The sequence below is a fragment of the Burkholderia sp. D-99 genome (assembly GCF_011605345.1).
GTDB lineage: Bacteria > Pseudomonadota > Gammaproteobacteria > Burkholderiales > Burkholderiaceae > Burkholderia.
In genome coordinates, this window is sequence record NZ_JAAOXM010000003.1 from 285,963 (window position 1) to 711,896 (window position 425,934).

The 425,934-nt window shown below is 66.7% G+C and carries 397 protein-coding genes, 13 tRNA genes, 1 other RNA gene, 2 pseudogenes and 2 riboswitches; of the genes and pseudogenes, 211 read left to right on the plus strand and 202 right to left on the minus strand.

The annotated features are described in order from the left end of the window. Positions 1-199: 199 nt before the first annotated feature. Positions 200-1,285, minus strand: coding sequence for a hypothetical protein (locus tag HAV18_RS15260; RefSeq protein ID WP_243771653.1), 1,086 nt, complete (start codon positions 1,283-1,285; stop codon positions 200-202). 191 nt (positions 1,286-1,476) lie between these two features. After that, the gene (locus tag HAV18_RS15270) at positions 1,477-2,640 is read right to left on the minus strand and encodes a helix-turn-helix transcriptional regulator (RefSeq protein ID WP_166957222.1); all 1,164 of its coding nucleotides are present in this window, start codon (positions 2,638-2,640) and stop codon (positions 1,477-1,479) included. 357 nt (positions 2,641-2,997) lie between these two features. Between HAV18_RS15270 and HAV18_RS15275 the strand changes: the two genes are divergently transcribed. The 4 genes from HAV18_RS15275 to HAV18_RS15290 are packed head-to-tail and all read left to right on the plus strand — an operon-like array spanning position 2,998 to position 8,058. Beyond that, complete coding sequence (locus tag HAV18_RS15275; protein ID WP_166957224.1) at positions 2,998-3,423, plus strand: hypothetical protein; 426 nt, start codon at positions 2,998-3,000, stop codon at positions 3,421-3,423. Positions 3,424-3,469: 46 nt separating this feature from the next. Next, positions 3,470-5,122: an LVIVD repeat-containing protein gene (locus tag HAV18_RS15280; RefSeq protein WP_243771654.1), complete on the plus strand. Its 1,653-nt coding sequence runs from the start codon at positions 3,470-3,472 to the stop codon at positions 5,120-5,122. Further along, positions 5,119-6,534, plus strand: coding sequence for a DUF6765 family protein (locus tag HAV18_RS15285; protein ID WP_243771655.1), 1,416 nt, complete (start codon positions 5,119-5,121; stop codon positions 6,532-6,534). The genes HAV18_RS15280 and HAV18_RS15285 overlap by 4 nt, the downstream gene beginning before the upstream one ends. A gap of 30 nt (positions 6,535-6,564) precedes the next feature. Next, complete coding sequence (locus tag HAV18_RS15290; protein ID WP_243771656.1) at positions 6,565-8,058, plus strand: hypothetical protein; 1,494 nt, start codon at positions 6,565-6,567, stop codon at positions 8,056-8,058. On the opposite strand, the gene HAV18_RS15295 is transcribed toward HAV18_RS15290, so the two are convergent. Further along, a complete protein-coding gene (locus HAV18_RS15295; RefSeq protein ID WP_166957226.1) occupies positions 8,021-8,956 on the minus strand; it encodes an AraC family transcriptional regulator in 936 nt (311 codons plus the stop codon). The genes HAV18_RS15290 and HAV18_RS15295 overlap by 38 nt on opposite strands. 297 nt (positions 8,957-9,253) lie before the next feature. Between HAV18_RS15295 and HAV18_RS15300 the strand changes: the two genes are divergently transcribed. Continuing rightward, positions 9,254-10,414: an enolase C-terminal domain-like protein gene (locus tag HAV18_RS15300; RefSeq protein WP_166957228.1), complete on the plus strand. Its 1,161-nt coding sequence runs from the start codon at positions 9,254-9,256 to the stop codon at positions 10,412-10,414. 11 nt (positions 10,415-10,425) lie between these two features. Here the strand turns inward: HAV18_RS15300 and HAV18_RS15305 are convergent, their stop codons facing one another. The 3 genes from HAV18_RS15305 to HAV18_RS15315 all read right to left on the minus strand — a co-directional run bounded on the left by HAV18_RS15305 (position 10,426) and on the right by HAV18_RS15315 (position 12,573). Next, positions 10,426-11,052: a LysE family transporter gene (locus tag HAV18_RS15305; protein WP_166957230.1), complete on the minus strand. Its 627-nt coding sequence runs from the start codon at positions 11,050-11,052 to the stop codon at positions 10,426-10,428. 126 nt (positions 11,053-11,178) lie between these two features. After that, a complete protein-coding gene (locus tag HAV18_RS15310) occupies positions 11,179-11,520 on the minus strand; it encodes a multidrug efflux SMR transporter (RefSeq protein ID WP_059709748.1) in 342 nt (113 codons plus the stop codon). 123 nt (positions 11,521-11,643) lie between these two features. Beyond that, on the minus strand, positions 11,644-12,573 hold the full coding sequence (locus HAV18_RS15315; protein WP_166957232.1) for a LysR substrate-binding domain-containing protein: 930 nt from the start codon (positions 12,571-12,573) through the stop codon (positions 11,644-11,646). A 170-nt stretch (positions 12,574-12,743) separates the two neighbouring features. Here HAV18_RS15315 and HAV18_RS15320 point away from each other — a divergent pair, with 170 nt between their 5' ends. The 3 genes from HAV18_RS15320 (at position 12,744) to scpB (ending at position 16,157) form a co-directional block, all read left to right on the plus strand. Further along, on the plus strand, positions 12,744-14,066 hold the full coding sequence (locus HAV18_RS15320) for an MFS transporter (protein ID WP_166957234.1): 1,323 nt from the start codon (positions 12,744-12,746) through the stop codon (positions 14,064-14,066). A gap of 61 nt (positions 14,067-14,127) precedes the next feature. Next, positions 14,128-15,351: a CaiB/BaiF CoA-transferase family protein gene (locus HAV18_RS15325; RefSeq protein ID WP_166957236.1), complete on the plus strand. Its 1,224-nt coding sequence runs from the start codon at positions 14,128-14,130 to the stop codon at positions 15,349-15,351. Further along, positions 15,348-16,157 (plus strand): methylmalonyl-CoA decarboxylase, encoded by an 810-nt coding sequence (gene scpB, locus HAV18_RS15330; RefSeq protein ID WP_166957238.1) that lies wholly within the window; start codon positions 15,348-15,350, stop codon positions 16,155-16,157. The genes HAV18_RS15325 and scpB overlap by 4 nt, the downstream gene beginning before the upstream one ends. A 117-nt stretch (positions 16,158-16,274) precedes the next feature. On the opposite strand, the gene HAV18_RS15335 is transcribed toward scpB, so the two are convergent. Genes HAV18_RS15335 through HAV18_RS15350 form a run of 4 tightly spaced genes read right to left on the minus strand, consistent with a single transcriptional unit; the run spans position 16,275 to position 18,544 of the window. Beyond that, the gene (locus HAV18_RS15335; RefSeq protein ID WP_166957240.1) at positions 16,275-16,814 is read right to left on the minus strand and encodes a chromate transporter; all 540 of its coding nucleotides are present in this window, start codon (positions 16,812-16,814) and stop codon (positions 16,275-16,277) included. Further along, entirely contained in the window at positions 16,811-17,422 is a 612-nt protein-coding gene (locus HAV18_RS15340) for a chromate transporter (protein WP_166957242.1), read from the minus strand. Before HAV18_RS15340 ends, HAV18_RS15335 begins: the two co-directional genes overlap by 4 nt. A gap of 55 nt (positions 17,423-17,477) precedes the next feature. Continuing rightward, positions 17,478-17,786 carry a hypothetical protein gene (locus tag HAV18_RS15345; RefSeq protein WP_166956802.1) on the minus strand — a complete coding sequence of 103 codons (309 nt, stop codon included), beginning with the start codon at positions 17,784-17,786 and terminating at the stop codon, positions 17,478-17,480. A 2-nt stretch (positions 17,787-17,788) separates the two neighbouring features. Further along, entirely contained in the window at positions 17,789-18,544 is a 756-nt protein-coding gene (locus HAV18_RS15350) for a DeoR/GlpR family DNA-binding transcription regulator (protein WP_166957244.1), read from the minus strand. A gap of 81 nt (positions 18,545-18,625) precedes the next feature. Here HAV18_RS15350 and HAV18_RS15355 point away from each other — a divergent pair, with 81 nt between their 5' ends. From HAV18_RS15355 to HAV18_RS15375, 5 genes are all read left to right on the plus strand, one after another. Continuing rightward, complete coding sequence (locus HAV18_RS15355; RefSeq protein WP_166957246.1) at positions 18,626-19,225, plus strand: NUDIX domain-containing protein; 600 nt, start codon at positions 18,626-18,628, stop codon at positions 19,223-19,225. After that, on the plus strand, positions 19,222-19,602 hold the full coding sequence (locus HAV18_RS15360) for a DUF4406 domain-containing protein (RefSeq protein WP_166957248.1): 381 nt from the start codon (positions 19,222-19,224) through the stop codon (positions 19,600-19,602). Before HAV18_RS15355 ends, HAV18_RS15360 begins: the two co-directional genes overlap by 4 nt. A gap of 295 nt (positions 19,603-19,897) precedes the next feature. After that, positions 19,898-20,770, plus strand: coding sequence for a Sir2 family NAD-dependent protein deacetylase (locus HAV18_RS15365; protein ID WP_166957250.1), 873 nt, complete (start codon positions 19,898-19,900; stop codon positions 20,768-20,770). Positions 20,771-20,959: 189 nt separating this feature from the next. Then, positions 20,960-21,346, plus strand: a complete 387-nt coding sequence (crcB, locus tag HAV18_RS15370) for a fluoride efflux transporter CrcB (protein WP_166957252.1) — start codon at positions 20,960-20,962, stop codon at positions 21,344-21,346. Between the two features lie 23 nt (positions 21,347-21,369). Then, positions 21,370-21,720: a DUF190 domain-containing protein gene (locus HAV18_RS15375; protein ID WP_166957254.1), complete on the plus strand. Its 351-nt coding sequence runs from the start codon at positions 21,370-21,372 to the stop codon at positions 21,718-21,720. Between the two features lie 12 nt (positions 21,721-21,732). On the opposite strand, the gene HAV18_RS15380 is transcribed toward HAV18_RS15375, so the two are convergent. Then, complete coding sequence (locus HAV18_RS15380) at positions 21,733-22,296, minus strand: YggT family protein (RefSeq protein WP_166957256.1); 564 nt, start codon at positions 22,294-22,296, stop codon at positions 21,733-21,735. Positions 22,297-22,371: 75 nt separating this feature from the next. After that, positions 22,372-23,301 (minus strand): Rossmann-like and DUF2520 domain-containing protein, encoded by a 930-nt coding sequence (locus tag HAV18_RS15385; protein ID WP_166957258.1) that lies wholly within the window; start codon positions 23,299-23,301, stop codon positions 22,372-22,374. A 515-nt stretch (positions 23,302-23,816) separates the two neighbouring features. Here HAV18_RS15385 and HAV18_RS15390 point away from each other — a divergent pair. Further along, on the plus strand, positions 23,817-24,122 hold the full coding sequence (locus HAV18_RS15390; protein ID WP_027783774.1) for a hypothetical protein: 306 nt from the start codon (positions 23,817-23,819) through the stop codon (positions 24,120-24,122). Between the two features lie 123 nt (positions 24,123-24,245). On the opposite strand, the gene HAV18_RS15395 is transcribed toward HAV18_RS15390, so the two are convergent. Next, positions 24,246-24,914, minus strand: coding sequence for a LysE family translocator (locus tag HAV18_RS15395; RefSeq protein WP_166957260.1), 669 nt, complete (start codon positions 24,912-24,914; stop codon positions 24,246-24,248). A gap of 58 nt (positions 24,915-24,972) precedes the next feature. Continuing rightward, the gene (locus HAV18_RS15400) at positions 24,973-26,529 is read right to left on the minus strand and encodes a UbiD family decarboxylase (RefSeq protein WP_166957262.1); all 1,557 of its coding nucleotides are present in this window, start codon (positions 26,527-26,529) and stop codon (positions 24,973-24,975) included. Between the two features lie 596 nt (positions 26,530-27,125). Between HAV18_RS15400 and HAV18_RS15405 the strand changes: the two genes are divergently transcribed. Further along, the gene (locus tag HAV18_RS15405; protein WP_166957264.1) at positions 27,126-28,235 is read left to right on the plus strand and encodes a lytic transglycosylase domain-containing protein; all 1,110 of its coding nucleotides are present in this window, start codon (positions 27,126-27,128) and stop codon (positions 28,233-28,235) included. Positions 28,236-28,360: 125 nt separating this feature from the next. On the opposite strand, the gene HAV18_RS15410 is transcribed toward HAV18_RS15405, so the two are convergent. The 11 genes from HAV18_RS15410 to HAV18_RS15460 all read right to left on the minus strand — a co-directional run bounded on the left by HAV18_RS15410 (position 28,361) and on the right by HAV18_RS15460 (position 40,384). After that, positions 28,361-29,557 carry a pyridoxal phosphate-dependent aminotransferase gene (locus tag HAV18_RS15410; protein WP_166957266.1) on the minus strand — a complete coding sequence of 399 codons (1,197 nt, stop codon included), beginning with the start codon at positions 29,555-29,557 and terminating at the stop codon, positions 28,361-28,363. Positions 29,558-29,630: 73 nt separating this feature from the next. Next, positions 29,631-30,068: a transcription antitermination factor NusB gene (gene nusB / locus HAV18_RS15415; protein WP_166957268.1), complete on the minus strand. Its 438-nt coding sequence runs from the start codon at positions 30,066-30,068 to the stop codon at positions 29,631-29,633. Continuing rightward, on the minus strand, positions 30,065-30,583 hold the full coding sequence (ribH, locus tag HAV18_RS15420) for a 6,7-dimethyl-8-ribityllumazine synthase (protein WP_011351235.1): 519 nt from the start codon (positions 30,581-30,583) through the stop codon (positions 30,065-30,067). The genes nusB and ribH overlap by 4 nt, the downstream gene beginning before the upstream one ends. 53 nt (positions 30,584-30,636) lie before the next feature. After that, complete coding sequence (gene ribBA, locus HAV18_RS15425; RefSeq protein ID WP_166957270.1) at positions 30,637-31,779, minus strand: bifunctional 3,4-dihydroxy-2-butanone-4-phosphate synthase/GTP cyclohydrolase II; 1,143 nt, start codon at positions 31,777-31,779, stop codon at positions 30,637-30,639. A gap of 194 nt (positions 31,780-31,973) precedes the next feature. After that, positions 31,974-32,492 carry a DUF1993 family protein gene (locus HAV18_RS15430; RefSeq protein ID WP_166957272.1) on the minus strand — a complete coding sequence of 173 codons (519 nt, stop codon included), beginning with the start codon at positions 32,490-32,492 and terminating at the stop codon, positions 31,974-31,976. Between the two features lie 168 nt (positions 32,493-32,660). Next, positions 32,661-34,430, minus strand: coding sequence for a prolyl oligopeptidase family serine peptidase (locus tag HAV18_RS15435; protein WP_166957274.1), 1,770 nt, complete (start codon positions 34,428-34,430; stop codon positions 32,661-32,663). 96 nt (positions 34,431-34,526) lie between these two features. Next, entirely contained in the window at positions 34,527-36,881 is a 2,355-nt protein-coding gene (locus HAV18_RS15440) for a tetratricopeptide repeat protein (protein ID WP_166957276.1), read from the minus strand. Next, positions 36,878-38,272 carry a RimK family alpha-L-glutamate ligase gene (locus HAV18_RS15445; protein ID WP_166957278.1) on the minus strand — a complete coding sequence of 465 codons (1,395 nt, stop codon included), beginning with the start codon at positions 38,270-38,272 and terminating at the stop codon, positions 36,878-36,880. The genes HAV18_RS15440 and HAV18_RS15445 overlap by 4 nt, the downstream gene beginning before the upstream one ends. Before the next feature lie 29 nt (positions 38,273-38,301). After that, complete coding sequence (gene serC / locus HAV18_RS15450; RefSeq protein ID WP_166957280.1) at positions 38,302-39,399, minus strand: 3-phosphoserine/phosphohydroxythreonine transaminase; 1,098 nt, start codon at positions 39,397-39,399, stop codon at positions 38,302-38,304. 16 nt (positions 39,400-39,415) lie between these two features. Then, positions 39,416-40,015, minus strand: coding sequence for a phosphotransferase (locus HAV18_RS15455; RefSeq protein WP_166957281.1), 600 nt, complete (start codon positions 40,013-40,015; stop codon positions 39,416-39,418). Between the two features lie 27 nt (positions 40,016-40,042). Next, positions 40,043-40,384 (minus strand): hypothetical protein, encoded by a 342-nt coding sequence (locus tag HAV18_RS15460; protein ID WP_166957282.1) that lies wholly within the window; start codon positions 40,382-40,384, stop codon positions 40,043-40,045. 541 nt (positions 40,385-40,925) lie between these two features. On the opposite strand from HAV18_RS15460, the gene HAV18_RS15465 reads away from it, so the two are divergent. Continuing rightward, entirely contained in the window at positions 40,926-42,272 is a 1,347-nt protein-coding gene (locus HAV18_RS15465; RefSeq protein WP_166957283.1) for a sulfotransferase, read from the plus strand. Positions 42,273-42,436: 164 nt separating this feature from the next. On the opposite strand, the gene ribD is transcribed toward HAV18_RS15465, so the two are convergent. The 3 genes from ribD to HAV18_RS15480 form a co-directional block, all read right to left on the minus strand. Beyond that, positions 42,437-43,558: a bifunctional diaminohydroxyphosphoribosylaminopyrimidine deaminase/5-amino-6-(5-phosphoribosylamino)uracil reductase RibD gene (ribD, locus tag HAV18_RS15470; protein ID WP_166957285.1), complete on the minus strand. Its 1,122-nt coding sequence runs from the start codon at positions 43,556-43,558 to the stop codon at positions 42,437-42,439. Positions 43,559-43,573: 15 nt separating this feature from the next. Beyond that, positions 43,574-44,857 (minus strand): glutamate-1-semialdehyde 2,1-aminomutase, encoded by a 1,284-nt coding sequence (gene hemL, locus HAV18_RS15475; protein ID WP_014897811.1) that lies wholly within the window; start codon positions 44,855-44,857, stop codon positions 43,574-43,576. A 191-nt stretch (positions 44,858-45,048) separates the two neighbouring features. Further along, positions 45,049-45,501: a hypothetical protein gene (locus HAV18_RS15480; RefSeq protein ID WP_107310933.1), complete on the minus strand. Its 453-nt coding sequence runs from the start codon at positions 45,499-45,501 to the stop codon at positions 45,049-45,051. Positions 45,502-45,750: 249 nt separating this feature from the next. On the opposite strand from HAV18_RS15480, the gene HAV18_RS15485 reads away from it, so the two are divergent. Beyond that, the gene (locus HAV18_RS15485; RefSeq protein ID WP_166957287.1) at positions 45,751-46,968 is read left to right on the plus strand and encodes a Bcr/CflA family multidrug efflux MFS transporter; all 1,218 of its coding nucleotides are present in this window, start codon (positions 45,751-45,753) and stop codon (positions 46,966-46,968) included. Between the two features lie 97 nt (positions 46,969-47,065). On the opposite strand, the gene HAV18_RS15490 is transcribed toward HAV18_RS15485, so the two are convergent. The 3 genes from HAV18_RS15490 to zwf form a co-directional block, all read right to left on the minus strand. Beyond that, positions 47,066-48,994 (minus strand): bifunctional transcriptional regulator/glucokinase, encoded by a 1,929-nt coding sequence (locus HAV18_RS15490; RefSeq protein ID WP_166957289.1) that lies wholly within the window; start codon positions 48,992-48,994, stop codon positions 47,066-47,068. Beyond that, entirely contained in the window at positions 48,972-49,652 is a 681-nt protein-coding gene (pgl, locus tag HAV18_RS15495) for a 6-phosphogluconolactonase (protein WP_166957291.1), read from the minus strand. Before pgl ends, HAV18_RS15490 begins: the two co-directional genes overlap by 23 nt. Positions 49,653-49,739: 87 nt before the next feature. After that, positions 49,740-51,209 (minus strand): glucose-6-phosphate dehydrogenase, encoded by a 1,470-nt coding sequence (gene zwf / locus HAV18_RS15500; protein ID WP_166957293.1) that lies wholly within the window; start codon positions 51,207-51,209, stop codon positions 49,740-49,742. A gap of 430 nt (positions 51,210-51,639) precedes the next feature. On the opposite strand from zwf, the gene HAV18_RS15505 reads away from it, so the two are divergent. The 4 genes from HAV18_RS15505 (at position 51,640) to HAV18_RS15520 (ending at position 56,042) form a co-directional block, all read left to right on the plus strand. After that, a complete protein-coding gene (locus HAV18_RS15505) occupies positions 51,640-52,887 on the plus strand; it encodes an ABC transporter substrate-binding protein (protein ID WP_166957295.1) in 1,248 nt (415 codons plus the stop codon). A gap of 138 nt (positions 52,888-53,025) precedes the next feature. Continuing rightward, positions 53,026-53,964 carry a carbohydrate ABC transporter permease gene (locus HAV18_RS15510; RefSeq protein ID WP_166957297.1) on the plus strand — a complete coding sequence of 313 codons (939 nt, stop codon included), beginning with the start codon at positions 53,026-53,028 and terminating at the stop codon, positions 53,962-53,964. After that, on the plus strand, positions 53,954-54,811 hold the full coding sequence (locus HAV18_RS15515) for a carbohydrate ABC transporter permease (RefSeq protein WP_166957299.1): 858 nt from the start codon (positions 53,954-53,956) through the stop codon (positions 54,809-54,811). Before HAV18_RS15510 ends, HAV18_RS15515 begins: the two co-directional genes overlap by 11 nt. 112 nt (positions 54,812-54,923) lie before the next feature. After that, positions 54,924-56,042, plus strand: coding sequence for an ABC transporter ATP-binding protein (locus HAV18_RS15520; protein ID WP_166957301.1), 1,119 nt, complete (start codon positions 54,924-54,926; stop codon positions 56,040-56,042). A 92-nt stretch (positions 56,043-56,134) separates the two neighbouring features. On the opposite strand, the gene HAV18_RS15525 is transcribed toward HAV18_RS15520, so the two are convergent. The 3 genes from HAV18_RS15525 to trxB all read right to left on the minus strand — a co-directional run bounded on the left by HAV18_RS15525 (position 56,135) and on the right by trxB (position 58,622). After that, positions 56,135-56,758, minus strand: a complete 624-nt coding sequence (locus HAV18_RS15525) for a trimeric intracellular cation channel family protein (RefSeq protein WP_166957303.1) — start codon at positions 56,756-56,758, stop codon at positions 56,135-56,137. Then, positions 56,745-57,524, minus strand: coding sequence for a Smr/MutS family protein (locus HAV18_RS15530; protein WP_166957899.1), 780 nt, complete (start codon positions 57,522-57,524; stop codon positions 56,745-56,747). Before HAV18_RS15530 ends, HAV18_RS15525 begins: the two co-directional genes overlap by 14 nt. Before the next feature lie 135 nt (positions 57,525-57,659). Beyond that, complete coding sequence (trxB, locus tag HAV18_RS15535; RefSeq protein ID WP_166957305.1) at positions 57,660-58,622, minus strand: thioredoxin-disulfide reductase; 963 nt, start codon at positions 58,620-58,622, stop codon at positions 57,660-57,662. Positions 58,623-59,024: 402 nt separating this feature from the next. On the opposite strand from trxB, the gene HAV18_RS15540 reads away from it, so the two are divergent. The 3 genes from HAV18_RS15540 (at position 59,025) to HAV18_RS15550 (ending at position 63,558) form a co-directional block, all read left to right on the plus strand. Then, the gene (locus HAV18_RS15540; protein ID WP_166957307.1) at positions 59,025-61,334 is read left to right on the plus strand and encodes a DNA translocase FtsK; all 2,310 of its coding nucleotides are present in this window, start codon (positions 59,025-59,027) and stop codon (positions 61,332-61,334) included. A gap of 46 nt (positions 61,335-61,380) precedes the next feature. After that, positions 61,381-62,070 carry an outer membrane lipoprotein chaperone LolA gene (gene lolA / locus HAV18_RS15545; RefSeq protein ID WP_122946617.1) on the plus strand — a complete coding sequence of 230 codons (690 nt, stop codon included), beginning with the start codon at positions 61,381-61,383 and terminating at the stop codon, positions 62,068-62,070. Positions 62,071-62,247: 177 nt separating this feature from the next. Next, positions 62,248-63,558 (plus strand): replication-associated recombination protein A, encoded by a 1,311-nt coding sequence (locus HAV18_RS15550; protein ID WP_166957309.1) that lies wholly within the window; start codon positions 62,248-62,250, stop codon positions 63,556-63,558. A 49-nt stretch (positions 63,559-63,607) separates the two neighbouring features. Here HAV18_RS15550 and HAV18_RS15555 read toward each other — a convergent pair whose 3' ends face one another. Beyond that, positions 63,608-63,874 carry a DUF2164 domain-containing protein gene (locus tag HAV18_RS15555; protein WP_166957311.1) on the minus strand — a complete coding sequence of 89 codons (267 nt, stop codon included), beginning with the start codon at positions 63,872-63,874 and terminating at the stop codon, positions 63,608-63,610. Between the two features lie 263 nt (positions 63,875-64,137). Between HAV18_RS15555 and serS the strand changes: the two genes are divergently transcribed. The 4 genes from serS (at position 64,138) to HAV18_RS15575 (ending at position 67,804) form a co-directional block, all read left to right on the plus strand. Next, the gene (gene serS / locus HAV18_RS15560) at positions 64,138-65,439 is read left to right on the plus strand and encodes a serine--tRNA ligase (protein ID WP_166957313.1); all 1,302 of its coding nucleotides are present in this window, start codon (positions 64,138-64,140) and stop codon (positions 65,437-65,439) included. 136 nt (positions 65,440-65,575) lie between these two features. Beyond that, positions 65,576-65,666: transfer RNA gene (locus HAV18_RS15565), tRNA-Ser, on the plus strand. 53 nt (positions 65,667-65,719) lie between these two features. After that, a complete protein-coding gene (locus HAV18_RS15570; RefSeq protein ID WP_347814764.1) occupies positions 65,720-66,127 on the plus strand; it encodes a phosphatase PAP2 family protein in 408 nt (135 codons plus the stop codon). 141 nt (positions 66,128-66,268) lie between these two features. Next, the gene (locus HAV18_RS15575; protein ID WP_166957317.1) at positions 66,269-67,804 is read left to right on the plus strand and encodes a methyl-accepting chemotaxis protein; all 1,536 of its coding nucleotides are present in this window, start codon (positions 66,269-66,271) and stop codon (positions 67,802-67,804) included. Positions 67,805-67,906: 102 nt separating this feature from the next. Here the strand turns inward: HAV18_RS15575 and HAV18_RS15580 are convergent, their stop codons facing one another. Beyond that, on the minus strand, positions 67,907-69,067 hold the full coding sequence (locus tag HAV18_RS15580) for an alkane 1-monooxygenase (RefSeq protein WP_166957319.1): 1,161 nt from the start codon (positions 69,065-69,067) through the stop codon (positions 67,907-67,909). Between the two features lie 669 nt (positions 69,068-69,736). Here HAV18_RS15580 and HAV18_RS15585 point away from each other — a divergent pair. From HAV18_RS15585 to HAV18_RS15605, 5 genes are all read left to right on the plus strand, one after another. Further along, positions 69,737-70,249, plus strand: coding sequence for a GNAT family N-acetyltransferase (locus tag HAV18_RS15585; protein ID WP_027788116.1), 513 nt, complete (start codon positions 69,737-69,739; stop codon positions 70,247-70,249). A 169-nt stretch (positions 70,250-70,418) separates the two neighbouring features. After that, complete coding sequence (minC, locus tag HAV18_RS15590; protein WP_166957321.1) at positions 70,419-71,201, plus strand: septum site-determining protein MinC; 783 nt, start codon at positions 70,419-70,421, stop codon at positions 71,199-71,201. 59 nt (positions 71,202-71,260) lie between these two features. After that, positions 71,261-72,076, plus strand: a complete 816-nt coding sequence (gene minD, locus HAV18_RS15595) for a septum site-determining protein MinD (protein WP_166957323.1) — start codon at positions 71,261-71,263, stop codon at positions 72,074-72,076. Between the two features lie 12 nt (positions 72,077-72,088). Beyond that, the gene (minE, locus tag HAV18_RS15600) at positions 72,089-72,343 is read left to right on the plus strand and encodes a cell division topological specificity factor MinE (RefSeq protein WP_006400798.1); all 255 of its coding nucleotides are present in this window, start codon (positions 72,089-72,091) and stop codon (positions 72,341-72,343) included. A gap of 160 nt (positions 72,344-72,503) precedes the next feature. Then, on the plus strand, positions 72,504-72,905 hold the full coding sequence (locus HAV18_RS15605) for a YXWGXW repeat-containing protein (RefSeq protein ID WP_166957325.1): 402 nt from the start codon (positions 72,504-72,506) through the stop codon (positions 72,903-72,905). A 116-nt stretch (positions 72,906-73,021) separates the two neighbouring features. On the opposite strand, the gene HAV18_RS15610 is transcribed toward HAV18_RS15605, so the two are convergent. Then, positions 73,022-74,572 (minus strand): chloride channel protein, encoded by a 1,551-nt coding sequence (locus tag HAV18_RS15610; RefSeq protein WP_166957327.1) that lies wholly within the window; start codon positions 74,570-74,572, stop codon positions 73,022-73,024. Between the two features lie 170 nt (positions 74,573-74,742). On the opposite strand from HAV18_RS15610, the gene waaC reads away from it, so the two are divergent. After that, complete coding sequence (waaC, locus tag HAV18_RS15615) at positions 74,743-75,741, plus strand: lipopolysaccharide heptosyltransferase I (protein ID WP_166957329.1); 999 nt, start codon at positions 74,743-74,745, stop codon at positions 75,739-75,741. A gap of 18 nt (positions 75,742-75,759) precedes the next feature. On the opposite strand, the gene HAV18_RS15620 is transcribed toward waaC, so the two are convergent. The 5 genes from HAV18_RS15620 to HAV18_RS15640 form a co-directional block, all read right to left on the minus strand. Beyond that, positions 75,760-75,939: a hypothetical protein gene (locus HAV18_RS15620; RefSeq protein ID WP_166957331.1), complete on the minus strand. Its 180-nt coding sequence runs from the start codon at positions 75,937-75,939 to the stop codon at positions 75,760-75,762. 104 nt (positions 75,940-76,043) lie between these two features. After that, complete coding sequence (locus HAV18_RS15625; protein WP_166957333.1) at positions 76,044-77,354, minus strand: MFS transporter; 1,311 nt, start codon at positions 77,352-77,354, stop codon at positions 76,044-76,046. A 301-nt stretch (positions 77,355-77,655) separates the two neighbouring features. Continuing rightward, positions 77,656-78,147, minus strand: a complete 492-nt coding sequence (locus HAV18_RS15630; RefSeq protein ID WP_166957335.1) for an energy transducer TonB — start codon at positions 78,145-78,147, stop codon at positions 77,656-77,658. A gap of 355 nt (positions 78,148-78,502) precedes the next feature. Then, on the minus strand, positions 78,503-78,796 hold the full coding sequence (locus HAV18_RS15635) for a hypothetical protein (RefSeq protein ID WP_166957337.1): 294 nt from the start codon (positions 78,794-78,796) through the stop codon (positions 78,503-78,505). Positions 78,797-79,028: 232 nt separating this feature from the next. Further along, the gene (locus tag HAV18_RS15640) at positions 79,029-79,424 is read right to left on the minus strand and encodes a hypothetical protein (RefSeq protein WP_166957339.1); all 396 of its coding nucleotides are present in this window, start codon (positions 79,422-79,424) and stop codon (positions 79,029-79,031) included. A gap of 311 nt (positions 79,425-79,735) precedes the next feature. On the opposite strand from HAV18_RS15640, the gene HAV18_RS15645 reads away from it, so the two are divergent. The 4 genes from HAV18_RS15645 to HAV18_RS15660 all read left to right on the plus strand — a co-directional run bounded on the left by HAV18_RS15645 (position 79,736) and on the right by HAV18_RS15660 (position 82,274). After that, complete coding sequence (locus tag HAV18_RS15645; RefSeq protein ID WP_243771657.1) at positions 79,736-80,395, plus strand: DUF4145 domain-containing protein; 660 nt, start codon at positions 79,736-79,738, stop codon at positions 80,393-80,395. 287 nt (positions 80,396-80,682) lie between these two features. Then, positions 80,683-81,171, plus strand: coding sequence for a hypothetical protein (locus HAV18_RS15650; protein ID WP_166957341.1), 489 nt, complete (start codon positions 80,683-80,685; stop codon positions 81,169-81,171). Between the two features lie 12 nt (positions 81,172-81,183). Further along, positions 81,184-81,852, plus strand: coding sequence for a helix-turn-helix domain-containing protein (locus tag HAV18_RS15655; protein WP_166957343.1), 669 nt, complete (start codon positions 81,184-81,186; stop codon positions 81,850-81,852). A 77-nt stretch (positions 81,853-81,929) separates the two neighbouring features. Then, the gene (locus HAV18_RS15660; RefSeq protein ID WP_166957345.1) at positions 81,930-82,274 is read left to right on the plus strand and encodes a hypothetical protein; all 345 of its coding nucleotides are present in this window, start codon (positions 81,930-81,932) and stop codon (positions 82,272-82,274) included. Between the two features lie 123 nt (positions 82,275-82,397). Here the strand turns inward: HAV18_RS15660 and HAV18_RS15665 are convergent. The 27 genes from HAV18_RS15665 to rph all read right to left on the minus strand — a co-directional run bounded on the left by HAV18_RS15665 (position 82,398) and on the right by rph (position 100,481). Continuing rightward, positions 82,398-82,474, minus strand: a tRNA-Met gene (locus HAV18_RS15665). Between the two features lie 31 nt (positions 82,475-82,505). Continuing rightward, a complete protein-coding gene (locus HAV18_RS15670) occupies positions 82,506-83,195 on the minus strand; it encodes a hypothetical protein (RefSeq protein ID WP_166957347.1) in 690 nt (229 codons plus the stop codon). A 242-nt stretch (positions 83,196-83,437) separates the two neighbouring features. Further along, the gene (locus tag HAV18_RS15675) at positions 83,438-84,514 is read right to left on the minus strand and encodes a tyrosine-type recombinase/integrase (protein ID WP_166957349.1); all 1,077 of its coding nucleotides are present in this window, start codon (positions 84,512-84,514) and stop codon (positions 83,438-83,440) included. Then, on the minus strand, positions 84,511-84,933 hold the full coding sequence (locus HAV18_RS15680) for a hypothetical protein (protein WP_166957351.1): 423 nt from the start codon (positions 84,931-84,933) through the stop codon (positions 84,511-84,513). The genes HAV18_RS15675 and HAV18_RS15680 overlap by 4 nt, the downstream gene beginning before the upstream one ends. 8 nt (positions 84,934-84,941) lie before the next feature. Then, positions 84,942-86,831 carry a hypothetical protein gene (locus HAV18_RS15685; protein WP_166957353.1) on the minus strand — a complete coding sequence of 630 codons (1,890 nt, stop codon included), beginning with the start codon at positions 86,829-86,831 and terminating at the stop codon, positions 84,942-84,944. A gap of 145 nt (positions 86,832-86,976) precedes the next feature. Beyond that, on the minus strand, positions 86,977-88,086 hold the full coding sequence (locus HAV18_RS15690; RefSeq protein WP_166957355.1) for a hypothetical protein: 1,110 nt from the start codon (positions 88,084-88,086) through the stop codon (positions 86,977-86,979). 12 nt (positions 88,087-88,098) lie between these two features. Beyond that, positions 88,099-88,488, minus strand: a complete 390-nt coding sequence (locus HAV18_RS15695) for a hypothetical protein (RefSeq protein WP_166957357.1) — start codon at positions 88,486-88,488, stop codon at positions 88,099-88,101. 28 nt (positions 88,489-88,516) lie between these two features. Then, positions 88,517-88,933, minus strand: a complete 417-nt coding sequence (locus HAV18_RS15700) for a hypothetical protein (protein ID WP_166957359.1) — start codon at positions 88,931-88,933, stop codon at positions 88,517-88,519. Positions 88,934-88,951: 18 nt separating this feature from the next. Then, positions 88,952-89,167 (minus strand): AlpA family transcriptional regulator, encoded by a 216-nt coding sequence (locus HAV18_RS15705; protein WP_166957361.1) that lies wholly within the window; start codon positions 89,165-89,167, stop codon positions 88,952-88,954. 112 nt (positions 89,168-89,279) lie between these two features. After that, the gene (locus HAV18_RS15710; RefSeq protein WP_166957363.1) at positions 89,280-89,843 is read right to left on the minus strand and encodes a hypothetical protein; all 564 of its coding nucleotides are present in this window, start codon (positions 89,841-89,843) and stop codon (positions 89,280-89,282) included. Next, a complete protein-coding gene (locus HAV18_RS15715) occupies positions 89,827-90,048 on the minus strand; it encodes a hypothetical protein (RefSeq protein WP_166957365.1) in 222 nt (73 codons plus the stop codon). Before HAV18_RS15715 ends, HAV18_RS15710 begins: the two co-directional genes overlap by 17 nt. Then, positions 90,045-90,440 (minus strand): hypothetical protein, encoded by a 396-nt coding sequence (locus tag HAV18_RS15720; RefSeq protein WP_166957367.1) that lies wholly within the window; start codon positions 90,438-90,440, stop codon positions 90,045-90,047. The genes HAV18_RS15715 and HAV18_RS15720 overlap by 4 nt, the downstream gene beginning before the upstream one ends. Next, positions 90,437-90,751 (minus strand): hypothetical protein, encoded by a 315-nt coding sequence (locus tag HAV18_RS15725; protein WP_166957369.1) that lies wholly within the window; start codon positions 90,749-90,751, stop codon positions 90,437-90,439. Before HAV18_RS15725 ends, HAV18_RS15720 begins: the two co-directional genes overlap by 4 nt. Then, entirely contained in the window at positions 90,748-93,375 is a 2,628-nt protein-coding gene (locus tag HAV18_RS15730) for a DUF927 domain-containing protein (protein ID WP_166957371.1), read from the minus strand. The genes HAV18_RS15725 and HAV18_RS15730 overlap by 4 nt, the downstream gene beginning before the upstream one ends. After that, positions 93,372-93,632 carry a hypothetical protein gene (locus tag HAV18_RS15735; protein ID WP_208101967.1) on the minus strand — a complete coding sequence of 87 codons (261 nt, stop codon included), beginning with the start codon at positions 93,630-93,632 and terminating at the stop codon, positions 93,372-93,374. Before HAV18_RS15735 ends, HAV18_RS15730 begins: the two co-directional genes overlap by 4 nt. After that, positions 93,625-94,017: a hypothetical protein gene (locus tag HAV18_RS15740; protein WP_166956804.1), complete on the minus strand. Its 393-nt coding sequence runs from the start codon at positions 94,015-94,017 to the stop codon at positions 93,625-93,627. The genes HAV18_RS15735 and HAV18_RS15740 overlap by 8 nt, the downstream gene beginning before the upstream one ends. Continuing rightward, a complete protein-coding gene (locus HAV18_RS15745; RefSeq protein WP_166957373.1) occupies positions 94,010-94,153 on the minus strand; it encodes a hypothetical protein in 144 nt (47 codons plus the stop codon). Before HAV18_RS15745 ends, HAV18_RS15740 begins: the two co-directional genes overlap by 8 nt. Next, positions 94,150-94,431, minus strand: coding sequence for a hypothetical protein (locus HAV18_RS15750; protein ID WP_166957375.1), 282 nt, complete (start codon positions 94,429-94,431; stop codon positions 94,150-94,152). Before HAV18_RS15750 ends, HAV18_RS15745 begins: the two co-directional genes overlap by 4 nt. Positions 94,432-94,499: 68 nt before the next feature. Next, positions 94,500-94,799: an XRE family transcriptional regulator gene (locus HAV18_RS15755; RefSeq protein ID WP_341773497.1), complete on the minus strand. Its 300-nt coding sequence runs from the start codon at positions 94,797-94,799 to the stop codon at positions 94,500-94,502. Positions 94,800-94,922: 123 nt separating this feature from the next. Beyond that, positions 94,923-95,246, minus strand: a complete 324-nt coding sequence (locus tag HAV18_RS15760; protein WP_243771658.1) for a transcriptional coactivator p15/PC4 family protein — start codon at positions 95,244-95,246, stop codon at positions 94,923-94,925. Beyond that, on the minus strand, positions 95,243-95,461 hold the full coding sequence (locus tag HAV18_RS15765; RefSeq protein WP_166957377.1) for an AlpA family transcriptional regulator: 219 nt from the start codon (positions 95,459-95,461) through the stop codon (positions 95,243-95,245). The genes HAV18_RS15760 and HAV18_RS15765 overlap by 4 nt, the downstream gene beginning before the upstream one ends. Positions 95,462-95,592: 131 nt before the next feature. Then, positions 95,593-96,303, minus strand: a complete 711-nt coding sequence (locus tag HAV18_RS15770; protein WP_166957379.1) for a hypothetical protein — start codon at positions 96,301-96,303, stop codon at positions 95,593-95,595. A gap of 21 nt (positions 96,304-96,324) precedes the next feature. Next, entirely contained in the window at positions 96,325-97,563 is a 1,239-nt protein-coding gene (locus HAV18_RS15775; RefSeq protein ID WP_166957381.1) for a site-specific integrase, read from the minus strand. A gap of 177 nt (positions 97,564-97,740) precedes the next feature. Further along, positions 97,741-97,828 (minus strand) — tRNA-Ser (locus HAV18_RS15780). A gap of 44 nt (positions 97,829-97,872) precedes the next feature. Continuing rightward, complete coding sequence (gene hemW / locus HAV18_RS15785) at positions 97,873-99,087, minus strand: radical SAM family heme chaperone HemW (RefSeq protein WP_166957383.1); 1,215 nt, start codon at positions 99,085-99,087, stop codon at positions 97,873-97,875. A 34-nt stretch (positions 99,088-99,121) separates the two neighbouring features. Continuing rightward, a complete protein-coding gene (gene rdgB / locus HAV18_RS15790) occupies positions 99,122-99,748 on the minus strand; it encodes an RdgB/HAM1 family non-canonical purine NTP pyrophosphatase (protein WP_027788105.1) in 627 nt (208 codons plus the stop codon). Position 99,749: 1 nt separating this feature from the next. Further along, positions 99,750-100,481, minus strand: coding sequence for a ribonuclease PH (gene rph, locus HAV18_RS15795; RefSeq protein WP_059695881.1), 732 nt, complete (start codon positions 100,479-100,481; stop codon positions 99,750-99,752). A 173-nt stretch (positions 100,482-100,654) separates the two neighbouring features. Between rph and HAV18_RS15800 the strand changes: the two genes are divergently transcribed. The 4 genes from HAV18_RS15800 (at position 100,655) to HAV18_RS15815 (ending at position 104,951) form a co-directional block, all read left to right on the plus strand. Continuing rightward, positions 100,655-101,578 (plus strand): YicC/YloC family endoribonuclease, encoded by a 924-nt coding sequence (locus HAV18_RS15800; protein ID WP_166957385.1) that lies wholly within the window; start codon positions 100,655-100,657, stop codon positions 101,576-101,578. Positions 101,579-101,584: 6 nt separating this feature from the next. Then, complete coding sequence (gene gmk / locus HAV18_RS15805) at positions 101,585-102,259, plus strand: guanylate kinase (protein ID WP_166957387.1); 675 nt, start codon at positions 101,585-101,587, stop codon at positions 102,257-102,259. Positions 102,260-102,317: 58 nt separating this feature from the next. Then, complete coding sequence (gene rpoZ / locus HAV18_RS15810) at positions 102,318-102,521, plus strand: DNA-directed RNA polymerase subunit omega (RefSeq protein WP_006025620.1); 204 nt, start codon at positions 102,318-102,320, stop codon at positions 102,519-102,521. Positions 102,522-102,584: 63 nt separating this feature from the next. Then, positions 102,585-104,951, plus strand: coding sequence for a bifunctional (p)ppGpp synthetase/guanosine-3',5'-bis(diphosphate) 3'-pyrophosphohydrolase (locus HAV18_RS15815; protein WP_166957389.1), 2,367 nt, complete (start codon positions 102,585-102,587; stop codon positions 104,949-104,951). Positions 104,952-105,151: 200 nt separating this feature from the next. On the opposite strand, the gene HAV18_RS15820 is transcribed toward HAV18_RS15815, so the two are convergent. The 3 genes from HAV18_RS15820 to HAV18_RS15830 form a co-directional block, all read right to left on the minus strand. Next, positions 105,152-105,228: transfer RNA gene (locus HAV18_RS15820), tRNA-Arg, on the minus strand. Positions 105,229-105,287: 59 nt separating this feature from the next. Next, positions 105,288-105,364: transfer RNA gene (locus HAV18_RS15825), tRNA-Arg, on the minus strand. A gap of 67 nt (positions 105,365-105,431) precedes the next feature. Then, positions 105,432-105,508: transfer RNA gene (locus HAV18_RS15830), tRNA-Arg, on the minus strand. Positions 105,509-105,637: 129 nt separating this feature from the next. Between HAV18_RS15830 and greB the strand changes: the two genes are divergently transcribed. Continuing rightward, positions 105,638-106,201: a transcription elongation factor GreB gene (greB, locus tag HAV18_RS15835; RefSeq protein ID WP_166957391.1), complete on the plus strand. Its 564-nt coding sequence runs from the start codon at positions 105,638-105,640 to the stop codon at positions 106,199-106,201. 83 nt (positions 106,202-106,284) lie between these two features. Here the strand turns inward: greB and HAV18_RS15840 are convergent, their stop codons facing one another. Further along, entirely contained in the window at positions 106,285-107,430 is a 1,146-nt protein-coding gene (locus HAV18_RS15840; RefSeq protein ID WP_166957393.1) for a porin, read from the minus strand. A gap of 501 nt (positions 107,431-107,931) precedes the next feature. Continuing rightward, positions 107,932-108,198 carry a hypothetical protein gene (locus HAV18_RS15845; protein ID WP_166957395.1) on the minus strand — a complete coding sequence of 89 codons (267 nt, stop codon included), beginning with the start codon at positions 108,196-108,198 and terminating at the stop codon, positions 107,932-107,934. A gap of 393 nt (positions 108,199-108,591) precedes the next feature. Between HAV18_RS15845 and HAV18_RS15850 the strand changes: the two genes are divergently transcribed. After that, positions 108,592-108,795, plus strand: coding sequence for a cold-shock protein (locus HAV18_RS15850; protein WP_011351289.1), 204 nt, complete (start codon positions 108,592-108,594; stop codon positions 108,793-108,795). 141 nt (positions 108,796-108,936) lie between these two features. Then, entirely contained in the window at positions 108,937-110,076 is a 1,140-nt protein-coding gene (locus tag HAV18_RS15855) for an exonuclease domain-containing protein (RefSeq protein WP_166957397.1), read from the plus strand. A gap of 33 nt (positions 110,077-110,109) precedes the next feature. Here the strand turns inward: HAV18_RS15855 and HAV18_RS15860 are convergent, their stop codons facing one another. Then, positions 110,110-110,703: a chorismate mutase gene (locus HAV18_RS15860; protein ID WP_166957399.1), complete on the minus strand. Its 594-nt coding sequence runs from the start codon at positions 110,701-110,703 to the stop codon at positions 110,110-110,112. Between the two features lie 223 nt (positions 110,704-110,926). Then, positions 110,927-111,073, minus strand: a complete 147-nt coding sequence (locus HAV18_RS15865; RefSeq protein ID WP_006756195.1) for a hypothetical protein — start codon at positions 111,071-111,073, stop codon at positions 110,927-110,929. Positions 111,074-111,271: 198 nt separating this feature from the next. Here HAV18_RS15865 and HAV18_RS15870 point away from each other — a divergent pair, with 198 nt between their 5' ends. From HAV18_RS15870 to HAV18_RS15880, 4 genes and pseudogenes are all read left to right on the plus strand, one after another. Further along, complete coding sequence (locus HAV18_RS15870) at positions 111,272-111,658, plus strand: DUF2946 domain-containing protein (protein WP_166957401.1); 387 nt, start codon at positions 111,272-111,274, stop codon at positions 111,656-111,658. A 126-nt stretch (positions 111,659-111,784) separates the two neighbouring features. Next, positions 111,785-114,148 carry a TonB-dependent receptor gene (locus HAV18_RS15875; protein WP_166957403.1) on the plus strand — a complete coding sequence of 788 codons (2,364 nt, stop codon included), beginning with the start codon at positions 111,785-111,787 and terminating at the stop codon, positions 114,146-114,148. Continuing rightward, positions 114,136-114,296, plus strand: a pseudogene (locus tag HAV18_RS39655) (exo-alpha-sialidase); the annotation flags it as partial. The gene HAV18_RS15875 and the pseudogene HAV18_RS39655, both read left to right, overlap by 13 nt. Continuing rightward, positions 114,285-114,490: pseudogene (locus HAV18_RS15880) on the plus strand (TlpA family protein disulfide reductase); the annotation flags it as partial. The pseudogenes HAV18_RS39655 and HAV18_RS15880, both read left to right, overlap by 12 nt. Positions 114,491-114,569: 79 nt before the next feature. Here the strand turns inward: HAV18_RS15880 and HAV18_RS15885 are convergent. From HAV18_RS15885 to pepN, 7 genes are all read right to left on the minus strand, one after another. Next, a complete protein-coding gene (locus tag HAV18_RS15885) occupies positions 114,570-114,824 on the minus strand; it encodes a GlsB/YeaQ/YmgE family stress response membrane protein (RefSeq protein WP_027788093.1) in 255 nt (84 codons plus the stop codon). Positions 114,825-115,077: 253 nt separating this feature from the next. Beyond that, positions 115,078-115,299: a hypothetical protein gene (locus HAV18_RS15890; RefSeq protein ID WP_166957405.1), complete on the minus strand. Its 222-nt coding sequence runs from the start codon at positions 115,297-115,299 to the stop codon at positions 115,078-115,080. Beyond that, positions 115,296-117,029 carry an FAD-dependent oxidoreductase gene (locus HAV18_RS15895; protein WP_166957407.1) on the minus strand — a complete coding sequence of 578 codons (1,734 nt, stop codon included), beginning with the start codon at positions 117,027-117,029 and terminating at the stop codon, positions 115,296-115,298. The genes HAV18_RS15890 and HAV18_RS15895 overlap by 4 nt, the downstream gene beginning before the upstream one ends. A 166-nt stretch (positions 117,030-117,195) precedes the next feature. Then, positions 117,196-118,005 carry a LuxR C-terminal-related transcriptional regulator gene (locus HAV18_RS15900; protein WP_166957409.1) on the minus strand — a complete coding sequence of 270 codons (810 nt, stop codon included), beginning with the start codon at positions 118,003-118,005 and terminating at the stop codon, positions 117,196-117,198. 168 nt (positions 118,006-118,173) lie between these two features. After that, positions 118,174-118,249: transfer RNA gene (locus HAV18_RS15905), tRNA-Thr, on the minus strand. A gap of 205 nt (positions 118,250-118,454) precedes the next feature. After that, positions 118,455-119,468 (minus strand): class 1 fructose-bisphosphatase, encoded by a 1,014-nt coding sequence (locus HAV18_RS15910; protein WP_166957411.1) that lies wholly within the window; start codon positions 119,466-119,468, stop codon positions 118,455-118,457. Between the two features lie 278 nt (positions 119,469-119,746). Next, positions 119,747-122,440 (minus strand): aminopeptidase N, encoded by a 2,694-nt coding sequence (pepN, locus tag HAV18_RS15915; protein WP_166957413.1) that lies wholly within the window; start codon positions 122,438-122,440, stop codon positions 119,747-119,749. A gap of 187 nt (positions 122,441-122,627) precedes the next feature. On the opposite strand from pepN, the gene HAV18_RS15920 reads away from it, so the two are divergent. After that, a complete protein-coding gene (locus tag HAV18_RS15920) occupies positions 122,628-123,326 on the plus strand; it encodes a DUF4136 domain-containing protein (RefSeq protein ID WP_166957415.1) in 699 nt (232 codons plus the stop codon). Between the two features lie 54 nt (positions 123,327-123,380). Here the strand turns inward: HAV18_RS15920 and HAV18_RS15925 are convergent, their stop codons facing one another. The 7 genes from HAV18_RS15925 to HAV18_RS15955 form a co-directional block, all read right to left on the minus strand. After that, entirely contained in the window at positions 123,381-123,953 is a 573-nt protein-coding gene (locus HAV18_RS15925; protein ID WP_059529589.1) for a TMEM165/GDT1 family protein, read from the minus strand. 78 nt (positions 123,954-124,031) lie between these two features. Next, positions 124,032-124,169: riboswitch (yybP-ykoY riboswitch) on the minus strand. Positions 124,170-124,516: 347 nt separating this feature from the next. After that, entirely contained in the window at positions 124,517-125,833 is a 1,317-nt protein-coding gene (guaD, locus tag HAV18_RS15930) for a guanine deaminase (RefSeq protein ID WP_166957417.1), read from the minus strand. A 371-nt stretch (positions 125,834-126,204) separates the two neighbouring features. Further along, positions 126,205-127,230, minus strand: coding sequence for an adenosine deaminase (locus HAV18_RS15935; RefSeq protein ID WP_166957419.1), 1,026 nt, complete (start codon positions 127,228-127,230; stop codon positions 126,205-126,207). 18 nt (positions 127,231-127,248) lie between these two features. After that, the gene (xdhC, locus tag HAV18_RS15940) at positions 127,249-128,253 is read right to left on the minus strand and encodes a xanthine dehydrogenase accessory protein XdhC (RefSeq protein WP_166957421.1); all 1,005 of its coding nucleotides are present in this window, start codon (positions 128,251-128,253) and stop codon (positions 127,249-127,251) included. Positions 128,254-128,895: 642 nt separating this feature from the next. Further along, positions 128,896-129,408, minus strand: a complete 513-nt coding sequence (locus HAV18_RS15945) for a disulfide bond formation protein B (RefSeq protein WP_166957423.1) — start codon at positions 129,406-129,408, stop codon at positions 128,896-128,898. Positions 129,409-129,547: 139 nt separating this feature from the next. Further along, entirely contained in the window at positions 129,548-130,924 is a 1,377-nt protein-coding gene (locus HAV18_RS15950; protein WP_166957425.1) for an amidase, read from the minus strand. A gap of 6 nt (positions 130,925-130,930) precedes the next feature. Continuing rightward, the gene (locus HAV18_RS15955; RefSeq protein ID WP_166957427.1) at positions 130,931-131,611 is read right to left on the minus strand and encodes a GntR family transcriptional regulator; all 681 of its coding nucleotides are present in this window, start codon (positions 131,609-131,611) and stop codon (positions 130,931-130,933) included. A 279-nt stretch (positions 131,612-131,890) separates the two neighbouring features. Between HAV18_RS15955 and HAV18_RS15960 the strand changes: the two genes are divergently transcribed. Together HAV18_RS15960 and HAV18_RS15965 are read left to right on the plus strand one after the other, a co-directional pair. Next, the gene (locus HAV18_RS15960; protein WP_166957429.1) at positions 131,891-133,087 is read left to right on the plus strand and encodes a gamma-glutamyl-gamma-aminobutyrate hydrolase family protein; all 1,197 of its coding nucleotides are present in this window, start codon (positions 131,891-131,893) and stop codon (positions 133,085-133,087) included. A 115-nt stretch (positions 133,088-133,202) separates the two neighbouring features. After that, on the plus strand, positions 133,203-133,895 hold the full coding sequence (locus tag HAV18_RS15965) for a DUF2968 domain-containing protein (RefSeq protein ID WP_166957431.1): 693 nt from the start codon (positions 133,203-133,205) through the stop codon (positions 133,893-133,895). Positions 133,896-133,973: 78 nt separating this feature from the next. Here the strand turns inward: HAV18_RS15965 and HAV18_RS15970 are convergent, their stop codons facing one another. Then, positions 133,974-134,933: a hypothetical protein gene (locus tag HAV18_RS15970; protein WP_208101968.1), complete on the minus strand. Its 960-nt coding sequence runs from the start codon at positions 134,931-134,933 to the stop codon at positions 133,974-133,976. Between the two features lie 352 nt (positions 134,934-135,285). Between HAV18_RS15970 and HAV18_RS15975 the strand changes: the two genes are divergently transcribed. Beyond that, positions 135,286-136,581, plus strand: coding sequence for an MFS transporter (locus HAV18_RS15975; RefSeq protein ID WP_166957435.1), 1,296 nt, complete (start codon positions 135,286-135,288; stop codon positions 136,579-136,581). 84 nt (positions 136,582-136,665) lie between these two features. On the opposite strand, the gene HAV18_RS15980 is transcribed toward HAV18_RS15975, so the two are convergent. After that, positions 136,666-138,504: a tetratricopeptide repeat protein gene (locus HAV18_RS15980; RefSeq protein ID WP_407062426.1), complete on the minus strand. Its 1,839-nt coding sequence runs from the start codon at positions 138,502-138,504 to the stop codon at positions 136,666-136,668. A 130-nt stretch (positions 138,505-138,634) separates the two neighbouring features. Between HAV18_RS15980 and HAV18_RS15985 the strand changes: the two genes are divergently transcribed. Beyond that, positions 138,635-140,278, plus strand: a complete 1,644-nt coding sequence (locus HAV18_RS15985; protein WP_166957439.1) for an FAD-dependent monooxygenase — start codon at positions 138,635-138,637, stop codon at positions 140,276-140,278. A gap of 8 nt (positions 140,279-140,286) precedes the next feature. Here the strand turns inward: HAV18_RS15985 and HAV18_RS15990 are convergent, their stop codons facing one another. From HAV18_RS15990 to HAV18_RS16005, 4 genes are read right to left on the minus strand one after another with little or no spacing between them, the layout of a single operon-like run. Further along, positions 140,287-140,538 carry a formate dehydrogenase subunit delta gene (locus tag HAV18_RS15990; RefSeq protein ID WP_166957441.1) on the minus strand — a complete coding sequence of 84 codons (252 nt, stop codon included), beginning with the start codon at positions 140,536-140,538 and terminating at the stop codon, positions 140,287-140,289. A 7-nt stretch (positions 140,539-140,545) separates the two neighbouring features. After that, positions 140,546-143,497 (minus strand): formate dehydrogenase subunit alpha, encoded by a 2,952-nt coding sequence (fdhF, locus tag HAV18_RS15995; protein ID WP_166957443.1) that lies wholly within the window; start codon positions 143,495-143,497, stop codon positions 140,546-140,548. A 17-nt stretch (positions 143,498-143,514) separates the two neighbouring features. Further along, positions 143,515-145,092, minus strand: coding sequence for an NADH-quinone oxidoreductase subunit NuoF (locus HAV18_RS16000; RefSeq protein ID WP_166957445.1), 1,578 nt, complete (start codon positions 145,090-145,092; stop codon positions 143,515-143,517). After that, on the minus strand, positions 145,089-145,589 hold the full coding sequence (locus HAV18_RS16005) for an NAD(P)H-dependent oxidoreductase subunit E (RefSeq protein WP_166957447.1): 501 nt from the start codon (positions 145,587-145,589) through the stop codon (positions 145,089-145,091). Before HAV18_RS16005 ends, HAV18_RS16000 begins: the two co-directional genes overlap by 4 nt. A 131-nt stretch (positions 145,590-145,720) precedes the next feature. Here HAV18_RS16005 and HAV18_RS16010 point away from each other — a divergent pair, with 131 nt between their 5' ends. The 13 genes from HAV18_RS16010 (at position 145,721) to HAV18_RS16070 (ending at position 158,705) form a co-directional block, all read left to right on the plus strand. Continuing rightward, positions 145,721-146,827, plus strand: coding sequence for a substrate-binding domain-containing protein (locus HAV18_RS16010; protein ID WP_166957449.1), 1,107 nt, complete (start codon positions 145,721-145,723; stop codon positions 146,825-146,827). A gap of 101 nt (positions 146,828-146,928) precedes the next feature. Beyond that, the gene (locus HAV18_RS16015; protein ID WP_166957451.1) at positions 146,929-147,198 is read left to right on the plus strand and encodes a hypothetical protein; all 270 of its coding nucleotides are present in this window, start codon (positions 146,929-146,931) and stop codon (positions 147,196-147,198) included. 393 nt (positions 147,199-147,591) lie between these two features. Further along, a complete protein-coding gene (locus HAV18_RS16020; protein WP_047900111.1) occupies positions 147,592-147,945 on the plus strand; it encodes a DUF4148 domain-containing protein in 354 nt (117 codons plus the stop codon). Between the two features lie 468 nt (positions 147,946-148,413). Beyond that, positions 148,414-148,680: an AlpA family transcriptional regulator gene (locus tag HAV18_RS16025; RefSeq protein ID WP_112751083.1), complete on the plus strand. Its 267-nt coding sequence runs from the start codon at positions 148,414-148,416 to the stop codon at positions 148,678-148,680. Between the two features lie 146 nt (positions 148,681-148,826). Then, positions 148,827-149,288, plus strand: coding sequence for a hypothetical protein (locus HAV18_RS16030; protein WP_166957453.1), 462 nt, complete (start codon positions 148,827-148,829; stop codon positions 149,286-149,288). Between the two features lie 36 nt (positions 149,289-149,324). Continuing rightward, on the plus strand, positions 149,325-151,595 hold the full coding sequence (locus HAV18_RS16035; protein WP_208101969.1) for a VapE domain-containing protein: 2,271 nt from the start codon (positions 149,325-149,327) through the stop codon (positions 151,593-151,595). A gap of 223 nt (positions 151,596-151,818) precedes the next feature. Continuing rightward, positions 151,819-152,367, plus strand: a complete 549-nt coding sequence (locus HAV18_RS16040; protein WP_166957457.1) for a terminase small subunit — start codon at positions 151,819-151,821, stop codon at positions 152,365-152,367. Positions 152,368-152,626: 259 nt separating this feature from the next. Continuing rightward, positions 152,627-152,878, plus strand: a complete 252-nt coding sequence (locus tag HAV18_RS16045) for a hypothetical protein (protein WP_129558772.1) — start codon at positions 152,627-152,629, stop codon at positions 152,876-152,878. 3 nt (positions 152,879-152,881) lie between these two features. Beyond that, a complete protein-coding gene (locus HAV18_RS16050; protein ID WP_166957459.1) occupies positions 152,882-153,550 on the plus strand; it encodes a hypothetical protein in 669 nt (222 codons plus the stop codon). Next, a complete protein-coding gene (locus HAV18_RS16055) occupies positions 153,550-154,224 on the plus strand; it encodes a hypothetical protein (protein WP_166957461.1) in 675 nt (224 codons plus the stop codon). Before HAV18_RS16050 ends, HAV18_RS16055 begins: the two co-directional genes overlap by 1 nt. Beyond that, positions 154,221-154,412, plus strand: coding sequence for a hypothetical protein (locus HAV18_RS16060; protein ID WP_166957463.1), 192 nt, complete (start codon positions 154,221-154,223; stop codon positions 154,410-154,412). The genes HAV18_RS16055 and HAV18_RS16060 overlap by 4 nt, the downstream gene beginning before the upstream one ends. A 493-nt stretch (positions 154,413-154,905) precedes the next feature. Beyond that, on the plus strand, positions 154,906-156,423 hold the full coding sequence (locus HAV18_RS16065; protein WP_166957465.1) for a hypothetical protein: 1,518 nt from the start codon (positions 154,906-154,908) through the stop codon (positions 156,421-156,423). Between the two features lie 11 nt (positions 156,424-156,434). Next, positions 156,435-158,705, plus strand: coding sequence for a transglycosylase SLT domain-containing protein (locus tag HAV18_RS16070; protein ID WP_166957467.1), 2,271 nt, complete (start codon positions 156,435-156,437; stop codon positions 158,703-158,705). Between the two features lie 87 nt (positions 158,706-158,792). Here the strand turns inward: HAV18_RS16070 and HAV18_RS16075 are convergent, their stop codons facing one another. Beyond that, positions 158,793-159,242: a hypothetical protein gene (locus tag HAV18_RS16075; protein WP_166957469.1), complete on the minus strand. Its 450-nt coding sequence runs from the start codon at positions 159,240-159,242 to the stop codon at positions 158,793-158,795. 24 nt (positions 159,243-159,266) lie between these two features. On the opposite strand from HAV18_RS16075, the gene HAV18_RS16080 reads away from it, so the two are divergent. The 4 genes from HAV18_RS16080 to HAV18_RS16095 all read left to right on the plus strand — a co-directional run bounded on the left by HAV18_RS16080 (position 159,267) and on the right by HAV18_RS16095 (position 162,467). Continuing rightward, the gene (locus HAV18_RS16080) at positions 159,267-161,222 is read left to right on the plus strand and encodes a hypothetical protein (protein WP_166957471.1); all 1,956 of its coding nucleotides are present in this window, start codon (positions 159,267-159,269) and stop codon (positions 161,220-161,222) included. Positions 161,223-161,537: 315 nt separating this feature from the next. Next, a complete protein-coding gene (locus tag HAV18_RS16085) occupies positions 161,538-161,792 on the plus strand; it encodes a hypothetical protein (RefSeq protein WP_166957473.1) in 255 nt (84 codons plus the stop codon). 66 nt (positions 161,793-161,858) lie between these two features. Beyond that, positions 161,859-162,239, plus strand: a complete 381-nt coding sequence (locus tag HAV18_RS39910; protein ID WP_243771659.1) for an AlpA family transcriptional regulator — start codon at positions 161,859-161,861, stop codon at positions 162,237-162,239. A gap of 15 nt (positions 162,240-162,254) precedes the next feature. Then, positions 162,255-162,467: an AlpA family transcriptional regulator gene (locus HAV18_RS16095; RefSeq protein WP_166957475.1), complete on the plus strand. Its 213-nt coding sequence runs from the start codon at positions 162,255-162,257 to the stop codon at positions 162,465-162,467. A gap of 11 nt (positions 162,468-162,478) precedes the next feature. Here HAV18_RS16095 and HAV18_RS16100 read toward each other — a convergent pair whose 3' ends face one another. From HAV18_RS16100 to ompA, 5 genes are all read right to left on the minus strand, one after another. Further along, a complete protein-coding gene (locus HAV18_RS16100; RefSeq protein ID WP_166957477.1) occupies positions 162,479-163,720 on the minus strand; it encodes a phage integrase central domain-containing protein in 1,242 nt (413 codons plus the stop codon). Positions 163,721-163,911: 191 nt separating this feature from the next. Beyond that, positions 163,912-164,281, minus strand: a transfer-messenger RNA (tmRNA) gene (gene ssrA, locus HAV18_RS16105). Positions 164,282-164,298: 17 nt separating this feature from the next. Beyond that, positions 164,299-165,012 (minus strand): phosphoglycolate phosphatase, encoded by a 714-nt coding sequence (gph, locus tag HAV18_RS16110; protein WP_166957479.1) that lies wholly within the window; start codon positions 165,010-165,012, stop codon positions 164,299-164,301. A gap of 13 nt (positions 165,013-165,025) precedes the next feature. Further along, positions 165,026-165,724, minus strand: coding sequence for a bifunctional 2-polyprenyl-6-hydroxyphenol methylase/3-demethylubiquinol 3-O-methyltransferase UbiG (ubiG, locus tag HAV18_RS16115; RefSeq protein ID WP_166957481.1), 699 nt, complete (start codon positions 165,722-165,724; stop codon positions 165,026-165,028). 154 nt (positions 165,725-165,878) lie between these two features. Then, positions 165,879-166,547, minus strand: a complete 669-nt coding sequence (gene ompA / locus HAV18_RS16120; protein WP_021157465.1) for an outer membrane protein OmpA — start codon at positions 166,545-166,547, stop codon at positions 165,879-165,881. A gap of 548 nt (positions 166,548-167,095) precedes the next feature. Between ompA and gyrA the strand changes: the two genes are divergently transcribed. The 16 genes from gyrA to cysM all read left to right on the plus strand — a co-directional run bounded on the left by gyrA (position 167,096) and on the right by cysM (position 184,838). Continuing rightward, the gene (gene gyrA / locus HAV18_RS16125) at positions 167,096-169,699 is read left to right on the plus strand and encodes a DNA gyrase subunit A (protein WP_166957483.1); all 2,604 of its coding nucleotides are present in this window, start codon (positions 167,096-167,098) and stop codon (positions 169,697-169,699) included. Between the two features lie 83 nt (positions 169,700-169,782). Then, positions 169,783-170,382: a DUF2059 domain-containing protein gene (locus tag HAV18_RS16130; RefSeq protein WP_021157463.1), complete on the plus strand. Its 600-nt coding sequence runs from the start codon at positions 169,783-169,785 to the stop codon at positions 170,380-170,382. A 157-nt stretch (positions 170,383-170,539) separates the two neighbouring features. After that, positions 170,540-171,622, plus strand: coding sequence for a 3-phosphoserine/phosphohydroxythreonine transaminase (serC, locus tag HAV18_RS16135; protein WP_166957485.1), 1,083 nt, complete (start codon positions 170,540-170,542; stop codon positions 171,620-171,622). A 33-nt stretch (positions 171,623-171,655) separates the two neighbouring features. Continuing rightward, entirely contained in the window at positions 171,656-172,738 is a 1,083-nt protein-coding gene (gene pheA, locus HAV18_RS16140) for a prephenate dehydratase (protein ID WP_166957487.1), read from the plus strand. A 186-nt stretch (positions 172,739-172,924) separates the two neighbouring features. Then, positions 172,925-173,851: a prephenate dehydrogenase/arogenate dehydrogenase family protein gene (locus tag HAV18_RS16145; protein ID WP_166957489.1), complete on the plus strand. Its 927-nt coding sequence runs from the start codon at positions 172,925-172,927 to the stop codon at positions 173,849-173,851. 13 nt (positions 173,852-173,864) lie between these two features. Beyond that, on the plus strand, positions 173,865-175,169 hold the full coding sequence (gene aroA / locus HAV18_RS16150) for a 3-phosphoshikimate 1-carboxyvinyltransferase (protein WP_166957491.1): 1,305 nt from the start codon (positions 173,865-173,867) through the stop codon (positions 175,167-175,169). A 13-nt stretch (positions 175,170-175,182) separates the two neighbouring features. Beyond that, positions 175,183-175,869: a (d)CMP kinase gene (cmk, locus tag HAV18_RS16155; RefSeq protein WP_166957493.1), complete on the plus strand. Its 687-nt coding sequence runs from the start codon at positions 175,183-175,185 to the stop codon at positions 175,867-175,869. Between the two features lie 142 nt (positions 175,870-176,011). After that, the gene (gene rpsA / locus HAV18_RS16160; RefSeq protein ID WP_166957495.1) at positions 176,012-177,724 is read left to right on the plus strand and encodes a 30S ribosomal protein S1; all 1,713 of its coding nucleotides are present in this window, start codon (positions 176,012-176,014) and stop codon (positions 177,722-177,724) included. Between the two features lie 22 nt (positions 177,725-177,746). Further along, the gene (locus HAV18_RS16165; RefSeq protein ID WP_006486894.1) at positions 177,747-178,070 is read left to right on the plus strand and encodes an integration host factor subunit beta; all 324 of its coding nucleotides are present in this window, start codon (positions 177,747-177,749) and stop codon (positions 178,068-178,070) included. A 210-nt stretch (positions 178,071-178,280) separates the two neighbouring features. Beyond that, positions 178,281-178,574: a lipopolysaccharide assembly protein LapA domain-containing protein gene (locus tag HAV18_RS16170; RefSeq protein WP_021157458.1), complete on the plus strand. Its 294-nt coding sequence runs from the start codon at positions 178,281-178,283 to the stop codon at positions 178,572-178,574. Positions 178,575-178,627: 53 nt separating this feature from the next. Then, the gene (gene lapB, locus HAV18_RS16175; protein ID WP_166957497.1) at positions 178,628-179,800 is read left to right on the plus strand and encodes a lipopolysaccharide assembly protein LapB; all 1,173 of its coding nucleotides are present in this window, start codon (positions 178,628-178,630) and stop codon (positions 179,798-179,800) included. 90 nt (positions 179,801-179,890) lie between these two features. Beyond that, positions 179,891-181,291 carry a UDP-glucose/GDP-mannose dehydrogenase family protein gene (locus tag HAV18_RS16180; RefSeq protein WP_166957499.1) on the plus strand — a complete coding sequence of 467 codons (1,401 nt, stop codon included), beginning with the start codon at positions 179,891-179,893 and terminating at the stop codon, positions 181,289-181,291. A gap of 7 nt (positions 181,292-181,298) precedes the next feature. Continuing rightward, the gene (rfaE1, locus tag HAV18_RS16185; protein ID WP_166957501.1) at positions 181,299-182,249 is read left to right on the plus strand and encodes a D-glycero-beta-D-manno-heptose-7-phosphate kinase; all 951 of its coding nucleotides are present in this window, start codon (positions 181,299-181,301) and stop codon (positions 182,247-182,249) included. A 63-nt stretch (positions 182,250-182,312) separates the two neighbouring features. Then, entirely contained in the window at positions 182,313-183,305 is a 993-nt protein-coding gene (gene rfaD / locus HAV18_RS16190; RefSeq protein ID WP_166957503.1) for an ADP-glyceromanno-heptose 6-epimerase, read from the plus strand. 73 nt (positions 183,306-183,378) lie between these two features. Beyond that, positions 183,379-183,723, plus strand: a complete 345-nt coding sequence (locus tag HAV18_RS16195) for a helix-hairpin-helix domain-containing protein (protein WP_166957505.1) — start codon at positions 183,379-183,381, stop codon at positions 183,721-183,723. A 212-nt stretch (positions 183,724-183,935) separates the two neighbouring features. Next, positions 183,936-184,838 carry a cysteine synthase CysM gene (cysM, locus tag HAV18_RS16200; protein WP_166957507.1) on the plus strand — a complete coding sequence of 301 codons (903 nt, stop codon included), beginning with the start codon at positions 183,936-183,938 and terminating at the stop codon, positions 184,836-184,838. Between the two features lie 81 nt (positions 184,839-184,919). Here cysM and mltB read toward each other — a convergent pair whose 3' ends face one another. Then, positions 184,920-186,263: a lytic murein transglycosylase B gene (gene mltB / locus HAV18_RS16205; protein ID WP_166957510.1), complete on the minus strand. Its 1,344-nt coding sequence runs from the start codon at positions 186,261-186,263 to the stop codon at positions 184,920-184,922. A 43-nt stretch (positions 186,264-186,306) separates the two neighbouring features. Between mltB and HAV18_RS16210 the strand changes: the two genes are divergently transcribed. Then, positions 186,307-187,230 carry a histone deacetylase family protein gene (locus tag HAV18_RS16210; protein ID WP_166957512.1) on the plus strand — a complete coding sequence of 308 codons (924 nt, stop codon included), beginning with the start codon at positions 186,307-186,309 and terminating at the stop codon, positions 187,228-187,230. 30 nt (positions 187,231-187,260) lie between these two features. On the opposite strand, the gene HAV18_RS16215 is transcribed toward HAV18_RS16210, so the two are convergent. Further along, positions 187,261-188,181, minus strand: coding sequence for an alpha/beta hydrolase (locus HAV18_RS16215; RefSeq protein ID WP_166957514.1), 921 nt, complete (start codon positions 188,179-188,181; stop codon positions 187,261-187,263). Between the two features lie 216 nt (positions 188,182-188,397). On the opposite strand from HAV18_RS16215, the gene HAV18_RS16220 reads away from it, so the two are divergent. From HAV18_RS16220 to HAV18_RS16245, 6 genes are all read left to right on the plus strand, one after another. Further along, positions 188,398-189,432, plus strand: a complete 1,035-nt coding sequence (locus HAV18_RS16220; RefSeq protein WP_166957516.1) for a methionine ABC transporter ATP-binding protein — start codon at positions 188,398-188,400, stop codon at positions 189,430-189,432. Then, entirely contained in the window at positions 189,422-190,075 is a 654-nt protein-coding gene (locus HAV18_RS16225; RefSeq protein ID WP_059529774.1) for a methionine ABC transporter permease, read from the plus strand. Before HAV18_RS16220 ends, HAV18_RS16225 begins: the two co-directional genes overlap by 11 nt. 29 nt (positions 190,076-190,104) lie before the next feature. After that, positions 190,105-190,899, plus strand: a complete 795-nt coding sequence (locus tag HAV18_RS16230; RefSeq protein WP_166957518.1) for a MetQ/NlpA family ABC transporter substrate-binding protein — start codon at positions 190,105-190,107, stop codon at positions 190,897-190,899. A gap of 228 nt (positions 190,900-191,127) precedes the next feature. Further along, positions 191,128-191,877 (plus strand): electron transfer flavoprotein subunit beta/FixA family protein, encoded by a 750-nt coding sequence (locus tag HAV18_RS16235; RefSeq protein ID WP_166957520.1) that lies wholly within the window; start codon positions 191,128-191,130, stop codon positions 191,875-191,877. Between the two features lie 16 nt (positions 191,878-191,893). Next, entirely contained in the window at positions 191,894-192,829 is a 936-nt protein-coding gene (locus HAV18_RS16240; RefSeq protein WP_166957522.1) for an electron transfer flavoprotein subunit alpha/FixB family protein, read from the plus strand. Between the two features lie 98 nt (positions 192,830-192,927). Further along, complete coding sequence (locus HAV18_RS16245) at positions 192,928-194,718, plus strand: acyl-CoA dehydrogenase (RefSeq protein ID WP_166957524.1); 1,791 nt, start codon at positions 192,928-192,930, stop codon at positions 194,716-194,718. Between the two features lie 93 nt (positions 194,719-194,811). Here HAV18_RS16245 and HAV18_RS16250 read toward each other — a convergent pair whose 3' ends face one another. Then, entirely contained in the window at positions 194,812-196,098 is a 1,287-nt protein-coding gene (locus tag HAV18_RS16250) for a D-amino acid dehydrogenase (RefSeq protein WP_166957526.1), read from the minus strand. Positions 196,099-196,243: 145 nt separating this feature from the next. Between HAV18_RS16250 and HAV18_RS16255 the strand changes: the two genes are divergently transcribed. Both HAV18_RS16255 and HAV18_RS16260 read left to right on the plus strand, forming a co-directional pair. Continuing rightward, complete coding sequence (locus tag HAV18_RS16255; protein WP_166957528.1) at positions 196,244-196,732, plus strand: Lrp/AsnC ligand binding domain-containing protein; 489 nt, start codon at positions 196,244-196,246, stop codon at positions 196,730-196,732. Positions 196,733-196,822: 90 nt separating this feature from the next. Further along, complete coding sequence (locus tag HAV18_RS16260; protein WP_166957530.1) at positions 196,823-198,010, plus strand: PA0069 family radical SAM protein; 1,188 nt, start codon at positions 196,823-196,825, stop codon at positions 198,008-198,010. Between the two features lie 49 nt (positions 198,011-198,059). Here HAV18_RS16260 and HAV18_RS16265 read toward each other — a convergent pair whose 3' ends face one another. Beyond that, a complete protein-coding gene (locus HAV18_RS16265; RefSeq protein WP_060062168.1) occupies positions 198,060-198,527 on the minus strand; it encodes an NINE protein in 468 nt (155 codons plus the stop codon). A 109-nt stretch (positions 198,528-198,636) separates the two neighbouring features. Then, positions 198,637-199,776: a sorbosone dehydrogenase family protein gene (locus HAV18_RS16270; RefSeq protein ID WP_166957532.1), complete on the minus strand. Its 1,140-nt coding sequence runs from the start codon at positions 199,774-199,776 to the stop codon at positions 198,637-198,639. 152 nt (positions 199,777-199,928) lie between these two features. Between HAV18_RS16270 and rpsP the strand changes: the two genes are divergently transcribed. The 6 genes from rpsP (at position 199,929) to HAV18_RS16300 (ending at position 204,058) form a co-directional block, all read left to right on the plus strand. Continuing rightward, positions 199,929-200,183, plus strand: a complete 255-nt coding sequence (gene rpsP, locus HAV18_RS16275; protein ID WP_006050280.1) for a 30S ribosomal protein S16 — start codon at positions 199,929-199,931, stop codon at positions 200,181-200,183. 42 nt (positions 200,184-200,225) lie between these two features. Beyond that, entirely contained in the window at positions 200,226-200,903 is a 678-nt protein-coding gene (gene rimM, locus HAV18_RS16280) for a ribosome maturation factor RimM (protein WP_166957534.1), read from the plus strand. A gap of 1 nt (position 200,904) precedes the next feature. Further along, the gene (trmD, locus tag HAV18_RS16285; protein ID WP_043181891.1) at positions 200,905-201,699 is read left to right on the plus strand and encodes a tRNA (guanosine(37)-N1)-methyltransferase TrmD; all 795 of its coding nucleotides are present in this window, start codon (positions 200,905-200,907) and stop codon (positions 201,697-201,699) included. A gap of 133 nt (positions 201,700-201,832) precedes the next feature. Continuing rightward, the gene (gene rplS / locus HAV18_RS16290) at positions 201,833-202,225 is read left to right on the plus strand and encodes a 50S ribosomal protein L19 (protein ID WP_166957536.1); all 393 of its coding nucleotides are present in this window, start codon (positions 201,833-201,835) and stop codon (positions 202,223-202,225) included. 87 nt (positions 202,226-202,312) lie between these two features. Continuing rightward, on the plus strand, positions 202,313-202,999 hold the full coding sequence (locus HAV18_RS16295) for a CoA pyrophosphatase (protein WP_166957538.1): 687 nt from the start codon (positions 202,313-202,315) through the stop codon (positions 202,997-202,999). A gap of 120 nt (positions 203,000-203,119) precedes the next feature. Beyond that, positions 203,120-204,058, plus strand: coding sequence for a CobD/CbiB family protein (locus tag HAV18_RS16300; protein WP_166957540.1), 939 nt, complete (start codon positions 203,120-203,122; stop codon positions 204,056-204,058). A gap of 64 nt (positions 204,059-204,122) precedes the next feature. On the opposite strand, the gene HAV18_RS16305 is transcribed toward HAV18_RS16300, so the two are convergent. The 3 genes from HAV18_RS16305 to HAV18_RS16315 form a co-directional block, all read right to left on the minus strand. Continuing rightward, positions 204,123-204,440: a DUF2007 domain-containing protein gene (locus tag HAV18_RS16305; protein WP_166957542.1), complete on the minus strand. Its 318-nt coding sequence runs from the start codon at positions 204,438-204,440 to the stop codon at positions 204,123-204,125. A 62-nt stretch (positions 204,441-204,502) separates the two neighbouring features. Next, complete coding sequence (gene rsgA, locus HAV18_RS16310) at positions 204,503-205,444, minus strand: ribosome small subunit-dependent GTPase A (RefSeq protein WP_166957544.1); 942 nt, start codon at positions 205,442-205,444, stop codon at positions 204,503-204,505. Beyond that, positions 205,441-206,700: a M48 family metallopeptidase gene (locus HAV18_RS16315; RefSeq protein WP_166957546.1), complete on the minus strand. Its 1,260-nt coding sequence runs from the start codon at positions 206,698-206,700 to the stop codon at positions 205,441-205,443. Before HAV18_RS16315 ends, rsgA begins: the two co-directional genes overlap by 4 nt. A gap of 117 nt (positions 206,701-206,817) precedes the next feature. Here HAV18_RS16315 and orn point away from each other — a divergent pair, with 117 nt between their 5' ends. Continuing rightward, on the plus strand, positions 206,818-207,438 hold the full coding sequence (orn, locus tag HAV18_RS16320) for an oligoribonuclease (protein WP_166957548.1): 621 nt from the start codon (positions 206,818-206,820) through the stop codon (positions 207,436-207,438). 34 nt (positions 207,439-207,472) lie between these two features. Here orn and mog read toward each other — a convergent pair whose 3' ends face one another. Then, a complete protein-coding gene (mog, locus tag HAV18_RS16325; RefSeq protein ID WP_080681382.1) occupies positions 207,473-208,081 on the minus strand; it encodes a molybdopterin adenylyltransferase in 609 nt (202 codons plus the stop codon). Continuing rightward, a complete protein-coding gene (gene yjgA / locus HAV18_RS16330) occupies positions 208,065-208,667 on the minus strand; it encodes a ribosome biogenesis factor YjgA (RefSeq protein ID WP_279573917.1) in 603 nt (200 codons plus the stop codon). Before yjgA ends, mog begins: the two co-directional genes overlap by 17 nt. A gap of 127 nt (positions 208,668-208,794) precedes the next feature. Between yjgA and pmbA the strand changes: the two genes are divergently transcribed. Further along, positions 208,795-210,165, plus strand: coding sequence for a metalloprotease PmbA (pmbA, locus tag HAV18_RS16335; RefSeq protein WP_166957552.1), 1,371 nt, complete (start codon positions 208,795-208,797; stop codon positions 210,163-210,165). Positions 210,166-210,246: 81 nt separating this feature from the next. Here pmbA and HAV18_RS16340 read toward each other — a convergent pair whose 3' ends face one another. Further along, on the minus strand, positions 210,247-210,747 hold the full coding sequence (locus HAV18_RS16340; protein ID WP_166957554.1) for a dihydrofolate reductase: 501 nt from the start codon (positions 210,745-210,747) through the stop codon (positions 210,247-210,249). Between the two features lie 26 nt (positions 210,748-210,773). Here HAV18_RS16340 and HAV18_RS16345 point away from each other — a divergent pair, with 26 nt between their 5' ends. After that, a complete protein-coding gene (locus HAV18_RS16345; protein WP_166957556.1) occupies positions 210,774-210,995 on the plus strand; it encodes a hypothetical protein in 222 nt (73 codons plus the stop codon). Positions 210,996-211,021: 26 nt separating this feature from the next. Here the strand turns inward: HAV18_RS16345 and HAV18_RS16350 are convergent, their stop codons facing one another. After that, positions 211,022-211,240, minus strand: coding sequence for a hypothetical protein (locus HAV18_RS16350; RefSeq protein WP_407062427.1), 219 nt, complete (start codon positions 211,238-211,240; stop codon positions 211,022-211,024). A gap of 609 nt (positions 211,241-211,849) precedes the next feature. On the opposite strand from HAV18_RS16350, the gene HAV18_RS16355 reads away from it, so the two are divergent. After that, positions 211,850-213,247 (plus strand): sigma-54 dependent transcriptional regulator, encoded by a 1,398-nt coding sequence (locus tag HAV18_RS16355; RefSeq protein ID WP_166957560.1) that lies wholly within the window; start codon positions 211,850-211,852, stop codon positions 213,245-213,247. Positions 213,248-213,288: 41 nt separating this feature from the next. Beyond that, a complete protein-coding gene (locus tag HAV18_RS16360) occupies positions 213,289-214,260 on the plus strand; it encodes a thymidylate synthase (RefSeq protein WP_166957562.1) in 972 nt (323 codons plus the stop codon). A gap of 102 nt (positions 214,261-214,362) precedes the next feature. On the opposite strand, the gene HAV18_RS16365 is transcribed toward HAV18_RS16360, so the two are convergent. Beyond that, entirely contained in the window at positions 214,363-216,858 is a 2,496-nt protein-coding gene (locus tag HAV18_RS16365) for a DUF6600 domain-containing protein (protein WP_166957564.1), read from the minus strand. A 162-nt stretch (positions 216,859-217,020) separates the two neighbouring features. Further along, entirely contained in the window at positions 217,021-217,728 is a 708-nt protein-coding gene (locus HAV18_RS16370) for a helix-turn-helix transcriptional regulator (protein ID WP_166957566.1), read from the minus strand. 195 nt (positions 217,729-217,923) lie between these two features. Here HAV18_RS16370 and HAV18_RS16375 point away from each other — a divergent pair, with 195 nt between their 5' ends. Together HAV18_RS16375 and HAV18_RS16380 are read left to right on the plus strand one after the other, a co-directional pair. Continuing rightward, positions 217,924-218,064: a hypothetical protein gene (locus tag HAV18_RS16375; protein ID WP_163008963.1), complete on the plus strand. Its 141-nt coding sequence runs from the start codon at positions 217,924-217,926 to the stop codon at positions 218,062-218,064. A gap of 131 nt (positions 218,065-218,195) precedes the next feature. Further along, entirely contained in the window at positions 218,196-218,708 is a 513-nt protein-coding gene (locus tag HAV18_RS16380) for an acyl-CoA thioesterase (protein WP_012328135.1), read from the plus strand. A 58-nt stretch (positions 218,709-218,766) separates the two neighbouring features. On the opposite strand, the gene fumC is transcribed toward HAV18_RS16380, so the two are convergent. The 3 genes from fumC to HAV18_RS16395 all read right to left on the minus strand — a co-directional run bounded on the left by fumC (position 218,767) and on the right by HAV18_RS16395 (position 222,059). After that, entirely contained in the window at positions 218,767-220,161 is a 1,395-nt protein-coding gene (gene fumC / locus HAV18_RS16385; protein ID WP_166957568.1) for a class II fumarate hydratase, read from the minus strand. Between the two features lie 155 nt (positions 220,162-220,316). Then, positions 220,317-221,705: a multidrug efflux MATE transporter NorM gene (gene norM, locus HAV18_RS16390; RefSeq protein WP_166957570.1), complete on the minus strand. Its 1,389-nt coding sequence runs from the start codon at positions 221,703-221,705 to the stop codon at positions 220,317-220,319. Between the two features lie 135 nt (positions 221,706-221,840). Further along, positions 221,841-222,059 (minus strand): RNA-binding S4 domain-containing protein, encoded by a 219-nt coding sequence (locus tag HAV18_RS16395; protein WP_006486208.1) that lies wholly within the window; start codon positions 222,057-222,059, stop codon positions 221,841-221,843. A gap of 270 nt (positions 222,060-222,329) precedes the next feature. On the opposite strand from HAV18_RS16395, the gene HAV18_RS16400 reads away from it, so the two are divergent. Next, complete coding sequence (locus HAV18_RS16400; RefSeq protein WP_166957572.1) at positions 222,330-222,731, plus strand: hypothetical protein; 402 nt, start codon at positions 222,330-222,332, stop codon at positions 222,729-222,731. A gap of 123 nt (positions 222,732-222,854) precedes the next feature. On the opposite strand, the gene HAV18_RS16405 is transcribed toward HAV18_RS16400, so the two are convergent. From HAV18_RS16405 to fdxA, 8 genes are all read right to left on the minus strand, one after another. After that, positions 222,855-223,637, minus strand: a complete 783-nt coding sequence (locus tag HAV18_RS16405) for a DUF4088 family protein (RefSeq protein ID WP_166957574.1) — start codon at positions 223,635-223,637, stop codon at positions 222,855-222,857. A 161-nt stretch (positions 223,638-223,798) separates the two neighbouring features. Continuing rightward, positions 223,799-224,137 carry an AzlD domain-containing protein gene (locus HAV18_RS16410; RefSeq protein ID WP_128846180.1) on the minus strand — a complete coding sequence of 113 codons (339 nt, stop codon included), beginning with the start codon at positions 224,135-224,137 and terminating at the stop codon, positions 223,799-223,801. Then, positions 224,134-224,901, minus strand: coding sequence for an AzlC family ABC transporter permease (locus tag HAV18_RS16415; protein WP_166957576.1), 768 nt, complete (start codon positions 224,899-224,901; stop codon positions 224,134-224,136). Before HAV18_RS16415 ends, HAV18_RS16410 begins: the two co-directional genes overlap by 4 nt. A 122-nt stretch (positions 224,902-225,023) precedes the next feature. Beyond that, entirely contained in the window at positions 225,024-225,923 is a 900-nt protein-coding gene (locus HAV18_RS16420; RefSeq protein ID WP_166957578.1) for an AraC family transcriptional regulator, read from the minus strand. A 61-nt stretch (positions 225,924-225,984) separates the two neighbouring features. Continuing rightward, on the minus strand, positions 225,985-226,470 hold the full coding sequence (locus HAV18_RS16425) for a CreA family protein (protein ID WP_166957580.1): 486 nt from the start codon (positions 226,468-226,470) through the stop codon (positions 225,985-225,987). Positions 226,471-226,589: 119 nt separating this feature from the next. Next, a tRNA-Asn gene (locus tag HAV18_RS16430) sits at positions 226,590-226,665 on the minus strand. 71 nt (positions 226,666-226,736) lie between these two features. Continuing rightward, a tRNA-Asn gene (locus HAV18_RS16435) sits at positions 226,737-226,812 on the minus strand. A gap of 101 nt (positions 226,813-226,913) precedes the next feature. Then, positions 226,914-227,237, minus strand: a complete 324-nt coding sequence (fdxA, locus tag HAV18_RS16440; RefSeq protein ID WP_011351384.1) for a ferredoxin FdxA — start codon at positions 227,235-227,237, stop codon at positions 226,914-226,916. Between the two features lie 310 nt (positions 227,238-227,547). Here fdxA and pncB point away from each other — a divergent pair, with 310 nt between their 5' ends. From pncB to rmuC, 5 genes are all read left to right on the plus strand, one after another. Next, positions 227,548-228,747 carry a nicotinate phosphoribosyltransferase gene (gene pncB, locus HAV18_RS16445; protein WP_166957582.1) on the plus strand — a complete coding sequence of 400 codons (1,200 nt, stop codon included), beginning with the start codon at positions 227,548-227,550 and terminating at the stop codon, positions 228,745-228,747. An 88-nt stretch (positions 228,748-228,835) separates the two neighbouring features. After that, on the plus strand, positions 228,836-229,498 hold the full coding sequence (locus HAV18_RS16450; protein ID WP_166957584.1) for a lactate utilization protein C: 663 nt from the start codon (positions 228,836-228,838) through the stop codon (positions 229,496-229,498). A 43-nt stretch (positions 229,499-229,541) separates the two neighbouring features. Next, positions 229,542-230,972, plus strand: a complete 1,431-nt coding sequence (locus HAV18_RS16455; RefSeq protein ID WP_166957586.1) for a sodium:proton antiporter — start codon at positions 229,542-229,544, stop codon at positions 230,970-230,972. A gap of 81 nt (positions 230,973-231,053) precedes the next feature. Further along, positions 231,054-232,043 carry a D-glycerate dehydrogenase gene (locus HAV18_RS16460; protein WP_166957588.1) on the plus strand — a complete coding sequence of 330 codons (990 nt, stop codon included), beginning with the start codon at positions 231,054-231,056 and terminating at the stop codon, positions 232,041-232,043. Next, a complete protein-coding gene (gene rmuC / locus HAV18_RS16465) occupies positions 232,040-233,518 on the plus strand; it encodes a DNA recombination protein RmuC (RefSeq protein ID WP_166957590.1) in 1,479 nt (492 codons plus the stop codon). Before HAV18_RS16460 ends, rmuC begins: the two co-directional genes overlap by 4 nt. 87 nt (positions 233,519-233,605) lie before the next feature. Here the strand turns inward: rmuC and HAV18_RS16470 are convergent, their stop codons facing one another. The 6 genes from HAV18_RS16470 to HAV18_RS16495 form a co-directional block, all read right to left on the minus strand. Further along, complete coding sequence (locus HAV18_RS16470) at positions 233,606-234,091, minus strand: GNAT family N-acetyltransferase (RefSeq protein WP_166957592.1); 486 nt, start codon at positions 234,089-234,091, stop codon at positions 233,606-233,608. Further along, a complete protein-coding gene (locus tag HAV18_RS16475) occupies positions 234,088-234,363 on the minus strand; it encodes a hypothetical protein (protein WP_006401288.1) in 276 nt (91 codons plus the stop codon). Before HAV18_RS16475 ends, HAV18_RS16470 begins: the two co-directional genes overlap by 4 nt. A gap of 39 nt (positions 234,364-234,402) precedes the next feature. Then, positions 234,403-235,701: a gephyrin-like molybdotransferase Glp gene (glp, locus tag HAV18_RS16480; RefSeq protein WP_166957594.1), complete on the minus strand. Its 1,299-nt coding sequence runs from the start codon at positions 235,699-235,701 to the stop codon at positions 234,403-234,405. Positions 235,702-235,806: 105 nt separating this feature from the next. After that, positions 235,807-236,424, minus strand: coding sequence for a molybdenum cofactor guanylyltransferase MobA (mobA, locus tag HAV18_RS16485; RefSeq protein WP_166957596.1), 618 nt, complete (start codon positions 236,422-236,424; stop codon positions 235,807-235,809). A 28-nt stretch (positions 236,425-236,452) separates the two neighbouring features. Then, positions 236,453-237,565 (minus strand): GTP 3',8-cyclase MoaA, encoded by a 1,113-nt coding sequence (gene moaA / locus HAV18_RS16490; protein ID WP_166957598.1) that lies wholly within the window; start codon positions 237,563-237,565, stop codon positions 236,453-236,455. A gap of 132 nt (positions 237,566-237,697) precedes the next feature. Next, positions 237,698-240,847, minus strand: a complete 3,150-nt coding sequence (locus HAV18_RS16495) for an Rne/Rng family ribonuclease (RefSeq protein WP_166957600.1) — start codon at positions 240,845-240,847, stop codon at positions 237,698-237,700. 722 nt (positions 240,848-241,569) lie between these two features. Here HAV18_RS16495 and HAV18_RS16500 point away from each other — a divergent pair. Genes HAV18_RS16500 through HAV18_RS16515 form a run of 4 tightly spaced genes read left to right on the plus strand, consistent with a single transcriptional unit; the run spans position 241,570 to position 244,642 of the window. Further along, on the plus strand, positions 241,570-242,574 hold the full coding sequence (locus HAV18_RS16500; protein WP_166957602.1) for an RluA family pseudouridine synthase: 1,005 nt from the start codon (positions 241,570-241,572) through the stop codon (positions 242,572-242,574). Positions 242,575-242,579: 5 nt separating this feature from the next. Next, positions 242,580-243,239 carry an HAD-IA family hydrolase gene (locus tag HAV18_RS16505; RefSeq protein ID WP_166957604.1) on the plus strand — a complete coding sequence of 220 codons (660 nt, stop codon included), beginning with the start codon at positions 242,580-242,582 and terminating at the stop codon, positions 243,237-243,239. After that, a complete protein-coding gene (locus HAV18_RS16510; protein WP_166957606.1) occupies positions 243,236-243,637 on the plus strand; it encodes a Rieske 2Fe-2S domain-containing protein in 402 nt (133 codons plus the stop codon). Before HAV18_RS16505 ends, HAV18_RS16510 begins: the two co-directional genes overlap by 4 nt. 12 nt (positions 243,638-243,649) lie before the next feature. Next, positions 243,650-244,642 carry a S49 family peptidase gene (locus HAV18_RS16515; RefSeq protein ID WP_166957607.1) on the plus strand — a complete coding sequence of 331 codons (993 nt, stop codon included), beginning with the start codon at positions 243,650-243,652 and terminating at the stop codon, positions 244,640-244,642. Between the two features lie 59 nt (positions 244,643-244,701). Here the strand turns inward: HAV18_RS16515 and HAV18_RS16520 are convergent, their stop codons facing one another. Further along, positions 244,702-245,424, minus strand: coding sequence for an SAM-dependent methyltransferase (locus HAV18_RS16520; protein WP_059235380.1), 723 nt, complete (start codon positions 245,422-245,424; stop codon positions 244,702-244,704). Further along, positions 245,421-246,053, minus strand: coding sequence for a Maf-like protein (locus HAV18_RS16525; protein ID WP_166957609.1), 633 nt, complete (start codon positions 246,051-246,053; stop codon positions 245,421-245,423). The genes HAV18_RS16520 and HAV18_RS16525 overlap by 4 nt, the downstream gene beginning before the upstream one ends. 230 nt (positions 246,054-246,283) lie before the next feature. Here HAV18_RS16525 and HAV18_RS16530 point away from each other — a divergent pair, with 230 nt between their 5' ends. The 22 genes from HAV18_RS16530 (at position 246,284) to nagZ (ending at position 266,068) form a co-directional block, all read left to right on the plus strand. Then, positions 246,284-246,919, plus strand: coding sequence for a DUF177 domain-containing protein (locus HAV18_RS16530; RefSeq protein ID WP_166957611.1), 636 nt, complete (start codon positions 246,284-246,286; stop codon positions 246,917-246,919). A gap of 98 nt (positions 246,920-247,017) precedes the next feature. Beyond that, positions 247,018-247,197 carry a 50S ribosomal protein L32 gene (gene rpmF / locus HAV18_RS16535; RefSeq protein WP_047900174.1) on the plus strand — a complete coding sequence of 60 codons (180 nt, stop codon included), beginning with the start codon at positions 247,018-247,020 and terminating at the stop codon, positions 247,195-247,197. Between the two features lie 128 nt (positions 247,198-247,325). Then, the gene (gene plsX, locus HAV18_RS16540; RefSeq protein ID WP_042975164.1) at positions 247,326-248,432 is read left to right on the plus strand and encodes a phosphate acyltransferase PlsX; all 1,107 of its coding nucleotides are present in this window, start codon (positions 247,326-247,328) and stop codon (positions 248,430-248,432) included. Then, entirely contained in the window at positions 248,433-249,422 is a 990-nt protein-coding gene (locus HAV18_RS16545) for a beta-ketoacyl-ACP synthase III (protein ID WP_048249554.1), read from the plus strand. An 83-nt stretch (positions 249,423-249,505) separates the two neighbouring features. Next, positions 249,506-250,438, plus strand: a complete 933-nt coding sequence (gene fabD, locus HAV18_RS16550; RefSeq protein ID WP_166957613.1) for an ACP S-malonyltransferase — start codon at positions 249,506-249,508, stop codon at positions 250,436-250,438. A 36-nt stretch (positions 250,439-250,474) separates the two neighbouring features. Further along, positions 250,475-251,224, plus strand: a complete 750-nt coding sequence (gene fabG / locus HAV18_RS16555) for a 3-oxoacyl-ACP reductase FabG (protein WP_166957615.1) — start codon at positions 250,475-250,477, stop codon at positions 251,222-251,224. A gap of 144 nt (positions 251,225-251,368) precedes the next feature. Then, positions 251,369-251,608, plus strand: a complete 240-nt coding sequence (gene acpP, locus HAV18_RS16560; protein ID WP_004197638.1) for an acyl carrier protein — start codon at positions 251,369-251,371, stop codon at positions 251,606-251,608. Positions 251,609-251,775: 167 nt separating this feature from the next. Beyond that, the gene (gene fabF, locus HAV18_RS16565) at positions 251,776-253,008 is read left to right on the plus strand and encodes a beta-ketoacyl-ACP synthase II (protein ID WP_166957617.1); all 1,233 of its coding nucleotides are present in this window, start codon (positions 251,776-251,778) and stop codon (positions 253,006-253,008) included. A gap of 11 nt (positions 253,009-253,019) precedes the next feature. Then, positions 253,020-253,484, plus strand: coding sequence for a protein YgfX (locus HAV18_RS16570; protein ID WP_166957619.1), 465 nt, complete (start codon positions 253,020-253,022; stop codon positions 253,482-253,484). 91 nt (positions 253,485-253,575) lie between these two features. Continuing rightward, on the plus strand, positions 253,576-254,175 hold the full coding sequence (gene rpoE / locus HAV18_RS16575; protein ID WP_006490873.1) for an RNA polymerase sigma factor RpoE: 600 nt from the start codon (positions 253,576-253,578) through the stop codon (positions 254,173-254,175). A gap of 86 nt (positions 254,176-254,261) precedes the next feature. Continuing rightward, a complete protein-coding gene (locus tag HAV18_RS16580; RefSeq protein WP_166957621.1) occupies positions 254,262-254,879 on the plus strand; it encodes a sigma-E factor negative regulatory protein in 618 nt (205 codons plus the stop codon). A gap of 5 nt (positions 254,880-254,884) precedes the next feature. After that, positions 254,885-255,937 carry a MucB/RseB C-terminal domain-containing protein gene (locus tag HAV18_RS16585; protein ID WP_166957623.1) on the plus strand — a complete coding sequence of 351 codons (1,053 nt, stop codon included), beginning with the start codon at positions 254,885-254,887 and terminating at the stop codon, positions 255,935-255,937. A 16-nt stretch (positions 255,938-255,953) separates the two neighbouring features. Next, a complete protein-coding gene (locus HAV18_RS16590; RefSeq protein ID WP_166957625.1) occupies positions 255,954-257,453 on the plus strand; it encodes a DegQ family serine endoprotease in 1,500 nt (499 codons plus the stop codon). 7 nt (positions 257,454-257,460) lie between these two features. Beyond that, positions 257,461-257,697 (plus strand): glutaredoxin family protein, encoded by a 237-nt coding sequence (locus HAV18_RS16595; RefSeq protein WP_166957627.1) that lies wholly within the window; start codon positions 257,461-257,463, stop codon positions 257,695-257,697. 197 nt (positions 257,698-257,894) lie between these two features. Continuing rightward, positions 257,895-259,688 (plus strand): translation elongation factor 4, encoded by a 1,794-nt coding sequence (gene lepA / locus HAV18_RS16600; RefSeq protein ID WP_166957629.1) that lies wholly within the window; start codon positions 257,895-257,897, stop codon positions 259,686-259,688. A gap of 16 nt (positions 259,689-259,704) precedes the next feature. Beyond that, entirely contained in the window at positions 259,705-260,598 is an 894-nt protein-coding gene (gene lepB / locus HAV18_RS16605) for a signal peptidase I (RefSeq protein ID WP_166957631.1), read from the plus strand. A gap of 153 nt (positions 260,599-260,751) precedes the next feature. Beyond that, complete coding sequence (gene rnc / locus HAV18_RS16610) at positions 260,752-261,966, plus strand: ribonuclease III (RefSeq protein ID WP_166957633.1); 1,215 nt, start codon at positions 260,752-260,754, stop codon at positions 261,964-261,966. A 60-nt stretch (positions 261,967-262,026) separates the two neighbouring features. After that, positions 262,027-262,926, plus strand: a complete 900-nt coding sequence (era, locus tag HAV18_RS16615; protein ID WP_166957635.1) for a GTPase Era — start codon at positions 262,027-262,029, stop codon at positions 262,924-262,926. Next, entirely contained in the window at positions 262,913-263,749 is an 837-nt protein-coding gene (recO, locus tag HAV18_RS16620) for a DNA repair protein RecO (RefSeq protein ID WP_166957637.1), read from the plus strand. Before era ends, recO begins: the two co-directional genes overlap by 14 nt. Continuing rightward, complete coding sequence (pdxJ, locus tag HAV18_RS16625; RefSeq protein WP_166957639.1) at positions 263,746-264,522, plus strand: pyridoxine 5'-phosphate synthase; 777 nt, start codon at positions 263,746-263,748, stop codon at positions 264,520-264,522. Before recO ends, pdxJ begins: the two co-directional genes overlap by 4 nt. Positions 264,523-264,594: 72 nt before the next feature. Next, positions 264,595-265,023, plus strand: a complete 429-nt coding sequence (gene acpS, locus HAV18_RS16630; protein ID WP_166957641.1) for a holo-ACP synthase — start codon at positions 264,595-264,597, stop codon at positions 265,021-265,023. Between the two features lie 16 nt (positions 265,024-265,039). Beyond that, positions 265,040-266,068 carry a beta-N-acetylhexosaminidase gene (nagZ, locus tag HAV18_RS16635; protein WP_085039819.1) on the plus strand — a complete coding sequence of 343 codons (1,029 nt, stop codon included), beginning with the start codon at positions 265,040-265,042 and terminating at the stop codon, positions 266,066-266,068. 191 nt (positions 266,069-266,259) lie between these two features. Here the strand turns inward: nagZ and HAV18_RS16640 are convergent, their stop codons facing one another. The 3 genes from HAV18_RS16640 to earP all read right to left on the minus strand — a co-directional run bounded on the left by HAV18_RS16640 (position 266,260) and on the right by earP (position 269,794). Further along, a complete protein-coding gene (locus HAV18_RS16640) occupies positions 266,260-267,645 on the minus strand; it encodes a sigma-54 dependent transcriptional regulator (protein ID WP_021159683.1) in 1,386 nt (461 codons plus the stop codon). Between the two features lie 269 nt (positions 267,646-267,914). Continuing rightward, positions 267,915-268,472: an elongation factor P gene (gene efp / locus HAV18_RS16645; RefSeq protein WP_047900193.1), complete on the minus strand. Its 558-nt coding sequence runs from the start codon at positions 268,470-268,472 to the stop codon at positions 267,915-267,917. 128 nt (positions 268,473-268,600) lie between these two features. After that, positions 268,601-269,794, minus strand: a complete 1,194-nt coding sequence (gene earP / locus HAV18_RS16650) for an elongation factor P maturation arginine rhamnosyltransferase EarP (RefSeq protein ID WP_166957643.1) — start codon at positions 269,792-269,794, stop codon at positions 268,601-268,603. A gap of 76 nt (positions 269,795-269,870) precedes the next feature. On the opposite strand from earP, the gene uvrC reads away from it, so the two are divergent. The 7 genes from uvrC (at position 269,871) to HAV18_RS16685 (ending at position 273,865) form a co-directional block, all read left to right on the plus strand. Next, positions 269,871-271,919 (plus strand): excinuclease ABC subunit UvrC, encoded by a 2,049-nt coding sequence (gene uvrC / locus HAV18_RS16655; protein ID WP_166957645.1) that lies wholly within the window; start codon positions 269,871-269,873, stop codon positions 271,917-271,919. A gap of 90 nt (positions 271,920-272,009) precedes the next feature. After that, entirely contained in the window at positions 272,010-272,597 is a 588-nt protein-coding gene (pgsA, locus tag HAV18_RS16660) for a CDP-diacylglycerol--glycerol-3-phosphate 3-phosphatidyltransferase (RefSeq protein WP_166957647.1), read from the plus strand. Positions 272,598-272,746: 149 nt separating this feature from the next. After that, positions 272,747-272,822, plus strand: a tRNA-Gly gene (locus HAV18_RS16665). Between the two features lie 51 nt (positions 272,823-272,873). Beyond that, positions 272,874-272,949 (plus strand) — tRNA-Gly (locus HAV18_RS16670). 51 nt (positions 272,950-273,000) lie between these two features. Beyond that, a tRNA-Gly gene (locus HAV18_RS16675) sits at positions 273,001-273,076 on the plus strand. 100 nt (positions 273,077-273,176) lie between these two features. Continuing rightward, a tRNA-Cys gene (locus tag HAV18_RS16680) sits at positions 273,177-273,250 on the plus strand. Between the two features lie 171 nt (positions 273,251-273,421). Further along, positions 273,422-273,865, plus strand: a complete 444-nt coding sequence (locus HAV18_RS16685) for a GNAT family N-acetyltransferase (RefSeq protein ID WP_166957649.1) — start codon at positions 273,422-273,424, stop codon at positions 273,863-273,865. Positions 273,866-273,981: 116 nt separating this feature from the next. Here HAV18_RS16685 and HAV18_RS16690 read toward each other — a convergent pair whose 3' ends face one another. Continuing rightward, the gene (locus HAV18_RS16690) at positions 273,982-274,530 is read right to left on the minus strand and encodes a GNAT family N-acetyltransferase (protein ID WP_166957651.1); all 549 of its coding nucleotides are present in this window, start codon (positions 274,528-274,530) and stop codon (positions 273,982-273,984) included. 58 nt (positions 274,531-274,588) lie between these two features. Continuing rightward, the gene (locus HAV18_RS16695; protein ID WP_166957653.1) at positions 274,589-275,209 is read right to left on the minus strand and encodes a helix-turn-helix domain-containing protein; all 621 of its coding nucleotides are present in this window, start codon (positions 275,207-275,209) and stop codon (positions 274,589-274,591) included. Between the two features lie 148 nt (positions 275,210-275,357). Here HAV18_RS16695 and HAV18_RS16700 point away from each other — a divergent pair, with 148 nt between their 5' ends. Continuing rightward, entirely contained in the window at positions 275,358-275,594 is a 237-nt protein-coding gene (locus HAV18_RS16700) for a ParD-like family protein (RefSeq protein WP_046545260.1), read from the plus strand. Continuing rightward, positions 275,594-276,400, plus strand: a complete 807-nt coding sequence (map, locus tag HAV18_RS16705) for a type I methionyl aminopeptidase (protein ID WP_166957655.1) — start codon at positions 275,594-275,596, stop codon at positions 276,398-276,400. The genes HAV18_RS16700 and map overlap by 1 nt, the downstream gene beginning before the upstream one ends. A 147-nt stretch (positions 276,401-276,547) precedes the next feature. Here map and HAV18_RS16710 read toward each other — a convergent pair whose 3' ends face one another. Continuing rightward, entirely contained in the window at positions 276,548-277,051 is a 504-nt protein-coding gene (locus tag HAV18_RS16710; RefSeq protein WP_021163091.1) for a GAF domain-containing protein, read from the minus strand. A 102-nt stretch (positions 277,052-277,153) separates the two neighbouring features. Then, the gene (locus tag HAV18_RS16715; protein WP_166957657.1) at positions 277,154-278,071 is read right to left on the minus strand and encodes a LysR family transcriptional regulator; all 918 of its coding nucleotides are present in this window, start codon (positions 278,069-278,071) and stop codon (positions 277,154-277,156) included. A 109-nt stretch (positions 278,072-278,180) separates the two neighbouring features. Here HAV18_RS16715 and HAV18_RS16720 point away from each other — a divergent pair, with 109 nt between their 5' ends. After that, positions 278,181-279,053 (plus strand): pirin family protein, encoded by an 873-nt coding sequence (locus HAV18_RS16720; RefSeq protein WP_166957659.1) that lies wholly within the window; start codon positions 278,181-278,183, stop codon positions 279,051-279,053. 128 nt (positions 279,054-279,181) lie between these two features. Beyond that, entirely contained in the window at positions 279,182-279,667 is a 486-nt protein-coding gene (locus HAV18_RS16725) for a GNAT family N-acetyltransferase (RefSeq protein WP_166957661.1), read from the plus strand. Between the two features lie 22 nt (positions 279,668-279,689). Here HAV18_RS16725 and HAV18_RS16730 read toward each other — a convergent pair whose 3' ends face one another. The 3 genes from HAV18_RS16730 to HAV18_RS16740 are packed head-to-tail and all read right to left on the minus strand — an operon-like array spanning position 279,690 to position 281,666. Further along, a complete protein-coding gene (locus HAV18_RS16730) occupies positions 279,690-280,559 on the minus strand; it encodes a cytochrome c oxidase assembly protein (RefSeq protein WP_166957663.1) in 870 nt (289 codons plus the stop codon). Between the two features lie 10 nt (positions 280,560-280,569). Then, on the minus strand, positions 280,570-281,016 hold the full coding sequence (locus HAV18_RS16735; protein WP_166957665.1) for a copper chaperone PCu(A)C: 447 nt from the start codon (positions 281,014-281,016) through the stop codon (positions 280,570-280,572). Positions 281,017-281,030: 14 nt separating this feature from the next. Then, positions 281,031-281,666, minus strand: coding sequence for an SCO family protein (locus HAV18_RS16740; RefSeq protein ID WP_166957667.1), 636 nt, complete (start codon positions 281,664-281,666; stop codon positions 281,031-281,033). A gap of 282 nt (positions 281,667-281,948) precedes the next feature. On the opposite strand from HAV18_RS16740, the gene otsB reads away from it, so the two are divergent. Together otsB and otsA are read left to right on the plus strand one after the other, a co-directional pair. Beyond that, the gene (gene otsB / locus HAV18_RS16745; protein WP_166957677.1) at positions 281,949-282,701 is read left to right on the plus strand and encodes a trehalose-phosphatase; all 753 of its coding nucleotides are present in this window, start codon (positions 281,949-281,951) and stop codon (positions 282,699-282,701) included. Next, the gene (otsA, locus tag HAV18_RS16750; RefSeq protein WP_166957679.1) at positions 282,698-284,077 is read left to right on the plus strand and encodes an alpha,alpha-trehalose-phosphate synthase (UDP-forming); all 1,380 of its coding nucleotides are present in this window, start codon (positions 282,698-282,700) and stop codon (positions 284,075-284,077) included. Before otsB ends, otsA begins: the two co-directional genes overlap by 4 nt. A gap of 79 nt (positions 284,078-284,156) precedes the next feature. Here the strand turns inward: otsA and HAV18_RS16755 are convergent, their stop codons facing one another. Further along, entirely contained in the window at positions 284,157-285,989 is a 1,833-nt protein-coding gene (locus tag HAV18_RS16755; RefSeq protein WP_166957681.1) for an ABC transporter ATP-binding protein, read from the minus strand. A gap of 563 nt (positions 285,990-286,552) precedes the next feature. Between HAV18_RS16755 and HAV18_RS16760 the strand changes: the two genes are divergently transcribed. The 3 genes from HAV18_RS16760 to HAV18_RS16770 all read left to right on the plus strand — a co-directional run bounded on the left by HAV18_RS16760 (position 286,553) and on the right by HAV18_RS16770 (position 289,165). Beyond that, positions 286,553-287,617, plus strand: coding sequence for a glycosyltransferase family 4 protein (locus HAV18_RS16760; protein WP_026044940.1), 1,065 nt, complete (start codon positions 286,553-286,555; stop codon positions 287,615-287,617). Positions 287,618-287,854: 237 nt separating this feature from the next. After that, positions 287,855-288,661 carry a hypothetical protein gene (locus tag HAV18_RS16765; RefSeq protein ID WP_166957684.1) on the plus strand — a complete coding sequence of 269 codons (807 nt, stop codon included), beginning with the start codon at positions 287,855-287,857 and terminating at the stop codon, positions 288,659-288,661. Between the two features lie 39 nt (positions 288,662-288,700). Beyond that, positions 288,701-289,165, plus strand: coding sequence for a DUF2214 family protein (locus tag HAV18_RS16770; RefSeq protein WP_166957686.1), 465 nt, complete (start codon positions 288,701-288,703; stop codon positions 289,163-289,165). Between the two features lie 225 nt (positions 289,166-289,390). Here HAV18_RS16770 and gudD read toward each other — a convergent pair whose 3' ends face one another. Then, positions 289,391-290,743 (minus strand): glucarate dehydratase, encoded by a 1,353-nt coding sequence (gene gudD / locus HAV18_RS16775; protein ID WP_166957688.1) that lies wholly within the window; start codon positions 290,741-290,743, stop codon positions 289,391-289,393. A 358-nt stretch (positions 290,744-291,101) separates the two neighbouring features. Here gudD and HAV18_RS16780 point away from each other — a divergent pair, with 358 nt between their 5' ends. Then, positions 291,102-291,863 (plus strand): FadR/GntR family transcriptional regulator, encoded by a 762-nt coding sequence (locus tag HAV18_RS16780; RefSeq protein ID WP_031400057.1) that lies wholly within the window; start codon positions 291,102-291,104, stop codon positions 291,861-291,863. 138 nt (positions 291,864-292,001) lie between these two features. On the opposite strand, the gene HAV18_RS16785 is transcribed toward HAV18_RS16780, so the two are convergent. From HAV18_RS16785 to pdxY, 3 genes are all read right to left on the minus strand, one after another. Next, a complete protein-coding gene (locus HAV18_RS16785) occupies positions 292,002-293,150 on the minus strand; it encodes a branched-chain amino acid ABC transporter substrate-binding protein (RefSeq protein WP_166957690.1) in 1,149 nt (382 codons plus the stop codon). A gap of 373 nt (positions 293,151-293,523) precedes the next feature. Further along, positions 293,524-295,668, minus strand: coding sequence for a phosphocholine-specific phospholipase C (locus HAV18_RS16790; protein WP_166957692.1), 2,145 nt, complete (start codon positions 295,666-295,668; stop codon positions 293,524-293,526). A gap of 275 nt (positions 295,669-295,943) precedes the next feature. Continuing rightward, positions 295,944-296,804: a pyridoxal kinase PdxY gene (pdxY, locus tag HAV18_RS16795; RefSeq protein WP_166957694.1), complete on the minus strand. Its 861-nt coding sequence runs from the start codon at positions 296,802-296,804 to the stop codon at positions 295,944-295,946. A gap of 173 nt (positions 296,805-296,977) precedes the next feature. Here pdxY and HAV18_RS16800 point away from each other — a divergent pair, with 173 nt between their 5' ends. Further along, positions 296,978-298,039, plus strand: coding sequence for an alpha/beta fold hydrolase (locus HAV18_RS16800; protein ID WP_166957696.1), 1,062 nt, complete (start codon positions 296,978-296,980; stop codon positions 298,037-298,039). Positions 298,040-298,075: 36 nt separating this feature from the next. On the opposite strand, the gene HAV18_RS16805 is transcribed toward HAV18_RS16800, so the two are convergent. Further along, positions 298,076-299,074 (minus strand): LLM class flavin-dependent oxidoreductase, encoded by a 999-nt coding sequence (locus HAV18_RS16805; protein WP_166957698.1) that lies wholly within the window; start codon positions 299,072-299,074, stop codon positions 298,076-298,078. Between the two features lie 640 nt (positions 299,075-299,714). Between HAV18_RS16805 and hpnI the strand changes: the two genes are divergently transcribed. The 16 genes from hpnI to HAV18_RS16885 all read left to right on the plus strand — a co-directional run bounded on the left by hpnI (position 299,715) and on the right by HAV18_RS16885 (position 318,009). Further along, positions 299,715-300,890, plus strand: a complete 1,176-nt coding sequence (gene hpnI / locus HAV18_RS16810; RefSeq protein ID WP_166957700.1) for a bacteriohopanetetrol glucosamine biosynthesis glycosyltransferase HpnI — start codon at positions 299,715-299,717, stop codon at positions 300,888-300,890. Between the two features lie 157 nt (positions 300,891-301,047). Continuing rightward, the gene (gene hpnJ / locus HAV18_RS16815; protein WP_048249491.1) at positions 301,048-302,469 is read left to right on the plus strand and encodes a hopanoid biosynthesis associated radical SAM protein HpnJ; all 1,422 of its coding nucleotides are present in this window, start codon (positions 301,048-301,050) and stop codon (positions 302,467-302,469) included. A gap of 3 nt (positions 302,470-302,472) precedes the next feature. After that, entirely contained in the window at positions 302,473-303,357 is an 885-nt protein-coding gene (gene hpnK, locus HAV18_RS16820) for a hopanoid biosynthesis-associated protein HpnK (RefSeq protein ID WP_166957702.1), read from the plus strand. Further along, positions 303,354-304,397, plus strand: coding sequence for an HpnL family protein (locus HAV18_RS16825; protein ID WP_166957703.1), 1,044 nt, complete (start codon positions 303,354-303,356; stop codon positions 304,395-304,397). Before hpnK ends, HAV18_RS16825 begins: the two co-directional genes overlap by 4 nt. 87 nt (positions 304,398-304,484) lie before the next feature. Then, positions 304,485-305,042 (plus strand): hypothetical protein, encoded by a 558-nt coding sequence (locus HAV18_RS16830; protein ID WP_166957705.1) that lies wholly within the window; start codon positions 304,485-304,487, stop codon positions 305,040-305,042. 270 nt (positions 305,043-305,312) lie between these two features. Next, positions 305,313-306,002, plus strand: coding sequence for a histidine ABC transporter permease HisQ (locus HAV18_RS16835; RefSeq protein WP_166957707.1), 690 nt, complete (start codon positions 305,313-305,315; stop codon positions 306,000-306,002). After that, complete coding sequence (locus HAV18_RS16840) at positions 305,999-306,712, plus strand: ABC transporter permease (protein ID WP_043182061.1); 714 nt, start codon at positions 305,999-306,001, stop codon at positions 306,710-306,712. Before HAV18_RS16835 ends, HAV18_RS16840 begins: the two co-directional genes overlap by 4 nt. A 20-nt stretch (positions 306,713-306,732) precedes the next feature. Continuing rightward, positions 306,733-307,527, plus strand: coding sequence for an ABC transporter ATP-binding protein (locus tag HAV18_RS16845; protein WP_166957709.1), 795 nt, complete (start codon positions 306,733-306,735; stop codon positions 307,525-307,527). A gap of 22 nt (positions 307,528-307,549) precedes the next feature. Then, the gene (locus HAV18_RS16850) at positions 307,550-308,590 is read left to right on the plus strand and encodes a GlxA family transcriptional regulator (protein WP_027787973.1); all 1,041 of its coding nucleotides are present in this window, start codon (positions 307,550-307,552) and stop codon (positions 308,588-308,590) included. A gap of 1,044 nt (positions 308,591-309,634) precedes the next feature. Next, positions 309,635-310,867, plus strand: a complete 1,233-nt coding sequence (locus HAV18_RS16855) for an aspartate aminotransferase family protein (RefSeq protein ID WP_166957711.1) — start codon at positions 309,635-309,637, stop codon at positions 310,865-310,867. Positions 310,868-310,897: 30 nt separating this feature from the next. Next, on the plus strand, positions 310,898-311,950 hold the full coding sequence (aruF, locus tag HAV18_RS16860; protein ID WP_166957713.1) for an arginine/ornithine succinyltransferase subunit alpha: 1,053 nt from the start codon (positions 310,898-310,900) through the stop codon (positions 311,948-311,950). Then, positions 311,947-312,993: an arginine N-succinyltransferase gene (gene astA, locus HAV18_RS16865; RefSeq protein WP_166957715.1), complete on the plus strand. Its 1,047-nt coding sequence runs from the start codon at positions 311,947-311,949 to the stop codon at positions 312,991-312,993. The genes aruF and astA overlap by 4 nt, the downstream gene beginning before the upstream one ends. A 7-nt stretch (positions 312,994-313,000) precedes the next feature. Next, a complete protein-coding gene (gene astD, locus HAV18_RS16870; protein ID WP_166957717.1) occupies positions 313,001-314,464 on the plus strand; it encodes a succinylglutamate-semialdehyde dehydrogenase in 1,464 nt (487 codons plus the stop codon). A 14-nt stretch (positions 314,465-314,478) separates the two neighbouring features. Continuing rightward, positions 314,479-315,819 carry an N-succinylarginine dihydrolase gene (gene astB / locus HAV18_RS16875; RefSeq protein ID WP_166957719.1) on the plus strand — a complete coding sequence of 447 codons (1,341 nt, stop codon included), beginning with the start codon at positions 314,479-314,481 and terminating at the stop codon, positions 315,817-315,819. Between the two features lie 7 nt (positions 315,820-315,826). Beyond that, positions 315,827-316,861 (plus strand): succinylglutamate desuccinylase, encoded by a 1,035-nt coding sequence (astE, locus tag HAV18_RS16880; protein WP_208101997.1) that lies wholly within the window; start codon positions 315,827-315,829, stop codon positions 316,859-316,861. Positions 316,862-317,214: 353 nt separating this feature from the next. Then, on the plus strand, positions 317,215-318,009 hold the full coding sequence (locus HAV18_RS16885) for an ABC transporter substrate-binding protein (protein ID WP_166957723.1): 795 nt from the start codon (positions 317,215-317,217) through the stop codon (positions 318,007-318,009). Positions 318,010-318,109: 100 nt separating this feature from the next. Here the strand turns inward: HAV18_RS16885 and HAV18_RS16890 are convergent, their stop codons facing one another. After that, positions 318,110-319,609 (minus strand): HDOD domain-containing protein, encoded by a 1,500-nt coding sequence (locus tag HAV18_RS16890; RefSeq protein WP_166957726.1) that lies wholly within the window; start codon positions 319,607-319,609, stop codon positions 318,110-318,112. 27 nt (positions 319,610-319,636) lie between these two features. Next, positions 319,637-321,379 carry a cyclic di-GMP phosphodiesterase CdpA gene (gene cdpA, locus HAV18_RS16895; RefSeq protein WP_208101998.1) on the minus strand — a complete coding sequence of 581 codons (1,743 nt, stop codon included), beginning with the start codon at positions 321,377-321,379 and terminating at the stop codon, positions 319,637-319,639. Between the two features lie 279 nt (positions 321,380-321,658). Between cdpA and HAV18_RS16900 the strand changes: the two genes are divergently transcribed. Then, positions 321,659-322,210, plus strand: a complete 552-nt coding sequence (locus HAV18_RS16900; protein ID WP_166957730.1) for a peroxiredoxin — start codon at positions 321,659-321,661, stop codon at positions 322,208-322,210. A 95-nt stretch (positions 322,211-322,305) separates the two neighbouring features. Here HAV18_RS16900 and HAV18_RS16905 read toward each other — a convergent pair whose 3' ends face one another. Then, positions 322,306-322,935, minus strand: a complete 630-nt coding sequence (locus HAV18_RS16905) for an NAD(P)H-binding protein (RefSeq protein WP_166957732.1) — start codon at positions 322,933-322,935, stop codon at positions 322,306-322,308. A 298-nt stretch (positions 322,936-323,233) separates the two neighbouring features. Between HAV18_RS16905 and HAV18_RS16910 the strand changes: the two genes are divergently transcribed. Next, a complete protein-coding gene (locus HAV18_RS16910) occupies positions 323,234-324,700 on the plus strand; it encodes an NYN domain-containing protein (protein WP_166957734.1) in 1,467 nt (488 codons plus the stop codon). Positions 324,701-324,907: 207 nt separating this feature from the next. On the opposite strand, the gene HAV18_RS16915 is transcribed toward HAV18_RS16910, so the two are convergent. The 8 genes from HAV18_RS16915 to HAV18_RS16950 all read right to left on the minus strand — a co-directional run bounded on the left by HAV18_RS16915 (position 324,908) and on the right by HAV18_RS16950 (position 338,931). After that, the gene (locus HAV18_RS16915) at positions 324,908-325,291 is read right to left on the minus strand and encodes a VOC family protein (protein WP_166957735.1); all 384 of its coding nucleotides are present in this window, start codon (positions 325,289-325,291) and stop codon (positions 324,908-324,910) included. A 105-nt stretch (positions 325,292-325,396) separates the two neighbouring features. Then, positions 325,397-328,705, minus strand: a complete 3,309-nt coding sequence (locus HAV18_RS16920) for an efflux RND transporter permease subunit (protein ID WP_166957736.1) — start codon at positions 328,703-328,705, stop codon at positions 325,397-325,399. A gap of 104 nt (positions 328,706-328,809) precedes the next feature. Continuing rightward, the gene (locus HAV18_RS16925) at positions 328,810-331,923 is read right to left on the minus strand and encodes an MdtB/MuxB family multidrug efflux RND transporter permease subunit (protein ID WP_166957737.1); all 3,114 of its coding nucleotides are present in this window, start codon (positions 331,921-331,923) and stop codon (positions 328,810-328,812) included. Between the two features lie 15 nt (positions 331,924-331,938). Then, the gene (locus HAV18_RS16930) at positions 331,939-333,309 is read right to left on the minus strand and encodes an MdtA/MuxA family multidrug efflux RND transporter periplasmic adaptor subunit (protein WP_166957738.1); all 1,371 of its coding nucleotides are present in this window, start codon (positions 333,307-333,309) and stop codon (positions 331,939-331,941) included. A gap of 253 nt (positions 333,310-333,562) precedes the next feature. Beyond that, a complete protein-coding gene (locus HAV18_RS16935; RefSeq protein WP_166957739.1) occupies positions 333,563-334,387 on the minus strand; it encodes an IclR family transcriptional regulator in 825 nt (274 codons plus the stop codon). A 620-nt stretch (positions 334,388-335,007) separates the two neighbouring features. Continuing rightward, entirely contained in the window at positions 335,008-336,972 is a 1,965-nt protein-coding gene (locus HAV18_RS16940; RefSeq protein WP_166957740.1) for a PhoX family phosphatase, read from the minus strand. A gap of 165 nt (positions 336,973-337,137) precedes the next feature. Next, on the minus strand, positions 337,138-338,331 hold the full coding sequence (locus tag HAV18_RS16945; RefSeq protein WP_166957741.1) for an ammonium transporter: 1,194 nt from the start codon (positions 338,329-338,331) through the stop codon (positions 337,138-337,140). A gap of 264 nt (positions 338,332-338,595) precedes the next feature. Next, on the minus strand, positions 338,596-338,931 hold the full coding sequence (locus HAV18_RS16950) for a hypothetical protein (protein ID WP_166957742.1): 336 nt from the start codon (positions 338,929-338,931) through the stop codon (positions 338,596-338,598). Between the two features lie 192 nt (positions 338,932-339,123). On the opposite strand from HAV18_RS16950, the gene HAV18_RS16955 reads away from it, so the two are divergent. The 4 genes from HAV18_RS16955 to HAV18_RS16970 all read left to right on the plus strand — a co-directional run bounded on the left by HAV18_RS16955 (position 339,124) and on the right by HAV18_RS16970 (position 341,586). Next, a complete protein-coding gene (locus tag HAV18_RS16955; protein WP_166892830.1) occupies positions 339,124-339,552 on the plus strand; it encodes a hypothetical protein in 429 nt (142 codons plus the stop codon). A gap of 90 nt (positions 339,553-339,642) precedes the next feature. Further along, positions 339,643-340,098: an Rrf2 family transcriptional regulator gene (locus tag HAV18_RS16960; protein ID WP_166957743.1), complete on the plus strand. Its 456-nt coding sequence runs from the start codon at positions 339,643-339,645 to the stop codon at positions 340,096-340,098. A 129-nt stretch (positions 340,099-340,227) separates the two neighbouring features. Then, positions 340,228-340,869: an NAD(P)-dependent oxidoreductase gene (locus HAV18_RS16965; protein WP_166957744.1), complete on the plus strand. Its 642-nt coding sequence runs from the start codon at positions 340,228-340,230 to the stop codon at positions 340,867-340,869. 246 nt (positions 340,870-341,115) lie between these two features. Next, positions 341,116-341,586: an Lrp/AsnC family transcriptional regulator gene (locus HAV18_RS16970; RefSeq protein ID WP_011351482.1), complete on the plus strand. Its 471-nt coding sequence runs from the start codon at positions 341,116-341,118 to the stop codon at positions 341,584-341,586. A gap of 42 nt (positions 341,587-341,628) precedes the next feature. Here the strand turns inward: HAV18_RS16970 and HAV18_RS16975 are convergent, their stop codons facing one another. The 3 genes from HAV18_RS16975 to HAV18_RS16985 are packed head-to-tail and all read right to left on the minus strand — an operon-like array spanning position 341,629 to position 345,128. Further along, positions 341,629-342,402, minus strand: a complete 774-nt coding sequence (locus tag HAV18_RS16975) for an ABC transporter ATP-binding protein (RefSeq protein ID WP_166957745.1) — start codon at positions 342,400-342,402, stop codon at positions 341,629-341,631. A gap of 4 nt (positions 342,403-342,406) precedes the next feature. After that, positions 342,407-344,095: an iron ABC transporter permease gene (locus HAV18_RS16980; protein ID WP_166957746.1), complete on the minus strand. Its 1,689-nt coding sequence runs from the start codon at positions 344,093-344,095 to the stop codon at positions 342,407-342,409. After that, entirely contained in the window at positions 344,085-345,128 is a 1,044-nt protein-coding gene (locus tag HAV18_RS16985) for a Fe(3+) ABC transporter substrate-binding protein (RefSeq protein ID WP_166957747.1), read from the minus strand. Before HAV18_RS16985 ends, HAV18_RS16980 begins: the two co-directional genes overlap by 11 nt. Positions 345,129-345,371: 243 nt before the next feature. Between HAV18_RS16985 and HAV18_RS16990 the strand changes: the two genes are divergently transcribed. Next, complete coding sequence (locus HAV18_RS16990; protein WP_166957748.1) at positions 345,372-345,533, plus strand: hypothetical protein; 162 nt, start codon at positions 345,372-345,374, stop codon at positions 345,531-345,533. Positions 345,534-345,679: 146 nt separating this feature from the next. On the opposite strand, the gene HAV18_RS16995 is transcribed toward HAV18_RS16990, so the two are convergent. Together HAV18_RS16995 and HAV18_RS17000 are read right to left on the minus strand one after the other, a co-directional pair. Continuing rightward, positions 345,680-347,047 (minus strand): amino acid permease, encoded by a 1,368-nt coding sequence (locus tag HAV18_RS16995; RefSeq protein ID WP_166957749.1) that lies wholly within the window; start codon positions 347,045-347,047, stop codon positions 345,680-345,682. 291 nt (positions 347,048-347,338) lie between these two features. Beyond that, positions 347,339-349,630, minus strand: a complete 2,292-nt coding sequence (locus tag HAV18_RS17000) for an FUSC family membrane protein (RefSeq protein WP_166957750.1) — start codon at positions 349,628-349,630, stop codon at positions 347,339-347,341. Positions 349,631-349,812: 182 nt separating this feature from the next. Here HAV18_RS17000 and recC point away from each other — a divergent pair, with 182 nt between their 5' ends. From recC to arfB, 4 genes are read left to right on the plus strand one after another with little or no spacing between them, the layout of a single operon-like run. Beyond that, on the plus strand, positions 349,813-353,157 hold the full coding sequence (recC, locus tag HAV18_RS17005) for an exodeoxyribonuclease V subunit gamma (protein WP_166957752.1): 3,345 nt from the start codon (positions 349,813-349,815) through the stop codon (positions 353,155-353,157). Then, a complete protein-coding gene (gene recB, locus HAV18_RS17010) occupies positions 353,154-356,864 on the plus strand; it encodes an exodeoxyribonuclease V subunit beta (RefSeq protein WP_166957754.1) in 3,711 nt (1,236 codons plus the stop codon). Before recC ends, recB begins: the two co-directional genes overlap by 4 nt. Next, positions 356,861-359,200 carry an AAA family ATPase gene (locus HAV18_RS17015; RefSeq protein ID WP_166957756.1) on the plus strand — a complete coding sequence of 780 codons (2,340 nt, stop codon included), beginning with the start codon at positions 356,861-356,863 and terminating at the stop codon, positions 359,198-359,200. The genes recB and HAV18_RS17015 overlap by 4 nt, the downstream gene beginning before the upstream one ends. After that, a complete protein-coding gene (gene arfB / locus HAV18_RS17020; RefSeq protein ID WP_166957758.1) occupies positions 359,197-359,601 on the plus strand; it encodes an alternative ribosome rescue aminoacyl-tRNA hydrolase ArfB in 405 nt (134 codons plus the stop codon). The genes HAV18_RS17015 and arfB overlap by 4 nt, the downstream gene beginning before the upstream one ends. Before the next feature lie 58 nt (positions 359,602-359,659). Here the strand turns inward: arfB and HAV18_RS17025 are convergent, their stop codons facing one another. The 5 genes from HAV18_RS17025 to thiC all read right to left on the minus strand — a co-directional run bounded on the left by HAV18_RS17025 (position 359,660) and on the right by thiC (position 365,281). After that, positions 359,660-360,940, minus strand: a complete 1,281-nt coding sequence (locus HAV18_RS17025) for an EAL domain-containing protein (RefSeq protein ID WP_166957760.1) — start codon at positions 360,938-360,940, stop codon at positions 359,660-359,662. Positions 360,941-361,382: 442 nt separating this feature from the next. Then, positions 361,383-362,309, minus strand: a complete 927-nt coding sequence (locus HAV18_RS17030; protein WP_166957762.1) for a DMT family transporter — start codon at positions 362,307-362,309, stop codon at positions 361,383-361,385. 144 nt (positions 362,310-362,453) lie between these two features. After that, positions 362,454-362,702, minus strand: a complete 249-nt coding sequence (locus HAV18_RS17035) for a hypothetical protein (RefSeq protein ID WP_166957764.1) — start codon at positions 362,700-362,702, stop codon at positions 362,454-362,456. 191 nt (positions 362,703-362,893) lie between these two features. Continuing rightward, complete coding sequence (locus HAV18_RS17040; protein WP_166957766.1) at positions 362,894-363,106, minus strand: glycine zipper 2TM domain-containing protein; 213 nt, start codon at positions 363,104-363,106, stop codon at positions 362,894-362,896. Positions 363,107-363,349: 243 nt separating this feature from the next. After that, complete coding sequence (thiC, locus tag HAV18_RS17045) at positions 363,350-365,281, minus strand: phosphomethylpyrimidine synthase ThiC (RefSeq protein ID WP_166957768.1); 1,932 nt, start codon at positions 365,279-365,281, stop codon at positions 363,350-363,352. A gap of 124 nt (positions 365,282-365,405) precedes the next feature. After that, a riboswitch (TPP riboswitch) is annotated at positions 365,406-365,522 on the minus strand. Positions 365,523-365,790: 268 nt separating this feature from the next. On the opposite strand from thiC, the gene HAV18_RS17050 reads away from it, so the two are divergent. From HAV18_RS17050 to HAV18_RS17060, 3 genes are all read left to right on the plus strand, one after another. Further along, positions 365,791-366,066 carry a pentapeptide MXKDX repeat protein gene (locus HAV18_RS17050; protein ID WP_011351498.1) on the plus strand — a complete coding sequence of 92 codons (276 nt, stop codon included), beginning with the start codon at positions 365,791-365,793 and terminating at the stop codon, positions 366,064-366,066. 87 nt (positions 366,067-366,153) lie between these two features. Further along, entirely contained in the window at positions 366,154-366,786 is a 633-nt protein-coding gene (locus HAV18_RS17055; RefSeq protein WP_166957770.1) for a cytochrome b/b6 domain-containing protein, read from the plus strand. Positions 366,787-366,815: 29 nt separating this feature from the next. Then, the gene (locus tag HAV18_RS17060) at positions 366,816-367,604 is read left to right on the plus strand and encodes a molybdopterin-dependent oxidoreductase (RefSeq protein WP_166957772.1); all 789 of its coding nucleotides are present in this window, start codon (positions 366,816-366,818) and stop codon (positions 367,602-367,604) included. Between the two features lie 30 nt (positions 367,605-367,634). Here HAV18_RS17060 and HAV18_RS40175 read toward each other — a convergent pair whose 3' ends face one another. From HAV18_RS40175 to HAV18_RS17075, 3 genes are all read right to left on the minus strand, one after another. Next, positions 367,635-369,332 (minus strand): methyl-accepting chemotaxis protein, encoded by a 1,698-nt coding sequence (locus HAV18_RS40175; RefSeq protein ID WP_166957774.1) that lies wholly within the window; start codon positions 369,330-369,332, stop codon positions 367,635-367,637. Between the two features lie 248 nt (positions 369,333-369,580). Further along, positions 369,581-369,862, minus strand: a complete 282-nt coding sequence (locus HAV18_RS17070; RefSeq protein WP_166957776.1) for a helix-turn-helix domain-containing protein — start codon at positions 369,860-369,862, stop codon at positions 369,581-369,583. After that, the gene (locus HAV18_RS17075) at positions 369,859-370,215 is read right to left on the minus strand and encodes a type II toxin-antitoxin system RelE/ParE family toxin (protein WP_166957909.1); all 357 of its coding nucleotides are present in this window, start codon (positions 370,213-370,215) and stop codon (positions 369,859-369,861) included. The genes HAV18_RS17070 and HAV18_RS17075 overlap by 4 nt, the downstream gene beginning before the upstream one ends. A 501-nt stretch (positions 370,216-370,716) precedes the next feature. Here HAV18_RS17075 and HAV18_RS17080 point away from each other — a divergent pair. Next, positions 370,717-371,961: an EamA family transporter gene (locus HAV18_RS17080; protein ID WP_166957778.1), complete on the plus strand. Its 1,245-nt coding sequence runs from the start codon at positions 370,717-370,719 to the stop codon at positions 371,959-371,961. 21 nt (positions 371,962-371,982) lie between these two features. Here the strand turns inward: HAV18_RS17080 and HAV18_RS17085 are convergent, their stop codons facing one another. The 10 genes from HAV18_RS17085 to HAV18_RS17130 form a co-directional block, all read right to left on the minus strand. Further along, positions 371,983-373,182, minus strand: a complete 1,200-nt coding sequence (locus HAV18_RS17085) for an MFS transporter (RefSeq protein ID WP_166957779.1) — start codon at positions 373,180-373,182, stop codon at positions 371,983-371,985. Between the two features lie 85 nt (positions 373,183-373,267). Then, positions 373,268-373,534 carry a hypothetical protein gene (locus HAV18_RS17090; RefSeq protein WP_208101972.1) on the minus strand — a complete coding sequence of 89 codons (267 nt, stop codon included), beginning with the start codon at positions 373,532-373,534 and terminating at the stop codon, positions 373,268-373,270. A gap of 18 nt (positions 373,535-373,552) precedes the next feature. After that, a complete protein-coding gene (locus HAV18_RS17095) occupies positions 373,553-374,377 on the minus strand; it encodes a phosphodiesterase (RefSeq protein WP_166957781.1) in 825 nt (274 codons plus the stop codon). 87 nt (positions 374,378-374,464) lie between these two features. Next, on the minus strand, positions 374,465-375,496 hold the full coding sequence (locus tag HAV18_RS17100; RefSeq protein ID WP_166957783.1) for an ABC transporter ATP-binding protein: 1,032 nt from the start codon (positions 375,494-375,496) through the stop codon (positions 374,465-374,467). A 13-nt stretch (positions 375,497-375,509) separates the two neighbouring features. Then, positions 375,510-376,400: an ABC transporter permease gene (locus HAV18_RS17105; protein WP_166957785.1), complete on the minus strand. Its 891-nt coding sequence runs from the start codon at positions 376,398-376,400 to the stop codon at positions 375,510-375,512. A 10-nt stretch (positions 376,401-376,410) separates the two neighbouring features. Next, on the minus strand, positions 376,411-377,235 hold the full coding sequence (locus HAV18_RS17110; RefSeq protein WP_166957787.1) for an ABC transporter permease: 825 nt from the start codon (positions 377,233-377,235) through the stop codon (positions 376,411-376,413). Between the two features lie 17 nt (positions 377,236-377,252). Next, positions 377,253-378,281 (minus strand): ABC transporter substrate-binding protein, encoded by a 1,029-nt coding sequence (locus HAV18_RS17115; RefSeq protein ID WP_166957789.1) that lies wholly within the window; start codon positions 378,279-378,281, stop codon positions 377,253-377,255. 68 nt (positions 378,282-378,349) lie between these two features. Then, positions 378,350-379,375, minus strand: a complete 1,026-nt coding sequence (locus HAV18_RS17120) for a substrate-binding domain-containing protein (RefSeq protein ID WP_166957791.1) — start codon at positions 379,373-379,375, stop codon at positions 378,350-378,352. Between the two features lie 915 nt (positions 379,376-380,290). Continuing rightward, positions 380,291-381,934, minus strand: a complete 1,644-nt coding sequence (locus HAV18_RS17125) for a serine hydrolase (protein ID WP_166957793.1) — start codon at positions 381,932-381,934, stop codon at positions 380,291-380,293. A gap of 19 nt (positions 381,935-381,953) precedes the next feature. Then, positions 381,954-384,332 (minus strand): TonB-dependent receptor, encoded by a 2,379-nt coding sequence (locus HAV18_RS17130; protein ID WP_166957795.1) that lies wholly within the window; start codon positions 384,330-384,332, stop codon positions 381,954-381,956. A gap of 262 nt (positions 384,333-384,594) precedes the next feature. Here HAV18_RS17130 and HAV18_RS17135 point away from each other — a divergent pair, with 262 nt between their 5' ends. Both HAV18_RS17135 and HAV18_RS17140 read left to right on the plus strand, forming a co-directional pair. Next, complete coding sequence (locus tag HAV18_RS17135; RefSeq protein ID WP_166957797.1) at positions 384,595-385,587, plus strand: ATP-binding protein; 993 nt, start codon at positions 384,595-384,597, stop codon at positions 385,585-385,587. Between the two features lie 126 nt (positions 385,588-385,713). Further along, on the plus strand, positions 385,714-387,180 hold the full coding sequence (locus tag HAV18_RS17140; RefSeq protein ID WP_166957799.1) for a M81 family metallopeptidase: 1,467 nt from the start codon (positions 385,714-385,716) through the stop codon (positions 387,178-387,180). A gap of 33 nt (positions 387,181-387,213) precedes the next feature. Here HAV18_RS17140 and HAV18_RS17145 read toward each other — a convergent pair whose 3' ends face one another. The 7 genes from HAV18_RS17145 to HAV18_RS17175 are packed head-to-tail and all read right to left on the minus strand — an operon-like array spanning position 387,214 to position 393,685. Continuing rightward, the gene (locus HAV18_RS17145; protein ID WP_166957801.1) at positions 387,214-388,872 is read right to left on the minus strand and encodes a serine hydrolase domain-containing protein; all 1,659 of its coding nucleotides are present in this window, start codon (positions 388,870-388,872) and stop codon (positions 387,214-387,216) included. 9 nt (positions 388,873-388,881) lie between these two features. Beyond that, positions 388,882-389,901: a dipeptide epimerase gene (locus HAV18_RS17150; RefSeq protein ID WP_243771661.1), complete on the minus strand. Its 1,020-nt coding sequence runs from the start codon at positions 389,899-389,901 to the stop codon at positions 388,882-388,884. 22 nt (positions 389,902-389,923) lie between these two features. Continuing rightward, positions 389,924-391,285: an MFS transporter gene (locus HAV18_RS17155; protein WP_166957805.1), complete on the minus strand. Its 1,362-nt coding sequence runs from the start codon at positions 391,283-391,285 to the stop codon at positions 389,924-389,926. A 24-nt stretch (positions 391,286-391,309) separates the two neighbouring features. Beyond that, on the minus strand, positions 391,310-391,738 hold the full coding sequence (locus HAV18_RS17160) for a biopolymer transporter ExbD (RefSeq protein WP_166957807.1): 429 nt from the start codon (positions 391,736-391,738) through the stop codon (positions 391,310-391,312). Positions 391,739-391,766: 28 nt separating this feature from the next. Next, on the minus strand, positions 391,767-392,198 hold the full coding sequence (locus HAV18_RS17165; protein WP_166957809.1) for a biopolymer transporter ExbD: 432 nt from the start codon (positions 392,196-392,198) through the stop codon (positions 391,767-391,769). Between the two features lie 3 nt (positions 392,199-392,201). Beyond that, entirely contained in the window at positions 392,202-392,990 is a 789-nt protein-coding gene (locus HAV18_RS17170; protein ID WP_166957811.1) for a MotA/TolQ/ExbB proton channel family protein, read from the minus strand. Between the two features lie 56 nt (positions 392,991-393,046). Beyond that, positions 393,047-393,685 (minus strand): energy transducer TonB, encoded by a 639-nt coding sequence (locus HAV18_RS17175; protein ID WP_166957813.1) that lies wholly within the window; start codon positions 393,683-393,685, stop codon positions 393,047-393,049. Between the two features lie 374 nt (positions 393,686-394,059). Between HAV18_RS17175 and HAV18_RS17180 the strand changes: the two genes are divergently transcribed. After that, positions 394,060-394,770: a response regulator transcription factor gene (locus HAV18_RS17180; RefSeq protein WP_347814761.1), complete on the plus strand. Its 711-nt coding sequence runs from the start codon at positions 394,060-394,062 to the stop codon at positions 394,768-394,770. Between the two features lie 187 nt (positions 394,771-394,957). On the opposite strand, the gene HAV18_RS17185 is transcribed toward HAV18_RS17180, so the two are convergent. Further along, the gene (locus HAV18_RS17185) at positions 394,958-395,932 is read right to left on the minus strand and encodes a LysR family transcriptional regulator (RefSeq protein WP_166957817.1); all 975 of its coding nucleotides are present in this window, start codon (positions 395,930-395,932) and stop codon (positions 394,958-394,960) included. 198 nt (positions 395,933-396,130) lie between these two features. On the opposite strand from HAV18_RS17185, the gene HAV18_RS17190 reads away from it, so the two are divergent. The 5 genes from HAV18_RS17190 (at position 396,131) to lpdA (ending at position 402,524) form a co-directional block, all read left to right on the plus strand. Beyond that, positions 396,131-397,048 (plus strand): alcohol dehydrogenase catalytic domain-containing protein, encoded by a 918-nt coding sequence (locus HAV18_RS17190; RefSeq protein WP_243771679.1) that lies wholly within the window; start codon positions 396,131-396,133, stop codon positions 397,046-397,048. A gap of 464 nt (positions 397,049-397,512) precedes the next feature. Next, positions 397,513-398,745, plus strand: coding sequence for a 3-methyl-2-oxobutanoate dehydrogenase (2-methylpropanoyl-transferring) subunit alpha (locus HAV18_RS17195; RefSeq protein ID WP_027787930.1), 1,233 nt, complete (start codon positions 397,513-397,515; stop codon positions 398,743-398,745). A gap of 2 nt (positions 398,746-398,747) precedes the next feature. After that, on the plus strand, positions 398,748-399,788 hold the full coding sequence (locus tag HAV18_RS17200; protein WP_166957915.1) for an alpha-ketoacid dehydrogenase subunit beta: 1,041 nt from the start codon (positions 398,748-398,750) through the stop codon (positions 399,786-399,788). Between the two features lies 1 nt (position 399,789). Continuing rightward, the gene (locus HAV18_RS17205) at positions 399,790-401,127 is read left to right on the plus strand and encodes a dihydrolipoamide acetyltransferase family protein (RefSeq protein WP_166957819.1); all 1,338 of its coding nucleotides are present in this window, start codon (positions 399,790-399,792) and stop codon (positions 401,125-401,127) included. 5 nt (positions 401,128-401,132) lie between these two features. Beyond that, a complete protein-coding gene (gene lpdA / locus HAV18_RS17210; RefSeq protein ID WP_166957821.1) occupies positions 401,133-402,524 on the plus strand; it encodes a dihydrolipoyl dehydrogenase in 1,392 nt (463 codons plus the stop codon). A 108-nt stretch (positions 402,525-402,632) separates the two neighbouring features. On the opposite strand, the gene HAV18_RS17215 is transcribed toward lpdA, so the two are convergent. Further along, complete coding sequence (locus HAV18_RS17215) at positions 402,633-403,568, minus strand: alpha/beta hydrolase (RefSeq protein ID WP_243771662.1); 936 nt, start codon at positions 403,566-403,568, stop codon at positions 402,633-402,635. On the opposite strand from HAV18_RS17215, the gene HAV18_RS17220 reads away from it, so the two are divergent. From HAV18_RS17220 to HAV18_RS17230, 3 genes are all read left to right on the plus strand, one after another. Then, a complete protein-coding gene (locus HAV18_RS17220; RefSeq protein WP_166956806.1) occupies positions 403,567-403,794 on the plus strand; it encodes a hypothetical protein in 228 nt (75 codons plus the stop codon). The two genes, HAV18_RS17215 and HAV18_RS17220, sit on opposite strands and share 2 nt — an antisense overlap. A gap of 14 nt (positions 403,795-403,808) precedes the next feature. Then, a complete protein-coding gene (locus HAV18_RS17225) occupies positions 403,809-404,051 on the plus strand; it encodes a helix-turn-helix transcriptional regulator (protein ID WP_279573922.1) in 243 nt (80 codons plus the stop codon). Positions 404,052-404,389: 338 nt separating this feature from the next. Continuing rightward, complete coding sequence (locus HAV18_RS17230; RefSeq protein WP_166957825.1) at positions 404,390-405,019, plus strand: NAD(P)H-binding protein; 630 nt, start codon at positions 404,390-404,392, stop codon at positions 405,017-405,019. 24 nt (positions 405,020-405,043) lie between these two features. Here the strand turns inward: HAV18_RS17230 and HAV18_RS17235 are convergent, their stop codons facing one another. Next, positions 405,044-405,961, minus strand: coding sequence for a LysR family transcriptional regulator (locus tag HAV18_RS17235; RefSeq protein WP_166957827.1), 918 nt, complete (start codon positions 405,959-405,961; stop codon positions 405,044-405,046). A 127-nt stretch (positions 405,962-406,088) separates the two neighbouring features. On the opposite strand from HAV18_RS17235, the gene speB reads away from it, so the two are divergent. The 5 genes from speB to HAV18_RS17260 all read left to right on the plus strand — a co-directional run bounded on the left by speB (position 406,089) and on the right by HAV18_RS17260 (position 411,285). Then, on the plus strand, positions 406,089-407,057 hold the full coding sequence (gene speB, locus HAV18_RS17240; protein WP_166957829.1) for an agmatinase: 969 nt from the start codon (positions 406,089-406,091) through the stop codon (positions 407,055-407,057). Further along, positions 407,050-407,514 carry a GNAT family N-acetyltransferase gene (locus HAV18_RS17245; RefSeq protein ID WP_166957831.1) on the plus strand — a complete coding sequence of 155 codons (465 nt, stop codon included), beginning with the start codon at positions 407,050-407,052 and terminating at the stop codon, positions 407,512-407,514. Before speB ends, HAV18_RS17245 begins: the two co-directional genes overlap by 8 nt. A 128-nt stretch (positions 407,515-407,642) precedes the next feature. Beyond that, entirely contained in the window at positions 407,643-408,320 is a 678-nt protein-coding gene (locus HAV18_RS17250; RefSeq protein WP_166957833.1) for an SOS response-associated peptidase family protein, read from the plus strand. A gap of 303 nt (positions 408,321-408,623) precedes the next feature. Further along, complete coding sequence (locus tag HAV18_RS17255; protein WP_166957835.1) at positions 408,624-410,054, plus strand: cytosine permease; 1,431 nt, start codon at positions 408,624-408,626, stop codon at positions 410,052-410,054. 160 nt (positions 410,055-410,214) lie between these two features. Beyond that, entirely contained in the window at positions 410,215-411,285 is a 1,071-nt protein-coding gene (locus HAV18_RS17260; protein WP_166957837.1) for a porin, read from the plus strand. Between the two features lie 58 nt (positions 411,286-411,343). On the opposite strand, the gene HAV18_RS17265 is transcribed toward HAV18_RS17260, so the two are convergent. Beyond that, complete coding sequence (locus HAV18_RS17265) at positions 411,344-412,300, minus strand: LysR family transcriptional regulator (protein WP_166957839.1); 957 nt, start codon at positions 412,298-412,300, stop codon at positions 411,344-411,346. Between the two features lie 190 nt (positions 412,301-412,490). Here HAV18_RS17265 and HAV18_RS17270 point away from each other — a divergent pair, with 190 nt between their 5' ends. The 4 genes from HAV18_RS17270 (at position 412,491) to HAV18_RS17285 (ending at position 416,572) form a co-directional block, all read left to right on the plus strand. Next, entirely contained in the window at positions 412,491-413,801 is a 1,311-nt protein-coding gene (locus HAV18_RS17270; RefSeq protein ID WP_166957841.1) for an MFS transporter, read from the plus strand. A 31-nt stretch (positions 413,802-413,832) separates the two neighbouring features. Next, entirely contained in the window at positions 413,833-415,104 is a 1,272-nt protein-coding gene (locus HAV18_RS17275; protein ID WP_166957843.1) for a Zn-dependent hydrolase, read from the plus strand. A 49-nt stretch (positions 415,105-415,153) separates the two neighbouring features. Then, positions 415,154-416,176 (plus strand): histone deacetylase family protein, encoded by a 1,023-nt coding sequence (locus HAV18_RS17280; protein WP_166957845.1) that lies wholly within the window; start codon positions 415,154-415,156, stop codon positions 416,174-416,176. A gap of 105 nt (positions 416,177-416,281) precedes the next feature. Continuing rightward, complete coding sequence (locus tag HAV18_RS17285; RefSeq protein ID WP_166957847.1) at positions 416,282-416,572, plus strand: hypothetical protein; 291 nt, start codon at positions 416,282-416,284, stop codon at positions 416,570-416,572. Positions 416,573-416,608: 36 nt separating this feature from the next. Here HAV18_RS17285 and HAV18_RS17290 read toward each other — a convergent pair whose 3' ends face one another. From HAV18_RS17290 to HAV18_RS17315, 6 genes are all read right to left on the minus strand, one after another. Further along, positions 416,609-417,571 (minus strand): spore coat U domain-containing protein, encoded by a 963-nt coding sequence (locus HAV18_RS17290; protein WP_166957849.1) that lies wholly within the window; start codon positions 417,569-417,571, stop codon positions 416,609-416,611. Further along, entirely contained in the window at positions 417,568-419,952 is a 2,385-nt protein-coding gene (locus HAV18_RS17295; RefSeq protein ID WP_166957851.1) for a fimbria/pilus outer membrane usher protein, read from the minus strand. Before HAV18_RS17295 ends, HAV18_RS17290 begins: the two co-directional genes overlap by 4 nt. A 7-nt stretch (positions 419,953-419,959) precedes the next feature. Next, entirely contained in the window at positions 419,960-420,679 is a 720-nt protein-coding gene (locus HAV18_RS17300) for a molecular chaperone (protein ID WP_166957853.1), read from the minus strand. Between the two features lie 15 nt (positions 420,680-420,694). Next, positions 420,695-421,180: a spore coat U domain-containing protein gene (locus HAV18_RS17305; RefSeq protein ID WP_407062428.1), complete on the minus strand. Its 486-nt coding sequence runs from the start codon at positions 421,178-421,180 to the stop codon at positions 420,695-420,697. 590 nt (positions 421,181-421,770) lie between these two features. Further along, entirely contained in the window at positions 421,771-422,976 is a 1,206-nt protein-coding gene (locus HAV18_RS17310; RefSeq protein WP_166957855.1) for an MFS transporter, read from the minus strand. Between the two features lie 738 nt (positions 422,977-423,714). Then, a complete protein-coding gene (locus tag HAV18_RS17315; protein ID WP_166957857.1) occupies positions 423,715-424,626 on the minus strand; it encodes a LysR family transcriptional regulator in 912 nt (303 codons plus the stop codon). Between the two features lie 165 nt (positions 424,627-424,791). Between HAV18_RS17315 and HAV18_RS17320 the strand changes: the two genes are divergently transcribed. After that, positions 424,792-425,712, plus strand: a complete 921-nt coding sequence (locus HAV18_RS17320) for a pyridoxal-phosphate dependent enzyme (protein WP_166957859.1) — start codon at positions 424,792-424,794, stop codon at positions 425,710-425,712. Positions 425,713-425,934: the final 222 nt, after the last annotated feature.

The window sequence follows — 425,934 nt, forward strand, 5'->3', positions numbered from 1 at the left end:
GGGTTCAGGCAAAGGTGCGCTTTCAGATTCAATTCGCACGCACGCATTCGTGCAAAAGCGAAAGGACGTGATCGGGCAAACCGCGTCGACGCACTGCACATCGGTGCGGCCCGGCGTTTCAGGTCTCGGCAACCAGCAGACCGGTGGCATGTCGCGAAACCGGAGCCCGCCCGCCGCGCGCCCCGGTTTCGCACGGGCTTCAGAACGTCACCGCCGCCTTCAGGCTGTTGATGGCCGCCGCATTCACGCGCACCTGGAAGTTCTGCGTGTAGTTCACCGTATAGCCGGTCGTCGTGCCCGGTGCCGCGACCGGGTATGCATTGCCGCCGATGACGGTGCCGTCCTTGATCAGGTTGCCGGTGTACACGTTGCCGTTGATCTCGTAATAGGTGTGATACATCGGCGTCGTGCGGTTCGGCCGCAGCGCGTTCGCGACGTAGGTCGTGATGCCGCCCACCTGCGTCATCGCGCCGTTGCTCAGCGTATAGGTCGTCTGGTCGCTGCTCGACTGGATGCCGCCCGCGGCCATCAGCGCCGCGATCGTCGTGCCGGTCGCGGTCGGGTCGGGCGACGTGCCGGTCGTCAGCGTCTTGTTGTCGGTCACCTGGTACACGTCGCCGATTTCAGTTTCGGTGTACTTAAGATAGGCCGCGCCAGAAGACCACGTCGCGGTGCCGCTCAGCAGCTTCGGGTTGTAGTACAGCGCGCTGAACCACTGAGCGAGATCGGTCGGTGCACCGGCCACCGTGCCCGTCAGCGGCACGTTCGAGAAATTCGAGCGCAGCGTGCTCTGGACGATCGTGACGCCGTCCGTCGCGAGCGTGTCCGCGCGCACGCCGCTGCCCTGGTAGCTGATGTTCGTGATGAACTGCGGCCCGGAGTCGACGACGATCTTGCCCGCAACGAGGTAGCGGGTCGGCGCGGTCGACGCGGTCGTGATCGCCAGCGTGCTCGCGATCGACGCCGGGGCGGACATCGTCGTCTTCTGGGTGCCGGTGGACGGCGACGCGGCAAGCGACGACGAGCCCGCGATGAAGTAGTTCGTGCCGGCGGCCGGCACGCCCGATGCGGGCAGGTCGATCGACGTGCGGAACGACAGGTTCGGCGCGAGCGCGAAGCTTTGGTAGGTTGTCTGGTCGGCGCTGAGCGTCGACGTCGGGCTCGACGAAGACGGCGAGCCGCTCGAGCCGCTGGACGGGCCCGATGAATCGTCGCCGCCGCAGGCGGCGAGCAGTACCGAGAGGCCGCACGCGCAGGCGGCGGCATAGCCGAGATGCTTTTTCATGGAATAACCCCCGAACTTCATCTTGTGAGAATGGACGACGCAGCCGCCGGATGCGACGTGCGAGCAAAATATAGCGAGCGTCGCCAGGGCGGTCCATTCCACAAACGGGGGGTATGAGCGCACGGCTCAACGATGTTTCATCGAGCTTGCAGTGTACGGGCGGTGCGTCGCGGCGTGCACCGCGCACGCGTTCAGTCGAACGCGTTCAGCGGCAGGTTCAGCATCAGGCGCATCAGCTCGGACTGGCGATTGGTCGCCGTTTTCCGGTAGATCGCCTGCAGCTGTTTGCGCACGGTGTCGTGCTGGATGCCGGCGCGCGACGCGATTTCCTTGGTCGACAGCCCCTCGCCGAGCAACTGGCACGCACGCACTTCAGCGGGCGTCAGATTGAATGCCGCGCCGAGCAGGTCCGAATCGACGGGCGGCGCGGAGTCTGGGTGATAGAACAGCAGCATCACGAGCGGCCGCAGCCCGAACGCACCGCTCACGCGCGGCGGCACGAGCAGTGTGAAGAACGCGTACAGCGTTTCGCCGACGAGGCCCGGCGCCGCCGGCGCGGTGATCGGCAGCGAACGGTAGGCGGAGACTTCTTCGGTCGGCACGTCGCCGCCGCGCGTCAGGCCTTCGAGCCGTTCGCACTCCGCGCGAAACGACTCGCGATAGCCCGCCGGCAGTTGCAGCTTGCCGTCGGCGAGACCGACGAGCGACGTCGATGCAAGCAGGCGCGTCGCCGCTTCGTTCGCGAGCACGACGCCGCCATCGGTGGTCAGCAGCATCACGGGCTGCCTCAGCTTGTTGACGAGCGCGTGTCCGACCAGCGCCTTGGTCGAGAACGTGTAGTTCTGCAGCTGCATTCGCACGGCGCGTATCAGGTGCGGAATGAGCCGGTCGAGAAAGCGGACCTCGTCGGGCCCGAGCGGCTGTTCGCCGACGGCACGCAGCGCGGAAAAGATCACGCACACGTTCTCGTCGTCGACCAGCTTGCAGCCCGACACGTAACGTCGGCCGACCGGAATCAGGAACTCCTGGTAGAACGGGTCGCGCGCGACGAAGTCGTCGTCGAACAACTCGTGGCAATGGATCCATTCTCCCGGCGTGCGTTGCCGCATGATCGCCATGCGCGGATCGATGCTGCCGTATTTCTGGATATAGGCGAGTTCGCCGTCGACGGGCAGGTTGAAGCCGTCGCTGTAGGAAAGCGAGCCTTGTTTCTTGTCGATGGCCAGCATGTGGACGGCGCTTGCGTCGATGGCCTCGCCGAGCGCGGTAAAGAAGCCGGACCAGCCGGACGGGTCGGCGACGGCGCCATAAAGCAGATGAATGATGTCTTCGTAGCGCTCGGTCGACAGATCCATCGGGATCTCCCCTGTGTTCCGCTTTATATGACGTGTGGCGCGGCGCGGTTCCGCCGGCCGCGATACGCAGGCTGTCGGCACCGTTCCGATCCGGTGCGGGCGCCGGCAAGCGGCATCGGCCACTCTACACGCAGCGGATTTCCATCGGCTTACCGTCAAGCTTGCGATCCGCCAAATCGACCCGGGGCGGCGGCCCTCGACCGTGACGGCATCACTCGGGTTACTCCGGACGCAATTTTCCGACAGCCCGCAATAAGCAGATATCGCCGCATTTCGCCGGTCACTACTATCCATCGAACCGACGCCGCTCCGGTAACCGGGCGGGCGGCAGGGCGACATGGAGCGATCGGCGAGGGGATGAAAAGGGATGCGGGAACGCAGGGGCGGAATCGGCGACACCGGCATCGCGTCGTTGCGCTGGTTGCGATCGCGGCGACGCTGGTGTTGACGTACGGCGTCGCGAGACATCTGTCCCGCGCTTCCTCGACGCTTCCGGATCGACAGGCTTTTTCCGTCGAAGTCGATCGGGACAAGGCGCCGTGGGAGCGGTCGGTGATCGCGATCCGCGAAGGCCGGCCGGCGCACATCACCGTTCATTCGCGCGAAGCGGGCGTCCTGATGGTGCATGAAATACCGGGCGCCGTGGCGGCATGTGGGTCCGGAACCAGCCAGTCGCTGGACATTCTTCCGATCGGTATCACCGGGCGCTTTTCGCTTCACTTTCATCGCGACAGCGGCGAGCAGATCGAGATCGCCGCGATCGAAATATATCCGGATGACTAAATAAATGCGGAGCCGGGAACGGCCCGGGATACAGGAGGAGGCAAAGATGCAGTTACGGAATCGGATGGCGATGGCGATGGCGATGGCGATGGCGATGTCGCTCGGCGTGCTCGCGCTCGCCGGGTGTGGTGGAGACGTCGACGACTCGACGGGCTCGACGCCCGGAGTTTCCGTGGCGGACTACGTGGTGCCGCGGGTGCCCGGGTGCAGTGCCGGCGACGCGCCCGAAACGGCGCTGCAAGGGCAGGTGCCGGCCGCGCTTCGACAATCCGGGTTCGGCGGCTTCAACTGCAACCTGAAACGCGTCAGCCAGCTGCAGGGCGAAGGCGCGTCGTGGTCGGCCGCGACTTACACCGACAAGCAGGGCCAGACCTGCTTCTATCACTCGACGATGGGTGCGAGCCCGTTGTACGCCAATCCTGCTGCGCCGCCCCGCGTGAACCCCGGCGTGCCGGTGATCAACATCACAGATCCGGCGCGGCCCGTGCGGGTCAGCTCGCTGACATCAACCGCGATGATCGATCCGTGGGAATCGTTGCGCGTGAATGTCGCGCGCGGCATCCTGGCCGCGGATAACGGCGTCGGCGGCGGAGGCGGCCCCGAACTCGACCTGTACGACATCTCCACCGACTGCACGCGCCCGCAGTTGCTTGCCAGCGTGCCCGTCGGCACCGGCGCGGACGGCGGCATCATTCCGGCCAAGGCGCCGCTCGGTCACGAGGGCGGGTTCTCTCCCGACGGGTTCACGTATTACATCGGGTCGCCGTATGCGAAGGCCTACTACGCGATCGACCTGACGATACCGACGCGTCCCAGGCTGATATCCGCGATCAGCATGTCGGATCTGGGCTTCGGCACGCTGCCCCACGGCTTGTCCGTGAGTCAGGACGGGACACGTGCGTACTTCGTCGCGATCGGCAACGGCGGCGCGGCGGCCGGTACCGGGGCCCCGCCGCTGAACAACATGAACTCGAACGGCGACAACGGGTTCTTCGTCGTGGACACCAGCGAGGTACAAAGTCGTCGCCCCAATGCGCAGATGCACCGGATCGCGACCGTGCCGGTTCGGGATGGCAGCCTGGCGCAGCATACGATCCCGTTTTCGGTTGCGGGCAAGCCGTATGTGGTCGAAGTCGACGAAGGCGGGTCGGGCGGCCTTCAGGAGCCCGGCGCGATGGCCGTCAAGGCCGCATGCGACGCGGGCATGACGCCGTTCCCGCTCGCGCACGTCTACGACATGTCGAATGAAGCGGCCCCGCGGCTGATATCCGAGCTGCGGCTCGAAACGCACGCGGTCGCGAACTGCAGCAAGGTCATTCCCGACGTACAGGCGCTTGCCACGTTCACCTACGGCAGCCACTACTGCAGTGTCGACAACCGCGAAAATGCCACGGCGCTCGCGTGCAGCTACTTCAACTCCGGGGTGCGCGTCTTCGATATTCGCGATCCGTCGAAGCCGAAGGAAATCGCGTACTACAACCCGCCTACCGTGGCGTCCCCGGGCGCCGGCTCAGGGCACCTGATGATCGGCCAGTATCGTGCGGGGGGGCCGGACTGGTGCGCGGCGCGACTCGATTTCGATTTCGACCGGCACCTGCTGACGACCGCGTGCGAGGACAACGGCCTGCTCGTGCTGTCGTTCGAGAACGGCAGCTGGCCGTTCCCCGAAAGCACGAAAGCGTCGGAGATCGGCAATTGACGCACTCGCCTCATGAACCCCTCGCCGCGCATCCCGCGAAAGCGGCGGCCCGCACGGCGAATTCCACGTGCGTCGGGCGGCGCGCCGCGGGCCGTGCGCTGCTGCTGATGGCCGCGCTCGCGATGCCGCTGACCTGCGCCGGCTTCGAATCGGACGTGCACTTCGGGTTGACGTTCTGGCTCGCGCAGCAGGCGGGGTTCGCGCCCGGCGATGCCGAAGCGATCGCGCTGGCGGACCAGCGCATCGATGCCGGCTCGATCGAGTACATGACGTCGCCGTTGCAGTTCGCGTGTCTGTCGCGCTACACGCCCGATGCGTTGGACGCCCAGGCCGCGCACTATCCGGGCGCAACGAAGGTGCCGGCCGGCGTGCAGGCCCGGACCGTGGTGCCCGACGCACCGGCATCGCTGTCGCCGGTCGACGCGGCGCTGCGGCGCGCCGACGGGAACAACGCGGCGTTCATGCTCGGCGAATTCGGCCGTGCGCTGCATACGCTGCAGGACGCGTGGGCGCACCGCGGTGTGCCGTCCGTGCCGGACTGGAGCCACGACGGGGTCGCCTGCGATGCCGGGCTGGCGATGGCCGCGCCGGCCGATCCCGGCGACCCGGCCAGCCATGCGGCCGACATGACCTGGCGCAGGCCGGACGATGCACAGGCGATGGCGAAGTCCACGTATCTCCAGATGCTGAGGTATCCGAAGATCAACGGGGCGGCCCGGCGCGCGCGCCCGTGGGAGCAGGTCCGGTCGATGCTCGCCGGTTTTGCCGATGCGCGAACCAAACGCGCGAAGTCGGACTGGTTCGTCGCGCACGGAGTCGCCGATACGTCGTTTCTCGACGGCACGAGCCTGACCGACGGCGCAGGGTGGACGGCCGTGCGGTGGCGCGGCCGGCGCGACATTCCGACCCCCGCGTCGCCGACAGCGCAGCCCGGCGTGGACCGGACGCTCGTCGCTTTCTATGCGCGCTTCTTCGGCGATTGGGTGACGACCTCGCCGGTCGACAGGCGCTGGCTGGCCGCGCTGTCGCTTGACCGGAACCGCAAGCCCGACGGGATGCTGGTCGACAAGCTCACCGGATGGCGGTTGCGCGATCACGGGGCCTATCTTGCGCTGGCGGCGCAAGCGCACCCGACGGCGGGTTCGTCGGCCATGCTGCGCAATCGCGCGTCGTTCACGGTATTCAAGTCGTTGAACGATGCCGTGCTGCCGTTGATCGCGGAAGGGGACAAGCCGTCGCCGATCCTGCCTTTCCTGGTGTTCGCGCTGCCCGATACGGCCGACGGCAACAAGCGTGCCGTCGCATTGATCAAGTTGCTCGATGCGCCTTACGACACGGTCGGCGTCATTTCCGAGCAGGGCAGGGAGCAGGGCTGGAAGATCACGCGCGTGATTTCATCTTCCGACTACTGATGCGAGATGCGAGATTCGAGGGGCGTGGGCATGCACGATGTCGTCGAGCGAAAGGCGTGCGCCGCGAGCGGGCGCGCAATCATCCAGCGGGCACTGGCGGCCATGCTGCCGCTCGCGTGCGTACCGGGGCAGGCCGATGCCCATGCATGGAATGTTCCGTACTATCTGCCCGTTCCGTTGTGGCTCTATGCGTATGCGGCCACCGGAACGCTGGTCGTCTCTTTCATGATCCTCGCGTTCGCATCGGGAGGGCGTGCGGCGGACGCGCGCGCGTCGCCGGCGCGATCCGGCCGCATGCTGCGGATACCGGCCGCCTTGCTCGATGCGGCGCAGGTTGCCAGCGCGTTGTTCGTCGTGCTGCTGATCGTGTCCGGTCTAGCCGGTACCCGGAACCCGTTCCTGAACATCAGCATGTCGGGCTTCTGGATCTGGTTCTGTCTGGGTTCGCTCTATGTCAGCGCGGCGTTCGGCAATCTCTATTCGTTCACGAATCCGTATGCGTTGTTATTGCGGATCGCCGCCCAATGCTTTCCGGGATTCGACCGAGGCCGCTATCGATATCCGCCTGCGCTCGCGTCGTACCCCGCGCTGTTCGCCTATGTCGCGCTCGTCGCGCTCGAACTGTTCGGCCCGGGAAGACCGCGCGACGCAAGCCTGTTTCTCGTCGGGTATCTGGCCTATGCGCTGGCCGGCGCGTTTTGCTTCGGCCGGGCGGTGTGGCTCGAACACTTCGATGCGTTCGGCATCCTCTGCCGACTGTGCGCACGGCTTTCGCCGCTCGGATGGGTTCGTCTGTCGAAGCAGGCAGTCGGGCTCCGGCTGAAGAATCCGGTCGCCGGCATCGCAGCGGAGCAACCGCTGGATGCCAGTATCGTGATGTTCCTGTCGTTCATGCTGTCGTCGACCGCCTACGACGGCCTGCGCGATACGGCAGCCTGGAATACCTTTTTCTGGCACGGCATCTACCCGCTGCTTGCCGCGCTGTTTCCGGTGCTCAGGAACAACTACGCGCTGTCGGCTGAGCTGGTTCTCGCGGGGCAATGGGCGACGTTCGCGGCGGTGGGGTTCGCGTACTACGCGCTGTTCAGCGCGTTTTGCGCGCTCGGTGCAGCCGGATCGCGATCGCCGCGCGACGGGAAAACCTTCGCGCGGCAATTCTGCCTGCTGCTGTTGCCGATCGCGCTGTTCTACAACGTGTGTCACTACTTCACGCTGTTCCTGGATCAGGGGCGGCAGATCCTGCCGCTCCTGTCGGATCCGCTCGGCATCGGCTGGAACCTGCTGTCGATGCCGCCCGTGCAATACACGCCCGCGCCGTTGCTCGTCGATGCGGCCTATGTCTGGCACGCGCAGGTGCTGCTGATCCTGGCCGGCCATGTACTGAGCGTCTATGTCACCCACGCGATCGCCGCCCGGCATCGCGGGCCGGTCGAAGCCGCGGTGCGCAGCCAGTTGCCGCTGCTCGCGCTGACGATCGTGTTGACGATCAGCGGCCTGTGGATCCTGTCGCTTCCCCTCGCGTAGTGGCGGCGGCGCGCGGCTTGAGTTCGGACGGTGACATGCCCCACCGTTTGCGGAACGTGGCGGAGAAGTGGCTCGTCGTCGAGAAGCCGCAGGCAAGCGCCGCTTCCGTGACGTCGCATTGCCCGCGCTCGATCAGGTCGCGGGCCGCTTGCAGGCGGCGCGCGATGATGTACTGATGCGGCGTCGCCCCGTTGATCTTCTTGAAGCTCCGGATGAACGAATACAGGTCGCCCGGATAGTCCACGGCTTCGGCAAGCATCACGAGCGTCAGCGGATCCCGGAAGTTGTCGCCGATGTACTCGACTGCCTTGCGCATCGCGTGCGTGTGTGCGTATTCCCTGGCTTGCCGCGCCGACTCGAGATACGACATGCGGCCCAGCGCCGCCGCGCCCAGCGATTCCGCGTACGTCGGCCCCATCGGCATTCCCGCGAGCGCATCCTGATGGATTCCCCTGACGATCTGCATCAGCAGATCGTCGCTCAGGTCGAAGTGGGGTTCGGTCGGGATGATCCGTGCGCCGTTCGGCAGGCCGGCCCTGGCGAGCCATGACGCGTCGAACGATACGGCAAGCCACTCGATGTCGCTCGACCAGCGGGTCGAGAACGCGAACCCTGGCGGCGCGTAGGCCATCGGCGCACGCACGGCCATTTCGGTCCAGCGTTTGCCGTCGGTGCGCACTTCGCGTGTCGTCGGTGCCTTCAGGAACATGCCGAAGACCGGCGCCGTCGTCTCGAGATCGACGATTTCCGACGCGCCCGACACGTAGTGATCGATCATCACGTCCGTCGGCAACGGTGTCGCAAGCTGTCTCTTCCAGCCCGAGGGCGGGTGCCAGCTTTCGCGGTGCCCGTCGCCGGTCTTCGCACAAACATAGGTCATCGTGGGCCGGCTTTGCATGCACATCCCCTTCACGTGGTCCGGATCCGTCAGGTGCCGAAACGAGTCGTCGGCGTCCTGTTTCGCAGATCGATGCACTGTAGGACGTCATGCTTACTCGACGCTTACCCGTTGCCGGCGGCCGGGTGCCGGCGCGAACACCGCGATGCGGGCTGAAGCCGTGTCGGGCGAAGCGTCCGGCGCAATCCCGTTCGAGCGTTTATGATGCGGCGCGTGTGCGGCCGCTGCCGGTGGGGCGGCCGATTGTCCAATTGTCCGCCTGCCCGTCGTGCCGGGCGGGCTGCCAGGAGCTGGGCCATGCGCATCACCGCGATCCATGAACAGGCGATTCCCGTTTCCCGCTACGCCGACCCGGCCATTCCCTCCGGTGGCCTGACGACGAGTGTCGTCGCGGTGGTCACCGACGTCATGCGCGATGGCCGCCCCGTGACGGGCTACGGCTACGCATCGGTCGGCCGTTTCGCGCAGGGCGGCCTGATCCGCGAACGGTTCGCGCCGCGCCTGCTGGCCGCTGCCGACACGCTCGCCGACGAAGCCGGCACGAACCTCGACCCGTTGCGCGCCTGGCGCGCGATGATGGCCGGCGAAAAGCCCGGCGGACACGGCGAACGATGCGTCGCGATCGGCACGCTCGACATGGCGATCTGGGACGCCGCCGCGAAGATCGCGGATCTGCCGCTTCACCGCTTGCTCGCCGACCGGCTCGCCCGCACGCCGGCATCGCGCGTCCGTGTGTACGCGGGCGGCGGCTACCGCTATCCGCACGACGATCTCGCGCGCCTGTCGGACGAGATGCGCCGCATCGCGGATCTCGGCTACACGCACGCGAAGATCAAGATCGGCGGTGCGGATCTCGACGGAGACCGGCGGCGCATCGAAGCTGCCGCCGCGCGCCTCGCCGACAGTTCGCATCTCGCGGTCGATGCGATGAACACGTACGACGCGACGACCGTCGACGCTGCAGCCGCGATGCTCGAGCCGTTCGGTCTCTGGTGGTTCGAGGACATCTGCGATCCGCTCGACCTGCCGCTTCAGGCGGACGTCGCCGCGCGCTACACCCCGCCGATCGCGGCCGGCGAAGCGCTGTTCTCGCTCGCGGAAGCGAAGCTGCTCGACCGCTACGGCGGCCTGCGTCCCGACCGCGACGTGCTCGTGTTCGATCCGGTGCATTGTTACGGGCTGCCGGGTTACCTGCAGATCGTCGAGCACTTCGCATCGCGCGGCTGGCGGCGCGACGCGTTCTGGCCGCATGGCGGCCACCTGTTCTCGCTGCACGTCGTCGCGGCGCTCGGGCTCGGCGGCGCGGAAGTCAATCCGTTCGCGTTCGATCCGTTCAGCGGGCTCGCCGATGGCGAAACCGTCGACGCGGGCTTCGCACGTGCGCCGCAGGCACCGGGCATCGGTTTCGAGCGGCATGCCGGCGCGCATCGCGTGTTTCGTGCATTAGCGGGCCGCTGACATCCGACGCGTCAAAGCGCGTCGATCGCGAAACGCACCGCGAAGCCGAGCATCATCGCCGCGACGAAAAAATCGAGCACCCGCCACGCGAGCGTGTGCGCGAACCATGCGCGGCACGCTCGTGCGCCGTAGGCGAGCATCAGGAACCACACGAGCGACGCCGTCATCGCGCCGAGTGCGAACGGCGCGCGTGCGGCGGGCGGGTGGCTCACGATCACGGTGCCGAGCAGCAGTACGGTGTCGATCCACGCATACGGATTGAGCAGCGATACGGCGGCCGTCGCGAGCAGCGTGCGCGACAGCGCGGGTGCATGGCGCGCGTGAGAGTCGTCGATGTGCTCTGGCTGTCGCCGCCGGATCGCCGAGCGCAGCGCGAGCAGGCCGTAGCCGGCGAGGTACGCGATGCCGGTCCACAGCGCGGCCGATACCGCGTCCGGATGCCGCGACAGCAGCGCGGACAATCCGTGCGCGCCGAGCACGATCAGCAGCGCATCGCTGCCGGCGCAGACGAGGGCAATGGAGAGCAGGTGGGGGCTCGAGATCGAGCGCTTGATGACGAACGCGTCCTTGGGGCCGACCGACGTGAACAGGGCGGCGCCAAGCAGCAGGCCTTCGACGAAGGCGGAGGTGTCGAGCACGAGCGGGCCGACAACCTCTTAAGCTGAACCGGTGATGGTTACGATGAACGAAACGTTAAGGGGCGCCGGGGGGCGCTGTCAATGCCCCGCCTGGCGCCCGCGTGCCGCCGGCCGTTCCGGCCGCGCTCAGCGTGTTGCCGCCTCGCCGAGGTTGAGCGCGACGAGCGCGCAGACGGTCAGCGCGATGCCGGCGAGCTTCAGCGACGACACCGATTCGTCGAAGCAGACGATGCCGATCACGGCCGTGGCCGCGGTGCTGGCGGCGGCCCAGCTCGCATACGCGAGCCCCATTTCGAGCCGCTTCGTCGCGAGCGCCATCAGCCAGACGGCGCATGCATAACAGACGACGGTGAGCGCGGACGGGAGCGGGCGGGAAAAGCCGGCCGAGTATTTCAGGCCGACGGAGCCGAGTACTTCGGCGAGGACACTGACGCCCAGCAGAAGCCAGGCAGACTGGAGCGGGGACACGAACGGCCTCCTTCCCCCGACGCTTATACCGAGCGGCGAGGAGAAGAGGAGGTGTCAGCGGTACCCAGGATGAAAGGAGCTTAGTCCGCGTGGCGCGGCAGCACAAGGCATGCTGCGCGCCCGTCACGCCTGGTCGGCCTGCCCGGCCGCCCATTCGGGCCGTTGCCCGAGCGTGTCGAACAGCCGGACGATCTCGGCTTTCACCTTCTGCACCGCGTTGCTGACGAGCGCCGTATCGTGCCAGCACAGCGACAGGTCGCGCGCGAACAGCCGGTGCGCGACCGTCGACAGCTTGAGCTTGCGCTCCTCGATCTCGACGTGCGCGGCCGTCCACGGCAGGATCGTCACGCCGAGCTGTGCCATCACCGCCGCGAACAGCAGCCCGGTCGAACTCGCCTCGAAGCTGATCTCGTACGACAGCCCGGCCTCGCGCATCGCCCAGTCGACGCGGTTGCGGATCGTGTTCGGCGCGCTCGGCAGCACGAGCGGCATCCGCGCGATCGCGTCGAGCGGCACCGGATCGTCCGGCACCGCGAACCCGGGCCACGTGATCAGGTACAGCGTTTCGGTCAGCAGCCGGTGGATCGCGATGCCGCGCGTGTCGACCGCGTCGACGACGATCGCGAGATCGAGCCGCGCGCGTTCGAGCAACGTGTCGAGATCGGCGCTCGGCGCCTCGATCAGCTCCAGCATGATGCCCGGATAGCGGTCGCGCACCGCGCGGGCGAGCGGAATCGCCAGCACGCGCGCGGTGCTCGACGGCATCCCGACCGTCACGCGGCCCTGCGGTGTTTCGGCGTCGCGGCGCAGCAGCTCGCGCGTGCCGTCGGCCTGGCGCAGCAGTTCGAGCGCATGCTGGTACAGCGTGCGGCCGGCGGCGGTCGGCGCGACGCCGCGCACGCTGCGTTCCAGCAACTGCATCCCGAGATCCTGTTCGAGATTGCGCATCTGCTGGCTCACCGCCGGCTGCGCGACATGCAGCGCCTCGCTCGCGTGCGTGACGTTGCCGCATTCGACGACCTTCACGAAATAGCGCAACTGCCTCAAGTCCATCGCCGTCGCCTCCCGATTCAAGCCATAAGCCAATCCGATCGAGCAAGATGAATATCATATTTTTCTCCGATCGATGGGGTTTCTATACTCGTCACACAAAAGAGCCAGCCTCCCGGCCATCCCGGACCGGACGCGGCAAAAGCGCCGGCCCCGCCGGCAAGGAGACGAAGATGTTCAAGGCGATCGACGCGCCGGCGGCCGGCGCGAAGCCGCGGCGCACGCCGCTCACGCGTGAGCAGGTCAAGGGCTTCTGGGCCGTGTATGCGGGCTGGGTGCTCGACGGCGTGGATTCGGTGATCTACGCGCTCGTGCTGATTCCCGCGCTGACCGAGCTGCTGCCGGCGTCCGGCATCGCGGCGACGCCCGCGAACCTCGGGATGTACGGCTCGATCCTGTTCGCGCTGTTCCTGATCGGCTGGGGGCTGTCGTTCATCTGGGGGCCGCTCGCCGACCGCTTCGGCCGCGTCCGTACGCTCGCTGCGAGCATCCTGATCTATTCCGTATTCACGGGCGCGGCCGCGTTCGTGCACGACGTATGGGCACTGGCCGCGTGCCGGCTGATTGCCGGGATCGGCGTCGGCGGCGAATGGGCGCTCGCGGGCACCTACGTTGCCGAGAGCTGGCCGGAAGACCGCCGCAAGATGGGCGCCGGCTACCTGCAGACGGGCTACTACTTCGGTTTCTTCATCGCCGCGTGCCTGAACTACACGATCGGCGCGACCTACGGGTGGCGCGCGATGTTCCTGTGCGGGCTCGCGCCCGCGCTGCTCGCGGTGTTCACCGTGATGCGCGTGAAGGAGCCCGGCCAGTGGCGCCGGCATGACGCACGCGACGGCGACGCGGCCGACGCGCGGCGCGCGCATCCGCTGCGCGAAATCTTCGCGCCGGCCTTCCTGCGCCGCACGCTGACGAGCGCGAGCCTCGTCGGCGTCGCGATCGTCGGGCTGTGGGCCGGCTCCGTCTACGAGGCAAGCGCAGTCACCACGCTGGCGGCGCGCGCGGGCATCGACCACATCGGCGCGCTGCGGCTCGCGTCGGTCGGCGCGGCGATCCTCTCGTGCGCGACGATCGCCGGCTGCCTGGTCGCGCCGTGGCTCTCGGAGCGGCTCGGCCGCCGCACGGCGCTCGGCGTGTATTTCGCCGGCATGGCCGCATCGATCGTGTTCGCGTTCGGCTGGGCGTTCTACCAGCCGAACGGGCTCGCGGCGTTCATGGTGTCGCTCGCGTTCCTCGGCTTCTTCGGCGGCAATTTCGCGATCTTCTCGTTGTGGCTGCCCGAGCAGTATCCGACACGTGTGCGGGCCACCGCGTTCGCGTTCAATGCGTCGGTCGGCCGCTTCATCGGCGCAGGTGTGAACTTCCTGCTCGGCGCCGCGATTCACGGCTACGGATCGCTCGGCGTGCCGGTCGCATGGACCGCGGCCGTGTTCGGGCTCGGCATCCTGATCCTGCCGTTCGCGGTCGAAACGCGCCACCAGACGCTGCCCGAATGAGCGGTGCGCCGCGATCGTTCGGAAACAAGCCACACCCAGTCATCAATATCAGGAGTCCGGAATGCAGGCATTACAAGGAATCAGGGTCGTCGATCTGAGCCGCGCGCTGTCGGGGCCGTTCTGCTCGATGGTGCTCGCCGATCTCGGCGCCGACGTGATCAAGGTCGAGTCGGGGCCGCACGGCGACATGAGCCGCGCATGGGGGCCGTTCGATCGCGGCGTGAGCACGTACTACCTGTCCTGCAACCGCAACAAGCGCGGCATCTGCGTGGATTTCCGGCAGCCGGCCGGCCTCGATGTCGTGCGCCGGCTGATCGCGCAGGCCGATGTCGTGATCGAGAATTTCAAGGCCGGCACGATGGACGCGATGGGGCTCGGCTACGACGTACTGAGTGCGCGCGATCCGCGTCTCGTGATGGGCAGCGTCACCGCGTTCGGCCCGCGCGGCCCGTTGCGCGACTGGCCGGGCTTCGACCAGATCGCGCAGGGCTATGCGGGGCTGATGAGCCTAACCGGCTTCCCGGACGGCGAGCCGACCCGCACGGGCACCGCGATCGGCGATCTCAGCTCGGGGATGTGGGTCGCGACCGGCGTGATGGCTGCGCTGTTCGAGCGCGAGCGCACGGGGCGCGGGCAGCATGTCGGCACGTCGCTGCTCGAAAGCCTCGTGTCGCTGCTGAGCGTGCACGGGCAACGCTACCTGAGCCTTGGCGACGTGCCGCGCCGCACCGGCAATGCGCATGCGGTGATCGCGCCGTACGGCGTGTTCGAGACGGCCGACGGGCCGCTCAACCTCGCGCCGATCACGACCGACATGTGGCTGCGGCTGTGCCAGTTGCTGGATCTCCCCGAGCTGCCGAACGATCCGCGCTTCGCGACTAACGATGCGCGTGTCGCGCACCGCGACGAACTGAAGGCGTTGCTCGAAAGCCGGTTGCGCACGCGCGGCAAGCGCGAATGGACGCAGCGTTTCGTCGACGCCGGGCTGCCGGCCGGGCCGATCAACACGCTCGACGAAGTGTTCGCCGATCCGCAGCTCGCGCATTGCGGGCTGGTCGAGCCGGTCGCGCATCCGACCCTCGGCACGCTGCGCCAGGTCGTCACGCCGCTCGGCGGGATGGGGGACGAGGTGCCGGCGCCGCGCACGCGCCATGCGCCGCCGCTGCTCGGCGAGCATACGGTCGACGTGCTGCGCGAGGCCGGCTACGACGACGGCGCGATCGACGCGCTGCTGGCCGGGCGCGCGGTCTTCCAGGCGGACGCGGTGGCGGAGGCCGTGCAATGAGCGACACGACGAAACACGATAGCGCGTCGAGCGTGACGGTCGACATGGTCGGCGAGCGGATCGCGCGCGTGCGGTTCGCGAATCCGGCGCGACGGCATGCGCTCGACGCGCCGTTGCTCGATGCGCTCGTCGCGCGCCTCGATGCGCTGGCCGAACACCGTCCACCACCCGTCGTGATCCTGTCGAACGACGGCAGCGGCGACGTGTGGAGCGCGGGGCACGACCTGCGCGAACTGGCCGACGATCGCGATCCGCTCGCGTACGGCAAGCCGCTCGAACGGGCGCTGCGGCGCGTGCGGACTTATCCGGGCGCGGTGATCGCGGCGGTGTCGGGTTCGGCGTGGGGCGGGGCGGTCGATCTCGTGATGAGCTGCGACCTGGTGGTCGCGGCACGCGATGCGCGTTTTGCGATGACGCCCGCGAACATCGGCCTGCCGTATTCGACGAGCGGCCTGCTGCGCTTCTACGACAACCTGCCGATCCACGTGCTGAAGGAAATGTTTTTCTGCGCGCAGCCGCTCGATGCGGAACGCGCCGCGCATCACGGGCTCGTGAACCGGCTGGCCGACGCGGGCGGGGTCGACGATGCGGCGCTCGACGTCGCACGCACGATCGCCGCGAAGGCGCCGCTCGCGGTGCACGCGGTGAAGGAACAGTTGCGCGTGCTGCAGGACGCGCGGCCGTTGCCGGCCGACGCGTTCGAGCGGATTGCCGAGTTGCGCCGGCAGGCTTGCGAAGGTGAGGACTTCGACGAAGGGCTGCGCGCGTTTGGGGAGCGACGTGCGCCGGTGTTTCGCGGCGTCTAGGTGATGTGTGGTGCGAGCGGGGCGCAAGCGGCGAAAAGCGCGCGGACGCGTTCGCGTCGCTGCGCGGGTATCGGTTGCGTCGTTCGCGGCCACCATCGCCTGCCGCGTCGCCGCGCATCACATGCCGATCGCGTGCACGCCGACGAGCAGCAGCGCGCCGATTGCGATCAGCAGCAGCGCATGGACGCGTGTATACATCACGCACAGCGTCGACGCGACCGCGATCGCGCGCGCGGCCCAGCCGCCGTCGAGCACCTGCAGCAGGACCCACACCGACGCGAGGATCATGCCGGCCGCGACCGGGCGCAGGCCGGTCTCGAGCGCGATCTGCCAGCGCGCGCCCTGGTGCCGCCGCCACAGATGCGCGACGCCGTAGATCAGGAACGCCGTCGGGCCGAACAGCGCGAGCGTCGCGATCACCGCGCCCCAGAAGCCGGCCACCTGCCAGCCGATCAGCGTCGCCAGCAGCGAACCGGGGCCCGGCGCCATCCGCGCGATCGCGAAATCGTTCACGAATTGCGTGGCGGTCATCCAGTGATGCACGTCGACCACCTGCCGCTGGATATCGGCGATGATCGCCTGCCCGCCGCCGATCGTTGCGATCGACAGCGGCGCGAACACACCGAACAGCGCGGCGTAGCGTTGCGGTGCGGTCATTGTGTGTCACCCCGGCCCGGGGTGGCGGCCGCGCGGCGGTATTCGAGCGCGACGCTCAGCGTGCCGCCGACCAGCACGGTCCACACGAGCGGCCAGTGCAGCACCGCAACCGACACGAAGGTGAGCGCCATCACCGCGAACGGCAGCGCGCGGCGCGGCAGCCGGCGCACGGCGGTGATCGCCATCGAGATCGACAGCCCGATCGCCGCGGCCGCCGCGCCGGCGAGCGCGACATGCGTGAGCGGAAAGCGCGTGAGGGTCGAGAACGCGATGCCGAACAGCACGATCAGCACGGCCGGCGGCGCGATGATGCCGGTGAAGCCGGCCACGGCGCCGCGCCATCCGGCGAGCCGGTAGCCGATCCAGATCGCGAGGTTCTTCACGTTGACGCCCGGCAGCGCCTGCGACAGCGCGAGGCCGTTGAGGAACGCCTCCTCGTCGAGCCAGCGGTGCTCGTACACGAAGTCGCGCATCATCCGGCCGCTGAGCCCGCCGCCGAAGCTGGTCAGGCCGATCTGCGAGAACGCAATGAACAGTGCGAGGACGCCGGGCGGCGGCGCATCGCCCGCAGGCGGTGCCGGCGTGGTGGTGGCGGAGGGCGGGGGCATCGGGCGGGCTGCGCGTGGCGATTGGGCGGGCGCCCATGTTAGCAAGCGGACGCTGTCAGCACGCTGACATTGGTTTGGTGTTGGCGCGGTGAAAGCACGAAGCCGGTTCGACGGGGACATCCGGTGCATGCGGCACATCCGGTACATCTGGCGCATCCGGCACATCCGGCACATCCGGCACATCCGGCACATCCGACACATCCGACACATCCGACACATCCGACACATCCGACACATCCGACACATCCGACACATCCGACACATCCGACACATCCGACACATCCGGCGCATCCGACACATCCGGCGCATCCGACACATCCGGCACATCCAGCACATCCAGCACATCCAGCGCGGCTGCAACCAACGCTACGCACGCACGACCGTCACTCCCGCCGCTTCGATCGGCTTCGTCAACGCGGCATCGGTTTCCTTTTCGACCACCACGGTGTGCGCCAGCGTGAGCTCGCCGATCACGAACTGTGAGGCCGCGCGCAGCTTCGACTGCGACGCGAGCACGACCGTCTCGGCCGCGCGTTCGGCCAGCGCGCGCTTGATCGCCGCTTCCTCGAAATCGCCGGTGCTGAGCCCCGCAACCGGATGCACGCCCGTCACGCCCATGAAGTAAAGGTCCGCATGGATGCGTGCAATGCCTTCCATTGCCGCCGCGCCGACGGCGACGATCGAATGCTTGTAGAGCCGCCCGCCGATCAGGATCACGTCGATCGACGGATGCGCGGCGAGCGCAACCGCGACACTCGGGCTGTGCGTGACGATCGTCGCGCGCAGGTCGGCCGGCAACTGGCTGACGAGCAGCGCCGAGGTCGTGCCGCCGTCGACGATCGCCACCTGACCGGGCGCGATCATCTGGGCGGCGCACCGCGCGATACGCCGCTTTTCCGCCGTCTCGAGCGCTTCGCGCTGCGCGAACGGCGCAACGGCCGGCGATGCAGGCAGCGCACCGCCATGCACGCGCTGCAGCAGGCCCTCGGCCGCGAGCTCGCGCAGGTCGCGACGGACGGTGTCTTCGGATACACCGAATTGCGCACTCAACTCGACCGCCAGCACCTGGCCGTCGCGCGCGAGTGCGTCGAGGATCGCTTTCTTGCGTTGTGTCGTCAGCATCGTGTTTGCACGAATTTTCTTGAAATTGCACGAATATGCACGTTACCATGAGCGCCGTCTTTTGTCGAACCGGAGGCTGGGATGGCTGCAACACGGGAGCGTGTCCGCATCGTCGATACGACGGTGCTGTCCGATGACTGGTATGTGCTGAAGAAGGTGACGTTCGATTTCCTGCGCCGCGACGGAACGTGGCAGCGCCTGAGCCGCGAGACCTACGATCGCGGCAACGGCGCGACCATCCTGCTGCGCAATGCCGATACCGGCGACGTGCTGCTGACGCGGCAGTTCCGGATGCCGGCGTTCGTCAGCGGGCACGACGGCATGCTGCTCGAGGCTGCTGCCGGCCTGCTCGACGACGCGACGCCCGAAGCGCGTATCCGCGCGGAGGCCGAGGAGGAGACGGGCTATCGCGTGCGCGGCGTGCGCAAGGTGTTCGAGGCATTCATGAGCCCGGGCTCGGTGACGGAGAAGCTGCATTTCTTCGTCGGTGAATACGATGCGTCGCTGCGCACGGGCGACGGCGGCGGCGTCGCGGAAGAGGGCGAGGATCTGGAGGTCGTCGAGATGCCGCTGCAGGCGGCGCTGGACGCGATCGAACGCGGCGAGATCGTCGACGGGAAGACGATCATGCTGCTCCAGTACGTCGCGCTGCGGGAAACCGCCGGCGCGCGCACGGCATGACGCCGCTGCTCGTGCTGGTCGCCGGCCCTTATCGCAGCGGCACGGACGGCGACCCCGCGCGCATCGCCGCGAACCTGCACCGGCTGGAGGAGGCGGCGCTCGCCGTGTATCGCCGCGGGCACGTGCCGATGATCGGCGAGTGGGTGTCGCTGCCGCTCGCCGTCGCGGCCGGGTCGCGACAGGTCGGCGACGCGATCAGCGAGGCGTTCCTGTATCCGGCCGCGCACCGGCTGCTGCGCCGCTGCGATGCGGTATGGCGGATCGACGGCGCGTCGCGTGGGGCCGACGCGGATGTCGCCCTCGCGCGGCAGCTCGGCAAGGCCGTCTATTTCTCGGTCGACGACATTCCGGTCGCGCAGGACGATTCGGATAGCTGAACAGGCGGGGAGGGCCCGGCCATGGCGGTGCGGGTGGCTTCCCGCATCGCACGCTTGCACGCACTGCTCGCCTGCATCGGCCGCATCGCCCTCATCGCCCGAACTGCCCGAACTGCCCGAACTGCCCGAACTGCCCGAACCGCCCGAACCGCCCGAACCGCCCGAACCGCCCGAACCGCCCGCGGCCGGGCGAGCATCGCGTCATGCCGTTGCATCGCGCATGCCGCGCTGCGCGCGAACCGGCGTATGATCGCGACGCCACTCGCGCACCGCCCGACGCAACCGCCGCCCCGTCATGCCGTTCTCCGATTCCGCCGATTTCACTGCCGCTGCCGCCGCCGCGCAACGGCCCGCCGATCTCGTCGCCTCCGCCGTTGCTGCGCTCGCGCGCGCCGACGCATTGCTCGTGACGGCCGGCGCCGGTATCGGCGTCGATTCCGGGTTGCCCGATTTTCGCGGCACGGACGGCTTCTGGCGCGCGTATCCGGCGCTGCGCCACGAGCGTTTCGAATTCCACGAGATCGCATCGCCACAGGCGTTCCGCGCGCGCACGGAGCTCGCGTGGGGCTTTTACGGGCATCGTCTCGCGCTTTACCGTGCGACGGTGCCGCATGCGGGCTTCGCGATCCTGCGCCGCTGGATCGACGCGATGCCGAACGGCGGCTTCGTGCTGACGAGCAACGTCGACGGCCAGTTCCAGAAAGCCGGCTTCGATCCGGCGCGGATCGTCGAGATCCACGGTTCGATCCACGCAATGCAGTGCCTGCGCCCCTGCACGGACGACACCTGGGATGCGGCGTCGTTCGTGCCGGACGTCGACGAAGCCACCTGCCGCCTCGTCGGCGAAATGCCGCGTTGCCCGCGCTGCGGCGGCCTCGCGCGGCCGAACATCTTGATGTTCGGCGACACCGGCTGGCTCGGTGCGCGCTACGACGCGCAGGAACGCGCGCTGGAAGACTGGATCGCGCGGGCCGGGCGTGTCGCCGTGGTCGAGATCGGCGCGGGCACCGCGATCCCGACCGTGCGCCTGCTGAGTGAACGGCTCGGTGCCGACGTGATCCGCATCAACGCGCGCGAGGCGCATGCGCGCCGTGCGGACGTGATCGGCTTGAAGGGCGGCGCGCTGGCGGCGCTGAGCGCGCTCGACGCAGCCTGGCGACGAGCGTGAACGTGTGGGTACCCGCCACGTGAACGGGCGGGCATCCGCCGGCGGTCGCCGTTGCAGGCGCGAGGCGAATCCGCATACAGTTCAGCCAGTGCCGACCGCACACGCGCCGCACGCATGCGGCAACGGACTTCGCCCCGGGCGACCGGGGCCGGCGGCTGAATCCAGCCGCCTCATCGACCGGGAGCGCCTTTGTTCTATTCGATCGTCGCGATCTTCGTCGGCGCCGGGCTCGGCGCGTTGCTGCGCTGGTTCCTGAGTCTCGCGCTCAACGAATTCTTTCCCGCCGTGCCGCTCGGCACGCTCGCCGCGAACCTGATCGGCGGCTACGTGATCGGCATCGCCGCCGTCGTGTTCACGACCCGCGTCGGGTTGCCGCCCGAGTGGCGGCTGTTCGTGATCACGGGCTTTCTCGGCGGCCTCACGACGTTCTCGACCTATTCGGCCGAAGTGATGACGCATGCGCTGCAGGGCGAATTCGGATGGGCGTTTGCGGTGGCTGCCCTACACTTGACTGGATCGTTCGCGCTGACGGCGCTCGGCATGTGGACCGCGCGCGCGTGGCTCGCGGCGGCCTGAGCGTGCCGCCATCGGAGGGAGCGATGGACAGGATCTTCTTGCGCTTCTATGTGCACGAGCAGCATCGGCTGCACTGGAAGCCGCTGTGGGAATGGCTGCTGGAGGAGGCGAGCCGGATGGGCGTCGCGGGCGGTTCCGCGTTTCGCGCGATGGCGGGTTTCGGCCAGCATCGCGTGCTGCACGAGGACCGCTTCTTCGAACTGCAGGGGTCGCTCGCGATCGAGGTCGAATTCATCGTCACCGAGGACGAGGCGCAGCGCTTGCTCGATCGGCTGTCGCAGGAGAAGGTGCGCGTGTGCTACGCGATGATGCCGGCGCGCTTCGGCGTGATCGACACGCTCGGCGCACCGCCGGCGCAGGGGCCGGCGGCGTAGGGTGCGACGGCGTCAGATGCCGAACATCGTCAGCGACACGGCGGCGCGTGTAACGACCATCAGCAGCACCTGCACGATCACGAACAGCAGGATCGGCGACAGGTCGATGCCGCCGAGGTTCGGGATGATGCGGCGCAGCGGGTTCAGGAACGGCGCGGTGAGCTGGTAGAGGATCGGCATGGCCGGCGAGCGCGGGTTGAGCCACGACAGCAGCGCCATCAGGATCGTCATCCAGATCACGAGATTGAGCGCCCACTTCAGGACGGTGAGCAGCGCGACCACGACGAGCGTCGCGATCACCGCGGCCGGGTCGAAGCCGGCCATTACGACCATCAGCACGACGTAGATGAGCGCGGTGAGGAGGGCTGCGACGACGCTGGCCCAGTCGATGCCGCGCACGCCCGGGATCACGCGGCGCAGCGGCAGCACGAGCCAGTTGGTCGCTTGCAGCACGGCCTGCGTGACGGGGTTGTACGGCGGCACGCGGACGGCCTGCATCCAGACGCGCAGGATCAGCGCGGCGCCGAACAGCGTGAAGACGGTATTGAGCAGAAAACGGGCGATCTCGCCGAACATCGTTGGCATCCTTTTTATACAGTCAGTAGCGTGCGGCCGCCAACGCCGGATGGCGGCGCATCGGCCGACACCTTATCACGCCTCGTCTTGCGACGGGGAGGGGTGCGCGGCCATGCGCGCGAGTGACGTTTCGACGGCTTCGGCGAGCGCCGGCAGCGATGCCGGCGGCGTGGCGCGCTGCGCCGCGAGCGCGACCGCGCGGCGCGTCAGCAGCGCGTACAGCGTCGCGTGATCGCCGCCGCGCGTTTCAAGCAGTGCCAACTGGCGTTCGACGATGCCTGTATCGCCGCGCGACACCGGGCCCGAGAGCGCGTTCGCGAGCCCCTTGTCGCGCGCGGTCTCGATCGTGCCTGCCAGCATCGGCAGCAGCGCGCGCAGCGCGGCTTCCTCGTCGAAACCGAGGCCGCGCCATAGCTCGACCGCTTCCGCCAGCCCGCACAGTGCGAAGCTCGCCGCGTAGTGCGCAGCCGCGTGATAGAGCATCCGGCCGCCGGCCGGAATCGACAGCGGGTGGCAGCCGAGTGCGGCAGCAAGTCGCATCAGCGTCGCATGCAGCGCGCCGTCGGCTTCGATCGTGACCGAGCAGCCGTCGATGCGGGCGAGGTCGGCGTCGGTGCCGCCGAACAGGTAGAGTGGATGGAAGCCGCCGGTGGCCGTGCCTTGCTGCTGCGCCGGATCGAGCAGTGCGACCGGCGACGCGCCGCTGCAGTGAACGACGGCCTGCCGTGCGGCACGCGAGGTGTCGAAGCGCAGCGCCGCGGCGGTCGACGCGAGATGGTCGTCGGGCACCGTCAGGAAGATCAGGTCGGCGGCGTCGGCGACCTGCTGCGGCGTGTCGACCGCGTGGCAGCCGTCGATGCGTGCGGCGAGGGCCGCGGCCGATGCGGGCGTGCGGCTCGCGATCGCGACGACCGGAAAGCCGGCTTGCGCGAAGCGCTGCGCGACACAGCGTGCGAGACGGCCGGCGCCGATGAAGCCGAGGCGGGGTGTGTCGGGGAGGGACATGGCAGCGGACGTAAGCGAAAACGAAGCAACCGCCAGTATCGCAGGAATGACGACGGGGCCGCGACAGCGCAATGGCCGCGCGGACACGTGCCTGGCCGACCGGTAGGCGGCGCGATCGACGCGTGGTTCAGCGTGCGGCTTCGCGGTCGATTCACGATCCTGGAATCCGACCCTGAAACATATCGCGCCCGTATCCCGCTTGAAATGTCGGCATCTTGTCTCAAATTTGTAATCGTTGATTACGGTCGCGTGCCCGCCACGCGCGCCGTATCCGGTAAGACTGACCGGCCATGATGTTGCGACCCGACTCGTCGGACGGAATCGCGCGGCCCGCAAGGGTCGTCGCAGGCGCTGCGAGCCACGCCGCACGGCGGCTCCGGCCGTGTGCAATTGCAATTTGCAACAAATGCGCGATACGCGAGGGGCGGGTTTTCGCTACATTGCTTCCATGCGACGTGCATGCCCGCCGTTGCCGACAGGGGCGCACAAAATACCGCTCCAGCAGGAGAATCGAAGTGAAAAAGCTCATTCCGTTCATCGCCGCCGCCGCGCTGGGCCTGGGTGCCGCAAGCGCTGCGCAGGCTCACGTGTCGATCGGGGTCGGCATCGGTATCCCGGTCGCGCCCGCGTATCCCGTCTATGCACCGCCGCCGCCCGTGTACTACGCGCCGCCGCCTCCGCCCGTCTATTACGCGCCGGCGCCGGCCTACTACGCACCGCCGCCCGCCGTGGTCGTCGGCGGCTATGGCGGCTACTACGGTCGCCCGTACTGGCGCCATGGTTACGGCGGCTGGGGCCATCACGGCTACTGGCGTCGCTGATTCGTCCCGCGCGGCCTGACCGCGCGTGGCAAAACGGCGCAACGTCCCGAGCGGGGCGTTGCGCCGTTTTTCTTTTGGGCCGTCGCCCGGACTCGGTGAGCGGCCCGTGCAGGCCGGCTTCGACTACACCGCGTGCACGATCAGGTCGCGGTAGCCGCCGACGATCACGCTGTACGAGAAATACGCGAACAGCAGCGCCGACGCGATGTGACAGGCGCGCATCAGCCCGGCGCCCGCGCGCTTGCGGCCCTGGCTCGCGAGCGTGCACATGAACAGCGTCCACGCGAGGCCGCCGAGGAAAAAACCTGACAGGAACACCGACGCGGTGGCCGGCGTCGTCGCGCCGGCTTTCGCGATCAGCGCGCCGCCGACCGCCGCGAACCACAGGATCGCGCTCGGCGACGACATCGCGAGCAGCATGCCGCGCAGGAAACTGCGCCGCGCGCTCGCACGCGGCTGCGGCGTATCCTCGGCATCGTCGCCGGCCGCGCTGGCCGGCGCCAGTGCTTCCCGCGCCATCTTCCACGTGAGGAACAGCAGCACGGCGCCGCCGCCGATCCACACGATCCAGCGCACCGGCTCGAACTGCAGCAGCACGGCCATCCCCGCGAGCGCGAGCGCCGCATAGACGAGATCGCCGACGCACGATCCGATGCCGAGCCAGAAGCCTGGCCGGAAGCCGTGCGACAGCGTCAGCGACAGCATCGCGACGTTCACGAGGCCGATGTCGAGACAGAGCGACAGCGACAGAAAGAAGCCGTCGGACAGCATGGAGGCGGGCGGAAAGGTCATCTTCGTTGTTCTTGTCGCGAGGGCAATCCACGGGCCGGCGGGCGCCGGCCGCATGGCATCAGAGTCCGATCTCCTGCCAGAGCCGGTCGACGCGCGCCTTCACGGCGGCATCCATCTCGATCGGGCGGCCCCATTCGCGGCTGGTCTCGCCGGGCCACTTGTTGGTCGCGTCGAGCCCCATCTTCGAGCCGAGGCCGGCCACCGGCGATGCGAAATCGAGATAATCGATCGGCGTGCTGTCGACCATCACCGTGTCGCGCACGGGGTCGACGCGCGTCGTGATCGCCCAGATCACTTCCTTCCAGTCGCGGATGTTCACGTCCTCGTCGACGACCACGATGAACTTCGTATACATGAACTGCCGCAGGAAGCTCCACACGCCGAACATCACGCGCTTCGCGTGGCCCGCGTAGCTCTTCTTCATCTGGACGATGGCCATCCGGTAGCTGCAGCCTTCGGGCGGCAGGTAGAAGTCGGTGATCTCCGTGAACTGCTTCTGCAGCAGCGGCACGAACACCTCGTTGAGCGCGACGCCGAGCACCGCGGGCTCGTCGGGCGGCTTGCCCGTGTAGGTCGAGTGGTAGATCGCGTCGCGGCGCATCGTGATGCGCTCGACGGTGAACACGGGGAACCACTCCTGCTCGTTGTAATAGCCGGTGTGGTCGCCGTACGGGCCTTCGAGCGCGTGCTCGTACGTGGCGGACGCGTTGCCGGCCGGGCGCGGCGGTGCGCCGGCCGGGGCGGGGGCGGGGCTGCCTTCCTGCGGATAAATGAAGCCTTCGAGCACGATCTCCGCGCGCGCGGGCACCTGCAGCGTGTCGACGCCGGGCGTCAGGCACTTCGCGAGTTCCGTGCGGCTGCCGCGCAGCAGGCCGGCGAACTGGTACTCGGACAGCGAATCGGGCACGGGCGTCACCGCGCCGAGCGTCGTGGCCGGATCGGCGCCGAGCACGACCGCGACCGGGTACGGCTTGCCGGGGTTCTGCAGCGCGAATTCACGGAAGTCGAGTGCGCCGCCGCGATGCGCGAGCCAGCGCATGATCAGCTTGTTGCGGCCGATCAGCTGCTGGCGGTAGATGCCGAGATTCTGGCGCGACTTGTTCGGCCCGCGCGTGACCGTCAGGCCCCACGTGACGAGCGGCCCCGCATCGCCAGGCCAGCAGGTCTGGATCGGCAGCCTGTTCAGGTCGACGTCGTTGCCTTCCCAGACGATCTCCTGGCACGGCGGCGACGACACCGACTTCGGCGCCATGTCCCACACGGCCTTCGCGAGCGACAGCAGCTTGCCGGCATCCTTCAGGCTCTTCGGCGGATCGGGCTCCTTCAGCGCGGACAGCAGGCGCCCGAGATCGCGCAGCGAATCGAGCGCGGCGTCGTCGCCCGCATCGACGCCCATCCCGAGCGCGACGCGGCGCGGCGTACCGAACAGGTTGCCGAGCACCGGGAAGTCGTAGCCGGTCGGTGCGTTGAACAGCAGCGCAGGGCCGCTGGCGCGCAGCACGCGGTCGCACAGCTCGGTCATTTCGAGCACGGGCGACACGGGTTGCGTGACGCGCCGCAGTTCGCCGAGCGCCTCGAGGCGCTGGATGAAATCGCGTAAGTCTTTGTATTTCATGAAGATGGTCCGGGCCACCCGCAGGGCGGGCAGCGATGGGTGGGCGCAGCGGCCGGCTGCGGCCCCGAATCGACCGACGATTTTACCCGCGCCGCCGCATGCCCGCCCGGCGGAGAAAAAAGTCGGTCGCGCGCAAACCCCCTACGGCACGGGGCTCGCGATCTGAAGAGCGTCTTTAAATTACTTTTTGTTATGATTCGGAGGTTTTATAGTGTTGACGATCTATAAAACCCTGCTAGAATCCGCTCACATTGGCTGCAGGGTAAAAGGCTTCGAGCCGCCAATCACCGATCTTTGACGCAGCGCGTCACCGTCCGCCGAATCCTGCACGGCGTATCCGACGGCTTTAGTCGTAGTCCCAGCCAGCGCTACCAGACGCTGGTTTTTTGCGTGGGTGCCACCGCGTATGCCCGCCTCGCCCAGTGTGCGAAGGTGCCGGCCCTCTTACACCGTGGCCTCGAACGGTACTTATACCGTTTCCCCGATGCCTGCACGCCCCAACCAAAGCGTGCAGCGTCGTGATTCCGCGGCGCGTTACCTGTCTCGCCATCGAGCTGAGCGAGCCGCACGAGTCATGTTCATGGGAGATGATCTGAATGAACGCTTGGTTATCGTGGCGTCCTAGTGAGCAGCATGCGCAATTCGTGCGCAGCATGCTGCGTCGCGGGACGCGTGTCAGTCACCATCTATTCAGCGTTGTCGGCTGTTTCGCTGTCGCAGTTGCGCTCGCACTGTGGCTGCTGCCAACCGTCCGCGGCACGCTCGCCGCGAAGCTGATGCCGGTCGTATCCGCGGCCGTGCAAGCCGGGCCGGCCCGTCTGCTGACCGGTCATCCGCTGCCGAACTTCGCGCCCGCCGGCGCGCAGCCGCAGCAGGAAGACAGCCCCGAAACGGACGCGCTTGCGGTCGGCCTCGACGTCGCATCGGAAGCCACCGCGCAGGGCGATGCGTCCGATCCGGCCCGCAACGGCCCGTCGCCCGTCGCGCTGGCGAAGCTGATCCCGACCCAGCGCGTGGCGGCCGATGCGCGTGACGACCGTGCGCTCGCATCGAATCGCGAACAGGCGCTTGTCGCGACTTACCTGTCGCGCCGTTACCGTGTCGCGCAGGAGCCGCTCGGCCAGCTCGTCAAGGCTGCGTTCCAGACCGGCCGTGACGTCGGCCTCGATCCGCTGCTGCTGCTGTCCGTGATGGCGATCGAGTCGGGCTTCAATCCGTACGCCGAGAGCGGCGTCGGCGCGAAGGGCCTGATGCAGGTCATGTCGAAGGTCCATTCCGACAAGTTCGAGTATTTCGGCGGCACCGATACCGCACTGCAGCCGATCGCGAACCTCCAGGTCGGCGCGCTCGTGCTGAAGGACTGCATCGCACGTGGCGGCTCGCTCGCGAACGGCCTGCGCCTGTACAACGGCTCGACGAACCCGGACGACACCGCATACGGCGCGAAGGTGATGGCCGAGCGCGGCCGCCTGCGCGACGTGTCGCACGGCCGCAGCGTGCCGGTCAATGCGCCGCAGGCGCCGGCGAAGCCGATCGTCACGGCCGCCGCCGTGACGGCAGCAGCGGGCGGTGCGAAGCGCGTGCATGCGACGCTGGAAACCTCGACGTCGGCGAAGTCGGCGGCGTCGAAGGAAGCCGCGCCGCAGGACGACGCGAGCGTCGATACCGCGAAGCAGTCACATGGCGGTTCGGAGCTTGGCGCGTAACGTGTGGCGGTAGTGCGGCGGTAGCGACCCGCACGGCTCCGGCCGGCAGGGCATGAAAAAGGCACCCGATCAGGGTGCCTTTTTCTTTGTGCGGCGCGAGAAACCGCCGGCGTGCCGGCCGTGGCTCAGTGCTGCCCGAACAGCGTCGCGAGCCGTTCGACCGCTTCCTCGAGCCGCGAGTAGGCCGTTGCATAGGAGAGGCGGATATAGTCGCGCGGCGCATGGACACCGAAGTCCATGCCGGGCACCAGCACGACCCCCGCGTCGTGCAGCATCGCCTTCGTGAGCGCGGCGCTGTCGCCGGCCGCCGGGTGGGCGACGCCGCCGCAGTGCGCATACACGTAGAACGCGCCGTCCGGCATCACCGGTACCGTGAAGCCGAGCCGTTCGAGCGCCGGTGCGATGAAATCGCGGCGGCGCTTGAATTCGAGCCGGCGCGCTTCGTAGATGTCGAGCGCGGCCGGCTCGAAGCACGCGAGCGCCGCGTGCTGCGCGAGCGCGGACGGGCAGATGAACAGGTTCTGCGCCAGCTTCTCGAACGTGCCGACCAGCGTGGGCGGCACGACCAGCCAGCCGAGCCGCCAGCCCGTCATGCTGAAATACTTGGAGAAGCTGTTCACGGTGACGACGTCGTCGCCGAATGAAAGGGCCGACACGGGCGCCGCGTCGTAGCTGAGCCCCTGGTAGATCTCGTCGACGATCGTGAACCCGCCGCGTGCGCGCACGGCTTCGACGATCCGTTTCAGCTCGTCCGGTTCGAGCGACGTGCCGGTCGGGTTCGACGGCGAGGCGAGCAGCACGCCGCGCGTGCGGTCGCCCCAGCGCGTGCGGACGTCGTCCTCGGTGAGCTGGAAGCGCGCGTCCGGGCCGCTCGGCACGAGCACCGCGCGGCCTTCGGCCGCCGCGACGAAGTGCCGGTTGCACGGATACGACGGGTCGGGCATCAGCACCTCGTCGTCACGACCGACGAGCGCGAGGCACGCGAGCAGCAGCGCGGCCGACGCGCCGGCCGTCACGACGATCCGCTCGGGGCTGATCGTAAGGCCGTACGCGCGCGCATAGTGCGCGGCGATCGCCTCGCGCAGCGGCGCAATGCCGAGCGCGCTCGTATATTGCGTGACGCCGCGGCGCAGCGCGGCCGCGGCCGCTTCGACGACCGGCTCCGGCGCGGTGAAATCCGGCTCGCCGATGCCCATGTGGATAACATCGCGCCCGGAGGACTCGAGACGCTGTGCCTCCTTCATCAGTTCCATCACGTAGAAGGGCTGGATCGCGTCGACGCGTGCGGCGAGTTTGACGAGCGAATCGGTGGCGGTATTCATCGGGCGGGCAGGGCGAGGGGGGCGGGACGAAAGAAAAAACGGGCGCATGCGCGCCCGTTCCGGACCAACGGTATCAGCCGTTGCGGCGCGCCTGCGTTTCGGCGGGGCGCAGCTTCGCGGCGAGCTTGTCGAGCACGCCGTTCACGTACTTGTAGCCGTCGGAGCCGCCGAACGTCTTCGCGAGTTCGACAGCTTCGTTGATGATCACGCGGTACGGCGTTTCGACGTGGTGCGTGAGCTCGAACGTCGCGATGAGCAGCACGGCGCGTTCGACCGGCGACAACTGCTCGATCGGGCGGTCGAGCGACGGCGTCAGTGCTTCGACGAGCGTGACGTGCTCGCGGATCACGCCGTGCAGGATCGCGTCGAGCAGCGCCTTGTCAGCCTTGTCGTAACCGAGCGCGCCGCGCAGTTGCGCGTCGATCTCGCCGGAGGACGCGTTCGACAGCAGCCACTGATACAGCCCCTGCGTCGCCAGCTCGCGCGATTGTCGGCGGGCGCTCTTCTTCATGCGCGCTCCTCTTCGTCGTCTTCGTCTTCTTCTTCGTCCTCGTCGTCATCGCCGAGCTGGTCGAGTGCCATCGTCAGGTTGGCCATCTCGACGGCGACGCGTGCGGCGTCACGACCCTTTTCGGTCATGCGCGCGACGGCCTGCTCGTCGTTTTCGGTCGTCAGGACCGCGTTTGCGATCGGCAGGTTGAAGTCGAGGCCGATGCGGGTAATGCCCGCGCCGCTCTCGTTCGACACGAGTTCGAAGTGGTAGGTCTCGCCGCGAATCACCGCGCCGAGCGCGATCAGCGCGTCGAACTGGCCGCTTTCCGCGAGCTTTTGCAGCGCGAGGGGGATTTCCAGCGCGCCGGGCACCGACACGAGCAGTACGTCTTCACCGGTGACGCCGAGGCGTTCCAGTTCCTCGACGCACGCATCGGCGAGGCCGTTGCACACGGGCTCGTTGAAGCGCGATTGCACGATGCCGATACGCAGGCCGTCGCCTTCGAGATTCGGTTGGTATTGTCCGATTTCCATGATCTTGTCCGTGGTGTGGATGAACGGTTATAGGGCGAAAGCGCCGTTGCGGGTTACGCGTTGGACGCCGGGCAGGACTTGGCTTCGCCGCCGGGCATCGGGATGAAGCCCGTGACTTCCAGGCCGTAGCCGGACATGCTGCCCAGCTTGCGCGGATTCGACAGCACCTGCATCTTGCCGACGCGGACATCGCGCAGGATCTGCGCGCCGATGCCGAACGTCTTGAAATCGACCGGCCGGCGCTTGAGCGCAGCGGCCTTTTCTTCCTCGTCGAACGCCTTGAAGACGTCGATCAGGTGTTCCTTCGTGTCGCCGCAGTTGAGCAGCACGATCACGCCGAGGTCGCGTTCCGCGATCTCGCGCATCGCGGCGTCGAGCGTCCACGAGTGCGTCGACACGCCCGTTTCGAGCAGGTCGAGCACCGACAGCGGCTCGTGCACGCGCACCGGCGTATCGACGTCGGGCGACGGCGTACCACGCACCAGCGCGATGTGCGGCGAGCCGCTCGGCTGGTCGCGGTACAGCACCGCGCGGAACGTGCCGTGCGCGGTCTGCATCGTGCGCTCGGCGATCCGCTCGATGATCGATTCGGTGCGGCTGCGGTACTGGATCAGGTCGGCGATCGTGCCGATCTTCAGGTTGTGTTCCTGCGCGAATTCGATCAGGTCGGGCAGGCGCGCCATCGTGCCGTCGTCCTTGATGATCTCGCAGATCACCGCGGCCGGCGTGAGGCCCGCGAGCGCGGTGAAGTCGCAGCCGGCCTCGGTGTGGCCCGCGCGCACGAGCACGCCGCCCGGCTGCGCCATGATCGGGAACACGTGGCCCGGCTGCACGATGTGCTCGGGGCGCACGTCGTGTGCGACCGCCGTGGCGATCGTGTGCGCACGGTCGGCGGTCGAGATGCCGGTCGTCACGCCTTCGGCCGCTTCGATGCTGACCGTGAACGCGGTGCCGTACTGCGTGCCGTTGCGGTAGGTCATCAGCGGCAGGTGCAGCTGCTTGCAGCGCTCCTGCGTCAACGTCAGACAAACCAGGCCGCGGCCGTACTTGGCCATGAAGTTGATCGCTTCCGGCGTGACGAATTCGGCGGCGATCACGAGGTCGCCCTCGTTTTCACGGTCTTCTTCGTCGACCAGGATCACCATCCGGCCGGCTTTCAGCTCGGCGATGATGTCGAGCGTGGAGGCGAGCGTCATAAGGGGGCGAGAAAGAGGAAAGTGCGTATTTTACGCCAGCCGGACGACGTTTCGGCTGGCATGGGCCGCGCGCCGCCGGCAAGCGCTCCGGAAAGCGCCGCGGCCGGCCTGCGCGGCAGGCCTGGCCGGGCCGCCGCGGGTTGGCCGCACGCGCGGCGCGGACGGTTGCGGGCCGGGCTTCGCCCGGCCGCGCGTCAGGCGTGCTGGTCGCGCCCGCCCAGGTAGTCGAGCTTGCCGAGCTCGACGCCGCCGTGGCGCAGGATGTCGTATGCGGTCGTCACGTGGAAGAAGAAATTGGGCAGCACGAAATTCAGCAGGTACGACTGGCCGGTGAACTCGATCGGGCCGACGCGCATCTTCAGCACGATCTGGCGCGCCTCGCTGCCGTCGATCTGCGCGGCGTCGAAGCTTTTCAGGTAGTCGATCGTCTTCTGGATGCGTGCGTGCAGCTCGTCGAAGGACTGCTCGACGTCCGGGAAGCTCGGGATCTCGGCGCCGGCGAGGCGCGCGGCGCAGCCCTTGGCCGTGTCGGTTGCAATATAGACCTGGCGGACGAGCGGCAGCATGTCCGGGTACAAGCGGGCGCCGGTGAACACCGACGGATCGATCTGCTTTTCGGCCGCATGCGCCTGCGCCTTGCCGAGGATGTGCTGCAGATTGCTCAGGCCACGGATCAGCACGGGCAGCGAAGCCTGGTACATCGAGATGGACATGGGGGCGACTCCTGGAAGAAGTGGGCGGCCGCTGGGCGGCGCGCCGTGCGTTGCGGCATCGAAACCGCTGTCGACGCATCTTAGCGCGACCGCATGACCCGTGCGCGTCGTTGGCCGTTCGGCCGATGGTGCCGGCGCACGGGCCGGTGCACGCGCGGCGCCGGCCGGTCACGCGCGCCGCATCCAGTCGATCATCCGCCGGTACCGGTCCGCGATATTGGCAGGCGATTGCGGCACGTGATCGTCGCCCCAGTAGCGGATCAGCCGCACGTCGCGCTTGAGCTGCGTCAACGCCGCGAACATCCGTTCGCTTTGTTCGAGCGGCACGTAGTCGGCGTCGCCATGAATCAGCAGCAGCGGGGTCGTGATCCGCGCCGCATGCAGAACCGGGCTGATCGCGTGATACGCGTCCGGGCGGAGCGACGGCGGCGCGTCGATGTTCCAGCTATTGTCGGCCAGCACCTTGCCGAGCAGTTCGAAACGCTCGGGGCGGGCGTCGTTGCCCGTTTCGTAACGCAGGCGCGCGTCGAGCGACGCGTAGAGCGCGGCCGCATCGCTGATGCCGGCGCTCGACATGCCCGAGCGGAACATCGGCGTATGGGCGAGCAGCATCATCGTGGCCCAGCCGCCCAGGCTCTGGCCGTACAGATGAAGCCGGCCGCGATCGACGTACCCGGCATCGACCGCGGCGTCGACCGCTGCGCAGACGTCGTCGAGCATCCTGTCTGCCATCGTCGCCGGCGCTTCGCCCAGCACGTCCCGCATGTTGACGTCGATGACGGCAAAGCCGTGCGCGGCGAACAGCTGGAAATTGAACGGCAGCGCGCAGTCCGGTTCGTGAAACAGGTGCGGATGGGGCGAGACCTTTTCGTATGGGTACACCCAGACGACGGCGGGCACCGGTGCACCCGCGTAATTCGGCGGCAGCAGGACGTCGACGAAGCGCTGTCGGCCCGGCTCCACGCCGCGGCAGGCAAGCCGGTGCGTCGTGCCGGTCGCGATGCCGGCCAACTGGCGATTCGTCTCGAACACCACCGTCGCGTCGCGCGCGCCGGCCGGCCGGATTGTCAGCCGGGTGGCGTCGCGACCGTGTTCGATGAAGGCCGCGTACGGGCGCTCCGGTTCCGCCGATACGCGTTCGCGGCGTGCGCCATCGAGATCCGTCGGTTCGTCGGCGTCGTTCGTGCCACGTGTGTCCGGCGGGGTGTCCGTGACCGCCGCACGTGTCAGCCCGGCCTGCGCGCACGCTTGCGGCGACAGCGCGGACAACGCGCCCGACGCGGGATCGAATACCCACCAGTCGGGTGCGGATGCGACGGGCGTGTCGCCGAACGCGGCGCTGTCGAGCACGTCGGCCGTCGGTTGGCGGCCGAGGGCGTTGGTCGCCCATGCGTCGTGCGCGTTCCCGAACAGCCGGTGGTGCAGGTGCGACATGACGGGCGTCGCCCGTTCGGCAAGCAGCGGCAGCGCGACGCGGCCGTCGGGCAGCCACGTGAACGGCCCATCGCGGTCGAGCGGGGACAGGTCGACGCTGTGCGCGGTCGTGATCGGCGTCGCGGCCCCGGTCGCCGGGTCGATCAGGACGGCATGCACCGCATCGTCGTCGGCCGACAGCGTGACCGCCGCGATCCATCTTCCGTCCGGCGACCACGACGGCGAGCCGCACGCACGGCCGGACCGTGCGTCGCCGGCCAGCCGGCGCAGCGTGCGGCCGGCGAATTCGTACAGGTGCAGTTCGGCCCGGTCGAGCCCGCCGAGATACGCGCGGTCGAAGCGGAGGCCATCGGCCAGCGGGCGGACGACGGCGAAGCAGATCGAGCCGCCGTCGGGCGACAGCGCGCAGGTGCGGCCGTAGTCGCGTTGGAAGCTGTCGAGCGACAGCAGGTCGTCGACGGTGAAGCGGCGGTGTTGCGCAGGATCGGAAGGGACGGCCGTCACGCAAGCTCCTCGTCGGATCGATGGAAGCGGATAGACAGGATACGCCGGAGACGAGTTCCGGCCCGGCCGGCCCACACCCGGCCGGTCGCGGGCGGGTCAGGTATCGCCCGCCATGCGCCGGTACGCGGCCTCGATTTCGCGTGCGAAGCGCGCGCCGTCCATCAGCGGCGAGCGTTCGACGCGCGCGCGCAGTTCGCCGCGCAGCGCGGCGAGTGCGGGCAGGTCGCGGGCGAGGGCGGCCGCGCTGTCGACGAACGCGGCGTCGCTGTCGGCGGCGAGCGCGTGCAGCCCGAGGTTCGCGAGCTGCGACAGCCCGCCCCGGCCGACGGCGGTGCGCCCGACGCGCGTGACGACCGGCACGCCCATCCACAGCGCATCGAGCGTCGTCGTGTGGCCGTTGTAGGGGAACGTGTCGAGCGCGATGTCGATGCCGAGATAGGTCGCGAGATAGTCGGCGCGCGGACGGTACGGCACGCAGTCGACGCGAGCCGGCGAGATGCCGTGCGTGCGCAGCCGCTCGACCAGTCGGTCTCGCCCCGCGCCTTGCGGCGCCGTCACGACCAGCCGCGCGCCAGGCACGCGCGCGAACAGCCCGGCCCACAGCCGCAGCGTGCGGTCGGTCAGCTTGCACGGATTGTTCAGGCAGCCGAACGTCACGTGGCCGGCGTCGAGCGCGGGTAGCGGTCCGACCGCCGGCGTGTCGGTCAGCGGGTCGTAGCACCAGAAGGTATCCGCGAGCCGGATCGAGCGTTCGCGATAAAAACCGTCGTGCCCGGGGGGATCGAGATGCGGATCGGTCAGCCGGAAGTCGATCGACGCCAGGCCGCTGGTGCCGGGATAGGCGAGCCAGGTCGCCTGGATCGGCGCGGGCCGGTGCGCGAACAGGCCCGGCCGGCCGTCGGCCATGTGCATCGTCAGGTCGACGAGGATGTCGATGCCATCGTCGCGGATGCGCTGCGCGAGCGCGTCGTCGTCGAGCCCGTACACGTCGTGCCAGCGATCCGCGTAACCGGCGAGTCGAGCGGTGAGCGCGTCCGGCCGCGCGACGCTCGCGTAACAGACGATCTCGAAGGCGCGGCGGTCGTGATGCGACAGCAGCGGCACGAGGAACAGTGCCTGGCAGTGCTCGCGGAAATCCGCGCCGACGTAGCCGATCCGCAGCCGCGCATCCGGCGCGCGCCCGCGCGCCGGGGCGGTCGGCGCCGCTGCGGCCGCGGCGGCGGGCGTCTCGTGCCGCGCGGACCAGTTCAGCGCTTCAGCGAGCACTGCCTCCGGATACTCCGACTGGAAGTTCAGGGCGTAGACGAGGTTGCTGTGCGCGACCGCGTTGCCCGGATCGCACGCGAGCGCGCGCCGGTAGCTGTCGATGGCGGCGTCGAGCGCGCCGTCGTCCTTCAGCACGTTGCCGAGGTGGTTGTGGGTCGCCGAGTGGTCGGGGGCGCTGGCCAGCGCGGCGCGCAGATGCGCGATCGCGCCGTCGTGCAGGCCGAGCCGCCGCAACAGGTTCGCGGCGTTGTTGTGCGCGGCGACGAAGCCGGGCCGCGCGTGCAGCGCGGCGTCGAACGCGCGGGCCGCCGCCGCGGCATCGCCGAGGTGCTCGCACACGGTGCCGAGATTGTTCAACGCGTCCGCGTGACCCGGCTGCAGGGTGATCGCGTGCCGGTACTGGTCGGCTGCCGGCGCGTGGCGGCCGAGCCCCAGCAGCGCGTTGCCGAGGTTGTAGGCCGCGTCGGCGTCGTGCGGCGCGAGCGCCGCCGCGCGTGAGAGGTGCGGAGCGGCTGCGGCGAACGCGCGTCGGGCGCACAGCGCCGCGCCGAGGTTGATCAGGCCGGCGGGCGCGTCCGGCGCGGCGCGCACGGCGCCGTGCAGCAGCGTGAGCGCGTCGTCGTGCCGACCGCGCGCGTCGAGCAGCGTGCCGAGGTTGGTCAGCGCGAGCGCGTGGGCCGGTTGCGCGGCGAGCGCGGCGCGGTACGCGTGTTCGGCCGCGTCGGTCGCGCCGAGATGCCGGTGGCTGTTGCCTAGGTTGTTCGCAACGTCGGCGCTGGACGGATCGAGTGCGAGCGCGGCGCGGTATGCGTCGATCGCGCCGGCATGGCGGCCGAGCGCCAGTAGCGCGTTGCCGAGCGCGGCGTGCGTGTCGGCGTTGTCGGGGGCGAGCGCAAGCGCGGTGCGCAGCGCGTCCGCCGCGTCGGCGTGCCGGCCGAGCGTGTGCAGGACGTGGCCGCGCGCCGCGTGGTGGCGGGCGTCGTGCGGCGCGAGCGCGGCCGCGCGGTCGAGTTGCGCGAGCGCGCCGGCACCGTCGCCGCACTGCAGTTCGAGGATGCCGAGCCGCATCCGGAGTTCGGCGTTGCCGGGATCGTCGGCGAGCATGACTTCATAGAGCGTGCGGGCGCCGGGAAGGTCGCTGGCGAGATGCAGCGCCCTGGCATCGGCGAGCGTCGGACCCGTCATGGCCGGGCAGGCGTCGGGCAGGAGGAGGCGAGGCCGCCGCGTGCGTCGAGCATGCGCGCGAAGGCGTGCGCGATCCGCTCGATGTGCGGGTTCTTGTGCGCAAGCGGCCCGTCGGCTGCTTCGCGGTGGACGAGCATCGTCGCGTTCGCTTCGAACACGACCACCCGGCCGTCGTCGGTCAGCGCGAAGTCGACGCCGCCGTAGTCGAGATCCAGTTGCCGGCCGATCGCGGCGAGCGCGCGCAGCGCGGTATCGCCGAGCGCTGCCCGCGGATCGTCGAGGAAGCGGCGCTCCTCGTCGAGCTTCCACGGTGCGGATGTCATGTCGGCCGAGAAGTAGTGGACGAGCCAGTGCGTCGAGATCGCGAGGTGGTACGGGTACGGCACGCGATCGACGAAGATCACCCGGTACTTGCGAAAGCAGCCGTCCGCGCCGCGGGTGTCGTGGTAGGCGGTCGCATAAGCGGGACCGTCGATCTTCGCGAGTGCCGCGCCGAGCGTGTCGGCGCTCGCGTGGCGCGTCACGCCGTCGCCCCCGTGCGAGCCGGCCGGCCGCAGCAGCAGCGGAAATGTGACGCCGGCCAGCGGGAGGCGGCCCAGCAGCGCATCGAACGGTGCGCGCGGGTTCGCGATGCGCACGCAGGGCGGCACCCGTACGTCCGGCACTGCCGCGAGGCGCGCGGCGATGCGATCGCGATGCGTGTGCGCGATCGTGTCGGGCGGATTCAGCACGGGCACTGCGCTGCGACTGGCGAAGCGGGCGAGTCGGGCGGCGAGCGGCGCGGCGACGTCCGGATCGCCGATCGCGTTGAACACGAGATCGTGGGGCGGCAGCTGCGCATCCTCGGCGTCGTCCGCATAGTCGATCGCGTACTTGATGCGGGTCGTCGTGCGGAACGACAGCAGCGCATCGAGCGGAACGTTACCCGTGCCGCTGCCCGCGCCGACGATCAGCAATCGCCGCGCATCGCCGTCGAGCGCCGGTTCGACGAACACGCGCTGGAGCCGGTACGCGTGCTCGCGATGCGCGTGCGCCTCGGCGTGACGTCCGCTGGTCGCGTAGAGCGCGGCGAGGTTCTGGTGTGCGTGCGCGAGTGCCGGGTTCACGGCGAGCGTGTGGCGGTACCAGCGCACCGCATCGTCGGTGCGGCCCTTCATCGCATAGACGGTCGCGAGGTTGTACAGCGCGAGCGCCTGCGTGGCGGGCGGCGCGTCGGCGAGCGCATCGAACGCGGCGACCGCGAGCTGATGGGCGGCGAAGCCGTCGCGGTCGCCCGCGGCCTGGAGCGCGTCGCGCATGCGCGCGTGCAGCGAGACGTCGAGCGGTGCCATGTCGAGCGCGCGAGCCAGTCGCTCCGGCGGCGTCGACGTGTCGGGAAAGGACGGGGTCATCGAGGTTCAGGCCGATATGGCGGCGCGGCTCACGCGTGCGTGGCGGCGAATTCGGTCAGCGCTTCACACAGCGTGTTCACGGCGCCAGGTGTGACCGCGTTGTACAGCGACGCGCGCAGCCCGCCGAGCGAGCGATGGCCGTCGAGCCCAACGATGCCGCGCTCGGCGGCCGCGGCGGCGAACGCGCGATCGAGGCGGGCATCGCCGAACGTGAACGCAGCGTTCATCCGCGAGCGCCACGGCCGCTGCGCGTGCACGGCGACCGCGCCGCCCAGCGCATCGAGCGTGTCGTACAAGCGCTGCGCCTTGCGGTCGTTGATGCGCTCCATGGCCGCGAGTCCGCCGATCTCGTCGCGCAGCCAGCGCGTGACCAGCGTCAACACGTAGATCGCGAACACCGGTGGCGTGTTGTAGTTCGAGCCGTGCGCGACGTGCGTGCGGAAATCGAGGATGCCGGGCAGGTTGTCCGGGGTCCGCTCGAGCAGCGCGCGGTCGATCAGCGCGACCGTGACGCCGGCCGGCCCGAGGTTCTTCTGCGCATGCGCGTAGATCATCGCGAAGCGGCTGGCGTCGAGCGGCCGCGACAGGAAATCGGACGACATGTCGACGACGAGCGGCACGCCGTGCGGCGTGGCCGCCGGCGGGTCGAACTGCAGCCCCTCGACGGTTTCGTTCGATACGTAGTGCAGGTAGGCGGCATCGGGCGCGAGCGCGAGCTGCTCCAGCGCGGGCAGTTGGCGAAAGCCCGTGTCCCGCCCGCTCCATGCCACGTGTGCGGCGCCGACGCGCGCGGCCTCGGCGCTCGCGCGGCTGCTCCAGTAACCGGAATTCACATACGCGGGTGGTGCATGCCGGTGCGTCGCGAAGTTCATCGGGATCGTCGCGAACAGCAGGCTGCTGCCGCCTTGCAGGAAGATCAGCGCATGGCGGTCCGACACGCCGAGCAACGTGCGCAGGTTGCGCTCGGCCTCGTCGAGCAGCGCATGGAACCAGTCGGAGCGATGGCTCATGCCGAGGATCGACACGCCGGTTTCCGGCAGCGCAATGATGGCTTCGTGCGTCTCGCGCAGCACGGCCTCGGGCAATGCGCCCGGGCCGCCCGAGAAGTTCAGGGCATTGGATGTCATCGATGTCGTCCCGCGGTCAGTTGGCTTCGGCGGCATCCAGCAGCGCCTGCGCTGCCGGTTCGAGCTTGCTGATCCGCCATGCGTCGCCGGCGGTTTCGGCCGCGGCGAGCAAACCGGTTGCCCACAGGCCCGCGTAAAAGTACATCGCGCGGCGCGCGTCGCCGGACGGCGACCAGCAGTCGATCAGCGCGTCCCCGTACGCACGGCCCGCGTCGCCGACATCGGCGGCCAGATACGCGAGCGTCGTGCCGACCTGCAGCAACGGATCGCCGTAGCAGACGAAATCGAGGTCGATGAAGCCGCTCAGCGCGCCGTTGTCGACGATCACGTTGCGGGTCGTGAGATCGTCGAGGAAACACACCGGCGTGCAGGCCGCGAAGTAGGGTTCGAGGGTTGCCCGCACGGCGCGCAACCGCATACGCAGGTGATTCAGCGGGGTGGCCGCGACGGCAGCCGGCGTATCGTCCGGCGCGCCGAACAGGTCGGTCCAGCGTGCGTGCGCGGCGTCGCGGCCGATCGGCGCCCAGCCGAAGCCGCGGCTCGCAGGCAGGCTGGCGACGCGGCGCTGGCAGTCGGTCACGCGTTCGGCGACGGCGGCCATCTGGTCCGCGCGCATGGACGGCAGTGCGAACTTCAGGTCGAATCAGTCCAGCCAGTTCAGGATCACGAACGATTGGCCCGGTGCGGCCGGACCGGCCGCCAGCACCTGCTGGACCGGCAGGCCGAGCGCGCGCAACGCGGCGAGGTTGGGCGCGGTGTGCGCGAACGCGGCAGGCTGCGGGCTGACGCGCAACACCACCGTTCGACCGTCGGCGAGCGTGACGCGATGGATCGTGTTGCCGCTTTGCGTGAGCCACTGCGGCACGAGCGAGACCGGTTCGACTTGCAGCGCGCGCCACACCAGTGCCGCGGCGGTATCGGCGCCGTCGGCGCGCAGGTGTGGCGTGGCGGCGTTGTGCGCCGCCGTCGGTGTCTGAATGGGCATGCCCCGATTTCCCCGTTGGCCTTGAATGTCGCACCCGCCCGTCATGGTGCGCACGGGTGCCGCTGCCGCGTTGCAGCGGATGGCGTCGGACTATAGGTCGCGCGGCTTTGAATCAGCTTTCTGCCTGGATTACACGTATTACCGGCGATGACACGATGCGTGCGGCCGGGGCCGCTTGCGCATGCGGCGTGACGGTGCATGACGACCGTCGACGTGGCGCGCGTGAACAGCGGTCTCGCCCACCGGGCCTGGCAACGCGGCCTCGATGCACGGGTGCGCGATCGGGCGCGCGCAGCGCGGGCGCGGGTCGCGCGCGCCGACCGGCCGTGTTACGTCGGTAATACGGCCGTATCGGTTCGTTACGCAGCGTGCGGCGATTTTCCCGATACTGCGGCCCTTTGACGGCTGGCCGTCGTCGCAGTGCATGAAGACGCGGCCGCCTACCGGATCGAAAGGGGACCCACATGAGCGCCAATACAGTCGGGAGCGCCGGCATGCACGATGGCCGGCGCGCGGCCGCAACGCGCCGGCGCAGCCGCGCATGAGTGCGCCCGCGGATCCGCACGACGCCGCGCTCGCGAGCGCGCAAGCGGCGCTCGCGCAGGCGCCGGACAATGCGCAGGCATGGCATCGGCTCGGCATGGTGTGGGAGGAGGATCACGCGTACGAGGCGGCCGTGGACTGCTATCGGCGTGCGACCGAGCTCGATCCGCACGCCGACGGCTCGTACAACAATCTCGGGAACTGCCTGAACGTCCTCGGCCGGCTCGACGACGCGCAGGCCGCGTGGCGCACCGCGATCGAACTGGAACCGCACAGCGCGTCGTACTACCGCAACCTGGTCCAGTTCACGACGCTCACGGCCGACGATCCCTGTTTCGTGTCGCTCGAGCAGCAGGTCGCGCAGTCGGCGGACTGGCCGGCCGATCGGCAGGCCGACCTGTATTTCGCATACGGCCAGTCGCTCACGGGCATCGGCGAGCCGGGGCGCGGCTTCGAGTACCTGTCGAAAGCGAACACGCTCTACCGGTCGCTGACCCGCTACGACGAAGCCGCGATGCTCGGCCTGTTCGGGCAGATGACCGGCGCGTTCAGCGCGGATCTGCTACGGGCGAAAAGCGGTCTGGGCGATGCGTCGGCGTCGCCGGTCTTCGTGTTCGGCATGCCGCGTTCGGGCACGACGCTGGTCGAGCAGATTCTCGCGAGCCATCCGCGCGTGTTCGGCGCGGGCGAAAGCGACGCGTTCGTACAGTGCCTCGTGCAGGCGGTCGCGCCGGGCGTGGGCGGGCTGGCGCTCGATGCGCTCGACGCCGCCGCGCCGGAATCGCTGCGCGCGCTCGGCGCCGCGTATCTGCAGCGGGTCGCGCGCAAGGTGCCGGGCGGCCCGTATGCGCGGATCGTCGACAAGTATCTGTACAACTTCATCAACGCCGGCTTCATTCATCTCGCGTTGCCGAACGCGCGCCTCATTCATGTGCGACGCGACCCGGTCGACACCTGCCTGTCGATCTTCGCGCGTTGCTTCCACGACGTGCCGTTCAGCTATGACCTCGGCGAACTCGGCCGCTTCTATCGGGCCTACGATGCGCTGGTCGCGCACTGGCGCGCGGCGCTGCCGCCGGGGGTGCTGCTGGAGGTCCGGTACGAGCATCTGGTCGAGGATTTCGACACACAGGTGCGACGCATGCTCACGCATTGCGGGCTGGACTGGAGCGACCGGTGCACGGTGTTTCACGAGACCCGGCGACAGGTCACGACGGCAAGCGCGGCGCAGGTGCGCCGGCCGCTCTACCGCGACGCGCTGCGTCCGTGGCGTCCCGACGCGGATACGTTGCGGCCGCTGTTCGACGGGCTGGGGTCGGGTCTGGCCACCGGCGCTGGCGACTGAGCGGGCGTACTGCGCACCGGCGTGCGCGGGCGAGGGGGGGCGATGTGTGAGCGGTCGCGACACGCGTGCAGGGGGGCGCAACCAGGGCGCGAAATAGCGGCCGGGGCCCGCCATCGGGCCGCTGCGCGCGACCGGATCTCCGGCGAACCCCGTGACAACCCCGTTCAGTGCGTGGTGTCGGCCGGCGTGAAGCGCGCGAGGATCCGCAGATCGTCGCCGACCCGCTCGAACCCGTGGAACGACAGCCGCGTGCGCGCATCGAGGCTCGCCGGCGCGGCGAGGTCGAACATGCCGGCCGCATCGGCGCCCAGCAGGCTCGGCGCGAGATAGACGAGCAATTCGTCGACGCACTGCTCGCGCAGCAGCGAGCCGTTCAGCTTGTGGCCGGCCTCGACATGCAACTCGTTGACGCCGCGCGCGCCGAGCGCCGCCAGCATCGCGGGCAGGTCGACCTTGCCGTGCGCATTCGCGAGCGGCACGATTTCCGCGCCGCGCGACTTCAGCACGTTCGCACGCATTTCACCGCCGGCGTCGAGCCGGCCGCAGAAGATCAGCAGCGGCGCGCCTTCGAGCAGCCGCGCGTCGAGCGGCAGGTCGAGGCGGCTGTCGACCAGGATGCGCTGAGGCTGGCGCGGCGTGTCGATGCCACGCACGGTCAGCAGGGGATTGTCTTCGCGCACGGTGCCGATGCCGGTCAGGATCGCGCAGGCGCGCGCACGCCACGCGTGCCCGTCGAGGCGCGCAGCCTCGCCGGTGATCCACTGGCTTTCGCCGGACGGCAGCGCGGTGCGGCCGTCGAGCGACGCGGCGGTCTTCATCCGCACCCACGGGCGGCCGCGTGTCATCCGCGACACGAAGCCGATGTTCAGTTCGCCGGCTTCATGCGCGAGCAGCCCGCAGCGCACGTCGATGCCGGCGTCGCGCAGCATCCCGAGGCCGCGCCCCGATACCTGCGGGTTCGGGTCTTCCATCGCGGCGACGACCTTCGCGACGCGCGCTTCGATCAGCGCGTTCGCGCACGGCGGCGTGCGGCCGAAATGGCTGCACGGTTCGAGCGTGACGTAGACGGTCGAGCCCGCGACGTCGTAGCCGCGCGAGCGCGCGTCCTTCAGCGCCTGCACCTCCGCGTGATCCTGGCCGGCCGGCTGCGTGAAGCCCTCGCCGATCACGTCGCCGTCCTTGACGATCACGCAGCCGACACGCGGGTTCGGTGCCGTCGTATACATCCCGCGCGCGGCGAGCGCGAGCGCGCGCTGCATGTGGGCGAAATCGATATCCGAGAACATGCGCGCGGCCCCGGGTCAGGCAGCGAGTGCCGCGAATGCGCGGCGCGCGGCCGCGAGCGTCGCGTCGATCACCGCGTCGTCGTGCGTGCTCGACACGAAGCCGGCCTCGTACGCGGACGGCGCGAAGTACACGCCTTCGTCGAGCATCAGGTGGAAGAAGCGGTTGAAGCGCTCGGTGTCGCTCTTCGTGACTTCCGCGAAGCTGGTCGGCACGCGCTCGGCGAAGTACAGGCCGAACATCGCGCCGATCGAGTCGGCCGCGAACGGCACGCCGGCCGCGCGCGCTTCGGCCGCGAGGCCGTCGGCGAGACGCTTCGTCTGCGCGGTGAGCGCGTCGTAGAAGCCCGGCGCCTGGATCAGTTGCAGCGTCTTCAGCCCTGCCGCGACCGCGATCGGGTTGCCCGACAGCGTGCCGGCCTGGTAGACGCCGCCGAGCGGCGCGAGATGGGCCATGATGTCGCGGCGGCCGCCGAACGCGGCAGCCGGCATCCCGCCGCCGATCACCTTGCCGAGGCAGGTGAGGTCGGCCGTGATCCCGTAGTACGCCTGCGCGCCGCCGAGCGCGACGCGGAACCCGCACATCACCTCGTCGAAGATCAGCACGGCGCCGTGCTTCGTGCACAGCGCGCGCAGCGCGTTCAGGAATTCCGGCGTGCCGCGCACGAGGTTCATGTTGCCCGCGACGGGCTCGACGATCACTGCGGCGATTTCGTCGCCGAACGCACCGAACGCTTCTTCGAGCGCGGCGACGTTGTTGTATTCGAGGACGGTCGTGTGCTTCGCGATGTCGGCGGGCACGCCGGCCGACGTCGGGTTGCCGAACGTCAGCAGGCCCGAGCCGGCCTTGACCAGCAGGCTGTCCGCATGGCCGTGGTAGCAGCCTTCGAACTTGACGATGCGGCTGCGGCCCGTGAAGCCGCGCGCGAGACGCAGCGCGCTCATCGTGGCCTCGGTGCCGCTCGACACCATCCGCACCTGCTCGATCGACGGCACGAGCTTGCAGATTTCCTCGGCGATCTCGATCTCGGCTTCGGTTGGCGCGCCGAACGAGAAGCCGTCGGCGAGCACGTTCTGCACGGCCGACAGCACTTCGGGGTGGACGTGGCCGACGATCATCGGGCCCCACGAGCCGATGTAGTCGATGTACTGCTTGCCGTCGGCATCCCAGAAGTACGGGCCTTGTGCACGCGCGACGAAGCGCGGCGTGCCGCCGACCGAACGGAATGCGCGCACCGGCGAGTTGACGCCGCCGGGAATGGTCTTCTGGGCGCGTTCGAAGAGGATCTGATTGTTGGACATGGGCGAAACCTGCGAGAGAGGGGCGCGGGGGCCTGTGCACGGGCCGCGGCGCCTGGGCGGAACGATCGTCTGATTGTACCGGAGACGCGCGCGGCGGGCCCGCGGCGCGGTCTGCGGCCTTTCGGCGCGTGCGGGATTTCACGGGCCGCGGCCGGAAAGGAGGGCCGGATGCGTCGCGGCTGCCGATCCGGTTATCGCGGCGGCTTGCGCTTGCCGGTCAGCTCGGCCCAGCGCTTCTCGAGCGGGCCTTCGACCATCGGCTTGATCACGGTGCCGGAGCTTTGCGCATCCCAGGTCTGTACCGAGTAGGGATGCACGCGCAGCGCGTCGCGCGCGATCACGACGTCCTGGTGCGCGTCGACCAGCCAGTCGTACACGAAGTCGATGCACAGCCGGTAGCCGCGCTTCGTCGCCGGATCGGGCACCTCGTACGGCGCGCGCGTCACGTAGCCGGAGCCGAACACGCCCTTGGGCTCCTTCGCGACGCGGTGCAGGAACACGCGGTCGCCCGGCAGGATGCCGCGCGCGAAGCCGCAGCCCCACACGTCATGCACGGCCTCGCCGGCCTTCACGCGCGCGGCGACGTCGGGCAGTTCGGGCCACGGCCATTTCTTGGGGCTCCAGATCAGCAGGAAAGCGGTCATCGGTTCGGTCGTGCGTCGAATTGGTCAGACAAGAGAGGCGAGGAGCAGCAAGCTTAATCGAATCCGCCTGCGATCTCGCGCGGCAACAGAGCCGCGTCGGTGTTTCCCGGTCTGCTGCCGCACTCGGCCCGCAGCACGAAAAAAAGTTGCGCGTACAATCATGGGCCTGAGCACGCCGTTTCGCGGCGTGGCCACCCGTCTTCACCGCCACGCGCGCCTCGATGCGCGCGGGCTCCATTCCGGATACCCATGTCTCACGTCGTCCGGCGCCGGCCCGATGCCCGGCTGATCCTGTTGCTCGGCGCGCTCGCCGCCTGCGGGCCGATCGCTACCGACATGTACCTGCCGAGCCTGCCGTCGATCGCCGACGGCTTCTCCGTCAGCCCCGGCGCCGCGCAGCGCACGCTGACGAGCTTCATGGCCGGCTTCTCGGTCGGCATGCTGCTGTACGGCCCGCTGTCCGACACGTGGGGCCGCCGGCCCGTGCTGCTCGGCGGCATCGCGCTGTTCACGCTCGCGAGCATCGGCTGCTTCGTGTCGACCTCGATCGACATGCTGATCCTCGTGCGCTTCCTGCAGGCGCTCGGTGCCGGCGCGGCGTCGGTGCTGTCGCGTGCGATCGCGCGCGACGCGCACGAGCCGACCGACGCGGCGAAGGTGCTGTCGATGGTCGCGATCGTCACCGCGGTCGGGCCGCTGCTCGCGCCGCTGATCGGCGGCCAGATCCTGCGTTTCTCGGGCTGGCGCGGCGTGTTCGTCGTGCTGGCCGTGTTCGGCGCGGTGTGCGCGGCAACCGCGTACCTGCGCGTGCCCGAAACCTGGCCGAAGGAGCGGCGCAAGAGCGCGGCCGTGCTCGCGTCGTTCGCATCGTACGGGCGCATCCTGTCGGACCCCGTCGCATGGGGGCACATGCTGTGCGGCGGGATGGCATTCGCGTCGATGTTCTCGTACATCACCGCGACGCCGTTCGTGTACATCGAGTATTTCCACGTATCGCCGCAACACTACGGGCTGCTGTTCGGCCTGAACGTCGTCGGGATCATGATCGGCAACTTCGCGAACACGCGCCTCGTCGGCCGCATCGGCTCGCTGCGCATCATCGCGGCCGCGTCGCTCGTGAGCGCCATCGCGTCGCTCGCGGTTGCGCTCGTCGCGTTGACGGGGTGGGGCGGATTGTGGTCGATCGTCGTGTGCCTGTTCTTCGTCGTCGGCGTGGTCGGGATCCTGTCCGCGAACTGCACGACCGACCTCATGCACCGCTATCCGCACAACGCGGGCGCGTCGGCGGCCGTGTTCGGCGCGATGCAGCTGGCGCTCGGCGCGTTCGCGAGCGTGGCGATCGGTGCACTCGCGGACGGCACACCGTTCGCGATGGGCGTGACGATCGGCGTGTCGGGCGTGCTGTGTTTCGCCGGACGCTACCTCGTGCTGCGCTGGCACGGGCGGCCGGTGAAAGCGGGCGCCTGACACGGCAGCCGCACCGCAAAATGAAAAACGCCACCGGCGCATCGCGCGCGGTGGCGTTTTTCTTGGGGACGCGGGAAGCGGCTGTCGCCGCGCCGCGTTAATCCCGCGCGACGTCCTTCGCCCCCGGCGACGCGCCGTGGCTCAGCCAGTCGAGCACGTCGGCCGTTTCGTCGTCGTTCGCGCGCGCCTTCGCCTGGGCGACGGCATCGGGCACCTCGCCGTTCGTCGACGCGCGACGGATCGCGACGCCGACCGCGAGGATGTCGATCATCAGCAGATGCAGGATCCGCGAGATCATCGACAACTGCGACTCGCGCATCTCGATGTGGTCGGTTTCGAGCGCGACGGTCGCGCGCTTCGCGAGCGGCGTGTTGCTCGACGTGATCGCGATCACCTTCGCGCCGGCCTGCATCGCGACGTCGAGCACGCGCAGCAGCTCGGGCGCGCGCCCCGACTTCGACACCGCGACGATCACGTCCCCCTTGCCGAGTAGCGCGGCCGACGCGGCCTGCATGTACAGGTCGCCGTACGCGATCGTCGGGATCCCGAAGCGGAAGAACTTGTAGTGCGCGTCCTGCGCGACGATGTTCGAGTTGCCGAGCCCGTAGAACTCGATGCGCCGCGCGCCGTTCAGGATCTCGATCGCGTTCTCGACGTGCTCGAAATTCAGGTGCTCGCGCAATTGCAGGATCGCGGACACCGTGTTGTCGAGCACCTTCGCGCCGAAGTCGGTGGCCGTGTCGCCGAGATGCACCTGGCTGTGGCTCATCGGGATCGTGCCGGTGAGGCCGGTGGCGAGCTTCAGCTTGAAGTCCGACAGCCCCTGGCAGCCGAGCGAGCGGCAGAAGCGGATCACCGTCGGCTGGCTCACGTCGGCCTTGCGCGCGATGTCGACGATCGGGTCGTTGATGATCGAGCGCGGGTGGTTCAGCGCGAGATCGGCCACGCGGCGCTCGGCCGGCGTCAGCGCGTCGCGCATCTGGCGGATCCGCTCGAACACGGCCGACGACGCCCCGCCCGAGCGGTTCGATAGTTGCTCCGCGAGGATCGCCGACACGCCGAGAAACGCCGGGTATTCGGCGGTGATCAGGTAGGTCGGGATGTTCTCGAGGTAGTGCGTGAAGCGGCCCTTCGCCTCGAAGCGCGCGCGGAACGACGAGCGCGTGAACAGCTCGCCGAGCTTCAGTGCGACGCCACCGCCGATGTACACACCGCCGAGCGCGCCGAGCGTCAGCGCGACGCTGCCCGCGAACGCGCCGAGAATCCCGCAGAAGCATTCGACCGTCTCGAGCGCGAGTGCGTCGCCGGCATGCGCGCGCTCGACGATCTCGACCGTGTCGACGGTCGTGGCGACGCGCTTCTTGTCGCGCGCGGCGAGCGCACGATAGATGATCTCCATGCCGGGGCCCGCGCACACGCGTTCGAACGACACGTGCGGAAACTTCTTGCGCGCGTACTGCAGCACCAGATCCTCGCGCTCGTCCTGCGGCGCGAACGACGCGTGGCCGCCCTCGCTGCCGAGCGCGATCCAGCGGTCGTCGGCCGGAATCAGCCCCGACACGCCGAGCCCGGTGCCGGGCCCGAGCAGCCCGATCACGCTGTTCTGGCGGCGCGTGCCGCCGCCGACCTGCACGCGCTGCGCGTCGGTCAGGCCCGGCAGCGCCATCGCCAGCGCGGTGAAATCGTTGACGACGAGCAGCGTGTCGAAGCCGAGCGCGCGGCGCGTCGCCTCGATCGAGAAGCTCCAGTCGTGGTTGGTCATCGTGACCTGATCGCCGTCGACCGGATTGGCGATCGCGATCGCCGCGTGGTTCACGCGGGTGATCTTCACGTCCTTCAGGTATTTGCGGATCGCGTCGGTGAGCGTCGGATAGTCGGCGCCGGGATACACGCGGATCTGCGTGATGTCGCCCGGGCCGGTTTCCAGCGCGAAGCGCGCGTTGGTGCCGCCGACGTCCGCGAGCAGGCGCGGGCCGTCGGCATGCTGGCTCGCGACGACCGCCTTACTTTGCGCACCAGTAGACATCGAGCTGGGTCCCCTTGTCGTTGGCCAGTTGGGAAATCGCGTTCTTCTGCAGCGTGGCCGCTGCGGCGTCGAGCACCGCGCGCTTGGCGGGGCCCGCGATCAGCAGGAACAGCCGGTCGACGCGCTTGAGCGCATCGAGCGAGAAGCTCACGCGCGCATGCGGCGCGGCGCCGGGATGCACGGCGACGAAACGCTCGGGCGTCGTGATCGCGTGATCCCATTCGGGTGCATCGGCGAAGATCGACGCGGTATGGCCGTCCTCGCCCATGCCGAGCACGGCGACGGTCGGCACGCGGTAGTCGGCGTTCGCGTTCAGCGCGGCGACGTGTGCGTCGAGCGTGGCGTGCGTGTCGACGAGCGGCAGGAAACGGGCAGGGGCCGCCGCGTGCTGCAGCAGCGTGTCGCGCACGAGGGTGGCGTTGCTGGCTGCGTCGGCCTCCGGCACCCAGCGGTCGTCGACCAGCGTCACGTCGACACCGGCCCAGTCGAGCGCCGCGTGCGACAGCGTGTGCAGGAACGGGCGCGGGCTCGTGCCCCCGGACACCGCGAGCGTCGGGCGCGCGGGGCCGGCGAGCGCGGCGCGCAGCGCGTCGCCGACGGCGCGCGCGAGCGCTTCGCTTTGCGCTTCCTGGGTGTCGAAAGCGTGGATCTCGATCACATCTCCTCCGGACTGCTTTGTCTGTTCAAATCGTACGAATCGTGGGGCACGTAGCCGTGCACGATGGCGGGCGCGGCTACGTTTACATCAGTTCTCTTCTTCGAGCCAGCAGGTGTCGTGCTGAGCGAGCATCGCGCTCGCCGCGGCCGGCCCCCACGTGCCCGCCGCGTACGGCTTCGGCGGCTTCAGCGTGCGTGCCCATTCGTTCAGGATAGGCTCGACCCAGCGCCATGCGGCTTCCTGTTCGTCGCGACGCACGAAGAGGGCGAGGCGGCCGTTGATCACGTCGAGCAGCAGGCGCTGGTACGCCTCCATCTGCCCTTCCTTGAAGAACTGGTCGAACGCGAGGTCGAGGTGCACGCTCGCGAGGTTCATCCCTTCGCCCGGCTGCTTGGCGAGGCAGTACAGGCGGATCGTCTCGTTCGGCTGCAGCCGGATCACGAGGCGGTTCGAGCCGGGGCGCAACGCCGTGGGCCCGAGCGCCGAGTGCGGCACCGGGCGGAAATTGACGACGATCTCCGCGACGCGGTCGGCAAGACGCTTGCCGGTGCGCAGGAAGAACGGCACGCCCGCCCAGCGCCAGTTCTCGATCTCGACCTTCAGCGCGACGAAGGTTTCGGTCTGGCTGTCGGGCTTCACACCCGGCTCGGTCGCGTACGCCGGCACCTGCGCGCCCTTGATCACGCCCGCATGATACTGGCCGCGCACGGCCACCTTGCCGATGTCGCGCGGATCGACCGGTTTCAGCGCGCGCAGCACGCGCAGCTTCTCGTCGCGCACCGAATCCGAATCCATCGAATGCGGCGGCTCCATCGCGACGATCGACAGCAGCTGCAGCAGGTGGTTCTGCACCATGTCGCGCAGCGCGCCCGTATTGTCGTAGAAATCGCCGCGCGCCTCGACGCCGAGTTCCTCGGCAATCGTGATCTGGATGCTCTCGACCCATTCGCGGCGCCACAGCGGCTCGAACAGCGCATTGCCGAAGCGCAGCGCGAGCAGGTTCTGTACCGGCTCCTTGCCGAGGTAGTGGTCGATCCGGTAGATCTGGCCTTCCGCGAAGATCTCGCCGACCGCGTCGTTGATCGCGTTCGACGATTTCAGGTCGTAGCCGAGCGGCTTCTCGAGCACGATGCGCGAGCCTTCGTTCAGGCCGACCGACGCGAGCGCCTTGCAGATCGGCACGAACAGCGACGGGCCCGTCGCCAGATAGAACACGCGGATGCCGGGCAGCGATGCGATCGCGTCGCGCAGCACGACGTAGTCTTCCGCGCGGCCGAGGTCGAGCTTCACGTACTCGATGCGATCGAGGAAGGACTTCCACGCGGCTTCGTCGAACGCCTTGCCGGAGGCTTTCTCCGCATGCTGCTTCACGTGCGTGTCGACCCACTCGAGATAACCCGCCCGATCCGATTCATGTCGCGCCACGGCGACGATCCGGCCGCTCTCCGCCAGCATGTTCGCGCGGTGCGCTTCGAACAGCGCGGGCAGGATCTTGCGCATCGACAGATCGCCGGTGCCGCCGAAAAGTACGAAGGTAAAGCTGGAATCGGTATGCATGTGTCTCCGCCGTGTTGGGGGTGCTGGGAAGCGATCCGTAGTGCGATAAAAATATTTTTGACACTGAATTGTAGTTTAACTACAATCCGCCGCAAGGGGTAGCACCTGGGTGAAGAAAAAAAGAAGTGCGGTCGATGAGCTGCGCGAGCTTCGCCTTCGGGAGCGCCTTGTGCCGAATGTTATCGGACATTGATGATGCGCATCGTTCGCGCACCGTCGGCCCCGGGCTCGCGCCGCATCATCGCGGTGGGCCAGAAACACAAAGAGGAGACACGCCGTTGAATCTCGATTCACGCTTTCTGTAAGAGCCCGGCCGGTCATCGGCCCGTACGCTGCATGCGTCCCGCGGCTCGATTTCCCCGTCGTTATCAAGAAGCCGGTTCCCGGTCAGGGAACCTCACGAGTTGATTCAGTCTGGAGGAGATAAGTAATGAAAGTTCGCTCGATCATGGGCGCGCTCTGCGCGGCAGGTCTGATGGCTGGCGCCGTCGCGGCGCAGGCAGCCGAGAATGTGACGGTGCTGCACTGGTGGACCTCGGGCGGCGAGTCGAAGGCCGTCGGCGTGCTGAAGGACGACGTGCAGAAGCAGGGCTACGTGTGGAAGGACTTCGCGGTCGCGGGCGGCGCGGGCGCAGCGGCGATGACCGCGCTGAAGACCAAGGTGATCAGCGGCGACGCACCGTCGGCCGCGCAGATCAAGGGCCCGCTGATCCAGGACTGGGCCGACCAGGGCGTGCTCGTCAACATCGATTCCGCTGCCGGCGACTGGAAGCAGAACCTGCCGCCGGAAATCGACAAGATCATCAAGTACAAGGGCCACACCGTCGCGGCGCCGTTCTCGGTGCACCGCGTGAACTGGATGTACATCAACAAGGCCGCGCTCGACAAGGTCGGCGCGAAGGTGCCGACCACCTGGCCCGAATTCTTCGCGGTGGCCGACAAGCTGAAGGCCGCGGGCATCCAGCCGGTCGCGATGGGCGGCCAGCCGTGGCAGGACCTGACGCTGTGGGAAGACGTCGTGCTGTCGCAGGGCCCGGCCTTCTACAAGAAGGCGCTGGTCGACCTCGACCAGGCCACGCTGACGTCGCCGCAGATGCTGTCCGTGTTCGACACGGTGCGCAAGATCCAGGGCTACTTCGATACCGGCCGTAACGGCCGCGACTGGAACCTCGCGACCGCGATGGTCATCAACGGCAAGGCCGGCATGCAGTTCATGGGCGACTGGGCGAAGGGCGAGTTCGAGAACGCCGGCAAGAAGGCGGGCAAGGACTACATCTGCGCAGCGGTGCCGGGCACCGCGAACTCGTACACGTTCAACGTCGACTCGTTCGTGTTCTTCCAGCAGAAGGGCGAGAAGGCCGCGACGCCGGGCCAGCTCGCGCTCGCGAAGACGATCATGACGCCGGACTTCCAGGAGCAGTTCAGCCTGCTGAAGGGCTCGGTGCCGGTGCGCCTCGGCGTGAAGATGGACAAGTTCGACGACTGCGCGAAGAAGTCGTACGCCGACGAGCAGACCGCGATCAAGTCGGGCGGCTTCGTGCCGTCGCTCGCGCACGGCATGGCGCAGAGCGATGCGACCGCCGGCGCGATCACGGACGTCGTGACGAAGTTCATGAACTCGCAGCAGGATTCGAAGAGCGCGGTCGCCGCGCTCGCGAAGGCCGCGAAGGTCAAGTAACGCGCGACAGGCGCCCGGCCGGAAGCGCAACCTCGGCCGGGCGTTTTTGCATGTGCAGCAAACGGGCTCGCCCGCGGGCCCGTGCCGTACCTGGCGCCGGCCCGGCCTGCGTCGCCCTCGTTCCAGGAGTCGAATCAAGTGGCTGCCCCTCTTAACGGAAACGGATCCGGCGCTGCCGCCGCGCGGCGTACGTCGCCGATGTCGGCCTTCGCCGATCGCTGGATCCCGAAGCTCGTGCTCGCGCCGAGCGTCGCGATCGCCGTGGTATTCATCTACGGCTTCATCCTGATTACCGGCTATCTGTCGCTGACCAATTCGCGGCTGTTGCCGAACTACGAATTCGACGGCTTCGGCCGTTACACGGACCTGTTCCAGAACGACGTGTGGTGGACCTCCGCCGCGAACCTCGGCTGGTTCGGGATTCCGTTCATCGCGGTCTGCGTCGCGCTCGGCTTGTTCCTCGCGATCCTGCTCGACCAGCGGATCCGCAACGAAGGCGCGCTGCGCGCGATCTTCCTGTACCCGATGGCGCTGTCGTTCATCGTCACCGGCACCGCGTGGCAGTGGATCCTGAACCCGGGCCTCGGGCTCGAGAAGGTGATGCACGACTGGGGCTGGGCGAGCTTCTCGTTCGACTGGCTCGGCGATCCGGACAAGGCGATCTTCTGCGTGGTGATCGCGGCCGTGTGGCAGTCGACCGGTTTCGTGATGGCGCTGTTCCTCGCGGGGCTGCGCGGCGTCGACGCCGAGATCTTCAAGGCCGCGCAGGTGGACGGTGCGACGCTGCCGACCATCTACCGCAAGATCGTGATCCCGAGCATGCGCCCGGTGTTCTTCTCGGTGCTGCTGATCCTGTGCCACATCACGATCAAGACCTTCGACCTCGTCGTCGCGCTGACGGCGGGCGGCCCGGGCACGTCGTCGTCGCTGCCGGCCATGTTCATGTACACGTTTTCGTTCAACCGCGGCCAGCTCGGGCTCGGCGCGGCGTCCTCGGTGATGATGCTCGCGACCGTGGTCGCGGTGCTGGTGCCGCTGATGTATATGGAGTCGAGGAGCACCCGCAATGCAGCCTAAGATGACGATCAGCCGGGCAGTGATCTATGCGGCACTGATCCTGTTCGCGCTGTATTTCCTGTTCCCGATCTACGTGATGCTGTCGACGTCGTTCAAGGATCTCGACCAGCTGCGCACCGGCAACCTGCTGACGCCGCCCACCACCTGGACCATCGACCCGTGGCTGAAGGCGTGGAGCGGTGCCTGTACCGGCGTGCGCTGCGACGGCATGAAGCCGTTCTTCCTGAACTCGCTGCAGATGGTGATCCCGGCCGTGCTGATCTCGTCGCTGATCGGCGCGTTCAACGGCTACGTGCTCACGCACTGGCGCTTTCGCGGCGCGGACGCGCTGTTCACGATGATGCTGGTCGGCTGCTTCATCCCGTTCCAGGTGATCCTGCTGCCGATGGCGCGCCTGCAGGGCATGCTCGGCCTCGCCAACACGATTCCGGGCCTCGTGTTCGTGCACGTCGTGTACGGGATCGCGTTCACGACGATGTTCTTCCGCAACTTCTACGTGAGCGTGCCGGCCGAGCTGGTGAAGGCTGCGCGCATCGACGGCGCCGGTTTCTTCACGATCTTCACGAAGATCCTGCTGCCGGTGTCGCTGCCGATCTTCATGGTGTGCCTGATCTGGCAATTCACGCAGATCTGGAACGACTTCCTGTTCGGGATCGTGTTCTCCGGCGTCGATTCGATGCCGATCACGGTGGCGCTGAACAACCTCGTCAACACGTCGACGGGCGTGAAGGAGTACAACGTCGACATGGCCGGCGCGATCATCGCCGCGCTGCCGACGCTGCTCGTCTACATCGTCGCCGGCCGCTACTTCGTGCGCGGGCTGACGGCGGGCGCGGTGAAGGGGTAGGCGCGGCTTCATCCGATACGACGAACCGGCCGCGCATCGCGCGCGGCGCATCGAAACGAACCCGACGCGGCGCCCGAGTGCGCCGCGCGAGACGAGACAGAGGATTCACAGCATGGCAAGCCTTTCCATCCGTGACGTGTACAAGACCTACCCGAACGGGGTGCCGGTCCTGAAGGGTGTCGACATCGAGATCGAGGACGGACAGTTCCTGATCCTGGTCGGCGGCTCGGGCTGCGGGAAATCGACGCTGCTCAACATGATCGCCGGGCTCGAGACGGTCACGAGCGGCGAGATCTGCATCGACGGCAAGGTCGTCAACGACCTGTCGCCGAAGGATCGCGACATCGCGATGGTGTTCCAGTCGTACGCGTTGTATCCGTCGATGACGGTGCGCGAGAACATCTCGTTCGGCCTGAACATCCGCAAGGTGCCGAAGCAGGAGCAGCAGCAGATCGTCGACCGCGTGTCGCAGATGCTGCAGATCCAGCATCTGCTCGACCGCAAGCCGGGCCAGCTGTCCGGTGGCCAGCGCCAGCGTGTCGCGATGGGCCGCGCGCTCGCACGCGATCCGTCGCTGTTCCTGTTCGACGAGCCGCTGTCGAACCTCGACGCGAAACTGCGCATCGAGATGCGCGCGGAAATCAAGCTGCTGCACCAGCGCCTCGGCACGACGATCGTCTACGTGACGCACGACCAGATCGAGGCGATGACGCTCGGCGACCGGATCGCGGTGATGAAGGACGGCGTGGTCCAGCAGTTCGGCGCGCCGCAGGAGATCTACGATTCGCCGTCGAACCTGTTCGTCGCGGGCTTCATCGGCGCGCCGCCGATGAACTTCATCAACGGCAAGCTGGTCGAGCAGGGCAGCGGGATCGCGCTCGAGATCGACACGGGCCTCGCGCGCAGCGCGCTGAACCTGCCGTTCGACGCGAAGCGGATGAACGGCCACGTCGGCCGCGAGGTGATCCTCGGCCTGCGCCCGGAGCGCATCACCGACGCGCGCAACGCGCACCACGGCGAGGCGTCGAAGCTGCAGCCGATCGACGTGCGCGTCGACGTGACCGAGCCGACCGGGCCGGACACGCACGTGTTCGCGCAGGTGAACGGCAAGCGCATCGTGAGCCGCGTGCATCCGGCCGCGAACCCGCAGCCGGGGCAGACGCAGTCGCTGCTGTTCGACGTGTCGAAGGCGGTGCTGTTCGATCCGGCATCGGAAGAGCGGATCGCGTGAGGCGGCGCTGTTGCGCTGAATGAAGGAGAAGGGGCCGTTTCGACGAACGGCCCCTTTTGTTTTTGGTGCCGAAGTCGGGGCAGCCGCGGCGCTCAGTGCGGCAGCCGCACGTCGAACTTGAACGTCGCGAGCCGCGCGACGAGGATGAAGCCGGTCGCGAGCAGCACGCTATACACCGAGTCGAACTGCAGCCACACGAGCAGCAGGTAGAACCAGCAGCCGACGAACGCGCAGGTCGCGTACGGCCGCGAATCGCGCAGGATCAGCGGGATGTCGTTGCACAGCACGTCGCGGATGATCCCGCCGACCACGCCCGTGATCACGCCCATCATCACCGCGATGAAGCGCGGCATCTCGGCGTCGAGCGCGATCGCCGTGCCCGAAATGCTGAAGATCCCGAGCCCGACCGCATCGGCGACGAGCAGCAACCGCTCGGCCGACAGCCGCGACAGCATGCGCAGCACGAACGGCGCGAACAGCGCGAGCACGAAGATCGCGATCACGTAGTCGTCGTGCACGACCCAGTAGAACGGCCGGCGCTCGAGCAGGATGTCGCGCAGCGTGCCGCCGCCGAACGCGGTGGCGAGCGCCACGACGAACGTGCCGACCGAATCGAGACGGTTCTTGCGTGCCTCGATGAAGCCCGAGATCGCAAAGGCCAGCGTGGCGATCGCCTCCAGTACCGCGATCGCGAGCGTCAGCCTAGGATGCGGCACGCGGCCCCCGGTCGGCGGGGCCCGCGAGCGGCTGCAGCAGCACCAGCACCGCGCCTGCGCCGCCGTCGTTGCCGCGTGCCTCGCAGAACGCGATCACTTCTTCCTTCTGCACGAGCCACGCGCGCACCTTGCCTTTCAGCACGGGTTCCTTGCCGATCGAGCCGAGCCCCTTGCCGTGGATCACGCGCAGGCAGCGCAGCCCCTTCTTGCCGGCGTCGCGGATGAATTCGGCGAGTGCGTCGCGCGCCTCGTCGCGCCGCATCCCGTGCAGGTCGATCTGCGCCTGCACGATCCACGCGCCGCTCCTCAGCTTGCGCACGACGTCGCGGCTGATGCCGGGGCGGTGGTAGTACAGCGAGTCGTCGCTGTCGAGTAGCGTCTCGGGATCGAATTCGTCGGACAGCGTCGCGTTCAGCACGGCTTCCTCGTCGCGCTGCGTCTGCTTCGGCACCGGGTCGGGCGGCGTGCGGCCGGCCGCTGCGCGCGGCGGTGCGTTGAGCGGCCGGATCGCGCCGATCTCGTTGCGGAACAGGTTCGCGTCGGCTTCCGCCTTGCGCTCGGCCTTGGCCGTTTCGACGCGCTCGCGGTCGCGGCGATCGGCTTCGCCTTGCAGCGACTTGCGCAACGCGCCGAGGCCCGCGAGCCCCTGGCCGCGCAACGCGGCGGGATCGGGCGCGGGCGGCGGGGCTGCCGGCGCGGGGTTCGCAGGACGGGCGGCGATCTTCCGCTTCGCGGGATCGCTCGGATGGGGCTGGTTCTTCGCCATGATTCGGTAGCAGGGCAAGCGCGTTCGGGCGCGCGGGCAAAAAAAAGCCGCTGCACGGCGGCAGCGGCTTTCCGGTCGAGCCCGCTTCGCGGCAGCGGACGCCATTGTAGCGCCCGGCGCGAGCGGTCTCGCGGCTTACTTCTTGTCGTGCAGGCTTTCGAGGTAGCGCTGCGCGTCGAGCGCGGCCATGCAGCCCGTGCCCGCGCTGGTGATTGCCTGGCGGTACACGTTGTCCTGCACGTCGCCCGCGGCGAACACGCCCGCGACGCTCGTCGACGTCGCGTTGCCGTGCAGGCCGCTCTTCGTCAGGATGTAGCCGTCCTTCATCTCGAGCTGACCCTGGAACAGGTCGGTGTTCGGCTTGTGGCCGATCGCGACGAATACGCCCTGCACGGCGAGGTCTTCCGTCGCGCCGGTCTTCACGTTCTTGATGCGCAGACCCGTGACGCCCGAATCCTCGCCGGTCACTTCGTCGAGCACGTGATCCCACTTGATGACGACGGCGCCTTCCTTTTCCTTCTCCAGCAGGCGGTCGATCAGGATCGGCTCCGCGCGGAACTTGTCGCGGCGGTGGATCACCGTGACCTTCTTCGCGATGCCCGTCAGGTAGAGCGCTTCCTCGACGGCCGTGTTGCCGCCGCCGATCACCGCGACTTCCTGGCCGCGATAGAAGAAGCCGTCGCAGGTCGCGCAGGCCGACACGCCCTTGCCCATGAAGTGTTCTTCGGACGGCAGGCCGAGGTACTGCGCGGACGCGCCGGTCGCGATGATCAGCGAGTCGCACGTGTATTCGCCCGAGTCGCCGATCAGGCGGATCGGCTGCTCGTGCAGCTTCGCGGTGTGGATGTGGTCGAACACGATTTCGGTGTTGAAGCGCTCGGCGTGCTCGAGGAAGCGCGCCATCAGCTCCGGACCCTGCACGCCTTTCGCGTCTGCCGGCCAGTTTTCGACGTCGGTCGTGGTCATCAGCTGGCCACCCTGCGCGATGCCGGTGATCAGCACCGGGGACAGGTTGGCACGTGCCGCGTAGACGGCAGCCGTGTAGCCGGCGGGGCCGGAACCGAGAATCAGGACTTTGGCGTGTTTGGGCGTGGACATGTGCGAATCCGTAAAAGGCGGCCGCGGCGGGCGGGGTAAGGCTCGCCGTACGATCCGGGGTGACCGGGATGCCGTCATAGATGGGTATCAGACGCGCATTATAAAGGCCCCGATGCTGCGTTGCCGAACGAGAGTTTCAATCGCGGCGATAGTGTCGCGCGGCGCAACGCCCGCGCACGCGGGCGGGCGGGGCGTGGCGCCGGTGCGGGGCGGCGCGGCAGCGGCGCCCGATGGCCGGCCGGACCGGGAAGAAAGGGCCGCTGCGGCGCGCGTGCGCCGCGCCGGCCGTACCCCGGCCCTGTTATGTAACCGTCATTTACACTTGGCGGCCCGGTGCAGCGCTTACAATATGCGGGATCGAACGACAGGCGGGCGCGCAGCCCGTCCTCTTTATACGGATTCATGGCAAAAGCTCCTTATTCCGCCCAGGCACAGGCGTTGCCGCACCGGATGTCGAAGCTCCTCACGGAGATCCGCTGGATTCTCCAGGTCGCGCTCTGCGCATTTCTGGTGATGGCCCTGCTGAGCTACAGCCGGCGCGATCCGAGCTGGACGCACGCCGCCCAGGTGGACCACATCTCGAACTGGGCCGGCCGCGTCGGCGCCTGGACGGCCGACATCATCCTGCTGCTGTTCGGCCTGTCGGCCTACTGGCTGATCGTGCCGCTCGGGCGGCGCATCGCCTTCAACTATCGCCGCATCACGCGCCACGAGGCGGTCGCGGACGAACCCGAGCGGCCGATCGGCTGGCTCACCGAAATCTTCGCGTTCGTGCTCGTCGTGCTGGCGTGCGACGGCATCGAGGCGCTGCGCATGTGGTCGCTGAAGGTGCAGTTGCCGCGTGCGCCGGGCGGCGTCGTCGGCGAGGCCGTCGCGGGCGCGATGTCGCACGCGTTCGGCTTCACGGGCGGCACGCTGCTGCTGCTGATCGCGCTGGCGATCGGCCTGTCGCTGTATTTCCGCTTCTCGTGGCTGTCGGTCGCCGAGCGCGTCGGCGGCGCGATCCTGTCGGCCGTCAACGTCGCGAAGCTGCGCCGCGAGGCCGAGCGCGACCGCAAGCTCGGCGAGGCCGCGGCCGTGCGCCGCGAAGGCAAGGTCGAAGAGGAGCGCGTGCGCATCGAGGATCACGAGCCCGTGACGATCGTGCCGCCGGTCGTCACGCCGGCGAAGTCCGAGCGCGTCGAGCGCGAGCGCCAGGTGCCGCTCTTTACCGACCTGCCGGGCGATTCGACGCTGCCGCCCGTGTCGCTGCTCGATCCTGCGCCGAAGGCGCAGGAGTCGATTTCGGCCGACACCCTCGAATTCACGTCGCGCCTGATCGAGAAGAAGCTGAAGGATTTCGGCGTCGAGGCGAGCGTCGTCGCCGCGTATCCGGGCCCGGTCGTCACGCGCTACGAGATCGAGCCGGCCATCGGCGTGAAGGGCAGCCAGATCGTCAACCTCGCGAAGGATCTCGCGCGCTCGCTGTCGCTCGTGTCGATCCGCGTCGTCGAGACGATTCCCGGCAAGAACTACATGGCGCTCGAACTGCCGAACCAGCGTCGCCAGACCGTGCACCTGTCGGAGATCATCGGCTCCGAGGTGTATGCGGCCGCATCGTCGGCGCTGACGCTGAGCCTCGGCAAGGACATCGGCGGCAAGCCCGTGTGCGCGGATCTCGCGAAGATGCCGCACCTGCTCGTCGCCGGCACGACCGGCTCGGGCAAGTCGGTCGGGATCAACGCGATGATCCTGTCGCTGCTGTACAAGGCCACCGCCGAACAGGTGCGCCTGATCCTGATCGATCCGAAGATGCTCGAAATGAGCGTCTACGAGGGCATTCCGCACCTGCTGTGCCCGGTCGTCACCGACATGCGCCAGGCCGGCCACGCGCTGAACTGGACGGTCGCGGAGATGGAGCGCCGCTACAAGCTGATGAGCAAGCTCGGCGTGCGCAACCTCGCGGGCTACAACAACAAGATCGACGAGGCCGCGAAGCGCGAGGAGAAGCTGCCGAATCCGTTCAGCCTGACGCCGGAAGATCCCGAGCCGCTCGGCCGCCTGCCGAACATCGTCGTGGTGATCGACGAGCTGGCCGACCTGATGATGGTCGTCGGCAAGAAGGTCGAGGAATTGATCGCACGGATCGCGCAGAAGGCGCGCGCAGCCGGCATCCACCTGATCCTCGCGACGCAGCGTCCGTCGGTCGACGTGATCACGGGCCTCATCAAGGCGAACGTGCCCACCCGGATCGCGTTCCAGGTGTCGTCGAAGATCGACTCGCGCACGATTCTCGACCAGATGGGCGCCGAATCGCTGCTCGGGATGGGCGACATGCTGTACCTGCCGCCCGGTAGCGGGCTGCCCGTGCGCGTGCACGGCGCGTTCGTCGCGGACGACGAAGTGCATCGCGTCGTCGAGAAGCTCAAGGAGCAGGGCGAGCCGAACTACGTCGAGGGCCTGCTCGAAGGCGGCACCGCCGATGGCGACGAGGGCTCGGCCGGCGCGGGAACCGGTGAAGGCGGCGGCGAGTCTGATCCGCTGTACGACCAGGCGGTCGAGATCGTCATCAAGAACCGCCGCGCATCGATCTCGCTCGTGCAGCGTCACCTGCGGATCGGCTATAACCGCGCGGCGCGGCTGCTCGAGCAGATGGAGCAATCGGGGCTCGTGTCGGCGATGTCGTCGAGCGGCAACCGCGAAATTCTTGTGCCGGCGCGCGACGCGGAATGAGTCCGCGGCGCTCGCAGCGCCGGCCACCCAGGGAGAAAACCGCAATATGCAGCAACATTCGTTCGCAATGTCCCTTCGTTCGACGCGGCGCTGGCTCGGTGCGGCGCTCGCCGGCGCATCGCTGATGCTCGCGGCGACGCACGCGTTCGCGGGCGGCACCGAGCAACTGAAGGCGTTCGTGTCGCAGGTGCGTTCGGCGAAGGGCGACTTCACGCAGCAGATCGTCAAGGCACCGGCGAAGGGCGCGAGCGCCGTGCAGGCCGTGCCGAAGCCCACCGACAATTCGAGCGGCACGTTCGTGTTCGCGCGCCCGGGCAAGTTCATCTGGACGTACCAGAAGCCGTACCAGCAGGTGCTGCAGGCCGACGGCGAGAAGCTCTACGTGTACGACCGCGACCTGAACCAGGTCACCGAGCGCAAGCTGAACGGCGCGCTGGGCGCGAGCCCGGCCGCGATCCTGTTCGGCAGCAACGATCTCGACAAGAACTACACGCTGCGCGATGCCGGCGAGAAGGGCGGCATCGAGTGGCTCGAGATGTTGCCGAAGGCGCAGGACACGCAGTTCCAGCGGATCGGCATCGGCTTTCGCAACGGCACGCTCGCCGCGATGGAACTGCACGACGTGTTCGGCAACGTCACGTTGCTGACGTTTACGAACATCCAGACGAATCCGCCGCTGAAGGGCGATACGTTCAAGTTCGTCGTGCCGAAGGGCGCGGACGTGATTACCGGCTGACCGGCGCAGCACGCCGCTCTTGCGCAACGGGCCTGCCGGCGACGGCAGGCCCGTGTTGTTTGTGGGCGCAGGGCACCTGGCGCGGGCACCGGGTACGGCGATGCCGTCGCGCGGCTGTCATAATGTCGGGTCCGGCGGCCGGTTAGGCCGCGACCGTTTGATGTGGAGCGAGGGTTCATGTCCGATCTGTTTCAAGTCGAGCCGCGCCGGCCGCTCGCCGAGGCGCTGCGGCCGAAGACGCTCGCCGAGGTGATCGGCCAGACGCATTTGCTGGGCGAAGGCAAGCCGCTGCGGCTCGCGTTCGAATCGGGCAAGCCGCATTCGATGATCCTGTGGGGGCCGCCCGGCGTCGGCAAGACGACCCTCGCGCGGCTCACCGCGCTCGCGTTCGACTGCGAGTTCATTGCGCTGTCCGCCGTGCTTGGCGGCGTGAAGGATATCCGCGAGTCGATGGAGCAGGCGAAGGACACGCTGAACCGCACCGGCCGCCACACGATCCTGTTCGTCGACGAGATCCACCGCTTCAACAAGGGACAACAGGATGCGTTGCTGCCGTTCGTCGAGTCGGGGCTCGTGACCTTCATCGGCGCGACGACCGAGAACCCGAGCTTCGAGGTCAACTCGGCGTTGCTGTCGCGTGCGCAGGTGTACGTGCTGAAGTCGCTGGACGACGACGAGATGCGCCAGTTGCTGACGCGCGCGCAGGAAATCGCGCTCGACGGCCTCGCGTTCGACGACAAGGCGATCGATACGCTGGTCGGCTATGCGGACGGCGACGCGCGGCGCTTCCTGAACCTGCTCGAGCAGGCGCAGACGGCGGCCACGTCGGCCGGTGTCGCGACGATCGATGCCGACTTCGTCAGCAACGCGATGACGCTGAACGCACGGCGCTTCGACAAGGGCGGCGACAACTTCTACGACCAGATCTCGGCGCTGCACAAGTCGGTGCGCGGTTCGAGCCCGGACGGTGCGCTGTACTGGTTCTGCCGGATGATCGACGGCGGCGCGGATCCGAAGTATCTCGCGCGGCGGATTGTGCGGATGGCGTGGGAAGACATCGGCCTGGCCGATCCGCGCGCGCTGCAGATGGCGAACGACGCGGCCGCAACCTACGAGCGCCTCGGCTCGCCGGAAGGCGAGCTCGCGCTCGGGCAGGCGGTGATCTATCTCGCGTGCGCGGCGAAAAGCAACGCGGGCTACAACGCGTTCAACCAGGCGATGGCGTTCGTAAAGCAGGACAAGTCGCGCGAGGTGCCCGTGCATCTGCGCAACGCGCCGACCAAGCTGATGAAGGAACTCGGCTACGGCCACGCGTATCGCTACGCGCACGACGAGCCGAATGCGTATGCGGCCGGCGAGACTTACCTGCCGGACGGGATGCGCGAGCCGCATTGGTACAAGCCGGTGCCGCGCGGGCTCGAATCGAAGATCGCCGACAAGCTCGCGTGGCTGCGCGAACTCGACCGCGAGGCCGGCAAGAAGGGCTGATGGGGCAGCGCGGCCCGGTTCGGCCCGGCCGGTGCGGTTACGGCGCGCGTCAGCGCTTGCGTGCCGGCTGCTTCTTCCAGTAGTCGAACGGCTCCTGATGGCATTCGATGTCGAGTTCGGCGACGCGCGTGTGCATGCTCGACTGCGCATCGGCGATCGCGAGGTTGTAGATCGCGGGGCCGATCTCCTCGACGAAGAAGTGCAGCAGCGCGCCGGCCTGGATGTTGCCGATCGGCTCGTCCATGTTTTCTGTGAAATAGCGTTGCAGTGACGCGATCGCGCGGTCGCGTACGTCCTTGTCCAGTTCGATGGCCATCGGGTTCCTTGGGTAGCGGTGACGTGGGGCGGGCGCCTCGTTCGATGTGCTGCTGCGGGCCCGCGCGGGTGTTTCGCGATCCGCGGCGCTTCGATGCCGCGCGATTTCGCGGATGCCGACGGGCGGGCCTGCAATGCGATACTGCCATGGCCGTCGCAACGCGGTCATCGCCCGTTTGCAGCATTGTCCGGCCGGCCGGTGCCGTGGCGGCCCCGCGGTGCGTTAGAATTCCCGTCTTACACAACGATTTTCCAAGTCCTCCCATGCTCGACATCCAGTTGCTGCGCAAAGACCTCGACGGCGTCGCGAAGCGCCTCGCCGATCGCGGCTACACCCTCGACATCGCCGCGTTCTCCGCGCTCGAAGCGGAACGCCGCGCGATCCAGACCCGTACCGAAGAGCTCCAGGCACGCCGCAACAGCCTGTCGAAGCAGATCGGCGCGATGAAGGGGAAGGGCGAGGACACGTCGGCCGTGATGGCCGAGGTCGGCGGTATCGGCGACGAAATGAAGGCGGGGGAAGCCAAGCTCGGCGACATCCAGGCGCGCCTGTCCGACCTGATGCTGGGCATGCCGAACGTCGCGCATGAAAGCGTGCCGGTCGGCAAGGACGAAGCCGACAACGTCGAGGCGCGCCGCTGGGGCACGCCGCGCCAGTTCGATTTCGCGGTGAAGGATCACGTCGACGTCGGCACGCCGCTCGGCCTCGATTTCGAGACCGGCGCGAAGCTCGCCGGCGCGCGCTTCACGATGCTGCGCGGCTCGATCGCGCGTCTGCACCGCGCGCTCGCGCAGTTCATGATCGACACGCACACGCAGCAGCACGGCTACACCGAGGCATATACGCCGTACATCGTGAACCCGGAAATTCTGTACGGCACGGGCCAGCTGCCGAAGTTCGCGGACGACATGTTCCGTGTCGAGAAGGGCGGCGAGGAGAACAAGGTCACGCAGTACCTGATCTCCACATCGGAAATCTCGCTGACGAACACCGTGCGCGAGTCGATCGTCGAAGGATCCGCGCTGCCGATCAAGCTCACCGCGCATTCGCCGTGCTTCCGCTCGGAAGCCGGTTCGTACGGCCGTGACACGCGCGGGATGATCCGCCAGCACCAGTTCGACAAGGTCGAGATGGTGCAGGTCGTTGCGCCGGATGCGTCGTACGCGGCGCTCGACGAGATGGTCGGCCATGCGGAAGCGATCCTGCAGAAGCTCGGCCTGCCGTACCGCGTGATCACGCTGTGCACGGGCGACATGGGCTTCTCGGCCGCGAAGACGTTCGACCTCGAGGTGTGGCTGCCTGCACAGAACACCTATCGCGAGATCTCGAGCTGCTCGAACACCGAGTCGTTCCAGGCGCGCCGGATGCAGGCGCGTTTCCGCAACGCACAGGGCAAGCCGGAACTCGTGCATACGCTCAACGGTTCGGGCCTTGCGGTCGGCCGCACGCTTGTCGCGGTGCTGGAGAATTACCAGAACGCGGACGGCTCGGTCACGGTGCCGGAAGTGCTGCGTCCGTACATGGGCGGCATCGAGCGCATCGACGCGCCGGCACAGGCGTCGTAACATCGCGCGCCGGCGATCTCTTGAAGTCCTCGCGAGAAAATTTGCAAAAAGGGCTTGCCACTTTAAAAGAGATCGTTCTATAATCTTTTCTTTCGCGGAAACGACCAACCGCGAAATGCAGTAAAGCAGCAAGGAAGGAGAGGTGGCAGAGTGGTCGAATGTACCTGACTCGAAATCAGGCGTACGGTTTCCCCGTACCGTGGGTTCGAATCCCACCCTCTCCGCCAGAATACGAAGCCCCTTGATCCGGAAGGATCAAGGGGTTTTTCGTTTTGGGTTTGTGGTTCGATGTGTCGCAAGCCGTTGCGGTGTCAACAGCTCGACCTTAGGTGCATCGGATCGTGCCGATGCGATAGCGACCGTGTCTCGCTACGACTTGCTGCACAGCGGGCAGCTTCGGCAGTTCTGCCTGCCGGAATCGCAGGGGCTCGTGTCGCTGCCGTCGTTCCACGTGATGCTCGCGCTGCTGCTCGCGTATGTGGTGCGACATGTCCGTCACGTGTTTCTCGCGTCGGTCGTACTGCATGTCGTGATGATCGTATCGACTCCGACGCAGGGCGGTCATTACCTGGCCGACGTGATCGCCGGAATCGTATTCGGCGTGCTGTCGATCGCCGTCGTGCGCCGCCGGACGGCGGGCCCGCGCAGGGCTGCCACAGCCGGACCGTGCGCGGCGCATCCGGCCTGATCGAACCGGCCCGCCTTTGTCGTGCGCGTCCGGTCCTTGCCGCTTTCTTCAGCTTTAAGCCCGCGCTTCCGGCGCCGTTAACACGTGGCGGCGGTCGGCGCCCGTGCCGGACCGCTTCGTTCCCCGTCGATTCAAGGTCCCATGAAGCTGAGCTACAAGATTCCCCTCGCATTCGCCGTCGCGCTGCTGCTGATGTTCTGTGGCGCGCTGTACGGTATCCACATTCTCAATCGGTCGATCGATACGTTTGCCGAAGACGTGCAGACGAACGTCGGCGATGAACGGCTCGTGTCGGCCACGCTCGTGCAGTTCAAGCTGCAAGTGCAGGAATGGAAGGACACGCTGTTGCGCGGCAAGCAGCCCGAGAAGCTCGACCAGTACTGGCAGGCGTTCCAGACGCGCGAGCGGACGGTCGATACGCTCGCCGCGCAGCTCGTTCATCAGTTGCCGCCCGGCGAGAGCCGCTCGCTCGTCGAGCAGTTCATGCGCGCACATACGGCGATGGGTGACGGTTACCGGCGCGGGTTCGACGCGTTCAAGGCTGCGGGCTTCGAGCCGTCGGCCGGCGATGCCGCCGTGGCGGGTGTCGACCGTGAACCCGCGGCGCTGCTGGAGCGGGCCGCGAAGTCGATTGCCGACGAGAGTGCCGCCGTGTCGGCGCAGGCGAGCCGCGACGCGCAGCACGCCACTGCCGCGAGCCTCGTGCTGATGCTGGTCGTGCTCGGTGTCGCGATGGTCGGTGCGTTCCTGTTCAGCCGCGCGATCCTGCGTCCGCTCGACCGTGCGGTGGCGTGCGCGCAGGCCGTCGCCGAAGGCGACCTGACGCGCGATGTGGACGCGGCCGGCCGCGACGAGATCGCCGATCTCCTGCGCGCGTTGCGGACGATGCAGACGAGCCTGTCGGGCGTCGTGCTCGAAGTGCGTACGCACGCCGAAGCCGTCGCGACCGCGAGCGCCCAGATCGCGTCGGGCAATCATGACCTGTCGGCGCGTACCGAGGCGCAGGCCGCGTCGCTCGAGGAGACGGCCGCCAGCATGACCGAACTCACGGGCATCGTGCGCCAGTCGGCCGAGCATGCGCAGCACGCGGCGCAACTGGCGCACGACGCATCGAACATCGCGGCGGCGGGCGGCGGCGTGATGACGGATGCCGTTGGTACGATGAACGGCATCGCCGACAGCTCGGCGAAGGTCGGCGAGATCATCGCGGTGATCGACGGCATCGCGTTCCAGACCAACATCCTCGCGCTGAACGCAGCGGTCGAGGCGGCGCGCGCGGGCGAACAGGGGCGCGGCTTCGCGGTCGTCGCGGCGGAGGTGCGTACGCTCGCACAGCGCAGCGCCGCGGCCGCGAAGGAGATCAAGGGGCTCATCGAGCAGTCGACGAAGCGGGTCGACGACGGGGCCGTGCTGATCGGCCGTGCGGGCGAATCGATTCACGAGATCGTCGGCGCGGTGCAGCGCGTCACGACGATAGTCGGCGAGATCTCGTCCGCGTCGCAGGAGCAGAGCGGCGGCATCCAGCAGGTGAACATCGCGGTCACGCAGATGGACGAAGCGACGCAGCGCAACGCGGCGCTCGTCGAACAGGCATCGGCCGCGACGCAGGCGCTGGCCGAGCAGGCGAGCGCGCTGCGGCATGCGGTAGCCGTGTTCAGGTTGCCGGAAATGGCGTGACGGCGGCTCCGTCGCGCCCGGCTTGAACGGAACCGGCGGCCGGCGCGGCGTCGGCTTTCGGCGGCGCGCCGGCGCCAGCCTCCACCGGCGCGCCTCCCGCGATCAAGCTGCGGCCGGATACTGAGCGAGCACCCTGGCGCGGATCGACGGCTTGATGTTCGATTGCGCCATGTCGCCGCCGTAGTGAGCGACGACACGCGGATTCATCACGCGAAACCAGAGCGGCGGCACGTACGCGAACAGGATCATCGTCGCGTAGCCGGCCGGCAGTTGCGGCGAATCGTCGAAGTGGCGCAGCGCCTGGTACGAGCGCGTCGGATTCGCGTGATGGTCGGCGTGTCGCTGCAACTGGTACAGGAACAGGTTGGTGACGACGTGATTGCTGTTCCACGAATGCTGCGGCGTACAGCGCTCGTAGCGGCCGTTCGGCAGCTTGCGGCGGCCGAGCCCGTAGTGCTCGACGTAGTTCACGACTTCGAGCAGCGACGCACCGTAGACGGCCTGGATCACGAGGAACGGGATCACGACCTTGCCGGCCATCGCGATCGCGATGCCCCACACGACGACGGTCATCGCCCATGCGTGCAGCACCTCGTTGCGCCAGGTCCACGGCGAATGCCCGAGCCGTTCGAGGCGGGCCTTTTCGAGCCGCCACGCCGAGCGGATGCTGCCGGTCACGGTGCGCGGCAGGAACGCCCAGAACGATTCGCCGTAGCGCGCGCTCGCCGGATCCTCGGCCGTCGCGACACGCACGTGGTGGCCGCGGTTGTGCTCGACGTAGAAGTGGCCGTATGCGACCGGCGCGAGCGTGATCTTCGCGAGCCAGCGCTCGAAGCGGTCGGTCTTGTGCCCGAGTTCGTGCGCGGTGTTGATCGAGATGCCCGTCGCCGCACCGAGCGACAGCGCGAAGCCGACGTAGTCGTACCATGCGAGCGCGTGCGTACCGACGATCCATACGCACACGAAGAACGCGACGTATTCGACGAAGGTCGCGAGATAGACGATCAACCGGTAGTAGCGCTCCCGTTCGAGGTGCGGCACGACGGCCTCGGGCGGATTGTCGCGATCGTCGCCGATCAGCGTGTCGAGGATCGGGATCACGCCGAACGCGAACAGCGGGCCGAACCACCAGAACACGTGCAGGCCCGTCGACAGCGCGAGCTGGGCGGCGAGGATCGGCAGCGTGATCGTCAGCGCGCCGAGCAGCCACAGGTAACGCTTGCCATCCGACCAGCCCGAAGCCGATCCGTCGGTCATTGCCATTGTCTCCCTCCTGCCGGCCGGCCCGAGGGCGGCCGCCTGTACGGTTGTTCGAATTCTCGTTGGTCCGCGACGCACGCGCGGTCGAGCCGGATCGTCATCTGGTTCTGCCTGTTATACGACCCATGCGCACGCTTGCCAAACTCCGGCACTAGGTGCGTGGCTCCAAACGGACGGGCGCGTGCGGCGCTGGCAGGGAAGGGCTCGCGCATGCTGATTGAAACATGCGGGGAAGGCCGAATCGGCCCGCACGGGCGACAGGTTTGTCAGACGGATGGCGCGCCGTGATGTGTGCGGGCGTCGGTGCCGCAGGTTCGCAACAAATGTTGCGTCGCAATATGCGCAGGGCGATGGATACCCGTAACGCGTGCCTTTGCGGTTACCAATATTACTGATCATTACGGCTTTCGCGATGAAAGGCGCAGGGTTCGACGGACGATTGCCCCATGTCGCAAGGCGACTGGCGCCATGCGTCGAACGAAGCCGTCGCGGCTGTCGTCGGGCTGCGCGCAGCGACGTGAAAATGCTGCACCTGCACACCGGCAGCCCCTATGGCCGCCGGGGGTGCCTGCCGCCTTTCGATTCGCGCCGCCATTTGAAAATAACGATTTGACTCATGCCCCGCTTTCGGTTGAAGCTAGTAGCTTGCTGTCCGAAGGGGGCTGTGCCTGCATGAGTTCGACCTTGACCGTTCGTCGTATCGTTGCCGACCAGGGGGGCGTGTATCGCGAACTCCGCGCCGCATCGCTGCGCGAGCCCTACGCACCCGGCGAAGCGCCGGAGGCCGAATTGCTGAACGTCGAAACGGACGCAGCGTCGGCGATTGCCGCGCAGCGCGCCGTGTCCGACGAGTCGACGACTTTCCTGCTGTATACCGAAGGCCATCCGGCCGGCATGATCGGCGCGTATTTCGACAATACGCCCGACCGGCGCGCGTTCGTCAGCGAGCTGTGGGTCGCGCACGCGGTGCGTCACCTGCGCGGCGGCGTGCTGCTGCTGGAGACGGCCACCGCCTGGCTCGCCGAGCGCGGCGCCCAGGACGTCTATGCATGGATTGCCGATGCGAACCGCAACGCGATCCGCTTCTACGAGCGTGCGGGTTTCGGCAACACCGGCGAGCACGCACCGATCGCGCGGATGCCCGGCGCGATGAAATCGCTGTACGTGTCGCAGGTGAAGCACTGACGCGACGTCAGAACGCGGCTCGCGCGGCGCGATGAAGGTCCGGTCGCCCGCTTGCCAGCCCGCCTCCCGGTTGCACGCCCGCCCGGGCCGCCGCAACCCGGTTCCCCAAAAATAATGGCCGCGCGCGTGGACGCCTGTAAAATACGCAAAAAATTTTTGCAGAGTGTCCATGTCGCTTAAAAAATCGCCATTCTTCGAGCTGCGCAGCGGATCGGTCGATACGTTGCTGTTCACCGTGAAGACGACCGATCTCGATGCGTTGCGTACCGAACTGGTCAAGCGCTTCGAAGCGACTCCCGAGTTTTTCGCCGACGATGTCGTCGCGATCGACGTCCGCCGTCTGGCTGACGGCGAGCGTGTCGCGCTGGCGGACATCCGCCAGATGCTGAACGACGTGCGGATGCGCCCGGTGGGTGTCGTCGCGCTGGCAACGCAAGGCTGGGCGGGGGAAGCCGGCCTGCCGTTGCTCGAGGCGCGCGATCGCCGCGCGCCGGCCGTGAAGCCGGCCGAGGGCGCGGAAGCGTCGGCGGTCGCCGAGGCGGTCGTCGCTGCAGCAGCCGCGGTGGCGCCCGAGCAGGCGTCCGAGCCGGTGCCGTCGGCGTCGACCCAGACGGGGGGCCAGACGCTCGTGATCGACCGGCCGTTGCGTTCGGGGCAGCAGATTTACGCGAAAGGAGACCTCGTGGTGCTCGCGCCGGTCAGTCACGGCGCGGAGATCATCGCGGAAGGCAATATCCACATCTACGCGCCGTTGCGCGGCCGCGCACTCGCGGGCGTGCACGGCAATCACGACGCGCGCATTTTCTGCACGTGTCTCGAGCCGGAACTGATTTCGATCGCGGGTATCTATCGAACAACCGAGAACCCGTTGCCCGCCGACGTACTGGGCAAAGCGGTGCAGATCCGGCTCGAAGGGGAAAAACTGATGATCGAACCGCTGCGCCTGACGTAACACACGCGGTGCGCTCCGGATCGATCGGCTCTCATTGACGAACACAGGGTATTGGGTAAATGGCAAAAATCATCGTGGTGACCTCGGGCAAGGGCGGCGTGGGCAAGACGACGACGAGCGCAAGCTTTGCGTCCGGTCTCGCGCTGCGCGGCCACAAGACGGCCGTGATCGACTTCGACGTCGGCCTGCGCAACCTCGACCTCATCATGGGCTGCGAACGCCGCGTGGTGTACGACCTCGTGAACGTGATCCAGGGCGAAGCGAACCTGAACCAGGCGCTGATCAAGGACAAGAAGTGCGAGAACCTGTTCATCCTGCCGGCGTCGCAGACGCGCGACAAGGATGCGCTCACGCGCGAAGGCGTCGAGAAGGTGCTGAACGATCTCACCGCGATGGATTTCGCGTACATCGTCTGCGATTCGCCGGCCGGTATCGAGGCGGGCGCGCTGCACGCGATGTACTTCGCGGATGAAGCGCTGATCGTCACGAACCCGGAAGTGTCGTCGGTGCGCGACTCCGACCGCATTCTCGGCATCCTGTCGTCGAAGACGAAGCGCGCGACCGAAGGCAAGGATCCGATCAAGGAACACCTGCTGATCACGCGCTACAGCCCGAAGCGCGTCAGCGAAGGCGAGATGCTGTCGCTCGAGGACATCAGCGAGATCCTGCGCATCAAGCTGATCGGCGTGGTGCCCGAGTCGGAAGCCGTGCTGCATGCATCGAACCAGGGTCTGCCGGCCGTGCATATCGACGGCACCGATGTCGCGGAAGCGTACAAGGACGTCGTCGCACGCTTCCTCGGCGAAGACAAGCCGCTGCGCTTCACCGATTACCAGAAGCCGGGCCTGCTGCAGCGCCTCTTCGGCAGCAAGTAACGGAGGCCGCCCATGTCCATCCTTTCGTTTCTCCTCGGCGAGAAGAAAAAGTCCGCATCGGTCGCGAAGGAGCGCCTGCAGCTCATCATCGCGCACGAGCGCGTTGGCGGCCGGCCGCCGGCCGATTACCTGCCGGCGCTGCAGAAGGAGCTGGTCGCGGTCATCTCGAAGTACGTCCAAATTTCGAACGATGACATCCGCGTGAGCCTCGAGCGCCAGGACGATCTCGAAGTCCTCGAAGTGAAGATCGAGATCCCGCAAGCCTGACGCTTGCCGGTTTCCCACCGCACGGCGGCACTCGCCGCCGTGCGCGTCTTACGCCCTGTTGCACTTTCGGGCACGCCGTAACACGGCGTCTGTCGGCCGTTATCGGTCCTCCCGCATTGAACGAATACGCTCGCGTAATTTGTTCAACCAGGAGGTTGTGATGGCTGTCTCTACTGTTCAACGTCGTATCGTTTCGCTCGCCCTGCTTGCCGCGAGCCTGTCAGCCGTCGTCGCGCCGCTTGCCGCACATGCGGACGAGATTCTCGTCGGCGCGCCCGTGATCGCGCCGCAGGGCCGCGTGGTCGTCGCCGAGCCGGTCGCCGTGCGTACCGAGGAAATCGTCGTCGTCGCGCCGAATGCGCCGCCGCCGGTACGCTACGAGGTCGTGCCGGCCACGCGCGTGGGCTACGTGTGGGACCGCGGGCACTGGCACTGGGATCATGGCCGCTATGTGTGGATCGGCGGCCACTGGGAGGCCGAGCGCGTCGGCATGCAATGGGTGCCGGGCCATTGGGACCAGCGTGGTCCGAACTGGTTCTGGACCCGTGGCCACTGGGCGTGATGGAGGCGGGCGATGAAACGAACCGCAATCGCCATCGCGCTTGTCGCGATCACGCTGGCCGGGTGCATCGTCGTGCCGGCGCGGCCCGTGTACTACCGGCCGGCACCCGTCGTGATCTACTGAGCGTCGCGCGGGCCCGGCTGCGTCGGGCCGTTCGTCCCGGCCGCAGCCGGCTCGTCGTCGCGCGGCGCCGGCGTATGCGCTGCGCCTTCGACAGGCGCGGCGGCGGGCGGCGTTGCACCGCCTTCGTCGCGCAGCGTGTCGAGCGGATCGGCGGGCGCGGCGGCCGCATCCTGCGGCTCGGTGACGCCGGTTGCCACCGTCGCGCTCGGCGCGGCTGCCGCAGCCGGTTCCGCGGCCGCGACGGGCGGCGCGAGATAGCGCAGCGCGAGCGTTTCGTAGAGCGGCGGCGCGAAGAAGCGCGATACGCGACTCGATACCAACGCGGTGGCCATCAGCGAAATCACGAGCGCGTGACCGTTGATCATCTCCATCACGATCACGAACGACGTGATCGGCGACTGCGTGACGGCCGCCATATAGCCGACCATCGCGAGTGCGATCAGCATCGGCAGGCTCATGTTGCTGAACACGACGTGCAGCAGATTGCCGAACCCGGCGCCGATCGACAGCGACGGTGCGAAGATCCCGCCCGGGATGCCCGGCAGGTACGACGCGACCATCGACACCATTTTCAGGAACGGGTAGAACACCGACAGATGCTGGCTGCCGTCAAGCAGGCCGCGTGCTTCGGCATAGCCGCTGCCGAAGGTCGTGCCGCCCGATACGAGGCCGACGACGGCGATCGTGAAGCCGCACAGCGCGGCGAACGCGATCGGCCGCTCGCGATACAGGCCCAGCAGTTGCGCGGGCAGCCAGCGCCCCGTGTTGAGCAGCAGCCAGCAGAACAGGCCGCCCGCGATCCCCGTCACGATCGCGGTCACCAGCACGGCGAGCGCCAGCAGTTTCGGGAAATGGGGGCCGGCATCGATCGTACCGAAATACGTGTAGTTGCCGTTCAGGCCGAGCGCGACGACGCCGGCGAGGATGATCGCGGTGATCAGCACGCCGCTGGCGCGCGCGGAGAAGCTGCGCGTCAGCTCCTCGATCGCGAATACGATCCCGGCGAGCGGCGTATTGAACGCAGCCGACAGCCCGGCCGCCGCGCCGGCGAGCACCAGTTGGCGTTCGATCTGCGCGTTCGAGCGCGGGTAGAAGCGCCGCAGGTTGAACATCAGCGCGGCGCCGACCTGCACGGTCGGCCCTTCGCGGCCGATCGTGAAGCCGCCCAGGATGCCGAGGAACGACACCAGCACCTTGCCGAACAGGATGCGCAGCGTCAGCAGCCGCGAGCCGAACGCGCTCGGGCGCGCATGCAGCGTCGCGATCACCTGCGGGATGCCGCTGCCCTCGGCGCCGCGGAAGAAGCGGCGCGTGATCCATACCGACACCGCGGCGATTGCCGGCGTCAGCAGCAGCGGCAGCCATGCGGCGTGATCGCGCATCGTGCGGAAGGTTTCGTAGCCCCAGTCGATCAGTCGAGCGTAGAGCACCGCCGCGAGGCCGACGACGATCGCGCCCAGCCAGAAGACACCGTACTGGCGCCAGATTCGCAGCGAGCGGCGGGTGAGCGCGGGAAACAGGGCGGGAAGGGCGGGGCGGGGCATCGGCGCGGGCCATCAGGCAAAGGATCGATTATAAAAAAAACCGGGGCCGCGCAACGGGCGACAGCGTTTCGCAAGCTTGTAGCATTTTGTTACAAATATAATTCAGGGGTAATGCTCGAAGCGGACATCCGTCGTTAGCATCCCAAGATGGCTGGCTCTTCCCCGCAAACGTGAAACGTATCCTCATCGTGAAAGTGACGTCGCTCGGCGACGTCGTCCAGACGCTGCCCGTCGTCGCAGATCTGCATCGCGCCTTTCCCGGCGTAACGGTCGACTGGGCGGTGGACGAATCGTGCGCGGAGGTCGTGCGCTGGCATCCGGGGGTCAGCCATGTCCTTTGCGCGCCGCTGCGCCGCTTCAAGAAGCTGCGCAATCGCGGCGATCTGAAGGCGATCTCGGCGTCGATCGGCGCGTTGCGTGCGCACCGCTACGATGCGGTGATCGACCTGCACGGCGTCTACAAGAGCGCGATCATTTCGATGCTGGCGCGCGCCGCGCGCCGCGTTGGCTACCAGACGCAGGATCTCGGCGAAACGGGCGCCCGTTTCGCGTATTCACACCGTTTCGGCCCGAGGCCGGACTGCGACGCCTGGCACGGGATGCGCGTGAGCGCGGGCGAGGCGCTCGGCTACGAGCCCGAGGGCGTCGCCACGTACGGCATCGTTCCGCCGCAGGACGTGAACCTGCCGGCGGCCGTGACCGACGGCGCGCCGTTCATGCTGTTGTTCCATGCGACGTCCAACCCCGACAAGAAATGGCCGGCCGACCGTTGGGCCGCGCTCGCCACGCAGATGATGGCGCGCGGCGTGCGCGTGCTGTTGCCATGGGGATCGGCTGCCGAGCATGACGACGCGCAGGACATCGCCGCGCGCGCGCGGGGCGCGGTCGTGTTGCCTGCGATGAGCGTGCGCGAACTCGGCGCGGCGCTGGGTCGGGCCGCGCTCGTGGTAGGCGTCGATACGGGGTTCGTGCACATGGCGCATGCGCTGCAGCGGCCGACCGTGATGATTTTCGTCGCGACGTCGCGCCACCATTGCGGTATCGGCGGCGCACCGAACGCACTGTCGATCGGCGAGCCGGGCGCGATGCCGTCCGTCGAGGAGGCGCTCGACGCGATCGACGCCGTCGGTCCCGCCTACGGCGCGTTGCGCGCGCGGCTGACCGCCTGACGCAGCGGGCCGGCCGGTTCAGGCGAGCAGCGCCTCGACCGTGAGGACGGCGGCGATCGCCGCCAGATTCGCCAGCAGCGCCTCGAACACGAGGCCGCGCCACGTCTTCGGCCGGAAGCGCAGCGCGAGCAGTAGCGCGCCACCCAGCGCAAGCGCGAGGATCAGGACGAGATCGGCATTGCCGAGGCGGATGTTCATGGCGGCGGCTCCTTCGGGGCGGGATCCCGGGGGCGCGCAGCGGCGCACCCAGGATCGAGTATAGGCAGCACCGGCCACCGCACAACCCGGGTCGCCCCGGAGTCTCAGACGAGCGACGCGTCGCGCGTTTCGCGCATCAGCAGCACGCCGATCAGGCTGATTGCCGCTGCGACCGATACATAACCGCCGACCCACGACAGCCCGCCGCGCGCCGCCAGCAGTTGCGCGATATACGGCGCGATCGACGCGCCGAGGATCCCGCCGAGGTTGTACGCGACGCCCGCGCCCGTATAGCGGACGTTGGTCGGGAACAGTTCCGGCAGCAGCGCGCCCATCGGCGCGAACGTCACGCCCATCAGGAACAGCTCGATCGTCAGGAACAGCGCGACGAGCGGCATCGAGCCGCTGCCGAGCAGCGGCTCCATCGCGAAACCCGACAGTAGCGCGGCGATCGCACCCACGACGAGCACCGGTTTGCGACCGAAGCGGTCGGATGCCCACGCGGACAGCGGCGTCGCGAGCCCCATGAACACGACCGCGAAACACAGCAGGCCGAGGAAGCTCTGGCGCGGAATATGCAGCGCCGACACGCCGTACGACAGCGAGAACACCGTCGAGATGTAGAACAGCGTGTAGCAGACGACCATCGCGAGCGCACCGAGCAGCGTCGGCTGCCAGTGTTGCGTGACGAGTGTCGCGACCGGCACGCGCACGCGCTCGTTGCGATCGATCGCGGCCTGGAACGCGGGCGTTTCGGTGATCTTGAGCCGCACGTACAGGCCGAGCGCGACGAGCACCGCACTGACCAGGAACGGGATGCGCCAGCCCCAGCTGCGGAACTGCTCGTCGGACAGCGACAGCGCAAGCGCGAAGAACAGGCCGTTCGACATCAGGAAGCCGACCGACGGCCCGAGCTGCGGGAACATCCCGAACCAGCCGCGCTTGCCTTGCGGCGCATGCTCGGTCGCGAGCAGCGCGGCGCCGCCCCATTCGCCGCCGAGGCCGATCCCCTGGCCGAAGCGCAGTACGCACAGCAGCACCGGCGCGAGCGCGCCGATCGCGTCGTAGCCGGGCACGAAGCCGATTGCGGTGGTCGACACGCCCATCACGAGCAGCGACGCGACGAGCGTCGACTTGCGGCCGATGCGGTCGCCGAAGTGCCCGAACAGGAACGAGCCGATCGGACGTGCGATGAACGCGATGCCGAACGTGACGAACGCGGACAGCGCCTGTGCGGTCGCGGAACCGTGCGGGAAGAACACGGGGCCGATGACGAGCGCGGCGGCCGTCGCATACACGTAGAAGTCGTAGAACTCGATCGCGGTGCCGATGAAGCTCGCGAACACGATGCGCCGGTGGCTGACGGCGCCGGCCGAACCGGTTGCGTGAGCAACGGTCGGGGGGGATGCGGACATGGATGTCTCCGTTTTGTCGTTGGGGCGGTCGGCTGAGCGTGCGGTCGGGCAGGCGGATGCCTGCCGGGTGCAGCCGAGCGAATGATGCGGATGACGCGGTGGCGGCGTGGACGCGCGCCGTGGCGCGGACGTCACCCGCCGGTCGACGATGGAGACGGGTACGTCGCCGCCGCCCGGTGCCGGCGTGGTCGGCTCGCATGCCGGGTGGGGCGCGCGAACGCGCGCGCGGCGTGATGGCCGCGCGATTGCGGAAAATTATAGCCAGCGCCGCCGCGCACCGGCAATCTCGGGCGGCGACCGGTCAGTCGATCGATTGCGCCTGCGCCGACGCGGTGCTTTGCAACTGGAAGTGGCCGTCGTCGTTGAAGAGCCAGCCTTCCATCATTTCGAGCCGGCCGTTGCCGTCGAGCAGTCGCGACGGCGGCGGCGGCAGCGGCGCCGAGCGGCGCAGCGACGCGAGCGCGAGCGCCTCCGCTTCGCTGTCGCCGTTGCTGCGATAGACGGACGCGTTGACGAGCCGGCCGCTGCCATCGACGGTGAAGGCCACGACGACGAGCGAACGGAGCATGGCCTGCGGCGTGCCGCGCAGCATGCCGGACGGATTGCGTTCGGCAACTCGCCGCGCGACTTCGACGCGGTATTGGTCGAGGCTGCCACTGCGGGTGATCGACGGAATCGTCAGGATCGAGTGTAGCGACGGAGGCGGTGTGATCGTGCACGCCGCGAGCAGGGCGACGACGGCCAGTGCAACGGCACGCAGCCGGTCGACGCGCGAACGGGGAAGGGGGCGCATGGGAGGCTAGCCAGAAGTGACTATAGAAAAATGATAGGCGCACGGACGCAAGCCGATATCGGGAGAAACGCATAACGGGCGATGCCGGGCGTTGCGATCGCTGATGACGGGGCGGCGTTCGCCCGCGCATCGCGATGTGACGTGACATGTGACAGCACGCTCGCGCGGCCGCCGCACGTGCGCATCCCGGCGTGCGTGTTGCAAGGCTGAAAGAAAGGCGAGGCACGTGAGTGGCACGCAGGCACGTGGCGATGGTTCGGCCGTTGCGCGTTGCGCAACGTGAGGGCGCGACGGTTGCCGCAGGCAGTACCGCGGCGGGCGCCCGCACAATCGTCAGTGACGCGTGCCGCCAGGTTCAGAAGCCGTGTGTGACGAGTGACAAGATCGACAGGTCGGGGTGCGTGCCGTCGATGATGCTCTTGCCGATGTGCACGGCTTCGTGGACGGCTTCATCGAGGCTCGCGAAGCTTTCCTCGCCGTCCGCGTGGAATGGCACCGCGTGGCCGGGCAAGGCGGGATTCGCGCCCGGATGGCACACGTAGCCGGTGTAGGTGTAGCGCGTGTCGCTGCCGGGCACGGCAGCCGGCACGACATGGACCTCGAAGCCTTCGTAATCGACGTGTTCCGTCGGTATCGGCAGTTCGGTCATGGCGATCTCCGTTTACCGCACGCAGGGGTGGCGCGCACGGTATCGAGTACGCGGCGGCGGTCGTGTCGCCGTGTTGATCGAATTCTAGGTGATCGAGCGGCCGGCCGGGAGGCTTCCGGCGTGGTGCGGCGCGACGACGGGCCGCTGCCCGTGCCCGTGGCTCAGGTGCCGCGCGGGACCTAGTGCGAACGCACGTGCCGTTTCGACGGACGGGTTCGCGCGCGGCGCTGCATCATTGCTTGCAGCGTGCGTCCTTGCGCTGCACGACGATGATTACCGGGTATTTCTGGCCGTGGTCGAGCTCCACGCGTGCCACGACGGTGAGCGTTGCCGGATCGGAGTCGTCGTACACGCTGACCTGGTCGTTCCGGAGGTAGGTCACGCCGGTGCAGTTCGACGTGCGTCCGTCGTCCCCTACCTTGCACTGGAGGTCGTTGTCCTTCAGGTAGTTGTAGGGCGACGGGCTCGCGAGGTATTCGCTCAGGCCGCGCGGCGAGCCGCCGACGCCGGTCACGTATGCGATCGCGCACGACGCTTGCGCGTCGCTACCGGACGCGGTGTCGGCCGCCGCGTGCGTGCTGACGGCAGCGAGCATCGCGACGAGCGACGAGACGATGAAGGGCTTCATGACGTGGGTTTCCCGTTTCGCGAATCGGAGCGCCGGATTGTAACGGCATCCGGCAGGACGCGTCGGAACGTGGAGGAGGGGCATGCGAGGACCAACAAAAAACCCCGTCATTCGGCGAATGGACGGGGTTTGGCGAACTTCCTGGCGGAAGCGGTGTCCGCTAAGCATCCTTTTGTGACAGGGGTTTGTGGGAATTTGTGCGACTCAACCCACCAAAGGACCCACCATAAGCGCCGTTGCAGCCATTCTTGTCTTGTCTCCCTATTTAAGGCACGGTAAACGCCCAATAAAGCCCGCGGGGAACGCCGAACATGAAATGTCCGCACTGCAGCGTCGAGGTCCACGACACGCGAACGGAAACCCTCATTGCGTTTGACGACGAAGATTCTCACGTTCTGGACGGTGACACAGTCTGGCTAGCTTCCGCGATGCAGTGTCCTTCCTGCAGGGCCCCTATTATTTATCTGGGGAGCGCTGACACACAGCAGGAGAATGAAAAGACACCTGCGTTTCTGGCCTATCCACGTGTGATCAACAGATCGAAGCCGCCACAGCAGGTGCCGGCACATATCGCGGAAGACTACGTCGAAGCCTGCCTCGTATTGAGCGATAGCCCGAAAGCCTCGGCAGCATTGAGCCGGCGATGCTTGCAGACAGTGCTACGGGAGCACGGTTACGCGCAACGAGACCTCGCCCCAGCCATCCAAGCGGCGCTCGATTCGGGAACCTTGCCGGCCCTGGTTGCTGAAAGTCTCGATGCAATCAGAAACATCGGCAACTTCGCAGCGCATCCGATGAAAGACACCAATACCGGCGCCATCCTCCCCGTCGCGGCCGAAGAGGCAGAATGGAATCTCGAGGTCTTGTCCGATTTGTTCGATTTCTATTACGTACAGCCGGCGCGGGTGGAAGCCCGGCGAGCCGCGCTCAATGCAAAACTAGAAGCTGCCGGTAAGCCCCCGATGAAGTGAAGTCGGTGTTCTCGCAGCACTTGATCAGATCGGGCGTCGCCGTCGTTGCGACTCTGGATAGGCGGTGCATTGTGCACCGTGCCGCAGCGGCTTGCCTAGCAAGCATTCCAATGAATGCAGCACGAATTTTTCATCGTTTGGTTTGTTGCGGTGTGGTGCACGAAAATGGTTTTTGAATCAGCCGCTTGCGCTGCCTTTGGCGCACGAATGGTCCGTGCGTCATGTCTGTGTCGAATCGAGGGGGCAATCTGACTTGCAAATCGGGGACGAACAAGGAGCGCTACGGAATGGATATTCAAGATGGCCTTGCGGAAAACGCGCTAGACAGAGAGCTGGCGCAGCGGCGCGCCGCTCGCTCCATGCTTGACCAATGGTGGGAGCGATTGTCGGAGCGCTCATCAACATGGGACCTCGAGACAGTCAAGCATCTGGTCGTTCTGAATGCGGCCGGCCTCGCCGGCGCTGCCACCTTATTGGCGGGCGCAAAGCCGCCACATTCAAAATGGATCGGCGCCGCGACATTGCTCGGCTACGGACTCGGCGTTGTTCTCGCGATACTGAATATGTATCTCGCATCAGTGAGCTTTAGCAGGATGCTCGACGAGGTCAAATCGCGGATGGTCGAAGTGGGGGATTTGTCTAAGCCGATAGACCATGTATACGACCGCCTCACTGCCGGAAGGAGAATCAACATTGCTGGTCAGGTATGCGGGTGGGGAAGTGCGATTTTTGCTATTGGCAGCACGCTCACGATCGGCTTTAGCCTCGTCAACTGACCGGCATATCTGATGAGCGATACGAGCAAGCTTGATAACTTGGTGCGACGGCTTCGAGCTCGCGTGGAGCGGAGCGCGAGTCGCGAGCAGTCTCTCGACTGGAAGGCCGCGGATGCGATCGACCACCTGCAGGCTGAATGTGCGAGGTTGGAGGCCGAAACGCGATCATTGCGGAGAGAGAGGACGGAAGCGGAGCAACATGCCGCCACCGCGCCCGCGCAACCGCCGGCGGATGTCGGAGTGTCGGAATCGCATGCAGCGTCGACGGCGCACGCTCTTGGCTTGCAAGAGGCGGCGGAGTTGCTCAACGTCTCTTACTCAACCGTTTTCGCGAATAGGCGAGCCCTGGGCTTTTTCCAGGTTGGGCGCCAGTGGCGTATATGGCCGGAAACTCTGCGGGAGGAACTGGGGCAGCGAACGAAGAAATTGAGTTCCAGTGAGCCTCGTATTGATCCCGGGGCGCCGGCCGATCGGGTGCAGCCCCTTCGGCCGCATAGTTTGTCGCAGTCCGCGCGCCAGGCGCAGAAAGAATTTGCTGCTTTGCTGAAGCCTGCGATCGAACGCCGGAATAGCGCAGCAAGACGTGGCGATCAGATAGCAGCTGCTCGACAGGCGGAAATTCTCGCAGAGTATGAAAAGCTGGTTGGTCTTCCGCCGAAAAAGTCACGTAAGAAGACCTGACTTGGCCGGGAGCGTAATTTTGCGCATTCCTATAGAGCGGCAGTACCGCGCTCATCATTGCTTCAGAGGCGAGGGAGATGGCGAGCGACGATTCCAAAAAACCTGGTGGGCGCCGCATCAGCGCGAAAGAGGCCGCTGAGTTTCTGGGCGTGCCATATCAAAACATTAGCCGGATCGATCGCCAAGGTGAATACATCAAACGGTACCGGCTCGGCCACAAGACGTATGTGTATGACCTGGATTCGCTGCACGCGTTTCTCGAGGCAAAGCTCGTCAGACCGCACGCGCGAATCGATCGACCTCGACAGGCAGCCAAGGCGAGGCGCGTGACGATCAGCTCCCCCGAAGTGACTAGATCCCCGTTACAGGAATTTCTTCGCGAACAGATCCGTAAAGCCGACCCGAAAAAGAAGAGCAAGTGACAGCAGCGAATCTTGGAGACTCGCTGTGCACCGCATCCCCGTATGTCGCAGGGGAACTATGCGCGCAGTTCCTCTCGGGTAAAAACAAAAGCCCGCTTGCTTTCGCAGAGCGGGCTTCAATGTTGGTTGCGGGGATAGGATTTGAACCTATGACCTTCGGGTTATGAGCCCGACGAGCTGCCAGACTGCTCCACCCCGCGGCGCGAAGTGTACAGACAGGGCCGTGATGCGTCAAACGCCGTCATGGCCCGGTGCAGATCCGGTAGCCCCGGATTTGTCATGCCGATCGAACGGTCGAGCGAGCGTCGGTAGGAGGCTGGGCACCACGGTTGCATTTTCGTCGTCGTCGAACATGCGTTCCCCGGTGTCGGGCCAGATACACGCCTCGATCTCGTGGCGGCAATGCTTCACGACCTCCCACGCAGACAGTTCAAAGCCGAACCCGGCGATCACGGCGTCGGTCGACGACGGATCCTGGCATGCCGGGTTCCGCAACTGAAACCCTCCCCAATGACCGTCGTCGCGAAGGTCGGATTCGACAGCGACCAGGCCGACGCATTGTGCGGCGTGCTTCGCCCGCTCGCGCTGCGCCTCGACCGACCAGTCGAACACCTGTTTCCAGTCGAGTTTCGCGAGCTGAGCCTCGATCTCGTCGCATGTTAAGCAGGTCGGCTCGGTGTTAAGTTGTCGGCCGTCGACGGCAGGTTGCTTAACAGACGGCCGACCGCGCTTTACCGTCGTCGCGTCGTCCGTGATCTCGGGCATGCCATCGCGTCGATACTTTTTGAGCCACGCGTCGCTGGCCTCGACATCGACCTGATCGCCTTGCATGACAAGCCTTCCGGCCTTTTTCCACTGCGTCATCGCAGCGCGTGATTTGCCGACGCGACGTGCGTATTCGGCGAGTGACATGAGCGTCATGGTGTTAAGTCCTACGTGTTAAGTGAAAAGCGTTAAGCAAATTTCAACCTTCATAGCTAGACGAAATACGCGGTGCGCAATTGCCCGTGACCCTCCCCCCCTCCGAAGGGGACCCGTTGGCCCCAGGGGGAAATCTGCCGGCCGAAGGGCCGAAACGCTGGCGAAATGCACCGCGGAACGGCTCCACGACCGGGCGCGCGAGCGAAAACGTCTCGATTACCATTTGGGATCGTGATTCCTTGTCATTGCTGGGGTTGCGGGGTGGAGTTCGCCACTGGCGCGCCATAGGTTTCCGGGTGTAATCCGAAACCGATCTTCTCCGCGATGCGTTGCTGGCCGGCTGCGACAGTGCTCATGTCGACCTCGAGATACGCCGCCGTTGTGGTCAGGTTCTTGTGGCGCAGGGCACGCTGGATCGACTGGACGGGCACGCCAGCCTCACTCAGCAGTGTGGCGAACGTGCCGCGCAGGCGATGAGCCGTGATGTGCGGTGCGCCGACAGCCTGGTTGGCGGCCAGCATTGCCGACCGGGTGAAGCCTGCCGGGTAGGGTCGTCCGTTCGCTTTCTGGAGGATCGGGCCGGCCGGCTTCCAGTCCGCCATCAGGTAGTCGATCAACCAGGCGGGGACCGGAATCGGATCGGCCTCGCGGCCCTTTGTCCGGCCCGGCGTGTAGGTCTGGCGCCCGGCGTCGAGCCATTCCCACCGTGCCGTGATGGTCTCCGATTCACGCAGGCCTAGACCAAGCATCAGGCGCACTGCCGTGCGAACCCCAGTGCGATCGCCTTCGGCCTCGTCGACAGCCGCGAGCCACGCCTGCGCCATCGCCACGGGTAAGATCGCCCGCGGCTTCTTCTGGACCTTCAGCGCACGGATGCGGAACGGGACCGCCGGCAGGATGCCGCGCCGTACGGCCCAATTGCAGAGCAGTCGCAGCACCTTGAGCCACTGATTGGCCGATACCGGCGCGTGCGATTCGAGATGCCGAACGCGCGCGAACTCGACACGATCTGTGGATAACTCATCGATCAGCACGTCGGCGAGCTCGTAGAGGTGGAGACGGCCGAACGTCTCCACGACCTTGACGTGTGCGCGACTGGCGGTCCGCTGGTGGATCACGAGCCACTGCGCGACGAGTTCGCGCAAGGTCGGTACCTCCTTGCCGTCGCGCGTCCAGAGCTTCGCCTGTCGCAATGCTCGCTCCGCAACCTGCTCGGCACGCTGTCGATCCGTTTCACGTGTCGAACGTTGCTGTCGCGTGCCACCAATCTGAAATCGATAGTGCCAAACGGCACCCACGCGGAAAAGGCTTACGCTCATATCGCCATCGCAAACGGGCTGGATCTGCCCGAAGACTGAACAACGGGAGTGATACCGCGCCAGCGCAGTGCAACTAGCTCTGGCGCGTCGTTCGCCTGCGACTGCGCCGAATCACTCGCGAGAATATCGCGCGCGATTGCTAGGATTTTGCCTTTCGATTGTGATCGGACATGAGGCCAACCGAGATACAAGCGCACACGTCCGTCGCGGCATCTCTCGATCGAAACCGCTTCACGATTCGGGCAGGTTGTCGCAGCGCCATCCATCTCCGCATAGACGGTGACGAATCGGTTCGAACATGCGGCCACCGTACGAAGCAATACCGCTGCTTGTGCGGCGCTCGCATCCAACGATGCGAGCGCTTCATGTGTACTATCGAAATGCCCTAATACGATGGCGGGATAATACGATTCTTCCATCGAGCCTCCTAAATTCCGTCGAGACGGTATTCGACGCGCGTCGGCAGGTAGTTCCCGTCGGCCGTCTTTGCTTCGGCACGCATGCCTTGAGGCACGTTCTTCATGTCGAGAGTGATGTGCATCGACTGCTTTGATGCATCCCCTCGAACCGTCTCCCCCGACCTTTGAACACCTGCCATTCCGGCACCAACGGCGCCGTTGATCTGGTCATCCGTATAAGGCTGCATACCGTTTTCGGCGCGGATTTGCGCCTTGATCAGCTTCGCGACTGTCGAGGGATCGGACAGATTCGGGACGTCGTTTGCACCGAGGCCGGTTGCGCCCGTCAGCAAGCTCACATAGTTCGCCATCTGCTGCGGCGTGTTTCCCGTACGCGCACCGCCGGTCCATTTGTCCATGATCTTGGTGATCGTGAGACCTTGGTAGTTGCGCTCAAGGTTGCGCACCGCAGCCGTGAGGCCTTCCTCGGGCGAGGAGTATGTGCGCTCGTTTCCGTTGTGTAGGATATTCAGCGGGTTGTTGCTTCGGATGCCCAGCGGCAATTGCTTGTTGCCGAGATCGGCCGGATTCTGATTGCCTGACAACCACGTGGCGATCTCGTCGTTCGATTTCCCTTGACCCTTCGCGGCAAGCGCGCGCAGGAAGTCTCCGGCCGGCAGGTGTGCCGATGCCATCAGCCAGTCGCCCTTGCGCACGTCGTCGATACCGTTGTTCTTGTCGACGTTCGGCAGTCCGGCGATCTCGGCTACCTTCAGCGCTCCCCACGCCGCAATTCCGGCCGCGCCGAGTGTTCCGAGCGCACCGACGGCCGCGGGGATCGTCACCGTGGTCAACGTAGCAAGGTTCGAGACCAAGCTGACGACAGCCGCAATCGGTGTGGCGAGGTTGATCGCGGCAATCGAAATCAGCACTGTCTTCACGCCACCGATGTTGTCCCACATCTCCTTGGCATTCTTCGATACCGCGTCCCAGTCGATCTTCGACAGCCACGCGACGAACTTTTGGACCGAATCGGCAAGCTTGTCAGCTATGTCAGAACGGTTCTTGTCGAGCCACGACGCGAACGAGTTCACCACCGGCTCAAGGATTGGAACCAAGCGCGAGCCGATACTGTTACCGAGCCCGGATACAGAGTCTTCGAGGTCGTTGACTTCGTTTCTGAACTGAGCCGCTCGTGCAATTTCTGCGGGTGTCGGGATCAGGCCCTTCCGGAGCGCGCGAGCCTTGTCTTCGTTGTACGTGCCCTGCTGCAGCATCGGCAGCAGGCCGCCCATACCGAATGTATCTGCGGCCTCACGCTGCGCCTCGACTGAGCGCTGACCCTGAATTGCCTTCATGAGCCGCATTTGGATTGCGTAATAGTCGATCGATCCATCCTTGTTGGGCCGAATTTGAACGCCCATCCTCTGCGCAACGACCGCCGCATGCGGGTCACCGCCGAACGCTGTGGCCCTGATCCTCATTTGCGACGAACTCATCGCCGAATCGAATTCGCTTGCGGCCACTCCCGCACGCTTCGCCGCGACGTGCCAGGCTGCAAGATCCTGAGCATTCATGCCGAGCAGCTTCGATGACTTGTTCAGCGCGAAACCGAAATTGCCGAAGCGATTCGTCAGGCCGACGATCCCGGCCACCGTCCCGGCCGCGCCGAGCGCCGCGAGTCCCGGCACCAGTTCGACCACCTTATCGACGAGCGTATGCGCTGCGCGCGCGGCTTGCTCAATACCTTTTGTGAGCTTTTCGATATTGCCGCGACCGACCGATCCGACGCGCTCGAACCGCTTTTGCATCTTATCGACCGGTGCGGTCACTTTGCCGAGCGCGGCATTGATACGATTGATCACCGCGGTGGCATCGTCTTGCGCGCTGATACGTATGGTTAGGTCATTATTTGCCATGAGTGAATGTTGTCCATGAGTTTGGAGATTCCGTCGCCCGCCGCGGTTTGGACTTGATGCGAGGGACATCAAGGAAAGGAGCCGCTTCCATGAACGTCGACGGATGCCGGTGTTTTGACCCACCGCCGGCTGGGGCACCCCGGTGTTAGCCGATGACGCTGCGATCGTTGTTGACGATATTGCGACCCGGTTGGTGCGTCCGAGTCGGCTTCTCGCGCGCAAGATCCATTTCGACCAGGCGATGACCGTCTTCGGTGCGAGGAATGTCGAGCCCGCGCGCCAGTTCAGCGCGGGATGGCGGCAACTTGCCTTCGCCGTGGATGACGACACTGCCAGCGGCAGCCCATCGGCGTGCCTGGGTCTCGTCGAGTTCGACGTCATCGCCGACGACGTAGGTGATCGATTTGTTGGAAATTACAGCACCGGTTGCCGCGGAAATCAGGCGCCCGCCGTGGACACTGATCGTCCCTCGAGCGACGCGGACGGTGACCTTCTGTTCCACTTTCTCGACGTGGCCAACGTACGCGCCGCAGGGATAGCCGCCCGACATGACGTCGGAGACGAGTTTGGAGGCACAGGTGTCACCGAATCCTTTCTGCTCGTATGCGGCCCACGCTGGCAGATACCAGTAGGAACGATAGTTATCGGTGTATTCCCGGGAGACTGCCGGATCCTTGAGACGCGAATGATCCCAGGGCACCCGCACACCGGTCGCGCGCACGTCTTCGAGAACCTGTTTCCCGCGGCCCGGAAATACGTTCTCGGCGTCAGCTCGGATATTGAAGATCGCACGGTAAGCGAGCTCCGCACCGACCATCTCGACGACAGCGGATTCCATCGCGGCGACGGCGTCCAGATAGCGCTTCTGGGCCGCATCATGCGTTTCCATGATGTGCTCGGTGACTGCGGCGCGCCGCTCGGTTTCGAATTCGGCCAGTTCTGCCTGGGCGATCTGGATCGCGTCGTCGTACACCGGCAACGCTGCTCGCGAAACATCGGCAGCAGTGGTTGCAACGGTGCGGAGCGCCTCGAGCTGTTCGATCTCGGCATCGATCTTGGCCGTTTCCGGCTTGCGCTTCATAACCAGCGCCGTAGCCTCGAGATGCTGACGCGCGGCCCGGCGTTCGGCCAGCGGTTCATCATGATTGGTGGCCGCCGCGATCGTTGCCTCGGCCTGCTCGCGCTCGGTTTGCAGGCGGGAGATCGTTTCGCGATTCTTGTTGATTTTCGTCGACAGGGATTTGATGTCTTTCATGTGGTACCTCGATTAGGTGGATTCAGGATTCGATTCGGGGGTGACTGCGGCCGCGTCAGCGCTCGCCTGGTCGAATTCGGCGTAAAGAGCAGCAGTCCGCGCTTCCGTCAACTGCCAAAACATGGGCATCCATTCGGGGTGGATGGGGCCGCCGCGTCCATTCGGGTGACGGATCCGGAGCCCCTCGTCGCGAAGGCGCACAAACAGCGCGCCGCCAGCATTGCCGCGGTGGTCATTGGCGGGATACAGCTCGGCGCGCAACGTGATCAGCGCGGCCATCTCGATGACGTGTGCGCCGAGCGCCTCCGCTGCTTGCTCGTACAGCGACTCCGCGATTTCGATTTTTTCGTCGAGACTGCGGAGAAGCTCTGCATTCGCCGCGTCGGAATTGGTTTGGTTCATGGTCTCGGGGTGAACGCGTTGGAAGGGGTTACAGCTCACCGCGCGCACGCTTGCCGGCGGCGATGATCTGGGCTGCCATCGAGTCGGCGGGCGGCGACGTGGTTGCGGGGTTGTCGATCTCGCCCCGGGCCATCCGGCCAGCGTGGACGATTTGCTTGGCGAGTGCGGTCGAATTCGACGCCGAGGGCGGCGCCGCACGCGGGGATTGATGCGACGGATGGGTGGAGCGATCGAGACCCGTCGAACGGCTCGTATTCGAGAAGCCGCCCATGGCGGCAGAGAACGGCGCGGCAGCAGCTTTGCGTGCGCGCACCGGCTGCTTTGCAACGGGTTTCGGCGTGGCCTGAGTGGCTGCCGGGGTGACAGTCTTGCGGGCACCGCTCGCCGGAAGCGGCCGAGCCGTCCGGTTCGACAGGAATGCGGCGAAGGGGGAAGTCGATTTCATGGAATCTCCTGGATATGGTCAGGCGAGGGCGCGACGCAGATCGCCGACGCGCCAGACGAGCGCGCCGCCTTCACGCAGCGGGGCGGGGACGGTGCCGGCGCGGATCCGGCGGCGAACGGTCGACGTGCTGCAGGCGAGCAATGCGGCGACGGTGTCGATGCGAACGCGTGCGATGTCCGGCTTACCATCGATGTCGACGGGAGCCGGGGGGCACTGGGAGGGGATAGTGGCCATCATTGCTCACGGTTGAGTTGCGATGGCCAGACTTTGGCGAGGGCACGGCCCGGAGTCATGAAACGGGCCGCATTTACCTCATATCCGGGAGTTGAGGTAAATAGCGTGCATGCTATCGAGATCGATAGCGGCGATGGCCCGGCGCAATTTCATTTTCGTGAAGACCGGTCGCAGTTTCGCGCTTACTCCGATTGCGAGCTCGCTTGCTGCCGGCCGATGCCTTCTGCCTGGGTGTCAGGCCAAGCTCTGACGCTTTGCGTACCAAATAACTCCGGGCCCGGGGGCGACCAAGGCCGGCAAGAATTTGCATTGCCTGTTCGATCGAGGATCCGCGCAGAGCAATTTCGACTTCCAACACATTGAGCTGGTCACGGCGAGCCAGCGTCGCACGCCGTTTTCCTCGAAAGAGTGCCTGCTCGGTCTGCGCGGGCGTGCTGGCCGCAAGCAGGGGGCCGCGTAACCGAGCGAGACCGCGCATCACGCATCGCCGAAGCACCTGCCATTCTCGACGAAGCGGCGTGCGCGAACCGCGCGCGGCGATCCAGGCTCGCTCTGCGCGGTTCACCTGCTCGAGCGCATCGAACAACAGCAACGCATTGCGGCTCGTGCGCCATTCTCGAAAATATGACCACCCCGCGAGAATTGCGTCGTCGGACAGTTCATGCATCACGATCATGTTTTGCTGCCCCCATCTGCTGAAGCATTGCCGCCACCATGAAACCACGCAATACAAGGCGCGTCGATTCGGGGAGATCGGCGCCGTGTTCGGCCAGTTCCGCAGCGGCAGCGAGGATTAGAGCGTTGACTCCCGGCAGGAGGCCCGATTGGCGTGCCTGGACGGCGATGCTCGATGCCTTGTCGAGCTCATCGCGCGCCGTCATATGGATTTCCTCGATCGGGCGGTTGCTGCGTGTTGTGCCTGTACTCCGGCGCGCGCGATCTGAAGGCGGTCCCTGAAATAGCCAAGATCGGGCAGCAACGTGCTGATCGGCTGCCTCTCGATGCACATCACCACATGGTCATAGTCCGAATCCCGCCAATGTTCCAGCTTCGCCAACTCGTCAACGGCGATCAGGAGCTCACGTTGGATTGTCGCAAGTTGCTCCGGATTGATGCGAGGACCCCACGGCCAGTAGGGCGCACCACTTTCCCGATCGACGGGTGAGCCTTTGCAATCATCCGGCAACGGCATCCTGCCGCTTTCGCTCGCCGGCGAACGCTTATTGACCCGGTTCGCATAGGGACCGACATGCTTCAGGTTGCGGGGGATCATCGCGCACCTCCCCGATGTTTCCGGATGTTGTTTTTTTGAGGTGTGACATGTGTGACTGGTGTGACGGTGGCCGCAAACCCAATGCTGGCAAGGGTTTTCGCGTCACACCAGTTTGTCACACCTGCCTCCCGATGTTTTTCAGGTGTGACAGGCAGGGCATCGAAAATATGGTGTTCGGTGTGACGGTGTGACATGTCACACCGAACGGTGTTACGCGGAAAGCCTTTACTGTCTTGGCTTCCGGAAATCGTCACACCTGCCACACCTGTCACACCGGTTTTTTTATACTTGTGGAGAATTACCGTGCTCATCGTTGCGCCTCCCAAAGTGCAGGGGTGAACACATAGACGCGGATCGTTCCCTTTCCAGGCAGGCGCTCGGATCGCTGGAATTTGCCGTCAGGCGCCGACCGAATCCATCCGGCGTCAACCAGTGCGCGCGCTGCAGCCTTCGGTTCGAAGCCGCTGCAGATTTCGCGTTTGAATATTTCCGGAAGAACGAAGTACTCGGTTCCGGACTCGGTCACCCGCCTGAACCCGGCCCGGTTGATCGTCGGACGGTCGGATATATCGTTGAGATCGGAAAATCGCGATTCCTCGTGTGCCTCGAAGAACGCCTTCACGTGCGACAGAATCGTGTCCTGCTCCTGATTGCCCGCGCCGCCCCGACCGTCGAGCCAAACGGCGAAGCAGTCGGCAGCGGCACCCAGCGCGTCACCTTCATTCCAGCCGGTAATGCCCGCGGCGGTCGCGTACTCGCCGGCCAACCCGATCAGGGCGAACCGCTGGCAGACACGATGCGCCTGGCCGCTGGAGTCGGCCGGCAGATTTCCATCAACAAACCGGCGGATCTCCTCCTTGAGCCAAATTCCGATTTCATCGCGGTCGCGGCAGAGTGCCTCGAGGAAGGCGACGGCCGCGGTGCCGTAATAATTCACGGCAGCTTCGTTGATCGCGGTCGACAGCTCGGCACCGCCTGCGACGCCGTGGAGGTGCTCGAACAGACCGAACCCGGCGCCCGCATCGGCTGGGATCTCGACCAGGCGCACCTCCTGGCCGGCTTTCGTCTTCTTGCCGACCGATTGCAGGTGCTGGCTCAAACCGATCTCGCCTGCCGACAGGAACAGAAGTTTCCAAGTCTGCCGAGCACGTGCAGTACCGGTCCGTCCCGCACGGGCCTTGCCGCTGCCGTTGGCGAGCATGTAGGCGATTTCCCCGGCTTCGCGTGCGTCAACCTGTGCGAGCTCGTCGAGCACGAGCAGCGTGTCATTGTGGAGTGATGCCAGACCCTCCAGACCGTTCGCCGTCGCACGCCAACGTTGCATGTATTCCTTGCCGCCGAATACGGAGCATGCCGCGCGGAGCGCCGTAGTCTTGCCCGAGGACGATTCGCCGACGATGTTCAGACCCCCAGACTCCTGCCCGGAATACTCGAGCATCATCGAAGCGAAGGCCGCGGACACGGAAAGCAGGAGGCGGGAATTACCGACGCAGAATCGCGCAACGCCGGCCTTCCAGTCGTCGAGCGTGCCTGACTGCGAATACGTGCGCATGATGCTTTCGGCCTGGAAGATGACACGCTCGCTCGCCGCGCCGATTGTCTGGTCGGGAAACACGAACGCGCCACTGTGCCAGCCAGTACGCGTGACGCACCGTCCGCGTGCCTTCGGCCTGGCGCACGTGACGTACTCAGTCAGCTTGTTGCGCGCCTTGTTGCCCGGTGCGATGTCGAGGCCGAGCCGCGCCAGCTCGCCGCGCATGTCGGCTCCGTCCGACCGCAACATCTCCATCGGCATCGCCCAGACGTGCGGGTGGCCGTCGGCGTCATTCCACTCGAGCAGGCGCCCCCAGTTTTCGGACGAGCGATCCCGGACCAATGCGCGAACGTGCAACGGAGAGCAAATCCAGTGAGGCGTGCCATCGTCCTCTTCGTAGAACACGCCTCGTTCGGTCACGAGAAAGCCGGACGGGACGCAATTATCCGACTCCGTGGTGGGCGCCGCAGCCGGCTGCCGGTCGACCGCTGCATCGATGCACTGTTTCACCACGGCGAGGCCCTTGATGCAGTGCAGGTCGTTGAAATCGGAAACGCCGCTCGGTCGATCAGCTCCGAATACGGGAGGCGCCACCGTGCCGCCAACTTCCTGCGCTGCCGCCTGCGCTTTCGTCAGGCCAGGGTTTCCCGCGGTCAAATAGTCGTCGTCGGCGCAAACGATGATGGTTGCCATCAAATATTTGAGCCGTACCGCCTTCGCGACCGCCAGCAGGTTTCCCGCGTTCATCGCTGCGAAAACGGCATGCCCGGTCGCCTGGTGCAGGCTGCATGCTGTTGCCCACCCTTCGGCAATCAGGATCGTGTCGCCGTCGTTGGGATCATCGCCGACCATGCAGAAGCAACCGGCTACCCGGCCGCCGCTCTTGAACCGCTTCGCCCCGTCCGGCTGAATGTACTGTGCCGAGTGCAACGTACCGTCGATGTCGCGTAGCGGAATCAGCAACTGGTTGCTCAGTTGCTTTGCTCCACGGGGGCGGATCTGCTTCGCGATCACGTAATCGTGATCGCTCCGAACGCCGCTAGCTTTCTCCCAATGGTCGGCGACGGCAGCACGCGCCGCCTCCGCGTCACGGGCTTCCTCGGCCTCGCGCGCTACCTTCATCAACCGGATGCGGTTGCGAATCACCGCCCGTTCGGCGTCGGTCATTTCGTTCGCAGCCTTCGAGCACCACGTTTCGGACAGACCGGTGCGCCAGTCGCCGAAACTCCCGGCCGGAATGCCGTCACCATGCAGGACGTACCATGCAGACTTCTTGCCGCGTTTGTCCTCCGGGCCGTCGAAACGGTGCAGGCGTCCATCGGCGACAATTCCGATTGGTCGGAGGTCGTGCGCAGCCATCGCAGCGGAAAATTCAGTCTCAATGCTCACTACTTCGCTCATGCGCCTCCCGTGCCTCGTGAGGACTGCTCAGCGATAGGCATACGCCGAGATACGTTGGCCGCGTGTGTGCCGGCGCGCATGTTTTCGAGTTCGATCGCGGCGAGTCTGGAAATGTCGGCCCCGATTCCGCAAAGGATTTCGACGCTGATCTGTGCGCCCGTGGGTTCTTCCGGGATCACGTCGAACAGCACCTCGAGCCGCTGGATTTTCTTGGCGAGGTTGTCCAGAGCATTATCGTCGATGAGGAATTTAGCCACGCGACACCTCCGATACGGATTCATCTGCGCGTTCAGCATAACGACCGGAGATTTCGATGCCGATTTCACACAACGAAACCAGGTCGCATTTCTCCGCGTCGCCACCGCGAGCGTAATAATCGATCACGCCGAAGATGGCACCGGTGTGGCGCAGGGCTTGCGCGCACTCGTCGAGCGACTCTGCCTCGAACCAGGTCGGCAACGGGGCGCTTGCGTTCAGCTTGCGCGTGAGCGCCAGTTTTACGGCGGCAGCGATCCGGCCGGCGTCCTCCGCGTCGATCTTCAGATCACCGTAGCTCGTCTGGATAGTGAATCCGCGTTCCATAGCGGGAACCTGTTTCGCCAGTGCGTAGCGAAGCGTGTCAGCCGTGTTTGTGTCATGCATGATGTACCTCCGCCCGTGCGAGTTCGGCTAGGTTGAGCAAAGCATCACCCAGAACGTCGATAGCGTCGTTCGGTTGTGCCGACAGCGCAGCGTCACGCAGCGCGCGACGGATGATTTCGAGAACGGTCGAGTTCATGCGCGCACCTCCGCGGCTTCGCGATCGGTACGGGAAGCGGCCGCGACACGGCGCTTGAATGCGCGTTCGAACGCAGCGCAGCAATCAGCGTAGGAGGGAATACGACCGAGGCCGGCGACGAGATTGTCGAACGTCGACCGGCACCACTGGTTCGGGCGTGCGGTGGGGCGAACCTTCAGCCAGTGTTCCGCAGCGCGGATGCCGGCAAGCTCGAACAGATCCGGGGTGACGGTCGTCGCGGGCTTCGACGGCCGACCGTTGCGCCAGGCGCTCGGCACAAGGTCAAACGGATCGGCCGATTGGGTGAGGGTATTCGGGATGGCGGCAACGAACGCGCCGCCGGCAGTTACTCGCTGTCCAGCTCGATCGTCGCGCCGACCGCGCGCATCCGATTCACGATCCGGTCGAACGTCTCCGTATCCAGCTCGAGCCGAGCCATCGCGAAGAACAGCATGTGCATCCCCATATCTCGACTGTTGTTCGCATCCGCCGCCATGTACTTGCGCCACTGCCGCCCCGTCGATATGCCGAAGAGCTCGGCCATTTCCGTGCTGCTCTTGCCAAGCGCCTGTTTCAGCCGCTCCATGTCTTCGGCTGTGGGAGGGGAGTATTGAATCATTTTTTTTAGGCGCGACTTGGCGCGCACGAAGAAGGGTCTTCATGATGGGCATCCTTTCGGAGAGTCGGTCCTCGCGGGCTGCGCGAACCATACCCGTCAATGTAGGCCCTTTGGGTACCTTTGTCAAACTGGCGAAGTTGTTCTCGTCCATCAGTTCACCCCCTTCGCGTCGAACGCCCGGCCGGCGATCATCAGCGCCTGGACCAGCTCAGCGAGCTGCGACGGATTGAGGGTGACGCCTTTCTGGCTCGGGTGATATTCGCCGTCATTGGCCAGATACCAGCAGCGCACGTCGAGGAACTCGCGGCCGCGGTATTGGCGAAACTGCACGCGGAGGCGTTCCGATCCACTGCGATGGACATCGAGGAAGCACCCACCGGACATCGGCGCCGGGGTATCATTTCCTCGGGTCGTCTGGGTCGCACTCTGGCAGGAGTCGCGGCCCTTTTCATTTTGGGTCGTCGTGTTCGTCATGCGTGCGCTCCCGTGAGAACGGCACGCAGCTCGCCGACGTTCCAGCGGGTCGAGCCGCCGATCTTGATAGGCTTGGGAAGGTCGCCGCGCTTGGTGCGATCCCAAACGGTGGAGACGTTGCAGCCGCACAAGGCGGCCACAACGGTATCACTGACTCCGGCAGCGTTCGGCAGGCTGTCGAAATTCTGGAGAGCTTGAGCGTCTGACTTTTTCATCGTATCGACTCGGGATCGTCCGGGATTGGACGGGTCGACACGGATTTTTTACTTCACTCTCAGATCGCAGAAGCCAGTTTGCGCGCAGGGTGCAACTACTGCGTGCTTAGGTGGCAGTGTGCGTGGAGAGGTTACTCTCTGCCCGCAGAGGGGCTTGACAAGCGCCATTGTGTCACATATCGCCTTGCGGTCCTGAACGCTACCGGTACGATCTTCATTAGCCTTTCGGCAGCATCGTCCTGGCTTCTGCAATCGGCAAAATTTGCATCTAGCCATTCGAAAGCTGAGCTGCGGATGGCCCTGTTCTCGGCGTTGCGTACGTGTGCTGCGTTGCGGGCTACATCGCTAATACTCACCGGGCGTGGTCCGTTTGCGTACACACGGACGAGGCCCATTGCGACGCCATGCCAATACGAAGCATCACGCGTTCTTGCCCAGGCCAAATCGCGCGCTCTCGGGTCAGCTGACGCACTCGCATTTGCGAGGCGTGCGAGGACGGCATGTCCATATGCGATGAGAATAGGCGTTTCAATGAGCGGCCACGACGCGAATTCCCAAGCGTCGTTGACGGTGATCTGTGCATATTCGGCCTCCATTGCATCCACATCAATGTCGTCTCTATCGTGGAATGGCGTGGCAATTTCGGCTTCAAAGTCCTCAGCGGTTTTTCCGGGCGCTACAGCCAGCCACAGATCCTCCAGGTCATCCATGAGGTCGAATGCGGAATCCTCTGGCGTGCCGGCCTCGTCGACCATTTCTTGCCATTCAGCCTCATATCTGGCGCGGGCCGCTGCCTGCGCTTCGTCGTTCCACGGTTCTTCGTTTTTCATCTGATCGCTCATGTCGAATCCGGCCAGCGCGCTTCACGCCGTCTTATTGATCGGTATGACGTCTCCACCTTCATGCGGCCTGGAGATGAACTCCGCCCAATCGGTCATCATCCGCCGGCGCCTTTCCAGCACGTCTCCGCGCCAGTAGGCGGCCTCTGTCGCATCGGCCTTGATGTGAGCGAGGGCAACTTCGGCCAATTCGCGCGGATAGTTGGTGTACTCGCCCGCCCAGTCTCTGAACGTCGATCGAAAACCGTGTGGCGTCGCGTCAAGGTGCTGTCGGCGCATCAGTTCCAGAAGTGCCATGTCGCTTAATACGCTGCCCGATCGCGGACTCGGGAATACGAGATCCTGATCTTCCACTCGCTCGATCGCCCTAAGTAATTCGAGGGCGGCAGGCGACAACGGCACGCGGTGTTCCTTCTTCGCCTTCATTCGCTCTGCGGGTATGGACCAGACGCCGCGCCTCACGTCGATCTCGTTCCATCGTGCCCCGCGGGCCTCGCCCGATCGAGCTGCTGTCAAGATCGCGAACTCCAGGCACCGCGCGCTAACGCCGGCAGTAGCTCGCAACGTTTCCATGAACGTCGCCATCTGGTCGATGGGAAGGGCGGGATGGTTCCGCACTCGCTTCGTGCGCTTGGGGGCGGATAGGAGCTTGTCGAGGTTGCCGCGCCATGACGCAGGATTGGTTCCGTCGTCGCGGAAGCCCTTCACCTTGGCCCAGTCCAGGATCGCCTCGAGGCGGCCGCGCACGCGCGATGCTGTCTCCGTCTTCGTTGTCCACATCGGCTCCAAGATTTCCATGACGTGTGCACGAGCGACGTGCCTGACCATCAGATTGCCGATCTTGGGGTATGCGTACTCAGCGAGAGTGTTTCGCCACTGGTCACCGTGCTTCGAGTTCTTCCATTCCGGTGCCTTGGCCTTGATGAAGCGATTCGCCGCTTCTTCGAAGGTCATCTCGAAAGCCTGGCTGGCTCGGAGCCGACTTGCGATCTCCTTCCGCGCGAGCACGGGATCGATGCCGCTCGCAATTTCATCGCGCGTTGCTTGGGCTTTCGCGTGGGCTTCTTGCAGACGGACGGCGGGATAGGGGCCCAGACCAATTTCGCGTCGGCGGTCTCCTACCGTCACGCGTAGCAACCACGACTTCGTACCAGTGGGACTGATTTGCAAGACGAGACCAGGAACACGCCCGACAGCGTGCTTCCCTGGTTTCGACAGCTTGGACACGGCTAGGGCGCCCAGCTCCGTCGCTTTCCTCGGCATCGTTTCCCCGTCAAATTCTCAACCCACCAACCAACCCACCGAAAACTTTACGATTTATTCCGATGGGAAGCAACCGATTCCGACTGTTCCTGAGATGGTGGATTGGCTGGGAGCCTTGTCTGACGGGCGTTTTGCCGATTGATTCCGATGAATTCGGATCGATGTAGGTGGGTGATCTGGCGGAAGCGGTGAGATTCGAACTCACGGACGGTTTCCCGTCGCCGGTTTTCAAGACCGGTGCCTTAAACCGCTCGGCCACGCTTCCACACGAGGCGGCATTGTAACCGAAATGCCGCCTCGTTCATTCCTTCAATCGTCGCGCAGGAACAATTCCTGCAGGTCGTTGAGGAAACGCTGGCCGAGCGGCGTCGGCGCGATCTGCGCAAAATCGCGTGCGATCAGCCCGCGCCGTTCCGCTTCCTGCAGTGCCGGCTCGATCGTGCTCATCGGCAGGCCGGTGCGTTCGGCGAAGCTGTGTACGGGGAAGCCCTCGACGAGCCGCAGCGTGTTCAGCATGAACTCGAACGGCAGGTCGCGCGCGCCGACTTCACGCTCTTCCTGTACGGCCGTGCCGGCCATCGCCTGCTCGATGAAGGTCGCCGGATGCTTGTAGCGTGCCTGCCGCAGGATCCGGTTCGGGAACGACAGCTTCGTGTGCGCGCCCGCACCGATCCCGAGATAGTCACCGAAGCGCCAGTAGTTCAGGTTGTGCTTGCACTGATGATTCGGCTTTGCATACGCGGACACTTCGTAGCGCCCGTAACCGGCCTCGGCCGTGCGTGCGTGAATCCACTCCTGCATGTCGGCCGACGCGTCGTCGTCGGGGACGACCGGCGGGAACTTCGCGAACAGCGTATTGGGCTCGAGCGTCAGGTGATACAGCGACAGATGCGGCGGCGCGTACGACAGCGCGGTCTCGATGTCGGTACGGCATTCGTCGAGCGTCTGGTTCGGCAGCGCGAACATTAGGTCGAGGTTGAAGTTGTCGAAGTTCTTCGCGGCGATCTCGACGGCCCCGCGCGCCTGCGCGGTGTCGTGAATCCGGCCGAGCGCCTTCAGGTGCGTTTCGTTGAAGCTCTGGATGCCGACCGACAGTCGATTCACGCCGCTCGCGCGGAACTGCGCGAACTTCGCGGCCTCGAACGTGCCCGGATTCGCCTCGAGCGTGATCTCGGCATCGGCGTCGAGCGGCAGCAGTGCGCGCACGTCGGACAGCAGCCGATCGAGTCCGGCCGCCGACAGCAGGCTCGGCGTGCCGCCGCCGATGAACACGGTATGCACCTGCCGGCCCCACACGAGCGGCAGCGCCTGCTCGAGATCGGCGCGCACCGCGTCGAGATACTCGGTTTCCGGAAACCGTTCGCCTTTCCACTCGTGCGAGTTGAAATCGCAGTACGGGCACTTGCGCACGCACCACGGGAAATGCACGTACAGCGCGAGCGGCGGCAGCGACGTAAGCCGCACCTGGCCGGGCGACGTGAAGGTCGCGACGACGCGCGCGCCGGTTTCCGCGGCCTGGCTCATGCAACCTCCTGCAGCGAACGGGTATCGGGCGCGCTCATGCTTCCTCCGCGAGCCGCGCCAGCAGCGCCTTCAGCGCCAGCGCGCGGTGGCTGTGCGTGTTCTTCACGGCCGGCTCGAGTTCGGCGGCCGTCGCGCCGAGCGACGGCAGGTAGAAATACGGGTCGTAGCCGAATCCGTGCTCGCCGCGCGGCGTATCGACGATCTCGCCCGCCCAGCGCCCTTCGGCGAACAGCGGCTCGGGATCGTCCGCGTGGCGCACGAGCGCGAGCACGCAGCAGTAGTATGCGCGCCGGTCGTCGACGCCACGCAGCTGCTCGACCAGATACGCGTTGTTCGCCGCATCGCCCTTGTCGCGTCCCGCGCGCTGCGCGTAACGCGCCGAATAGACGCCCGGCGCGCCGCGCAGCACGCGCACGCACAGGCCCGAATCGTCGGCGATTGCCGGCAGCCCGGTGAGCCGCGACGCGTGGCGCGCCTTCGTCAGCGCGTTCTCGATGAAGGTGCCGAACGGTTCTTCCGCCTCGGGCACCGCGAGGTCGCCCTGCGGGACGATCTCGATGCCGACCGTCGAGAACAGCGCGGTGAATTCACGCAGCTTGCCGGCGTTGTTCGACGCGAGAACGATGCGCGACAGCGGCGCGATGGTGTGGTCGTCCGGCATGTCAGGCGCCCAGCACGTCTTTCTGAAGCTGCACGAGCTCGGCGATCCCGCCTTGCGCGAGGTCGAGCAAGGCATTCATCTCGGCGCGCGAGAACGGCACGCCTTCGGCCGTGCCCTGGACTTCGACGAAGCCGCCGGCGCCCGTCATCACGACATTCATGTCGGTGTCGCAGCGCGAATCTTCCGCGTAATCGAGGTCGAGCACGGGCGCGCCTTCGTACACGCCGACCGAGATCGCGGCGACGTGGTCGGTGATCGGCGAACGCGTGAGCTTGCCGGCCGCGATCAGCGTCGACACGGCGTCGTGTGCGGCGACGAACGCGCCGGTGATGCTCGCCGTGCGCGTGCCGCCGTCGGCCTGGATCACGTCGCAGTCGATGTGGATCGTGCGCGGGCCGAGCGCTTCGAGGTCGAACACGGCGCGCAGCGCGCGGCCGATCAGGCGCTGAATTTCCTGCGTGCGGCCGGTCTGCTTGCCGCGCGCGGCTTCGCGGTCGCTGCGCGTGTGCGTCGCGCGCGGCAGCATGCCGTATTCGGCGGTCAGCCAGCCTTGCCCGCGGTCGCGCAGGAAGTCGGGCACGCGCTCGGAGACGCTCGCGGTGCAGAGCACCTTGGTGTCGCCGAATTCGACCAGCACCGAACCTTCGGCATGTTTCGTGTAGTGGCGCGTGAGGGCGACCTTGCGCAGTTCGTCGGCGCGGCGGCCGCTCGGGCGGGAAACGGAGGACGTCATGTGGGAATCGCGGAACGAGAGGAAACCCCGATTTTAGCGCTGAACGGCGGGCTTGCCCGGCGAGGTGGTCCGCAAAAATGGGATAATGCGCGCTTCCCGCCCCGCGCTTTCCGATGCGCCGGGCGCCTCGACATATCCCTGCCCGCGAGGGCACCCAGACGGCGAGACGAACCATGATCTACAGCATGACGGGCTACGCGAGCGCGACGCGCGAACTCGCGACGGCCACCGGCAACGGCGGCACCAGCGTGTCGGTCGAACTGCGCACCGTGAACTCGCGCTTCCTCGACCTCAATTTCCGGATGCCGGACGACGTGCGCGCGTGCGAACCCGCGCTGCGCGAAATGCTGATGAACAAGCTGTCGCGCGGCAAGGTCGACATCCGCATCAACCTGCAGCGCGGCGAGCAGAGCATCGGCGCGGGTGCGCTGAACCAGTCGGCGCTCGGCCAGCTCGCCGAGCTCGAGCGCTCGGTGCTCGATTCGTTCCCGGGCGTCGGCCGCCTGCGCGCGGGCGAGATCCTGCGCTGGCCCGGCGTGATCGCCGAGAGCGGCGTGTCTGCGGACGCGATCCGCGATGCGGTGCTCGCATGCGGCAAGGAAGCAATCGGCGAGCTCGTCGTCGTGCGTTCGCGCGAAGGCGCGCAACTGGCAACGATGCTGCTGACGAACGTCACCGAGATGGAAGCGATCGTCGCGCGCATCACGCCGCTCGTGCCGGAGCTGATCGCGAAGCACCAGCAGAAGATCGTCGAACGGCTGCAGGAGGCACTCGGCATCGCGGCGCCCGAAGGCAGCTCGACGATTGTCACGCGCGAGGAAGCCGCTGAGCGCATTCGTCAGGAAGTGACGATGTACGGGATCCGGATCGACATCGCGGAAGAGCTGTCGCGGCTCACCGCGCACCTGAACGAAACGCGCCATGTGATCGAGAAGGGCGGCCGCGTCGGCAAGCGTCTCGACTTCATGATGCAGGAACTGAATCGCGAAGCGAACACGCTCGGCTCGAAGGCGGCGGCGAAGGAACTCGCCGACGCGTCGATGGCGCTCAAGCTGCTGATCGAGCAGATGCGCGAGCAAGTGCAAAACCTGGAGTAACGCAAGATGATCCACCCCACTCACGACGCGCATACGCTTCACGCGGGCGTCTATCCCGGCAACCTGTTCATGGTCATTGCGCCGTCTGGCGCCGGCAAGTCGACGCTCGTGAATGCGCTGCTGTCGAAGGACAGCGACATCTGCCTGTCGATCTCGTACACGACGCGCAAGCCGCGCCCGGGCGAGCAGGACGGCCAGCACTATCACTTCACGACGGTCGAGGATTTCCGCACGCGCCACACGGCGCACGAGTTCCTCGAGAGCGCGGAAGTGCACGGCAACTACTACGGCACGTCGCGCGTCTGGATCGAAGAGCAGATGAAGAACGGCCACGACGTGCTGCTCGAGATCGACTGGCAGGGCGCGCTGCAGGTGAAGAAGCAGTTCCGCAACGCGGTCGGCATCTTCATCCTGCCGCCGTCGCTCGACGCGCTCGAGGAGCGCCTGAAGAAGCGCGGCCAGGACGAGCCGAACGTGATCACGCGCCGCCTGCTGGCTGCCGGCAGCGAGATCGCACACGCGTCCGAAGCGGAATACGTGGTGATCAACGAGAATTTCGACCGTGCGCTCGCGGAACTCGAATGCATCGTCGCGGCCACGCGCCTGCGCTTTGCTTCGCAGTACGCGCGACACACGGAGCTGTTCATCGAGCTCGGCATCCATCTGCCCCACGCGGAATGACGCGGGGGACGAGGGACATAAGGTAGAATAAGGACTATATTCAGAAGGAATTACCACCATGGCTCGCATTACTGTCGAAGACTGCCTGAAGCAAATCCCGAACCGCTTCGAACTGGCGCTCGCCGCCACCTATCGCGCGCGGCAGCTCGCGCAAGGCCATACGCCGAAGATCGAAAGCCGCGACAAGCCGACCGTCGTCGCGCTGCGCGAAATCGCTGCCGGCCAGGTCGGCGTCGAGATGCTGAAGAAGGTGCCGGTGTAACGCGCATCCGGCCCGTTCCAGCCATGTAATCCACGCGCGCAACGACTCGACCTGGAGGCGAATATGAGCACCACCCCATCGTCCGCCTCCGCGGATTCGACCACCGAAGCCACGGCCCAGTCGCCTGCGCGCCAGTACATCGACGCGGTTCTCGAACAGTCCTTCCGGCATCTGTTCGGGCCGACCGCCACACCGGAGCAGCCGCGCAAGCACGGCGTCGTTTCGATCGCGAAACTGACGTCCGTGCTTGCAGAGTATCTTCCTCCGGAAGAAATCAAAGAGGTCAAGGCGGCGTTCCACTTCAGCGACGAAGCCCACCTCGGTCAATATCGCCAGAGCGGCGAACCCTACATCACCCATCCCGTCGCCGTCGCGGAAATCTGCGCCGGCTGGAAGCTCGACGCGCAGGCCGTCATGGCAGCGCTCCTGCACGACGTGATGGAAGACCAGGGCGTGACCAAGAGCGAGCTGGCCGAACGGTTCGGCCCGAAGGTCGCCGAACTCGTCGACGGCCTGTCGAAGCTCGACAAGATGGAGTTCCGCAGCCGCGAGGAAGCGCAGGCGGAAAATTTCCGCAAGATGTTGCTCGCGATGGCGCGCGACGTGCGCGTCATTCTCGTCAAGCTCGCCGACCGCCTGCACAACATGCGCACGCTCGGCGCGGTGCCGATGGAAAAGCGGCGCCGCGTCGCGCGCGAAACGCTCGACATCTACGCGCCGATCGCGCACCGCCTCGGGTTGAACAACACGTATCGCGAGCTGCAGGACATGAGCTTCGCGAACTTCAACCCGCATCGCTACGCGACGCTCGAGAAGGCCGTGAGGGCTGCGCGCGGCAACCGCCGCGAAGTGATCAGCAAGATCCTCGAGGCCGCGCAACGCGCGATGGCCGACGCGAAGATCGACGCCGAGATCACCGGCCGCGAAAAGACCATCTACAGCGTGTACCGCAAGATGCGCGACAAGCAGCTGTCGTTCTCGCAGGTGCTCGACGTGTACGGTTTTCGCGTCGTCGTCGAGAGCGCGCTCGACTGCTACACGTGCATCGGCGCGCTGCACGCGCTGTACAAGCCCGTGCCCGGCAAGTTCAAGGACTACATCGCGATCCCGAAGATCAACGGCTATCAGTCGCTGCACACGACGCTCGTCGGCCCGTTCGGCGCGCCGATCGAGTTCCAGGTGCGCACGCGCAAGATGCACGAGATCGCCGAGGCGGGGGTCGCCGCGCACTGGCTGTACAAGAACGGCAGCGCGGATCTCAGCGACGTGCAGAAGCGCGCGCACCAGTGGCTGAAGTCGCTGCTCGACATTCAGAGCGAAGCCGGCGATTCGAGCGAATTCCTCGAGCACGTGAAGATCGACCTGTTCCCCGACGCGGTCTACGTGTTCACGCCGAAGTCGAAGATCATGGCGCTGCCGCGCGGCGCGACGGCGCTCGATTTCGCGTATTCGATTCACAGCGATCTCGGCAACCAGTGCGTGGCCGTGAAGATCAACAACGAGCTGCTGCCGTTGCGCACCGAGCTGAAGAGCGGCGACATCGTCGAAGTGATCACCGCGCCGTATTCGAAGCCGAACCCCGCGTGGCTCGGCTTCGTGCGTACCGGCAAGGCGCGCTCGGCGATCCGTCACTACCTGAAGACGATGCGCCTGAACGAGTCGGTGCAGCTTGGCGAACGGCTGGTCGACCAGAGCCTGAAAGGCTATGGTCTCGCGCTGGCGGATGTCGAGCCGGAAGTGTGGGAGAAGCTCGTGCAGTGGACGGGCAACAAGAGCCGTCAGGAAATCTTCGCGGACATCGGCCTCGGCCGTCGCGTTGCCGCGGTGATGGCCAAGCGCATCGAGGTGCTGATGAGCGGCCGCGACGCGGACGACGATCTGCCGAAGTCCGAGCGGCATCCCGCACACCATGCGCCGCCGGTCGTGATTACCGGCACGGAAGGGATGTCCGTGCAGTTGTCGGCGTGCTGCCGGCCGATTCCGGGCGACGCGATCATGGGCTACATCGGCATCGGCCTGGGGATGGCGATTCATACGACCGATTGCCGCGTCGCGCAGCGTATTCATCGCCGCGATCCGGGCCGCTGGATCGACGTCGAATGGGCGCCGCAGCCGGGCCGCCTGTTCGATGTCGCGGTGAAGGCGCTCGTGAAGAACACCAAGGGCATCTTTGCGCGCGTGGCGGCGGACATCACGTCGGCCGACGCAAACATCGTGCATATCGCGATGGACGAGGATCTGACGCACGAGTCGACGGTGCTGCGCTTCGTGATCCAGGTCAGCGACCGCGTGCATCTCGCGAACGTGATGCGGCGCGTGCGAACCAATCCGGACGTGATGCGGATCATGCGCGAGCGTTCGACCGACGACGGCGCGCATGCGCGCCACGACGGCGGCATGCGTATCGAGCGCGAGCGTCAGGACTATTGACGCTTGCCAGCACGGGTGGATGATTGATCGACGGCGGCCATTGGCCGCCGTTTTCATTTGTGCGGCCGGCGTGGTGAACGTTCGGCGTGGCCTGCGTTCTTCCGGAAAGGGGGGGCTGCGCAACCGTGGCCGTGCCGTGAGCGAGGGAAGGTGGGGGCAGAAAAGAAAAAGGGCTTTCCCGGAGGAAAGCCCTTTTAAGGTGGCGCGGCTGGCAGGATTCGAACCCACGACCCCTTGGTTCGTAGCCAAGTACTCTATCCAACTGAGCTACAGCCGCACGCAAAACGGTACTGCTTGACTGTCGGAACCTTCTGCGATGGGAAGGCCCCCAAAAAGTGGCGCGGCTGGCAGGATTCGAACCCACGACCCCTTGGTTCGTAGCCAAGTACTCTATCCAACTGAGCTACAGCCGCACGCAAAACAAAACTTCTACTGCTTCGAACTGAAAGGGCCTTCGGTTCGGAAGGCCCTCGAAAAAAGTGGCGCGGCTGGCAGGATTCGAACCCACGACCCCTTGGTTCGTAGCCAAGTACTCTATCCAACTGAGCTACAGCCGCACGCAGAAGCGAAATTATAGCAGGGTTGTATAAAAAGGGAAGCCTTATTCGCGAATTGTTCTGCACGGCCTTGCCGGGGCGCCCTTCGTGTACCCTTGGAGCATCAGTCATCCATGTTGAATCCGCATCATGAACAAGGCGTTTGTCAAAGAGTCGGACGGCGACGACGACGATCTGGACCAGGCCCAGCCCGCGATTCCGGCCGGCGCGAAGAACTACATCACGCCGGCCGGCCACAAGCGGCTGAGGGACGAACTGTTGAACCTGATCGACGTCGAGCGTCCCGAGGTCGTGCGGCTCGTGTCCTGGGCCGCGTCGAACGGCGACCGGTCGGAGAACGGCGATTACATCTACGGCAAGCGGCGGCTTCGCGAGATCGATCGCCGCATCCGCTTCCTGACGAAGCGGCTCGATCTTGCCGAAGTCGTCGATGCGAGCCGGCAGGAGAATGTCGACCAGGTGTTTTTCGGCGCAACGGTCGATTACGAGACGCCGGACGGAGAGGGTCACACGATTACGATCGTCGGGATCGACGAGGTCGATCTCGACCACGGCTGCGTCAGCTGGATTTCGCCGGTCGCGCGTGCGCTGATCAAGGCGAAGATCGGCGATACCGTCATGCTGATGACGCCGGTCGGCCCGCAGCCGATCGACGTGCTCGACGTCCGTTACCCGGCGCCGGGCAACGCCTGAGCGACGCCCGGCGCAGCCCGGCAAAGAAAAAGCGCCCCGATGGGGCGCTTCGTCATCCGGCGTGCAGCGGATGTGCCGGTCGCTCAGAAGCGATGACGCAGGCCGGCCGTGACCGCGATCTGCTTGTTGGTCGATGACGCGGCGCCCAGCCCGTTGATGTTGGCGCCGAGGTCGAGACCGTCGTTGTTGACCTTCTGGAATTCGCCCTGCAGGTAGACGTCGGTGCGCTTCGACAGCGCGTAGTCGGCTTGCAGGTTGAACTGGTGCCAGGTCGGCTTGTCGCCGGCCAGGCGGCCTTGCGTGTACGTGTAGGAGCCGGCGAGCGACAGTGCCGGCGTCAGCGCGTAGCGGCCGTTGAGTTCATAGTTGCTGAAACGCGCGGTTCCGCCGAGGCCCGTGATGCCGCCGGACACACCGGACTGGCCCGCGCTGATCGCGCGGATGCCGGTGAGGCGCGTCTGCGTGAACACGAAGCCGACCGTGGCAGGGCCGAACCCGTAATTCAGGCCACCGCCCCAGGTACGCTGCACGCGCGATGCGAAAGTCCACTCGCCGGTCACTGCGCCCGGATCGGTCGCTGCCTGCGCGAGCGCATTCACGTCGCTGTTCAACTGCAAATAGGCCGCAGCGAAGTTGAAGCCCATGTAGCTGTACGACACGCCGCCGCTATAGGCACGGTTGTTCGCGAACGACGTCGAATTCGAGAACCCGTACAACGCACCGAACTTGAGGCCGCCGTAGTTCGCGCTCTGGTACTTGACCGCGTTGTTGATCCGGAACGAGTTGTTCAGGTTGTCGTTGTCGAACGGGTGAGCGAACTGCGTGCCGCCGTATTGCGTACCGGTCAGCGACAGCGGCCCGAGATAGTCGACGACGCTGTCGTACTGCCGGCCGAGCGTCAGCGAGCCGTAGGTGTCATGTGCGAGGCCGACAAACGCCTGTCGGCCGAATTCCCGGCCGCTCTGCTTCAGCGCGCCGTTGTTGATGCCGAAACCATTTTCCAGCGTGAAGATCGCTTTCAGGCCGCCGCCGAGATCTTCGGTGCCGCGCAAGCCCCAGCGGCTGCCGTTGACCGAACCGCTCGTTTCCTGCCAGGCGCTGTGGCCGCCCTGATTGTTCGTGTAGGTGATGCCTGCGTCGATCAGGCCATAGAGCGTCACGCTGCTTTGGGCATGGGCTGCCGTAACGAATACACCCGACAACGCGGTGACGATCAGGGTTTTTTTCATGGATCTGTCTCCAAACAGGATGATGTCGATCGAACCTGCTGCGGACTGGCATGTTTTGCTTGACGCTGCGGCCGGTCCGGCAGAGCGGCGGTGCGCTTATCAAAAAGCCATCTGCAGTGTACGGAGTGCGTGAAGCGGGGAAGGGTCACGCTTTAAGCAATAATATATTTTGGAATCCGCAAAAATCGTCGAGGCAGCGCAAACGATTGCCCATCAAGGGTTTGCGGCGGTGCAGCGAAAGAAAATGGAGATCAGGAGTACGTAACGGGCGTTGCGTGATCGCGACAGGTAATCAGCAGCAGGCGAGGGCGGTGATAGCGCGATTATTGACACATCGGCAATAGAGGTTTGTGTGGAGCATGGATAATGAAAGGATGTTCTCTCGTTATACTGCGATCTCTGCTTTCCGAAGCAGACTTTTTCGTTGACGGAAAAGATCTCCAAACCTTTGTCGGCGCGACTTCCCAGTCGCGCTTTTTTTTTGCCCCACCGCTGCGCGTGCTACTGCGCGTACGAGCGCCGCTTGCGCTTGGCCGCAGGCGCGGTCTCCTTGGCTTCGTTGGGGGGCGGCGTGTAGGTCCAGTCTTCCATCACGTAGTGACGGGCATCGAGGGGCGATGCGAGCAGGTTCTGCCAGTGATCGCCGTGCCAGGTCGTATCGAATTCGGTGTCGCACGGCGCTTCGCGCGCGGACTCGGCCAGGGCGCGGGACTTGCGGCGTACGCGCCCGAGCCGGCTCGCGAAGCGCTTGATTCCGTCCAGCCACATGACCTTCTCCTTCCTTCCGGCGTTGAGTGAGCATCGCAACGTCCCCGCATTTCTGCAACCCGGAAAAAACCCGAGGATTTTACCGAGGTGATTTGTCCCCGGTAGAATTTCCATGGTTGAAATAATCGGAACTCTTACCCCGGTAATGTTGACAGGTTTTTGGTGCAAATCAATTAATCAAAGGTGATGGTGTACCGATTCCAATGGCATTAGCGCTTTTTTGATAAAAGAATCGCTAAAAATTTTCTTGACGCACCTGGATTGTCCAATTTATAAAGTCAGCACTCCGTCCTCGGGCGGCGTGCTGGTGCGGGTGCTGGCGCAATGTTTCGGGATTTCGGGAAACGGCTATAAAAATAGCTTTTTTGATCTAATCGAGTGGGGAACGAAGACATGGATACCGGTATCGTGAAATGGTTTAACGATGCTAAAGGTTTTGGCTTTATTACGTCGGACAATGGCGGTGAAGATTTGTTTGCGCACTTTTCCGAAATCAAGATGGACGGCTTCAAGACGCTGAAGGAAAACCAGCGTGTTTCGTTCGACGTGAAAGTCGGGCCGAAAGGCAAGCAGGCAGCGAATATCCAGGCGGTCTGACGCGCCACGCATTGCCGATCACGTCCGGCCCCCGCATTGCGGGGGCTTTTTGCTTTCCGGGGACGGAACATTCCGGTTCGGGCTGGCCGGGAACACGGATGCCGGTGCATACTCACGAAAGCATCGTTTCCCAGTCTTTTCATGTCTGAATTCCCCCGTCCGTCCGATCCCGCCAGCGAACAGCCGCTCGTTTTCGTCGACCTTGAAACCACAGGCGGCTCGCCCGCCGAACACCGCATCACCGAAATCGGCGTGGTCGAAATCGGCCCGCTCGGCGTGTCGACGTGGACGACGCTCGTCAATCCGGGGCAGTCGATTCCGCCGTTCATCCAGCAACTGACAGGTATTTCGGACGAGATGGTGCGCGACGCGCCGTCGTTTGCATCGCTGGCGCCGGCATTGTTCGAGCGGCTCGACGGCAAGCTGTTCGTCGCGCACAACGCGAGCTTCGACCGGGGATTCCTGCGGGCCGAATTCGAGCGCGCCGGCTTCGCATTCAATCCCGACGTGCTGTGTACGGTGCGGCTGTCGCGTGCGCTGTTCCCGCGTGAATCCCGGCACGGGCTCGACGCGTTGATCGAACGCCACGGCCTCGTGCCGGCTGCGCGTCACCGGGCGCTGGCGGATGCCGATCTCCTGTGGCAGTTCTGGCGCCAGTTGCACGACATCGTGCCGCTCGAGCGGCTGCGCGACCAGATCGCACGCACGACGCGCCACTTCCGTCTAGGTGGCGACCTGACCGAAGCCTGGCTCGATACCGCGCCGGCCGGGTGCGGTGTGTACGCAATGTTCGGGGAGGACGACGCGCCGCTGTATGTCGGCCGCAGCGTACGCGTGCGGCAGCGGCTGCGCGCGCTGCTGACGGGCGAGCGCCGGTCGTCGAAGGAGATGCGGCTTGCGCAGCAGGTACGGCGCGTTGAATGGCGCGAGACAGGTAACGAGCTGGGGGCGATGCTCGCCGAAGCGCAATGGATCGCCCGGCTGCGCCCGTCGTACAACCGGCGCCCTGCGGCCGACACTGCGCGTGCCGGCAATGCCCCCTGGCCGTTCGAAGGCGCCGTTGCGTTCGAGGCGAGCGGCGAGCGCCGCCTGTTTCATGTGATCGATGGCTGGCGCTATCTCGGCGTGGTGGAATCGCTCGACGCGGCCGCGCGCCTCGCGGCCGACGGGATGGCCGGCGCGTTCGAACCCTTCACCCACCGCCTGCTGCAGACGCATCTCGCGCGCGGCCTGCAACTGATTCCGCTCGCCGCGCTCACGCCTGCGGGTCAAGCGGATTAGTCCGGCGAGGCCGCGCGATCCGCGCCCGCTGCGTCAGCCGATCGCGCTTGCGCCGCCGGCCGAGCACACATGCGACAGCGCGGCGTCGAGCGCCTGCGTCTGCGTGGAGTCGTAGCGCGTGAGCGTCTTCCAGTTCGCGATGCTGCGTGCGAGCCGCGCCTGACAATCAGGCGCATCGCGCAGCGGTGCAACCTGCGCGAGCCCCGCGAGCATTTTCTGCGTCAGCCGGTCGAGCGCCGGGCGCGTGCTGGTCGCGAGATCGGGCGGCGCGCCTTCTGGCGGCCGCGTCGCGCGCCAGGTTGCGAACAGGGCGTTCTGCACATCCTTGCTAGCGGCGATCTGATCCTCGAAGAACGTCCGTGCGAACGCGGGATCGACGCCGGCCGTTGCCGCGCGCTTCTCGACCGATTCGAGCAGCGCCGCTTCGCGCGGCCGGTCCTCGATTGCCTTGTGATTTGCCCATTTCCATCGAGCAACCGGTTCGGCGAGCGCGAGTCGCTGCGACGCGAGCGCGACGATGTTGGTGAGGGCGGTGTCGTCGCCGTCTGCAACGGCGATGCGCGGGGACGAAAAGAGGGCGACGCCGAGCGCGGCGACAGCGAGGCTGGCACGAATGGCTTGCTTCATCGGAACGATCGGGAGAGCCGGGCGGGCCGGACGTGGAAAACCAGAAGGATAGACGAAGACAGTCGCGCGGCGTAGCGACGCGACAGGAGAATCAGCAGGCGAGCTGATCCGGCACCGTCAGGCTGTTGCGGCCCGGGTGCGAGGCGAGTTGCGCGCGATGCGCAATGATGAACCGCACGATAGCGATGATCGACACGTGGCGGTTACAGAACCGAACAGGCGTTCACTTCGGCGAGTACAGCTTGTGCTGCTCGTCGAAGAATGCCCGCACGTGATCGGGCAATTCGGCGAGGAATTCCACGCCGACGGGTTCCGGATCCGGGCTCATCACTTGCTCGGGCGGTGGCATGCGAGTTGGTCTTTCGTCCATGGTCATTTCTCCAGCAGGTTCGATGATTATCAACCTCGTGCTTGGATTTATGCCAGTGGCGAATCGTTAGATTTTGTCTCTGTTGTATTAACGGCACATGCACTCTGACGTGCGCTGTGAAGCCGACTATTGCCTCGTGCGGAATCAGCAACAATCGGGCCGCTTGTTATACTTGCGCGCACTTTTTCCTGGACCGCGATGCAACGAACGACGCGATGGATCGGCCTCGTATGGCTGGCGCTGGTACTGAATGTACTGTCGCCCGTCATCGGCTATGCGCGCCTCGCGCCGAGCGGCTCCGGCGAGCTCACGCTCGAGTTGTGCAGTGCAGCGGGTGTCCGTCAGGTCGTGCTCGCGCAGGCGGGCGGCGATCACGATGCGTCGTTCGACCATGCCGGTGTGCCGCACTGCGTGTACTGCCCCGGCTTCGCGGCGAACGTGGCGCTCGGTACGAGCCTGCCCTCGCTGCCGGGCTTCGTGCGGACGTTCGGCTATCGCGCGGCCGCCCCCGTCATTCCCGATTGTCCCCGCAAGGGCATCCGTCTCGCGCAGCCTCGCGCCCCGCCTGAAAACACCCCGATCTGATTGATGTCGTCCGCGCGCCCCGGTGGCGCGCGTGCCGCTCGCGGCCGGGCCGCGTGCCGCGCCGTCCGTGCGCGGCGCGCGCGCTTGTGCCCGGTGGCGTCCGATCACGTTTTCAGGAATCCACTCATGTCCTCTCCCTTCGCCGCGCGGCCGTCGCGCGGCAGGCTCGCGCTCGCATGCGCGGCCGCTTTCGCCTGGCCTGCCGCCCATGCGGCCTCAACGGACGATACGCGTGTCGAAACCGCCCGCCGTGGTGTCGAGCGTCGCGCCGATGCCGCCGCGCCGGCATCCATCGTCGCAACCGTATCGCCGGCGCCGGTGGGCGATACGCTGACCGCCGTCAGCGTGACCGCGCAGCGGCAACCGGTCGATCCGGATACGCCGGCCGTCGTCGCATCGATCACGCGCGAGCAGATCGAATCACACACCAACGTCACCACCGAGGACGCGCTGAAGTACGCGCCGAACCTGATGGTCCGCAAGCGCTATATCGGCGACCGCAACAGCGTGTTCGCCGGTCGCGACTTCAACGAACTGCAGAGCGCGCGCGGGCTCGTCTACGCCGACGGCGTGCTGCTGTCGAACCTGCTCGGCTCGAGCTACGCGTACCCGCCGCGCTGGTCGCTGATTCCGCCAGACGACATCGCGCGCGTCGACGTGCTCTATGGCCCCTTTTCCGCGCTGTATCCGGGCAACTCGATCGGCTCGACCGTGCTGCTCACGACGCGCCGCCCGGAAAAGCTGGAGGCTTCGCTGTCGACGCAGTTCTTTACGCAGCGCTACCACGATGGCTACAGATTCGCGGACAGCTTCGGCGGCAATCACCAGACCGCGCGGATCGCCAACCGTGTCGGCCGGTTCTGGTTCGCGCTGTCGCTCGACCGGCTCGAGAACAACGGTCAGCCGATGCAGTATGCGAGCCCCAATTCAGCCTACAACCCGAAGTTGGGCGCCGCCGTGCCCGTGACGGGCGCCGCGGCCGACATCGGGCCCAACGGCAAGCCGCGGACGATCGTCGGCGCGCAGACGATCGAGCGGACCGAACAGCTCAACGAGACGGTCCGGATGGGCTATGCGTTCACCGACCACGTCGATGCGACGCTCACGCTCGGGCATTGGGAGAACCATTACCGGCAGCACGGCGAAACCTTTTTGCGCGATGCGGCCGGCAATCCGGTCTACGGCGGCAACGTGTCGATCGGCGGCCAGAACATGACCGTTGCGCCGAACGCATTCGCGCCGCAGCGCGGCGACCAGGAAAACTGGCTGTACGCGCTCGGCCTGAACGGTCGGCTCGATTCGGGCTGGCGGCTGTCGGGCGTCGTATCCGCGTACGACGTGTCGCGCGACGTGCTGCGCGCGGCGTCGACCGTGCAGGGCGGCGCGGGCACGCTGTTCCAGGGCGACGGCACCGGCTGGCGCACGCTCGACCTGAAGGCCGAGGCGCCGGAAGTGAAGGGCCACACGTTCACGTTCGGCTATCACTACGACAACTACTTCCTGCGCAACGTCACGTACAACACGGCCGACTGGCTGGCCGGGCCGACCACGTCGCTTTCGAGCGTCTATCGTGGTGACACGCGCACACAGGCGCTGTTCGGGCAGGATGCGTGGCGTTTCGCGCCGGGCTGGCTCGCGACGTTGGGGCTGCGCTACGAACGTTGGGATGCGTACGGCGGCGCGCTCGGCAACGCGAGCGCCACGCTCGGTTATGCGGGCCGCAGCGCGAATGCGCTGTCGCCGAAAGTCGCGTTGCAATGGGATGCAACCGACGTCTGGCGCTTCCGGCTGTCGTTCGCGACCGGCACGCGGTTCCCGACGGTCGGCGAACTGTTCCAGGGCACGATCTCGAACAGCGCGATCGTCAACAACAACCCGAACCTGCGGCCGGAAAAGGCGATCGACTGGGACTTCACGGCCGAACGCGACGTGGGTGTCGGCGTCGTGCGTGCCAGCGTGTTCCAGAGCGATCTGCGCGATTCGATCTACAGCCAGACGACGGTGTCGGGCGCGACGACGGTGACCAACATCTCGAACGTCGATCGCGTGCGCGTGCGCGGTGTCGAACTCGCGTTCAGCGGCGAGAACGTCGGGATGCGCGGGCTCAATCTCGACGCGAACGTATCGGCGAGCAATGCGCAGATCCTCGCCGATGCGGTGAATCCCGCGTATGTCGGCTCGCGCTTCCCGCGGATTCCGCGCATGCGTGCGAACCTGCTCGCGTCGTATCGCTTCGACGAGCACTGGCTCGCGAGCGTCGGCTTGCGCTATTCGGGCCGCCAGTTCAACACGCTCGACAACAGCGACGTGAACCCGGATGTCTACGGCGGCACGAGCTCGTTCACGATCGTCGACCTGAAGGCGCGCTACCGCTTCGACCGTCATTGGACGGCGTCGGTCGGCATCGACAACCTGACGGATCGCCGCTACTACGTGTTCCACCCGTATCCGGGCCGCACTTTCTATGGGGAACTGAAATGGGCGCTGTGAGATCACTCGCGGCAGGCGGCGCGCCGTGGTTCGCGTTGCTGGCGCTGCCGGTGCGCACGACACCCTCGACGTGCCGAACGCCGCCGATTCGCACGCCACGCACATGAGCATGCAGGCCGCGCCCGCGCAGCAGAAGCAACCGCTCGCGCAGATGAACTTTCCGCCGCAGGTCGCGCAGCATGCAAACGACGAACCGATGCCCGAACGTCTGAAGGCGGCGCTCGATGCGGGATGGAGAGGGGACATGCCGCGCACCGTGTGGATCGGACGCGATGGCGCACGCGAAGCGGATTGCTGACGGCCGACGTGCTCGACGGCTGGCTGCAGCGCGTGAAGCGCTGAGCGGGGTGACGGCGCGCGGCGAACGGGCCGCGCGCCGGCCTGATGCGAAAACGCGCCCGAAGGCGCGTGGAGAGAAGCGTCAGGCCGCTCGCTTGAATAGCCGGATCACGAACAGCAGGATCACCGCGCCGACGACCGCGACAATCACCGATCCGATGAAGCCGCTGCCGATGCTGATGCCGAGCAAGCCGGCGAGCCAACCGCCGATCACCGCGCCGACGATCCCGACGATGATGTCGACGATCAGCCCGAAGCCGCCGCCCTTGACGAGCAAGCCGGCAAGCCAGCCGGCGATCGCGCCGATGATGAGCCACATAATCAAGCCATGAGTCATGGTTGTCCTCTCCTTGTGTTGTGTCGAATGACCGGACGCCGGCTGTGTCGCCGCAAGCTGAATGAAGGCGGCATTGCGACCCGCCGCGCCGCCCACGCAATGTAACGCGATAGACGGGTCGGAATCGTTAAGTAATGTTATGCACCCTTAACCGGATTTTCCAGGGAATTCGTCTGCATACGGCGCGACTTGTGCGCGGGCGATGCGTGTCGAAATGAATTTGTAATAAATGGTCGTCGTTGAAGCCAGTCAGTCAGGAGCCTTGGCTGTCGTGCGTCGATGCTTGCATGCCCGCATCGGGCAGTCCGTCGCTTGCATCGGCGATCAGCCGTGCGACGGTCGCGGTATCGCTGATCGCCTCGATCGACAGCAGTGCGAAGCGGGCGAGAAAGAGCGACGCATCGGCTTCACCGATCCGCGTCATCGTGCGGCACAGGTCGGTGTAGAGCGTATCGCGTTCGGTGTCGGTCATCATGCGGTCTCCTGAAGATCGGTGGATGTGCGCGGATGGAGTGCGCGTTCGAGCGCGGCGGCCACGTCGCCAGCGCGCGCGTCATGCCAGCGGCCGAGTACGTGACCGTCCGGACGCACGAGATAGACGGTGCCGTCGCGCGCGCCGTACAGGTCGAACAGCCGGCCGTCGACGTCATGGCCGCCGCAGGCCGGTTGCCGCGGCGCCGCATGCCGTGCGAGCGTGACGAGCGCGAACGGTATCCGAGCAGCCTGCAGGCGCTGTTCGAGATCCGCCAGCGCCGCATCGGGTACGCCGTCGGAGGTGAAGCAGAACGCGGTGAAGCGCGGGGCGACGAGGTCGGTCAGGTGGCCGAGGCGCATGTCGCTGCCGTGCGCCGCGTACCGCATCAGCGGGCATTCGGCGAGCACCGTGCCGGGCGCGGGGCCGGCTGCAAACGTGTCGCGTTCGGCTGCGTTGAGCGACGACGTCGCATACGCGATGGCCGTCGTCTGGCGCGGATTGATCAGCGAGCGCAGCGCCAGATGCCGGACCGCGAGCGACAGCACGGCCTTGCGCATCAGTTCGAACGCAAATGACGGCGGCGCCATGAACTCGGTGCTCTTCGTGCCGTAGCGGAGGTTCTCGTGCGTCGCGAACACGCGTTCGTCCGAGTAGCTGTCGAGCAACGTGTCCGACGCGAGCCCGCGCGTCACGTACGCGAGTTTCCATGCAAGGTTGTCGGCATCGTCGATGCCCGAATTCGCGCCGCGCACGCCGAAGATCGGCACGAGATGCGCAGCGTCGCCGCAGAACAGCACGCGGCCGTGTCGATAGCGTTCGAGCGTCAGCGCGTTCGCCTTGTAGATCGTGATCCAGATCGGCGACCAGTCGCCACGCTCGCCCATCATGTCGAGCAGGTTCTGCACGCGCGGGATCACGTTCTCCGGCTTCACGGCCGCTTCGGCATCCTCATCGTCGCGCAACTGGTAGTCGATCCGCCACACGTTGTCGGGCTGCTTGTGAACGAGCACCGTTGAGCCCGGGTTCGACGACGGATCGAAGTACGCGAGTCGTTCGGCCGGCCGGTCGCTGTCGAGTGCGATGTCGACGATCACGTAGCGGCCCTCGTAGCTCGTGCCCTGGAGCGACAGGCCGAGCGCGTCGCGCAGCGTGCTGCGTCCGCCGTCGCACGCGACGACCCAGTCGGCGTCGAGCGCGTAGCCGCCGAGTGGCGTGTCGACGTCAAGGCGAACACCGTCCGGCTGGCGGGTCACGCCGGTGAGTTTTGTCTGCCAGCGGATCTCGATGAGTTCGCGATGGCGCAGCGCGGCGTCGAGCAGGAACTGTTCGATGTGATACTGCGCGAGATTCACCATCGGCGGCAGCTTCTGGTTTTCGTCCTGCGGCATCGTGAAATGCAGCACTTCGTCGCGACGGTAGAAGCTGCGCCCGCCAGTCCACGGCAGCCCCGTGCGCAGGAAATCGTCGAGCGCACCGAGCCGCTCGATGATCTCGAGGCTGCGCCGCGAGATGCAGATGGCGCGGCTGCCGTGGCAGACCGCGTCGTCGGCTTCGATCAGCACGCTGCGGATGCCGTGATTCGCGAGGCCGAGCGCGACGGCCAGGCCCACGGGACCGCCGCCGACGATCGCGACGCGATGCCGGTGCGTATCGATGCCGTCGATGCGGTCCGGCAGATGTGCGAGATAGTGTTCGGCGACGAACGGATAGGGTTTGAACGCGATGGTCATCGTTGGCTTCCACGGTGGTCTGGTTCGACGTGCGCACATCGGCGATGCGATGGGTGCAACGGGTCGATGCAGTATGGAAGCTGGTCGTGCCGCCGTTGTCCCCATTTCGGGTACAGCGGGGTACGGCAGGCGCGGCGGCGCTACGTTCGGCGCGAACCGGGACGCATCAGGGCTGCATGCACAGCGCAAACAGCTCGCGCTGGCTCGAAATGCCGAGGCGCCGGTACGCGCGCTTCTGATAGGTGACGACGCTCGATACCTTCACGCCGATCGTCTCGCCGATCTCGTGCGCGGTCTGGCCTTCGAGCACGCCGCGCAGCACGTCGAGTTCGCGCTTGGACAGTTCGGGGCACGCATGGCGTAACCGCGCGAGCATCCGTTGCGGGATGCCGATCTGCGTCGCGCCGGCGAGTGCGTAGTGATGCTTCGCGGCCTGCGTGATCAGTGGCGCGAGCGTTTCGATCGCCACGATCTCGCGCGGCTGGAACGCGCCGCTGCGATGTGCGCGATACAGGTTGATCGACAGCCACGTCGCATCGTCGGGCTGCATCAGCAGCGCCAGCCGGTCGGATACGTCGGGGCCGCGATAGCATGCGGCGCGATACGCTTCGTGATCGATCTCGTCACCTGCCTGCTGGTGCAGCAGCAGGTCGTGCCGGTGCGCGCCGCGATGGGCGGTCGATACGATCTGCTGGTTGCCGTCGAGTGCGTAGAAGTGTCGTGCGTAGGTGTCGGCGAGGTCGCGCAGGTAGCGGCCACCGCGACGATCGGCGACCGACATCGTGCGCGGGCGATTGCCAAACTCGTACGCGAAGATCGTGCACTGCGTGATGGACAGCGCGTCGTCGAACAGCTTCAGGACTTCGGCCGCGAACGCGTTCGGTTCGTTGCCGCCGATCGCGGCGACGAGGCGTGTTGCGCGGGACACGTCCAGCTGCGCGGCGAGATGCGCTCGTTCGAGACGCCAGGTGCGCATGATGAATGGGCGAGGGGGAGTGTTTGACGATTGTAGTCGTCGGCGCGTGGTGCGTGAGTCGGGGGATGCCCGCAAGCAGCACGGGTGCGGGGAGGGGGCGGGCGCACGATTTCGGCGCCGGAAAAGAGAAAAGGTCTGACAAGCGATGCTTGTCAGACCTTTATGTCTTGGTGCCGGAGATAGGAGTCGAACCTACGACCTTCGCATTACGAATGCGCTGCTCTACCAACTGAGCTACACCGGCAGCAGAGAAATGAAATTATATGGTGAAATCCGAGATCTTGGCAATAGGTTTTGCGAACTTTTTTCAGCTTGCTGCTGCTGCTTCGCGAAACCCTCGATCCGGCGGACTTCCCGCTTTCACTTCACTGTGATGCGACCGGTCAGGGCCACATCAAGAGGCGCGATTGTACTTGCGCATCGCACCTCCGTCTAGTGCTGCAGTGCAATTATTTTGCTTCGTCGTGATAGCCGGTGACGCGCTCGACTTCGTTCTTCGAGCCGAGGAACACGGGCACGCGCTGGTGCAGGCCCGTCGGCTGCACTTCCATGATGCGCTGCGTGCCGGTCGTCGCGGCGCCGCCTGCCTGTTCGACGATGAACGACATCGGATTCGCTTCGTACATCAGGCGAAGCTTGCCCGGACGATCGGGCGTCCGCTTGTCGGCCGGGTACATGAAGATGCCGCCGCGGTTCAGGATCCGGTGCACGTCGGCGACCATCGATGCGATCCAGCGCATGTTGAAGTTGTCGCCGCGCGGGCCGTCCTTGCCGGCGTTCAGTTCGTCGACGTAGCGCTTGACCGGGTCGTACCAGTGGCGTGCGTTCGAGGCGTTGATCGCGTATTCGCGCGTGTCGGCCGGGATCTGCATGTTGCTCTGCGTGAGCACCCACGAGCCGACTTCGCGGTCGAGCGTGAAGCAGTTCACGCCGTTGCCGGTCGTCAGCACGAACACCGTCTGCGGGCCGTACACGGCGTAGCCGGCCGCGACCTGCTGCGTGCCGGGCTGCAGGAACGATTCCTCGGTGGCCTGCTTGCCGTCCGGGCAGCGCAGCACCGAGAAGATCGTGCCGATCGACACGTTCACGTCGATGTTCGACGAGCCGTCGAGCGGATCGAACACGAGCAGGTATTCGCCGCGCGGGTAGTTCGCCGGGATCGGGAAGAAGGTTTCCATTTCTTCCGATGCCATCGCGGCGAGGTTGCCACCCCATTCGTTCGCGTCGAGCAGGATCTCGTTCGACAGGATGTCGAGCTTCTTCTGCACTTCGCCCTGGACGTTCTCGGTGCCGGCGGTGCCGAGCGCCTCGCCGAGCGCGCCCTTCGACACGTTGTAGCTGATCGCCTTGCACGCGCGTGCGACGACTTCGATCAGCAGGCGCAGGTCGGCGGGGAGGTTGTTGGTCTCACGTTGCTGTTCGATCAGGAATTTCGACAGCGTGGTGCGGCGGGCAATGGACATGACAGACTCCGAAAGGCCAAAGAATCCTTGAATGGCCGTAATTTTACCCGCCGTGCTTTCCGTGCCGCCGGCTTTTTTCGTCCGGTTACATGGCCGGGCGGCCGAGCCGGCCCGGTTTCCGGTGGCGGAGACGGGCGGGACGCGCTTCGCCGCGGCGGCAAGCGGTGCGGTCGGACCCCGCGACTGCGCCTGGGGCCGGCAATGCTCACGCAATAAAAAGCCGGCGCCGCCACTGGCGGCACCGGCTGTATCGCACGTGCGTGATGCGGGCGATTGCGTTACGCGAGCGCCTTCTCGACGATCTCGCGCACGTCGCGCGATTTCGCCCCGGCCGCGACCTGCTCGAGCGCTTCGCGCATCCGGTCGCGCAGCACGGGTGTGAAGCGGCGCCACAGTTCGAGCGAGCGGGCGAGACGTGCCGCGACCTGCGGGTTGATCGCGTCGAGCGCGAGCACCTGTTCGGCCCAGAACGCATAACCCGAGCCGTCCGCCGCGTGGAATTGCGCGGGGTTGGCCGCGCAGAAGCTGAAGATCAGCGAACGTGCGCGGTTCGGATTCTTCAGGTTGAACGCGGGGTGCGCGAGCAGCTTGCGAACCTTCGCGAGCGTCGGCTGCGCGGGCGTACCGCGCTGCGCGGCCTGCATCGCGAACCACTTGTCGATCACGAGCGCTTCTTTCTCGAAGCGGCGGTAGAAATCGTCGAGTGCGTGCGCGGCCGGTTCGTTCGCGCCGGCAGCCGCGGCGGACAGCAGCGCGCCGAGTGCAGCCGCGCGATCGGTCATGTTGTTCGCCGAGTCGTATTGCGCGGTCGCGAGGCGCACGGCATCGGCCGGATCCTCGAGCTCGGCGAGATACGCGAGTGCGAGGTTCTTCAGCGCGCGACGGCCGGACGCCTCGGGTGTCGGTTCGTAGGCGCCGGGCGTCTGGTGCTGCTCGTATGCAGCGAGCCAGTCGGCGCGCAGTGCGGTGGCGAGCCGGCGGCGCACGAACTGGCGTGCGCGATGCACGGCGGCCGGATCGGCTTCCGCCATCTGGTCGGCGAGGTAGGTTTCCGACGGCAGCGTCAGCGCGAGTTCGCGGAACGCAGGCGACAGCGTCGCGTCGGTCAGCACGCGGCGGAATGCGGCGACGAAGTTCTCGCCGAGCGTGAGTGGCTCGTTCGTGGTGGCACGTGCGGCGAGCGTCAGCAGCGCGCGCGTCGCGAGGCGCTGGCCGGCTTCCCAGCGGTTGAACGGATCGCTGTCGTGCGCGAGCAGGAACGCGAGGTCGTCGTCGCTGTAGTCGTACTCGACGATCACTGGCGACGAGAAGTTGCGCAGCAGCGACGGCAGCGGTTGTTCCGGCACGTCGACGAACGTGAAGGTCTGCTCGGTGTCGGTGAAATCGAGCACGCGCGTCGTGCCTGCAGCGGCGGCTTCGCCGTCCAGACGCAGCGGCAGGTCGCGGCCGTCGCGGCCAATCAGGCCGATCGCGAACGGAATCAGCAACGGCCCCTGCTGCGTTTCGCGCGCGGCCGGCGACGCGTCGCCGTAGCCCTGTGCGAGCGTGACCGTATAACGACGCGCGGCCGCGTCGTACGCGGTGCGCACCGACACGCGCGGCGTGCCGGCCTGGCTGTACCAGCGCTCGAACTGCGCGAGGTCGCGCCCGTTCGCGTCGGCCATCGCGTGACGGAAGTCGTCGCACGTCACCGCGTGGCCGTCATGACGCTTGAAGTACAGGTCCATCCCCTTGCGGAAGCCGTCGCGGCCGAACAGCGTCTGGTACATCCGCACGACTTCCGAGCCTTTCTCGTAGACGGTCATCGTGTAGAAGTTGTTGATCTCGACGTAGCTCTCCGGGCGCACCGGGTGCGCCATCGGGCCCGCGTCCTCGGCGAACTGCAACTGGCGCAGCACGCGCACATCCTCGATGCGCTTGACCGCGCGGGCCGCCGAGTCGATTTCGTCGCCCGCGGCCATGTCGGCCGAGAATTCCTGGTCGCGGAACACGGTCAGGCCTTCCTTCAGGCTCAGCTGGAACCAGTCGCGGCAGGTCACGCGGTTGCCGGTCCAGTTGTGGAAGTACTCGTGGCCGACCACCGATTCGATGTTCGCGAAGTCGGTATCGGTTGCGGTCTCGGGGTTCGCCAGCACGTACTTCGTGTTGAAGATGTTGAGCCCCTTGTTTTCCATCGCGCCCATGTTGAAGTCGCCGACCGCGACGATCATGAAGCGGTCGAGATCGAGCTCGAGGCCGAAGCGCTTCTCGTCCCAGCGGATCGAGTGGATCAGCGAATCCATCGCGTGACGCGTCTTGTCGAGGTCGGCCGGCTCGACCCACACCTGCAGCAGCTTTTCCTTGCCCGAGCCGGTCGTGATCTTTTCCTCGATCGCGACGAGCTTGCCCGCGACGAGCGCGAACAGGTAGCTCGGCTTGCGGAACGGGTCTTCCCATTTCGCGAAGTGGCGGCCGTCGGGCAGGTCGCCGGAATCGACGAGGTTGCCGTTCGACAGCAGCACCGGGTAGGCGGCCTTGTCGGCGCGCAGCGTCACCATGTACGACGCCATCACGTCCGGGCGATCGAGGAAGTAGGTGATGCGGCGAAAGCCTTCGGCTTCGCACTGCGTGAAGAAGTTGCCGCTCGATACATAGAGACCCGAGAGCGTCGTATTCTGGTCGGGCGCGCATGCGCTTTCGAGCGTCAGCTCGAATGAATCGGGGACGTTCTCGACGGTCAGTCCGTGCTCGTGCGCACGCACGGCGCCATGCGGCGCACCATCGACCCAAGCGCCGAGGAATTCGAGCGCTTCGCCCATCAGCTCCAGGTGCGGCGCGGGCGCGGCGTCCGGATTGCGGCGCACGCGCATCGTATTCCTGACGATCGTGCGGGCCGGCGCGAGATCGAATTCGAGCGCAACGGCATCGATGAGGAAGGCCGGCGGCGTGTAGTCGGCGCGGCGGATCACGGTGGAGGAGGCGTTGTCGGACATGGTCGTCGAGATCGGTGGAGTGGGGGACGGGCCCGTGGCACGGGCCGGGCGAACCGGGCCATTGTACAAAGGCTTGCGGCTGCGTGCCGGGCGAACTTTTTACCGGTTCCGGGAGTCCGCGTATTATCGGCATCCCGTTACGGTTCGCGCGGTGCGACGAACGGGTGACGGATCGAAGAGGATCAACATGAAACGCGAATGGATTCAACGCGGTGCGGGCTGGGCGGTAGTGCTGTGCGTGGCGCTGCTGACCGGCTGCACCAGCTACGTGACGACCCAGGTCACGGCCTTCTCCGACTGGAGCGGCAGCGACGCGACACGCACCTATGCGTTCACGCGCACCGATGCGCAGAAGAACAGCATCGAGCAGTCGACCTACGAGCCGATCGTCGCGAACGAGCTGTCCACGTATGCGTTCCGGCAGGTGCCGCAGGCGCAGGCGCGGTATCTCGTCGGGCTGACCTATGCGGTCGGCAGCGATCTGGTGACGGTGCCGCAGCCGGTCTATTACGATCCGTGGTTCGCGCCCGGGCCGTACTGGGGGCGCGGGCCGTGGGGCCCGTGGGGGCCCTGGGGGCCGATGCCGGCCGGCTATGTCGCGCAGACGTACCAGGTGTTCGACTACACGCTCGGCATCCGCATCACCGAGCGTGCGACGGGCAAGGAGGTCTACAACGTGTCCGCGCGCACGACCGGCGACAACGGCACGCTGCTGTACGCGATGCCGTTCCTCGCGCGTAGCGCGCTCGCCGATTTCCCGCTGTCGAACGGCGCGGTCCGCTCGGTCCGGCTGCCGGTCGACAAGCGCGGGGGCCCGGCGGCACCGGCCGCCAACGAACGCGTGGTGCCGGCGGCTCCCGCTTCGGGTGCAGCCGCCGCGAAGTAACGCGGCGTCAGTCTCGGCGCGGCCGTCCGGCCGCGCCCGCCATCTTCCTCCCCGTCAGACCCCGACGCCCAGCAGCGCCAGCGCGCCGAGCACGACGAACAGCACGGCCGCGATCCCGTGCACGAGCCTGGTCGGCAGGCGGTGCGCGAAGCGGTCGCCGAGCAGGATCGCCGGCACGTTCGCGAGCATCATCCCGAACGTCGTGCCGGCCACCACGCCGATGTAATCCTGGAAGCGCGCGGCCAGCGCGACGGTCGCGATCTGCGTCTTGTCGCCCATTTCCGCGAGGAAGAACGCGACGAGGGTTGCACCGAACACGCCGAGCCGCGAACGGTTGGCATTGGCTTCGTCGGCATCGAGCTTGTCCGGCACGAGAATCCACAACCCCATCGCGATGAACGAGAACGCGAGCGCCCAGCGCATGATCGACGGCGTGACGAGCGCACCGAGCCATTCGCCGAGCGCGCCGGCGAAACCGTGATTCACGAGCGTCGCGACGAGCACGCCGAGAATGATCGGCACCGGCTTGCGATAGCGCGCGGCCAGTACGAGGGAAAGCAATTGGGTCTTGTCGCCGATTTCAGCGAGGGCGACGGCGCCGGTGGAGATCAGGAAGGCTTGAGACACGGATGGGGTTCCACGGGCCGGTGTTGTGCGTGCGAGCGACGATCCACGGTGCGCCGGGCCCTGATGCGGCGCACCGTGAACCATCGGTCTCGCCAGGCCTAGGTGGCTGCGCCCGCCATGGCCGTACGGCCAAGTCTGTTGACGGACGCCTCCGTCACGATGCACGCCGGGAGCGCGGGACATCGAGCGGAGCGGCTACTCCCCAATGAGCGGCGAATTCTAGCACGGCGCGTCGCGTGCGGGAAAGCGGCCGGGCGGCGCGGCGCCTGGGGGCGGGGCGGGATCGGCGTTCGGCAGTCTCCGGCCGTACGGCGGACTCGGCGGACTCGGCAGACTCGGCAGACTCGGCAGACCCGGCAGACCCGGCAGACCCGGCAGACCCGGCAGACCCGGCAGACCCGGCAGACCCGGCAGACCCGGCAGACCCGGCAGACACGGCAGACACGGCAGACACGGCAGACACGGCAGACACGGCAGACACGGCAGACACGGCAGACACGGCAGACACGGCAGACACGGCAGCGGATGCCCGTGCCTGCCGGGACGAGTCCCCGGGAACGCCGTTACGCAGCCGGGCGGCGCGCGGCGCCGCGCTCGTGGACGAGCTTGCCGGCCGCATAGGTGCGGTACACCGCGCGGTCGTCGCCGAGCAGCGCGAACGCGAACAGCAACTCCTCGAGCGAATCCGCACGCTTCGTCCGGCGCGCGAGCAGCGGCGTGGCCTGCGGATCGAGCACGACGAAGTCGGCCTCGGTGCGCGGCGCGAGCGTGCCGACCGTATCGGCGAGGTCGAGCGCCTGCGCGGCGCCGGCCGTCGCGAGCCAGAACATCCGCGTTGCAGTCAGGTGATGCCCCGACAGCCGCGCGACCTTGTGCGCCTCGTTCATCGTCTGCAGCATCGAGAACGACGTGCCGCCGCCGACGTCGGTCGCTAGCGTGACGGGCACGTCGTATTCACCGGCCTTGTCGAAATCGAACAGCCCGCTGCCGAGGAAGAAGTTCGACGTCGGGCAGTGCGCGACGACGGTGCGCGTCTCGGCCATCCGGCGGCGGTCCTCGTCGTCGAGGTGGATGCAGTGGCCGTACACCGCGCGCGGACGCAGCAGCCCGTAGCGGTCGTAGATGTCGAGATAGCTGCGATGGCCGGGGAACAGCTCGGCCACCCATTTCACCTCGTCGACGTTCTCCGCGACGTGGCTTTGCACGAACACGTCCGGGTGGCGGCGCGCGAGTTCGCCGCACGCTTCGAGCTGGGCCTCGGTCGACGTCGGTGCAAAGCGCGGCGTGAGCGCGTACATCTGGCGGCCCTTGCCGTGCCAGCGGTCGATCAGCTCGGCGCTGTCGTCATAACCGGATTGCGCGGTGTCGCGCAGGAACTCGGGGCAGTTGCGGTCCATCAGCACCTTGCCCGCGATCATCCGCAGGTCGCGCGCGTCGCTTGCCGCGAACAACGCATCGGCCGACTGCTTGTGCACCGTGCAGTAGACGAGCGCGCTCGTCGTGCCGCAGGCGAGCAGTTCGTCGACGAAGAAATCGGCGACTTCGCGCGCATGCTCGGGGTCGCCGAACTGGCGCTCGGTCGGGAACGTGTACTTGTCCAGCCACGGCAGCAGGCCCGGCGCCGGCGACGCGATCATGTCCGTCTGCGGGTAGTGGATGTGCGTGTCGATGAAGCCGGGCACGATCAACTTGTCGCTCAGGTCGTGGACGACCGCGTCGCGCGCGAGCGTCGCGGCGAGCTGCGCGTACGGGCCGGCCGCGACGACCTTGCCGTCGGCGACGATCAGGAGGCCGTCGGCCTCGTAGTTCGCGGCCTGGCTCGATTGCGCCGGGTCGCCGTTGAAGGTCAGCAGCTGGGAACGGAAAGCGGTTTGCGTCATGACGAATGGTCCTGCATCAAGGTAAGGCGAACAGAAGAAAGCGAGCGACGCCGCACGGGGGCGGGACGGTGCTTCGCGAGCGGTTGCGGCACGCTGCGTGCGGCACGACCGAAGGCGATTGCGCGGGCGAACGTGGCGGCCGAAGCCGCCAGCCAGTGGTTGCCGGCTAACCTCGCAGCCGTTGCGCTCGCGACCGATGCGGCGGCGAACGGAACGGCATACCGCGACGGCAGGCATAGGCGAGCGACGACGGACAGTGCCGTCGCCACGCGTGCACGCACGCGATCGCCGCGGCGCAAGGCCGAACCGGTGGTCGCGAAGCGGATGCCGTTGCCGTGTCTCATCTGTCTAGCGTTCCTCGATGCGGGTCGTCACGCGGCCTGCCAGTACGCGTCGAGGCGCGCGTACAGTGCGTCGCGCTGCTTCGGTTCGATGAACGACGCCTCGAAGCCGTTGCGGATCACCGCATGAACTTCGGCATCCGTGAGCTGCAGCCCTTCGGCCGTCGCGAAGTAGTTTTCATTGACGTAGCCGCCGAAATAGGCCGGATCGTCGGAGTTGATCGTCACCGCGACGCCGCGATCGAGCAGCGCCTTCAGCGTGTGCTTCGCCATGTCGTCGAACACGCACAGCTTCAGGTTCGACAGCGGACAGACGGTCAGCGCGGTGCGCGTTTTGGCGAGGCGTTCGACCAGCGCCGCGTCTTCGATGCTGCGCACGCCGTGGTCGATCCGGTCGACCTTCAGCACGTCGAGCGCTTCGTAGATATAGGCGGGCGGGCCTTCCTCGCCCGAGTGCGCGACGAGCTTCAGCCCGAGCGCGCGCGCTTTCTCGAACACGCGCGCGAACTTGGTGGGCGGATGGCCGAGCTCGGACGAGTCGAGGCCCACACCGATCAGTCGGTGGCGATAGCGCTCGAACAGCGGCCGCGCGGATTCGAACGTCGCGAGCGCGTCCTCTTCGGACAGGTGGCGCAGGAAGCACAGGATCAGCTTGCTCGACAGCCCGCGCTGTTCGGCATCGGCGAGTGCGCGCTCGATGCCCGCAACGACCGTCTCGATCGGCACGCCACGCTCGGTGTGCGTCTGCGGATCGAAGAACAGTTCGGTATGGACGACGTTGTCGGCAAGCGCGCGTTCGCAGTACGCGGCCGTCATGTCGTAGAAGTCCTGCTCGGTCAGCAGCACGCTCGCGCCGGCGTAATAGATGTCGAGGAACGACTGCAGGTCGGTGAATGCGTACGCGGCGCGCAGCGCGTCGATCGAGTCGTACGCGAGCTTCACGCCGTTGCGCTGCGCGAGCGCAAAAATCAGTTCGGGCTCGAGCGAGCCTTCGATATGAATGTGCAGCTCCGCTTTCGGCGCGCGGGCAATCTTGTCCTTGAATGTCGGGGTCATGGCGTCGTTCTTGGTCGGTCAGTAGGTAGGGGAAGCCTGCGCGGACGCATTCGCCTCGACGGCCTGCAGCAATTGCGCAGCCACCGAGATCGCGATCACTTCGGGCGCCTTGTCGATGATGCCTTCGACACCGATCGGGCAGCGCATCCGCGCGACCTGGGCCGGGTCGATGCCGATCGCCGCGAGGCGATGATCGAACTGCACGCGTTTCGCGTGCGAGCCGGTCATCCCGAAGTACGCGTAGTCGCCGCGCCGCAGGATGCGCTCGGCCAGCACGAAATCGAGTGCGTGGTCGTGCGTCATCACGACGAAGTAGGACTGTGGCGGCGCCGCGTCGACCGCGTCCGCCGGGGCAGCGGCGGCTTCGATCGCGAGGTTGCCGATGCCGGCGAGCGCGTCGGCCGGCGGGAACACCGCATCGGGCCCGTCGATCCAGCGCACCTGGCACGGCAGCGTCGCCAGTACCTTCACGAGCGCGGTGCCGATGTGCCCGGCGCCGAACAGCACGACGGGGAACGCATACGGCGCGATCGTTTCGGTCATCAGCGACACGCCGCCGGTTTCCCACAGCAGGCAGTCGGCACGCGCGGCTTCCGATTCGGGCTCGCTCAACAGCGGCGCGCCCGGCGAGGGGCCGAATGATACGCTACGCACGGTCGCGGCGCCGGCCGCGACACGCTTCGCGAGCGACATGATCCAGCCGAGATCGCCGACGTCGAGCCGCTCGAACGCGAGCACCACGGCGCCGCCGCAGCACTGGCCGAGGCTCGGGCCGAGCGCGAGCCGTTCGAGCCGGCGCGCGTGCGGCACGTGCGCGCCATCCTTCAGCAGATGCCGCGCGATCTCGATCGCCTTCCATTCCAGATGACCGCCGCCGATCGTATGGCGGGCCGTGTCGCGCGTGACGAGCATCTTGGTGCCGGCTTCGCGCGGCGCGGAGCCGTCGGTATGCGCGACCGTCACGAGCACGGCCGCTTCGCCGTGCGCGAGCAGTTGCTGCAGATCGCCGAGCCAGGCTTCCATCAGCACACTCCGTTCGGGACGACGCGGCACGACACGCGGCGCGGGCTGGCGAGCGTGGCGGCAACGAGGACGGACGGGAGCGGGGCGGGCCGGCCGCAGGGCCGATGCGGTGCGGCGGCAGCGCGCGGACGGCGCGTGCGGACGGCACCGCCGGATGAGCGGACGCCATGAGGGTGACGGATGCGGATGGTTTGCGTTGTCATGATGAATCCAGTCGACATTGCGGATCGGGCGCGCGTTACGCAGGGGTGGTGAGACCGCCTGGCCTCGCGCACGTAGATCGCCATCCAGTCACGAAGATAGCACCGCAAGGCGAAGGGAACATCGCGGGGCGGTGATCCGGGCTATCAGGAGGCGATCATGTCGATCATAGGCCCGCCGCTCGGGATCGGGGCGTCGATGCTTGCACGTCGGGCCGAAACGCAGGCGTGGCGGGGCCGGGCGCGGAAGTCGCGCGATGCGCGTTCGCCCGGATATCCGGGCGGCGGCGGTGTAGGTGTTTACGCGGGGCCGCCCAGGGCGGCCAGTCAGGGGCGACCGGCCGGGCTGGGCCGGCGAGCGCTCCGGGGGCGGGCGGTTAGCGGCCGGCGGTGTGCGGCCCGGGCGAGCGGGCCGCGCGCAGGCCGGTATGAAACCGGCCGGTCAGGCCGCGAGCTTGCGACGATGACGCCAGAGGCTCGCGACGACGGCGATCAGGATCGCGGCGAAACCGATCAGCGACCAGCCGGGCAGCAGGATGCCGAAGATCGGCGGGTAGACGGTCTCGCACAGCCCGGCGACCTTGAACATGCCGGGGAACCACTGCGCGGGCGGCAGGCTGTCGACGATCGGCTGCAGCGTGTCGAAGCCGCAGCTGAAGCCCGGATTCATCTGGATCGTCAGATGCCGGGCGGCCGTGCCGACGCCGCCGGCCGCGGCGATCGCGATCAGCAGCTCGAGCACCCAGACGCCGCGCCAGTTGCGGATCCCGGCAGCCAGGAACGCGAAGATCCCGATCGCGCAGAAGAAGTAGCGCTGGATGATGCACAGCGGGCAGGGGTCTTCGTTCTTCACGTACTGCAGGTAGAGCGCACCGGCCAGCAGGGCGATGCACACCCATCCGAGCAGCATCAGCAGGCGGCGTTCGCGGCGGATTGCGAGCGTGTAGTCGTTCATGTCGGCGGGGTTCCTCGTGGGTCGGTCCGGAAAACAATCGCGCGATTTTAGCGCGAACGGTCTGGCACGAAACTGACAGCGCGGGTGCGGCGACCTGCCGCACCACGCGTCCTGTCCGACGGCGCTCGCTTGGCCGCGCTCAGCGGATCGTGTTCAGCACGGCCTCGACCGCCTGGCCGATCGCGAGCAGCGCGTCGTCGCGATGCGGTGCGGCCGCGAGCATCAGGCCGACCGGCGCAGCGTCGCGCGGATGGCAGGGCAGCGATAGCGCGCAAGCGTCGAGGAAGTTGAACGCGCTCGGGTTGCGCAGGATCAGCGCATTGGTGCGCGTGAACGCGGCGTCGTCCGCTTCGAGTTCGGCGATGCGCGGCGGCACGACCGGCACCGTCGGCGCGACGAGCGCATCGAAGCGCGACCAGACCGTGTGCGCGGCTTCGTCGAGCATCGCCGTGCGCGCGGCGAGCAGGTCGAGATAGTCGGCCGCGCTTGCGGGTTCGCCCTTCAGGATCCGCGTGAGCACGCGCGGGTCGTACCGGTCGCGGTGCTGGGCGAGCAGCGGGCGATGCCACGCGTAGGCCTCGATCGGCGAGAAGCCGAAGCGGTTGATGTCCGGCAGCCGGTCGAGCGCCGGGAAGCGCACTTCCGTGACGATCGCGCCGGCGGCTTCGAGATGCTTGAGCGCGGCGTCGAGCGCGGCCGCGACGTCGGCATCGACACCGTCCGTCACGTAGTTCGTCAGCACGCCGAGCCGTACGCCCTCGAGCGGCCGGGCGGCCGGCACGTGCGGTTCGAGGCCCGCGAGCATCCGGTCGACGAGCGCACAGCAGGCGACGGTCAGGCCGATCGGGCCGAACGAGTCGAGCGTCGTCGACAGCGGCACGCCGCCTTGCGTCGGGATCCGGCTCGCGGTCGGCTTGAAGCCCGTCAGCCCGCACAGGGCGGCCGGAATGCGGATCGAGCCACCCGTGTCGGTGCCGAGCGCGACGGCGGCCATCCCGTCGGCAACGGACGCCGCCGCGCCGGACGACGAGCCGCCGGAAATCCGCGCGTCGCCCGGCACGTCGCGGTGGTACGGCGAGCGCGGGTGGCCGAAGTGCGGATTCAGCCCGAGTCCCGAGAATGCGAATTCGCTCATGTTGGTGCGGCCGACCAGCACCGCGCCCGCCCGCTTGAGCCGCGCGACGGCGACCGCATCGGTGCGCGCTGCCGGCGCGCCGTCGAGCACGCGCGAACCCGCGCGCGTCACCTGGCCCGCGACGTCGAACAGGTCCTTGACCGACACGGGAATGCCCGCGAGCGGCGACAGCACGGTGCCCGCGGCGCGCAGCCGGTCGTGCGCGTCGGCGGCCGCGCGCGCGTTGTCGGCATCGACTTCGGTGAAGACGACCGCGCCCTGGCCCGACGGATCGGCGATCCGGTCGAGCGCGGTGTCGACGAGCGCGCGGCTCGTGGTCCGGCCGGCGGCGAGGTCGGCGGCGAGCCGGGCGAGCGGGGGGAAGGGCGTGAAAGTGGTCATGGCGGCTCAGGGGCGAAGATGTTGAAGGAGCGTGGAGCGGAACGAATCGATATGGCTTTCGACGGCTATGCGCGCGCCGGCAGCATCGTGCGCGGACAGCCGGTCGAACAGCTCGCGATGCTCGTGCTGGACGTCGGCGAGATGGTGCGGTTCGGACAGCGTGACGAACCAGAAGCGCAGCGCGCGCTCGTGCAACGCGCGCAGGATCTCGGCGAGGACCGCATTGCGCGCGGCCGCGGCGATCGCCTGGTGGAACGCGCGGTCGAGTTCCATCATGCCCTCGACGTCGTGCGTGTCGACACACGCCTGTCCTTCGTCGAGCAGCGCGGCCAGGCGCGCGAGATCGTCGGGCGTTGCGTGGCGCGCGGCGAGTTCCGCGCAATGCGCCTCGTTGATGCGCCGCACGTCGATCACCGCGACGATGTCATCGAGAGACAGCGGCTGCACCATCAATCCCTTGCGCGGCATCACGGACAGCAGCCCTTCGAGCACGAGCCGATGCACGGCCTGATGCACCGGCGTGCGGCCAATACCGGTGCGTGCGACGAGGTCGGCTTCGTTGAGCGCGGCGCCGGGCTTCAGGCGCATCGTGATGATGTCGCGCTGGATCAGCGCGTACGCGCGGTCGGCGAGGCTGGCTGCCGGCGCGACGGGGCGGTCGCGGGTGACGTCGGTCAGGGCATTCATGCGGGGTGCGACGCGGCGGCCGGACGGGGCGCGATCATGGCAGGGGCGATCGGAAAGCGTGGACGATGCCTGGATATTATTGTGATATATCACTGGTGTCCAGTATTGGCGGTGTCGCATCGGTTTGCCGGCGCACCGGCGGGGCCGTTTCCCGGCGCAGTTTGCCGTCGACTTGCAACAATATCGACAGGATGTTGCAGGTTTGCCGCTTGATCGTGCGCTGAAGCATAATGAATCCTCGTTTATCCATACGCGTGAGCGACGTACCAGACCATCGTCATGAGCGAAAACACGCCTTCCCCGGCCGGTCTGCCCGGCACCGTCTCCGTTTCTTCCGATTCCCCCCGAACCGATCCGGCGAAAGCGCCGGATGCGCCGGCAGCCCAGGTTGCCGCGCAGAACGTCGCCGCGGACGGCGCGTCGCCGGTCACGGCGGGCTCCGAGCCGGGCGCGCCCGGTGCAGCGGGTGCCGCCGTCAATGGCGCTACCGCTGCCGCTGCCGCGCCGCCGAAGCCCGGCGCGCCGCCGCCGGGATTCGGCGCGCAGCCCGACTTCGACACGCCGCGCCCGCCGCCCGCGAGCGCGCAGAATGCGCCGCCGGCCTACCTGAAGCAGAGCGACACGCCGTGGTCGGTATTCGGCCGGATCGTGGCCGCGCGTGCGCGCCGGCTGTTCGACCGCGCCGGCCAGCGCATCACGCAGCGCACGCTGCGCATCGGCGTGTCGGCGCGGATCTTCCATCCGGAACCGGGTGCGAAGGGGCTGCGGGGCAAGACGCTGCAGTATCTCGAGGAATCGATCGCGCACTGGGTGATGTCGCGCGACGTGCTCGTGTTCATGATTCCGACCGTCGGCCACCAGGGCATGATTCACCCGAGCAATATCCGCCTGCGCGACTACGCGAAGCATCTCGACGGCCTGCTGCTGCAGGGGGGCGCCGACGTATCGCCGCAAACCTATGCCGCGTCCGACGTGCGCCCCGAATGGCCGGGCGATCGCGTGCGCGACATGTACGAACTCGAGCTGCTGCACGAGTTCGTCGAATCCGGCAAACCCGTCCTCGGCGTGTGCCGCGGCTGCCAGCTGATCAACGTCGCGTTCGGCGGCTCGCTGTACCAGGACATCGCCACCGATGTGCCGACCGCGAATGCGCACGTGAGCGAGCATTACGACCAGCATCGCCACGCCATCCGCTTTCCCGATTCGTCGACGCTCGCGAGCATGTTCCCCGGGCGTAGCGAAGCGATCGTCAACTCGATTCACCATCAGGCGATCCGCGATCTCGGCCGCGATCTGAACATCGAGGCCGTGTCGGCGGGCGACGGGATCATCGAAGGCATTCGCCACCGGCGTTCGCCGTTCGTCGTCGGCGTGCAGTGGCACCCTGAGTTCCATCGCGCCGGCGGCTCGGAGCTGCTCGACTGCACGCCGCTGCTCGATGCGTTCCTGCGCGCGGCGCGCGAAACCCGCCTGTAGCAAGCCACTTTCTTCGCGTCATACGAAGGCCGGCCGCATCCCGATAAATTCGAGATGCGGCCGTTTCGTTATGAACGATAATCGCGAGTTCCGATTCGTTCGCCGGAGTCCAACGTTGGCTTTCCGAAATTTTTCCTCTGCACGATGCGCGACGTGGATCGTTGCGCTGGCTGCCTGCACGCAAGCGGGCACGGCCTGGTCCGCCGACGCGACCGCGCCCGCCGCGGGTACGCGCCCGGCGGTCACGAGCCTGCGCGGCGACGCGGCCGCATCCACCGCGGCGGCGACGGATGCATCCGCGCAAGGCAACGTCGCCGAGCTGACGCAGATGCTGCACGATGGCCGGATCGTCGAGATGCGCACGACGTACAACGGCAGCTACGGTGCGAGCCTGATGTTCGATCCGCGCGAGATGACGTACTACGTCGCGCTGTTCCAGGACAAGCACCTGTGGCGTGTGATCCGGTCGCAGGAGAAGAGCCGCGCGGAGATGGTGTACGCGAACTTCGTTCAGCAGACCGTACAACTCGCCGATATCGAGATCCGCCGTACCGAGCTGGAGGCGCAGAAGGCGTTTCTCGAGCGCGTGATCGCGCTGCAGGCGAATCGTGCGCAGCAGTTGCAGGCCGACCTGAGCGTTGCGCGCAGCCAGCAGGCCGAAGTCGCGCAGCGGCAGCGTTCGGCGCAGGAGCAGGCACAGGCGCTGCAGGTCGAGAAGCGGGCCGCGCAGATGCAGCTGCGTGATCTGCAGGAACAGGTGCGGCAACTCGAGAAGCAGACCGAGACGGGGCTGCCTGCGCACAAGTAACGATTCGTCAGACGGACGGAGAGCAACGAGCAAAACCCGGCGAAGCGAGCTTCGCCGGGTTTTTTCATGGCACGGCCGTCAGCGCGCGAACGCGTCCGGCGTGTCGGTCAGGCGGCGGTGGGACAGTTGCGCCGACCAGTCGAAACCGGCGGCCGGCGCGTGCGTTGCACGGGCCGGCTCGGTAGCGCGCAGCGCGCTTGCCATCGCGATCAGCGTGAGCGGATCGTCGAGCGTGTCGAGCGTGTCGCGCGTGTCGGCGATTGCGCGCGACGCGGGGGCGAGCTGATCACGTGTGCGGGCGTCGAGCGTGCTGCTCCGGATCGGTGGGCGCGCGGCCAGCCGCGACACGTTCGCGGGCCGGGCCGGTGCCGCCGTCTTGCTGCGCCGGTCGTTCGAACGGGGGAGCGATGCAGCGGCCGTGTGCGGCACGTTGGACGTTGTCTTCGGGCGAAGCGGTGTCGGACGATGCGTGACGTGGTGCGTGGCCTGCGGCGATTCGGCCATTGTCGCGACAGGCGCGGCCATCGTGCGCCGCGGTGGAGCGCTCGTCGACGTACGCGGCCGTACCGTGGCGACCTGCACGGTGCCGGACGACGTAGCGTGATCCGGCACGCTACCGGCCGCGTGAATCGCGTATGTGGGCCCGAATCCCGCAGGCGGTTCGTGCGCGGCGATCAGCCAGCCGATGATGCCGAGCGCGCCGATGCTCCAGCAGATCGCGTACGTTGCACGCCGGTCGCGAGAGCGGCGGACGGTACGTAGGACGCGCGCGCCGGCAACGGCAGCCGGCACGACCGGCGCGCCTGCCGAAATCGGCATCGATACCGTCACGGGCCGTGGCGGCCAGCGGCACGTGCGGTGTGGCCGGTCGACGTCGATGCAGGACGTCGTCAGCGTGGCGAGGCAGTGCCTGTCGGGCCGTGCACCGGGTGCGCCGCGAAAGGTCCATTCGCGACCGAACGACGGGACGTTATCGAGCGGGGCGACGCGAGGGCGGGCGAGTGCGCCTTCGACGGGGACGAGGGGCGATGGGGTCATGAGGGCGGTACGCCGCGCGACACAGGCAACCGTGGCGGCCGCGGCGCGGAAATGTCGTCGCAAATCGTGACATTGTGGTCAGATGGCGAGAGCAGGTCGATCAGACCAATCTGATTTTTGCTTCCGTTTCGGGGCGACTCGTACGAGGAGAACGCCGCGACGGCACCGGCAGCGGCGACACAAGGCAAATGTCGGGTTGGCGTGGCATGATGCGCGAACCATGCCGGTGCGCGCGTCGTCGCGCGGTGCGCCGCCGGCGGGCAGCGATGCCCGTGCGCGCCGGCCCGGTGCCGCGTGCGTCGTCGGATCCATGCGGCGCGGATTCGCGCCATCCGAGCTGAGCGAGAAAAACATGTCCACAGCGTCACACGCCATCGCGCAGGAATCGAAATTCCGCACCGTGTTCCGGGTCGTCAGCGGCAACTTCCTGGAAATGTACGACTTCATGGTCTACGGCTATTACGCGTCGGCCATCGCGAAAACCTACTTTCCGAGCGGCAACGCATTCGCGTCGCTGATGCTGTCGCTGTCGGTGTTCGGTGCGGGCTTCCTGATGCGGCCGGTCGGTGCGATCGTGCTCGGTGCGTACATCGACCATCACGGCCGGCGCAAGGGGCTGATCCTGACACTCGGGCTGATGGCGCTCGGCACGCTCACGGTGGCCGCGGTGCCCGGTTACGCGACGATCGGCGTGCTCGCGCCGGCGCTCGTGCTGCTCGGCCGGCTGCTGCAGGGCTTTTCGGCGGGCGTTGAACTGGGCGGCGTGTCGGTCTATCTGTCGGAGATCGCGACGAAGGGGCACAAGGGGTTCTATACGTCGTGGCAGTCGGGCAGCCAGCAGGTGGCCGTCGTGTTCGCCGCGTTCGTCGGCGTGCTGCTCAACCGCGCGCTGCCGGCCGAGGAGATGACCGCGTGGGGGTGGCGCATTCCGTTCCTGATCGGCTGCCTGATCGTGCCGTTCCTGTTCCTGATCCGGCGTTCGCTGAAGGAGACCGACGAGTTCCTCGCGAAGCGTCATCGTCCGACGATGGGCGAGATCATGCGTTCGATGCTCGACAACTGGGGCGTCGTGGTGGCGGGCATGGGGATGGTGATCATGACGACGGTGTCGTTCTACATGATCACCGCCTATACGCCGACGTTCGGCAAGGAAGTGCTGCACCTGTCGTCGCTCGACGCGCTCGTCGTGACCGTCTGCGTGGGGATTTCCAATCTCGTGTGGCTGCCGCTGTCCGGTGCGTTGTCCGACCGCATCGGTCGCCGCCCGGTGCTGATTGCGTTCACCGTGCTGACGCTGCTGTCGGCTTACCCGGCCGTGCTGTGGCTCGTCGGCGATCCGTCGTTCCTGCGGCTGCTCGCGGTCGAGCTGTGGCTGTCATTCCTGTATGCGTCGTATAACGGTGCGATGGTCGTTGCGCTGACCGAAGTGATGCCGGCCGACGTGCGCACGGCTGGCTTCTCGCTTGCATACAGCCTGGCGACGACGATCGGCGGCTTCACGCCCGCGATCTCGACGCTGATGATTCATCAGACCGGAAACAAGGCGGCGCCGGGGCTGTGGCTGAGCGTTGCCGCGATTTGCGGGCTGATCGCGACACTCGTGCTGTATCGCACGCCCGAGGCTCGCAACCAGTACAAGGCGGCCTGACAGGCAAGCGCATGTCGCGCGGCGCCGGCCGCACGCATCGCATTGAAAAAGGGAGCGCGCCGCGCTCCCTTTTTTCGTCTGCGCTCAGGCTTCGCGCAGCATGCCGGCGACCGCGGCCGCCACGTCGAGCCATTGCCCTGGCGCGGGCTGGCGGGCGAGCCTGGCCTGCGGATACCACGGGCAGTCGTCGCCGGTGAACCAGCGCCAGTCGGGCGCGAACGGCAGCATGACCCACAGCGGCTTGCCAAGCGCGCCGGCGAGGTGTGCGACCGCCGTATCGATCGTGACGACGCCGTCGAGCCGCTCGATCAGCGCGGCCGTGTCCGCAAAGGCGCTCAGCCGGCCGTCGAGCCGGTGCACGCGCGGATGCGCGTCGACACGCGCACGTTCGTCGTCGTCGAGTGCGGGTTGCAGCACGATCCAGTCGATATCCGGCAGCGCGAGCAGTGGCGCGAGCGCGTCGAACGGCATCGAGCGGTTTTCCTGCGCCTGCCGGCGCCCCGACCACGCGAGGCCGAACTTGCGCTTCGACTGTCCGCCGAGCGAGCCGCGAAAGCGCCGGCCGGCGCCGTCGGGGGCGTCGAGGTAGCGCGAGCCGGCAACGATGCCCTCCGTCTGAAGTCCGAGCAGGAACGGCAAGCTCATCAGCGTGCAGGCGAGATCCGCGGCAGGCGGTTTCGCGGTGCCCTGCGCGACGAGCGTCACGCGCCAGCGTGCTGCCGCCGGTGCCAGCAGCGTAACGAGTTCCGGCTGGACTTCGAGCACGACGCGCGCGCAGCGTGCGCGGGCGAGCGGCACGAAGCGGACGAACTGCAGCGTGTCGCCGAAGCCCTGTTCCGCGCGGATCAGCAGCGTGCGCGACGCAATCGGCTCGCCTTGCCAGCGCGGCAGCGTGCCGAGCGGCGTCGCGCCCGGCGTGTCGTGACGCGCTTCATAGGCGGGCAGGCCGCGCGTGAAGTCGCCGAGCGTCAGCAGCGTGACCGCGCGGTGCAGCCGTGCCAGCGTGAGATCGGGTGCGACACGCAGGGCCTGGTCGAATGCGCGCAGCGCCATCTCGTGCGCACCGAGTGCGTGATGGGCGTTGCCGAGGTTCAGCCAGGCCAGGCTGAACGATGGATCGAGACCGACGGCACGCTCGTAGTAGGGCAGCGCGTCGCGGTGGCGTGCCTGCGCGCTCAGTGCGTTCGCGAGCCCGAACAACGCAAGCGGAAACGGCGGATGCAGCGCGAGCGCGGCTTCGAACGCGGCGGCCGCCTCGGCATGCCGGCCGACCGCGTCGAACGTGTTGCCGAGATTGAAATGCGCGGCGACGAAGCGCGGCTGCGCGGCGATCGCGGCCTGGAAGTGCGCGATCGCGTCGTCGGCGCGGCCCGTCGCGTTCAGCGCCATCGCGAGATTGTTGTGCGCCCCCGCATGCCCGGGCCGCAACTCGAGCGCGCGATGGAACGCGGCGAGCGCGTCGTCGTGGCGGCCGAGCGCGTTCAGCGCGTTGCCGAGATTGTTGTGGATCGATGCGTCGTCGGGCGTGAGCCGGAGCGCGCGAGCGAATGCGTCGATCGCATCGTCGTGACGCTGCAGCGCCGCATACGCGTTGCCGAGGTTGTAGTGGGCGAGCGGAAATTCGGGCGCGAGCGTCAGCGCGTTGCGAAAGCGGTCGACCGCTTCGTCGAGCCGGCCGAGCGCCTTCAGCGCGTTGCCGAGATTGAGCTGCAGCGCGGCATCGTCCGGACGCAGCGCGACGGCGCGGCCGACGAGGTCGGCCGCCTCGGCGTGCTGGCCCTGCTGGTGCCGCAGCACGCCGAACAGGTGAAGCGCGTCGGCGTTGGCGGGGTTGGAGGCGAGCGCGTTGCGATAGCCGTGCTCGGCCTCGGCGAGGCGGCCCGCGCGGTGTGCGGCATACGCCCGGTCGAATGCGGAATCCATAACGCGATAACTGACGGAAAGCACGTATTTTCCCACACCGCGCGGCGGTACCGCGCGTCGGCCGATCGGCATATGGCCCCGTCACGTGGAGCGGCGTAGACTTGCAGGATCGCGTGCCATCGAGGTTCTCATGGCTGACACACTGTCCGATATCCGGCCCGTGCTGATTGTCGGTGCTGGGCCGACCGGCCTTGCCGCGGCGATGAGCCTCGCGCGGGCCCGCGTGCCGGTGCGCATCATCGATCGGCTTGCTGCGCCCGCGCCGCATTCGCGCGCGATCGGCATTCAGGCGCGCACGCTCGAATTGCTGGAGCAGCATCGCGCGGTCGAACCGTTTCTCGCGCTCGGCCATCGTGCGCATGCAGCTGAGCTGCACGCCGACGGCCGCGTGATCGCGCGGCTCGATTTCGATCCGTTGCACACGCGCTATCCGTACCTGCTGTTTCTCGACCAGACCGTCACCGAGCGCCTGCTCGCCGAGCATTTGGCCGGGCTCGGCGTGACGGTCGAGCGCGGCGCGACGCTGACCGCATGCGATGCGGGTGGCGCGTCGCTCGACGTGTCGATCCGCTGCGCCGACGGTCGTGACGAATCGTTCGCACCGTCATACCTGATCGCTGCCGACGGCGCACACAGCACGGTCAGGCATCTGCTCGGCCTGGGCTTCACCGGGCAGGCGTTCGAGCAGACTTTCCTGCTTGCCGATTTCGCGGCAATACCCGACTGGCCGGACGAAGAGATTCACCTGTTCACGACGCCCGAAGGCATCGCCGGCCTGTTTCCGATGGGCGGCGGCCGTTACCGGCTCGTGGCCGACCGGCCGCCCGGCAGCGACGCGTCGCCCGATGCGCCGACCCCGTCGCTCGCGGATTGCGACGCGATCGTGCGTGCCCGCGCCGGTGCGTCGATCTCGCCGAGCGATCTCGCGTGGTCGTCCTATTTTCACCTGCACAGCCGGATGGTCGACCGGCTCCGTTACGGCCGCGTATTCTTCGCGGGCGACGCCGCGCACGTCCACAGCCCGGCGGGTGCGCAGGGCATGAACACCGGCATCCAGGAGGCGTTCAATCTTGGCTGGAAGCTCGCGCGCGTGCTCGGCGCGGGCACGCCCGAGCGGCTACTCGACACGTATCACGCGGAACGTCATCCGATTGAGCGCGACGTGTTGCGGCAGACCGGTTTCGTCACGCAGATCGTCGAAGCCGAGCGCGGCGCGATGAAGCTGCTGCGCGATCATGTCGTACCGCTGCTGGCGTCGTTCGGGCCGATGCGCGACGCGGTGCGGCGTACGGTCAGCGAGCTCGGCGTGCAGTACCGGAAGAGTCCGCTCACGCTGGAGCGCTTGCTCGATGGCGGGCCGCGCGCTGGCGAGCGGGCACCCGACGCGCACGTGCGCGTGCTCGACGGGCCGCTCGGTCAGGCGCCCGGATCGGCGCGGCTATACGACCTGCACGATCCGGCGAGCTTCACGCTGCTGCTGCTCGAAGAGCCGGCGAATGCCGACGCCGGCGCGGTGCTGCCGATGCCGGCCGACGCGCAGGCGCTCGTTCAGGGGCTCGAACGGATCATGCCGGATGCGGTGCGCGCCTGGCGCGTCACCGATGCCGAAGGCGGCGATGCCGGGCTGGCACAGGAGTATGGCCGCTCGCGGCCGTCGTTTTACCTGCTGCGGCCCGACGGTTATGTGGCCGCGCGCGGGCGCACGGCGACCGACGTGAACGCGTTGCTGCGCCACTGCGAAAGCTGGTTCGCGGGCATGTCGCGGCCCGCGTAGCGGTGCGGTCAGGCGCTCGCCGCGGCGGGCACGAGCGACGCTCGATGCACGGCGATCGCGTCGCGCACGATCGGCGCCGCGCGTTGCGCGGCCTCGCCCGACGGATCGTCGAACGCCGCGAGAAACGCGCGGCGCATCCGCGGCTCCCAGAAGCGCCGGATATGGTCGGCGATGCCGGCCAGCGCTTCGTCGCGATCGGGCATCGATTCGAAGAATGCGCCGATCTGGTTGGCCATGTCGATCAGGTGTCCGTTGTCCATCGCTTCCTCACTTGCCTGTCGTCACGCCGGCGGTCGCGGCTGCACGGCGCTCGAGCAGATCGAGCTGCTCCGCGTTGAAGCGCGCGTAGGCTTGCTGCCAGTCGGACGGCTGCGCGACGGGCAGCACCTGCACGGCCGTCACCTTGTACTCGGGGCAGTTCGTCGCCCAGTCCGAACTGTCCGTCGTGATCACGTTCGCACCCGATTCGGGGAAGTGGAACGTCGTATAGACGACGCCCGGCTGCATGCGTTCGGTCACGAGCGCGCGCAGCACCGTCTGCCCCGCACGCGACTCGATACCGACCCAGTCGCCGCTGCGGATACCGCGATCCTGAGCGTCGTGCGGATGGATTTCGAGGCGATCCTCTTCATGCCAGCGGACGTTCTCGGTGCGGCGTGTCTGCGCGCCGACGTTGTATTGCGACAGGATGCGACCCGTCGTCAGGATCAGCGGATAACGTTGTGTGACCTTCTCCGGCGACGCAATGAACTGCGTGATCACGAACTTGCCCTTGCCGCGCACGAATGCGTCGATATGCATCGTCGGCGTGCCTTCCGGGGCGTGCTCGTTGCACGGCCACTGGATGCTGCCGAGCGCGTCGAGCTTCGCGTACGACACGCCCGAGAAGGTCGGCGTGAGTCGTGCGATCTCGTCCATGATTTCCGACGGATGCGCATAGTCCATCTCGTAGCCGAGCGCGCGTGACAGCATCAACGTGACTTCCCAGTCCGCGTAGCCCGCGAGCGGCGGCATCACCTTGCGCACGCGCGAGATGCGGCGTTCCGCGTTCGTGAACGTGCCGTCCTTCTCGAGGAACGACGAGCCGGGCAGCAGCACGTGCGCGTATTTCGCGGTCTCGTTCAGGAAGATGTCCTGTACGACGATGCATTCCATGGCCGACAGCGCGGCCGCGACGTGCTGCGTATTCGGGTCCGACTGGACGATGTCCTCACCCTGGCAGTAGAGCCCCTTGAAGCTGCCGTCGAGCGCCGCGTCGAACATGTTCGGGATGCGCAGCCCCGGTTCCGGTTGCAGCGTGGCCGACCACGCCTGTTCGAATTGCGTGCGCACGATCGTGTCGCTGATGTGCCGGTAGCCGGGCAGCTCGTGCGGGAACGAGCCCATGTCGCACGAGCCTTGCACGTTGTTCTGGCCGCGCAGCGGATTGACGCCGACACCTTCGCGGCCGACGTTGCCGGTCGCCATCGCGAGGTTGGCGATGCCCATCACCGTCGTCGAGCCCTGCGCGTGCTCGGTCACGCCCAGCCCGTAGTAGATCGCGGCATTGCCGCCCGTCGCATAGAGGCGCGCGGCTTCACGGACAAGCTCGGCCGGCACGCCCGTCACGTCGGCGGTCGCCTCGGGCGAATTGTCGGCACGCGATACGAAGTCGCGCCACTGCTCGAATGCGCGCGTCTCGCAGCGTTCGGCGACGAACGCGTCGGCGACGAGCCCTTCGGTGACGATCACGTGCGCGAGCGCATTGACGATCGCGACGTTGGTGCCGGGGCGCAGCTGCAGATGGTGGGTGGCCTTCACGTGCGGGCCGTCGACGACGTCGATGCGGCGCGGGTCGATCACGATCAGCTTCGCACCCTCACGCACACGCCGCTTCATCCGCGAGCCGAACACCGGGTGGCCGTCGGTCGGGTTCGCGCCCATCACGACGATCACGTCGGCCTGGCCGACCGACGCGAACGTCTGCGTGCCGGCCGATTCGCCGAGCGTCGTCTTGAGGCCATAGCCCGTCGGCGAGTGGCATACGCGTGCGCAGGTGTCGACGTTGTTGTTGCCGAACGCGGCGCGCACCAGTTTCTGCACGAGGTAGGTTTCCTCGTTCGTGCAGCGCGACGACGTGATGCCGCCGATCGAGTCGCGGCCGTACTTCTGCTGCAGCTTGCGGAATTGCGTTGCCGCGTAGGTGAGCGCTTCGTCCCAGCTGACTTCGCGCCACGGGTCGGTGATCTTCTCGCGGATCATCGGCTTCGTGATGCGATCCTTGTGCGTGGCATAACCCCAGGCGAAGCGTCCCTTCACGCACGCGTGGCCTTCGTTCGCGAGGCCGTTCTTGTGCGGCGTCATGCGCACGACCTGCGTGCCTTTCATCTCGGCCTTGAACGAGCAGCCGACGCCGCAGTACGCGCAGGTCGTGACGACGGAGTGTTCGGCCTGCCCGAGTTGCACGACCGACTTTTCCTGCAGTGTGGCGGTCGGGCATGCGGCGACGCACGCGCCGCACGATACGCATTCCGACGCCATGAACGATTCGCTTTCGCCTGCGGCGACGCGCGATTCGAAGCCGCGTGCGGCGATCGTCAGCGCGAACGTGCCCTGCGTTTCCTCGCAGGCGCGCACGCAGCGGTTGCAGACGATGCACTTCGACGGGTCGTACGTGAAGTACGGATTCGATTCGTCCTTGCGGTCTTTCAGGTGATTCGCGCCGTCGAAGCCGTAGCGCACTTCGCGCAGCCCGACGACACCCGCCATGTCCTGCAGCTCGCAGTCGCCGTTGGCGGGGCAGGTGAGGCAGTCGAGCGGATGGTCGGAAATGTACAGCTCCATCACGTTGCGGCGCAGCGACTGCAGCCGGTCCGACTGCGTGCGCACCTTCATGCCCGCTTCGGCAGGCGTCGTGCACGAGGCGGGATAACCGCGCCGGCCTTCGATCTCGACGAGGCACAGCCGGCACGAGCCGAACGGTTCGAGCGAGTCGGTCGCACAGAGCTTCGGGACGTTGACGCCGGCTTCGATCGCCGCGCGCATTACCGACGTGCCGGCCGGCACCGTAACGGGCTGGCCGTCGATTTCGAGCGTGACGTCGATATCGGCATGCCGTTGCGGCGTGCCGTAGTCGGTATCGTCGAACGGGTCGCGGGCACGCGCTTGCGCGGCGCTCTTGCACGCGCATTGGCCCGAGCCGCAGCCGCCTTGGCGGACGTTGTTCGTGTCGAGTGACATGCAGGGCTCCTTCTGGGTCAGGCCGCAGCCTTGACCGGACCCGACGCGGCATCCTTGCCGGCGGCGAGCCCGAAATCTTCGGGGAAATGGTCGAGTGCGGACAGCACCGGGTAGGGCGTCATGCCGCCCATCGCGCACAGCGAACCGGCCAGCATCGTGTCGCACAGATCGCGCAGCAGCGTGACCTGCCGCTCCGACGTATCGCCGTGGCGGATGCGCGCGATCGTCTCGACGCCGCGCGTCGAACCGATCCGGCACGGCGTGCACTTGCCGCACGACTCGATCGCGCAGAACTTCATCGCGTATTCGGCCAGCTCGGCGAGGTTCGACGTATCGTCGTGGAGCACGATGCCACCGTGGCCGACTACCGCGCCGATCGCCGTATACGCTTCGTAGTCGAGCGGTACGTCCCACTGGTGGCCGGGAAGGTAGGTGCCGAGAGGGCCGCCGACCTGTGCGGCGCGTGCGGGCCGGCCGCTTGCCGTCCCACCGCCGAAATCGAACAGCAGCTCGCGCAGTGTGACGCCGAACGCGAGCTCGACGAGGCCGCCGTGGCGGATGTTGCCCGCGAGCTGGAACGGCAACGTCCCGCGTGAGCGGCCCATCCCGTAGTCGCGATAGAACGCGGCGCCGCGCGCGAAGATCACGGGTGCCGTTGCAAGCGTGATCACGTTGTTGATGACGGTCGGCTGACCGTGCAGGCCGGCGAGCGCGGGCAGCGGCGGTTTCGCCCGCACGACACCGCGCTTGCCTTCGAGCGATTCGAGCAGTGCCGTTTCCTCGCCGCACACGTACGAGCCCGCGCCTTTCGCGACGTGCAGCTCGAATGCATGCGCGGAACCGAGCACGTGCTCGCCGAGCCAGCCGGCTTCACGTGCGCGGACGATCGCGGCTTCGAGCGTGGCGATCGCGTGCGGGTATTCGCTGCGCACGTAGATGTAGCCGACCGTCGCGCCGGTCGCGACGCCCGCGATGATCATCCCTTCGATCAGGCAGTACGGATCGCACTCCATGATCAGGCGGTCGGAGAAGGTGCCCGAATCACCTTCGTCTGCATTGCAGACGATGTATTTCTGCGTGGCGCTTGCATGCCGGACCGTACGCCACTTGATGCCTGCCGGGAACGCAGCACCACCGCGGCCGCGCAACCCCGATTCGAGCAGCGTCTCGCACGCGGCATTGCCGTCGAGCGCCAGTGCGTTCTTCAGGCCGGCGAGGCCTTCGTATTGCAGGTAGTCGTCGATCGACAGCGGATCGGTCAGGCCGATGCGCGCGAAGGTGAGGCGCTGCTGGCGCGCGAGATAGGGCAATGCGTCGACGAGGCCGACACCGCTCGGATGCGTGCCGCCTTCTAGCCAGTTTGCGTCGAACAGGGCCGGCACGTCGGCGGCCGACAGGTTCGCATAGCCGACGCGGCCGGCGGCCGTGCCGACCTCGACGAGCGGCTCGAGCCACAGCAGCCCGCGCGAACCGTTGCGGACCAGTTCGACGGCGACGCCGCGCCGTTGGGCTTCCGCCGCGATCGCGGCGGCGAGCGCGTCGGCGCCGAGTGCGAGCGCGGACGAATCGCGCGGAACGTAGATGCGGGTCGTCATGCGGCCTCCGGGGTATGAGCGACCGCCTCGGCGAGCAGCGCGTCGAATTTCTCCGGCGTGACCCTGGCGTGCAGCACGCCGTTGACTGTCAGCGACGGCGACTGCGCACACAGTCCGAGGCAGTAGACCGATTCGAGCGCGACGTCACCGGGCGCATGCGCATTCGCGACATCGCCGTGTGCCGCGTCGAGCCGGCAACCCGTGCGGGCTTCCGCATGCGCGGCCAGCGCTTCGCAGCCCATGCTGCGGCACGCTTCGGCACGGCACATCTGGATCGTCACGCGCGCGGGCGGCGCGGTGCGGAAGTGGTGGTAGTAAGTCAGTACGCCGTGCACTTCCGCGCGCGACAGGTTGAGCGCCTTGGCGAGCGGCGCGACGCAGCCCGGCGGTACGTAACCCGCGTCGTCCTGGATCGCGTGCAGGATCGCCACGAGCGACTGGCCGGCGCGTGCATGGCGCTCGACGAGCGCGTCGGGCGCTTGGGAATTCGGGGACATCGCTTGTGCTCCTCCAAAGTCTCATATGCGCTCGCAATTCATATAGTGCGCATCGCGACTTCGTTCTGATTGATTTCGACCAACGATAAGCGGAAGATCTGGCGGTCGCAATAGGAAATCGGAGTGCATAATTGATTCGAATCGAATGCGACGCGTATCTGACCGTACGCGACACGGAAGGCCGTGCGGCCAGCCTGTCGGATGTCGCGCCCTTGCTGGAACTCGTGGCCGACACGGGCAGCATTGCGCAGGCTGCCCAAGCGAAAGGGCTGTCCTACCGGCACGCGTGGGGCATGCTGCGCGCGCTGGAGGCGTGCATCGGCGGGGAACTGATCGAAACGGCGCGAGGCAAGGGCTCGACGCTGTCCGCACTTGGGCAGGCGGTCGTCGACGCGCAGCGCCTCGCGCGCAGCCGGCTCGACGGGAACTTGCGAACGCTGGCGGCTGAAGTGGCGAGCGACCTGAACCGGCGGCTCGCGCAGCGCGACGGCGCCGTGCGCATCCACGCGTCGCACGGCTACGCGGTCGCGACGCTCGTATCGGCGCTCGTCGATGCGCAGGCGGCTGTCGACATCAAGTATCGCGAGAGCGTCGAGGCCGTGCAGGCGCTTGCCCGCGGCGAGTGCGACCTGGCCGGCTTCCATCTGCCGCGCGGTGCGTTTCGCGCGCAGTGCGCACAGATTTACCGGCCGTGGCTCGACGATACGCGCCATGTGCTGATTCACCTGACACGGCGCCAGCAGGGGCTGTTCGTACCGCGCGGCAACCCGAAGCAGGTTCGTGGGCTCGCGGATCTCGCACGCAATGACATCCGCTTCGTCAACCGCCAGCCGGGGTCGGGCACGCGCATGCTGCTGGATCTTGCGCTGCGCGCGATCGGCATCGATCCCGAGCGCATCGACGGCTACGCGTCGGCGGAACTCACGCATTCGGCGATCGCAGCGTTCGTCGCGAGCGGGATGGCCGATCTCGGCTTCGGCGTCGAGCCTGCCGCCCATCATTTCGGGCTCGATTTCATCCCGGTCGTCGACGAAGACTATTACTTCGCGTGCGAACGTGCGCGGCTCGACGCACGGCCACTAGCCGGCGTACTGGCGCTGCTGCGCGACGCGCGCTTCGTCGAGCGTGTCGCGCATCTCGACGGCTACGATCCGGCCGCGTGCGGAACGCTGACGAGCATCGCGACGGGGCTGGCCGGCGGCGACGGCGCGAGCGTGCCGGACGGCAATTCCCGGTAACGCGGGCGCGATCGCACCGCGCTGCAGCAGCGGGGGATTTGCGCTACGCTTGCCGCTTGACCAACGTTCCAACAAGCACGCCGTTCAAGCGTCATCCCGCCATGAAATTTTCCGTTCCCCTCGCCGCGGCAGCGTTGACCGCGGGGCTGCTGGCCGCTGTTTCGCCGTTTGCGCTCGCGCAGAATTCCCCGGGTGTGCCCGGCGGTATCCTGAGCGAACAGTTTCGCCTGAACGAGCATCCGCAGATGCCGTTCGCAGCGTCGACGCCGTCGCAGAAATACCAGAGCGGCAAGAAGTCGGCCTTGCGTCGCAAGGGCGACATGGGCGATCCGAACGGCTGCAACCTGAAGTGTCCGCAGGATAGCCAGTAACCGGGTGGACGGGTGCGTCCGCACGAGGTCATGCGGCGCCGGTTGTTTGGCGCGCGTTGCGTCTGTGCACCGGCCTAGCCGGCTGACCGGCTGACCGGCTGACCGGCAACTGCCGGAGTCCCGTGCGATTCCGATTCGGTCCGAGCCCCGCGAAGCGTTGCCGCTTCGCGGGGCTTTTGCTTTCTGGCGAATCTTCACGCGACTCGATGCCGGGCGATGCCCGCGTGTGCGCATCGCCGGCCTGGGCTGTGATTTAGGGTTAACCCGCAAATCAGGAAGGATGACTTCCAGAAACCTGCCTTATTCTTAAGCATCCGCCTACATAAACTTCGGGTTGTCAGCGATGAACAAGGTGTTCACCGCGAACACAGACAAATCTGGAGGTAGGTCATCATGAAGTCGCTCGTTCAAGCTGTTGTCGTTGCTGCCGCTCTCGTCGCCCCGGTCGTGTCGTTTGCCCAGTCGGGTTCGACGATCACCCGCGCGCAGGTTCGCGCCGAACTGGTCCAGTTGCAGCAGGCAGGTTACAACTCCGCTCGCGGCGAAGATCCGCATTATCCGGAAGCGATCCAGGCTGCAACGGCGCGTGTTGCAGAGCAGCAGCGCAGCGCGCTGGCGCAAGCGCAAGGCGCCGACGCCAGCGGTTACGGCGCACAGGCGCAGGGTGCGTCGGCATCGGGTTCGCGTGCAATGGGCGTGCGTCCGGCCTCCGCGGAAGAAATGAAGTCGCTGTATCGCGGCAGCTAAGCCGCGCATTGCCCGGTGTGCGCGGGGTGCGACGACGCGTCGCGCCCCGCACCGTGGCACCCGGGCCGGCCGCTGCCTGGCGCGATCGATGATCGTGCGGGCGCGGCAGGACATCCGTCACCTCCTGCCGCCGGAATACCGGTGGCATTTCGCCCGGCCCACCCGTGGCTGGGCGCTTTTTCGGGAGAGGAGCGGGGCATGCGTTTCGTCGGCAACAAAAAACCCCGCAGACTTGCGTCATGCGGGGTTCGTGCGACGAGCGCGGAATTTGGTGGGGCGGCGTCAATGTAATTGATCCACTATCGCCTTTTCCAGTAAGGATTCGCCAGAAAAATACGATCAAAGAACCCCCAAAAGAACCCCCGATTTTCGATCGCAAGGCGGTCGAAAGAGATTGATTCGCGCACAATCGTGCGCAGGGTTCAAAGTGAAATGCAGCCGTGTCCACTCTACTGCACACGACCGCACATGAACGCAACCGTCCACAACACGCCGCAGCCCGGCGTCGGCAACTCCCCGCAAACTTTGCCGCTTGACGGCTTCACCCGATGGGCCGAGCTCAAGCGTTTTGTCCCTTTTAGCCTCGAAACGATTCGACGGCGAGAAGGTGCGGGCCGCTTCCCAAAACGCGTGAAACTCGGCTCGTCGCGCACCGTTGCTTGGCCGAATCGTGAACTCCATCGCTGGATGGCCGATCCGGTCGGTTATCAAGCGAAAGTGATGGAGGCCGCGTGAATTCCATCGACAACGCACGCTATCTCAGCCCCGCCGCGAAGCAGACCGCCACCGAGCATCTGCTCAGGATCCGCGCACTCCACGGCGACGACCCGTGTTCGCGCGAGCAGACCGCCGCGCACGAGGCCGGGCACACGATCATCGCAATGGCGTTCGGCTGGCGCTTCCTCGGCGCTCACGTTCGTTCGAAGGACGGAGCCTGGACAGGATCCACGCACTACGAGCACCGGATGACCGGGCGTCCGTACACCCTCGACGAAGCGGCCGACATTTTCTTTGCTGAAGCCGTGATGGATCTGGCCGGCGTCGCAGGGGAGCAAGTCGCCGGCCTGTGCCACCCGGCGTCAAGCCATTTCGAGATCAAGAACGCAGCGACCGCGTGTGCTGCTCTCGATGCCTTCACAGACGACGCGCCGAGCAGCCATTTCGCACGTGCGCTCGCTCTCGCGATGACGGAGATCCAGGCCAATGCCGCGACGTTCGAACTCCTGCGCGCGCACTTTCGACGATCGAAGCGACTGACGCCGGCCGAAGGGCGGCGGATGCTGAAGAACGTAGCGCCGCGGCTCGCCGACATGCAGTTCGTGAAAAGAAAAAGCCCGCAGTAAATGCGGGCCCAAAAATTTCAAAGCTCGGTAAACACGATGAATAGTACACCTACAGAAAATACTGTCAAGCCTAGCTGTACACATTCGGATCTCGTCGCGGCGCTCGCGCCGATCGTTTCGCGCGTGCGCACGTCGACCTGTTGCGTCAGGCGCCCGGGAAAACCGCCGCAACACATCGGCCAACCGCTGACTGCCGATCGACTCGCGCATCACGTGAATGGCGGGCCGGCCTACGGCGTGTTCCCAATGCAGCCGGGCAGCGACGTGACGCTGGTGGGGCTGCTCGATCTCGACTCGCACAAGGGCGAGACGCCGTGGCACGAAATGCAGGACACCGCCGTGCGCATCGTCATCGCCGCGTCAGCGGTCGGGCTGCACGGCATCCCGTTTCGCTCGTCGGGGGGCGCCGGGATCCACATCTACTTCCTGTGGGATGAACCGCAGGATGCGTACAGCGTGCGCCAGGCGCTGCGGCGCGTGCTTGGTGCGTGCGGCCTGCAGGACGGGACGAAGGGTGTGGCAGCCGGGCAGGTGGAATCCTTCCCCAAGCAGAGCAGCGTTCCGCACGATGGGTACGGGAACATGTTCGTCCTGCCGCTGGCCGGCAAGTCGGTGCCGCTCGACTCATTCGAGCTGGACGACATGCCGAAGTCGTACATCACCGAAATGGACTGGCCGACGAGCGCGCCGGTGCCGCGCGCCGAGCGAGAGATTGTCGTGCCGCCGCCGGCCGCCGCGCCTGCCGAGCTCGGCATCCTGAAGTCCGCCCTCGATGCGATCCCGAACACGGGCGACGACGAGCTGGACTACGACAGCTGGCGCAACGTGCTGTTCGGCGTTCATCACGCGTCGCAAGGCTCGGATGACGGCTTGGCGCTCGTGCACGAGTTCTCAGCGCGATCGAGCAAGTACGACCCGGCGAAGACCGATCGCGATTGGGGCTATGCCGGCAAGAACCAGGGCACGCCGATCACGATTGGCACGATCAAGGCGATGGCCGCGGCCCACGGTTGGCAGGATCCAGCGCGCCAGCCGAGCGAGGACGACTTCGAAGCACTGTCGCAGGACGAGGCGGCCAAGCTGCCCCCGCCGCGTCCGAACTATCGCCGCAATGGGAAGGGCGAAATCCTGATGACCACCGAGAACGTTGTGGTCGGGGTCAGCGTGCCGCACGAGTGCGGATGGCATATCCGGTGGGACGACTTCCGCGCCGAAGTTGTGCTCGCTCGCCACGAGGATCCTCATGGATGGCGTGCGTTCACGGATGCGGACTATACGCGCCTGCAAATCGAGCTCGAGCGGAAGCATTTTCCCAAGGTCAGCACGGCGTCGATGCGGGAGGCCGTGACGCTGGTATCGGATGACAACCGTTTCGATACGGCGATCACATGGCTGACTGGACTACGGCATGACGGCGTGCCGCGCATCGAGACGTTCCTGCGCGATTACATGGCCGTCGAGGACACGTCGTACACGCGTGCGGTGTCGCGGTATCTCTGGACGGCGCTCGCCGGTCGCGTGCTGTCGCCCGGGTGCGAGGCGCCGATGGTGCCGGTGCTGATCGGCGAGCAGGGCGCGGGCAAGACACGGGCCGTGAAAGCCTTGGCGCCGGCAGCTGAATTCTATTGCGAGCTCAACCTTGCCGACCGTGAGCAGGACGCTTCGCGGCTCATGCGGGGGCGTCTGGTGATCGAGCTGGGCGAACTGCGCGGACTGCATACGCGCGAAGCGGAATCGATCAAGGCATTCATCAGCCGGACACACGAGAGTTTCGTGCCGAAATACAAGGAGTACAGCGTGACGTTCGCGCGCCGGTTCCTGTTCGTCGGCACGACCAACCAGGACGAGTTTCTCGCCGATGAGACGGGGGAGCGCCGATGGCTGCCGGTGCGCGTCGGTCGGTGCGACGTCGACCGAATCGCGGCCGACTGCCTGCAGTTGTGGGCCGAGGCCCGCGCGGCATACGAGCGCGCCGGGAATGTCGATTGGCGGGAGGCCGAGACGCTGGCGCGCGAAGTGCACGCGCAGCACAAGCTGTCCGACCCGTGGGCACCGATTATTCACGAATGGCTTGATAGCGATGGTGAATGCGAACTTGGTCTTCCGCCGCGTGAGCGCGGATTTTTACAGGTTCATGAGATCGCAACCGGCGCCCTTGGAATGGCCCACGGTCGCCTGACACGCAGCGACGAAATGCGAATCGGGAAAATTTTGCGAGAAATGGGGTACTCCAAGCGGTTGAAGCGGGTCGGGGGGCACCCGACCAAGGTCTGGATGCGATCGGACGTAACCACCGTAACCACGTGATGCGCGCCGGTGGTTACGCGCAGAGCCTTACGCAGCAAGGCTCGTAACCACCGTAACCACCGTAACCACCTTTCTATATATATACGTGTGCGCGATAAATAAGGGGGATACAGGGGTTTATAGGAAACGTGGGTTACGGTGGTTACAGGTGGTTACGCCCCGACAAGGCCGAAAGATGCAGGAAATTACAAGTTCGCAGTGCGAATTTTAAGAAGGAAAAGCAATGAAGAAACTGACCGCGAAACAGCAGCGATTCGTCGACGAGTATCTGCGAGATCTGAATGCGACCGCTGCGTACAAGCGCGCCGGCTACGCTGCGCAAGGCAATGCGGCGGAAGTGAATGCCGCACGTCTGCTAAGAAATGCTCAGGTGCAAACAGCCATCGCCGCTGCGATGAAAGCGCGCAGCGAGCGCACGCACATCACGCAGGATCGTGTGCTGCGTGAGCTCGCACGCATCGCGTTCTTCGACATTCGGCGCCTGTACAACGCCGACGGCACGCTGAAACGACCAGACCAGCTCGACGACGAGGCCGCCGCGGTTCTCGCCGGCGTCGACGTGGTCGAGCAGATGACGTACAGCGCGGACGGTGACGGCGAGCTGATGCCCACGCCGACGCTCACGAAGAAAGCGAAGGTGTTCGACAAGACGGCGGCGCTCACGCTGGCGATGCGCCACCTGGGTATGCTGAACGACAAGCTCGAGATCTCGAAGCCGCGCGTGCGCGTGGTCGACCAGACGGGCCGCAAGCCACGCGTGAAGGGCGGTTGAAATCCCCATTGGCGATTTCAACTTAGGGCGTAGCGTCTTATTTGGCGGGAGTTGCGTAACGCTCGACACGTGAAAACGTCGCGTAGCTACCCGTTCAGCTACCCACATGCACCCCACCAGCGGCCGAAAGAGTGGGGATTCCCTATCCCGAACGACGCACGATCCTGCATAGCGACTTGCGCAAACTGCTTGTGCAAAGACGGGGGATTCCCCGTTCCACCGATGCGATGCTGATTGAACTGTCACTGAGGAGCCGAGCATGGCCGTAACCAACATTTCCATGACCCCGCGCACGCGGATGGCGTTGCAGACCTGCGCGCTGCTGCGCGGCGCGTCGATGGCCCGCGTCGTCGCCGATGCGCTGGCCGAATTCATCGAGCGCCACGGGCTGCTGAAGGGCGGCGAATGGCGGATCCGGCCGAACGCGGATCACGCGTGGGGCCGCGCGACGGCCGAGCAGGCAGAAGCAGCTCGCGTGATGGATTGGGATGTCGAACTGGTGGAGGACTGATCGATGGCCGACATCCGAAAGATCGAAGCGCAGCTCGCCGAAGCCCGCCAACAGACCGCCACGGCGCAGCAGCAGCTGGAGGATCGACTGCTCGAGAACAACGGCGCCGAGGACAAGGAAACGGCGTCGCTGCGTGCCGTCGCGGATCTGCACCGGTCGCGCGAAGCGTCGCTCGTCCGTGTACACGAAGCCGCGCAGCGGGCCAATACCACCGCCGCACTCGAAGCGCGGCACCAGGAATCGCGGAACGGCGTGCGCGCGGCTCGCGCTCTGGAACGTCGCTACGTCAACGCGGCGAAGGCGCTGGAAGCCGCGCTCGAAGCGACCGCCATCGCGCGTAGCGAGTTCCTGCAGGTCGACGCTGAGTTGCACGCGGCGATCCGCGCTGTCTGCATGAACCCCGAGCTGCCCGAACCGCATGCGTCTGGCTTGCGTATCGATGGCACCCGCGCGTGGATTTCCGACCAGGCCGTGCGGACGTACGTCAGGTCGATGTTCGACGAAGAGCACCGGCCCAACAGCATTGGCGTCGTCGCCGCGAAGCACATGCAGCAGACCATCGTCCGCCTCGAATTGGCCGCCGACTACCGGAAGCCGACCCATCAACCGCCGCACATCATCGACAGCGAGTCCGCACTGCGCTCGGTGACCGAAGCCGGCGAGGAGGCGTGATGGACGCTGAACAGCAATCCACACCCGTCGAGAAGACGATCGAGGAACGCGCCGCGGCGTTCTACTCGAACACGAAGCAGCCCGGCGCGGCCGAGCCGCCGCGCACGCCGGTCGAGCAGCCGAAGGCATGGAACGCCGCCGAGAACCTTCGCGTCGGCGACGGGCAAAGCGCGCCGCAGGCTGTCGAGCAGGATGCGCTGGCGCTCGTTCGCAACGATCGAGCACGCAAGTTCTACGGCGACGAGGGCGCGCACGGGCCGCTGTACGACGAGTTGACCGGCTCCGGACAGTGGGGGCAGGAAGTCGTCGCGTCAATCGACGACGGCCTGGGCGGCACGATCGATCGCAAGGAATTCGCGGCGATCGTCGCTGACCACGGCGGCAACCAGATCGATGTGCGCGAGTTCATTGCCGACGCCCGGCTGTTTGCGCAGGGCTGGCCGGCGCTGTCCGAGGCCGACAAGCAGGCCCACCTTGCGGACGCGGTGCAGGGCATGAAAGAGACGTTCGGCGACGGGTGGGAACAGGCGTGGGATGCGGCGAATGCGCTCGCAAAGCGCGATCCGCGCGTTGCGAAGGTGCTCGTCGAGACGGGCCTCGGCGCCGATCGGAAGACGGTCATCCGGTTCGCGCAGGAAGCGCTCCGGCAGCGTGTCGCCGGGAAGCTGAAATGAAATACACCCAAGCCGAATTGAGGCGCGAGTTCCCCGTCTACGATCCGGGCGAGCCGCGTTTCGCCGCGTGGCTCGTTGCGGATACGGCCGCGCGGTTGGCATGGCTCGGTATGCGCGAGCTGGTTGCGCGTGCCACTCGCGCGGCGTTCGACGATGCCGCCGGCATTGGAGAAAGCAATGGCAATTAAGATCCCGGTGTACCAGTCGCAGGTCACACCTGCGTTGCAAACTTCCGGCGCGCGCACGCCGCTGACCGTTGTCGACGACAGTACGGGTGCGGCGCTGCAGCAGGCCGGCGTGGCCGTCGGCCAGGTAGCCGAGGCGCAGCAAAAGCTGCAGGATTCGCAGGATCTGCTCGCCGCGCAGAAAACGTATGCGGACACCGTCGCCGGGTATCAGCAAGGGCTCGTCGACATGCAGGGCCGCGCGGCACCAGGCGCGCCGGAATTCACCCGGGACGCGATGTCTGCGTACGACGAAAGCGTGCAGGGTGCGCTGTCGAGCATCCAGAATCCGCGCGTGCGCACCTTCATGGACAAGCAGTACACCGAGTATCGTCAGAAGGCGTTTTCGACGGCGCTTGGCTTCGAAGCGGAGCAGCAGCGCAAGTTTGCCGTGAGCAACACGTCGGACGCGATCAACGCGAGCGCATCCGCGTCGGCGCGCGATCCGAGCCAGTACGTGCCGATGCTGGCGGGTTTGAACGTGTCGATCGACAACTCGATTCTGCCGCCGGACGTGAAGGCTACTCTCCGGCAGTCGGCCAAGGACACGATGTCGTCGGTGGTCGGTATGCGCATGGTGTCGGATAACCCGGCGCTGGCGTATTCCGTGCTGACGCAGAAGCCTGATCAGCCGGCCCCGGCCGGTTTCGAGTGGGTCAACGATCTACCGCCGCAGAAGCTCAGCGCTTTCCAGAACCATGCCCGCGCGCTCGTTGCGCAGCAGCAGAACGCGGCTGATCGTGCGCAGCTCGCAGCCGACAATGCAGCGGTCGATGCGCGGAACAAGGCGATCGACATCTGGATGAAGGGCCAGCAGTTCTCACCGGATTACGTGCAGCAGCTCACGACCATCGCGAAGGGCACGAGTGAAGAGCAGAGCATGCACGAGCTTATCGCCCTTGCAGGCCGTTCGGCTGGCTTTGCCAGCATGTCGCTTCCGCAGCAGCAGGCCGAAATCGACCGTATGCACACGAAAGCATCGACGGCGGGGCAGGGGGTGGACACGATCGAATCGAAGTACATCGACCAGATTCAGACGATGCACTCGCAGGCGGTCACCGACTACAAGGCAAATCCATGGGAAGCAGCAGCGTCGCGTGGCGCGATTCCGGCGTTGCAGACTGCGCCGATCACAAACGAACAGGATGCGATACAGCTGATCAAGTCACGCGCCGGCATTATCGGTAGTGTCGAGGCATACGGCCCGGGAGGTAGCGCCGTATCGCCGCTGCAGCCGATCGAGGCGAAGCAGCTCGGCGACTACCTCGAACGGTTGCCCGCCGCGCAGCGGGGGCAGGCGATCAACGACATCGGGTTCTCGGTCGGCAACGCCGATCGAATCGGCGCGCTCGCGAACCAGATGGATCCGGAGCATCGGATTGACCGACTGGCGTTGCTCGCCGGCGCGAGTCAGCTCACGGCCCAAAACGGGCAGCGTATCTCGTCGCTGATTTACCAGGGCGCAGAAGCGATTCGCGACAAGCGCGCCGGCATCGACGACAAGCTGCTGCAGGGCGTGACGGCGCTCGCATCGGCGCAGCTGCGCGAAGCGTTTCCGAGCGCCACGGCCGCGCAGGATGCGATTGACACGACGAAGTACCTGTACGCGTACGGAGCAGCGAAGAATAACGTTTCGAACGCTGCGGTCGATACGACGCAGTTGAATGCGTCCATCAGCGGCGCGACTGGCGGTGTTGTCGATCTGAACGGGCGAAAGACGCTGAAGCCGTATGGATGGGCCGATGACCGCTTCAACGCTGCGGTGAAAGCGGCGGGCGCGACCAACATCGTGACGCCGCTCGGCGACGGCAACGTGTACATCGGGCAAACCGAGGTTCCGGCGGCAGACTTCGCCGCGAAATTGCCGTCGGCACGCCTCGTGCGCGTTTCACCGCAGGGCGTGTACGCCGTAACGGCGGGCACGGGCTACGCGACGAACGCGCAGAAACAACCCATCCTGATTCGGCTCAAATAATGGCGCAATCTTTGTTCACCGATCCGTACGCGCAGGACACGCTCCGCGCGATCGAGGCCGCGAATGCGAATCCACTGCCGTCGCCGCCCGCACCGCAACCCAATCAGTTCCTGAGCACCGTCAGCGCCCCTCTGCGTGGTGTGGGTGCGGCGGCGCTGGAAGTCGGGGCGTTCGGGTTCGATTCGATCAAGGCATTCGGCGATGTCGTCGCCGGGTACACGGCGAATACGGATCCGTCGTTGTTGACCGATCCGCAGGCACAGGCAAAACGTTGGCAAGAAGGCGAACAAGCGCGCGCGAACCTTACCAGCGGCGCGTCGTTTTCATCGACGATCGGTGACAACTTGTACGGGTTCTCGTCGGGCCTGGCACCGGATCCGGCCACGTCGAACGTTGCCGAGCAGGTGATGTTCGGGCTTTCGCGCGGGCTGACGAAGTATTTCGGTATGTCGATCGCCAGCGGCAACCCGTTCATCGGCGCGGCGCTGACCGGCGCGAGCGAGGGCGAATCGGCGTCGCAGAGTCTGCGCGAACGCGGGGTCGACATCAATACGCGTTCGGCGGTCGGAGCTGTGGCTGGTACTGGCGCCGCGTTGGCCGGCGTCGTGCCCGTCGCGGGTAGCACATTGGGCCGCACGATTGCCATCGGACTTGCCGCCGGGCCGGGATTGCAGGTCGCTCAAACAGCGGTGACGAAGGCCGTGCTGCAGTCGGCCAACTACCAGCAGTTGTCGGATCAGTACGATCCGTTTGACCCGGTGGCGCTGGCTGTATCCGCGGCGACAGCTGGTATCTTTGGCGCGCTAGGCTATCGCGGTGTACGCGCTGAGGCCCAAGCGCGAGCGGCCGCGCCACAAATCGATCCTGCGCTCGCGCGCCCGCTGTCAGCCATGTCCGCGCGCGAGCGTACGGCACTCCCGTATAACGATCCCCGCCTCGACGACTATGCCGCGCAGGCGGCGCAGCGCGTCGGGCTGCCCTCGCAATTCGCCGATCTGATGGTCGCGCTGAAGAACGCGGGCGAGAAGTCGAATTCAGGACAGGTATCGCCGAAGGGGGCAGCCGGCGTGTCGCAGATGATGCCCGAGAACTTGCGCAAGTACGGTGTAACGGATCCGACGGACCCCGCGCAGGCGCTCGAGGGCATGGCGAAGTATCTGGCCGACACCCGTCAGCAATACGGGGACAACCTCGCCGCGATCATCGCCGATTACAACGGCGGGCCAACGCAGGCCAACGCGGTGTTGCAGGGCCGCCAGCCGCCCGCCGCGGAGACGCGCGCGTATCTGCAGCGTGTTCAAAGCTATCTCGCGGATCGTGGGGCAAATGAGGCGCTGCGCGGCGCTCGCCCGACGCCTGATCAGGTCGATGCTGCCCGGGTCGTCTACAACCGGCAACTGCTCGAACAGGCCAGCTTGGGACGTGCCGATGACCTCGACGCGCTCGCGACGCACTTGACCGCGTTCCAGCGAACAGTCGACCAGATGTCCGTCGGCGGTCGCGTGGATGTCGGCGACATGATCCGGCCCGACGACATTCGGCACGCCGACGCATTGACCAGCATGATCAGCCGGTTGGAAGATGCGCGCACCGACCTGCTCGGTGATATCGGCAACATGGCGGAACCCGGTCAGGTATCCCAACTGCGTGCGCAACTCGCTGACCTTGAAGCAGCGCCGCGTCCGTCGCTCGACGAGGTGATCGAGTCGATGCAGCCGCGACGTACGTATGAGGTGACGAGGACGCGCGCGGCGAGGGAACAGGCCCAAATTGCCCGCGACGCACCTGTCGAGCTGCAGTCGCGCATCGACGCGCAGGATGCACAAATCGCGCGGCTACGCGCCTCGATCGAGACAAACCGGAACGCGGAACTCGCTCGCGCGGCGCTGCCGCAGGTCGAGCGGCAACTCACCACCCTGCAGGGGCAACGCGATGCGATCGGCGCACCTCCGAGCCGCCAGAGCGCGATCGCTTCCGCTACACGCGATGTTGCGGCGGAACCCGTACGCTCGCCAAGCGCACCCGCCGAATCGCCAGCTGTAGCGCCGACAGCGGCCCCGGGCCCGGCCGCGCCGGCGCAGCTCACGGACTACACGCCGGAGTTTCATGCGGCGAACGCGGATCGGCCGGTGTGGGTGGAAACGAATCCCGAAACCGGAGAAACACGTCTGTCGACGCTGAGTGAGCAGATGGCACTCGTTGACGCCGAGCTGGCTCGCCAGAACGAGATCGTTCCGCTGTTCCGCGTTGCGGCGCAGTGCTTCCTTGCAAACGGAGAATAAATCGTGAATCCCACATGTATTGCGGCCGTGGCGCGCGCCGCAGGCCGAGCGCTGAAGCAGAGCGAAATCGATGAAATCGACGGGCGTCTACGCGATACCGCGCGGCGGCTTGCGCGCCAGGACCGTGCAAAGTGGCTCGCGATGTCTGCGGATGACCGCACAATGGCGGCCGCAGAACAAGCCGCGGCCGACCTGAAGGCGGAAGCGGAGCGCGCGTATCGAAATGCGCAACTGGCCGCCTTGAAGACTGCGCAGACCGACAGCCGGCTTGAGGCTGCACTTGGGCACGGCGGCAAGCGCGCTCACGCGCTGGTCGAAGACATCACGCACGTGCAGGAGAACGCGACCGCGATCAAGAACGAGTCCGTCGGGCAGTTGATGGACTACATCACGGCGGTAAAGTCGAAGGAGGGGACCGGATTCGGGCGGCGTATTGCGATGTACCTGTTCGACGCCGACAATCCGTCGATGACGCGTGATCTCTTTCGTGAAATCTTCGCGGATGCGGATGGCAGCACCGGTAACGGGATCGCGCAAAAAGGCGCGCGCGCATGGCTCGACGTGATCGGCGCGTTGCGCGAGCGATTCAACCGCAGCGGTGGAGATGTCGGCCGCCTCGATTACGGGTACGTGCCTCAGCCGCACGACTCGGTGAAAGTATTGGGGAAGGGCGACGCCGCAGCGCGCGACATTTGGGTGAATAAGCTGCTGCCGAAACTCGCGCGTGATCGGTACGTCAACGAAGACGGCACGCTAATGTCCGACGATCAGGTGTCCGACATGCTGCGCGCCGCGTGGGAAACGATCGGTACCGACGGACTGAATAAGTTGGAGCCGGGCAAGGGCGGCACGCCGGGCACCGGCTCGCGCGCGAACCGCGGCAGTCAATCCCGACAAATCCATTTCAAGGATGCCGACGCGTATCTCGACTACATGAACGAGTACGGCAAAGGCTCGGCGTTTCAGTCGATGCTCGGGCACCTCGGGCGCGTATCGAAGGATATCGCGCTCGTCGAGGCGTACGGACCGAACCCGAACAGCCAGATGCGATTGCAGTTCGAGCTCGCGGCGAAGGCAGACGGCCGCCAGGTGTCGGACCTGCCGAAAAGTTTCGGTGTGCGCCCTCAGACGTATTGGGGCCTCGTCAATGGCGAACTGTCGACGCCGGCGAGCGCGCGCATTTCTGAAGTCGCGCAGACGATCCGTGCAATCGAGACTTTCGGCAAGCTGCAGGGAACGCTGATCGCTTCGATTTCCGATCTGCACACGATCGCCGTGACGGCCGGCGTCAACAAACTGCCCTATTTCCAGTTGATGCGCGACATCAACGCGGCGTCGTTCCACGGCGAAACGAAAGACTTCCTGACGATGCACGGCATCATCGCCGAATCCTTGGCAGGCGAGCTGAACCGAATTTCCGGGGATCTGTTGAGCCCATCGCTCGCCGGGAAGCTGGCGAATTCGACGATGAAGGTTTCGCTGTTGCAGGCGTGGACGGACGGTCTTCGCCGCGGGTTCAGCTTGTCGATGATGGGGGCGCTCGGCAAGATGGGCCAGACGCCGTGGGAGAGGCTGTACAGCTACGATCGTACCCGACTGGAACGCGCCGGATTTACTGCCGACGATTGGGGGGTGATCAACCGTACGCAGCTCACGGAATACCGCGGGCGCCAGTTGCTTACCCCTGAATCGATCCACGACACCGGCGCGCCGCGCACGGCGGAAGTCGTGCAAAAGGTGCTGTCGTTCATCAACAACGAAAGCGAAACGGCAGTCCTGAATCCGGATCTCGCGACGCGCGGAATTACGACGTGGGGCATCAAGGCGGGAACCGTACCCGGCGAGCTGGCGCGCGCGGTGATGCAGTTCAAGGCGTTCCCGATTGGGCTGATCTCGCGGCATTGGCGCCGCATGCTGAGCCTGCCAACCGGGTTCGAGGAAGGCCAGCCGCTCATGGCGAACCGATACGTGTATGCCTCGTCGTTTCTTCTGTCGTCGGTCCTGCTCGGCGCGGTGATCACGCAGGTCAAGCAGCTGTTGCAAGGAAAGGATCCGATTGACATGGAGCGGCCAAAATTCTGGTCGCAGGCGACGACGCAGGGTGGCGGCCTCGCGTTTATCGGCGACATGCTGCTGCAGGATCCGAACAGTCAGTTCGGCTCACCGGGCGCGAACGCACTTAAGAGTCTCGCGGGCCCGAGCCTCGGTGCGATGTTCGACCTGGTGATCGGCATGGGCGTGGCCGGCACCTACAAGGCTGCGCAGGGGAAGCCGACGGACGTCGGCGCGCAGGCCGTGAACCTCGCCCGTTCACACACACCGTTCGTCAACCTGTGGTACCTGAAAGCGGCGATCGATCACGGGTTCATGAATGCCGTGCAGGAGAATCTGTCGCCGGGCTATCTCGGCCGCCAGCAGCAGAAGGCGGCGCAAGAGTGGGGGCAGTCGTTCTACTGGGCACCGCCGGACGCAACGCCTTCACGCGCGCCCAATCTTGCGGCAGCGATCGGTGGCTAGTTGATGTCAAGAATTGCTGTACATGGCGCACAGTATTGCTTGACAAGTTTAATTTGTTGCATTTTGTTTCGTGGCGGCCCTATACTGAGCCCGTCGACGCACACAACGTTGACCGGGTTTGACAGCCCGAATGCATGCGGCAGACAACCGCCGCGCTGGCGGTTTTTCTTCGTTTGAGAACGCGCATCTTCTATGGGTGGCGCGAGTGGAGAGGCTTCGGCCTGCCGGGTTCCGTATGCCCCGGTCTGTCAACTTCGCTCGTTGCCGCCCACCCCGTTTGACAGCGGGGCGGTGCGATCGCATACGGAGCCCACCATGAACACCAACGTTCAATCTCTTGCTTTTCCTATCGGTAGCATTCCTGATCAAGTGACGGTGTCGTCGCATGACATTGCGGCTATCTACGCGCTGCAGGGTGAACTCCGTACATGCATCTTTGCGCTTCGTGGCGCGTTCGCTCAGCACGTCGACCTCGACACGATACCTAGCGCTTCATGGTTTTGGCAGCGGGCCGAAGCAGCGACCGGCGAGCTTGACGCAGCGATAACCAAGGCTATCGGCCTGGACTGAAAACCGGCGCGCCTCGTCGAACGAAGCGGGGCGCTGTCTGTGGCGATCGACATCGAAGGAGGGGACATGCCCTACGTATCGAAGACTTCCAAGACCGGTGTCGGCGCGCTGACCGGTCGCGACCTAGTGCTGAGCGAGGATCTGCTCGATCTGCTCGCGGATCTAATCGCGAGCCGCGTTGCCGCGCAGCTGCGCGAGCGGGCTCCAGCACGCCCGCCTGGATTGGCGATCACTGGCGTGCCGTCAGCGCCTACGTTGCGGCCTGACTCGTTGTATCGTGTGGCCGTTGTCATGCAGCGGCTCGGTGTGTCGAGGTCGACTGTCTACCGCTTGGCGCATACAGGCGCGCTCGAACTCGTGAAGGTCGGCGCGCGGTCCAGTGGGGTGACAGGCAAAAGCCTCATTGCGTTAATCGAGCGGAATCAAGCTCCCCTGCAGCAATGCTGATCAAGAGCGCTCACCATGCACACACCAGTTCAAACTCCGCCCGCCAAGCCGGTGCCCTTGAAGCTCTATCGGATCGCGGAAGTAGCACAGATGCTCGGCGTCTGCCGGGCGACCGTCTACAATCTCGTGCGCGACAACCGACTCACGCTCGTCAAGATTGGCAGGCGCGCGAGCGGCATCACCGCCGCGAGTGTCGAGGCGCTTGTAACCAATAAGTCGGTGAAGTAGTGCGCGGTGCGTCAACCTGCCGCAGTGGCGAGCGGAACGACCGCAGCGCCGGCTTTGAGCTGGTCGAGGTAGTCCGCCCACTGCTGCATCATTTCGCGCCGCTGCGGCAGGTGAGCCGTCCGGTTATACGCCCGCCCGAGCGGATCCTTCACGGCGTGCGCGAGCTGCGCTTCGACGACAGCGGGTGCCACGCCGAGCACCTCATCGAGAATTGTGCGGGCCATGGCGCGGAAGCCGTGGCCGGTCATCGTATCGCCGTCGTACCCGAGCCGGCGCAGCGCGCCATTGATCGTGTTGTCGGACATGGGCCGGTCCTTCGTGCGCACGCTCGGAAACAGGAATCGGCCGTTGCCGGTCAGCGCGTGCAGCTCGCGCAGAATCAATATCGCCTGTTCGGGCAAAGGAACGATGTGCGCGGCGCCGGACGCCTTGCCTTGCTTCGTGCGCTTCATCCGTTCGCTCGGGATCTCCCACGTTGCGCTATCGAGGTCGAATTCGGCCCATTCGGCTGCGCGCAGCTCGCCGGGACGCTGGAACAGCAGCGGCGCGAGACGAAGGGCGCACTGCACGGGGAAGGTGCCGTGATACCCGTCGATCGCGCGCAGCAGCTCGGCGGCCTGTTTCGGGTCGGTGATCGCTGCCATGTGCTCGGTTTGTACCGGCGGCAGGGCGCCGCGGAGGTCGGCGGTTACGTCCCGCTTCGCGCGGCCAGTTGCCACGGCGTAGCGGCACACCTGGCTGATGTTGGCCTGCAGCCGGTGCGCAGTCTCGAGCGCGCCGCGCTTCTCGACTCGCCGCAGCGCGTCCAGCACGTCGGGCGGCTCGAGATCAGCAATGGGGTTGCCGCCGATCCACGGGAAGGCGTCCACCTCCAGCCGGCGCAGGATCCGCGCCCCGTGGCTTTCGGACCAGGTCGGCGCGTATTTGGCGTGCCACTCCCGCGCGACGGCCTCGAAAGAGTTCTCGGCGCTGAGGCGCTGCGTGCGCTTCTCGGCCTTCTTTGCCGCGCCCGGATCGATCCCGGCCGCCAGCTTGTCGCGGGCCTCATCGCGGCGTTTCCGCGCCTCGGCCAGCGGGACGGCGGGGTAGGTGCCGAGCGCCAGGCTCTTTTCCTTTCCGCCGAATCGGTACTTGAGCACCCATCGCTTGCCGCCGGCCGGCTTGATGAGCAGGAACAGGCCGCCGCCGTCGAACAGCTTCTGCTGCTTGTCGGACGGTTTGGCATTTCGGATCGCTACGTCGGTCAGGGGCATGCGTGCTCCGGCGCGCGGGGGTTTTTTGGGGGTTTCGGGGCTGGCGTGCGGACGAAAGACCCCCGCAAGAACCCCCATCGGGGTGTTGTTGTGGTGAGAATTCCTGTGCAGTAGTGTGCAACAAAAACCCCCGCGGAGCCAAGCCCGGCGGGGGTTTTGTTGTCAAACGTTGCAGTCGTTTGGCGGGTATTTGGTGGAGGCGGCGGGAATCGAACCCGCGTCCAGAAGCGCTCCACGACTAGTTCTACATGTTTAGTTCAGTCATTTGATTTAACCGCAGCGACGCGGACGAACACGCTGCACTACGGCGATTCGCTAGATTTTCGACCCTGGCGTCGCGACGCCGACAGGGCTTAACTGACGTAAATGACCTCTGGCGGTATTGCTACCGGTCTTGCGACACTAGCCCGTCAGTGAACTAGGCAGAGGACGGCGGCCGTTAGGCTGCCAGTGCGAACGTATCGTCGTTTGCAGTTACGATTTTCCCATTGATTAACGAGGTGACGGGTCCTCGACATGCCCTAGCCGCTTCACAACCCCTGTCGAAACCAGGTCGCCCCCGCGGATAAGATCAAGCATTATAGCCCAACATCGCGCAGCAGTTCGCGCAGTTGCTGCGTCGTGTCGACGAGATGCTGCGCTTGCCAGTCGGCCGGCGCGGCGCCGTCGCCGCAGTAGCCGTATGCGGCCGCGATCGTCGCCATGCCGGCGGCGCTGCCGGCCTGAATGTCGCGCAGGTCGTCGCCGACGTAGACGATGCGTGCGGGCGCGAGCGTCAACTGGTCGGCCGCATGCAGCAGCGGGGCCGGGTGCGGCTTCGGGTGCGGCGTGGTGTCGCCCCCGACGACGCAGGCGGCGCGCGGTGCGAGACCGAGCTGGTCGACGAGCGGTGCCGTGAGCCGCATCGCCTTGTTCGTGACGATGCCCCAGCGCACGCCGCGCGCATCGAGTTCGTCGAGTACATCGCCGATGCCGGGGAACAGCGCCGTATGTACGCAGAGATCCGTTGCGTAGTTGGCCAGGAACTCGTCGCGCATCGCTTCGTAGCCGGGCGTGTGCGGATCGATGCCGAACGCGCCGCCGAGCAGGCCGCGCGCGCCGGCCGAGGCCAGCGGCCGCAACACGTCGAGCGACGTTTCGGGCAGGCCACGCTCGCGCTGCATCTTGTTGACGGCCGCCGCGAGATCGGGCGCCGTATCGGCAAGCGTGCCGTCGAGATCGAACAGCACGGCATCGCAGTGCAGCAGGCGCGGTTCGTCTGCAGCCCGCGCGGTCGAAAGGGGAGTCGTCATGCCGGTCGGAAGGTCACGCGGCGCGGCGGCACGCGATGAGGTAGTTGATGTCGGTGTCGTTCGACAGCGCGAAGCGCTTGCCGATCGGGTGGTACGTGATGCCCTTGATCTCAACGATGTGCAGATCCGTCGCGCGCACGAAGCCGGCCAGTTCCGACGGGCGGATGAAGCGCGCGTAGTCGTGCGTGCCCTTCGGCAGCATCTGCGCGATGTACTCCGCGCCGATCACCGCGAACAGGTAGGACTTCAGGTTGCGATTCAGCGTCGAGAAGAACACCCAGCCGCCTGGTTTCACGAGCGTCGCGCATGCGGCGACGACATCGCCGGGCGATGGCACGTGCTCGAGCATCTCCATGCACGTGACGACGTCGTAGGTGCCGGGTTCGCGCGCGGCGATCGCTTCGGCGGCGATGGCCTCGTAGTCGACCGTGATGCCGCTTTCAAGGCTGTGCAGGTCGGCGACGCCAAGTGCCTCGGTCGACAGGTCGATGCCCTTCACCTGGGCGCCGAGTCCGGCCATCGATTCGGACAGGATGCCGCCGCCGCAGCCGACGTCGAGTGCGCGCTTGCCGGCGAGGTGCGCATGCGCATCGATCCAGCCGAGCCGGACCGGGTTCAGGTCGTGCAGCGGCTTGAATTCGGCATTCGGATCCCACCACCGATGGGCGAGGTCGCTGAATTTCTGGAGTTCGTGCGGATCGGCGTTGGTCATGTCGGCAAACGGGCTACGGGAGGAGGGCGGTACTGCGATTCGTCAGCCCCGAGTATATAAGAAGCGGACGAGCGGCGAAGCGGCGGCCGCCTGGACGGGCGTCAAAGAAAAAGCCCCGCCGGAGCGGGGCTTTGAAGCAGTCGAGAACCGCGGCTTAGTTTGCCGGAACGGTCGTCTTCTGGACTTCTTGCGTACCAACCACTTCGACTTCCACGCGGCGGTCCGGTGCGAGGCAGGCGATGAGTTGCTTGCGGTTCTTCTGGTTGCAGCCAGTCGTAACCGGGTTGCGCTTGCCCTTGCCTTCCGTGTAGATCTTGTTGGCCGGCACACCCTTGCTGACCAGGTACGACTTCACTGCTTGCGCACGGCGCAGCGACAGACGGTCGTTGTACTTGTCCGAACCGATGCGGTCCGTGTAGCCCGTTGCGACGACCACTTCCGTGTTCATGCCTTCGATCTTCGAAGCCAGTTCGTCCAGCTTTTGCTTGCCCAGCGGCTTGAGCGTTGCCTTGTCGAAGTCGAACAGTGCGTCAGCTTGATACGTGATCTTCTGGCTCGAGATAGCCGGAGCGACCGGAGCGACCGGCGGCTGCGGTGCCTGGGCGACCAGTGCGCCATCGCACTTCGCGTTGGCGGTGGCCGGCGTCCAGAAGGCATCGCGCCAGCAGAGCTCGTTCGTACCGTTCATCCACACCCATTCGCCCGTGCCGTTCACCCAGTTGTCATTGACGGCTTGACGCGACGCCGGCACCGACTGTGCCGAAGCGGATGCAGCCATAACTGCGGTAGCTGCAATGAACGCGAGCTTTGAAAGTTTATTCATATTTCTCCTCTCGAAATTGAGATTACCGCAGGTTTACTGCGAGCCTGTTGACGGTGACAAGTCATACATTGCTCGAAGTATAACATTGGTGCGGTACAAAAAACGCGGCACCGCTCTGTGTAGACTTTAGACTTCGAGCAGCGTCTAACCTTCAGTGCGTTGGCATTTTGCCATATCGTTCCCTTCCTACGAAAAAAAATCCTCCCCACCCTAAGATCGCCTCAACGTTTGTGGTGCATGCGCAACACCGACCTGCCGTAACTTTCAGAGATTGTCAAGAGTGTGTCGGCGAAATTGCGCCGGTGGAGGCATTTGTTTACTCGTGCGCGGAAAACAAGTGCGACGCAATCGCCTGCGGTGCCGAGTCAAGTGCAATTGCGGCATGCAATTCCGGCCGGTTCGCTGCCGCTGCGATTTTCGCTATTTATATATAGAGGGGGAGGCGAATTGGCGGCTGTTGGCCGCATGTTAGAATCTCGCGTTGCGTTGCGCATGCAGCGCCCACGCGAAAGGCGTTCGCCGTCTTCGCTCCGAAACGATACGGATACATGGATCAATTCGCCAAAGAGACCCTGCCCACCTCCCTAGAGGAGGAAATGCGCCGTTCGTATCTCGATTACGCGATGAGCGTGATCGTCGGACGTGCCCTCCCGGATGTCCGCGATGGCCTGAAGCCCGTGCACCGGCGCGTGTTGTTCGCGATGCACGAACTGAACAACGACTGGAACCGCGCGTACAAGAAGTCGGCGCGTATCGTCGGTGACGTGATCGGTAAGTACCACCCTCACGGCGACACTGCGGTCTACGACACGATCGTGCGGATGGCGCAGGACTTCTCGCTGCGCTACATGCTGATCGACGGACAGGGCAACTTCGGCTCGATCGACGGCGACAATGCCGCGGCGATGCGTTACACCGAAATTCGCATGGCGAAGATCGGTCACGAGCTGCTCGCCGACATCGACAAGGAAACGGTCGATTTCGAGCCGAACTACGACGGTAACGAAACGCAGCCGTCGGTCCTGCCGTCGCGCATCCCGAACCTGCTGATCAACGGCTCGTCGGGCATTGCGGTCGGCATGGCGACCAACATCCCGCCGCACAACCTGAACGAAGTCGTCGACGCGTGCCAGCACCTGCTGGGTAACCCGGAAGCGACGATCGACGAGCTGATCGAGATCATCCCGGCGCCGGATTTCCCGACGGCCGGCATCATCTACGGCGTCGCCGGCGTGCGCGACGGCTACCGCACCGGGCGCGGTCGCGTCGTGATGCGCGCGGCCACGCACTTCGAGGAGATCGATCGCGGCCAGCGGATGGCGATCATCGTCGACGAGTTGCCGTACCAGGTGAACAAGCGCTCGCTGCTCGAGCGGATCGCCGAGCTCGTCAACGAAAAGAAGCTCGAAGGCATCTCCGACATCCGCGATGAGTCCGACAAGAGCGGCATGCGTGTCGTGATCGAACTCAAGCGCGGTGAAGTGCCGGAAGTGGTGCTGAACAACCTGTACAAGGCCACGCAGCTGCAAGACACGTTCGGCATGAACATGGTCGCGCTCGTCGACGGCCAGCCGAAGCTGCTGAACCTGAAGGAAATCCTGCAGTGCTTCCTGTCGCATCGACGCGAAGTGCTGACGCGCCGCACGATCTACGAACTGCGCAAGGCCCGCGAACGCGGCCATGTGCTCGAAGGTCTCGCGGTCGCGCTTGCCAACATCGACGATTTCATCGCGATCATCAAGGCAGCGCCGACGCCGCCGATCGCGAAAGCGGAGTTGATGGCGAAGCCGTGGGATTCGTCGCTCGTGCGCGAGATGCTGACGCGCGCCGAAAGCGAGAACGCGGCGGCCGGCGGCCGTTCCGCGTACCGCCCGGAAGGCCTGAACCCGGCGTTCGGCATGCAGGTCGACGGGCTGTACCGCCTGTCCGACACGCAGGCCCAGGAAATCCTGCAGATGCGTCTGCAGCGCCTGACCGGCCTCGAGCAGGACAAGATCATCGGCGAGTACCGCGAAGTGATGGCTCAGATCGCCGACTTGCTGGACATCCTCGCACGCCCCGAGCGGATCACGACGATGATCGGCGAGGAGCTGACCTCGGTGAAGGCCGAGTTCGGCGACGCGCGCCGCTCGAAGATCGAGCTGAACGCGACCGAGCTGAACACCGAAGATCTGATCACGCCGCAGGACATGGTCGTCACGATGTCGCATGCGGGCTACGTGAAGTCGCAGCCGCTGTCCGAGTACCGTGCGCAGAAGCGCGGCGGTCGCGGCAAGCAGGCGACGCAGATGAAGGAAGACGACTGGATCGAGACGCTGTTCATCGCGAACACGCACGATTACATCCTGTGCTTCTCGAACCGCGGCCGCGTGTACTGGGTCAAGGTCTATGAAGTGCCGCAGGGTTCGCGCAACTCGCGCGGCCGTCCGATCGTCAATATGTTCCCGCTGCAGGATGGCGAGAAGATCAACGTCGTGCTGCCGGTCAAGGAATTCTCGGCCGACAAGTTCGTCTTCATGGCGACGTCGCTCGGCACCGTGAAGAAGACCCCGCTCGAGGCATTCAGCCGTCCGATGAAGAAGGGCATCATCGCGGTCGGCCTTGATGAGGGCGACTACCTGATCGGCGCATCGATCACCGACGGCGCACACGACGTGATGCTGTTCTCCGATTCCGGCAAGGCCGTGCGGTTCGACGAGAACGACGTGCGTCCGATGGGGCGCGAGGCGCGAGGCGTGCGCGGCATGCAGCTCGAGGACGGGCAGCAGGTCATCGCGCTGCTGGTCGCCGGCAGCGAGGAGCAGACGGTGCTCACCGCGACCGAGAACGGCTACGGCAAGCGCACGCCGATCACCGAGTACACGCGTCACGGCCGCGGCACGAAGGGTATGATCGCGATCCAGACGTCCGAGCGCAACGGCAAGGTCGTGGCTGCAACGCTCGTCGACGCCGAAGATCAGATCATGCTGATCACGACGGCCGGCGTGTTGATTCGCACCCGTGTATCCGAGATTCGCGAGATGGGGCGTGCCACGCAAGGTGTTACACTCATCAGTCTCGATGAGGGTACCAAGCTCTCCGGTCTGCAGCAGGTCGCGGAGGCCGAAGAGGGCGAAGGCGAGGCCGACGAGGCGTCGGACGGCGAAGCCTGAAGAACGGATGAGACTCTAGCCGCCGCGGGCGCGAAGCGCCGCGGCCGGCGAGCAACCATTCATATTTCCAAAAGGGAGTGATGATGCAAAAGCAATTCAAGCAACTGGTCCTGCTGGCTGCACTGGTGCCGACGTTCGCGATGGCGCAAGCGCTGTCGAATTCCGCACCGGCGCCTGCCGCGGCAGCTGCGCCGATCGACGCCGACAAGAAGGCTGCGATCAAGGATCTGCTCGACGCGATCGACGCGCCGAAGCTCGTGTCGGCTATCGGCAACAGCGCCGAAATGCAGGCCAAGCAACTCGTGCCGGCGATCCTGTCGGACGCGCTGTCGGAAAACAAGACGCTGAACGACAAGCAGAAGCAAGCTGCCGTTCCGACGCTGCAGAAGAACGCGGTGCCGAAGCTGGTCGACGGCGCGGGCAAGGTGTTCGGCACGCAGCAATTCCAGAACGACGCGATGTCGGCTCAGTACGACGCCTACGCGAAGTACTACAGCACGTCGGAGATCAAGGATCTGACGACGTTCTACAAGAGCCCGACGGGCCGCAAGTTCATCCAGGTTCAGGATCAGGTCGGTCGCGATGTGGTCAACGGCCTGATGCAGAAGTACATGCCGCAAGCGATCCAGGCAACGCGCACGCAGGCTGACAAGGAAGTCGCAGCAGTCAAGCCGGGCAAGTAAGCCGGTCAGGCACGCCCCCGGCCGTTCGGCCGGGTTTGGCGGGAGCCTGACGACAGTGCGATAATGGCCGTTTGCGCGTGAGCGCAAGCGGCCTTTTTTCCTTTCTGGCGCGTTCTGCCGGCGGCAAGCCGGTCGCGTCCCTCCCGAGGTTTTCACGATGCGCGTGTTTAATTTCTCCGCCGGCCCCGCGGCGATGCCCGAGGAAGTGCTGCGGCAGGCCGCCGACGAAATGCTCGACTGGCACGGCAGCGGCATGAGCGTGATGGAGATGAGCCATCGCGGCAAGGAATTCATGTCGATCCACGAGGCCGCGCTAACCGACCTGCGCGACCTGCTTGGCGTGCCGGCCAGTCACCGGATCCTGTTCCTGCAGGGCGGCGGTATCGCGGAAAACGCGATCGTTCCGATGAACCTGCTCGGGTCGCGCAAGACGGCCGACTTCGTCGTGACGGGCTCGTGGTCGCAGAAATCGTTCAGCGAAGCGAAGAAATACGGTACGCCGCATCTCGCCGCAACCGGCAAGACGGAAGACGGCTTCACGCGTGCACCCGCGCGCGCCGAGTGGCAACTGTCGGACGATCCGGCCTACGTGCATCTGTGCACCAACGAGACGATCGACGGCGTCGAGACGTTCGAGATTCCCGATCTCGGTAACGTGCCGCTGGTCGCGGATGTCTCGTCGCACATCCTGTCGCGTCCGATGGACGTCGCGAAGTACGGTGTGCTGTTCGGCGGCGCGCAGAAGAACATCGGAATGGCCGGCGTGACGCTCGTGATCGTGCGCGAGGATCTGCTCGACCGTGCGCTGTCGATCTGCCCGTCCGCGTTCGAATGGAAGACCATCGCCGCGAACAACTCGCTGTACAACACGCCGCCCACCTACGCGATCTACATCGCGGGGCTGGTATTCCAGTGGCTGAAGCGGCAGGGCGGTCTCGAAGCGATCGAGGCCCGCAATATCGAAAAGGCGAAGCTGCTCTACGACACGATCGATGCGAGCAGTTTCTATCTGAACAAGGTCGAGCCGGCAGCACGTTCGCGGATGAACGTGCCGTTTTTCCTGGCCGACGAAACGCGCAACGAAGACTTCCTTGCCGGCGCAAAGGCGCGCGGGCTGCTGCAGCTGAAGGGCCACAAGTCCGTCGGCGGCATGCGGGCGTCGATCTACAACGCGGTGCCGCTCGAGGGCGTGAAAGCGCTCGTCGAGTACATGAAGGACTTCGAGCAGCGCGGCGCCTGACGGCGGCGCTGTTCAAACAGCACGGCAAAACGCATGGACGACGAACTGAATTCCCGCCTGAAACCGTTGCGCGATCGCATCGACGCGATCGACGCGCAACTGATCGCGCTCCTGAACCAGCGCGCCGCGGTGGCGCTGGAGGTGGGCGAGGTCAAGAAGCATTTTAACGCGCCGGTGTTCCGGCCCGAGCGCGAGCTGCAGGTGATCGCGCGGCTGCAGGACATGAGCGCGGGGCCGCTCGCGAGCGAGCACATCAGCGCCATCTGGCGCGAGATCATGGCTGCGAGCCGTGCGCTCGAGCAGACGATCCACGTCGCGTTTCTCGGGCCGGTCGGCACGTACAGCGAACAGGCGATGCTCGAGTATTTCGGCCAGTCGATCGAAGGGCTGCCATGCCCGTCGATCGACGAGGTGTTCCGTTCGGTCGAGGCCGGCGCGTCCGCATTCGGCATCGCGCCGGTCGAGAATTCGACCGAAGGCGCCGTGTCGCGCACGCTCGACCTGCTGCTGCAGACGCAACTGCTGATCAGCGGTGAGCTCGCGCTGCCGATCCATCACAATCTGCTCACGCAGAGCGGCACGCTTGACGGCGTGAAGCGCGTCTGCGCGCATGCTCAGGCGCTTGCACAATGCCAGCAGTGGCTCGCGGCGAATGCGCCGCAGCTCGAACGGCAGGCCGTGGCAAGCAACGCGGAGGCCGCGCGTCTCGCGGCGGCCGATCCGACCGTTGCGGCGATCGCGGGCGACCGTGCGGCCGCGCACTACGGATTGCAGATCGCGTTCTCGCTGATCCAGGACGATCCGCACAACCGCACGCGCTTCGTCATCGTCGGCAAGCAGCCGGCCGGGCAAAGCGGTCACGACCAGACGTCGCTGATCGTGTCGGTGAAGAACGAGCCGGGCGCCGTGTTCAAGCTGCTCGAGCCGCTCGCGCGGCACGGCGTGTCGATGACGCGCTTCGAGTCGCGCCCGGCGCGTGTCGGTACGTGGGAGTATTACTTCTACATCGACATCGAAGGGCACCGGGACGATGCGGCGGTTGCGGCCGCGCTCGCGGAACTCGGCCAGAAGGCTGCGTTCCTGAAGATACTCGGTTCGTATCCGCGCGCGCGCTGATGCGCGGCGGCCCGGCGCCTGTTCGAGCAGGCGTTGCGGCCAGGCGGGCAGGGCAGGCCGGTCGGCGCTGCCGAAGGCGGGTTCGGGCGGCATCCGGCACAGGTTGTGCCGGATGCGGGCCCGTTGCCCGGAATCTGGAATTCCGCGTGCGGGCTGTCGTCCCGCGCGCGTAACTTGGCTCTTGTCGTGTCAGGCTTTGCATTCAACAAACTGGTCATCTTCGGCGTCGGCCTGATCGGCGGATCGCTGGCCCGCGCGCTGCGCGAGCGCGCGCCGGGCGGCGCGGGCGAGGTCGTCGGCGTGGGCCGTTCGCGTGCGTCGGTCGAGCGCGCGCTCGCGCTCGGCGTGATCGACCGCGCGGCGGCGCTCGACGATGACGCACAATTGCGCGACGCGCTGGCCGGCGCCGATCTCGTGCTGCTGGCGGCACCCGTCGCGCAGACGGGCCCGTTGCTCGCGCGCATCGCGCCGTGGCTTGAAGAGGCGACGATCGTCACCGATGCCGGCAGCACCAAGTCCGATGTCGTCGCGGCCGCGCACGAAGCGCTCGGCGCGCGCATCGCGCAGTTCGTGCCGGGGCATCCGATTGCCGGTCGCGAGTCGAGCGGCGTCGAGGCCGCGTTGCCGGATCTGTACGTCGGCCGCAACGTCGTGCTGTGCCCGCTGCCGGAGAACGCACCTGAATCCGTCGTGCGGATCGACGCGATGTGGCGCGCGACCGGCGCCGACGTGCGCACGATGAGCACGGAGCAGCACGATCGCGTGTTTGCTTCGATCAGCCATCTGCCGCACGTGCTGTCGTTCGCGCTCGTCGAGCAGATCCTGGGCGAGGCCGACGCGGAACTCAAATTCTCGTACGCGGCGGGCGGCTTCCGTGATTTCACGCGCATCGCGGCGTCGAGCCCGGAGATGTGGCGCGACGTATGCGTCGCGAACCGCGCGGCGCTGCTCGACGAACTCGATGCCTATACGCGCGTGCTCACGCGGCTGCGCGCGGCGATCGATGCCGGCGACGGCGCGGCGCTCGAAGCCGTGTTCACGCGTTCGCGCGCCGCGCGCAAGGCATGGCAGGAGCGCGGCGGCGCGCCCGCTGCCGAACCGGTCAAGAAATAACAGGACGATTCCCATGGACTATCTCGATCTCGGCCCGTACTCCAGCGCATCGGGCACCGTGCGCCTGCCCGGCTCGAAGAGCATTTCGAACCGCGTGCTGCTGCTCGCGGCGCTTGCCGAAGGCGAAACGACGATCACCAATTTGCTCGACTCCGACGACACGCGCGTGATGCTCGACGCGCTCGGCAAGCTCGGCGTGAAGCTCGCGCGTGACGGTGATACCTGTGTCGTCACGGGCACGCGCGGCGCATTCACCGCGAAGACGGCCGACCTGTTTCTCGGCAACGCGGGCACGGCCGTGCGGCCGCTGACTGCCGCGCTCGCGGTGAACGGCGGCGGCTATCGCGTGCACGGCGTGCCGCGCATGCACGAGCGGCCGATCGGCGATCTCGTCGACGGCCTGCGGCAGATCGGCGCGCAGATCGACTATGAACTGAACGAAGGCTACCCGCCGCTGCGGATCAAGCCCGCGACGATCTCGGTCGATGCGCCGATCCGCGTGCGCGGCGACGTATCGAGCCAGTTCCTCACGGCGCTCTTGATGACGCTGCCGCTCGTGAAGGCGAAGGACGGCAGGACCGTCGTCGAGGTCGACGGCGAACTGATCTCGAAGCCGTACATCGACATCACGATCCGGCTGATGGAGCGCTTCGGCGTGGTCATCGAGCGTGACGGCTGGCAGCGTTTCGTCGTGCCGGCCGGGGTCCGCTACCGCTCGCCGGGGCGGATCATGGTCGAGGGCGATGCGTCGTCCGCGTCGTATTTCCTCGCGGCCGGCGCGCTTGGCGGCGGTCCGCTGCGCGTCGAAGGCGTGGGGCGCGCGAGCATCCAGGGCGACGTCGGTTTCGCGAATGCGCTGATGCAGATGGGCGCGAACGTGACGATGGGCGACGACTGGATCGACGTGCGGGGCATCGGCCACGACCATGGCAAGCTCGAGCCGATCGACATGGATTTCAACCTGATCCCCGATGCGGCGATGACCATCGCGGTCGCGGCACTGTTCGCGAACGGCACGAGCACGCTGCGCAACATCGCGAGCTGGCGCGTGAAGGAGACCGACCGCATCGCCGCGATGGCGACCGAGCTGCGCAAGGTTGGCGCGATCGTCGAGGAAGGCCCTGACTATCTCGTCGTCACGCCGCCGGAAAGGCTCACGCCGAACGCGGCGATCGACACGTACGACGATCACCGGATGGCGATGTGCTTCTCGCTCGTCAGCCTGGGCGGCGTGCCCGTGCGGATCAACGATCCGAAGTGCGTCGGCAAGACGTTCCCCGACTATTTCGACCGCTTCGCCGCGCTCGCCAAAGCCTGACCCGACTGTTCCGATGAAATCGACCCGACCCTTTCACCCGACTCCCGTCATCACGATCGACGGCCCGACTGCTTCCGGCAAGGGCACCGTCGCCGCGCTCGTCGCCGCGCATCTTGGTTTCCACCTGCTCGACAGCGGCGCGCTGTACCGCCTCGCCGCGCTCGCGAGTGTGCGCTACGGCATCGCGGCAGAGGACATCGACGCGCTGGTGAAGCTGATCGACGATCTCCACATCACGTTCCGCGAAGGCTGCGCGCAGCTCGACGGCGTCGATGTGTCGAACGACATCCGTGCCGAAGCGGTCGGCAACCGTGCATCGGCGATTGCCGTGCATGGGCCGGTGCGCACCGCACTCGTCGCGCGCCAGCGCGCGTTCCGCAAGACGCCGGGCCTCGTTGCAGACGGGCGCGACATGGGCACCGTGATCTTCCCGGACGCCGTGTTGAAGGTGTTCCTGACGGCCAGCGCCGAGGCGCGCGCGACCAGACGGCATAAGCAATTGATGCAAAAAGGTTTTTCTGCTAATATAGATGACTTGCTCCGGGATCTTCGTGAACGTGACGCGCGCGACAGCAATCGCGCAGCCGCGCCGCTGAAGCCTGCGGCAGATGCCGAGCTGCTCGATACGTCGGCGCTTTCGGTCGATGAAGCCGTCGATCAAGTGCTGCAGTGGTACCGGGCGCTTGGCCAGCCCGCCTGAGAAGGCGGGCAGCAGTAGGTGTTCCGCGTAGTAAGCGCGGAGCGTGTTTCGAACCCTTAACCCCGTGTGGTCGTCGATCTGGCCCTTTCAGCCTGCCATTCCGGCCGGCGTGGCACAGCGATCCATGCACAATCAGATTTTTATGTCCGACCTGCAAACCTCTACCCCGAATACTGAATCTTTTGCGGCTCTGTTCGAAGAGTCGCTGACCCGCCAAGACATGCGCGCCGGCGAAGTGATTTCCGCCGAAGTCGTGCGCGTCGACCACAACTTCGTGGTCGTCAATGCAGGCCTGAAGTCCGAGGCTTACATTCCGATCGAGGAATTCCTGAACGATCAGGGCGAGGTTGAGGTGCAGTCGGGCGATTTCGTGTCCGTCGCGATCGACGCACTCGAAAACGGCTACGGCGACACGATCCTGTCGCGCGACAAGGCGAAGCGCCTTGCATCGTGGCTGTCGCTGGAAAAGGCTCTCGACAACAACGAACTCGTCACCGGCACGATCACCGGCAAGGTGAAGGGCGGCATGACCGTGATGGTCAACGGCATCCGCGCGTTCCTGCCGGGTTCGCTGGTCGACACGCGTCCGGTCAAGGACACGACCCCGTACGAAGGCAAGACGCTCGAGTTCCGCGTGATCAAGCTCGATCGCAAGCGTAACAACGTCGTGCTGTCGCGTCGTGCAGTGATCGAAGCAACGCAAGGCGAAGAGCGCGCGAAGCTGCTCGAGACGCTGAAGGAAGGCGCGATCGTCAACGGCGTGGTCAAGAACATCACCGACTACGGCGCATTCGTCGACCTCGGCGGCATCGACGGCCTGCTGCACATCACCGACATCGCATGGCGTCGTGTGCGTCACCCGAGCGAAGTCCTGTCGGTTGGCCAGGAAGTCACCGCGAAGATCCTCAAGTTCGACCAAGAGAAGAACCGCGTCTCGCTGGGCATCAAGCAACTGGGCGACGATCCGTGGGAAGGCATCTCGCGCCGTTACCCGTCGGGCACGCGCCTGTTCGGCAAGGTCACGAACATCACCGACTACGGCGCATTCGTCGAAGTGGAATCGGGCATCGAAGGCCTCGTCCACGTGTCGGAAATGGACTGGACCAACAAGAACGTTGCGCCGTCGAAGGTTGTCCAGCTGGGCGACGAAGTCGAAGTCATGGTCCTCGAGATCGACGAAGACCGTCGTCGTATCAGCCTCGGCATGAAGCAGTGCAAGCCGAATCCGTGGGATGACTTCAGCCGCAACTTCAAGAAGGGCGACAAGATCACGGGCGCAATCAAGTCGATCACCGACTTCGGCGTGTTCATCGGTCTGCCGGGCGGCATCGACGGCCTGGTCCACCTGTCGGACCTGTCGTGGAGCGAAACCGGCGAAGAAGCCGTTCGCAAGTACAAGAAGGGCGACGAAGTCGAAGCAATCGTGCTCGGTATCGACGTCGAGAAGGAACGTATTTCGCTCGGCATCAAGCAGCTCGAAGGCGACCCGTTCAGCAACTACGTTGCAATGAACGACAAGGGCTCGATCGTCGACGGCGTCGTGAAGACGGTCGATGCGAAGGGTGCGGTCGTTACGCTGACGGGCGACATCGAAGGCTACCTGCGCGCATCGGAAATCTCGCAGGATCGCGTCGAAGATGCACGCAACGTGCTGAAGGAAGGCGACAAGGTCAACGCGATGGTGATCAACATCGATCGCAAGTCGCGCGGCATCAACCTGTCGATCAAGGCGAAGGATTCGGCTGAACAACAGGAAGCGATCCGCGGCCTGCAGTCGGACACCAGCTCGGCTGCGACCGGTACGACCAACCTCGGCGCGCTGCTGAAGGCGAAGCTCGACGGCCAGAACCAGTAAGCCTCACGAGGTCTGCTGAAGTATGACCAAATCCGAGTTGGTCGCGCAGCTGGCATCGCGATTTCCGCAACTTGTCCTCAAGGATGCGGATTTCGCGGTGAAAACGATGCTCGATGCGATGTCCGACGCCCTGGCGAAAGGGCATCGTATCGAAATTCGGGGTTTCGGCAGCTTTGGCCTCAACCGTCGCCCGGCGCGCGTCGGACGCAACCCGAAGTCAGGGGAGAAAGTGCAGGTGCCCGAGAAGTTCGTGCCGCACTTCAAGCCTGGCAAGGAGTTGCGGGAACGCGTCGACGGCCGCGCCGGTGAACCGCTGAAGGCTGACGATCCGGACGACGAGCGTTGAGCGTCATCCGGGTTGCCCGGAACCCATCCGGCGAAGGCTGAAAAGAAAAGCGCCCCTTGCGGGCGCTTTTTTCATTTCCGGCGATCGCGGCGCAACGGGGGCGTGCAGGATGTGCGCAGCCGCGGAAACGCTTCCTTTACAATACGGGTCGATTCGGTGCGACGAAGGGGAGTCGCGCGCCGCGGCAAACCTCAACAAAGAGAGGGCTTCATGAAGTTTATCGTCTGGCTGATCCGGGTATTGGTGTTCGTACTGCTGCTGGTGCTTGCGCTGGCCAATACGCAAACCGCGACGCTGAATTTCGTTGCCGGCTATTCATGGCAAGCGCCGCTGATCCTGATCGGCCTGGCGTTCTTCGCCGTGGGGCTGCTGGCTGGCTTGCTGTCCGCGCTGCCTTCGATCTTCCGCCTGCGCCTCGAGAACGGGCGCCTGAAGCGCGATCTGCGCGCGGCGCGCGAAACGCCGGCCGTCATCGACCAGCCGCCGATGCCGCCCGTTATTTAACACGGACGCCGCGCGATAATCGCGCGGTTTTCGTCTCTGCTTCGATATTTCGCATGGATCTGGATTTCTGGTGGTTGCTCGCGATTCCGGTCGCGTTCGCGCTCGGTTGGGCGGCGTCACGCTATGACCTGAAGAATCTCCTGTCGGAGAGCGCCAACCTGCCGCGATCGTATTTTCGCGGCCTGAATTTTCTGCTGAACGAACAACCCGACAAGGCGATCGACGCGTTCATCGAGGTCGCCAAGCTCGATCCCGAGACGGTCGAACTGCACTTCGCGCTCGGCAACCTGTTTCGCCGCCGCGGCGAAACAGATCGCGCGATCCGTGTGCACCAGAACTTGCTGAGCCGCACGGACCTGCCGGTCAACGAGCGCGACCACGCGCTTTACGAGCTTGGCCAGGATTTCCTGAAGGCCGGCCTGCTCGATCGTGCCGAGGAGGCGTTCCACAAACTCGCCGACGGCGATTACGCGCTCGGTGCACAACGGGCGCTGCTGACGATCTACGAGATCGAGAAGGACTGGAACAAGTCGATCGATACGGCGAAGCGCATCGAGTCGATGAGCGACAAACCGCTCGGCGTCGAAATCGCACAGTTTCACTGCGAACTTGCGCAGGATGCGCTGCAGCGCAAGAACGCGTCGGCGGCAGCCGAACAGTTGCGCCTCGCGCTGACCGTGAACCCGCAGAACGTTCGCGCGACGATTCTGTCCGGCGACGCGGCGGCGGCCGAGGGCAACCACGCGGCCGCGATCGAGCACTGGAAGCGTGTCGAAGCGCAAAATCCGGCATATCTGCCGCTCGTCGCCGACAAGCTGATGAAGGCGTACGTCGCGCTCGGCAAGAACGCCGAAGGCGCCGAGCTGCTGATGGGCTATGTCGACCGTTATCCGTCGAACGACCTGCTCGACATCGCATACCAGCACATCGCGGGCTTGCGCGGCCAGGACGCGGCGCATACGCTCGCGCGCACGCAGATGGAGAAGTCGCCGAACCTGTCGGGGATGCTGCACCTGCTCGATGCGCAAATCGCGGCGGCCGACGAACCGCGTCGTAAGGAGCTTGAAATGATGCGTGCGCTGATCAGGCAGCGTACGAAGAATCTGCCACGGTATACGTGCCAGAATTGCGGTTTCCGGGCGCGCAATTTCTACTGGCAGTGCCCGGGCTGCAGCGGCTGGGAAACCTATGCGCCGCGCCGCGTCGAACCTGCGATGCCGGGCTGATCCCGGCACGCGGAGCCAACGCGCTGCGGTCGCCGCCGGGCCTGACCCGGCGGCCAAGTTAGTCAATTACCGGGAAGTACCGGAACATCTATGAAAATCACCATCATCGGCACCGGCTATGTCGGTCTCGTCACGGGCGCCTGCCTGGCGGAGATCGGTCACGACGTCTTCTGTCTCGACGTCGATCCGCGCAAGATCGACATCCTGAACAACGGCGGGATGCCGATTCACGAACCCGGGCTGCTGGACATCATTGCGCGCAACCGTGCGGCGGGGCGCCTGCGCTTCTCGACCGACATCGAGGCGAGTGTCGCGCACGGCGAGATCCAGTTCATCGCCGTCGGCACGCCGCCCGACGAGGACGGCTCGGCCGACCTGCAGTACGTGCTCGAAGCCGCGCGCAACATTGGCCGCCACATGACGGGCTTCAAGGTGATCGTCGACAAGTCGACGGTGCCGGTCGGCACCGCACAGCGCGTGCGCGGTGTGGTCGACGAAGCGCTTGCCGCCCGCGGGCTGGCGGGCAGCGTCGCGCATCGTTTCTCGGTCGTATCGAACCCGGAATTTCTGAAGGAAGGCGCCGCGGTCGAGGACTTCATGCGTCCGGACCGGATCATCATCGGCGTCGACGACGACGAGACGGGCACGATCGCGCGCGAGAAGACGAAGAAGCTTTACGCGCCGTTCAACCGCAACCACGAGCGCACGATCTACATGGACGTGCGTTCGGCCGAATTCGCGAAATATGCGGCGAACGCGATGCTCGCAACGCGCATCTCGTTCATGAACGAGATGTCGAATCTCGCCGACAAGGTCGGCGCCGACATCGAGGCCGTGCGCCGCGGGATCGGCTCCGATCCGCGCATCGGCTATCACTTCCTGTACGCCGGTGTCGGCTACGGCGGCTCGTGCTTCCCGAAGGACGTCCAGGCGCTGATTCGCACGGCCGGCGAGAACGGCCAGCCGTTGCGCATCCTGGAAGCCGTCGAGGCGGCCAACCATGCGCAGAAGGACGTGCTGATCGGCAAGATCGAGCAGCGCTTCGGTGCCGACCTCACCGGCCGCGAGTTCGCGGTCTGGGGCCTCGCGTTCAAGCCGAACACCGATGACATGCGCGAGGCACCGAGCCGCCGCCTGATCGCCGCGCTGCTCGAACGCGGTGCGACCGTGCGTGCGTACGATCCGGTCGCGGTCGACGAGGCACGGCGCGTGTTTGCGCTCGATTTCGGCACGGATCCGGACGCGCTGGCGCGGCTGCATCTCGTCGAGACGCAGGACGTCGCCGTGACGGGCGCGGACGCGCTCGTGATCGTGACCGAGTGGAAGGAATTCCGGAGCCCCGATTTTACGCGCCTGAAGGCTGAGCTGAAGGCGCCGGTGATCTTCGACGGGCGCAACCTGTACGAGCCGGACGCGATGGCCGAACTGGGCATCGACTACTACGCGATCGGCCGGCCGTATGTCGATCCCCAGTCGTCCTCCCGTGGCTGACCACACGATGAATACTCTCCGCGAGGTCGTTCCGGTGCCGCGCGCGCAGCTCGCGCGCTCGCGCGTGCTTGTCGTCGGCGACGTGATGCTCGACCGCTACTGGTTCGGCAACGTCGATCGCATTTCGCCTGAGGCGCCCGTGCCGGTCGTGCACGTACAGCGCCAGGAAGAGCGGCTCGGCGGTGCGGCCAACGTCGCGCGCAACGCCGTGACGCTCGGCGGCCAGGCCGGGTTGCTGTGTGTCGTCGGTTGCGACGAACCCGGCGAGCGGATCGTTGAACTGCTCGGCAGCAGCGGCGTGACGCCGCATCTCGAGCGCGACCCGGCGCTGCCGACCACGATCAAGCTGCGCGTGCTCGCACGCCAGCAGCAACTGCTGCGCGTCGACTTCGAGGCAATGCCGACGCACGAGGTGCTGCTCGCAGGGCTCGCGCGCTTCGATGCACTGTTGCCGCAGCACGACGTCGTGCTGATGTCGGATTACGCGAAAGGCGGCCTGACGCACGTCACGACGATGATCGAGAAGGCGCGCGCGGCCGGCAAGTTCGTCCTCGTCGACCCGAAGGGCGACGACTGGGCACGCTATCGCGGAGCGTCGCTGATCACGCCGAATCGCGCGGAATTGCGCGAAGTGGTCGGGCAGTGGAAATCGGAAGACGATCTGCGCGCGCGCGTCGCGAAGCTGCGCGCGGAACTCGACATCGACGCGTTGCTGCTCACGCGTTCGGAAGAAGGCATGACGCTGTTTTCCGCCACCGGCGAACTGCACGCACCGGCGCTCGCGCGCGAGGTGTTCGACGTGTCGGGCGCGGGCGATACCGTGATCGCGACGGTTGCGACGATGCTCGGCGCAGGCGTGCCGCTCGTCGACGCCGTCGTGCTCGCGAATCGCGCGGCAGGCATCGTGGTCGGCAAGCTCGGCACGGCCACGGTGGACTACGACGAACTGTTTCACTGAGCGCATGCGGCGGCGCGACGAGCGCGCCGCATGCATGGCTCGCACTTTTCAGGCAGGACGATCATGACCCTCATCGTCACCGGCGCAGCCGGTTTTATCGGCGCGAACATCGTCAAGGCGCTCAACGAGCGCGGCGAGACGCGCATCATCGCGGTCGACAACCTGACGCGCGCGGACAAGTTCCGGAATCTCGTCGACTGCGAGATCGACGACTATCTGGACAAGACGGAATTCGTCGAACGTTTCGCGCGCGGCGATTTCGGCAAGGTACGCGCGGTGTTCCATGAAGGCGCCTGCTCGGACACGATGGAAACCGACGGTCGCTACATGATGGACAACAACTTCCGCTACAGCCGGGCGGTGCTCGACACCTGCCTCGCGCAGGGCACGCAGTTCCTGTACGCGTCGTCGGCAGCGATCTACGGCGGCTCGACCCGTTTCATCGAGGAGCGTGACGTCGAGGCGCCGCTGAATGTCTACGGCTATTCGAAGTTCCTGTTCGACCAGGTGATCCGCCGCGTGCTGCCGACCGCGAAGAGCCAGATCGCCGGCTTTCGCTATTTCAACGTGTACGGACAGCGCGAGACGCACAAGGGGCGCATGGCGTCGGTCGCGTTCCACAACTTCAACCAGTTTCGCGCGGAAGGCAAGGTGAAGCTGTTCGGCGAGTACAACGGCTATGCACCGGGCGAGCAGACGCGTGACTTCGTGTCGGTCGAGGACGTGACGAAGGTGAACCTGTTCTTCTTCGATCACCCGGAGAAGTCGGGCATCTTCAACCTCGGTACCGGCCGTGCGCAGCCGTTCAACGATATCGCGTCGACGGTCGTGAATACGCTGCGCTCGCTCGACAACCTGCCGCCGCTGACGCTCGCGCAGCAGGTCGAGCAAGGGCTGATCGAATACGTGCCGTTTCCCGATGCGTTGCGCGGCAAGTACCAGTGCTTCACGCAGGCCGACCAGACGAAGCTGCGTGCGGCCGGTTACGACGCGCCGTTCCTGACCGTGCAGGAAGGTGTCGACCGCTACGTGCGTTGGCTATCCGGCCAGGTTTAAGCGGAAGCGTTGCATCGATAGACTGGGTCTCACGGTCGGCAGCCGCCGGCCGTATTCATCGGAGATCCAGCACATGATCAGGAAATGGTTGGCCGCAGCGGCAATGCTCGGCACGATCGCGTCGGCCTGGGCGGCCGTCGACGTCAACACCGCGAACGAGGATGCGCTCGTCGGCATCAAGGGCATTGGCCCGGCGCGGGCAAAGGCGATTCTCGACGAACGCGGCGCACGCGGTCCGTTCAAGAATGCGGAAGATCTCGCAGCACGCGTGAAAGGCATGGGCGGCCATACCGTCGAGCGGCTTCAGCAGGAAGGTTTGACGGTCGGTGCGGCCGGCACGGGGGCCGCGCTGCCGGCCGCGGGCAAGCCGGCTGCCGGCAAGCCTGCGGCTGCACCTGCCCGCACCGCGCAGAAGTAACGCGTCGCGCGCGGCCGACAACGAGCTCCTTCAGTCGCCGTCGTTGCGACGGCTTCCCGCGGCATGCCGCGGGTTTTTTGCGTGGGCGCGGCGTATGCGGGCCACGCGTTGCACGGCATACGTATTCCATCGCCGCAATGGGGTTGCCGGCGCGAGCAGCGGTGCTGGTTTACAATCGATCGATTGATCGGCCTCGTACTCACGGTATATCCATGGCTTACAAAACTATCGAAGACACGATCGGCAATACGCCGCTCGTCCAACTGGTCCGCTTGCCGGACGACGAGATTCGCGCGCGCAACAACGTGGTGCTCGCGAAGCTTGAAGGCAACAATCCGGCCGGTTCCGTGAAGGATCGTCCGGCACTGTCGATGATCAGCAAGGCCGAGGCGCGCGGGCGCATCAAGCCGGGTGACACGCTGATCGAGGCGACGAGCGGCAACACGGGTATCGCACTCGCGATGGCAGCGGCGATCCGCGGCTACAAAATGGTGCTGATCATGCCGGAGGACCTGTCGGTCGAGCGCCGCCAGAGCATGGCCGCCTACGGCGCCGAAATCATCCTGACGCCGGTGAAGGGCGGGATGGAGCTGGCACGTGATCTCGCGGACCAGATGCAGCGCGAAGGCAAGGGCGTGATCCTCGACCAGTTCGCGAACCCCGACAATCCGATTGCGCACTACGAAGCGACGGGCCCGGAAATCTGGCGCGATACCGAAGGGCGCATCACGCACTTCGTGTCGGCCATGGGCACGACGGGCACGATCATGGGCACGTCGCGCTATCTGAAGGAACAGAATCCGGCGATCGAGATCATCGGTGCGCAGCCGGAAGACGGTTCGCGCATTCCGGGCATCCGCAAGTGGCCGGAAGCGTACATGCCGACGATCTTCGATCGCAGCCGCGTCGACCGTGTCGAAAGCGTGAGTCAGGCTGCGTCGGAAACGATGACGCGCCGGCTGGCGGCGGTCGAAGGCATCTTCGCGGGCATTTCGTCGGGCGGCGCATGCGAAGTCGCGATGCGCATCGCGCGTCAGGTCGAGAATGCGACGATCGTGTTCATCGTCTGCGATCGAGGCGACCGCTACCTGTCCACGGGCGTGTTTCCTGCCTGAACGCGGGCAGGCGCGCGTAGCTGCGCGTGTGATAAAAAAAAGCGCCGCTTGTGCGGCGCTTTTTCATTGGGCAGGCGGTGCTTACTGCGACTGCGTTTCGGTGGCGCTCGGCTGAAGTGCGCCGCTCGCTTCCATCTGCGCCTTCACGGCTTCGCCGAGCTGGTACACGGTGAGCGCGTAGAAGAAGCTGCGGTTGTAGCGCGTCAGCACGTAGAAATTCTTGAGCCCGAGCATGTATTCGGTCGCGCGGCCCGGCGACGGCAGGTCGACCACGGTCACCGGCGTGCCCGCTTCGGTCGTGATGTTGACCGTCGGCTCGTTCAGCGTCATGCCCGCGCGCAGCAGTTGCGACAGTGCCCAGTGCGGTTCCGGCTGACCGTCGGCGGCGGCCTGTGCGATGCCCAGGCTGCCCGTATCGGGCGTGATCTGCCAGACCACCGGTCGGTCGGTTTCCCAGCCGTGCTGCTTCAGGTAGTTCGCGACGCTGCCGATCGCATCGACAGGACTGCTGCGCAGGTCGACGTGGCCCGTGCCGTCGAAGTCGACCGCATATTCGCGGATGCTGCTCGGCAGGAACTGCGGGATCCCGATTGCGCCCGTGTACGAGCCGAGCACGGTGGTCGGGTCGAGCTGGTTGTCGCGGGTCCAGACCAGGAAATCCTCGAGGTTCTTGCGGAACGTCGCCTGGCGGCTGTCTCGATTCGGCGTGTCCGGATAGTCGAACGTGAGCGTCGTCAGCGCGTCGAGCACGCGGAAATTGCCCATGTAGCGGCCGTAGATCGTCTCGACGCCGATGATGCCGACGATCACCTCGGGCGGCACGCCGAATTGCTCGGATGCACGTTGCAGCGTCGCCTGGTTCGCCTTCCAGAATTTCACGCCCGCGTTGATGCGGATCGGCTCGATGAAGCGCGAGCGATAGACGCGCCAGTTCTTGACCGTCGGCGACGCGGCCGGCTTCACGAGCTTGACGGCTGTCGCCGAATAGCTGATACGCGAGAACAGCGCATGCAGGCTCGCGGAGTCGAAGCCGTTGCGGTTGGCCATCTCGTCGATGAACGCGTCGACCTTCGCGTTGTTCGCGTAACGCTGCGGAACGATTTCCTCTTCGAAGGTCTGGCCTTGCGGCGCCGGCTGCTGCGGCTGGGCCTGAGCGACGAGCTTGCCGGCGGGCTTCGCCGGCTGCGTCTGCGCGCCGGCAGGCACAGTGCCGAGGGCCGCGACGACAGCGGCGACGACGAGCGGCACGCGAACACTGAACAGCGCGGAGAGGGGGGCGGCAGGCTTGCTGGAATTCATGTCGAAGCGGGCGGACAGGGCGATTGGGTTCGGCGCAGTATACCCGACGGATCCGGCGCGCCGGGGCGTGGCAGGCCCCCGTTGTGGTAAGTTAGCGGCGAATTCGCGGCAGACGATGGACATCATTGATGGAGACCTGCGGCGCACCGTGCGCCGCCGATGACAGCTTATGGCAACCGCTTTCTATACGCACCCCGACTGTATGCTGCACGAGATGGGGGAATGGCATCCGGAATGCCCGGCCCGCCTGTCGGCGATTCAGGATCAATTGATTGCGAGCCGCATCGACGACCTGATCGTGCACGAAACCGCGCCGTTCGCGAGCGAGGTCGCGCTGGGCCGAGTGCATACGCAGGCGCATATCGACTACATCCGCAGCATGACGCCGGTCGACGGCTACGTCGAGATCGATCCCGATACGCTGATGAACCGCGACACGTGGCGCGCGGCGCTGCGCGCGGCAGGCGCCGCGATCGCGGCGACCGACGCGGTGATCGAAGGCCGCTATGCGAATGCGTTCTGCGGCGTGCGTCCGCCCGGCCACCATGCGGAGCCCGCGCGCGCGATGGGCTTCTGCTTCTTCAACAACGTCGCGATCGCCGCGCGACATGCGCTCGACGTACACGGCATGGAACGTGTGGCGATCATCGATTTCGACGTGCACCATGGCAACGGCACCGAGGCCGCGTTCGCGAACGACGAGCGCGTGCTGATGTGCAGCTTCTTCCAACATCCGCTGTACCCGTTCTCGGGCGTCGATCACCAGGCACCGAACATGGTCAACCTGCCGATGCCCGCACGCAGCAACGGGATGGCGATCCGCGAAGCCGTCGACATGTTCTGGCTGCCGCGCCTCGATGCGTTCAAGCCGCAGATGCTGTTCGTGTCGGCGGGTTTCGACGCGCATCGCGAGGACGATATCGGCAACCTCGGCCTCGTCGAAGCCGACTTCGAATGGCTGACCGCGCAGATCGTCGAGGTGGCGCGCCGGCATGCGCAGGGCCGCATCGTGAGCTGCCTCGAAGGCGGCTACAACCTGTCCGCGCTCGGGCGCAGCGTCGTCGCGCACCTGCGCGTGCTGGCCGGTATCTGATTCCTGACTGGCAGGGCGCGCCGGGCGCGCTCAGCGTGCCGGCACGCGCGCGTGAATCCACGCGATCAGCGTGTCGATCACGCGATCGCGTTCGAGATCGTTCATCGTTTCGTGGAAACCGCCTTCGTATAGCGTCAGCGTACGATCGGGCGAGCCGACGCGCGCGCCGAACGCGCGGCTGCCGTCGGGTTCGGTCAGCTTGTCTTCCGTGCCGTGATAGACGAGCACCGGCACGCGCAGCGTGCCGCGGCCGCTTTCGATACGTGCCATCGCGTCAAGAATTTCCGCGCCAGTGCGCGCGGGCACCGCGCCGTGATGCACGAGCGGATCGGCGCGATTGGCCGCGACGATGGCCGGATCGCGCGACAGCAGTGCCGCATCGATCTTGATCGCGGGAAACGTCGGCCATACGCGGCTGATGACGCGACTCACCGCGAGCATCCAGCGCGGTACGTCGCGTCCCGGTGCGAGCGCCGGGCTCGACAGCACGAGACCCGTCAGCGCGTGGCCGCGTGCCGGCGCGCGTTCGATCGCGTACAGCGCCGCGACCGCGCCGCCCATGCTGTGCCCCATCAGGAACAGCGGCGAATTGCCGCGCGCGGCTTCGGCGACCAGCGCATCCGCATCGTTCAGGTAGCCGTCGAAGCGCTCGACCCACGCGCGCTTGCCGGGTGACTGGCCGTGCCCGCGCAGATCGATCGCAAGCACCTCGATACCGGCCGCATTCAGCCGGCCGGCGAGCGCGGCATAGCGGCCCGCGTGTTCGGCAAGGCCGTGCACGAGCGCGATCGTCGCGCGCGGCGGCGCCGTGCCGTCGCCAGCCGGCCAGCGGTACGACGCCAATTCGAGCCCGTCGGCCGTACGCAGCCGGCCCATTTTCGGTGCGGGTGCCGACGCAGGCGCGACGCTGGCTGTGGCGGGCGCGGTGGCCGGCGTGGTGGTGGCGGTCATCTGGCGTGTCCCCTGTTGGTTGGTCGGTGTTTCGGATCATAGACGCGGCCTTCGCGCGGCGGGCCAGCGACGTCCCTCTAATTTCGTGTAGTTATGAAAAGATCGAAATCGATTATTAAGGGGAATGAGGGGTTTGCGGTAAAATCGACGGTTATTCCAGATGCATCGGCGGCCGACTGGCGGGCCAACTCGCCGGCCGGCCGCCGTTTTGTTTACATGATCGAATTACGCAATCTTTCGCAGCGATTTCCCGGGCCGGGCGGCTGGGTCGAGGCGCTGCACAACGTCAACCTGACGATCCCGCAGGGCGAGGTGTTCGGCATCATCGGCCGAAGCGGCGCCGGCAAGAGCACGCTCGTGCGCACCATCAACCTGCTCACGCGGCCGACCGAAGGCAATGTCGTCGTCGGCGGGCGTGATCTCACGGTGCTGCCGGCTGGCGCGCTGCGCGAGGCGCGCCGCGAGATCGGCATGATCTTCCAGCACTTCAACCTGCTGTCGTCGCGCACGGTATTCGACAACGTCGCGCTGCCGCTGGAGCTGGCCGGCGCCAGCCGCACCGAGATCGAGGCCGCCGTGCTGCCGCTGCTCGACCTCGTCGGGCTGTCCGCGCAGAAGGATCGCTACCCGTCGCAGATCAGCGGCGGGCAGAAGCAGCGCGTCGGCATTGCGCGCGCGCTCGCGAGCCAGCCGAAGGTCCTGCTGTCGGACGAAGCGACGTCCGCGCTCGATCCCGAAACCACGCGCTCGATCCTCGATTTGCTGAAGCGCATCAACCGCGAGCTCGGCCTGACGATCGTGCTGATCACGCATCAGATGGAAGTGATCAAGCAGGTGTGCGATCGCGTCGCGGTGCTCGATGCGGGGCGCGTGGTCGAGGAAGGCCGCGTGATCGACGTATTCCTGCAGCCGCATCACGAAGTGACGCGCGCGCTGATCGGCGACGTGATCGCGCAGGAGTTGCCGCCCGCGCTGAAGGCTCGCGTGGCCGAGCGGCTGAAGACCGGCAGCGGGCATCTGCTGCGGCTCGCGTTCACGGGCTCGGGTGTCGACCAGCCGATCCTGTCGGAGACGATCCGCCGGTACGAACTTGATTTCAACATCCTGCACGGCCAGATCGACGAGATCCAGGGGCAGGCATTCGGTTCGCTCGCGGTGCTCGCGGGCGGCGAGCCGGGCAAGGTCGGGCAGGCGCTCGCGTTCCTGCGCGAACAAGGTGTGGTGGTAGAGGAGCTTTCGTATGTTGAGTGAGATGTTCGATATGTTCGTGCAGTCGTTCTGGGAGACGCTGATCATGGTCGGCATCTCCGGAGCGGTCGGCGCGCTCGTCGGCCTGCCGCTCGGCGTGCTGCTCTACCTGACCGACCGCCAGGGCGTGCTGCAGAACCTCGCGGTGAATCGCGTGCTCGGCGGCATCGTGAATGCCGTCCGCTCGACGCCGTTCATTATCCTGCTGGTCGCGGTGATTCCGTTTACGCGGCTCATTACGGGTTCGTCGATCGGCACGGCCGCGGCGGTCGTGCCGCTGACGCTCGCAGCCGCGCCGTTCATCGCGCGTCTCGTCGAGACGGCGCTGCGCGAAGTCGACCGCGGGCTGATCGAGGCTGCGCAATCGATGGGCGCGACCACGTCGCAGATCGTCTTCAAGGTGCTGCTGCCCGAATCGCTGCCGGGCGTCGTCGCGGGCCTGACGATCACGTTCGTGTCGCTGGTCGGCTATTCGGCGATGGCGGGCGCGATCGGCGGCGGCGGCCTTGGCGATCTCGGGATCCGCTACGGCTACCAGCGCTATCTGCCCGAAGTGATGTGGACGGTGGTCGCGATCCTGATCGTGTTCGTGCAGATCGTGCAGTCGTTCGGCGACTGGCTCGTCCGCCGGCTGAGCCACAAGTAAAACAAAACTGATTCGATAGGGGACACACGATGCAACGACGCTTCATGCTGAAGTTCGCGGCGGCTCTGGGTGCGGCCGCGCTGTTCGCGGGCGCACACGCGCAGGCCGAAACCATCAAGGTGGGCGTGACGGGTGGGCCGCACGCGCAGATCATGGAGGCGGTGAAGAAGGTCGCGGCGAAGAGCGGCCTCGAGATCCGCATCGTCGAATTCTCCGATTACGTGCAGCCGAACGCCGCGCTTGCGTCCGGCGACCTCGACGCGAACAGCTACCAGCACGATCCGTATCTGCAGGCGCAGGTGAAGGATCGCGGCTACAAGCTGATCAAGGTCGCGGATACCGTCACGTTCCCGATGGGCATCTATTCGAAGCGCGTGAAATCGCTGGCCGAACTGAAGCCGGGCGCGCGCATCGCGGTTCCGAACGATCCGACCAACGGCGGCCGTGCGCTGCTGTTGCTGCAAAAGCAGGGCCTGCTGAAGCTGCGCGCGGACGCGGGGCTCAAGGCGACGCCACTCGATATCGTCGACAATCCGCGCAAGCTGAAGATCGTCGAGCTTGATGCGGCACAGATTCCGCGCTCGCTCGGCGACGTCGACGCGGCCGCGATCAATACCAACTACGCGATGGAAGCGGGGTTGAAACCGAAACAGGATGCGATCGCGATCGAGGGTCCGAACGGCCCGTACGCGAACATCCTCGCGATTCGCGAGGCGGACCGGAACAAGCCGTGGGTCGCGAAGCTGGTCGCGGCCTATCATTCGGCCGAGGTGAAGCAGTTCATCGAAGGCAAGTTCGGCGGAGCGGTCATTGCCGCCTGGTAACAGGCGAAGCACGGGGCGCCCGGCGAGATTAGAGTTGATGATCGAAAACCCGGGCTTTGCGTCCGGGTTTTTTCTCTTTTAAAATAGAACGACCGTTCGCTATCATTGGCGCGTCGCCAAGAAGCGGTATCCTCGACAACCACGATGGTTGGGTCCGCTTGGCCGCGCAGTCATGAGGCCTCGCTATAGAATGGCCTCTGGTCGTATTCGTAACTTTGGAGCGTGTGCATGAAAATCCTGGTGCCAGTGAAAAGAGTGGTCGATTACAACGTGAAGGTCCGCGTGAAGTCGGACAACACGGGTGTCGACATCGCGAACGTGAAGATGTCGATGAACCCGTTCGACGAAATCGCCGTTGAAGAAGCCGTGCGCCTGAAGGAAGCGGGCGTGGCGACCGAAGTGATCGCCGTGTCGGTGGGTGTCACGCAAGCGCAGGAAACGCTGCGTACGGCGCTGGCGATCGGCGCAGATCGCGCGATCCTCGTCGAGTCGACCGACAGCGTCGAGCCGCTGGCCGTCGCGAAGATCCTGAAGGCGCTGGTCGACAAGGAACAACCTTCGCTCGTGATCCTCGGCAAACAGGCGATCGACGACGATTCTAACCAGACGGGCCAGATGCTGGCCGCGCTGGCCGGTCTCCCGCAAGCGACGTTCGCGTCGAAGGTGACGGTGGCCGACGGCAAGGCAACGGTTGCACGTGAAGTCGACGGCGGTGCGGAAACGCTGTCGCTGTCGCTGCCGGCCGTGATCACCACGGACCTGCGCCTGAACGAGCCGCGCTACGTGACGCTGCCGAACATCATGAAGGCGAAGAAGAAGCCGCTGGAAACCGTGAAGCCGGAAGACCTCGGCGTGGATGTCGCGCCGCGTCTGAAGACGCTGAAGGTCGTCGAGCCGCCGAAGCGCGCAGCCGGCGTGAAGGTGCCGGACGTGAAGACGCTGGTCGAGAAGCTGAAGACCGAAGCCAAGGTGCTGTAAGAGGGAGCGCAAAGAAATGACGATTCTGGTGATTGCAGAACACGACAACGCGTCGGTCAAGGCCGCGACGTTGAACACGGTGGCGGCGGCAGCGAAGATCGGTGGCGACATTCACGTGCTGGTCGCAGGCCACAACGCGCAAGCGGCTGCGGACGCAGCGGCGAAGATCGCAGGTGTGTCGAAGGTACTGCTGGCCGACGCGCCGCAACTCGAAGCGGGCCTCGCGGAAAACGTCGAGGCGACCGCGCTGAACATCGCGAAGGACTATTCGCACATCCTCGCGCCGGCGACGGCCTACGGCAAGAACATCGCGCCGCGTATCGCCGCGAAGCTGGACGTCGCGCAGATCTCGGACATCACCGCAGTTGACAGTGCCGACACGTTCGAGCGCCCGATCTATGCGGGTAACGCGATCGCGACGGTGCAGTCGAGCGACCCGATCAAGGTGATCACGGTGCGTGCGACGGGCTTCGATCCGGTTGCGGCCGAAGGCGGCAGCGCGACGGTCGAGAAGATCGAAGCGGCAGCCGACGCAGGCAAGTCGCAGTTCGTGAGCCGTGAAGTGACGAAGCTGGACCGTCCGGAGCTGACCAGCGCGAAGATCATCGTGTCGGGCGGCCGCGGTCTGGGCAGCGGCGAGAACTACACGAAGGTGCTGGAGCCGCTGGCCGACAAGCTGTCGGCAGCGCTCGGCGCATCGCGCGCGGCAGTCGACGCCGGCTACGTGCCGAACGACTACCAGGTTGGCCAGACCGGCAAGATCGTCGCACCGCAGCTGTACATCGCGGTCGGCATCTCGGGTGCGATCCAGCATCTGGCCGGCATGAAGGATTCGAAGGTGATCGTCGCGATCAACAAGGATCCGGAAGCGCCGATCTTCAGCGTGGCCGACTATGGCCTCGTCGGCGATCTGTTCGCGCTCGTGCCTGAACTCGTGGCCGAGCTCGGCTAAAGCAGTGTGACGCTTCAGCGGTAAGCACATGAGAAGAGGGGCGCGACGAGCGCCCCTTTTTTTCGCCATCGACAGAAGAGAGAAGAGGGAGACGCACCATGAGCTATAACGCCCCCGTCAAGGACATGCTGTTCGTGCTGAAGGAACTGGCCGGCATCGACGCCGTCGCGCAGTTGCCCGGTTTCGAGGATGCCGGTTACGACACGGCGCAGGCTGTGCTCGACGAATCCGCGAAATTTTGCGGCGAGGTGCTGGCGCCACTGAACGTCGAAGGCGACCGCAATCCGAGCAGCTGGAAGGACGGTGTCGTGACCGCGACGCCGGGCTTCGGCGAAGCGTTCCGCCAGTTCGTCGAAGGCGGCTGGCAGGGGCTGCAGCACCCGTCCGAATACGACGGCCAGGGGCTGCCGAAGCTGATCGCGACGCCGTGCATCGAGATGCTGAACGCGGCGAACCTGTCGTTCGCGCTGTGTCCGCTCCTGACCGACGGCGCGATCGAGGCGCTGCTGACGGCCGGCACCGACGAGCAGAAGCAGCGCTACGTGCCGAAGCTGATCTCGGGCGAATGGACCGGCACGATGAACCTGACCGAGCCGCAGGCGGGCTCCGATCTTGCGCTGGTGCGCTCGCGCGCGGAACCGCAGGGCGACGGTACGTACAAGGTGTTCGGCACGAAGATCTTCATCACGTGGGGCGAGCACGACATGGCGGACAACATCGTCCACCTGGTGCTGGCGCGCACGCCGAACGCGCCGGAAGGCGTGAAGGGCATCTCGCTGTTCATCGTGCCGAAGTTCATGGTCAACGAGGACGGCTCGTTGGGCGCACGCAACGACGTGCACTGCGTGTCGATCGAGCACAAGCTCGGGATCAAGGCGAGCCCGACGGCGGTGCTGCAATATGGCGACAACGGCGGCGCGATCGGCTACCTGATCGGCGAGGAGAACCGCGGCCTAGAATACATGTTCATCATGATGAATGCGGCGCGCTTCGGCGTCGGGATGCAGGGGATCGGCGTGGCCGACCGTGCGTACCAGAAGGCCGCGGAATTCGCGAAGGAACGCGTGCAGAGCCGCCCGGTGGACGGTTCGGCCAAGCAGTCGGTGACGATCATCCATCACCCGGACGTGCGCCGCATGCTCGGCACGATGCGCGCGCTGACCGAAGGTGCGCGGGCGCTGGCCTACGTGGCCGCGGCGCACAGCGACATTGCCCACCGCCATTCGGACGAGGCGACGCGTGGCCGTCATCAGGCAATCTACGAGTATCTGGTGCCGGTGGTGAAGGGCTGGAGCACGGAGATGGTGAACGACGTGGCGAGCCTGGGCGTGCAGGTGCACGGCGGGATGGGCTTCATCGAGGAGACGGGCGCGGCGCAGTATTACCGCGATGCGCGGATCCTGGCGATCTACGAAGGCACGACGGCGATCCAGGCGAACGACCTGGTGGGCCGCAAGACGATGCGCGACGGCGGCGCGGTGGCGAAGGCGCTGATCGCGGAGATCGGCGAGACGGTCGCGGCGCTGGACAAGCTGGACGGCGCGGCGGCCGCGTCGATGAAGGCGCAGCTGGAGAAGGGTGCGAAGGCGCTGTCGTCGGTGCTGGATTACGTGGTGGCGAACGTGAAGCAGGACCCGAACGCGGTGTTCGCGGGCAGCGTGCCGTACCTGAAGCTGGCGGGCGTGGTGCTGTGCGGGTGGCAGATGGGCCGCGCGCTGGTGGCGGCGCAGGCGAACCGCTCGAGCGACCCGGCGTTCTTCGATGCGAAGATCGCGATCGCGCAGCTCTATGCGGAGCACGTGCTGGTGCAGGCAGGCGGGCTCGAAGCGTCGATCGTCGGCACGAAGGGCAACGAGGGCGTGCTCGCGTTGACGGAAGACCAGTTCTGATCGGCACGACGGTTCGATCAAGTGAAAAAGGCGCCCGCGGGGCGCCTTTCCTTTTGATGCCGGCCGGCCCGCATGGCTGCGGGCAACGTCGGTTTATGCGTACGCCGGGCGCGTCTGACCGGCCACTTCCTTCAGGTAACGATGCACCGACAGGTCGTCGGCCTGGATCGCAGGCATCTTGCCCGAGATCAGGTCTGCGAGCAGCTGGCCCGAACCGCACGACATCGTCCAGCCGAGCGTGCCGTGGCCGGTGTTCAGGAACAGGTTCGACACCGGCGTGCGGCCGACGATCGGCGTGCCGTCCGGCGTCATCGGGCGCAGGCCTGTCCAGAACGTGGCCTTCGACGTGTCGCCACCGCCCGGGAACAGGTCGTTCACGCACATTTCGAGCGTTTCGCGGCGCGCGGCGCGCAGCTTCTTGTCGAAGCCGACGATTTCCGCCATGCCGCCGACGCGGATGCGCTGGTCGAAACGCGTGATCGCGATCTTGTAGGTTTCGTCGAGCACCGTCGACACGGGCGCGGCCGCTTCGTTGACGATCGGCGCGGTGATCGAATAGCCCTTCAGCGGATAGACGGGGATCTTCATCAGGTTCGAGATGAAGCTGGTCGAGTACGAGCCGAGCGCGACGACGTACGCGTCCGCACGCACCGTCTCGCTGCCGCACTGTACGCCGGCGATCTTGCCGCCCGCGATTGCGAGCGCATCGATCGGCGTGTTGTAGCGGAACTTGACGCCGAGCGATTCGGCGAGCGCCGCGAGGCGCGTCGTGAACAGCTGGCAGTCGCCCGTTTCGTCACCCGGCAGGCGCAGGCCGCCCGTCAGCTTGTGCGAGACAGCGGCGAGGGCCGGTTCGGCGTTCTTCAGGTCGGCCGGCGAAAGCAGTTCGAACGGCACGTTCGCTTCCTTCAGGACGGCGATGTCCTTCGCTGCACCGTCGAGTTGCTGCTGCGTGCGGAACAACTGCAGCGTGCCGCCCGTGCGGCCTTCGTATTCGATGCCGGTATCGGCGCGCAGCGCCTGCAGGCAGTCGCGGCTGTATTCGGCAAGGCGAACCATGCGGCCCTTGTTGACTGCATAGCGCTCGGCCGTGCAGTTACGCAGCATCTGGTACATCCACTGGAGCTGGAAGCGAGTGCCGTCGAGGCGGATCGCGAGCGGCGCGTGTTTCTCGAACATCCATTTGACGGCCTTCAGCGGCACGCCGGGTGCGGCCCACGGCGCGGCATAGCCAGGGGAGATCTGGCCAGCGTTCGCGAAGCTCGTCTCGAGCGCCGGGCCGGCCTCCCGGTCGATCACCGTGACTTCATGACCGGCGCGCGCGAGGTAATACGCGCTTGCCACGCCCACCACACCGCTGCCCAGAATGACGACTCGCATAGCTGCTCCAGATGGAAGGGACCAGGTCGAGGCCGGGCGCACCTGCGGCTCCGTGTAACCTCTAGCTGATCTAGTTTTTTGCGCTATGGTATTGTCGAATGTGTAGGTTTTGTTATCGTATTTTTCAGGTTTTCAGCATAAACAAATGAGAACGCAACGTCAGCCCGTACGCTCGCTCGACAAGCTCGACCGGCGCATCCTGAAACTGCTCCAGGACGACGGCCGGATGGCGATGAAAGACCTCGCGGAACAGGTCGGACTGACCGTCACGCCGTGTATCGAGCGTGTACGGCGCATGGAGCGGGATGGCGTGATCACCGGCTATCACGCGCGTGTCGACCCCCACCAGCTGGGTGCCTCGCTGCTGGTGTTCGTCGAGATTACGCTCGGCCACAAGGGCGGCAACATGTTCGAGCAATTCCGCCGGGAAGTGATGAAGATCGACGAGGTGCTCGAGTGCCATCTCGTGTCCGGCGATTTCGACTACCTGATCAAGGCGCGGATCGGCGAGATGGCCGACTACCGGAAGCTGCTCGGCGACATCCTGCTGCAGTTGCCCGGCGCCGTGCAGTCGAAGAGCTACGTCGTGATGGAAGAAATCAAGGAAACGCTGACGATCGCCGTGGGCGACTGACGCGCCTGCGGCAGGTTGTCGGGCGCTTTATCCCGCCCTTGGCACGCTGCGCCCAATACTGTATAAATGTACAGTATTGGGCGCAGGCGAATGGGTGGGTACATGGTCGATCGATCCGACAACGAATTTCCGATAGCGCCGCCCGTGCCCCGCAAGGGGCGCGGTGCGGTCGACAACCTGCAGGGGCGATACGAAATCGCGCAGCGTGAAGCGGTCGACGACGGCTGGACACACGAGTCGGACGATGCCGATTTCCCCGCGCCGCTGCGCACGCAGGTATTCGAGGAGCGGGCGAAGAGCATCCTGACGCACAACCAGTCGCCCGATATTCCGTTCAGCGTATCGCTCAATCCGTATCGCGGTTGCGAGCACGGGTGCATCTACTGCTTTGCGCGTCCGACGCACAGTTATCTCGGCTTGTCGCCGGGGCTCGATTTCGAAAGCCGCATCTATGCGAAGGTCAATGCGGCCGAACTGCTCGAGCGCGAGATTGCGCGCAAGCGCTACGTGCCGGAGCCGATCGCGCTCGGTGTCAACACCGACGCCTACCAGCCGGTCGAGCGCGATTTGCGCATCACGCGCAGCGTGATCCAGGTGATGCACGATCGCGGGCTGCCGTTCGCCGCGATCACGAAGTCGTCGCTGATCGAGCGTGATCTCGACCTGCTTGCGCCGATGGCCGAACGCAGGCAGGTGATGGCGGCGGTCACGATCACGACGCTCGATGCCGATCTCGCGCGCACGCTCGAGCCGCGCGCGGCGACACCGGCGCGCCGGTTGCGCACGATCCGCGCGCTGCGCGATGCGGGCGTGCCGGTCGGCGTGAGCATTGCACCGATGATTCCGTTCGTCACCGAGCCCGACATGGAGCGCGTACTCGAGGCGTGCGCGGAAGCCGGCGCCACGCACGCGAGCTACATCATCCTGAGGCTGCCGTGGGAGGTTGCGCCGCTGTTCAAGAACTGGCTCGCCGCGCATTTTCCCGACCGCGCGGAGCGCGTGATGAACCGCGTGCGCGACATGCGCGGCGGGAAAGACTACGACTCGGATTTCTCGAAACGGATGAAAGGCGAGGGGATCTGGGCCGACCTGCTGCGGCAGCGTTTCCGCCAGGCCGTCAAGCGGCTCGGGCTGAACGAGCGCACGAACGGCATTCTCGATCTGTCGCAGTTTCGCGGCGCGTCGGCCGCTGCGGCGCCGGTGCCGCGCGTTGCTGGTCGTTCGGCCGGCACGCGGTCGACGCAGTCGCGCGACGACATGCAATTGAACCTGTTCTGACCGGTGCGCTAAACGGGCGCAGGGTGCCGGTACGTCGCGTTCGTTGCGCTTACTGCGAAATTTGCTTGGCCGCTTCGACCTGCGACTCGAAATACGTCTGGAACGACAACGCGAGCGCGGTCATCAGCAGGAACGCACCGATCAGCAGCGAGAAGATCACCACGAAGATCACGGTCCAGCCCGACTTGCTGTGCTTGCCCGTCTCCGCATTGAATTGCGCGTCCCATTTTTCGTCGGGGCGTAACCCGTAGACGAGCGCGGCGAGGAATGCGGCCAGCAGCGAGATTGCGCCGGGTACCGCGAGCCACCAGCCGAGGCCGGCACTGCGCTGGGTCGCGGCGAGCAAGAGGAAGCCCGGGATGCCGACGATCGTCGCAAGCAGGTGCGCCCAGCCGTACACGTCGCGAAAGCCATACAGATAGAAGCGGTGCGCGCCGAGCGATCCGAACAGGAACGCAAGGGCGGCGGTGAGCGTCTTGGACCGGAAGCGGCGGGACGGTGCGGTGCTGCTGGACATGGATGGCGGCGTATTGTCGTTGGCATGGGCGGCCGGCGGGCCGGCGCGGGCACGCGGCCCGGCACGCATTCTACGATGCCCGGTCGGGCCCGGTCACCCCTTGCCTGCGTCAAGGTGCCGCATAGGTCACGCGGTAGATGGCGCCGGCGTAATCGTCGCTGATGAGCAGCGAGCCGTCCGGTAGCGGCAGTACGTCGGCCGGGCGTCCCCATACCGTGCCGTCGGACCGCAGCCAGCCCGTGACGAATGGCGTCTGGCGCGCCTGGCTGCCGTCCGCCGACACGATCACACGCATCACGCGGTAGCCGACCTTCGTGCTGCGGTTCCACGAGCCGTGTTCGGCAATGAACACGTTATTGCGATACGACGCCGGAAACATCGGCCCGGTATAGAAGCGCATGCCGAGCGCGGCAACGTGCGCGCCGAGCTTCAATACGGGCGGCACGTAGCGGCGGCATACGTCGGCACTGCCGAATTCGGGGTCGGGCGTGTCGCCGCCATGACAATAAGGAAAGCCGAAGTCGAGCCCGGCGCGCGGGGCGCGGTTCAGCTTGTCGTCGGGCACGTCGTCGCCCATCATGTCGCGCCCGTTGTCGGTAAACCACAGCTCACCCGAATCGGGGTGCCACGCGAAGCCGACCGTATTGCGTACGCCGCGCGCGACAACCTCGTTCCCGCTACCGTCCGCCTTCATGCGTGCGATGATCGCGTAGCGGCTGCGATCGGCGAGACAGACGTTGCACGGTGCGCCGGTCGGCACGTACAGCTTGCCGTCAGGGCCGAACGCGATGAATTTCCAGCCGTGATGGTGTTCGGTCGGCAGCGCGTCGGTTACGACGGCGGGTGTGGGCGGTGTGGCGAGCCGGTCGTCGATGTGATCGAGACGCAGGATGCGCGATACGGCGGATATATAGAGTGCGCCGCTACGGTAGGCGACGCCGACGGGCATGTCGAGCCCGGACGCGATCACGTAGCGCGCACTGATCCGGCCCTCGTGCATCACGAACGCATGCACGCGACCTTCCCGGGTGCCGACATACAGGATGCCGCGCGGCGACCACGCCATTTCGCGCGCGGTCGGTACCGCATCGGTCAGCACTTCGACGTGGAAGCCGGGCGGCACGACGAGTTCGCCCACCGGCAACGGCGCGGCAAACGCCGGTGCGGATGCGAGGCAGGCAAGACCGGCAAGCAGCGCCGCGAAACGGTGCTGCGCGCGGCGCATCGAGGCGGCGCGAAGGGGCGGCATGACGGTGTGGAGCGTCCCGGACACGACGATTGTATGCCCGCCTGACAGGCCGCCCGTGGATTTTTTACGCGTAAGTGTTTGTTGTACCTCTGGTTTCCGGCTATAATCGCGTGTTTCAGTAGTTTCGAACCCGGTTTTCCGAAGGACATCATATGGTTATCATCCGTCTGGCTCGTGGCGGCTCGAAGAAGCGCCCGTTCTACAACATCGTCGCTACCGATTCGCGCAACCGTCGTGACGGCCGCTTCATCGAGCGCGTCGGTTTCTACAACCCGGTCGCTACGAAGGGCGAATCGCTGCGTATCGCTCAGGATCGCCTGACGTACTGGCAAGGCGTTGGCGCGCAACTGTCGCCGACCGTCGAGCGTCTCGTGAAGGAAGCGCAAAAGGCGCAACCGGCTGCCTAACATGGCACGGTGTGCCGGTCGTGCCGGCTGTGAGGTGCATTGATGGCGGGTCACGATTCCGGTAATGCAAGGCGCGGGCGTGCGTCGTTTGGCGCATTCGTCCGCAAGCCGGTCGAGCGCGACGCTGTCGCGAACGCCGGTGAGGCTGCCGAGCAGGGTAGTCTCGAGGTGGCGCAAGCCTGGCCCGACGATGCCGTCGAGGTCGGGGCGGTGGTCGACGCCTATGGCCTGAAGGGCTGGGTCAAGGTGGCGGCGCATGCCGACGCCGGTCGCGGCGGCGATGCGCTGCTCAAGGCGCGTCGCTGGTGGCTGGAGCGCGGCGCGGAGCGGCTTTCCGTTCGCATCATGCAGTCGAAGACGCACAGCGACACTGTCGTTGCGCAACTCGAGGGTGTGAGCGATCGCGATGCTGCGCTGGCCATGCGTGGCTTTCGCGTGTTCGTGCGTCGGGAAGATTTCCCGGCATTGGCCGCGGACGAATTCTATTGGGTCGACCTGATCGGTCTCGATGTCGTCAACGAGCAATCGGTGGCGCTTGGGAAGGTGAGCGGGATGATCGACAATGGCGTGCATTCGATCATGCGTGTCGAGTATCCGGCGACCGGCAAAGACGGTCAGCCGACCACCGACGAGCGGTTGATTCCGTTCGTCGGCGTATACGTCAAAACGGTGGACCAGGCGGCGCGTCGCATCGTCGTCGACTGGGAAGCCGATTACTGAAATGAACCAGGTTACCGAGAGCGCGGTGCAGTTCGACGTCGTCACGCTCTTCCCCGAGATGTTCCGTGCACTGACCGACTGGGGGATCACCAGCCGGGCCGTCAAGCAAGGGCGCTTCGGGTTGCGCACCTGGAACCCGCGTGATTTCACGACGGACAACTACCGCACGGTCGACGATCGTCCGTACGGCGGCGGTCCGGGCATGGTGATGCTGGCCAGGCCGCTCGAAGCCGCGATCGATGCCGCGAAAGCGGCACAGGCGGAACAGGGCATCGCGAGCACGCGTGTCGTGATGATGTCGCCGCAAGGTGCACCGCTCACGCACGATCGCGCGGTACGGATGGCGCAGGAACCCGGTGTCGTCGTGCTGTGCGGCCGCTATGAAGCGATCGACCAGCGCCTGCTCGATCGGTGCGTCGACGAGGAAATCAGCCTCGGCGATTTCGTCCTGTCCGGCGGAGAGTTGCCGGCGATGGCGATGATGGATGCCGTCGTGCGGTTGCTGCCCGGCGTGCTGAACGATTCGCTGTCGGCCGTGCAGGACAGTTTCGCCGACGGGCTGCTCGATTGTCCTCACTACACGCGCCCGGAGGAATACGACGGCGTGCGCGTGCCGGACGTGCTGCTCGGCGGGCATCATGCCGAGATCGAGCGGTGGCGGCGGCAGGAAGCCTTGCGGAATACATTGCGGAAGCGGCCGGACCTGATCGTCCGGGCGCGCCGCGAGAAGTTGTTGAGCCGGGCCGACGAGGCGTGGCTTGCGAACCTCGCACGCGAAGCGAAGAACGCCTCCTGAGGCGGCTGCGCGGGCGGGAATTGGCGGTGTCGTGCATGCGTGCGCGGTACCTGATGTGAATCCATCCTCTATCGGGGCCAGGCCTGGAAGCAGGCGGGTGCCAACGCCGACACGATGGCATAAGGAGTCAGTAATGAATCTGATCGAAAAACTTGAGCAGGAAGAAATCGAGCGCGCGCTCGCCGGCAAGACGATTCCCGATTTCGCCCCGGGCGATACGGTGATCGTGAACGTGAACGTGGTTGAAGGTACCCGCAAGCGCGTTCAGGCTTACGAAGGCGTCGTGATCGCGATTCGCAGCCGTGGTCTGAACTCGAACTTCATCGTCCGCAAGATCTCGTCGGGCGAAGGCGTCGAGCGTACGTTCCAGACGTACTCGCCGCTGCTGGCAAGCATCGTCGTGAAGCGTCGCGGTGATGTGCGTCGTGCGAAGCTGTACTACCTGCGCGAGCGTTCGGGCAAGTCGGCTCGTATCAAGGAAAAGCTGGTGTCGAAGGATCGCGCCGCAGCAGCTTCCCAAGAGTAAGAGCTGTAAGGAAAAAGCACCCACCCGGGTGCTTTTTTCATTCTGGCGCGACAATATGCTCGATACGACACGAACCCGAGAGCCCCATTGAATCGCCGCCCCATCATCGATCCCGAAGTCCTGCCGGTCGAAGGCACCGGCGCCGGCCTGCCGGCCATCGATTCCCGCCTGATGACGCCGTCCGGCCTGCGCAACCGTTTCACACGCACGCTCGAATGGAGCGTCGAGCCCGGCGAGGCGAGACTGCAGGAGGGCGTCGATCCGCGTAGCGCGGCTGTCCTCGTCCCGCTCGTCGTCCGCGAGTCCGGCCTCACAATGCTGCTGACCCAGCGCGCTGACCACCTGAACGACCACGCCGGACAGATCAGCTTCCCCGGCGGTCGTCGCGAACCGTTCGATCGCGATGCAACCGCAACCGCGCTGCGCGAGGCGAAGGAAGAAATCGGGCTGGCAGACGAGCGTGTCGAGATCCTCGGCGCGTTGCCCGACTACCTGACCGGCACGGGCTTCTGCGTGACGCCGGTGGTCGGCCTCGTGCATCCGCCGTTCACCGTGCAGGCCGACACTTTCGAAGTGGCCGAGATTTTCGAAGTGCCGCTCGCATTCCTGATGAATCCCGCGAACCATCAGGTTCGTGTGTTCCGCTGGGAAGGCGGTGAGCGTCGTTTTTTTGCGATGCCCTATCCGAATGGCGAACCCGGCGGGCATTACTTCATCTGGGGCGCAACTGCCGGCATGTTGCGCAATCTGTACCGCTTCTTGGCCGCCGGCTAGGCGCGCACGGCGGCTGGCGCGCGCGGCCGGCTGCCGCGCGACCGCGCCGGCAGCCATCCGGTGCTTACGCTGTGCTATCGTTATGCAAAAAATGACATAACTCCGAAGACGGCGCCACGCATGACTTTCTTTTCGGTTCTCCTCGCCCTCATCATCGAACAGGTCCGCGCGTTGTCGCCGAACAATCCGGTGTTCGCGCTGTTCCAGTTTCATGCGGAAACCGTCGCGCATGGTCTCGACGCAGGCAAGCAGAAGCACGGCATCCTCGCATGGCTCGCGGTCGTGCTGCCGTGGGTGCTGATCGTCGCGCTGGTCTATTTCCTGCTGTACAAGGTGAGCTTCGTGCTCGCGTTCATCTGGAACGTCGTCGTCGTGTATTTCACGCTCGGCTTCCGCCAGTTCAGCCACTACTTCACCGACATCCACCTCGCGCTCAACAACGATGACGTGCCGCGTGCGCGCGAAATCCTGCACGAGTGGACGGGTATCGACACGGTCGACATGCCGGTCGGCGAAATCGTCCGTCACACGCTGATTCACGCCGTTGTCGCATCGCATCGCCACGTGTTCGGCGTGTTCTTCTGGTACGTGCTGCCGATCGGCCCGGCCGGTGCGGTGCTGTACCGGATTTCCGAATACCTCGCGCGCAGCTGGTCGACGCCGGGCGACGACCGCACGGCGGCCTTCTCGACGTTCGCGCAGCGCGCGTTCTTCGTGATCGACTGGATTCCCTCGCGACTGACCGCACTCGGCTTCGCAATCGTCGGCAATTTCGAGGACGCGATCTACGCGTGGCGCAACCACACGCGTCAGTGGCCCGATCCGAACGACGGCGTCCTGCTGGCCGCCGGTAGCGGAGCGCTCGGCGCACGCCTCGCCGGGCCGCTCGCGGAACCGTCGAGCCTCGATGCGCTGGCGGTCGGCGACAGCGGCCCGTTGACGGTGGGCGATGATTGCACGCCGCGTACGCTGCAATCGGCGGTTGGCCTCGTCTGGCGCGCGGTGATCCTGTGGATGATTCTGCTGCTGATGCTGACGCTCGCCGTCTGGGTGTCGTGACGGGGCGGTACGGTACCCGATGAAAGGCAAAAGGCCGGCTTGATGCCGGCCTTTCTGCTGTGGATCAATCGTCGCGCGGGTCGCGTACGGCGCCGCATTGCCAGCACGCGGTGAACTGGGCTTCGAGCGCCTCGCCGCACTGCCGGCAGCGCCACGGCGCGGCACCGGCCGACGGGCCGTGCGACGCGGCATCGAGGAGCCGGCGCGCGAGCGCGTCGTCGCGTTCGTCGTCGAGCCACAGCTCGGGCGTGCACGCGTCGGCGGGCAGGCCACCCAGCGCGCCGGTCGCGTAGCAGTTATGCAGCTCGCAACCGATGCCCGCCACCTGAAGCACGTTGGCCCAATGCTGCGCCGTCGCAAGATTGGGTGCCTTGAAACGCATGGCGGCTCCTGTCGGTGAAGGCCGGTCCGAACGGTGCCGGCCACCGCGCGCCTGTCGCGCGATCAGCGGACGATCTGGCTCGCCTCGTGTACGAGCTGCGCATACAGCGCATGCCGCGACGGCGCGATGCGGCCGTCGTCGACGGCTTCGAGAATCGCGCAGCCGGGCTCGTGCAGATGATGACAATTATAGAAACGGCAGTCGGCGAGCAGCGGCCGGAACTCCGGAAATGCACGCTCGAGACGGCCTTCCGTCAGGTGGTAGAGGCCGAATTCCTGGAAGCCCGGCGAATCGATCAGGGCGCCGCCGCCCTCCAGCGGGTAGAGGCGCGTGAACGTCGTCGTGTGACGGCCGCTGTTGAGCGCGGCCGAAATCTCGCGCGTGGCGGCTTCGGCATCGGGAACGAGCAGGTTCACGAGCGTCGACTTGCCCATCCCGGACTGGCCGAGCAGGATCGTCGAATGCCCGGCGAGGTGCGGCATCAGTTGCGCGCGCGCGTCGTCGGGCGAGCCTTTCACCGACAGCTCGAGCACGTCATAGCCGAGTGCGCGGTAGGGCGCGAGGCGTTCGCGCGCGACCGGCAGCGCGGCTTCGACGTCGATCTTGTTCAGCACGACGAGCGGCTTCAGCTCGTTCGCCTCGGCGGCAATCAGCGCGCGGCCGAGCAGGTCCTCGCTGAAGTAGGGCTCGGTCGCGAGCACGATCAGCAACTGGTCGAGGTTGGCCGCGAACAGCTTCGACTTGAACTGGTCGGAACGGTACAGCAGGTTGCGTCGTTCGCCGATCTCGACGATGACGCCCTGGTCGGCTGATGCGAGTTCGTAAGCAACACGGTCGCCGACCGCGATATCGCTCTTCTTGCCGCGCGGGAAGCACTGCAGCATCGGGCCGCCGTCGTCGGGCGCGACGATGTAGTGGCGCCCGTGCGCCGCGATCACGCGGCCTTCGGCACGTTGCGCGCCCGATGCGCGCGGGGCCGGCTTGCGGGAGGTCGGCCGGCTCATGCGTGCTGCATCAGGCGGTCGATCCGCTGCGAGGCAGGCGGATGCGAGTAGTAGAAGGCCGTGTAGACGGGGTCGGGCGTCAGCGTCGACGCGTTGTCCTCATAGAGCTTCACGAGTGCGCTGACGAGATCCTGCGCGTCGGTCTGGCTGGCCGCGAATGCGTCGGCCTCGAATTCGTGCTTGCGCGACGTGAGGCTGCCGAACGGTGTCGCGAAGAACAGGAACACGGGAATCGCGAGGAAGAACAGCACAAGCGCGGCACCCGCGTTGCTCGTGTCGAGCGACGGCGTGACTCCAAGCCCGGTGTAGAACCATGTGCGTTGCGCAAGCCAGCCGAGCAGCGCGAGCAGCACGAGGCTCAGCACGAACGACACGAGCATCCGCTTCATCACGTGGCGGCGCTTGAAGTGGCCGAGTTCGTGCGCAAGCACGGCCTCGATTTCCTGGCCGGACAGGCGCGCGAGCAGCGTGTCGAAGAACACGATCCGCTTCGAGGCGCCGAAGCCCGTGAAGTACGCGTTGCCGTGCGCGGAGCGGCGGCTGCCGTCCATCACGAACAGGCCCTTCGCCGCAAAGCCGCAGCGCTTCATCAGCGACTCGATGCGCGCGCGCAGCGCGTCGTCCTTCAGCGGCTCGAACTTGTTGAAGATCGGTGCGATGAAGGTCGGGTAGATCAGCAGCACGAGCATCTGGAACGCGACCCAGACGATCCAGGTCCACAGCCACCAAAGGCTGCCGGCCTGGTTCATCAGCCACAGCACGACGAACAGCAGCGGCAGGCCGAGTGCGGCGCCGAGCAGCGAGTTTTTCAGCATGTCGGTGAAAAACAGCCGCTTCGTCATCCGGTTGAAGCCGAAGCGCTGTTCGATCCCGAACTGGCGGTAATACTCGAACGGGACGTCGATTACGCTCGTTATCACGAGCACCGCCGCGACGAGCGCGACCTGCTGCCCGTAGCCGCGGCCGAGCCAGCCGGTGAGCAGCGTGTCGAGCGCGCCGACGCCGCCGAGCAGCGTGAGGCCGACCAGCACGGCCGCGCTGACGACGATCTCGAGCATCGTCAGCCGGGTGCGCTCGACCGTATAGTCGGCCGCGCGCTGGTGGGCGGTCAGCGGGATGGTCGCGCTGAACTGCGCGGGGACGCCGTTGCGGTGCGCCGCGACGAAGCGGATCTGCCGCGACGCGAGCCACAGCTTGGTGACGACCATCGCGAGTACGGCGAGCGCGAACAGCAGGGTGAACGAAAAGGGTGACATCGAAGGCGCCAAAGGGTTCTATGCGAGAATTATATGTTCTTGCGGACCGGGCCCGCTGATGCGATGCCGGCCGCCCGGGCGGCGCCGCGCGCCGTCCGCCATTTTCCAGGATGACTCATGACCGATACCGCCGCTTCCACCAGCCAGCCAGCGCTCGTGCGCAACGAGTTGAACCTCGTCTGGCTCGACATGGAGATGACGGGCCTCGACCCGGATAACGACCGCATCATCGAGATCGCGGTCGTCGTGACCAATTCCACGCTCGACATCGCGGTCGAAGGCCCCGTGTTCGCGATCCACCAGAGCGACGAAACGCTCGCGAAGATGGACGACTGGAACAAGTCGACGCACGGCCGCTCGGGCCTGATCGACCGCGTGCGCGCGTCGACCTTGACCGAAGCGGAAGCCGCCGCGCAGTTGCAGGCATTCCTCGCGCAGTACGTGTCGCCCGGCAAGTCGCCGATGTGCGGCAACTCGATCTGCCAGGACCGACGCTTCATGGCGCGCTGGATGCCCGAATTCGAGCGGTTCTTCCACTACCGCAACCTCGACGTCAGTACGCTCAAGGAGCTGTGCCGCCGCTGGCAGCCCGCGATCTACAAGGGTTTCCAGAAGCGCGCGATGCATACGGCGCTCGCGGACATCCACGAATCGATCGACGAGCTGAAGTACTACCGTGAGCATTTCCTGATTCCGGCCGCGCCGGCTTCGGCGGGCGAATCCGCGCCGGCCGCCTGAGCGGGCCGGCACGCGCCCGGCGCTGGGTACAGGCTCAGCGCCGCGCGCTTTTCGGCCGGAACGCCGCGACCACCGCGGCGTCGGTTTCGATATACGGGCCGCCGATCAGGTCGATGCAGTAGGGCACCGCGGCGAAGATGCCGGGCACGGTCGACTTGCCGTCGGCATCGCGCAACCCTTCGAGCGTTTCCCGGATCGATTTCGGCTGACCGGGCAGGTTGATGATCAGCGCCGCATGGTCGGCCGTCTCGCGGATCACCGCGACCTGCCGCGACAGGATCGCGGTCGGCACGAAATTCAGGCTGATCTGCCGCATCTGTTCGCCGAACCCGGGCATTTCCTTCGTCGCCACGGCCAGCGTGGCCTCGGGCGTCACGTCGCGGCGCGCGGGGCCCGTGCCGCCCGTCGTCAGCACGAGGTCGCACCCCGCGACGTCGACGAGCTCGGCGAGCGTGGCGGAAATCGTGGGCGCATCGTCCTGGATCAGGCGCGTTTCGGCGCGCCACGGCGACACCAGCGCGCCGGCGAGCCACTCCTGCAGCGCCGGAATGCCCTTGTCTTCGTAGACGCCCGTGCTCGCGCGGTCGCTGATCGACACGAGGCCGACGACGAGCTCGTCCGGGTGGTTACGCTTCGTCGTCATGGTCGTCCCCGGCGTCGTCCGCCGCTTCGTCGTCCGCAACGGACGTGCCGCCAGCGGTCTTGATCCACTGGAACAGCTCGCGGAAATAGCGCGGCGGCTTGCCTTGCTGCGCTTCCTTGCGTGCGTTGCGGATCAGCATGCGGCCTTCCTGGATATCGGCTTCCGGGTGCTGGCGCAGGAATTCGGTCAGCGCGTCGTCGTTCGCGAGCAACTGTTCGCGCGTGCGTTCGATCCAGTGCAGGCGGGCCGTCGCGGCCTTGTTCACGCCGCGCTGCGCGTCGAGCGCGGTGCGCAGCGCGGCCGTCTCGTCGTCGGTCAGCGAGCGCATCACGCGGCCGACGTACTGGAGCTGGCGGCGCTTGCCTTCGTGATCGGTGATCCGGCGCGCCTCGCGCACGGCGTCCGAGAGGCTTTCGGGCATCGGCATGCGCTTCAGCGCGTCTTTCGGCAGATCGACGAGCGCCTGGCCGAGCACCTGCAGCTCGTGCATCTCGCGCTTCAACTGGGATTTGCTGGGGCGATCGTAGCCGTTGTCGTCGTCTTCGACGGCATGCTCGATCGGCTGGATTCGGGTTTTGCGTGTCATGGGCGGCATTGTATCGCGCCGCGGACACCCCAAGCTTGTCGGTGTCCGGCCCCGGACCTTGCTATGATCGCGGGATACGCAACATTTTGACCATGCGGGCGCCCGCCCGCCACCGGATACCAAGACGATGGCAGCCAATCTCGACGTACAAGCGCGCTATTTCCCGCACACGCAGGACCAGCTCAAAGAAATCGCGTCGGACATCCTTCGCCATGCGAAGGCACTCGGCGCGTCGGACGCCGCGACCGAAATCTCCGAAGGCGACGGCCTGTCGGTGTCGGTGCGCCGCGGCGAAGTCGAAACGATCGAGCATAACCGCGACAAGATGGTCGGCGTGACCGTGTTCATCGGCAAGAAACGCGGCAACGCGAGCACGTCGGATTTCTCGCCGGGCGCGATCAAGGATACCGTCGCCGCCGCCTACAACATTGCGCGCTTCACGGCCGAGGACGAGGCCGCCGGCCTCGCCGAGGCCGAGCTGCTCGAAACCGACCCGCGCGACCTCGATCTGTACCACCCGTGGGCGCTGACGGCCGACGAGGCCGTCGAGCTCGCCCGCCGCGCGGAAGATGCCGCATTCGCGGTCAGCCCGCAGATCCGCAATTCGGAAGGCGCGAGCGTGTCGGCCCAGCATTCGCAGTTCGTGCTCGCGACGTCGCGTGGCTTCCTGTCCGGCTACCCGTATTCGCGCCACTACATCGCCTGCGCGCCGATCGCGGGCAGCGGCCGCCACATGCAGCGCGACGACTGGTATTCGTCGAAGCGCAGCGCAATCGATCTCGCGGCGCCCGAAGCGGTGGGCCGTTACGCGGCCGAGCGTGCGCTCGCGCGGATGGGCGCGCGCCGTCTCGACACCCGCAAGGTGCCCGTGCTGTTCGAGGCGCCGCTCGCGGCCGGGCTGCTCGGCGCGTTCGTACAGGCGGTGAGTGGCGGCGCGCTGTACCGCAAGACGTCGTTCCTCGTCGACAGCCTCGGCAAGCCGGTGTTCGCGCCGCACATCCAGGTCGTCGAGGATCCGCACGTGCCGCGCGCGATGGGCAGCGCGCCGTTCGACGAGGAAGGCGTGCGCACGCGCGCACGCAGCGTCGTCAAGGATGGCGTGGTCGAAGGCTACTTCCTGTCGACCTATTCGGCGCGCAAGCTCGGCACGCAAACCACCGGCAACGCGGGCGGCTCGCACAACCTCGCGCTGCGCAGCTCGAACACGCAGCCGGGCGACGATTTCGACGCCATGCTGAAGAAGCTCGGCACGGGCCTGTTGCTGACCGAGCTGATGGGGCAGGGCGTGAACTACGTAACGGGCGACTATTCGCGCGGCGCGGCGGGCTTCTGGGTCGAAAACGGCGTGATCCAGTATCCGGTCGAGGAAATCACGGTCGCGAGCACGCTGCAGGAAATGTTCCGGCATATCGTCGCGATCGGCGCCGATTCGATCGTGCGCGGCACGAAGGAAACGGGCTCGGTGCTGATCGAGCAGATGACGATCGCCGGGCAGTAAGCGGCGCGCGGCATCGGCCGCCATCAAACGAAAAAGCCCGACGGCGTGAGCCTGTCGGGCTTTTTCATTGCGCGCGATACGTCAGCCGTGCTTGCGCTCGTAGACGACGAACGCATAGCCGAACGTGTTTGGCGCGGCGGCCTGGTGCACATCGCGCGACACTTCCTGCCAGTGCGCGGCGTCGGGTGCCGGGAACGATGCGTCACCGTCGAAGTCGGCGTCGATCTCGGTGACGACCAGCTTGTCGGCGAGTGCGAGGCCTTCCGTATAGAGTTGCGCGCCACCGATCAGGAACGCCTCGGGCACCCCGTCGCGCGCGGCGAGCGCCAGCGCATCGGCGAGCGACGTGACCGAATCGCAGCCGTCGAAGCGTCGCGTGGCGTCGCGCGTGACGACGATATTGCGGCGGCCCGGCAGCGGCCGGCCGATCGACTCGTGGGTCTTGCGACCCATCACGATCGGTGCGCCCATCGTCGTGCGCTTGAAGAAGGCGAGATCCTCGGGAAGTTTCCAGGGCAACTGGTTGTCGCGGCCGATGATGCCGTTGCGGGCACGCGCGACGATCAGGGTCAACGTCGTCATGAAGGTCGGGGGAGAGGAAAACCGGAATGGCGCCGATTTTACCGGAACGGCGGCGCGCACCGGTTCCGGATGTGTGCATCCGCCTTCCTGCGCTGCGCGCCGCGACGTTTGAAGCAACGCGTCGCGGCAACGGAATGAATAAAAAGAGTGCCCGCCGGGGGACGGAGCACAAAACCGTTTCGTGTTGCGAGATCGCAGGAGGCCGGCATCTGATCGATGCTGTTCGGCCCGCTAAAATCAATATGTGATCCTTATCAAATGGATCGATCGGTGCTCACTGGTGCGTGCTGCCTTGCGTGGTGCCTTCCATCGCGTGCTGCGCGTCGCCAGGCTGCGGTGCCGGGAGTGGCATCGGCAACTGGGGCGGCGGGGGGATCTCGTCCCACAGTGTCACTGAAGTCCTGCCGGCCGGCAGCGGTTGCGGTGCCGACACGGTCACGATGCCGAACCCGATGCCGTGCTGCATGCTCGGCACGTTTGCCGCAAGCAGCATTGCGTGATCCGGACTCGAGCTTTCGTCTGCGCGTACGGGCGTAGGCGGGCCCGCGGCCGCGACCGCAATGGTCATCGGCACGAAAGAAAGTAAAAGATGTTTTCGCATGGTCGCTGTCTCCGACGTTTTCCATATTCAGCGAAATGCATGCCATCGCGCCGCGACCGTTGTCGAGCCTGCGATTCGTGCGCAAGCGTTGCGAATTGTGTCGGAAAACGGCTGAAAATGTTTCAGGCCTGAAACGAGGGGGCTCGGGAATACTGCGGATTCAATCGATACGCTTCAAGGATGACAATCGTCGCATGCGTTGATGGCAGAACGCATCGCTGCGCAGGTGCTATGTGCAGACGATTGACATGCATCGACCTCCTGAGCGATTCGGCCGTATCGCCCACCGCGCTGAAATCGGATTGTCGTATTCAGTGCCTATAACTAAGCTGTCTTGATCAAAATAACTGGACGCGAGATAAGCGCCATCATGCGAGGCTTTGTCGTCGCCGCGCATCGGCATGGCGAATCGAGCCGCCTTCGGCTGACCCGATTCGAACCTTTCGCACGTGACCTGGCGTGCACGGCAATCGTTAGACGGTTGAGGAACGGGGTGAGGATATGGGAGCCGATCTGCGGCACGTGATCTACTATTCGCGCGAACCGAACGACGCGTTGCGCGGCCATTTCGACGAATGCGGTTGGCGTGTCGATCTCGCGGAGACCGTGCGAGACGTACGACGCGTCGTGCAGCACGGTGTCGCAACGGCCGGGCTGCTGGATTTTTCGCCGGGCTTCAAGCCCTCGGACCTGCGCGAACTCGAATCCTGTCTGAGCATTCAGCACATCGGCTGGATCGCGGCGACGCGCCGCGGCCAGTTGCAGGACGCCACGCTGCGCCATCTCATTCGTGACTACTGTTTCGACTACGTGACGATGCCGTACGAGACGGCGCGGATCGTCGAGACCGTCGGTCATGCGCACGGCATGGTCGCGCTGACGGAACCCGTTGCGCCGCCCGTCGGCGCCGGACGCAGCGAAGGCGAAATGGTTGGAACCTGCGATGCGATGCTGGGGCTCTTCAGGACGATTCGCCGCGTCGCGGCAACCGATGCGCCGGTGTTCATCTCCGGCGAATCGGGTACGGGCAAGGAACTGACGGCGGTCGCGATTCATGAGCGTTCGTCGCGCGCGCAGGCGTCGTTCATCGCGATCAATTGCGGCGCGATCCCGTCGACGCTGCTGCAGGCCGAGCTGTTCGGCTATGAGCGCGGTGCGTTCACCGGCGCCAACCAGCGCAAGATCGGCCGCGTCGAGGCCGCCAACGGCGGCACGCTGTTTCTCGACGAGATCGGCGACTTGCCGCTCGAAAGCCAGGCAAGCCTGCTGCGCTTCCTGCAGGAAGGCAAGATCGAGCGGCTCGGTGCTCACGTATCGGTGCCCGTCGACGTGCGCGTGATCTGTGCGACGCACGTGGACATGGAGGCGGCGTTGCGCGAAGGGCGGTTCCGCGAGGACCTGTTCCATCGCCTGTGCGTGCTGAAGATCGAGGAACCGCCGTTGCGCGCGCGCGGCAAGGACATCGAGATACTCGCGCGCCACATGCTCGAGCGTTTCAAGGGCGACGCGCATCGTCGCCTGCGCGGCTTTTCCCCTGACGCGGTCGCGTCGCTGTACGGTTATTCGTGGCCGGGCAACGTGCGTGAACTGATCAATCGCGTGCGCCGCGCGATCGTCATGTCGGAGGGCCGGATGATCACTGCGGCCGATCTCGAGCTGAACGACTTTGCGACGCTCGCGCCTGTGTCGCTGCTGGAGGCGCGTGAGGCGGCCGAACGGCAGGCGATCGAGCAGGCGCTGTTGCGCCATCGCGGCCGTTTCGCGGATGCCGCGCGCGAACTCGGCGTGTCGCGCGTCACACTCTACCGGCTGATGTGCGCGCACGGGATGCGCGATCGGGGCGACACGCTGGCAGGGTTTTCGGCACCGTTGCCGGAGCTTCCTCACCACGCTTGCTAAAATTGGCGGGTACGGCCGCCCTCGCGGCCGAAGGAACCCGCATGAAACAGTATCTCGATCTCGTTCGTACCATTCTCGATACCGGCGCCTGGCAGGAGAACCGCACGGGGATCCGCACCATCAGCATGCCGGGCGCGATGCTCCGCTTCGACCTGCAGCAAGGTTTTCCGGCCGTAACGACCAAGAAGCTCGCGTTCAAGTCGGCGATCGGCGAACTGGTCGGCTTCCTGCGTGCTTCCCGCAGCGCGGCCGATTTCCGCGCGCTCGGCTGCAAGGTGTGGGACGCGAACGCGAACGAGAACGCGCAGTGGCTCGCGAACCCGTATCGCCAGGGCGTCGACGATCTCGGCGACGTGTACGGCGTGCAATGGCGCCAGTGGCCGGGCTACAAGGTGCTCGACGCTGGCGCCGACGCGCAGATCGCCGATGCGACGCGTCGCGGCTTCCGGATCGTCACGCGTTTCGACGAAGACGGCGCGCCAAAGGTGCTGCTGTACAAGGCGATCGACCAGCTGCGCCAGTGCCTGGACACGATCATGGAGAACCCGTCCGACCGCCGCATCCTGTTTCACGCGTGGAATCCTGCCGTGCTCGACCAGATCGCGCTGCCCGCGTGCCATCTGCTGTACCAGTTCCTGCCGAACGCGACGAAGCGCGAAATCTCGCTGTGCCTGTACATCCGCAGCAACGACGTCGGCCTCGGCACGCCGTTCAACCTGACGGAAGGGGCCGCGCTGCTGGCGCTCGTCGGCCGGCTGACGGGCTACACGCCGCGTTGGTTCACGTACTTCATCGGTGACGCGCACATCTACGAGAACCAGCTCGACATGCTGCAGCAGCAGCTCACGCGCGAGCCGTACGAAAGCCCGCGGCTCGAAATTTCCGAGCGTGTGCCGGATTACGCGAAGACGGGCGTTTATGCGCCCGAGTGGCTGGAGCAGATCGAGCCGTCCGATTTCTCGCTCGTCGGCTATCGCCACCATGAGCCGCTGACCGCACCGATGGCGGTCTGATCGCGCGGCCCGGGCCGCGCGGACGCATCGATCCGCTCCCCACAGGAAAAAGGCCCGACCGGCTGATACCGGTCGGGCCTTTTTGTTTCATGTTTGCGGCACTTACTGGCGATGCCGCTCTTCGTGACCGCCTTGCGGCGGCGGGTTGCTCGGGTGTGGCGCCTCGACGTGCGGCGCCGGTTGCGGACGCGGCTCCATGCGCGGCGCCTGCGGCTGCGGGCGCGGCATGTCGTGCACGGCAGGCGCCGGCGGCCGGTACTCGTTCACGCGCGGCGGTGCGATGTCGCGGTGCGGCGCCGGTTGCGCGAATTCGGGGCGCGGTTGCGGCGCCGGGGCGGCCCGTTCCGGTTGCGGCTGTGCGTGCTGGCCCGGCGTCTGGAAATCAGGGCGCGGACGCGGCTGCGAAATCTGCGCCGTGTTGTCGATCCTCGGTTGCGGCAGCGCTCGTGGCGCTTCGTTCCGGCCGCCGGGCTGCATGCCTTGCGGCATCAGTACGCCTTCCGGACGCGGCACCGCTGCGCTGCGCACGGGCGGCAGCGCATTCTGGCCCGCCGCGTGAAGGGCGGTCGGCGGGGCGGCGCGCTGACGTTCCATCGGCGTGTGCGGCTGCATCCACGCGGGTGACGGCGTCTCGGCTGCGTGTGCGCTGCCGATGCCCAGCGGCGTGTTGCTTGCGACCGGCGGATGCGGGACACCGTTGCCGGGGCCGAAGGCCTGATGCGGCGTCGCGTTGCCGGGCGCCTGCGGCATGCTGCCGTTGGCGAAATGCGGTGCGTTGGGCGGTTCGCCATTCGCCGGCCGCCCGGCATTCAGCGCGCCCGGCACCGGCGCACCCGGTGCACCCGTCCGTCCGGCCTGCACGGCAGGCGGCTGGCCTTCGCGCGGCGCGCGTGACGGCTGCACGACGGGGCCATGCGGATTCACGAGCTGCACATTGTGCATTGCCCACTCGCCGCCGCTCGGGTTACCCGGCACGCGGACCGGGCGGGCCCGGTAATCGGCCGGCACGCTCGTCTTCACGACCGGCGCACCGGCGCCCGGCACGCGCCCGCCTTGCTGTGCGAGATGGGCTGCTGCCTGGTCGCGATAGGCGGCCGGCACTGCAGGGTTGCGCGTCGCGACGTACGGATGCTGGGCAATCGCCGCCGGCGGACGGTAGTTCGCATTGCGCAGCCCGCCGGTGAAGCTCTGGCGCACCGGCGCAATGCCCGGCGTACCCGGCGTGACGTGTGCATTGCGCCATTGCTGCGGGTCAACGTGCTGCGAGAAGTGTGCGACAGGCTGGCCGTGCACGAACGCGGAGGCCGGTACGGCCGTGATCGCATGCGGCGCGCGGAAGTTGACGTACGTCTTGTTGATGTTGGTGATATTGGTGATGTTCGTCACGTTCACGGTCTTGTTCACGTTCACGTTGACGTTGTTCACCACGACGTTGCGGTTCACGCGGTCGTAGTAGTGCGGGCTCCAGCCGCCCCAGCCCGGATGCCACGGTTCGCCCGGGCCGAGCGCGAACCACGCGCAGCCGGCCGCGGCGACGCCGCCCACCGTGAGCGCGACGCTCCAGTCGGGACCGCCGCCCCCGCCGACGAACGCGACGAGTGCCGGCGCATAGACCGGCGGCTGGCTGACGACCATCGGGCCGGGCACCCACGCCCAGCTGTCGTCCACGTACGCCCATCGGCCATAGTGATACGGCGCGAAGCCCCATGGCGCGTCGTCGACCCACGTCCAGCCCCACGGTGCCTGCCAGATCCAGTGGCCGTCGTGATACGGCGCCCAGTCGGCCGGCGTGTCGTTCGGCACCCATACCTGCCCGTAATTCGGGGTTTCGCGCCACGTGCCGTTCGCGTCGAGATCCTGATAGCCGGGAATGTCGCGCGACACATAGCGGGCCGATACCGAGCGCTCTTCGGCCGCGTCGCGGCTGGCGGCCCACTGGTCGAGCGGGTCGGGGCCCGGCGCCGCCGATTGCTGCGCGACCTGCAGGTCGGTGCCCGTGAACACGACCTGCTGCCCGGGCGACAGCGGATACTGGCCGTTGCTGCCGTAGACGGTCGCACTGCCGCTGCGCACCGTGACCGTCGTGCTCGCGCCGTTCGGTGCGACATCGACGCGATAGTCGCCGGGGCCCGTGATGCCGAGCGCGAGGTTCGGCGTGTCGATTTCGTACGATCCGCCGGCCGGCAGATTGCGCACGTGCGTCGACAGGGTGCCGAGTCCCACTTTCAGCTGGGTCGTCGTGTCGTCGAGGTTCAGCACCGACAGGCTCGTCGACTCGCCGAGCCGTACCGCGGCCGAGCCGATGTGCAGTTCCGAGCGCGCACCGGCATCGTTCCAGAGCTGGTCGCCGGTTGTCAGCGGCCGGTTCACGGCGGCATACGACCACGTATCGGTGCCGGCCGGCTCGGTCGTCACGGCGCCCGACAGGTAATTGAGCCGCGCGACACGGCTGGGCGGATCGCCGCCCGGTTGCCGTGCCGCGGCCGCATAGGGAGGGGCGTCGGCCGATTGCGCGAATGCAGGGGGCAGTGCCGCAAGCGCGACGAACGCGAGCAGCGTGCAGCGGGCGGTTCGCTTGAGCGTGAACAGGGTGGCCATGGTGGGCGTCTTCGTCATTATCGCGGCGCGTCGATTCGTGCCGATGAGTTCACAATATCCGCTTGGCCTGTTTCAATGCCCCATGTTTTGTAAGTCGGATGGCACGCGATGTAACAAAACCTGTCCATCGCGCGCCGTTGTCGTGCAGACGCAATCCAGGCGTCAAGCGGACGTAAGCCACCCGTCGAAAACCTGCTGGCCGGGCACGGTCACGCGCAACACGCGCGGTCTTGCGGAACGTTCGATCCAGCCGTTCGCACAGAAGCTCTCGAGCAGCGCCGCGCCGAGCGCGCCACCGAGATGCGAGCGCCGCTCGCTCCAGTCGAGGCAGCCGCACGCGAAGCGGCGCCGGCGCGTGCGTTGCTGTGCGACGTCGATGCCCCATTGGGCCAGCGCCTGCGTGCCGAGTTCGGTGGCCTCGATCGCATCGCCGTCCGCGAGCAGCCAGCCGCGCGCGGTGAGCCCGTCGAAAATGCGTACGGCAAGTTCGCCGGCCATGTGGTCGTAGCAGGTGCGCGCATAGCGCAGTTCGGCTGGTACCGTGCGCGACGGCGGCGGAACCGGGCGGTGCGGCGCGGCCGCGCGGGCGACGTTTGCGAGCGCTTCGAGCGACGCTGCGATGTCGGCCGACGCGATGCGGTAGTAGCGATGCCGGCCGCGCACGTCGAGCGCGAGCAGGCCGCCTTCGGTCAAGCGCGCGAGGTGGGCGCTTGCGGCGGAGGGCGACAGCCCCGCGATCATCGTCAGTTCGCCTGCCGGTCGCGCGCTGCCGTCCATCAGCACCCACAGCATCGCGGCGCGCCCAGGGTCGGCGATCAGGGAGCCGATGCGGCTCAGGCCCGGAAAGTGGTGGTCGTCTTGGTCGGTCATCGTCGTGTCTCGTCAGGCGGGATGATCTTCAGTGTAGTGGGCGCGCGCATTCGATGTTTCGCTTTTGGCTGAAGTGTCGGATGCAGTCGCACCGGCGTCGTCGATCCGGCGAGCCGGGCTGCGGCCGCATGCGGCGCGCGCGTAGAATGGCCGAAAGCGGCGGCAGCGGGCTGCCGCACGTGACACGATGCAACGATGAAGACGATTTTCTGTTTGCTGGCGGCCGCGCTCGTCTGCGCAGCCTGTGCGCAGGGTGGTGCGGGCGCGGCTGGCGAGCGCGGCGGCAGTATCGAGATGTACGGAACGATCGATCAGGGCATCACGGTGCGCCGCTGACCGGCGCCGGCCGCGTGCGCGCCGGGTACAGCCCCCGGCAGCCGCGCCATACGGGGCGCCCCGCGACGCGTTGCCGCAGTGCAACGTATAATCGGCCGATTACAGCGCCCCTGCCGCCTGGAGCCAACGCAATGTCCCAACCGTCCCCCGTACCGGCCGCCCTCGACCGCACCGAAACCGTATTCCGCTTCCTCGCCGAACCGTCGTCCGTGAACTTCGGCGGCAAGGTGCATGGCGGCGCGCTGATGAAGTGGATCGACGAAGTCGCGTATGCGTGCGCGGCCGTCTGGTCGAGCCGCTATTGCGTGACGGTCAGCGTCGGCAACATCCGCTTCCAGCGTCCGATCCTGGTCGGCAATCTGGTGGAGCTGAAGGCGCGCGTCGTTGCGACGGGCCGCACCAGCATGCACATCCATGTGTCCGTCCATGCCGGCGATCCGAAGGGCGGTGTGCTGCGCCAGACGACCGATTGCCTTGTCGTGTTCGTCGCGGTCGACGAGAACGGCAACCCGGTGCCGGTGCCGCCGTTCGTGCCCGAGACCGACGAGCAGAAGGTGCTCGCGAAATATGCGGCCGACGTGCGGGCCGCGCTCGACAAGATCGTCGAGATGAAACCGGAAGAAGTCGCGAAAGGCGCGGTTTGATCGCAGCGGGCGCCGCGCAGTTCGCGCCGCGCCCGTTGTACCGTTCCGAGTCGTACTGTTACCGCGACCCGATCATTTCCTCAGGGCGCACCCACGCATCGAATTCCGCTTCGGTCAGGTAGCCGAGCGCGAGCGCGGCGGCCTTCAGCGTCGTGCCTTCCTTGTGCGCCTTCTTTGCGATCTGCGCCGACTTGTCGTAGCCGATGTGCGGATTGAGCGCCGTCACGAGCATCAGCGATTCGTTCAGCAGCAGGTCGATCCGCGAGCGGTTCGGCTCGATGCCCACCGCGCAGTGGTCGTTGAAGCTCTGTGCGCCGTCGGCAAGCAGCCGCACCGACTGCAGCACGTTGTGCGCGATCATCGGCCGGAACACGTTCAGCTCGAAATTGCCGCTCGCGCCACCGACGTTGACCGCGACGTCGTTGCCGAACACCTGGCAGCACAGCATCGTCACGGCTTCAGACTGCGTCGGGTTCACCTTGCCCGGCATGATCGAACTGCCCGGCTCGTTTTCGGGAATCGACAGCTCGCCAAGCCCGCAGCGCGGCCCGCTCGCGAGCCAGCGGACGTCGTTCGCGATCTTCATCAGGCCGGCAGCAACCGTCTTCAGCGCGCCGTGCGCGAACACCAGCGCATCGGCGGCCGCCATCACCTCGAACTTGCTCGGCGCCGTCACGAACGGCAGCTTCGCGAGCCGGCCGATTTCATCGGCGACGCGCACTGCGAACTCCGGATGCGCGTTCAGCCCCGTGCCGACCGCGGTGCCGCCGAGCGCGAGTTCGTACAGGTGCGGCAAGGCCGATTCGACGTGACGGATGCTCTGGTCGAGCTGCGCGACGTAGCCGGAAAACTCCTGGCCGAGCGTGAGCGGCGTCGCGTCCTGCAGGTGCGTGCGGCCGATCTTCACGATGTCGGCAAATGCCTTCGACTTCGCGTCGAGCGTCGTGCGCAGCGTGCGCAGCGCCGGCAGCAGGTGGTTGACGATCGCGTACGCGGCCGCGACGTGCATGGCGGTCGGGAACACGTCGTTCGACGACTGGCCGCGGTTCACGTCGTCGTTCGGATGAACCTTGCGCGCTTCGCCACGCTCGCCGCCCATCAGTTCGCTCGCGCGATTCGCGATCACCTCGTTGAGGTTCATGTTGGTCTGCGTGCCGGAGCCCGTCTGCCACACGGCGAGCGGGAATTCGCGCGGATGCTTGCCGGCGATGATCTCGTCGGCCGCGTCGATGATGGCGTGCGCCTTGTCGTCGGCCAGCACGCCGAGCGACTGGTTCACGGCCGCCGCGGCGCGCTTGACGATCGCGAGCGCATGGATCAGCTCGGGCGATTGCTTTTCGGTCGAGATCCGGAAATTCTGCAGCGAGCGCTCGGTCTGGGCGCCCCAGAGCCGGTCGGCCGGTACGGCGATCTCGCCGAACGTATCGCGTTCCATCCGAACTGCTTCGTTCATGATCCACTCCTCCAGGAAAGGGGAAAGGCCGCGCGTCGTCGCGCGGCCTCAGACGTAATCAGACGTATCGTGAGGCGGCCGCGCCGCTTGCGCGGCGTCTCGAGGTCTTCAGCCGACTAGCATAGCGCCGGCCGGGATTTCGCGTCGTGTCGCGCTCAGTGCGGCGACGTCACGAGCGACGCGCTCTTCAGATGAAAGCGCCATGCCATCAGCACGGCCACGCTGGCGAGGCCGGCCGCGAGGCCCCACCAGAGGCCTCGGGCACCGAGGCCCACGTGGAACGCGAACCAGTAGCCGGTCGGGAAACCGACGCCCCAGTAGCCGAGGGTCGCCGCGAGCATCGGGATGCGCGTGTCTTTCAGGCCGCGCAGCGCACCCGATGCGACGGTCTGCGCGCCGTCGACGATCTGGAACACCGCGGCGATGCCGAGCAGCGACGCGGCGAGCGATACGGTGGCCGCGTTCGACGGATCGTCGAGGTTCAGGTACAGGCCGACGATCGCATGCGGCGCGACGACCAGCACGATGCCCGACAGCGTCATGAACGCGACGCCGAGGCCGAGTGCGACGAAGCCCGCGTGCCGCGCGGCGACGGGCGCCCCTGCGCCGACCCAGTAGCCGACCCGCACGTTGGCGGCCTGGCCGATCGCGAGCGGCACCATGAACGCCACCGACGCGACGTTCAGCGCGATCTGGTGCGCGGCCAGTGACGTCGCGCCGAGCACACCGATGGTCAGGCCGGTTGCGAGGAACAGTGTCGACTCGACCCCGTACGTGATCGCCACCGGCCAGCCGATGCCGATCAGTTCGCCCATCATGGGCAGCTTCGGGCGCGCGGCGGTGACGAAGTGACGGAAGCGTTGCCGGCCGTGCAGCAGCCAGATCAGTGCGAGCGCGGTGAGCCAGATCGTGATCGTCGTCGCGACCGCCGAACCGAGGAAGCCGAGGCGCGGCAGCCCGAACGCGCCGTGGATCAGCCCGTAGTTCAGCACGCCGTTGACGCCGACGCCGCCGACCGACACCCACAGCAGCCGCCGCGCCGCGCCGATCGCCGGCAGGAATGCGCGCATCAGCCCGACGCCGATCAGGCTGCCGAGCGCGGCGAAGCGCAGGATGCCGGTGTATTCGCCGACGTGATGCGCGAGCAATGGCGGCTCGTGGAACATCAGCAGGATCGGTTCGGACAGCGACAGCGCGATGATGGCCGGAATCGCGAGCAGCACGGACAGCGCGAAGCCGGTCCAGTAGATGTGCGGCACGCGCTCGTCTGCCTTGGCGCCGCGCGCGTGCGCGACGCTGACGCTGACCGACGACAGCACGCCTTGCAGCACGGTCACGATGACGAAGAAGAAGTTCGCGCCGAGCCCGCCTGCGGCGAGCGAATCGGGGCCGAGCGAGCCGAGCAGTACCGTGTCGGTGACGCTCATCGCCATCTGCGAGAGCTGCGCGATCGCGAGCGGCGCGGCGAGGCGCGCGGTATCGGCGGCATGACTGGACAGGGACGGCGGCGCGGCGGCCGTCCGCGTAAGACCGGAATGCGACATGGAATGGGCGCTCGCGCGGGTGCGGGCCCGCGCTCTATGTATTTATTTTGAGAGACGGCTAGCTTACGGCTTTATTCGAACCATGTCGAACGCGCGCGCCGATGGCCATGTCGCAGGCAGGGGGAACCGTCCGGCCTAGGCTTCGCGCACTGCAATGCGCGTGTCGCCGAGCAGGACGACCTGGCCCGCGCGGATCTTGCAGGTCTTGCGCAGTTCGACCGCGCCGTCGACTTTCACCGCGCCGGACGCGACGATCAGCTTCGCGGTGCCGCCGCTGTCCGCGAGGCCGGTGATCTTGAGAAGGTTGTGCAGCTCGACGTATTCGCCGGTCAGCGTGAAATCCAGGTTGGGCATGACGAAGAAGGTGCGCAATGCGCGGGAGGAATCGCCCCGCATCATACGGCACGACGGGCCGGCGCGCGAGCGCGGCCGGCTGCCGCACGCGGTTGTCAGGAAATGTGAGCCATTCGTCAGCAAATGAAACGGTGGGTAACAGTCTGAGAGATTCGAGAACCGGCCGTGCGGGCCGCGGGTCTTTTGTCGTACCTGCCGCGTGTTGCGGCGGGGGACGCAACGGACCGCATCGCTGGGGTCCGGGCTCACAACTTCCTGAGGAGAATTGCCATGTCCAAGATTCGTACGATGCTGATCGGTGCCGCGCTGACGGCGTTCGCCACTTCGGCCGCATTTGCCCAGACGGGCACGGCGGTACAGGGCGCAGCCGGTGCCGGCGTGCAGGCGCAGACGCCGGCGGCGGGTGTTGGTGCCGGCATGCAGGGCAGTGCGGGCGCGAACGCGTCGGGCAATGCGGCCGGCGGTGCAACCGATGCGGTCGGCGCGGCCGCCGACGGCGCGAAGGATACGTCGTCGTCGGCCGTCCACTCGGCCAAGAAGCACACGAAGCATGCCGCGAAGTCGGCCAAGAGCCATGTCGGCTCGGCCAAGGCGAAGGCCGGCGAAGCGACCGAAGGCGGCGCATCGGTGGGCGCGGAGGGCGGTGCATCGGCCCAGGGCGCCACGCAGTAAGCGGTGCCCGGCGCCGCGCGACGCTCGCCCCGGACGACGCGTCGCGACGGTGGCCACCCGACGTCCCGGTTCGCGTTACGCGAACCGGGACGTTTTCATGTGTTGATGCGCATGGGCGCGCCGTTACGGCCGGCGCTGTCCTTGCCCTTGTCCCGGACCCTGCGCCGGTCGCACGGCAGCCGGCGTGAATACGCTGCGTAACCACGCGGCGAGCCGCGCGAAGACGTCGTACGGCTCCTCGACGAAGATCTCCGGCTTCAGCAGCCGCAGGTATTCCATGATCTGCTGCGCTTCCTGCTTCTGGAACGAGCCGTGCGCGAGCCCGAGCCGCAGCAGCCCGCGCAGTTCGCCGAGCTTGTCGCGGGCGGTGCTGCCGACACTCATCTCGCACGCGAGCTTGGCCTCGTAGACCCGTTGTCGCAGCGATTCCGCGAGCCGCCACGCAGGCGTCTGCATCAGCTCCTCGAGCGCCTGGATGTCTTGCGCCGCCCCCTTGATCTGCGATGCGAGCGGGTCGATCAGCGACGGGTCGCCCTGCGCTTCGGCGACGATCGCTTTCGCCCAGTCGCGGCAAGCCTTCGCGAGTTCGTCGGGGGTCCATTCGGAGCGTGACGCGAAGCCGAAGCCGAATTCGCCGGCCTGTCGCATCAGGATCGCGACGACGTCCGGAAACTCCTTGTCGAGCGTGCGTTTTGCCCACGCGTACTGGCCGCCCTGCAGCATTCGCTGCACGGCGTGCTCGGTCAGCGGCACCATGTTGTCGAGCAGTTTGGCGCGCAGGAAATCCTCGAACGACGGCGTCGCGAACTGCGGGTCGAGTTTCAGCGACACGCGGACGAACGCGTCGTAGTCCTTGCGTAGGGACTCTAGCGTGTCGTCCTTGAGGGAAAGGGTGATCTGGCCCATGAATCGTCTCGATGGCGGCCCGCGCAAGCCGGCGGCCGGCACGGCGCACCGGGGCGGGCGCAGCGTCGACTGACCGGTGCGCGCCGAGGCCGGTGGCGGGTCTTCATTCCCTATATCGGCGTGCCGGGCGAAAACTTGAGTGCGCGTGACCGAGCGTGCGCTCAGGCGGGCAGCCAGTGGGGCAACACGACCCCTTGCCAGAAGAAGAACACCACGAGCCCCGCTGCGATCGTCACGAGCGGGCGGCGGGTTGCCGCCGACACGAGCACGGCCGCCAGCGCGCCGACCAGCTGCGGATTGCGCCAGGTCAGCTCGGCCGTGCCGCCGTGCGGCGAGACGGTCATCGGTACGATGATCGCGGTCAGCACGGTGACGGGCACGAAGCCGAGCGCGGTCCGCACGAGCGGCGGGAAGGTCAGCCGTTCGCCGAACAGGAACAGCGTCGAGCGGATCGCGTACGTGATGACGGCCATCCCGAGAATCAGCAGCGCGTAGCTCACGATGCGGCCTCCGTGCGCGAGCCGGCGCGCGTGCGTTCGTGCAGCAGCGTGAGTGCGACGCCGATCGCGACGCCGGCGGCGACCGCGCCGAGCAGTCCGAGCTTGTACGGCCAGCCCTGCCAGAAGTACGCCAGCGTGCCGGCCGTCACGGCCGCCGCGAAATAGCGCAGCGTGCCGAGCTGCGGGACGACGATCGCAATGAAGGTCGCCGCCATCGCGAAATCGAGGCCGAGCGACTGCAGGCCCGGGAACGCCGCGCCGAAACCGATGCCCGCGAGCGTCCAGACCTGCCAGTTCAGGTACATCGCGAGCCCCGAGCCGAAGAAGTAGTGGGGGCCGATCACGCCGGGCGGGAAATGCCGGTAGTGCGCATAGGCGACCGCGAACACCTCGTCGGTCATCAGTGCGCCGAGCGTCGCGCGCCAGCGCAGCGGCAGGTGCGCGACATAGGGCGCGAGCGTCGCGCTGTACAGCAGGTGGCGCAGGTTCACGATCAGCGTGGTCGCGAGCACGACGACGAAGCTTGCGCTGCCTGCGATCAGGCCGAGTGCGATGAACTGCGCGGAGCCCGCGAACACGGCGAGCGACATCAGTGCGCCATGCCACGCGGCGAGCGGGCCGCCGCCAACGAGCGTGCCGAAAATCACGCCGAACGGGGCGGCGCCAATCATCATTGGAATCGTGTCGCGCGCGCCGTCGAGCCATTCGTTGAATGGGCGGCGAGCAGGCGATGCGGGTGTCGGGTTCAAAGGGTGCTCCTCCATGAACGGGAGGATAGCGGGCAGGGGGTGTGCCGGCTTGTATGTTCTTGCGCTTGGGCGGCGAGCCGGCGCTTGCTCGCCTGCAGGCGCCGGCGGCATCGCGGTGGCGGGCCGGATGCTGCGCGTCAGCTCGCCTGCCAGCGCCCGGGCGGCACGCCGAACATGCGTTTGAAGTGCCGTGTGAAGTGGCTTTGGTCGACGAAGCCGCTGGCCGCCGCGACGTCGGCGACGGGCACGCCCGCGCGCAGCGGCGCCAGCGCGCGCTGCAGGCGCAACTGGTTGCGCCAGGCATGCGGCGGCATGCCGGTCGTGCGGGTGAACAGGCGCGCCGCGTGGAACGGCGACAGGCCGGCCGCCTGCGCGACTTCGTCGAGCGTCACCGTGCACATGAGATCGGCGGCGAGCCGCTCGCGCATCGCGTCGACGCGTGGTTCGTCCGCTGCGAGCGGCGCCGGTCGCGGCAGTGCGTCGGCATGGCGCACGATCAGCGTCGACAACGCATCGAGCATCGCCGTTTCGGCGGCGAGCGGATCGTAGATGCGCGGTGTGCCCGTCACCGGATCGTCAGCCGGCTGCCCGTGCGCCTGCGAGGGTAGTGCGCGCTCGCTGCCGGCCTCCATCATCCGGTGCGCCAGCGTGAGCCGGGCCGCCAGGTCGGCGTCGCGAATCACGTCGGGCGCAAACCACGGCGCGTCCTGCGGGCGGCCGGCGATCGCGCTGGTGAGTTCGCGGATGAATTCGACCGGCATGTAGCTGACGCGATAGCACCAGCCTTCGTCGGCAGCGCGCGAACCCGTATGCACTTCACCGGGATTGATCACGGGCACGGAACCCGTTTCGGCGACATAGCCGTTGCCGCGATAGGTGAAGCGTTCCGCGCCTTCGAGAATCACGGGGATCGTGTACGCGTCGTGCCAGTGGGGCGCGAACGTGTGGTCGCGATAGGTGGCCGTGACGAGATCCGCCTCCGGCAGCAGCGGCGTGCGCCAGTAGCGTGCGGAGTCTGGAAGGCGGGTGGCGGACATGATCGGGCGCGGAGCGGTCGAATCGTCAGTGTATCGCTCGCGCGCCCGGCAGGCGCGGGCTTTACTTGACCGGAATCGTCGTGCCGGCCGGCATCGGCACCGCGGTGACGGCGTTCTTCGGGCTGCCGCTGACGATGCGGTCGCTGTAGGTCAGGTAGACGATCGTGTTGCGCTTGGCGTCGACCACGCGCACGACGTGCAGGGTCTTGAAGATGAACGACATGCGCTCGCTGAACACGTCGGTCTGCTGCTTGAGCGGCTCCTTGAAGCTGATCGGGCCGACCTGCCGGCATGCGATCGACGCTTCGCTCGGATCCTCGGCGACACCGAGCGTGCCCTTGATCCCGCCGGTGCGGGCGCGCGACACGTAGCAGGTCACGCCGTTCACGACCGGATCGTCATACGCCTCGACGACCACGCGATCGGAGCCCGTGACGCGGAAATGGGTGTTGACGCTGCCGACTTCCTCCGCGTGCGCGAGCGGTGCCGCGGCGAACGCGGAAAGCAGGAGGGCGAGTGATGCTGAACGGAGGAGGCGGTGCTTCATCGACGGAACCGGATGCGAATGCGGGACAGAGACTCTAGCATGCGCGCGACCGGGCGATGAAAGCCGACAGGCGGGCCGGAAAAACAAAAGGCCCGTCGAATGACGGGCCTTTCGCTATTTGGCTCCCCGACCTGGGCTCGAACCAGGGACCTACGGATTAACAGTCCGGCGCTCTACCGACTGAGCTATCGGGGAATAAATCGGTACATCTGCTTGTTTGTCTACCAGCAAAAAGCCCGTCCACTTTCAACGGGCCTTTGCGTTTTTGGCTCCCCGACCTGGGCTCGAACCAGGGACCTACGGATTAACAGTCCGGCGCTCTACCGACTGAGCTATCGGGGAACAAACAACAACAGCAGAGAAAGGAGATTATATGGAGCGTTGATCAAGCCGTCAATACTTTTGGGCCGCGGCGCGCAAATTTTTTTGCGGCCGCTACGCGATCAGCGCTCGAGCAGGTGCAGCTTGTCCTGCACGTCCTTCCACTCGTCCGCGTCGGCCGGTGCCGGCTTGGTCTTCGTGATCGACGGCCAGTCCTTCGCCAGCTCGGCGTTCAGCGCGGTGAACTGCTGCTGGTCGCCCGGAACGTCTTCTTCGGCATAGATCGCATTGGTCGGGCACTCGGCGACGCACACGGCGCAGTCGATGCACTCGTCCGGATCGATGGCGAGAAAGTTGGGACCTTCACGGAAGCAATCCACCGGGCACACATCCACGCAGTCCGTGTATTTGCACTTGATGCAGCCTTCGGTCACAACGTGAGTCATTAAAACGCTCCTGCTTGGCGGTATATATGGGGTGGCGTTTGCGCCAAAACCGGCATTGTAACTGAAGCGCAAAACCCGCATGGCGTGGTCGGCTATCCGGCTTATATCGTTTCGTGATTAGTTTATGGCGGCCTGCCGAAGGGGCGCACCAACGGGGGCGCGTGTACCGTACGCCGGTACGGCGGCGCGACCGGAGCAGGGCGGCAGGCGGTTTCACGATGGTCGGGCCCGCATTCGGGTAACATGGCCGACAGACCGGGCGGCGCGCGGTGCGCCGGGGCCCTGTCACGATATTGGCGGTGCCGTAATCATGATCATCACTTCGCTGCTCGACACGGATCTCTACAAGTTCACGATGATGCAGGTCGTCCTGCATCACTTTCCTGCCGCAAACGTCGAGTACCGCTTCCGGTGCCGCACGCCGGGCGTCGATCTCGTGCCGTACATCGACGAGATCCGCGACGAGGTGCGCGGCCTGTGTGCGCTGCGCTTCATCGACGTCGAACTCGACTACCTGCGGCGGATGCGCTTCATCAAGAGCGATTTCGTCGATTTCCTCGCGCTGTTCCACCTGAACGAGAAGTACATCTCGATCACGCCGTCGCCGAAGGGCAACGGCGAGATCGACATCGTGATCGAGGGGCCGTGGCTGCACACGATCCTGTTCGAGATCCCGGTGCTCGCGATCGTCAACGAAGTCTATTTCCGCAACACGCAGCGCGAGCCCGACTATCGCGAAGGTCGCGAGCGGCTGTGCGAGAAGATCAAGCTGCTCGGCGCGAAGCCCGAGTTCGCCGACTGCAAGATCGCCGACTACGGCACGCGCCGGCGCTTCTCGAAGGTCTGGCACGAGGAGGTCGCGCTCACGCTGCGCGACGGGCTCGGGCCGCAGTTCGCGGGCACGAGCAACGTGCTGTACGCGATGCGGCACGACATCACGCCGCTCGGCACGATGGCGCACGAGTATCTGCAGGCGTGCCAGGCGCTCGGCCCGCGGCTGCGCGATTCGCAGATCTACGGCTTCGAGATGTGGGCGAAGGAGTATCGCGGCGACCTCGGGATCGCGCTGTCGGACGTCTACGGGATGGATGCATTCCTGAACGACTTCGACATGTACTTCTGCAAGCTGTTCGACGGCGCGCGCCACGATTCGGGCGATCCGTTCGAGTGGGGCGAGCGCATGCTGCGCCACTACGAGGCGAACCGCTGCGACCCGCGCACCAAGGTGCTCGTGTTCTCGGACGCGCTCGACATCCCGAAGGTCATGCAGTTGTACGAACGGTTCCGCGGCCGCTGCAAGCTCGCGTTCGGCGTCGGCACCAACCTCACGAACGACCTCGGCTACGTGCCGCTGCAGATCGTGATCAAGATGGTTCGCTGCAACGGGCAGCCGGTCGCGAAGCTGTCGGATACGCCGGGCAAGAGCATGTGCGACGACAAGGCGTATCTCGCGTACCTGCGCCAGGTGTTCGGCATCGCGCAGCCGGTCGAGGAAGACGCGTCGAAGTAAGCGTCGGCCGAACGGCCAAAGCTGCGTCGCGGTGAGGTCGGCCGGTATAATCCGACGGTATCGCCCGCCAACGTCACGAGGACCGTTCATGGACACTTCCGCTGCCCGTCGCCAGATCCTCGCGCGCATTCGCGCGGCGCAGGGGCGTGCGGCCGAACCCGATGCGGCCGAGCGCGACGGCGTTGCCGACTATCTCGCCCGTCATCCCGAGGGCCCGCGCCCGCCGATGCCGGCCGACCTCGTCGCGGCATTCGTCGACGAAGCCGCACGCCTGTCGACGACGGTCGACGAAGTCGCGACGCTTGCCGATGTGCCGGCCGCCGCGGCCCGCTACCTTTCCGCTCACGGCCTGCCGACGCAGGCCGTCGCGTGGCGCACGCTGGCCGATTTCGACTGGGCGGGCGCAGGCCTGTCGGTCGAATGCCGCAAGCCGCGCGACGGTGATCTGGTCGGTCTCACGGGCTGTTTTTGCGCAACCGCCGAAACGGGCTCGCTGGTGCTGCTGTCCGGCCCCGATACCTATGCGTCGGCCGGCCTGCTGCCGGAAACGCACATCGCGATCGTTCCCGCGTCGCGGATCGTCGCCGGTCATGAAGACGCATTTGCGCTGATCCGTTCGGAGCGCGGCGAATTGCCGCGCGCGGTCAATTTCGTGTCGGGCCCGTCGCGCACGGGCGATATCGAGCAGACCATCGTACTGGGCGCGCACGGCCCGTACCGCGTTCACGTGATCGTCGTACGGGGCGCATGACGCGCCCGCTGCATCCACTACCATTCGAACAAGGAAGTTCTGCATGAAACGACATGCCGCCTGGGCGGGCATGGCGTCGGGGATCGCGCTTGGCGCCGTTCCCGCGCTTGCATCGGCCGCAACGCTCGACGGTGCCACGCTGTCTGCACTCTGGGGTATCCCGTTCGCCGGGATCCTGCTGTCCATCGCACTGTTCCCGCTCGTCGCCCCCGTGTTCTGGCATCACCACTTCGGCAAGATCGCGGCCGGGTGGGCGGTGCTGTTCCTGATTCCGTTCGCGTTCGCGTTCGGCGCGGGCACCGCGTTCGGCACGCTCGTGCATGCGCTGCTCGAGGAATACATTCCGTTCATCGTGCTGCTCACCGCGCTCTATACGGTCGCGGGCGGCATCTGCGTGAACGGCAACCTGCATGGATCGCCGAAGCTCAATACCGCGATCCTCGCGCTCGGCACGCTGCTCGCGAGCGTGATGGGTACGACGGGCGCCGCGATGCTGCTGATCCGGCCGCTGCTGCGCGCCAACGACAACCGCAAGCATGTCGTGCACGTCGTGATCTTCTTCATCTTCCTCGTCGCGAACGCGGGCGGCTCGCTGTCGCCGCTCGGCGATCCGCCGCTGTTCCTCGGTTTCCTGAACGGCGTGAGCTTCTTCTGGACGACCACGCACCTCGCGCTGCCGATGCTGTTCATCTGCGTCGTGCTGCTGACGCTGTTCTTCGTGCTCGATACGTACTTCTACCGGAAGGGCGGCGAGGAGCGGCCGGCCGCGCTCGACCCGACACCCGACGGCGCGGCGCTGTCGATCGACGGCAAGATCAACTTCGTGCTGCTCGCGGCCGTGATCGCGCTCGTGCTGATGAGCGGCATCTGGAAGCCGGGCATCACGTTCGACGTGTGGGGCACGCACGTGGCGCTGCAGAATCTCGTGCGCGACGTCGCGCTCGCGGGCGTGACGCTCGCGTCGCTCGCGCTGACGCCGCGTTCCGCGCGTGAAGGCAATGCATTCAACTGGGCACCGATCGAGGAAGTCGCGAAGCTGTTCGCGGGGATCTTCGTGACGATCGCGCCGGTGATCGTGATCCTGCGCGCGGGCGCGGACGGTGCGTTCGCGCAGATCGTCCATCTCGTCACGGGGCCGGACGGCAAGCCGATCGACGCGATGTACTTCTGGGCGACGGGCATCCTGTCGTCGTTCCTCGACAACGCGCCGACCTATCTGGTGTTCTTCAACCTCGCGGGCGGCGACGCGCAGGCGCTGATGACGACGGGTGCATCGACACTTGCCGCGATTTCCGCGGGCGCGGTGTTCATGGGCGCGAACAGCTATATCGGCAACGCGCCGAACTTCATGGTGAAGGCGATCGCGGAGTCGCGCGGCGTGAAGATGCCGAGCTTCTTCGCGTACCTCGGCTGGGCACTCGTGATCCTGGTGCCGGTGTTCCTGCTGACGTCGCTGATCTTCTTCCCGGCGTAACCTGACAACTTTCAACCCTGCGCGGGCGATCCCGGTGGCGCGACGCGCACCGCGAGCGGCTCGCGGCATACGGAGATGGCGATGCAGAAGATCCTGGTCGCGCGTCCGATCTTCCCGGACGTGATCGAACGGCTCGAGCAGTATTTCGAAGTCGACTGGAACAACGGCGACGCGCTTGCGCCCGATGCGCTCGCCGCGCGTCTCGCCGACAAGGACGGTGCGCTGACGGCTGGCGACCCGGTCGGCGTGGCGGTGCTCGCGGCGGCCCCGCGCCTGCGCGTCGTGGCGAACATGGCGGTCGGCTACAACAACTTCGACATGGCCGCGTTCAATGCGGCGAACGTGCTCGGCACCAACACGCCCGACGTGCTGAACGAGTCGACCGCCGATTTCGGCTGGGCGCTGATGATGGCCGCAGCCCGCCGGATCGCCGAATCCGAGCACTGGCTGCGTGCCGGTCACTGGCAGAAGTGGGCGTACGACGGCTTCCTCGGCTCCGACATTTACGGGTCGACGCTCGGCGTGATCGGGATGGGCCGCATCGGCCAGGCGCTCGCGCGCCGTGCACGCGGCTTCGGGATGCAGGTGATTTATCACAACCGGTCGCGGGTCGCGCCCGAGATCGAGGCTGAGCTGAATGCCGAATACGTGTCGAAGGATGCGCTGCTCGCACGTGCCGATCACGTCGTGCTCGTGCTGCCGTACACGCAGGAGAACCACCACACGATCGGCGCAGCCGAACTCGCGAAGATGAAGCCTACCGCGACGCTGACCAACATCGCGCGCGGCGGGATCGTCGACGACGCGGCGCTGGCCGCCGCGCTGCGCGACGGGACGATCGCCGCGGCCGGCCTCGACGTATACGAAGGCGAGCCGACCGTGCATCCGGCGCTGCTCGAGGTGCCGAACGTCGTGCTGACGCCGCATATCGCGAGCGCGACCGAAAAAACGCGCCGCGCGATGGCGAACCTCGCCGCCGACAACCTGATCGCCGCGCTGGGCGAGGGGCCGCGCGCGGGGCGGCCGCCGAATCCGATCAACCCAGACGTGATCGGGAAGCCGCGCGCATGATGACGACGTTGTTGCTTGCGGCGGTCGTCGTGCTGGCCGTCGCGCTTGTGGTGGCGATCGTCGCGCTCGTGCGTGGCGGTGGCCGCCACGACGATGTGGCGGTACTTGGCGACCAGATCGAGGACGCCGCGCATGCGCAGGCGCGTGCTGTCGAGCGGCTAGAACGCGAATTGCGCGGTGAAATCGTCGAGAACGCGCGCGGTTCGCGCACCGAGCTGGCCGGCAGCTTTGCGCAACTTCAGCAGACGCTCGCCGCGCAACTGACGAGCGTGGCGACGGTGCAGAACAACCAGATCGAGGGCTTCGCGCAGCAGCTCGGCAAGCTCGTCGCCGGCAATGCGCAGCAGTTCGACGCGATGCGCGAGAGCCTGCAGCGTCAGGCGCAGCAGGCGCGCGAGGAGCAGACGGGCGCGCTCAGGCTGTTCGGCGACACGTTGAACCGGCAGCTCACTCAACTGACCGAGGCGAACGACCGCCGGATCGGCGAGGTGCGCGCGACGCTCGAGCAGCGACTGAAGGAAATCGAGACGAACAACGCGGCGAAGCTCGAGGAGATGCGCCGCACCGTCGACGAGAAACTGCACGCGACGCTCGAGCAGCGGCTCGGCGAATCGTTCAAGCTCGTGTCGGACCGGCTCGAGCAGGTGCATCGCGGGCTCGGCGAGATGCAGACGCTCGCGGCGGGCGTCGGCGATCTGAAGAAAGTGCTGACCAACGTGAAGACGCGCGGCACCTGGGGTGAAGTGCAGCTCGAGGCGCTGCTCGAGCAGATGCTGACGCCCGAGCAGTACGCGAAGAACGTCGCGACGGTGCCGAAGAGCAGCGAGCGCGTCGAGTTCGCGATCCGGCTGCCGGGGCGCGATGCCGGCACGCGCGACGCGCCGCCCGTGTGGCTGCCGATCGACGCGAAATTCCCGCGCGAAGACTACGAGCGGCTGATCGACGCGCAGGAGCGTGCCGATGCGCCGGCGGTCGAGGAAGCGGCCCGCGCGCTCGAAGCGCGCGTGCGGCTGGAGGCGCGCACGATCGCCGAGAAGTACGTCGCGCCGCCGCACACGACCGATTTCGCGCTGTTGTTCCTGCCGACTGAAGGGCTCTACGCGGAGATTCTGCGCCGCCCCGGCCTGACGGATCTGCTGCAGCGCGACTATCGCGTGACGGTCGCGGGGCCGACGACGCTCACCGCGCTGCTGAACAGCCTGCAGATGGGGTTCCGCACGCTCGCGATCGAGCAGCGCTCGAGCGAGGTGTGGCAGGTGCTCGGCGCGGTAAAAACGGAATTCGGCAAGTTCGGCGACGTGCTCGCGCGCACGAAAGCGCAGCTCGAAACGGTCACGCGCTCGATCGAGTCCGCCGAGCAGCGTACGCGCGTGATGAGCCGCAAGCTGAAGCAGGTCGAGGCGCTGCCGGGCGATGCGGCGGCCGGGCTGCTCGGCGCGGAAGGTAGCGACGGCGCCGATGCGGACGACGCGTGACGCGCGCGGCCGCACCAGCCGGAACGAAAACGGGCGCCGCGGCGCCCGTTTTTTCATGAAGCGATTGCCGGTGCGGCCGCCGTGCGCTCAATGTCCGGCGAGCGTCTCCAGCGCGTCGCCCGTCACGCGGACGATGCGCCAGTCGGGCAGCACGGTGGCGCCCATCTTTTCATAGAAATCGATCGCCGGCTGATTCCAGTCGAGGACCGACCATTCGAAGCGCCCGCAGCGGCGCTCGACGGCCAGCGCCGCGAGGTGACGCAGCATCGCGGTGCCGAGGCCCGTGCCGCGCTGCGACGGCTGCACGTACAGATCCTCGAGATAGAGGCCGCGACGGCCGAGGAACGTCGAATAGTTGTGGAAGAACAGCGCATACGCGACGATCGCGCCGTCATGTTCGGCCACCCGCGCTTCGGCGGCGGGGTGTGCGCCGAACAGCGCGTCGGCGAGATCGGCTTCAGTCGCGACGAACAGATCCGTGAGCTTCTCGAACTCGGCCAGCTCGCGCATCAGCGCGAGGATCGCGCCGACGTCGCGCGTTTCGGCCGCGCGGATCTGCGGCGTGCCGCTCACGCTTCCTCCGGCGGATCGGAGAGCACGATCTCGATGCCGCCGAAGCGCGATGCGACCCAGTTGTACGCGTGGCACGCGATCCACAGCAGCACGAAGCCGAGGATGGCGTTCAGCAGCAGCGCGCTCAGGATCGTGCTCAGTTCGACCATCCCGTAGCGGACGTACGCGACGAGAATGCCGAGCAGCACGATCGGCACGCTGAATGTCAGGTAGACGAGGATCAGCGCCTTTGCGGTCTGCCCCGCGGCGATCGACGAAATTTGTTTCTTCATGTGCGGATTGCCCCCGTAGAGATATACCGATAGTGGAATTCAGATCAGGCCGTCGAGCGGCAGGATGTCGACCGGGGTGCCCGCGTCGACTGCCGCGGTATCGTGGCCCAGGACGATGAAACAGTTGGCGGCCGCGAGGCCGCTCAACGATGCGGAACTCTGCGAACCGGCCGGCGTGACGTGCCAGCGGCCGTCGGCGGCGCGCGTCGCGATGCCGCGCAGGTATTCGGTGCGGCCGGGGCGCTTCTTCAATGCCTGCGTGCTGAGTGCCGCGTACATCGCCGGCGTCGGCGTCTGCGCACCGGCCAGCGTCAGCAGTGCCGGGCGCACGATCGCGTAGAACGTGACAGCCGACGCGACCGGATTGCCGGGCAGCCCGAAGAACAGCGCGTGACCGGCGCCGCCTGTCGCACGTGCGAGCGTGCCGCAGGCGAGCGGCCGGCCGGGCCGCAGCGCGAGGCTCGCGAACGTCACGTCGCCGAGTTTTGCCATCACGTCGCGCGTGAAGTCGGCTTCGCCGACCGATACGCCGCCCGACGTGATCACCGCGTCGGCTTGCGCGGCGACGGCGCCGCGCAATGCGGCTTCGAGCGCGGCCGGGTCGTCGCGGACGATCCCGAGGTCGATCGCGTCGACATGCAGTCTTTCGAGCATCGCGATCAGCATCCCGCGATTGCTGTCGTATAGTGCGCCGGGGCCGAGCGGCTCGCCGGGCTCGCGCAGTTCGTCTCCGGTGGAGAACACGGCGACGCGCACGCGCCGGCGCACCGCGACCTCGGTGATGCCGAACGACGCAAGCAGCCCGAGATCGGACGGACGCAGGATACGGCCCGCGGCGAGCGCGCAGGCACCGTGCGCCAGATCCTCGCCGGCCTTGCGGCAGTTTGCACCGCGCGCGATGTCGTGCGCGGCGAAGCGGATCGTGTCGCCGTCGACGCGCACGCGTTCCTGCGGAATCACCGTGTCGCATCCCGCCGGCATCGGCGCGCCCGTCATGATGCGCACGCATGATCCGGCCGCCACGACGCCGTCGAACGGATGGCCGGCGAGCGCGATACCGCTGACCGTCAGCGCGACGTCGGCTTGCGGCGATGCGTGCGTACCGGTGCTGCCGTCGAATGCATAGCCGTCCATCGCCGAGTTGTCATACGCGGGAATGTCGAACGGCGCGTTCACGTCGGCCGCGAGCACGCGGTCGAGTGCATCGCGCAGCGTCACCGTGTCGCACGCATCGACCGGCACCGCGAAGCGGCACGCGAGTGCCTGCGCGTCGGCGAGCGACAGCGGGGCATCGGAATCGGGTGCAGTTCGGGAGGCGGGCGAGGATTGCGTGATCATCAGTCGGACTGCGCCGCAAGGCGTATCGGGTTCGTGGCCGGTGGCGCGAGGAGGGTGCCTGGGCGCGGGTTTCGCGTGCGGCGGGCGGGAACCGCACGGGCGCCGTCAGCGGCGGGCCAGCGTGGCGAGTTCCTGCCAGGAGTTGGCATTGTAAAACGCACGCTCGTCGTGAAACTCGACTTCGACCGTCTTGTGGCGTGCGTACCACGCACGCACCTTGCGGTCGCCGGCCGCGAGCCGGGCGGCGAGATCGTCGGCCAGCGACGTGCGCAGCAGCGCGAACGTCGGCTGCGGCGAGCGCGCCTGTTGCGCGTCGACCGTCACCGCCATTGCGATGTCGGCCTGCTGAGCGTCGAGCGCCGAGTGCAGCCGCGCGACGAGGTCGGTGGGCAGAAAGGGCGTATCGCATGGCGAGCATGCGACGAGCGGCGCGCGTGCTGCCCGCATGCCGGCGAGCAGGCCCGCGAGCGGGCCGGGGAAGTCGGGCGTTTCGTCCGCGACGATGCGCGCGTCGAACGGTGCGCCGAGTTCGGCATAGCGATCGGCATGGCGATTCGCGCTGATCAGCGTTTCGTCGACCTGTGGCGAGAGCCGGCGCAGCACGTGCAGCGCGAGCGGCGTGCCGTCGAGCAACTGCAGGCCCTTGTCGACACCGTCCATGCGCGTGGCACGCCCGCCTGCAAGCAGCAGACCGGCGATCGAGGGAGAGGCGGAAGCGGGCATCGTGAGGAAGCGGGAAGGGTAGCGTGCGTCAGCCGCCGATATACGACATCTCGACACGCTTGCCGGCGCTGTCGGGTGCGGCGTCGGCAGACGCACTGCCGCGCAGTTGCGAATAACGGTCGGTGCGAGCCTGCCAGATGCGGGCGATCGCGGTCGCGATCTCGGCGTCGCTCGCGCCGCCGCGCACGAGCGCGCGCAGGTCGTGGCCCGTCGACGCGAACAGGCACAGGTACAGCTTGCCTTCGGTCGACAGCCGCGCGCGCGTGCAGTCGCCGCAGAAGGCCTGCGTGAGGCTCGAAATCACGCCGATCTCGCCGCTGCCGTCCGCATAGCCCCAGCGCTGCGCGGTTTCTGCCGCCGTGTGCGGCTCGAGCGGGACGAGCGGGAAATGTTCGGCGATCCGCGCGATGACATCCGCCGACGGCAGCACCTCGGTCATGTTCCAGCCGTTCGACGTGCCGACGTCCATGTATTCGATGAAGCGCAGGACCACGCCGGTGCCGCGGAAACGCTCGGCCATCGGCAGGATCTCGCTGTCGTTGGTGCCGCGCTTCACGACCATGTTCACCTTGACCGGCGCGAGGCCCGCGGCCTGGGCGGCGAAGATGCCGTCGAGCACGTCGGCGCTCGCGAACTCGGCATCGTTCATGCGCTTGAACAACGTATCGTCGAGCGCGTCGAGACTGACCGTCACGCGCGTGAGCCCGGCGTCCTTCAGGGCGCGCGCCTTGCGTGCGAGCAGCGAACCGTTGGTCGTGAGCGTCAGGTCGAGCGGGCGGCCGTCATGCGTGGTCAGGCGTGCGAGGCGCTCGATCAGGAATTCGAGATTCTTGCGCAGCAGCGGCTCGCCGCCCGTAATGCGGATCTTCTCGACGCCGTGTGCGACAAAGAGTCGCGCCACGCGTTCGATTTCCTCGTGCGTGAGCAGCGCGCTGTGCGGCAGGAACGGGTAGTCCTTGTCGAAGACCGCGCGCGGCATGCAGTACACGCAGCGGAAGTTGCAGCGATCCGTCACCGAAATGCGCAGGTCGCGCAGCGGCCTGGCGAACGTGTCGGCCAGCGTGCCGTCCGGGGCTTGCGCGACGCCGGAGACGTCCGGCATCCCGCTGACGTCGGCGAGAGGAATGATGCGTCGGGACATGTTGAAAGAAGTGCGAACCAGACCTCTATTTTAGCCGCAAGCGGCCGGCTGGTCCGGTGGGCGGAAACCCGCAGCGCGGACATGAAAAAGCCCGCCGGAGGCGGGCTTTTCCTGGTCGGGCGATGCGCCGTTTTATTGGTGCGTCGTTTCGACCTGCTGCATCGGGGCCGTATCGGCCGGCGGCAGCGCCTTGCGTTCACGCGGCACGCGGGCCTGACGCGGGAGTTGCGACGCGGCTTCCTGCGCAGCGGCGAACTTGTTGGCGTCCGTGTTCACCCAGACGAGGCCGGCTTGCTCCAGCACGACATCCAGGCTCGCCGAAGCGGGCGCGGCTGCCGGTTGCGCGGGAGCTGCTGCCGGTGCCGGTGCTGCGACGGCCTCGACCGGCGCAGCTTCGACCGGTGCCGGCGCGACAGCCACCGGAGCGGCTTCGGTCGCCACGGTCGGTGCGGCTTGCGCGACGGTCGCGGACTGCGGTGCCTCGACAACGGCCGGGGCCGCAGCCGGGACTGCCGGCACTTCGAACGCGTCGGTCGGCGAAACCTCGACCGGAGCCGGGCCGGCTTCGGTGACGACGGCCGGTGCAACCGGTGCCGGTTCCACTGCCTGGACGGCGACGGCCGGCTCGACCGGAGCAGCTTCGACAGGGGCCGGTGCCGGCTGGGTTTCGACAGCGGCCGGTGCAGCATGCTGCTCGACGACTGCTTCCACGACGACGGCGCTTGCCACGGCCGCGACGACTGCCGGTGCCGCCGTGTGGGCCGGTTCGACAGCAGCCGGTGCTTCCGGCGTCACGGCTTGTACGGCTGCTTCGCCGTCCGCGCCTTGCTCGGCCTGGTCGATGAGTGCACCGTCTTCGTCGCGCTCGCGACGACCGCCGCGGCGGCCGCGGCGGCGGCGACGACGCTCTTCGCCGTCACGCGCGCCGGCTTCCGCATCGGCTGCCAGGTCGGCGCCGGGCAGGGCCTCTGCAACGGCCTTGTCGTCTTCCGGTTCCGGATGGTTTTCACCGCGGTTGACGGTCTCGAGCGTGGCCGCATGCTGGGTCGGCTTGCGGCGCTCGCCGCGCTCGCGACGCTCGCCGCGTTCCTGGCGCTCGCCACGGCCGGTTGCCTCGACGGCTTCCGGCTGCTCGGCACGCTCGCGCGGTTCGCGGTTCTCGCGCGGTTCACGCGGCTCACGGCTTTCTCGCGGCTCGCGCGGTTCGCGGCCTTCGCGCGGGCCACGGCCCTCGCGACCTTCGCGGCCCTCACGACCTTCGCGGTTTTCGCGACCTTCACGCGGCTCGCGACCCTCGCGCGGCTCACGGCCTTCACGCGGTTCGCGTACTTCCTTGCCTTCGCGTTCCTGGCGTTGCGGCTGGCCACGGCCTACTACTGCCTGGTCGCGGCCGCCTTGCGCCTGCTGCGCGCCGCCACGACGGTTGCGATTGCGATCGCCGCCGCGCTCGCCGCGTTGCTCGGACTTCTCGGCGCGTTCGCCACGGGCCGGACGGGCTGCCTGCTCCTTCGTCGGTGCCGGAGCAACCGGTGCGGGCGCCGGAGCCGGCGCCACGCCGAACAGGCCCTTCAGCCAGCCGATGAAGCCACCGCTTGCCGGCGCGACAGGCACGGGCGCGGCAACGGGTTCGACCGGGCGCTGTGGTGCCGGGCTCGGGGCCGGACGCTCGGGTGTGATGCCCTTGACCGCGGCTTCCTGCTTCGGCTTCACTTCCGCCGTGCGCTTGCTGTAGCCGGTTTCCGACTCGAGTTCGCGGGCCGCTTCCTCGGCCATCTTCCAGGACGCGCGCGGATCGTCGAGACGTGCGTCGTCGTGGCGCAGGCGCTCGAGCTTGTAGTGCGGCGTATCGAGGTGCTTGTTCGGGATCAGCACGATGCCGACCTTGAAGCGCGACTCGATCTTGTTGATTTCCTGACGCTTTTCGTTGAGCAGGAAGGCAGTCACCTCGACCGGCACCTGGCAGTGGATCGCCGCGGTGTTTTCCTTCATTGCTTCTTCCTGAATGATCCGCAGGACCTGCAGTGCGGACGATTCGGTATCGCGGATGTGGCCGGTGCCGTTACAACGCGGGCAGGTCACGTGGCTGCCTTCCGACAGGGCCGGACGCAGGCGCTGGCGCGACAGTTCCATCAGGCCGAAACGGGAGATCTTGCCCATCTGCACGCGCGCGCGGTCATGCTTGAGCGCGTCTTTCAGGCGCTGCTCGACTTCGCGCTGGCTCTTCGCCGATTCCATGTCGATGAAATCGATCACGATCAGGCCGCCGAGGTCGCGCAGGCGGAGCTGGCGGGCGACTTCGTCGGCGGCTTCGAGGTTCGTACGGGTTGCCGTTTCCTCGATGTCCGCGCCCTTGGTCGCGCGCGCCGAGTTCACGTCGATCGCGACGAGCGCTTCGGTGTGGTCGATCACGATCGCGCCGCCCGACGGCAGCGGCACCGTGCGCGAGTACGCGGTCTCGATCTGGTGCTCGATCTGGAAGCGGGAGAACAGCGGCACGTCGTCGTGGTAGCGCTTCACCTTCGCGACGTTGTCCGGCATCACGATATCCATGAATGCACGGGCCTGATCGTGAATTTCGTTCGTATCGATCAGGATTTCGCCGATATCGGGCTGGAAATAGTCCCGGATCGCGCGGATCACGAGGCTCGATTCCAGGTAGATCAGCATCGGCTGGCCGGCGTTGCCGCTTTGCGACGCCGCTTCGATCGCGCGCCACAGTTGCAGCAGGTAGTTCAGGTCCCACTGCAGTTCTTCGGCGCTGCGGCCGATGCCCGCGGTACGGGCGATCATGCTCATGCCGTCCGGAATCTGCAGTTGCGCCATCGTTTCGCGCAGTTCCTGGCGCTCATCGCCTTCGATCCGGCGCGACACGCCGCCGCCGCGCGGGTTGTTCGGCATCAGCACCAGGTAGCGGCCGGCGAGCGAGATGAAGGTGGTGAGGGCGGCGCCCTTGTTGCCGCGCTCTTCTTTCTCGACCTGAACGATCAGTTCCTGGCCTTCGCGCAGGGCATCCTGGATGCGCGCGGAGCGCATGTCGATGCCTTCCTTGAAATACTGGCGGGCGACTTCCTTGAACGGCAGGAAGCCGTGGCGGTCTTCGCCGTAGTTGACGAAGCACGCTTCGAGCGACGGCTCGATGCGGGTGATGACACCTTTGTAGATATTGCCTTTGCGCTGTTCGCGCCCGGCTGTCTCGATGTCGATGTCGATGAGCTTCTGCCCGTCAACGATGGCGACGCGCAGCTCCTCCTGCTGCGTCGCATTGAACAGCATGCGTTTCATGAACGACTCCAGGCGGCTCCGCTGCCGGCGCCTCGCGGTTGTCAGTCGCGAGGGCGGGAACGACGGCAGGCCGCACCTTGTTGTGTTGTCACAAGCACGCTGGAGCGGGAACGATGGCGGGGAGAATTGCCTGAAGAGGCGCTTGGGCCCGAAAGACGGGGCCGGCGGCCGTAGGGCACCTGCGAATACGGTTTCAAAGCACGGCGTTCACACACCGCACGCTGCAAAAGCGCGCTAAGCCTGAGTCCGGGCATTGCCACGGGCGCGCGCAATGCGTCGCGCGCGCCGACGGGCGGCAGATGCTGCGGCTTGGGCCGCAGCGGGGAGTATCGAATCCAGCCCGACTTTCCCGCTTGGGGTGTACTTCCCTGGTTTGACGTCGCCAAGTCCCGCACGCTTCGCGGAACCAAATCGGGCGCAACGCCGTAATTTTCGCAACCGGCAGCCTGCGGACGCACTTCGCGCCGTCGGGCTGCCGATCAAATTCTTTTCAACCAACTTTCCGTTACCGCGGCGCCTTGCCGACCGAATCCGCCTGTGGGCGCGATCCTTGCCGACGGGCAGCGCCGTGCGTGCAACTTGCTGCATCTCTTTGATCAGGGGCGAGCAGTAGACCCCCGGCGCAAGTAAAATAACGGTTTCCGCTTGCGCCTTGCCCGACTCGGTCGGGGCCGGCCGGTCAGGCCACCCTCAACGTCAGGCTGGGCAAAATTATATTCAGTATGAATGAGTTAGGCAAAATATCCCAGAATTCAGTCGCAAGCGGCCAGGTATCGATGATCGAGATCGACGAAAACTCGGCCGGTCAGCGGATCGACAACTTCCTGTTGCGCGTCTGTAAAGGCGTGCCGAAAAGCCATATTTACCGGATTCTCCGCAGCGGCGAAGTGCGCGTGAACAAGGGCCGGATCGATGCGCAGTACCGCCTGGCCCTGGGCGACGTCGTCCGCGTGCCGCCCGTGCGGGCGGCGGCGGCGGACCTCGCGCGCGCCGACACGCCGATCGTGCCGCCCGCGAATTTCAACGTGCTGTACGAGGACGACGCGATGCTCGTCATCGACAAGCCGGCCGGGGTCGCCGTCCACGGTGGCAGCGGCGTCGCGTTCGGTGTGATCGAGCAGATGCGCCAGGCGCGCCCGCGCGCGAAATTCCTCGAACTCGTGCACCGGCTCGACCGCGAGACGTCCGGGATCCTGATGCTCGCGAAGAAGCGCACGGCGCTGGTGGGCCTGCACGAGCAGATTCGCGAGAACCGCATGGACAAGCGCTACTTCGCGTGCGTCCACGGCGAATGGCAGTCCGACTGGGGCCGCCGGCGCGCGGTGAAGGCGCCGTTGTTCAAGTATTCGACCCCGGAAGGCGAGCGCCGCGTGCGCGTGCAGGACGACGGGCAGCCGTCGCATACGGTGTTCAACCTCGTCGACCGCTGGCCCGACTACGCGCTCGTCGAAGCGGAACTCAAAACGGGTCGGACCCATCAGATCCGTGTGCACCTCGCGCATCTCGGCCTGCCGATCGCCGGCGACGCCAAGTATGGCGATTTCGCATTGAACAAGGCGCTGGCGCGCGCGAATGCGCAGCCGTCGTTGAAACGGATGTTCCTGCATGCGTACCGGCTGCGGCTCGCCCACCCGCTGACCGGCGAGGCACTGCAGTTCGATGCGCCGCTGCCGGACGAATGCCGGCGCTTCCTCGACCAACTCAGCGCACTGCGCGATACCGCCTGAACCGCATGGCTCGACAGCAATTTGACCTGATCGTCTTCGACTGGGACGGCACGCTGATGGATTCGACTGCGCACATCGCGCACAGCATCCAGGCGGCATGCCGCGATCTCGGCCTGCCCACGCCGTCCGACGAGGCGTCGCGCTACGTGATCGGCCTCGGCCTGCGCGATGCGCTGCAGATTACGGCACCGACCCTCGATCCGTCCGACTATTCGCGGCTCGCCGAGCGCTACCGCTATCACTATCTGCTCGACGACCAGCGCATCGAGCTGTTCGCCGGCGTGCGCGAACTGCTCACCGAGCTGCGCGACACGGGTTATCTGCTCGCGGTGGCAACCGGCAAGGGCCGGGTCGGGTTGAACCGCGTGCTCGACCAGTCGAAGCTGACGAGCGTGTTCGATGCGACGCGCTGCGCGGACGAGACCTTCTCGAAACCCCATCCGGCGATGCTGCAGGAGTTGTGCCGGGAATTGGGGCAGGACCTGTCGCGCACCGTGATGATCGGTGATACGACGCATGACCTGCAGATGGCCGCGAGTGCCGGAGCGGCCGGCGTCGGCGTCGCGTACGGTGCGCACACGGCCGATGCGCTGGCTGCGCTCACGCCGCGCTTCGTCGCGCCGGACGTCGGCGCGCTGGCCGAGTGGCTGCGGGCGCACGCATGAGTACGGTGCCGGACGCCATGCGCGTGTGCGCATCGGATGCCCTAGCCGACGGCGGTGCCGGCGTGCGCGTCGACGCGACGCTGCGCGGCGAGCAGGCCGTCGTGTTTTTCGTGCGCTACGAGGGGCGCGCGTACGGTTACCTGAACCGCTGCGCGCATGTGCCGATGGAGCTCGACTGGGCGGAAGGGCAGTTCTTCGAATCGTCGGGCCTCTACCTGATGTGTGCGACGCATGGCGCGATCTACGAGCCGAACACCGGCAAGTGCGTCGGCGGCCCGTGCCGTGGCGGCCGCCTGCGGCCGGTCGAGGTCGACGAGCGCGACACGGCCGACGGGCGTGCGGTATTCTGGGTGCCCGACGCCGACCTGCGTCCCGCCGTTCCCGCCACGACCGACTGACGACAACATTGCATGGCCGACCAACCGAATTCCCCGGATTCCTCCTCCCGTCCCGACAGCCGTGAACCGAACTGGGAGCGTGCGGCGCTCGAGCGGATCGCGCTCGCGGCCGTCAAGGAGCAGCGTGCGGCGCGGCGCTGGAAGATCTTCTTCCGCTTCGCGTTCCTCGGCGTGTTCGTGCTGTTCGCGTTTGCGCTGATCGATTTCTCGAGCGATTCGAAGTTTTCGTCGAGCGGCCGGCATACGGCGCTCGTGACGATCGACGGCGAGATCGCGGCCGGCGTCAACGCGAACGCCGACGACATCAACACGGCGCTCGACGCCGCGTTCGACGACGACGGCACGGCCGGCGTCGTGCTGCGGATCAACAGCCCGGGCGGCAGCCCGGTGCAGGCCGGGATGGTCTACGACGAGATCCGGCGGCTGCGCGCGAAGCATCCGGACAAGCCACTGTACGTCGTCGTGACCGACATGTGCGCGTCGGGCGGCTATTACATCGCGTCCGCGGCCGACAAGATCTTCGTCGACAAGGCGAGCATCGTCGGGTCGATTGGCGTACTGATGGACGGGTTCGGCTTTACCGGCCTGATGGGCAAGCTCGGCGTCGAGCGGCGCCTGCATACGTCGGGCGAAAACAAGGGCTTCTACGACCCGTTCTCACCGGAGACGCCGAAGATGGACGCGCACGCGCAGGCATTGCTCGACCAGGTGCACGCGCAGTTCATCAAGGCTGTGAAGGATGGCCGCGGCAAGCGGCTTCACGAGACGCCCGACATGTTCTCGGGCCTGTTCTGGACCGGCGAGAAGAGCGTCGAGCTGGGGCTTGCCGACGGCTTCGGCACGACCGACACGGTCGCGCGCGACGTGCTGAAGGCGCCCGATCTCGTCGATTACACGGTGAAGGAAAGCCTGACGAACCGTGTCGCGCGCAAGTTCGGCGCTGCCGTCGGCGGTGCCGCGATGAAGGCGCTGACGGCCGGCGGCGCGTCGGTCAGCCTGCGCTGACAGGCTGGCGGCGGGCCGCGATGGCCCGCCTTTCAGTTGGCTGATCGCCGATCGTGGCTTCAGTTCGCGAGCAGCAGGAAGATCGCCGGGCGCTTGTGCAAATTCGGCGCAGGCGCCTTTTTCCAGTCGGTCACGGTGCGGCTCGCGATCGTCTCGGTCGCGAGGGTCAGGTCGGCCGCGACGCAAATCTGCGTCGACGGCGCGCAGGTCGCGACCAGCGTGTCGAGCATCGCTTGATTCCGGTACGGCGTTTCGATGAAGATCTGCGTCTGGCGCGCCTTGCGTGACAGTTGCTCAAGTTCGCGCAAGCGCTTCGCACGCGCGGCCGCATCGACCGGCAGGTAGCCGTTGAACGCGAAGCTCTGGCCGTTCAGGCCCGACGCCATCAGCGCGAGCAGGATCGAACTCGGCCCGACGAGCGGCACGACCTTCACGCCGCGCTCGTGCGCGCGGCGCACCAGCAGCGCGCCGGGATCGGCGACGGCCGGGCAGCCGGCCTCCGACACGAGGCCGGCGTCCGCGCCGGCCAGTATGGGCGCGAGCAGCCGGTCGATGGCGCCGGCCGGCGTATTGACGTTCAGTTCGCTGATCTCGATTTCCTGGATCGGGCGCGTCGTGCCGATCTTCTTCAGAAACGCGCGCGTCGTTTTCGCGTTCTCGCCGATGTAATAGCCGAGCGTGCCGGCGCGCGCCTGGACGGCTGCGGGCAGCACGGCGGCGAGCATCGATTCGTCGCCTTCGCCGAGCGTGTTCGGGACGAGGTAAAGCGTGCCGGCGGTCATGCGCGGTCTCCACGGGTAGTTGCAAACAGCGGGTATTCGGCGGCGCGCAGCATCCGCGTGAGCGCGATCAGCGGCAGGCCGACGAGCGCGGTCGGGTCGTCGGAGTCGATCGCGTCGAGCAGCGCGATGCCGAGCCCTTCGGATTTCGCGCTGCCGGCGACGTCGTACGGCGTTTCCGCGCGCAGGTATGCGTCGAGTTCGGCCTCGGGCAGCGAGCGGAAGCGCACGTGCGTGACGATGTCCTCGACCTGTGCTTCGCCCGTCCGGCTGTCGTACAGGCAAAGCGCACTGTGGAATTCGACGGCACGGCCCTGCATCGACACGAGTTGCGCGAGTGCGCGCTCGTGCGTGCCGGGCTTGCCGATCTGGTGCCCGTCGAAGGTCGCGACCTGGTCCGACCCGATCACGAGCACGCCGTCCGGCGCGTCGATCGTCGCGGCGACGGCGCGTGCTTTCGCGCCGGCGAGGCGCAGCGCGGTCGCGGCCGGCGTTTCGCCGTCGAGCGGGGTTTCGTCGAGGTCGGGCGACACGACGTCGAATGGCACGCCGAGGCGCTCGAGGAGCGCGCGGCGGTAGCGGGAACTGGAGGCGAGAATCAGCCGCGGCGGGCGGCAAACGGTATCCGGCATGGTCGGTTGGATCGGTGAGTCGTCAGGTGTGGCGCGGCGTTGCGCGGACGCAAGCTTAAGTGATTGACCGCAAAAGGTAAAACAGGTATGCTTTCCCGCTTTTCGTCGGCAGGCTTCCGTTGTGGTGGCGCCTGCCGGGTCTTCGGAAGTAAAGTACGTCATCCATGGATGAGCCGTACGCGAGCGGTACCAAGCCGGATTCGCAAGTCAGCCTGTAGGCAGGAGCGCACATGAACACTTCTTCTGGCAAACCTGCTGCGGCGCTTGATCCGCGCGCGGTCGACCTGTTCGAGTTCGCCCGCAGCGGGCGGCAGGCAGCTGGAGCGGTGCACCTCTCGCAACTGCCGCGCATGTTAAACGAAGTGCCGGCGGACGCGCCAGATCGCGACACGGTCTTCACTTGGCAGGCGGAAGGGTTCACGCAGAAGGAATTGCAGGACGACGGCGCCGATGGGCAGCAGCCGTATCTGCGCCTCGCGGTGCATGGCCATGCATGGCTCACGTGCCAGCGCTGCGTGACCCCGTACGACCAGACGTTCGACGTCGACATGACGTACCGTGTCGTCGCGACCGAAGAAGAAGCTGAAGAATTTCCGCTCGACGACGATGAAGCCGATGTGATCGTGGGCTCACGCCAGTTCGATCTCGTCGACTTGATCGAAGAGGAATTGCTGCTTTCGTTGCCGCTCGTGCCCAGGCACGAGGTTTGCCCGGCAGTCCACGAAAGCCTCGTGTCGGGTGCGAGCGGTCCCGCGGAAGAGACGGACGAGGAGTCCGACGAAGCCGGGGACGAAGGCAAACGGCCGAATCCGTTCGCAGCGCTGGAAGCGTTGAAGAAGGGCGGTGACGGCACCAAGAAACACTAAGCAGTTGTGGCGCGGGAAGGCGTAAGGGCTTTGGGCCAGGGTAGTTAAGCGCCGGATCGGGCTGTGTTAGAATCCGGAAAATTATTTAGGAGTTAGTCATGGCAGTCCAGCAAAACAAGAAGTCGCCGTCGAAGCGCGGCATGCATCGTTCGCACGATTTCCTGACGGCATCGCCGCTGGCAGTCGAACCGAGCACGGGTGAAGTGCATCTGCGTCACCACGTCAGCCCGAACGGCTACTATCGCGGCAAGAAAGTCGTCAAGACGAAGAACGACTAAGCGTCAAGTCACGCGTTGCGCGCTACGTTTGTCGTTCGCGTGACAACTGGTCGCTTGACACTTTCCTGGCGCAACAAAAAGGCGGCATTCAACTGCCGCTTTTTTGTGCCTGAAATTCGTCGCATTCCATGACCGTAAAGCTCACTATCGATTGCATGGGAGGCGACCACGGCCCGTCCGTGACCGTTCCCGCAGCAGTCAAGTTCGTCCGCGCGCATCCCGATGCGCACCTGATGCTCGTCGGCATCGAAAGCGCGATCCGCGCTCAGCTGAAGAAGCTGAAAGCCCTCGACGATCCCGCGCTGACCATCGTTCCCGCCACCGAAGTCGTGGCGATGGACGATCCTGTCGAAGTGGCGCTGCGCAAGAAGAAGGATTCTTCGATGCGCGTCGCACTCAACCACGTCAAGGAAGGCGCGGCGCAGGCCTGCATCTCCGCCGGCAATACCGGCGCGCTGATGGCCGTTTCCCGTTACGTACTCAAGACGCTGCCCGGCATCGAGCGGCCCGCGATCGCGTTCGCGCTGCCGAACCCGACCGGCTACACTATGATGCTGGACCTTGGCGCGAACGTCGACTGCGAACCGCAACACCTGCTGCAGTTCGCGGAAATGGGGCACGCACTCGTGGCCGCGCTCGAAGGCAAGGAGCGCCCGACGATCGGCCTCTTGAACATCGGCGAAGAGGTGATCAAGGGCAACGAGACGATCAAGCGCGCAGGGGAACTGCTGCGCGCCAGCACGCTCAATTTCCGCGGCAACGTCGAAGGCAACGACATCTACAAGGGCACGGTCGACGTGATCGTGTGTGACGGCTTCGTCGGCAACGTCGCGCTGAAGACGTCCGAGGGGCTCGCGCAGATGCTGTCCGACATCATCCGCGAGGAGTTTGGCCGTTCGCTGATGTCGAAGCTGATGGCGCTGCTCGCTTTGCCTGTCCTGATGCGTTTCAAGAAGCGCGTCGATCACCGCCAGTACAACGGCGCGGCGCTGCTGGGGCTGAAGAGCCTCGTGATCAAGAGCCATGGTTCGGCCGATGCCTACGCGTTTGAGTGGGCAATCAAACGCGGGTATGATGCCGTCAAAAACGGCGTGCTGGAGCGCCTCACGCGTGCGATGGCGGATAATTCGGTGTCGCTCGGCGACGGCGAACACAACGCGGGCGGCGCGGGCCATGCAAGCCCCGCCGCAGGCCATCACGCCGAACCTTCCGCTGCGCAATCCTCTAAAGCATAAATGGCCCAATCGACTCTCTATTCCCGCGTGCTCGGCACGGGCAGCTACCTGCCGCCTGACCGCGTCACGAACCAGCAGTTGACCGATCGCCTTGCGAAGGAAGGCATCGAGACGAGCGATGAATGGATCGTTGCGCGCACGGGCATCCATGCGCGCCATTTCGCCGCACCCGACGTCACGACGAGCGACCTCGCGCTCGAGGCGTCGCGTCGAGCGATCGAAGCCGCCGGCATCGATCCGCAGTCGATCGACCTGATCATCGTCGCGACTTCGACCCCCGATTTCGTGTTCCCGAGCACCGCGTGCCTGCTGCAGAACAAGCTCGGCATCAAGAACGGCGGTGCGGCATTCGACGTGCAGGCCGTGTGTTCGGGCTTCGCGTACGCGATGGCGACGGCCGACAGCTTCATCCGCAGCGGCCAGCACCGCACCGCGCTCGTGGTCGGCGCGGAGACGTTTTCGCGCATTCTCGACTTCAAGGACCGCACGACCTGCGTGCTGTTCGGCGACGGCGCGGGCGCGGTGATCCTGTCCGCATCGGAAGAGCCGGGCATCCTCGGCAGCGCGCTGCACGCGGACGGCAGCTATTCGCATATCCTTTGCACGCCGGGCAACGTCAATCGCGGCGTGATCGAAGGCAGCGCGTTCCTGTACATGGACGGGCAGGCCGTGTTCAAGCTCGCGGTCAACGTGCTCGAGAAGGTCGCGATCGAGGCGCTCGCGAAGGCGAATCTCGCGCCCGAGCAGATCGACTGGCTGATTCCGCACCAGGCCAACATCCGCATCATGACCAGCACCTGCCGCAAGCTCGGCCTGCCGCAGGAACGCATGGTCGTGACGGTCGACCAGCACGGCAACACGTCGGCCGCGTCGATCCCGCTGGCGTTCGATACCGCGGTGCGCGACGGCCGCATCAAGCGCGGCCAGCACGTGCTGATCGAAGGCGTCGGCGGCGGCTTCACCTGGGGCGCGTCGGTCTTCCGCTTCTGATCCGCGGCGCGCGATTGCTGCGCGCGGATCCCATCGGCGCGCCGTTCGTGCGCGCCGTCCGAATCGATTCAATTGGGGACGATATGAAATTTGCATTCGTATTTCCGGGGCAGGGCTCGCAGGCGGTCGGCATGCTCAACGCATTCGCCGATCTGGCCGTCGTGCGCGAGACGCTCCAGGAAGCGTCCGATGCACTCAATCAGGATCTCGGCAAGCTGATCGCCGAAGGCCCGGCCGAAGAGCTGAACCTCACCACCAACACGCAGCCCGTGATGCTGACCGCCGCCTACGCGTGCTACCGCGCGTGGCAGCAGGCAGGCGGCCCGGCGCCGTCGATCGTCGCTGGCCACAGCCTCGGCGAATACACGGCACTCGTCGCTGCCGGCGCGCTCGCGTTCAAGGACGCCGTGCCGCTCGTGCGCTTCCGTGCGCAGGCGATGCAGACGGCCGTGCCGGTCGGCCAGGGCGGCATGGCCGCGATCCTGGGTCTCGACGACGACACGGTGCGTGCGGTATGCGCCGAAGCCGCGGAAGCGGGCGTCGTCGAAGCGGTGAACTTCAATGCACCCGCACAGGTCGTTATCGCAGGCAACAAGGCAGCGGTCGAAAAGGCCTGCGAGATCGCGAAGGCGAAGGGTGCGAAGCGCGCGCTGCCGCTGCCGGTATCGGCACCGTTCCATTCGTCGCTGCTCAAGCCGGCGTCGGATCAGCTGCGCGACTACCTCGTGAACGTCGACGTCAAGGCCCCGCAGATTCCGGTCGTCAACAACATCGACGTCGCCGTGGTCGGCGATCCGGCTGCGATCAAGGAAGCGCTGGTGCGCCAGGCCGCGGGCCCGGTGCGCTGGGTCGAGTGCGTGCAGCACATCGCCGGCACGGGCGTCACGCACGTGATCGAATGCGGTCCGGGCAAGGTGCTCGCCGGCCTGACGAAGCGCATCGACGGCAACCTGACGGGTGCGTCGGTGTTCGATCCGGCGTCGCTCGACGAAGCGCTCAAGCTGGTGACCGCCTGACGCGGCGCCTTTTCTCAAGAGACGGATATTCGATTCATGGACAAGACTCTCGATAAACAGGTTGCGATCGTCACCGGCGCGTCGCGCGGTATCGGCCGTTCGATCGCGCTCGAACTCGCGCGCCTGGGTGCGACGGTGATCGGCACGGCGACGAGTGAATCCGGCGCCGCTGCAATCGCCGCGGCGTTCGCGGAAGCGGGCGTCACGGGTCGCGGTGCGGTGCTGAACGTCAACGACGCGGCCGCCGCCGAGGCGCTGATCGACGCGACCGTGAAGGAATTCGGCGCGCTGAACGTGCTCGTCAACAACGCGGGTATCACGCAGGATCAGCTCGCGATGCGGATGAAGGACGAGGACTGGGACGCGGTGATCGACACCAACCTGAAGTCGGTGTTCCGCCTGTCGCGCGCGGTGCTGCGCCCGATGATGAAGGCGCGTGGCGGCCGCATCATCAACATCACGTCGGTGGTCGGTTCGGCCGGCAACCCGGGTCAGGTCAACTACGCAGCCGCGAAGGCCGGCGTCGCGGGCATGACCCGTGCGCTCGCGCGTGAAATCGGCAGCCGCGGCATCACCGTGAACTGCGTGGCGCCGGGCTTCATCGATACCGACATGACGAAGACGTTGCCGGAAGAACAGCAGGCCGCGCTCAAGACCCAGATTCCGCTCGGCCGCCTCGGCAGCCCGGAGGACATTGCCCATGCCGTCGCGTTCCTCGCATCGCCGCAGGCCGGTTATATCACCGGCACGACGCTGCACGTGAACGGCGGCATGTACATGTCGTAACGATTTTCGTTTACCATCCGCGCCGTATCCCGTTTTTCAGGCGGATCGGCGCTTGATCGACCATCAAGCCAACGCGCGTTTTGGCGTCAGCAAACCTGATAAAATGCGCGCACTTGTAAATCTGAACTTTCCCTCGGAGGGGTAATGGACAACATCGAACAACGTGTCAAGAAGATCGTCGCTGAACAACTGGGCGTCGCGGAAGCCGAGATCAAGAACGAAGCTTCGTTCGTGAACGACCTGGGCGCCGACTCGCTCGACACCGTCGAACTGGTGATGGCTCTCGAAGACGAGTTCGGCATGGAAATCCCGGACGAAGAAGCAGAGAAGATCACGACCGTTCAGCAAGCGATCGACTACGCTCGCGCAAACGTCAAGGCGTAACAGGCGCCTTTCGCGCTTGTCCGCCACGTCGCCGCGATCTTCGCGATTGACGCGCCATCCTGCCGGCCTCGCGCCGGACGGACTAACAGCCACAGGGCTCGCAGGGCTGGTTCCTGTGGCCACTGTGGCTTTTGTTTTTGTCATCCAATAATGGAAAAGAGGTTACCGTGAGCCGCCGTCGTGTTGTTGTTACAGGCCTGGGGCTGATTTCGCCTGTTGGCAATAATGTTGCCGACGGCTGGGCCAATCTCGTTGCCGGCAAGTCCGGTATCGCTACCGTCACGAAGTTCGATCCGTCGAACCTCGCCGTGCATTTCGCGGGCGAAGTGAAGGGTTTCAACGCCGAGGAGTACATCCCGGCGAAGGAAGCCCGCAGCATGGATACGTTCATCCATTACGGCATCGCCGCCGGCGTCCAGGCCATCAAGGACAGCGGGCTGGAAGTGAACGAAGCCAATGCCGAGCGCATCGGCGTGCTGGTCGGTTCCGGCATCGGCGGTCTGCCGATGATCGAAGATACGCACCAGACCTACGTCGATCGAGGCGCGCGCCGGATTTCGCCGTTCTTCGTGCCGGGTTCGATCATCAACATGATCTCGGGCCACCTGAGCATCATGTTCGGCCTGAAGGGCCCGAACCTCGCAGCCGTCACGGCCTGCACGACCGGCCTGCACAGCATCGGCCTCGCAGCGCGCCTGATCCAGGCCGGCGACGCCGACGTGATGGTCGCGGGCGGCGCCGAGTCGACGGTGTCGCCGCTCGGCATCGGCGGTTTCGCGGCAGCGCGTGCGCTGTCGACCCGCAACGACGATCCGGCCAGCGCGTCCCGACCGTGGGACAAGGACCGCGACGGCTTCGTGCTGGGCGAAGGTGCCGGCGTGATGGTGCTCGAGGAGTACGAAGCGGCGAAGGCGCGTGGCGCGAAGATCTACGCGGAAGTGTCGGGCTTCGGCATGACGGGCGACGCGTACCACATGACCGCGCCGAACATGGACGGCCCGCGCCGCTGCATGGTCGCGGCATTGCGCGACGCCGGCGTGAACGCGGATGAGGTCCATTACCTGAACGCGCACGGCACGTCGACGCCGCTGGGCGACAAGAACGAGTCCGACGCAGTGAAGGCGGCCTTCGGCGAACACGCATACAAGCTCGTCGTGAACTCGACGAAGTCGATGACGGGCCACCTGCTGGGTGGCGCGGGCGGCCTCGAATCGGTGTTCACGGTGCTCGCGCTGCACAACAGCGTGTCGCCGCCGACCATCAACATCTTCAACCAGGACCCCGAGTGCGATCTCGATTACTGCGCGAACACCGCGCGTGACATGAAGATCGACGTTGCCGTGAAGAACAACTTCGGCTTCGGCGGTACCAACGGCACGCTGGTGTTCAAGCGCGTCTGACGCTGAATCGCTTGACGAGTCCATTCGATGCTCCGGCCGGGCGTCCGCAGCGCTTTGCGTTGCGGACCTCGGCCGTGTCGTATCTCGTGCTGGCCGTGTTCGTCGCATCGGCTGCCGCGTCGGCCTACCTGTTCTGGGCCCCGCGCGCGGGCGCTGCGGCAGGCGCGTGCGTGTCGGCCGTGACGGCCGCGCTGCTTGCCGTGTGCGCCGCACGGGCCTGCGCCCGCCGGCTGCCGGCCGAGTTGCGGATCGATGCATTCGGGGAAATCGCGGCGTTTGGCCGCACCGGGCGGTTGCTGGCCCGCGGCCGCGTGACGGGCCATGCGCACTGGAGCAGCCTGCTGCTGGTGCTGTCGGTCGGGCAGGGCGCCCGGCGGGCCCGGCCGTTGCTGATTCCGGCCGATGCGCTCGACGCCGCGTCGTTCAGCGCGCTTTCCGTGCTGGCGAGGACGGCGGGCGCGGCGGGGCGGGCATGACGACGGCGCGGTTACGTACCGTAACCAGCGTCCGGCGCGGGAACGTTACAATGACGCTCCGCGTTGCATCCCTAGTTAATGGATTTGTCAGGTGAGTGAAAAAGAAATCGATCAGGCTCTGGTCGAACGCGTACAGAAGGGCGACAAGGCAGCGTTCGAACTCCTGGTCTCCAAATACCACCGCAAGATCATTCGGCTGATCTCGCGCCTCGTGCGGGATCCCGCCGAGGTCGAGGATGTGGCCCAGGACGCGTTCATCAAGGCGTATCGTGCGCTGCCGCAATTCCGCGGCGAATCGGCGTTCTATACGTGGTTGTACCGAATTGCCGTCAACACGGCGAAGAACTACCTTGCGACGCAAGGCCGCCGGGCGCCGACCTCGACCGAGGCCGATGCGGAGGAAGCGGAAACTTTCTCCGACGCAGACCAACTAAGGGATATCAACACGCCTGAGTCGATGTTGATGAGCAAGCAGATTGCCGAGACGGTCAACGCTGCAATGGCTCTGCTGCCCGAAGAACTGCGCCAGGCAATCACGCTGCGCGAGATCGAGGGCTTGAGCTACGAAGAGATCGCGGAAATGATGGGCTGTCCGATCGGGACGGTCCGGTCGCGGATCTTCCGCGCACGCGAGGCAATCGCTGCTAAATTGCGTCCGCTGCTCGATACGCCCGAAGGCAAGCGCTGGTAAGCGCGACAGGCGAATCGACGCGGGTCGGGGTCTAGTTACGGATAGAGTCGTGAAGTCACGACGGGGTGTGCAAGATGGGGAGCATCATGGGGTCGGTCAATACGCAGTCGCAAGCGAGTTCGCGCGGCGAGCGCCTTTCCGCGCTGGTCGACGGCGAAATGTTCGATGGCCCGGATCACGGGCAGTTTCTGGCTGAGTTCAACCGCGCGGATCGCGCTGCGTGGGCCGATTACCACCTGATCGGCGATGCGCTGCGCTCGGACGAGCTTGCGCTGTCGCCCGCGCTGAGCGTCGCGTTCACCGCGCGCATGTCGGCTGCGCTCGAAAGCGAGCCGCACCTGCTCGCGCCGGCCGCCGCGCCCGTCGCGCGCAAGCTGCTGTCGCTGCGCCGGCGCGTCGTGCCCGCGTTCGCGATCGCCGCCGCGGCGGCCACGCTGACGTGGATCGTCGTCCCGCAAATGCAGACGGCAGGCACGCCGGGTGCCGTCCAGGTCGCATCGGTAGGTGAGTCGCAAGGCGGCAACCTGCAGCGCGTGACGGTTGCACAGGCATCGGCCCAGCCGGGGCTGCAGGACGTCAACATCATTCGCGACGCCAGCCTCGACCAATACCTCGAAGCGCACCAGCAATTCGCGCAGCAGCCCGTCGTCACGGGTTCGATGCCGCTGATCCGCGCTGCCGTGACCACCACGCCAGGCCAATAAACCCGATGCGGACATTGCAGTTGAATCACGCCATCTCCGGATGGAAGCGGCTGCCGGCCCTCCTGCTTTGCGCAGCCGCCCTGTTGTCCGTTCAATCCCTTCCCGCCAGCGCCCAGCAACCGGACGATCCCGTCGCGACCCGCAAGGGTGCCGCGGACTGGCTCGACCGTGTCCAGCAAGCGGCGCAGCAGCAGAGCTACGAAGGCACGTTCGTCTATCAGCGCGGCGGGTATGTGCAGTCGTCGCGCATCGCGCACGTTGCATCCCGCGACGGCGAGTTCGAGCGCATCGAGACGCTCGACGGCAAGCCGCGCAAGCTGCTGCGCCACAACGACGAGCTGTACACGTTCGTGCCCGAGCGCAAGCTGTGCGTGGTCGAGCGCCGTCAGACGCGCGACTCGTTCCCCGCGCTGCTCGGCGCGAGCGGCGAGCACGTGATGTCCGTCTACGACGCGAAGTCGCTCGGCAAGGATCGCGTGGCGGGCATCGACGCGCAGGTTGTCGAGCTGATGCCGAAGGATGCATACCGCTTCACCTACAAGCTGTGGGTCGATGCGCGTACGGGGCTGCTGCTGCGTTCGCAGACGCTCGATGCGAACGATCACGTGCTCGAGCAGATCGCGTTCTCGCAATTGCAGACGGGCGGCGCAAGCGGCGACAAGGCCGCAATTGCGGCCGGCATGCGTAACCTGAACGGCTGGACGGTCGTGCGCCCGCCGGTCGCGACGGTCGACATGGAAGCGCAGGGCTGGCAACTCGCACCGAGTGTCGCCGGGTTCCAGAAGATTCGTGAAGTGCGCCGGCCGATGGCCGCGCGCGACGCGGGTGAGCCGCCGATTCCGGTCGATCAGGCCGTCTTCACCGACGGTCTCGCGACGATCTCGGTTTTCATCGAGCCGGCCGAGAAGAATACGCGCAAGGAAGGCGCGGGCAGCACCGGTGCAACGAACGTTCTCGTGAAGCGCCGCGGCGACTACTGGATCACCGTGCTCGGCGAAGTGCCGCCGGCTACGTTGCAGCAGTTCGCGTCTGCCATAGAATACAAGGCTTCCAAGTAACGCTACGGCTTCCGACATGATGAAACTCACGCTGCGCAAATGGCTCGCGGCGGCGGCGCTGTCTGCCTGCCTGCCGCTCGTGCCGCATACCGCGGTCGCGGTGACGCCTCCCGCTGCCAGCCTGCCCGACTTCGCCGATCTGGTCGAAAAGGTCGGGCCGGCCGTCGTGAACATCAGGACCACCGCCAACGTGCCGACGGGCGGCCCGCGCGGCATGCTCCCGCCGGGCTTCGACAACGGCGACATGTCGGAATTCTTTCGTCGCTTCTTCGGCATTCCGCTTCCGCAGGCGCCCGGCAACGGTGGCGGCAATGGCGGCGGTAACCCGAAGAACGCGCCTGCGCCGGACAATCCGCCCGACACCGAGCAGAATCGCGGTGTCGGATCGGGCTTCATCGTGTCGGCCGACGGTTACGTGATGACCAATGCGCATGTCGTCGACGATGCGGACACCATCTACGTGACGCTGACCGACAAGCGCGAATTCAAGGCGAAGCTGATCGGCGTCGACGATCGCACGGACGTCGCGGTCGTCAAGATCCAGGCGTCGAACCTGCCGGTCGTCGCGATCGGCGATTCGAACAAGGTGCGTGTCGGCGAGTGGGTCGTCGCGATCGGTTCGCCGTTCGGTCTCGACAACACGGTGACGGCCGGCATCGTCAGCTCGAAGAGCCGCAACACGGGCGACTACCTGCCGTTCATCCAGACCGACGTCGCCGTGAACCCCGGCAACTCGGGCGGCCCGCTGATCAACATGCAGGGCGAGGTGATCGGCATCAACTCGCAGATCTACAGCCGTACCGGCGGCTTCATGGGCATCTCGTTCGCGATTCCGATCGACGAGGCGATGCGCGTGGCCGACCAGCTGAAGGCGACGGGTAAAGTCACGCGCGGCCGGATCGCGGTGGCGATCGGCGAAGTGACGAAGGACGTGGCCGATTCGATCGGGCTGCCGAAGGCAGAGGGGGCGCTCGTCAGCAGCGTCGAGCCGGGCGGCCCGGCCGACAAGGCGGGCATCCAGCCGGGCGACATCATCCTGAAGTTCAATGGCCGGTCGGTCGATACGGCGTCGGATCTGCCGCGCATGGTCGGCGACACGAAGCCCGGCACGAAGGCGACAGTCAGCGTGTGGCGCAAGGGTCAGGCACGCGATCTGCCGATCACGATCGCGGAGACGCCGGCCGAATCGACGGCGAAGGCCGAGCAGCGCAAGAACGCGCCGCAGAAGCCGCGCCAGGCCAATTCGCTCGGTCTGACGGTCAGCGACCTGACGGCAGAGCAGATGAAGACGCTGAAGCTGAAGAGCGGCGTGCAGATCGACGGCGTCGACGGCCCGGCCGCCCGTGCGGGCCTGCAGCGCGGTGACATCGTGCTGCGTGTCGGCGACACCGACATCACGAACGCGAAGCAGTTCGCCGAAGTGACCGCGCAGCTCGATCCGCAGAAGGCGGTCGCGGTGCTCGTGCGGCGCGGCGACAACACGCAGTTCGTGCCCGTGCGGCCGCGCCAGAAGTAACGCACCGATGTTCACGCTCTACGGCCGCGGCTGGTGCCACCTGTGCGACGACATGCGCGACGCACTGGCGCCGGTGGCGGCCGAATTCGGCGTCGCGGTCGATTACATCGACATCGACACCGATGTGGCACTCGTCGCCCGCTACGACGAGGACGTGCCCGTGCTGCTGCTGGACGGTGCGGAAGTGTGCCGCCACCGGTTCGACGCCGCGAAGGTGCACGACGCGCTCGCGGCCCGGCGCTGATCCGGGCCTGCTGCATGACGGCGGTGCTTCGCACCGGGCTTTGCCCGGCGGGCGGGCCCGGCAGGGTGCTGCGCGGCCCGGCGTTGGAAATACCGCCCGGCGAAGGCCTTTTCAGCTAAAATAGGCTGTTTTTTCACCGACTTACAAGGCGTGCTCCGCAGTCGTCGAGCGCGCCTTTTTCGCTTGATCGGCACTGAATGGATCATATTCGCAATTTCTCGATCATCGCGCACATCGACCATGGCAAGTCGACACTCGCGGATCGCATCATCCAGGTATGCGGCGGCCTCGCCGACCGTGAAATGGAAGCGCAGGTGCTCGACTCGATGGATATCGAGCGCGAGCGCGGCATCACGATCAAGGCGCAGACGGCGGCATTGTCCTATCGCGCGCGCGACGGCAAGGTCTACAACCTGAACCTGATCGACACGCCGGGGCACGTCGACTTCTCGTACGAGGTCAGCCGTTCGCTGTCCGCGTGCGAAGGCGCGCTGCTGGTCGTCGATGCCAGCCAGGGCGTCGAGGCACAGACGGTCGCGAACTGCTACACGGCGATCGAGCTCGGCGTCGAGGTCGTTCCCGTGCTGAACAAGATCGACCTGCCGGCCGCGAACCCCGAGAACGCGATCGAGGAGATCGAGGACGTGATCGGCATCGACGCGACCGACGCGACGCGTTGCAGCGCGAAGACGGGGCTCGGCGTCGAGGACGTGCTCGAGTCGCTGATCGCGAAGGTGCCGCCGCCGAAGGGCGATCCCGACGCACCGCTGCAGGCGCTCATCATCGATTCGTGGTTCGACAACTACGTCGGCGTCGTGATGCTCGTGCGTATCGTCAACGGCACGCTGCGCCCGAAGGACAAGATCAAGATGATGGCGACCGGCGCCCAGTATCCGGTCGAGCATATCGGCGTATTCACGCCGAAGTCGCGCAATCTCGATTCGCTGTCTGCGGGGCAGGTGGGCTTCATCATCGCCGGCATCAAGGAACTGACGGCCGCGAAGGTCGGCGATACCGTCACGCTCGTGGCCAAGCCGGCGCAGGAAGCGCTGCCGGGCTTCAAGGAAGTGAAGCCGCAGGTGTTCGCCGGCCTCTATCCGGTGGAAGCGAACCAGTACGACGCACTGCGCGAATCGCTCGAGAAGCTGAAGCTCAATGACGCATCGCTGCAGTACGAGCCGGAAGTGTCGCAGGCGCTCGGCTTCGGGTTCCGGTGCGGCTTCCTGGGTCTCCTGCATATGGAGATCGTGCAGGAGCGTCTCGAACGCGAATTCGACATGGACCTCATTACGACCGCACCGACGGTTGTCTACGAGGTCGTGATGAACGGTGGCTCGATCGTCAAGGTCGAGAATCCGGCGAAGATGCCGGAGCCGCCGAAGATCGAGGAGATCCGCGAACCGATCGTCACGGTGAACCTGTACATGCCGCAGGACTACGTCGGCTCGGTGATCACGTTGTGCGAGCAGAAGCGCGGCTCACAGATCAACATGCAGTATCACGGCCGCCAGGTGCAACTGACCTACGAAATCCCGATGGCCGAGATCGTGCTCGATTTCTTCGATCGCCTGAAGTCGGTGTCGCGCGGCTATGCGTCGATGGATTACGAGTTCAAGGAATACCGGTCGGCCGACGTCGTGAAGGTCGACATGCTGATCAACGGCGACAAGGTCGACGCGCTGTCGGTGATCGTCCACCGGTCGCAATCGCAGTATCGTGGCCGCGAAGTGGCGGCGAAGATGCGCGAGATCATTCCGCGCCAGATGTACGACGTGGCGATCCAGGCTACGATCGGCGCGCACATCATCGCCCGCGAGAACATCAAGGCGCTGCGCAAGAACGTGCTGGCGAAGTGTTACGGCGGCGACATCACGCGGAAGAAGAAACTGCTCGAAAAGCAGAAAGCAGGCAAGAAACGAATGAAGCAGGTGGGTTCGGTCGAGATCCCGCAGGAAGCGTTCCTTGCGATCTTGCGCGTCGAAGACAAATAACAGGACTGATCCTTTTATGAATTTTGCGCTGATTCTTTTTGTGCTCGTCGTCTTGACGGGCGTAGCGTGGGTGCTGGACAAACTGGTGTTCCTGCCGCGGCGACGCAAGGCGGCCGACACGGCGATCGAGGAGTTCGATCGCCAGCAGTCGCGCATCGACAAGCGTTTCGCGGATGAAAACGCGGTGCAGACGCGTTCGAAGCTGCGCGACGAGAAGCTGCGCCAGCCGTGGTGGCTCGAGTACACGGCGAGCTTCTTCCCGGTGATCCTCGCGGTGTTCGTCGTGCGTTCGTTCGTCGTCGAGCCGTTCAAGATTCCGTCGGGTTCGATGGTGCCGACGCTGCTCGTCGGCGATTTCATCCTCGTCAACAAGTTCGAATACGGGCTGCGTCTGCCGGTCACGAACACGAAGATCACGCAGGGCAGCCCGCTGTCGCGCGGCGACGTCGTCGTGTTCCGCTATCCGAAGGATGAGTCGGTCGACTACATCAAGCGCGTGATCGGCCTGCCGGGCGACACCGTCGCATACCAGGACAAGCAGCTCACGATCAACGGCCAGCCGGTGCCCGAAACGCCGCTGCCGGATTTCTTCGACGACGAGCGCCAGAATTACGCGAAGCAGTTCGAGGAAACGATCGGCAACAAGAAGAACGCGATCCTCAACAACCCGGCCGTGCCGCCGTTCGTGATGGGCGCATACGACTACCCGTATCGCGACAACTGCACGTACAACAGCCGCGGCGTGATCTGCAAGGTGCCGCCCGGTCACTACTTCATGATGGGCGACAACCGCGACAACAGCGCGGACAGCCGCTACTGGGGTTTCGTGCCGGACCAGAACATCGTCGGCCGCGCGTTCTTCATCTGGATGAACTTCAGCGACCTGAAGCGCATCGGTTCCTTCAACTGATCGTATTCGCGTCACTCGCAATACGCGACGCACGGGCCGCGTCGCGTATTGCCGAACTACTTTAAGAACCGGCGGCAACACCGCCTCGTCACGCCTTTTCGCGTTCGACCGTGCCGTTTCGGCCCGGCCGGCGCCCGCGTTATACTCCTGCACATGCCCCTATCCCAGTTGGAAAGCCGGCTGCGCTACGAATTTCGCAATGCGGAATTGTTGCGCCAGGCTTTGACCCATCGTAGTCACAGTGCCACGCACAACGAACGGCTCGAGTTTCTCGGCGATTCCGTTCTGAATTGCGCGGTGGCTGCCCTTTTGTTCCAGCGTTTCAGCAAGCTGGACGAAGGCGATCTGTCGCGCGTACGCGCCAACCTCGTCAAGCAGCAGTCGCTGTACGAAATCGCTCAGGCCCTGAATATCTCGGACGGGCTGCGGCTCGGCGAGGGCGAGTTGCGCAGCGGCGGGTTCCGCCGCCCGTCGATCCTCGCGGACGCGTTCGAAGCCATCATCGGGGCCGTGTTCCTCGATGGCGGCTTCGAAGCCGCCCAAGGGGTCATCAAGCGCCTCTACATCCCGATTCTCGACCACATCGATCCGCGCACGCTCGGCAAGGACGCGAAGACGCTGCTGCAGGAATACCTGCAGGGGCACAAGATCGCGCTGCCGACTTACACGGTGGTCGCGACGCATGGTGCGGCGCACAATCAGCAATTCGAAGTCGAATGCACGGTGCCGAAGCTCGACGTGAAGGTGTCGGGCTCCGGTGCGAGCCGGCGCGCGGCCGAGCAGGCTGCCGCGAAGAAGGCGCTCGATGAGGTGATGGCGGCCGCGCCGATGCTGGCTACCAAGCCGAAGCGCTCGAAAAACGCGCGCGGGTCGAAGCATGTCGAACCCGAGATCGTGCCAGGCGTGAAGGGCGTGCAGGAAGCGCTCGACCTGCGCTCGCCGGAGCGGAAGGAACGCGCGGCGGCGCGCGAGGCGAGGGCGGCCGGTGCGGCGCCCGCGGCAACCGCTGCCACCGGCACCGAGCCGGCCGTGGCGCCGATGGCCGCGATTCGCGCGGCGCATGTCGACGCGGCTGCGGAGAAGGTTGAACGGGCGGCAAAGCCGGCGGCCGACAAGGCTGCCGAGAAGCCGGTCGAGCGGCCTGACAGGCCCGCGGAAGCCGTGCCCGCTGCACGCGCCGCCGACAAGCCGGCTGGCCAGGCAGCCGATCCGGCACCCGCGTCCGCCGACAAATCTTCCGCCGGTACCGACCCCGCTTCGCGCGCGGCTGGGCGCGCACGCGACACCGCGGCACCGGACTCCGAGACGCCGCCGGGCGGCGTGAGCCTCGCTGCCGCGCAGGCGCGCGTGGCCGATGCCGACCACTGAATTGCCCATCGATCGTGCCGCGCGCCGCGCGGCCGTTTCCGAACCTGTCTCCCAAACGATATGAACACTCCCGCTCCTACCGGTTTCCGTTGCGGCATGATCGCGATCGTGGGCCGCCCGAACGTCGGCAAGTCGACGTTGATGAACGCACTCGTCGGCCAGAAGATCAGCATCACGTCGCGCAAGGCGCAGACGACCCGCCACCGCATCACCGGCATCAACACGTTCGACGACGCGCAATTCGTGTTCGTCGACACGCCGGGCTTCCAGACCCGCCACAGCACCGCGCTGAACCGTTCGCTGAACCGCGCGGTCACGTCGACGCTGACATCGGTCGACGTGATCCTGTTCGTGATCGAGGCCGGCCGCTTCGGGCCCGACGACCAGAAGGTGCTCGACCTGATCCCGCCGGGCATGCCGACGCTGCTGATCGCGAACAAGATCGACCGCGTGACCGACAAGGCGACGCTGTTCCCGTTCATGCAGCAGATGAGCACGCTGCGCGAATTCACCGAGCTCGTGCCGCTGTCGGCGCAGCGGCCGGAAGACATCAAGCGCCTGCTGGATACGATCAAGCCGTACCTGCCGGAAGGCGAGCCGATCTACGGCGAGGACGAACTGACCGACCGCAGCTCGCGCTTTCTCGCGGCTGAAATCCTGCGCGAGAAGGTGTTCCGCTGGACCGGCGACGAGTTGCCGTACACGAGCACCGTCGTGATCGACAAGTTCGAGGAAGAAGGGCGGCTGAAGCGCATCTTCGCGACGATCCTCGTCGAACGCGATTCGCACAAGGCGATGGTGATCGGCAAGAAGGGCGAGAAGCTCAAGCAGATCAGCACCGAGGCGCGGATGGACATGGAGAAGCTGTTCGACGGCCCCGTGTACCTCGAGACCTTCGTGAAGGTGAGGAGCGGCTGGGCCGACAACGAGGCCGGACTGCGCGCCTATGGGTACGAATGACGCGCTGACGTCGACTGAAGACGCGGTGACGGCCGGCGCGAACGACGCGCCGCTGCCGGCACCGCCCGAACCGCCGCGCAAGGCGCGGCGTGCGACGTCTCGCACGTCCGATTTTCGTGTGGCCGAGCAGCCGGCGTACGTGCTGCACAGCTATCCGTACCGGGAAACGAGCCTGATCATCGACGTGCTGACGCGCGATCATGGCCGGCTCGCGCTCGTCGCGAAGGGCGCGAAGCGCCCGCACTCCGCGCTGCGCGGCGTACTGCAGACCTTCCAGCCGCTGCTGCTGTCCTGGTCGGGCAAATCCGAGGTGCGCACCCTGACCGGCGCCGAGTGGGTCGGCGGCATGCTGCCGCTCGGCGGCGACGGCTTGCTGTGCGGCTTCTATGCGAACGAGCTGCTCGTGAAATTCTGCGCGCGCGAGGATCCCCAGCCGCCGCTCTTCAATCATTACGTGCTGACCCTCACGCGCCTCGCGCACGGCGAGCCCGCGGTGCAGGTGCTGCGCTCGTTCGAGCGCGTGCTGCTGCGCGAGACCGGCTACGCGGTGGCGCTGAACCGCACGGTCGCGCGCCGTGCGGTCGAGCCCGACCGCCGCTACGTGTTCGATCCCGAGCGCGGCGTGCGCAATGCGGACGACGATGTGCCGTCGCACTGGCCGGTCATTTCCGGACAGACGTTGCTCGACATGGAGCAGGACGATTACCATCGAGCCCAGACGGTTGCGCAAAGCAAGACGCTGATGCGCTTCCTGCTGAACACCTATCTCGGCGGTACGCCGCTTGCCACGCGCCAGATCCTGATCGACCTGCAAAACCTATGAGCTTCTTCCTGACAACGCCCACCGCCATCGACCTCGGCGTGAACATCGACCACGTCGCGACGCTGCGCAATGCGCGCGGCACGACCTATCCCGATCCGATCCGCGCGGCGCTCGCCGCGGAAGAGGCCGGTGCGGATGCGATCACGCTGCATCTGCGCGAGGATCGCCGCCACATCGTCGATGCGGATGTGCGCAAGCTGCGTCCGCTGCTGAAGACCCGCATGAATCTCGAGTGCGCGGTGACGGCCGAGATGCTCGATATCGCCTGCGAAGTGCGCCCGCACGACGCGTGCCTCGTGCCCGAGAAGCGCGAGGAACTGACGACCGAAGGCGGCCTCGATGTCGCCGGCCACTTCGAGGCCGTGCGTGCAGCGTGCAAGCAGCTTGCCGACGTGGGCGTGCGCGTGTCGCTGTTCATCGACCCGGACGACACGCAGATCCGTGCCGCGCACGAAGCGGGCGCGCCGGTGATCGAGCTGCACACGGGCCGTTACGCGGAAGCGCACGACGAAGCCGAACAGCAGCGCGAATACGAGCGCATCGTCGCGGGTGTACAGGCTGGCGCGCAGCTCGGCCTGAAGGTCAATGCCGGTCATGGGCTGCACTACACGAACGTGCAGCAGATCGCCGCGATCGACGGCATCGTCGAGTTGAACATCGGTCATGCGATCGTCGCGCACGCGATTTTCGCAGGCTGGGACAACGCGGTGCGTGAAATGAAGGCGATCATGGTCGCTGCACGCGTTGCCGCGCTGCATGGCGGCGCACGTTGAAGATGAAATGCTGCCGCGCGTCGCGCGTCATGGCTGACCCGGCTCCGCCGGGGCAAAGCGGCGCGTACTGACATGGCGATCTACGGCATCGGTACCGACATCGCCCAGGTGAGCCGCATCGCGGCCGTGCTCGAACGCACCGGCGGCCGGTTTGCCGAGAAGGTGCTGGGCCCCGACGAGCTGCGTGTGTTCCATGCGCGCCGCGCCCGCTCCGAGGTGCGCGGCATCGCGTTCCTCGCGACACGCTTTTCCGCGAAGGAAGCGTTCTCGAAGGCGATCGGGCTCGGCATGCACTGGCCGATGACGTGGCGTGCGCTGCAGACCCTCAACCACCCGAGCGGCGAGCCGTACGTGGTCGCGTCGGGCGAGCTGGCCGACTGGCTTGCCGCCCGTGGCATCACGGCGCGCGTGACGGTCAGCGACGAACGCGACTACGCGGTGTCGTTCGTGGTTGCCGAGACGGACGCCGCGCCTGCACCTGTTTCCCGAACCTCCTCCTGACGGAATTCCCGATTCGATGAAAACGACTCCCGGCCCGGTCATGCTCGACGTCGTCGGCACGGCCCTGTCGCGCGACGATGCGCGGCGCCTCGCGCATCCGAATACCGGCGGCGTGATCCTGTTCGCGCGGCACTTCCAGAACCGCGCGCAACTGACCGCGCTGACCGACTCGATCCGCGCGGTGCGCGAAGACATCCTGATCGCCGTCGATCACGAAGGCGGGCGCGTGCAGCGTTTCCGCACCGACGGTTTCACGGTGCTGCCCGCGATGCGCCGCCTCGGCGAGCTGTGGGATCGCGACGTGCTGCTTGCGACGAAGGTCGCAACGGCCGTCGGCTACATCCTGGCCGCCGAGTTGCGTGCGTGCGGGATCGACATGAGCTTCACGCCCGTGCTCGACCTCGACTACGGGCACTCGAAGGTGATCGGCGATCGCGCGTTCCATCGCGATCCGCGTGTCGTCACGCTGCTCGCGAAGAGCCTGAACCACGGGCTGTCGCTCGCCGGGATGGCGAACTGCGGCAAGCATTTCCCGGGGCACGGCTTCGCGGAGGCCGACTCGCACGTCGCGCTGCCGACCGACGACCGCACGCTTGATGCGATCCTCAAGCAGGACGTCGCGCCTTATGACTGGCTCGGCTTGTCGTTGTCTGCGGTGATTCCCGCGCACGTGATCTACACGCAGGTCGACAAGCGGCCGGCCGGTTTCTCGCGCGTGTGGCTGCAGGACATCCTGCGCGGACGGCTCGGCTTCACGGGCGCGATCTTCAGCGACGACCTGTCGATGGAGGCCGCGCGCGAAGGCGGCACGCTCACGCAGGCGGCGGACGCCGCGCTCGCTGCCGGTTGCGACATGGTGCTCGTCTGCAACCAGCCGGACGCGGCCGAGGTCGTGCTGAACGGGTTGAAAGCGCGGGCAACGGACGAGTCGGTGCGACGCATCAAGCGGATGCGCGCACGCGGCAAGGCGCTCAAGTGGGACAAGCTGATCGCGCAGCCCGAGTATCTGCAGGCGCAGGCGCTGTTGAGCAGCGCACTGGCATGAGCGGGAAGGGGATGGCGCGGTGTGCGCCATTCCGGTCGCCGAAACAAAAAGCCGCGCAATAGCGCGGCTTTTTCATGGGTGACGGCAGGCGCGAACCGGGCAGTATCAGGCGTCAAGCGGGCCGGTACCGTGGTTCTTTTGGTGCAACTAACGGTCTGATTCCGTCAGTGCCTGAAAGCATCGCTGCCTGCTCAGTTCACCTTCATCCGCTGGAGCTTGTTGTACAGCGTCTTCGGGCTGATGCCGAGCAGTGTTGCCGCGCGGTGGCGCGTGCCGCCGACCGCGTCGAGCGTCGCGCGAATCAGCAGATCCTCGACGTCCGACAGTGGCGTGCCGACCTTGATCTGCACGCTGCTGCCGTTCAGCGCGGCGCCGGCCGAGAAGCTCGGCTCGCCCGCGCGCAGCGTCTCGATGAAATCGCCCGATGCGTCGTATGCGAAGCGCACGCGCTCCTGCAGCTCGCGCACGTTGCCCGGCCATTCGTAGGACAGGCATTCGCGCACGAAGCCCGGCGCCGCGCGCTTGTCGGTCGTGCTGCGGCCGGTTGCGCGCGCTTCGCGGTTCAGCTCGTCGATCAGCGCGTCGCCAATCGCGAGTGCGTCGCCGTCGCGCTCGCGCAGCGGCGGCATCGTGATCGACGCCGCATCGAGGCGCAACCACAGATCCTCGCGCAGCGTGCCGTTCGCAACCGCTTCGCGCGCCGGGCGGCGCGTGGTCGCGATCAGCCGGAAATCGCTCGTGATCGAGCTCGTGCCGCCGATCCGCATGAAGTTCTGCGAATCGAGCGCATGCAGCAGCGCTTCCTGCAGCACGAGCGGCAGCGCGGTGATTTCGTCGAGGAACAGCGTACCGCCGCCGGCCTGCTCGAACAGGCCCGATTCGCGGCGCTCGGCGCCGTCGAATGCGCCGCGCTCATGGCCGAACAGCACGCTGTCGAGCGATGCGCCGTGCCGGCCGGCATGCGCGATCGTCCGGCAGTCGAACGACACGAACGGCCCCTTGCGGCGCCGGCTCAGGTCGTGCAGCGTACGCGCGGCCAGTTTCTTGCCGGTACCGGCTTCGCCCGAGAACAGGACGGCCGTCTCGGTGCGTGCGTTGTGCTCGATCATGTCGTACACGTGCTGCATCGCGTCGCTGCGGCCGACCAGCGCGCCGAAGCGGCCGAGATGGCGCAGCGATGCACGCAACGACTGCACTTCGTCGATCAGTTCGTAAGGACGGGGGATCCGCGCGAGCAGGCTGCGCAGGCGCGGAATGTTGATCGGCTTCAGCAGGTAGTCCCAGATACCGTGACGCAGGCCCTCGATGGCGCTCTCGACCGTCGCATTGCCCGTCAGCACGATGACGGGCAGCGAGCCGTTCGGCTGTTGCTGCGGCAGGTGCTGGAGCAGGTCGAACCCGCTGCCGTCCGGCAGGTTCAGGTCGACGAGCACGACATCGGGAATCGAGCGGCCGAGCGCCGTGCGCGCTTCGGCGAGCGACGTGGCCGTGTCGACCGAGAAGCCGTCCGCGGCGAGCAGCGCGGTGAGGCCGGACAGACTGTTGGGATCGTCTTCGACAATCAGGGCGTGTGGCATGGTAGACGCGAGTCGAGTCAAGAGAGGCGGGCTGTCGGTCATCAGGGCCGCAGCCGCATGTCAGATTAAAAACTGATTTTATGCCCCGCTGAACGCGTAACGAGCATTATTTCTCCGGCGCTATAAAACAGTTACCGATGATACAAATTGAATATCTTTACCGGTGGATTTTGTGCTCTATATGAGACTGCTCCGCGCTCGCTTGTTGGCGCCGGACAAACAAAAAGCGCCCCGAAGGGCGCTTTGTTCGATGCGGGCATCGTTCGCGATTACGCGCGGCTGCGGTATTCGTTCGTACGCGTATCGATTTCGATCTTGTCGCCGGTGTTGCAGAACAGCGGCACTTGCAATTCGAAGCCCGTTGCGAGCTTGGCGTTCTTCAGCACCTTGCCCGACGACGTGTCGCCCTTGACGGCCGGTTCCGTGTAGGTGATCTCGCGAACGAGGACCGTCGGCAGGTCGACCGAGATCGCCTTCTCGTTGTAGAACACGACTTCGCAAGCCATGCCGTCTTCGAGGTAGTTCAGCGCTTCGCCCATCATTTCGGCTTCGACTTCGTACTGGTTGTAGTCGGCGTCCATGAACACGTACATCGGATCGGCGAAGTACGAATACGTCACTTCCTTGCGGTCGAGCACGACGACGTCGAACTTGTCGTCTGCCTTGTAGACCGATTCCTGGCCTGCATTCGTCAGCAGGTTCTTCATCTTCATCTTGACGACGGCGGAGTTACGGCCCGACTTGTTGTATTCAGCCTTGGCGATGACCCATGCGTCGCTGCCGATCTGCACGACGTTGCCTACGCGGAGTTCCTGTGCGGTTTTCATAAAAAACTGTCCTGATCAAATCAAATAAATAGGTGCCTGAGCGTTGCACAACGGGTGAGGCGCCAAGCAGACGCGTTCCGGTGGGCGCCAAAAGCAAGCGCTTGCGTGGTCGGCCGTCGGATAACCGCTTATTTTAACTGAGATTTTGCGCATTCCGCCAGCTTTCCCGCGAGATCGCCGACGGCCGTGAGCGTATCGGCCCAGCGGGCCGCGTTGGCGTCCAGTGCGGCGCGGTGCTGCCAGAAATCGGCCCAGTCGGGCGTGCCGGCGCCGTTCCATGCATGCCAGAACCGCTCGAGCGCCGCGCGCGGCGCGTCGGCGAGGCCGGCCGACAGGTGCGCGAGCGCGGCGTCGAGTTTTGGCAGGTGCACGTCGTCGGCCTGCGGGTAGATGTGCCACACGAACGGCTTGCGTGCCCACTGCGCCCGGACGAAGGAATCCTCGCCGCGCACGAAATTGATGTCGGCCACCCACAGCAACGGATCGTAGTCAGCCTGGGGGACGAACGCGAGCCCGTGAGCCGTCAGGTTGCCGCTGCGCGCATGCGCGCCCGCGCCGAGTGACTCGACCCCCAAAAAACGCGCGACGGCAGGCGACACGCGGCCGGCCGGCACGAGTGCGACGACCGGCGACGGTCCGTCGCGCCACTGCGCGAGCAGCGCGTCGACGGCCGGATTCTCGTACGCGAACAGGCTGACGACCGTCGTGCCGGCGGCCGGCGGCGCGCCGCCGGTCGTGCGCCGCCACCATGCGTCGCGTGCCGCCGCGTCGGCTTCGAAGGCCATGCGGCGCGAATCGAGGTCATGCTCCTTCAGGACGCCGCCGGTGCCGGCCGACAGGCCGGGGAAGAAGAAGGTCTTCAGCAGCGGGTAGCGAGGATGCTGCGACGGGCGCAGATGGAAATCCGCGACCCAGTCCTCGGCGCTCAGGTATTCGAGGTTGATCCACACGGGGCGGCGCGCGCGGCGCGCCATCGCCGCGAGATACGCGCCGGGCAGTTCGCACGCGAACGCTTCGATCACGACATCGGCGATTTCCAGTGAGTCGCCGACTTCCGCATGCCAGTGCTCGACCACGATTGCGTCGATCGTCTGCCGCCCTGCGTCGGGATCGACCCCGGGCAGCAGGCGCGCGAACGTGCGCAGGTCGTCGACGAACAGGCGAACCTGCCAGCCGTGCTCGTGTGCGAGCTGGCGCGCGAGGCGCCAGCACACGCCGATGTCGCCGAAATTGTCGATCACCGTACAGAAGAGGTCGCAGGCGATCGGTTCGCCCGGCGCGAGCGGCGCGGCGGGCAGGGGGGCAGTGGTGGTGCGTGGCATCGAAGCGGGCCGGTGAATGCTCTAAACTGGCGATTCTAATAGACCCGTTCTGCGTTACAAGGCGCCCGGATCACGCATGACATCCCCTGAAGCCTCCGATACCCCGTTCGAACCGAAGAAGATCCTTGCGCAACTGCCGCACATGCCGGGCGTCTATCGCTATTACGACACGGCGGGCGCCGTGCTCTACGTCGGCAAGGCGCGCGACCTGAAGAAGCGTGTATCGAGCTATTTCACGAAGACGCAGCTGTCGCCGCGCATCGCGATGATGGTCACGCGCATCGCGCGCATCGAGACGACCGTCACGCGTTCGGAGGCCGAGGCGCTGCTGCTCGAGAACAACCTGATCAAGGCGCTCGCGCCGCGCTACAACATCCTGTTTCGCGACGACAAGTCGTATCCGTACCTGAAGCTCACTGCGCACCGGTTTCCGCGGATGGCCTACTACCGCGGCTCGGTCGACAAGCAGAACCAGTATTTCGGGCCGTTCCCGAGCGCCTGGGCCGTGCGCGAGAGCATCCAGATCCTGCAGCGCGTGTTCCAGTTGCGCACCTGCGAGGATTCGGTGTTCAGCAACCGCACGCGGCCGTGCCTGCTGCACCAGATCGGGCGCTGCACGGCGCCGTGCGTCGGTGCGATCTCCGACGAGGATTACGCGATCGACGTGTCGAACGCCGCGCGGTTCCTGCTCGGCCGGCAGTCCGAAGTGATGAAGGAGCTCGAGCAGAAGATGCACGCGTTCGCGGCCGAGCTGAAATTCGAGCAGGCGGCGGCCGTGCGCAACCAGATGAGCTCGCTCGCGACGGTGCTGCACCAGCAGGCGATCGAGGTCGGCAGCGACAGCGACGTCGACATCCTCGCAGTCGTCGCGCAGGGCGGGCGCGTGTGCGTGAACCTCGCGATGGTGCGCGGCGGCCGGCATCTCGGCGACAAGGCGTATTTCCCGACGCACGTCGAAAGCGCGCTGACCCTCGCCGAGGGCGGTCTCGGCGACGAGTCCGAGCCGGCGGAGGCGGCCGATGCGGTCGACGCGACCGCCGACGCCGGCGCATTGCCCGACCTGCCGGTGGAAGAAACCGGCCGCGCGCGCGGCGACGCGGTGGCGTCGGTCGAGGCCGAGGTACTCGATGCGTTCATCGCGCAGCACTATCTCGGCAATCGCGTGCCGCCCGTACTCGTCGTGAGCCATGCGCCCGCGAGCCGCGACCTGCTCGAGCTGCTGTCCGAGCAGGCCGGCCACAAGGTGTCGCTGGTGCGGCAGCCGCAGGGGCAGCGGCGTGCGTGGCTCTCGATGGCAGAACAGAACGCGCAGATCGCGCTCATGCGGCTGCTGTCCGAGCAGGGCTCGCAGCAGGCGCGCACGCGTGCGCTGGCCGAAACGCTCAGCTACGAATGCGACGATCTCGCGACGCTGCGGATCGAGTGCTTCGACATCAGTCATACGATGGGCGAGGCGACACAGGCGTCATGCGTGGTCTACCACCATCACAAGATGCAGTCGGGCGAATACCGTCGCTACAACATCACCGGGATTACGCCGGGCGACGACTATGCGGCGATGCGGCAGGTGCTCACGCGCCGCTACGAGAAGATGGTCGAGCAGGCGGCGCAGGTGGCGGCAGCCGACGATGCGGCCGGTATCGACGGCGAGTCGACGCGCCAGGCCGAGGCGTCGAGCCTGTTGCCGAACATCGTGCTGATCGACGGCGGCAAGGGTCAGGTCGAAATCGCGCGCCAGGTGTTCACCGAGCTGGGGCTCGACACGTCGATGCTGGTCGGCGTCGCGAAGGGCGAGGGGCGCAAGGTCGGCCTCGAGACGCTCGTGTTCGCGGACGGCCGCACGCCGCTCGAACTCGGCAAGGAGAGCGCCGCGTTGATGCTCGTCGCGCAGATCCGCGACGAGGCGCACCGCTTCGCGATCACGGGCATGCGCGCGAAGCGGGCGAAGGCACGCCAGACGTCGCGGCTCGAGGAGCTCGAGGGCGTTGGCGCGAAGCGCCGGCAGCGGCTGCTCGCGCGATTCGGCGGGCTGCGCGGCGTCGTTGCCGCGAGCGTCGAGGAACTCGCGAGCGTCGAGGGCATCTCGCATGCGCTCGCCGAGCAGATCTACAAGCAGCTTCACTGACGCGGCCGTGCGGCCGGCTGCCTCGCCAGCGTTCTTGTGGCAGGCCGGTCGACACGGCACAATTGCGAATCCTTTACTGTCCCGCATGCCATGCCGTTCAATTTCCCGATTTTCCTGACGTGGGTACGGATCGTGCTGATCCCGCTCGTCGTCGGCGTGTTCTATCTGCCGGACACGGTGATGGGCGGCGCGCACCGCAATCTCGCGGCGGCGGCGATCTTCATACTCGCGGCGCTGACCGACTGGTTCGACGGTTATCTCGCACGCAAGTGGAACCAGACGTCGTCGTTCGGCGCGTTTCTCGATCCGGTGGCGGACAAGCTGATGGTGACGGCCGCGCTGCTGATCCTCGTGCAGATTTCGCGAGTCGACGCGGCGATCGCACTCGTGATCGTCGGCCGCGAGATCGCGATTTCGGCGCTGCGCGAGTGGATGGCACAGATCGGCGCGTCGAAGAGCGTCGCGGTGAACCAGCTCGGCAAGTTCAAGACCGCATGCCAGATGATCGCGATTCCGATGCTGCTGTTCTACGGACCGCTGCCGCTCGGCGTCGTCACGATCGACACGCGCGTGTGGGGCCAGTGGTTGATGTATCTCGCGGCGGTGCTGACGATCTGGTCGATGCTGTACTACATGAAGCTCGCATGGCCGCAAATTCGCGAGCGCGGCGGCGCGTGATGCATGTCACGTGTCCGGTCGAGCGGGTTTTTTGGAAAAAGGGCTGGAAAAGCCCTTGACACACGAATGTGCCTTCGACATAATCTCGCTTCTCCGCTGCACGACGAAGTAAGTGTGTGACGGGGAAGCAAGCAGTAACGCAGCAATATGCGGGAGTAGCTCAGTTGGTAGAGCGCAACCTTGCCAAGGTTGAGGTCGCGAGTTCGAGACTCGTCTCCCGCTCCAGATTTTTCTGGCAGCGTGTTGGTCGGCAAAGCGCTGCAGATGCAGGACAATGCGGGAGTAGCTCAGTTGGTAGAGCGCAACCTTGCCAAGGTTGAGGTCGCGAGTTCGAGACTCGTCTCCCGCTCCAGATTTTTTTGGCAGCGTGTTGGTCGGCGAAGCGCTGCAGATGCAGGACAATGCGGGAGTAGCTCAGTTGGTAGAGCGCAACCTTGCCAAGGTTGAGGTCGCGAGTTCGAGACTCGTCTCCCGCTCCAAGTAATGGGGAAGCCAAGCTTCCCTTTTTATTTGATGGACTTCCGGTCCTCGAATAAAGAATCTGTCGCTTGCCTCACGGCATCCGGACAGTCCGCTTTTGGCGCGATAGCAAAGCGGTTATGCAGCGGCCTGCAAAGCCGTTTAGGCCGGTTCGACTCCGGCTCGCGCCTCCAGGTAGGAAGAGAAAAGCCCCGCTTCGGCGGGGCTTTTTTTTTTTTTCGCGTCCGTTGCGGAGGCGGCTCGTGAGGCGGGCGGGGCGGTTGCGGTAGCATGACGCGATCGGCAGGCGTTCGAGTCCTGCGCGAGACGTCGAGGTTATCGATGGATAAACCAGGTGAAGCGGATTGAACACCCCGGCGCCCGAAACGAGGGAGGCGCGGCTCTCCGATTGCACTGCAATCGCGGGGTTGCTGCGCCAGCTCGGATATGACGCAACGCCCGCGCTGATCCATGAAAAATTGCTTTCGCTGGCCGGCAAGCCGGATGACCGGGTTTGCGTCGCAACGTTGGATGGCGAGGTTGTCGGCAGTATCAGCCTGCACATCCTTCCGCTCTTTCATGCAGCCGGAAATCTCGGGCGCATCACGAGCATGGTCGTTGACGAGCGTCACCGGGGATGCGGAATCGGTGGCGCGCTGATGGCGGCCGCCGAACGCTGGTTCGAGAGCGGCCGATGTGTGAAGCTGGAGGTAACGAGTGGTGATCACCGTCCGGACGCCCACCGCTTTTATGCACATCACGGTTTCGTGCGCGACGGGCAGCGGCTCTCCAGGAAAATGCGTCCGTAGCGCGCGTACGAAAACAAAAGCCCGCTGCGAGCGGGCTTTTTGATTTTCGGCAGATCGAGCGAGATGCTCGAACGAACTCCGGCTGCGCGATGCCGCTCGTTCGTCGCGACATCCGCTCAGCCGTCCACCGGCTGCGCCGGCGTCTCGAGCGTCAACTGATAGAACGCCGCATCGAGCCAGCGGCCGAACTTGAAGCCCGCTTCCTTGATCGTGCCCGAGTGCACGAATCCCAGTTTCGTATGCAGGGCGATGCTCCCCGCATTGGTCGCATCGATGCAGCCGACCAGCACGTGTACTTCCGCCTCCCGTGCGCGCCGGACGACTTCGCGCAGCAGCACCTCGCCAAGCCCGCGGCCGCGCTGGTCGCGATGCACGTACACGCTGTGTTCGACCGTGTACTTGAAGGCGGGAAACGCGCGGAACGTGCCCCAGCTCGCGAAGCCGAGCAGCGTGCCCGACGCGTCGACCGCGCCGATGACCGGGAAGCCGCCTGCGCGTTTCGCCGCGAACCACGCGACCATCGCTTCCGGCGGGCGCGGCTTGTAGTCGTACAGCGCGGTCGAGTTCGCGATCGCGTCGTTCAGGATCTCGAGGATGGCCGGCGCATGCTCGGCTTCGCTGCAATCGATCAGGCGCACGTCGTCGCGCTGTTTCGGGGAATTCATACGGACTCCTGTGGGCAGTAAGTAGGTCGCGCGCACGGCTGCTGCGACGACGCGTTCGTCAGAGGTTGCGCGCGCCGGCGGCGGACGCATCGCAGATCACGACGACATAGCGCGCGGCATGCGGCGACGGATTGCTGAAAATCAGCGGCTGGTCGAGCCGCATGGCCAGGCAGTCGCCTGCGTGAAGTTCGTGAAGCGCTTCGCCGAACGTGACGTCGACGCGCCCGCTGATGATCCACACCTGTTGATGCAGCGCGCTTTCGCGCCCGCCACTGTCGTACGCGACGCGTGCGCCGGGCGGGAAATCCACCTCGACGAGCTGGATCGGTGACGGCCAGCCAGCCGGGGAGAGGTTGCGGCGCACATAGCCGGACGCCGGATCCCGCCATTCGGCCTGCTGCGCGCGGCGTGCCAGCGGCTGCGCGGGGGTGTCGTCCTGGTCGCCGCCGAACAGCCCGGCCAGCGACACGCCGAGCCCGGCCGCGAGCTTGTCCAGCACGACGGCCGTCGGGCTGGCCGACGCGCGTTCGATGAGCGAGATCATCGAACGGCTGACGCCGGAGCGCGCAGCCAGCGCATCGAGCGTGTAGCCTCGCACGGTGCGCAGGTCGCGTACGCGCCGGGCGATGCGTTCATTGATGCCGGTGTCGTCGGCAACGGCGGTGACGGATTCTCTCATGATGGATTTATTTTCCAGCAAACTGGAATTCGATGTCAACGCCATTGACGGCGGCCGACCGATGGCTCGACGGAATCCGCATGACTTGCCCGCCAGCCGAGCGCAGCGTAATATACGAACCGACTACGTTTCGTTTAATTGGGGATATATGGGCATCATCAAGATTTCCGAGCACATGCACGAGCGACTGCGCTCGACCAGCACGGCGCTGAGCCGCTCGATCAACGCGCAGGCCGAACACTGGCTGCGCGTCGGGATGCTGGCGGAACTCAATCCGGCGCTGTCCTACGGTGACATCTGCCGGATGCTGATCGAGGCCGAAGCGCGGGGCGGTGAGGCGGGGCCGGCGGAACCGGTCGAACACGGCATCGAGCAGGTGGCGTAATGGCGAAGCGAGAAATCCCGATCCGCGGCAATGCGGAAATCGCCAAGTCGCGCGAAGCCGCGAAGCTGGCGTCGCAGGTGCTGGCGATGATTGCCGAGCACGTGAAGCCGGGCGTCTCCACCGACGAACTGGACGCACGCTGCCGCGAATACATCGTCGACGTGCTCGACGCGATCCCGGCGAACATCGGCTACCACGGTTATCCGAAGACGCTGTGCACGTCGGTCAACCACGTGGTGTGTCACGGCATCCCGACGTCGCGGCCGTTGCGCGACGGCGATATCGTGAACCTCGACATCGCGGTGATCAAGGACGGCTGGTTTGGCGATACGAGTCGCATGTATTTCGTCGGCGAACCGAACGAGCTCGCGCGGCGCCTCGTCGCGACGACCTATGAGGCGATGCACGCGGGCATCCGCGCGGTGCGTCCGGGCGCCACGCTCGGCGACGTCGGCTACGCGATCCAGCAGGTCGCGCATCGCGAAGGATTCAGCGTGGTTCGCGAGTATTGCGGCCACGGCATCGGCGACGTCTATCACGACGAGCCGCAGGTGCTTCACTACGGCCGCCCGGGTACCGGCGTGCCGCTGCGGCCGGGGATGATCTTCACGATCGAGCCGATGCTCAACGCAGGCAAGCGCGACACGCGCATGCTGGCCGACGGCTGGACGGTCGTCACGAAGGACCATTCGCTGTCGGCGCAATGGGAACACATGGTCGTGGTGACGGAAACGGGCTTCGAGGTGCTGACCGAGGATGCGAAGCCGCAGGCGTTTCCGGCGCTGTCCGGCACGCACGTCGCCTGACGCCCGCCGTGCGCCGCGAAGGGCGGTGCACCGGCACAGTGGAACGGGCCCCTTTGCGGGGCCCGTTTCGTTTGAGGTCACGCGGCGCGATTCACGCGCGAACGCGGCGACCTGCTGCGCGGTGGATGAACGCGGCTTAGCCGCCGCTCAACCGCGCGCCTTCTGCCATGCGGATTCGACGAATACGCGGCACAGCGCTTCCATCCCCTGGCGGTCTTCTTCGTCGAAGCGTGCCGCAACCGGGCTGTCGACGTCCCACACGCCGATCAGCGTGCCGTCGCCGGCCACCAGCGGCACGACGATTTCCGATTCCGATGCGGCGTCGCACGCGATATGGCCGGGGAAGTCATGCACGTCGCGCACGACCTGCGTCTCGCGCGTCTGCGCAGCCGTGCCGCACACGCCCTTGCCGAGCGCGATCCGCACGCAGGCGGGCTTGCCCTGGAACGGCCCGACCACGAGTTCCGTCCCGTCGAAGAAGTAGAAGCCGGCCCAGTTGAGACGGTCGAGCGAGTGGTAGACGAGCGCGGCGAAGTTGGCCGCGTTCGCGGTCAGGTCGCGTTCGGATTCGACGAGCGCACGTGCTTGCTCGACGAGCGTCGCGTATTGATCTGCCTTGGAGGCGTTGGGGTCGTTGGACAGCGTGAACATGGCGGGAAAGCGATCGGGGTTGTGGAGTGCGCGATGCGCGTACCGCAGTCTACGGCACGCGTGCACGGTTTGCAGCGCCCGGTTACGGGTGACGCGGCGCGCTCAGTCGGGTTCGAGTTCGGCAAACCGCTTGGCGAGAAAATCGAGCAGCGCGCGCACCGCAGGCAGCAACCCGCGGCGCGACGCGAACACCGCATGCACGATCTCGCGGCGCGGCGCCCAGTCGGGCAATACAGTCGCCAGCTCGCCGCGCGCGACCTCGTCGCGCACCATCATCGTCGGCAGCTGGACGATGCCGACGCCTGCGACGGCCGCCGCGCGCAACGCGAGCATGCCGCCGGTCACGAAGCGCGGCTGGTGATGGATTTCCGCGTGAGCGCCGTCGGGCCCGCGCAGCCGCCACACGTGCGTGGACTGCGGGACGCCGTGATCGAGGCTCGGCAGGCGTGCGAGATCGGCGGGAACGGCCGGTGCGCCATGCTCGCGCAGCAGCGCGGGGCTCGCGACGAGGCACTGGCCGCGCTCGGCCAGCACGCGCAGCGCGAGATCGCTGTCTTCGAGCGGCGGCGGGCGTACGCGGATCGCGACGTCGATTCCTTCGCCGACCACGTCGACGCGCCGGTTGGTCGCCTCCAGATGAATCTCGACGCGCGGGCACGCGACCATGAACGCGGCGATCATCGCGCCGACCAGCGAATCGAGCAGCACGATTGGGCAGCTGACGCGCACGATGCCGCGTGGCTCCTCGTGCAGCACCGCGATCGCCTCGTCGGCCGCATCGGCCTCGATGAGCATCGCGCGGCAATGCGCATAATAGGTCTGGCCGACGTCGGTGACGGTGAAGCGGCGCGTCGAGCGCTGGATCAGCCGCATCCCGAGCCGCGCCTCGAGCAGTGCGATGCGGCGGCTCAGCTTCGATTTCGGCATGTCCAGCGCACGCCCGGCCGGGGCGAAGCCGCCATGTTCGACGACCTGCACGAAGTAATAGAGATCGTTCAGATCCCGCGCTTTATCGTTCATGAAATGGAACGCTGAGTGCGATTTTGGCAGTCTACCGGATCGATCGTTCCACCTCTATATTCCTGTTCAGGATGCGAAACACGTGTTTCGCCGCAATTCGGAGAAGGCAATGAAGAAGATCCAGGGTGTGTACAGTGCGCCGCGCGGCCATTGGGTCGGTGACGGTTTCCCGGTGCGTTCGATGTTCAGCTACCAGTCTCACGGCACGCACCTGAGCCCGTTCCTGCTGCTCGACTACGCCGGCCCGGCCACGTTCGAGCCGGGCTCGGCTTCGGCGCCGCGCGGTGTCGGCCAGCATCCGCACCGCGGGTTCGAGACGGTGACGATCGTCTATGACGGCGAGGTCGCGCACCGCGATTCGACCGGCGCGGGCGGCGTGATCGGCCCGGGTGACGTGCAGTGGATGACGGCCGCGAGCGGGATCCTGCACGAGGAATTCCACTCGGAAGGGTTCACGAAGCGTGGCGGCCCGCTCGAGATGGTGCAGCTGTGGGTGAACCTGCCCGCCAAGGACAAGATGGGGGCGCCCGGCTACCAGACGCTGCTGAACGCCGACATCCCCGTGGTCGAGTTGCCGGACGGCGCGGGCAGTGCGCGGATCATCGCGGGTGAGCTCGACGGGCGGCGCGGCCCGGCCCGCACGCATACGCCGATCGATGTGTGGGACGTGCGGCTCGTGGCTGGCGGCCATGCGCGGTTCCCGGTCGCCGAAGGGCGCACGCTCGCGGTGGTCATGCTGAGCGGTACCGTGCAGGTGAACGGCGAGACGGTCGCCCGCGAAGCGCAGTTCGTGCAGCTCGGTCGCGACGGCAGCGACGTCGAGATCGAAGCGAACGGCGACGCGAAGCTGCTGATCCTGAGCGGCGAACCGATCGACGAGCCCGTCGTCGGTTACGGGCCGTTCGTGATGAACTCGCAAGCGGAGATTCGCACCGCGATCGAGGACTTCAACAGCGGCCGCTTCGGCCAGATGCCGGCATGATGGACAAGCCCCGCGCAATGCGGGGCTTTTTTTGCGCGCACGGGCAACCGGTCGCGCGGCGAGTGCGCTTCGGGGCATAATCGGCGATTGCCCGCGCGCCGGCCGGCGCGCCCGAATCAGGACCGACCATGAACGCATCCGCCGTATCCCCGAGCGCCGCCGATCTCGACTGGCGCTGGAAATCCTTCGACGCGCTGACGGCGCGCGAAGTCTATTCGATCCTCGAAGCCCGCAGCGCCGTGTTCGTCGTCGAGCAGAACTGCGTGTATCGCGACATCGACGACGCGGACCAGGCCGCATGGCACCTGGCCGCATTCGATCCGGCAGGGCGCGTCGCCGGCTATCTGCGCGTGCTGTTGCCCGATGCGCAGAACACTGACGTACGCATCGGGCGCGTGCTGACGACCGCCGCGTTTCGCGGCGCGGGCCTCGGCAACGGGCTGCTGTCGCGCGCGCTCGAACATATTCGCGCCCAGTGGCCGGATACGCCGGTGAGCCTGCATGCGCAGGCCCACTTGCAGCGTTTTTACGGGGCATTCGGCTTTACGCCGAGTTCGGACGTGCACGACGAGGACGGCATCCCGCACGTGTGGATGAGCAGCGCACGCGCGTAATGCGCGACGCGCCGCGCAGCAGTCAGTGCGCGGCGTTCGCCACCGACGGCCGAGCCGCGCGCTGCGCGGCCCGTTCATCGATCAGGCGGCCGCGGGCGGACAGCCGCAGCCAGTGCCGCAGCGCGATCAGCGCGCCGATCACGCTCATCATCGAGCCGGGAATCCACAGCAGCAGGCCACCGATCTGCTGGTCGCGCAGCGGGCTCAGCCACGTGAACGCGCGGCCGCAGATCGAATAGATCGGATACAGCTCATGCGGCGTGAAGAAGATCAGCGCGCCGAGTGCGATCTGCGGCGGGATCGCCGCGACGACGATCAGGATCCGGCGGCCCGGCGACAGCCGCGCAGGCGGCGCGGGGCGCGGATCGACGACGAGCCACCAGAACAGCAGCCCGTCGATCACCATGCTCCAGTTCATCACGCGATAGAGACGCCAGTCGAGCATCGCGATGAAGTGGATCGGCGACAGCAGCCAGAAATAGATCAGCCCGACGAACAGCACGACCGCGACGACGGGATGGAACACCACGTCGAGCGTCGCGCGCACGGGCGCCCACGCGAGTGCGGGGCGCACGAAACGCTGCCGCCAGCGGAACGGGATACCCGCGCGAATCGCCGCGCCCGGATACGACAACGCGATGAAGAACGGCCCGAGGTGGTGCAGCACGAGGTGCTGCGCGCGGTGCAGGAAGAACTCGTGCTCGAAGAAATAGTCGAGCCGCGTATGCAGTGCGATGTAGAGCGCCGTCAACCCGAACCAGAACGAGAACTGCCGCAGCGGCGACACCTTCGCCTTCTTCACGCCGCGCGCGAACAGCACGGCAGCGGTGAGCACCGCGATCACCACGGTCGGCGACGGTTCCCACGGATCGAGCCAGTACAGGAGGTTCATCGCGCGCGTGTCACTTCGCCTGGGCCGGCGATTTCACGGCGAACGGTGCATCGACCGTTTCGCCGTCGGAGAATTTCAGGCGCAGGTGCACGGTGTCACCCGGCTTGATCGCGTGCTTCGGCTCCTCGAGCATGAAGTGGTAGCCGCCCGGTGCGATGTCGACCTTGCCGCGAGCGGGGATCGTCAGCTTGTCGACCATTTCCATCTTCTGCGTCGAGCCGTTCGAGACGGTCTGGTGCAGCATCGCCATTCCATAGTCGGGGCTGTCGACGTCGACGAGATCGACCGGCTTGTCGCCCGTGTTCACGAGCGTCACGTAGCCGCCGGCCGGCAGCTTGTTCGGCAGCCAGCGCACCCATGCGTTCTGCGCGGTGATCGTGCCGGCGGCATACGCGTGGGCGCCGGCGCACAGCGCGGCGAGGAGGGCGAGCGTCTTGAGTGTCGTCTTCGTCTTCATGTCGTGAAATGAATTCAAGTAGTAGGGGCGGTGTCGATGATGCGGCGCAGATCGGCGGCGATGGCGTCGGGCGAGTCGCGGTCGGTCGCAAGCAGGCGGGCGCGGCCGCTCGCGTCGAAGATGTAGACGGCCGAGCTGTGCGTGACTTCGTAGCCGCCGGACGGGTCGCGCTGTTCCATCTGGTACGCGACGCGATAGCGCTTCGCGAGCGATTCTATCTGGCGGTCGGTGCCGGTCAGGCCGCGCGCGTGCGCGGCGTCGAACGCGGCGACATACGATTGCATTGCCTGCGGTGTGTCGCGCGCCGGGTCGACCGAGACGAACAGGATGCGCACGTCGTTGGCCTGCGGGCCGAGCTTCGCCAGCACTTCCATCAGCCGCGCCATCGTTTCGGGGCAGACATCGGGGCAGTGCGTGTAGCCGAAGTAGACGAGCGCGACCTGGCCGTGGAACGCATCGGCGTCGACGGGATGGCCGTCGCCGCCCGTCAGCGTGAACGACAGGTCGGGCAGGTGGCCGGTGACGTTGGTCAGGTTCCAGCGCGGCTCGTCGTGCGTGCACGCGGCGAGCGCCACGGCGGCGGCGAGGGCCGCGGCCGTGCGGATGAAGCGGGAGAAGCGCCGGTGCGGCGCTGGGCGGGCAGACGACATCCTGGGGCTCGATCGAACGGAAAGGTGACCGGCCGGCGCGATGCCATGCGTCGCGCGGCAGGCGGTTGCGACTGTAGCGCAATTCGCGCGCCCGCGTCCTTTCGAAACTCGTACGGGGCGGGCGAGCGGGGCAATATGTCGCAGTTGACGCAATCGGCGGCGCGAGGCCGGCGATGTGCCGGTTTCGCCCATCTCGATGCGCAGGCGCGGTAAGATGCGCACAATTCCATTCGCGCAGTGGCGGCGCGGCGTTTGCCGGCCGACCCTCAGACTATCGAATCGATGCAATCCGTTCCGGCTTCCCTGCCCCTGACCGATACCGCGTTCTTCTTCGACTTCGACGGCACGCTCGTCGAGCTGGCGCCGACGCCCGACAGCATTCACGTTCCGCCGTCGCTGCTGACGCTGCTCGACGAGCTGCAGCGCCGCTCGCACGGTGCGGTCGCGATCGTGTCGGGGCGCGGCATCGACAATCTCGACACGTTCCTGAAGATGCCCGGCCTGCCGATCGCCGGCCTGCACGGCGCAGAGCGCCGCGATGCGAACGGCGACACGCAGCGCATCGGCTTCAACGACGAACGCCTGCTGCGCATCGAGCGCGAGCTGGCGGCCGTCGTCGACCGTCATCCGGGCATGCTGCTTGAAATCAAGGGCGCGGCCGTCGCGCTGCACTACCGCAACGCGCCCGAGCGCGAGGCGGCTGCACGTGCAGCCACCGAGCGCCTCGTCGCCGACTATGCCGATGCGTATGTGCTGCAGCCCGGCAAGATGGTGTTCGAGATCAAGCCTAAAGGCGTCGACAAGGGGCGCGCGCTGGCGGCCTTCCTCGACGAGCCGCCGTTTGCCGGCCGCGTGCCGGTGTTCGCGGGCGACGACCTGACCGACGAGAAGGGCTTCGCGGTGGTCAATGCGCGCGGCGGCCTGTCGATCAAGGTCGGCGCGGGCGAGACGTCCGCCCGCATGCGGCTCGATTCCGTCGACGCGCTGCACGAGCAGATCGCGCGCTGGCTCGGTGCGGGGCAGCCGCACGCATGAGTCGCCTCATCATCGTTTCAAACCGCGTCGCACCGATTTCGGAAGGCGAACCGGCGGCGGGCGGCCTCGCGATCGGTGTCTACGATGCGCTGAAGGAGACGGGCGGCATGTGGTTCGGCTGGAGCGGCGAGGTCGTCGCGTCCGGCGCGCCGCAGATTCGCGTCGAGGAGCACGGGCCGGTCACGTTCGCGACCATCGGCCTGTCGCGGCGCGACTACGACCAGTATTACCGCGGCTTCTCGAACGCGACGCTGTGGCCCGCGTTTCACTACCGCACCGACCTGATCCAGTACGACCGTCACGAGTTCGAAGGCTACAGCCGCGTGAACGTGTGGCTTGCCCAGCAGCTCGTGCCGCTGCTGCAGGACGACGACGTGATCTGGGTGCACGACTATCACCTGATCCCGTTCGCGCGCGCACTGCGCGCGGCCGGCGTGAAGAACCGCATCGGCTTCTTCCTGCACATTCCGTTTCCCGCCGCGCAGGTGCTCGTCAACGTGCCGCCGCATCGCGATCTCGTCGAGTCGCTGTGTGCGTTCGACCTGCTAGGTTTCCAGACCGAACCTGACCTGCGCGCGTTCTGCGACTACGTCGAATCCGAAGCGGACGGCGTGATCGAGCGCGATGGCCACCTGGTGACGGTGCGCGCATTCGGTCGGACGCTGCGCGCGTCCGCGTATCCGATCGGCGTGCATCCGGACGAAATCGCGTCGCTCGCGCAGGCCGGCGAGCACGGCAAGGCGGTGCGCACGCTTGCGACATCGCTGCGCGGCCGCAAGCTGATCATGAGCGTCGACCGGCTCGATTACTCGAAGGGGCTCGTCGAGCGCTTCCGCGCGTTCGAGAAGCTGCTCGAGCACGAGCCGTCGCATCGCAATCGCGTGTCGTTCCTGCAGATCGCACCGTCGACCCGCGCGGAGCTGCGCGCGTACCAGGATATCCGCCTGCAGCTCGAAGGGGAGTCGGGGCGCATCAACGGACGCTTCGCAGAGCTCGACTGGGCGCCAATCCTCTATATCCATCGCCAGTACGATCGCCAGCTGCTCGCGGCGCTGTACCGGCTCGCGCGGGTCGGCTACGTGACGCCGCTGCGCGACGGGATGAACCTCGTCGCGAAGGAGTACGTATCCGCTCAGAATCCGGACGATCCGGGCGTGCTCGTGCTGTCGCGCTTCGCGGGCGCCGCGCGCGAGCTGACGGGTGCGCTGATCGTCAATCCGATCGATATCGACGGGATGGCCGATGCGTTGTCGCAGGCGCTGACGATGCCGCTCGCCGAGCGGCGCGCACGTTACACGGACATGATCGCGCAGCTTCGCGAGAACAACGTGTCGGTGTGGCGCGACAACTTCCTGCGCGACCTGCAGCACGTGTAACCGGCAGTTCACCGCGCAACGAAAAAAAGCCGCAGTGCGAGAAGCACTGCGGCTTTTTTGCTGGCTGCGGGCCGTTACGTCAGGCCACGCGCTCGCCGGTCGGCGCGCCGCCGTCGGGGGCCGGGTGATGGCGGCCGTGCTGCTTCGCGAGCAGGTCGCGGTACAGGCCGGGGCGGTTGCGCAGCACGTCGGGCGGGCCGTCGTCGATCACCTTGCCGTTGTTCATCACGATGATCCGGTCGAAGTTGCGCAGCGTCGACAGGCGGTGTGCGATCGCGATCACCGTGCGACCGACCATCAGGCGGTCGAGTGCGCTCTGGATCGCTTCCTCGGACGCGCTGTCGAGCGCGGACGTCGCTTCGTCGAGCAGCAGGATCGGCGCGTTCTTCAGGATCGCGCGCGCGATCGCGATGCGCTGGCGCTGGCCGCCCGACAGCTTGACGCCGCGGTCGCCGACGATCGTGTCATAGCCTTCCGGCATCGCCTCGATGAACTCCGCGCAGCGGGCGTCGCGCGCAGCGGCGAGCACTTCGTCGCGGGTCGCTTCGGGGCGGCCGTATGCGATGTTGTCGTAGATCGTCCGGTGCAGCAGCGAGATGTCTTGCGGCACGAGCGCGATCGCGTGGCGCAGGCTGTCCTGCGTGATCGTCTTCACGTCCTGGCCGTCCACCTGCACGACGCCGTCCTGCGTGTCGTAGAAGCGCTGCAGCAGCGCGAGCACGGTCGACTTGCCGGCGCCCGACTTGCCGATCAGGCCGACGCGCTGGCCCGGCTCGATATGCAGGTCGAAGTGGTCGAGGATCGCGCGGCGGTGCGGATACGCAAACGTCACGCGCTCGAAATCGACGCGACCGCCCTTGGCCGACAGCGGCTGCGCGTCGGAGCGGTCCGGCATCCCGTGCGGCTCGAGCAATGTCTTGACGGCTTCGGACAGGCGCGCGATGTGCTGCGTGACGTCGACGAGCGCGACCGCGAGATCGCGCGTGCCGTGCAGGATCGTGAAGCCGAGCGAGCTGACGAGCACGATGTCGCCCGACGTCGCCTGACCTTGATCCCACAGCCACAGCGCCCAGCCGAGCAGGCCGGCGGACAGCATCGCGGTGATCACCGCGTGCAGCAGGCGCAGCTTCTCGAGATAGAGCAGGCTTTGCTGGCGCGCATCCATTTCGGCCTTGACCGTCGCGCCGAAGCGCTTCTGTTCACGCACCGTCATCCCGAATGCACGCACGAGGCCCATGTTGCCGATCACGTCGACGAGCTCGCCGTCGACCGCGGCGGCCTTCGCCGCGAACGCATGGTGGCGGGCCGAGCCGCGCCCGGCGAGCTTGAACAGGATCACGGACAGCACGGCCGAACAGCCGAGCAGGCCGGCGGCCATCATCGGATTGACGACGATGATCATCAGGATCGCGCCCATCACCGCGATGCACGGCGGCAGCACGTTCCACGCCATCGTGTTCTCCGACGTGTAGACCGCGTTCGACGTGGCCGTGATGCGGCTCGCGAGCGTGCCCGGCTGCTTTTCGGAGTAGTAGGTCGGCGAATGGCCGATCAGGTACTGGAACAGGTCGCGCCGCAGGTCGCCGGTGACCGCGACGAACGTGTGTGCGGCGACCCAGCCGCCGACGCGCCACAGCAGGTTGTCGGCCGCGATCAGCCCGACGAGCAGCGCGAACGCGCTCCACAGCGGGCCCGGGTGATGGCGCCCGGTCGCGAGTACGTCGATCAGGTGCTTGATCGCGTATTGCGAGCCGAGCGCGCAGCCGACGGCGGCCAGCACGCTGCAGAACACGATGAGGTGAGCGACGGGGTGGAGGCGGATGTAGCGGAACAGGAACGCGATCGGCCGGTGCGCGTAGCTCGAGAGCTCCGCGTTGTGGGCGTTGCGCTGGGCAGGGGTGAGAGATTCCAAAATATGCGTGCGGTGATTCGGTGATTGAGCGTTGCGGCTGGATCGCATGCCGGCGTTCGCCCGGACTGAATAATCCGGCATTGTAAACAAGGCCGTGCGTCGCGCTGCGCGAATCTTGCCTTGGCCAGGGGCTCGCGATCGATTTTGAGATAAAATCCGGCATCCCGTCCTGCCTCATGTGCCGGAATCACGCTGCCGGCAGTCACGGGTGCAGGGAGTGCCAAAAGGGCCTTCCACTCTAGAACGGACACCCAAGTCCGCGGGTTGCAAAGTGTTGCACCTTTGTAACAAAGTAAAGTGTTTGAAATGTTGTGCGCCGTATCAGGATTAACCCTAGATAATCGGCTCCGGGTTCGATTCCAGGTTTTTTACGAACCCCTGTCAACGGGTCTTCGTTTCAAACGTTCTATGCCTGTCGCGTCGCCGACGCTCCTCGAGCAGCGCGGGTTTGACGCCCCCGGCAGGCTGATTCGTCCGATCTTCGGACGACATGCATCCAGCCCGGACCGCCGGCAGGTTGCCGACCCATACCTGGTTTTTAGCCGATTTTTTAGGAGTTACGCATGCGAATCGCCCAAATCGCTCCGTTGCACGAAGCGGTGCCCCCGAAACTGTACGGTGGTACTGAGCGAGTGGTGTCCTACCTCACCGAAGCACTTGTCGAGATGGGGCATGACGTCACGCTCTTCGCGAGCGGCGATTCGCAAACCTCCGCGAAGCTCGAAGCCTGCTGGCCGCAGGCGCTGCGCCTCGACCCGACGATCCGCGACGTGATGGCACCGCACATGCTGCTCCTCGAGCAGGTGCGCCGCCGCGCGGAAGAGTTCGATGTCCTGCACTGCCACATCGACTACTACCCGTTTTCGCTGTTCTCGCGCCAGCCGGTCCCGCATCTGACGACGATGCACGGCCGTCTCGACCTGCCGGAACTGCAGCCGATCTTCAATGCATTCAGCGACGTGCCGGTGGTGTCGATCTCCGACAACCAGCGCATCCCGCTGCCGCAGGCGAACTGGCTGTCGACCGTCTACCACGGCCTGCCGGAAAACCTGCTGACGCCGATCCCGAACGTGAAGCCGAGCTACCTGGCGTTCCTCGGCCGCATCTCGCCGGAGAAGCGCGTCGACACGGCGATCCGCATCGCCGAGCAGGCCGGCCTGCCGATCAAGATCGCTGCGAAGCTCGACAAGGCTGACCGTGCGTACTACGAAGAGAAGATCAAGCCGCTGTTCGCGCTGCCGCACGTCGAGTACATCGGCGAAATCAGCGAGTCCGAAAAGACCGAATTCCTCGGCAACGCGCACGCGCTGCTGTTCCCGATCGACTGGCCGGAGCCCTTTGGCCTGGTGATGATCGAGGCGATGGCCTGCGGCACGCCGGTGATCGCGTTCAAGCGCGGCTCGGTGCCGGAAGTGATCGACAACGGCGTGTCGGGCTTCGTCGTCGAAGACGAGCTGTCGGCCGTCGCTGCGCTCAAGCGCCTCGACACGCTGCCGCGCGAGAAGGTCCGCGCCGCGTTCGAAGCCCGCTTCTCGTCGAAGGTGATGGCGCAGAACTATGTGAAGGGCTACGAGGAACTGCTGCGCCAGAAGCGTCGCACGGTGCTCCGCGAAGTCAACGCAGGCTGATTGCGGGCCGCCGCCGCGCTGCGGCGCGCGGCTTGCCAACGACGCCCCGTCCGGGTTTCCGGCGGGGCGTTGTCACATCCGCGGCGCGGATCTGTTGTATTCTCGCCGCGCCCGACGCCGCGAACGGCCCCCGAAGCGGCCCGGCACGCCATCCTGCCGTCTGTCCAGACGGTAATGTCCCTATAATGGCCGTGCCGTGAAATCCGGCCCTGTACGAATATCCAGAGGAGAGCAGTCTTGGCGAGAACGAAAACCACGCGCGCAGCGCCGGCCCCCGGCGCCGGTGTGATCTTCGCGTTGCGCGCGATCGGTCTCGTGCTGCTCGCGCGCTGGCTGTTCTCGATGTCCCAGATGGGCTATCGCTCGTCGCTGTCGGCGATGGTGTCGTCGCCCTGGGCGTTCGTCTACCTCCTGCTGATCTTCCTGCTGCTGGCGCTGCCGGGTGCCGTCGCGCGTGCCGAACGGCCGTTTCATCCGCTGCCGCAGTGGCTGCGCCAGGCGCTGCGCGTCTTTGCACTGATCGGTTTGCTGTTCGCGATCTGGTCGATCGGCATGTTCGTCTGGGTGGACGGCTGGCGCCTCGCGCTGCATGCCGTGACGGCGACCAATGGTTGGCTCGTTGCCGCGCCGGCGCTTTATGCGGCGATCGTCTGGATCTGCCGTCCGCGGCCGCTGTGGCGCACCAACGTGGCCGCCCGCCGCTTCGCGGTCGGCCGTTATGCGATTTCGCTCGACGTGCTGACGCGCACCGCGATCGTCTGGATGGAAAGCCGCAAGGTCGGCCAGTACGACGCGCGCGAACTGTCGGTGCGCTGGCCCGGCCGTACGGCAGCTGCCGCAGGCGAGGCCGCGACGGACGGGCAGCCGGCAGTCGTGCCGCCGCGTCGCGGCAGCCTGTTCAATCGACCGAAGGTCGAACTGCTGTGGGATTCGCCTGCGGCCGTCGGCCATAACCGGCAGATCGTCATGCGCGCGCCGCTCGCGACCGAAGGCGACCGCGTCGCGGTGCTCGCGCTCGACGCCGCGCTCAAGCAGATCGTCTGACAAGTCCCGCGCACGGCGTGCGGGCGACAAGGAGGCGTGATGATCGTCCGTTGGTTGCTGGCTGCCATTCACCTGAGTGCGTTCGGCGTCGCATTTGCCGCGATCGCGGGGCGCAACCGCGCATTACGCCGCCTCATCGCGTCGGCGCAGGCGGCCGACCTGCCTGGTGTATTCAAGGCGGATGCCGCGTGGGGGCTGTCGGCGCTCGTGCTGATCGTCACGGGCCTCACGCGCGCGTTCGGCGGTTTCGAGAAGGGCGCCGCGTACTACCTGCACGAGCCGCTTTTTCACCTGAAGATGACAGCGCTCGTGCTGATCCTGCTGCTCGAGGTCGTGCCGATGCTGGGATTGATCCGCTGGCGTGCGGCCGCGCGGCGACAGCAGATGCCCGATCTCGGCCGGGCGCGCACTTATGTGCGGATCGGCCATTGGCAGGCTCTGCTGGTGATCGTCATCGTGTTTGCCGCGTCGGGGATGGCGCGGGGGATTGGGCTGGCCGGGTAGGTGCGGCCGGCTAGGTCTGGCCGTGTAGGTGTGGCCGGCTAGGGATGGCAGGTACGTGCGGCCGCGTAGATGCGGCCGGCCAGGCTCGCCATCACCATCCCGATCCGCATCCCGTTCGACCCGCGCAGCATCTTCCGCCAGATACCCGCAAGCCGGGTGCGGGCCGCGTCGCTTCCCCCGATTCCGGCTCGACCGGGCGATTCGGCCGCCCGGTTCGTCCCTTGCTCAGCGCACGAGACTGGGCCGTTTGTTATTGAACGTCCACCCCGGAATCAGATACTGCATGGCCGCCGCATCGTCGCGGGCGCCGAGGCCGTGCTGCTTGTACAACTCATGCGCGACCGCGACGGCATCCATGTCGATGTCGACGCCGAGACCCGGCCGCTTCGGTACCTCCACCAGTCCATTCTCGATCTTCAGCGGCTCGCGCGTCAGCCGTTCGCCGTCCTGCCAGATCCAGTGCGTGTCGATCGCCGTGACCTGACCGGGCGCGGCGGCCGCGACATGCGTGAACATCGCGAGCGACACGTCGAAGTGGTTGTTCGAATGCGAACCCCACGTAAGACCCCAGTCGCGGCACATCTGCGCGACGCGCACCGAACCCTGCATCGTCCAGAAGTGCGGATCGGCGAGCGGGATGTCGACGGCCTGCAACTGCACCGCGTGGCCCATTTGCCGCCAGTCGGTCGCAATCATGTTGGTTGCCGTCGGCAGCCCCGTCGCACGGCGGAATTCGGCCATCACCTCGCGGCCCGAGTAGCCGTTCTCCGCACCGCACGGATCTTCGGCGTAGGCCAGCACGTGATGCTGGTCGCGGCACAGGCGTACGGCCTCGTCGAGCGACCATGCGCCGTTCGGGTCGAGCGTCACGCGCGCGTCGGGGAAGCGCTCGGCGAGCGCCGTCACGGCCTCGATCTCGCTTGCGCCTTCGAACACGCCGCCCTTCAGCTTGAAGTCGTTGAAGCCGTAGCGCGCATGCGCGGCCTCGGCGAGCCGCACGACGGCCTCGGGCGTCAGCGCGGCTTCGTCGCGCACGCGCGTCCAGTCATCGGTCGCGCCGCTGCCGTCACGGTAGGGCAGCGCGGTCTTCGTGCGATCGCCGACGTAGAACAGGTAGCCGAGCATTTCGACACGCTCGCGCTGCTGGCCCTCGCCAAGCAGCGCTGCGACCGGCACGCCGAGATGCTGGCCGAGCAGGTCGAGCAGCGCGGCCTCGAGCGCGGTGACCGCGTGGATCGTCGTGCGCAGGTCGAAGGTCTGCAGCCCGCGGCCGCTCGCGTCGCGGTCGGCAAAGGTACGCCGCACGTCGTTGAGCACTGCGTGGTAATTGCCGACCGGCTGGCCGACGACGAGCGCGCGCGCATCGTCGAGCGTGCGGCGGATGCTTTCGCCGCCGGGCACTTCGCCGACGCCGGTCCGGCCCGCGCTGTCCTTCAGGATCAGGAGGTTGCGGGTGAAGAACGGGCCGTGCGCGCCGCTCAGGTTGAGCAGCATGCTGTCGTGGCCGGCGACCGGAATCGCTTGCAGGTCGACGATGCGCGGCGTGTCGTGGGAGGGCGAGGCGGTGACGGCGTTCATGGGCGGCGATGGCGAAAGGGTGGGCAATGCCGTGCGGCAAAAGCTTTGCCGCGCGCGGCGGGAGGTGCGATCATTCGACAACCGACGTGCGCGGCGCGCAAGCCCCGCAGGTCGACGCAACCCGGAACGGGGTGGAAGCGGCAACCGAACCAGCGGAGCGCAGAACGCGAACGCTGGCTGATCGTAAAGCACGGGACCAGGCGGCGCCGGAGCGCTTGCTTGAGTCGACAGGAGATCCGTGCTTCTATCATCAGTCGTCGGATGACTTGTGACGCAGTATAATGAATCATCGGCTTTCGCTCAAACCCCGCGTAAACCCTCGGCTCACATTACGATCATTCAAAAAGGAACCGGCCTCATGTCCGTGCCTACGCTTCCCGCAGCGCCGCGCCGTCGCGCACGCAGCCTCGCACAAGATGTCGTCGACGCGCTGACCGCGCAGATCGAAAACGGCACGCTGCGTCCCGGCGACAAGCTGCCGACCGAAACCGAAGTCATGGCGGCGCAGGGCGTGAGCCGTACGGTCGTGCGCGAGGCGATCTCGCGGATGCAGGCGAGCGGCCTCGTCGAGACCCGCCACGGCATCGGCAGCTTCGTGCTGGAGCCGTCGCGCCGTCAGACGCTCGGCATCGACCCGGCGACGATCACGACGCTGCGCGACGTGCTCGCGGTGCTGGAACTGCGCATCAGCCTCGAGAGCGAATGCGCGAGCCTTGCCGCGCAGCGCGCGAACGATACCGACCTTGCCGCGCTGCGGCGCGCGCTCGACGCGATTGCAACAGGCGCGGGCGGTGGCCGCGACACGGCGCAGCTCGATTTCCAGTTCCACCTGCAGATCGCGCAATCCACCGGCAACCGCTATTTCGTCGACATCATGACGCAGCTCGGCACGTCGATCATCCCGCGCACGCGCGTGAATTCGGCCCGTTTTGCCGGTGACGATCTCGAGCGTTACGTCGGCCGGCTGAATCACGAGCACGAGGATATCTACGAGGCGATCGCGCGCCACGACCCGGAGGCCGCACGCGCCGCGATGCGCACGCACCTCACCAACAGCCGCGAGCGGCTGCGCCGCGCGCATGAGGCGGCCGAAGCCGAACGCGACACACAGGCCGGCTGATGCGCCGGGCGGCGCGGCCCGCGGTGCCGCCCCGCCCGGACAAATCGCCTCAACATCAGTCGTCATACAAGATCGATATCCGTTCATCGATCACCGGGGCCGGGCGGCGTTTCCGCTGCCGGCCGCCGGCACCGCCGATCAGCCTCCCTTCGTCGTGATCGTCTTCCACGCGCCGCTCTTCACCTGGTACAGCGTCGACATCCCGCTCTTCAGCGAGCCGTCGTTCGCGAACGAGATGCGGCCGGTGACGCCTTCGAAGTCGATCTTCTTCAGCGCCGGGCGATAGACCTTCGGGTCGGTCGAGCCGGCCGCCTGCATCGCCTTGATCGCCGCCCAGGCCGCGTCGTAGCCGAACTGCGCATACGACAGCACGTCGACGCCGAAGCGCTTCCTGAAACGCTGTTCGAAATCCTTCCCTTGCGGCAGCTCGTCGAGCGGCCGGCCGTATTCCCACGCCATCGCGCCTTCGGCGGCCGGGCCCGCGATCTTGATGAACTCGTTGTCCTTCACGCCGCCGCCGCCGACGAACTGCGCGTTCAGCCCGAGCTGGCGCATCTGCTTGATGAAGTTCGCGGCGAGCGAATCGAGCCCGCCGAAGAAGATCAGGTCGGGATTCTTGGCCTTCAGGCTCGTGATCTGCGCACGGAAGTCGACCGCCTGGTTGCTGGTGAATTCGCGGCCGATGAGGTTCCCGCCGGCGGCCTTCACGGCCTTCTCGAACTCGTCGGCCTCGCCCTGGCCGAACGCGGTGCGGTCGTCGATGATCGCGATGCGCTTTGCTTTCGTCACATCGACCGCGTACTTGCCCGCGTTGCCGGCGTTCTGGCCGTCGGTTGCGATCACCATGAACATGTTCGCCAGCCCGCGCGAGGTGAGCGTCGGGTTGGTCGCCGCCGGATCGATCACCGGGATGCCGGACTTGTCGTAGACGACCGAGGCCGGAATCGTCGTCCCCGAATTGAAATGGCCGACCACGACCGACACGTTCTGGTCGACGAGCGCCTGCGCGGCCTGCACGCCGATGCGCGGGTCGGCCTGGTCGTCCTGCACGACGAGGTTGAAGTGCGCGGGCTTGCCGGCGATCTGCACCTTCTGCGCGGCGGCATCGTCGAGCGCGAGCTGCACGCCGTTCTGCAGGTCCTTGCCGTAGCCGGCGTTCACGCCCGTGAGCGGCGCGGCGAAACCGACCTTCACGTCGGTCGTATCGGCGGCCTGGGCGGCCTGTTGCGAGAGGAGGGCAAGCGCGGATGCAATCGACACCGACAGCAGGGAATGACGGAATTTCATGTTGTTCCTCTTGTTCGACACCTGCGAGTGAGTACCGCACATGCTCGGGCTGGCTGAGCGCGTGCGACGGGCGGGCGGTTCGACCGCTTCTCGGAATCGGGCGGGGAGGTCGGCATCGTGATCCTCGGAAGAATCTCCCGTCAGGCTCGGCGAAGAGCCCCGATCGCCTCGATATATAGGTCGCCGATATGCCCGGGTCTTGGCAATTTGCCGCGCATTCGGTGCGGATTTGCGCATAGCTTCTGCGCGTGCGGGGGCAGCTGGTATCGGGAGTTTCCCGTCGCGAACGGAGCGGGTGGAGAGGGGGAGGTGCGGGGGCGAGGAGCAGGGAGGCGGCGCGGCCCGCCGGGGCCACGCCGCGCACGAGAGGCCGTCAGTCGGACAGGGTGTCCGATGCGGCTTCGGCATCGTCGTGCGATGCGTGCGTGCGGATCAGCGGATCGCTGGTGCTCGGGCGGCCCGTCTCGACGTGGCCCGCGAAACGGCGCAGGAAGCCGAGCAGCCGACCGTCGCTGACGGTCAGGTCGTACCAGCCGTGGCTGCCGCGCAGATCCCAGTAGTCGTCGACCTGCTGGCCCGGTGCGAGATCGAACGTGCGCGCGCGGCCGTGGCCGTACGCGTTCGTGACCTTGAGCCGCACGGCCTTGTGGCCGCGGTTCATCAGGCGCAGCGTGATGTTGCCGTTCGCGACGTCATAGCCGTAGATCACCTCGGGGTTCACGTTCGCGCTGCCGACGCCGGTCGCGAACGGGCCGCGGAAATGGCAGTAGAAGCCGTTCGGGCCGTACACGTCGAGGTCGTACAGGCCTAGCGACGCGGCGGCGCTCCACGTGTCGACAACCCGCTTGCCGGCTTCGACCGTGTACGCCCAAGGGCCGTCGAGGCGGTTGCGTGACTGCACCTGGAACGCGGCGCCCGCGCGGCCCGTGTTCGCGAAGGTCAGCCGGAACAGGCCGTTGACCGATTCGACGCGACCGTGCACGAACAGCTCGTACGGCAGCGCGCGCGCCGGACGCAGCCCGGCCTCCTGCTTCGGCAGCTTCTGCAGCACCGGCGGCACCGGGATGTAGTCGGGGTGGCGCAGGCGGTCGGGCGGCGCGTAGCTGCTCGTGTCCGGCAGCGTCGGCCAGGCGGCATCGGACGTCGCGAAGTCGAACGCGGCGGTCAGGTCGCCGCACACCGTGCGACGCCACGGCGACACGTTGCCCGCCTTGACCGGGTATTGCGCGCCGAAACGCGCCTCGATGAATTGCAGCAGCGACGTGTGATCGAAGGTCTGCGAACAGACCCAGCCGCCCTTCGTCCACGGCGACACGACGAGCATCGGCACGCGCGGCCCGAGCCCGTACGGGCCTGCCATGTGCGATGCGTCGCCGGGGAACACTTCGTTGGTCGTTGCGACCGTCGACAGCCCGTTGTCGCGCGACTGCGGCGCGAACGGCGGCTGCACATGATCGAAGAAGCCGTCGTTCTCGTCGTACGTGATGAAGAGCGCGGTCTTGCTCCAAACTTCCGGATTCGACACGAGCGCCTGCAGCACCTGCTCGATGTACCACGCGCCGTAGTTCGCCGGCCAGTTCGGATGCTCGGAATACGCTTCCGGCGCGCAGATCCACGACACCTGCGGCAGCGTGCCGTTCTTCACGTCCTGCTGCAGCACGTCGAACAGCGTGCCGCCCGCGCTGATGTTGGTGCCGGTGCGCGCCTTGTCGTACAGCGGCGTGCCGGGCAGCGCGGTGCGGTACTGGTTGAAGTAGAGCAGCGAGTTGTCGCCGTAGTTGCCGATGTACGGGTTCTGCGTCCAGCCCCACGACCCGGCGGCGTTCAGGCCGGTGCCGATGTCCTGGTAGATCTTCCACGACACGCCGGCGTTCTCCAGCACTTCCGGATAGGTCGTCCAGCCGTAGCCCGCTTCCTCGTTGCCGAGCACCGGGCCGCCACCCGTGCCGTCGTTGCCGACGTAGCCCGTCCACATGTAGTAGCGGTTCGGGTCGGTCGAGCTCGGGATCGCGCAGTGGTACGCGTCGCAGATCGTGAACGCGTCGGCGAGCTGGTAGTGGAACGGGATGTCGTCGCGCTTCAGGTACGCCATCGTCGTGGTGCCCTTGTTCGGCACCCACTGGTCATAGCGGCCCTTGTTCCATGCCGCGTGCATGTCCTGCCAGCCGTGCGGCAGGTCCTGCAGGAACTGCAGGCCGAGCTTGTCCGCGCCCGGATGGAACGGCAGCAGCTCGGCCGGGCCGACCGGCTGGTGGAACACCGACTTGCCGTTCGCGAGGCGCAGCGGGCGCGGGTCACCAAAGCCGCGGACACCGCGCATCGTGCCGAAGTAGTGGTCGAACGAGCGGTTCTCCTGCATCAGGATCACGATGTGTTCGATATCGCGGATGGTGCCGGTGCGGCGGTTCGCAGGAATCGCAAGCGCATCGCGAATCACGGGCGGGAACAGGTTCAGCGCGGCGGCGCCGGCGGTGCCGGCAGCGACGCGCAGGAAGTCACGACGGTTCGATCGGGTCATGGTCGTTATCGTGTGATAAAGGGGGGAGCCGATTGGCGGGAACTGCTGGAAGGGCACGCCCGGGTCGCAGGATGCGGCTGCGCCGGGTTGTGCCGCCGCGAGCATAGCTAGGAATCGGTGTCATTCATGTGAAGTCCGGAAACGTTTGCATCCGCATCGAAGCGAGTTCGACGCAGCGTCGGGGGGCATATCGCCAGCGGTCGTGGTGAGGCAGGGGCAGGGCGGGAAAGCGGCGCGGGATGCGCGCCGGTGAAGCGAAGGGCGACGCCGGTGTGTCAGGCGTCCGTCACCCACGCACCGAACCATTCGCTCGGGTGCGCGATTTCGTCCTGCGCGGCGACGAGTTCGAGCTCGTAGCGGCGCGCATCGTAGGTGGCCTTCACGACCGCATGCACGGCCGCGAGCGTGTGCTCGAACGCGGCGCGCACGGAGTCGCCGCGCAGCCGGCATGCGACGAAGATCGCGCTGGTCAGGTCGCCGACGCCGACCGGATGGCGCGGAAACGCGTACAGCGGGCGCTGGCCGATCCACGCTTCGGTTTCGGTGACGGCGAGCATGTTGAAGCGATCGGCGGGGCTGTTGCGGTCGTGCAGGTGCTTGACGAGGATGATTTGCGGGCCGCGCCGGATCAGCGCGCGGCATGCCTCGACGGCTTCGGCGACGGTTTCGATGCGCCGCCCGGCGAGCTTCTGCAGTTCGGTGTGGTTCGGCGACATGCCGTCGGCGAGCGCCGGCATTTCCTGGACCATGAATTCCTCGACGCCGGGCTCGGGCCGGATGCCGCCCGTCTGGCCCATCGCCGGATCGCAGAAGTACCACGCGTTCGGGTTCATCGCCTTCACCGAGCGCACGATCTCGACGGCCGCACGCGCCTGCGGCGGCGAGCCGAGGAAGCCGGACAGCACGGCGTCGCAGCGCTTGAGCGCGCCGATCGCGGCGATGCCGTCGACGAGCTGCTCCATCTTCGCGGCATCGATCGCGCTGCCGGCCCAATGGCCGTACTGCATGTGATTCGACAACTGGACGGTATTGAGCGGCCAGACGTTGACGCCGAGGCGCTGCATCGGGAACACGGCCGCACTGTTGCCGGCATGGCCGTAGATGACGTGCGACTGAATGCTGAGGACGTTTTTCATGGGAATCGCCTGCACGCGTTTCAGGGTCACGTCACACGATACCCGAGTTCGTCGCGCGCGCGGAAGTCGCGCGGCCCCGGGGTGTTGCGCGCCGTCGTCAGCGCGACCGCGTAGAATCGCGGGGCGCGAGGCAGCCCGGCCGCCCGCGTGCGTCTCCAATCACCGTGATCGCCATGCTTTCGATTTGCAAGATGTTGTTTGCCGCGCGCGCCGCCATGCTCGGCGCGGGCTTCGCCGTCGCGTGCGCCATGCCTGCCGTGGCGGCTGCCGCGTCGCCCGCCGGCAATGACGGGCCCGTGTATGGCCCGCGCCTGGAAGGGTTCACCTATCCGGCGCCCGTGCATCTGTACCCGTTCGTATCGCAGCGCGAAACGCTCGAAATGGCCTACCTCGATGTGCAGCCGGCGCACCCGAACGGCCGCACCGTCGTACTGCTGCACGGGAAGAACTTCTGCGCGGCGACCTGGGAGGACACGATCGGCGTGCTGAGCCGCGCCGGCTATCGCGTGATCGCGCCGGACCAGATCGGCTTCTGCAAGTCGTCGAAGCCCGATCGCTACCAGTACAGCTTCCAGCAACTGGCGCGCAACACGCACGCGCTGCTCGAATCGGTGGGGGTGAAGTCGGCGACGATCGTCGGCCACTCGACGGGCGGGATGCTCGCGATGCGCTATGCGCTGATGTATCCGAAGGCGACTGACCAGCTCGTGCTCGTGAACCCGATCGGCCTCGAGGACTGGAAGGCGCTCGGCGTGCCGCCGCTGTCGGTCGACTACTGGTATGCGCGCGAGCAGAAGACCACGGCCGACGGCATCCGCCGCTACGAGCAAGGCACGTACTACGCGGGCAAGTGGTCGCCGTCGTACGAGCGCTGGGTGCAGATGCTGGCCGGGATGTACCGGGGCGCCGGTCGCGACGCAGTCGCGTGGAACTCCGCGCTGATCTACGACATGATCCTCACGCAGCCGGTGGTCTATGAACTCGGCGCGATCCGCGTGCCGACGCTGCTGATGATCGGCGACAAGGACACGACGGCGATCGGCAAGGACGTCTCGCCGCCCGACGTGCATGCGAAGCTCGGCCACTACCCGGAACTCGCGAAGCGGACGCAGGCCGCGATCCCCGGCGCGCAACTCGTCGAATTCCCGACGCTCGGGCACGCGCCGCAGATCCAGGACCCGGACGCGTTTCACAAGGCGCTGCTTGACGGGCTTGAGACCGTGCACCCGCAGTGATGCGGGGCCGGCCGCAGGCGGCCCGGGTGCGTGCCGTCAGTGCGCTTCGCTCGCGAGTTCGTCGCGGATCTGCGCGGTCAGTTCGAACGAACGCAGCCGTGCCGCGTGATCGTAGATCTGTGCGGTGACGATCAGCTCGTCGGCCCCCGTCTGCGCGATGCGGTCGCGCAGCTTGTCGCGCACCGTGTCGCGTGAGCCGACCGCCGCGAACGACAGCGAATGCGCCACGGTCGCGAGCTCGAGCTCGTTGGCCTCGAGCGCGTCGACGGGGGGCGGCAGCTTGCCCGGCGTGCCGCGCCGCAGATTGATGAACTGCTGCTGCAGCGATGTGAACAGGCGCCGCGCCTCGTCGTCGGTATCGGCTGCGAACACGTTGACGCCGACCATCGCATGCGGCTTCGGCCATGCGGCCGACGGCCGGTACTGCGCACGATAGATCTCGAGCGCGCGCATCAGGTAATCCGGCGCGAAGTGCGACGCAAATGCGAACGGCAGCCCGAGCATCGCGGCCAGCTGCGCGCTGAACAAACTCGAACCCAGCAGCCACACCGGCACGTCGAGCCCCGCGCCGGGCACCGCGCGCACGCGCTGGCCGGGCACCGGCTCCGCGAAGTAGCGCTGCAGCTCGGCGACGTCGTCCGGAAACGAGTCGGCGCTGCCGATCAGGTCGCGGCGCAGCGCGCGCGACGTGGTCTGGTCGGTGCCGGGCGCGCGGCCGAGGCCGAGGTCGATGCGCCCCGGATACAGCGACGCGAGCGTGCCGAACTGCTCGGCGATCACGAGCGGTGCGTGGTTCGGCAGCATGATGCCGCCCGACCCGACCCGGATCGTCCGCGTGGCGCCCGCGACATGGCCGATCACGACGGCTGTTGCCGCGCTCGCGATGCCGGGCATGTTGTGATGCTCGGCGAGCCAGTAGCGCTGGTAACCCCAGCGTTCCGCGTGCTGCGCGAGATCGACGGTGTTGCGGAAAGCCTGGGAGGCGTCGGCGCCGGCCGGAATGGGGGCGAGATCGAGTACGGAAAACGGAGTCATCGGTTGGCCTTCGAACGAGGGGGCGGGGTGATGCGCGTACGCAACAAATGCCAAGGATTTTGCCAAAGGGTTCCGGAACGTGCTGGGGGCGGCCCGATACCCATGCGCCTTTCAGGGGTGCAGGGTCGAATTCGGCGATCGTTGCAAAAATCAATCTAATCTGCGATTAATTACCAATCTTTACGGCGATTGGATGTGAATCCGCATCGACGTACAAATTTGCACGAAACGTTTGATTTTCAAGACTGCAATACGCCTGCAAACCGCTTACGCTAACGTAAACGCGGGTGTGCTCAAATGGTTCGCCGACTGCGCAGCTTTGCCGGAATTGCACCAGTGCGTTTCTCGTAGTGCCGAGCGCGGTGTGCCGCAGACTGCTAAAATCCGGCGCCTGCCCATGTTGTGCCGAAGGTAGCCATACGAGTCTTCCCGCATCCCGTCCGGGCGTCGCGCGGAAGATGCGCCACGCGAAGCCGGGCATGGCCACACCCGAAGGATGGGTCGAGCCTCCCTCATATACAGACGCTGCTGGAACAAGGAGTCGGGTCGTGCCCGCGTTCGTCGTTGTCGGAATATCGAATCACGCTCAATCACGCTCAAGCGTTCTCCATGGCGTTCAGGTCGCCGGGAGGCGTCGCGCATGACGGCAACCGCAACGATGCTCGACTGGCTCCTGATCGTCTTTACGCTGGCCGCGGCCGGCTATGCGCTCGTCGCCGCGTTCGCACCGCGGCCGCGTACGCCGCGCACGGCCGTGCGCGACGGCTTCGAGCCGGTCAGCGTGCTCAAGCCGCTGTGCGGCGCGGAGCCGCACCTGTACGAAAACCTCGCGACGTTCTGCGAGCAGCGCCATCCGCGTTATGAAGTGCTGTTCGGCGTCGCGTCGGCGGCCGATCCGGCCGTCGCTGTGGTCGAACGGCTGCGCACCGATTATCCCGAGTGCGACATCACGCTCGTGATCGATGCGCGCGTGCACGGCAAGAACCTGAAGGTCAGCAACCTGATCAACCTCGCCGAGCGCGCGAAGTACGGCCGCATCGTGATCGCGGACAGCGACATCGCGGTGAAGCCCGACTATCTGGAGCGCGTGACGGCGCCGCTCGCCGATGTGTCGGTCGGTGTCGTCACGTGCCTGTATCATGCGCGCAGCGTCGGCGGGTTCTGGACGCGAATCGGCGCGCAATTCGTCGATGCATGGTTCGCGCCGTCGGTCCGGATCACGCACCTCGGCCGCTCGAGCCGCTTCGGCTTCGGCGCGACGCTCGCGCTGACGCGCGACACGCTCGACCGGATCGGCGGCTTTCCCGCGCTGAAGGACGAACTGGCCGACGATTTCTGGCTTGCCGAGCTGCCGCGCTGCCTCGGGCGCCGCACCGTGCTGTCGGAGGTCGAGGTCGCGACCGACGTGATCGAGCCGTCGTTCGGGCCGCTGTGGCACCGCGAGACGCGCTGGCTGCGCACGATCCGTTCGCTGAACCCGGCCGGTTTCGCGTTCCTGTTCATTACGTTCACCGTGCCGTGGCTCGCGATCGGCGCGGCGCTCGCGCTGCGCCTCGACGGCACCTTCGCCGGCTCGCTGGCGGGCGGGGCGGCCGTGGTGGGCGCGTTCGGGCGGCTCGTGCTGCACGCGCGTGGCGAGGACGGCTGGCGCGCATTCTGGCGCGACCTGCCGCTCGTCGCGGTGCGCGACACGCTGCTCGCGCTCGAGTGGCTCGCGGCCGTGTTCGGCACGCACGTCGTGTGGCGCGGCGCGAGGATGACGGTTGTTGGCGGCGAACGCGCGACGGCGGCCGTTGAAGCAGTGGACGGCCGCTAGGGTCGTTCCGATCGAACCCGGCCCGAGGGCCGAGACGCGCTGCGCGGCAAGGCCGCGCAACGCGACATGACAGAGAGGCGGGCGCCGGCATGGCGGCCCGCGGTTTTTTGACTGAATCGTTGTAACGAATCGAACTATGCAGGCTACCGGAGCACTCATGAAAACGCTGTTCTTGCAGGCCCCTTCGTATGACGGCTTCGACGGCGGAGCCGGCTCGCGCTATCAGGCGAAGCGCGAAATCCGTTCCTTCTGGTATCCGACGTGGCTCGCACAGCCGGCCGCGCTCGTGCCGGGCAGCCGCGTCCTCGATGCACCGGCCGACGGCCTGTCGGTCGAGGAGACGCTGAAGATCGCGAACGACTACGACCTCGTGATCATCCACACGAGCACGCCGTCGTTCCCGACCGACGCGATGTTCGCGCAGGATCTGAAGAAGATGAAGCCGTCGATGCTGGTCGGCATGGTGGGCGCGAAGGTGATGGTCGATCCGCACAACTCGCTCACGGCGAGCGAGGCAATCGACTTCGTGTGCCGCGAGGAATTCGACTACACCTGCAAGGAAATCGCCGAAGGCAAGCCGTTCCCCGAGATCAAGGGCTTGAGCTGGCGCGCGAAGGACGGCTCGATCGAGCACAACGAAGCGCGTCCGATCCTCGAGAACATGGACGAACTGCCGTTCGTCGCGCCCATCTACAAGCGCGACCTGAAGATCGACAACTACTTCATCGGCTACCTGAACTACCCGTACGTGTCGATCTACACGGGTCGCGGCTGCAAGTCGCGCTGCACGTTCTGCCTGTGGCCGCAGACGGTCAGCGGCCATCGCTACCGCACGCGCTCGGTCGAGAACGTGCTCGCGGAAGCGAAGTGGATCCGCGACAACATGCCGGAAGTGAAGGAACTGATGTTCGACGACGACACCTTCACCGACGACCTGCCGCGCGCCGAAGCCATCGCTATCGGCCTGGGCAAGCTCGGCATGACGTGGTCGTGCAACGCGAAGGCCAACGTGCCGTACAAGTCGCTCAAGGTCATGAAGGAAAACGGCCTGCGCTTGCTGCTGGTCGGCTTCGAATCCGGCGACGACCAGATCCTCGTGAACATCAAGAAGGGCGTGCGCACCGATTTCGCGCGTCGTTTCAGCGCGGACTGCAAGAAGCTCGGCATCAAGATCCACGGCACCTTCATCCTCGGCCTGCCGGGCGAGACGCAGGAGACCATCAAGAAGACGATCGAGTATGCGAAGGAAATCAATCCGCACACGATCCAGGTCTCGCTCGCCGCGCCGTATCCGGGCACGACGCTCTACAAGCAGGCCGTCGAAAACGGCTGGATGGAAGAGAACAAGACGATCAACCTGGTGAGCAAGGAAGGCGTGCAGCTCGCGGCGATCGGCTATGCGCACCTGTCGCGCGACGAGATCTATCACCACCTCGAGCAGTTCTATCGCCAGTTCTACTTCCGTCCGTCGAAGATCTGGGAAATCGTGCGCGAGATGCTGACGAGCTGGGACATGATGAAGCGTCGCCTGCGCGAAGGCGTCGAATTCTTCCGCTTCCTGCGCGCACACGAGGCGTAATCCGTGGCGACGCAGCGGGCGGCGCGGGCGCTGATCTTCACCGCGGACGACTTCGGGTTGCACCCGCGCGTCAACGCGGCAGTCGAGCGCGCGCACCGCGACGGCGTGCTGAACGCTGCCAGCCTGATGGTTGGCGCGCCCGCCGCACAGGATGCGATCGAGCGCGCGCGGCGGCTGCCGTCGCTCGCGGTCGGCCTGCATCTCGTGCTTGCGGACGGGCCGGCCACGCTGCCCGCGCATGAGATTCCCGCGCTCGTCGGCCCCGACGGGCGGTTCGGCGACGCGATGGCGAAGGACGGCTGTCGCTTCTTCTTCCTGCCGCACGTTCGTGCGCAACTGCGCCGCGAGATTCGCGCGCAGTTCGACGCGTTCGCGGCGAGCGGCCTGCCGCTCGACCACGTGAACGCGCACAAGCATTTCCACCTGCATCCGACCGTGCTGTCGCTGATCATCGAGATCGGCCGCGACTACGGGCTGCGCGCGGTGCGACTGCCGTACGAGACGAGCGCGCCCGCGCTGCTCAAGCCGTGGATCGCGCTCGTGCGCGCGCGGCTCGACCGCGCGGGTCTCGCGCACAACGACTACGTGGTCGGGATCGAACACACGGGCGCGATGGACGAGGCCGTGCTGCTCGACGCGCTTGCCAAGCTGCCGCCGGGCGTCGGCGAGATCTACTGCCATCCGGCCGAGGCCGGCGACGGCCCGATCACGCCGACGATGACCGGCTACCGTCCGGTGGACGAACTCGATGCGCTGCTGTCGCCGCGCGTGGCGGCCGCACTGAAGGCCGCAGGCGTCGCGACCGGCGGCTTTGCCGACGTGTTCGGCCAGCCCGCGGCGCGGCGCGGCGCGCATGCGCCGCACGCACCGGGAGCGCAGCCGTCATGACCAAGTGGATCAAATGGCTCGGCTGGCCGCTCGGCATCGGCATCCTGCTCGCGCTGGGGCTGCACGAAGGCGTCGGCGACGTGTCGCAGATGCTCGCGCGCGCCGGTTACGCGCTGCTGTGGCTCGTACCGTTCCACGCGCTGCCGCTGCTGCTCGACGCCTACGCGTGGCACCTGCTGCTCGACAAGCGCTCGTCGCTGCCGTTCCTCTGGTGGATCGCGACCGTGCGCGAAGCGGTGAACCGGCTGCTGCCGGTGGTCGGGATCGGCGGTGAGCTGGTCGGTATCCGGCTCGCGCGCTGGCAGGTGCCCGACGCGAGCCGCGTGACGGCGTCGGTGATCGTCGAGGTGCTCGTGACGATCGTCGTCCAGTATGCGTTTGCCGCGCTCGGCCTCGTGCTGCTGCTCGCGACGACGGACAACATGGGCGGCGGCACGATCGGCCTCGCGCTGCTGCTGACACTGCCGCTGCCGGTGCTCGGCGTCGTGCTGATGCGCCGCGGCGGTGTCTTCCATGCGATCGAGCGGTTCGCGGGCCGCCTGCTCGGCGATTCGCACCGGCTGTTGCAGGGCGTGGACGGCAAGCGGCTCGATGCCGATATCGATGCGCTGATGTCGCGCACGGGCCTGTTGTTCAGCGCATTCTTCTGGCAACTGGCCGGCTACGTGCTCGGCGCGCTCGAGATCTACTGGGCGCTCGCGCTGCTTGGCCATCCGGTGTCGATCGGCGGCGCGATCGCGATCGAGGCGATGACGCAGGCCGTGCGCCATGCGGCGTTCATGGTGCCGGGCGGCCTCGGCGTGCAGGAGGCGACCGTCGTGCTGCTCGCGCAGATGTTCGGCGTCGACCGCGAGACGGCGCTGTCGCTCGCGCTGGTCAAGCGCGGCCGCGAGGTGCTGTTCGGCTGTCTGGCGCTCGGTTCGTGGCAGCTTGCCGAACTCGTGCGTACGCGGCGCCACATCGGCGCGCCGCCGGCTGTGCCGCGCGCGCCGCAAGCGACGAGCCGCGTGGCCGAAACCGAAACCGAAACGATGCATTGATCATGAGACGGGCCGCGCGCCCGTCTCGCGCTTTTGGCGTCGCGCGGGTATCCTTGCCGCGTGTTTTCTCGACGCGCATTTCTTCCGATGAATTTCCGTTTCCGGCTGCTTCCCGTGACGATGCTGGCCGCCGCGCTGGCGCTGACCGGCTGCGACGACAAGCAAGGCAACTTCGACGTGCAACGTATCAGGGACTTCTTCAACGCGATCAAGCCCGCGCCGCTGCTGCTGAAGGGGCTGAAGGTCGGCGAATCGACCGAGGCCGACGTGCGCGGCACGATGGGCAAGCCCGAGACCGAGCGCGACTTCACCGATGGCTCGAAGCGTCTCGAATACCCGCGCGGCCCGATGGGCAACCAGACGTGGTTCGTCGATCTCGATGCGAACGGCCGCTATACGGGCGCGACGCAGGTGCTGACCGCCGAGAATTTCGCGAAGGTGCGCCCCGGGATGAACGAGGACGAGGTGCGGCGCCTGCTCGGCAAGCCCGGCGACATCGCGCAGTATCCGCTCAAGCCCGAGATAGTCTGGAGCTGGCGCTGGCTCGAGGACGGCGTCAACACCGACGCATTCTTCAACGTTCATTTCGGTCCGGACGGGCTCGTCTATACGACTTCGCGCTCCGACATCCTGAAGGGGCGGTAAGCGCAGCCGCCTTCGGCGCTATATCGAAAAAGCGACCGGAAAATTGCAAAAAGTCCGCTTCCCTGCCCGTTATCCGGTTGTCAGGGAGCGGCTTTTTTCCTTTTGAAACAGCGGCGTAGGCCGTAGTTGCAAATGATGGGACGGATTGTTGCGACGCAGCAATCGCGTGCAAGGTGGTTTGAGGCAATCAATTTCGCTTGCGACTATCCGCGTCAGCCCGGCGCGGGACAGGCATACGCGTCGGCATCCATTCCAACTCTGGAGACGCGCGTGTTCCTTTACGGCTTTGGTCCTGTCCTCTGGGCCGGCACCGTGCAGACCATCGAGCTGTCGGTGCTGTCGCTCGCCACTGCGGTGGCGCTGGGGCTGATCGGCGCGGTGGCGAAGCTGTCGCCCAACCGGGTATTGCGAGCGATCGCGACCGGTTATACGACGCTGATCCGCTCGGTGCCCGATCTTGTCCTGATGCTGCTGTTGTTCTACAGCATCCAGATCTGGCTGAACCAGTTCACCGATTTCGTCGGCTGGGACCAGATCGACATCGACCCGTTCGTGGCCGGCGTGCTGACGCTCGGCTTCATCTATGGCGCGTACTTCACCGAGACCTTCCGCGGCGCGTTCCTGTCGGTGCCGCGCGGCCAGCTCGAAGCCGGTGCGGCTTACGGGATGAGCGGCGCGCGGGTGTTCGCGCGGATCATGTTTCCGCAGATGATGCGGTTTGCGCTGCCGGGCATCGGCAACAACTGGCAGGTGCTCGTGAAGGCCACCGCGCTGGTGTCGATCATCGGCCTCGCGGACGTCGTGAAGGCCGCGCAGGACGCCGGCAAGAGCACGTTCAACATGTTCTTCTTCATCCTCGTCGCGGCGCTGATCTATCTCGCGATCACGACCGTTTCCAACCTCGTGCTGATCCAGCTCGAGAAGCGTTATTCCATGGGCGTGCGGCACGCAGAACTATGATCGAGATCCTCCAGGAATTCGGCCAGGCGTTCCTTTACTGGGACGGCCAGCGCCTCTCCGGCCTCGCGGTGACGCTGTGGCTGCTCGTCGCGTCGATTTCGCTCGGCTTCGTGTGCGCGGTGCCGCTCGCGGTCGCGCGCGTGTCGAGGAACAAGTGGGTGTCGACGCCGGTGCGGTTCTACACATACGTGTTCCGCGGCACGCCGCTCTACGTGCAGTTGCTGCTGCTGTACACGGGCATGTACAGCCTCGAGTTCGTGCGTTCGCACTCGCTGCTCGACGCGTTCTTCCGCAGCGGCTTCAACTGCGCGATTCTCGCGTTCGCGCTGAATACCTGCGCGTACACGACCGAAATCTTCGCGGGTGCGATCCGTGCGATTCCGCACGGCGAGGTCGAGGCGGCGCGTGCGTACGGGATGTCGCCGTTCACGATGTATCGCCGCGTGATCCTGCCGTCGGCGCTGCGCCGCGCGCTGCCGCTGTACAGCAACGAGGTGATCCTGATGCTGCACGCGACCACCGTCGCGTTCACGGCGACCGTGCCGGACATCCTGAAGGTCGCGCGCGATGCGAATTCCGCGACCTACATGGCGTTCCAGTCGTTCGGGATCGCCGCGCTGATCTATCTTGCGGTATCGTTCGCACTCGTCGCGGCGTTTCGCCGCGCGGAGCGCCACTGGCTCGCGTATCTCGCGGCCGCCCGTCATTGATTCACTTCGAGGAGAGCCAGTTGGCCGAGATCACTCAAACGGGCGCAGCCGCCAAGCTTGCGGCGCTCGACATCCACAAGCGCTACGGCGACAACGAAGTGCTCAAGGGCGTATCGCTGAACGCGAAGGCCGGTGACGTCATCAGCATCATCGGCGCGAGCGGTTCGGGCAAGAGCACGTTCCTGCGCTGCATCAATTTTCTCGAGCGGCCGAATGCGGGGCAGATCGTCGTCGACGGCGAGGCCGTGCGCACGAAGACCGACCGCGCCGGTGCGCTCGAGGTCGCCGATCACAAGCAGCTTCAGCGCATTCGCACGAAGCTCGCGATGGTGTTCCAGCACTTCAACCTCTGGGCGCACATGAACGTGCTCGAGAACGTGATGGAAGCGCCGGTGCACGTACTCGGCATTTCGAAGAAGGAAGCCGAGGAGCGTGCGCGCGAATACCTGGAGAAGGTCGGCCTCGCGCCGCGCGTCGAGAAGCAGTATCCGTCGCACCTGTCGGGCGGCCAGCAGCAGCGCGTGGCCATTGCGCGCGCGTTGGCGATGCATCCGGACGTGATGCTGTTCGACGAACCGACGTCGGCGCTCGACCCGGAACTGGTGGGTGAAGTGCTGAAGGTGATGCAGAAGCTCGCCGAGGAAGGCCGCACGATGATCGTCGTCACGCACGAGATGGGTTTCGCGCGCAACGTGTCGAACCACGTGATGTTCCTGCATCAGGGGCGGACCGAGGAAGAGGGTGATCCGAAGGAAGTGCTGGTGCGCCCGCAGAGCGAGCGGCTCAAGCAGTTCCTGTCGGGCAGTCTCAAGTAACGCGACAGGGCAGGTTTCAAACGTGGTACCGGTGTCTCGTCCCGCAGGCGCCACCCGCACGATGCAGGTGGCGATCGTTGCATTGCCGCCCGTGTCGATGTCGGGCGTGGGTCCGATCGTCGACGCGCTGAACCTCGCGAACGAGATCGACGGGCGGCTGCTGTATCGCTGGCAGGTGTGTTCGTGGGACGGGCGGCCGGTGCCGCTTGCCGGCGGTGCGCAGTGGCATGCCGATGCGGCGTTCAACGATGCGATCGCGTGCGACTGGGTCATCGTCGTGTCGGAGCGGTTTCAGCAGTTTGCCGACTATCGGTTGTTTCTCGCGAGTCTCGCGCGGGTCGGGCAGCGCACGCCGCTCGTGACCGGGATTCATCATGGCGTGTGGTGGCTTGCGATGGCCGGGCAGCTTTCCGGGTATCGGGTGAGCGTGAACTGGGAGACGTATCAGCAGTTCGCCGAACAGTTCGAGCGGTCGATCGTCACGCAGCAGATCTTCGAGATCGATCGGGATCGGGCGACCTGTGCCGGTGGGCAGGCTACTGTGGATTTCATGCTGGCCATGATTGGCCGGGAACATGGGGCGGACCTCGCGGAGCGGATTGCCGATGCACTCGGGGTCGGGACTTTGCGGAGCGGCGAAGAGCGGCAGCGGATTCCTTTTGTGACCGCGCCGGGCGAGCGGCATCCTCGGTTGAACGATGCGTTGCTGCTCATGGAAGCCAATGTCGAGGATCCGTTGACGACCGATGAGATCGCCGAACTCGTTGGCGTTTCACGCCGGCAGCTGGAGCGGCTCTTTCGACAGTATCTCGGGGCGATGCCCTCGAAGTATTACCTCAACCTCCGGTTGCTCAAGGCAAGGACGCAGTTGCAGCGGACCAGCAAGTCCGTCGTCCAGGTTAGCCTCGCCTGTGGGTTCTCTTCTGCTGCGCACTTTTCTAATGCGTACCGCGAGCGATTTGGCGTTACGCCTCGGGAGGATCGGCGAGCGTGGCTCGAGAAGCAGACCGGCGGGGGGAGCGAGCCTCGCGGGGGGGCGCTCGTCGAGCGCGGGAAGGATTGATTCAGGTTTCTGCGGTGCACTGGCTTTTTCGTGAAGCACCTGTGATCTTTTCGGTCTATTAGTGTCGCCCCTGCGCGGGGCAGCGGTCACTTTTCTTTGTCTTGCCAAAGAAAAGTAACCAAAAGAAAGGCGCCCGGATAACGCATGACTTCCCGGTGCCGTGGTCCACGGAGTGGACACCGCCTAAGTGTCCGCGCCAGTCGAGAACACGGAGTGGTTCGAGCAATGGTTCTGACACCACTCCCTACCCAACAGAGCGGTATACCGCCCGCCAGCTCCCCCCTCGCTTCGCTCGGCTGCAAGGTACTTCACGTCGCATTGCGTGCGCTCGCGTGCTTCTGCCAGCACTGCGTCAGAGGATCGGACACGCTCTTTGCTCACACCATTCGTATCCATCGGACTGCTTGGCATCGGTGGGTGTCTGACGACGTCGTGTGGCCGTGTGTTTTCGTGATGGGTTGCTGCGTCCCTTTTTTGCGGATGAGGGCAGGCCTTGATCCGCTGAATTCGGGGTGCTCCCCCGCGATTGCCGGAACTGATTGACCGCATGCGCTACTGGAGGGGGGGTACCTGTCGGCCGAGCGAAGCGAGGGCGGAGCTGGCGGGCGGTATACCGCTCTGTTGGGTAGTGGGAGGTGTCAGAACCATTGCTCGAACCACTCTGCTTTCCTGACTGGCGCGGACACTTAGGTGCGAACCACTTTGAAGGCCACGGCACCGGGAAGTCATGCGTTATCCGGGCGCCTTTCTTTTGGTTACTTTTCTTTGGCAAGACAAAGAAAAGTGACCGCTGCCCCGCGCAGGGGCGACGCAAATAGACCGAAAAGATCACAGGTGCTTCACGACAAAGGCAAGCGCACCACCCAAAAACCCAAAAACCCAAAAAACCAGACACGCCTCCAAGAAACCCCCCGCCCGGAGAGGGCAAAATAAAGCGCACTATCCGCTTCCGATAGAACCCGTCGCAATTCCGCAAGACGCTTGCGTCACCCTTACCTAAACTTGATCCTGTTGAACCCTCTTACGAAACCGAAAGGAACGACCATGACGACCTCGACCGTGACCCGCCAGACATTCGATGAAGTGATGGTGCCGGTATTTTCCCCCGCGCCGTTCGTGCCGGATCGCGCAGAGGGCTCCCGCGTGTGGGACACGGCCGGCCGCGAGTACATCGATTTCGCGTGCGGGATCGCCGTGACGTCGCTCGGCCACGGCCACCCGGAACTGCTGAAAGTCCTGGACGAACAAAGCCGCAAGCTCTGGCACATCGGCAACGGCTACACGAACGAGCCGGTGCTGCGCCTCGCCAAGCGCCTCGAATCGCTGACCTTCGCCGACCGCGCATTCTTCGCGAACTCGGGCGCGGAAGCGAACGAAGCCGCCCTGAAGCTCGCGCGCCGCGTCGCGTTCGACCGCCACGGCGCCGATAAAGCGGAAATCATCTCGTTCGTGCAGTCGTTCCACGGCCGCACGTTCTTCACGGTCAGCGTCGGCGGCCAGCCGAAATACTCGGAAGGCTTCGGCCCCGTGCCGGCCGGCATCACGCACCTGCCGTACAACGACATCGAAGCCGCAAAGGCCGCAATCGGCCCGCAAACCTGCGCGGTGATCGTCGAGCCGGTGCAGGGCGAAGGCGGTGTGATCCCGGCCGATCCGGCCTTCCTGAAAGCACTGCGCGAAGCGTGCGACGCACACGGCGCACTGCTGATTTTCGACGAAGTGCAAACGGGCGTCGGCCGCACGGGCCAGTTCTACGCTTACATGGACACGGGCGTCACGCCGGACATCCTGACGACCGCCAAGGCACTCGGCAACGGCTTCCCGATCGGCGCGATGCTGACGACCAACGAACTCGCCGCGCACTTCAAGGTCGGCGTGCACGGCACGACGTACGGCGGCAACCCGCTCGCATCGGCGATCGCCGACAAGGTCGTCGAACTGATCGGCGATCCGGAACTGCTCGAAGGCGTGCGCGAACGCAGCGTACGCCTGAAGGGCGCGCTCGAGCGCATCAACGCGCGCTTCGGCATCTTCAAGGACGTGCGCGGCAAGGGCCTGCTGGTCGGTGCCGAACTCACCGCCGCATTCGACGGCCGCGCGAAGGACTTCGTTACCGCCGCCGCAGAGAACGGCCTGATCATGCTGATCGCCGGTCCGAACGTGCTGCGCTTCGTCCCGTCTCTGGTGATCCCGTTCGACCTGCTCGACGAAGGCATGAAGCGCTTCGAGAAGGCAGTCGAACAAGTGCTCGCCGCCCAGGAAGCCACCGCGCGCTGATCGGCGCACCCATCGCAGACAGGAACGACGATGCTATTTGTTCGCCCCGGCAAACTCACGGATCTCGATGCGCTCGCGCACATGGCGCGCACCGCGCAACCGGTCCTGCACTCGCTGCCGCACGACCGCGCGGCGCTCGAAGCGCGCGTGGCGCTCTCCGAGGATTCGTTTCGCGCGGACGTCGATTTCGCCGGCGAGGAGTTTTACCTCTTCGTGCTCGAGGATTCGTCGACGGGCAAGCTGCTCGGCACGGCGAGCATCGTGGCCGCGGCCGGCTACTCGGAACCGTTCTACGCGTTCCGCAACGATGCACTGATCCACGCGTCGCGCGAGCTGCACGTGAACCGCAAGATCCACGCGCTCACGATGTCGCACGAGCTGACCGGCAAGAGCCGGCTCGCGGGCTTCTACGTCGATCCGTCGCTGCGCGGCGACGCGGCCGCGCACCTGATCTCGCGCGCCCGGATGATGTACATCGCCGCGAACCGCCGCCGCTTCACGCCGGAAGTGTTCACGCTGCTGCTCGGCGTGAGCGACAACACGGGTGCATCGCCGTTCTGGGAAGCGGTGGGCCGCAAGTTCTTCGGCCGCGACTTCACCGACGTCGACATCGCATCGGGCGGCCGCAGCCGCACCTTCATCGCGGAAGTGATGCCGGCCTATCCGCTCTACGTGCCGCTGCTGCCGGAAGCCGCGCAGCGCGTGCTCGGCGAGCCGAACGAATCGGCACTGCTCGCCTATGACATCCATCTCGAGGAAGGCTTCGAGCCCGACCGCTTCGTCGACATCTTCGACGCGGGCCCGGTGCTGACCGCGCAGGTCGACCGTACCGCGTGCGTGAAGCACGGCACGGAGCGCGTCGTGCGCGAGGCCGCGCACCAGCAGGGCGACGTCGCGTACATGGTGTCGACGGGCAGCGGCGAATCGTTCCGCTGCGTGCTGGCCGACCTGCCGGGCGACACGGTCGATGCCCCGCTGGCCGGCGACGTGCGCGCGGCGCTCGATGTGAAGGATGGCGATGTCGTGCGCTGCGTGCCGCTGCACCGCCGCGACGATGAAGATTTGAAGGGAGACGCAGCATGATCGTCGTTCGGGTCGTACAAACGGGCGACGTCGACGCGCTCGTGTCGCTCGCGAAGGAAACCGGGCCGGGCCTGACCACGTTCAAGCCCGACCGCGACGCGCTCGCTGCGCGCATCGAGCGCACGCGCCGCACGCTCGCGGGCGAGGCCGCGGCCGGCGAGGCCGGCTACTTCTTCGTGATGGAAGAATCGACGACCGGCGACATCGCGGGCGTATGCGGGATCGAGACGCAGGTCGGCCTCGAACAGCCGTTCTACAACTATCGCGTGAGCACGGTCGTGCACGCGAGCCAGGAGCTCGGCGTGTGGACGCGGATGTCCGCGCTCAACATCTCGCACGACCTGACCGGCTATGCGGAAGTGTGCTCGCTGTTCCTGAGCCCGCGCTATCGCACGGGCGGCGTGGGCGGCCTGCTGTCGCGCTCGCGCTTCATGTTCATCGCGCAGTTCCGCGAGCGCTTTCCGGAACGCATCTGCGCGGAACTGCGCGGCCACTTCGACGAGGACGGCACGTCGCCGTTCTGGCGCGCAGTCGGTTCGCACTTCTACCAGATCGATTTCAACGCGGCCGACTACCTGAGCTCGCACGGCCGCAAGTCGTTCCTCGCGGAACTGATGCCGCGCTACCCGGTGTACGTCGACCTGCTGCCGCAGGACGCGCAGGACGCGGTCGGCCTCACGCACCGCGACACGCTGCCGGCCCGCAAGATGCTCGAGGCGGAAGGGCTGCGTTACCAGAATCACGTCGACATCTTCGACGCGGGCCCGGTGCTCGAATGCCACGTCAACGACCTGCGCACGGTGCGCGAGAGCGTCGTCGTGCCGGTCGCGATCGGCGAGTCGGATGCGGGCGAAGGCGCGCGGGGCGGCCATCCGCCGAAGTCGCTCGTGTCGAACACGTCGCTCACCGACTTCCGCGTCGGCGTCGCGCCGGGCGTGGTCGCGAACGGCTCGTTCGTGCTGTCGGCCGACGATGCCGTCGCGCTCGACGTGAAGGCCGGTGATCCGGTGCGTGTGCTGCCGCTCAAAGTCAAACAGGGATAAACGAATCATGACGGAACTCTTCATCGACGGCGCCTGGGTCGCAGGCTCGGGCCCCGTGTTCGCTTCGCGTAACCCGGGCACCGACGAGATCGCGTGGCAGGGCGCCAGCGCGTCGGCGGCCGACGTCGACCGTGCGGTCGCGAGCGCGCGCCGCGCATTCGCCGGCTGGTCGGCGCTCGACTTCGAATCGCGCTGCGCGATCGTCAAGCGTTTCGCCGCGTTGCTCAACGAACGCAAGGAAGCCATCGCGATCGCGATCGGTCGCGAGACGGGCAAGCCGCTGTGGGAGGCGCGCACCGAAGTCGCGTCGATGGCCGCGAAGGTCGGCATCTCGATCCAGGCCTACCAGGAACGCACCGGCGAGAAGCGCCAGGACATGGCCGACGGTGTCGCGGTGCTGCGCCACCGCCCGCACGGCGTCGTCGCGGTGTTCGGCCCGTACAACTTCCCCGGCCACTTGCCGAACGGCCATATCGTGCCCGCGCTGATCGCCGGCAATGCGGTCGTATTCAAGCCGTCGGAACTCGCACCGGGCGTCGCGCGCGCGACGGTCGAAGTGTGGCAGGAAGCCGGGCTCCCGGCCGGCGTGCTGAACCTCGTGCAGGGCGAGAAGGATACGGGCATCGCGCTCGCGAACCATCGACAGATCGACGGGCTGTTCTTCACCGGCAGCTCGGATACCGGCACGCTGCTGCACAAGCAGTTCGGCGGCCGTCCGGAAATCGTGCTCGCGCTCGAGATGGGCGGCAACAACCCGCTCGTGATCGGCGAAGTCGAGGATATCGACGCGGCCGTCCATCACACGATCCAGTCGGCGTTCCTGTCGGCCGGCCAGCGCTGCACGTGTGCGCGCCGCATCTTCGTGCCGCAGGGCGCGTTCGGCGACCGCTTCCTCACGCGTTTCGCCGACGTCACGTCGAAGATCACGGCCGACGTGTTCGACGCCGATCCGCAGCCGTTCATGGGTGCGGTGATCTCGGCCCGTGCGGCCGCGAAGCTCGTCGACGCGCAGTCGCGCCTGATTGAGCAGGGCGCGAAGCCGATCATCGCGATGACGCAGCGTGATCCGCGCCTCGGTTTCGTGAACGCCGCGATCGTCGACGTGACGGGTGTCGCCAACCTGCCCGACGAAGAACATTTCGGCCCGCTCGCGCAGATCGTCCGCTACGCGACGTTCGACGAAGCGATCGAGCGCGCGAACGACACGGCATTCGGTTTGTCCGCCGGCCTGCTCGCCGACGACGCGAAGGCATGGGAGCACTTCCGCCGCACGATTCGCGCGGGGATCGTCAACTGGAACCGACCGACCAACGGCGCGTCGTCTGCTGCGCCGTTCGGCGGCGCGGGCCGCTCGGGCAACCATCGCCCGAGCGCGTACTACGCGGCCGACTATTGCGCGTATCCGATGGCGTCGGTGGAAAGCACGCAACTGACCTTGCCCGCGAGCCTGTCGCCGGGCCTGCATTTCTGAACGAGGGAACGACGATGAACGCACAAGAAGCCAATTTCGACGGGCTCGTCGGCCCGACCCACAACTACGCCGGCCTGTCGTTCGGCAACGTGGCGTCGCTCAACAACGAGAAGTCGGCCGCGAACCCGAAGGCCGCCGCGAAGCAGGGGCTGCGCAAGATGAAGCAGCTCGCGGATCTCGGCTTCGCGCAAGGCGTGCTGCCGCCGCAGGAGCGGCCGTCGCTGCGCCTGTTGCGCGAGCTCGGCTTCTCGGGCAAGGACGCGGACGTGATCGCGAAGGCCGCGAAGCAGGCGCCCGAACTGCTCGCCGCGGCGAGCTCGGCATCGGCGATGTGGACCGCGAACGCGGCCACCGTCAGCCCGTCGGCCGACACGAGCGACGGCCGCGTGCACTTCACGCCGGCGAACCTGTGCAGCAAGCTGCATCGCGCGATCGAACACGAAGCGACGCGCCGCACGCTGTCGACGCTGTTCGCCGATCCCGCGCATTTCGCGGTGCACGAAGCGCTGACGGGCACGCCGGCACTCGGCGACGAAGGCGCGGCGAACCATACGCGCTTCTGCGCCGAATACGGCAAGCCGGGCATCGAGTTCTTCGTGTACGGCCGTGCGGAATACCGCCGCGGGCCGGAGCCGAAGCGCTTCCCGGCGCGCCAGACGTTCGAGGCGAGCCGCGCGGTCGCGCATCGCCACGGGCTCGCCGAAGAGGCGACCGTCTATGCGCAGCAGGATCCGGACGTGATCGACGCGGGCGTGTTCCACAACGACGTGATCTCGGTCGGCAACCGCGACACGCTGTTCACGCACGAGCGCGCGTTCGTCAACAAGCAGGCGATCTACGACACGCTGACCGCCGCGCTCGACGCACGCGGCGCGCGCCTGAACGTGATCGAGGTTCCCGATGCGGCCGTGAGCGTGAACGACGCGGTGACGTCGTATCTGTTCAACAGCCAGCTGCTGTCGCGCGCGGACGGCTCGCAGGTGCTCGTCGTGCCGCAGGAGTGCCGCGAGAACGCGAACGTCGCGGCCTATCTCGACGAGCTCGCGGCCGGCAGCGGCCCGATTCACGACGTGCTCGTGTTCGACCTGCGCGAAAGCATGAAGAACGGCGGTGGCCCGGCGTGCCTGCGCCTGCGCGTCGTGCTGAACGAAGCGGAACGCGCGGCCGTGACGTCGAACGTGTGGATCAACGACACGCTGTTCACGTCGCTCGACACGTGGATCGACCGGCACTATCGCGATCGCCTCGCACCGGAAGATCTCGCCGATCCGGCGTTGCTCGACGAATCGCGCACGGCGCTCGACGAGCTCACGCAGATCCTGCGCGTCGGTTCGCTGTATGACTTCCAGCGCTGAGGCACGGATGCCGGCCAACGCACTGCTCGACGACTTCCTCGCGTTCACGCTGACCGGTAGTGCGCCGTCCGTAACGGACGGCACCTGCGCAGCGGGCGCCGTGCGCTGGCAATGGCGCGGCGACGGGCTGCTCGCGCTCGAACCGGCCGCGGACGAGACCGCCGGCGCGGCACGCGCGAGCGTGCTTGTGTCGGCCGGCGTGCACGGCGACGAGACGGCGCCGATCGAGCTGTTGTCGATGCTCGTGCGCGATCTCGCATCTGGGGCGTTGCCGCTCGCGTGCCGGCTGCTCGTCGTGCTCGGCAACGTGCCGGCGATGCGCGCCGGCGAACGCTATCTCGACGACGACCTGAACCGCCTGTTCAGCGGCCGTTACGCGCAGGTGCCCGCCAGCCGCGAAGCGCCGCGCGCCACGCAGCTCGAAGCGGCTGCCGCCGCGTTCTTCGCGGCCGCGCCGGCCGGCGCCGCGCGCTGGCACATCGACATGCATACGGCGATCCGCGCGTCGGTGTTCGAGCAGTTCGCACTGCTGCCGCACACCGGCACGCCGCCGACGCGCACGATGTTCGAATGGCTCGGCGACGCGCGCATCGCGGCCGTGCTGCTGCATACCGCGAAGGGCAATACGTATTCGCATTTCACGGCCGAGCACTGCGGCGCGCTCGCGTGCACGCTGGAACTCGGCAAGGTGCGCCCGTTCGGCCAGAACGACCTGACGCGCTTCGCGCCGGCCGACCGCGCGGTGCGCAAGCTCGTGTCGGGCGCCGCTTACGAGGTCGACATTCCGTTGCCGCGCGTGTTTACCGTGATCGACCAGATCACGAAGCAGAGCGATGCGCTCGAACTATTCGTCGCGGCCGACGTCGCGAACTTCACCGCGTTCGCGCGCGGCACGGTACTCGCGCAGGACGGCGACTATCGCTACACGGTGACGCATGACGAGGAGCGCATCGTGTTCCCGAATCCGTCGGTGAAGCCGGGTTTGCGCGCGGGCCTGCTCGTCGTCGACACGACGCGCGACACGCTCGCCGCGCTCGTCTGACGGTGCCGATTGCGCGCGGCCGCGGCGACCCACGGCCCGCGCATCGCCTGGCCACCATTCTTTTTTCGAGATGACGCCCCCACGCCACGCAGACGGCCAGCGCGTCGCGCTTGCGTATTTGCGACATCGTCTTGCAAGTTCGGCGGCCGGCCCGGACGGCGCCGTGTGCGCACCGCAGCATCGCGCACTGACGGCTGCTTTGCCATATCGGGCCGCGCGGATTGGTACAATCGCGGCCTTGCGGCTGTTGCGCCGCATCACGGCGCGGCGGCAACATTGCCGTGGTCATTCGACCCTGCAATGATGCATGCGCCTGTAGTTCCGGAACATTCGAGTATCGAGGAGAACACCTGATGAAGTTGGATTGGCGTAAAGTGGCCGCGCATGCGGTGGTGGTGGCATCGGCCGTGGCGGCAGGCAGCGCGTTTGCCGCGGATCTGAAAGAGATCCGTTTCGGCGTCGAAGCCTCGTACGCGCCGTTCGAATACAAGACGCCCGACGGCAAGCTGACCGGCTTCGATATCGACATCGGCAACGCGGTGTGCGCGAAGCTGAAGACGAAGTGCGTGTGGGTCGAGAACGACTTCGACGGCCTGATCCCGGCGCTGCAGGCGCGCAAGTTCGACGCGATCAACTCGGACATGACGATCACCGACCAGCGCAAGCATGCGATCGCGTTCACCGATCCGATCTACACGATTCCGAACCAGCTGATCGCGAAGCAGGGCAGCGGCCTGCTGCCGACCCCGCAATCGCTGAAGGGCAAGCGCGTCGGCGTGCTGCAGGGCACGATCCAGGAAGCGTACGCGAAGAAGAAGTGGGCGCCGGCAGGCGTCGAAGTCGTGCCGTACCAGACGCAGGACCTGGCCTACGCCGACCTGAAGTCGGGCCGTCTCGACGCGACGTTCCAGGACGCGGAAGCCGGTTCGAAGGGCTTCCTGACGAAGCCGCAAGGCCAGGGCTTCGCGTTCGCGGGCGGTACCGTGAGCGATGCCGAGATCCTCGGCTCGGGCGTCGGTTTCGGCCTGCGCAAGAACGACGCGGCGCTGAAGACCGCGCTCGATCAGGCGCTGAAGGACCTGAAGGCCGACGGCACGATCGACAACCTCGCGAAGAAGTACTTCAGCGTGCCCGTGACGCTCAAGTAAGCACTGCGTTCGATCGCACGATGCAAACAAACCGGCCGCTTATGCGGCCGGTTTGTTTTTGGAGGTGGAAAACGGCAGGGGGCGGCGGCCGGCGGCCGCGTCAGGCCGGAAAGAACCGGCCCAGTTCGTGGGCGAGCTCGTTGAGCACGCTCATTTCCTGCTGCGTGATCTTGCGCGCGGGCTGCGCGCCGGCCCAGTCGCCGTACAGCAGTGCGACGGTCGTTGTGCCGACGCGTACGGGCAGCAGCACGAACGCGCGCGTGTCGTCGAACGCGTCGAGATACCAGGCTGGCAGGCGCTTGAGCATCTTCGGCTCCTGCGCCTGCTCGATGAAGATGCCGACCGAGTTCGAGATCGCGAGATGAAACACGTCCGGCTCGAAGCGCTCGTCGAAGCGCAGCCGCTCGAGGGCCGTATCGACGCCGGTGCCGAAGCCGAGGCGCGCGGCGAACATGCCGTCGTCGTGACGTACGAACATCACGGTGCGCGTGAACGCGAGGCCGGCCAGCAGGCTTTCCGACGCGAGCGCGAGCACCGGCGTCAGCACGTGCTCGGACGGCAGCGCACGCAGGTCCGCGAGGCCGGCTTCGAGGCACGCCTCGGGCTCGGCCTGTGCGCGTGCGATCGCATCGGCGTTTGCGCGCAGCTCGACGATCTCGCGCATCATGGTGTCGCTCGCTTCCTCGCGCGCGAGCCGCTCGGCGATCTCGACGAGTGCGTCGGGTTCCATGTCGAGTTCCGCGCCGTAGTGCTGCGCGAGCGCCGCGATGCGCGCATCGCGCTGCGGGCTCGCGGGCATCACGAGCGCGCCCGCGACGTCGGTCGAGCAGCGGCTGATCTCGCGCAGCCAGCGGACGCGGTCGGCCGGGCCGTCATCGGTCGCATGGCCCGCATCGCGGTCGTCCTCTTCGTTGCCGAACGCGTCGGTGCAGACCACGTGGTCGTGGTCGGCCATCCCCGCGCGGATCACGTCGGGCAACCGCCAGCGCGCGGCCGCCTCGAGCCCGATCTCGTCGAAGCCGACGCCGAGCACGTCGATGCAGGCGGCCGCTTCGTCGCCGTTCAGCTCGGCCGCGCGGCGGCGGATCCGGTCCCATTCGCTGTCGAGATAGCAGACCACGAGCAGCTTGCCGACCTGGCGCATCAGCGTGCAGACGACGGCTTCTTCGCCCGCGCGCAGCTCGGCGCGCTCGGTGAGCTTGCGCGCGACGCAGCCGGACAGCAGCGCGCGGTTCAGTTCGAGCTTCGCATCGATGCGCCGCGGCGTACTGTGGTGGAAATGGTCGACGAGCTTGAGCCCGACGACCAGATGGCCGACGGCATCCATGCCGAGCACCATCAGTGCTCGGGTCACGGTCGTGATGTTGCCGCCGAACGCCATGTACATCGCGGAGTTCGCGAGCCGCAGCACTTTCTGCGTGAGGGCGAAGTCCGACAGCACGACGCGCACGAGCGCGGTGAAGTCGAGGTCGTCGTTCTTCATCGCGGCCATCGTCGCGCGCAGCGACTCCGACAGCAGCGGGAAATCGCCCCGTTCGTTCATCCGGGCCCACAGCTTGTCGAGCAATGCGGTGCGGGGCAGGTGTTCGGTGATTGACATACGGATCTGTCCGGTTCGCCGCGCGCGTCAGGCGGCGGCGTGCAGGTGCAGCTGCTGTGCCTCGAAGCGCCGCGCAAGCTCCTCGGACGGCAGCGCCTGGCAGACGAGCCAGCCCTGGATATGGTTGCAGCCCATCTCCGTCAGCAATTCGCGCTGCGCCTCGGTCTCGACGCCTTCCGCGACGAGCTCGAGATCGAGCGTCTGCGCGAGGCCGACCACGGCCGACACGATCGCGCGGTCGTTGCGCGAGGTCAGCAGATTCTCGACGAAACTGCGGTCGATCTTCAGCTTCGCGAGCGGGAAGCGCTGCAGATATGCGAGGCTCGAATAGCCGGTACCGAAATCGTCGATTGCGAAGCGGATGCCGAGATCGGTCAGCTCCTCGAGCAACCCCTTCGCCTGCGCGGGATCGTGCATCAGCAGGCTTTCGGTGATCTCGAGCACGATGCGGCGCGGGTCGATGCCCGTCAGCGCGATCGCCTCGCGCACGCTCTGCGTGAAGCGCGGGTCGCGGAACTGCTGCGGCGACACGTTGACCGCCACGTACTGCAGCGCGAGCCCCTGGCGATCCCACGCGACGAGCTGCATGCACGCGGCCTTGAGCACCCAGTTGCCGAGATAGTTGATCAGGCCGATCGATTCGGCGAGCGGAATGAAGGTCGCCGGCGGCACGAGGCCGTGCACCGGATGGCGCCAGCGGATCAGCGCCTCGACGCCGACCACCGCGCCAGACTGGCTGCGCGTGATCGGCTGGAAATGGAGCGAAAACTCGCCGTTGCGCACACCGTCGTACAGGTCGGCTTCGAGCTTCAGCCGTTCGGCGTCCGCCGGATCGTCGACGGGCGCATGGAACGCGAGCGCGTTGCCGCCCGATGCCTTCGCTTGCGCGAGCGCGTGGTCGGCGCGGCGCAGCAGCGGGCTGTGGTGCTGCGCGCGATGCGGCGCGGCACGTTCGTCCGGGTAGAGCGCGATGCCGATGCTCGCGGACAGGTGCACGGTCTGCCCGTGGTACACGTAAGGCTCGCGCACCGCGGCCTGCAGCCGGCGTGCGAGTGCATCGGCCGCGTTGCTTGCCTGCGTGCGGTCCGGCGCGCCGAGCACGACCGCGAACTTGTCGCTCGCGACGCGTGCGAGCTGTTCGTTCGGCGTGACGAGCGCCTTCAGCCGCTGCGCGGTCTCGCGCAGCAGCGTGTCGCCCGCGTCGTAGCCGAGCGCGCGGTTGATCCGCTGGTAGTCGTCGAGGTCGAGGAGCAGCAGCGCCGCGCAGGTGCCGTCCTCGTCGGCGGCCTGCTGCGCGCGCATCAGCGCGGGCACGAGCGCAGACAGGTTGTCGAGCCCCGTCATCGGGTCGTGGTGCATTTCGTACGTCAGCTTCGCCTCGAGCGCGCGCCATGACGACACGTCGAACGCCGCGATCGCGAATCCGTCGACACCGTGGTGGCGGCTCTTGAATGCGCGGATCTCGACGTCCAGCGGGTAGGTCAGCGATTTGACGATGCACATCGTCGCCTTCTCGACCTGGCCGGAACGCGCGGCGCGCGCAAGCAGGCCTTCGAGCGCCGCGGTATCCTGTTCAGCGATCAGGTCACGCAACGTCAGCGTGTGCAGGTAGTCGCGGTGGTAGCCGATGAAACGCAGGCTCGCGTCGGACACGTACAGAAAGCGCAGCTCCCGGTCGACATGGGCGAGGAAGTCCACCGTGCCGACCGTCTGTTCCAGCCAGTTGCGCACGGAGTCGTCGCGGCGCGGCGCGCCCGCGCGCGCAGGCATCAGCGCGCCGCCCGACCAGGCGAAGCGGCGCAGCGTATGCAAGGCACTGCGCCAGGAGCCCTTGCGTGACGTCTGTTTCCTGTTGGCTTCCATGTTTCTCGCTGACGTGAAGGGCTGGAACCGGTTGTCCGGAAGGAATAACGGCAGACTGTGCGGAATCTTTAACGGGCCGGGCGCGGATGGCGCTGCCGCGGGACCGAATCGGCCATGCCGGTGTTCGACAGTCGAACGCCGGCGTGGTCTACATCGACGCTGACTTTATAAGAAATGAGGACGCAGATGAAGCGAAAACTGTTGCTGGGCGCCGCTGTGGCGGCGCTGGTGGCCGGCCATGCACTGATGGCGCAGGCGGAGCTGAAGCCGGGCGCCGAGGCGCCCGATTTCACGACGCAGGCGTCGCTGGGCGGCAAGACTTACACGTACTCGCTCGCTAACGCGCTGAAGCAGGGGCCGGTGGTGCTGTATTTCTACCCGGCCGCGTTCACGAAGGGCTGCACGATCGAGGCGCACGCGTTCGCGGATGCGGTCGACCGTTACAAGGCTTACGGCGCGACGGTGATCGGCGTATCGGCAGACAATATCGACACGCTGACGAAGTTCTCGGTGAGCGAGTGTCGCAGCAAGTTCCCGGTCGCGGCCGATCCGGACGCGAAGATCATCCGGGAATACGACGCGAAACTGCCGGCGATCGACCGCGCGAACCGCGTGTCCTACGTGATTTCACCGGAAGGGAAGATTCTCTACGAATACACGAGCATGTCGCCCGACAAGCACGTCGAGAACACGCTCACCGCCGTGAAGGCATGGGCCGACGCGCATCCGAAGCAGTAACCGGGCACCGGGGCACTGCGTGCGTCAAAGCGGCCCGTCGTGCGGGCCGCCGGTACGGAGCAACGCGCCGCCGCGCGGCGGCGCGCGTAAGGCCGCTATGCGCGCAATGCCTGTTCGATCGGCACGCTGCCGCCGACGAAGCCGACGACCTTGCGCGAGATACCGAGCTTGATCGCCTCGATCGCGGCCCAGGCCACGTCCTGGCGCGACACGGGCGGGGCGGCGTCGAACCACGCGTCGGTCAGCGCGATCTTGCCGACGCCCGGATCGTCCGTGAGCGGGCCGGGGCGCAGGATCGCGTAGTCGACGCCCGACGCGATCACGCGATCGTCGCCTTCGCGCTTCATCTGCGAATAGTGATGCAGCGCGTCCGGGCCGAGTTCGGGCCGGTACGCGGACAGCGAGCTGATCACCACGAGTTTCTGCGCGTTGTAGGCCAGCGCGTATTCGGCCGCGCGGGCGACCGCGTCGCGGTCGACCTGCTCCTCTTCGGCCGCACCTTCCGATTCGGCCGAGCCGGCCGCGTAGATCACGTGCGTGATGCCCTGGAATGCGTGCGAGAAATCGTTCGTCAGATCGGCCTCGACCACCCGTGCGCCTGCCAGCGCATAGCCGTGCCGGCGCACCAGCGCCGTGACCTCGAACTCCGGCTGCTTGAGCAGCAGATCCGCGCAGGCCTGGCCCGTTCGGCCGGTCGCGCCAATCAGCAGTACCTTCGTCGTCATGAAACCGCTCCTTGCTCGATGCGTCATCCTTCCAGATAGGGACGGACGACCGATAACTCAAGTGTAATGTCGATTTGCCCCAGCGGCGGGTGTGTATTAAGGGGCATACCGGCAGCGGGCATACCGGCATCGGGCGCACCGGCATCGGGCGCACCGGCATCAGGCGCGGGCCGATGGACATTCCGGTCGTCGTTCATTCACACGGATGCGGGAATGACGCGCCGAACGGCTATCATGTGCGCGATGCATTTTTCGCCGCTACGTCATACAACGCATCGGCCCACCGGTTGGAGTACACATGGCATTACCCCTGGACAACGTCAGCATGGCCGTGTTCTGCGACTTCGAGAACGTTGCGCTCGGCGTGCGCGACGCGAAGTACGAGAAGTTCGACATCAAGCCCGTGCTGGAGCGCCTGCTGCTCAAGGGCAGCATCGTCGTGAAGAAGGCCTATTGCGACTGGGATCGCTACAAGGGCTTCAAGGCGTCGATGCACGAGGCGAGCTTCGAGCTGATCGAGATTCCGCACGTGCGCCAGTCGGGCAAGAACTCGGCCGACATCCGGCTCGTCGTGGACGCGCTCGACCTCTGCTACACGAAGTCGCACGTCGACACGTTCGTGATCATCAGCGGCGACTCGGATTTTTCGCCGCTGGTGTCGAAGCTGCGCGAGAACGCGAAGAAGGTGATCGGCGTCGGCGTGAAGAAATCGACGTCGGACCTGCTGGTCGCGAACTGCGACGAATTCATCTTCTACGACGATCTGGTGCGCGAGCAGCAGCGCACGCTCGCGAAGCGCGAACAGCAGCAGCGCGCGGGCAACGGCGGTGCGAAGCGGCCGGACGAGCCGGCGGCGTCGCGCAAGCACGACCTGGACGCGCGCAAGGCCGAGGCGATCGCGCTGGCCGTGGAGACGTTCGACGCGCTCGCGTCGGAGCGGGACGACGTCGGCAAGATCTGGGCGTCGGTGTTGAAGAGCGCGATCAAGCGTCGCAAGCCGGATTTCAACGAGTCGTATTACGGATTCCGCGCGTTCGGCAACCTGCTCGACGAGGCGCAGGCGCGTGGCCTGCTCGAAGTGGGGCGTGACGACAAGTCGGGCGCGTTCGTGTCGCGGGCACGCCAGTCGGCGGCCGCGGAGCAGGCTGCGCAGGCCGGCGACGGCGGTGGCGCACACCATGGCGCGCATCACGGGTCGCGCCCGGCGGAGCCGGCGCGGGCCGGCCGCCAGCCGCGCCGTCGCGAGCAGCGGGCGGAAGCGGTCGTGCACGAAACCGTGCAGGTCGACGCGGAAGAGGCGGCGATGGCCGAAGCCGCCGAAGCGGCGGTACTCGTGCCGGCTGAAACGACCGAAGCGGTGGAAGTGGCCGAGCTGCACGGCGACGCGAAGGATGGCCGCAAGCGTGCGCGCAAGAGCGCGGCGAAGAAAACCGGCGCGAAGAAGGGCGCCGCCGCGAAGAGCGCTGGCCGTCAGTCGGCCGGGAAGCCGGACGACGCCGGGCATGGCGCGGCGAAGCACGGTGGCGACAAGCACGCGCACGGCAAGCATGCGGACGATACGCATCGCGACCCGGAGCAGGGCGACATGTGGCCCGCCGCGGTGACGCACGCCGAGCCGACGGCCGGCGATGTCGGCGGCGAGGCGGCTGCCGCGCCGGCCGGGGCGGCTGTCGAGGCGTCCGCCGAAGCCAAGCCGAAGAAACCGGCCCGCAAGGCGGCACCGCGCGCGCGGCGTCCGCGCAAGACGGCGGCAGCGGCCGAGTAACCCGCGAGTAACCCGCGAGTAACCCGCGAGTAACCCGCGAGTAACCCGCGAGTAACTGCCGAGTAACTGCCGAGTAACTGCCGAGTAACTGCCGAGTAAGGGCCGAGTAAGGGCCGCCGGCCGGGTGTCGTCCGAAACAGGCCTGCACCCAGGCCGGCCTCCGCACCGCGCAATAGCGGCCGGCGCAATGCCGGCCCGCCAGCCGAGCTAATCGTTCAGTACATACGGCCGCGTCATCACTTCGAGGAAGTGGCCGTCCGGATCGTCGAAATACACGCCGCGGCCGCCGTTGTGGCGGTAGATGTCATCGGGTTGCCGCTTCGCCGGATCGGCCCAGTGCGGCAGTCCGCGCTCGCGGATGCGGGCCAGCACGCGATCGAAGCCGGCTTCGTCGAGCAGGAACGCGTAATGCTGCGACCGGATGTCCCCCGCCTGCTCGTAGAAATCGAGCGACACACCGTTGTCGAGCGGGACGACCAGCATCGCGCCGAACGGCGTCGGCGGCGGCAGTTCCAGAAGCTCGGTGAGGAAGCGGCTCGACGCGCGCTTGTCGCGGCACCAGACGATCGTATGGTTGAGCTGGACGTTCATGGTGTGTCCCCGTGAAGGGCCCCGCGGTGGGCATGGACTCACGATAGCCGATCGCTGCCGGTGCGCAAGCGCGGCAAGCGGCCGCCCGGCGGGCGGCCGCTTTCCTTACTCCCCGGCGACGGCCGGCCCGCCGGAATTCCCGCGGCGGTTGCGCCGCTTCTCGCCCCAGACGCGGAAACGGTCCATGTACAGGTAGACGACCGGCGTCGTATAGAGCGTCAGCACCTGCGACACGATCAGGCCGCCGGCGATCGCGATCCCGAGCGGCGCACGCAGCTCGGCACCGTCGCCGTTGCCGAACGCGAGCGGCAGTGCGCCGAGGAGCGCTGCCATCGTCGTCATCATGATCGGGCGGAAGCGCAGCAGGCACGCCTCGTGGATCGCGTCGAACGACGATTTGCCGTAGTTGCGCGTCTGGTCGATCGCGAAGTCGACCATCATGATCGCGTTCTTCTTCACGATGCCGATCAGCAGGATCACGCCGATCAGCGCGATGATGCTGAACTCGGTCTTGAACAGCAGCAGCGCGAGCAGCGCACCGACACCGGCCGACGGCAGCGTCGACAGGATCGTGATCGGGTGGATGTAGCTCTCGTACAGGATCCCGAGCACGATATAGACGGCCAGCAGCGCCGCGAGGATCAGGATCGGCTGGTCGTTCATCGACTGCTGGAACGCCTGCGCGGTGCCCTGGAAGCTGCCGACGATGGTCGGCGGGACGCCGACCTGCGCCATCGTCTGATAGATCACCTGCGTCGCCTGCGACAGCGACACGCCGGGCGGCAGGTTGAACGAGATGGTCGTCGCGACGAACAGCCCCTGGTGGTTGACCGACAGCGGCGTCGTGCTCGGCCCGAACGTCGCGATTGCCGACAGCGGGATCATCGTCGACTTCGACGTCGACACCGACGCACCCGACGACGCGCTCGACTTGCCGCTCGCGGCGATCGAGTTGAGCGCCTGGTTGCGCGCGGAGTCCGACGCGATCGCCGCGGCGCTCTGCGCAGCCGTGCCGGCGCTCGACGTGCCGGCCGCGGTCGCGACGTAGGTGCCGGCAGCCGCGTTGGTGGTCTGCGAGCCGTTCGCGCTGCCGCCCGACGTGCTGACCCACACCTGGTTCAGCATCTCGGGGCTCTGCCAGTATTTCGGCGCGACTTCCATCACCACGTGGTACTGGTTCAGCGGGTTGTAGATCGTCGAGACCTGGCGCTGGCCGAATGCGTCGTACAGCGTATTGTCGATCTGCGCGGGCTTGATGCCGAACCGCGCGGCCGTCGCGCGGTCGATCGTCACCATCGCCTCGAGGCCGCCTTGCTGCTGGTCCGAGTTCACGTCGGTCAGCTCGGGGCGCTTCTGCAGCGCCTCGGTCAGGACCGGCCCCCACTTGTACAGGTCGGTGCTCGAATCGCCGAGCAGCGTGAACTGGTACTGTGCGTTGCTCTGCCGGCCACCGACGCGGATGTCCTGCGCGGCCTGCAGGAACGTACGCGCACCCGCGACGTCCGACAGCGGCGGGCGCAGTTGCTGGATCACCTGGTCGGCCGACAGCTTGCGCTCGGTGCGATCCTTCAGCGTGACGAACATGAAGCCCGAGTTGGTCTGCGTGCCGCCGGTGAAGCCCGCGACGCTCTTCACGTTCGGGTTGCTCTGCACGATCCGCATCATCTCGGAGAACTTCAGCTTCATCGCCTGGAACGACGTCGACTGGTCGGCCTGGATGCCGCCGATCATCAGCCCGGTGTCCTGCTGCGGGAAGAAGCCTTTCGGCACGACGATGTACAGGTAGACGTTCAGCCCGATCGTTGCGAACAGCGTCAGCAGGATCAGCAGCGGCCGGCGCAGCGCCCACGACAGCGAGCGCTCGTAACCGCGCTGCATGCGGCTGAAACAGCGTTCCAGGAATCGCGCGAAGCGGCCTTCGCTCTGCGGCTCGTGCGACTCGGGGAGCAGGCGCGCGCACATCATCGGTGTCACCGTGAGCGACACCGCGAGCGATACGGCGATCGCGAGCGACAGCGTCAGCGCGAACTCGCGGAACAGGCGCCCGACGATGCCGCCCATCAGCAGGATCGGCAGGAACACCGCGACGAGCGAAATGCTCATCGACAGCACCGTGAAGCCGACCTCGCGCGCGCCGTCGAACGCGGCCTGCATGCGCGACTTGCCGTTCTCGATGTGCCGCGAGATGTTCTCGAGCACGACGATCGCATCGTCGACGACGAAGCCGGTCGCGACGATCAACGCCATCAGCGACAGGTTGTCGATCGAGAAGCCGAGCAGGTACATCGCGCCGAACGTGCCGATGATCGAGATCGGCACCGCGACGCTCGGGATCAGCGTCGCGCGCCAGTTGCGCAGGAACAGGAACACGACCATCACGACGAGGCTGACCGCGATCAGCAGCGTGTGCTCGGTGTCCTTCAGCGATGCGCGAATGGTGGTCGAGCGGTCGAGCACGGGCGTGACCGTGATGTCGGCCGGCAGCGACGCGGTGAGCTGCGGCAGCGCCGCGCGTACGCGGTCGATCGTATCGATGATGTTCGCGCCGGGCGAGCGGTAGAGGATCACGAGCACCGCGCGCTTGCCGTTCGACAGGCCGAGGTTGCGGAGATCCTCGACCGAATCGACGACGTCGGACAGGTCGGACAGCCGCACGGCCGCGCCGTTGCGATACGCGACGACGAGGTCGCGGTACTGCGACGCCTCGGACGCCTGGTCGTTCGTATACAGCTGGTAGCGCTGCGGGCCGAATTCGATCGCGCCCTTCGGCGCGTTGGCGTTCGCGGAGGCAAGCGCCGCGCGCACGTCCTCGAGGCCGATCCCGTAGTGGAACAGCGCCTGTGGCTCGAGCTCGACGCGCACGGCCGGGTTCGCGGAGCCGCTCACCGACACCTGGCCGATCCCGTCGATCTGCGACAGCGACTGCTGCAGCACGGTCGACGCGGCGTCGTACAGCTTCGCGGGCGACGAGGTCTCCGACGTCAGCGACACGATCATGATCGGCGAGTCGGCCGGGTTGACCTTGCGGTAGGTCGGGTTGCTCTTCAGCGCGGCGGGCAGGTCGGCACGCGCCGCGTTGATCGCGGCCTGCACGTCGCGCGCGGCGCCGTCGATGTCGCGATTCAGGCCGAACTGCAGGATGATCCGGGCATTGCCGACCGTGCTCGTCGACGTCATTTCGGAGACGTCGGCGATCGAGCCGAGGTGCCGCTCCAGCGGGCTCGTCACGCTGGTCGCGACGGTCTCGGGGCTCGCGCCGGGCAGCGACGCCTGCACCGAGATGGTGGGGAAGTCGACCTGCGGCAGCGGCGACACCGGCAGCTTGACGAACGCGAACAGGCCCGCGAGCGCGACGCCGATCGCGAGCAGCGTCGTCGCGACGGGGCGGGTGATGAAGGGGCGCGACAGGTTCATGTCGGCACTCGCTGGGCCGCCGCGTGTTCCGACGGATGCGTTTTCGGGAGATGGGGGGGCTGCGCCCCCCCACGCGAACGAAGTGAGCGTGGGGGTCGTTTCATTTACGCATCCGTGCGCTTGCCGGCATGGGGGCCGTGGCGTTCGAACCAGCCGCGCACACGGCGCGCGAGCGAGTCGAAGCCGAGGTAGATCACGGGTGTCGTGAACAGCGTCAGCACCTGCGACACGATCAGGCCGCCGGCGATCGCGACCCCGAGCGGCTGGCGCAGCTCGGAGCCCGCGCCGGAGCCGATGATCAGCGGCACAGCGCCGAGCAGCGCGGCGAGCGTCGTCATCAGGATCGGCCGGAAGCGCAGCAGGCACGCCTGGTAGATCGCCTCGCGCGGCGGCTTGCCTTCGACGCGCTCGGCCTCGAGCGCGAAGTCGATCATCATGATCGCGTTCTTCTTCACGATACCGATCAGCAGCACGATGCCGATGATCCCGATGATGTCGAGGTCGTGCCCGGTGATCATCAGCGCGAGCAACGCGCCGACGCCGGCCGACGGCAGCGTCGACAGGATCGTGATCGGATGGATGTAGCTCTCGTACAGCACGCCGAGCACGATGTACATCGTGATGACCGCCGCGAGGATCAGGAACAGCTGGTTCGACAGCGATGCCTGGAACGCGAGCGCCGCGCCCTGGAAGCGCGTCTGGAACGACGCGGGCAGCCCGATGTCCTTCTCGGCGGCGTCGATCGCCTTGACCGCCTCGCCGAGCGATGCGCCTGCCGCGAGGTTGAACGAGATGGTGGTCGACGGGAACTGCGACAGGTGCGCGACCAGCAGCGGCGACGGCCGCTCGTGGAACGACGCGATCGACGACAGCGGCACCTGGCCGCCACCGGCCGACGGCAGGTAGATGTCGTTCAGCGATTGCGCGTAGTGCTGCTCCTTCGGCTCGGACTCGAGAATCACGCGATACTGGTTCGACTGCGTGAAGATCGTCGACACGATGCGCTGGCCGAACGCGTCGTACAGCGCGTTGTCGACGGTCGCCGGCGTGATGCCGAAGCGCGCGGCGCTCGCACGGTCAATCTCGATGTAGACGGACTGGCCGTTGCTCTGCAGGTCGGTCGCGACGTCGGCGAGCGACGGCTCCTGCTGCAGCCGTGCGATGAGCTTCGGCACCCAGGTCGCGAATTCTTCCGAGTTCGGGCTCGTCAGCATGAACTGGTACTGCGTCGGGCTGACGGTCGAGTCGATCGTCAGATCCTGCACCGACTGCATGAAGAGCGAGATGCCGGTGATGTTCGACACACGATGCTGCAGGTCGCGGATGATCTGTGCGGCCGTTTCGGAACGGTCGTCGCGCGCCTTCAGGTTGATCAGCATCCGGCCGCTGTTCAGCGTGATGTTGCTGCCGTCGACGCCGATGAACGACGTGAGGCTCTCGACGTTCGGATCCTTCAGGATTTCGGCCGCGAGCGCCTGCTGGCGCTCGGCCATCGCGCCGTACGAGATCGACTGCGGCGCCTGCGTGATCGCCTGGATCACGCCGGTATCCTGCGCGGGGAAGAAGCCCTTCGGCACGTAGACGTACAGCAGCCCGGTCAGCACGAGCGTCAGCACGGCAACCACGAGCGTCGAGCCCTGGCGGTTCAGCACCCATTCGAGCGCGACCGCGTAGCGCGCGATCACCCAGTCGATCGCCCGGTGCACGCGCGCCTCGAAGCGATGGCTCTCGGGCGGCGGCGAATGGCGCAGCAGCTTCGCGCACATCATCGGCACGAGCGTGAGCGACACGATCGCCGAGATCACGATCGTCACCGCGAGCGTGATCGCGAATTCGTGGAAGAGGCGCCCGACCACGTCGCCCATGAACAGCAGCGGGATCAGCACCGCGATCAGCGACACCGTCAGCGAGATGATCGTGAAGCCGATCTGTTTCGAGCCCTTCAGCGCGGCCTCGAGCCCCGATTCGCCTTCCTCGACGTAGCGCGCGATGTTCTCGATCATCACGATCGCGTCGTCGACGACGAAGCCGGTCGCGATGGTGAGCGCCATCAGCGACAGGTTGTTCAACGAGAAGCCGGCCATGTACATCACCGCGAGCGTGCCGATCAGCGACAGCGGCACCGACAGGCTCGGGATGATCGTCGCGTAGACGTTCGCGAGGAACAGGTACATCACCAGCACGACGAGCCCGACCGCGACCAGCAGTTCGAACTGCACGTCGCGCACGGCGGCGCGGATCATCGTCGTGCGGTCGGTGACGATCTGCACGTCGAGCGCGGCCGGCAGCGTTTCCTGCAGCTTCGGCAGCTGCGCCTTGATCGCGTCCACCGTCTGGATCACGTTCGCGCCCGGCTGGCGCTGCACGTTCAGGATGATCGCGGGCTCCGAATTCACCCAGGCGCCGAGCTTGGTGTTCTCCGAGCCGGCGACGACCGTCGCGACGTCGGTGAGCATCACCGGGCGGCCGTTCTTGTAGGCGACGACGGCGCTGTTGTACTGGTCGGCGCTCGTGAGCTGGTCGTTCGCGTTGATCGTGTAGGCGCGCGTCGGGCCGTCGAAGTTGCCCTTCGGCGTGTTCACGTTCAGGTTCGAGATCGTCGTGCGCAGGTCGTCGAGGTTCATTCCGTACTGCGCGAGCGCGGTCGGGTTCGCCTGGATCCGCACGGCCGGGCGGTTGCCGCCCGACAGGCTGACGAGGCCGACGCCCGCGACCTGCGAGATCTTCATCGCGAGGCGCGTGTCGGCGAGGTCCTGCACCTGCGTGAGCGGCAGCGTCTTCGACGTGACGGCGAGCGTGATCACCGGCGCGTCGGCCGGGTTGACCTTCGCATAGATCGGCGGGGCAGGGAGGTCGGACGGCAGCAGGTTGCCCGCGGCGTTGATCGCGGCCTGCACTTCCTGTTCGGCGATGTCGAGCGGCAGGTCGAGCGAGAACTGCAGCGTGATCACGGACGAGCCGGCCGAACTCTGCGACGACATCTGGTTCAGCGACGGCATCTGCCCGAACTGCCGTTCGAGCGGCGCGGTGACCGACGAGGTCATCACCTCCGGGCTCGCGCCCGGGTAGAAGGTCTGGACCTGGATCGTCGGGTAGTCGACTTCCGGCAGTGCGGCGAGCGGCAGGAAGCGTAGCGCGACGAGACCGGCCAGCATGATCGCCGCCATCAGGAGGGCGGTGCCGACCGGCCGGAGAATGAAGAGGCGGGATGGATTCATCGAGCGGCCCGCGCGTTACTGGGCCGCGGGGGCCGCTGCCTGCGACGCGCCGTGCTTGTGCCCGCCGCGATGGCCGTCGGCGCCCGATGCACCCGACGCCGCACCGGCGCCGCGCGCGCCCGACGCGCCTTTCGGCTTGTCGGCCGGGATCGAGATCTTCGCGCCTTCGCGCAGGCGGTCGGAGCCGTCGGTCACCACGCGCTCGCCGAGCGACACGCCGCTGGCGATGCTCGTGCGTTCGCCGTCGACCGGGCCGATCGTGACCTTGCGCACCGTCACCGTGTTGTCGGGTTTCACGACGTAGACGAACTGGCCGATCGAGCCGGTCAGTACCGCGGACGTCGGCACGATCGTCGCATTGCGCAGCACGTCGACGAGCAGGCGTGTGTTCACGAACTGATTCGGGAACAGCATGCCTGCCTTGTTATCGAAGTTCGCGCGCAGCTTGACCGTGCCCGTGCTCGTGTCGATCTGGTTGTCGAGGGTCGCGAGCGAGCCCGTCTCGAGCGGCACCGTGTTGTTGCGGTTGTACGCGGTGACCGACAGCGTCTGGCCCGCGTTCACCTGCTTGAGGATCTGCGGCAGGTTGTCTTCCGACGTCGTGAAGATCACGCTCATCGGCTGCAGCTGCGTGATCACGACGAGGCCGTTGGAATCGCCCGGCGTCACGTAGTTGCCGGGGTCGACCTGGCGCAGGCCGACGCGGCCCGACACCGGCGCGGTGATGCGCGCATACGTGAGGTTCAGCTTCGCGGAATCGATCGCGGCCTGGTCGGTCTTCACCGCGCCTTCGTATTGCTTGACGAGCGAAGCCTGCGTATCGACGGTCTGCGACGCGATCGAGTCCTGCGACAGCAGCGTCTGGTAGCGCTTCAGGTCGAGGCGGGCCGTCGCGAGCAGCGCCGAGTCGCGCGCGTGCGTGCCTTCGGCGTTTTCGAGCGACACCTGGTACGGGCGCGGGTCGATCTGCGCGAGCACATCGCCTTTCTTGACGATCTGGCCTTCCTGGAACGAGACCGACTGCAGGTAGCCCGACAGCTGCGTCTTGACCGTCACGTTCGCGAGCGGCGTGACGGTGCCGAGCGCGGACAGCACGATCGGCATTTCGCCCTGCGTCGCGGTCGCGACCTGCACGGGCTGCGGAACGTTCGCCATCGCGGCGGGGCCGCCACGGCCGCGGTGGCCGCCGGCACCACTGGCGGCGCTTGCGCCCGCGCCCGTCGCGGCACTGCCGGCCGCCGGCGTACGGTTCCACGGGTGCCACCACAGCAGGCCGCCGATGACGACGACCGCAAGCGCCCCGGCCATCAGCGTGCGGCGCGGGCGCCGTGCGGCGGGAGACGCGGGATCTTTCGAAGGAGGCGTGGGCTTTTGTTCGTTATCCATCGTGTTCTGTCAGGAAGACGGCGCGGCGTGCCGGAAATCGGACTGCTAGGCTGCGCGTGAGCGGGCGGTGCCGGGAGGGGGCGCCCGGCTCGGTCCGGGGCCCCGCCGGCCTGCGCGGGAAAAGAGCGGTGCGCACCGCGAAGGCGGCGCGACGATGGGCATGATCCTACGTCCCGTCCCCGTTACAGTCCAGTGGTCTATCTTTCATCGGGTTACGGTCGTTACAGAACACGACAGAACGATGACGAATCGATTACACGGTGTGCCGCCGGGCCGGTGCGCCGCCGATCTCGCGGGTGATTTTCGCGATGCATTCGTGCAGCGCGGGCACCACGTGTTCGTGCAGCCATTCGGGCGGGCACTGGTGCGACGCGCCACCGCAATTCACCGAATAGCGTTGGCCCGACGGGCCGACGAAACCGGCCGCGACGGCATTCAGGCCCTCGCGCCATTCGCCGATCGCGATTGCATGGCCGTCGCGCATTGCGTCGTCCAGCGCGGGGTTCAGGCGCGCGGACACATGCGGCCAGTCGTCGCCCGCCGTGGTGCGCAGCGACTCGAGCAGCAGGCGGCGTTCGTCGTCCTCGAGTGCGGCGAGATACGCACGCCCCACCGCGGTGCGCGCGATGTCCATCCGCGAGCCGATCTCGAGACGCGTGACGAGCACGGCCGAGCGCGGCCGGATCACGTCGATCGCGACCATGTCGAGCCGGTCGCGCACCGCGAGGTGCACGGACAGCGACGTGCGTTCGGCCAGCTCGATCATGAACGGCCGCGAACGCGCGCGGATGTCGAAGTTGCGCAGGAAGCCGTGGCTCAGTTCGAGTACCGACGCGGTGAGCACGAAGCGCTCGCTGTCGGGCAACTGGAACAGGAAGCCGGCGCTGACGAGCGTCGCGGTGATGCGCGAGACGGTCGGCTTCGGGATGCCGGTCAGTTCGGTCAGCTCGCGGTTGCTGACGGGCGCGTCGGCAGCCGCGATGCGACGCAACACGGCGAGGCCGCGGGCGAGGGCGGTGATCTCGTCGGGCGAGGATTCACGGTCCCGCGACGCGGGAGAGGTTACAGTTGTCGACACGAGGGATTCTCTCTATTTCCGAAACTCGATTTCAATTTTGTTGGTATTGTAGGACTATTGTCAAAGGATGCATGTTCTGCAGGTGAACCGGTCATTGGATGAGATTTTACGGGTTCACCCTTGGTTTATTAGGAAAACGCTCAAATGTGCGTTGCCACAAAGTGCATGAACCGGTGCAAATACCGCTTGACTTGTCGGGCGGAAACGGAAAGAATGTCTCACGTTTTCGAAACATCGTTTCACGAGTTTAACCGGCAACGGTGTTTCGCGCAGTCTCTCAGGTTCTAGCACGGCCCTCGGAATGGCTAGAACTTTTTTAGCGCCACGGTCTCCGTGGCGCTTTTTTTTGCCTGTCTTTCTGCTCGTCCGCCCGGACGCGTCAGACCCGTATTATCCCCCGATCGTCGAAAGCCCCCGTTCGAACCCGTGCGGCGTCTCTTTGCGCGTGCGCGTTACGCGATTCGCGTGCGTAAAAAAAAGCGCGATGCCCGCACAGGGCATCGCGCATCAAACGGCGTGGAGCGCCGACGAATGAACGGTGATGAAGAAAGGGGCGCCCGGCTAGGGACGCCCGGTTAGGGGCGCCCGGCCAGGAGGCGGATCCTCCTCGCGTGGCCCGGTCAGGCCTTCGCGAGCTTGATGCTGGTTTGCTCGGCAGTCAGGTAGCCGACGCTCGCGCCGAAGCGGTCCTTGAAGTTCGTGCGCACGAGCGGATCGAGCGTCGGCTTGACCTTGTCGTGCAGCGGCGATTCCCAGTCGCCCGCGTGCTGGAAGTTGCTCATGATGTACGTCCAGCCGTTGATCTCGTCGACCGCGTGCAGGCCCGTCGATTCCGCGCCGGCCGGGCACGACAGCACGCGCACGAGCGACTTCGTGTCGACGTTGTAGGCCCACAGGAAGTTGTTCACGTGCATGCCCGAGTCTTCGCCGATGAAGAGCGTGCGCAGTTTTTCGGAGAACTTCAGGTTGTCCGGGTTCGCGATCTTGTCCTGGTGCGCGAGGTTGCCGAGCGCATCGGCCGTGGCGAGATCCTCGCCGACGAGCGCGGCCGGCGCGCCCATGTCGACCGGCACCCATTCGCTGTCGATCGCGCTGCCCGTCGTGTCGCGCTGGCTGCCCTTCAGGTTCAGTGCATAGACGGCGCCAGCTGCGATCTTCTTGTCGACCGCGACGTCGCGCGACACCGCGTTGCCCTTGACCATCGACGTCTCGATCCGCGACATCGCCGTGTAGACGATCTTGTCCTTCGCGTTCACGGTCGTGCCTTCGAGCTTCGTGAAGCCCATGCTGCCGCCGAGCAGCGCCGCATAGCGGTGCGTCTCGAGGAACGCGGCCGCCTTTTCCATCCCCGGCTTCACGCGCATCCAGTTGAACTTGCCGCCGAAGTGGATCTTCGTATAGCTCGCATCGTTCGGGTCGGTGGTCACCAGGTCCATGATGTCCGACGCCTTCAGCGTGTTCGCGAGCGTTTCGATTTCGCCACTCGTCGCATGGCCGATCCTGATCCACGTCAGCGTGGCGGTACCCGCGCCGGCGGACGACGTCTGCGTCCACTTCGCGACGTACAGCGTGCCGGCCGACAGGTCGGCCGCTTTGTCCGCGACGAACATGAACAGGCCGCCGTTGGTTGCGTCGTCACCCATCATCACGGTGCGCTGGTCCGGCATCACCTGGATCAGCTCGTGCGAGATGCGGCCGAGGCAATAGTGCTTCTTCACGGTGCCCGTGCCGTCCGGATTCACGGTGATCTCGGGCAGGTGGCCGTAGTGGTAGGGGTTCGCCTTCGTCTCGTCGCCGAACGTGTTCTTGCTGAACGCCTTGAACTGCGCGTCGGTCGCGACCTTGGTCGCGTCCGGTTCGTACTCCTCGCTCGACAGGTGCGTGCCCCACGGCGACAGGCTCGCGCCGCAGGTGATCCACAGGCCGTGCGCCTTCGACGTGTCGACGTTGTGGTACTTGACGACCTTCAGCGCGCCGTTGGCCGGATCCTGGTCGAGCGTCAGCACCGCGATCGGCGACGGCAGCTGGCCGTACTGCGATGCGCTGGCCTGGTCGCGCGTCGTGTATTCGAACTGCACGACGGCGAACACCGTGTTGCCCTTCACGCCGGGTACGTTCGCGTTCTTCAGCGTCAGCAGCGAGCTGCCGTCCGGGCAGTCGGAATAGAACTGGCGCTCCTTGCCGGCAACCGAGCGGTCGATGATCGGCTGGTTGTTGATGTCGTAGTAGCCGCCCGCGAGCGTCGTGCCGCCCTTGCCGTCCGGCACCATGTCGCCCGTCACGAAGAACGGCCGGTACGCCAGCTTGAAGTTGCGCGCCGAGCCGTCCGAGAACGACACCGACAGCGTCGAGCCGACCGTCGTCGTGGCCATCGCGGCCGCGTTGTCGAGCGTGGGCGCGGCCATCGCCGAGAACGTCGCCGACGTGTACGCTGCGGCGACCGGGGCCGGCGTCGACGCCGGATTGTCGTCGCCGCCGCAACCCGTCAGCAGGGCCGGCAGCGCGAGGCCGGAAAGGGGCAGCATCGGCGCGCCGGCGAGGATCTTCAGGGCCTGACGACGGGCAGCATTGGGCAACGCGGGCATGTGGAGTCCAGTTTCAGTTGTTGGAAGAATGGCCTTCGTGAAGCGCAAGCAGGCGAACGGCAAGCTTCACGAAGGCATATTGAAAACTGGACGGAAGTGTAAGGACGCTCGATGAAAGTTTTTTGAATTGAAAACGTAATGATGCGTCAGGCGTTCGTCAGGCGCTCAATCGCGTTCGGGCGTCGCCGAGATGCGGTGGATCGACAGGTCGGCGCCATCGAACTCGGCTTCGCGGTCGAGGCGCAGCCCGACGGTCGCTTTCAGCGCACCGTAGACGAGCGTGCCGCCCGCGGTCGCGATCGCGATGCCGCCGAGCGTGCCGACGAGCTGCGACATGAACGACACGCCGCCAAGGCCGCCGAGGGCAGGCAGGCCGAACACGCCGGCCGCGAGGCCGCCGAGCGCGCCGCACATGCCGTGCAGCGGCCACACGCCGAGCACGTCGTCGATGCGCCACTTGTTCTGTACGCAGGTGAACATCGCGACGAACAGCGCGCCGGCCGCGGCGCCCGTGACGAGCGCGCCGATCGGGTGCATCACGTCGGAGCCCGCGCACACCGCGACGAGGCCCGCGAGCGGCCCGTTGTACGTGAAGCCGGGGTCGTTGCGGCCGGCCATCCACGCGGCGAGCGTGCCGCCGACCATCGCCATCAGCGAGTTCACTGCGACGAGGCCGCTGATCTTGTCGAGCGTCTGCGCGCTCATCACGTTGAAGCCGAACCAGCCGACCGCGAGCACCCACGCGCCGAGCGCGAGGAACGGGATGTTAGACGGCGGGTGCGCGGCGATCCGGCCGTCCTTCGCGTAGCGGCCGTGGCGCGCGCCGAGCAGCAGCACGGCCGGCAGCGCGACCCAGCCGCCGAACGCGTGCACGACGACCGAGCCCGCGAAATCGTGGAACGGCGCGCCGAACGCGTGCGTGAGCCAGGCTTGCACGCCGAAGCGTTCGTTCCATGCCATTCCTTCGAAGAACGGATAGATGAAGCCGACGATGATCAGCGTCGCGACGAGCTGAGGGTTGAACTTCGCGCGCTCGGCGATGCCGCCGGACACGATCGCGGGAATCGCCGCCGCGAAGGTCAGCAGGAAGAAGAAGCGCACGAGCGCGTAGCCGTTGTGCTGCGACAGCGTGCCGATGTCGTCGAAGAATTCGACGCCGTACGCGATCGTGTAGCCGATGAAGAAATACGCGAGCGTCGACACCGAGAAGTCGACCAGGATCTTCACGAGCGCGTTGACCTGGTTCTTCTTGCGGACCGTGCCGAGTTCGAGAAATGCAAAGCCCGCGTGCATCGCGAGCACCATGACGGCGCCGATCAACAGGAACAGTGTGTCGACGCCGGATTTCAGACCAACCATGCCGTGGCTTCCTTGCGCAAAAAACGGGCAAGGAATGCAAGTATCGAGCCAACTTGGTGAGCGGCTGCATGGAGTTGGTGCTCGAACGCCGCGCGTTGCGGCATTCCGGTGAATCGTGCACGGGAAGGGGGCGCGCCCGGCACGGGCCGAGTGCGATGCCGGGTGCACGCGTGTGGTGCGGCACGTGCGGAACTGGTGCGTGCGACGAGCCGATTGGTGCGGCGTGGTGCGCGATGGTGCGTCGTTGCGCGCCGATCCGGCGCGTCAGTGGCGCGTGAACAGCTGGGGCGGCCGGCGCAGCCGCAGCGCGCACGCCGACCAGTAGGCGGCGACGGTCGTCAGCCCGAGCGCGGCAAACGCGAGCGCCGCGAAACCCGCAAGCGACTGGCCTTCGCCGTCGGGGCCGAGGATGCCTTGCACGACGATCAGCGCGGCCGTCCAGAACCCGATCACGGCCTGTGTGAGCAGACGCGCGGTTGCGACGCGGCGCGCTCGCCCGGATTCGGCCAGACGGCACGCCGACCGCGGGCGCAGACACAGGAACAGGATGGCGGCGAGCAGCGCAGCCAAGGCGATGAACCAGTCGATGAGGAAATCCATGAGAAAAAGGGGCACGTCCGAAGCGGATTGAAGCGTGTCCACTTTAGTGTCCTCGCGTGCGCGATTGAATCAGACGAGTCCGAAATTGAAAGCCATTTTTAATGACGGGGCGTGATTGGCCCTGTTCCACAGGCGGTATCATCGATGTCGGTCCAACCACGAGGCCGCGCGATGCGCGGCCGGAGATTGCTGATGAACATGAAGACATCGCGGGCGCGTCGTGTGCCCGGGTCCGTACTGGCGGCCGTGGCCGCCGGCGCGCTGCTGTTGCTCGCGGGCTGCGAGAAGTCCGGTGCGCCGGTCACGCAACCCGATACGGCCGCGAGCGCGGCTGCCGATGCCGCGAACAATGCGGCCAAGGCGCTCGACCAGGTGGCGAGCACCGTCAACCAGCAGCTCAACGCCGCGAAGGCCGGCATCGCGTCCGCGGCGTCAGCGGTGCCGCCGCTGTCCGCGAGCGGCCTCGCATCCGCCGCGCAGGCGCAGATCGACGCGGCCGCGTCCGCCGTCGTCGCGCATGCGGCTTCCGAAGCCGGCGCGAAGATCGCGGAAGCCGGCAAGAAGCTCCAGCAGTGGAGCCAGCAGAATGCCTCGGGCGCCAAGCCTGCGAGCGGAGAGTGATGCGGGCTTGCATGATCCGCTAAATGTAATTATGATGGTTACATATGTCGCCGGCTGCAGGACGGGCCGGCGTCGTCAAGTGAGTGAGGAATGAATACCAGCAGCCGGTTCGCGTTTGCCGTCCACGTGCTTGCCTTGCTGTCGATGCAGGAGGGCGTGCCGCTGTCGTCCGACATCATCGCGGGCAGCGTGAACACGAATCCGGCGCTGATCCGCCGGTTGCTGTCGATGCTGGCGGCCGCGGGGCTGACCACGTCGCAACTGGGTGCGGGCGGCGGTGCGCTGCTGGCGCGCGAGCCCGGCGCGATCACGCTGCTCGACGTGTATCGCGCGGTTGACGACGCGCAACTGTTCGCGCTGCACCGCGAGGCGCCGAATCCCGCGTGTCTCGTCGGGCGGCACATCCAGGGTGCGTTGATCGACTACATCGGCGATGCGCAGCGTGCGATGGAAGCATCGCTTGCCACGCGCACGTTGGCCGACGTCACGGCCGACGTGCTGGAGCTGGAGCAGCGCACGCAACATGAGGCGCGCGCCGGCGGGTGACCGGCGGCAGGGCAGGAGGCCGGACGGCGCGAGAGGCGCGGCGACCGGCGCAATGGGGGCTTTGCCCCGTTTTTTTCGGTCTTATATGTAATTAACTGTGTTACATATTTTTCTTACTGGAGAATCGATATGACGCAACGTACTTTGAATATCGCGCTGTTCGGCGCTACCGGCACGATCGGCTCGCGCATCGCCGCGGAAGCCGCACGACGCGGCCATCGCGTGACCGCGCTGTCGCGCAACCCCGGTGCAGCCGGCGAAGGCATCACCGTGAAGGCGGCGGACCTGTTCGACGCGGCCAGCATCGCGGCCGCGCTGCCGGGTCATGACGTCGTCGCGAGCGCGTACGGTCCGAAGCAGGACGATGCGGCGAAGGTCGTCGCGGCTGCGAAGGCACTGGTCGCCGGCACGCGCCAGGCAGGGCTGAAACGGCTCGTGGTGGTGGGCGGTGCCGGTTCGCTCGAAGTCGCACCCGGCAAGCAGCTTGTCGACAGCGAAGGTTTCCCGGAGGCGTACAAGGCGGTCGCACTCGCGCACCGCGACGCGCTCGACTACCTGAAGACGGCCGGCGATCTCGACTGGACGTTCTTCGCGCCGGCCGCGCTGATTGCCCCGGGTGAGCGCACGGGTACGTTCCGCACGGGCGTCGGCAAGCTGATCGCGGATGCACAGGGCAACAGCAAGATCTCGGCGGAAGACTACGCGGTCGCGTTCGTCGACGCGCTCGAGCAAGACAGCTTCGTGCGCGAGATCGCGACGGTCGCGTATTGAGCGGCGCGCCGGCCGGCAGCGCGTGAGCGCGGGGCCGGCCGTACGCGCAGGAACGCCAGGCGATTCCACCTTGACGGGCGGGATCGCCTGTTTCGTCTGGAGCGGGCCGCGTGCCGGCGGATTCGCTCGTCTCGCGTGCATGCCGGATCGGTATTTATACCGGTCGACGCGGCGATGCGGTTTTCATATTGTTCCCCGTTGTGCAGGATGAATAGAATAAATTTCTATCTACGAGGGACTGGAGAAATGGACGCCATCGATCGCAAGCTGCTGGAGCTGTTGCAGGCGGATGCCACGCTGCCGATCGCGGAATTGGCACAGCGCGTGAACCTGTCGCAGACGCCGTGCTGGAAGCGCGTGCAGCGGCTCAAGGAAACCGGCGCGATTCGCGCGCAGGTTGCACTGTGCGATCCGCGCAAGCTCGGGGTCGGCACGACCGTGTTCGTCGCGATCCGTACGAACCAGCACACCGAGGAATGGGCGCAGCGTTTCACGCAGGCCGTGCGCGACATGCCGGAAGTGGTCGAGGTGTACCGGATGAGCGGCGAGACCGATTACCTGCTGCGCGTCGTGGTGGCCGGCATCGACGATTACGACCGCGTGTACAAGCAGCTGATTCGTGCGGTGCCGCTGTTCGACGTCAGCTCGTCGTTCGCGATGGAGCAGATCAAGTATTCGACCGCGCTACCCGTGCGCGATCTTGCCGAGCCGGCGTAGCGCGGCACTGAAACGGCGCGGGCGCGCATCGCGCCCGCGGGTTCAGCGGCCGCGCGCCAGTGCGCGCGCGCGTTCGTCGGCCAGCGCGTCGCGGCGCACGAAATCCGCGACGAACGGGCTGGCCGGATGGTGATGCAGTGCGTACGGCGTATCCCATTGCGCGAGCTGGCCATCCTTCATCACGCCGATCCGGTCGGCAATCGCGAACGCTTCGGCCTGGTTGTGCGTGACGAGGATCGCGGTGTGGCCCGACCGTTTCAGGATGTCGCGCAGCTCGAACGCGAGCCGCTCGCGCGTATCGACGTCGAGATTCGAGAACGGCTCGTCGAGCAGCAGCAGTTCCGGCGACGGCGCGAGCGCACGCGCGAGTGCGACGCGCTGCTGCTGGCCGCCTGACAGCTCATGCGGATACGCGCCGCCGGACTCGGCGAGGCCGACGAGTTCGAGCATCTCGGCGACGCGCATGCGCCGCTCGGCCTTCGGCATGCGCCGCAGGCCGAACGCGACGTTGTCCGCGGTGCTCAAGTGCGGGAACAGCGCGTAATCCTGGAACATCATGCCGATGCGGCGCCGCTCGGGCGGCACGTCGAGCGACGGCGCCGCGACGGGCGTGCCGTCCAGCACGATGCGCCCCATGCGCACCGGTTCGAAGCCGGCAATCGCGCGCAGCACGGTGGTCTTGCCGCAGCCCGACGCGCCGAGCAGGCAGCCGATGTCGCCGCGCGGCAGCGCGAGGCTCAGCCCGTCGACCACCGAGCGGCGGCCGTGCGGCGTGTCGTAGGCGAGGCAGAGGTCATCGAGTTCGAGCAGGTTCACGGTGTCAGGCTCCGATCTTGTGGCGGGTGCGGGCGAGCAGGATCACGGGCACGAGCCCGGCCAGCACGATCGCGAATGCGGCGATGGCGCCTTCCTCGTAGGTGCCGCGCGCGGCTTCCGCGTACAGCCAGGTGGCGAGCGTGTCGAAGTTCAGCGGACGCAGCAGCAGCGTCGCCGGCAGTTCCTTCATGGCGTCGACGAACACCAGCAGCGCGCTCGTCGTGAGCGCGGGCCGCAGCAGCGGCAGGTGCACGCGGCGCAGCGTGCCGCCGGCCGTTTCGCCGAGCGAGCGCGCCGCCTGTTCGAGCGACGGCGGGATGCGCGCGAGGCCGGCTTCGATGCTGCCGGCCGGGATTGCGAGAAAACGCACGGTATAGGCAATCACGAGCGCGGCCGTCGAACCCATCAGCAGCAGCCCGTCGCGGCCGAGTGCCGCGCCGAACAGCCGGTCGGCCGCCGCGAACGGGATCAGCAGGCCGATCGCGAGCACGGTGCCCGGCACCGCGTAGCCGAGGCTCGCGATTCTCGCGCACACGCGGGCCGGGCCCGCACGTGCGCTGTCGCGTTGCGCGCGCGCGGCCCATGCGACGACGAGCCCGCACGCGAGTGTCGCGACGGTGGCGGCGGTGGCGATCGTCAGCGTGTTCGCGAGCCCCGTCATCAGTTGTGCGGACACGCCGCCGACGAGATGCAGCCGCTTGGCCGTCTCGACCGCGAGGTACGCGGCCGGCGCGCCGAAGCCGAGCAGCACGGGCAGCCAGCCGAGCACGGCGGCACCCAATGCGGCCGTGCCCGTCAGGCGGCGCGGCGCGATCGGCCGCATGCGCCGGCCATGCGCGTAGCGCTGGCGGCGGCGCCCGTAGCGTTCGAGCACGATCATGCCGACGACGATCGCGAGCATCGCGAGCGCGATCTGTGCGGCACCGGCGAGATCGGAGCGCGTGATCCATGTCGTGTAGACGGATACCGTCAGTGTCTGGACGCCGAGGAATTCCGATGCGCCGATATCGTTCAGCGTTTCGAGCAGCGCCAGGCTCACGCCGACCGCGATCGCGGGCCGCGCGAGCGGCACGACGACGCGCCAGAACGTGGCGATGCGTCCCGCGCCGAGCGTGCGCGCGGCTTCGAGCAGGCTCGCGGACTGCGTGACGAACATCGCGCGCGTGCTCAGGTACACATAGGGATACAGCACGAAGCCGAGCACGAAGATCGCGCCGGGCAGCGAGCGCAGGTCGGGCAGGCGGAACTGGCGCGGGCTGTCGAAGCCGAGCAGCCAGCGGACCGCGCCCTGTACGGGGCCGATCGGGTGCAGCAGGTCGAGATACGCGAACGCGACGATGTAGGTGGGAACCGCGAGCGGCAGCAGCAGTGCCCAGGTGAGCACGCGGCGGCCGGGAAAGTCGTAGGCGGTGACGAGCCACGCGCAGCCGGTACCGACGACCGACACGATCGCGCCGACGCCCGCGAGCAGCAGCAGCGTATTGACGAGCGCCTGTGGCAGCACGAATTCGGCGAGATGCCGCCAGTGCGCGAGATCGGCGTCGAACGCGGCGGCCACGAGCACCGCAAGCGGCGCCGCGACCGCCGCGGCGATCGCCAGCGCCGCGATCAGCCACAGGCTGCCCGCGCGTGGCAGCAGGCGCGGCCGGCATGGCGCGCGGCGCGCGCCGGCGCTTGTTGCGTCAGTTGTCAAAACCGACCTTGTCGACGAGCTGGCTCGCCTGCTTGCGATGCTTCGCGATGTCCGCCAGCGGCAGCGGGTCGATCTTCAGCGTGCCGAAGCTGGCGATCACCGGGTCGAGCTTCACGTTCGCGCGTACCGGGTACTCGTAGTTCGCCTGCGCATACAGCGCCTGCGCTTCCGGCGACACGAGGTATTCGAGCAGTTTTACCGCGTTGGCCTTGTGCGGCGCGTGCTTCGCGACCGTCGCGCCGCTGATGTTGACGTGCGTGCCGCCGCTCTTCGCGTTCGCGAACGTCGGCCGCACGACCTTGATCGCGTCGCCCCACTTGCGCGCATCGCTGCCGGCCTCCGCATTCTTCATGTGACCGACGTAGTAGGCATTCGCGAGGCCGACGTCGCAGATGCCGCCGAGGATGTCGCGCGCGACGTCGCGGTCGCCGCCGGTCGCCTTGCGCGCGAGGTTCGCCTTCACGCCGCGCAGCCACTTCTCGGTCGCGGCTTCGCCGTCGTGCGCGATCATCGCCGCGACGAGCGCCGTGTTGTACGGATGCTGGCCCGAGCGGATGCAGACCTTGCCCTTCCATTTCGGATCGGCGAGATCCTCGTAGCGGAACGCATCGACCTTCAGGTCCTTCTCGACGTACAGCACGCGGTCGCGCAGTGACAGTGCGTACCAGTCGCCGTTCGCGCCGCGCAGGTTCGCGGGAATCGCGTCGTCGAGCGTCTTCGAGCGCACCGGCTGCGTGAGCCCGCCGTCGACGAGATCGAGCAGGTTGCCGACGTCGACCGTCATCAGCACGTCGGCCGGCGACTGCGCGCCTTCCGCCTTCACGCGCTCGAGCAGGCCGTCCTTCACGAACACCGTGTTGACCTTGACGCCGCTCTGCTTCGTGAACGCGTCGATGAGCGGCTGGATCAGCTTCGGTTCGCGGGTGGTGTACAGGCTGACTTCCTCGGCCGCGTGGGCCAGCGGCGCGAATGCGGCGGCGGCAAGGGCGAGGGCGCCGGCAAGCGGCAGCAGGCGGGTGCGCGGATTCGACATGAAGACTCCGGAGGGGCAGGTGGACGAAGGGAGCGTTCCGGGGCGCGCCTGCCGCCCGAGCGATCCGGAACATTACAAAATGAAAGACTCTGGATTCTAGATCGAAATGGGAACGATTATCAAATGAAAGCTGACGGCGGGCAGGCAGAGGATGGGGGAAGGGGAGCGGAAACGGGGCGTCGCAGCAGGAGCGCAAGCGCGTAGAATGCCCGCTTCGATGAATTTGACGGAGTCGCCCCGACCATGAACGATCAGCGCAAGAAGAACCCTGTCCGCAACGTGAGCATCCTGATCGTCGTGGCCGTGCTGCTCGTGATCGGGACGATCCTGTACAACGCGATTTCGCAGAAGCACGCGTACGACGAGGCCCATCCGGCCGAGTCCGCGAGCGCGGCGTCGCACTGACGTGCCGATGCGCGGCCCGGCGGGCCGCGCACGTTGCCGGATGTGAAGGGGTGAGTCCCCGGCTGCCGGCGCGGCAGATGCTGCGCGGAGCCGGGAACGAAGCGGGCGCCGGAACCGGCGCGCCGCGTACGCAGATCAGCCGTGCGTCAACGTGACGCAGGGGCGAACTTCGGGCGGATCCGTGCGTAGAACACGACCGCGAGCAGCGCGAGCCAGGCCGCGCCGACATACAGCGCGACGCGTGTGTCCTCGAACCAGCCGAGCATCACGATCACGAAGCCCATGAACGCGATCGTCAGTGCCGGCGCGACCGGCCACAACGGCACCTTGAACTTCAGCGCCGCGACTTCGGCGCTCGACAGCCGGCGGCGCATCGCGACCTGCGACAGCAGGATCATCAGCCAGACCCACACGGTGGCAAACGTCGCGATGGCCGCGACCATCAGGAACACGTCCTTCGGCATCAGGTAGTTGAGCAGCACGCCGGCGAGCAGCGCGACCGCCATCACGAGCACCGTGACCCACGGCACGCCGTGCCGCGACGTCGTCATCAGTACGCGCGGCGCCTGGCCCTGCCGCGCCATCCCGAACATCATCCGGCCCGCGCCGAAGATGTCGCTGTTGATCGCGGAGATCGCCGCGCTGATCACGACCAGGTTGAGGATCGTCGCGGCCGACTTCACGCCGAGCGCCGAGAAAATCTGCACGAACGGGCTGCCGTCGTTGCCGACACCGGTCCACGGGCTGATCGACATCAGCACGACCATCGTCAGCACGTAGAACAGCAGGATGCGCGCGGGCACTGCATTGATCGCGCGCGGAATCACGCGTTCCGGATCCTTTGCCTCGCCGGCGCTCATCCCGATCACCTCGATGCCGCCGTACGCGAAGATCACGACCGACAGCGACGCGACCAGCCCGCCGACGCCGTTCGGCAGGAAGCCGCCATGGTTCCACAGGTTCGCGAACGTCGGCACGTCGGCCGAATGGCCGAAGTGCATGCCGGTCAGCAGGATCGCCACGCCGCCGCCGATCATTGCGACGATCGCGCCGACCTTGATGATCGACAGCCAGAACTCGAGCTCGCCGAACACCTTCACGTGGCACAGGTTCAGCCCGCAGATGATCGCGACGACGCCGAGCACCCAGATCCATTGCGGGACATCCGGAAACCAGAAGCCCATGTAGATGCCGAACGCGGTGATGTCGGCGATCGCGACGATCACCATTTCGAGCGTGTAGGTCCAGCCGGTGACGAATCCCGCAAACGGGCCGAGGTTCTCGGTCGCGTAGTGGCCGAACGAGCCGGCGACGGGTTCGCGCACGGCCATCTCGCCGAGCGCGCGCATCACCATGTAGACGGCCGCGCCGCCCAGGATGTACGCCAGGATCACGGCCGGGCCCGCGAGCTGGATTGCGGACGCCGAGCCGTAGAACAGGCCGGTGCCGATCGCCGAACCCAGCGCGAGAAAGCGGATGTGCCGCGCGCTGAGGTGGCGCTGCAAGTTTTTCATCGTGTCTCCGATATCGTTATGCGACGGACCGGGCGAGCGGGGCCGGTCCGATTGGCTTAAGTTGTCTATACAACTTAAATGTGAACGAATGATAACAAGTCGGGCCGGGTGACCGGAATCGGGTATTCCCTGACTGGCGCGACGGACGCAATAGGGGGATGGGCGCTCGCGCATGGAAGGCGCAGGCCGCGTGGAACGCTCGGGTCATGCTTCGGGGATCGCTGAATCGGGGAGCGCCGGTGGCCGATCCGCGGCTTGCGCGGGCCGGCCACCGGCGGGGTAAAGCCGCGCTCAGGCGGGCAGGCGGATCACGCTCGCATCCTTGCGGATCAGCAGCGACGACGCGAGCATCTGCTTGCACTGGTGCGCGAGCACCTTCAGGTCGTGCGTGAGCTCGGCACCCACCGCGTCGGATTTCTCCGCGGACACGACCATTGCGTCGAGGTCGCGCGTGATCTGCTTCGACGCGTCGAGCTGATCGGCGGGCGGCGGCTCGCCGGCCTCGGCCTTCTCGAGATTGTCGAGCACGGCGGCGAGGCCGCGATGCAGCGCGTCGTCGTGGAGGATGCTGCCGTCGGCCGCGCAAGCCGTGCGGATCAGCGGCGCGGCGGCCGTGATCTGCGCGCCGAGCACGTGGGTCTGCACGAGCAGGTCGTTCAGTTCCGGCACGAAGCGCTGGTGCGCCTTCGGTTCGATCATCATCCGCTGGAACGCCTGCCCGAGATTCGCGAACGCGATGTGCACGTCCTTGCGCGCGAGGCGGTAGCGGTAGTCGTCGTCGAGGGTCGTGGCCGGCGCCTCGATGGCCGCGGCGACGACCGGCACGACGGCCGCGCCGTCGGCGGCCGGTACGGGCGGCGGCGACATGCCGCGCCCGGCGCGCCACACGGCCTCGAAATACTTGCGGGTAGCGGTGAGCATGTCGGCGACCTGCTTGCCCATCAGCCGGTATTCCCAGTACGGGAACAGCCGGCTCGCGGCGATCGCAATCATGCAGCCGACCACGGTGTCGATCGCGCGCTCGCCGATGATCCGCATGCTGCCCGGCGCGAGCAGGTGGAACATCAGCAGCACGTACGACGACGTGAACACGACGCTCGCCGCGTAGTTGAACAGCAGCAGGCTGTAGCTCATCACCATCGACCCGAACATGATCGCGATCAGCAGGTGCGGCTCCTTCACCGTGTAGATCAGCGCGATGCTGGCCGCACAGCCGATCAGCGTGCCGATGATCCGCTGTGCGTTGCGCTGCTTGGTGAGCGAGTAGCCGGGTTTCAGGATGATGATGGTCGTCATCACGATCCAGTACGCGTTCGTGAGCGGCAGCAGCCGGCCGAGCCAGAACCCGACCGCCACCGCGATCGTCACGCGCAGCGCGTGGCGGAAGCTCGGCGAGCGCATGTTCAGGTTCGAGAAGATCAGGAGCGGCGACATCCGGCGGCGCTGCAGGAAGCGCGTGAGCGCCTTGTCGATCTTCAGTTCGGTTTGCTGCGGATCGGCGTGGCCCGACAGGTTGCGGCGCATCCGGTCGATCAGCCGCGTCGCGCTCCAGATGCGCCGGAACGTGGCGAGCACGGCCGCGTACGCCTCCGCGTTGGTGGCCGGGAAATTCTTCTTGCGCATCAGCTCGATCTCGTACTCGATCGCGCGCAGCTCGGCCTTCACGCTGTTCCGCGAATGCGGTGCGCGGTTTTCGAGCACCGCGAGGCCGATCTCCTCGAGATCGGCGGCCGCCTTGCGGATCAGGTCGCGATAGAAGATGATCAGGTCCGAGCCGCCGAACGTGTTGCGCACCAGCGGGTAATCGGTGTGCGCGCCGACGAACAGCTCGTGCAGGTCGACGCTGTTGATGAACAGGTTGTACATCGTCGTGCGGCCGGGATCGAGCTTGCCGCGGCGCAGCTTCGGCAGGTTGCGCAGCACGATGTCGCGCGCGGTTTCCTGGGTTTCGACCGCCGTGATCTGCTTGGCGACGAGATTGCGGTAGCATTCGTCGAGGTCGGCATCGAGGTCGTAGAACTGCGCGCGCGCGAGCAGGTAGTCGGCGCATGCGAACAGGCTCTCGGCGAGCGCCTGCTGCTCGATCCGGCGCGCCTGCCATTGCGACACGAGCGTGGCCCAGTAGGTGTACCAGAGGCCGCCCGCGAGAATCCAGCCGGCGTTGATGAACGCCTGCAGCGGCGTGAAATTCTCCTCGAGCGTCATCACCATCATGAACAGCGTCGCGAAGCTGATCTGCGGCCAGCGGTTGCCGTAGACGACGATCAGCGACAGCACGAAGGTGAGCGGCACGATGGTGAGCCACAGCACGAAGATGTTCGGTGTTGCAAGGCCCGTTGCGAGCGCGGCCAGAAAGCCGATCACGCTGCACGCGAGCATTTCGTTGTGCTTGTACTTGAGCGGGCCCGGCATGTCGACGACGCATGCGCCGAGCGCGCCCGTCGAGATCGTGAAGCCGAGCTCACGGTTGTGAAACACGATCAGGCACAGCACGGCCGGCAGCGAGACGCCGACCGCGATCCGCAGGCCGCCGAAAAAGTACTGGCTGTAGAAAAACTTTCTGATTTCGACCGAATAGCGCATCGATGGGCTGAATGGCAGACGAAGACGCCCGGGGGCGGCGTCTTGACTGGCGACGAGTCTATCGTATTTCGCGGTCCGCAAAACCTGGCTTTCCGGACGAGGTTCGCGGCGGCGGTCCATTTGCTATCCTTGATGATCCTGTTCGCCCGGCCCGGCCGGTGCGAGGTTCCGACGCCTGCTTCATGCTCCATCTCTTCTATTCGAACCGTCACGAAACGCTGGCCGACGCGCTGCTCGAGGATCTGGCTGCGTTCCCGGCCCGCAACGGCCCGTGGGCGCCGCAACAGGTCATCGTGCCGAGTGCGGCGCTGCGCCGTCGCCTCGAGCTCGACATCGCCGCGCGCAACGGCGTATGCGCGAACGTCGAGTTCACGTATCTCGCGCAATGGCTGTGGGCGCAGATCGGCCGCGTGCTGACGGTGCCCGCGCGTTCGCCGTTTGCACCCGACCGCCTCGTGTGGCGCTGCTACCGGCTGTTTGCACAGGCATCCGATGGTGCGCCGTGGCTCGCGTCGCCGCGGCTGGCCGCGTATCTGTCCGCGTCCGACGATGCGATGCGCTACGAGCTGGCGCACCGCGTCGCGGCCGTGCTCGATCATTACCTGACCTATCGTCCCGAGTGGCTGGCCGCATGGCAGGCCGGCGAATCCGTGCTCGCGGGCGACGGCGCGCCGCGCGGAGTCAGCGACGCCGCGCGCGACGACGAGCGTTGGCAGGCCGCGCTGTGGCGCGCACTGCTCGCCGAGCTGAGCGACAGCGGCACGCCGCCGGCGCACCGCTTCCTCGTCGAGGCGCGCAATCTCGATCCTGAAACCGTCGCGCGCGCACGCACGCACTGGCCGGAATCGGTCAGCGTGTTCGCGCTGCCGACGATGCCGCCGCTGCATGTCGCATTACTGCGCGAGCTGTCGCGCTGGATCGACGTGCGCGTCTATGCGCTGAACCCGTGCCGCGAATTCTGGTTCGACATCGTCACGGCCGCGCACGCCGAGGCGCTTGACGCGGCCGGGCGGCTCGACTACCAGGAAGTCGGCCATCCGCTGCTCGCCGAGTGGGGCAGGCAGACGCAGGCGCAGTTGCACATGCTGCACGAACTGACCGAAAGCGCCGCGTCAGGCGATGCGTCGCGCTTTGTCGAGAATCCCGAGTCCACGTGGCTCGCGCGCGTGCAGAACGCGATCCTCGAACTGCAGCCGGAGGCCGAAACCGGCGATGCACCGGCCGAGCGCGGCATCGAGGTGCACGTGTGCCACAGCCTCGCGCGCCAGCTCGAGGTGCTGCACGACCGGCTGCTCGCGTGGTTCGATGCCGACGCGAGCCTGCAGCCGTCCGACGTGCTCGTCGCGGTGGCCGATCTCGCGGCGGCCGGGCCGCTGATCGACGCGGTGTTCGGCACGGCCGGCACCGGCGGTGCACGCGTGCCTTACCGGATCACCGGCCTGCCGCCGTCGCAGGCGAACCCGGTCGCGCGCGTGCTGCTCGACTGGCTCGCGTTGCCGGAGCGGCAGGTCGGTGCGCCCGAGCTGGTCGAATGGCTGCGCGTCGACGCGGTGGCAGCACGCTACGGCATCGATGCGGCGGCGCTCGAGACGGTGCAGACCTGGCTCGCAGCCGCCGGCGCGCGGCGCGGGCTGTCGCCGCTCGCGAACGACGACACGGCCGTGCCGTCGCCGCGTCATACGTTCTCCGATGCGCTCGCACGGCTCTTTCTCGGTTATGCGATGCCGGAGGGCGCGGCGCCGGTCGGTGCATGGCTGCCGATCGAGGCGGCCACCGGCAGCGAGGCCGAACTGCTCGGCCGGCTCGCGCGCTTCACCGACGATCTCGACGGCTTTGCGCGGCGGCTGGCCGAATCGCATACGCCGCAGGGCTGGAGCGAATTGTTCGCCGACACACTCGCACGTTTCTTCGATTCGGGCGCCGCGTATGCGGATGCGCTCGCGGGCGTGCGCGATGCGCTCGACGCGATGCTGGCCGCGATGACGGAGGGGGCACCCGACGAAGCGTTGCCGGCGGCCGTCGTCCGGGCCGGGCTGGCCGCCGCGCTCGACGATCCGGCGCGCGGCGGGGTGCCTTGGGGCGGCGTCACGTTCTCGTCGTTGACGAGCTTGCGCGGCCTGCCGTATCGCGTCGTCTGCCTGCTCGGGATGGACGACGGTGTGCTGCCGAGTCTCGCGCGTGCGGACGAATTCGACCTGATGGCCGTGATGCCGAAGCTCGGCGACCGCCAGCGCCGCGACGACGAGCGCAACCTGTTTCTCGACCTGCTGCTCGCCGCGCGCGACCGGTTGCTGATTGCCTACACGGGCCGCAGCATTCGTGACAACGCGCCGTTGCCGCCTGCGGCACTCGTCGACGAACTGCTCGACCATCTCGCGCTTGTCACGGCCGGGCCCGACGCCGCGCCGGACGCGGTCGATGCTGCGCGGCGCGCCTTCGTTGTCGAGCATCCGCTGCAACCGTTCGCGGCCGCGTATTTCCAGCCGGGCAGCCCACTCGTTTCCTATGACGCCGAGCGTGCGACGCTCGCGTCGCTGCTGGCCGCCGAGGCGTCGCGCGACGGGCCGCGCGAGCTGCCGTTCTTCGCGCAGCCGCTGCCGGCCGAACCGGTCGAGCCGGTTGCATTCAGCGAATTCGAACGCTTCTGGCGCCATCCCGCGCGCGCGCTGCTGCGCGCGCGGCTCGGCATCGTGCTCGCCGACGCGCAGGCCGAACTGCTCGACACCGAGCCGTTCGCGCTCGACTTCGCCGGCAGCGATGCGCTGGCCGAGCGCGTGCTGCCGCTGCTGATCGAATCGGACGAGGGCGGCGTGCACGATCACGCGCTGCGCATTGCGGACGCGAGCCCCGAACTGCCGGGCGGCGCGACGGGCGCCGTGTGGCGCGACCAGGCGCTTGGCTCGATGACGCAGCTTGCATCGAACGTACGTCGCGCGCTGGCCGACGGGATGGAGCGGCGGCCGTTCTCGCTCACCGTCGTGCCCGCCTGGCCCGACACCGAACAGGCGCTGTTCGGCGCGCACGACGCGCTGCTGTCGGGCGACGCGGTGAGCGCGCCGCTTGAATTGCACGGCACGCTGAACCGGCTGACGCCTGCCGGGCAGATCATCTACCGCTATGCGAGGCCGAGTGCGCGCGATTATCTGTCCGCGTGGCTCGCGCATCTTGTTTACTGCGCCATCGAGCCTGGCGGCCCGCGCCGCACGCTGTGGTTCGGCAGCGGCGGTGCATTCGAGCTGACGCCCGTCGCGGCGCCGCTCGAGCAGCTCGCACCGCTTGCCGCGCTGTTTCGCGCGGGGCGGCGCATGCCGCTGCGGTTTTTCCCGCGCAGCGCGTGGGCACGGGTGTCCGACGGTGAGGCCAAGGCCGCGAGTGTCTGGATCAACGAGCGGGTCGTGAGCGAAGCCGACGATCCGGCCATCGCGATCGCGTGGCGCGGTGCGCATGCGTCGCTCGACGAGCCGTTCGCCACACTCGCGCGGCTCGTGTTCGATCCGCTCGTCGAGCATCTGAAGGAGGTCGCATGAGCGCCGTGTCGCAGCCGCAGCAGGCGCTCGAACTGGACGTGTTCGCGTGTCCGCTCGATGGCGTCAACCAGATCGAGGCGTCGGCCGGCACCGGCAAGACCTGGAACATCTGCGCACTGTATGTGCGCCTGCTGCTGGAAAAGGATCTCGGTGCGGACGAAATCCTCGTCGTGACTTTCACGAAAGCAGCGACTGCCGAGCTGCACGAGCGGATTCGCGGCCGGCTCGCGCAGCTTGCGCATGCGCTCGACACGGGTGACGACGGCGGCGATCCGTTCATCGAGCGCCTGCTCGAGACGACGCTCGGCGAAGGCGGCGAGCTCGACCCTGAAACGGCCGCGAAACGGATCCGGCGTGCGCTGCGCGCGTTCGACCAGGCTGCCATCCATACGATCCATGCGTTCTGCCAGCGCGCGCTCCAGGAAGCGCCGTTCGCGGCCGCGATGCCGTTCGCGTTCGACATGGAGGCCGACGACGCGTCGCTGCGCTTCGAACTCGCAGCAGATTTCTGGCGCACCCGCGTCGAACCGGCGGCCGCGCGCTGGCCGGGCTTTGCGACCTGGCTCGTCGAATCGGGCGCCGGGCCGGCCGCGCTCGATGCGCAGCTCGCGCGCCGGCTGAAGAAGCCGCTCGCCGCGCTGCGCTGGGACGGCGTGACCGAGCCCGACGAATCGGCCGAAGCCGCTGCGGCCGAATGCTTCGCCGAGGCCGGGCGGATGTGGGCGGCCGAGCGCGAAGCGATCGATGCGTTGCTGCGCACCGCGCAGCCCGCGCTCAACCAGCGCTCGCACAAACCCGAAGCGGTTGCCGATGCGCTTGCCGCATGGGCTGCGCATTTCGCGCAGGGCGACGCGACGGCTGCGCTGCCGAAGGCCGCGCTGAAGCTCACGCGCACCGCGCTCGTGAAGGCGACGAAAAAAGGCGGCGCGACGCCCGAGCATGCGTTCTTCGACGTGGCCGACGCGCTCGAAGCGGCCGTGGCGGCCGCCGAGGCCGCGCAGCGCGCGCGCTGGCTCGCGCTGATCGCCGAATGGCTCGACATGGCGCCGGGCGAACTGGCCGAGCGCAAGCGCACGCGGCGCGTCGTCTCGTTCGACGATCTGCTCACGAACCTGTATCACGCGCTACATGCGCATCCGTGGCTCGCCGAGACGCTGCGCGTGCGCTATCCGGCCGCGCTGATCGACGAGTTCCAGGATACCGACCCGCTGCAGTTCGCGATCTTCGACCGGATCTTCGCGCCGGGCGGCCCGCTGTTTCTGGTCGGCGATCCCAAGCAGGCGATCTACAGCTTCCGCGCGGCCGATCTGCATACCTATCTCGCCGCGCGCGCACGGGCGAGCGCGTGCTACACGCTCGCGGTCAACCAGCGCTCGACGCCCGCGATCGTCGACGCCTGCAACCGCTTCTTCATGTCGAATCCGCATGCATTCGTACTCGACGGGCTCGACTATTACGCGGTGCGCGCCGGCACGCGCGTGCGCGCGCCGTTCTTCGACGAAACCGATCCGGGCCCGGCCGGCGATTTCCGGGTGTGGGCGTTGCCTGGCGGTGAAGGCACGTTGCTCAAGCGCGATGCGCAGGCGCAGGCCGCGCAGGCCTGTGCCGCCGAGATCGCGCGGCTGATGCGCGGTGCGCGCGAAGGGCGCGTGCGGCTCGGCGAGTCGCCGCTGTCGCCGGGCGATATCGCAGTGCTCGTGCAGACGCACCGGCAGGGCAGCCTCGTGAAGCGCGTGCTGGCCACGTGGGGCATCGGCAGCGTGGAACTGGCGCAGGCATCGGTGTTCTCGACCGGCGACGCGGAGCAGCTTGAACGTGTGCTGGCGGCGATCGATGCGCCGGGCGACCTGCGGCGTCTGCGCGCGGCGCTCGCATCCGACTGGTTCGGTCTCGATGCCGGCGCACTGTGGCGGATGGAGCAAGGCGACGGCGATGCGCCGCACGAAGCGTCCGCGGCCGACAGCACCGACGCGATGAGCTGGGTCGAGCGCTTCTCGCGGTACCGGCTGCTGTGGCGCGAACGCGGTTTCGCGGTGATGTGGCGCACGTTCACGCGCGAATTGCGGATCGCCGAGCGGCTGATGGCCGGCGCGGACGGCGAGCGTCGCGTGACCGACATCAACCATCTGGCCGAACTGACGCAGGCACGCGCGTCCGCGCAGCCGGGCATCGCGCCGACGCTGCGCTGGCTTGCCGCGCAACGGCTCGACGGCGGCGGCGAGGAAGCGCAGTTGCGGCTCGAATCCGATCGCAACCTCGTGCAGATCGTCACCGTGCACAAATCGAAAGGCCTGGAATACGCGATCGTGTTCTGTCCGTTCCTGAACGACGGCGGGTTGCGCGAGCCGCCCGCGTCCGCGCTGCCCGACGCGCGTGAATATCACGACGATGCGGGCGATGCGGTGCTGCACTACGGGTGCGACGACGAAGCGGCCGCGCATGCGGCGCGGCAAGCGTTGCGCGAGCAGGCCGCGGAGCGCGCGCGGCTCGTCTACGTGGCGCTCACGCGCGCGGTCTATCGCTGCTATGTCGTCGCCGGGCCGTACCTGTCGTCGCGCTCGACGCGCGAAGCGCGGCGCAGCGTGCTCAACTGGCTCGTCGCCGGCGCCGGCCAGTCGTTCGATGCATGGCTCGACGAGCCGCCCGACGAAGCCGCGCTCGATACGGCGTGGCATGCGCTCGCGGGTGGCCCCGTGAGCGTCGCGCCGCTGCCGGCGCCCGCGCGACCCGAGCGTCTCGCGGCCGGGCACGACGCATCGCAGACATTCGCGGCGCGCCATGCGACGCGCGTGCTGCGCGATGCCTGGCGGATGGCCAGCTTCAGTTCGCTGACCGCGTCGATGGCGCGCGAAGAGGCGGGCGTTGCAGCCGTGCCCGATGACGAACTGCGGCCCGATCACGATGCGCTTGCCGCGGTGGCGCCGGATGGCGAGTGGCTATTGGCCGATACGGTCGCGTCCGACCCGCCGGAAGACGACATCCTCGTGTTCCCGCGCGGCGCGGCGGCCGGCGAGTGCCTGCACCGCCTGTTCGAACTCAGCCGGTTCACGGAGCCCGAGTCGTGGCCGAAGGCCGCGCTCGGCGCGCTGCACGACCGGCCGGTCGAGGCCGAGCCCGAACTCGCGACGCGTCTGCCCGCGATGATGGTGCAACTGGTCGACGACGTCGTGCGCACCGAGCTCGTGCCGGGCATGCGGCTCGCCGATCTCGATCCCGCGAAGCGGCTCGACGAAATGGGTTTCCTGTTCCCGGCGCCGTCGCTCGACCTGATGGCGCTACGCCGTCTGCTGGTCGCGCACGACTACCCGGACGTTGCACTGGAGGCGGGCATGCTCGCCGGTTTCATCAAGGGTTTCATCGACATGATCGTCGAACACGACGGCCGCTTCTGGATCGTCGACTGGAAGTCGAACCATCTCGGCACGACGCCGGATGCCTATGGCCCGCGTGCGCTCGACGCCGCGATGGCCGACCACGCGTATCACCTGCAGGCGCTGCTCTATACGGTCGCACTGCATCGCTACTTGCGCGGGCGGCTGCCCGATTACGACTACGACACGCATATCGCGGGCTACCTGTACCTGTTCGTGCGTGGGGTTCGGCCCGGCTGGCGCAGCGGCGGCGAGCCGGCCGGCGTGCACGCGCGGCGGCCCGCGCGCGCGCTTGTCGACGCGCTCGACCGGATGATGGAAGGGGGCCGCGCATGAACGCGCAGGACGATACGCTCGAATTTACCGGTGGCCTCGTCGCGCGGCTGCCCGAGCCCGCCGATTTCGGTATCGCGCTCGCGGAAGGTTTCGCGCGTCGCATCGGCGACTTCTCTCGCCGCGCCGGCGCGCCGGCTGCGGCCGCGCGATGGGCGGCGCGTGCCGCGTTCGCAACGAGTCGTGCGACCGCGGGCGGCCACGTGTGCGTCGCGCTCGGCGCGCTCGCGCAGCGCTACGAAGCACCGCTCGACGAGGTTCGCACGGCGCTTGCCGCGAGCGGCGTGGTCGCGTTCGGCGCGCTCGCGCGTGGCGACGAGCGGCCGCTGATCGTCGATCGCCATGACCACCTGTACCTGTCGCGCTATTTCGATTACGAACGGCGGCTTGCCGATGCGCTCGTCGCGCAGGCCGGTGCGGCCGCGCCGGACGAAGGTCTCGAACCCGACCGGCTGCGCGACAGTCTCGCGCGTTACTTCGGGCCGGCGACCGGCGAAGTCGACTGGCAGCGTGTCGCGGCGATCGTCGCGCTGACCGGCCGCGTGACGATCGTCAGCGGTGGCCCGGGCACGGGCAAGACGACGACGGTCGTCGGCGTGCTGGCCTGTCTGCTCGATGCGCATCCGGGGCTGCGCGTCGCGCTGGCCGCGCCGACCGGCAAGGCCGCGCAGCGGATGCAGGAGGCACTGCATGCGCGGGCCGGCGATCTGCCGCCCGAACTCGCGGCGCGCCTGCCCGATACGTCGTACACGCTGCACCGGTTGCTGGGCGGCGGCGGGGCGGCTGGCTTCCGGCATCATCGCGACAATCCGCTGCCGTACGACCTGATCGTCGTCGACGAGGCGTCGATGATCGACGTCGCGCTCGCCGCGCATCTGCTCGATGCGCTCGCGCCTGGCGCACGGCTCGTGCTGCTCGGCGACAAGGATCAACTGGCTGCGGTCGAGGCGGGCGCCGTATTCGCGGAGCTGAGCGCGCGGCCGGCGTTTACCGCCGCGGCGCGCACACGCATCGCGCAGGCGCTCGGCATCGACGAGGTGGCATTCGTCGCGGCGTTGCCGGTGCAGGACGAAGCCGCGACCGCGGCAGTTCCCGCTGCGCATCCGGTTTCCGCCGCGGCTCGCGCACCGGTATCGGCACTGGCATCGGGATCGGCACCGGCACCGTCATCGTCATCGGTCGCCGCACGCAAACCGATATCGCGACGGAAGACCGATGCGCGACAGGCGTCACTCTTCGACGACGAACCACAGGATGACGAAATATCGTCGCCCGACGTCGTGTCGCCGCTCGCCGCCGCTCCCGTGCTGGTCGAAACCGGCGATGCAGGCGGTGCAGGCGAAGCCTCCGCATGGATCGAGGTCGACGAACTCGCGTGGCTCGACGCCGTCGAGCTGCCACCGTTCGACGCAGGCGATGCGGCGCTTGCGTCTGTTACATCGATACTGCCGGACGAACCCGCCGCCGCGTCCGCCACGCCCGCAGCGGCATCCGCACCGGCACCGCTCGCCGACTGCGTAGTCTGGCTCGAACGCAATTACCGCTTCGGTCTCGATTCGCCGATCGGGCGGCTGTCGCTCGCGATCCGCAGCGGCGACGTGCAGGCCGCGCTCGACGCGTTGCCCGCCGACGATACGGCCGCCGCGTCGTTCCATGACGATGCGGGCGAGTCGCTCGCGTCGTCGACGCTCGAGCGCCTCGCGCGGCGGTTCGGTGCTTACCTCGACGCGTTGCGCGACGCGCTGGCCGCGCCGGTGCCCGATCCGCTGCCGCTGTTCGACGCGCTCAACCGGTTCCGGATCCTGTGCGCGACCCGCAGCGGCTTGCGCGGCGCGGAGCACGTCAATGCGCTCGTGGCCGCGCACGTGCGCCACGCGGCGCGCGTGCCGCTCGCGGTCGGCGCGCACTGGTTTACGGGGCGGCCGATCATGGTGACGCGCAACGACTATGCGCTCGGGCTGTTCAACGGCGATATCGGCATTGCGCTGCCCGACGCGCACGGCGTGCTGCGCGTGTGGTTCAGGCGTGCGGACGGCACCGCGCGCGCGGTGTCGCCGGCCGCGCTGCCGCCGCACGAAACCGCGTTCGCGCTGACGGTCCACAAATCGCAGGGCTCGGAGTTCGACGAAGCCGCGCTCGTGCTGCCGGCATCGTTCGGCCGTGTGCTCACGCGCGAACTCGTCTATACGGCCGTCACGCGTGCGCGCACGCGCGTGCAGGTGATCGGGCCGCGGCGCGTGCTGGCGCAGGCGGTCGCGACGCGCACGCAGCGCGATTCGGGGCTCGCGGCACGCGTCGACGAGGCGCTTGCACGGCGCCGCATGGAGGCTGCGCGATGATGATCCGCTATACGCTCGATCCAGCCGAGGTCGAATGGACGGCCGTGCGCGCGCAAGGCGCCGGCGGGCAGAACGTGAACAAGGTGTCGAGCGCGATCCATCTGCGCTTCGATATCCGTGCGTCGTCGTTGCCGCCTGTCATCAAGGAGCGGCTTCTCGCGCTGTCCGACCAGCGCATCACGCGCGATGGCATCGTCGTGATCAAGTCGCAGGAATATCGCACCCAGGAGAAGAACCGCGAGGCCGCGCTGGCGCGCCTCGATGCGTTGATCGGCGGCGTTGCGTTCACGCCGCGCGCACGGGTCGCCACGCGGCCGACACGTGCGTCGAAAGAGCGGCGGCTCGAGCACAAGTCGCGCCGCAGCGCGGTGAAGTCGGGAAGAGGGAAGGTGAGCGACTGACGAATGGATGAACGGGCGAACGACGGGCACGACTGTCGGTTGCCCGCCGCCGCGCCGGTCAACGCATCACGGTCCCGGCGCTGTCGAGTACGAAGTCGACGCAGAACACGACGAGCCGGCTCTGCGCGCGGATCGCGACGGCGGCCGTATAGCAGTCGCGGCCTTCTGTCAGCGAGAAGTGCGGGCCCATCAGCGCGACGCGTCCGGGCGCGGCGATCGCGCGCTGGAAATACGGGCGCCGCGACCAGTTGCTGTGGGTTTCCGGGAAGAGCGGTGCGAGGCGGGTGACGGCGGCCTGGCCGTCGTCGGCGCGCGCGCCGATCGACGGCAGGAACTGCTCGCCGGTTTCGTCGGTGACGAACACGCGGCGTGCGGCCGGCACGGCGAATACGCGTTGCGCGGCGTCCTGCAGGTTACCGCTCGCGGAGAACGCGGCTGCGCCGGTCAGCACGAGCCGCTCGATCGCGTCGAAGCCCGGCTGCTCGGCGATGACCGGCGTGTGCCGGCGGGCGATGAAGCGCTGCCACGCGGCATCGAGCATCGCGGGTGCCGCCGCGCTGGCATGTGCGATCGATGCGTCGGGCTGGCCGAACTGGAAACCTTGCACGAAATCGATGTCGGCTTCCATCAGCGCCTGCAGCGCGTCGTCGTTCTCGACGCCCTCGGCGAGCACCATCGCGCCGGCCTGATGCAGCATCGACACGAGGTGATGCATGATGCGGCGATCGTCGGACGAACCGGTCGAGCGTTCGACGAGCGAGCGATCGAGCTTGACGATGTCGGGGCGCGCGCGCCACACGCGGTCGAAGTTCGAGAACCCCGTGCCGAAATCGTCGATCGCGATCAGGAAGTCGCGATGCTGGATCATGTCGATCGTGCGGGCGAGCGCGGCTTCGTCGCGCGCCGGCTGTTCGACGACTTCCAGCACGATCCGGTTCGGCGGCAGCCCGAAATGCCGGCCCAGCGCCTCGACGAATTCGCGCTGCACGAGGCCCGAGTCGAGCACGCGCGGTGTGACGTTCAGGAACAGCCAGCCGTCGCCGATGCCCTGCGCGACGAAATTGGCCGTATGCAGGCAGCGCGCGAGCCGGTCGAGCAGCAGCGCGTCGGCATCGGCGCGCGTCTTGTCGAACAGGGCGGCGGGCGAGATCAGCGCGCCGTTCGCGTCGACGACGCGCAGCAGCGCCTCGTAACCGACGACCCGCTTGTGCGTGATCGACAGCACGGGCTGGAACACGCTGCGCAGCGTCGTGGTGCGATAGGTGGCGATCCAGCCGCCGGGCGTCGGGGTGAGACGTTCGAGCAGGGAGTCGAGCGAGAGGTCGCGGGCGGGCTTCATGTCAACGGTGCCCGGGGCGGCGCGGCAGCGCGCCGCCGCGCTGAAGCAGTCGCACGCGCCGGCGGACGCGAAAGGACGTGGGACATCGAGACCGCCTTCTGCGGGTAAGTGTTCGGAGTGTACCGGGAATGGGGCCGCTCGCGTATCAGGGAAACTCCAGACGCACCCGGGTATGCGGCCGCGGCCGACGCCGCTCGCATGCGCGCCGCGCATGACAGCCGCGAAGCGAAGGGCGTTGCCGCCGCACGTGACAATCCGGCGGCATCGCGCGCGCGATGAGGCGGGAAATCCCGGCGGCCGGCATCGCTGCCGAGCGAATGTCGCCGTCAGAGGAATGCCGGCAGCGTTGCGGCACCCGCCACGGCGCGGCGGTGGGCAGGCGCCGCCCGGCCGTCACGAATCACGGCCCGGCCGATGGCGACGCGCGCGCCCGGATGAATCGTCAGGTCGCTTCGCCGCTGCGCGGCCGGACCCCGGGGATCCGCTTGATCACGCCGGTCGCGAGCGCGGTGCCGACGAGCACGATCGCGCAGCCTTCGATCATCACGGCCGACACGTGTTCGCCGAGGAACAGCGCGCCCCACAGCAGGCCGAACACGGGGATCACGAACGTCACGGTAATCGCGCGGGCGGGGCCGATGTGCGCGATCAGGTAGAAGTAGATGAAGTACGCGATGCCCGTGCAGGCGACGCCGAGCGCGAGCACCGAGCCCCACGCGTGCGCGCTGACCGGTGCGGCCGGCCAGGTGGCGATTGCGAACGGCAGCAGCAGGACGGTCGAGCCGATCATGCTGCCGGTCGCGTTGACGAGCGGATCGACGCCGGTCAACTTGCGCTTCGTGTAATTGGCCGCGATGCCGTACAGCAGCGTCGCGCCGAGTGCCGCGGCGGCAGCGAGCGCGGTCGCGGCGGCGCCCGTTTCGCCGTGCGCATTCGCGATCTGGTTCCACACGAGCGTGAGCACGCCGGCGAACCCGATCACGAGGCCGAGCGCACGCGGCAGCGACAGCTTGTCCTTCAGCCACAGGTAGGCCACGAGCGCGCCCCAGAGCGGCGTCGTCGCGTTGATCACCGACGTCACGCCGGCCGACAGCGTCAGTTCGGCGAACGCGAACAGGCAGAACGGGATACCCGAGTTCAGTGCGCCGACGACGAACAACGGCCACGCATGACGGCGCAGCCGGGCGCCGAGATCGGCGGGTTTGAAGCGCGTCAGCGCGAAGCCCGTGAGAAACAGCGCGCCGATCCCCACCCGCAATGCCATCAGCGGCGCGACGCCGAGATCGACGACGCCGATCCGGATAAACAGGAACGACGCACCCCACAGGGCAGCGAGCACGGTCAGCAGGAGGGCGTTCTTGGGCGACATCGATCGAGAAGGGCGGGGGAAGGGATGCAGAGGATCTTACACCTCGTTACCACGCCGTCGTTTCACGATTCGATGAAATGGCAAGAAACGGGAATGTCGCCGGTTGCCGGCACGGGACGGCCGCGTGCCGGCGGTCACACCTGATTAATGGTGGCGCCAGCCGCCGCGTCCGCCGAAGCCGAAATTGAGCGAAAGCGCCGGTCCCCAATAGCCGCCCCATGCGGGGGCATAGGCAGGTGCCGGATAGTAATAGGCGGGGCCCGGATCGACGTAGACGGGGGCCGGCTGCACCGGTGCAGCCGTGTAATAGCCGCCAGGATAATAGCCGTACGGGTAGTAGCAGCCGGCGAGCGTCACGCAGGCGAGCGCCGCGGCGACGAGGATCCTGTTCATGATGTCTCTCCGGCGGAGCCGGCAATCGGCAGATGCTTAAGCTTAGGCCGCGCGCCGATGACACGATGTGCAAAACGGTAACGGATCATTTCCGCGCAGGCTGCCGGTCACGTTGCGGTGCCGCATGCGAAAACGGCGCTTTCGCACCGCGAAAACGCCGCCTGGCTGACTGTCGCGGCGCACTGCGCCGCTTACTTGCCGACCTGGTTGCCGATGATGCCGCCGGCCGCTGCGCCGCCCAGCGTCGACAGCGCACTGCCGCCGATCGCCGCGCCGGCGACGCCGCCGACACCTGCACCGATTGCCGTGTCGCGCTGGCGTCTCGTCATCGAGTCACAGGCCGACAGGCTGGCCACGGTCGCGACGAGCAGCGCGCAAATTCCCATACGCCGTATCGAATTCATGATCGTTGTCCTTGCGGTTGTGAACGGAGGACACGCGACCGGCCGGCGGCCGCGCATGAACCCAATCTACGCGCCGCCCCCCGACGCTGCTGTAAGGACTTGTTAAGGCTCAAGCGGTTTCGTAATGAATTGTTTCGGGTGGTTTACCCGTGTGCCTACGGGTACGCTACATGCGAAAAAAAGCCCGCTCGAAAGCGGGCTTCGTACATCGCGTCGTGATCCGGTGGGGATCGCCGCGCGTGCTTATTGACGGTGATAGATCTCGGCGCCGGTCTTGACGAACTCGACCGCCTTGACTTCCATCCCCTTCTTCAGCGCTTCGGATTCCGACACACCTTGCTGCGCAGCGAATTCGCGCACGTCCTGCGTGATTTTCATCGAGCAGAAGTGCGGGCCGCACATCGAGCAGAAGTGCGCGACCTTCGCCGAATCCTTCGGCAGCGTTTCGTCGTGGAATTCGCGCGCCTTGTCCGGATCGAGACCGATGTTGAACTGGTCTTCCCAGCGGAACTCGAAGCGTGCCTTCGACAGTGCGTTGTCGCGTACCTGCGCGCCGGGGTGGCCCTTCGCGAGATCGGCGGCGTGTGCGGCGAGCTTGTACGTGATGATGCCTTCCTTCACGTCGTCCTTGTTCGGCAGGCCGAGGTGTTCCTTCGGCGTCACGTAGCAGAGCATCGCGGTGCCGAACCAGCCGATCATCGCGGCGCCGATGCCGGACGTGATGTGGTCGTAGCCCGGTGCGATGTCGGTGGTGAGCGGCCCGAGCGTGTAGAACGGCGCTTCCTTGCACCAGTCGAGCTGGAGATCCATGTTCTCCTTGATCAGCTGCATCGGCACGTGGCCGGGGCCTTCGATCATCACCTGCACGTCGTGCTTCCATGCGATCTGCGTGAGTTCGCCGAGCGTCTTCAGTTCGCCGAGCTGCGCTTCGTCGTTCGCGTCGTAGATCGAGCCGGGGCGCAAGCCGTCGCCGAGCGAGAAGCTCACGTCGTACGCCTTCATGATCTCGCAGATCTCTTCGAAGTGTTCGTACAGGAAGCTTTCCTTGTGATGCGCGAGGCACCACTTCGCCATGATCGAGCCGCCGCGCGACACGATGCCCGTCATCCGGTTCGCGGTGAGCGGCACGTACTGCAGGCGCACGCCCGCGTGGATCGTGAAGTAGTCGACGCCTTGCTCGGCCTGCTCGATCAGCGTGTCGCGGAAGATTTCCCAGGTGAGATCCTCGGCCTTGCCGTTGACCTTTTCCAGCGCCTGGTAGATCGGCACCGTGCCGATCGGCACCGGGCTGTTGCGGATGATCCACTCGCGCGTTTCATGGATGTGCTTGCCGGTCGACAGGTCCATCACCGTGTCGCCGCCCCAGCGGATCGCCCACGTCATCTTGTCGACTTCCTCGCCGATCGACGACGTGACGGCCGAGTTGCCGATGTTCGCGTTGATCTTCACGAGGAAGTTGCGGCCGATGATCATCGGCTCGGATTCCGGGTGGTTGATGTTCGCGGGGATGATCGCGCGGCCGCACGCCACTTCCGAGCGCACGAATTCCGGCGTGATCTCGGCCGGCGCGTTCGCGCCGAAGGCCGTTGCGCCGAACGCCTGGCCCGGGTGCTGGCGGCCCATCATCGCGGCGAGCTTCGCGCCGTTCGGGCCGCTCGCCTTCAGGCTTTCGAGGTACTCGGCACGGCGCTGGTTCTCGCGGATCGCGATGTATTCCATTTCCGGCGTGATGATGCCCTGACGCGCGTAGTGCATCTGCGTGACGTTCTTGCTGGCTTGTGCGCGGCGCGGGTTGCGGTGCAGGCCCGGGAACCGCAGGTCGGCGGTGGCCGGGTCGGCCGCGCGCTCGAGGCCGTACTGGCTCGACAGGCCGCCGAGCACTTCGGTGTCGCCGCGTGCCTCGATCCAGCCCTGACGCAGTGCGGCCAGGCCCGCGCGAATGTCGATCTTCGCTTCCGGATCGGTGTAGGGGCCCGACGTGTCGTACACGTAGATCGGCGGGTTCTTTTCGCCGCCGAAGCCGGTCGGCGTGTCGGCCTGCGTGATTTCACGCATCGGCACGCGGATGTCGGGCTGAGAGCCGGTTACATAAACCTTGCGGGAATTCGGCAGCGGGGCGACGGCCGCGGCATCGACATGAGCGTCGGCGGACAGAAACTTCGGATTGGCGTTCATGCAATCTCCTGTGTGAGCGCCGGACAGGCGCTTCGGCGCTTGCCCGGAGCCCTTGACGTATGTGGGGCTCGAGCTAAGCAGGAGACGAGGCTTGGTGAGGCGGCGGATTTCGTCAGAAGGATGGCGGCGAAATCCGTACGCTTCCCTGCGCTGGCATTATCCAGATCAGGTTCAAAGGGTATTTCTCACCCGCAATGCCGGTTGTTTGACCGAACGCATTGCAGGACCCCCGCGTTAGCAGCGCACACGATACACTGGCTTGGCGGCGGTTTCAACCGGGAGAGGATCGGCCATCCCGGTGCGGCCGCAGCATGGCGGGCGGTGCGATGGCCCGTCGAAATGGCAGCGCGCGTCGCTGCCGCATGGCCGCACGGCTTGGCCGGCCGCGGCGAAGCGGCGCAACATGACGCGTTTTCGCGCAACCTCAAAAAAATTTTCGCAGCGGCTGTCATTTCCCGCGACGTCGTCCGTCTATTCGGCTCCTTAAACCCATGTTTTGGAGAGATGTCATGAAAAAAGTACTGATTGCCGCTTGCGTCGCCGCTTTCGCCACGATCGCCACGGGCGCATATGCGCAGAACGACGCGATGTCGCAGCCAGGTTCGTCGATGTCGAAGGACGCGATGGGCCACGACGCGATGGCCAAGGATGCAATGGGCCACGACGCGATGAAGAAGGACGGCATGAAGAAGCATGCGATGAAGAAAGACGCGATGAAGAAGGACGCGATGTCGCACGACGAGATGGGCAAGCCGTCGGGCGACAAGATGGCGCCGTCGAACTGACGGAGGCAGACGCGGCGCGGCCGGCGCGTGCGTCGCACGGCGGCCGCCCGCATTGCGTTTCGTCGACCCATTCCGGGAGACTTCATCATGCAAACCGTTCCTGCGACCGGCCGCGCGGCCGCCACGCCGCCCGCGCGCCCGATTCATCCGCTGTGGGTGCGCGCGAGCCACTGGCTCAACGCGCTCGCGGCGATCCTGATGGCGCTGTCCGGCTGGCGCATCTACGACGCGTCGCCGATCTATCCGCCGTTCGTGTTTCCGCACGGCATCACGCTGGGCGGCTGGCTCGGCGGCGCGCTGCAATGGCATTTCGCGGCCATGTGGCTGCTGGTCGCAAACGGGCTGTTCTACCTCACGATGTCGATCGTGACGGGGCGCCTCGCGCGCAAGATGCTGCCCGTCACGCCGGCATCGATATGGCGCGACATCCGTGCCGCGCTGGGCGGGCGGCTGTCACACGCCGACCTGAGCGTCTACAACGCGGTGCAGCGTGCCGCGTACCTGACCGCGATGATCGATCTCGTCGTGCTGGTGCTGTCGGGGCTCACGATCTGGAAATCCGTGCAATTCCCGCTGCTGCGCGAATTGTTCGGCGGCTACGACAACGCGCGTGTCGTGCACTTCTGGGCGATGTCGCTGCTCGTCGCATTCTTTGTCGTCCACGTCGCAATGGCGCTGCTGGTGCCGCGCTCGCTGCTCGCGATGCTGCGCGGCCGCTGACCCGCGAGCCGCGGGCGAAGGAAATCATCATGTCGGAATCCGAATACAAGCGCGACGGTTCGCGCTGGACGCTCGACCGGAAGTCGCTCGAACTCGACGTGCGCCGCGAGCTCGAGATGCCGTCGAGGCGGCTTTTCAACCGGCGCGTGCTGACGCTCGGCGGCCTGGCGATGCTGACCGGCTGCACGTTGCAGGACGACGCGTCGGTCAACACGTTCCTCGAGACGGTGTCGCGCATGAACGACCGCGTGCAGGCGTGGCTGTTCAGCGGCGAACGGCTCGCACCGACCTACACCGAAGCCGACATCACGCGACCGTTCCCGTTCAACGCGTATTACGGGATCGACGACGTGCCGCACGTCGATGCGTCGACGTACCGGCTCGTGCTGTCCGGCCGCGTGACGGGCAAGCGCGTGTGGACGCTCGACGAACTGTATGCGCTGCCGCACGCGGAGCAGATCACGCGACATATCTGCGTGGAAGGGTGGAGCGCGATCGGCCGCTGGGGCGGCACGCCGTTCGGTGCCTTCCTGCAGCGCGTCGGCGCGGACACGAGCGCGAAGTACGTCGGCTTCAAATGCGCGGACGACTACTACGAGAGCATCGACATGCCGACCGCGCTGCATCCGCAGACGTTGCTGACCTTCGAATACGACGGGCACCGGTTGCCGGCGGAATTCGGCTTCCCGATGAAGCTGCGGATGCCGACCAAGCTCGGCTACAAGAACCCGAAGCACATCATGGAAATCTTCGTGACCGATACGTTTCCGGGCGGCTACTGGGTCGACCAGGGATACAACTGGTTCGGCGGGTCGTAAGCGGCCCGCACGCGGGCCGCTTACGCGCGATCAGAACGTTTCCCAGTCGTCGCGGCCCGACGTGCCCGCCATCGCGAGTGCGGGTGCCGCCGTTGTGCGCGGCGCGGCGGCGCGTGCGGGGGCAGGGCGGCGCGCGGCCTTCGGCGTGCCGTGCGTGGGCGCGGCGGCAGCCGCAGCCGGGTCGCCGGCGAGCTTGAATACCGCGACCGCGCGCTTCTGCTCGGCCGCCTGCTGTTCGAGCGATTGCGCGGCCGCCGACGCCTGTTCGACGAGCGCCGCGTTCTGCTGCGTGACTTCGTCCATCTGGCCGACCGCGACGTTGACCTGCTCGATGCCGCGGCTCTGCTCGTCGGACGCGGCCGAGATCTCGGCGTTGATGTCGGCGACGCGGCGGATCGCCTGGCGCACGTCACCCATCGTGCGGCCGACCGCTTCCGCCTGCTCGGAGCCGTCGCGCACCGTCTCGACCGATTGCTGGATCAGATCCTTGATTTCCTTCGCGGCGCTGGACGCGCGCTGGGCGAGACTGCGCACCTCGCCCGCGACGACCGCGAAGCCGCGCCCCTGTTCGCCGGCGCGCGCGGCTTCGACCGCAGCGTTCAGCGCGAGGATGTTGGTCTGGAACGCGATGCTCTCGATGAGACCGGTGATGTCGGCGATCTTCGTCGAACTCGCGGTGATGTCGTGCATGGTCGACAGCATCCGCTCGACGACTTCGCTGCCGGTGTCGGCGACGTCCGACGCGTTGGTCGCGAGCGTCGTCGCCTGGCGCGCGTTCTCCGAGTTCTGCTTGACCGTCGCGGTCAGCTCTTCCATGCTCGCGGCGGTTTCCTCGAGCGACGCGGCCTGTTCCTCGGTGCGCGACGACAGGTCCATGTTGCCCGCGGCAATTTCGCTCGACGCGGTCAGGATCGAGTCGCTCGACGTCTTGATCCCGCGCACGACGCGCGCGAGCTGCGTGTCCATCTGGCGCGGCGCGTCCAGCAGATGGCCGAACTCGTCGTTCGAGCGGGTCTCGATCCCGTTCTCGAGATGGCCGTCGGCGATGCGTTGCGCGGTGTTCATCGCGATGCCGAGCGGCTGGGTGATCGCGCGCTGCAGGTACCGCCACGCGCCGGTCGCGACGGCCACGCCGATCGCGAGGGTGCCGAGCGACGCCCACAGCAGCATGTGGAACGTGTCGTTGCCCTGGTCGGCCGCATCCTTGACCTGCTTCGCGTTGATCGCGATGTCCTCGTCGATGCCGTCGGCGAGCGCGCTGCCGAGCGGGCGGACCTTGTCCAGCGCCGCTGCGATCGCGCCGGCGTTGCCTGATTCCGCCGCGCCGAGCGCGCTCGACGCGAGCGAGCGGAAATCGCCGAGCTGGCCGGCGATGCGGTCCGCGACCTTGCGTTCGTCGGCGGCCGTCACCTTCGCCGGGTAGTAGTCGTTCCACGAGGCCAGCATCTTCTTCTCACGGTCGCGGATGCGCTCGGCGATCGTCTTCGCTTCGGCCGCGTCGTGCGTCGTGACGAGCAGCTCCAGGTTGACGCGCATCTGCAGCGCACCCGCCTGGGTGCCCGCCAGATCCTCGATCGGCACCGTGCTGTCGGTGTACATCGAACTCATGTCCGAACTCAGCGTCGCGAGCCCCCGTATGCCCTCCAGCCCGATTGCGATCATCACGATCACGCACGCGGCGAATGCGACCACGATCTTGAACTTGATGCTGCCTGTCAGCTTGTTCATGCCCCGCTACCCATGTGAGAAAAGACCTGCCATGTCCCGGCCCGCATCGACGTATTCGTCAGACAGGAATCCATGATGCGGACAGGGTTGATGGCCGGGTATACGGCAGCGAGACCCGCGACATTAGGAAAATCGAATCAATCGGGTCAAATATTCGACGTCGCGCAATAACATCAGTGGACAGCCTTTCGGGCAAGCTCCAAACGGCTTTCGAATGACCGGTTCGGCCGGACGTGTCGCGCCGCGAGTCAGCCCGATTCCCGCACCCGCATTTCGATGCGCAGGCCGGCCGCCGTCGCCATGTTGACGAGCGTGTCGAGCGCGAACAGATTGATCTTGCCGCGCATCAGGTCGGACACGCGCGGCTGCGTGATGCCCAGCTGTTTCGCGGCCTGGGCCTGACTGAGCTCGAGCTGCGCGATGCGCTGCTTGAGCGCGATCATCAGTTCGGATCGCAGCTTCATGTTCTCGGCTTCGGCCGGCTGGCCCTCGATTGCGTCCCAGACGCTTGCATGACGTTCGTTGGTCATCGTTTCCTCTCCATCGTCAGCGCGCGATAGCGCCGGGCAGCCAGTTCGATATCGGCCTTGGTCTTGCGCGCCGAATGCTTCCGGAAGCAGTGAGGCACGTAGGCGGCGTCGGCGAAGGTCGCGACGTTAATGATCCGGAACGCGCCGCTCGCATCGCGCAGGCGAATTTCCCGCACGCCGCCCCCGACGGTGCGCATCGGCTTCCAGTCGTCGGGCGCCAGGCCGCGTTGCACCTGGTCGATCTGGTGGCCGGCTTCGCGGCGCGCGGGCAGCGGAAAGCCGCGAAGATCGGCGAGCGCGCTGCCGACGAAAACAACCGGCTTTGGCGGAAGAATGGTTGGGTTATAGAAAATTTTGTATCAGTGGTGCAGGTTTCGAAGGAAGGTCGCGCAGGGCAGGCTGCGCGTGAGCCGACCGTCACGATAAGGGGAAAGCGGTGGCCGGCGGGCAGGACTGGCCGTTCGGCCGATATCGGGTTCGAGCGCGACGGATTGCCGTTGGCGGCGGGGCGGGTCGGTACCGGCAACGCATGCGCGAGACGTATCCGGCCCCCGATTTCACCCGTTCGCCGGCCGAAAAATGTCGCGCGGAAACATCATTCGTGATCCTTTCAGACAGGTCCTGCGATGCTTTCGAATCCTTGATGCCATAATGCCGAGCGTGCGTAGCCGAAGCGGTTGCGCGCATTTTTTTTGTCCCTCTGCCGCCGCTTGCCGGTTCTCTTTCGTCGCCGTTCGCACTGCCATGTCGTTCCGCACGTTCGCTCTGCCTTCCCGGTCCTGTCAGGGCCGTTTGCCGGCATCGCCGGCGTCTTTCAGCGGAGCGCGCGGCGCGACGTGCGGGGAGGCTGCGCAATGACGCCGCTCGACCGCCTCCTCGACTTCTTCGCCCGCTTCTCGTTCCGGATCCGCCTGCCGCAAAGCCGCGGCGGCCGCGTGGCGCTGTCGCTCGTCTTCATCTATTTCGTCTGGGGTTCGACCTACAGCGGCCTGCATTTCGCGCTGCAGTCGTTCCCGCCGCTGCTGCTGTCGGGGCTGCGCAACCTGCTCGGCGGGATCGGTCTGTTCATCTTCGCGCTGCGCCGCAAGCCCGAATGGCCGACGCTGCTCGAAATCCGCAATGCGGGGATTGTCGGCACGATGCTCGTCGCGCTGTCGTCCGGCACGATCGCGCTCGGGATCAGTTCGGTCAGCAGCGGCTCGGCCGCGGTGATGGTGGCCACGGTGCCGCTGTTCGCGACCGTGATCGCGGCGGTCGCCGGGAGGCCGGTCACGAAAGGCGAGTGGGGGGCCGTCGCACTCGGGATGGTCGGTATCGTCGTGCTGAACTCGGGCGGCGCGGCGGCGCAGAATTCGGCACTCGGCACGATCTGCGTGCTGGCCGGCGCACTGTTCTGGGCCGGTGGCGCGCATCTCGCGACGCGGCTCAAGCTCCCGTCCGACCTGTTTCTGTCGACGTCGCTGCAGATCGGCCTGGGCGGCATGATCTCGACGCTCGTCGCCTGGCTGATCGGCGAGCGCATCGAGCACGTGATGGCGGGGCCAGTGTTCGCGTTCGTGTACCTGATGGTGTTCTGCACGATGGTCGCGTACGTTGCGTACGGCTACCTGATCCGCCACACGAGCCCGATCATCGCGAGCAGCTGCATGTACGTGAACCCGATCGTCGCGGTCGCGCTCGGTGCGCTGCTGCTGGGCGAGCCGGTGACGATGGCGACCGTGGTCGCGACCGTCGCGATCCTCGGCAGCGTCGGGCTGTCGTTCGTGTTCGATCCGGCGCGCCGGCCCGCGGCGCGCGCGGCCGCCGCCAGTTCGGCGGCCGTGGCGGCCACGTCGACGGCGGAGCCTTCATCCGCGCCCGAGCAGATCGCGGTGCCGGATGCGGCGCCGATCCTGGCGCCTTCCGCCGTCCCGCTGGCCGTGCCGACTCCGGCTGCCGTGATGGATCCTGCCGCGGTCATCGATCCGGCACCGGCGTTCGCGTCGCCGCCCATCGCTGAACCGGCACCGGCGTTCGCATCGCCGCCCATCGCTGAACCGGCACCCGCGTTCGCGCCGCCGCCCGCCGCCCAACCGGCAGTGCCCCGCGCCGACGCGTGACGCCGCCGTGGCCGGTCGCGTTCAGCCGCGCCGGCCGCCGCGGTGGTGGAACCAGCCCGCGAGCGCGGTGAACACCAGCCCGGTCGTGCACATGCCGATCCAGCCGAATGCGTGCCATGCGGCCACGCCGGCAGACGAGCCGAGTGCGCCGCCGATGAAATAGCACACCATGTACACGGTGTTGATGCGGCTGCGCGCCTCGGGCTTCAGCGCATAGATGCGCGACTGGTTCGAGATCTGCGCGGCCTGCACGCCGACGTCCAGCACGATCACGCCGATCACGAGCCCGACGAGGCTCGAGCCCGACAGCGCGAAAATCACGAACGACAGCGCGAGCAGCGCGATCGCGAGCGAGATGATCGCGCGCGGGCCGCGCTTGTCCGCGAAGCGGCCCGCGTATGGTGCCGCGAGCGCGCCCGCCGCACCGACGATCCCGAACAGGCCGGCTGCCTGCGGGCCGAGATGGAACGGCGCGCCGGCGAGCAGCAGCGTGAGCACGGGCCAGAACGCGCTGAATCCCGCGAACAGCGCGGCGCCCGTCAGCGACGCCTCGCGCAGCCCGCGCAGTTCGACCGCCAGATGCCACATCGAGCCGAGCAGCTTGCCGTACGGCAGCGTCGACGTCGGCGAACTGCGCGGCAGGCGCAGCACGATCACGGCGGCGAGCGCGACGAGCGCCGCGACCGACGCGGCGAACACGGCGCGCCAGCCGAAATACTCGGCGACGAAGCCGGCGGCCGTACGTGCGAGCAGGATGCCGAGCAGCAGGCCGCTCATCACGGTACCGACCGCATGCCCGCGTTCGGCCGGCGGCGCGATCTCGGCGGCGAACGGCACGGCCTGTTGCGCGATCGTCGCGAGTACGCCGATCGCGAGGCTCGCGACGGCGAGCACGGCCAGCGACGGCGCAGTGGCCGCGACGATCAGCGCGATCGACAGGCCGGCGATCTGCATCAGGATCAGCCTGCGGCGGTCGAAGCGGTCGCCGAGCGGCGCGAGCAGGAACATGCCGGCCGCATAGCCGAGCTGCGTCGCGGTCGGCACTGCACCGATCCACGAAGCACCGTCGGGAAACGCCGAGCGGAAGCTGTCGAGCAGCGGCTGGTTGTAGTAGATGTTCGCGACGGACACGCCCGCGATCGTCGCGAGCAGCAACAGCAGGCTGCGCGAATAGTGGGGCGAGGCGGCGTCGGTCGGATGGTCGGTGGAGGCGGTGGACATGGCTGCGCGGACGGAGTGGGGCGGCGCGGCGCGCGGCGCACGCGTCGGGTGCGCAGGCGGGCGAGGTGCCGGTCAAGGCTGGCGATCATACCGGAGCGATGTGAATCCTGCCGGACGGGCGGCAGATCGGCAGAATCGGCAGAACGGCAGAACGGCAGAACGGCAGAACGGCAGAACGGCAGAACGGCAGAACGGCAGAACGGCAGAACGGCAGAACGGCAGAACGGCAGAACGGCAGAACGGCAGAACGGCAGAACGGCAGAGCGGCAGAGCGGCAGAGCGGCAGAGCGGCAGAACGGCAGAACGGCAGAATCGGCGCGACCGGCAAAACCGGCCAGCCGCCACCGGTCATCGTGCGTTCCTCACTCCATCAGTCGACCAGCTCGCCCGTCGGTTCATAGAACGGATAAGGCCCGGCGCCTTCATCGACATACACGTGGTGCGACGTCATTCCCGTATCGGGCGCATAGCGATGGACCGCGAACGCCGGCGGTTCGAGCCGGAATGCGGATGGCGCGTCGGTTCGCAGGTCGAATGCGACCTGATGGGCGGGCGACGGCACCGCGGCCGCGAGCGTGCCGCCGAAGCGCGTGAACATCGTGCGATGCACGTGGCCGCACAGCACGCGCTCGACGTTCGGATGACCGCGCAGCAGCGAGTCGAGTTTCGCGGCGGCGGCGGGGGCGAGGCGCAGCTTGTCCATGTGGCCGATGCCCGCCGCGAACGGCGGGTGATGCAGCGCGACGATCACGGGCCGGTCGCGCGCGGCGTCGAGCTGTGCGGCGAGCCAGGTGAGCCGTGCATCGCACAGGTCGCCATGGCTTGCGCCCGGCACCTGCGAATCGAGTGCGAGCACGCGCACTGCGCCGACGTCGAGCGCGTACTGCACGAATTCGCCTTCCTGCAGCTCGGCGCGATCGGCGAACGCGCGGCGCAACCCGGCGCGGTCGTCGTGATTGCCGATCATCAGGTAGTACGGAATCTCGAGCGCCGCGAGCAGCCCGCGCAGGTTGCCGTACTCTTCATCGTGGCCGAAATCGGTCAGGTCGCCGGTGACGAGCACGGCGTCGGGGCGTGGCACGAGCGCGTTCAGTTTTTCGATGCAGCGCGTGAGCGCGGCCGCGGTGTCGACGCGCCGGTACGCGAGCTGTCCCGGACGCTTGATGTGGAGATCGCTGATTTGAGCAAGCAGCATCGTCGTTCCTCGGAATCGTCTGATTGTTGTCGCGGCGTCGTTGCGCGCCGCGGTGGGGTGCTGCATGGATGATGCCCGAACGACGGATTACGCGCCGAGCGCGATCAGGCCTTCCGGGGCGATCGTGAGGCCGACCGCCGTACCACGCGCGAGCGCGATGCGGCCCGGCACGTCGATCACGAGCGCGTCGGGTGCCGCGTGTTCGATCGTGAGCCGGGTGCGCTCGCCGAGGAACGCGCACGCACTGACCGCGCCGCGCAGCGGCGCATGCTCGGGATCGGCGAGTTGCGCATCCTCGGGGCGGAAGAACCATTCGTCGGCGGCGTGCGGCGTCGCGATCGCGCCGCCCGTGGTCACCAGCGTGCCGTCGCGCCATTGCCCGGCGAGCCGGTTCAGCGTGCCGATGAACTGTGCGACCGTGCGATTGGCCGGGTGGTAGTAAATGTCGCGCGGCGTGCCGATCTGTTCGATGCGGCCGGCGCCCATCACGACGATCCGGTCGCCGAGTTCCATCGCTTCGGCCTGATCGTGCGTCACGTAGACCGTCGTCACGCCGAGTTCGCGCAGCAGCGTATTCATCTCGCGACGCAGCGTGTCGCGCAGCTTCGCGTCGAGTGCGGTCAGCGGCTCGTCGAGCAGCAGCACGCGGGGGCGCACCGCCAGCGCGCGAGCCAGCGCGACGCGCTGGCGCTGGCCGCCCGACAGCTGGTCGACCGGCTTGTCCGCATGCGCGTCGAGCCGCATCATCGCGAGCAGTTCGTCGACACGCTCGCGCAGCGCGCGCGGCTCGGTCTTGCGGATCTTCAGCCCGTAGCCGACGTTGCCGCGCACCGTCAGGTTCGGAAACAGCGCGTAGTTCTGGAACACCATGCCGACCTGCCGGCGCTCGATCGGCAGCGCGGTCACGTCGTCATGGCCGAACGCGATCGTGCCGCCGGCGTCCGGCGTGTCGAGGCCCGCGATCAGGCGCAGCGTCGTCGTCTTGCCGCAGCCCGACGGCCCGAGCAGCACGAGCGTTTCGCCCGCGCCGATCGACAGGTCGAGCGGTTCGAGCACGCGCGTGCCGCGGAACGTCTTCGCGCAGCGGGTCAGGGTGATGGGGGTGGAATCGAGTTTCATGTCTGCGAGAAATTCAGCGCGAGCGCTTCTTGAGCGCGCGCGTGCCGGACGGATCGACACCGAGCCACTGCATCGCGACGAGCAGCGGCAGCGTCATCAGCAGGAACAGGATCGTGTATGCGCTGCCGACTTCGAGGCGCAACGACGCATAGGTATCGGCGAGCCCGACCGGCAGCGTCTTGGTGTCGGGCGTATGCAGCATCCACGTGAGGTTGAATTCGCCGATCGACAGCGTGAGCACCGCGAGCGCACCCGCGACGATGCCGGGGCGCAGGTTCGGCAGCACGATCGTGACGAAGCGCGTGACGAACGATGCGCCGAGGCTGGCCGCACCTTCCTCGAGCGTGCGCAGGTCGGCACCGGCCGCGACGGCCGCGACCGCGCGCACCATGAACGGCAGCGTGAACACTACGTGGCCGACGACGATGAACCACAGGCTCATCCGGAACGCCGTGAAGCCGCCGTACACGACCAGCAGCGCGAGCGCCGACGCGAGGCCCGGCAGCGCAACCGGCAGCACCAGTGCCTCCTCGATCGCGCGCGCGACGCGGCTCTTGCTGCGCGCGAGCGCATAGCCGGCCGGCACGCCGGTGACGAGCACGATCGCGAGCGTCGCGAACGCGACGTAGAGCGATAGCGCGACCGAGCCGTGATACTGCTGCCACACTTGTTCCAGCCAGCGCAGCGTGAGGCCGCTCGACAGGCCGCGGAAATAGTTGACGGTGAGGCCCGCGAGCACCGACATCACGACGGGCACGATCAGGAACGCGCACAGCAGCAGCGTGACGCCCCATTGCAGCGCGGCGATCGCGCGCGCGCCGGTGACGCGCGGCGCGCGGCGGGCGACACCGTTCGCCTGCGCGGGAGCGGGCGACGGCGTGGAAGAGCCGGAAAGCGATTGCATGCAGGAATCCTCAGGCCGCGGCGGCGGCGGTGTGGCCGGTGAAGCGGCGCGCGAGTGCGAGCACGACCCAGGTGACGATCCCGAGCACGATCGACAGGCCGGCCGCCGTCGCGATGTTCGCGTTCAGCGTGAACTCGGTATAGATCGTCATCGGCAGCACGTTCAGGTCGGTGGCGAGCGTGAACGCGGTGCCGAACGCGCCCATCGCGGTCGCGAAGCAGATCGCGCCCGCCGCGATCAGGCCCGGCGCGAGCGCCGGCAGCACGATGTCGACGAAGATGCGCCACGGCGACGCGCCGAGCGAACGCGCGGCTTCCTCGAGCGACGCGTCGAGCTTGGACGCCGCCGCGATCACGGTGACGATCACGCGCGGAATCGAGAAGTACAGGTAGCCGATGAACAGCCCCGCGACCGAGTACGCGAATACCCACTTGTCACCCGTGAGCTTCGCGGACAGCATGCCGATCAACCCTTGTCGCCCGGCGAGCATGATCACCATGAAGCCGACGACGACGCCCGGGAACGCGAGCGGAAACGTGAGCAGCGCGAGCAGCACGCGCTTGCCTCCGAATTCGCGGCGCGCGAGCAGGAGGCCCGAGATCGTCGACAGCGCGAGCGTCGCGAGCGTGACGCCCGCGGACAGTGCGACGGTCTCGCCGAGGCTCTTCATGTAGCGTGCATTGCCGAGCAGGGCCGCGTAGTGCGAGAAGAACGCGCCGTCGGCGGACACCTGGACGAGCGCCGCCATCGGCAGCAGCCAGAAGGCGGCGAACACCGCGAGCGCCGGCGCGACGAGCGCGACGCGCCAGCGTAGCGGGAAGGTCAGGTCAAGCATCGATGATGTCCGGCCGCTTACTGCATCACCTGCAGGTACTGCTGGCCGAATGCCTGCTGGCCGGCCGCCATCTTGCCGAAGTCGACCGATTTCGCACGGGCGTATTCGCTCGCCGGCAGGAACTTCGACGCGACGTCGGCGCCAAGCGCCTGCGCGCGAACCGGTCGCAGATAAGCGTTGGCCCAAAGCTTCTGGCCTTCGTCGGACAGCACGAAGTCGAGCACCTTCTTGCCGTTCGCGTCGTGCGGTGCACCCTTCACGAGGCTCATCACGTACGGCACCGCGATCGTGCCTTCCTTCGGGATCACGAACTCGACGTTCGCGCTGTCCTTGTACTTCGCGCGATACGCATCGAAGTCGTAGTCGAGCAGGATCGGAATCTCGCCCGACAGCACGCGTGCATACGCAGTCTGCTTCGGCACGATCGGCGCGTTCGCCTTCAGCTTGCGGAACCAGTCGAGCGCCGGCTTGAAGTTGTCGAGGCTGCCGCCGAGCGCCTGGTTCACGGCCACCGCACCCGCATAGCCGACGAACGCGCTCGACGGGTCGAGATAACCGACCATGCCCTTGTATTCCGGCTTCAGCAGATCGGCCCACGAGCGCGGTACCGGCTTGCCGTCGAGTGCGTCCTTGTTCACGAAGAAGCCGAGCGTGCCCGAATGGATCGCGAACCAGTAGCCTTGCGGGTCCTTCAGGTTCGCGGGGATGTCGTTCCAGTGCGCGGGCTTGTACGGTGCGATCACGCCCTTGTCTTTCGCCTGGAAGGCCGACGACACGCCGAGATAAACGACGTCGGCCACCGGGCTCTTCTGCTCGGCGATCAGCTGCGCGATCGACTGGCCCGAGTTCTTGTTGTCGAACGGCACGCGGATGCCGGTCTTCTGCTTGATCGCCGCGATCTGCGCGGCCCAGTCGGCCCATTCGGGCGGGCAGTTGTAGCAGATCACCGTTTCATCGGCATGGGCAGCGGGCGCGCCGGCGATGAGCGCGGCGCAGGCGAGCGGCGCGGCGAGCGCGCGCAGCAGCGAGGTCAAGCGAAAGGACACGGTAGGTCTCCGGGCGAGGGTGAGGCGCTGGGGTGGTGTGGTTGTGTGCGTGGCGGTGTGGCGTGCGTTCAGGCCTTGCGCAATTGCAGGTCGGCGGCTGGCGGGGCGACCGTCGCGCCGTCGCGCACCACGTGCGGCAGGATCAGCGACGTGCGTTCGATCGCTGCGCCGCCGATGCATTCGACGAGACGTTGCCACGCGTGGCGGCCGATGTCGCGGTTCGGCGTCGCGACGCTCGCGAGCGGCGGCGCGAGCAATTCGCCGATCGCGATCCCGTCGAAGCCGAGCACCGACAGGTCGTCCGGGATCGAGAAGCCCGCACGGCGCAGGCCGCGCATCACGACCATCGCGAGCAGGTCGTTGCTGCAGAAGAGGGCGGTCGGGCGCGTTGCGTGCGCGGTGAGATGCGCGAGCACCGCATCGGGCAGCTCGGGTGCGTTGAAGTCGACTTCGACCGGCGGCAGCGTGGCGACGCCGCTTTCCTCGAGTGCCTGCGCATAACCGAGATGACGCTGGCGTGCGCGATCCGATGCGGCGAGCGAGCCGGCCAGCATCAGCACACGGCGGTGACCGCGCGCGGTCAGCAGCCGCACGCCGTCATAGGCGGCGCTGCGGTTGTCGACCGATACCGACGGGCGGCGCTGTGTGTCGTTGTGCATCAGCACGTAGTGCGGGCCGTCGCGGTCGAGCATGTCGAGCAGCGGGTGCGTATCCGCGTCGGCGACGGTGAGGATCAGCCCTTCGACGCGCTGCTCGCGCAGCGTCTCGATCGCGTGGCGCTCGCGCGCCGCATCGTATTCGGTCGTCATCAGGATCAGCTTGAAGCCGGCCGCGGTCGCGAGTTCGTCGATACCTTGCAGGCAGTCGGCGAACACGGGGTTCGACAATGTTGGCAGAACGACGCCCACGAGCCGCGTGCGCTCGCCGCGCAGCTGCCGGCCGAGCGGGCTCGGGCGGAACTGCAGCGTGTCGATCGCGGTGCGGATGGTCTGCAGCGTGGCGGGGCTGACGGTATGCGGTGCGTTGATCGCGCGTGAGACAGTGGCGATCGAGAAGCCCGCGAGGGCAGCGACATCCTTGATGGTCGAGGTCATGAAGTAGCGCGATGTAAACGTTTTCGGCCGGAAAATTATCGAAAACGTTTGTGACTGCGCGATGACGCTGGCGACGCTTGTTTCGCAAAAAGCGCGATACAAACGTCTGACGGATAGGGCCGCCGGATGACGCGGACTCGATTGTATCGGGGATGTTGCGGCGCGGGAGGATATCGTCGGCGGCGGCGTGCCGGTGTCGATTACGAAGGATGAATCCGTGCGGCGTCGGGGCGTGTCGCCATGTGGCGCCGCAGAATAAGGGAACGCACGGGCAAGCAATGGTAGAATCGCGTCCGCCCTCTTGCCGGGGTGATGAAATTGGTAAACATAGCGGACTTAAACGATTGAGTGCCCGGTCGGAAACGGTCGGTGCAGAACCCTTCAAATTCGGCGAAACCCCTGATGTGCGCATCGAGGCAACGCCGAGCCAAGCCTCGCGGGTCCCGCGAGGAAGGTGTAGAGACTAGACGGGGGGCGCCTAAGGCGCATGGGCAGAGCAGGCACGCCCGCGCGCGACGGTGAAGGCATAGTCCAGCGCACGAACGGCATCGCGCACGCGACGCCGGCTTTGAAAGAAGCAGTGTGACGAAAATCCGCCGCCTTAATTGGCTTGCCGGTTCAAGTCCGGTCCCCGGCACCATGATCGCTTTCAGCGCGATTCGATGAAGGGACGAAAGCCCGCGAGAAGCAATGCACTCGCGGGTTTTTTGTTTTTGTGGCGTTGTATCGGGTGTGGTTGCCGTCGACCGAACGGCGAAGCCACCGTCATCAGCGACGCATCAAGTCGACCGGCAGGCCGGTCTCAGGCGGCGTCACGCCGAGCCATCACCGGCGCGTGGTGGAACTCGCGCGTCCTGCCGAAGCCGCAATCTCCACCACGCAACGCAAACGTCGCACCATGAAGTGACGTGATGTCTATGAATCACACCTCTCGCGCATGAAGGTCAGATTGCGCGTGCGCGACGTGTCGATGCGAAAGCGCGTCACTTCGCTACCCACGCGTTCTACCGCCAGGACGCCGTGCATGACGGCCATCTGACCGGCAGGGTCGAACGTGAAAATGTCGTCGGCCACGGGTTCCAGCCGGTAGCCGACACAGCCTGCGACGCCGTGCATGGTCAGCGTGAGTTCACCGTTCGTCACGGCGATCGTTGCGCGTGCCGCAGCATCGTGACCGTGATACGTGCCCGCCAGACCGGCCGACGCATCGGAGAGCGACGGGGTGTGATCGGGCAAGCGCTCGAGCGTCTCCACGTGACCGCAGTCCACCAGTTCGATCGCTGGTACACGTGCCGCGGCCGTCGACGCGCAAGGTTTGATCAGCAGCGTTCCGCCTGCCCCTTCTTCGACGCGCAATCCGGCCTCCGTCTCGATGAGCGGCTGAGGCATCTGTCTGGCGTTATGCAAGCTCACGTTGACTTGCCCGTCGTGATCGTCGATCACGCAATACGTTCCGGACGCACGCGAGTGGTACTTGCCGAGCAAGGTTTCGTGCCCGGCAGTTTGCAGGGGCGCGGCAGGTTTTGCGCCAAGGATGGCATCGCCCAGAACGATATCGACGATCTGCGTAGCCAGCTCAACCACATTGGCTGCCGCGCCGTTGGTGAGAATGATGACGTCCAGTGCGTGCTCGGCCACGGTCAACATCTGGCAGGTGCCGCCGAACACACCGCCGGCATGGTGCAGCACCTCCACGTCGCGATGGGGTGTGCGCATCAGCCCGAGGGTGTAGACGCCTTCCGCGCCGCTCGAATAGTGCGGTTTGGTCAGCATCTGGCGCCAGCTTGCTTCACTGCCGACACGCTTGGGGCCGCGCAGATGCGCGAGCCAGCGCAGCATGTCGTCGACCGTCGACACGATCCCACCTTCACCGAGCACTTCCCACGACGGAAAGAGGCCGCGCATGAATCCGCCTTTTCCGTCGGGCACATGCTGGGTCGTCATGCGCGGGCGGATGCGCATGTCGTCGGCGACCGACTCCGTATCGACCATGCCCATCACGTCGAAGATGCGTTCCTTCAGAAAGGTCTCGAAGGGGATGCCGCTGACCCGCTCGATCGCGAGCGACAGCAGGTGATATCCGCCGTTGCAGTAGATCATCCGCTCGCCCGGCGGGAAATTGACGTCGCGTTGCCGGACTTCGGCCGCCAGCACGCCACCGCGCGGCAACGTCGCGACACCTTGCGCAAGCAGCGTGAGATCGAGATAGCAGCGGTAGCCGCCCGTATGCGTCATCAGCTGGCGCAAGCTGGGGTCGCCTGCCAGCAGCGGCAGCTCGGGCAGGTACGTGCGAATCCCGGCGTCAATGTCGAGCTTGCCGTCCTCGGCGAGCAGGAGTGCGGCGAGGCAGGTGAAGTGTTTGCTCGTCGAGCCGATGCGCAAGCGTGTGGCCGGCGTATTGGCTACGCCGTGTTCCAGGCTTGCCATGCCAAAGCCTCGCCGGTAGAGCACTTCGCCTCGATGCGCGACGGCCACGACGAGGCCGGGTTCATCGCACTTGTTGAAGCGTTCGAACAGCGCATCCAGTTGCGCGACGATGTCTTGTGATTCTGGTTTCATTGTAAGTTGTCCATATTATTTAGAACGGAACAGTAAGCGCTGCGCCGATCGTGCGCGGCTGAATCACGCTGACGAGCGCCGGGCCGCCCATCGGTATCAGCGAAGTGCCGGCCGCGATCAACGCGCGACGGTCGAACAGGTTGCGAACATAGAACGCCAGGCTGAACTTCTTGAAGTCCACGCCCGCTTGCAGATCCGTGATCGCGTAGCCCGGCAACGGGTAATCCGGCCGGCCCGAGCTGGCGTCGAACCCACTATGACGTCGGCCGACGAATCGCTGTGTAATACCCGCATACGACGGATACCCGTGTGCGCTGAACAGGTAGGTGCCCGAGAGCGTAGCGGCGAACTTCGCCGAATTCGGCAGTGGCGCGCCCGCCGTCGTACCCGCGCTCGCATTGCCGGTCGTCAGGCTGGCGTCGATGAGCGACAGGTTCGCGCTGAAATTCCAATGCGGGTTGGGGCGGAACGTGCCGGCGAACTCCAGGCCCTTGATTCGCGCGTTGCCGGCGTTGATGACCTGGTTGACGCCATCGACCGTGCCGAGTTGCTGGATGTTCTTCCACTCGATGTCGTAGACCGACGTCTCCAGCGATAGCCGCTTGTCGAGCAGGTCGGCCTTGTAGCCCGCCTCATAGCTCCACAGCGTGTCGGGCGCGAAGGTCGGGCTACCCGCTGCGCGCATGCCGGTGAGCGGATCGATCAGCAGGGCATTCGGGCCACCGGGCCGGTATCCGCTGGCGATGCGGACATACGCATTGCTGTTGGCGGTCAGCGCATAGCGCGCGGTTAACATGTAGGTCTTGCTGGTGTCCGACGACGGGGCCGAGATGGTCTGCGTCGGGCCGGCGAGCGTACCGTAGGTCGTCTGTTCGTAGGTCTGGGTATTGTGGGCGATCCGGACGCCGCCGGTCAGCGAAAGGCGCGGCGTGAGGTGATACGTCAGGTCGCCGTATGCCGCGTACTCGTTGTACGTGCTGGGCGCCTGGAGCTCCGACAGGTTCGGGCCGGGCGAGCCATCGGGCAACGTCGTCAGAAAGCCTTGGCTCATATTGCTGCGCTCGTGCGTATAGAAGAGTCCGGCCAGCCACTCGAGTCGCTGGTTGCCCGGCGACGTCAGGCGAAACTCCTGGGTCACCTTGTTCGTGGTCGCCACATCCTTGGCGACCACCGAACCCAGGTCCAGCCCCTGGGCGGCGAATAGCGGCCCATAGACGCCGGTCAGGTCTTGCGGCGCGCTCGTGTTGACCCTTTGATACGACGTGATCGAGTTCAGGCGCGCCCAGCCGAGTTCGTATTCGATCCCGGCCGAGTAGAGCTGGATGTTCTGATGAAAGGGCTGCGGGGCGAACTGTCGCGTGGTCAGGTCTCCCCAGACCGGCTTGCCGTCGGCGCCATATTCAACGTAGTTCGGATCGTTGCGATTGATGTTTTGCGAGAGCGCGGTTAGCCGGACCGTCAAATCCCGGGTCGGCGTCAGCAGCAACGACGCGCGAGCACCGTAGGTGTCGCCGCGATCGATGTGGGAGTCCGCCTGGGGGCCCACTGCGTCGACATACCCGCCATCGTGCTGCCCGAACACGGAGACACGCAGCGCGGCAACGTCGGTCTTCAGCGGGATATTCAGCGCGGCGTTGGCCGTCCCGCTCACCCCGCCATGCGCCGTTCCCGACACGCCGGTGCCGACCTGCCCGGAAAACTGGCTCGGGTCCGGTTCGTTGGTCACGTATTTCAGCAAGCCGCCCATCGCTCCCGCGCCATACAACGTGCCCTGCGGGCCTCTCAGGATTTCGACGTGGTTGAGGTCGAGCAGGCTCATGTCGAGCGCGAACGTCGCACTTTGGGAGAACAGCGTGCTGCCGCCGAACGCGACATCGTCGACATACATGCCGACCGTCGGCCCGGTCTGAACACCCGTCGTCACGCCGCGGATACTGACCTGACCGGACCCGCTGCCGCCGCTGGCGTTCAAGTCGACACCCGGCTCCGAGGAGAGAAAGTCGGACATCGTTTTCGCGCCGCTCTTCTGCAGTTCGTCGGCCGACAGTACGTTGACCTGCATGGGGACTTCGCGAGCCGGCTCACGTCGGCGTGTCGCGGTCACCACCACGGTATTGAGCGTCGCGCCATCCTTGCCTTTCGCCTTCGTCACCTCCGCCGGAGGGACATTCGGCACCGCGGCGCCGGACGCAGCGGCAGGTGTCGCAGCGGATGCCGCATCAGGCGCGGCGACCTGCTGAGTCTGCATGGGTGTTTGCGCCTGTTCCTGCGCGTGCACGCCCAACGATGCCAACCCGAATACCGGTCCGACGAAGAGCGGGGCGTAACGTCCGCCGTGTCGCAGCGGTAGCGTTGCCGAAACCGCCGGGTGCTTCGTCCGGTTCTTCACCTTCATCATTGTCTCCTCCTGATTGTGCGATCGACTGAACGCGATGCCGTGTAGCGCAACTCAGGGGGAACGGTAAGTGCCGGTTATTTCTGGTTCATGTGGCGTTTGTATCGTCGGCGATACAAACGATTGGTGAGGGTGAAGGGCGGCCACGCGGGCAGGCGAGATGGACGCGGGACGCAGACATGTTTCGGGTTTGCAATAAACGGCTCACATGGCCCCTACATTCACGGGCGATAATCGACGCCATCGCTCGCTGTCGGCCAGGACCATGCACAAACCCCGCTTCGATTCAGCCTTCTATCGCCTGTTCTTCGTGATGATCTCGATCATCCTCGTGATGCAGATCAGCGCTGGCCTGCTGCTCTTCAAGCTCTACAGCACCGCTCCCTTCAAACCGCCTCCCGGGATGAGCGCATCGTTGCAGTGGGGCGCCGCGGTGATGATCCAGGTGATGCCGGCACTGATCTCGTCCTGGATCGGCGCGCGCATGCTGGCCGCCCCGTTCCGCACGCTGGCCGTAGGGGCCGCTGAACTGTCGAGGAATATCGATGCGCCGCCCATCAATGAAATCGGCCCCGTCGAGGCGCGTCAGGCCGCCAGCGTGTTCAACACGATGCAGGCGTCGCTGCGGCGGCAAATGAGCGAGCGCAACCGCTTTCTCGCCGCCGTGTCGCACGATCTGCGCACCCCCCTGACACGCATGAAGCTGCGCCTTCGATCCGCTCAGGATGCCGAATTGAGTGATCGGCTCAGAGACGATATCGACGAGATGACGCAGCTTCTGGAGGCCACCTTGTCGTTTCTGCGCAATGAAGAAGTGGTTGAGGCGTTCAGTCCGGTCGATATCAATGCACTGGTGGATGCCATCGCGGAAGATGCGGCCGAACACGGCCAAAAGGTGACGATCAGCGGGGAGGTGCCGCCGATCTCGGCTCAACCGCTCGGCCTCAAACGCTGCCTGACGAATCTGGTTGCCAACGCGATTCGGTACGGTGAAGACGCGCACATCCACCTGATCGACGCGGCGTCGTGTGTGCGGATCCAGATTGCCGATCACGGACCGGGCATCCCGGAGGCGCAACTGGAGCGGGCCCTGGAGCCGTTCTACCGGGTGGAGAGTTCTCGCAACCGGAACACGGGCGGGACGGGGCTTGGCCTTGCCATCGCGAACGACGTCGTGAAGCGTCACGGCGGGGAGCTGGTATTGCGCAACGGTCCGGAAGGCGGGCTGGTGGCGCAGGTCACGTTACCGCGTCGATAGGGCGGGCGGACGGATCGACCGTTGGCGCTGCTCTGTTTCACGCTTGATACAGATTGCTCACAAAGCGGAAATAGCGTGTGCTTATAGTCGTTTCACGTCCTTCAACCCGACTCGGCAGACCTCGTCATGAAGATATATACGGCTCAGCTTTCGACGGAAACCAATACCTTTGCCCCGTGCCCGACCGGATGGGGCGGCTTCGAAGAGTTCACGATTTTTCATGGCGACGCGAGTGTGCGCGAGCCCGACGGCGTGGGGCACGTGCTCGCGGAAGTGCGGCGCCTCGCCGAGGGTGACGGTCACGACATCGTCGAAGGTCTGTGTGCCGAAGCCCAGCCGTCCGGCCGCACGATTCGCGCGGTCTACGAATCCCTGAGGGACGAGATCCTCGATGGCATCAAGGCGGCATTGCCGCTGGACGCCGTGATTCTTTTGCTGCACGGCGCGATGGTGGCAGAGGGTTACGACGATTGTGAAGGTGATCTGCTCGCCGGCGTTCGCGCGATTGTCGGCCCCGACGTTCCCATCTCGGTCACGCTCGACCCGCACTGCCATTTCACGCAATTGATGAAGGCGTCGGCCGATGTCCTGATCGCTTACAAGGAGTATCCGCATATCGACGCCGTCGATCGGGCGCGCGACGCCTATCGGCTGACGCTCGACATGGCTGCCGGACGCATCCGTCCGACGACCGGCGTGTTCGACTGCCGGATGGTCGGTGCGTGGCACACCACCAGCGAACCGATGGCGGGGTTCGTCCGGCGCATGCAGTCGTTCGAAGGGCGTGACGGTGTGCTGTCGGTGTCGCTCGGCCACGGGTTCCCGTGGGGCGACGTGCCGGAAGCCGGCGCGAAACTCTGGGTGGTGACGGACAGCGATCCCGCCAGGGCCGAGGCGCTGGCGGCGCAACTGGCACGCGAGTTCTGGGAGCTGCGCGACGCGACACGCCCTGCATGGCTCGATATCGATGCCGGACTGGATCGAGCGCTGGCGGTCGACGGTGGCCCGGTCGTCCTGGCGGATGTCGCGGACAATCCCGGCGGCGGCGCGCCGTGCGACAGCACGTTCATTCTGCGTCGCGTGGTCGAGCGACGGATTGCCAATGTGGCGATCGGGTGCTTCTGGGATCTCGGCGCCATTCAGATCTGCAAGGACGCGGGTGTCGGAGCCACGCTGGATCTGCGCATCGGCGGTAAGTGCAGTGTGTACTCCGGAGAACCGGTGGACCTGCGCGTCACCGTGCGCAACGTGGTCGAGCGGCATACGCAAAGCATCATGGGTCTCGAGCAACCGCTGGGCCGGGCCGTGTGGGTGGAAGCGGACAACGGGCTCGACATCGCGCTGATATCCGTTCGAACCCAGGTGCTCGGCGTGGACGCGTTCACTGGCCTTGGCATCGACTTTGCCGGCAAGAAGCTGGTGGTCGTGAAATCGACGCAGCATTTTCAAACCGATTTCGCGCCGCGTTCGAAGGCCGTCTTTCATATCGCCGCGCCAGGTGCGCTCACGATGAACTTCGCCGAGCTGGACTATCGTCATCGTGATCTCGACTACTGGCCGCGCGTGTCGAATCCGTTTGCGTCGTCGCGGTGAATACGTGCCGGCGCTGTTCGGCGCCGGCCAGCATCAGGCATCGGTGTGTACCCGTGTGAAGGCCAGATGCCGGGTACGCGCGGTATCGACGCGAAAGCCGGTGATGTCGGCGCGCGTTGCGTCGCGCGTCAACGTAAGCATTCCGGTCGTGATGTTCACTGGATCGATCGGCACCAGTTTGAAAGCATCGTGGGCCAGCGGCGTGAGGCGGTAGTCGCAATGGCCCACCGCGCCGCGCAGGCGAAGTACGAGCGCTTCGTTGTCGAGCCGAATGATCGCGTGGGCGTGGGCGTCGTGGCTTGCGAATGTGCCGGACATCGAGGCGACGAGATGCGGCGTCATCGCGGGCGCTTCGCCTAGACGCGCGAACGTTTCGACATGGCCGCAATGCACGATGCGCAGGCTGGAGAGATCGCTCGGCGTACAAGACGATCCCCACCGCAGCGCCAACAGGCCGTCGCCGCTCGCTTCGAGCTCGACGTCGTTCAGTTCATCGGTGCTGTCGTAGAGCGTCATCGAGCGTCTGGGGCAAAGGGGGCCCGCCAACACCAGCGCACCTTCGTGATCTTCCAGTGCATACACGGCGCCGGTGCCGGGCGACCGGTAGCTGCCGAGGCGCGCCGCATGATCGGCGGCGCGCGCTGCGGCAGGCGGGCCATCGCCGCGCAACTCACCTGCCAGCACGATGTCGACCACACGCTTCGACAGTTCGAGCGGTGCGCCGAGCGCGCCGTTGCTGAGCAATACGATGTCAAGCCCGTGCGCGGCCGACATCAGCATCTGGCAAGTCCCGCCGACGACACCACCGGAATGGTGCATCAGCTCGACACCGCGATAGCTGCTCTGCGTCAGACCGAGCGAGTATTGGCTGCGCAGACCGCTGGAGAATACGGGCAACGCCAGCATCTGGCGCCAGGTGTCGGCGTTGCCGACGATCTTGTCGCTGCATCGCAGGTGCGCGGTCCATCTGAGCATGTCGTCGGCGGTCGAGACGATCGAGCCTTCACCCAGCAGCGCCCACGTCGGAAAGATCCCGCGCCGGTATCCGCCCATGCCGTCAGGAACATGCATCGTCGCGATGCGGCGCTCGATCGTCATGTCGTCGGGTACGCACGCGGTGTCGCACATGAGCAGGGGGGCGAAGATATGAGTCGCGAGGAATGCGTCGAACGGCATTCCGCTCGCACGTTCGACGGCGAGCGACAGCAGGTGATAGCCGCCGTTCGAATACATCATGCGTTCCCCCGGCGGAAAATTTTCGTCGCGTTGACGTTGCTGCGAAGCCAGGAACGCGCCAGGCGGCGACATGGCGAGACCCTGCGTCAGTAGTGCGAGGTCCAGTGCGCATCGCTGCCCGCCGCGATGCGACATCAACTGCCGCAGTGTCGGCCGGCCTGCGGCCGACGGTAGCTCCGGCAGATACGCCCCGATGGGGGCGTCGGCGTCGAGCGCGCCGCGCTCGCACAGGAGCAGCACGGCGAGGCAGGTGAAATGCTTGCTGACCGAACCGATGCGCATGCGGGTGGCCGGCGTGTTGGCGATGCCGTGTTCGAGGCTGGCCATGCCGAAACCGCGCCGATACAGCAGGTGCCCGTGATGGACGATGCCGGCGATCAATCCGGGTGCATCGGCGTGGCGATAACACGCGAACAGCGCGTCGAGTTTCGTCGTGGTGGTTGAATCCGATGTCATGTCGATAGCTCAGCGAGAGGAAGCCGTGACGTCCGCGTGGCCCCAGATGTGGGGCGCGCAGTGCAGCAGGCCGTCGATGTAGGCGACGCTCGGCTCGCGATCGCGGGCGAGGAAGATCGGTCCGTCGAGATCGACGTGATTGCACTGTTGCCCGAGCAGGAAGGCGGGGGCGATCGCGAGCGAGGTGCCTGCCATGCAGCCGACCATCACGGACAAGCCGGCTTCGCGTACGCGCGCGGCGAGGTCGAACGCGCGCGTCAGGCCGCCGCATTTGTCGAGCTTGAGGTTGACGATGTCGTAGCGGCGCGCGACGGCGGACAGGTCGCCGAGATCCTGAAACGATTCGTCGGCCGCGAGGGGGATCGGACAATCGATGTGTTCGAGACAGGCGTCCGCACCGATCGCAAACGGCTGTTCGAGCATGCCGACATCAAGCTGTTGCAGCACGGGGAGCATCGCGTCGAAGTGCGCGCGCGACCAGCCCTGATTCGCGTCGACGGCGAGCGGTATTTTCGGGTGGACCTCACGGATGGCGGAGAGGCGCGCGGTATCGGCGGCGCTGCCGTCCAGCTTGACCTTCAGCGCGCTGGCGTGGGGCAGTTTCCGCGCGGCCCGAGCCATTGCATTCGGCGTATCCACGCCGATCGTCATCGTGGTCCGCAACGGGCGTGGCGCGGAGAGGCCCGCCATGCGCCAGACAGGCATGGCTTGCCGTTGTGATTCGAGCGCCCACAATGCCGCATCGACCGCGTTGCGCGCGCCGCCGGGCGGCAATACGTCGAGCAACTGCGCGCGTGTGGCTCCGGCTTCTATCGATGGTCGGATGTGCTCGATTTGCGCGGCGATGGATTCAGGCGTTTCTCCCAGGTAAAAGACCCCGGACGCTTCGCCGTTGCCGGCGTGGTGGCCGTCGTCGACGGTAACGCTCACGAGGCGAGCGGCGTCGATGACGTGGCCGGTGATATGGAACGGGGCAGCCAACGGCCACCGTTCGATGCGCAGCGAGAGTGAGAGCGTGCGGGGTGACATGGGAGAGGGCGGAAGAAGAGTGTTACGCATAGCGTTCGATTGCCTCGCGGACACCACGGCCGGCCGCACGCATCAACATGCAGGCGGCAAAGAAGCCGAACGCCGCGACGCAGACGATCGACCACAGCAAGCCCTGGCTGAACGCATGCAGATGATCCGACATGAAACCGATGAACACGGGGCTGCCGGATTGCACGACGATCGACGTCAGCGCGCCGATCGCCGCTACGCGCGAGCGCAGGTGGGCAGGGCAGATGTTCTGCATGATGGTGGGAAACAGCACCATGCCTGCGACCATGCAGGCGAGCTGTGCGCCGAAGAGCACGTAGACCGGCGTAAGCGAGCCCACGGCCAGATAGAGGAACGACAGGCCGCCGGCGACCAGCGCGCCGCATTCGCAGACACGCAGTGGCGCGAGCACGCCGAAGCGCGCTCTCATGCGGCCGGCCACGAGTCCGCTGAGCACGCAACCCGCGATACCACCGGCCATAGCCGCCACGCCCATGCCGCCGCCGGCTTCAGCCGGCGTGGCGCCGAAGGTTCGCACCGCCACGACCGGCATCCATGTCGCGACACCGCCGAATGACAGGTTGACCAGTCCGATGGCACCGAAGAACTTGAGCATCATGACGGCTTCGCGCCGGAAGTAGACCGGTGCGGACGGCAGCGGCGCGGAAGTCCGATGACGCGCTGCGGATGCTTCCGTGTCGCCGTGCTTTCCGGGGCGAATGAGTAGAACCAGCACGGCCAACACGGGGGCAGGCAGGGCAACGGCAAAAAACGCGAGCCGCCACGGCGCGAGACCGGCGAGACCCGCTGGCAACGCGCCGTGCACCGCCGCAATGCCGTGCATCAGTGCGCCGCCGAGCGCCATCCCCGCACCTGCGCCCAACAGGTTGGCGAGCGCGAAGATCGCATTGGCGAGCACGCGCTGGCGCGCCGGGAAGAGGTCGGGAATCAGGCCGTAGATCACCGGCACTAGTCCGGCTTCGCCGATCCCCAGCCCGACGGTGGCGATGAACAATTGCCAGAAGTGGGTGGTCATGCCGCAGATTGCGGTGGCAGCGCTCCAGACGAGGACACACGCGACCAGCACCACACGGCGATCCACGCGATCGGCGACCCAGCCGATCGGCAACGAAGCCACGCCCGCGAACAGGGCGATGCCTGCGCCTTGCATCAGGCCGATTTGAGTATCGGTCAGCCCGAAATCGTGGCGGATGGGCTCCGTCAGCAGGATCAGCATCTGACGGTCGACGAAGGCAAAGAACGCCACGATCACGAGAATCGCCAGACCGAACCACGCGAGTGGTCCGGCGGATGAATCCGATGGCGGGCTTGGGGCCGCCACGGGCGCAAGCACTTCGGGGTTGGAGTCGAACATGAGGGCTCCGTGATGAGAAGGCGGTTATTGCATGAATTGCTCGTTGCCCACGAGCCCGATGCGGTTCGCGCCGAGCCGCTGTGCGGATGCCATGACCATGGCGACGGCGCGGTAAGGCGCCGCCTTGTCGGGCCGCAAATGCAGTTCTGTCGGCGCGGGGTTGGCCGCGACGTCGTGCAATCGCGTTTCCAGTTGCTCGCGCGAACTCAGCCGCTCGCCATTCCATGCGATGGTGCCGTCGGCCGCGATATCGATCTGCACCACCGGCGGTGTCTGCGGTTGCGACGGCGGCGCGCCGGTCGGCATGTCCAGCTTGACCGCGTTCGTCTGAACGGGAATGGTGAGGATCAGCATGATGAGCAGGACCAGCATCACGTCGATGAGCGGTGTGGTGTTGATCTCGATCATCACGTCGGCTTCGTCTGCGTTGCCGGTGGGCATCGTCATTGCCATCTCGGGTCTCCTTGTCGGTGTGGCGGGATCATTGGCGCGGTGGCGGTTCGGTGATGAAGTCGACCTTGACGATGCCCGCCCGCTGGCACGCATACACGACCCGGCCGATCGCGGCGTAGCGCGCGTCGAGATCGCCGCGGATGTGGACTTCGGGTTGCGGCGATTGCACGGCAACCGCCTTGAGTTTCTCGACGAGCGTTGCCGCGTCAGGTACGCGCCGTTCGTCCCAGAACACGTCCCCCTCTTTCGTCACGGCGAGAATCACGTTCTGCGGAGTCGTTTGCAGCGGCTGCACGGCTTCCTTGGGCAGCGCGACCGGCACGGTGTGCGATACCACCGGAATCGTGATGAGGAAGATGATCAGCAGCACCAGCATCACGTCGACCAGTGGCGTCGTGTTGATGGACGACATGGTCTCGTCGTGATCGTCGCCGTCGCGGGGCCCTACGGTCATGGCCATGGCTCACCCCACGCGAGTGAGGGCAGCGGCCTTGGTCGCGGCGGCGGCCCCGGCCGTGGTCGTGCCGGTCAGGATGACGATGTGCAATTCCGTCGAAAACCCGCGCACGCGCTCCATCACCGCCTTGTTGCGGCGCACGAGCCAGTTGTAGCCGAGCACGGCGGGCACCGCGACAGCCAGGCCGATCGCGGTCATGATCAGCGCTTCGCCGACCGGTCCCGCGACCTTGTCGATGGAGGCCTGGCCCGCGATGCCGATCGCAGTCAGCGCGTGATAGATGCCCCACACCGTGCCGAACAGGCCAATGAACGGCGCGGTCGAACCGACGGTGCCGAGAAACGCGAGGCCGTCCTGCAGGCGGCTCGAGACCGACGTGGTCGCCCGCTCGACGGCCGCCGCAACCCAGTCGTTGAGGTCGACCTGTTCGACCAGCGCGCCTTCGTGATGGTCGAATGCCGCGAGACCTGCTTCGGCGATGAAGCGGAACGGGCTGCCGGCATCCAGTTGACGCGTGCCTTCGCTGAGACTGCCCGCTTTCCAGAAACCCGTCTCCGCCGCCTTCGCGCGGCGCAGCACGCGCGTTTGCTCGAGCAGTTTCGCGACGATGATGTACCAGCTGCCCATCGACATGACGACCAGAATGAGCAACGTGCCGCGTGCGATGAAATCCCCGCCCTTCCAGAGCGCATCGAGACCGTAGGGATTCGCCACCGTGTCGGTGGCGGCGTGGGCGGCGCTGGCCGCGAGGAACAGAGCCGTCACCAGGGCGGCCTTGCGGGTACGGTTGATCATGAACGTCTCCTGAAATGCGTTGGCAAGTAGAAAAGGAACGACTGTCGAGGGCAGCCTCAATCGAGCTTGAAAGAGAAGGGCACCTGCACGCGGACTTCCTCGCCCTGTGCGACGCAGTGGAACTGCCGCACGGCGTTTTCCGCAGCCCTGTCGAGAACAGGCGCGGCTGACTGGGTCACGCTCAGGTCCTTGACGTTGCCGTCGGTGCCGACCACGAACGTCACGACGACGTCGCCGGTCAGGTTGTCCTTGAGCGCTTCACGCGGATAGCGAATGGCGGCGCGGACCTGCGTCGAGTTGGGACACACCACGCCGACGCTCGTCGACACGGGCGCTGCAGCGGCGGGCGGTGCTGGCGGCGCGACGGGTGCCGACGGCGCAGGTGTGGTCGACTGCGCGGCGATCGCGTTCGGCGACGGCGGTGCCGGGATGCGCACTTCCGGGGGCGGCACGAACGGCGGCGGTGGCGCGACGTGCTTCGGCGGTGGCGGTGCGATTTGCTTCGGCGGGGGTGGTGGAGGGGGCGGCGGCTTGATCTCTTCGATGATTCGCGTCTCGATCGGCTGACGAATCACATCCACGACTTTCGTCGCGAGACCGGTGAGCAATGCGTAGACGATCACCGCATGCAATCCGACCACGAAGGCGATGCCGCCAATGCGCCGGACAGGTGGCTTGGGTTGTGCGTAGTTCATGTCCCGCGTGTCTCCTGCCTCGATATGACCTGGGAGCCACGTTAAGACCCGGGCATTTCTGGTTCATATCGGCTTTGTATCTGCGCTGATACAAAGTCTTTCTGGCTTGGCAAGGTTGCGACAGGACGCGCGAAACGAGACGGGGCGGCGAAGGCGGACGATGCTCGGCAACGTCTCTTCGGGAAAATACCGGGCGGGTTATCCATGACGTGAACGCTCATCAGGCGTCCCGATTTCTCCGGATGACCTTGTGGGACAAGGTGCAGGGGCAATTATTTCAAGGCTGCAACAATTCGTGCAAAAAGCCCTTATATTGACGGGCAATAATGAGTGTGGGGCACATCTCACCGCCGCAACATCGGAGACAAGACGCCGTGAACAAAGCGATTCGTATTCTCGTCGTCGACGACGACTCGCAGATTCGCAGCCTGTTGTGCGACTGCCTTGCAGACTTCGGCATGACGACCGCGCAAGCCGGCACCGGCGCGGAAATGCATCTCGCGCTCGGGGAGGGGGGCTTCGATCTCGTGGTGCTCGACCTGATGCTGCCGGACGACGACGGCCTCAATCTCTGCCGCGAGATTCGTGCGACGTCGGAGATTCCGTTGATCATCCTGACCGCGCGCGGCGAGATGACCGACCGGATCGTCGGGCTGGAACTGGGCGCCGACGACTATATCGTCAAGCCGTTCGAGCCGCGTGAACTGGTCGCGCGCATCCAGACGATCCTGCGCCGCGTGCGCGCGCAAACGCAAGGCCGGACGAGGGCGCAGGAAGAAAGCCGATTCGCCGGCTGGCGGCTGCACCAGATCGGCCGCCACCTGATTGCTGCCGACAACACGGTCATTCCGTTGTCGAACGCGGAATTTCGCCTGCTCAACGCGTTCCTCGACGCGCCGGGGCGTGTACTCAGCCGCGAATACCTGATGGATACCGCTCGCGGCAAGTCGATCGACACGTTCGACCGCAGCATCGACGTCCAGATATCACGCTTGCGTCAGAAGTTGCGCGAGGACATCAAGGAGCCGCGCCTGATTCGCACCATTCGCGGGGAAGGCTACATGCTGGATGTCGGTCATCGTTAGGTATCCGTGCTGTTCATTGCAGCCATTCGTCAGCATGCGATGCAAGCAGGGCGGCGCAAGGGCTCACATCTGGATGCTGCGGCGCCATGCGTGTGAACCGCTGGATGCTGGCGGAACGCACTGAATCAGCACGCGCCGCAGATGGCCTGCCGTGTGATTCGGCGACGATCCGAAAGCCCCCGGAAAATCAGGCGCTCGCGGGTTTCCTGCTTTTGCGGCGCTGCGCCGGTTGCGACGCCGCTCGATTGGCATCGGGCGAGTGAATCCGCACCATGTCGATCAGCGCCCGCAGCCCGCCCGAAACATGGCGATGACCGGGGTAGTACAGGCACAGCCCCGGCATGACCGGGCACCAATCGGCCAACACGCGTTCGAGCCGTCCGTCTTCGAGTGCATCGCGAACGAGATGATCGGGCACGAACGCAATCCCGATGCCGTCGATCGCGGCATCGACCATCAACGGCTGGTCGGTCAGCGTGAGCGGGCCGCTGACATTCACCGTTTCGACGACACCGCGGCGCTCGAACTCCCAGCGGTAGATCGCACCGCTATCGAAGCGAAAGCGGATGCAGTCATGCCGATCCAGATCCTGCGGTACGTCGGGGCGGCCATGCGCAGCGAAATAGGCGGGTGAGGCGACGGCGGCGAACCGCACCGGATCGGACACGCGCACCGCGATCATGTCCTGCGGCACGGCTTCGGCCAGCCGAATCCCCGCGTCGAATCCACCAGCGACGATGTCGCCGAGCTTGCCGTCCGTCACGATGTCGAGGTGGACCTGCGGGTAGTCGCGCAGGAAGCGCGCGAGCACCGGTTTCAGCACGAGGCGGATCGCCCCTTCGCTGGCGTTGATGCGCACGGTGCCGCTGGGCGTGTCACGCATCCCGTCGACCGCGAGCATCGCCTCCGCAACCGACGAGATCGCTGGGCGGAGCTTGTCGACGAGCCGTTCGCCGGCGTCGGTCAGCGACACGCTGCGCGTGGTGCGATTGAACAGACGAACGCCCAGGCGCTGCTCGAGGCCCTTGATCGAATGACTGACTGCCGACGGCGTGACGTCGAGCTCGACCGATGCCGCGCGAAAGCTGAGGTGCGTGGCCGCAGCGAGGAACACGTTGAGCGAGAAAAGATCGCCGGTTTTCAATTGATGAGTGGAATTCATCGTCACGTAAAGATTGGCGAGATTGTCATGATAATGCGCCTTTTCTAGACTAGGCCCTGCGTTCGGTTGAACAAGGAGCAGGCAATGAAGATGAAGGCGATCGTGATGACCGGTGCCAATCGGCCCTGGGAAGTGCAGGAAGTGCCGGTACCGGTAGCCGGGCCGGGGCAGGTGCTGGTGAAGGTTCACGCGTCCGGGATGTGCTACACGGACGTCTGGGCCACGCAAGGTTTCGGCGGCGACATTTACCCGCAGACACCCGGCCACGAAGTGGTCGGCGAAATCGTCGAAGTGGGCGCGGGCGTGCATGCGCGCAGGGTGGGAGACCGGATCGGCACGACGTGGGTGCAGTCCGCGTGCGGGCGCTGTCCGTACTGTCGCGAGCATCGTCCGCTTTCCGGCCAGACGGCCGTGAACTGCGATGCGCCGCGGACCACCGGGTTCGCGTCGCAGGGCGGGCACGCGGAGTACATCGCCGTTGCGGCCGAGGGCACGGTGCTGTTGCCCGATGCGCTGGCCTATGTCGATGCCGCGCCGATGATGTGCGCGGGTTACACGACGTGGAGCGGCTTGCGCGACGCGGCGCCGCAACCGCACGAGAAGGTTGCCGTGCTCGGCATCGGCGGACTGGGGCACGTGGCGCTGCAACTGTCCCGCGCGTGCGGCTTCGAGACCATCGCGATCACGCATTCGGCCGACAAACGAGACCTCGCCATCGGGCTGGGGGCGGACCGGGTCGTCGCAAACGGTGCGGAGCTTCGCGACCTGGGCGGCGCGGATGTCCTGCTGGTCACGACCAATGAGTTCAGTAGTGCAGAGGAGGCAATGATGGGCGTACGAGTCGACGGCCGGGTAATCCTGTGCGGGCTCGACTTCAGCAAGCCGTTCTCGATCGCGTCGCAGCGCAAGCCGTTCCACATGATGCGCCAGCAGGTCGTCGGCTCCACGCACGGCGGCTTGCGCTACCTGAGCGAAGTGCTGGACCTCGCCGCCAAAGGCAAGGTCAAACCGATCGTCGAGACGTTCTCGCTGGACCAGGCGACTGAAGCCTATGACCGCCTCGCGTCCGGGAAGATGCGCTTTCGCGGCGTATTCACGCCCGCGCAAAGCCACTGACGCTCGAAGGTGCCCGGGGGATGCGGGGACGTATCTCCCGGCAAGCGCGCGTGGCCGACTCGGCGCGCTGCGCATTCGCGCAGTGATCGAATTGGTCACATCGATGGGCCGGGCTTGTCCGTGCCCGACATCCCCCTGATATCGACTGCCGCCCGACTGGACACGGCATGCCGGCCCTCGCCCGGCAGCGGCCATGGCGGCATCCGCGATTTCCCGTCAGGCCCCGGTTCGCACCGGCACGGCAACGCCGGAGCACCGGCCGGTGCCCGCCTGGCAGCCCTCCCGCACCCGACATGGCAAATCTGCTCACCGCAATCGAGCGCCTTGGTCATCGACGTCCGCCGCCACAGGGCATAAATTTCCAAGGTTGACGTGCCTATCCGCACGCCAGCTCGCGCGCAGGCCGGCAACCGGTCGCGCGTTCCTAATCAGCGTGAGACACAATCGAGCGTGGAGACGACACGATGAGCCTGTCAGAGCCATTGCGTCTGCATGTGCCGGAGCCCACCGGGCGCCCGGGCTGCAAGACGGATTTTTCCTATCTGCATCTATCGCCGGCCGGCGCGGTTCGCCGCCCGCCCATCGACGTTGCCGCGGCGGATACCGCCGATCTCGCCCGCAGCCTCGTGCGCGTGCTTGACGACAGCGGCAAGGCCGTCGGCCCGTGGGCACCGGATCTCGACGATGCGCGGCTGATCGCCGGCCTGCGCGCGATGCTCAAGACCCGCATCTTCGACGCGCGCATGATGATCGCGCAGCGCCAGAAGAAAATCTCCTTCTACATGTTGAGCCTCGGCGAAGAGGCGATCGGCACCGCGCATGCGATGGCGCTGCGCGACGGCGACATGTGCTTCCCGACCTACCGCCAGCAGAGCATCCTGATCGCGCGCGACGTGCCGCTCGAGCGCATGATCTGCCAGCTGATGTCGAACGAAGGCGACCCGCTCAAAGGCCGCCAGCTCCCCGTGATGTACTCGGACCGCGACGCGGGCTTCTTCTCCATTTCCGGCAACCTCGCGACGCAGTTCATCCAGGCGGTCGGCTGGGCGATGGCGTCGGCGATCAAGGGCGACACGAAGATCGCGTCCGCATGGATCGGCGACGGCGCGACGGCCGAATCCGACTTCCACACCGCGCTCACGTTCGCGCACGTGTACCGCGCGCCGGTCGTGCTGAACGTCGTCAACAACCAGTGGGCGATCTCGACGTTCCAGGCCATCGCGGGCGGTGAAGGCACGACGTTCGCGGGGCGCGGCGTCGGCTGCGGGATCGCGTCGCTGCGCGTCGACGGCAACGACTTCCTCGCGATCTACGCGGCGTCGAGCTGGGCGGCCGAACGCGCGCGCCGCAATCTCGGCCCGACGCTGATCGAGTGGGTGACCTATCGCGCGGGCGCGCATTCGACGTCGGACGATCCGACCAAGTACCGGCCGAGCGACGACTGGTCCCATTTCCCGCTCGGCGATCCGGTCGAACGCTTCAAGCGCCACCTGATCGTCAAGGGCATCTGGTCGGACAGCGCGCATGAAGCGTTGACGGCCGAGCTCGAGGCCGAGGTGATCGCCGCGCAGAAGGAAGCGGAAAAATTCGGCACGCTGGCCGACGACCGGATTCCGTCGCCGGCTTCGATGTTCGACGACGTCTACAAGGAGCTGCCCGCGCACCTGCGCCGTCAGCGCCAGGAACTGGGAGCATGATCATGGCGCAACACGAGACAGGCACGGCAACGCAGCCGATGACGATGATCCAGGCGCTGCGCTCGGCGATGGACGTGATGCTCGGGCGCGACAGCGATGTGGTCGTGTTCGGGCAGGACGTCGGCTATTTCGGCGGCGTGTTCCGCTGTACCGAAGGACTACAGAACAAATACGGCAAGTCGCGCGTGTTCGATGCGCCGATTTCCGAAAGCGGGATCGTCGGCGCGGCGGTGGGGATGGGCGCATACGGGCTGCGCCCGGTGTGCGAGATCCAGTTTGCCGATTATTTCTACCCGGCATCCGACCAGATCGTGTCGGAAGGCGCGCGGCTGCGCTATCGCTCCGCCGGCCAGTTCATCGCACCGATGACGATCCGCATGCCCTGCGGTGGCGGCATCTACGGCGGCCAGACGCACAGCCAGAGCCCGGAGGCGATGTTCACGCAGGTGTGCGGGCTGCGCACGGTGATGCCGTCGAACCCGTACGACGCGAAGGGGCTCTTGATCGCCTCGATCGAGAACGACGATCCGGTGATCTTCCTGGAGCCGAAACGGCTGTACAACGGGCCGTTCGACGGCCATCACGACCGGCCCGTCACGTCGTGGCTCAAGCATCCGTCGAGCGCGGTGCCCGAGGGTTACTACACGGTGCCGCTCGATACGGCCGCCGTGGTGCGGCCCGGCAACGACGTGACGGTGCTGACCTACGGCACGACGGTGCACGTGTCGCTCGCCGCGGCCGAGGAGACGGGCATCGATGCGGAGGTGATCGATCTGCGCACGCTGTGGCCGCTCGACCTCGACACGATCGTCGCGTCGGTGCGCAAGACCGGGCGCTGCGTCGTGGTGCACGAGGCGACGCGTACCTGCGGTTACGGGGCGGAACTGGTGTCGCTGGTCCAGGAACACTGCTTCTACCATCTCGAAGCGCCGGTCGAGCGCACGACGGGCTGGGACACGCCGTATCCGCATGCGCAGGAGTGGGCGTACTTTCCGGGGCCGGCCCGGGTCGGTGAAGCGTTGCGACGCGTGATGGAGGCGTGAGATGGGGATTCATGTCATCAAGATGCCGGATATCGGCGAAGGGATTGCCGAGGTCGAGCTGGTGGCCTGGCACGTGGAAGTCGGGCAGACGATCAAGGAAGACCAGCCGCTCGCCGATGTGATGACCGACAAGGCGGCGGTCGAGATTCCGTCGCCGGTGACGGGCAAGGTGATCGAACTCGGCGGCCGGATCGGCGAGATGATGGCGGTCGGCAGCGAGCTGATTCGTCTCGAGGTCGAAGGCGCCGGCAACCTGAAGGCCGGCGCACCGGTGCGGGAATCAAAGGTAGAAACCGCACCGGTCGCGGCCGCGCCGTCGAAGACGGTGGCCGACGCGCCGGCAGAGTCGCCTGCAAGGCCGGCGACGAAGCACGCGCCTGAGCAGCCGCGTCACGCGAAGCACGCCGGACACTCGGCGCACTCGGCGCAGGTAGAGCCGCCGCGCGCGGCGCTCGCGCCGGGTGAACGGCCGCTTGCGTCGCCGGCCGTGCGCCGGCGCGCATGGGACATGGGCATCGAGCTGCGCTATGTGCGCGGCACGGGGGAAGCCGGGCGGATCCTGCACGCGGATCTCGATGCGTATGCGGGCACCGGCAGCGGTGCGGCGCGCGGATCGCAAGCGCACGGCTACGACCAACGCAACGACGAAACCGAAGTGCCGGTCATCGGCTTGCGGCGTGCGATCGCGCGCAAGATGCAGGAAGCGAAGCGCCGCATTCCGCACTTCAGCTATGTCGAGGAAATCGACGTCACCGAACTCGAATCGTTGCGCACGGAACTGAACCGCCGCTACGGCGACACGCGCGGCAAGCTCACGCCGCTGCCGCTGCTGATCCGCGCGATGGTGATCGCATTGCGCGACTTTCCGCAGATCAACGCGCGTTTCGACGACGAAGCGGGTGTCGTCACGCGCTACGGCGCGGTGCACATGGGCGTCGCGACGCAGACGGACGGCGGCCTCACGGTGCCCGTGCTGCGTCACGCGGAAGCGCGCGACGTGTGGTCGATCTCGGCGGAAATCGCGCGGCTCGCCGATGCGGTGCGTGCGAACCGCGCGCAGCGCGACGAATTGAGCGGCTCGACGATCACGATTTCGAGCCTCGGCGCGCTCGGCGGCATCGTGTCGACGCCGGTCATCAATCATCCCGAGGTCGGCATCGTCGGCGTGAACCGGATCGTCGAGCGGCCGATGATCCGCGACGGCGCGGTCGTCGCGCGCAAGATGATGAACCTGTCGTCGTCGTTCGACCATCGCGTCGTCGATGGCGCGGATGCGGCCGAATTCATCCAGGCGGTGCGCGCGGTGCTCGAACGCCCGGCACTGCTGTTCGTGGAGTGAGCACGATGAAGAACGAACACACCACGCTGCTCGTGATCGGCGGCGGCCCGGGCGGCTACGTCGCCGCGATTCGCGCTGGCCAACTCGGCATCCCGACCGTGCTCGTCGAGCGCGACCGGCTCGGCGGCACGTGCCTGAACATCGGCTGCATTCCGTCGAAGGCGCTGATCCACGTGGCCGATGCGTTCGAACAGGCGTGCGGCCACGCAGGTGAGGGCGCACTCGGGATTCGCGTGCACACGCCCGAGATCGACATCGCAAAAAGCGTCGCATGGAAGGACGGCATCGTCGACCGGCTCACGCGCGGCGTCGGCGCGCTGCTCAAGAAGAACGGCGTGCGCGTGCTGCACGGCGATGCACAGGTGGTCGACGGCAAGACCGTCGATGTCGTCACCGGTGGCCACTCGGTGCGGATCAGTTGCGAACACCTGTTGCTCGCGACCGGTTCCGAGCCGGTCGAACTGCCGACGATGCCGTTCGGCGGGCACGTCGTGTCGTCGACCGAAGCACTGTCGCCCGCGACGTTGCCGAAACGGCTGGTCGTCGTCGGGGCCGGGTATATCGGGCTCGAACTCGGGATCGTCTATCGCAAGCTCGGTGTCGACGTCAGCATCGTCGAAGCGGCCGAACGCGTGCTGCCTGCATACGATGCCGAACTCTCGCGGCCGGTCGCCGATTCGCTCGCGCGGCTGGGTGTCCGGCTGTGGCTCGGCCACAAGGTGCTCGGGCTGGGGGAGGAAGGCGCGGTGCGCGTGCAGGCCGCCGACGGCGCCGAGCAGACGCTGCCGGCCGATCGCGTGCTGGTGGCCGTCGGCCGCCGGCCGCGCGTCGACGGATTCGGGCTGGAGACGCTGCAGCTCGATCGCAACGGCCGTGCGCTGCGGATCGACGATGAATGCCGGACGTCGATGCGCAACGTGTGGGCGATCGGCGATGTCGCCGGCGAGCCGATGCTCGCGCATCGTGCAATGGCGCAAGGCGAGATGGTCGCCGAGCTGATTGCCGGCCGGCGCCGCCAGTTCGTGCCGGCGTCGATTCCGGCCGTGTGCTTCACCGATCCCGAGATCGTGACGGCCGGCTGGTCGCCGGACGATGCGCATGCGGCCGGCGTTGATTGCCTGAGCGCGTCGTTCCCGTTCGCGGCGAACGGGCGTGCGATGACGCTGCAGGCGACCGACGGGTTCGTGCGTGTCGTCGCGCGCCGCGACAACCACCTGATCGTCGGCTGGCAGGCGGTCGGGCGCGGCGTGTCGGAGCTGGCCGCGGCGTTCTCGCAGTCGCTGGAGATGGGCGCGCGGCTGGAAGACATCGGCGGCACGATCCATGCGCACCCGACGCTGGGTGAAGCACTGCAGGAGGCTGCGCTGCGTGCGCTCGGGCATGCGTTGCATGTCTGACGGGCGCTCGTGACACGGAGCCGCCGATGCGCAACGCGCGCATCGGCGGCTTTTTGTTGGCGGCGCCGGCTTCTGCGCCTGTTTCTGTGCTGGCACGTGCGCTGTTCGTCATGACGGCGCGCGGTGGTCGACGTGTTCCGCCGTCACCTCGCGATAGAACGAGTCGATCGCATCGACCATCTGCGACAGCCCCGGCTGTTCGAGCGGATAGTGGCCCGCGTTCTCCGGCATCGTCACGCTGACCGGCACGCGGCGAATGCGCGCGAGGAACGGTTTGCTCAGGTGCAGCGGCGTCCAGCGGTCCGCGGCCGGTTGCGTGAGCAGGACCGGGCAGACCGCGAAGTCCTCCGGTTCGACCGCCGGCCGGTACGACATGCAGGAATCGAGAAACGCGATCGTCATCGCGTTGCCGGCGGAGGTGCGATCGGACAGCCACACCTTCAGCGCATCCGGGTCGTTGACGAGCGCGGGCATCTTGCTGGCGAGCGTCATCGGCACGCGCATCGATTTCAGCGGGGTCATCGCGGCGAGATGCATCATCGGGCCGCCGACGCGGCTCATGAACACGTTGCGCGCGGTTTCGTCGCGCACCTGCTGAAGGCGCTGGTCGAGGAAGGTCATGCCGACGATGCCCTTGACCTTGCCGTTCAGCGCGGCCACGTGATACGTGAGCATGCCGCCCGCGCTCAGGCCGTAGAGCACGATCGGCCGGTCGTCCTTCGCGCGTTCCGCGTCGATCAGGTCGCTGCCCGCGCGCACCCGGTCGTCGTAGCGAACCAGTGCGCCCCGGGCGACTTCGGTCATCCCGTATTCGGGCATGTCGACCGCGATCGTTTCGTAGCCGCGGCGGGCCAACTGTTCGCCGAGGATCATCGACATCTGCCGGCCGTTGGTGCCCACGCCATGGAACAGGACCACCTTCACCCGTGCCTGCGGGTTGCGGTACGTATCGAGATGCATGCGATGGCCGTGCCAGGACCACCATTCTTCCTGCGGCTGCCGGCCGTCCCGCCACTGGAAGTCGATCCGAAAGAATTTCTGCATGTCGCGCCAGACGGGCTGGTCTGCGCAGGTCTTGGGCATGGTGGCGGGTTCCGTTGGATTGGGCGAAACGGCATCGTCGGCCAAGGCCGGTGCGAGCGGTGCGCCAGACAGGCCGGCGGCCAGCAGTAGCGTGCAGGCCGGACGAAAGAGCGGGGAAGGCTTCATGGTGACCGACGCCGTGCGGGTTGCGATGTCGTCCATCATCTCGACCGGCCGCCGCAGCTGAAGGACATCGCGACGCTGCTCAACATGAGCGAGCGCAAGTTGAAGCGCCGGCTGCAAGAAGAGGGGGCGTGCTTCCGCGACATCTCGAGCGCGGTGCGCAAGACTCGCGCGCAGGCGCTGATCGCCGAAGGGCGGCTGTCGATCAAGGAAATCGCGCAGGAGCTGGGATTCAGCGACATGTCGTCGTTCTCGCAGGCGTACAAGCGCTGGACGGGTGTCGCGCCGAGCGTGTCGCGACAGGTGACGGCCGGTTCGTAGCGTGCGCGGGCACCTTGTTCAAAAGACAACGAAAATGAACGTGCTTTTTTTCATTGTCTGCATCATTTGTCGTATCGATGTCGGATAAATGCCAATACCGAGATTTTTGATGCGGAAAAAATATCGAATATCCGTGGAAAAATGCGGTGAACTGAAGCGTCGGCGAACCGTAGTGGGAGCCGTGCCGCGTCAATTTAGAGATATGGAATGAGCGCGCCCTGTAACTTTTCGAGATGTTGGGCGGTTGTCGGCGCCGAGTCGGCCGACGATCATGTGGGAAGCCGGAAACCGGGCCGCTCCCGCCCCGGCAACGCAGGCTCCACACGGAAGAACCGGACATGAAATTGCTGCTCGTCGGCGCGACCGGACTCGTCGGGCGTCACGTCCTCGAAGTCGCGCTCGCCGATGCGCGGGTCGATCAGGTGATCGTCCTCGCGCGCCGCCCGTTGTCGCCGCACCCGAAGATGCGCGCACTCGAGGTCGATTTCGATCATCTGCCGGACGCGGCCGACTGGTGGCATGCCGATGCCGTGATCTGCGCGCTCGGCACCACGATGCGGGCCGCCGGCTCGAAGGCGGCATTCCGGCGTGTCGACCACGACTACCCGCTCGCGGTCGCGCGGCTCGCGCACCGCTACGGCACCCCGGCTTACGTCCTGAATTCCGCACTCGGTGCGGACCCGGCATCGAGCATCTTCTACAACCGCGTGAAGGGCGAGGTCGAACAGGCGCTCGCCGGCGTCGGGTTCGCGTCGCTCACTTATGTGCGGCCCGGCCTGATCGGCGGCAGCCGCGACGAGTTCAGGCTCGGCGAGCGGCTGATGGTGTTCGCATTGAACGTGGCCGGACTCGTGCTGCCGGCGAAGTGGCGCGTGAATCCCGCGCCGCGGATTGCCCGCGCGCTGCTCGACGCGGCGATCGACGCGCGGCCGGGCGTGCAGGTCATCGCGTCGGACCGGCTCACCTGACGCGCAACGGGCGGCACACGTCGGTCACGGGCCCGCGAAGCCGTCGAGCCCGCCGAACTGTTCGGCGAGCGCCGCCGTGAATGCGTCCAGCGCTTCGCTGCCGTCGCAGTTCCGCGGTGTCGCGAGCTGGAATTCGACCGTATGGCTCAGCTTGCTCGCGAGCAGCCGGCGCATCTTCCCTGCGGCGATCCACGGCGCCGCGACATGGTCGGGCAGGAAGCCGACATGCGCGCCTGACAGGATGAAGATCACGTCGGCGTCGACGTTTTCGGAGAACGCGGTCGGCTGCGCATTGCGCAGCGCCGCACCCGACGTGTTCGTCTTGTAGAGCCGGGCGACGTTGCTCGTGCGCGCGATGTCGTTGGCCGACACGGTCTTTTTCGCAAACAGCGGGTGCCGGGCGCCGCAGTGCAGCGACTGGTGTTCGACGAACAGCGGCGCGTAGTGCAGGCCGGCCTGGTGGCCGGAAAAATAGCCGATCGCGAGCTGCAGTTCGCTTTTCAGCAGCCGGCGCTCCAGTTCGTCGGGCGGCATCGCGATCATCTCGATCAGCACGTCCGGCGCCTGTTCGCGGAAGCGGCCGACGCCTGCCGCGATCGATTCGACGATGTCCGGTGCCAGTCGCTCCGACAACCCGATGCGCAGCTCGCCGAGCAACGTGCCCGACACGTGCTGGGTATCGCGCGTGAACACGTCCATCGCGTGCAGGAGCCGCCGCGTCGAGTGCAGCACGCGTTCGCCCTTCGGCGTCAGCCGGAAGCCGCTCTTGCCGCGATCGCATAGCCGGAAGCCGAGACGGGTCTCGAGCTTGGCCATCTGCGTGCTGATCGTCGAAGGCGCCATCCCGAGCGTGCCCTGTGCGGCGCTGAAGCCGCCGCTTTCGACGATCGTCAGAAAGAGCCGCAGCAGTTGCACATCCATGTCTCTCAATCGGGTCAGCATGGCGATACATCGCGTTTCGTGAAGTCGGCTTATGTTAGTTCATATTTTTCGTCGGATGCGGCGACGGCAGAATCGGGCACGAGGTCGCCAGCCGCGCGGCCGTCCCCCTTCAGACAGGAATCCGACGATGAGCCAGAACGATTTCGCATTCACGCGCGACAGCCTCTACGGCACGCAGGCCGAACCGACCTTCGCGGGCGCGACGAGCTTCATGCGCCGGCGTTTCAGCCGCGATCTCGACGGCGTCGATCTCGCGATCACCGGCGTGCCGTTCGATTCCGCCGCCTCGCACCGGCCGGGAACGCGCTTCGGGCCGCGCGGGTTGCGGATCGCATCGACGGGCATCGCGTGGGAGCGCCCGTGGCCGTGGTCGTTCGATCCGTTCGACGTGCTGGCCGCGGTCGACTACGGCGATTGCGCGTTCGATCTCGGGCAGCCCGAATCGGTGCCGGGCGCGATCGAGCGGCATGCCGACGGGATCCTCGCGCGCGGCTGCGCGATGCTGACGCTCGGCGGCGATCACTTCATCACGTATCCGCTGCTGAAGGCGCACGCGAAGGTGCACGGGCCGCTGTCGCTCGTGCATTTCGATGCGCATACCGACACGTGGCCCGACCGCGACGTCAAGCGCATCGATCACGGGACGATGTTCTATCACGCGGCACGGGAAGGGTGGGTCGTGCCCGGACGGTCGGCCCAGATCGGCATCCGCACGACCAACGACGAGCCGATGGGCTTCGACATCCAGGATGCGCGCCATGTGCATGCGTCGACGCCCGCCGCGGTTGCCGCGCGCATTCGTAAACGGGTCGGCGACCATCCCGTGTACCTGACGTTCGACATCGACTGCCTCGATCCGGCATTCGCGCCGGGCACGGGTACGCCGGTCTCGGGCGGGCTGTCGAGCCATCAGGCGTTCGAGATCCTGCGTCACCTGGAAGGCATCGACCTGGTCGGCATGGATGTGGTCGAAGTGTCGCCGCCGTATGATCATGCGGAAATCACGTCGCTGGCCGGCGCGACGATCGCGCTGGAGCTGATCTGCCTGTATGCATCGCGCCGGCGGCGCACCATGGAAGAATCGAACGATGACTGAACTCACCTGGCGCAAGGCCGTGCCCGACGATGCGGCCGCGTGCATCGAACTGCGCGGCAAGACGCGCGAGAATGCATTTACCGAGGCGCAGTTGCGTGGCCTCGACATCACCGTCGAAAGCTGGGGCGACGGTATCCGCGACGGCCTGTTCTCGGGCCAGGTCTGCTGCGCGAACGGGCGCATGGTCGGCTACTGCTTCGGCGACACCGAATCGGGCGAGATCGTCGTGCTCGCGATCCTGCCCGAGTACGAGGGGGCGGGGATCGGCAAGCGGCTGCTGCGGCAGGTGATCGACGCGTTCGCCGCCAACGGTTTCACGTCGTTGTTTCTCGGGTGCTCGACCGATCCCGCGTCGCGCTCGTACGGCTTCTACCGGCATCTGGGCTGGATGCCGACGGGCACGCTCGACGACGCGGGCGATGAAATCCTGACGCTGCGGATCGATCAGCACGCATGACGGCAAGCGTCGGAGGCTTCCGGTGCATCGTCGATTCGTAAAATTGTTTCGTCATACCAAGCGATGGCGCGACCGCGGCACCCGCGCTGACCTACGATGGAGACATTGCTTCCATCGTCCGCCGAGCCGTGTGCACCCACTACCGCGCCCCCGATGAAGATCCGGGCATCAGCGAACTGAAGATCGGAATCGGCGATCTGTTCCGCCGCGACCCCTGGGCGCCCGACGTGTATCCCGACTACGCGGCGCCGGTCGCGCGCGCCGAGGGTGACGGCCTCGAGGTCGTCGCGGCCGTGTTCGGCTTCTGGCCGAAATTCATGCAGCCCGAGCGGCTTGACGAGACCGGTCGCAAAAAGAAGAAACTCGATACGGTGAACGCGCGGGCGGAAACGGTCGGCTCGTCGCGGCTCTACGGCAACGCGTGGCGCAACGGCCAGCGCTGCCTGATTCCGGTGCGCTGGGTCTTCGAGCCCTGTTACGAAACCGGTCGCAACGTGTGGCACCGGATCGGCGTCGACGGCTGGCAACCGTGCTGCGTCGCCGGCATCTGGCGGCGCTACGAAGGCGACGACGACCGCGAACGCGTGGGCATGGCGATGCTCACGGTCAACGCCGACGCGCATCCGCTGTTCGCGCGGATGCATCGGCCCGGCGAGGAGAAGCGGGGCGTCGTGATCCTGCGCCGCGACGATTACGACGAGTGGCTGCACGTACGCGACATCGAAGCAGCCCGACGCATGCTTTGCCTGCTCCCCGCCGCCGACATGACGGCCGAGCCCGATCAGGCGCCGCCCGCGCGCACCTGAGCTTTCATTATTCCGACGTCCACCTGTCGACAAAACCGGTCGAAGATGTCCTGATTATTCGGACGATTTCGAAAATCCGCCGATACCGGGTAATCACCGATATCTCGCAAGTTGTATATACAAGATCATCCGCTGGCAATGTCGGCACACGTCGTGCCGCTTGCGCGCCAGTGCGCAAACCGTGCGTGCGTGGCGCATGCCGGCGATCCACGGCGCCCCGCACCCGCAGAGCCGAAAGGGCGGCTCGCAGATTCCCGTCTCGTTCAAATCATTTGTGATCCTGAGTATTTTGGAGATTTCCCCGTGTCAACGAATCCCAGTGGAAAAGCCGGCGGCCTGATCGAAGTCCGTTCGATCGACTTCATTCCCGACGCCGAGCGCCATGGCGGCTTGCTGAGCCAGTTCACCCTGTGGCTGTCGGCCAACATGCAGATCACGGCCATCGTCACGGGCGCGCTCGCCGTCGTGCTCGGCGGCGACGTGTTCTGGTCGCTGGTCGCGCTGCTGCTCGGCCAGCTCATCGGCGGCGCGGTGATGGCGCTGCATGGCGCGCAGGGGCCGCAGCTCGGGTTGCCGCAGATGATCTCGAGCCGCGTGCAGTTCGGCGTCTATGGCGCGATGATCCCGATCGTGCTCGTGTGCCTGATGTACATCGGCTTTTCCGCCAGCGGCTCGGTGCTGGCCGGGCAGGCCGTCGCGCAGTTGCTGAACATCGACGACGCGGCCGGCATCCTGCTGTTCGCGGCCGTGATCGTCGTGCTGACCGTGTTCGGCTATCGCGCGATCCATGCCGTCGGCCGGATCGCGAGCGTGGTCGGCATCGCCGCGTTCGTCTACATGTTCACGCAGCTGTTCGCGAACCACGACATCGGCGCGCTGCTCGCGAACAAGCATTTCTCGCTCGCGAGCTTCCTGTTGTCGATGTCGCTGTCCGCGTCGTGGCAGATCGCATTCGGCCCGTACGTCGCCGACTATTCGCGCTACCTGCCGCGTTCGACCTCGTCGGTCGCGACGTTTCTCGCGGTCGGCCTGGGCTCGGTGATCGGCGCGCAGGCGGCGATGGTGTTCGGCGTGTTCGCGGCCGCGCTGGCCGGTGGCCAGTTCGCGCACCATGAAGTGGCGTATATCGTCGGCCTCGGCTCGACGGGCGCCGTGGCCGCACTGCTGTACTTCAGCATCGCGTTCGGCAAGGTGACGGTGACGGCGCTCAACGCGTACGGCAGCTTCATGTCGATGGCGACGATCGTCAGCGGTTTTCGCGGCAAGGGCGCCGTGTCGTCGAAGAGCCGACTCGTCTACATCTTCGGGATGATCTGCGTATCCACGCTCATCGCGCTTGCGGGCCGCCATTCGTTCCTGAAGGAATTCACCGCGTTCATCCTGTTCCTGCTCGCGTTCTTCACGCCGTGGAGCGCGATCAACCTGGTCGACTACTACTGCTTCACGCGCTCGCGCTACGACGTGCCGGCGCTGTCCGATCCGAACGGCCGCTACGGCCGCTGGAACGTGATGGCGATCACGATCTACGTGGTCGGCATCCTCGTGCAACTGCCGTTCATGTCGACGCACATCTACACGGGGCCGCTCGTCGACGCGCTCGGCGGCACCGACATCTCGTGGATCCTCGGCCTGGTCGTGCCGGCCGTGCTGTATTACATCGGCGCGCGTGCGTCGCGCCGCAGCATTCCCGAACGCCTGATCCTGCCGCTCGAACGCGGCGAAGTTCACCACTGACGACACGTCACGCGCATCGGGCCGGCCGGCTGCCGGCCTGAATGTCGCACGAGCCGGGCGCTGCCTGCGCCAGGCTCTTCCCCACGTTTCCTTTTCCGCGATGCCGGTGCGGCGCGATTGCCGCGCACGGTGTCGTTTCATTCTCAGGCAATTTAATAGTATGACTAAACAAGTTACGGCCCGCGGCAGCGATTCCCGCGTGTGGATGGTGCACGCCGGTCTTCGCATGACGGTGGCGGTCGCGTGCCTCGCCGGATCGGGCACGGCGCTCGCGCAGGACGGCGTCACGCTGTACGGCGTGATCGACGAGTTCGCGCAATACGTGAATACGGGCAACGGCTATACGGCGGCGATCGGTTCGGGCGGCCAGTGGGGCAGCCGGTTCGGGCTGAAGGGCGGCGAGGATATCGGCGGCGGGCAGAAGATCGAGTTCGCGCTGGAGAACGGCTTCAACCCGAACGACGGCTCGCTGGCGAGTTCGGGCAGCCTGTTCAACCGGCAGGCGTGGGTCGGCATCGCGGGGCAGTGGGGCAAGGTGCGCGCGGGCCGCCAGAATTCGCCCCTGTTCAACGACCAGGGTGGACAAGATGCGTTCGGCGGCGTCACGCAGGCGTCCGGCATGGACAACCTGACCGTATTCGCGTTCCGCACCAGCAATACGCTGTCGTACCAGAGCCCTGAAATCGCGGGCTTCCAGGGCGGGCTGTACTTCGGGTTCGGCGATGCAGGCGGCGTGCGCTCGGCAGGCTCCAGCCAGCAGTTCGACCTGACATACGAACACGGGCCGTTCGGCGCGTTCGTCGCGGGCCAGTGGCTGAAGAACGCGACGGCGACCACGACCGATCGCACGATCATGGCCGGCGCCTCGTACGAGATCGGCAAGGCCACCGTGTACGGCGGCTTCTCCGCGGTGAAGTGGGCCGATCTCGGCATCGATTCGCGCGTGTACGGGCTGTCGGTCAAATACCAGTTCAATCCGGCGAACTACGTGGCGCTCGGCTACGCGTATCTGCATGACCAGTCGTCGCAGGGCAACAATGCGGACCAGCTCGGGCTGATGTACGAGTACGACCTGTCGAAGCGCACGAGCTTCTACGGCGCGCTGTCGTACCTGCGCAACCGCAACCAGGCCGGCTACACGCTCGCCGGTGCGGCGAACCCCGGCCTGCCGCTCGCGTATCCGGGCGCGAATGCGCGCGGCGTGCAGCTCGGCATCGTGCATCGCTTCTGACGTTGCCGACGCGCCGGGCCGTGTGCGCCCGGCGCTTTCCTCCGGCGCGCTCGCGCCGCTACTTCCCCAGCCGCTCCGCCAGCGAATGGCGCTGCATGCAGCGCTCCATCGCGTCGAGAAACGCGTGCTCGGCCGCGTTCATCTTGCGGTCGCGGTGCCACAGCAGGAACACGTCGACATCGACGAGCCCGTCGTCGGGCGGCAGCCGCCACAGCCGCTGCTGGGCGATGTCGTCGCGCACGATGTGTTCCGGCAGGCAGCCGATCCCGTAACCCGCGAAGATCAACCGCCGCACTTCCTCGAGGCTCGGCGACGATGCGACGATGCGGCCCGTGAAGCCCTTCTGGTCGCGAAACACGGTGAGCGGCGACAGGCTGTCGCCGATCTGGTCGCTCGTGAAAGACACGAAATTCTCGGCGAGCAGATCGTCCATCCGCAGTTGCGTCTGCCCGAACAGCCGGTGATGGCGGCCGCAGTAGATCGCATAGCGCTGGCGCAGGAAGCAGCGCATCTCCAGCTTGTCGTGCGGCGTGCGGCACAGGCCGAGCCCGGCCGTGGCGGTCTTCTGCAGCAGTGAAGAAAGAATGTCCGACGAGCGCATCACTTCGATCTGCAGGTCGATGCGCGGATACGCGCGATGGAATTCCGCGAGGAATTCATCGTAGACGGGCGACTCGATGCGGCTCACCGTCAGCAGCCGGATCGAACCGGTCAGGTCGGCCGTGCTGTCGTCGATTTCGGTTTCGAGGCGCGAAATGCCGCCGTAGATGTCGCTCGCGATCCGGTACACGGCTTCGCCGGCCGGCGTCGGCGCGAAGTGCGTGCCGCGCCGCTCGATCAGCTTGCGCTCGAGCGTGTCCTCGAGCCGCCGCAATGCCTGGCTCACGGCCGGCTGCGTCACGTGCAGGCGTGCGGCCGCGCGGCTCACGCTGCGCTCCTGGATGATCACCAGATAGGTGCGCAACAGGTTCCAGTCGAGACGGTCGTTCAGGAACGGGGCGAGGTCGGGGCGCATCGGGTCTCCGGGCGAGGCGTCAAGGCGGACATTAGTTGAATTTATACGGCGAATAATAACTTGAAATTTGACTAATGATTTGCGGTCGCCGATAAAGGAGGGGTGCCGCAGCGTGCGGCGCAAGGCCGCGACAGACGGCCGTCACACGATATTGCGCGTCGCTCCGCAGCGGCGCGCGTCAGGAGCCCGCATGACCCAGTCCCTTCCTTCCGCCCGCCAGCCGGGACGCGCCGCGACGGCCGCGTTCATCGGCACGATGATCGAGTGGTACGACTTCTACATCTACGCGACCGCCGCCGCGCTCGTGTTCGGCGAACTCTATTTCCCGTCGCACGACCCGTTCGTCAGCACGATGGCGTCGTTCGCGACGTTCGCGGTCGGCTTCTTCGCGCGGCCGCTCGGCGGCGTGATCTTCGGCCATCTCGGCGATCGCATCGGCCGCAAGAAGGCACTGATGACGACGCTGATGATGATGGGCGTGGCGACCGTCTGCGTCGGGCTGCTGCCCGATTATTCGAAGGTCGGCGTGCTCGCGCCGGTGCTGCTCGTCGCGCTGCGCGTGGTGCAGGGGATCGCGGTCGGTGGCGAATGGGGCGGCGCGGTGCTGATGGCGGGCGAGCATGCGCCGCAGGGGCGCCGCACGTTCTTCGCGTCGTTCGCGCAGCTCGGCAGCCCGGCCGGGCTGATCCTGTCGCTGATCGCGTTCCGCGCGGTCACGTCGATGGACAAGGCGGACTTCCTCGCGTGGGGCTGGCGCCTGCCGTTTCTCGCGAGTTCGGTGCTGCTCGTGGTCGGCATCCTGATCCGGCTCGGCGTGAACGAGTCGCCGGAATTCGCGCGAGTGAAGGAAGCCAACCGCACGGTGAAGCTGCCGGTTGCGGAAGTGTTCCGCTCCGCGTCGGGGCTCGTGCTGCTCTGCATCGGCGCGAACACGATCGGCATCGCGGGCGTCTATTTCACGAACACGTTCATGATCGCGTACACGACGCAGTACGTCGGCGTCTCGCGATCGCTGATCCTCGACAGCCTGTTCGCGGTCGCGATCATCCAGTTCTTCGCGCAGCCGGTCGCCGCGTGGATCGCCGAGCGCATCGACGGCGCGCGCTTCCTGAAACTCGCGGCGCTGCTCGCGATGCTGTCGCCCTATCCGATGTTCATGCTCGTGCAGGGCGGCACGTCTGCGTCGCTGATTGCAGGCATCGCACTCGCGGTGGTCTGCATGGCCGGCTTCTATTCGGTGATCGCGGGTTTCGTGAGCGAGGTGTTTCCGGCGCACGTGCGCTATTCGGCGATCTCGCTGGCCTACCAGATTTGCGGCGCGATCGCGGGCGGGCTGACGCCGCTCGTCGGCACGTGGCTCGCACATCGTTTCGCAGGCCAGTGGTGGCCGCTCGCGGTGTTCTACACGTGCCTGGCCGGCATCTCGCTGCTCTCCATCGTCGCGATCGACGCCCGCCGCGCGGCACGGCCGGCCGCCGCCGAAGCGCTCGGCTCGCAGTGAACCTCAACCAAAGATTTCATCCGGAGTGCACATGAAAGACCTGCTGGAAATCGACGGCGCCCGTTTGTGGCAGAGCCTGGCGGACATGGCGCGGATCGGCGCGACGCCGCGCGGCGGCGTGCGGCGCCTTGCGCTCACCGACGACGATCGTCGCGGGCGCGACCTGTTCGCGCAGTGGTGTCGCGATGCGGGGATGACGGTGAGCGTCGACGCAGTCGGCAACCTGTTCGCGCGGCGCGACGGCGTCGATGCGCAGGCCGCGCCGGTGCTGATCGGCAGCCATCTCGACACGCAGCCCGAAGGCGGCCGGTTCGACGGCGTCTATGGCGTGCTCGCCGCGCTCGAACTCGTGCGCACGCTGAACGACGCTGGCATCGCGACCGGCAAGCCGCTGGAAATCGTGTCGTGGACCAACGAGGAGGGTGCGCGCTTTGCACCGGCGATGCTCGGCTCGGCCGTGTTCACGGGTGCGTTGCCGCTCGACGATGCGCTCGCGAAGCAGGACGCCCACGGCATTACGCTCGGCGCGGCACTGGACGCATGCGGCTATCGCGGCACGCGTGCGACGGGCGGCGCGGTCGATGCGTACTTCGAAGCGCATATCGAACAGGGCCCCGTGCTGGAGGCGAATGGCACGACGATCGGCATCGTCACGGGCGGGCAGGCGATCCGCTGGCTCGACGTGACGGTGACGGGCGTGGCGGCGCATGCGGGCACGACGCCGATGCCGTATCGCAAGGACGCGTATTTCGCGAGCGCGCAGATGGCGCTCGAACTCGAACGGATCGTCGCCGGTCACGCGCCGCGCGGGCTCGCGACGATCGGGCAGGTCGGCATCCGCAACGCGTCGCGCAACACCATTGCCGGCGACGTGACGTTCACGGTCGACCTCCGTCATCACGACGATGCGCAAGTCGATGCGATGGAGCGCGAACTGCGCGATGCGTGCGCACGTGTCGCCGCCGCGCGCGGCGTGCAGGTCGCGATCGACACCTGCTGGCGCAGCCCGGCGACGCCGTTCGATCGCGACTGTGTCGAGCGGGTCGCGCAGGCTGCCGCCGCGTTCGGTTATACGAACGAGCGGATCGTCAGCGGCGCCGGGCACGACGCGATCCTGCTCGCGCGCCGCGTCCCGACCGCGATGGTGTTCATCCCGTGCGTCGACGGCCTGTCGCACAACGAAGCCGAGGATGCACTGCCCGCCGACGTGACGCGCGGCACGAACGTGCTGCTTCATGCGGTGCTCGCGCGCGCCGGCGTCGCGGCGAGCGTTGCCGTGGCGGCCACCACGCAGGATGCGTGACACCGCGCACCGATAAATCGACAGATCGAAAAACAGACGAGGGCAGACAATGAACACCTATTTCCATCCCGAGCAGTTGCTGCACCATCCGCGCAGCTACCTGTCGCGCGGCCGGATGCGTGAGCCGCAGGAAGTGCCCGAGCGCGCGGCGCGGCTCGTCGCGGCCGTCCGGTCGCTCGACTTCGACGTGCGCGAGCCGGCCGACCGCGGCACCGCGCCGATCGCGGCCGTGCACGACATGAACTACCTGCGCTTTCTGGAAGAAGCGCACCGCGACTGGAAGCGGATGCCCGACGACTGGGGCGACGAAGTGATGTCGAACGTGTTCGTGCGAGACCCGAACCCGCTGCGCGGCGTGCTCGCGAAAGCCGCGCGCTACCTCGCCGACGGCAGTTGCCCGGTCGGTGCGAACACGTGGCGGGCCGCGTACTGGTCCGCGCAGAGTGCGCTGGCGGCTGCGGCCGACGTCAACGACGGGGCGCGCGACGCGTACGCGCTGTGCCGGCCGCCCGGCCATCACGCGCGCCGCGACGCGGCCGGCGGCTTCTGCTACCTGAACAATGCGGCGATCGCCGCGCAGTCGCTGCTCGGCCGCCATCGCCGGGTCGCGATCCTCGACACCGACATGCATCACGGGCAGGGCGTGCAGGAGATCTTCTACGGCCGCGACGACGTGCTGTACGTGTCGATCCACGGCGACCCGACCAACTTCTACCCGGTCGTCGCGGGCTACGAGGAAGAGACGGGCACGGGGGCCGGCGACGGTTTCAACCTCAACCTGCCGATGCCGCACGGCGCGCCGGAGTCGGCGTTCTTCGCGCGGCTCGACGATGCGCTGCGCGCGCTCGCGCGGTTCCAGCCCGATGCGCTCGTGCTCGCGCTCGGCTTCGATATCTACAAGGACGATCCGCAATCGCAGGTTGCCGTCACGACCGACGGTTTCGGGCGGCTCGGCGGCGCGATCGGCGCACTCGGGTTGCCGACGGTGATCGTGCAGGAAGGCGGTTATCACCTCGAAAGCCTCGACGCCAACGCGCGCGCGTTTTTCGGCGGGTTCGCCGCCGCGCGCTGACCGGTGCGGCGGGGCTCGATCGTGCGCGTGCGGATTGAGATTTTCCGCGCGCATGCGGATAATTCGCGCATCTGCATGGATGGATGAACGAAGGAGGGCCGCACGATGACAGCCGGCCAAATCGCACGCGGTGCGATCGCGATCGCGGTGCTGGGCGCAGGGTCGCTCGCGAGCGCGGCGGAGCCGTCGATTCCGCTGCGAGTCAGTCTCACCATTCCGGAAACCTGCACGATCGACGCCGGTGCGCCGCAAGCGGCTGCCGATGCCGGCATGCCGAGCGTCAGTTGCATGCACGGCACGCCGTTCGTGCTCAGCCACGCGACGCTGCCCGATGTGCGGTCGGCACCGCGCAGCGTCGGCACGGGCGCGCTGCCCGCATGGACCGTCACGTTCTGAACGGTCCGTCCGTCCGTCCGCTCATGGTCCTGAGCGCTAGAAACTGATCGTCGCGGTGATCGAGTCGCTGTAGTTGCCGGGCGCGGGTGTGGTCTGCGCCGGCACCGCGCCGTACACGGTCACGACCTGCGACGTGCCCGTGCCGACGCCCGTGACCGTCGCGCTGCCGCCCGTGCCGTCGCCCCATCCGATCGAGTGCGCGGCGTCCGTGTAAAGCCCGTAACCGATCGTTCCGCCCCCGCCGCCGCGCTGCATCTGGCGCGCCGTCACGTTGCCGCTGCTGCCGCTGCTCAGCGCGATTTTCCACGCGTCGCCGTTCGTGCACTGCGCGGTGATCGTACCCGTTGCCGTGAGCGTGCCCGACAGGATGCTCGCGGTGCCGAAGCTCACGTTGGTCGTGTTGATGTTGCAGTTGTTGGTGACGTCCGCCGTCGCGCCGAACGGGAAGGTGCCGCTCGACGTCGTCAGCGCCGCACAGGTCGGCGCGCCGAGCAGGTAGAACCCCGTGTTGATCGACGTCGTGGTGCCGCCGAACTGTTGCGAGTAGGTCGTGGTGCTGTTGCCGGTCGTCGGCACGGTCGGCTGGTTCCCGGTGATCTGCCCGTACACGGTGACCGTCGTGGACGCGCTCGTGCCGAGCGCGGGTTTGACGAGCGTGACGGACGCCGGCGTCGTGCCGGAATACACCGAGCCCCATGCGACTGTATGTCCGCCATCGAGATAGAGGTCGTACTGCATCGAGTTGTTGCCGTTGACGAGGCTGCGCGGGCTCGTGCCGCCGAGGTTCAGGCACACGAGCACGTTCGGCACCAGCGAGACGGCCGACCACGTGCAGGTGATGCTGACGGTGCCGGTGGCGGTGACCGGCGCGTTGGAGATCGGGCTGACCGATCCGAAGCTGACCGTCGACGCCGTGGCCGTGCAGGACTCGGCCCGCGCTTGGTGCGGCAGGCCGCACCAAGCCGCGAACGCGATGACGAGCAGCAGTGCGAACCTCATTGCGCTGCCCGGCAGGTGAGGGGGCCGACGGTCGGCAGCGTGCCGTTGCCGGGCGCGGTGAAGGCGAATTCCGTGACGCAGCGCTGCGTGCCGTAGTCGATCACGAGGTGGTTGTCCTCCTTCAGTCCGTCGATGAACGTGAGCCCGTCATAGCCGACGATCGTGTCCGCGCCGCTTTCGGCGTGATGCACGCGCGCGCCGGCCGGCAGCGGGCGGCCCTCGGCGTCGCGCAGGATCACCGACGCCGCGCGATAGCGCGACACGCCGAAATGCGCGACGATGCCCGATTGCGCCTGCGGCACGACCGTCATCGACGTGCGGGCGATCCGCGCATCGGCGGGCAGCTTCATCGAGTCGATCGCGATCTGGTTGTTCTGGTAAGCGTTCAGGTCGGGTACGAGCAGGTGCCCCGCGCGATCGGTCGTGCCGATCACGCGGTTCTCGTGCAGCACCGGAATGCCCGCGACGCCGTCGGTCGACACGAGCGCGAAGCCGTCGTCGATGCGGCGCGACACCTGCAGGCTGCTGTCCATGAATACGAGCGCGCCGTTCACGTCGAGCGACGCGCCGGTCTGGCGGTCGATCTGCTGCGCGGCCGCGATGACTTCGCCCGCATGACCGAGATACCGCAGTTGCGCCTGCCGATAGGGCACCGCGCCCGTGCCGCCCGTCTGCGCGCCCCAGCCCCAGCCGCCGCCGTAGTCCGGCGGGCGGCTCGCGTCGACGGTGTAGTTCGACAGGCCGCGCTGGCGGCCGACGGTCGTGTTGATCGACGTGTTGCGGCCGAGCCCGATGTTCAACGACACGAACGCGCCGTTCGTGCCCTGCTGCGCGAAGTCGCGGTACGCGCTTACGCTCAGCGACGCGAGATCGCCGAGGCTCAGCGTGTACGACACCGTGCCGATCCGCGTGCTCGGGCCTTGCGGCATCCGGAAGCCGATATAGCTGAGCGACAGTGTCTGGCGGTGCATGAACGGCAGCGCGAGCGTCGCCTGGTCGGTCGCCGCCGGCGCCGTCGCGCCGTCGCGCGATGCCAGGTCGCCGTAGCGGCCGAACGCACGGATCGTCTGCGCGTTGATCGAGAAGCGCGGCTCGATCAGCTGGTAGCCCACGCTGACCTGCGTGCCCGGATAGCGGCCGGCGCTGCCCGCGAGCGAGCCGCTCACGACGCCCGCGTAGCCGAGCCGCAGCAGCGCGCCGACGCCGGCGTCGAGCACGCCGCCGGTCGCTTCCGCATGCCCCTCGACGGTCAGCGCATCGGTGACGCCGCGCCGCATCGAGCCACTGACGGCCGGCCGCGCGTCGTAGTCGAATGACTGCAGCCCGAAGTTGCGGCGCAGGAAGCCGGCTTCGAACGAATAGCTCGACAGCCCGGCGGACAGCATGCGCGTATCGACGTAGAGCGGCACGGAGGTCGCGACGGTGCGCCCGAGCGCGTCGCGTGTGATGACGGTCGCCTGGCCGGCGCCCGTGATGCCCGGCACGTCGTGGATGATGAACGGGCCGCTCGGCACGTTGCCGGTGTACTGGCGCACGTTGTTGATGTACAGGTCGACGGCCGACGGCACGGCGGCGGAACCCGCGAGTGACGGAATCGGGAACGTCACGAGATCGGGCCGCAGCGCGAAGTTGCTGCGCCACTGGAAGCCGCCGACGCGCACCGAGCGCGTCCACGCGAGCGATCCCGAGATCGTGTCGCCGATCTGAATCGTGCTCGGCCGTGCCGGGTCCGAGCGGCTCCATGACGTATCGAAGCGCGTGTAGTGCCGGTGGCCGTTGTAGAAGGTCGCGGCGCCCGTGGTGTCGAACACGCCGCCCGGATCGAAGTAGCGCACGTCGGTGTAGAGCGAGTACTGCCGGTCGCCGATCGTCTGCGCGTACGCCTCGTAGTTGATCGCGACGCCGCGCGACGCGCTGGCCGCCTGCGTGGGCGGCAACGCACGGCTGTCGACCGCGTACGGCCGGCGCAGCGTGTCGGGCATCTGCAGGTCGACGCTCTGGCGTGCCGCGTCGTAGCGGTAGCGCAGGCCGGGAATCGCGTCGAGGTCGACTGTCGCCGCGTCGGCGATGCCAAGCCGGTCGGTCGCGACGCCGATCGTGCGCAGGTCGGCGCCGCTCGCCGACAGGTGGCCGTCGCGTTCGCGGAAGTGCGCGAGCAGCGTCGTGTTTTCGCCGTTGACGCTGACTTCGAGGATGACGTCGTGGATGCCGTCGGTCATCACGAGTGCCGGGGGTTCGTCAGCTCGCACCGAGCCGAGCGCGAGCAGGCTGCCGGCCACGACGGCCGCGAGCGCGGCGCGCGGCGAGCGTCGCGGCGTCCTGCGTCCGTTGGCCGCAGGCGTGCCGGCGCGTGGCGAAGGGGGAGAGGCCGGGCGGCGCACCGGCGGTCTAGCCCGGCGGCTCCACCGCGACGACCGCACTGGCCGGCTGCGAATTGACGGCCGCCCGCACCGTGACCTTGCCGCCGAGCGCGACGCCCGCCGGCAGCGGCACGCTCCACTGGCCGGTTCGGCCCGCGAGCGCATAGCCGAGCAGCCCGCGCGTGAGCGGGTACGCGTGCCCGTCGCCGGTCACGAGCTCGACCGACGCCAGTTGCGCGCGCCGCGTGCCGCCGTTGTGCACGCGCAGTACCCAGCCGCCGGTGCCGCGCAGCAGCGCCCAGTCGAGCTGCGGCGCACCGTTGCTTGCCGGCTCGACGAACACCGGAATCGAATAGCGCAGCCGGATCGACACACCGTTGGCCGGCGTCTCGCCCGGCTGCGGCAGCTCGTCGATCAGCAGCCGGTAGGTCTGCTCGACACCGGCGGATGTACGCGACGCGCGCACGACGCGGATCAGCTGCTCGGACTGCATGCCGACCTCGATCAGCGGCGGGCTGGCCAGCAGATCCTGGGTGGGCGTCAGCGCATCCTGGCCATCGGCCTGATCCCAGCGGAACACGCGCACCTGCCCGTACACCGCGCGCTCGCCCGGATTGCGCAGCGTGATGCCGGTGGCCGTGTCGTCGGCACCGAATTCGATCGTGACGGGGGAAATTTGCAGCGACGCGGCGTGCGCGGCGCCGGCCGCGCACAGCAGCGCGGCGAGCGTTCGACGTAATGCGGACATGGGAAGCAGCGCCGGTCAGAAGTAGACGGTTGCGGTGACGGTCGTCTGATAAGTGTCCGGCTTCGGCGTCGTTTGCGTGGGCACCTGGCCGTAGACGGTGAAGGACTGTGCGGACCCCGTGCCGGTGCCGGCCACGGTGTCCGTGCCTTGCGTGTTGCCCCAGACCGTCGTCCGTCCGGCGTCCTGGTAGAGCTGGAAGCCGACCGTCGTCGTCGTGTTGCCGGTCGCCGTGCCGGCCATCAGCCGGCTCGCGACGGTCGACCCCGTGACCTGTCCCGCGTCGAGACCGACGTTGTACGGCGTCGTGTTGGTGCAGGTGACGCTCAAGGTCGTCTGCTGGGTGATCGCGGCGGACAGCACGCCGTTCGTGCCGAAGGCCAGCGGGTTCGCAGTGATCGCGCAGTTCGGCTGCACCGTCAGCGTGACGTTGAAGGTGGAGGTCGCGGTGCCATTCGAATAGGTGGCTGCGTCGGCGGTGGATGTCGAAAGGCCGACTGACAGCGCGAGCGACAATGTGGTGGATGCGATGGCGACTTTCACACAGATCCCTCATCGATCGAATTTTCGTTGGATTTATGCCGCGCTTCGCAGGCCACGGTATCGCAAATCCTGATACGAATCGGAAATTCTTTCAATCTTAAAATTTACGCTGTTTCATTTTGTTACATTTGATCTGGATATTGATTGAATAAAGCCATGAAATATTTCTCTTTTCGATTTCAATGTTCGAATCGCAGGAAATATTTTCCTGCGATGCAGTAAGCACTTCATGACTCACGCAGGGCTTGGCACAAATTTTTGCCAGACCTGGTGGGAGGGGCCGGCCTGTACGGAATAAGTAATTAATGCATTTGGTGGAATGGAAGAGGTGAAAAATGAATCATTCGAGGGTATTGAATTGATTTCGGTAATCCCTGAATGAATTGAATCTTGATCGAAGCCGGATTTACGGATATTCCGAATAATTCGGATTGAAGAGACGTTGAACCGGAGTTGACGGTTGAAAACGAAGACGGCCGCATTGCGCGGCCGTGAACGTGTGTCGGTGCGGGGGGATCCCGGATCCGTTGCCGGCGTCCGACGTATCGCGATTACGAATTCGCGGCGGCCGGTGCGCGGCGCTGCTGCGCGATCTGCAGGAAGACGAGTGCGAGTCCGGCCGCGGCGATCAGCCCGCCGACGAGCGGCACGGCCGCATACCCGAAGCCCGCCGAGATCGCCGCGCCGCCGGAAGCCGCGCCGAGCGCGTTGCCGAGGTTGAACGCGCCGATGTTGACGGCCGACGCGAGGCCCGGCGCCTCGTGGGCCGCCCGCATCACGCGCATCTGCAGCGGCGGCACGACCGCGAACGTCGCGATACCCCACACGAGCAGCGTGACGGCGGCGCCGGCATGCGTGCTGGCGAGCACCGGGAACGCGACCATCGTGGCGATCAGCAGCAGCAGGAAACCGATCAGCGTGCCGTCGAGCGAGCGGTCGGCCAGACGCCCGCCCGCGATGTTGCCGATCGAGAAGCCGACGCCGATCAGCACCAGCATCGCGGTCACGAAGCCGGGCGTCGCGCCGGTCAGGTGTTCGAGCGTCGGCGCGACATACGTGTAGAGCGTGAACATCGCGCCAGCGCCGAGCACGGTCGTTCCGAGCGCGCCGAGCACGACGGGGCGCGTCAACACCGAGAGTTCGGCGCGCAGGTCGGGCATCTTGCCGGCTTCGCCTTTCGGCAGCGCGGCGAACAGCCCGGCGATCGCGACCAGGCCGAGGCCCGCGGTCGCCGCGAACGACATGCGCCAGCCGATGATCTGGCCGAGCCAGGTCGCGGCCGGCACGCCGCCGACGTTCGCGATCGTGAGACCCATGAACATCGTCGCGACCGCGCTGGCCTGCTTGTCGCGCGGCACGAGGCTGGCCGCGACCACCGAGCCGAGCCCGAAGAAGGCACCGTGGTTGAGGCTCGTCACGAGCCGGGCGAGCAGCAGCGTCGTATAGCCCGGCGCGAACGCTGACAGCAGGTTGCCGATCGTGAAGATCGACATCAGCGCGATCAACGCCGAGCGGCGCGACCAGCGCGCGAGCAGCAGCGTCATCAACGGCGCGCCGGCCATCACGCCGATCGCATAGGCACTGATCAGCATGCCGGCTTGCGGAATCGACACGTGCACGCCGTCGGCGATCACCGGCAGCAGGCCCATCGGCGAGAACTCGGTCGTGCCGATGCCGAACGCACCGGCGGCGAGTGCCAGCAGCGGCAGCGCGGCGCTGCCGCCCGGGCGGGAAGGAGAGGAAGTCGTGGGGTTCACGCGATGAGCTCCTGTAATCGAGGAACAACGGCACGGGGCCGTTGAGGACAGGGCGAAGTGTGCCTGCATCACTTTTGCGGAAAAAGCCGCATCCGGACGAAATTATCTTGATTTCATTTCAACAATGCAGCGAGCAACGAAGCTCGATGGTGGCGCGGGTGAACGGTCGGGGGCTTTTGTGAAAGTTTTTTGTAATGAAAGGGGGTGGGACTTTCGGCCGGAAGATTGCGAGCCATCGGCGGTTCGACGCGGAATGACGGTTGCTGCCCCCGGGTGACCCGAAAGCCATCCGCCGACCGTCCGGCGGCGCGCGGCTGCACGAATCGGGCGGGCCGCTCAGGTGGCGGCCATCGCCCCGCGCGAGCGTCGCATCGCTGCCGAAAACCCTTTGCAGACAAGGCCCGCGCGCAAAAAAAGCCCCGGCCACAGGGGGACCGTGACCGGGGCGGAAACGCATCCTCTCTTTGGCACGAGGGTTGGATGCGCGCGAAGTATATTTCGACGCATGACAATTCGAACCGGCGTTAAACGGCCGTTTTTGGTGTCAATTTAAAAACACCGGCGTCGCGGCGCCGTCCGTCGGCGTTCTGAAAGATTTTTAGTCAAGACAATGCCGGTGATTAGTGCGTCAAGGTAGTCAAACCGACGATTTGACGGAGGGGCGCCCGGTCGGAGTTCGACGGTGCGAATCCCCGCCGCCGGATCGTGTGCCGGACGCGTCGGGCGAACTACGTCCGGTCAGCTCGCTTCGCCGGCCGCATCGCGCACGGCCGAGAGAAACTGCGCGACGACGGGTGATGGCGGCACCGCGGCGCCGTCGAACACGAACTCGATGTCGAAGCGGCTCGCGAGTTCGTCGAGCGCGACGAGCCGGACCGTATGCGGGCAGGTCGGCGACGCGCTTTCCGGCACGAACGCACAGCCCATTCCGGCCGCGACGAGGCCGATCAACGTCGGGATGTCGCTGCCGATCTGCGCGATGCGCGGCGTGAAGCCGGCCCGCTGGCACTGCGCCATCAGGAACCGGTGGTGTGCTGCGGAGCGCTGCGCGTCGAACCACACGAACGGCTCGTTCGCGACGTCGGCCAACGTGCGCGGTGCGGTGAAGTGTCCGCCCGGCGGCGCGGGCATCGCGAGCACGAAGCGGTCGCTCAGCAACCGCACACCCGACAGGTGTGGCGCCTCGTCGCGACGCCACGCCATGATGCCGCCGTCGAGCTGGCCGCGCACCAGCGCGCTCGCCTGTTCGGCCGACAGCATCGGCGCGATCGACAGCTTCACGTCCGGGCACGCGTCGCGAAACGCCTTGAGGACGTTCGCGACGACGGGCAACGGCAGGCAGTTCGGCAACGCGCCGAGCCGTAGCTCGCCCAGCTGGCCGGCCGCGCTGCGCAACGCACGCTCACGGCTGTCCTGCAACGTCGCGAGCAGGCCGGTCGCGTCCTGCAGGAAGCTCGCGCCGGCCGCCGTGAGCGTGACGCCCGTTGCGCGGCGGACCAGCAGCGGCGTGCCGATCGCGTCCTCGAGTTCGCGGATCTGTCGCGACAGCGCGGGCTGGACGATGCCGGCCGCGCGGGCGCCGGCCATCACGCTGCCCGCTTGTGCGACGGCGACGAAGTAGCGCAGGTGACGCAATTCGATCTGGCGCATGCGGTATCCGTTCCGGTTCATTGATATACCTGTGAAGCATAGCAAGTGCCATGCGATGGTATTGGAAAGCATGGAAGGCCTGCCGTACGATGACCGTCATTGCCGCTCGCCCTCGCGGGTCGCGTGCGTTTTCTCCGTTCGCTTCGTTCTCCTTGGTCCCGTCCCATGCCGCTTCATATCCCGACCCCTTATATTCGCTCGCAAATCGCATCCAGCCGGCTCGGCAGGACCATCCGGCTGAAGCTCGATGCGCTGCAGCCGTCGGGCTCGTTCAAGCTGCGCGGCATCGGTGCCGTCTGCGAAGCGCGGCATGCGGCCGGCGCGCGGCGGTTCGTGTCGTCGTCGGGCGGCAACGCGGGCATCGCGGTCGCCTATTGCGGCCGCGAACTCGGCGTGCCGGTGCTCGTCGTCGTGCCGGAAAGTGCGTCGGCCCGCGCCCGCGAACTGATCCGCGTCGAGGGCGCCGACCTGATCGTGCACGGCGCGAGCTGGGCCGAGGCGAACGCGTTCGCGCAGTCGGCACTCGGCGAGCACGATGCGTTCGTGCATCCGTTCGACGACCGCGTGCTGTGGCAGGGCCACGCGACGATGATCGACGAGATGGCGGCGGCCGGCCCGAAGCCCGACGCGGTCGTGCTCGCGGTCGGTGGTGGCGGGCTGCTGTGCGGCGTGCTCGAAGGGCTGGCGCGCAACGGCTGGCACGACGTGCCGGTGGTCGCGGCCGAAACGGAAGGCGCCGACTGCTATGCGCGCTCGCTCGCGCAGGGGCGCCCGGTCGAATTGCCGGCGATCACGAGCATCGCGACGTCGCTCGGCGCGAAGCGGCCGTGCGATGCGGCGGTCGAATGGGCGACCCGGCACGAGATTCATCCGGTCGTCGTGTCCGACGCCGACGCGGTGGCCGCGTCGCTGCGTTTCCTCGACGAACACCGGATCGTCGTCGAGCCCGCGTGCGGTGCCGCGCTGGCCGCGCTCGAGCGGCCGGTGCCTGTGCTCGCGTCGGCGACGGATATCGCCGTGATCGTCTGCGGCGGCGTGACGGCGACCGTCGAGCAGTTGCAGACGCTGCGCGCGACGTTGGGTTAGGCGGGGCGGCTGTCGATCCTGGCGAACGCGGGCGTCGGCCGTGCATGCTCGCTGCGAAGCATCGGCGCAATGCCGGTTACGCAATTACGCTACTGGCAGGCAGCAGGCAGCAGGCAGCAGGCAGCAGGCAGCAGGCAGCAGGCAGCAGGCAGCAGGCAGCAGGCAGCAGGCAGCAGGCAGCAGGCAGCAGGCAGCAGGCAGCAGGCAGCAGGCAGCAGGCAG

Bases quoted from the DNA above. Each gene is read 5' to 3' on its own strand.
- HAV18_RS16580 (WP_166957621.1), top strand. From the start codon at position 254,262: ATGGGGTCGGTCAATACGCAGTCGCAAGCGAGTTCGCGCGGCGAGCGC.
- HAV18_RS17190 (WP_243771679.1), top strand. From the start codon at position 396,131: ATGTGCTACACGGACGTCTGGGCCACGCAAGGTTTCGGCGGCGACATT.
- HAV18_RS17000 (WP_166957750.1), bottom strand. From the start codon at position 349,630: ATGCGCTATTCGGTCGAAATCAGAAAGTTTTTCTACAGCCAGTACTTT.
- HAV18_RS16210 (WP_166957512.1), top strand. From the start codon at position 186,307: ATGGCAACCGCTTTCTATACGCACCCCGACTGTATGCTGCACGAGATG.
- acpS (WP_166957641.1), top strand. From the start codon at position 264,595: ATGGCGATCTACGGCATCGGTACCGACATCGCCCAGGTGAGCCGCATC.
- HAV18_RS15455 (WP_166957281.1), bottom strand. From the start codon at position 40,015: ATGCGCGCGGACCAGATGGCCGCCGTCGCCGAACGCGTGACCGACTGC.
- HAV18_RS16995 (WP_166957749.1), bottom strand. From the start codon at position 347,047: ATGAAAAACTTGCAGCGCCACCTCAGCGCGCGGCACATCCGCTTTCTC.
- HAV18_RS17125 (WP_166957793.1), bottom strand. From the start codon at position 381,934: ATGAAACCAGAATCACAAGACATCGTCGCGCAACTGGATGCGCTGTTC.
- HAV18_RS16130 (WP_021157463.1), top strand. From the start codon at position 169,783: ATGCAAAAGCAATTCAAGCAACTGGTCCTGCTGGCTGCACTGGTGCCG.
- HAV18_RS15540 (WP_166957307.1), top strand. From the start codon at position 59,025: ATGGCAAAAGCTCCTTATTCCGCCCAGGCACAGGCGTTGCCGCACCGG.
- pgsA (WP_166957647.1), top strand. From the start codon at position 272,010: ATGCCGTTCAATTTCCCGATTTTCCTGACGTGGGTACGGATCGTGCTG.
- HAV18_RS15710 (WP_166957363.1), bottom strand. From the start codon at position 89,843: ATGATCGTGATGCATGAACTGTCCGACGACGCAATTCTCGCGGGGTGG.
- HAV18_RS17085 (WP_166957779.1), bottom strand. From the start codon at position 373,182: ATGTCCACCGCCTCCACCGACCATCCGACCGACGCCGCCTCGCCCCAC.
- pheA (WP_166957487.1), top strand. From the start codon at position 171,656: ATGGACGACGAACTGAATTCCCGCCTGAAACCGTTGCGCGATCGCATC.
- HAV18_RS15705 (WP_166957361.1), bottom strand. From the start codon at position 89,167: ATGGCCACTATCCCCTCCCAGTGCCCCCCGGCTCCCGTCGACATCGAT.
- HAV18_RS15585 (WP_027788116.1), top strand. From the start codon at position 69,737: ATGAGTTCGACCTTGACCGTTCGTCGTATCGTTGCCGACCAGGGGGGC.
- map (WP_166957655.1), top strand. From the start codon at position 275,594: ATGGCGAAGCGAGAAATCCCGATCCGCGGCAATGCGGAAATCGCCAAG.
- HAV18_RS17135 (WP_166957797.1), top strand. From the start codon at position 384,595: ATGCACAAACCCCGCTTCGATTCAGCCTTCTATCGCCTGTTCTTCGTG.
- HAV18_RS17185 (WP_166957817.1), bottom strand. From the start codon at position 395,932: ATGAATTCCACTCATCAATTGAAAACCGGCGATCTTTTCTCGCTCAAC.
- HAV18_RS16715 (WP_166957657.1), bottom strand. From the start codon at position 278,071: ATGAACGATAAAGCGCGGGATCTGAACGATCTCTATTACTTCGTGCAG.
- HAV18_RS17265 (WP_166957839.1), bottom strand. From the start codon at position 412,300: ATGCGCCCCGACCTCGCCCCGTTCCTGAACGACCGTCTCGACTGGAAC.
- lolA (WP_122946617.1), top strand. From the start codon at position 61,381: ATGCAGCAACATTCGTTCGCAATGTCCCTTCGTTCGACGCGGCGCTGG.
- HAV18_RS16405 (WP_166957574.1), bottom strand. From the start codon at position 223,637: ATGGGCCAGATCACCCTTTCCCTCAAGGACGACACGCTAGAGTCCCTA.
- nagZ (WP_085039819.1), top strand. From the start codon at position 265,040: ATGAAAACGACTCCCGGCCCGGTCATGCTCGACGTCGTCGGCACGGCC.
- HAV18_RS15340 (WP_166957242.1), bottom strand. From the start codon at position 17,422: ATGCCCCCGCCCTCCGCCACCACCACGCCGGCACCGCCTGCGGGCGAT.
- HAV18_RS15860 (WP_166957399.1), bottom strand. From the start codon at position 110,703: ATGAAGCAAGCCATTCGTGCCAGCCTCGCTGTCGCCGCGCTCGGCGTC.
- rpsP (WP_006050280.1), top strand. From the start codon at position 199,929: ATGGTTATCATCCGTCTGGCTCGTGGCGGCTCGAAGAAGCGCCCGTTC.
- earP (WP_166957643.1), bottom strand. From the start codon at position 269,794: ATGCCACGCACCACCACTGCCCCCCTGCCCGCCGCGCCGCTCGCGCCG.
- HAV18_RS17170 (WP_166957811.1), bottom strand. From the start codon at position 392,990: ATGATCAACCGTACCCGCAAGGCCGCCCTGGTGACGGCTCTGTTCCTC.
- HAV18_RS17260 (WP_166957837.1), top strand. From the start codon at position 410,215: ATGACTAAACAAGTTACGGCCCGCGGCAGCGATTCCCGCGTGTGGATG.
- HAV18_RS16360 (WP_166957562.1), top strand. From the start codon at position 213,289: ATGAAACAGTATCTCGATCTCGTTCGTACCATTCTCGATACCGGCGCC.
- cmk (WP_166957493.1), top strand. From the start codon at position 175,183: ATGAAATCGACCCGACCCTTTCACCCGACTCCCGTCATCACGATCGAC.
- HAV18_RS15765 (WP_166957377.1), bottom strand. From the start codon at position 95,461: ATGAAAAAGTCAGACGCTCAAGCTCTCCAGAATTTCGACAGCCTGCCG.
- HAV18_RS17290 (WP_166957849.1), bottom strand. From the start codon at position 417,571: ATGAGGTTCGCACTGCTGCTCGTCATCGCGTTCGCGGCTTGGTGCGGC.
- HAV18_RS15685 (WP_166957353.1), bottom strand. From the start codon at position 86,831: ATGGCAAATAATGACCTAACCATACGTATCAGCGCGCAAGACGATGCC.
- HAV18_RS16920 (WP_166957736.1), bottom strand. From the start codon at position 328,705: ATGAACCTGTCGCGCCCCTTCATCACCCGCCCCGTCGCGACGACGCTG.
- HAV18_RS15520 (WP_166957301.1), top strand. From the start codon at position 54,924: ATGGCAAGCCTTTCCATCCGTGACGTGTACAAGACCTACCCGAACGGG.
- norM (WP_166957570.1), bottom strand. From the start codon at position 221,705: ATGTCGCATTCCGGTCTTACGCGGACGGCCGCCGCGCCGCCGTCCCTG.
- efp (WP_047900193.1), bottom strand. From the start codon at position 268,472: ATGAAAACCGCACAGGAACTCCGCGTAGGCAACGTCGTGCAGATCGGC.
- HAV18_RS15260 (WP_243771653.1), bottom strand. From the start codon at position 1,285: ATGAAAAAGCATCTCGGCTATGCCGCCGCCTGCGCGTGCGGCCTCTCG.
- HAV18_RS16925 (WP_166957737.1), bottom strand. From the start codon at position 331,923: ATGAATCCATCCCGCCTCTTCATTCTCCGGCCGGTCGGCACCGCCCTC.
- HAV18_RS17230 (WP_166957825.1), top strand. From the start codon at position 404,390: ATGAAATTGCTGCTCGTCGGCGCGACCGGACTCGTCGGGCGTCACGTC.
- aruF (WP_166957713.1), top strand. From the start codon at position 310,898: ATGCTATTTGTTCGCCCCGGCAAACTCACGGATCTCGATGCGCTCGCG.
- HAV18_RS17025 (WP_166957760.1), bottom strand. From the start codon at position 360,940: ATGAAGCCCGCCCGCGACCTCTCGCTCGACTCCCTGCTCGAACGTCTC.
- HAV18_RS16965 (WP_166957744.1), top strand. From the start codon at position 340,228: ATGACGCAACGTACTTTGAATATCGCGCTGTTCGGCGCTACCGGCACG.
- HAV18_RS15295 (WP_166957226.1), bottom strand. From the start codon at position 8,956: ATGCAAAGCCGGCCCACGATGACCTATGTTTGTGCGAAGACCGGCGAC.
- recO (WP_166957637.1), top strand. From the start codon at position 262,913: ATGGGTACGAATGACGCGCTGACGTCGACTGAAGACGCGGTGACGGCC.
- HAV18_RS15530 (WP_166957899.1), bottom strand. From the start codon at position 57,524: ATGGCGAAGAACCAGCCCCATCCGAGCGATCCCGCGAAGCGGAAGATC.
- mog (WP_080681382.1), bottom strand. From the start codon at position 208,081: ATGACGACGAAGCGTAACCACCCGGACGAGCTCGTCGTCGGCCTCGTG.
- HAV18_RS17175 (WP_166957813.1), bottom strand. From the start codon at position 393,685: ATGAACTACGCACAACCCAAGCCACCTGTCCGGCGCATTGGCGGCATC.
- HAV18_RS16060 (WP_166957463.1), top strand. From the start codon at position 154,221: ATGAAATACACCCAAGCCGAATTGAGGCGCGAGTTCCCCGTCTACGAT.
- HAV18_RS16825 (WP_166957703.1), top strand. From the start codon at position 303,354: ATGACCAAGTGGATCAAATGGCTCGGCTGGCCGCTCGGCATCGGCATC.
- recB (WP_166957754.1), top strand. From the start codon at position 353,154: ATGAGCGCCGTGTCGCAGCCGCAGCAGGCGCTCGAACTGGACGTGTTC.
- HAV18_RS16225 (WP_059529774.1), top strand. From the start codon at position 189,422: ATGTTGAGTGAGATGTTCGATATGTTCGTGCAGTCGTTCTGGGAGACG.
- HAV18_RS16265 (WP_060062168.1), bottom strand. From the start codon at position 198,527: ATGTCCAGCAGCACCGCACCGTCCCGCCGCTTCCGGTCCAAGACGCTC.
- minC (WP_166957321.1), top strand. From the start codon at position 70,419: ATGTCGCTTAAAAAATCGCCATTCTTCGAGCTGCGCAGCGGATCGGTC.
- HAV18_RS16885 (WP_166957723.1), top strand. From the start codon at position 317,215: ATGAAGTTGGATTGGCGTAAAGTGGCCGCGCATGCGGTGGTGGTGGCA.
- HAV18_RS15950 (WP_166957425.1), bottom strand. From the start codon at position 130,924: ATGACCACTTTCACGCCCTTCCCCCCGCTCGCCCGGCTCGCCGCCGAC.
- pepN (WP_166957413.1), bottom strand. From the start codon at position 122,440: ATGTCCGACAACGCCTCCTCCACCGTGATCCGCCGCGCCGACTACACG.
- HAV18_RS16720 (WP_166957659.1), top strand. From the start codon at position 278,181: ATGAAGAAGATCCAGGGTGTGTACAGTGCGCCGCGCGGCCATTGGGTC.
- HAV18_RS17030 (WP_166957762.1), bottom strand. From the start codon at position 362,309: ATGTCGCCCAAGAACGCCCTCCTGCTGACCGTGCTCGCTGCCCTGTGG.
- HAV18_RS16305 (WP_166957542.1), bottom strand. From the start codon at position 204,440: ATGCGTTTCAAGGCACCCAATCTTGCGACGGCGCAGCATTGGGCCAAC.
- HAV18_RS17205 (WP_166957819.1), top strand. From the start codon at position 399,790: ATGGGGATTCATGTCATCAAGATGCCGGATATCGGCGAAGGGATTGCC.
- HAV18_RS16215 (WP_166957514.1), bottom strand. From the start codon at position 188,181: ATGACCGCCACCACCACGCCGGCCACCGCGCCCGCCACAGCCAGCGTC.
- HAV18_RS16180 (WP_166957499.1), top strand. From the start codon at position 179,891: ATGAAAATCACCATCATCGGCACCGGCTATGTCGGTCTCGTCACGGGC.
- HAV18_RS15935 (WP_166957419.1), bottom strand. From the start codon at position 127,230: ATGACCCCGACATTCAAGGACAAGATTGCCCGCGCGCCGAAAGCGGAG.
- hpnJ (WP_048249491.1), top strand. From the start codon at position 301,048: ATGAAAACGCTGTTCTTGCAGGCCCCTTCGTATGACGGCTTCGACGGC.
- HAV18_RS16730 (WP_166957663.1), bottom strand. From the start codon at position 280,559: ATGAACCTCCTGTACTGGCTCGATCCGTGGGAACCGTCGCCGACCGTG.
- rmuC (WP_166957590.1), top strand. From the start codon at position 232,040: ATGATGACGACGTTGTTGCTTGCGGCGGTCGTCGTGCTGGCCGTCGCG.
- HAV18_RS15275 (WP_166957224.1), top strand. From the start codon at position 2,998: ATGAAAAGGGATGCGGGAACGCAGGGGCGGAATCGGCGACACCGGCAT.
- HAV18_RS15630 (WP_166957335.1), bottom strand. From the start codon at position 78,147: ATGCGCCCCCTTCCCCGTTCGCGCGTCGACCGGCTGCGTGCCGTTGCA.
- hemW (WP_166957383.1), bottom strand. From the start codon at position 99,087: ATGAGCCAGGCCGCGGAAACCGGCGCGCGCGTCGTCGCGACCTTCACG.
- HAV18_RS17215 (WP_243771662.1), bottom strand. From the start codon at position 403,568: ATGCAGAAATTCTTTCGGATCGACTTCCAGTGGCGGGACGGCCGGCAG.
- HAV18_RS15955 (WP_166957427.1), bottom strand. From the start codon at position 131,611: ATGAATGCCCTGACCGACGTCACCCGCGACCGCCCCGTCGCGCCGGCA.
- lepB (WP_166957631.1), top strand. From the start codon at position 259,705: ATGAATTTTGCGCTGATTCTTTTTGTGCTCGTCGTCTTGACGGGCGTA.
- HAV18_RS16460 (WP_166957588.1), top strand. From the start codon at position 231,054: ATGCAGAAGATCCTGGTCGCGCGTCCGATCTTCCCGGACGTGATCGAA.
- rfaE1 (WP_166957501.1), top strand. From the start codon at position 181,299: ATGAATACTCTCCGCGAGGTCGTTCCGGTGCCGCGCGCGCAGCTCGCG.
- HAV18_RS16260 (WP_166957530.1), top strand. From the start codon at position 196,823: ATGGGTGGGTACATGGTCGATCGATCCGACAACGAATTTCCGATAGCG.
- HAV18_RS15550 (WP_166957309.1), top strand. From the start codon at position 62,248: ATGTCCGATCTGTTTCAAGTCGAGCCGCGCCGGCCGCTCGCCGAGGCG.
- HAV18_RS17105 (WP_166957785.1), bottom strand. From the start codon at position 376,400: ATGCAATCGCTTTCCGGCTCTTCCACGCCGTCGCCCGCTCCCGCGCAG.
- HAV18_RS16905 (WP_166957732.1), bottom strand. From the start codon at position 322,935: ATGACGACGAAGGTACTGCTGATTGGCGCGACCGGCCGAACGGGCCAG.
- HAV18_RS17220 (WP_166956806.1), top strand. From the start codon at position 403,567: ATGTCGCGCCAGACGGGCTGGTCTGCGCAGGTCTTGGGCATGGTGGCG.
- HAV18_RS16855 (WP_166957711.1), top strand. From the start codon at position 309,635: ATGACGACCTCGACCGTGACCCGCCAGACATTCGATGAAGTGATGGTG.
- HAV18_RS15725 (WP_166957369.1), bottom strand. From the start codon at position 90,751: ATGAGCACGGTAATTCTCCACAAGTATAAAAAAACCGGTGTGACAGGT.
- HAV18_RS16940 (WP_166957740.1), bottom strand. From the start codon at position 336,972: ATGCCCGCGTTGCCCAATGCTGCCCGTCGTCAGGCCCTGAAGATCCTC.
- fumC (WP_166957568.1), bottom strand. From the start codon at position 220,161: ATGAACGAAGCAGTTCGGATGGAACGCGATACGTTCGGCGAGATCGCC.
- HAV18_RS16945 (WP_166957741.1), bottom strand. From the start codon at position 338,331: ATGGTTGGTCTGAAATCCGGCGTCGACACACTGTTCCTGTTGATCGGC.
- ribBA (WP_166957270.1), bottom strand. From the start codon at position 31,779: ATGACGCTCGCCTCCACGCTCGACATCATCGCCGAGCTGAAAGCCGGC.
- HAV18_RS15610 (WP_166957327.1), bottom strand. From the start codon at position 74,572: ATGCCCCGCCCCGCCCTTCCCGCCCTGTTTCCCGCGCTCACCCGCCGC.
- rnc (WP_166957633.1), top strand. From the start codon at position 260,752: ATGCCCCTATCCCAGTTGGAAAGCCGGCTGCGCTACGAATTTCGCAAT.
- HAV18_RS16760 (WP_026044940.1), top strand. From the start codon at position 286,553: ATGCGAATCGCCCAAATCGCTCCGTTGCACGAAGCGGTGCCCCCGAAA.
- HAV18_RS40175 (WP_166957774.1), bottom strand. From the start codon at position 369,332: ATGAACAAGCTGACAGGCAGCATCAAGTTCAAGATCGTGGTCGCATTC.
- HAV18_RS17160 (WP_166957807.1), bottom strand. From the start codon at position 391,738: ATGGCAATGACGATGCCCACCGGCAACGCAGACGAAGCCGACGTGATG.
- HAV18_RS17050 (WP_011351498.1), top strand. From the start codon at position 365,791: ATGAAAAAAGTACTGATTGCCGCTTGCGTCGCCGCTTTCGCCACGATC.
- HAV18_RS15730 (WP_166957371.1), bottom strand. From the start codon at position 93,375: ATGAGCGAAGTAGTGAGCATTGAGACTGAATTTTCCGCTGCGATGGCT.
- HAV18_RS17195 (WP_027787930.1), top strand. From the start codon at position 397,513: ATGAGCCTGTCAGAGCCATTGCGTCTGCATGTGCCGGAGCCCACCGGG.
- HAV18_RS15460 (WP_166957282.1), bottom strand. From the start codon at position 40,384: ATGCCCATTCAGACACCGACGGCGGCGCACAACGCCGCCACGCCACAC.
- HAV18_RS15640 (WP_166957339.1), bottom strand. From the start codon at position 79,424: ATGAAGCCCTTCATCGTCTCGTCGCTCGTCGCGATGCTCGCTGCCGTC.
- rpoZ (WP_006025620.1), top strand. From the start codon at position 102,318: ATGGCTCGCATTACTGTCGAAGACTGCCTGAAGCAAATCCCGAACCGC.
- HAV18_RS15700 (WP_166957359.1), bottom strand. From the start codon at position 88,933: ATGAAATCGACTTCCCCCTTCGCCGCATTCCTGTCGAACCGGACGGCT.
- HAV18_RS16770 (WP_166957686.1), top strand. From the start codon at position 288,701: ATGATCGTCCGTTGGTTGCTGGCTGCCATTCACCTGAGTGCGTTCGGC.
- HAV18_RS15445 (WP_166957278.1), bottom strand. From the start codon at position 38,272: ATGACCCCGTCCTTTCCCGACACGTCGACGCCGCCGGAGCGACTGGCT.
- HAV18_RS15505 (WP_166957295.1), top strand. From the start codon at position 51,640: ATGAAAGTTCGCTCGATCATGGGCGCGCTCTGCGCGGCAGGTCTGATG.
- otsB (WP_166957677.1), top strand. From the start codon at position 281,949: ATGCAATCCGTTCCGGCTTCCCTGCCCCTGACCGATACCGCGTTCTTC.
- HAV18_RS16585 (WP_166957623.1), top strand. From the start codon at position 254,885: ATGCGGACATTGCAGTTGAATCACGCCATCTCCGGATGGAAGCGGCTG.
- HAV18_RS16165 (WP_006486894.1), top strand. From the start codon at position 177,747: ATGACCAAATCCGAGTTGGTCGCGCAGCTGGCATCGCGATTTCCGCAA.
- gph (WP_166957479.1), bottom strand. From the start codon at position 165,012: ATGACGACTCCCCTTTCGACCGCGCGGGCTGCAGACGAACCGCGCCTG.
- HAV18_RS16990 (WP_166957748.1), top strand. From the start codon at position 345,372: ATGAACGATCAGCGCAAGAAGAACCCTGTCCGCAACGTGAGCATCCTG.
- astA (WP_166957715.1), top strand. From the start codon at position 311,947: ATGATCGTCGTTCGGGTCGTACAAACGGGCGACGTCGACGCGCTCGTG.
- HAV18_RS16785 (WP_166957690.1), bottom strand. From the start codon at position 293,150: ATGAAATTCCGTCATTCCCTGCTGTCGGTGTCGATTGCATCCGCGCTT.
- rsgA (WP_166957544.1), bottom strand. From the start codon at position 205,444: ATGAGCCGGCCGACCTCCCGCAAGCCGGCCCCGCGCGCATCGGGCGCG.
- HAV18_RS15575 (WP_166957317.1), top strand. From the start codon at position 66,269: ATGAAGCTGAGCTACAAGATTCCCCTCGCATTCGCCGTCGCGCTGCTG.
- HAV18_RS16690 (WP_166957651.1), bottom strand. From the start codon at position 274,530: ATGAATTCCCCGAAACAGCGCGACGACGTGCGCCTGATCGATTGCAGC.
- HAV18_RS15695 (WP_166957357.1), bottom strand. From the start codon at position 88,488: ATGAACCAAACCAATTCCGACGCGGCGAATGCAGAGCTTCTCCGCAGT.
- HAV18_RS17145 (WP_166957801.1), bottom strand. From the start codon at position 388,872: ATGACATCGGATTCAACCACCACGACGAAACTCGACGCGCTGTTCGCG.
- HAV18_RS16740 (WP_166957667.1), bottom strand. From the start codon at position 281,666: ATGTCGTCTGCCCGCCCAGCGCCGCACCGGCGCTTCTCCCGCTTCATC.
- HAV18_RS16450 (WP_166957584.1), top strand. From the start codon at position 228,836: ATGGACACTTCCGCTGCCCGTCGCCAGATCCTCGCGCGCATTCGCGCG.
- HAV18_RS16970 (WP_011351482.1), top strand. From the start codon at position 341,116: ATGGACGCCATCGATCGCAAGCTGCTGGAGCTGTTGCAGGCGGATGCC.
- hemL (WP_014897811.1), bottom strand. From the start codon at position 44,857: ATGTCCAACAATCAGATCCTCTTCGAACGCGCCCAGAAGACCATTCCC.
- HAV18_RS17165 (WP_166957809.1), bottom strand. From the start codon at position 392,198: ATGGCCATGACCGTAGGGCCCCGCGACGGCGACGATCACGACGAGACC.
- HAV18_RS15620 (WP_166957331.1), bottom strand. From the start codon at position 75,939: ATGAACATCCGCCTCGGCAATGCCGATCTCGTCCTGATCCTCGCGCTT.
- orn (WP_166957548.1), top strand. From the start codon at position 206,818: ATGACCGATACCGCCGCTTCCACCAGCCAGCCAGCGCTCGTGCGCAAC.
- pmbA (WP_166957552.1), top strand. From the start codon at position 208,795: ATGGCAGCCAATCTCGACGTACAAGCGCGCTATTTCCCGCACACGCAG.
- HAV18_RS15490 (WP_166957289.1), bottom strand. From the start codon at position 48,994: ATGTCTACTGGTGCGCAAAGTAAGGCGGTCGTCGCGAGCCAGCATGCC.
- HAV18_RS16950 (WP_166957742.1), bottom strand. From the start codon at position 338,931: ATGGATTTCCTCATCGACTGGTTCATCGCCTTGGCTGCGCTGCTCGCC.
- glp (WP_166957594.1), bottom strand. From the start codon at position 235,701: ATGATCACGCAATCCTCGCCCGCCTCCCGAACTGCACCCGATTCCGAT.
- HAV18_RS16780 (WP_031400057.1), top strand. From the start codon at position 291,102: ATGTCCGTGCCTACGCTTCCCGCAGCGCCGCGCCGTCGCGCACGCAGC.
- HAV18_RS15320 (WP_166957234.1), top strand. From the start codon at position 12,744: ATGTTCAAGGCGATCGACGCGCCGGCGGCCGGCGCGAAGCCGCGGCGC.
- HAV18_RS17235 (WP_166957827.1), bottom strand. From the start codon at position 405,961: ATGCTGACCCGATTGAGAGACATGGATGTGCAACTGCTGCGGCTCTTT.
- HAV18_RS15975 (WP_166957435.1), top strand. From the start codon at position 135,286: ATGTCCACAGCGTCACACGCCATCGCGCAGGAATCGAAATTCCGCACC.
- HAV18_RS16025 (WP_112751083.1), top strand. From the start codon at position 148,414: ATGAACGCAACCGTCCACAACACGCCGCAGCCCGGCGTCGGCAACTCC.
- HAV18_RS16040 (WP_166957457.1), top strand. From the start codon at position 151,819: ATGAAGAAACTGACCGCGAAACAGCAGCGATTCGTCGACGAGTATCTG.
- HAV18_RS16420 (WP_166957578.1), bottom strand. From the start codon at position 225,923: ATGTCCGCCACCCGCCTTCCAGACTCCGCACGCTACTGGCGCACGCCG.
- fdxA (WP_011351384.1), bottom strand. From the start codon at position 227,237: ATGACTCACGTTGTGACCGAAGGCTGCATCAAGTGCAAATACACGGAC.
- HAV18_RS16250 (WP_166957526.1), bottom strand. From the start codon at position 196,098: ATGCGAGTCGTCATTCTGGGCAGCGGTGTGGTGGGCGTGGCAAGCGCG.
- HAV18_RS16500 (WP_166957602.1), top strand. From the start codon at position 241,570: ATGAATGAGTTAGGCAAAATATCCCAGAATTCAGTCGCAAGCGGCCAG.
- HAV18_RS17100 (WP_166957783.1), bottom strand. From the start codon at position 375,496: ATGAAACTCGATTCCACCCCCATCACCCTGACCCGCTGCGCGAAGACG.
- HAV18_RS16915 (WP_166957735.1), bottom strand. From the start codon at position 325,291: ATGAACGTCCAGCTCAACCATACGATCGTCTGGTGCCGCGACAAGCGC.
- ribH (WP_011351235.1), bottom strand. From the start codon at position 30,583: ATGGAAATCGGACAATACCAACCGAATCTCGAAGGCGACGGCCTGCGT.
- HAV18_RS17055 (WP_166957770.1), top strand. From the start codon at position 366,154: ATGCAAACCGTTCCTGCGACCGGCCGCGCGGCCGCCACGCCGCCCGCG.
- mobA (WP_166957596.1), bottom strand. From the start codon at position 236,424: ATGCCCGCTTCCGCCTCTCCCTCGATCGCCGGTCTGCTGCTTGCAGGC.
- HAV18_RS16955 (WP_166892830.1), top strand. From the start codon at position 339,124: ATGAACATGAAGACATCGCGGGCGCGTCGTGTGCCCGGGTCCGTACTG.
- fdhF (WP_166957443.1), bottom strand. From the start codon at position 143,497: ATGTCACTCGACACGAACAACGTCCGCCAAGGCGGCTGCGGCTCGGGC.
- HAV18_RS16960 (WP_166957743.1), top strand. From the start codon at position 339,643: ATGAATACCAGCAGCCGGTTCGCGTTTGCCGTCCACGTGCTTGCCTTG.
- HAV18_RS15485 (WP_166957287.1), top strand. From the start codon at position 45,751: ATGTCTCACGTCGTCCGGCGCCGGCCCGATGCCCGGCTGATCCTGTTG.
- HAV18_RS16510 (WP_166957606.1), top strand. From the start codon at position 243,236: ATGAGTACGGTGCCGGACGCCATGCGCGTGTGCGCATCGGATGCCCTA.
- HAV18_RS17040 (WP_166957766.1), bottom strand. From the start codon at position 363,106: ATGAATTCGATACGGCGTATGGGAATTTGCGCGCTGCTCGTCGCGACC.
- HAV18_RS16735 (WP_166957665.1), bottom strand. From the start codon at position 281,016: ATGAAGACGAAGACGACACTCAAGACGCTCGCCCTCCTCGCCGCGCTG.
- HAV18_RS16195 (WP_166957505.1), top strand. From the start codon at position 183,379: ATGATCAGGAAATGGTTGGCCGCAGCGGCAATGCTCGGCACGATCGCG.
- acpP (WP_004197638.1), top strand. From the start codon at position 251,369: ATGGACAACATCGAACAACGTGTCAAGAAGATCGTCGCTGAACAACTG.
- HAV18_RS16930 (WP_166957738.1), bottom strand. From the start codon at position 333,309: ATGGATAACGAACAAAAGCCCACGCCTCCTTCGAAAGATCCCGCGTCT.
- gudD (WP_166957688.1), bottom strand. From the start codon at position 290,743: ATGAACGCCGTCACCGCCTCGCCCTCCCACGACACGCCGCGCATCGTC.
- HAV18_RS16020 (WP_047900111.1), top strand. From the start codon at position 147,592: ATGAAGTCGCTCGTTCAAGCTGTTGTCGTTGCTGCCGCTCTCGTCGCC.
- rplS (WP_166957536.1), top strand. From the start codon at position 201,833: ATGAATCTGATCGAAAAACTTGAGCAGGAAGAAATCGAGCGCGCGCTC.
- mltB (WP_166957510.1), bottom strand. From the start codon at position 186,263: ATGATGTCCATCGTCTGCCGCGAATTCGCCGCTAACTTACCACAACGG.
- HAV18_RS16045 (WP_129558772.1), top strand. From the start codon at position 152,627: ATGGCCGTAACCAACATTTCCATGACCCCGCGCACGCGGATGGCGTTG.
- zwf (WP_166957293.1), bottom strand. From the start codon at position 51,209: ATGCATACCGATTCCAGCTTTACCTTCGTACTTTTCGGCGGCACCGGC.
- HAV18_RS17015 (WP_166957756.1), top strand. From the start codon at position 356,861: ATGAACGCGCAGGACGATACGCTCGAATTTACCGGTGGCCTCGTCGCG.
- HAV18_RS15580 (WP_166957319.1), bottom strand. From the start codon at position 69,067: ATGGCAATGACCGACGGATCGGCTTCGGGCTGGTCGGATGGCAAGCGT.
- HAV18_RS16355 (WP_166957560.1), top strand. From the start codon at position 211,850: ATGGGAGCCGATCTGCGGCACGTGATCTACTATTCGCGCGAACCGAAC.
- HAV18_RS16890 (WP_166957726.1), bottom strand. From the start codon at position 319,609: ATGTCAATCACCGAACACCTGCCCCGCACCGCATTGCTCGACAAGCTG.
- HAV18_RS17140 (WP_166957799.1), top strand. From the start codon at position 385,714: ATGAAGATATATACGGCTCAGCTTTCGACGGAAACCAATACCTTTGCC.
- ompA (WP_021157465.1), bottom strand. From the start codon at position 166,547: ATGAATAAACTTTCAAAGCTCGCGTTCATTGCAGCTACCGCAGTTATG.
- HAV18_RS16800 (WP_166957696.1), top strand. From the start codon at position 296,978: ATGCTTTCGATTTGCAAGATGTTGTTTGCCGCGCGCGCCGCCATGCTC.
- rimM (WP_166957534.1), top strand. From the start codon at position 200,226: ATGGCGGGTCACGATTCCGGTAATGCAAGGCGCGGGCGTGCGTCGTTT.
- cdpA (WP_208101998.1), bottom strand. From the start codon at position 321,379: ATGCCTGCGCGCGCGGGCGCGCCGCGCCGCGACGACTCCGTGCGCAAC.
- HAV18_RS15745 (WP_166957373.1), bottom strand. From the start codon at position 94,153: ATGAACTCGACCGTTCTCGAAATCATCCGTCGCGCGCTGCGTGACGCT.
- HAV18_RS16015 (WP_166957451.1), top strand. From the start codon at position 146,929: ATGAAATTTTCCGTTCCCCTCGCCGCGGCAGCGTTGACCGCGGGGCTG.
- HAV18_RS16315 (WP_166957546.1), bottom strand. From the start codon at position 206,700: ATGTCACCCTTTTCGTTCACCCTGCTGTTCGCGCTCGCCGTACTCGCG.
- HAV18_RS16910 (WP_166957734.1), top strand. From the start codon at position 323,234: ATGGCATTACCCCTGGACAACGTCAGCATGGCCGTGTTCTGCGACTTC.
- HAV18_RS15365 (WP_166957250.1), top strand. From the start codon at position 19,898: ATGCCGTTCTCCGATTCCGCCGATTTCACTGCCGCTGCCGCCGCCGCG.
- pdxY (WP_166957694.1), bottom strand. From the start codon at position 296,804: ATGAAAAACGTCCTCAGCATTCAGTCGCACGTCATCTACGGCCATGCC.
- cysM (WP_166957507.1), top strand. From the start codon at position 183,936: ATGGCTTACAAAACTATCGAAGACACGATCGGCAATACGCCGCTCGTC.
- HAV18_RS16255 (WP_166957528.1), top strand. From the start codon at position 196,244: ATGAGAACGCAACGTCAGCCCGTACGCTCGCTCGACAAGCTCGACCGG.
- HAV18_RS16235 (WP_166957520.1), top strand. From the start codon at position 191,128: ATGAAAATCCTGGTGCCAGTGAAAAGAGTGGTCGATTACAACGTGAAG.
- HAV18_RS15890 (WP_166957405.1), bottom strand. From the start codon at position 115,299: ATGATGACCGACACCGAACGCGATACGCTCTACACCGACCTGTGCCGC.
- HAV18_RS16695 (WP_166957653.1), bottom strand. From the start codon at position 275,209: ATGAGAGAATCCGTCACCGCCGTTGCCGACGACACCGGCATCAATGAA.
- HAV18_RS17035 (WP_166957764.1), bottom strand. From the start codon at position 362,702: ATGAACAGGATCCTCGTCGCCGCGGCGCTCGCCTGCGTGACGCTCGCC.
- HAV18_RS16340 (WP_166957554.1), bottom strand. From the start codon at position 210,747: ATGACGACGTTGACCCTGATCGTCGCGCGTGCCCGCAACGGCATCATC.
- HAV18_RS16100 (WP_166957477.1), bottom strand. From the start codon at position 163,720: ATGCCCCTGACCGACGTAGCGATCCGAAATGCCAAACCGTCCGACAAG.
- HAV18_RS15430 (WP_166957272.1), bottom strand. From the start codon at position 32,492: ATGTCCATCTCGATGTACCAGGCTTCGCTGCCCGTGCTGATCCGTGGC.
- HAV18_RS15850 (WP_011351289.1), top strand. From the start codon at position 108,592: ATGGATACCGGTATCGTGAAATGGTTTAACGATGCTAAAGGTTTTGGC.
- HAV18_RS16380 (WP_012328135.1), top strand. From the start codon at position 218,196: ATGTCCCAACCGTCCCCCGTACCGGCCGCCCTCGACCGCACCGAAACC.
- HAV18_RS16005 (WP_166957447.1), bottom strand. From the start codon at position 145,589: ATGTCCCCGAATTCCCAAGCGCCCGACGCGCTCGTCGAGCGCCATGCA.
- hpnI (WP_166957700.1), top strand. From the start codon at position 299,715: ATGACGGCAACCGCAACGATGCTCGACTGGCTCCTGATCGTCTTTACG.
- HAV18_RS15770 (WP_166957379.1), bottom strand. From the start codon at position 96,303: ATGAGCGATCAGATGAAAAACGAAGAACCGTGGAACGACGAAGCGCAG.
- HAV18_RS17320 (WP_166957859.1), top strand. From the start codon at position 424,792: ATGCCGCTTCATATCCCGACCCCTTATATTCGCTCGCAAATCGCATCC.
- HAV18_RS15645 (WP_243771657.1), top strand. From the start codon at position 79,736: ATGAAATGTCCGCACTGCAGCGTCGAGGTCCACGACACGCGAACGGAA.
- HAV18_RS15355 (WP_166957246.1), top strand. From the start codon at position 18,626: ATGGCTGCAACACGGGAGCGTGTCCGCATCGTCGATACGACGGTGCTG.
- HAV18_RS16515 (WP_166957607.1), top strand. From the start codon at position 243,650: ATGGCCGACCAACCGAATTCCCCGGATTCCTCCTCCCGTCCCGACAGC.
- greB (WP_166957391.1), top strand. From the start codon at position 105,638: ATGAACAAGGCGTTTGTCAAAGAGTCGGACGGCGACGACGACGATCTG.
- HAV18_RS15380 (WP_166957256.1), bottom strand. From the start codon at position 22,296: ATGTTCGGCGAGATCGCCCGTTTTCTGCTCAATACCGTCTTCACGCTG.
- minE (WP_006400798.1), top strand. From the start codon at position 72,089: ATGTCCATCCTTTCGTTTCTCCTCGGCGAGAAGAAAAAGTCCGCATCG.
- HAV18_RS15625 (WP_166957333.1), bottom strand. From the start codon at position 77,354: ATGTCCGCATCCCCCCCGACCGTTGCTCACGCAACCGGTTCGGCCGGC.
- pncB (WP_166957582.1), top strand. From the start codon at position 227,548: ATGATCATCACTTCGCTGCTCGACACGGATCTCTACAAGTTCACGATG.
- HAV18_RS15675 (WP_166957349.1), bottom strand. From the start codon at position 84,514: ATGAGCGTAAGCCTTTTCCGCGTGGGTGCCGTTTGGCACTATCGATTT.
- HAV18_RS17280 (WP_166957845.1), top strand. From the start codon at position 415,154: ATGAACACCTATTTCCATCCCGAGCAGTTGCTGCACCATCCGCGCAGC.
- lpdA (WP_166957821.1), top strand. From the start codon at position 401,133: ATGAAGAACGAACACACCACGCTGCTCGTGATCGGCGGCGGCCCGGGC.
- HAV18_RS16805 (WP_166957698.1), bottom strand. From the start codon at position 299,074: ATGACTCCGTTTTCCGTACTCGATCTCGCCCCCATTCCGGCCGGCGCC.
- HAV18_RS15375 (WP_166957254.1), top strand. From the start codon at position 21,370: ATGGACAGGATCTTCTTGCGCTTCTATGTGCACGAGCAGCATCGGCTG.
- HAV18_RS16365 (WP_166957564.1), bottom strand. From the start codon at position 216,858: ATGGCCACCCTGTTCACGCTCAAGCGAACCGCCCGCTGCACGCTGCTC.
- HAV18_RS15325 (WP_166957236.1), top strand. From the start codon at position 14,128: ATGCAGGCATTACAAGGAATCAGGGTCGTCGATCTGAGCCGCGCGCTG.
- HAV18_RS15280 (WP_243771654.1), top strand. From the start codon at position 3,470: ATGCAGTTACGGAATCGGATGGCGATGGCGATGGCGATGGCGATGGCG.
- HAV18_RS15440 (WP_166957276.1), bottom strand. From the start codon at position 36,881: ATGACGGGTCCGACGCTCGCCGATGCCAGGGCGCTGCATCTCGCCAGC.
- rpmF (WP_047900174.1), top strand. From the start codon at position 247,018: ATGGCAGTCCAGCAAAACAAGAAGTCGCCGTCGAAGCGCGGCATGCAT.
- era (WP_166957635.1), top strand. From the start codon at position 262,027: ATGAACACTCCCGCTCCTACCGGTTTCCGTTGCGGCATGATCGCGATC.
- astD (WP_166957717.1), top strand. From the start codon at position 313,001: ATGACGGAACTCTTCATCGACGGCGCCTGGGTCGCAGGCTCGGGCCCC.
- HAV18_RS16095 (WP_166957475.1), top strand. From the start codon at position 162,255: ATGCACACACCAGTTCAAACTCCGCCCGCCAAGCCGGTGCCCTTGAAG.
- HAV18_RS16220 (WP_166957516.1), top strand. From the start codon at position 188,398: ATGATCGAATTACGCAATCTTTCGCAGCGATTTCCCGGGCCGGGCGGC.
- HAV18_RS16055 (WP_166957461.1), top strand. From the start codon at position 153,550: ATGGACGCTGAACAGCAATCCACACCCGTCGAGAAGACGATCGAGGAA.
- minD (WP_166957323.1), top strand. From the start codon at position 71,261: ATGGCAAAAATCATCGTGGTGACCTCGGGCAAGGGCGGCGTGGGCAAG.
- HAV18_RS16840 (WP_043182061.1), top strand. From the start codon at position 305,999: ATGATCGAGATCCTCCAGGAATTCGGCCAGGCGTTCCTTTACTGGGAC.
- HAV18_RS15350 (WP_166957244.1), bottom strand. From the start codon at position 18,544: ATGCTGACGACACAACGCAAGAAAGCGATCCTCGACGCACTCGCGCGC.
- HAV18_RS16170 (WP_021157458.1), top strand. From the start codon at position 178,281: ATGAAGTTTATCGTCTGGCTGATCCGGGTATTGGTGTTCGTACTGCTG.
- guaD (WP_166957417.1), bottom strand. From the start codon at position 125,833: ATGACGCAAACCGCTTTCCGTTCCCAGCTGCTGACCTTCAACGGCGAC.
- HAV18_RS15515 (WP_166957299.1), top strand. From the start codon at position 53,954: ATGCAGCCTAAGATGACGATCAGCCGGGCAGTGATCTATGCGGCACTG.
- HAV18_RS15405 (WP_166957264.1), top strand. From the start codon at position 27,126: ATGAACGCTTGGTTATCGTGGCGTCCTAGTGAGCAGCATGCGCAATTC.
- otsA (WP_166957679.1), top strand. From the start codon at position 282,698: ATGAGTCGCCTCATCATCGTTTCAAACCGCGTCGCACCGATTTCGGAA.
- HAV18_RS15670 (WP_166957347.1), bottom strand. From the start codon at position 83,195: ATGACGCTCATGTCACTCGCCGAATACGCACGTCGCGTCGGCAAATCA.
- HAV18_RS15775 (WP_166957381.1), bottom strand. From the start codon at position 97,563: ATGCCGAGGAAAGCGACGGAGCTGGGCGCCCTAGCCGTGTCCAAGCTG.
- HAV18_RS15970 (WP_208101968.1), bottom strand. From the start codon at position 134,933: ATGACCCCATCGCCCCTCGTCCCCGTCGAAGGCGCACTCGCCCGCCCT.
- HAV18_RS17110 (WP_166957787.1), bottom strand. From the start codon at position 377,235: ATGCTTGACCTGACCTTCCCGCTACGCTGGCGCGTCGCGCTCGTCGCG.
- HAV18_RS16475 (WP_006401288.1), bottom strand. From the start codon at position 234,363: ATGAAGAAACAAATTTCGTCGATCGCCGCGGGGCAGACCGCAAAGGCG.
- astB (WP_166957719.1), top strand. From the start codon at position 314,479: ATGAACGCACAAGAAGCCAATTTCGACGGGCTCGTCGGCCCGACCCAC.
- HAV18_RS15680 (WP_166957351.1), bottom strand. From the start codon at position 84,933: ATGGAAGAATCGTATTATCCCGCCATCGTATTAGGGCATTTCGATAGT.
- HAV18_RS16230 (WP_166957518.1), top strand. From the start codon at position 190,105: ATGCAACGACGCTTCATGCTGAAGTTCGCGGCGGCTCTGGGTGCGGCC.
- rpsA (WP_166957495.1), top strand. From the start codon at position 176,012: ATGTCCGACCTGCAAACCTCTACCCCGAATACTGAATCTTTTGCGGCT.
- gyrA (WP_166957483.1), top strand. From the start codon at position 167,096: ATGGATCAATTCGCCAAAGAGACCCTGCCCACCTCCCTAGAGGAGGAA.
- ribD (WP_166957285.1), bottom strand. From the start codon at position 43,558: ATGTTCTCGGATATCGATTTCGCCCACATGCAGCGCGCGCTCGCGCTC.
- HAV18_RS16455 (WP_166957586.1), top strand. From the start codon at position 229,542: ATGAAACGACATGCCGCCTGGGCGGGCATGGCGTCGGGGATCGCGCTT.
- serC (WP_166957485.1), top strand. From the start codon at position 170,540: ATGCGCGTGTTTAATTTCTCCGCCGGCCCCGCGGCGATGCCCGAGGAA.
- HAV18_RS17245 (WP_166957831.1), top strand. From the start codon at position 407,050: ATGACTGAACTCACCTGGCGCAAGGCCGTGCCCGACGATGCGGCCGCG.
- HAV18_RS16505 (WP_166957604.1), top strand. From the start codon at position 242,580: ATGGCTCGACAGCAATTTGACCTGATCGTCTTCGACTGGGACGGCACG.
- HAV18_RS17300 (WP_166957853.1), bottom strand. From the start codon at position 420,679: ATGTCCGCATTACGTCGAACGCTCGCCGCGCTGCTGTGCGCGGCCGGC.
- HAV18_RS15855 (WP_166957397.1), top strand. From the start codon at position 108,937: ATGTCTGAATTCCCCCGTCCGTCCGATCCCGCCAGCGAACAGCCGCTC.
- HAV18_RS15895 (WP_166957407.1), bottom strand. From the start codon at position 117,029: ATGACCATCGCGTTCAAACCCTATCCGTTCGTCGCCGAACACTATCTC.
- HAV18_RS15720 (WP_166957367.1), bottom strand. From the start codon at position 90,440: ATGATCCCCCGCAACCTGAAGCATGTCGGTCCCTATGCGAACCGGGTC.
- HAV18_RS16520 (WP_059235380.1), bottom strand. From the start codon at position 245,424: ATGACCGCCGGCACGCTTTACCTCGTCCCGAACACGCTCGGCGAAGGC.
- plsX (WP_042975164.1), top strand. From the start codon at position 247,326: ATGACCGTAAAGCTCACTATCGATTGCATGGGAGGCGACCACGGCCCG.
- HAV18_RS17285 (WP_166957847.1), top strand. From the start codon at position 416,282: ATGACAGCCGGCCAAATCGCACGCGGTGCGATCGCGATCGCGGTGCTG.
- HAV18_RS15335 (WP_166957240.1), bottom strand. From the start codon at position 16,814: ATGACCGCACCGCAACGCTACGCCGCGCTGTTCGGTGTGTTCGCGCCG.
- thiC (WP_166957768.1), bottom strand. From the start codon at position 365,281: ATGAACGCCAATCCGAAGTTTCTGTCCGCCGACGCTCATGTCGATGCC.
- HAV18_RS16525 (WP_166957609.1), bottom strand. From the start codon at position 246,053: ATGCCGGATACCGTTTGCCGCCCGCCGCGGCTGATTCTCGCCTCCAGT.
- HAV18_RS15650 (WP_166957341.1), top strand. From the start codon at position 80,683: ATGGATATTCAAGATGGCCTTGCGGAAAACGCGCTAGACAGAGAGCTG.
- HAV18_RS17200 (WP_166957915.1), top strand. From the start codon at position 398,748: ATGGCGCAACACGAGACAGGCACGGCAACGCAGCCGATGACGATGATC.
- yjgA (WP_279573917.1), bottom strand. From the start codon at position 208,667: ATGACACGCAAAACCCGAATCCAGCCGATCGAGCATGCCGTCGAAGAC.
- HAV18_RS15660 (WP_166957345.1), top strand. From the start codon at position 81,930: ATGGCGAGCGACGATTCCAAAAAACCTGGTGGGCGCCGCATCAGCGCG.
- HAV18_RS15605 (WP_166957325.1), top strand. From the start codon at position 72,504: ATGGCTGTCTCTACTGTTCAACGTCGTATCGTTTCGCTCGCCCTGCTT.
- HAV18_RS16595 (WP_166957627.1), top strand. From the start codon at position 257,461: ATGTTCACGCTCTACGGCCGCGGCTGGTGCCACCTGTGCGACGACATG.
- HAV18_RS17315 (WP_166957857.1), bottom strand. From the start codon at position 424,626: ATGCGCCAGATCGAATTGCGTCACCTGCGCTACTTCGTCGCCGTCGCA.
- HAV18_RS15840 (WP_166957393.1), bottom strand. From the start codon at position 107,430: ATGAAAAAAACCCTGATCGTCACCGCGTTGTCGGGTGTATTCGTTACG.
- fabD (WP_166957613.1), top strand. From the start codon at position 249,506: ATGAAATTTGCATTCGTATTTCCGGGGCAGGGCTCGCAGGCGGTCGGC.
- HAV18_RS16725 (WP_166957661.1), top strand. From the start codon at position 279,182: ATGAACGCATCCGCCGTATCCCCGAGCGCCGCCGATCTCGACTGGCGC.
- HAV18_RS17080 (WP_166957778.1), top strand. From the start codon at position 370,717: ATGACGCCGCTCGACCGCCTCCTCGACTTCTTCGCCCGCTTCTCGTTC.
- HAV18_RS17120 (WP_166957791.1), bottom strand. From the start codon at position 379,375: ATGACCTCGACCATCAAGGATGTCGCTGCCCTCGCGGGCTTCTCGATC.
- HAV18_RS15870 (WP_166957401.1), top strand. From the start codon at position 111,272: ATGCAACGAACGACGCGATGGATCGGCCTCGTATGGCTGGCGCTGGTA.
- HAV18_RS16245 (WP_166957524.1), top strand. From the start codon at position 192,928: ATGAGCTATAACGCCCCCGTCAAGGACATGCTGTTCGTGCTGAAGGAA.
- HAV18_RS16790 (WP_166957692.1), bottom strand. From the start codon at position 295,668: ATGACCCGATCGAACCGTCGTGACTTCCTGCGCGTCGCTGCCGGCACC.
- xdhC (WP_166957421.1), bottom strand. From the start codon at position 128,253: ATGGAAGCCTGGCTCGGCGATCTGCAGCAACTGCTCGCGCACGGCGAA.
- HAV18_RS15395 (WP_166957260.1), bottom strand. From the start codon at position 24,914: ATGACCTTTCCGCCCGCCTCCATGCTGTCCGACGGCTTCTTTCTGTCG.
- scpB (WP_166957238.1), top strand. From the start codon at position 15,348: ATGAGCGACACGACGAAACACGATAGCGCGTCGAGCGTGACGGTCGAC.
- pdxJ (WP_166957639.1), top strand. From the start codon at position 263,746: ATGAGCTTCTTCCTGACAACGCCCACCGCCATCGACCTCGGCGTGAAC.
- serS (WP_166957313.1), top strand. From the start codon at position 64,138: ATGCTCGACATCCAGTTGCTGCGCAAAGACCTCGACGGCGTCGCGAAG.
- HAV18_RS16375 (WP_163008963.1), top strand. From the start codon at position 217,924: ATGAAGACGATTTTCTGTTTGCTGGCGGCCGCGCTCGTCTGCGCAGCC.
- HAV18_RS16000 (WP_166957445.1), bottom strand. From the start codon at position 145,092: ATGACGACCCGCATCTACGTTCCGCGCGATTCGTCCGCGCTCGCACTC.
- HAV18_RS15410 (WP_166957266.1), bottom strand. From the start codon at position 29,557: ATGAATACCGCCACCGATTCGCTCGTCAAACTCGCCGCACGCGTCGAC.
- astE (WP_208101997.1), top strand. From the start codon at position 315,827: ATGCCGGCCAACGCACTGCTCGACGACTTCCTCGCGTTCACGCTGACC.
- HAV18_RS16085 (WP_166957473.1), top strand. From the start codon at position 161,538: ATGAACACCAACGTTCAATCTCTTGCTTTTCCTATCGGTAGCATTCCT.
- HAV18_RS16395 (WP_006486208.1), bottom strand. From the start codon at position 222,059: ATGCCCAACCTGGATTTCACGCTGACCGGCGAATACGTCGAGCTGCAC.
- rph (WP_059695881.1), bottom strand. From the start codon at position 100,481: ATGACGTCCTCCGTTTCCCGCCCGAGCGGCCGCCGCGCCGACGAACTG.
- speB (WP_166957829.1), top strand. From the start codon at position 406,089: ATGAGCCAGAACGATTTCGCATTCACGCGCGACAGCCTCTACGGCACG.
- HAV18_RS15290 (WP_243771656.1), top strand. From the start codon at position 6,565: ATGCACGATGTCGTCGAGCGAAAGGCGTGCGCCGCGAGCGGGCGCGCA.
- HAV18_RS16545 (WP_048249554.1), top strand. From the start codon at position 248,433: ATGGCCCAATCGACTCTCTATTCCCGCGTGCTCGGCACGGGCAGCTAC.
- lepA (WP_166957629.1), top strand. From the start codon at position 257,895: ATGGATCATATTCGCAATTTCTCGATCATCGCGCACATCGACCATGGC.
- HAV18_RS16400 (WP_166957572.1), top strand. From the start codon at position 222,330: ATGTCCAAGATTCGTACGATGCTGATCGGTGCCGCGCTGACGGCGTTC.
- HAV18_RS15300 (WP_166957228.1), top strand. From the start codon at position 9,254: ATGCGCATCACCGCGATCCATGAACAGGCGATTCCCGTTTCCCGCTAC.
- HAV18_RS15690 (WP_166957355.1), bottom strand. From the start codon at position 88,086: ATGAAAGACATCAAATCCCTGTCGACGAAAATCAACAAGAATCGCGAA.
- rfaD (WP_166957503.1), top strand. From the start codon at position 182,313: ATGACCCTCATCGTCACCGGCGCAGCCGGTTTTATCGGCGCGAACATC.
- HAV18_RS15875 (WP_166957403.1), top strand. From the start codon at position 111,785: ATGTCCTCTCCCTTCGCCGCGCGGCCGTCGCGCGGCAGGCTCGCGCTC.
- HAV18_RS16830 (WP_166957705.1), top strand. From the start codon at position 304,485: ATGAATTTCCGTTTCCGGCTGCTTCCCGTGACGATGCTGGCCGCCGCG.
- HAV18_RS16900 (WP_166957730.1), top strand. From the start codon at position 321,659: ATGAAGCGAAAACTGTTGCTGGGCGCCGCTGTGGCGGCGCTGGTGGCC.
- HAV18_RS16370 (WP_166957566.1), bottom strand. From the start codon at position 217,728: ATGACCGACCAAGACGACCACCACTTTCCGGGCCTGAGCCGCATCGGC.
- HAV18_RS39910 (WP_243771659.1), top strand. From the start codon at position 161,859: ATGCCCTACGTATCGAAGACTTCCAAGACCGGTGTCGGCGCGCTGACC.
- HAV18_RS15360 (WP_166957248.1), top strand. From the start codon at position 19,222: ATGACGCCGCTGCTCGTGCTGGTCGCCGGCCCTTATCGCAGCGGCACG.
- lapB (WP_166957497.1), top strand. From the start codon at position 178,628: ATGGATCTGGATTTCTGGTGGTTGCTCGCGATTCCGGTCGCGTTCGCG.
- HAV18_RS17095 (WP_166957781.1), bottom strand. From the start codon at position 374,377: ATGCTGCTTGCTCAAATCAGCGATCTCCACATCAAGCGTCCGGGACAG.
- HAV18_RS15760 (WP_243771658.1), bottom strand. From the start codon at position 95,246: ATGACGAACACGACGACCCAAAATGAAAAGGGCCGCGACTCCTGCCAG.
- recC (WP_166957752.1), top strand. From the start codon at position 349,813: ATGCTCCATCTCTTCTATTCGAACCGTCACGAAACGCTGGCCGACGCG.
- HAV18_RS16710 (WP_021163091.1), bottom strand. From the start codon at position 277,051: ATGTTCACGCTGTCCAACGACCCCAACGCCTCCAAGGCAGATCAATAC.
- HAV18_RS15400 (WP_166957262.1), bottom strand. From the start codon at position 26,529: ATGAAATACAAAGACTTACGCGATTTCATCCAGCGCCTCGAGGCGCTC.
- arfB (WP_166957758.1), top strand. From the start codon at position 359,197: ATGATGATCCGCTATACGCTCGATCCAGCCGAGGTCGAATGGACGGCC.
- HAV18_RS17155 (WP_166957805.1), bottom strand. From the start codon at position 391,285: ATGTTCGACTCCAACCCCGAAGTGCTTGCGCCCGTGGCGGCCCCAAGC.
- HAV18_RS17150 (WP_243771661.1), bottom strand. From the start codon at position 389,901: ATGTCACCCCGCACGCTCTCACTCTCGCTGCGCATCGAACGGTGGCCG.
- HAV18_RS15555 (WP_166957311.1), bottom strand. From the start codon at position 63,874: ATGGCCATCGAACTGGACAAGGACGTACGCGACCGCGCGATCGCGTCA.
- HAV18_RS15480 (WP_107310933.1), bottom strand. From the start codon at position 45,501: ATGACCGCTTTCCTGCTGATCTGGAGCCCCAAGAAATGGCCGTGGCCC.
- HAV18_RS16985 (WP_166957747.1), bottom strand. From the start codon at position 345,128: ATGTCGAATCCGCGCACCCGCCTGCTGCCGCTTGCCGGCGCCCTCGCC.
- HAV18_RS16350 (WP_407062427.1), bottom strand. From the start codon at position 211,240: ATGCTGCTTGCGGCAAACGTGCCGAGCATGCAGCACGGCATCGGGTTC.
- HAV18_RS17060 (WP_166957772.1), top strand. From the start codon at position 366,816: ATGTCGGAATCCGAATACAAGCGCGACGGTTCGCGCTGGACGCTCGAC.
- HAV18_RS15990 (WP_166957441.1), bottom strand. From the start codon at position 140,538: ATGGACAACGGACACCTGATCGACATGGCCAACCAGATCGGCGCATTC.
- HAV18_RS15315 (WP_166957232.1), bottom strand. From the start codon at position 12,573: ATGGACTTGAGGCAGTTGCGCTATTTCGTGAAGGTCGTCGAATGCGGC.
- HAV18_RS15385 (WP_166957258.1), bottom strand. From the start codon at position 23,301: ATGTCCCTCCCCGACACACCCCGCCTCGGCTTCATCGGCGCCGGCCGT.
- HAV18_RS15815 (WP_166957389.1), top strand. From the start codon at position 102,585: ATGAGCACCACCCCATCGTCCGCCTCCGCGGATTCGACCACCGAAGCC.
- HAV18_RS17275 (WP_166957843.1), top strand. From the start codon at position 413,833: ATGAAAGACCTGCTGGAAATCGACGGCGCCCGTTTGTGGCAGAGCCTG.
- uvrC (WP_166957645.1), top strand. From the start codon at position 269,871: ATGACATCCCCTGAAGCCTCCGATACCCCGTTCGAACCGAAGAAGATC.
- HAV18_RS15920 (WP_166957415.1), top strand. From the start codon at position 122,628: ATGAAACGCGAATGGATTCAACGCGGTGCGGGCTGGGCGGTAGTGCTG.
- HAV18_RS15635 (WP_166957337.1), bottom strand. From the start codon at position 78,796: ATGACCGAACTGCCGATACCGACGGAACACGTCGATTACGAAGGCTTC.
- HAV18_RS15740 (WP_166956804.1), bottom strand. From the start codon at position 94,017: ATGCATGACACAAACACGGCTGACACGCTTCGCTACGCACTGGCGAAA.
- HAV18_RS16425 (WP_166957580.1), bottom strand. From the start codon at position 226,470: ATGAAGCACCGCCTCCTCCGTTCAGCATCACTCGCCCTCCTGCTTTCC.
- aroA (WP_166957491.1), top strand. From the start codon at position 173,865: ATGGACTATCTCGATCTCGGCCCGTACTCCAGCGCATCGGGCACCGTG.
- fabG (WP_166957615.1), top strand. From the start codon at position 250,475: ATGGACAAGACTCTCGATAAACAGGTTGCGATCGTCACCGGCGCGTCG.
- HAV18_RS15980 (WP_407062426.1), bottom strand. From the start codon at position 138,504: ATGGATTCCGCATTCGACCGGGCGTATGCCGCACACCGCGCGGGCCGC.
- HAV18_RS16270 (WP_166957532.1), bottom strand. From the start codon at position 199,776: ATGCCGCCCCTTCGCGCCGCCTCGATGCGCCGCGCGCAGCACCGTTTC.
- HAV18_RS16640 (WP_021159683.1), bottom strand. From the start codon at position 267,645: ATGCCACACGCCCTGATTGTCGAAGACGATCCCAACAGTCTGTCCGGC.
- HAV18_RS15945 (WP_166957423.1), bottom strand. From the start codon at position 129,408: ATGAACGACTACACGCTCGCAATCCGCCGCGAACGCCGCCTGCTGATG.
- rdgB (WP_027788105.1), bottom strand. From the start codon at position 99,748: ATGCCGGACGACCACACCATCGCGCCGCTGTCGCGCATCGTTCTCGCG.
- HAV18_RS16495 (WP_166957600.1), bottom strand. From the start codon at position 240,847: ATGAAACGCATGCTGTTCAATGCGACGCAGCAGGAGGAGCTGCGCGTC.
- HAV18_RS16035 (WP_208101969.1), top strand. From the start codon at position 149,325: ATGAATAGTACACCTACAGAAAATACTGTCAAGCCTAGCTGTACACAT.
- HAV18_RS15865 (WP_006756195.1), bottom strand. From the start codon at position 111,073: ATGGACGAAAGACCAACTCGCATGCCACCGCCCGAGCAAGTGATGAGC.
- HAV18_RS17270 (WP_166957841.1), top strand. From the start codon at position 412,491: ATGACCCAGTCCCTTCCTTCCGCCCGCCAGCCGGGACGCGCCGCGACG.
- HAV18_RS17070 (WP_166957776.1), bottom strand. From the start codon at position 369,862: ATGACCAACGAACGTCATGCAAGCGTCTGGGACGCAATCGAGGGCCAG.
- HAV18_RS16050 (WP_166957459.1), top strand. From the start codon at position 152,882: ATGGCCGACATCCGAAAGATCGAAGCGCAGCTCGCCGAAGCCCGCCAA.
- HAV18_RS15845 (WP_166957395.1), bottom strand. From the start codon at position 108,198: ATGTGGCTGGACGGAATCAAGCGCTTCGCGAGCCGGCTCGGGCGCGTA.
- nusB (WP_166957268.1), bottom strand. From the start codon at position 30,068: ATGAAGAAGAGCGCCCGCCGACAATCGCGCGAGCTGGCGACGCAGGGG.
- HAV18_RS15715 (WP_166957365.1), bottom strand. From the start codon at position 90,048: ATGACGGCGCGCGATGAGCTCGACAAGGCATCGAGCATCGCCGTCCAG.
- HAV18_RS15910 (WP_166957411.1), bottom strand. From the start codon at position 119,468: ATGTCCATTGCCCGCCGCACCACGCTGTCGAAATTCCTGATCGAACAG.
- HAV18_RS15465 (WP_166957283.1), top strand. From the start codon at position 40,926: ATGAGTGCGCCCGCGGATCCGCACGACGCCGCGCTCGCGAGCGCGCAA.
- gmk (WP_166957387.1), top strand. From the start codon at position 101,585: ATGATCCACCCCACTCACGACGCGCATACGCTTCACGCGGGCGTCTAT.
- HAV18_RS16240 (WP_166957522.1), top strand. From the start codon at position 191,894: ATGACGATTCTGGTGATTGCAGAACACGACAACGCGTCGGTCAAGGCC.
- moaA (WP_166957598.1), bottom strand. From the start codon at position 237,565: ATGTCCCGACGCATCATTCCTCTCGCCGACGTCAGCGGGATGCCGGAC.
- trxB (WP_166957305.1), bottom strand. From the start codon at position 58,622: ATGTCCACGCCCAAACACGCCAAAGTCCTGATTCTCGGTTCCGGCCCC.
- HAV18_RS17090 (WP_208101972.1), bottom strand. From the start codon at position 373,534: ATGACCGGTGGCGGCTGGCCGGTTTTGCCGGTCGCGCCGATTCTGCCG.
- HAV18_RS16030 (WP_166957453.1), top strand. From the start codon at position 148,827: ATGGCGTTCGGCTGGCGCTTCCTCGGCGCTCACGTTCGTTCGAAGGAC.
- HAV18_RS15270 (WP_166957222.1), bottom strand. From the start codon at position 2,640: ATGGATCTGTCGACCGAGCGCTACGAAGACATCATTCATCTGCTTTAT.
- HAV18_RS16530 (WP_166957611.1), top strand. From the start codon at position 246,284: ATGAACACTTCTTCTGGCAAACCTGCTGCGGCGCTTGATCCGCGCGCG.
- HAV18_RS16415 (WP_166957576.1), bottom strand. From the start codon at position 224,901: ATGGAGGAGCACCCTTTGAACCCGACACCCGCATCGCCTGCTCGCCGC.
- serC (WP_166957280.1), bottom strand. From the start codon at position 39,399: ATGACATCCAATGCCCTGAACTTCTCGGGCGGCCCGGGCGCATTGCCC.
- ubiG (WP_166957481.1), bottom strand. From the start codon at position 165,724: ATGACCAACGCCGATCCGCACGAACTCCAGAAATTCAGCGACCTCGCC.
- HAV18_RS15985 (WP_166957439.1), top strand. From the start codon at position 138,635: ATGGCTGACACACTGTCCGATATCCGGCCCGTGCTGATTGTCGGTGCT.
- HAV18_RS16345 (WP_166957556.1), top strand. From the start codon at position 210,774: ATGGCGCCGATTTTACCGGAACGGCGGCGCGCACCGGTTCCGGATGTG.
- HAV18_RS15960 (WP_166957429.1), top strand. From the start codon at position 131,891: ATGAGCGAAAACACGCCTTCCCCGGCCGGTCTGCCCGGCACCGTCTCC.
- HAV18_RS15900 (WP_166957409.1), bottom strand. From the start codon at position 118,005: ATGCGCACCTGGCGTCTCGAACGAGCGCATCTCGCCGCGCAGCTGGAC.
- HAV18_RS16300 (WP_166957540.1), top strand. From the start codon at position 203,120: ATGACTTTCTTTTCGGTTCTCCTCGCCCTCATCATCGAACAGGTCCGC.
- HAV18_RS16700 (WP_046545260.1), top strand. From the start codon at position 275,358: ATGGGCATCATCAAGATTTCCGAGCACATGCACGAGCGACTGCGCTCG.
- trmD (WP_043181891.1), top strand. From the start codon at position 200,905: ATGAACCAGGTTACCGAGAGCGCGGTGCAGTTCGACGTCGTCACGCTC.
- HAV18_RS15885 (WP_027788093.1), bottom strand. From the start codon at position 114,824: ATGACTCATGGCTTGATTATGTGGCTCATCATCGGCGCGATCGCCGGC.
- HAV18_RS17130 (WP_166957795.1), bottom strand. From the start codon at position 384,332: ATGATGAAGGTGAAGAACCGGACGAAGCACCCGGCGGTTTCGGCAACG.
- HAV18_RS16590 (WP_166957625.1), top strand. From the start codon at position 255,954: ATGATGAAACTCACGCTGCGCAAATGGCTCGCGGCGGCGGCGCTGTCT.
- HAV18_RS15800 (WP_166957385.1), top strand. From the start codon at position 100,655: ATGATCTACAGCATGACGGGCTACGCGAGCGCGACGCGCGAACTCGCG.
- HAV18_RS15655 (WP_166957343.1), top strand. From the start codon at position 81,184: ATGAGCGATACGAGCAAGCTTGATAACTTGGTGCGACGGCTTCGAGCT.